424 protein-coding genes, 2 pseudogenes, 1 riboswitch and 2 other annotated features (1 of these 429 only partly in view) are annotated in these 461,373 nt (G+C 36.3%); of the genes and pseudogenes, 330 read left to right on the forward strand and 96 right to left on the reverse strand.

Annotation, left to right across the window (positions count from 1 at the left end; translation table 11 throughout):
- The 7 genes from MHB55_RS04615 to MHB55_RS04645 all read left to right on the forward strand — a co-directional run.
- Positions 1-80: the 3' portion of a GDSL-type esterase/lipase family protein gene (locus MHB55_RS04615; RefSeq protein ID WP_340862703.1), read on the forward strand. The gene continues 964 nt to the left of window position 1, outside the view; the window shows 80 of its 1,044 coding nt (coding positions 965-1,044); its start codon lies off the left edge, out of view; the stop codon is at positions 78-80.
- A 200-nt stretch (positions 81-280) separates the two neighbouring features.
- Positions 281-1,831, forward strand: coding sequence for a PucR family transcriptional regulator (locus MHB55_RS04620; protein ID WP_340862704.1), 1,551 nt, complete (start codon positions 281-283; stop codon positions 1,829-1,831).
- A 52-nt stretch (positions 1,832-1,883) separates the two neighbouring features.
- On the forward strand, positions 1,884-3,116 hold the full coding sequence (locus MHB55_RS04625; RefSeq protein ID WP_340862705.1) for a metal-dependent hydrolase family protein: 1,233 nt from the start codon (positions 1,884-1,886) through the stop codon (positions 3,114-3,116).
- A gap of 21 nt (positions 3,117-3,137) precedes the next feature.
- Positions 3,138-4,277 carry a M24 family metallopeptidase gene (locus tag MHB55_RS04630; protein WP_340862706.1) on the forward strand — a complete coding sequence of 380 codons (1,140 nt, stop codon included), beginning with the start codon at positions 3,138-3,140 and terminating at the stop codon, positions 4,275-4,277.
- A gap of 22 nt (positions 4,278-4,299) precedes the next feature.
- The gene (locus MHB55_RS04635; protein ID WP_340862707.1) at positions 4,300-5,166 is read left to right on the forward strand and encodes a sodium:solute symporter family protein; all 867 of its coding nucleotides are present in this window, start codon (positions 4,300-4,302) and stop codon (positions 5,164-5,166) included.
- Positions 5,163-5,684, forward strand: a complete 522-nt coding sequence (locus MHB55_RS04640; RefSeq protein WP_340862708.1) for a sodium:solute symporter family transporter — start codon at positions 5,163-5,165, stop codon at positions 5,682-5,684. Before MHB55_RS04635 ends, MHB55_RS04640 begins: the two co-directional genes overlap by 4 nt.
- A 383-nt stretch (positions 5,685-6,067) precedes the next feature.
- Positions 6,068-8,659, forward strand: coding sequence for a bifunctional 2',3'-cyclic-nucleotide 2'-phosphodiesterase/3'-nucleotidase (locus MHB55_RS04645; RefSeq protein WP_340862709.1), 2,592 nt, complete (start codon positions 6,068-6,070; stop codon positions 8,657-8,659).
- Positions 8,660-8,719: 60 nt separating this feature from the next.
- On the opposite strand, the gene MHB55_RS04650 is transcribed toward MHB55_RS04645, so the two are convergent.
- Together MHB55_RS04650 and MHB55_RS04655 are read right to left on the reverse strand one after the other, a co-directional pair.
- On the reverse strand, positions 8,720-8,908 hold the full coding sequence (locus MHB55_RS04650; RefSeq protein WP_144537333.1) for an acyltransferase: 189 nt from the start codon (positions 8,906-8,908) through the stop codon (positions 8,720-8,722).
- A gap of 98 nt (positions 8,909-9,006) precedes the next feature.
- Positions 9,007-9,831 carry a DUF2599 domain-containing protein gene (locus MHB55_RS04655; RefSeq protein WP_144537335.1) on the reverse strand — a complete coding sequence of 275 codons (825 nt, stop codon included), beginning with the start codon at positions 9,829-9,831 and terminating at the stop codon, positions 9,007-9,009.
- Positions 9,832-10,147: 316 nt separating this feature from the next.
- On the opposite strand from MHB55_RS04655, the gene MHB55_RS04660 reads away from it, so the two are divergent.
- The 4 genes from MHB55_RS04660 (at position 10,148) to MHB55_RS04675 (ending at position 14,502) form a co-directional block, all read left to right on the forward strand.
- A complete protein-coding gene (locus MHB55_RS04660; RefSeq protein ID WP_144537337.1) occupies positions 10,148-10,606 on the forward strand; it encodes a hypothetical protein in 459 nt (152 codons plus the stop codon).
- A gap of 427 nt (positions 10,607-11,033) precedes the next feature.
- The gene (locus MHB55_RS04665) at positions 11,034-13,244 is read left to right on the forward strand and encodes a hypothetical protein (protein WP_340862710.1); all 2,211 of its coding nucleotides are present in this window, start codon (positions 11,034-11,036) and stop codon (positions 13,242-13,244) included.
- A gap of 172 nt (positions 13,245-13,416) precedes the next feature.
- Positions 13,417-13,659, forward strand: a complete 243-nt coding sequence (locus tag MHB55_RS04670; RefSeq protein WP_144537341.1) for a hypothetical protein — start codon at positions 13,417-13,419, stop codon at positions 13,657-13,659.
- Positions 13,660-13,845: 186 nt separating this feature from the next.
- Positions 13,846-14,502, forward strand: coding sequence for a ribonuclease H family protein (locus tag MHB55_RS04675; protein ID WP_340862711.1), 657 nt, complete (start codon positions 13,846-13,848; stop codon positions 14,500-14,502).
- 88 nt (positions 14,503-14,590) lie between these two features.
- Here the strand turns inward: MHB55_RS04675 and MHB55_RS04680 are convergent, their stop codons facing one another.
- The 3 genes from MHB55_RS04680 to MHB55_RS04690 form a co-directional block, all read right to left on the reverse strand.
- Complete coding sequence (locus MHB55_RS04680; RefSeq protein WP_340862712.1) at positions 14,591-15,415, reverse strand: aldo/keto reductase; 825 nt, start codon at positions 15,413-15,415, stop codon at positions 14,591-14,593.
- Positions 15,416-15,559: 144 nt separating this feature from the next.
- A complete protein-coding gene (locus tag MHB55_RS04685; RefSeq protein ID WP_340862713.1) occupies positions 15,560-15,961 on the reverse strand; it encodes a hypothetical protein in 402 nt (133 codons plus the stop codon).
- 201 nt (positions 15,962-16,162) lie between these two features.
- Positions 16,163-16,645 (reverse strand): sigma-70 family RNA polymerase sigma factor, encoded by a 483-nt coding sequence (locus MHB55_RS04690; protein WP_340862714.1) that lies wholly within the window; start codon positions 16,643-16,645, stop codon positions 16,163-16,165.
- 294 nt (positions 16,646-16,939) lie between these two features.
- Here MHB55_RS04690 and MHB55_RS04695 point away from each other — a divergent pair, with 294 nt between their 5' ends.
- Both MHB55_RS04695 and MHB55_RS04700 read left to right on the forward strand, forming a co-directional pair.
- A complete protein-coding gene (locus tag MHB55_RS04695) occupies positions 16,940-17,383 on the forward strand; it encodes a competence protein ComK (protein ID WP_144537351.1) in 444 nt (147 codons plus the stop codon).
- Between the two features lie 210 nt (positions 17,384-17,593).
- A complete protein-coding gene (locus MHB55_RS04700; RefSeq protein ID WP_340862715.1) occupies positions 17,594-18,118 on the forward strand; it encodes a hypothetical protein in 525 nt (174 codons plus the stop codon).
- 263 nt (positions 18,119-18,381) lie between these two features.
- Here MHB55_RS04700 and MHB55_RS04705 read toward each other — a convergent pair whose 3' ends face one another.
- Positions 18,382-19,695 carry a hypothetical protein gene (locus MHB55_RS04705; RefSeq protein ID WP_340862716.1) on the reverse strand — a complete coding sequence of 438 codons (1,314 nt, stop codon included), beginning with the start codon at positions 19,693-19,695 and terminating at the stop codon, positions 18,382-18,384.
- Between the two features lie 107 nt (positions 19,696-19,802).
- Here MHB55_RS04705 and MHB55_RS04710 point away from each other — a divergent pair, with 107 nt between their 5' ends.
- Genes MHB55_RS04710 through MHB55_RS04720 form a run of 3 tightly spaced genes read left to right on the forward strand, consistent with a single transcriptional unit; the run spans position 19,803 to position 24,108 of the window.
- Complete coding sequence (locus tag MHB55_RS04710) at positions 19,803-21,338, forward strand: AbgT family transporter (RefSeq protein ID WP_225321714.1); 1,536 nt, start codon at positions 19,803-19,805, stop codon at positions 21,336-21,338.
- Positions 21,339-21,362: 24 nt separating this feature from the next.
- Positions 21,363-22,679 (forward strand): amidohydrolase, encoded by a 1,317-nt coding sequence (locus MHB55_RS04715; RefSeq protein ID WP_340862717.1) that lies wholly within the window; start codon positions 21,363-21,365, stop codon positions 22,677-22,679.
- Entirely contained in the window at positions 22,672-24,108 is a 1,437-nt protein-coding gene (locus MHB55_RS04720; RefSeq protein ID WP_340862718.1) for a M20 family metallopeptidase, read from the forward strand. The genes MHB55_RS04715 and MHB55_RS04720 overlap by 8 nt, the downstream gene beginning before the upstream one ends.
- A 360-nt stretch (positions 24,109-24,468) precedes the next feature.
- On the opposite strand, the gene MHB55_RS04725 is transcribed toward MHB55_RS04720, so the two are convergent.
- On the reverse strand, positions 24,469-25,440 hold the full coding sequence (locus MHB55_RS04725; RefSeq protein WP_151111077.1) for a bile acid:sodium symporter family protein: 972 nt from the start codon (positions 25,438-25,440) through the stop codon (positions 24,469-24,471).
- A gap of 211 nt (positions 25,441-25,651) precedes the next feature.
- On the opposite strand from MHB55_RS04725, the gene MHB55_RS04730 reads away from it, so the two are divergent.
- The 5 genes from MHB55_RS04730 to MHB55_RS04750 all read left to right on the forward strand — a co-directional run bounded on the left by MHB55_RS04730 (position 25,652) and on the right by MHB55_RS04750 (position 32,279).
- The gene (locus tag MHB55_RS04730; protein ID WP_340862719.1) at positions 25,652-26,722 is read left to right on the forward strand and encodes a tartrate dehydrogenase; all 1,071 of its coding nucleotides are present in this window, start codon (positions 25,652-25,654) and stop codon (positions 26,720-26,722) included.
- A 12-nt stretch (positions 26,723-26,734) separates the two neighbouring features.
- Positions 26,735-27,481, forward strand: a complete 747-nt coding sequence (locus MHB55_RS04735; RefSeq protein WP_340862720.1) for an SDR family NAD(P)-dependent oxidoreductase — start codon at positions 26,735-26,737, stop codon at positions 27,479-27,481.
- Positions 27,482-27,495: 14 nt separating this feature from the next.
- Positions 27,496-28,932: an aldehyde dehydrogenase family protein gene (locus MHB55_RS04740; RefSeq protein ID WP_151111071.1), complete on the forward strand. Its 1,437-nt coding sequence runs from the start codon at positions 27,496-27,498 to the stop codon at positions 28,930-28,932.
- Between the two features lie 191 nt (positions 28,933-29,123).
- Positions 29,124-29,603 carry a metal-dependent hydrolase gene (locus MHB55_RS04745; protein WP_151111069.1) on the forward strand — a complete coding sequence of 160 codons (480 nt, stop codon included), beginning with the start codon at positions 29,124-29,126 and terminating at the stop codon, positions 29,601-29,603.
- Positions 29,604-30,035: 432 nt separating this feature from the next.
- Positions 30,036-32,279, forward strand: a complete 2,244-nt coding sequence (locus MHB55_RS04750) for a hypothetical protein (RefSeq protein WP_340862721.1) — start codon at positions 30,036-30,038, stop codon at positions 32,277-32,279.
- A 70-nt stretch (positions 32,280-32,349) separates the two neighbouring features.
- Here MHB55_RS04750 and MHB55_RS04755 read toward each other — a convergent pair whose 3' ends face one another.
- Positions 32,350-33,648 carry a S8 family serine peptidase gene (locus MHB55_RS04755; protein ID WP_144537365.1) on the reverse strand — a complete coding sequence of 433 codons (1,299 nt, stop codon included), beginning with the start codon at positions 33,646-33,648 and terminating at the stop codon, positions 32,350-32,352.
- A 110-nt stretch (positions 33,649-33,758) separates the two neighbouring features.
- Here MHB55_RS04755 and MHB55_RS04760 point away from each other — a divergent pair, with 110 nt between their 5' ends.
- Positions 33,759-34,979, forward strand: a complete 1,221-nt coding sequence (locus MHB55_RS04760) for a helix-turn-helix domain-containing protein (RefSeq protein WP_144537367.1) — start codon at positions 33,759-33,761, stop codon at positions 34,977-34,979.
- 15 nt (positions 34,980-34,994) lie between these two features.
- Positions 34,995-35,186, forward strand: a complete 192-nt coding sequence (locus tag MHB55_RS04765; RefSeq protein WP_144537369.1) for a hypothetical protein — start codon at positions 34,995-34,997, stop codon at positions 35,184-35,186.
- Positions 35,187-35,316: 130 nt separating this feature from the next.
- Here MHB55_RS04765 and MHB55_RS04770 read toward each other — a convergent pair whose 3' ends face one another.
- Entirely contained in the window at positions 35,317-36,081 is a 765-nt protein-coding gene (locus MHB55_RS04770; protein WP_340862722.1) for a Yip1 family protein, read from the reverse strand.
- A 20-nt stretch (positions 36,082-36,101) separates the two neighbouring features.
- On the reverse strand, positions 36,102-36,911 hold the full coding sequence (locus MHB55_RS04775; protein WP_340862723.1) for an alpha/beta fold hydrolase: 810 nt from the start codon (positions 36,909-36,911) through the stop codon (positions 36,102-36,104).
- Positions 36,912-37,018: 107 nt separating this feature from the next.
- On the opposite strand from MHB55_RS04775, the gene MHB55_RS04780 reads away from it, so the two are divergent.
- The 5 genes from MHB55_RS04780 (at position 37,019) to MHB55_RS04800 (ending at position 42,591) form a co-directional block, all read left to right on the forward strand.
- The gene (locus tag MHB55_RS04780) at positions 37,019-37,975 is read left to right on the forward strand and encodes a bile acid:sodium symporter family protein (protein WP_144538228.1); all 957 of its coding nucleotides are present in this window, start codon (positions 37,019-37,021) and stop codon (positions 37,973-37,975) included.
- Positions 37,976-38,174: 199 nt separating this feature from the next.
- Positions 38,175-39,596: a serine hydrolase domain-containing protein gene (locus MHB55_RS04785; protein ID WP_340862724.1), complete on the forward strand. Its 1,422-nt coding sequence runs from the start codon at positions 38,175-38,177 to the stop codon at positions 39,594-39,596.
- A gap of 120 nt (positions 39,597-39,716) precedes the next feature.
- A complete protein-coding gene (locus MHB55_RS04790; protein ID WP_340862725.1) occupies positions 39,717-40,673 on the forward strand; it encodes a dipeptidase in 957 nt (318 codons plus the stop codon).
- A gap of 70 nt (positions 40,674-40,743) precedes the next feature.
- Positions 40,744-41,445, forward strand: coding sequence for a gamma-glutamyl-gamma-aminobutyrate hydrolase family protein (locus MHB55_RS04795; RefSeq protein WP_340862726.1), 702 nt, complete (start codon positions 40,744-40,746; stop codon positions 41,443-41,445).
- A 138-nt stretch (positions 41,446-41,583) separates the two neighbouring features.
- Entirely contained in the window at positions 41,584-42,591 is a 1,008-nt protein-coding gene (locus MHB55_RS04800) for a M23 family metallopeptidase (RefSeq protein ID WP_340863954.1), read from the forward strand.
- A gap of 32 nt (positions 42,592-42,623) precedes the next feature.
- Here MHB55_RS04800 and MHB55_RS04805 read toward each other — a convergent pair whose 3' ends face one another.
- Positions 42,624-42,962, reverse strand: coding sequence for a DUF5658 family protein (locus MHB55_RS04805; RefSeq protein ID WP_154311353.1), 339 nt, complete (start codon positions 42,960-42,962; stop codon positions 42,624-42,626).
- 357 nt (positions 42,963-43,319) lie between these two features.
- On the opposite strand from MHB55_RS04805, the gene MHB55_RS04810 reads away from it, so the two are divergent.
- Both MHB55_RS04810 and MHB55_RS04815 read left to right on the forward strand, forming a co-directional pair.
- Positions 43,320-45,440 carry a hypothetical protein gene (locus tag MHB55_RS04810; protein WP_340862727.1) on the forward strand — a complete coding sequence of 707 codons (2,121 nt, stop codon included), beginning with the start codon at positions 43,320-43,322 and terminating at the stop codon, positions 45,438-45,440.
- A 285-nt stretch (positions 45,441-45,725) separates the two neighbouring features.
- Positions 45,726-46,193, forward strand: coding sequence for a divergent PAP2 family protein (locus tag MHB55_RS04815; protein WP_151111049.1), 468 nt, complete (start codon positions 45,726-45,728; stop codon positions 46,191-46,193).
- Positions 46,194-46,289: 96 nt separating this feature from the next.
- On the opposite strand, the gene MHB55_RS04820 is transcribed toward MHB55_RS04815, so the two are convergent.
- Both MHB55_RS04820 and MHB55_RS04825 read right to left on the reverse strand, forming a co-directional pair.
- On the reverse strand, positions 46,290-46,769 hold the full coding sequence (locus MHB55_RS04820) for a YusW family protein (protein ID WP_144537386.1): 480 nt from the start codon (positions 46,767-46,769) through the stop codon (positions 46,290-46,292).
- Between the two features lie 245 nt (positions 46,770-47,014).
- Positions 47,015-47,500 (reverse strand): YusW family protein, encoded by a 486-nt coding sequence (locus tag MHB55_RS04825; protein WP_340862728.1) that lies wholly within the window; start codon positions 47,498-47,500, stop codon positions 47,015-47,017.
- A 260-nt stretch (positions 47,501-47,760) separates the two neighbouring features.
- Between MHB55_RS04825 and ytxJ the strand changes: the two genes are divergently transcribed.
- The 20 genes from ytxJ (at position 47,761) to MHB55_RS04925 (ending at position 71,225) form a co-directional block, all read left to right on the forward strand.
- On the forward strand, positions 47,761-48,093 hold the full coding sequence (gene ytxJ, locus MHB55_RS04830; RefSeq protein ID WP_144537390.1) for a bacillithiol system redox-active protein YtxJ: 333 nt from the start codon (positions 47,761-47,763) through the stop codon (positions 48,091-48,093).
- Positions 48,094-48,108: 15 nt separating this feature from the next.
- Positions 48,109-48,936 (forward strand): STAS domain-containing protein, encoded by an 828-nt coding sequence (locus MHB55_RS04835; RefSeq protein ID WP_144537392.1) that lies wholly within the window; start codon positions 48,109-48,111, stop codon positions 48,934-48,936.
- A gap of 329 nt (positions 48,937-49,265) precedes the next feature.
- The gene (locus MHB55_RS04840; protein ID WP_340862729.1) at positions 49,266-51,047 is read left to right on the forward strand and encodes a mechanosensitive ion channel; all 1,782 of its coding nucleotides are present in this window, start codon (positions 49,266-49,268) and stop codon (positions 51,045-51,047) included.
- A gap of 237 nt (positions 51,048-51,284) precedes the next feature.
- The gene (locus MHB55_RS04845) at positions 51,285-52,433 is read left to right on the forward strand and encodes an acyl-CoA dehydrogenase family protein (protein WP_340862730.1); all 1,149 of its coding nucleotides are present in this window, start codon (positions 51,285-51,287) and stop codon (positions 52,431-52,433) included.
- Positions 52,434-52,454: 21 nt separating this feature from the next.
- Entirely contained in the window at positions 52,455-53,039 is a 585-nt protein-coding gene (locus MHB55_RS04850) for a TetR/AcrR family transcriptional regulator (RefSeq protein WP_229653932.1), read from the forward strand.
- A 31-nt stretch (positions 53,040-53,070) separates the two neighbouring features.
- Positions 53,071-54,567, forward strand: a complete 1,497-nt coding sequence (locus MHB55_RS04855; RefSeq protein ID WP_340862731.1) for a class I adenylate-forming enzyme family protein — start codon at positions 53,071-53,073, stop codon at positions 54,565-54,567.
- Positions 54,568-54,576: 9 nt separating this feature from the next.
- Positions 54,577-55,761: an acetyl-CoA C-acetyltransferase gene (locus MHB55_RS04860; RefSeq protein ID WP_340862732.1), complete on the forward strand. Its 1,185-nt coding sequence runs from the start codon at positions 54,577-54,579 to the stop codon at positions 55,759-55,761.
- Positions 55,762-55,966: 205 nt separating this feature from the next.
- Positions 55,967-56,806: a 3-hydroxybutyryl-CoA dehydrogenase gene (locus MHB55_RS04865; protein WP_186318104.1), complete on the forward strand. Its 840-nt coding sequence runs from the start codon at positions 55,967-55,969 to the stop codon at positions 56,804-56,806.
- A gap of 721 nt (positions 56,807-57,527) precedes the next feature.
- Positions 57,528-57,821, forward strand: coding sequence for a WXG100 family type VII secretion target (locus tag MHB55_RS04870; protein ID WP_144537407.1), 294 nt, complete (start codon positions 57,528-57,530; stop codon positions 57,819-57,821).
- Between the two features lie 114 nt (positions 57,822-57,935).
- Positions 57,936-58,175 (forward strand): EsaB/YukD family protein, encoded by a 240-nt coding sequence (locus MHB55_RS04875; protein WP_151111032.1) that lies wholly within the window; start codon positions 57,936-57,938, stop codon positions 58,173-58,175.
- Between the two features lie 12 nt (positions 58,176-58,187).
- Positions 58,188-59,426 (forward strand): type VII secretion protein EssB, encoded by a 1,239-nt coding sequence (essB, locus tag MHB55_RS04880; protein WP_195761942.1) that lies wholly within the window; start codon positions 58,188-58,190, stop codon positions 59,424-59,426.
- A 95-nt stretch (positions 59,427-59,521) separates the two neighbouring features.
- Positions 59,522-64,000: a type VII secretion protein EssC gene (essC, locus tag MHB55_RS04885; RefSeq protein WP_340862733.1), complete on the forward strand. Its 4,479-nt coding sequence runs from the start codon at positions 59,522-59,524 to the stop codon at positions 63,998-64,000.
- Positions 63,997-66,846 (forward strand): type VII secretion protein EsaA, encoded by a 2,850-nt coding sequence (esaA, locus tag MHB55_RS04890; RefSeq protein WP_340862734.1) that lies wholly within the window; start codon positions 63,997-63,999, stop codon positions 66,844-66,846. Before essC ends, esaA begins: the two co-directional genes overlap by 4 nt.
- The gene (gene essA / locus MHB55_RS04895; RefSeq protein ID WP_191963887.1) at positions 66,836-67,372 is read left to right on the forward strand and encodes a type VII secretion protein EssA; all 537 of its coding nucleotides are present in this window, start codon (positions 66,836-66,838) and stop codon (positions 67,370-67,372) included. Before esaA ends, essA begins: the two co-directional genes overlap by 11 nt.
- A 5-nt stretch (positions 67,373-67,377) precedes the next feature.
- Positions 67,378-67,740 carry a YwqH-like family protein gene (locus MHB55_RS04900; RefSeq protein WP_225215872.1) on the forward strand — a complete coding sequence of 121 codons (363 nt, stop codon included), beginning with the start codon at positions 67,378-67,380 and terminating at the stop codon, positions 67,738-67,740.
- Positions 67,741-67,756: 16 nt separating this feature from the next.
- Positions 67,757-68,053, forward strand: coding sequence for a YwqI/YxiC family protein (locus MHB55_RS04905; RefSeq protein ID WP_144537419.1), 297 nt, complete (start codon positions 67,757-67,759; stop codon positions 68,051-68,053).
- Positions 68,050-69,534 carry a T7SS effector LXG polymorphic toxin gene (locus MHB55_RS04910; RefSeq protein WP_144537421.1) on the forward strand — a complete coding sequence of 495 codons (1,485 nt, stop codon included), beginning with the start codon at positions 68,050-68,052 and terminating at the stop codon, positions 69,532-69,534. The genes MHB55_RS04905 and MHB55_RS04910 overlap by 4 nt, the downstream gene beginning before the upstream one ends.
- 16 nt (positions 69,535-69,550) lie before the next feature.
- Positions 69,551-70,330 carry a hypothetical protein gene (locus tag MHB55_RS04915; RefSeq protein WP_144537423.1) on the forward strand — a complete coding sequence of 260 codons (780 nt, stop codon included), beginning with the start codon at positions 69,551-69,553 and terminating at the stop codon, positions 70,328-70,330.
- A 5-nt stretch (positions 70,331-70,335) separates the two neighbouring features.
- A complete protein-coding gene (locus MHB55_RS04920; protein WP_144537425.1) occupies positions 70,336-70,791 on the forward strand; it encodes a DUF5085 family protein in 456 nt (151 codons plus the stop codon).
- Positions 70,791-71,225: a DUF5085 family protein gene (locus MHB55_RS04925; protein WP_340862735.1), complete on the forward strand. Its 435-nt coding sequence runs from the start codon at positions 70,791-70,793 to the stop codon at positions 71,223-71,225. Before MHB55_RS04920 ends, MHB55_RS04925 begins: the two co-directional genes overlap by 1 nt.
- A 243-nt stretch (positions 71,226-71,468) precedes the next feature.
- Here the strand turns inward: MHB55_RS04925 and MHB55_RS04930 are convergent, their stop codons facing one another.
- Positions 71,469-71,669 carry a hypothetical protein gene (locus tag MHB55_RS04930; protein ID WP_144537429.1) on the reverse strand — a complete coding sequence of 67 codons (201 nt, stop codon included), beginning with the start codon at positions 71,667-71,669 and terminating at the stop codon, positions 71,469-71,471.
- 187 nt (positions 71,670-71,856) lie between these two features.
- Here MHB55_RS04930 and MHB55_RS04935 point away from each other — a divergent pair, with 187 nt between their 5' ends.
- Both MHB55_RS04935 and MHB55_RS04940 read left to right on the forward strand, forming a co-directional pair.
- Positions 71,857-72,285, forward strand: coding sequence for a HEAT repeat domain-containing protein (locus MHB55_RS04935; protein WP_144537431.1), 429 nt, complete (start codon positions 71,857-71,859; stop codon positions 72,283-72,285).
- A 284-nt stretch (positions 72,286-72,569) separates the two neighbouring features.
- Complete coding sequence (locus MHB55_RS04940; RefSeq protein ID WP_340862736.1) at positions 72,570-74,168, forward strand: M20/M25/M40 family metallo-hydrolase; 1,599 nt, start codon at positions 72,570-72,572, stop codon at positions 74,166-74,168.
- 162 nt (positions 74,169-74,330) lie between these two features.
- On the opposite strand, the gene MHB55_RS04945 is transcribed toward MHB55_RS04940, so the two are convergent.
- Positions 74,331-75,509, reverse strand: a complete 1,179-nt coding sequence (locus MHB55_RS04945) for a M20 metallopeptidase family protein (protein ID WP_340862737.1) — start codon at positions 75,507-75,509, stop codon at positions 74,331-74,333.
- A gap of 172 nt (positions 75,510-75,681) precedes the next feature.
- Entirely contained in the window at positions 75,682-77,394 is a 1,713-nt protein-coding gene (locus MHB55_RS04950) for a methyl-accepting chemotaxis protein (protein ID WP_229653931.1), read from the reverse strand.
- A 323-nt stretch (positions 77,395-77,717) separates the two neighbouring features.
- On the opposite strand from MHB55_RS04950, the gene MHB55_RS04955 reads away from it, so the two are divergent.
- Complete coding sequence (locus tag MHB55_RS04955; protein ID WP_144538232.1) at positions 77,718-78,194, forward strand: C40 family peptidase; 477 nt, start codon at positions 77,718-77,720, stop codon at positions 78,192-78,194.
- A gap of 63 nt (positions 78,195-78,257) precedes the next feature.
- Here the strand turns inward: MHB55_RS04955 and MHB55_RS04960 are convergent, their stop codons facing one another.
- Entirely contained in the window at positions 78,258-79,334 is a 1,077-nt protein-coding gene (locus MHB55_RS04960; RefSeq protein WP_340862738.1) for a CdaR family transcriptional regulator, read from the reverse strand.
- 128 nt (positions 79,335-79,462) lie between these two features.
- On the opposite strand from MHB55_RS04960, the gene MHB55_RS04965 reads away from it, so the two are divergent.
- Positions 79,463-80,599: a glycerate kinase gene (locus MHB55_RS04965; protein WP_427658915.1), complete on the forward strand. Its 1,137-nt coding sequence runs from the start codon at positions 79,463-79,465 to the stop codon at positions 80,597-80,599.
- Positions 80,600-80,603: 4 nt separating this feature from the next.
- Positions 80,604-81,947, forward strand: coding sequence for a GntP family permease (locus tag MHB55_RS04970; protein ID WP_144537441.1), 1,344 nt, complete (start codon positions 80,604-80,606; stop codon positions 81,945-81,947).
- Positions 81,948-82,082: 135 nt separating this feature from the next.
- Here the strand turns inward: MHB55_RS04970 and MHB55_RS04975 are convergent, their stop codons facing one another.
- On the reverse strand, positions 82,083-83,537 hold the full coding sequence (locus tag MHB55_RS04975) for an S-layer homology domain-containing protein (RefSeq protein WP_186318106.1): 1,455 nt from the start codon (positions 83,535-83,537) through the stop codon (positions 82,083-82,085).
- Positions 83,538-83,601: 64 nt separating this feature from the next.
- A complete protein-coding gene (locus tag MHB55_RS04980; RefSeq protein WP_340862739.1) occupies positions 83,602-85,248 on the reverse strand; it encodes a hypothetical protein in 1,647 nt (548 codons plus the stop codon).
- Positions 85,249-85,505: 257 nt separating this feature from the next.
- Here MHB55_RS04980 and MHB55_RS04985 point away from each other — a divergent pair, with 257 nt between their 5' ends.
- Positions 85,506-86,582, forward strand: coding sequence for a branched-chain amino acid aminotransferase (locus MHB55_RS04985; RefSeq protein ID WP_340862740.1), 1,077 nt, complete (start codon positions 85,506-85,508; stop codon positions 86,580-86,582).
- A gap of 60 nt (positions 86,583-86,642) precedes the next feature.
- Here MHB55_RS04985 and MHB55_RS04990 read toward each other — a convergent pair whose 3' ends face one another.
- The gene (locus MHB55_RS04990; protein WP_186318107.1) at positions 86,643-87,242 is read right to left on the reverse strand and encodes a transposase; all 600 of its coding nucleotides are present in this window, start codon (positions 87,240-87,242) and stop codon (positions 86,643-86,645) included.
- 284 nt (positions 87,243-87,526) lie between these two features.
- Here MHB55_RS04990 and MHB55_RS04995 point away from each other — a divergent pair, with 284 nt between their 5' ends.
- The 4 genes from MHB55_RS04995 to MHB55_RS05010 all read left to right on the forward strand — a co-directional run bounded on the left by MHB55_RS04995 (position 87,527) and on the right by MHB55_RS05010 (position 92,270).
- Positions 87,527-88,234: a response regulator transcription factor gene (locus MHB55_RS04995; protein WP_151111000.1), complete on the forward strand. Its 708-nt coding sequence runs from the start codon at positions 87,527-87,529 to the stop codon at positions 88,232-88,234.
- Positions 88,224-89,585, forward strand: coding sequence for a sensor histidine kinase (locus tag MHB55_RS05000; protein ID WP_151110998.1), 1,362 nt, complete (start codon positions 88,224-88,226; stop codon positions 89,583-89,585). Before MHB55_RS04995 ends, MHB55_RS05000 begins: the two co-directional genes overlap by 11 nt.
- 42 nt (positions 89,586-89,627) lie before the next feature.
- Entirely contained in the window at positions 89,628-90,842 is a 1,215-nt protein-coding gene (locus tag MHB55_RS05005) for a PepSY domain-containing protein (protein WP_340862741.1), read from the forward strand.
- Between the two features lie 462 nt (positions 90,843-91,304).
- Positions 91,305-92,270 (forward strand): carbohydrate kinase family protein, encoded by a 966-nt coding sequence (locus tag MHB55_RS05010; RefSeq protein ID WP_154311330.1) that lies wholly within the window; start codon positions 91,305-91,307, stop codon positions 92,268-92,270.
- 86 nt (positions 92,271-92,356) lie between these two features.
- Here MHB55_RS05010 and MHB55_RS05015 read toward each other — a convergent pair whose 3' ends face one another.
- Positions 92,357-93,325 (reverse strand): proline dehydrogenase family protein, encoded by a 969-nt coding sequence (locus MHB55_RS05015; protein WP_151110992.1) that lies wholly within the window; start codon positions 93,323-93,325, stop codon positions 92,357-92,359.
- A gap of 222 nt (positions 93,326-93,547) precedes the next feature.
- On the opposite strand from MHB55_RS05015, the gene MHB55_RS05020 reads away from it, so the two are divergent.
- On the forward strand, positions 93,548-95,863 hold the full coding sequence (locus tag MHB55_RS05020) for a 5'-nucleotidase C-terminal domain-containing protein (RefSeq protein WP_186318108.1): 2,316 nt from the start codon (positions 93,548-93,550) through the stop codon (positions 95,861-95,863).
- 346 nt (positions 95,864-96,209) lie between these two features.
- On the forward strand, positions 96,210-97,022 hold the full coding sequence (locus MHB55_RS05025) for a hypothetical protein (RefSeq protein ID WP_144537460.1): 813 nt from the start codon (positions 96,210-96,212) through the stop codon (positions 97,020-97,022).
- A gap of 199 nt (positions 97,023-97,221) precedes the next feature.
- Here MHB55_RS05025 and menC read toward each other — a convergent pair whose 3' ends face one another.
- From menC to MHB55_RS05045, 4 genes are all read right to left on the reverse strand, one after another.
- Positions 97,222-98,337, reverse strand: a complete 1,116-nt coding sequence (gene menC / locus MHB55_RS05030) for an o-succinylbenzoate synthase (protein WP_144537462.1) — start codon at positions 98,335-98,337, stop codon at positions 97,222-97,224.
- Between the two features lie 30 nt (positions 98,338-98,367).
- Positions 98,368-98,655 carry a hypothetical protein gene (locus MHB55_RS05035; RefSeq protein ID WP_144537464.1) on the reverse strand — a complete coding sequence of 96 codons (288 nt, stop codon included), beginning with the start codon at positions 98,653-98,655 and terminating at the stop codon, positions 98,368-98,370.
- A gap of 73 nt (positions 98,656-98,728) precedes the next feature.
- Positions 98,729-99,589 (reverse strand): MurR/RpiR family transcriptional regulator, encoded by an 861-nt coding sequence (locus tag MHB55_RS05040; RefSeq protein WP_340862742.1) that lies wholly within the window; start codon positions 99,587-99,589, stop codon positions 98,729-98,731.
- Positions 99,590-99,782: 193 nt separating this feature from the next.
- Positions 99,783-99,929, reverse strand: a complete 147-nt coding sequence (locus tag MHB55_RS05045) for a hypothetical protein (RefSeq protein ID WP_154311328.1) — start codon at positions 99,927-99,929, stop codon at positions 99,783-99,785.
- A gap of 211 nt (positions 99,930-100,140) precedes the next feature.
- On the opposite strand from MHB55_RS05045, the gene MHB55_RS05050 reads away from it, so the two are divergent.
- Entirely contained in the window at positions 100,141-100,338 is a 198-nt protein-coding gene (locus MHB55_RS05050) for a hypothetical protein (RefSeq protein WP_144537468.1), read from the forward strand.
- 37 nt (positions 100,339-100,375) lie between these two features.
- On the opposite strand, the gene MHB55_RS05055 is transcribed toward MHB55_RS05050, so the two are convergent.
- Positions 100,376-102,382 carry a DUF255 domain-containing protein gene (locus MHB55_RS05055; RefSeq protein ID WP_144537470.1) on the reverse strand — a complete coding sequence of 669 codons (2,007 nt, stop codon included), beginning with the start codon at positions 102,380-102,382 and terminating at the stop codon, positions 100,376-100,378.
- Positions 102,383-102,649: 267 nt separating this feature from the next.
- On the opposite strand from MHB55_RS05055, the gene MHB55_RS05060 reads away from it, so the two are divergent.
- Positions 102,650-103,849: a PDDEXK-like family protein gene (locus MHB55_RS05060; protein ID WP_340862743.1), complete on the forward strand. Its 1,200-nt coding sequence runs from the start codon at positions 102,650-102,652 to the stop codon at positions 103,847-103,849.
- A 138-nt stretch (positions 103,850-103,987) separates the two neighbouring features.
- On the opposite strand, the gene MHB55_RS05065 is transcribed toward MHB55_RS05060, so the two are convergent.
- Entirely contained in the window at positions 103,988-104,164 is a 177-nt protein-coding gene (locus tag MHB55_RS05065) for a hypothetical protein (protein ID WP_154311326.1), read from the reverse strand.
- 435 nt (positions 104,165-104,599) lie between these two features.
- Between MHB55_RS05065 and guaC the strand changes: the two genes are divergently transcribed.
- Both guaC and MHB55_RS05075 read left to right on the forward strand, forming a co-directional pair.
- Positions 104,600-105,583 carry a GMP reductase gene (gene guaC / locus MHB55_RS05070; protein ID WP_144537474.1) on the forward strand — a complete coding sequence of 328 codons (984 nt, stop codon included), beginning with the start codon at positions 104,600-104,602 and terminating at the stop codon, positions 105,581-105,583.
- Positions 105,584-105,691: 108 nt separating this feature from the next.
- On the forward strand, positions 105,692-106,114 hold the full coding sequence (locus MHB55_RS05075; protein WP_340862744.1) for a VOC family protein: 423 nt from the start codon (positions 105,692-105,694) through the stop codon (positions 106,112-106,114).
- A 170-nt stretch (positions 106,115-106,284) separates the two neighbouring features.
- Here MHB55_RS05075 and MHB55_RS05080 read toward each other — a convergent pair whose 3' ends face one another.
- Positions 106,285-107,649, reverse strand: coding sequence for an FAD-binding oxidoreductase (locus MHB55_RS05080; RefSeq protein ID WP_340862745.1), 1,365 nt, complete (start codon positions 107,647-107,649; stop codon positions 106,285-106,287).
- Positions 107,650-107,752: 103 nt separating this feature from the next.
- Here MHB55_RS05080 and MHB55_RS05085 point away from each other — a divergent pair, with 103 nt between their 5' ends.
- The 10 genes from MHB55_RS05085 to MHB55_RS05130 all read left to right on the forward strand — a co-directional run bounded on the left by MHB55_RS05085 (position 107,753) and on the right by MHB55_RS05130 (position 116,639).
- Positions 107,753-108,421: a GntR family transcriptional regulator gene (locus MHB55_RS05085; RefSeq protein ID WP_151110978.1), complete on the forward strand. Its 669-nt coding sequence runs from the start codon at positions 107,753-107,755 to the stop codon at positions 108,419-108,421.
- Positions 108,418-109,443: a DctP family TRAP transporter solute-binding subunit gene (locus tag MHB55_RS05090; RefSeq protein WP_144537482.1), complete on the forward strand. Its 1,026-nt coding sequence runs from the start codon at positions 108,418-108,420 to the stop codon at positions 109,441-109,443. Before MHB55_RS05085 ends, MHB55_RS05090 begins: the two co-directional genes overlap by 4 nt.
- Positions 109,444-109,464: 21 nt before the next feature.
- Entirely contained in the window at positions 109,465-109,959 is a 495-nt protein-coding gene (locus tag MHB55_RS05095) for a TRAP transporter small permease (RefSeq protein WP_340862746.1), read from the forward strand.
- Positions 109,956-111,245 carry a TRAP transporter large permease gene (locus MHB55_RS05100; RefSeq protein WP_151110972.1) on the forward strand — a complete coding sequence of 430 codons (1,290 nt, stop codon included), beginning with the start codon at positions 109,956-109,958 and terminating at the stop codon, positions 111,243-111,245. Before MHB55_RS05095 ends, MHB55_RS05100 begins: the two co-directional genes overlap by 4 nt.
- A 23-nt stretch (positions 111,246-111,268) precedes the next feature.
- Positions 111,269-112,423 (forward strand): aminotransferase class I/II-fold pyridoxal phosphate-dependent enzyme, encoded by a 1,155-nt coding sequence (locus MHB55_RS05105; protein ID WP_144537488.1) that lies wholly within the window; start codon positions 111,269-111,271, stop codon positions 112,421-112,423.
- A gap of 46 nt (positions 112,424-112,469) precedes the next feature.
- Positions 112,470-113,546, forward strand: a complete 1,077-nt coding sequence (locus MHB55_RS05110; RefSeq protein WP_154311323.1) for a hypothetical protein — start codon at positions 112,470-112,472, stop codon at positions 113,544-113,546.
- 127 nt (positions 113,547-113,673) lie between these two features.
- On the forward strand, positions 113,674-114,285 hold the full coding sequence (locus MHB55_RS05115; RefSeq protein ID WP_144537492.1) for a pyroglutamyl-peptidase I: 612 nt from the start codon (positions 113,674-113,676) through the stop codon (positions 114,283-114,285).
- Positions 114,278-115,015, forward strand: coding sequence for a 5-oxoprolinase subunit PxpB (pxpB, locus tag MHB55_RS05120; protein ID WP_340862747.1), 738 nt, complete (start codon positions 114,278-114,280; stop codon positions 115,013-115,015). The genes MHB55_RS05115 and pxpB overlap by 8 nt, the downstream gene beginning before the upstream one ends.
- A gap of 2 nt (positions 115,016-115,017) precedes the next feature.
- Positions 115,018-115,782 carry a LamB/YcsF family protein gene (locus MHB55_RS05125; RefSeq protein ID WP_144537496.1) on the forward strand — a complete coding sequence of 255 codons (765 nt, stop codon included), beginning with the start codon at positions 115,018-115,020 and terminating at the stop codon, positions 115,780-115,782.
- Positions 115,779-116,639, forward strand: a complete 861-nt coding sequence (locus MHB55_RS05130) for a 5-oxoprolinase subunit C family protein (RefSeq protein WP_340862748.1) — start codon at positions 115,779-115,781, stop codon at positions 116,637-116,639. Before MHB55_RS05125 ends, MHB55_RS05130 begins: the two co-directional genes overlap by 4 nt.
- Positions 116,640-116,752: 113 nt before the next feature.
- On the opposite strand, the gene MHB55_RS05135 is transcribed toward MHB55_RS05130, so the two are convergent.
- A complete protein-coding gene (locus MHB55_RS05135; protein WP_154311320.1) occupies positions 116,753-117,664 on the reverse strand; it encodes an LCP family glycopolymer transferase in 912 nt (303 codons plus the stop codon).
- Positions 117,665-117,957: 293 nt separating this feature from the next.
- Between MHB55_RS05135 and MHB55_RS05140 the strand changes: the two genes are divergently transcribed.
- Entirely contained in the window at positions 117,958-119,691 is a 1,734-nt protein-coding gene (locus MHB55_RS05140) for a methyl-accepting chemotaxis protein (protein WP_340862749.1), read from the forward strand.
- 132 nt (positions 119,692-119,823) lie between these two features.
- A complete protein-coding gene (locus MHB55_RS05145) occupies positions 119,824-120,645 on the forward strand; it encodes an SLAP domain-containing protein (protein ID WP_186318110.1) in 822 nt (273 codons plus the stop codon).
- Positions 120,646-120,680: 35 nt separating this feature from the next.
- Here MHB55_RS05145 and secA (MHB55_RS05150) read toward each other — a convergent pair whose 3' ends face one another.
- Positions 120,681-123,047, reverse strand: coding sequence for a preprotein translocase subunit SecA (gene secA / locus MHB55_RS05150; RefSeq protein WP_154311317.1), 2,367 nt, complete (start codon positions 123,045-123,047; stop codon positions 120,681-120,683).
- Between the two features lie 166 nt (positions 123,048-123,213).
- Here secA (MHB55_RS05150) and MHB55_RS05155 point away from each other — a divergent pair, with 166 nt between their 5' ends.
- The 20 genes from MHB55_RS05155 (at position 123,214) to MHB55_RS05250 (ending at position 150,281) form a co-directional block, all read left to right on the forward strand.
- Positions 123,214-125,538: a hypothetical protein gene (locus MHB55_RS05155; protein ID WP_340862750.1), complete on the forward strand. Its 2,325-nt coding sequence runs from the start codon at positions 123,214-123,216 to the stop codon at positions 125,536-125,538.
- Positions 125,539-125,555: 17 nt separating this feature from the next.
- Positions 125,556-128,057: a phosphodiester glycosidase family protein gene (locus MHB55_RS05160; RefSeq protein WP_340862751.1), complete on the forward strand. Its 2,502-nt coding sequence runs from the start codon at positions 125,556-125,558 to the stop codon at positions 128,055-128,057.
- Positions 128,058-128,145: 88 nt separating this feature from the next.
- Positions 128,146-128,541 carry a hypothetical protein gene (locus tag MHB55_RS05165; protein WP_340862752.1) on the forward strand — a complete coding sequence of 132 codons (396 nt, stop codon included), beginning with the start codon at positions 128,146-128,148 and terminating at the stop codon, positions 128,539-128,541.
- Between the two features lie 220 nt (positions 128,542-128,761).
- Positions 128,762-129,826, forward strand: coding sequence for a glycosyltransferase family 4 protein (locus MHB55_RS05170; protein WP_144537513.1), 1,065 nt, complete (start codon positions 128,762-128,764; stop codon positions 129,824-129,826).
- A 95-nt stretch (positions 129,827-129,921) separates the two neighbouring features.
- On the forward strand, positions 129,922-131,037 hold the full coding sequence (locus tag MHB55_RS05175; RefSeq protein ID WP_144537515.1) for a DegT/DnrJ/EryC1/StrS family aminotransferase: 1,116 nt from the start codon (positions 129,922-129,924) through the stop codon (positions 131,035-131,037).
- 77 nt (positions 131,038-131,114) lie between these two features.
- Positions 131,115-131,855, forward strand: coding sequence for a hypothetical protein (locus MHB55_RS05180; protein ID WP_340862753.1), 741 nt, complete (start codon positions 131,115-131,117; stop codon positions 131,853-131,855).
- 217 nt (positions 131,856-132,072) lie between these two features.
- A complete protein-coding gene (locus MHB55_RS05185; RefSeq protein ID WP_144537519.1) occupies positions 132,073-133,389 on the forward strand; it encodes a nucleotide sugar dehydrogenase in 1,317 nt (438 codons plus the stop codon).
- 14 nt (positions 133,390-133,403) lie between these two features.
- Positions 133,404-134,135 carry an acyltransferase gene (locus tag MHB55_RS05190; protein ID WP_144537521.1) on the forward strand — a complete coding sequence of 244 codons (732 nt, stop codon included), beginning with the start codon at positions 133,404-133,406 and terminating at the stop codon, positions 134,133-134,135.
- A complete protein-coding gene (locus MHB55_RS05195; protein WP_144537523.1) occupies positions 134,136-135,551 on the forward strand; it encodes an oligosaccharide flippase family protein in 1,416 nt (471 codons plus the stop codon). It begins immediately after the preceding gene.
- A gap of 13 nt (positions 135,552-135,564) precedes the next feature.
- A complete protein-coding gene (locus tag MHB55_RS05200; protein WP_144537525.1) occupies positions 135,565-137,163 on the forward strand; it encodes an asparagine synthase C-terminal domain-containing protein in 1,599 nt (532 codons plus the stop codon).
- Positions 137,160-138,227: a non-hydrolyzing UDP-N-acetylglucosamine 2-epimerase gene (gene wecB / locus MHB55_RS05205; RefSeq protein ID WP_340862755.1), complete on the forward strand. Its 1,068-nt coding sequence runs from the start codon at positions 137,160-137,162 to the stop codon at positions 138,225-138,227. Before MHB55_RS05200 ends, wecB begins: the two co-directional genes overlap by 4 nt.
- Before the next feature lie 14 nt (positions 138,228-138,241).
- Positions 138,242-139,633: an oligosaccharide repeat unit polymerase gene (locus MHB55_RS05210; protein WP_340862756.1), complete on the forward strand. Its 1,392-nt coding sequence runs from the start codon at positions 138,242-138,244 to the stop codon at positions 139,631-139,633.
- Positions 139,630-140,745, forward strand: coding sequence for a glycosyltransferase (locus tag MHB55_RS05215; protein ID WP_340862757.1), 1,116 nt, complete (start codon positions 139,630-139,632; stop codon positions 140,743-140,745). The genes MHB55_RS05210 and MHB55_RS05215 overlap by 4 nt, the downstream gene beginning before the upstream one ends.
- Positions 140,742-141,818, forward strand: coding sequence for a glycosyltransferase (locus tag MHB55_RS05220; RefSeq protein WP_144537533.1), 1,077 nt, complete (start codon positions 140,742-140,744; stop codon positions 141,816-141,818). Before MHB55_RS05215 ends, MHB55_RS05220 begins: the two co-directional genes overlap by 4 nt.
- A gap of 39 nt (positions 141,819-141,857) precedes the next feature.
- Positions 141,858-142,721, forward strand: a complete 864-nt coding sequence (gene galU, locus MHB55_RS05225; protein WP_144537535.1) for a UTP--glucose-1-phosphate uridylyltransferase GalU — start codon at positions 141,858-141,860, stop codon at positions 142,719-142,721.
- Between the two features lie 11 nt (positions 142,722-142,732).
- Positions 142,733-143,953: a glycosyltransferase family 4 protein gene (locus MHB55_RS05230; RefSeq protein WP_144538234.1), complete on the forward strand. Its 1,221-nt coding sequence runs from the start codon at positions 142,733-142,735 to the stop codon at positions 143,951-143,953.
- 79 nt (positions 143,954-144,032) lie between these two features.
- Entirely contained in the window at positions 144,033-145,076 is a 1,044-nt protein-coding gene (locus MHB55_RS05235) for an LCP family glycopolymer transferase (RefSeq protein ID WP_144537537.1), read from the forward strand.
- Between the two features lie 142 nt (positions 145,077-145,218).
- The gene (locus MHB55_RS05240; RefSeq protein WP_340862758.1) at positions 145,219-147,735 is read left to right on the forward strand and encodes an SH3 domain-containing protein; all 2,517 of its coding nucleotides are present in this window, start codon (positions 145,219-145,221) and stop codon (positions 147,733-147,735) included.
- A 299-nt stretch (positions 147,736-148,034) separates the two neighbouring features.
- The gene (locus tag MHB55_RS05245; RefSeq protein WP_144537541.1) at positions 148,035-148,745 is read left to right on the forward strand and encodes an SH3 domain-containing protein; all 711 of its coding nucleotides are present in this window, start codon (positions 148,035-148,037) and stop codon (positions 148,743-148,745) included.
- Entirely contained in the window at positions 148,746-150,281 is a 1,536-nt protein-coding gene (locus MHB55_RS05250; protein ID WP_144537543.1) for a SpoIID/LytB domain-containing protein, read from the forward strand.
- 66 nt (positions 150,282-150,347) lie between these two features.
- Here the strand turns inward: MHB55_RS05250 and MHB55_RS05255 are convergent, their stop codons facing one another.
- The 3 genes from MHB55_RS05255 to MHB55_RS05265 all read right to left on the reverse strand — a co-directional run bounded on the left by MHB55_RS05255 (position 150,348) and on the right by MHB55_RS05265 (position 152,689).
- On the reverse strand, positions 150,348-150,752 hold the full coding sequence (locus MHB55_RS05255) for a histidine kinase (protein WP_144537545.1): 405 nt from the start codon (positions 150,750-150,752) through the stop codon (positions 150,348-150,350).
- 91 nt (positions 150,753-150,843) lie between these two features.
- Positions 150,844-152,019, reverse strand: a complete 1,176-nt coding sequence (locus MHB55_RS05260; protein WP_144537547.1) for a CAP domain-containing protein — start codon at positions 152,017-152,019, stop codon at positions 150,844-150,846.
- Between the two features lie 34 nt (positions 152,020-152,053).
- Positions 152,054-152,689 (reverse strand): YigZ family protein, encoded by a 636-nt coding sequence (locus MHB55_RS05265; RefSeq protein ID WP_144537549.1) that lies wholly within the window; start codon positions 152,687-152,689, stop codon positions 152,054-152,056.
- Positions 152,690-152,828: 139 nt separating this feature from the next.
- Here MHB55_RS05265 and MHB55_RS05270 point away from each other — a divergent pair, with 139 nt between their 5' ends.
- Both MHB55_RS05270 and MHB55_RS05275 read left to right on the forward strand, forming a co-directional pair.
- Complete coding sequence (locus MHB55_RS05270) at positions 152,829-153,974, forward strand: sensor histidine kinase (RefSeq protein WP_144537551.1); 1,146 nt, start codon at positions 152,829-152,831, stop codon at positions 153,972-153,974.
- Between the two features lie 35 nt (positions 153,975-154,009).
- The gene (locus MHB55_RS05275) at positions 154,010-154,684 is read left to right on the forward strand and encodes a response regulator (RefSeq protein ID WP_144537553.1); all 675 of its coding nucleotides are present in this window, start codon (positions 154,010-154,012) and stop codon (positions 154,682-154,684) included.
- A 602-nt stretch (positions 154,685-155,286) separates the two neighbouring features.
- Here the strand turns inward: MHB55_RS05275 and MHB55_RS05280 are convergent.
- Positions 155,287-156,207: a nuclease-related domain-containing protein gene (locus tag MHB55_RS05280; protein WP_340862759.1), complete on the reverse strand. Its 921-nt coding sequence runs from the start codon at positions 156,205-156,207 to the stop codon at positions 155,287-155,289.
- Positions 156,208-156,343: 136 nt separating this feature from the next.
- Between MHB55_RS05280 and MHB55_RS05285 the strand changes: the two genes are divergently transcribed.
- The 22 genes from MHB55_RS05285 (at position 156,344) to MHB55_RS05390 (ending at position 174,971) form a co-directional block, all read left to right on the forward strand.
- Positions 156,344-156,925, forward strand: a complete 582-nt coding sequence (locus MHB55_RS05285; RefSeq protein ID WP_340862760.1) for a nuclear transport factor 2 family protein — start codon at positions 156,344-156,346, stop codon at positions 156,923-156,925.
- A gap of 107 nt (positions 156,926-157,032) precedes the next feature.
- On the forward strand, positions 157,033-157,884 hold the full coding sequence (locus tag MHB55_RS05290) for a DegV family protein (RefSeq protein WP_144537559.1): 852 nt from the start codon (positions 157,033-157,035) through the stop codon (positions 157,882-157,884).
- Entirely contained in the window at positions 157,884-159,218 is a 1,335-nt protein-coding gene (locus tag MHB55_RS05295; RefSeq protein WP_340862761.1) for a DEAD/DEAH box helicase, read from the forward strand. The genes MHB55_RS05290 and MHB55_RS05295 overlap by 1 nt, the downstream gene beginning before the upstream one ends.
- A gap of 5 nt (positions 159,219-159,223) precedes the next feature.
- Positions 159,224-159,838, forward strand: coding sequence for a ComF family protein (locus MHB55_RS05300; protein ID WP_340862762.1), 615 nt, complete (start codon positions 159,224-159,226; stop codon positions 159,836-159,838).
- A gap of 46 nt (positions 159,839-159,884) precedes the next feature.
- On the forward strand, positions 159,885-160,292 hold the full coding sequence (locus MHB55_RS05305) for a TIGR03826 family flagellar region protein (RefSeq protein WP_144537565.1): 408 nt from the start codon (positions 159,885-159,887) through the stop codon (positions 160,290-160,292).
- A 238-nt stretch (positions 160,293-160,530) separates the two neighbouring features.
- Positions 160,531-160,794 carry a flagellar biosynthesis anti-sigma factor FlgM gene (flgM, locus tag MHB55_RS05310; RefSeq protein WP_144537567.1) on the forward strand — a complete coding sequence of 88 codons (264 nt, stop codon included), beginning with the start codon at positions 160,531-160,533 and terminating at the stop codon, positions 160,792-160,794.
- Positions 160,795-160,807: 13 nt separating this feature from the next.
- Complete coding sequence (locus tag MHB55_RS05315) at positions 160,808-161,302, forward strand: flagellar protein FlgN (RefSeq protein WP_191696510.1); 495 nt, start codon at positions 160,808-160,810, stop codon at positions 161,300-161,302.
- Positions 161,303-161,314: 12 nt separating this feature from the next.
- On the forward strand, positions 161,315-162,841 hold the full coding sequence (gene flgK, locus MHB55_RS05320) for a flagellar hook-associated protein FlgK (RefSeq protein WP_340862763.1): 1,527 nt from the start codon (positions 161,315-161,317) through the stop codon (positions 162,839-162,841).
- Between the two features lie 15 nt (positions 162,842-162,856).
- Complete coding sequence (flgL, locus tag MHB55_RS05325) at positions 162,857-163,786, forward strand: flagellar hook-associated protein FlgL (RefSeq protein WP_340862764.1); 930 nt, start codon at positions 162,857-162,859, stop codon at positions 163,784-163,786.
- A 51-nt stretch (positions 163,787-163,837) separates the two neighbouring features.
- Positions 163,838-164,392 carry a DUF6470 family protein gene (locus tag MHB55_RS05330; RefSeq protein WP_340862765.1) on the forward strand — a complete coding sequence of 185 codons (555 nt, stop codon included), beginning with the start codon at positions 163,838-163,840 and terminating at the stop codon, positions 164,390-164,392.
- A 13-nt stretch (positions 164,393-164,405) separates the two neighbouring features.
- The gene (gene fliW, locus MHB55_RS05335; RefSeq protein ID WP_154311302.1) at positions 164,406-164,840 is read left to right on the forward strand and encodes a flagellar assembly protein FliW; all 435 of its coding nucleotides are present in this window, start codon (positions 164,406-164,408) and stop codon (positions 164,838-164,840) included.
- Positions 164,840-165,064, forward strand: a complete 225-nt coding sequence (csrA, locus tag MHB55_RS05340; protein WP_151110906.1) for a carbon storage regulator CsrA — start codon at positions 164,840-164,842, stop codon at positions 165,062-165,064. The genes fliW and csrA overlap by 1 nt, the downstream gene beginning before the upstream one ends.
- Positions 165,065-165,200: 136 nt before the next feature.
- Entirely contained in the window at positions 165,201-166,013 is an 813-nt protein-coding gene (locus tag MHB55_RS05345) for a flagellin N-terminal helical domain-containing protein (protein WP_340862766.1), read from the forward strand.
- A gap of 91 nt (positions 166,014-166,104) precedes the next feature.
- Complete coding sequence (locus MHB55_RS05350; RefSeq protein ID WP_340862767.1) at positions 166,105-167,790, forward strand: motility associated factor glycosyltransferase family protein; 1,686 nt, start codon at positions 166,105-166,107, stop codon at positions 167,788-167,790.
- Positions 167,791-167,804: 14 nt separating this feature from the next.
- On the forward strand, positions 167,805-168,149 hold the full coding sequence (locus MHB55_RS05355) for a hypothetical protein (RefSeq protein ID WP_340862768.1): 345 nt from the start codon (positions 167,805-167,807) through the stop codon (positions 168,147-168,149).
- 2 nt (positions 168,150-168,151) lie between these two features.
- Positions 168,152-169,408, forward strand: a complete 1,257-nt coding sequence (locus MHB55_RS05360; RefSeq protein WP_340862769.1) for a motility associated factor glycosyltransferase family protein — start codon at positions 168,152-168,154, stop codon at positions 169,406-169,408.
- Between the two features lie 14 nt (positions 169,409-169,422).
- The gene (pseB, locus tag MHB55_RS05365) at positions 169,423-170,400 is read left to right on the forward strand and encodes a UDP-N-acetylglucosamine 4,6-dehydratase (inverting) (RefSeq protein ID WP_340862770.1); all 978 of its coding nucleotides are present in this window, start codon (positions 169,423-169,425) and stop codon (positions 170,398-170,400) included.
- Positions 170,401-170,462: 62 nt separating this feature from the next.
- The gene (locus MHB55_RS05370) at positions 170,463-171,194 is read left to right on the forward strand and encodes a glycosyltransferase family protein (RefSeq protein WP_340862771.1); all 732 of its coding nucleotides are present in this window, start codon (positions 170,463-170,465) and stop codon (positions 171,192-171,194) included.
- A 5-nt stretch (positions 171,195-171,199) separates the two neighbouring features.
- Entirely contained in the window at positions 171,200-172,087 is an 888-nt protein-coding gene (locus MHB55_RS05375; protein WP_340862772.1) for an SDR family oxidoreductase, read from the forward strand.
- Positions 172,074-173,150: an N-acetylneuraminate synthase family protein gene (locus MHB55_RS05380; protein WP_340862773.1), complete on the forward strand. Its 1,077-nt coding sequence runs from the start codon at positions 172,074-172,076 to the stop codon at positions 173,148-173,150. The genes MHB55_RS05375 and MHB55_RS05380 overlap by 14 nt, the downstream gene beginning before the upstream one ends.
- Positions 173,147-173,671 carry a GNAT family N-acetyltransferase gene (locus tag MHB55_RS05385; RefSeq protein WP_340862774.1) on the forward strand — a complete coding sequence of 175 codons (525 nt, stop codon included), beginning with the start codon at positions 173,147-173,149 and terminating at the stop codon, positions 173,669-173,671. Before MHB55_RS05380 ends, MHB55_RS05385 begins: the two co-directional genes overlap by 4 nt.
- Positions 173,672-173,882: 211 nt before the next feature.
- Entirely contained in the window at positions 173,883-174,971 is a 1,089-nt protein-coding gene (locus MHB55_RS05390) for a DUF2920 family protein (RefSeq protein ID WP_340862775.1), read from the forward strand.
- A 50-nt stretch (positions 174,972-175,021) separates the two neighbouring features.
- On the opposite strand, the gene MHB55_RS05395 is transcribed toward MHB55_RS05390, so the two are convergent.
- Positions 175,022-175,840 (reverse strand): flagellin N-terminal helical domain-containing protein, encoded by an 819-nt coding sequence (locus MHB55_RS05395; protein ID WP_340863956.1) that lies wholly within the window; start codon positions 175,838-175,840, stop codon positions 175,022-175,024.
- A gap of 132 nt (positions 175,841-175,972) precedes the next feature.
- Here MHB55_RS05395 and MHB55_RS05400 point away from each other — a divergent pair, with 132 nt between their 5' ends.
- Genes MHB55_RS05400 through MHB55_RS05415 form a run of 4 tightly spaced genes read left to right on the forward strand, consistent with a single transcriptional unit; the run spans position 175,973 to position 179,214 of the window.
- On the forward strand, positions 175,973-176,353 hold the full coding sequence (locus MHB55_RS05400; protein ID WP_340862776.1) for a flagellar protein FlaG: 381 nt from the start codon (positions 175,973-175,975) through the stop codon (positions 176,351-176,353).
- 11 nt (positions 176,354-176,364) lie between these two features.
- Positions 176,365-178,425, forward strand: coding sequence for a flagellar filament capping protein FliD (fliD, locus tag MHB55_RS05405; protein WP_340862777.1), 2,061 nt, complete (start codon positions 176,365-176,367; stop codon positions 178,423-178,425).
- Between the two features lie 37 nt (positions 178,426-178,462).
- Complete coding sequence (gene fliS / locus MHB55_RS05410; RefSeq protein ID WP_151110877.1) at positions 178,463-178,864, forward strand: flagellar export chaperone FliS; 402 nt, start codon at positions 178,463-178,465, stop codon at positions 178,862-178,864.
- Positions 178,864-179,214: a flagellar protein FliT gene (locus MHB55_RS05415; protein WP_151110875.1), complete on the forward strand. Its 351-nt coding sequence runs from the start codon at positions 178,864-178,866 to the stop codon at positions 179,212-179,214. Before fliS ends, MHB55_RS05415 begins: the two co-directional genes overlap by 1 nt.
- 44 nt (positions 179,215-179,258) lie before the next feature.
- Here MHB55_RS05415 and MHB55_RS05420 read toward each other — a convergent pair whose 3' ends face one another.
- Positions 179,259-179,585: an SCP2 sterol-binding domain-containing protein gene (locus tag MHB55_RS05420; protein ID WP_144537613.1), complete on the reverse strand. Its 327-nt coding sequence runs from the start codon at positions 179,583-179,585 to the stop codon at positions 179,259-179,261.
- A gap of 158 nt (positions 179,586-179,743) precedes the next feature.
- Between MHB55_RS05420 and MHB55_RS05425 the strand changes: the two genes are divergently transcribed.
- The 13 genes from MHB55_RS05425 to MHB55_RS05485 all read left to right on the forward strand — a co-directional run bounded on the left by MHB55_RS05425 (position 179,744) and on the right by MHB55_RS05485 (position 197,446).
- Entirely contained in the window at positions 179,744-180,454 is a 711-nt protein-coding gene (locus MHB55_RS05425; RefSeq protein ID WP_154311288.1) for a C40 family peptidase, read from the forward strand.
- Positions 180,455-180,476: 22 nt separating this feature from the next.
- Entirely contained in the window at positions 180,477-182,165 is a 1,689-nt protein-coding gene (locus tag MHB55_RS05430; protein WP_340862778.1) for a methyl-accepting chemotaxis protein, read from the forward strand.
- 159 nt (positions 182,166-182,324) lie between these two features.
- Positions 182,325-184,007: a methyl-accepting chemotaxis protein gene (locus MHB55_RS05435; protein WP_340862779.1), complete on the forward strand. Its 1,683-nt coding sequence runs from the start codon at positions 182,325-182,327 to the stop codon at positions 184,005-184,007.
- A 259-nt stretch (positions 184,008-184,266) separates the two neighbouring features.
- Positions 184,267-184,698, forward strand: coding sequence for a hypothetical protein (locus MHB55_RS05440; RefSeq protein WP_340862780.1), 432 nt, complete (start codon positions 184,267-184,269; stop codon positions 184,696-184,698).
- Positions 184,699-185,635: 937 nt separating this feature from the next.
- Complete coding sequence (gene ilvD / locus MHB55_RS05445) at positions 185,636-187,303, forward strand: dihydroxy-acid dehydratase (protein WP_154311284.1); 1,668 nt, start codon at positions 185,636-185,638, stop codon at positions 187,301-187,303.
- 411 nt (positions 187,304-187,714) lie between these two features.
- The gene (ilvB, locus tag MHB55_RS05450; RefSeq protein WP_445678227.1) at positions 187,715-189,469 is read left to right on the forward strand and encodes an acetolactate synthase large subunit; all 1,755 of its coding nucleotides are present in this window, start codon (positions 187,715-187,717) and stop codon (positions 189,467-189,469) included.
- Positions 189,466-189,984 (forward strand): acetolactate synthase small subunit, encoded by a 519-nt coding sequence (gene ilvN / locus MHB55_RS05455; RefSeq protein ID WP_340862782.1) that lies wholly within the window; start codon positions 189,466-189,468, stop codon positions 189,982-189,984. The genes ilvB and ilvN overlap by 4 nt, the downstream gene beginning before the upstream one ends.
- Before the next feature lie 30 nt (positions 189,985-190,014).
- Positions 190,015-191,046, forward strand: coding sequence for a ketol-acid reductoisomerase (gene ilvC / locus MHB55_RS05460; protein ID WP_340862783.1), 1,032 nt, complete (start codon positions 190,015-190,017; stop codon positions 191,044-191,046).
- On the forward strand, positions 191,033-192,574 hold the full coding sequence (locus tag MHB55_RS05465) for a 2-isopropylmalate synthase (RefSeq protein ID WP_154311281.1): 1,542 nt from the start codon (positions 191,033-191,035) through the stop codon (positions 192,572-192,574). Before ilvC ends, MHB55_RS05465 begins: the two co-directional genes overlap by 14 nt.
- Positions 192,575-192,597: 23 nt before the next feature.
- Positions 192,598-193,698 carry a 3-isopropylmalate dehydrogenase gene (gene leuB / locus MHB55_RS05470; protein WP_340862784.1) on the forward strand — a complete coding sequence of 367 codons (1,101 nt, stop codon included), beginning with the start codon at positions 192,598-192,600 and terminating at the stop codon, positions 193,696-193,698.
- Positions 193,699-193,714: 16 nt separating this feature from the next.
- The gene (gene leuC, locus MHB55_RS05475; protein WP_154311279.1) at positions 193,715-195,124 is read left to right on the forward strand and encodes a 3-isopropylmalate dehydratase large subunit; all 1,410 of its coding nucleotides are present in this window, start codon (positions 193,715-193,717) and stop codon (positions 195,122-195,124) included.
- A gap of 11 nt (positions 195,125-195,135) precedes the next feature.
- Positions 195,136-195,726, forward strand: a complete 591-nt coding sequence (gene leuD, locus MHB55_RS05480; protein ID WP_154311278.1) for a 3-isopropylmalate dehydratase small subunit — start codon at positions 195,136-195,138, stop codon at positions 195,724-195,726.
- Between the two features lie 874 nt (positions 195,727-196,600).
- Complete coding sequence (locus tag MHB55_RS05485; RefSeq protein WP_144537639.1) at positions 196,601-197,446, forward strand: VOC family protein; 846 nt, start codon at positions 196,601-196,603, stop codon at positions 197,444-197,446.
- Positions 197,447-197,620: 174 nt separating this feature from the next.
- Here the strand turns inward: MHB55_RS05485 and MHB55_RS05490 are convergent, their stop codons facing one another.
- Positions 197,621-198,412: an SDR family oxidoreductase gene (locus tag MHB55_RS05490; protein ID WP_340862785.1), complete on the reverse strand. Its 792-nt coding sequence runs from the start codon at positions 198,410-198,412 to the stop codon at positions 197,621-197,623.
- Positions 198,413-198,565: 153 nt separating this feature from the next.
- Between MHB55_RS05490 and MHB55_RS05495 the strand changes: the two genes are divergently transcribed.
- The 9 genes from MHB55_RS05495 to cccB all read left to right on the forward strand — a co-directional run bounded on the left by MHB55_RS05495 (position 198,566) and on the right by cccB (position 209,288).
- A complete protein-coding gene (locus tag MHB55_RS05495) occupies positions 198,566-200,251 on the forward strand; it encodes a methyl-accepting chemotaxis protein (RefSeq protein WP_340862786.1) in 1,686 nt (561 codons plus the stop codon).
- Between the two features lie 378 nt (positions 200,252-200,629).
- A complete protein-coding gene (locus tag MHB55_RS05500; protein ID WP_144537645.1) occupies positions 200,630-201,124 on the forward strand; it encodes a C40 family peptidase in 495 nt (164 codons plus the stop codon).
- A gap of 294 nt (positions 201,125-201,418) precedes the next feature.
- A complete protein-coding gene (locus tag MHB55_RS05505) occupies positions 201,419-201,826 on the forward strand; it encodes a PilZ domain-containing protein (RefSeq protein ID WP_151110846.1) in 408 nt (135 codons plus the stop codon).
- Between the two features lie 81 nt (positions 201,827-201,907).
- Entirely contained in the window at positions 201,908-202,465 is a 558-nt protein-coding gene (gene hpf, locus MHB55_RS05510; RefSeq protein WP_144537649.1) for a ribosome hibernation-promoting factor, HPF/YfiA family, read from the forward strand.
- 165 nt (positions 202,466-202,630) lie between these two features.
- Positions 202,631-205,141 (forward strand): preprotein translocase subunit SecA, encoded by a 2,511-nt coding sequence (secA, locus tag MHB55_RS05515; RefSeq protein ID WP_340862787.1) that lies wholly within the window; start codon positions 202,631-202,633, stop codon positions 205,139-205,141.
- A gap of 28 nt (positions 205,142-205,169) precedes the next feature.
- Positions 205,170-206,271 (forward strand): peptide chain release factor 2 gene (gene prfB, locus MHB55_RS05520; protein WP_144538236.1). Its coding sequence is split into 2 segments (ribosomal slippage): positions 205,170-205,241 and positions 205,243-206,271, totalling 1,101 coding nucleotides; the frame shifts between segments, so codons are not numbered across the junction.
- 83 nt (positions 206,272-206,354) lie between these two features.
- On the forward strand, positions 206,355-207,818 hold the full coding sequence (locus tag MHB55_RS05525; protein WP_340862788.1) for a methyl-accepting chemotaxis protein: 1,464 nt from the start codon (positions 206,355-206,357) through the stop codon (positions 207,816-207,818).
- Positions 207,819-208,059: 241 nt separating this feature from the next.
- Entirely contained in the window at positions 208,060-208,887 is an 828-nt protein-coding gene (locus MHB55_RS05530) for a YitT family protein (protein ID WP_144538237.1), read from the forward strand.
- A gap of 50 nt (positions 208,888-208,937) precedes the next feature.
- Complete coding sequence (gene cccB, locus MHB55_RS05535) at positions 208,938-209,288, forward strand: cytochrome c551 (protein WP_144537655.1); 351 nt, start codon at positions 208,938-208,940, stop codon at positions 209,286-209,288.
- A 111-nt stretch (positions 209,289-209,399) separates the two neighbouring features.
- Here the strand turns inward: cccB and MHB55_RS05540 are convergent, their stop codons facing one another.
- The gene (locus MHB55_RS05540; RefSeq protein WP_340862789.1) at positions 209,400-209,951 is read right to left on the reverse strand and encodes a 2'-5' RNA ligase family protein; all 552 of its coding nucleotides are present in this window, start codon (positions 209,949-209,951) and stop codon (positions 209,400-209,402) included.
- A gap of 740 nt (positions 209,952-210,691) precedes the next feature.
- On the opposite strand from MHB55_RS05540, the gene ftsE reads away from it, so the two are divergent.
- The 7 genes from ftsE (at position 210,692) to MHB55_RS05575 (ending at position 217,318) form a co-directional block, all read left to right on the forward strand.
- A complete protein-coding gene (ftsE, locus tag MHB55_RS05545; protein ID WP_144537659.1) occupies positions 210,692-211,378 on the forward strand; it encodes a cell division ATP-binding protein FtsE in 687 nt (228 codons plus the stop codon).
- Positions 211,368-212,255 carry a permease-like cell division protein FtsX gene (gene ftsX / locus MHB55_RS05550; RefSeq protein WP_340862790.1) on the forward strand — a complete coding sequence of 296 codons (888 nt, stop codon included), beginning with the start codon at positions 211,368-211,370 and terminating at the stop codon, positions 212,253-212,255. The genes ftsE and ftsX overlap by 11 nt, the downstream gene beginning before the upstream one ends.
- Positions 212,256-212,283: 28 nt before the next feature.
- On the forward strand, positions 212,284-213,591 hold the full coding sequence (locus tag MHB55_RS05555) for a murein hydrolase activator EnvC family protein (protein WP_340862791.1): 1,308 nt from the start codon (positions 212,284-212,286) through the stop codon (positions 213,589-213,591).
- A gap of 142 nt (positions 213,592-213,733) precedes the next feature.
- Positions 213,734-214,312, forward strand: a complete 579-nt coding sequence (locus MHB55_RS05560) for a redoxin domain-containing protein (RefSeq protein WP_144537665.1) — start codon at positions 213,734-213,736, stop codon at positions 214,310-214,312.
- A 72-nt stretch (positions 214,313-214,384) separates the two neighbouring features.
- Complete coding sequence (locus tag MHB55_RS05565) at positions 214,385-215,806, forward strand: S41 family peptidase (protein WP_340862792.1); 1,422 nt, start codon at positions 214,385-214,387, stop codon at positions 215,804-215,806.
- Positions 215,807-215,888: 82 nt separating this feature from the next.
- Complete coding sequence (locus MHB55_RS05570) at positions 215,889-217,058, forward strand: PDZ domain-containing protein (protein WP_340862793.1); 1,170 nt, start codon at positions 215,889-215,891, stop codon at positions 217,056-217,058.
- An 8-nt stretch (positions 217,059-217,066) separates the two neighbouring features.
- Positions 217,067-217,318 carry a CsbA family protein gene (locus MHB55_RS05575; RefSeq protein ID WP_144537668.1) on the forward strand — a complete coding sequence of 84 codons (252 nt, stop codon included), beginning with the start codon at positions 217,067-217,069 and terminating at the stop codon, positions 217,316-217,318.
- A gap of 518 nt (positions 217,319-217,836) precedes the next feature.
- Here MHB55_RS05575 and MHB55_RS05580 read toward each other — a convergent pair.
- From MHB55_RS05580 to MHB55_RS05610, 7 genes are all read right to left on the reverse strand, one after another.
- On the reverse strand, positions 217,837-219,045 hold the full coding sequence (locus MHB55_RS05580; protein ID WP_154311269.1) for a M20 family metallopeptidase: 1,209 nt from the start codon (positions 219,043-219,045) through the stop codon (positions 217,837-217,839).
- A gap of 28 nt (positions 219,046-219,073) precedes the next feature.
- On the reverse strand, positions 219,074-219,937 hold the full coding sequence (locus MHB55_RS05585; RefSeq protein WP_340862794.1) for a MetQ/NlpA family ABC transporter substrate-binding protein: 864 nt from the start codon (positions 219,935-219,937) through the stop codon (positions 219,074-219,076).
- Positions 219,938-219,949: 12 nt separating this feature from the next.
- Entirely contained in the window at positions 219,950-220,612 is a 663-nt protein-coding gene (locus tag MHB55_RS05590) for a methionine ABC transporter permease (protein WP_144537671.1), read from the reverse strand.
- Positions 220,602-221,627 carry a methionine ABC transporter ATP-binding protein gene (locus MHB55_RS05595; protein ID WP_340862795.1) on the reverse strand — a complete coding sequence of 342 codons (1,026 nt, stop codon included), beginning with the start codon at positions 221,625-221,627 and terminating at the stop codon, positions 220,602-220,604. Before MHB55_RS05595 ends, MHB55_RS05590 begins: the two co-directional genes overlap by 11 nt.
- Before the next feature lie 14 nt (positions 221,628-221,641).
- A complete protein-coding gene (locus MHB55_RS05600) occupies positions 221,642-221,788 on the reverse strand; it encodes a hypothetical protein (protein WP_154311266.1) in 147 nt (48 codons plus the stop codon).
- Positions 221,775-221,879: riboswitch (SAM riboswitch) on the reverse strand. It overlaps the preceding gene by 14 nt.
- A gap of 98 nt (positions 221,880-221,977) precedes the next feature.
- The gene (locus MHB55_RS05605; RefSeq protein ID WP_340862796.1) at positions 221,978-222,286 is read right to left on the reverse strand and encodes an AzlD domain-containing protein; all 309 of its coding nucleotides are present in this window, start codon (positions 222,284-222,286) and stop codon (positions 221,978-221,980) included.
- 3 nt (positions 222,287-222,289) lie between these two features.
- Positions 222,290-222,994, reverse strand: coding sequence for an AzlC family ABC transporter permease (locus MHB55_RS05610; RefSeq protein WP_144537677.1), 705 nt, complete (start codon positions 222,992-222,994; stop codon positions 222,290-222,292).
- A 110-nt stretch (positions 222,995-223,104) separates the two neighbouring features.
- On the opposite strand from MHB55_RS05610, the gene MHB55_RS05615 reads away from it, so the two are divergent.
- The 8 genes from MHB55_RS05615 (at position 223,105) to MHB55_RS05650 (ending at position 236,026) form a co-directional block, all read left to right on the forward strand.
- Positions 223,105-223,746, forward strand: coding sequence for a TVP38/TMEM64 family protein (locus MHB55_RS05615; protein ID WP_144537679.1), 642 nt, complete (start codon positions 223,105-223,107; stop codon positions 223,744-223,746).
- Entirely contained in the window at positions 223,739-224,287 is a 549-nt protein-coding gene (gene lepB, locus MHB55_RS05620; RefSeq protein WP_225215866.1) for a signal peptidase I, read from the forward strand. The genes MHB55_RS05615 and lepB overlap by 8 nt, the downstream gene beginning before the upstream one ends.
- 77 nt (positions 224,288-224,364) lie before the next feature.
- Positions 224,365-227,859: a helicase-exonuclease AddAB subunit AddB gene (addB, locus tag MHB55_RS05625; protein WP_340862797.1), complete on the forward strand. Its 3,495-nt coding sequence runs from the start codon at positions 224,365-224,367 to the stop codon at positions 227,857-227,859.
- The gene (addA, locus tag MHB55_RS05630) at positions 227,846-231,559 is read left to right on the forward strand and encodes a helicase-exonuclease AddAB subunit AddA (protein ID WP_340862798.1); all 3,714 of its coding nucleotides are present in this window, start codon (positions 227,846-227,848) and stop codon (positions 231,557-231,559) included. The genes addB and addA overlap by 14 nt, the downstream gene beginning before the upstream one ends.
- Positions 231,560-231,570: 11 nt before the next feature.
- Entirely contained in the window at positions 231,571-232,731 is a 1,161-nt protein-coding gene (locus tag MHB55_RS05635; RefSeq protein ID WP_340862799.1) for a DUF418 domain-containing protein, read from the forward strand.
- A 79-nt stretch (positions 232,732-232,810) separates the two neighbouring features.
- Entirely contained in the window at positions 232,811-233,707 is an 897-nt protein-coding gene (locus tag MHB55_RS05640; protein WP_340862800.1) for a fumarylacetoacetate hydrolase family protein, read from the forward strand.
- A gap of 57 nt (positions 233,708-233,764) precedes the next feature.
- Positions 233,765-234,127, forward strand: a complete 363-nt coding sequence (locus tag MHB55_RS05645; RefSeq protein WP_144537687.1) for a DUF1516 family protein — start codon at positions 233,765-233,767, stop codon at positions 234,125-234,127.
- A gap of 447 nt (positions 234,128-234,574) precedes the next feature.
- The gene (locus MHB55_RS05650; RefSeq protein ID WP_144537689.1) at positions 234,575-236,026 is read left to right on the forward strand and encodes an alpha-amylase family glycosyl hydrolase; all 1,452 of its coding nucleotides are present in this window, start codon (positions 234,575-234,577) and stop codon (positions 236,024-236,026) included.
- 212 nt (positions 236,027-236,238) lie between these two features.
- Here MHB55_RS05650 and MHB55_RS05655 read toward each other — a convergent pair whose 3' ends face one another.
- The 3 genes from MHB55_RS05655 to MHB55_RS05665 form a co-directional block, all read right to left on the reverse strand.
- The gene (locus MHB55_RS05655) at positions 236,239-236,742 is read right to left on the reverse strand and encodes a DUF3231 family protein (RefSeq protein ID WP_340862801.1); all 504 of its coding nucleotides are present in this window, start codon (positions 236,740-236,742) and stop codon (positions 236,239-236,241) included.
- Positions 236,743-236,860: 118 nt separating this feature from the next.
- The gene (locus MHB55_RS05660) at positions 236,861-237,712 is read right to left on the reverse strand and encodes a DegV family protein (protein ID WP_144537692.1); all 852 of its coding nucleotides are present in this window, start codon (positions 237,710-237,712) and stop codon (positions 236,861-236,863) included.
- 28 nt (positions 237,713-237,740) lie between these two features.
- On the reverse strand, positions 237,741-238,550 hold the full coding sequence (locus MHB55_RS05665) for a Cof-type HAD-IIB family hydrolase (RefSeq protein WP_144537694.1): 810 nt from the start codon (positions 238,548-238,550) through the stop codon (positions 237,741-237,743).
- Positions 238,551-238,684: 134 nt separating this feature from the next.
- Between MHB55_RS05665 and MHB55_RS05670 the strand changes: the two genes are divergently transcribed.
- Positions 238,685-239,443 carry a prolyl oligopeptidase family serine peptidase gene (locus tag MHB55_RS05670; RefSeq protein ID WP_144537695.1) on the forward strand — a complete coding sequence of 253 codons (759 nt, stop codon included), beginning with the start codon at positions 238,685-238,687 and terminating at the stop codon, positions 239,441-239,443.
- Between the two features lie 49 nt (positions 239,444-239,492).
- Positions 239,493-239,801, forward strand: a complete 309-nt coding sequence (locus tag MHB55_RS05675) for a metal-sulfur cluster assembly factor (RefSeq protein WP_144537696.1) — start codon at positions 239,493-239,495, stop codon at positions 239,799-239,801.
- A gap of 203 nt (positions 239,802-240,004) precedes the next feature.
- On the opposite strand, the gene MHB55_RS05680 is transcribed toward MHB55_RS05675, so the two are convergent.
- The gene (locus MHB55_RS05680) at positions 240,005-240,697 is read right to left on the reverse strand and encodes a Crp/Fnr family transcriptional regulator (protein WP_340862802.1); all 693 of its coding nucleotides are present in this window, start codon (positions 240,695-240,697) and stop codon (positions 240,005-240,007) included.
- Positions 240,698-240,839: 142 nt separating this feature from the next.
- Here MHB55_RS05680 and MHB55_RS05685 point away from each other — a divergent pair, with 142 nt between their 5' ends.
- Positions 240,840-242,966 carry an ATP-dependent Clp protease ATP-binding subunit gene (locus tag MHB55_RS05685; RefSeq protein WP_340862803.1) on the forward strand — a complete coding sequence of 709 codons (2,127 nt, stop codon included), beginning with the start codon at positions 240,840-240,842 and terminating at the stop codon, positions 242,964-242,966.
- 54 nt (positions 242,967-243,020) lie between these two features.
- Here MHB55_RS05685 and MHB55_RS05690 read toward each other — a convergent pair whose 3' ends face one another.
- Complete coding sequence (locus tag MHB55_RS05690) at positions 243,021-243,209, reverse strand: DUF2929 family protein (RefSeq protein ID WP_144537701.1); 189 nt, start codon at positions 243,207-243,209, stop codon at positions 243,021-243,023.
- Positions 243,210-243,375: 166 nt separating this feature from the next.
- Between MHB55_RS05690 and MHB55_RS05695 the strand changes: the two genes are divergently transcribed.
- The 7 genes from MHB55_RS05695 (at position 243,376) to MHB55_RS05725 (ending at position 251,978) form a co-directional block, all read left to right on the forward strand.
- Positions 243,376-244,311, forward strand: a complete 936-nt coding sequence (locus MHB55_RS05695) for a beta-ketoacyl-ACP synthase III (RefSeq protein ID WP_154311259.1) — start codon at positions 243,376-243,378, stop codon at positions 244,309-244,311.
- A 26-nt stretch (positions 244,312-244,337) separates the two neighbouring features.
- Positions 244,338-245,576: a beta-ketoacyl-ACP synthase II gene (gene fabF / locus MHB55_RS05700; protein ID WP_144537704.1), complete on the forward strand. Its 1,239-nt coding sequence runs from the start codon at positions 244,338-244,340 to the stop codon at positions 245,574-245,576.
- A 608-nt stretch (positions 245,577-246,184) separates the two neighbouring features.
- On the forward strand, positions 246,185-247,198 hold the full coding sequence (locus MHB55_RS05705) for an ABC transporter ATP-binding protein (RefSeq protein WP_340862804.1): 1,014 nt from the start codon (positions 246,185-246,187) through the stop codon (positions 247,196-247,198).
- Complete coding sequence (locus MHB55_RS05710) at positions 247,195-248,142, forward strand: ATP-binding cassette domain-containing protein (protein ID WP_144537707.1); 948 nt, start codon at positions 247,195-247,197, stop codon at positions 248,140-248,142. The genes MHB55_RS05705 and MHB55_RS05710 overlap by 4 nt, the downstream gene beginning before the upstream one ends.
- A gap of 1 nt (position 248,143) precedes the next feature.
- On the forward strand, positions 248,144-249,106 hold the full coding sequence (gene opp4B, locus MHB55_RS05715; protein ID WP_144537709.1) for an oligopeptide ABC transporter permease: 963 nt from the start codon (positions 248,144-248,146) through the stop codon (positions 249,104-249,106).
- Between the two features lie 30 nt (positions 249,107-249,136).
- Positions 249,137-250,039, forward strand: a complete 903-nt coding sequence (locus tag MHB55_RS05720; protein WP_144537710.1) for an ABC transporter permease — start codon at positions 249,137-249,139, stop codon at positions 250,037-250,039.
- A gap of 79 nt (positions 250,040-250,118) precedes the next feature.
- Positions 250,119-251,978 carry an oligopeptide ABC transporter substrate-binding protein gene (locus MHB55_RS05725; RefSeq protein ID WP_340862805.1) on the forward strand — a complete coding sequence of 620 codons (1,860 nt, stop codon included), beginning with the start codon at positions 250,119-250,121 and terminating at the stop codon, positions 251,976-251,978.
- A gap of 247 nt (positions 251,979-252,225) precedes the next feature.
- Here the strand turns inward: MHB55_RS05725 and trpS are convergent, their stop codons facing one another.
- Positions 252,226-253,212, reverse strand: a complete 987-nt coding sequence (gene trpS, locus MHB55_RS05730; RefSeq protein ID WP_144537714.1) for a tryptophan--tRNA ligase — start codon at positions 253,210-253,212, stop codon at positions 252,226-252,228.
- A 44-nt stretch (positions 253,213-253,256) separates the two neighbouring features.
- Positions 253,257-253,469: a binding site (T-box leader), on the reverse strand.
- Between the two features lie 52 nt (positions 253,470-253,521).
- A complete protein-coding gene (locus MHB55_RS05735; RefSeq protein ID WP_144537716.1) occupies positions 253,522-253,866 on the reverse strand; it encodes a DUF3899 domain-containing protein in 345 nt (114 codons plus the stop codon).
- A gap of 233 nt (positions 253,867-254,099) precedes the next feature.
- Between MHB55_RS05735 and MHB55_RS05740 the strand changes: the two genes are divergently transcribed.
- From MHB55_RS05740 to pepF, 10 genes are all read left to right on the forward strand, one after another.
- Positions 254,100-255,812 (forward strand): peptide ABC transporter substrate-binding protein, encoded by a 1,713-nt coding sequence (locus MHB55_RS05740; protein ID WP_151110793.1) that lies wholly within the window; start codon positions 254,100-254,102, stop codon positions 255,810-255,812.
- Between the two features lie 190 nt (positions 255,813-256,002).
- Complete coding sequence (gene opp3b, locus MHB55_RS05745) at positions 256,003-256,935, forward strand: oligopeptide ABC transporter permease (protein ID WP_144537720.1); 933 nt, start codon at positions 256,003-256,005, stop codon at positions 256,933-256,935.
- Complete coding sequence (opp3C, locus tag MHB55_RS05750) at positions 256,935-257,954, forward strand: oligopeptide ABC transporter permease (protein WP_151110791.1); 1,020 nt, start codon at positions 256,935-256,937, stop codon at positions 257,952-257,954. Before opp3b ends, opp3C begins: the two co-directional genes overlap by 1 nt.
- A gap of 15 nt (positions 257,955-257,969) precedes the next feature.
- Positions 257,970-259,025 (forward strand): ABC transporter ATP-binding protein, encoded by a 1,056-nt coding sequence (locus MHB55_RS05755; protein WP_144537724.1) that lies wholly within the window; start codon positions 257,970-257,972, stop codon positions 259,023-259,025.
- The gene (locus MHB55_RS05760) at positions 259,025-259,966 is read left to right on the forward strand and encodes an ABC transporter ATP-binding protein (RefSeq protein ID WP_144537726.1); all 942 of its coding nucleotides are present in this window, start codon (positions 259,025-259,027) and stop codon (positions 259,964-259,966) included. Before MHB55_RS05755 ends, MHB55_RS05760 begins: the two co-directional genes overlap by 1 nt.
- A 363-nt stretch (positions 259,967-260,329) precedes the next feature.
- Complete coding sequence (locus MHB55_RS05765; protein ID WP_144537727.1) at positions 260,330-261,544, forward strand: putative glycoside hydrolase; 1,215 nt, start codon at positions 260,330-260,332, stop codon at positions 261,542-261,544.
- 573 nt (positions 261,545-262,117) lie between these two features.
- The gene (gene spxA / locus MHB55_RS05770) at positions 262,118-262,513 is read left to right on the forward strand and encodes a transcriptional regulator SpxA (RefSeq protein WP_186318146.1); all 396 of its coding nucleotides are present in this window, start codon (positions 262,118-262,120) and stop codon (positions 262,511-262,513) included.
- A 222-nt stretch (positions 262,514-262,735) separates the two neighbouring features.
- Positions 262,736-263,398 carry an adaptor protein MecA gene (mecA, locus tag MHB55_RS05775; protein WP_144537730.1) on the forward strand — a complete coding sequence of 221 codons (663 nt, stop codon included), beginning with the start codon at positions 262,736-262,738 and terminating at the stop codon, positions 263,396-263,398.
- A 168-nt stretch (positions 263,399-263,566) separates the two neighbouring features.
- Positions 263,567-264,733: a competence protein CoiA gene (locus tag MHB55_RS05780; RefSeq protein ID WP_340862806.1), complete on the forward strand. Its 1,167-nt coding sequence runs from the start codon at positions 263,567-263,569 to the stop codon at positions 264,731-264,733.
- Between the two features lie 48 nt (positions 264,734-264,781).
- Positions 264,782-266,596, forward strand: coding sequence for an oligoendopeptidase F (gene pepF, locus MHB55_RS05785; protein WP_340862807.1), 1,815 nt, complete (start codon positions 264,782-264,784; stop codon positions 266,594-266,596).
- 635 nt (positions 266,597-267,231) lie between these two features.
- On the opposite strand, the gene MHB55_RS05790 is transcribed toward pepF, so the two are convergent.
- The 4 genes from MHB55_RS05790 to MHB55_RS05805 form a co-directional block, all read right to left on the reverse strand.
- Positions 267,232-268,053 (reverse strand): ClpXP adapter SpxH family protein, encoded by an 822-nt coding sequence (locus MHB55_RS05790; RefSeq protein ID WP_186318115.1) that lies wholly within the window; start codon positions 268,051-268,053, stop codon positions 267,232-267,234.
- Positions 268,050-268,448 carry a globin domain-containing protein gene (locus tag MHB55_RS05795; RefSeq protein WP_151110781.1) on the reverse strand — a complete coding sequence of 133 codons (399 nt, stop codon included), beginning with the start codon at positions 268,446-268,448 and terminating at the stop codon, positions 268,050-268,052. The genes MHB55_RS05790 and MHB55_RS05795 overlap by 4 nt, the downstream gene beginning before the upstream one ends.
- Before the next feature lie 125 nt (positions 268,449-268,573).
- Positions 268,574-269,164 carry a lytic transglycosylase domain-containing protein gene (locus tag MHB55_RS05800; protein ID WP_225215864.1) on the reverse strand — a complete coding sequence of 197 codons (591 nt, stop codon included), beginning with the start codon at positions 269,162-269,164 and terminating at the stop codon, positions 268,574-268,576.
- Between the two features lie 48 nt (positions 269,165-269,212).
- A complete protein-coding gene (locus MHB55_RS05805) occupies positions 269,213-269,788 on the reverse strand; it encodes a CYTH domain-containing protein (protein WP_154311250.1) in 576 nt (191 codons plus the stop codon).
- Positions 269,789-269,885: 97 nt separating this feature from the next.
- Here MHB55_RS05805 and MHB55_RS05810 point away from each other — a divergent pair, with 97 nt between their 5' ends.
- The 6 genes from MHB55_RS05810 (at position 269,886) to MHB55_RS05835 (ending at position 274,717) form a co-directional block, all read left to right on the forward strand.
- Positions 269,886-270,272, forward strand: coding sequence for a UPF0738 family protein (locus tag MHB55_RS05810; RefSeq protein ID WP_144537740.1), 387 nt, complete (start codon positions 269,886-269,888; stop codon positions 270,270-270,272).
- A gap of 24 nt (positions 270,273-270,296) precedes the next feature.
- On the forward strand, positions 270,297-270,956 hold the full coding sequence (locus MHB55_RS05815) for a GTP pyrophosphokinase (protein ID WP_144537742.1): 660 nt from the start codon (positions 270,297-270,299) through the stop codon (positions 270,954-270,956).
- An 18-nt stretch (positions 270,957-270,974) separates the two neighbouring features.
- Positions 270,975-271,778 carry an NAD kinase gene (locus MHB55_RS05820; protein WP_144537744.1) on the forward strand — a complete coding sequence of 268 codons (804 nt, stop codon included), beginning with the start codon at positions 270,975-270,977 and terminating at the stop codon, positions 271,776-271,778.
- Positions 271,778-272,680, forward strand: coding sequence for an RluA family pseudouridine synthase (locus MHB55_RS05825; RefSeq protein WP_154311248.1), 903 nt, complete (start codon positions 271,778-271,780; stop codon positions 272,678-272,680). The genes MHB55_RS05820 and MHB55_RS05825 overlap by 1 nt, the downstream gene beginning before the upstream one ends.
- A 237-nt stretch (positions 272,681-272,917) precedes the next feature.
- A complete protein-coding gene (gene mgtE, locus MHB55_RS05830; protein WP_144537748.1) occupies positions 272,918-274,285 on the forward strand; it encodes a magnesium transporter in 1,368 nt (455 codons plus the stop codon).
- A 51-nt stretch (positions 274,286-274,336) separates the two neighbouring features.
- Entirely contained in the window at positions 274,337-274,717 is a 381-nt protein-coding gene (locus tag MHB55_RS05835; protein ID WP_144537749.1) for a hypothetical protein, read from the forward strand.
- A 251-nt stretch (positions 274,718-274,968) separates the two neighbouring features.
- Here the strand turns inward: MHB55_RS05835 and MHB55_RS05840 are convergent, their stop codons facing one another.
- Positions 274,969-275,490, reverse strand: a complete 522-nt coding sequence (locus tag MHB55_RS05840) for a CotY/CotZ family spore coat protein (RefSeq protein WP_144537751.1) — start codon at positions 275,488-275,490, stop codon at positions 274,969-274,971.
- A 135-nt stretch (positions 275,491-275,625) separates the two neighbouring features.
- On the opposite strand from MHB55_RS05840, the gene MHB55_RS05845 reads away from it, so the two are divergent.
- From MHB55_RS05845 to MHB55_RS05875, 7 genes are all read left to right on the forward strand, one after another.
- Complete coding sequence (locus tag MHB55_RS05845) at positions 275,626-276,015, forward strand: YhcN/YlaJ family sporulation lipoprotein (RefSeq protein ID WP_144537753.1); 390 nt, start codon at positions 275,626-275,628, stop codon at positions 276,013-276,015.
- Complete coding sequence (gene spoVAC, locus MHB55_RS05850; protein ID WP_144537755.1) at positions 276,015-276,470, forward strand: stage V sporulation protein AC; 456 nt, start codon at positions 276,015-276,017, stop codon at positions 276,468-276,470. The genes MHB55_RS05845 and spoVAC overlap by 1 nt, the downstream gene beginning before the upstream one ends.
- A complete protein-coding gene (locus tag MHB55_RS05855; RefSeq protein ID WP_154311246.1) occupies positions 276,464-277,471 on the forward strand; it encodes a stage V sporulation protein AD in 1,008 nt (335 codons plus the stop codon). The genes spoVAC and MHB55_RS05855 overlap by 7 nt, the downstream gene beginning before the upstream one ends.
- 1 nt (position 277,472) lies before the next feature.
- A complete protein-coding gene (gene spoVAE / locus MHB55_RS05860; RefSeq protein ID WP_144537758.1) occupies positions 277,473-277,838 on the forward strand; it encodes a stage V sporulation protein AE in 366 nt (121 codons plus the stop codon).
- 65 nt (positions 277,839-277,903) lie between these two features.
- Positions 277,904-278,059, forward strand: coding sequence for a YjcZ family sporulation protein (locus tag MHB55_RS05865; RefSeq protein WP_144537761.1), 156 nt, complete (start codon positions 277,904-277,906; stop codon positions 278,057-278,059).
- 33 nt (positions 278,060-278,092) lie between these two features.
- Complete coding sequence (locus MHB55_RS05870) at positions 278,093-278,338, forward strand: stage VI sporulation protein F (protein ID WP_144537763.1); 246 nt, start codon at positions 278,093-278,095, stop codon at positions 278,336-278,338.
- A gap of 74 nt (positions 278,339-278,412) precedes the next feature.
- On the forward strand, positions 278,413-278,724 hold the full coding sequence (locus MHB55_RS05875) for a hypothetical protein (RefSeq protein ID WP_144537764.1): 312 nt from the start codon (positions 278,413-278,415) through the stop codon (positions 278,722-278,724).
- 45 nt (positions 278,725-278,769) lie between these two features.
- Here MHB55_RS05875 and MHB55_RS05880 read toward each other — a convergent pair whose 3' ends face one another.
- The 3 genes from MHB55_RS05880 to MHB55_RS05890 are packed head-to-tail and all read right to left on the reverse strand — an operon-like array spanning position 278,770 to position 280,496.
- On the reverse strand, positions 278,770-279,198 hold the full coding sequence (locus MHB55_RS05880) for a GNAT family N-acetyltransferase (protein WP_144537766.1): 429 nt from the start codon (positions 279,196-279,198) through the stop codon (positions 278,770-278,772).
- 3 nt (positions 279,199-279,201) lie between these two features.
- Positions 279,202-279,717, reverse strand: coding sequence for a YjcG family protein (locus tag MHB55_RS05885; protein WP_144537768.1), 516 nt, complete (start codon positions 279,715-279,717; stop codon positions 279,202-279,204).
- Positions 279,718-279,773: 56 nt separating this feature from the next.
- Positions 279,774-280,496, reverse strand: a complete 723-nt coding sequence (locus tag MHB55_RS05890) for an alpha/beta hydrolase (protein WP_340862808.1) — start codon at positions 280,494-280,496, stop codon at positions 279,774-279,776.
- A gap of 119 nt (positions 280,497-280,615) precedes the next feature.
- On the opposite strand from MHB55_RS05890, the gene MHB55_RS05895 reads away from it, so the two are divergent.
- Positions 280,616-281,200 (forward strand): phosphatidylglycerophosphatase A family protein, encoded by a 585-nt coding sequence (locus MHB55_RS05895; protein ID WP_340862809.1) that lies wholly within the window; start codon positions 280,616-280,618, stop codon positions 281,198-281,200.
- Positions 281,201-281,435: 235 nt separating this feature from the next.
- Positions 281,436-282,770: a serine hydrolase domain-containing protein gene (locus MHB55_RS05900; RefSeq protein WP_340862810.1), complete on the forward strand. Its 1,335-nt coding sequence runs from the start codon at positions 281,436-281,438 to the stop codon at positions 282,768-282,770.
- Between the two features lie 162 nt (positions 282,771-282,932).
- Here the strand turns inward: MHB55_RS05900 and MHB55_RS05905 are convergent, their stop codons facing one another.
- On the reverse strand, positions 282,933-283,088 hold the full coding sequence (locus tag MHB55_RS05905; protein ID WP_186318116.1) for a hypothetical protein: 156 nt from the start codon (positions 283,086-283,088) through the stop codon (positions 282,933-282,935).
- Positions 283,089-283,430: 342 nt separating this feature from the next.
- On the opposite strand from MHB55_RS05905, the gene MHB55_RS05910 reads away from it, so the two are divergent.
- Positions 283,431-284,819, forward strand: coding sequence for an aldehyde dehydrogenase (locus MHB55_RS05910; RefSeq protein WP_154311242.1), 1,389 nt, complete (start codon positions 283,431-283,433; stop codon positions 284,817-284,819).
- A 185-nt stretch (positions 284,820-285,004) separates the two neighbouring features.
- Positions 285,005-287,188: a sensor domain-containing protein gene (locus MHB55_RS05915; RefSeq protein ID WP_340862811.1), complete on the forward strand. Its 2,184-nt coding sequence runs from the start codon at positions 285,005-285,007 to the stop codon at positions 287,186-287,188.
- Positions 287,189-287,447: 259 nt separating this feature from the next.
- On the opposite strand, the gene MHB55_RS05920 is transcribed toward MHB55_RS05915, so the two are convergent.
- Positions 287,448-289,025 carry an ATP-binding protein gene (locus MHB55_RS05920; protein ID WP_144537780.1) on the reverse strand — a complete coding sequence of 526 codons (1,578 nt, stop codon included), beginning with the start codon at positions 289,023-289,025 and terminating at the stop codon, positions 287,448-287,450.
- 101 nt (positions 289,026-289,126) lie between these two features.
- On the opposite strand from MHB55_RS05920, the gene MHB55_RS05925 reads away from it, so the two are divergent.
- The 6 genes from MHB55_RS05925 to MHB55_RS05950 all read left to right on the forward strand — a co-directional run bounded on the left by MHB55_RS05925 (position 289,127) and on the right by MHB55_RS05950 (position 299,544).
- On the forward strand, positions 289,127-290,176 hold the full coding sequence (locus MHB55_RS05925; RefSeq protein WP_154311240.1) for a M42 family metallopeptidase: 1,050 nt from the start codon (positions 289,127-289,129) through the stop codon (positions 290,174-290,176).
- 121 nt (positions 290,177-290,297) lie between these two features.
- Entirely contained in the window at positions 290,298-291,872 is a 1,575-nt protein-coding gene (locus tag MHB55_RS05930) for a peptide chain release factor 3 (protein ID WP_154311239.1), read from the forward strand.
- 946 nt (positions 291,873-292,818) lie between these two features.
- Positions 292,819-295,875 (forward strand): efflux RND transporter permease subunit, encoded by a 3,057-nt coding sequence (locus MHB55_RS05935; protein WP_340862812.1) that lies wholly within the window; start codon positions 292,819-292,821, stop codon positions 295,873-295,875.
- 80 nt (positions 295,876-295,955) lie between these two features.
- Entirely contained in the window at positions 295,956-297,044 is a 1,089-nt protein-coding gene (locus tag MHB55_RS05940; protein WP_154311237.1) for an SDR family oxidoreductase, read from the forward strand.
- 222 nt (positions 297,045-297,266) lie between these two features.
- On the forward strand, positions 297,267-298,037 hold the full coding sequence (locus MHB55_RS05945; protein WP_144537790.1) for a TerC family protein: 771 nt from the start codon (positions 297,267-297,269) through the stop codon (positions 298,035-298,037).
- Positions 298,038-298,191: 154 nt separating this feature from the next.
- Positions 298,192-299,544, forward strand: coding sequence for a TrkH family potassium uptake protein (locus tag MHB55_RS05950; RefSeq protein WP_151110747.1), 1,353 nt, complete (start codon positions 298,192-298,194; stop codon positions 299,542-299,544).
- 197 nt (positions 299,545-299,741) lie between these two features.
- Here the strand turns inward: MHB55_RS05950 and MHB55_RS05955 are convergent, their stop codons facing one another.
- Positions 299,742-301,505, reverse strand: coding sequence for a B12-binding domain-containing radical SAM protein (locus MHB55_RS05955; RefSeq protein WP_340862813.1), 1,764 nt, complete (start codon positions 301,503-301,505; stop codon positions 299,742-299,744).
- Between the two features lie 176 nt (positions 301,506-301,681).
- Here MHB55_RS05955 and MHB55_RS05960 point away from each other — a divergent pair, with 176 nt between their 5' ends.
- Both MHB55_RS05960 and MHB55_RS05965 read left to right on the forward strand, forming a co-directional pair.
- Complete coding sequence (locus tag MHB55_RS05960; RefSeq protein WP_340862814.1) at positions 301,682-302,737, forward strand: ATP-binding protein; 1,056 nt, start codon at positions 301,682-301,684, stop codon at positions 302,735-302,737.
- Positions 302,738-302,814: 77 nt separating this feature from the next.
- Positions 302,815-303,258 (forward strand): MarR family winged helix-turn-helix transcriptional regulator, encoded by a 444-nt coding sequence (locus tag MHB55_RS05965; protein WP_144537796.1) that lies wholly within the window; start codon positions 302,815-302,817, stop codon positions 303,256-303,258.
- Between the two features lie 39 nt (positions 303,259-303,297).
- Here the strand turns inward: MHB55_RS05965 and MHB55_RS05970 are convergent, their stop codons facing one another.
- The 3 genes from MHB55_RS05970 to MHB55_RS05980 form a co-directional block, all read right to left on the reverse strand.
- Positions 303,298-303,894, reverse strand: a complete 597-nt coding sequence (locus MHB55_RS05970) for an LptM family lipoprotein (RefSeq protein WP_340862815.1) — start codon at positions 303,892-303,894, stop codon at positions 303,298-303,300.
- A gap of 42 nt (positions 303,895-303,936) precedes the next feature.
- The gene (locus MHB55_RS05975; protein ID WP_340862816.1) at positions 303,937-304,548 is read right to left on the reverse strand and encodes a CPBP family intramembrane glutamic endopeptidase; all 612 of its coding nucleotides are present in this window, start codon (positions 304,546-304,548) and stop codon (positions 303,937-303,939) included.
- A gap of 124 nt (positions 304,549-304,672) precedes the next feature.
- A complete protein-coding gene (locus MHB55_RS05980; protein ID WP_144537802.1) occupies positions 304,673-304,861 on the reverse strand; it encodes a YkvS family protein in 189 nt (62 codons plus the stop codon).
- 122 nt (positions 304,862-304,983) lie between these two features.
- On the opposite strand from MHB55_RS05980, the gene MHB55_RS05985 reads away from it, so the two are divergent.
- The 7 genes from MHB55_RS05985 to MHB55_RS06015 all read left to right on the forward strand — a co-directional run bounded on the left by MHB55_RS05985 (position 304,984) and on the right by MHB55_RS06015 (position 310,847).
- Positions 304,984-305,172 carry a hypothetical protein gene (locus MHB55_RS05985; RefSeq protein ID WP_144537804.1) on the forward strand — a complete coding sequence of 63 codons (189 nt, stop codon included), beginning with the start codon at positions 304,984-304,986 and terminating at the stop codon, positions 305,170-305,172.
- Positions 305,173-305,282: 110 nt separating this feature from the next.
- Complete coding sequence (locus tag MHB55_RS05990) at positions 305,283-305,459, forward strand: aspartyl-phosphate phosphatase Spo0E family protein (protein WP_144537806.1); 177 nt, start codon at positions 305,283-305,285, stop codon at positions 305,457-305,459.
- Between the two features lie 20 nt (positions 305,460-305,479).
- Positions 305,480-306,421, forward strand: a complete 942-nt coding sequence (locus MHB55_RS05995) for an AAA family ATPase (RefSeq protein ID WP_144537808.1) — start codon at positions 305,480-305,482, stop codon at positions 306,419-306,421.
- Positions 306,418-307,572 carry a DUF58 domain-containing protein gene (locus MHB55_RS06000; protein WP_340862817.1) on the forward strand — a complete coding sequence of 385 codons (1,155 nt, stop codon included), beginning with the start codon at positions 306,418-306,420 and terminating at the stop codon, positions 307,570-307,572. The genes MHB55_RS05995 and MHB55_RS06000 overlap by 4 nt, the downstream gene beginning before the upstream one ends.
- Positions 307,565-308,818 carry a hypothetical protein gene (locus MHB55_RS06005; RefSeq protein ID WP_340862818.1) on the forward strand — a complete coding sequence of 418 codons (1,254 nt, stop codon included), beginning with the start codon at positions 307,565-307,567 and terminating at the stop codon, positions 308,816-308,818. Before MHB55_RS06000 ends, MHB55_RS06005 begins: the two co-directional genes overlap by 8 nt.
- A 186-nt stretch (positions 308,819-309,004) precedes the next feature.
- Entirely contained in the window at positions 309,005-309,874 is an 870-nt protein-coding gene (locus MHB55_RS06010) for an NAD(P)-dependent oxidoreductase (RefSeq protein WP_340862819.1), read from the forward strand.
- 67 nt (positions 309,875-309,941) lie between these two features.
- Positions 309,942-310,847 (forward strand): chemotaxis protein, encoded by a 906-nt coding sequence (locus MHB55_RS06015; protein WP_340862820.1) that lies wholly within the window; start codon positions 309,942-309,944, stop codon positions 310,845-310,847.
- A gap of 178 nt (positions 310,848-311,025) precedes the next feature.
- Here MHB55_RS06015 and MHB55_RS06020 read toward each other — a convergent pair whose 3' ends face one another.
- Positions 311,026-311,493, reverse strand: a complete 468-nt coding sequence (locus MHB55_RS06020; RefSeq protein ID WP_144537818.1) for a YkyB family protein — start codon at positions 311,491-311,493, stop codon at positions 311,026-311,028.
- Between the two features lie 210 nt (positions 311,494-311,703).
- Between MHB55_RS06020 and MHB55_RS06025 the strand changes: the two genes are divergently transcribed.
- The 3 genes from MHB55_RS06025 to MHB55_RS06035 all read left to right on the forward strand — a co-directional run bounded on the left by MHB55_RS06025 (position 311,704) and on the right by MHB55_RS06035 (position 315,842).
- Positions 311,704-313,740 (forward strand): EAL domain-containing protein, encoded by a 2,037-nt coding sequence (locus tag MHB55_RS06025; RefSeq protein ID WP_340862821.1) that lies wholly within the window; start codon positions 311,704-311,706, stop codon positions 313,738-313,740.
- 348 nt (positions 313,741-314,088) lie between these two features.
- Complete coding sequence (locus MHB55_RS06030; protein ID WP_340862822.1) at positions 314,089-315,105, forward strand: aminoglycoside phosphotransferase family protein; 1,017 nt, start codon at positions 314,089-314,091, stop codon at positions 315,103-315,105.
- Between the two features lie 281 nt (positions 315,106-315,386).
- Positions 315,387-315,842 carry a hypothetical protein gene (locus MHB55_RS06035; RefSeq protein ID WP_151110723.1) on the forward strand — a complete coding sequence of 152 codons (456 nt, stop codon included), beginning with the start codon at positions 315,387-315,389 and terminating at the stop codon, positions 315,840-315,842.
- A gap of 764 nt (positions 315,843-316,606) precedes the next feature.
- On the opposite strand, the gene MHB55_RS06040 is transcribed toward MHB55_RS06035, so the two are convergent.
- Complete coding sequence (locus MHB55_RS06040) at positions 316,607-317,461, reverse strand: AraC family transcriptional regulator (protein WP_340862823.1); 855 nt, start codon at positions 317,459-317,461, stop codon at positions 316,607-316,609.
- A gap of 591 nt (positions 317,462-318,052) precedes the next feature.
- Here MHB55_RS06040 and MHB55_RS06045 point away from each other — a divergent pair.
- From MHB55_RS06045 to MHB55_RS06065, 5 genes are all read left to right on the forward strand, one after another.
- Entirely contained in the window at positions 318,053-318,208 is a 156-nt protein-coding gene (locus MHB55_RS06045; RefSeq protein ID WP_340862824.1) for a hypothetical protein, read from the forward strand.
- A 523-nt stretch (positions 318,209-318,731) separates the two neighbouring features.
- On the forward strand, positions 318,732-320,207 hold the full coding sequence (locus tag MHB55_RS06050; RefSeq protein ID WP_340862825.1) for a spore germination protein: 1,476 nt from the start codon (positions 318,732-318,734) through the stop codon (positions 320,205-320,207).
- 4 nt (positions 320,208-320,211) lie between these two features.
- On the forward strand, positions 320,212-321,351 hold the full coding sequence (locus tag MHB55_RS06055) for a GerAB/ArcD/ProY family transporter (RefSeq protein ID WP_144537830.1): 1,140 nt from the start codon (positions 320,212-320,214) through the stop codon (positions 321,349-321,351).
- Positions 321,326-322,417, forward strand: coding sequence for a Ger(x)C family spore germination protein (locus MHB55_RS06060; protein WP_340862826.1), 1,092 nt, complete (start codon positions 321,326-321,328; stop codon positions 322,415-322,417). The genes MHB55_RS06055 and MHB55_RS06060 overlap by 26 nt, the downstream gene beginning before the upstream one ends.
- 858 nt (positions 322,418-323,275) lie before the next feature.
- A complete protein-coding gene (locus MHB55_RS06065) occupies positions 323,276-323,419 on the forward strand; it encodes a hypothetical protein (protein ID WP_191696442.1) in 144 nt (47 codons plus the stop codon).
- A gap of 52 nt (positions 323,420-323,471) precedes the next feature.
- Here MHB55_RS06065 and MHB55_RS06070 read toward each other — a convergent pair whose 3' ends face one another.
- Both MHB55_RS06070 and MHB55_RS22255 read right to left on the reverse strand, forming a co-directional pair.
- Complete coding sequence (locus tag MHB55_RS06070; protein WP_340862827.1) at positions 323,472-325,154, reverse strand: sensor domain-containing protein; 1,683 nt, start codon at positions 325,152-325,154, stop codon at positions 323,472-323,474.
- Between the two features lie 131 nt (positions 325,155-325,285).
- A complete protein-coding gene (locus MHB55_RS22255; RefSeq protein ID WP_445678228.1) occupies positions 325,286-325,477 on the reverse strand; it encodes a spore germination protein in 192 nt (63 codons plus the stop codon).
- Between the two features lie 535 nt (positions 325,478-326,012).
- Between MHB55_RS22255 and MHB55_RS06075 the strand changes: the two genes are divergently transcribed.
- The 6 genes and pseudogenes from MHB55_RS06075 to MHB55_RS06100 all read left to right on the forward strand — a co-directional run bounded on the left by MHB55_RS06075 (position 326,013) and on the right by MHB55_RS06100 (position 330,534).
- Complete coding sequence (locus MHB55_RS06075) at positions 326,013-326,219, forward strand: spore coat protein (protein ID WP_144538241.1); 207 nt, start codon at positions 326,013-326,015, stop codon at positions 326,217-326,219.
- 16 nt (positions 326,220-326,235) lie between these two features.
- On the forward strand, positions 326,236-326,598 hold the full coding sequence (locus tag MHB55_RS06080; protein ID WP_340862828.1) for a spore coat protein: 363 nt from the start codon (positions 326,236-326,238) through the stop codon (positions 326,596-326,598).
- Between the two features lie 24 nt (positions 326,599-326,622).
- Positions 326,623-327,759 (forward strand): zinc-dependent alcohol dehydrogenase, encoded by a 1,137-nt coding sequence (locus MHB55_RS06085; RefSeq protein WP_151110717.1) that lies wholly within the window; start codon positions 326,623-326,625, stop codon positions 327,757-327,759.
- Positions 327,760-328,008: 249 nt separating this feature from the next.
- A complete protein-coding gene (locus tag MHB55_RS06090; RefSeq protein ID WP_340862829.1) occupies positions 328,009-329,106 on the forward strand; it encodes an L-dopachrome tautomerase-related protein in 1,098 nt (365 codons plus the stop codon).
- A 624-nt stretch (positions 329,107-329,730) separates the two neighbouring features.
- Positions 329,731-329,914: pseudogene (locus MHB55_RS06095) on the forward strand (DUF1569 domain-containing protein); the annotation flags it as partial.
- Between the two features lie 83 nt (positions 329,915-329,997).
- A complete protein-coding gene (locus MHB55_RS06100) occupies positions 329,998-330,534 on the forward strand; it encodes a GrpB family protein (protein WP_151110713.1) in 537 nt (178 codons plus the stop codon).
- A 210-nt stretch (positions 330,535-330,744) separates the two neighbouring features.
- On the opposite strand, the gene MHB55_RS06105 is transcribed toward MHB55_RS06100, so the two are convergent.
- Entirely contained in the window at positions 330,745-331,659 is a 915-nt protein-coding gene (locus MHB55_RS06105; RefSeq protein WP_340844304.1) for a LysR family transcriptional regulator, read from the reverse strand.
- Between the two features lie 116 nt (positions 331,660-331,775).
- Here MHB55_RS06105 and MHB55_RS06110 point away from each other — a divergent pair, with 116 nt between their 5' ends.
- The 15 genes from MHB55_RS06110 to MHB55_RS06180 all read left to right on the forward strand — a co-directional run bounded on the left by MHB55_RS06110 (position 331,776) and on the right by MHB55_RS06180 (position 349,741).
- On the forward strand, positions 331,776-332,339 hold the full coding sequence (locus tag MHB55_RS06110) for a flavodoxin family protein (RefSeq protein WP_340862830.1): 564 nt from the start codon (positions 331,776-331,778) through the stop codon (positions 332,337-332,339).
- Between the two features lie 315 nt (positions 332,340-332,654).
- Positions 332,655-333,437: a transporter substrate-binding domain-containing protein gene (locus MHB55_RS06115; RefSeq protein ID WP_144538243.1), complete on the forward strand. Its 783-nt coding sequence runs from the start codon at positions 332,655-332,657 to the stop codon at positions 333,435-333,437.
- Positions 333,438-333,470: 33 nt separating this feature from the next.
- Positions 333,471-334,136, forward strand: coding sequence for an amino acid ABC transporter permease (locus tag MHB55_RS06120; protein ID WP_144537847.1), 666 nt, complete (start codon positions 333,471-333,473; stop codon positions 334,134-334,136).
- 12 nt (positions 334,137-334,148) lie between these two features.
- The gene (locus tag MHB55_RS06125; protein ID WP_340862831.1) at positions 334,149-334,892 is read left to right on the forward strand and encodes an amino acid ABC transporter ATP-binding protein; all 744 of its coding nucleotides are present in this window, start codon (positions 334,149-334,151) and stop codon (positions 334,890-334,892) included.
- 461 nt (positions 334,893-335,353) lie between these two features.
- Positions 335,354-336,124: a 2,4-dienoyl-CoA reductase gene (gene fadH, locus MHB55_RS06130; protein ID WP_154311220.1), complete on the forward strand. Its 771-nt coding sequence runs from the start codon at positions 335,354-335,356 to the stop codon at positions 336,122-336,124.
- Between the two features lie 217 nt (positions 336,125-336,341).
- Positions 336,342-336,794: a cyclic-di-AMP-binding protein CbpB gene (gene cbpB / locus MHB55_RS06135; protein WP_144537856.1), complete on the forward strand. Its 453-nt coding sequence runs from the start codon at positions 336,342-336,344 to the stop codon at positions 336,792-336,794.
- 117 nt (positions 336,795-336,911) lie between these two features.
- Positions 336,912-337,787: a LysR family transcriptional regulator gene (locus MHB55_RS06140; RefSeq protein WP_340862832.1), complete on the forward strand. Its 876-nt coding sequence runs from the start codon at positions 336,912-336,914 to the stop codon at positions 337,785-337,787.
- Between the two features lie 58 nt (positions 337,788-337,845).
- A complete protein-coding gene (locus MHB55_RS06145; RefSeq protein WP_340862833.1) occupies positions 337,846-340,242 on the forward strand; it encodes a hypothetical protein in 2,397 nt (798 codons plus the stop codon).
- Complete coding sequence (locus MHB55_RS06150) at positions 340,242-341,171, forward strand: ABC transporter ATP-binding protein (protein ID WP_340862834.1); 930 nt, start codon at positions 340,242-340,244, stop codon at positions 341,169-341,171. The genes MHB55_RS06145 and MHB55_RS06150 overlap by 1 nt, the downstream gene beginning before the upstream one ends.
- A gap of 1 nt (position 341,172) precedes the next feature.
- Entirely contained in the window at positions 341,173-342,021 is an 849-nt protein-coding gene (locus MHB55_RS06155) for an ABC transporter permease (RefSeq protein ID WP_144537863.1), read from the forward strand.
- A 12-nt stretch (positions 342,022-342,033) separates the two neighbouring features.
- Positions 342,034-343,512, forward strand: coding sequence for a hypothetical protein (locus MHB55_RS06160; RefSeq protein ID WP_340862835.1), 1,479 nt, complete (start codon positions 342,034-342,036; stop codon positions 343,510-343,512).
- Positions 343,513-343,523: 11 nt separating this feature from the next.
- Entirely contained in the window at positions 343,524-344,516 is a 993-nt protein-coding gene (locus MHB55_RS06165; RefSeq protein WP_154311215.1) for an AAA family ATPase, read from the forward strand.
- On the forward strand, positions 344,513-345,388 hold the full coding sequence (locus tag MHB55_RS06170) for a DUF58 domain-containing protein (protein ID WP_340862836.1): 876 nt from the start codon (positions 344,513-344,515) through the stop codon (positions 345,386-345,388). The genes MHB55_RS06165 and MHB55_RS06170 overlap by 4 nt, the downstream gene beginning before the upstream one ends.
- 11 nt (positions 345,389-345,399) lie before the next feature.
- A complete protein-coding gene (locus MHB55_RS06175) occupies positions 345,400-347,160 on the forward strand; it encodes a vWA domain-containing protein (protein ID WP_340862837.1) in 1,761 nt (586 codons plus the stop codon).
- Positions 347,144-349,741, forward strand: coding sequence for a VWA domain-containing protein (locus tag MHB55_RS06180; protein WP_340862838.1), 2,598 nt, complete (start codon positions 347,144-347,146; stop codon positions 349,739-349,741). The genes MHB55_RS06175 and MHB55_RS06180 overlap by 17 nt, the downstream gene beginning before the upstream one ends.
- Before the next feature lie 66 nt (positions 349,742-349,807).
- On the opposite strand, the gene MHB55_RS06185 is transcribed toward MHB55_RS06180, so the two are convergent.
- The 6 genes from MHB55_RS06185 to MHB55_RS06210 all read right to left on the reverse strand — a co-directional run bounded on the left by MHB55_RS06185 (position 349,808) and on the right by MHB55_RS06210 (position 355,931).
- Positions 349,808-350,995, reverse strand: coding sequence for an MFS transporter (locus MHB55_RS06185; protein ID WP_144537874.1), 1,188 nt, complete (start codon positions 350,993-350,995; stop codon positions 349,808-349,810).
- A gap of 597 nt (positions 350,996-351,592) precedes the next feature.
- Positions 351,593-352,666 (reverse strand): ABC transporter substrate-binding protein, encoded by a 1,074-nt coding sequence (locus MHB55_RS06190; RefSeq protein WP_144537876.1) that lies wholly within the window; start codon positions 352,664-352,666, stop codon positions 351,593-351,595.
- The gene (locus MHB55_RS06195; RefSeq protein ID WP_144537878.1) at positions 352,663-353,469 is read right to left on the reverse strand and encodes an ABC transporter permease; all 807 of its coding nucleotides are present in this window, start codon (positions 353,467-353,469) and stop codon (positions 352,663-352,665) included. Before MHB55_RS06195 ends, MHB55_RS06190 begins: the two co-directional genes overlap by 4 nt.
- Complete coding sequence (locus MHB55_RS06200; RefSeq protein WP_151110685.1) at positions 353,453-354,277, reverse strand: ABC transporter permease; 825 nt, start codon at positions 354,275-354,277, stop codon at positions 353,453-353,455. Before MHB55_RS06200 ends, MHB55_RS06195 begins: the two co-directional genes overlap by 17 nt.
- A complete protein-coding gene (locus tag MHB55_RS06205; RefSeq protein WP_144537882.1) occupies positions 354,267-355,373 on the reverse strand; it encodes an ABC transporter ATP-binding protein in 1,107 nt (368 codons plus the stop codon). The genes MHB55_RS06200 and MHB55_RS06205 overlap by 11 nt, the downstream gene beginning before the upstream one ends.
- A gap of 15 nt (positions 355,374-355,388) precedes the next feature.
- Positions 355,389-355,931, reverse strand: a complete 543-nt coding sequence (locus MHB55_RS06210; RefSeq protein ID WP_144537884.1) for a helix-turn-helix domain-containing protein — start codon at positions 355,929-355,931, stop codon at positions 355,389-355,391.
- Between the two features lie 199 nt (positions 355,932-356,130).
- Here MHB55_RS06210 and MHB55_RS06215 point away from each other — a divergent pair, with 199 nt between their 5' ends.
- Both MHB55_RS06215 and MHB55_RS06220 read left to right on the forward strand, forming a co-directional pair.
- Complete coding sequence (locus MHB55_RS06215) at positions 356,131-356,574, forward strand: TlpA disulfide reductase family protein (protein ID WP_340862839.1); 444 nt, start codon at positions 356,131-356,133, stop codon at positions 356,572-356,574.
- An 86-nt stretch (positions 356,575-356,660) separates the two neighbouring features.
- The gene (locus MHB55_RS06220) at positions 356,661-357,320 is read left to right on the forward strand and encodes a potassium channel family protein (protein WP_144537888.1); all 660 of its coding nucleotides are present in this window, start codon (positions 356,661-356,663) and stop codon (positions 357,318-357,320) included.
- 507 nt (positions 357,321-357,827) lie between these two features.
- On the opposite strand, the gene rnjA is transcribed toward MHB55_RS06220, so the two are convergent.
- Positions 357,828-359,495, reverse strand: coding sequence for a ribonuclease J1 (gene rnjA / locus MHB55_RS06225; protein WP_151110679.1), 1,668 nt, complete (start codon positions 359,493-359,495; stop codon positions 357,828-357,830).
- Between the two features lie 3 nt (positions 359,496-359,498).
- Positions 359,499-359,708, reverse strand: a complete 210-nt coding sequence (locus MHB55_RS06230; RefSeq protein ID WP_144537894.1) for a DNA-dependent RNA polymerase subunit epsilon — start codon at positions 359,706-359,708, stop codon at positions 359,499-359,501.
- A gap of 287 nt (positions 359,709-359,995) precedes the next feature.
- Here MHB55_RS06230 and MHB55_RS06235 point away from each other — a divergent pair, with 287 nt between their 5' ends.
- The gene (locus tag MHB55_RS06235; protein WP_144537896.1) at positions 359,996-360,769 is read left to right on the forward strand and encodes a Cof-type HAD-IIB family hydrolase; all 774 of its coding nucleotides are present in this window, start codon (positions 359,996-359,998) and stop codon (positions 360,767-360,769) included.
- An 11-nt stretch (positions 360,770-360,780) separates the two neighbouring features.
- Positions 360,781-361,716 carry a carbohydrate kinase family protein gene (locus MHB55_RS06240; protein ID WP_340862840.1) on the forward strand — a complete coding sequence of 312 codons (936 nt, stop codon included), beginning with the start codon at positions 360,781-360,783 and terminating at the stop codon, positions 361,714-361,716.
- A 142-nt stretch (positions 361,717-361,858) separates the two neighbouring features.
- Here MHB55_RS06240 and def read toward each other — a convergent pair whose 3' ends face one another.
- A complete protein-coding gene (def, locus tag MHB55_RS06245; protein ID WP_151110673.1) occupies positions 361,859-362,416 on the reverse strand; it encodes a peptide deformylase in 558 nt (185 codons plus the stop codon).
- Between the two features lie 132 nt (positions 362,417-362,548).
- On the opposite strand from def, the gene MHB55_RS06250 reads away from it, so the two are divergent.
- The 8 genes from MHB55_RS06250 to MHB55_RS06285 all read left to right on the forward strand — a co-directional run bounded on the left by MHB55_RS06250 (position 362,549) and on the right by MHB55_RS06285 (position 370,891).
- Positions 362,549-363,193 (forward strand): YkyA family protein, encoded by a 645-nt coding sequence (locus tag MHB55_RS06250; protein ID WP_154311210.1) that lies wholly within the window; start codon positions 362,549-362,551, stop codon positions 363,191-363,193.
- Positions 363,194-363,899: 706 nt separating this feature from the next.
- Entirely contained in the window at positions 363,900-365,012 is a 1,113-nt protein-coding gene (pdhA, locus tag MHB55_RS06255; RefSeq protein WP_144537901.1) for a pyruvate dehydrogenase (acetyl-transferring) E1 component subunit alpha, read from the forward strand.
- 3 nt (positions 365,013-365,015) lie between these two features.
- Positions 365,016-365,993, forward strand: a complete 978-nt coding sequence (locus MHB55_RS06260) for an alpha-ketoacid dehydrogenase subunit beta (protein WP_144537902.1) — start codon at positions 365,016-365,018, stop codon at positions 365,991-365,993.
- Positions 365,994-366,023: 30 nt separating this feature from the next.
- Positions 366,024-367,376 (forward strand): dihydrolipoamide acetyltransferase family protein, encoded by a 1,353-nt coding sequence (locus tag MHB55_RS06265; protein WP_144537903.1) that lies wholly within the window; start codon positions 366,024-366,026, stop codon positions 367,374-367,376.
- 3 nt (positions 367,377-367,379) lie between these two features.
- Complete coding sequence (lpdA, locus tag MHB55_RS06270) at positions 367,380-368,792, forward strand: dihydrolipoyl dehydrogenase (RefSeq protein WP_144537904.1); 1,413 nt, start codon at positions 367,380-367,382, stop codon at positions 368,790-368,792.
- Positions 368,793-368,870: 78 nt separating this feature from the next.
- On the forward strand, positions 368,871-369,701 hold the full coding sequence (locus MHB55_RS06275) for a polysaccharide deacetylase family protein (RefSeq protein ID WP_154311209.1): 831 nt from the start codon (positions 368,871-368,873) through the stop codon (positions 369,699-369,701).
- Positions 369,702-369,833: 132 nt separating this feature from the next.
- The gene (locus tag MHB55_RS06280; protein WP_154311208.1) at positions 369,834-370,217 is read left to right on the forward strand and encodes a CidA/LrgA family protein; all 384 of its coding nucleotides are present in this window, start codon (positions 369,834-369,836) and stop codon (positions 370,215-370,217) included.
- Complete coding sequence (locus MHB55_RS06285) at positions 370,214-370,891, forward strand: LrgB family protein (RefSeq protein WP_154311207.1); 678 nt, start codon at positions 370,214-370,216, stop codon at positions 370,889-370,891. The genes MHB55_RS06280 and MHB55_RS06285 overlap by 4 nt, the downstream gene beginning before the upstream one ends.
- Positions 370,892-370,966: 75 nt before the next feature.
- Here MHB55_RS06285 and MHB55_RS06290 read toward each other — a convergent pair whose 3' ends face one another.
- Positions 370,967-372,436 (reverse strand): aminotransferase class I/II-fold pyridoxal phosphate-dependent enzyme, encoded by a 1,470-nt coding sequence (locus tag MHB55_RS06290; protein WP_144537908.1) that lies wholly within the window; start codon positions 372,434-372,436, stop codon positions 370,967-370,969.
- Positions 372,437-372,916: 480 nt separating this feature from the next.
- On the opposite strand from MHB55_RS06290, the gene MHB55_RS06295 reads away from it, so the two are divergent.
- Complete coding sequence (locus tag MHB55_RS06295; protein WP_340862841.1) at positions 372,917-373,876, forward strand: NAD(P)H-dependent flavin oxidoreductase; 960 nt, start codon at positions 372,917-372,919, stop codon at positions 373,874-373,876.
- 11 nt (positions 373,877-373,887) lie between these two features.
- Complete coding sequence (locus MHB55_RS06300; RefSeq protein ID WP_144537910.1) at positions 373,888-374,157, forward strand: UPF0223 family protein; 270 nt, start codon at positions 373,888-373,890, stop codon at positions 374,155-374,157.
- A gap of 33 nt (positions 374,158-374,190) precedes the next feature.
- Here MHB55_RS06300 and MHB55_RS06305 read toward each other — a convergent pair whose 3' ends face one another.
- Positions 374,191-374,820, reverse strand: a complete 630-nt coding sequence (locus tag MHB55_RS06305) for a YktB family protein (RefSeq protein WP_340862842.1) — start codon at positions 374,818-374,820, stop codon at positions 374,191-374,193.
- 149 nt (positions 374,821-374,969) lie between these two features.
- Between MHB55_RS06305 and MHB55_RS06310 the strand changes: the two genes are divergently transcribed.
- A complete protein-coding gene (locus MHB55_RS06310) occupies positions 374,970-375,167 on the forward strand; it encodes a hypothetical protein (protein WP_144537912.1) in 198 nt (65 codons plus the stop codon).
- A gap of 156 nt (positions 375,168-375,323) precedes the next feature.
- Positions 375,324-376,115: an inositol monophosphatase family protein gene (locus MHB55_RS06315; protein ID WP_144537913.1), complete on the forward strand. Its 792-nt coding sequence runs from the start codon at positions 375,324-375,326 to the stop codon at positions 376,113-376,115.
- A 319-nt stretch (positions 376,116-376,434) separates the two neighbouring features.
- Here MHB55_RS06315 and MHB55_RS06320 read toward each other — a convergent pair whose 3' ends face one another.
- A complete protein-coding gene (locus MHB55_RS06320; RefSeq protein WP_144537914.1) occupies positions 376,435-376,623 on the reverse strand; it encodes a YlaF family protein in 189 nt (62 codons plus the stop codon).
- Positions 376,624-376,726: 103 nt separating this feature from the next.
- Here MHB55_RS06320 and typA point away from each other — a divergent pair, with 103 nt between their 5' ends.
- Positions 376,727-378,574, forward strand: a complete 1,848-nt coding sequence (typA, locus tag MHB55_RS06325) for a translational GTPase TypA (protein WP_144537915.1) — start codon at positions 376,727-376,729, stop codon at positions 378,572-378,574.
- 21 nt (positions 378,575-378,595) lie between these two features.
- Positions 378,596-378,919: a YlaH-like family protein gene (locus tag MHB55_RS06330; protein WP_229653921.1), complete on the forward strand. Its 324-nt coding sequence runs from the start codon at positions 378,596-378,598 to the stop codon at positions 378,917-378,919.
- A gap of 107 nt (positions 378,920-379,026) precedes the next feature.
- Here MHB55_RS06330 and MHB55_RS06335 read toward each other — a convergent pair whose 3' ends face one another.
- On the reverse strand, positions 379,027-379,230 hold the full coding sequence (locus MHB55_RS06335) for a YlaI family protein (protein WP_144537916.1): 204 nt from the start codon (positions 379,228-379,230) through the stop codon (positions 379,027-379,029).
- Positions 379,231-379,242: 12 nt separating this feature from the next.
- The gene (locus MHB55_RS06340; RefSeq protein WP_144537917.1) at positions 379,243-379,740 is read right to left on the reverse strand and encodes a peptidyl-prolyl cis-trans isomerase; all 498 of its coding nucleotides are present in this window, start codon (positions 379,738-379,740) and stop codon (positions 379,243-379,245) included.
- Between the two features lie 177 nt (positions 379,741-379,917).
- Here MHB55_RS06340 and MHB55_RS06345 point away from each other — a divergent pair, with 177 nt between their 5' ends.
- The 3 genes from MHB55_RS06345 to pyc all read left to right on the forward strand — a co-directional run bounded on the left by MHB55_RS06345 (position 379,918) and on the right by pyc (position 384,885).
- Positions 379,918-380,199 carry a YlaN family protein gene (locus MHB55_RS06345; protein WP_144537918.1) on the forward strand — a complete coding sequence of 94 codons (282 nt, stop codon included), beginning with the start codon at positions 379,918-379,920 and terminating at the stop codon, positions 380,197-380,199.
- A 63-nt stretch (positions 380,200-380,262) separates the two neighbouring features.
- Positions 380,263-381,429 carry an FtsW/RodA/SpoVE family cell cycle protein gene (locus tag MHB55_RS06350; protein ID WP_340862843.1) on the forward strand — a complete coding sequence of 389 codons (1,167 nt, stop codon included), beginning with the start codon at positions 380,263-380,265 and terminating at the stop codon, positions 381,427-381,429.
- Between the two features lie 15 nt (positions 381,430-381,444).
- Positions 381,445-384,885: a pyruvate carboxylase gene (gene pyc / locus MHB55_RS06355; RefSeq protein WP_340862844.1), complete on the forward strand. Its 3,441-nt coding sequence runs from the start codon at positions 381,445-381,447 to the stop codon at positions 384,883-384,885.
- A 292-nt stretch (positions 384,886-385,177) separates the two neighbouring features.
- Here pyc and MHB55_RS06360 read toward each other — a convergent pair whose 3' ends face one another.
- Complete coding sequence (locus MHB55_RS06360; RefSeq protein ID WP_144537921.1) at positions 385,178-386,095, reverse strand: COX15/CtaA family protein; 918 nt, start codon at positions 386,093-386,095, stop codon at positions 385,178-385,180.
- A gap of 323 nt (positions 386,096-386,418) precedes the next feature.
- On the opposite strand from MHB55_RS06360, the gene cyoE reads away from it, so the two are divergent.
- From cyoE to MHB55_RS06395, 7 genes are all read left to right on the forward strand, one after another.
- On the forward strand, positions 386,419-387,342 hold the full coding sequence (cyoE, locus tag MHB55_RS06365; RefSeq protein WP_144537922.1) for a heme o synthase: 924 nt from the start codon (positions 386,419-386,421) through the stop codon (positions 387,340-387,342).
- Positions 387,343-387,439: 97 nt separating this feature from the next.
- On the forward strand, positions 387,440-388,525 hold the full coding sequence (gene coxB, locus MHB55_RS06370) for a cytochrome c oxidase subunit II (RefSeq protein ID WP_144538246.1): 1,086 nt from the start codon (positions 387,440-387,442) through the stop codon (positions 388,523-388,525).
- A 32-nt stretch (positions 388,526-388,557) separates the two neighbouring features.
- Positions 388,558-390,420 (forward strand): cytochrome c oxidase subunit I, encoded by a 1,863-nt coding sequence (locus tag MHB55_RS06375; protein ID WP_191696423.1) that lies wholly within the window; start codon positions 388,558-388,560, stop codon positions 390,418-390,420.
- Positions 390,421-390,422: 2 nt separating this feature from the next.
- Positions 390,423-391,049, forward strand: a complete 627-nt coding sequence (locus tag MHB55_RS06380; protein ID WP_144537924.1) for a cytochrome (ubi)quinol oxidase subunit III — start codon at positions 390,423-390,425, stop codon at positions 391,047-391,049.
- A gap of 1 nt (position 391,050) precedes the next feature.
- The gene (gene ctaF, locus MHB55_RS06385; protein ID WP_144537925.1) at positions 391,051-391,386 is read left to right on the forward strand and encodes a cytochrome c oxidase subunit IVB; all 336 of its coding nucleotides are present in this window, start codon (positions 391,051-391,053) and stop codon (positions 391,384-391,386) included.
- 297 nt (positions 391,387-391,683) lie between these two features.
- Positions 391,684-392,595 carry a cytochrome c oxidase assembly factor CtaG gene (gene ctaG, locus MHB55_RS06390; protein WP_191696422.1) on the forward strand — a complete coding sequence of 304 codons (912 nt, stop codon included), beginning with the start codon at positions 391,684-391,686 and terminating at the stop codon, positions 392,593-392,595.
- Positions 392,596-392,620: 25 nt separating this feature from the next.
- Entirely contained in the window at positions 392,621-393,082 is a 462-nt protein-coding gene (locus tag MHB55_RS06395) for a DUF420 domain-containing protein (RefSeq protein ID WP_144537927.1), read from the forward strand.
- Between the two features lie 218 nt (positions 393,083-393,300).
- On the opposite strand, the gene ytvI is transcribed toward MHB55_RS06395, so the two are convergent.
- Together ytvI and MHB55_RS06405 are read right to left on the reverse strand one after the other, a co-directional pair.
- On the reverse strand, positions 393,301-394,365 hold the full coding sequence (gene ytvI, locus MHB55_RS06400) for a sporulation integral membrane protein YtvI (protein ID WP_191696421.1): 1,065 nt from the start codon (positions 394,363-394,365) through the stop codon (positions 393,301-393,303).
- Positions 394,366-394,467: 102 nt separating this feature from the next.
- A complete protein-coding gene (locus MHB55_RS06405; protein ID WP_144537929.1) occupies positions 394,468-394,836 on the reverse strand; it encodes a YugN family protein in 369 nt (122 codons plus the stop codon).
- Between the two features lie 153 nt (positions 394,837-394,989).
- On the opposite strand from MHB55_RS06405, the gene MHB55_RS06410 reads away from it, so the two are divergent.
- Positions 394,990-396,057: a CAP domain-containing protein gene (locus tag MHB55_RS06410; RefSeq protein WP_144537930.1), complete on the forward strand. Its 1,068-nt coding sequence runs from the start codon at positions 394,990-394,992 to the stop codon at positions 396,055-396,057.
- Positions 396,058-396,061: 4 nt separating this feature from the next.
- Here MHB55_RS06410 and MHB55_RS06415 read toward each other — a convergent pair whose 3' ends face one another.
- The gene (locus tag MHB55_RS06415) at positions 396,062-396,793 is read right to left on the reverse strand and encodes an amino acid kinase family protein (RefSeq protein ID WP_144537931.1); all 732 of its coding nucleotides are present in this window, start codon (positions 396,791-396,793) and stop codon (positions 396,062-396,064) included.
- A 139-nt stretch (positions 396,794-396,932) separates the two neighbouring features.
- Here MHB55_RS06415 and MHB55_RS06420 point away from each other — a divergent pair, with 139 nt between their 5' ends.
- The gene (locus tag MHB55_RS06420; protein WP_340862845.1) at positions 396,933-398,366 is read left to right on the forward strand and encodes a UDP-N-acetylmuramoyl-L-alanyl-D-glutamate--2,6-diaminopimelate ligase; all 1,434 of its coding nucleotides are present in this window, start codon (positions 396,933-396,935) and stop codon (positions 398,364-398,366) included.
- On the opposite strand, the gene MHB55_RS06425 is transcribed toward MHB55_RS06420, so the two are convergent.
- On the reverse strand, positions 398,312-398,812 hold the full coding sequence (locus MHB55_RS06425) for a PaaI family thioesterase (protein WP_340862846.1): 501 nt from the start codon (positions 398,810-398,812) through the stop codon (positions 398,312-398,314). The two genes, MHB55_RS06420 and MHB55_RS06425, sit on opposite strands and share 55 nt — an antisense overlap.
- 85 nt (positions 398,813-398,897) lie before the next feature.
- On the opposite strand from MHB55_RS06425, the gene MHB55_RS06430 reads away from it, so the two are divergent.
- Positions 398,898-399,347, forward strand: coding sequence for a YlbF family regulator (locus MHB55_RS06430; RefSeq protein ID WP_154311194.1), 450 nt, complete (start codon positions 398,898-398,900; stop codon positions 399,345-399,347).
- A gap of 246 nt (positions 399,348-399,593) precedes the next feature.
- On the opposite strand, the gene MHB55_RS06435 is transcribed toward MHB55_RS06430, so the two are convergent.
- Positions 399,594-400,496, reverse strand: a complete 903-nt coding sequence (locus tag MHB55_RS06435) for a glycerophosphodiester phosphodiesterase (RefSeq protein ID WP_154311193.1) — start codon at positions 400,494-400,496, stop codon at positions 399,594-399,596.
- A gap of 179 nt (positions 400,497-400,675) precedes the next feature.
- On the opposite strand from MHB55_RS06435, the gene MHB55_RS06440 reads away from it, so the two are divergent.
- Positions 400,676-400,948, forward strand: a complete 273-nt coding sequence (locus MHB55_RS06440; RefSeq protein WP_144537936.1) for a YlbG family protein — start codon at positions 400,676-400,678, stop codon at positions 400,946-400,948.
- An 8-nt stretch (positions 400,949-400,956) separates the two neighbouring features.
- Here the strand turns inward: MHB55_RS06440 and MHB55_RS06445 are convergent, their stop codons facing one another.
- Positions 400,957-401,343, reverse strand: coding sequence for a DUF7147 family protein (locus MHB55_RS06445; protein ID WP_144537937.1), 387 nt, complete (start codon positions 401,341-401,343; stop codon positions 400,957-400,959).
- Positions 401,344-401,395: 52 nt separating this feature from the next.
- Here MHB55_RS06445 and MHB55_RS06450 point away from each other — a divergent pair, with 52 nt between their 5' ends.
- The 3 genes from MHB55_RS06450 to coaD are packed head-to-tail and all read left to right on the forward strand — an operon-like array spanning position 401,396 to position 403,878.
- Positions 401,396-402,811 (forward strand): hypothetical protein, encoded by a 1,416-nt coding sequence (locus MHB55_RS06450; protein ID WP_340862847.1) that lies wholly within the window; start codon positions 401,396-401,398, stop codon positions 402,809-402,811.
- A gap of 16 nt (positions 402,812-402,827) precedes the next feature.
- Positions 402,828-403,403: a 16S rRNA (guanine(966)-N(2))-methyltransferase RsmD gene (gene rsmD, locus MHB55_RS06455; RefSeq protein WP_144537939.1), complete on the forward strand. Its 576-nt coding sequence runs from the start codon at positions 402,828-402,830 to the stop codon at positions 403,401-403,403.
- Positions 403,396-403,878: a pantetheine-phosphate adenylyltransferase gene (gene coaD, locus MHB55_RS06460; protein ID WP_144537940.1), complete on the forward strand. Its 483-nt coding sequence runs from the start codon at positions 403,396-403,398 to the stop codon at positions 403,876-403,878. Before rsmD ends, coaD begins: the two co-directional genes overlap by 8 nt.
- A 116-nt stretch (positions 403,879-403,994) precedes the next feature.
- On the opposite strand, the gene MHB55_RS06465 is transcribed toward coaD, so the two are convergent.
- Positions 403,995-404,873 carry a hypothetical protein gene (locus MHB55_RS06465; RefSeq protein WP_144537941.1) on the reverse strand — a complete coding sequence of 293 codons (879 nt, stop codon included), beginning with the start codon at positions 404,871-404,873 and terminating at the stop codon, positions 403,995-403,997.
- Positions 404,874-405,073: 200 nt separating this feature from the next.
- Here MHB55_RS06465 and MHB55_RS06470 point away from each other — a divergent pair, with 200 nt between their 5' ends.
- A complete protein-coding gene (locus tag MHB55_RS06470; protein WP_154311189.1) occupies positions 405,074-406,120 on the forward strand; it encodes a SepM family pheromone-processing serine protease in 1,047 nt (348 codons plus the stop codon).
- On the opposite strand, the gene MHB55_RS06475 is transcribed toward MHB55_RS06470, so the two are convergent.
- Positions 406,121-407,335 carry a nucleotidyltransferase gene (locus tag MHB55_RS06475; protein WP_340863957.1) on the reverse strand — a complete coding sequence of 405 codons (1,215 nt, stop codon included), beginning with the start codon at positions 407,333-407,335 and terminating at the stop codon, positions 406,121-406,123. It lies immediately after the preceding gene.
- Positions 407,336-407,723: 388 nt separating this feature from the next.
- Here MHB55_RS06475 and MHB55_RS06480 point away from each other — a divergent pair, with 388 nt between their 5' ends.
- The 48 genes and pseudogenes from MHB55_RS06480 (at position 407,724) to MHB55_RS06715 (ending at position 456,229) form a co-directional block, all read left to right on the forward strand.
- Positions 407,724-408,263 carry a YceD family protein gene (locus MHB55_RS06480; RefSeq protein WP_144537944.1) on the forward strand — a complete coding sequence of 180 codons (540 nt, stop codon included), beginning with the start codon at positions 407,724-407,726 and terminating at the stop codon, positions 408,261-408,263.
- A gap of 24 nt (positions 408,264-408,287) precedes the next feature.
- On the forward strand, positions 408,288-408,461 hold the full coding sequence (rpmF, locus tag MHB55_RS06485; RefSeq protein WP_144537945.1) for a 50S ribosomal protein L32: 174 nt from the start codon (positions 408,288-408,290) through the stop codon (positions 408,459-408,461).
- Positions 408,462-408,549: 88 nt separating this feature from the next.
- Positions 408,550-409,311, forward strand: coding sequence for an enoyl-CoA hydratase/isomerase family protein (locus MHB55_RS06490; protein ID WP_229653920.1), 762 nt, complete (start codon positions 408,550-408,552; stop codon positions 409,309-409,311).
- A 60-nt stretch (positions 409,312-409,371) separates the two neighbouring features.
- The gene (locus MHB55_RS06495) at positions 409,372-409,773 is read left to right on the forward strand and encodes a hypothetical protein (RefSeq protein ID WP_186318124.1); all 402 of its coding nucleotides are present in this window, start codon (positions 409,372-409,374) and stop codon (positions 409,771-409,773) included.
- A gap of 222 nt (positions 409,774-409,995) precedes the next feature.
- Positions 409,996-411,357, forward strand: a complete 1,362-nt coding sequence (locus MHB55_RS06500) for an acetyl-CoA carboxylase biotin carboxylase subunit (RefSeq protein ID WP_340862848.1) — start codon at positions 409,996-409,998, stop codon at positions 411,355-411,357.
- Positions 411,354-411,566, forward strand: coding sequence for an acetyl-CoA carboxylase biotin carboxyl carrier protein subunit (locus tag MHB55_RS06505; RefSeq protein WP_144537948.1), 213 nt, complete (start codon positions 411,354-411,356; stop codon positions 411,564-411,566). The genes MHB55_RS06500 and MHB55_RS06505 overlap by 4 nt, the downstream gene beginning before the upstream one ends.
- A 188-nt stretch (positions 411,567-411,754) precedes the next feature.
- On the forward strand, positions 411,755-413,296 hold the full coding sequence (locus MHB55_RS06510; protein ID WP_340862849.1) for an acyl-CoA carboxylase subunit beta: 1,542 nt from the start codon (positions 411,755-411,757) through the stop codon (positions 413,294-413,296).
- 154 nt (positions 413,297-413,450) lie between these two features.
- Complete coding sequence (locus MHB55_RS06515; RefSeq protein ID WP_186318125.1) at positions 413,451-414,332, forward strand: 2-dehydropantoate 2-reductase; 882 nt, start codon at positions 413,451-413,453, stop codon at positions 414,330-414,332.
- The gene (locus MHB55_RS06520; protein WP_186318126.1) at positions 414,325-414,711 is read left to right on the forward strand and encodes a DUF3397 family protein; all 387 of its coding nucleotides are present in this window, start codon (positions 414,325-414,327) and stop codon (positions 414,709-414,711) included. The genes MHB55_RS06515 and MHB55_RS06520 overlap by 8 nt, the downstream gene beginning before the upstream one ends.
- 66 nt (positions 414,712-414,777) lie before the next feature.
- The gene (gene bshC / locus MHB55_RS06525; protein ID WP_340862850.1) at positions 414,778-416,394 is read left to right on the forward strand and encodes a bacillithiol biosynthesis cysteine-adding enzyme BshC; all 1,617 of its coding nucleotides are present in this window, start codon (positions 414,778-414,780) and stop codon (positions 416,392-416,394) included.
- Positions 416,395-416,930: 536 nt separating this feature from the next.
- Positions 416,931-417,362 (forward strand): division/cell wall cluster transcriptional repressor MraZ, encoded by a 432-nt coding sequence (gene mraZ, locus MHB55_RS06530; protein ID WP_151110644.1) that lies wholly within the window; start codon positions 416,931-416,933, stop codon positions 417,360-417,362.
- 17 nt (positions 417,363-417,379) lie between these two features.
- On the forward strand, positions 417,380-418,330 hold the full coding sequence (rsmH, locus tag MHB55_RS06535; protein WP_144537954.1) for a 16S rRNA (cytosine(1402)-N(4))-methyltransferase RsmH: 951 nt from the start codon (positions 417,380-417,382) through the stop codon (positions 418,328-418,330).
- Entirely contained in the window at positions 418,331-418,702 is a 372-nt protein-coding gene (ftsL, locus tag MHB55_RS06540) for a cell division protein FtsL (RefSeq protein ID WP_154311185.1), read from the forward strand. It begins immediately after the preceding gene.
- Positions 418,699-420,921: a penicillin-binding protein gene (locus tag MHB55_RS06545; RefSeq protein WP_340862851.1), complete on the forward strand. Its 2,223-nt coding sequence runs from the start codon at positions 418,699-418,701 to the stop codon at positions 420,919-420,921. The genes ftsL and MHB55_RS06545 overlap by 4 nt, the downstream gene beginning before the upstream one ends.
- Positions 420,922-421,022: 101 nt before the next feature.
- Positions 421,023-422,888: a penicillin-binding transpeptidase domain-containing protein gene (locus MHB55_RS06550; RefSeq protein ID WP_144537956.1), complete on the forward strand. Its 1,866-nt coding sequence runs from the start codon at positions 421,023-421,025 to the stop codon at positions 422,886-422,888.
- A gap of 53 nt (positions 422,889-422,941) precedes the next feature.
- Entirely contained in the window at positions 422,942-423,913 is a 972-nt protein-coding gene (mraY, locus tag MHB55_RS06555; RefSeq protein ID WP_144537957.1) for a phospho-N-acetylmuramoyl-pentapeptide-transferase, read from the forward strand.
- A gap of 1 nt (position 423,914) precedes the next feature.
- Positions 423,915-425,273 (forward strand): UDP-N-acetylmuramoyl-L-alanine--D-glutamate ligase, encoded by a 1,359-nt coding sequence (murD, locus tag MHB55_RS06560; RefSeq protein ID WP_340862852.1) that lies wholly within the window; start codon positions 423,915-423,917, stop codon positions 425,271-425,273.
- 49 nt (positions 425,274-425,322) lie between these two features.
- A pseudogene (locus tag MHB55_RS06565) lies at positions 425,323-426,381 on the forward strand (FtsW/RodA/SpoVE family cell cycle protein); the annotation flags it as partial.
- A gap of 1 nt (position 426,382) precedes the next feature.
- Positions 426,383-427,180, forward strand: coding sequence for a cell division protein FtsQ/DivIB (locus MHB55_RS06570; protein ID WP_340862853.1), 798 nt, complete (start codon positions 426,383-426,385; stop codon positions 427,178-427,180).
- A complete protein-coding gene (locus MHB55_RS06575; RefSeq protein WP_144537961.1) occupies positions 427,158-427,877 on the forward strand; it encodes a DUF881 domain-containing protein in 720 nt (239 codons plus the stop codon). The genes MHB55_RS06570 and MHB55_RS06575 overlap by 23 nt, the downstream gene beginning before the upstream one ends.
- 23 nt (positions 427,878-427,900) lie before the next feature.
- Positions 427,901-428,620 (forward strand): DUF881 domain-containing protein, encoded by a 720-nt coding sequence (locus MHB55_RS06580; RefSeq protein ID WP_340862854.1) that lies wholly within the window; start codon positions 427,901-427,903, stop codon positions 428,618-428,620.
- A gap of 4 nt (positions 428,621-428,624) precedes the next feature.
- Complete coding sequence (locus MHB55_RS06585; RefSeq protein WP_144537963.1) at positions 428,625-428,975, forward strand: small basic family protein; 351 nt, start codon at positions 428,625-428,627, stop codon at positions 428,973-428,975.
- A 99-nt stretch (positions 428,976-429,074) separates the two neighbouring features.
- Complete coding sequence (gene ftsA / locus MHB55_RS06590) at positions 429,075-430,367, forward strand: cell division protein FtsA (protein ID WP_144537964.1); 1,293 nt, start codon at positions 429,075-429,077, stop codon at positions 430,365-430,367.
- Positions 430,368-430,407: 40 nt separating this feature from the next.
- Positions 430,408-431,571, forward strand: coding sequence for a cell division protein FtsZ (gene ftsZ / locus MHB55_RS06595; RefSeq protein WP_144537965.1), 1,164 nt, complete (start codon positions 430,408-430,410; stop codon positions 431,569-431,571).
- Positions 431,572-432,011: 440 nt separating this feature from the next.
- Positions 432,012-432,854, forward strand: a complete 843-nt coding sequence (locus MHB55_RS06600; RefSeq protein ID WP_151110633.1) for a sigma-E processing peptidase SpoIIGA — start codon at positions 432,012-432,014, stop codon at positions 432,852-432,854.
- Positions 432,854-433,561, forward strand: a complete 708-nt coding sequence (sigE, locus tag MHB55_RS06605) for an RNA polymerase sporulation sigma factor SigE (protein ID WP_144537967.1) — start codon at positions 432,854-432,856, stop codon at positions 433,559-433,561. The genes MHB55_RS06600 and sigE overlap by 1 nt, the downstream gene beginning before the upstream one ends.
- Before the next feature lie 89 nt (positions 433,562-433,650).
- Positions 433,651-434,433, forward strand: a complete 783-nt coding sequence (gene sigG / locus MHB55_RS06610; protein ID WP_144537968.1) for an RNA polymerase sporulation sigma factor SigG — start codon at positions 433,651-433,653, stop codon at positions 434,431-434,433.
- Positions 434,434-434,521: 88 nt separating this feature from the next.
- Positions 434,522-434,761 carry a YlmC/YmxH family sporulation protein gene (locus MHB55_RS06615; RefSeq protein ID WP_144537969.1) on the forward strand — a complete coding sequence of 80 codons (240 nt, stop codon included), beginning with the start codon at positions 434,522-434,524 and terminating at the stop codon, positions 434,759-434,761.
- A 74-nt stretch (positions 434,762-434,835) separates the two neighbouring features.
- On the forward strand, positions 434,836-435,525 hold the full coding sequence (locus MHB55_RS06620) for a YggS family pyridoxal phosphate-dependent enzyme (RefSeq protein WP_340862855.1): 690 nt from the start codon (positions 434,836-434,838) through the stop codon (positions 435,523-435,525).
- A complete protein-coding gene (locus MHB55_RS06625) occupies positions 435,522-436,004 on the forward strand; it encodes a cell division protein SepF (RefSeq protein ID WP_144537971.1) in 483 nt (160 codons plus the stop codon). Before MHB55_RS06620 ends, MHB55_RS06625 begins: the two co-directional genes overlap by 4 nt.
- A gap of 17 nt (positions 436,005-436,021) precedes the next feature.
- Positions 436,022-436,282, forward strand: a complete 261-nt coding sequence (locus tag MHB55_RS06630; RefSeq protein WP_144537972.1) for a YggT family protein — start codon at positions 436,022-436,024, stop codon at positions 436,280-436,282.
- Positions 436,283-436,454: 172 nt separating this feature from the next.
- Positions 436,455-437,243: a YlmH family RNA-binding protein gene (locus MHB55_RS06635; RefSeq protein WP_340862856.1), complete on the forward strand. Its 789-nt coding sequence runs from the start codon at positions 436,455-436,457 to the stop codon at positions 437,241-437,243.
- Positions 437,244-437,337: 94 nt separating this feature from the next.
- Positions 437,338-437,847, forward strand: a complete 510-nt coding sequence (locus tag MHB55_RS06640; protein ID WP_144537974.1) for a DivIVA domain-containing protein — start codon at positions 437,338-437,340, stop codon at positions 437,845-437,847.
- A gap of 52 nt (positions 437,848-437,899) precedes the next feature.
- Positions 437,900-438,118, forward strand: a binding site (T-box leader).
- Positions 438,119-438,186: 68 nt separating this feature from the next.
- Entirely contained in the window at positions 438,187-440,949 is a 2,763-nt protein-coding gene (ileS, locus tag MHB55_RS06645) for an isoleucine--tRNA ligase (RefSeq protein WP_340862857.1), read from the forward strand.
- 313 nt (positions 440,950-441,262) lie between these two features.
- On the forward strand, positions 441,263-441,739 hold the full coding sequence (lspA, locus tag MHB55_RS06650; RefSeq protein WP_144537976.1) for a signal peptidase II: 477 nt from the start codon (positions 441,263-441,265) through the stop codon (positions 441,737-441,739).
- Positions 441,739-442,665: an RluA family pseudouridine synthase gene (locus MHB55_RS06655; protein WP_144537977.1), complete on the forward strand. Its 927-nt coding sequence runs from the start codon at positions 441,739-441,741 to the stop codon at positions 442,663-442,665. The genes lspA and MHB55_RS06655 overlap by 1 nt, the downstream gene beginning before the upstream one ends.
- A 199-nt stretch (positions 442,666-442,864) precedes the next feature.
- On the forward strand, positions 442,865-443,404 hold the full coding sequence (gene pyrR / locus MHB55_RS06660) for a bifunctional pyr operon transcriptional regulator/uracil phosphoribosyltransferase PyrR (RefSeq protein ID WP_144537978.1): 540 nt from the start codon (positions 442,865-442,867) through the stop codon (positions 443,402-443,404).
- A gap of 23 nt (positions 443,405-443,427) precedes the next feature.
- Positions 443,428-444,747, forward strand: coding sequence for a uracil-xanthine permease family protein (locus MHB55_RS06665; RefSeq protein WP_154311177.1), 1,320 nt, complete (start codon positions 443,428-443,430; stop codon positions 444,745-444,747).
- A gap of 149 nt (positions 444,748-444,896) precedes the next feature.
- Positions 444,897-445,775: an aspartate carbamoyltransferase catalytic subunit gene (locus MHB55_RS06670; protein ID WP_340862858.1), complete on the forward strand. Its 879-nt coding sequence runs from the start codon at positions 444,897-444,899 to the stop codon at positions 445,773-445,775.
- A gap of 1 nt (position 445,776) precedes the next feature.
- Entirely contained in the window at positions 445,777-447,057 is a 1,281-nt protein-coding gene (locus MHB55_RS06675; protein ID WP_340862859.1) for a dihydroorotase, read from the forward strand.
- Positions 447,054-448,154 (forward strand): carbamoyl phosphate synthase small subunit, encoded by a 1,101-nt coding sequence (locus MHB55_RS06680; protein WP_340862860.1) that lies wholly within the window; start codon positions 447,054-447,056, stop codon positions 448,152-448,154. Before MHB55_RS06675 ends, MHB55_RS06680 begins: the two co-directional genes overlap by 4 nt.
- Positions 448,147-451,344 (forward strand): carbamoyl-phosphate synthase large subunit, encoded by a 3,198-nt coding sequence (gene carB, locus MHB55_RS06685; RefSeq protein ID WP_340862861.1) that lies wholly within the window; start codon positions 448,147-448,149, stop codon positions 451,342-451,344. The genes MHB55_RS06680 and carB overlap by 8 nt, the downstream gene beginning before the upstream one ends.
- Complete coding sequence (locus MHB55_RS06690) at positions 451,341-452,117, forward strand: dihydroorotate dehydrogenase electron transfer subunit (RefSeq protein ID WP_340862862.1); 777 nt, start codon at positions 451,341-451,343, stop codon at positions 452,115-452,117. Before carB ends, MHB55_RS06690 begins: the two co-directional genes overlap by 4 nt.
- The gene (locus MHB55_RS06695) at positions 452,114-453,028 is read left to right on the forward strand and encodes a dihydroorotate dehydrogenase (protein ID WP_154311171.1); all 915 of its coding nucleotides are present in this window, start codon (positions 452,114-452,116) and stop codon (positions 453,026-453,028) included. Before MHB55_RS06690 ends, MHB55_RS06695 begins: the two co-directional genes overlap by 4 nt.
- A complete protein-coding gene (pyrF, locus tag MHB55_RS06700) occupies positions 453,025-453,735 on the forward strand; it encodes an orotidine-5'-phosphate decarboxylase (protein WP_154311170.1) in 711 nt (236 codons plus the stop codon). The genes MHB55_RS06695 and pyrF overlap by 4 nt, the downstream gene beginning before the upstream one ends.
- The gene (gene pyrE / locus MHB55_RS06705) at positions 453,732-454,364 is read left to right on the forward strand and encodes an orotate phosphoribosyltransferase (RefSeq protein WP_154311169.1); all 633 of its coding nucleotides are present in this window, start codon (positions 453,732-453,734) and stop codon (positions 454,362-454,364) included. Before pyrF ends, pyrE begins: the two co-directional genes overlap by 4 nt.
- 442 nt (positions 454,365-454,806) lie before the next feature.
- Positions 454,807-455,130 (forward strand): hypothetical protein, encoded by a 324-nt coding sequence (locus MHB55_RS06710; RefSeq protein ID WP_154311168.1) that lies wholly within the window; start codon positions 454,807-454,809, stop codon positions 455,128-455,130.
- A 349-nt stretch (positions 455,131-455,479) separates the two neighbouring features.
- Positions 455,480-456,229, forward strand: coding sequence for a hypothetical protein (locus MHB55_RS06715; protein WP_154311167.1), 750 nt, complete (start codon positions 455,480-455,482; stop codon positions 456,227-456,229).
- A 192-nt stretch (positions 456,230-456,421) separates the two neighbouring features.
- Here MHB55_RS06715 and MHB55_RS06720 read toward each other — a convergent pair whose 3' ends face one another.
- A complete protein-coding gene (locus tag MHB55_RS06720) occupies positions 456,422-457,612 on the reverse strand; it encodes a coenzyme F420-0:L-glutamate ligase (RefSeq protein WP_340862863.1) in 1,191 nt (396 codons plus the stop codon).
- 114 nt (positions 457,613-457,726) lie between these two features.
- Here MHB55_RS06720 and MHB55_RS06725 point away from each other — a divergent pair, with 114 nt between their 5' ends.
- Entirely contained in the window at positions 457,727-458,605 is an 879-nt protein-coding gene (locus MHB55_RS06725; RefSeq protein ID WP_154311165.1) for a LysR family transcriptional regulator, read from the forward strand.
- Between the two features lie 293 nt (positions 458,606-458,898).
- Positions 458,899-459,378 carry a phosphate-starvation-inducible protein PsiE gene (psiE, locus tag MHB55_RS06730; RefSeq protein WP_340862864.1) on the forward strand — a complete coding sequence of 160 codons (480 nt, stop codon included), beginning with the start codon at positions 458,899-458,901 and terminating at the stop codon, positions 459,376-459,378.
- Between the two features lie 133 nt (positions 459,379-459,511).
- On the opposite strand, the gene MHB55_RS06735 is transcribed toward psiE, so the two are convergent.
- Complete coding sequence (locus tag MHB55_RS06735) at positions 459,512-461,218, reverse strand: transglutaminase domain-containing protein (RefSeq protein WP_340862865.1); 1,707 nt, start codon at positions 461,216-461,218, stop codon at positions 459,512-459,514.
- Positions 461,219-461,373: the final 155 nt, after the last annotated feature.

Genomic DNA, 461,373 nt, shown 5'->3' on the forward strand with positions numbered 1-461,373 from the left:
TAATGATCACCAATGACCTGAAGGGAAAAAGCGGCACTGCGTTAACTGAAAGTGTTTTAGTCAAGTTTGTAGTGAAATAAGCATATATATCAAAAAGCGTTTCCATCCTTATTAATAGGTGGGAAACGCTTTTTCATTGCCCATTTGTGCAATTTTTTATGTGACAAGTGGATTATAGGTGCCAGGCACCCGTAATCTATCTGTAATTATATTTTCTTAACTTTCTGCTAATATAGTATTTAAGTATATTAATAGTTGTGTGAATGGGGTGAGTGATTTGATGTCTATTGAGCGATTGGCTCCGAGGTTAGAAAAGTATGGCATTCGTTTAGTTAGTGGTTGGCAGGGGAAACAGAGAGAAATAGATTATATAAATATACAGGAGCTGCCGCTTAGAAGTGAGCGGGTTCATCCAGGTGGGTTCATTTTGACGACGTTTGCTGCTTTTAAAGATGAGTATGAAATTTTATCTCATGTAGAATGGTTAATCACTCGAAAGATTTCCGCACTAGGGATCCATGAAGCTGGCTGGGCGGTTATTCCCGATAGCTTGTTGCAGCTTTCTAATACGAACAGTCTACCTATATTCACAATCCCAGTGGACTTATCCTATAAAGAGGTTTTTAAGGAGTTTAATGAATTGCTGTTAGGTGAAAATGATGCTCTTCGTGTTCGGATTGAGGATATGAACCTTCAATTACTAGAAGCGGTTGCCAGGGATAAGGGAGTCAGTTATATTGTTGCTACATTAGGTAAGTATCTTTCCTGTCCCATTGTATTTCTAGATCAAAGCTTAAGCATTGTTTCCATTTGGACTAACAATAATTTTAATCGTCAGGAATTTAGCCTACTAGTAAAATCTGTTTTAGAGAAAGAAAGAGACTCTCTATACAGAGAAAAATACTTGGAGGTCGGGAGCGCCTTGACAGAGTCCTTTTCTTTGCAGCATGATTTAGTGTTTTTCGTCCTTCCTATTATGGAAAAAATCGAAAAGCATGGATATTTGATCATAGGTAATAACGGGGTAGAAGAGTTAATGATCAATTCAGCTATTCAATATGGAAAGACGGCCTTGTTGCTTGATGCGGTAAAGAAAAAGTCTTTAGAGCGTTTTTTAAAGAATCAAGAGATACAGTTGTTAGAAGCGGTTTTTGAGAACAGGAACAGTTTACCTAATCGTACCTCCAATCTATCCTCTTCTCTAAAAAAAATGTCCCAGATTTATGTGTTTCATTTTGAAAATGAAGACCTAATCAATTATGGATTTACTGTGATTTACGATAAATTGGATGGAAGAAATTCAGACAAGATTATTTGGATTTATCAACAAGAGGTAATTTGTATTGCCTCCACCCCTATAGAAATACATAACCTACAGGAAATATTGTCTTCTCTACAAGGCACCTATTGTGGTGTCAGTGAGTATATGACTAGTAAAGTAGAAAAAGATCTCCTTCTAAAATATAAGCAAGCGAAGCATTGTATAAAGCTAAGTGAACAAATGAACGTAAAGCTTATACTCTTTCAGGATATAGGAGTAGACAGGTTTTTGTTTATGATAAAAGAAGAAGATTCTATGCAGGAGGCAGCGAAAGAGTTGCTCCAGCCCTTGTTAGATTTTGATAAACGTAACCAGGCAGACTTAACCAAAACTTTGGAGGTTTATTTGAAGCATTTCTTTAGCCTTAAAAAAAGCGCAGAGGAATTATTTATTCATCGTAATACCGTAAGCTATCGAATGGAAAAAATCCAAGAGCTTTATCCGGGAATTATTTTTGAAAATCAAAATGAATATTTGCTTTTTTCTATTGCATTGCGCTTAATCAAATAGCTTATTGTCCAGAGACTATAAAACAGTCTCTTTTTTTTGTGCTCTAGATACAATGAAAAAGATTTTAGAAAAATCTAAAATTTCTATTAACAAACAGAAAGAAGGGATGAAGATGCAGACCATCTTATATAACTGTTCATTAATTAATGGACTGGATGAAGAAATTATAGAAAATGCTTATTTAATTATAGAAGATAAGAAAATTAAAGAAATTGGGACTGGAGAGATAGAAAAAGTCGAGTCAGCAAATTTAGTGGATATAAAAGGTCAATATGTTATGCCAGGACTAATTGATTGTCATGTACATCTAGTATGGGATGGAAGTGAGGACCCTCAAAAGAACATACAGCATTTAGATGAGTCCACTATTGCATTGGAGGCTTACTCCCATGCACTCCTAACTTTAAAGGAGGGTATTACTACCGTTCGCGATGTTGCTTCTCCAAAGAAAAGTGTATTAAATCTTCGAGATGTTATTAATAGTGGGGATTTGATTGGACCAACCATTATTGCTTCAGGACCAGCTATTTGTATGACTGGGGGGCATGTTCATTATTTAGGAAAAGAAGCAGATGGACCAGACGATGTTCGGAGGGCAACTCGTCAGGTGATGAAGGAAGGAGCAAATCTTATCAAGCTGATGGCGACGGGTGGAATTTACACGTTTGGTGAAGAGCCAGGATCTCCACAGCTAAATGTGGACGAGCTGAAAGCAGCTGTTGAGGAAGCACATAAGAAAAATAAGAAAGTGGCTGCCCATGCAGAGGGGCTAGAAGGTATCCATAACTGTATTGAAGCAGGCGTAGATACAATAGAGCATGCTATTTATGCAGATGAAAGTGCACTTCAGAAAATGAAGGAAAATGGAACCTATTTAGTACCTACGATGATAGTGATGAAAAGATTGGCAACAGATGAAAACATACCAGAATGGGCTCTAGAAAAGGCAAGACATGTAGTTCAGCCTCATGAGGAAATGCTCGAAAAAGCAGTAAAGCTTGGTGTGAAAATTGCTACGGGAACTGATTGTGGTTCACCGGTAACTCCGCCTAATTATTATTTTGATGAATTACAGATTATGGAGGATGCAGGTATGAGTCGGATGGAGGTTATACATGCATCTACTCAAACAGCTGCTGAGTGCTTAGGGTTGGAGGACAGGGGAGTCTTAAAAGAGGGTATGTTTGCAGATTTATTAATTGTAGAGAGTAATCCATTAGATAGTTTATTAGCTTTAAAAGATTCTAAAAGAGTTATGAAAAACGGTCTTTTTATTAATAACTAGGTAGAAAAAAGAAAGGGGTTTATGAATGTGAATTTAGAAAAGAGGATATATCAATTGCGAGAGGTGATGGCTAAGAAAGAGGTAACTCTTTCGGTCATTATGAATTTTGAAAATCAATATTATTTTAGTGGGTTTAAAGCCATTACTTATTCTCGACCAATTGTTTTATTTGTAGGTGAACAGAACACAAAGCTAGTCGTGCCATCATTGGAAGAAAATCACGCAAAAGATAAATCAATAGCGGATCAACTACTAGTCTATTATGAAACGCCTTTACATCAAACTCAGGCAAATTCTTATGTAGAGCTTTTTGAAGAAGTAATATCAACTTATCCTGAAAGTTCTAGAGTGGGGGTAGAGTTTAGTGCCTTGCCTTTTGAATTAGCAAGAAGATTACGTGATAAGGGATATGAGTTAGTTAGCTTAGATGAAGAAATAGTACAGATGCGAGCTATAAAAGAGGAGGAAGAAATAGAACAAATTATCGAATCCGGTAAATTGGTAAGCCTTTCGTTGACGGCATCTCTAGCTCATGCAGCTCCAAATATAACGGAAATGGAGTTAGATCAATTTGGAAATACAGCACTATTTTTAGAGGTCGCTAAGAATCATCCGAACTCTACATTAGATTATTTTGTTATGTCTCCATCCGGTATAGAGAGAACTAATATGCCACATGTGTTTTCTAATACTAGAGCTCTAGATACTAACGATATTATCATTCACAGTCGACAGGTTGGAATCAATGGCTACAGAGCCGAATGTGAACGTACTTTTTTTGTTGGGAAACCAACAATTGAGCAGGAGGAAGCGTTCAAGCTGTCACAAGAGGCGCAGCAGGCTGCGCTGGATTTTATACGAGTAGGGGTGACTGCAGCGGAGGTAAATGAAGTTGCATTGAATGTATTTAAAGATGCGAATGTGGAGCAGTATGTCAGACATCGCACAGGACATGGAATCGGGATAGGACTTCATGAAGAGCCATCGTTAAAATATTCAAATGATCTTGTCCTACAAGAGAACATGGTATTTTGCGTAGAGCCGGGGCTTTATATTCCAGGAATTGGAGGTTTCCGCCACTCCGATACTGTCATTTTGACCAAGCAGGGAACTCAGTTAGTCACTCATTATCCAAGTAAGCTGGAAGATTTAATTCTTTAACTAATTTAGGGGAGGGAATAAAATGAGTATTTATTTAATCGCAGTTGTAATTTATTTAGCTGTAATGGCCTTGATGGGGGTATATTTTAGTAGAAATTCGATTGATACAAGTCAGGACTTTATGGCAGCTGGACGATCACTCCCCTTATGGGTTATGACTGGAACTCTGCTAGCTACCTTTGTTGGCTCTGGGACAGTGGTCGGTGGGGCAAGCTTCATATATCAGTACGGTCCATGGGCCGCAATTTTCAATTTATCAGGTGGGATATTCGGCATTATTGTTCTTTATTTTATCGCAGGAAGGGTTCGCAAAGGGGAAGCATATACGGTTCCAGAAATTATTGAGAAACGGTTTGGAAGTCAAGCCCGTCTTGTTGCGAGTATATTAATACTTCTTGCATATGTGGGAATTACCGCTTATCAGTTCACTGGTGGTGCGTATGTACTGCAAATTACGACTGGGTTACCGATTGAGACTGGTGCGATTATTATCGCGGTGCTTGTTATTTTCTTGACGGTGAGCGGTGGGTTATTCTCTGTTGCCTATACAGATGCTTTAAGTGCTCTATTAATAGTTTTTGGATTTTTAATAGGTTTACCTTTCGTGTTGAACGGAGTAGGGGGACTGGAGGGATTATCTTTAAATCTTCCGGAACAGGCCAAGCAATGGAATGGAGGGCTTAGTCCACTACAATTGTTAGGGTATTTCCTGCCCCTGTTCCTGCTTATTTTAGGGGATCAAAATATGTATCAGCGTTTTGCTGCGGCAAAGGACGAGAAAACGGCGAAAAATTCAACAATTGGTTTTTTCTTAGGTAGTGTACTTGTCATCGGGTTAACTATTACATTTGCCACTGCGGCTATTGTGATGTTTCCGAATATCACATGAATATGGCTATTAATGGATTACCTTTAGCAATAGGATTAGTTGTGCTCTGTGCGTGCGTTGCCTTTATCATAACCACAGGAACATCTTACCTACTCTCTGCTTCAGGGAATATTGTGTATGACTTGTATAAGCGCTATAGCAAAAAAGAGATTTCCGATAAAAAACTATTAAAAATGAATCGTTATGTAGTTGTAGCATTAGGGGTTGTTGCATATGTGCTTGCTATGTACTTCCCCTCTGTGTTAGCTATTCAAATGTACTCTTATACAATGTACGGCGCATCCGTTACACCTGCACTGCTTGCCACCATCCTATGGAAGCGAGCAACAACAACTGGAGTGTTAAGCTCGATGGTGGTTGGTGGTGTAAGTACAATCGTCTGGGAGGTTGTCTTAAACAAACCATTTGAGCTAAACAGCGTCTTATTTGCCTTACCAATGGCTGTAATCACATTAGTAGTCGTGAGTCTATTAACTCAACCAAAAGAAAACATGTCAGGAATCTTAGTTAAAAACTAACCTATATTGTTTCAAAAGTATTACGGGTGCCTGGCACCTGAAATATATTAGAATACTAATATATTTGGAAATTCTGTCCCAGTTTGGAGGGATGGAGGTTTTATCGAACAATATCAACTTTTAATATTATAGAAAAATTATTACAGGTACCAGGCACCTGTAATAATTTATACATACTTTGGAAATAGATAGGTTTTTATGTATTTTTACCCATAATATAAATCTTTTGAGTGTAAATAGTTTGATTTTACGATATTTTTACATTTATTGCATTGTTTTGATTAGAGTATTTGATTATCTTTAGATAGTAGCCCAATTGTTCGTTATTTATGAATAGAATGATAGGCTGGGGGATTTTAAAAATCAGAAATAGGGGTGGAAATGTGAATAGGAAATCTTTAAAAAAATCGGTAGTCTCGGTTGTGCTTGCAACGTCTTTATTTGCTTCTGCAAATGTAACTTTTGCTAGCAGTTCGACTCAACAGATCGTCGATCAAGCTCGTATGGACATGAAAAATGCAGCGTATGCTTATGTGGTGCCTGCCCAAAAGGGGAAAATTGTTACTAGTAAAGAATTATACCCTGCTTTAAACAAGGCGAAGGCAAGTTATGCAAAAGCGAAGGCTGCAATTTCAAAATCCAATGCTAAAAACAAAGCTACTATGTTAAAAGATTTGGATGCTTTGTATTATGAAAAAGTAACAAAAGGAATTGTTCCTTATATTGATGCTTACAACTATGCGGACAAGTACTTAAATCCAATTATGAAAGACATTGAAAAGGCTGAAGCAGCTCGTGATTGGTCAAAGGCAGAGAAATCTTATCATCAATTATCTGCTCAACTGAAATCACGTACAGCTATTCTTTACCGTTTTACTGGTAAGTCAGCTCGTGATCTTTTGTTAGAACAATATAAAGATCCGGCAAATGCTAAGCGTGATGAGTTAAAAATACCTGTCACTATATATATGAAGGTTCTAGAAGCTGAGAAAGCTTTAGCAGCTGGTAAAACAGAAGAAGCTAAAAAAGCTATACTTTCTATTTATCCTTTAATTGATATGCTGCCTCAATCTAACTCTTTACCAATGATTAAAGATTTGATTGACCGAGCTTATGACAATAAATTTGGTGTTGATAAAGAAGCTGCGACAGGGACATTTTCCCTACGTATCCTAGGTACTTCTGATATTCATACAAATATTGTAAATTACGACTACTATAAAGACACAGCTTCAAATAGCTTAGGTCTTGCTAAAACTGCGACATTAATAAAAAAAGCACGCACTGAAAATAGTAATACATTATTATTCGACAATGGTGATTCTATTCAAGGAACTCCGCTAGGATCTTATAAATCTTCAGTGGACAAGCTAGAGGATGGGGAAGAGCATCCATCTATTACAGCTATGGAGCTTTTAGACTATGATGGAGCTACTTTCGGTAACCATGAATTTAACTACGGCCTTGATTTCTTAGATGAAGTTTTAGATGATGCAGACTTCCCTTATGTAAATGCGAATGTTCGTGACGCAGCTACGGGTAAATTAGCATACACTCCTTACGTATTAATCGATAAAGAAGTGGTTGATGCGAAGGGGAATAAAGCAACAGTAAAGGTCGGGGTAACTGGTATTGTACCTCCACAAATCCTGAAATGGGATAAATCACATTTAACAGGAAAAGTAACAGTAGATGATTCTGTGCAAGCTGTGGAAAAAGTTGTTCCAGATATGAAAAAAGCTGGAGCAGATGTAGTAGTAGTTCTTTCTCACTCAGGTATGGGAGATGCTACTCATGAGGTTGGTGAGGAAGATGTAACCTACTTATTGACTAAAGTAAATGGCGTTGATGCGATTATCACTGGTCACGCTCATCAAGTATTCCCTGGAAAAGTAGATGCTTCTTTAACTAATGTGGATATTGCAAAAGGAACTATGAACGGTGTTCCAGTAGTAATGCCAGGTAAATTCGGAAGCCATTTAGGTGTAATTGATTTGACATTGGAAAAAGACGGACAAGGCTGGAAGGTTGCTTCATCTAAAGCTGAGGTTCGTACGATTGCAAAGGATGCATCTGATGTAGACCAAACAATCGTGAATGCAGTGAAGGAGGCTCATGAAGGGACTATTTCTTATGTGCGCCAAGCTGTTGGAACAACAACGGCAGATATTCATAGCTACTTCTCACAGGTGCAAGATGACCCATCCATACAAATCGTAACCAATGCACAAACGGAATATGTAAAAGCAAAGCTTAAAGGTACGGCAAATGAAAAACTTCCGGTTCTTTCTGCTGGAGCTCCTTTTAAAGCTGGAACAAGAAGCGACCCAGAATATTACACTTATGTACCTACAGGTGAGTTAGCAATTAAAAACGTTGCAGACCTATACTTGTATGACAATACAATCTCTACTGTAAAGGTTACAGGAGCTGATGTGAAAGAATGGTTAGAAATGTCTGCAGGACAATTCAATCAAATCAACGCAACTAAAAAAGATGAGCAGCAGCTTATTAATACAGATTTCCGCTCATATAATTATGACGTGATTGATGGAGTAACATATGAAATTGATGTAACACAACCAGCTAAATATGATCCAGACGGTAACTTGGTGAATAAGGATGCTTCGCGTATCGTTAACCTTCAATTCGACGGCAAGCCTATTGACTTGAAGCAGCAATTTATCGTAGCAACAAATAACTACCGTGCGAACGGAACATTCCCGGGTGTGCGTAATGCGACAGAAACAGAAGTATACCCAGATGAAAACCGTCAAGCAATTATAGACTTCATCCTAGAGAAGAAAACAATTGACCCTTCTGCAGACGGAAACTGGAAATTTGCAACACTTCCATCAACTGCAAAAATCATATTCGAATCTTCTAAAAACGCAGCGAAGGTACTTCCTGCTGACGGAAGCATTCAATATATTGGTGAAGGTACTGACGGATTTGGTAAGTACTCTATCAAATAAATAAAAACATAAAAGATCCTTTCTAGCGCTCTGGCTAGGAAGGATCTTTTATACTTTGAGCTATTCTACTTTAAATTCAAACTTCTTTACATAGTTACATTGTTCACATGCCATCCCATTTTGTTTGCTAGTATCGGGATCTTGATAGTAGATTAAATCAAATCCGCAAACATCGCATTCCATTTGATGAAAAATAATACGTGGACCTATAACTGAGTCAAGTAAATTAGTAAATTCTATATGTTGCATTCTCCATGCTCCTTATTGTTGGTATGTATAAATATAGCAAAAACGTTTTTCAAAATTCGTCGAAATTTGGAGGAAACTAAATTATTTCCGTAGACAATTTATTTTGTACTTGGATTACATGAAGCCATAATAGTTGAAAAATAGCCGACATTTTTTCTAGCAGGCTCTAAATTCCACTCGCCCTTAGTTTTTGCAAAATCGAAATGACAATCAAATTGATTTTGTAATCCACTTATATTGCTCCATTTTTCATCATACTTATGAAGATCGACAAGTTTGTTCCACGCATCCAATCTCTTTAATGTCGAAATTTCATAGTTAGCAGAAGTTAATAGATAAGGACTAGGTATCATGCTGACAGAATCTAGTTTGCCTCTTGTAATCCACTGATTTTTAGAAAAGTAGGTAGTAATATCTGGACTGGAAATTTCTATATCAATAGTTACTGGGTCTAAAAGTTTATTTGTTTCAATTTTTAATTCGAGTATGTTTTTATTTTTTACATTTGTAGTCACTTTTAATTTGTTTTGAGCTTTTTCTGTTGAAATGAAAAATAAACCGATAGATTCATTTTTCTTATTGAATATATGTCCTGCATTGTATTGCTTCCCTGAATCCTCTTTGTAGAGAACTAGATATTCATCATTATAGAAACTAAAAGGAATTTCTACTACGGTAGATGATGTTGAAGGAAGTACTGTAATAGATTGTTTTATACGAGCATCTTTTTTTTCTTTTATAGTTTCTTTAGGCAAAATTATAAAAGGAGAAACCTTTTGAGTAGTCGGTGACCCAACGCCTATTTTGTTTCCTGAAGATGTAGTTATAAAGGCATTGTTGTTTGATGGATGTGCAGAAGCAGTACTACCAAATAACGTTAGTGAAGCGAAAAATACGATGAATATGTACCTATTAAATTTCATGATATAAATTACCCTTCTATGTTTTATAAATTACATTATAGCAGGACTTATTTCATAAAAAAAGACATTTTTAATTAAAAAAAGGAAAAAAATTTATTTAGATTTATTAAATAGTATTAATGGCTTATTCTTTGTGACTAAAAAAAGTCTAAACAAATAGTTCTAGTTTTTTAGGCCTATTATTTCAAATGTATTACAGGTGCCAGGCACCTGTAATACATTTGAAATAAGTTGGAGGGTATTTTGTTATTTTTTTCTTAAATATATGTTATTCTAGTAAGTAGAATTAATATTCTGATATTAAGGTGGAGGGCTTATGACAATGGAAATTAAAAGGTATCTCTCTTTGTTTGTAATTACAGTTTCTTTTATTCTTCTTACTAGTGTGTATGCTGAAGCCGCGGTAAAAGTCATGTGGGGAAAAACAGAATTAAAAGTAGGGCAAATTGGAAAAGTAACTGTACAATCTAATACAACTCTTTGGAAAATAGGTCCGGATCAGTCATTGATAAAGGTGAGAGATTTGAAGAAGGGAGAGGAGTATCGAGTGTATCGTTATACAAATGATCACAATGGTCTTTATGGGGTAGGCGGAGGGAACTTTGTGAAAAAGGATATTTCTATTAAATATGAAACACCTAGCAAAGCTAAATTAAAGCAGTTAAACGGTGACAAGCCGGATGTAGTAGAAACTCCTGCTAACCCAAAACCTGGCGATACTCTCCCAGTTGAGCCACCTATAACCGATAAGGTGGAGGTTATTTCTGTGGATTAATGAAGTGACTGTCTTATTATAAGGGGCAGTTTTTATAAAAATTTTATACTTCTAGAAAATATACCGTGAACTTAATGTTCGCGGTATTTTTATTATTTAGAGCGAAACCACTCTAGTATATATCCGGATTATTAGTTATAACAAGGCAAGTAATTATTCAATAATCTTAAAGTCCAATTAATTGTACATTTAAGCAGGAGGATAAATATACTTTTATCGTTCGTACTCAATGTAAAAAAGGTCTTAATCGGAACGCTTGATAAAGTCAGGTTCCGTTTTTTTTGTAGGCACACGTTTTCGGAAATTTAAGGATAATAAAGGAAATTAAATAAAATTAATTGGTAAAAAATTCTTCCTTAATTTAGTAAAAATTTTACCTGAATTTACATGTTATGATTAAACAAAAAGAAGGAGCATAATACTATCTATGATTAAAGCTACTAAAATTGCAGTTATTGCCACGGTCTTTATTGCTACGGCCCCCGTCCCTTCAGTTAATGCTGCTGGGAATGTAAATCAGTTAGTCACCAATGCGATAAACGCAGGCACTATATTAAAATGGGCAATATCTGTTGAAGGCTTTGCGAACTTTAAAACAAGGCCGTATGCGGAATATAATACAACGAAAAATTACATAGAAGCTGCCGAAAAAGCTTCGTCACAACTTTCCCAATCGGAAAAGTTAAATGTGCAAGCTAGATTGGTCGATGCTAAAATACAAGTAAAACGAGCACAGGCATACATAGACGCAATCACCTCCAGTGAAAAAATTAAAGAACTCACCAACAATATGAATTCATCTATAGCATCGGGGGAACTTGATAGGATTGAGGCAACGTACCATTTGGCAACTGCCGAATATCGAAAACAAACTAAGCTGCTAGATCGAGTCTATGGGCAGTCCACACGTGATGGAATTCGGAACTCAGTGAAGCCTACTTTTGAAGCACTAATGAATTCTGTTCAATATGATGTAACTATACATATGCATTTAGAAAAGGCGAAGAAATTACTAAAGGAAGAAAAATACATAGAAACCGATCTTGAATTAATGAAGGCTTATGAATACTTAAATGGCTATAAGGATAGCTTAAGTTTTTACTCAAAGTTACAAAATAACTATGAATCCACACTAAATTCAGTTCCGTTGCTTCCACTTTTTGCAACTACAGATGGAAAAAATACTGTGACTGTGAAACTATCTAAAGCTCTGTTAACCAACTCTTCTAATTTAGAGGCTGGCCAGTTTAAAATTTCCGGGGAAATTGTTCAGCATGCCAGATTATCGGAGGATAAGAAGTCCATTACATTAACAACCACCGATTTAAACGGAGACACTGATTATTTACTTACCTGGAAAGGAAGTGAAATAATCTTTACTACACCAGAGGTTCCGGATAATTCTGGTATATTGTTAAATGATTTAGAGGAGCGATATCTCGAAACTACAGATACGCATGTATACATCGCTAAACTTACGAACAGTGATAATTCTCCTTATAATGGCCGGGTAAGAATAAGTCTAGCAAATAATAATGGAGAACCAACGACTGGAGTAATAACTTCAGTAAATGGCCACGTAGAAGAAGCGAGTCAGGAGTGGAGATCCTATGCGGATCAGAATGGACATGTTGTTTTCACTGTTACGGCAGGTGCTGGTACATATACTAATGTGCAGCCAACCATTCAAAAGCTAGATGGCAATGAAACGAGTAAACAAGCAGCGGTCACTCATTTTTATCAGCTGCAAACTAACTCAGGTGTATATGATTTTCAGATAGAAAATGAAACCATACATAAGGAAGCTGGTTATATAGTAGTTAATGGGATGAAATATAAATGGGATGCGAATGATTTATTCTTTATTCATGGTCAGCTTATCTCTAAGGAAGAATTTGAAAGAGCTTTGACTAAGGGAGATATGCTAACCTTGGGCTATGATGTGAGATTAGAGAATGCATCCACTTGGAATATAGTATCTGATATCACTCAACACGCAGCTGTAAAAATTACAAACCCGGCTCAAAGCCCACTTACCTTTGATGGTTCTTTCTATGAAATAAGTGGCACAGCACACCCAGGTAACAAGGTGAAGGTTTATCGGAACAGTGTTTATGTAGGAATGGTAACAGTAGATGAAGATGGATATTGGAGCCTAGGAACAGTAAGCCTTCTTCAAAATATGGAAAATACATTTGTTGCCTATCAGTATACACCTGGACAGGACGGAATTGATGGTGAAGGGGCAATCAATACTGCAACTAATACTATTTTGGAAGGAGCTTTTGCCTCTACAGCAATTACTTACCATGATGAAGGATCTAATGGTATCTCTATAACAGACACGTTTGATTTTTCCTTTTTGAATCCTTCCTACGGTCATTCTTTTAAACGGTCATTATCTGGAACGTTAACTATTAATGACGGGTTAGGGAAATCTGTTGTGGTTAAAGTAGATTACATAGACGGGAACACATTAAAGGTAATCGACTTTATCTCCAGAGAAGAAGGCTTTAACTTTAAATCCTCTTTGTTTGTTATTACGTCCACTACAGGAATAATTAATCAAGACCAGTTAAAGTATAGTGTGGAGGCTTCAAAATTAGAGGGAACACTTCTAAAAAAGACATCCTATTAAGCTATTCCTCGACATATTTCCCGGGGAATTTTATTAAAGCAGAGGATAGTTTTGTCTAGGAAAAATTATTAAAAAATATTTATTGGGTTTCTGACCGGTTTCGACATTTTTTTTAGTATCCTTTCTATAGAATATAAAGTAGCAATATCTAATATTGAAAAAGGGTGATAAAGTGCTAAAGGTAAATGTTATTCTAGGTAAAACATCCTTTACGGAGTACATGATTAAAAAATTACAGGAGGACTACGAGAATATCCTAATTGTCATGGACTATAATCATTTGGATGAAACGGAGCCCATTATTGAAAACGGAGCTCTCTATTGTTCGCCGAATCAAGCAAAAACTTACATAGAAATTGCAGGAGAAGTTTCATTTCATCGATATGGTTACGTTAAACCACGGCTTAATAACTAAGAACAAGCAAATAGTCGTTCATGGACAAACCATGAACGACTATTTTAGCGAAGGACAGCCTCATCTTAATTGGATTTTATTGCTTTTTCCGGAAGTCTATAGATTAGTAACATAAAGTGTTGGAAAAAGGGTAAACTATTAGAAAATATTCCGTAAGTAGCAACAAAATGTGAGGAGGAGCTAGAGATGAAAATTCGTATAGAATGGACCTATACTACGCCTAGAGGAGCAGAAACATTTTTTCGCTCAGATGAAATGCCTGTTGCTCAGGCGCTTCTCATGGCGGAGGATATACAGAAAACTGGCAGGGTAAAACATCTAGATTTCATCGATCAGTATGATAGTTCATGGATGATGAAGGAGTTAAAAAGCTATCTTAAAAGTATCGAAACCGAGCCACACAATGTACGTGTATTTTTTGATGGGGGTTTTGACATACAAACAAAGATATCAGGCATGGGATGTGTTATCTATTATGAACAAAACGGAAAATTCTATAGACTTCGAAGCAATGCGCCATCCGAGCATTTAATATCAAATAATGAAGCAGAGTATGCAGCACTCAATATGTGCTTACAAGAGCTAGATATACTAGGTGTTAACCATATACCTGTGACATTTATTGGGGATTCCCAAGTGGTCATTAACCAATTGAGTGGAGAGTGGTCAGTGATTGAGCCAAGTCTTTCAGGATGGGCAGATCGTATAGAAGCGAAAATGAAGAAACTAGGAATTGATCCCACATACGAGCTAATTCCCCGTAAAGAAAATAGCGAGGCAGATCGATTAGCAACCCAGGCGTTAAACGGGATAGAAATCCTGGCAAACAGCGAATTATTATAAAGCTACTTAGAGCAAATTCAAGGCTTAAATTACAGTAGAAAAACCCACATCCAATAAGTCAAGGATGTGGGATTTTTTATGGCATGTATTAACGAAGATTCATCTCGTTTGGATGAGAGCCTTTTCGTCGGTCCTTATTTAAGTTGTTAATAAGTTCTATATCATTATTGGTCAGCTCAAAATCAAAAACCTGGAAATTCTCTTCTATTCTAGAAGGAGTCACCGATTTAGGAATAACGATTGTATTGTTTTGTAAATGCCAACGCAGCACAATTTGTGCAGGTGATTTGCCATGTGATTTTGCAATTTGTTGAATAGTCTCATCCTGCAAAACTTCTCCACCTTGGTCAAGTGGGCTCCAAGCTTCCACAAAAATATCATGTTGGGCGCAGAAATTCTTAATTTCATTTTGCGCTAAGTATGGATGGCATTCAATTTGGTTCAATACAGGCTTAATTTCACACTCTTTTAATAGACGCTCTAAATGTTCGACTTCAAAATTACATACACCAATTGCTTTTACGCGCCCTTCTTTATAAAGCTTTTCCATAGCTTTATAAGTCTCAACATATTCATCAAACTGGGGAGTCGGCCAGTGAATTAAATACAAGTCCACATAGTCAAGCCCTAAACGTTCAAGACTCTCATCAAATGCACGTAATGTATTATCATAGCCTTGGTCGCTGTTCCAGACCTTTGTAGTGATAAATAACTTCTCGCGAGGAACATCTGAATCCTTTAAAGCTTTTCCTACACCATGTTCATTTTTGTATATCATTGCAGTATCAATTGAACGATAGCCCACTTCAAGGGCTGTGGAGACAGCAGCAGTTGCTTCATCATTAGGTACTTGCCAAACTCCGAACCCTAGCTGAGGCATTGTTAATCCATTGTTCAAAGTAATAAAGTTCATTCTACATTTCTCCCATCCTGCTTAGATTAGTTTACTTTTGTTATTACCCTTTAAGTTTAATAGATAATCTTACAAGACGCATCTATTTGGTATTAAGATGAAAAGCCTGTACTTTGCAAATAACAAAGTACAGGCTTTTCATCATTATTTAGGTGGCATTCTTTTAGTGTTTTCTTGTTTAGCGGGGGAATCATTGTTATCTTCCTGCAGAGATTCCTCCGTAATTGGTGCTTGTTTCTTTTTTTGTGATTTAGGGAAATCTTTTTTGCCATTCCCGTCTTGTACTTTTTCATTGTAATATTGCACGCTTGTCATTACACCTTCTTCAATCATACGGTTATCATCTGGATCTCCAGGATCCGAGAAACCTGCTTTTGTCATTTGAGTAGGTGCGTGTCTTCGTGAGTCTCTATAAGATTCCACTTTAGCTTTAGTGTTTTTCATTGCAACCTTTGCTTTTTCACGATTTTCTAATTTATATAAATACATAATGGCGAAGGCAGCGATGCCTCCAATGAGTACTGCTTGCTTGTCGATTTTTGACATTCCTATCACTCCCTCTTGGTCTTGTTCTAATAATACCCATTTAAAAAGTTAACCAAACACAGAAAAATTTAAATGTGCTGGAGCTATTTACTAATGTAACGTTCTTAAAGCAGTAAATTCTTAGGTATTCTAAACTTATAAAAATAAAAACAAACGGTGGCACAAACGCTAAGAGGATTTCATTTACCAGTAATGATGCAGTTAATTACTCATCTCCTTCCTCAATTTTTTTAGCAACCGTTCTTTGCGTTTTTTTATACCGGAAAGAGATATTCCGGCTTTTATTGCAGCTTGCTGTAGGGAAACTTCTTCAACATATATCCATAGTAATAATTCTATTTCATGGGAAGGAAGTCTTTTTAACACGGTTGGCAATTGCTCATTTTCTATATGCAAAAGCTGGTCATGATCTATCAGATTGCTCAACCGGTCATGTTCTAGTAATTGAAATCGTTCTTCTATGAGGTTTTCTTTTTTTAATTCATCTAGCATTGCTCCATAAATGGTTCTATAAGCAAATGGAGTAAAATCTCCTTTCGAAGAGTCATATTTTATCCAAGCCCTCCATAGAGCGATAAATCCTGCTTGTTTGAATGCATCATGATTTTTATAAATGTTTAATCTTCTTAAGCAGGCAGAAATCATTGGTTTATATTTCTCTAGAACCTGTTCAAAATTATTCACTATATATCCCTGTTCCATCATGCATGATTGTTTTTTCCTAGGTAGCAACAATATAACCTGTCAAAATAAAAGGAGCGAATAACCGAATTTAAAGTATGCCTGGGGAAACGTGAAGAACATACTAAGAAATCTTAATATAAGATAATAAAATATATAAAATTACATAATATATTAATAATTACAATTATTCAGTATAATTTAACTATACAAGAGATAAATGTTTTAGTATTATTTAACTAAGGAGAAACTTGGGGAGGGAGTTAGCTGATTTATTGTGATTCTTTGTTCATAACGATGAATACTCTTATGCTTGAGTCAGGTTTTACTAATGGATATAATTCCAGAATAACTACTAAGCATGGGATCCTTCAATCCAATTTATCAGTGGTTCAATTGCTAGAAAATGCTTGTCTTCGTCATGCTTCTACACTAGAAGGTCGAATACAGGCGACTAAAAGGTTAATGAGTTATTTTCAAAAACCTCCAATTATAATAGAACCAGGGAAGATTGCTGCTTTTCCAACGATGTCCTATAATAATTTGGAGTGTATATGGATATTTAATCACTTGTTTCATATAGAGGAGCTAGGACAAGGGGAATGTCTTCTTACGTTTTATAACAGAATGACTGTTAAGGTTGCCGCTTCCAAATACGTCCTTATTAAACAACAGGAAAGAATGCACGCGATGATTAATACTTTTGGCTTGTTAGGCAGATACTCCGACATACAAGGATGACTTATTGCTGACTGCTTGACGAAAAAATATATAGGGTTTCTCCTTGAGGAAACGACTGTTGGCTCCATACGCAGTCGCTTTTTTTATGAAACAATAAAATTTGAAGTTCATATTATTGTCAAAAATAACTATACTTTTAAGTCTAAATATCTATTATGATAAATGAAGATAGAAAATAAGAACTATTCACAATACTAAGGGGAGAAAATGATGGATACAGCTAATGTGTACATAGATTATCAGCTTAATATGGAGGAAGGTACTTCTCTCATTAATGTTCTTGCGCAGGGAATTGTATATGAGGATGGAACAGAAGAACCAATTCAAATCGGTGAAGCTTGCTTACATTTATTCAATACGCAAAAGAGTTCTTATATAGAAGTTTGTGGTGAAGCAGATTGTTTATCTAAAAGTTTATCCTATTCTCTCCGAAACTTAGACAGGTTATGCGATATTAATAAACTCTCTGGACTTATTGCGATTTTTCATTCTTTAAAAATTGATGCTAGCTGGAGTGGCAAGGGGGTTGGTCAAGTTTTTTATAAGAAGATTGAGGAGCAGCTTGCTTTATTAAATGTTGAAATGATCTTACTTACCACCTGTGAAGATGAAATAAGTAAGGATAATACTAGCGAACTACCTGTTTATTTTAAACATCTTGGCTTTTACCCATTTCAACAAAGCGGAGAACCTATTATGTACAAAAAGCTTTTAAATCCATATATTAAAATATAGAAAACAGCTGAGTTTTTCAGCTGTTTTTCTTAAGAATAGAGGATAGTTTTAAATTCTTGCTGCGATGCCTTGTCCCTTTAGGTCAAATAGGAAAGTTGTATTATGTTGAAGCATTCTCAGCTAATATTAATAACTTATTTTCTTTATTAAGCGATCAAATAAGCACTTAGAAAGCTGTATGAGCTTCAAATTAAAAAGCAGAAATAATTAATCAGGCTTTAAAAATTGCATAGATGGAACACGAATCTTAAATCAAACAATCTTTAAATATCTTCCAACTGGATCTGATAAACTTTTTTAGGTCTCCCTCTCAGCTTCTTTTGCTGTTGAGTAGTAACAATTGCAGCACCACTCTCCTCTAATTTTTTTAAAACTCGGTTGGCAGCTCTTTCGGTAATACCTAAATGAATGCTTAAATCCTCTGCCGCAAGGATGTTAGTTTGCAATTTGTCCATCACGGCTATTATTTTTTTTATTTGTAGCGACGAGGTGTGTAATTTTGCGCTTAATAGTTCTATTTTGGAATCGTATTTTGTGTCTACAAGAATCTGCTCCTCGTTACCTAAAGGTCCTATCAAATGAGCTTCCTTTGTTAATATGTAAGATTGTGTTTCGGTTGCTGTACAAAGATGAGATGCCTTTTCTGCGTTTAACTGAGCAACCTGTATGGAATGACCAATTCCCCAACCAATTTTAACTGCAAAGGGTAGTTCGGTTGTTAGAAAAGTAACTAGCTGACATTGTTTCATTTCCCCGGTAATAATTTTGAAATCGCTAAAGTTTGTAATAATTTCATAATACAGAGCGCTTTGATGAATGATAAACTTCATATTATTCTTTCTGCTGAAATCTAATATCGCCTTATAAAGTGACATTTGGCGGTATTCTAAATCTCGGATATTATCGCGGCTGATGGTAAACTCCAAATGGGCAATGACTACTTGATTTTCGATTAGTTGTAGAAGTTGAATTTCTTTTAGTAATGCCTCAATCTGGATAATCATACTTCTTTCTGATGGAACAACTAGTATAAGGTTAACTCCGTAAGGCTTTAACATGTCAGGTAGTCGGCTTAGTCTAGTCATACATACATCTACTTTATTTTCCTGCCATAGCTTTATGTGATATTCTGACATTTTTTCGTACACTTGCTGATCAGCATAAGATTGCATAGTAGCTCCAAAGATATATGGAAAGTCCTCCTCGGTTGTCCATTCCTTTACCCCTAAATAATCGTTCTCATCATATAAAAAATCAATCAAACATCTTTTCATTTGAAAGTCTTTGTTAGTATACATATACTCCGTCAATGTGCGATAGAAATCATTTGGAGTGACATCAAAATGCAACATAGGGATGTCAACTTGAGGGAAGTGCTCTTTCACAAAAAAATGTGGGATTTGACCACTAAATAAAATACCGTCGACTAAGGTAATTTGCTTTAAAAATATCTCTTTTAAATGTTCAAGAGATTCATATATCCTAAAAATATATTCACAAGGATCAGTCGGAAGAAATTCTACCTTCTTGACCCATCCCAGTGAGTTTTCAGTCGTAAAAATTAATATACGAGCCATTGTTTTAATGTTCTCCTTTTTCTAAAAATTTGTTGAATTTTGTTTTATTATAGTTTACCCTATTGTTTAAAGACAGGTGCAAAAAGTGTCTTTTAATAACAGAAGGGGTGATTATTATTACAACTAACAGTGTAGAGGTGAATGAGAACGGCAAGTTTTCCAAGTTTCTATCTTTGATTGAAAGGATAGGTAACAAGTTACCAGACCCATTTATTCTTTTTTTCTATCTAACTCTTGCATTAACGATAGTTTCTTGGATTTTAAATTTCTTCCAAGCAGAGGTCATCCATCCGAATACTCAGGAAACGGTTGTAGTTAAGAGTATTTTGTCAGGGGAAGGTCTGCAGTTTATTCTAGCTAATACTCTTACAAATTTTACTAGTTTTGCTCCACTTGGTCTAGTACTGACGATCATGTTGGGAATTGGATTAGCTGAAAAAGTAGGCTTGTTAGAAATGCTTATGAAGCGTGCAATTGTTAACACACCTAAAAAAATTATTACCTTTGCTGTATTCTTCATTGGTATTTTAGGAAATATTGCTTCAGATGCTGCTTTCGTAGTAATTCCGCCATTGGCTGCCTTAGTTTTCTTATCGGTCGGAAGACATCCTCTTGCTGGTTTAGCTGTAGGGGTAGCGAGTACCGGCATTGGTTTTACAGCAAATGTACTTATTGCTGGTACGGATGCATTACTTTCCGGCATTTCCACAGAAATTGCTAAGGGAATAAATCCCGACGTAATAGTAACACCTTTAGATAATTGGTTTTTTATGAGTGCCTCTACGTTTTTACTCGCAGCTGTAGGTACGATTATTACTGAAAAATATGTTGAACCGCGCCTTGGTACTTATACAGGGGAGCAACAAGCGTTTACAAAAGAAATTAGTCCTCTGGAAAAGAAGGGCTTACGTAATACGCTAATTGCTGCCATTATTTTTATTGCCATTGTAGTTATTGGTATGCTAATTCCTAATTCACCACTTTTAAATGAGGATGGCACTCTTTTACGCTCTCCATTTTTGTCAGGAATTGTTCCAATATTATTCTTGTTCTTTGTAACTGTTGGTATTGTATATGGCGTTTCTATTAAAAAAATACAATCCACAGCTGATGTACCTAAAATTATGACAGAGGCTATTGGTAGTTTGTCTGGTTACATAGTGTTAATCTTTATGATTGCTCAATTTGTTGCCTATTTTAACTGGTCTAATATAGCCATTTGGTTAGCCGTCAATTGTGCGGATATTTTGAGTGCACTCAATATGACGAATATTTTTGTCATTGTATTATTTGTTATTTTGGTTGCATTTCTAAGTTTATTTATCATCAGTGGTTCGGCATTATGGGCACTAGTTGGTCCAGTGTTTATCCCAATCTTTATGCTATTAGGGTATCATCCAGCGTTTATCCAGCTTGCTTACCGTATCGGGGAATCCTCGACGAACATGGTGACTCCCTTAAATCCTTATTTTGCGATTATCTTATCGTTTATGCATATTTATGATAAGAAAGCAGGTATTGGTACGCTTATGTCGTTAATGATTCCATATACGATCATCTTCTTAATCGTATGGATAGCTCTAATGTTAGTTTTTGCATTTTTCGGAATTCCGATTGGACCAGGAGTGTCTTTATATTTATAAATAAATGAATGAGGAGTGAACGTATTGAATTTATTTACAATCCCTTCTAATTCATTGAGGCAAATGATTGCATGGAGAAGAGATTTTCATAAGTATCCGGAGGTAGGCTGGACGGAGTTTCGTACAGCCTCAATTATCGCCTATGAACTGCAGAGTTTAGGCTTTCAAGTGCAGGTTGGAAAAGAAGTGGTTTTGGAGGAACGCATGGGTGTCCCTTCAGAGGAAATTTTGACGAAGGTTTATGAAAGTGCTAGAACGAATGGCGGAAATATTGGATTTATAGACAAAATGGTCGGTGGCTATACTGGAGTAGTAGGTACGATAGAAGGAACTAAAACAGGACCAACGATTGCCTTCCGTTTTGATATGGATGCTTTAGACATTTTGGAATCAAAAGAAGCAGGTCATGCTCCTGAGTTAAACGGGTTTAGCTCTACTCATGCTGGAAGGATGCATGCTTGTGGTCATGATGCCCACAGCTCGCTAGGCTTAGGACTAGCAACCGTACTATCGCAAAATAAAGAAAAGATAGAAGGTACCATTAAAATTATATTCCAGCCAGCAGAAGAAGGGGTTCGTGGAGCAAAATCGATGGTAGATGCAGGTGTTGTGGATGATGTCGATTATTTCCTAAGTATGCATGTTGGCACCGGTGCCCCTTTAGGTACAGTTATTGGGGGATCAAATGGGTTTTTAGCTACTTCCAAAATAGATGCAAAATTTACTGGGAAGGCTGCACACGCTGGAGCAGAACCTGAAAAGGGAACAAATGCATTATTGGCAGCAGCGTCTGCAATTCTTGGTCTCCATTCTATTTCACGACATAGCGGAGGAGCCTCGCGGATTAATGTAGGAACTTGTGTGGCAGGGGATGGCCGAAATATTATTCCCTCTCATGCCACATTGAAGCTAGAAACTCGTGGTGAGAATAGCGAGGTGCATACATATGTTCATGACCAGGCTATTTCTGTATTAGAAGGAGCAGCCCTAATGCACGGTGCAAACCTTTCCTATGAAATTGTTGGAGCCGCAAGAACCTGTTCGTCTTCAAGAGAATTGGCAGAACTTGTGATAAAGGCAGCCAAAGATGTGTCAGATGTAAATCAAACAATTCCAATTGCTGATTTTGCAGCTGGCTCTGAGGATGCGACATTCATGATGGAGCGTGTCCAACAAAATGGCGGTCTGTCCACTTATTCCATTTTTGGTACTACACTAGCAGCTGGCCATCATCATGAAAAATTTGATATCGACGAAGCGGTGCTACCCATTGCATTGCATACTTGGTTAGCTACAATCGAACAAATTTATCAACATGAAAGAAGGGGCGCTAATGATTAACATAGAAGATCAAATTGCTAGTTTAATAGAGTCATATCAAGAAGAAGTTATTCAATTGAGTGATCGCATTTGGGATATTCCTGAAACACGCTTTCAAGAATATAAATCGTTTAAGATATTGAGTAATTTTCTAGAGAGAAAGGGCTTTAAGGTAGAGCGTGGAATAGGTGACATTGAGACAGCATTTACTGCTACCTATGGTGACGGTGGACCGGTCATCGGCGTATTAGGTGAATTTGATGCGTTGTCTGGTCTTAGCCAAAGAGCAGGTTCGCCAGTAAGAGAGCCACTCATTGAAAACGGCAATGGCCATGGCTGTGGGCATAATTTATTGGGAACTGCAGGCATTGCCGCAGCCCTTGCTTTAAAGGATTTAATAAAAGAAGGCAGAGTGAAGGGAACGATTAAATACTTTGGATGCCCTGGAGAAGAAGGCGGGTCAGGTAAGACATATATGGTTCGTGATGGAGTGTTTGAAGGAATTGATGCCGCTCTTACATGGCATCCAAATTCATATTCAGGAATATTTTCTTTTTCATCTCTTGCAAACTATCAGGTATATTTCTCGTTTGAAGGGAAGGCAGCCCACGCAGCAAACTCACCTCACCTTGGCAGAAGTGCTTTAGATGCGGTGGAGCTTATGAATGTCGGGGTTAACTATTTAAGAGAGCATATTATCTCAGAGGCAAAGGTTCATTATGCGATAACCAATTCAGGGGGAGCATCACCAAATGTTGTGCAATCAGATGCGGAGGTATTGTATTTAATCCGTGCCCCTCATTTAAAAGATGTGGAATCCATCTACCAGCGTGTTGTTAAAATTGCCGAGGGAGCTGCATTAATGACAGGCACCAAGATGACCGTGAAATTTGATAAAGCTTGCTCTAACTATATCCCTAACCATGCGTTGAATGTTGTAGTAAATGAAAAGCTACAGTACTTTGGCTTGCCTACTTATAATGAAGAAGAGATGGCATATGCTAAGGCGATGGCTGCAACGATTACTGCCGAGGAAGTGGAGGCTGCAGTGATTGATGCAGAAAAGCTTTCGGCATACACAGTATCGGAAGGATTTTATTCTGAGGAATCACCATTTTTCACTGAAATCATTCCTTATGTGAAAAATCGTGAGGTTATGCAAGGTTCTACGGATGTTGGCGATGTCAGTTGGATCGTTCCAACCGCTCAATTTTTCACGACTTGTTTTGTAGCAGGAACACCGTTGCATACATGGCAGCTTGTTTCACAAGGGAAAACCACTTTGGCACATAAAGGTCTCCTCAATGCAGGTAAAGTAATAGCAGCAAGTGCAGTGGAACTATTTGATAATCCACAGCTCATTGATGAAGCGAAGAAAGAATTGTTGAAGCAGGTAGGAGATGGGTACAAAAATCCTTTACCGGCAGATTTACGCCCAAGCGTCATATAAAATAGAAAAGCCCTATGACAATTAAGTTTGTCATAGGGCTTTACATGTGATGATTTGGTGTTCGTTTTTATTTTATTCAAAAGTTCTGGGCTGCTTTACGACAATGCCTTCCAATTGGGACAACTCCTGGCTGGCTGCTTTACTACAATCCGAGCCTAGTTTACGACAATCAGTAGCTGATTTACTACAATCAGTAGCCGGATTACTACAATCCCACGGTACTTTACGACAATGCCTTCTTGTTGGGACAACTCCTGGCTGCTTTACTACAATCCGAGCCTAGTTTACGACAATAGGTGGCTGATTTACGACAATCCCTTAATCGTTAAGTTAATTAATAGCTAGCGGCGAGCCTTCTTTTTATATATGTTTTACTTTTGCAGATGTAGCAGTGTTTTCATCTTCTTTGATATTATGCTTAGCCCAATAGGATGCTAGGAAGGTGCCAGTAATAACTTGCCAGGCTGAGGCAAAAGCGCTTGGTAAAGCCGCTAAAGGCGAGAAGTAACTATTAGCCAATGATACTCCAAGGCCTGAGTTTTGCATTCCAACTTCTATAGCAATAGCACGTTGGTCCTGCTTGGATAATTTAAATAATTTTGCAGCAATGTATCCTAGGAGTAAACCAAAGGCATTATGCATTAAAACAGCAACGAAGACTAATAATCCAGCTGTTGCGATATTTTCTTTGTTTCCTGCGACAATTGCTGAAATGATAATTGTAATAGCAACAATCGATACTAGAGGTAGTATTGGGATACTTTTTTCAGTTACGGAAGGCAAAAATTTACTAATAATCAATCCTAAAATAATTGGGACAATTATGACCTGTACAATGGACATAAACATAGACATCGGATCGACTGGAAGCCATTGACCTGCAAAAATCAGTAAAAGTAAAGGGGTCATAACAGGTGCCAGTATGGTAGAGACGCTTGTCATTGTTATAGATAATGGCACATTTCCCTTTGCTAAGAAAACCATGACATTAGAGGATGTACCTCCAGGGACACTACCGAGTAATACTAACCCTGCTGCCAAATCGGGAGAAAGCTGTAAAAGGTAAGCAATAACAAAAGCAATTGTAGGCATGATGGAAAATTGAGCAACCACTCCAATGAGGACTGGAATAGGATTAGTAAACACTAGTTTAAAATCTGAAGCTTTTAAGGTAAGTCCCATTCCAAACATAACTATTCCAAGTAAAATCGTTATGTAAGAAGAAAACATGGTAAAGGCACTTGGTATTATAAAAGCTAATATCGAAAACAGGATAACGATGAATGCAAAATACTTTCCCGCAACGTCGCTAATGGATTTAAGTGTTTTCATTACTTTCCTCCTAATTTATATGCTTGTGTCATATCATAAAACTGATTATATATTAATTTATTATATACACAACTATTTTTAACTGTTTTAATTTATGGCAAATTAAATTATTTGATAATTTAAAAGAGTTTGTCAAATAACTTTACCATATTAATCTATGAATGTTAATATGATAATAATTTATTAGAAAATAAGAGGAAGGAGTGAATATATGATACATAAAATTGCTTGTATTCCTGGGGATGGTATCGGTCCAGAGGTTATTGTCGAAGCGCAAAAAGTTCTTAAGCTTGCTAGTGATTTGCATGGTGGTATCACATTTGATATTACCCCATATAAATGGAATTGTGATTATTATTTAAAACACGGTAGAATGATGCCAGAAAATGGTCTTTCTATTCTAGAAGACTATGAGGCTATTTTATTTGGAGCGGTTGGAGATCCTAAAGTACCGGATCACATATCAGTATGGGAGTTAATCTTACCAATTAGGAGGAAGTTTCAACAGTATATTAATTTGCGCCCAATAAAGCTATTAAAAGGAATTCAGAGTCCTTTGGCAGGTAAAGGTGTTGATGATATAGACTTTGTGGTTGTTCGAGAAAACACTGAAGGAGAGTATTCAAATAGTGGTGGTCGTCTTCACACTGGAACACCTCATGAAGTAGTTGTTCAAAATAGCGTATTTACCCGCATGGGTAGCGAGCGAGTGATTAAATACGCATATGATCTTGCGCAGAAAAAAGGCTCCAAGCATTTATCCGTAGCTACGAAATCAAATGCAATCAATTACTCCATGCCGTTTTGGGATGAAGTCGCAAAAGAGATAGGAGAAGGGTACCCAGAGATTGAACCAAAATTTTATCATATAGATGCACTTGTAGCATTCTTCGTTACTAAGCCTGAAATCTTTGAGGTTGTTGTTGGCAGCAATTTATTTGGGGATATTTTAACGGATTTAGGTGCTGCTATTTCAGGCGGACTAGGTATCACACCGTCAGGGAACATCAATCCAGAGAAGAAGTATCCATCGATGTTTGAGGCAATTCATGGCTCTGCTCCAGATATTGCTGGGAAGGGCATTGCCAATCCGATTGCTCAGATTTGGAGTACTTCATTGATGTTAGAGCATTTAGGATATCCTGATTTGGCAAAAGTAATCGTGGATGGAATAGAAGACACGTTAGTCGAGGGTAAGGTCCGAACCCCCGACTTAGGAGGTAGTGCCAACACGACTGAATTTGCAGAGGAAATTATGAAACATATTATAAATTATGCATAGGAGGGATAGAGCATGGGCGTAGTAGAACATAAAATAATCGTAGTTACAGGTGCAGGCGGTGGAATGGGGAATGCAGTAGTGCGAGATTTGCTTGAAGAAGGAGCAATCGTAGTAGCACTAGATATTAATCTGGACCCCCTTAGTGATGTGACACATGCAAACTTACGAGTAATGAAAATTGATTTGTTAAATGAAGATAGTATCCAAAACGTCTTTAAAGAGATATATGAGGAGTTTAATAAAATTGATGGCTTGGTCAACATAGCTGGTATTGCACAAGCAGCAAAATCAATAGTAGATGTAGAACTATCTGAATGGCATAAGCTAATAAATATAAATGCTACGGCAATCTTTTTAACTTGTAAGGAAGCAGTTCGCTATATGAAGGCTGCTAAAAACGGGTCCATTATAAATGTAGGGTCAGTTTCTGTAACCAGACCGCGTCCAGGTCTTCAAAGCTATGTCGCTTCTAAGGGGGCAGTTGAGGCATTCTCTAAAGCACTTGCTTTAGAAACGGCGCCTTATAATGTACGAGTAAATGTATTACATCCAGGACCATCTGATACAAATATGCTTGGACAATTTTCATCACAAGAAGGGGAAGTAGTGTTAAATAAAAATATTTTTGCAGAGAGTGTTCCTCTAGGTAGATTGATTAAACCATCTGATATTTCCGCGACGGTTATTCATTTATTATCCGATGGAGCTCAAATCATAACAGGCTCCGTCATTCATGTAGACGGTGGAAGAAATATTTAAGGGAGGTAATTATCATGGATAACATCAAAATGCTAATTGGTGGAGAATGGATTGGCGGTGATGAATGGATTGAGGTTCGGAATCCTGCTTCAAATGATGTAATTGCTCAAATCGTCCGAGGTAATGCAGCCCATGCAGATCAGGCAGTCAATGCAGCAAGCAAAGCATTGAAAAGTAAAGAATGGAAAGCTATAAAGCCCTATGAAAGAGGACAGTTGTTAGTTGAATTGGCAAACTATGTTCGAGAGAATGCAGAGGAGCTAGCAGTGCTCGAATCTAATGATGTAGGGAAGCCACTGCCTCAAGCTAGAGGGGATGTAGAAGCAGCCGCCCGATATTTCGAGTTTTATGGAGGAATTGCCGATAAAGTATTTGGGGATAGCATTCCTATTGAAGAAAATTTGTTAAATGTCACAGTGGTGGAGCCAATAGGTGTAACCGTACATATTATCCCTTGGAATTATCCTATCCAAATTACAGCTCGAAGCGTGGGTGCGGCACTTGCGACAGGAAATGTAGTAATTGTAAAAAGCTCGGAGGATACGCCACTGTCTACAAATTTCTTAGCTAAATGGTTTCATGACAAGCTTCCAAAGGGTGTTTTCCAGCATCTGACTGGCTATGGTGCAGAAATTGGAGTAGCGTTAAGCTCCCATAAGAAAATAAACCAGATTACCTTTACTGGTTCTGTTTCCACTGGAATTTCAGTGATGCAGGCTGCCGCAGAAAATGTTGTTCCTGTCACACTAGAGTTAGGTGGAAAGTCACCTAATATTGTGTTTCAGGATGCTGATTTAGAACGTGCATTGCCTGCAATTGTTAATTCCATTACTCAGAATGCTGGACAAACTTGTTCAGCTGGGTCACGCTTATTAGTACAGGATACAATAGCAGATGAGCTGTTAGAGCAGCTTGTTATAAGGTTTGGAGAACTCACGGTAGGACCAGCCTCAAGCAATGCAGACGTGGGTCCAATCATTAACCAGAAACAATATACTCGAATTTTGGAGATATTGGATGTAGCGACCAAGCGTGGAAGGGTGTTAGTTGGTGGAAAAGCGATACAAGTAAGTGCCTTTGAAAATGGCTTTTATATTAGCCCCACAATCATTGAGGCGTCTAGTCATGATGATAATTATGTACAGGAAGAAATTTTCGGTCCTGTTTTAAGTGTTGTCCGCTTTCATTCAATAGAAGAAGCGATTGGGCTTGCCAATGATACGGAATATGGTCTCGTTGCGGGCGTATGGTCAAAGGATATTGACGTTGCTCATTATGTGGCTGCCCGTGTGGAGGCAGGTCAGGTGTTTGTAAATACATATGGAGCAGCTGGTGGTGTGCAGATGCCTTTTGGTGGCTATAAAAAGAGTGGGATTGGAAGAGAAAAAAGTCATTTAGCCGTTCAAAACTATGTGCAAATTAAAAATCTAGCAATTCATATAAAATTATAAAATGAAATAACCAATCTTCTGAGCAGAGATTGGTAGTTTTTTATAGGGGAGAAAGATTATTTTTAAAAAATCGGAACGATATGCCTAAACAGATTGCTAGGATGCGAGATTTCACCTATTTAGAAATAAAAACAAATAGTGTAGAATGATTCATGCTTTGTCATACATAAGAAAAAGGAGAATAATTTAGCATGACAGGAAACACTCACATCATTGGCGGTCTTGCAGCAAGTCTTGCTATTTCACAGGTAACAGATTATGACCCAGTGCTTTTAGTAGTAGGGGGTGTAATAGGAGCTATTTTACCGGACATTTGTCACGGTGGAAGTAAGATAGGAAGAACTTTCCCTTTCTTGTCCAAAATTATTAACAAGATTTTCGGACACCGCTCCTTCACACACAGTCTGTTATTTATATTACTATTAGCTGCTATGATGAATTATTTTAGTTGGAATAAGGCAATTATGATGGGGATATCCGTTGGAGTAGCTAGCCATCTTATATTGGACATGGCGACAAAGAACGGAGTAAAACTATTTTTTCCATTAAAGGTAACAGTACGATTACCAATTACGACTAGAACAGGTAGTATAGTTGAAAGTATTGTATTTGCCGTATTATCGTTATTGACAGTTTACTTTGGATATGGAGCTTTTACTAATTACTTTTAATGGATTGTTATCTTTTAATAAACGAGTAAAAATCTAATAGTAATTAAGCTTAATATACTGGAAAAAAGATAGGCAACAAAAGTTAATAATATATCTTTCTCGTGAAGCCTAACAAATTTCTTTAAATATCTTACACAGGTTTGATTAAGTCAGAAACTATTACCTAAAAAAGCAGAAGAATTATATTTACCTAAAACTCAATGTAAAAGACTCCACTTATAGCTTATGAGCTTTGGTGGAGTTTTTTGATAGTGAAAAATAATTCTTTTATTTTAAATCTATTTGTCTAGGTGACTTCCTTTCATAGTAAGGCTTTATCGTTCGGTTAACTTTATGGGCTAATAGTATGGAATATCTATTATTTTCATAAGTTTATTTGGGAGTAACATATATTAACTTAAGCGACAAACGAAAGGAAGGGAGAAATATTCAATGAGGGAAAAAATGAAAAGGATGACCGCTTCAGCAATGGTTGCTGCTTCTGCCATTGTTGTTGTGTCACCCACTTTGCAAGTGGAGGCTGCTATTAATATAAAACAGCTAGTGGTTGATGCCCAAAACGCAGGAAATGTGTTGAAATGGGCTATTTCTGTCGCAGGCTCTGCAGATGGAATAACTCAGCCATGGGAACAATTTAATAATGTTAAGCAAGCAATAGGAAATGCGGAGGCAGCAATTGCAAAGGAAAGCTTTTCAGAGAGATTGAAGTATGAATCTATGTTAATAGAGCCAAAAATTCAACTTCAGCGAGCTCAAGGTTATTTGGATGCTATTACGGCAAGCACTAAAATTCATGCCAAAACAAATGCACTTTCCTTAGCTGTACAGGCAAATAATTTAGAACAGGTGGAAAAAGCCTATCATGAAATGACTGCAGAATTCCGAAAGCAGACGATACTGTTAGATCGGGTTTATGGTCAGTCGACTCGTGATCGTATAAGAGGTGCAGTTAAAGGACCGGCTGAAAAGCTAATTGCAGAGTTAAAAAATGATGTGACGGTTCATATGCTAGCTAAGGGTGCAGAAGAGGATATGAGGAAGAACAGACATACAGAGGCCGCGAAAAAAATAAATGAGGCACAGGCCATTTTAAATGCTGAAACATTAAGATGGGAAAACAGCCTCCAAGCTAGAATAAATAATATCCAAACTATTTTACCGATTCAAGTTGTTTCTGTCTCTAGAGTGGATAACACAACTGTTCTTATTAAATTGAACCGGTCTATATCTTCGGTAAAGGCAGCTGAATTTACAGCTAATAATGGTATGACCGTTAGCAGTGCTACGTTAAGTGGCGATGGTTTTAGCGTTACATTAAAAACTTCCGTTCAACTTCCAGGCACGGCTTACACGATTAAATACAAAACTAGTTCAGTCAGTTTTACTGTTCCTGGTAATATTTCACCGATTTTTATTGGAGACCAAACTGTCCAACACAAAGAGACAACTGATGTTTTAGCGCTTACTGCTGCTTTTAATAACGCAAGTAACCAATCTATTCGGATTGATGTGCCAGCTGGTCTCAAATTGATTTCTGTTAATGGAGTGGCAAATAACACCGCAGGATCTAAGTCAGTAAATGCAACTACTGATAATAATGGGGTAGTCAGCATTGTATTCACCGCTAAGGATACTAGCACTCCAGCTTTGGATAAGACAGTTTCCTTTCATAAAATCAGTAAAAATAAAGTAGTAGAATCTCAAACTTCAGGAGTATTTAATCTTTATTCTCCTGCAAAGGAAGCTGCAATTACCAAGAAAAAAATAAGGTATATTGACATTAAAAATAATTATTTTGTGTCTACGGAAGGGGTCAAATATAGCTGGAAGCTTTATAATGATATATTCCAAAATGAAGGAGTGAATATTTCCTTAGATTCATTTAAAGCAGAGCTTGATATTGGTGATGTGATTAACGGGACCTATCATTTGACATCCAGTTCATTATTTAATATTTCCGCTAATGTCTCTGTAGCCCCAGTCAAGCTGGATACTAAGTTTAACGTTAAAGCAGGAACATCTGGTTATCGTGTTAACGCCAGCAAAATAGAGTTAAAAGGCACAGCACAGCCAAACTACGAATTATTCTTTTTCCAAAATAATGGGCTTTCTATTGGGAAAGTAAAGGCTGATAGTAAGGGGAATTGGACATTTACTGCAAATGTAGAAACAAATTCGATAACTGATTTCTCCATTCTTCAGCAACCAGCCGGAAAAGCAATTCCAGCATTTGTTGGATGGGGGGAAGTAGCTTTAAGAGTGATAGAAGGACCATTCTCAATTGGAGAAGTAAGTGAAGGGAAAACTAAGGATAACGACCTGGATAACGAAAAGATTACGTTTACGTTAGCACCAATAAAGTATTTAAATGGGGCAGTTCTAGCCCAAGATCAAGCTACTATTTCCAAACAGGCATCCATAATAGTGGTTGATGCAGATGGTACAAAGGTGAAATATACAAACAGCCAAAACAAAACTGTCTTTGCCACAGAAAAAAATGCTTTCTCTATTGACTTTGGTCCGATCAATCCAAAAAGAAACGGAGAGCAACTAATAGACAAAGGCAAGGATGGCAAACTATCTGGTCCATTATCTATTGTATCAATTGAAGGTGTTACAAACGAATACGGTCTAATGCTCAAAACCAAAAACGGAGACCAAATCATCAACTACTAAACAACAATATTACAGGCTTGTATCAGGTGCCTGGCACCTGATACAAGCCTGTAATAATTCTATTTAGTTATTATTGTACGCGAGCAAAACCAAAGCCAGAAGCGTAGTCGTCTCCAGTTGCTGCTCCGTATCCGCCTTTAATGTCTACTGCTTTTGCTCTATTTTGTAAGTTTGAGCGTAGTTGAGTATGAGACCATGAAGGATTTTGTGCCCAAATTTTTGCAGCTAATCCTGCGACATGTGGTGTTGCCATTGAGGTTCCGCTAATTGTGTTGTACCCACCGTTATACCAAGTAGAGTATACAGCTGAGCCTGGAGCTGAGATTTCGATGTCACCTTGTTGGATGACATAGTCACCGTCTGTGGAAGTATATCCGCGAGAAGAATAGTTAGCTACGCGATAAGTTCCATTTTCTTGTGTATTTTCAAGAGCTGCTACCGCTACTGCATTGACTAAAGCACCTGGGTAACCGATTGTTCCTTGTGCGTACCCAGAGTTACCAGCTGCAGCGATGATTAAAACACCTTTACCATAAGCGTAGTTAACGGCATTTGATATTAAACTATTATTTCCAGAAGATCCTAAAGACATATTAATAACTGTTTTTGTTCCTGTAGAAGAAGCTTGATCTGCAGCGTGTCTGATTGCTGCTGCAATATCGTCCGAATAACCAGAACCGCTATCGCTTAGTACTTTGTATGCCCATAGGTCAGCAGCAGGTGCTACCCCATATACTCCACCTTTGTCACTTCCTCCATCTGCGAGAGCTGTTCCCGCAACGTGGGTACCATGACCATTCCCATCCGCACAGCTATTATTGATGACTGTAGTTGCTCCAGTAAAGTTTTTACATTGTTCTACTCTATTAGCTAAATCTGGATGGGCTACATTTGCTCCAGTGTCCAGTACGGCAATATTGATACCACTTCCTCCAGAAGTAGTAGTTAAACTACTATCATTATAAATAGCTTTAATGCCCCAAGGAACTTGCTGGGATGCTCTAGCAGAAATCTCGTTATCTGCTATTTCATTAATAGATGATTTTTCTGCTGGTAAATCTAGCGTTACAACAGGTACCTTTGTAACGGTAATATTTTTATTGTTTTGTAAAGCCTGGAACTGCTTTTCGTTCATATCGGTAGAAAATCCATTATCCGAAAGCTCCCACCTCACTTCATATTGGCTTGCTAGAGATGCTTTGGATGACTTGTTGTTCGTTTCTACATAAACTCTAAACTTTTCTTGGACGATTCCAGAATTTCTGTCCTCGCTAGAAGATGGTGTTTCTGCCACAGAGCTAGCTTGTACTGGTGCTGCTAGTGACCCTGCGATTAAGAGACTTGCGATTGCCATTTTTACTTTGCTCATCTGTGAAAACTCCTTTTCGTCTTAGTTTTGTAGTACAATAATAAAACTACCATATTTTGAATATTTTGTTTATTGGGAAATAATATTTTGCAATAATCAGGAGGGATACCATGAGGATTGGCTCTTTGATCAAATTTTATCGTACAAAAAGAGGGTTAACACAAAATAGTCTTGCCATGGGAATATGTTCCGTGCCTCATCTCAGTAAAATAGAAAACAATAGCAAGGAAGCAAATGTAGAGACAATCCGCTTGTTGCTTGAACGGTTAAGCATCGACTTACAGGACGTTCAAGCTAACGAATGGAATATTCTAGAATTATTAAAAGAGTTTTTAAGTCATATCCACTATTTAGAAGAGGAAAAGGCAAAGAATGCTTATAAGCAACTAGAAGGTTATAGAGAAATAATCGTTTTTACGGACTTTATCTATTTATATGAGCTTTATAAATTACGCTATTATTTATTAATAAATAACAGAGAAGCAGCAGATTATCAGTTAAAATGGCTCCATGCACAAAGGCAAAATTTTTCCCAATATGAGAAGTATTTACTTTTATACTTTGGTGCTTTAATTTTAATGTTAAGGGGGAGATATGAAGAGGCAGACAGGCAGCTAACGCGAATCATTCAAGATAAAGCAGAAATGGGAACATTTGAAGGCGAGATTTATTACCATCTTGCAGTAGTGAAGGGGCATGTGGATGAAGCTAGCCTAGCCATTATTTATGGCAAAAAAGCATTGCAATTTTATAGCAATCAATACAATTTTAAGAGAATCCTTCATACACTAATGTCACTGGCTATAAACTATTCACGTGCCAAAATTTTTAATGAGGCTTTGGAAACATATAATCATTTATTAAGAAGCATAGAGATGCTAAATCAGAAGCACTTGCTTCCAAAAATTTATCATAATATAGGTGATCTCCATCAACGTATGGGAGATTACAAGCAAGCTGTGGAATACTTTCAGAAAAGCGCCGCGATTATCCCCAAAGATACGGAAAATTATCTCCTCTGTTTATATAATTTGGCACAAACCCAGTTTCGTTTGGAACAATGGGATGAGTGCCGGGAGAGTTTTACATTATTGAAAATGGAGACGAAAAAACAGAAAGTCATACATTATCGTTTGTTCACAAACTTTTACTTGTTATTGTTAGATGATGAAAAGGAAAAGGCTATGCTTTTTTTAGAGGAAAAATTAGTACCTTATACAGCAAGGGTAGAGGATTTTAAAGAGGCCCACCATCAATTTTTAGTTATTTTGACAGATTACTATAGACAAGAAGGGAAGTTTGAAAAGGTAGTTCAGCTTACTAATCAATAGAGGAGAGTGTAAACCATGAAAAAATCAGTAAAGGCTTTGTTTTTGGCTACACTAACAGGTGTAGTGATTACACTGATACCGATTCATCCACCAATTGGATCTAGCGCAGCAAGTGATGTAGCATCCATTCCAATTCATCCGCCAATTGGTCACAGTTTTAGTCCAGATGATTCTAATTCCATTCCAATTCATCCACCTATTGGGTGAATTAAAAAAAGAGAAATCCTTTTGGGTTTCTCTTTTTTATATTAGTCTAGCTCCAGTTACGCAAAACCTTTCGCTAGTTTGATATTGCTTACTTAAAATTAACAACCGTGTAAAAGGATAGACAATGCAGCTACTTCAACAAATAAGTTAAATTTTGTACATAGCTATTAATGGTCAGATTGCCAATCATCATAGTAATCATTAGCATAAGCATAAAGAAAAGAACAATATATAAAAGGAATCCATACAATGGTTCAAAGCTTTCTTGTTTGCTCGTCAATATAGCGCTAATGATATAAAGGGGTATAAATAATATAGCCAAAATTAAACAAATAGTAAGAATCCCATTTCCAAAGGAAAATGATTTTAAAAACATAAGGATAAGGGATAGCGTTGCACCTATTAATAAAATTGGTAACTGCCCACCATAAAAGCTGATAATACTCTTAAAAGAATGCTGCGGTCCAAAAATAGTATTAATAAAAAATATCGAAAGTACCGCTATCACTACTAAAATAATGGTGACAAAATACATTTCTGTAAATGAAGATAGGAAGCTCGGTGGATTACTCCAATGTTGATTGAGTGTAAATAAATAAATAGATATACAAAAAAGAGCTACAAATAATAGAATACTGACAACTGCATTTGAATAGTCACCTTCCCCTTTGCTGAATGCATGCGAAGGGCTTTTTAACTGGCGAATAAAGTAGCTACTATATTGCCTTGCATAATTCTTTAAAGTGGCTAAGTGATCTTTTGCTGCAACGGAGGGAATGCTTGTAGCGATTACCGATTCCTTGACAGCCTCTCTTTGATGTCTTAACAAATAATTACCACAACCTGAGCAATAATTCCCTACCACTTGATCATGACTACAATTTGGACATATCATCTTTTTCCTCCTATTTGATTTTAGTCTATAAACTTTGCAATTTCTTCGTTAAATTTCTCTTTTTCCTCGTAAAACAATCCATGACCGCTATATTCAAATGACACTAATGTAGAGTCTTTAATATAGACATGCATGAGTTCACCTAGCACATAGGGACAAATTTTATCCCATTTACCATGAAGGATGAGTGTTGGTACTTGAATGCCAGGGAGATCTCTCCTTAAGTCTTCGTCTCGTAACGTTTCAAGACACTTTGCTGTTGCGTGTCCGGAAGCGGTTAGGCATAGACTTTGAAACCAATGTTGGAAACTTTCGCTTAAGTAACTTTTAAAGAAGATGTCACTAAAATCCTGTACCATCCTAGGTCTATCACTATTAGTCTTGTTTAATAATTCATTTACTACTTCTACTGAGGTGCCATAAGGGAAGTCGGGCTGCATTGTGAAAACCGGGGCTGCTGCACCAGCAAGAGTAAGTTTATTTACTTGGTGTCCTTTATAACGGGACATATAACGGATAGCTACCGCTCCCCCCATCGAATGACCGATTAGAGTAATACTTTCTAGCTGAAGGGTGTCTATAATAACTCGAATGTCGTCTGCCATCCGATCGTACGAGTAGCTACTCCATGGATTGGAGGATTTTCCAAAGCCGCGCAAGTCAACGCCGATGCAACGATATCCTAGTACAGGGAGTTGGTTGAATTGATATTCAAACATTTGATGATTAGCTGGCCATCCATGAATGAATAAGATGGTTTTATTAGCGGAAGGATTGACATCCTCTATGTAAATATTCACACCTTTTTCAACCTTTACATAATATCCCATATAAGCCTCCCTTTTTAACCGATATATAAATATATGAAAGAATAGATATGGTTATTCTTTTGTGTGAGGTTCATGAAATACATAAAAGATAGATGGGGAGGGCTGCAATCATGTTCCACATAAATAAATTTCTTGAGAAGACGATGGCGTATTTTATTCCAATAAGTGTTGTTATCGGCGTACTGATCTCTGACTATATTGTAGATTTTGCTTGGTTAATACCTTGGATTTTCGCGTTCATGACCTTTGCCGGAAGTTTAAATTCAAACTTTGCTTCGTTTAAAGATGCTGTTTTACACCCGTTACCAATATTTGTTACATTAACTATTTTGCATATTATCATGCCACTAGTCTCACTTGGAATCGGTCATCTTATGTTCCCGGGAGAAACCCTAACTATTACAGGGATGGTCTTAGCCATGGCGATTCCTACTGGAATTACGAGCTTTGTATGGGTTGCAATTTCAAAGGGAAACAATGTGCTAGCACTGACTATAATTTTAATAGGTGCACTTCTTTCTCCAGTTATTGTTCCTCTAACGCTAGACCTCCTTGTAGGAGGAACTGTGGAAATTAATGCAGTGGGTATGATGCTTGGTTTACTTTGGACTATAGTTATCCCATCTATTGCAGGGATGATTTTAAACCAGGTGACCAAGGGGAAGGTAGTAGACATTTTAAGTGCCAGGCTATCACCATTTTCGAAATTAGGGATGAGTATTGTAGTCATGCTAAATGGTGCAGTTGTTGCTCCGTATTTATTGGAGGAGAACTATAGGTTAATAGGACTTGGAATAGTAGTAATTATTATTTCCATATTAGGCTATGTCTTTTCCTTTCTAGCTGGAAAGCTATTAAAACAAGAAAAAGTTACCGTTATCGCGATGACCTTTACGGGAGGAATGCGCAATATTAGTGCCGGTGTAGTGCTAGCAACTACGTATTTCCAACCAGCCGTAGCCATACCAGTAGTTCTTGGGATGTTGTTTCAACAAGTGCTGGCTTCTATTTTTAAAGGGTTTCTACAACGGTATTACGATAAGCTAGATCAACAAGAGGATTGAGTTCTAGCTTATCCTTGTACTTCATATATATTTTTGGACGATTGCCTTATTTGAGATGAAGAGTCCTATGTTTTCAAACGGATATAGCAAAATATTATTTTTATTTTCTAAAAATTTAGTCTTTTGAAGATAGTATTATGCTAAAATATTTCCAAGAGAATGGACAAGCTTAAATGTGCTAATAAAGGGGGACTTCATAATGGTAAACAAAATTGAGAAGATGGATCTTTTCGAGCAATATGCGAATGATTTAATAGATGAGCATTTGATCCCTGGAGTGGGAATTGCTTTTAACCAAAACAACAAACGAATATATGAAAAAGCATTTGGATACAGAAATGTCGAGAATCTTCTCCCAATCAATGCTGATACTGTATTTGGGATAGCCTCTATGACAAAATCCTTTACCTGTGTTGCGATTATGCAGCTTCAGGAGGCTGGAAAACTATCTGTTCATGATGAAATTGTAAAGTATCTCCCTGAATTTAAGACCAAGGATGAAAAGAAAACAAAGAAAATCACGATTCACCATCTAATGACCCATACCTCAGGGCTACCCCCTATTGCAACTCATGTTTATGCTAGGAAGCGAAGCATTGACCAAGATCCGTCGGCCAAGGATTATGGGCTGGATTTAGTAAATAATCCGGAGGCGGCTATTGATACGTACGAAGAGCTAATCTCTTACATCTCTAATCAAGATTTTCAATTGCTTGGAGAACCAGGAATGGAGTTTAGCTACTCTAATGATTGCTATGGGTTGCTTGGGATTATCATTAATCGTGTCAGTGGACAAACCTATGAGGACTATATTATAGAACATATTTTACAGCCGATTCAAATGGATAATAGCTTTTTTGACCTATCAAAAATAGAAGAAAAAGATAATGTAACGAGCTTATATATGTCTAGGCATACCTCTAAGGGACTAGAAGTTTATGAGGCTCCCCTATGGTGGGATGCGCCTTCTATGAGAGCAGCAGGTTATTTGAAATCCACTCAAAATGACATACTTAAGTATTTGAATATTTTTCTAAACAAAGGCATGGCTGGGGATAAGAGAATCCTTCAAGAGCAAAGTGTAGAGCAGATGATTTACCCTCATGTGGAGTTTGAAAAAGGACGCTTTTATGGTTATGGACTACGTGTGGTTCCTGACTATTTTGGAACAGCCTTTATTAATCATGGTGGTGGATTGAAGGGAGTATCTTCTTTTATGGGTATCTTACCCGACAAAGGAATTTCTGGTGTGCTATTAAGTAGTTTAGCGGATGTCCCATCTGACAAGCTTTTCCTAGGAGCATTAAATGTGCTGGAGAGTAGGGAGCCAACTGCAAAGCATATTCAGTTTACAACCAAAGATTTGCCTTTAGAAAAGCTTCAAAAATACAGAGGAAAGTTCGTATCTGGTGAAGGTATGAAGGTTAATGTAGACATTGTGGATGGCAGTTTGGCTATTATATCTAATGCAGGCAATAATCCTCTCCGATTTATAGAGGGTACTTTGTTTATCGGTACGTTGGAGGACCAAGAAAATCTAATCGAGTTTTTAAAAGACGATAACGGGGAAATAAATCGTATTTTTTATAGCTCTCGTCAAATATTTAAAAGTTACGCTTAAAATTTGTCCTATTAAGAATGTAGTGTCTGCTTATGATAGCGAGCGGTCCGATTATAGAGGCAACTCTCTCCATTATGAGAATAAATAAGAAGCAACTCGCTCGGGAAAGGAAATGAAAAAATGAAAATAATTGATACGCATTGTGATGCACTGTTAAAACTACAGCTAGCCAAACGTGGAAGAGTTTATCAAGTAAATCCCCTTTCCTTTACGGATGCTCCTGAAATAGAAACAAATGTTGAGCGATTGTCAGAGGGAAATGTCCTTGCGCAATTTTTTGCCGTTTTTATTTACCCGAATATACCAGATGATCAGAAATGGGCATATGCTTTAGAGCAAATCGATTTGTTCTATACGGAAGTGTTGGGAAAAAATCCAAGGATGAAGCATATAAAAAAGTGGGAGGACTTAGGAAAGTTAAAGGATGGAGAGATTGGTGCCATTTTAGCATTAGAGGGAGCAGATGCGTTTGGGAACGATCTGATGAAGCTGCGTCATTTATATAGGCTCGGTGTGCTTTCCATTGGACTAACGTGGAATAATGCCAATTTATGCGCAGATGGAGCAGGAGAGCCAAGAGGAGGAGGACTAACGCTACTTGGTAAGGAGGTTGTGCTCTTAAACAATGAGCATAAAGTTTTAACAGATGTGTCGCATCTAAGTGAAAACGGATTTTGGGATGTGATGAATCTAGCGAATTATCCATTTGCTTCTCACTCGAATACAAGTAATCTATGTGAACATCCAAGAAATTTAAATGATGAACAAATAAAATCAATGTTTGATAAGGGTGGGCATATCCATGTCGTTTTTTATCCTCCTTTTATTAATGGTAAGGACACAGCCGAAATATCTGATCTCATCAAGCATATTGATCATCTATGTTCGTTGGGAGGAGTTAAGCGAATTGGATTAGGCTCTGATTTTGATGGCATGGATTTCTATACAAATGGTCTTCACAAATCCTCTGATTTCCCAGTATTGATAAATGAGTTATTGAAATGCTATTCAGAAGAAGAGGTACAGGGATTTGCTTACAAAAACTTTATGAATTTACCTGTTTTACAGAAGAATTAATAGTCATTTTACATTATTCACTATATTTATATTTATTGTATAATTATAGGAAAAGTTTAAGGAGGTTTCTATGAAACCAGTCATTGGTGTTTCCTCGAATTTAACGAATCTTGTACTTTCTGTACCGACCGACAATATTCATGCGATTGCAAGATTCGGTGGCGTCCCTATTGTGTTACCAAATATGGAGATCGATGTCATTGAGTCTATTTCAAATTTAATAGATGGACTACTATTAACAGGTGGCGGAGATATTGACCCAACTCTTTTTGGCGAAGAGCCCCATAGAGGTCTCGGAAATATCGTACCAGAACGGGATGAATTTGAAATAGCTCTGATTAAAAAGATGCTTGAGCAAAATAAACCAATCTTAGGAATTTGTAGAGGGGCTCAAATCCTAAGCATAGCTGCTGGCGGTGATATGTATCAGGATATATACGATCAGGTGAAAGTAGATCTCCTGCAGCACGATCAAAAAGCAACAAGAACTCACGCCTCACACTATGTTCAGGTCAATGAAGGAACAGTTCTGAAGCAAATAATTGGAGAAAATCGCATAAAAGTAAACAGCTTTCACCATCAGGCTGTACGAGAAGTTCCTAAGGGATACAAAATTTCGGGTTTAGCTAGTGATGGAATTATAGAAGCATTTGAAAGTGAAAATCATCCTTTTGTATTAGGTTTACAGTGGCATCCAGAATGCTTGGTAAATAAAGAAGATGCCCCATCTATTGCCATTTTCAAAAAATTTATTGAAGCGTGTAAAAATTGACTTTAACGACTGTCTTACATTGGACAGTCGTTTTTATTTTGTTCAAAAGACCATTAAATATGTTTCCTTTTTTGATTCATGAAATTAGTTTGTTTGGGGAAACTACTGAAAGAATAAAAAAGGAGGTATTTTGATTTGATGCGCTTACTTGTAAAATCTTTATCCATCGGCTTCCTATTTCTGTTCTTTACCTCCGAGGTTTCGGCAGCCGAGGAACTCACGCGCGAGCAAATTTTAGACAAGCGGATGGATTATTATATAAGGTATTCTACAGATACGTTACCTTGGTATTACTTGGCGGCAGTGGACCAATACGAAAGAAATATTCAAGAGGTTAGAAAAGATTTACCAGAGCGCGATGGAGTTGTAGCTATTCAGTTTACAGATGACTTTTGGGTGGGACCACTGAATCCGCTAGGGGATGATACTAATTTAACCACTATTTCATTTTTTGATGGACAAGGCCGAGATGGTAATAATGACGGATTTGCTGATCGTCAAAATGATGAGGACGTCATGTTTACGCTTGTCCAGTATTTAAGTCCAAGAGTGCATTCTGAAAAGGATTTCCAAAGGGCTTTAAGGGAATATTACGACAAAGAAATAACAGTAAAACAAATCCTGACGAATGCTAAAATTTATAAGACATATGAAGTGTTAAATTTAGATAAAAGAGCCTTTGTATTATCTATTCGACATGACTACAGCTACCGCAGTACGTGGGGAGACAGACGGGGATGGGGCGGTAGACGTATGCATGAGGGTACAGACCTTTTTGCCTATAGCGGAGTTCCAGTAAAATCAGCCACGTACGGGATAGTGGAAACTAAAGGGTGGAATGACTATGGCGGCTGGCGAGTAGGGATTAGAGATGTTAATAATACGTATCATTATTATGCCCATCTTTCAGGCTACGCTAAAGGAATAGAGGAAGGAAGCATTGTAGAGCCAGGCACAGTTGTCGGCTATGTCGGAAGTTCTGGCTACGGCAAGAAAGGTACTTCTGGTAAGTTTGCACCACATTTACATTATGGAATGTACAAATACAATGGACGTACAGAATGGGCCTACGATCCGTTTCCTTTACTGCAAAAATGGGAACGTGAAGAAAAAATCCGATATAAGCTAAATCCAGCGGCTCAATAGTTGCTGGATTTTTTTCGCCATGCAAATTTTACTTATGCAATAAACAACATATATAACCAAAATATATGTTTGAACAGTACAAATGCATAAAGGAATAGGGCACCCGCTATAAGGAGCTGCAAATAAGCTTTAGGCTTTAATTTTGTCATAATATACATAAACAGAAGCGGCAAAACGATTTTAATCGAGAAGAATATAAATACACTGTTTTCATATACATAGCGCATAAGTGGATTGGATTCTTCTATATAACTGTTACTTAAACCGAAATGGGTGATTAAGCTATCGCAAATAGCTAATACTAAAAGAAGAAACGTTGTAAAAAGCCACCTATTATGTTCGATAGGTTCGTTTTTAATTTTTATTTCCATATGAGAAGAACTCCCTAACATTGTTTTATATTTTGAAAAAATAGTCTTAGTAGTATGATATTTAAAAAAACTTTTTAACCCTTTTTATGGAATAAAATTAAAATAATATAACCTGAAATATTTAATTATTTTAAAATTTTTGTATTATTTTAATATTTTAAGTAATATTTTTACATTTATATTTTTTTACTTTGAAAAGAGAAATGCCTTTGGAATCATAGGTCATTTATTAATAAACTAAATTTTCTTGAAATTAAAAGTAGAGATAGATAGAATTGAGAATAATATGTATATCTTTGGAAAATATTCAAGTTTGATAATATTTAAAGAAGATTCATACAAAATAGGGGGAATTCGATGATTGGGAAGCATATGAAAAAAATAGTAGTTGCGTTTGTCTTAGTAATATCTCTTCTTTCTAATTCTTTTGTGGGTGCAGCTTATGCATCTCCAATTGATACTGTAGAAAAGGCTCAAATCCAAATAGAAAATACGATGAAGACTTCTTCTAAGTCTCCTTTTTTGAGTTCAATAATTGATCAAACTGTAGCAAAGCTATTTATGGCAATGCTCTATGTAGTACCACCAGCTTCAAAGGTGAAGGAAAGCGATGAAAAAGTTATTAAAGTAGTCCGTGCTACATATGAGAAGTTGACCAAAAACCAGAAAAAGCTAGTAGACATAACTAGATTAGTGGACGCAGAAAATGCATTAATAGCGTTAAAAGCGGCTAAGGAAGATAAGTTAATTGCTGCAAAGGTAGTAGCATTAATTGATCAAATTAAAAAAGATTCAAGTGCTTCAGAATATAAAAATGCGATTTCAGTAGCGCAAGCTGAGTATAGTAAACTAACTAATAATCAAAAAGCTTTAGTTACAAACTCGGACAAGCTAATTAAGGAAGTAGCTGATTTGAAAGCTGCTGAAGCAGAGGCGGCTAAAATTACTCCAAGCACAATTGGAGAATTGGTAGAAGGAGATATTTTGCTCGATAAAATATCAGCTTTAATTGGTGAAGATTATTCAGTGGCATTAACATCTACACCTGAGGGTATGGTTGTAGACGGTCGAATTGTACAGCCGGAAATTGGTGAAGAAGCGAAGTCAGGCACAGTTGTAATGTTGTTGACTAGAGCTGATGGCACAAAGGTTGAGCATTCCGTAGAGCTTACAGTAAAGGCTAAAGTAAAGGTTGAGAAAGGTCTTGTTCACATAAGTTTATACAAGGATAGTACCTCTTCTATGAATAAAATTGACTTTGCAACTGTTTCTAATTTTGCATTGAAGAATAAAAAAACAAACAAAGTTTATAATGTAGGGACTTCTCCAAGCAATCAGAAGCATGTATTTCAAATGAAGGACCTCCCAGCGGGCTCTTATACGATCGAGGTAAATACTCCAGACGTATTCCTTGTAGAGCGCATTGACCTTGGAGATACTTATAAAGAAACAGTCTACCACCCAGATACTAATCCTGTAGTAATTGCGAAGGATAAAACGACTTATGTAAAACTTGTATTAAAATCAGAGATTACATTACAGGATATTAAACCATTAGAGAACATAACTGTTCCTTATGATATTACCTTCGAGGAGTTCCAAGGAGCCTTACCAAAACAAGGTAAAATTGTCGATTCAACAGGCGAGGAACATGCTGTTGCATTGAAATGGGACATACGACCTTTTCAATTTGAAAATTATAAAAAGCCGGGGACTATGACCCTTTCCAGTGAATTCTTCAGTTTACCTATAGAGGTATCTAATAGTACGCCAGCACAACGTCTAGATATGACAATTCAAGTGACTTTTGCAGAACCGGAAAAGGGGAATACACAAGTCAGTTTATTCAGAGATAGCACTTCCTCTATGAATAAGATAGATTTCACCAATATTAGCAACTTTAGCTTAAAGAACAAAAAAACAAATAAAGTTTATCAAGTAGGCACCACGCCAAGTAATCAGAAGCATGTGTATCAAATGAAGGACATTCCAGAAGGTGCTTACACGATTCATTTCGATACGTTAGATACGATGAGTGTAGACAAAATTGAATTAGGAGAAGCGTATAAAGAAACAACTTATCATGCAGACTCCAACCCACTGGTAATTACGAAGAATAAAACGGCTTATGTAAAGATTGTTTTAAAGTCAGAGGTTACTTTACAATCTATTAATCCATTAGAGCCTTTAACAGTTCCTTCTGACATTACTTACGATGAGTTCCTTGCACAACTGCCGAAGCAAACGACTATTGTTGATTCGGATGGTGATGAGCATACAGTGGCAATTTCTTGGGATGTTCGACCATTTCAGTTCACTAACTATAAAAAACCTGGTACAACTTCTTTAACTAGTCAGTTCTTCCAGCTGCCAGTGGAGGTGTCTAACAGCACTCCTACACAGCGATTAGAGGTAGGCTTACAAGTAATATTCGAAGCACCAGAGACATCTAATATAGTACAAGACGAGGAACAATAATATAAGGAAATCTCTTTAGAGCCGAGTGCTTTAAAGAGATTTTTTAATTTATAAGAAAGCAGAAATTGTATATCTTTTCACTCGAAGATAAATAGGAAGAAGCTAGTGATTGGAGAAATAATATTCGAGGTGAGCCTATTTAAATGTATAAGAGTTATATATATTTACGTGTTTCTTATAGCTGGAAAGATTATTTTTCTGTATATAGGGTACTTTAATAAGGCTATAATTATAATTAATTATTCTTAAAACAATAAAATACATAGTTCAATGGAGGTTGCATAGATGACAAAAATGAATCGAGGCATTATTACTGCTTTATCGGCAATAGGGTTGGCTCAAGGTTTAAAGGTGCTCACGCATAAAAAACTAACAGGGGAATGGGACATCAAGCAGGCATTTACAACAGGAGGAATGCCAAGCTCTCACTCAGCAGGTGTTGCAGCCCTTGCATCATATGTAGCAGCTAACAAAGGAACACGACACACAGAAACAGCATTAGCCGTTGTTTTTGGTGCAATCGTCATGTACGACGCACAAGGTATTCGTCGTCACACTGGGGAAATTGCACAACTAGTTAACGACCTAGAGGACAATGTCGTGGCGCTTTCTGGAAATTTTCCAAGCTTCGAATTAGTTCAAAGAGAGGAAGAACTAAAAGAGCTACTGGGTCACCAACCAATCGAAGTGTTGGCGGGAGCAGCCCTAGGCACAGTATTTGGCATTGCATGCGCCCGTTTCGAAGACCGATAACCATGCCAAGTATATTACAGGTGCCTGGCACCTGTAATATACTTGAAATATAAAAAAGCGCCAAGGGGAAAAAATGTCCCCTTGGCACTTTGTATTTTAGTTAACTGTATAATTCATGGTTTCACCGTCATCGTATTGTACATCTAAGTTAAAGGCTGTATATTCATCTACTTCGAATGCTGCTGTAACCTGTTGCACAACTTCTTCGGTGTTCATGTCTTTTTTCAGGTTTAATTCCTTAAAGACTGGGTCTAGCGTTTCTGCAGCTCCATCTCCTTCTGTATTTACAGCAGTATGCATATTTTTATACACTGCTGAAGAAGAATCTACTTTATATTCGACTATTACAGATTTCTGGTTATCAGGTGTATCAATGGTTAATGTAAATTCTTGAAATCCATAATCCGTTTCAGGTTCAGAAATTGCTTCTCCTGACTTTTCTTCTGGATTAGGTTCAACAACGTCCGATTTTAAGACATTTTCATCTTTGTCATCGTTATTATCACCACAAGCTCCTAACAACAAGGCAGTGGAAAATATAGATGCCATTATTAACGTTCGTTTTTTATATATCATTTAAATATTCCCTCCTAGACGTTATAGTGCCTATTCTTTTAATATCCAAATATAATATAGGTTAAACAATTATTTACCATTTATTAATGAAGCTATTTTTAAAAACTATGGTCATAATCTATTGAAGCGGTAAAATACTATCAGTGAATGGAGTTCTAGTTAGCTAATGCGGATAATTTTAACATGGTCACTAAAGTAAAAAACCTAGCATGGGAGATTCAAGATTTCTCCAAGCTAGGCTTGTTTTATTTTGTTCGATTATATTTAATTTCTTTTCCCCCCACATAGTCAATCTCCAATTCGAAGCTAGAATAATCTTCCGCTCCAAAAGTATTCATCACATGCTGAATAACTTCCTCTTCGCTCATCTCTTGATTTAACTGAAGCTCGATGAGAATGGGCTGTAAAAGAGCAAATGCAGGGTCTCCCTTAAGATCGGTAGAAGCATAATCATTACTATATATAGCCTCGGTTTCACCGTCTTTTTTATCAAACTCTGCTAGCACAGTTGCATCCTTATTTTCTTTTGTATAGATAGCTAGCTTAAATTTATTATATGGAAGATCTTTAATTTGCTCTTCCACATTAGCTGGCTGTTCAACAGTTGCATCTTGTTTTGGATCTGAAGCCATGCCTTCCGGAATTGCTTGAGTATCCTCTTTACTATCCCCACAACCTGAGAGCAACAAAGTAGAGATCAAAAATAATGAAGAAACTAAGCTATTTTTCATTGGTAAACCTCATTTCTAAAGTATTTAATATATATTTAATATTCTCTTCTTGATAGAGCCCTAAACAATAATTAATCAGGATTGATGATTTGTACAAATACTGTACCTTTTTAACAGCAAAGAGCGTAAGAATGAGTTTTGTTTGATAGGATATTTTTATTACAAAAGTGTTACTGGTGCCTGGCACCAGTAACACTTTTGTAATAATTGTTTAAAGTGGCTTATGGAGGGTAAGAGTAAGGAATAAGGAAGGTGATTTAGTGTCCAATTTTAAGGAAATTACAAATATTGAAGAGTGGAAAGATGTGTTGGAACAGTCAAAAAGCCATAAGTTATTACTTTTAAAACATAGCACTACTTGTCCGGTTAGCGCTCATGCATATGCGGAGTTTACTTCTTTTGAATCGCCAGTGGAAAAATATTTAGTGAAGGTAATTGAAAGCAGGGCTGTGTCTAATGAGATAGAACATGATCTTGGAGTTAAACATGAGTCTCCACAGTCCTTTTTGATTGTAGATGGGAAGGCCTCCTGGGGGGCATCACATTGGAAGATTACAAAAAAGGAACTAGCTAACGCCACGGAATCTTTCTAGAGGGTGTGTACTTAAATGAACGAGATTTTAACAGTAAGCGAGTATTTAGTAAAAAATGCAGAATCCATTGGTGATGAGCTTACAGAACGAATATTAGCAGAATTAAATAGTATAGAAAAAAATATTAAGCTTGAACCCTATTTGATCAATAAAAATAAAAATCAACAGCTCATTGCCATTCTTGGTGATGCTTTAACTAAACCAAGAGCGCTTGCAGAGGAACAATTAGTTAGTTGGATTAAGGAAGTTAAAGAAGAAGGGATAGCAGATTTTTATAGCTTTTCTGCTTATATTAAGCCGAACGTGAAAAGTAAGTCTATCTTTTTGGAATATATCAATGAAGTGTGTTTAAAGCTAAAAATTTCAGCTGAAAACATAGTGAATATTAACAACCAAGTTAGCCATCTAATTGATGTGTGGCTCGTAGATAAGATGTATGCCTACGAGGGATTTAAAGACCAAATGATGAGAGAACATCAAAAAGCAATCAATGAATTAAGTGCTCCAATCGTTCCAATTCAAAGTGGAGTAGCAGTTCTTCCGCTTGTTGGAGCAATCGATTATATTCGTGTTCAGCATTTGTTATCTTATGTCCTTCCTACTATTCCCAACATGAATATTGATGTATTAATCATTGATTTTTCAGGTATTTTAACCATTGACGAAGAAATTGCCCAACATATCTTTGCTATTCACAATGTGCTTCAGCTACTTGGTATCCAAGTGCTGTTTACAGGAATCCGTCCTAACTTATCGATGGTAATTGTTAAAGCAGGTATAGATTTTTCTTCTTTTCAAACCTTTGGAAGTGTCAAACAAGCGATAGAAAGTGTAAAACTCTAATTCACCGTTCTACTGGAACGGTTTTTTTTGTTAGTGTTTTTAATTGCAGGATGGAGATCAGTCTAAACTATTTTAAAAGTGTTTAATCGGTCTTAAGAAACTTTCTCTGTCCAAAGGACATACAACTTCAAATAAGTTGGAATAAGGAAGGAAGAGGATTTGTTTTTGTACATAAAGCACTAAGAAAAGGGGGGAAATAGGTTTTCATTTTTGAATATAAAGTGGGGTATTTTTACTTTTAATAAATTATTGAGAATTTATAGTTTGAAGTATAAAGCTAAGGGTAATTGGTTATTGTGAACATTTAACAAACAAAAGGAGGACACAGAATGTTTGATGAATTCTATTGGAGGGACACTCTTCATTTCTTACCAGAGTTTTTATTAGCATTATTAGTCTTGTTAATAGGATTTTTTGTAGCCAAGCTACTAGAAAATGCTACGTTTAAGCTTTTAAGAAAATATCGAGTAAATGAACGTCTTGGAAATGTTAAAGGGGAGTGGTCAGTAGAGAAAATACTTAGCAAGGTAGTATTCTTTATTGTTCTAATCTTTGCATTTATTCTATTCTTCTCTATTCTAAACATGGGTACCTTAGTATCTCCATTTGTATCTATGTATTCAGGGATTACAGAAGCTATATTAAATATTTTAAAAGCAGGTCTCATCTTACTGTTTGCATGGGTTCTAGCTACGTTAGTTAAAAAAGTGATTAAAATGGTTGGTAATAAGTTTAGCCTAAATAAATACATTATGAAAACTGGAGGAGATCCTTCAAAGGTAGACCAAGTAAAATGGACAGATACTGCAGCGAATGTTGCGTATTATTTAATTTTCCTTTTATTCATTCCAGCAGTATTAAGTGCACTTGGAATTGATGGATTGAGTGGACCTTTTGAAGGTATGCTTGCTAGCTTCTTTAATTTCATTCCTAAATTAGTGTCGGCAGCAATCGTGTTTGCTATTGGATGGTTTGTGGCTAAGCTTGTTCGCACTTTAGTAGAAAAATTTCTACAGGCTGCTGGAGCAGATAAACTAGCAGACAAATTAAGGCTTTCTAGTTTCATAGAAGGTACAAGTATTTCTAAGATTGCAGGAATTATTGTATTCGTACTGATTATAATTCCAGTTTCAATTACAGCACTCGATATTTTAGATTTACAAGGAATATCACAACCAGCGATTGGAATGTTAAATAATATCTTAGCAATGCTACCTAAGATTTTCGTAGCAATTGTGCTTGTTCTTGTTGGTATTGTAGTTGCTAAGTGGATTAAAGATGTAGTTGTTACTTTACTGCAAAACCTAGGAATCAATTCTATCTTTGGCAAAATGGGCTTTTCTTCTACTGGAGGTTCAGCACCTTCGTTTGCGGGTATAATTGGTACTATCGTACAGGTTGTCATTATTTTATTGTTTGTTGTTGAAGCATTACAAGTGTTAGACCTAGAATTCATGGTAACCCTTGCTACGGCAATATTTGCTTATTTACCACATGTCATTGCAGCGGTAGTTATATTGGCGGTAGGCTTCTGGCTAGCTAATCTAGCAGAGAAATTAGTAGGAAGCGTGATGAAGCATTCTTCAGGAACTCCACATTTCTTACGCTACGTTGCTAAATATGCTATTCTAGCATTTGCGTTTTTCATGGCATTGAGTCAGCTAGGGATCGCAGCAGCAATCATTAACTCTGCTTTTATATTAATTCTTGGAGGAGTTGCACTAGCATTTGGCCTAGCGTTTGGTCTAGGTGGACGCGAGCACGCATCTCGTTACTTGAGTAAAATGGAAAAAAGCATAGAGGAAGCTGATGTTTCAAAGGAAAGATACGAAACAGAAAAAGAAGGCATAAAAGAATCATTTAAAGAGAATTTTCGTGATCCTTCAGAAGCGGAAAAGAGTTTAAAAAGAGGAAAAGGACCTCACATTGACGAGGTCAAACCAGTAGGTGATTTTGATCAACAAACTGGCGAAGACTACCCAACTGGAAATCCTATGAAGCAAGCTCATGAAGAGGATTCTCCAAGCACAGGCTATAATATCCCATCAACGGATGACTTACATCCATATGAGGACTTGCCTCCAAATGATAATAATAAACCGAATAAATAAGCATTTTAGGAACACTCTAGCATTAATTGCTAGAGTGTTTTCTTGTGCAACAGATGATGCGATATTTTAATTGATTGATAGTGGGAGCTAGATTACAGATATATTACAGGTGCCTGGCACCTGCAATATATCTGTAATTTGAACGGCGTTCAATTTTTAGTTTTATTTTGTTTCTCTAATCTATATAATAAATAATAATGACAATTTTCTGAATAATATACGGAAGGGTGTGATTAAATGAAGGGTACGTTTTTAACAGAGGAGCATGAGCTGTTTCGAAAGTCTTTAAGGAAGATGTTAGATAAGGAGGCTTATCCTTTTTATGAGAAATGGGAGGCTGAGCGAGAGATACCTCGTTCCTTTTGGACTAAGATGGGGGAGAATGGTTTCTTGTGTCCTTGGGTCGATGAGACATATGGCGGATTAGGCTTGGATTTCTCTTATTCTATGGTGTTAATAGAAGAGTTGGAACGTGTTGGACAGGGTTTAGCTAGTGGTATGTGCCTCCATTCTGATATTGTAAGCCCTTACATCGCGGAGCTTGGAACAGAAGAGCAAAAGCAAAGATGGCTACCCGGTTGTGTTAGTGGGGAGCTAATAAATGCGATTGGTATGACTGAACCGGGTGCTGGCTCTGATTTGGCAGGTATCAAAACATATGCACGTCGAAATGGTGACCATTATATCTTAAACGGAGAAAAGACCTTTATCACAAATGGTACGATAGCTGATTTTGCTATCGTGGTTTGTAAGACAGATCCAACAGCTCAGCCTGCCCACAGAGGTATTAGCTTACTTGTTGTGGAAAAGGGGATGGAGGGCTTCAAGCATGGGAAGAAGTTAGATAAAATTGGGATTCATAGTGGAGACACTGGTGAATTAATATTTGAGGACGTCAAAGTTCCCGTAGAAAATTTACTTGGGGAAGAGGGCAAAGGCTTTTATTATTTAATGCAAAACCTTCAACAAGAACGACTGATTGTGGCTATTCAATGTCAGGTGGAAGCAGAGGAAATGCTTCGAATCACGATAGATTATGTAAAAAGTAGAAAAGCCTTTGGACAGTCTATTAGTAAATTTCAAAACACCCAATTTAAAATTGCTGAAATGGCAACGGAAATTGATATCGGAAGAACCTATATAAACCAATTGACAGCGCGTCATATTGATGGCGAAGATTTAGTCAAGGAAGTTTCTATGGCTAAATGGTGGATTAGTGAAATGGCAAAACGTGTTGCAGCAGAGTGCTTACATCTACACGGTGGCTACGGGTATATGGAAGAGTATGAGATTGCTAGAAGATATCGAGATATTCCAGTAGCTAGTATTTACGCCGGTACGACGGAGATCATGAAAACAATTATAGCTAAAAAGCTAGATCTATAAGGCATGCAAGGAGGTTCTATTTTGACGCTCTCTGAGAATAAAATCAGGAAGAAGAAAGAGGAAATTATCTTATCAGCGGTCAAAATTATGAATGAAAAGGGATATCAGCGAGCCACGATGGAAGAAATAGCAGCTGAGCTACAAATGACGAAGGGATCACTCTATTATTATTTTAAAAATAAGGAAGATCTTATTTTCCAATGTCATGAGCTAGTACTGGAACAAGCCATCGGAGAGCTTCGAGAGGTTTTTCATAATGGTATTTCAAATGAAGAAATACTTCGCCAAATGATTGCTGTTCATATTAAATATGCGGTGCTAGAGAAGGAATCCTTTAATATGATTATCAAGCCAGATGAAACATTTTCTACAGATCAGCTTCATCCGATTTTGAAGAAAAGAAATGAATACGCTAGTTGGTTCGATCGCGTTATTATAGCAGGAATTGACTGTGGAGAGTTTAGCATTAAAGAATCTAAGATGGCAAGAATGCTTTTATTGGGATCCTTAAACTGGATTCAGCAATGGTACAAGAAAGATGGGGAGAATTCTCTTTTAGAATTGCAAAATATTTATAGTGATTATCTATTGAAAGTAATGAAGTAAGTCTAATCAATTAAAAAGGGGATTGGTTAATATGTTTATTACTGAAAAATTGGCATGGCATGTAAAGGAGCAACCTAATCACATTATCACGCAATTCAATGGAAAAGAGACAACCTATAGGGAGTTTTATGAGCAAGCAAAACGTCTAGCTGGTTACTTTCAAGAAAAAGGCTATAAACAAGAGGATATTATCGCCCTATACCTACAAAACTCCGATTATTTTTTAGTTTGTTATTACGCATGTCAGCTAGGTGGTTTTACGGTGATGCCAGTCAACACCAAGTTAGCTGCTCCTGAGATAGAGTATATATTCAAGCATTCGGAGGCAAAGGCCCTTATATATGACGTTCGATTAGAATCTGTGCTAAATGAAATTACGGAGACATTTGAAAGTTTTCATGATGTACTTGAGGTTGGTGAAGATAACACGCTAGAAGCCATCCTTGGAGACTCGAGTATACAGATGAATGAAATACCACCAATGGAAGAGAAAACAAGTGTGATTTTTTATACTTCAGGAACTACTGGCAAGCCTAAAGGAGTAATGCTATCTGCTAAGAATGTATATTCGACGGCACAAATATGGGGAGAGGCAATGGAGCTGAATGGCAGGGATAGAATGCAAATAGTAGCTCCGCTGTTTCATTGTGCAGCAAGTCATGTATTTAGCATTCCAGTTATTTATGCGGGAGGAACTATTGTCATAGAAGAGGCTTTTTCTCCAGAGCAAGCGTTAAATACGATGGAGAAAGAGAAAATTACCATTTTCTTTGGCGTTCCAGCAATGTATAGCATTCTATTAAACACACCAAAAATTCAGCAGATGAAGCTTCCTCACTTAAGGTTATTGACTTATGGAGCTGCTCCTATGCCCTATGAACTTGTTCGAAAGGTGAAGGCTTTATTTCCAACGGTAAATGTACAAAATCTGTATGGTCAAACGGAAAACTCTCCAGCTGCAACTACGTTGAAGGACTATTATGCTTTGGAAAAAGTGGGTTCAGTTGGAGAACCTCTACCGCTGACCGAAGTTCAAGTTGTCGATGAGTTTGGTGAGTCTTTGCCGACTGGGCAGGTTGGAGAAATAGTTATAAAAGGTCCTCAGGTCATGAAGGGCTATTTAAAAAATGAGGAAGAGACAAACAGAGCTATCCAAAATGGCTGGCTATATAGCGGGGACCTTGGGAAGTTTGACGAAGAGGGTCTGCTTTATATTGTAGATCGTAAAAAGGATATGATCATTCGCGGTGGTGAAAACGTGTATCCAGTCGAGGTAGAAGAGGTATTGTATCAAATCCCTAAACTGCTAGAGGCTGCTGTAATAGGGGTCCCTCACCCGGTTTACGGAGAGGTTCCGAAGGCGTTTGCAGTGATTAAAGACGGTCAGCAAACTACGGAAGAAGAGGTTTTAGCTTTTTGTTCCAAACACTTAGCGAAATTTAAGATGCCAGCAGAGGTAGATTTCATTGATGGCTTACCTAGAAATGCAAGCGGAAAGGTTTTGAAGAATTCTCTTCGAAACGGTTAGGAGGAAAATATGAAAACAGTATTTTTAATTGATGGTGCAAGGACGGCTTTTACGAGTTTTGGTGGGTCCCTAGCAAGTGTAAAAGCGGATGATTTAGGAGCAGTAACTGCAAAAGAGGCGATGGAGCGGTCACAAGTTAAACCGGACCAAATAGATCATGTTATTTACGGAAATGTCATACATTCCAGCACCAACGCCGCTTTTCTTTCTCGACATATCGGTTTAAAAGCAGGAATACCAATTGAGGTTCCAGCCATGAATGTCAATCGCCTATGTGGCTCCGGTTGTCAATCTATTGTTTCTGCGGCTCAAATGATTTTGCTGGGAGAAGCTAATATAGTTCTTGCTGGTGGTGCAGAAAATATGTCGATGTCACCTTATGCAAACTTTACTGCTAGATTTGGTGGTAGCAAAATGGGAACAATGAAGTACGAAGATATGGTACTGAGCACGTTAACGGATGAGTACATCGGAAGTGGTATGGGGTTGACTGCGGAGAAATTAGCAGAACAATACAGAACATCACGAGAAGAACAGGATGAGTTTGCTCTACTTAGTCAAAAACGTGCAACCTATGCACAAGAGTCTGGTAGATTTGCAGAGGAAATCGTAGGCGTTGAAGTATCGAGTAGAAAGGGCACAACTTTAGTCGATCAGGATGAGCATATTAAAGGTCAGGTAACTGCAGAAAAGCTCGCTTCATTAAAGCCTTCATTTCAGAAGGACGGTACAGTTACTGCTGGTAATGCAAGCGGCATTAATGATGGTGCTGCCTCAGTAGTGATTGCAAGCGGAGAAGCTGTAGATGAGCATGGTCTAAAGCCAATTGCAAAAATTGTGTCTTGGGGCATAGCTGGCGTAGATCCTTCCATAATGGGAATTGGTCCCGTTCCAGCAATTAAACAAGCACTTTCTCGAGCAGATTTAACTTTAGAGGATATGGATCTAGTAGAAATAAATGAAGCATTTGCCTCTCAATATTTAGCTGTGGAAAAAGAATTAGGTCTTAACAGAGAAAAGACTAACGTCAATGGGGGAGCAATTGCTTTGGGACATCCTGTTGGAGCGAGCGGAACACGTATCTTTATTTCTTTGGCATATGAGCTAAAAAGACGAGGGTTAAAGTATGGGATAGCCAGCCTTTGCATCGGTGGCGGTCAAGGTATTGCTATTATTATTGAAAATGTGAGCTAAGGAAGAAATTTATGCAAGGATTCTATAAGCTGTCCCTAGGGCTAATAATAATTTACCAATATTTATCATGTTTCGCTAGATAAGTATTTCTATTGGAAGTATAATAATATTATCGGGCAATTTTCTGATAATTGAAGTGGCTTTAAATAGTTATATCAAAAGAGAAGTTAGAAAGAACATCTTAGAGTTTTAGGAGGTAACCATGATGAAGATTGGTGTATTAGGAGCAGGAACCATGGGGAACGGAATCGCACAAGTGATGGCTTCAGCAGGGCATGAAGTGACGCTATGCGATATTGACAACGAAACACTGAGAACAGCAGCTTCCACGATTGATGCTAATTTATGGAGACTCTATAAAAAAGAGAACAAAGAGTTTAGTGAAATTGGACAGGTGCTAGGTAGAATCACATTTACAGCTGATAAAACAAAGCTAGTAGGGTTAGACATCGTAATAGAAGCTATATTAGAAAACAGCGAAATAAAGAAAAGAGTGTTTGCTGAATTAGATGTTATTTGTGATTCAAAGACAATTCTAGCTTCTAACACTTCAGGCCTTAGCATAACAGAAATAGGAGCAGCAACTGAGCGTCCGGACCGAGTGATCGGAATGCATTTCTTCAACCCAGTGCCTGTGATGAAGCTAGTAGAGATTATAAAAGGCTCTGATACAAGTGATGAGACGTATGAAATGGTGAAAGGGTTAGTCCAGCACATCGGGAAAGAAAGTATCACGATACAAGATGCTCCGTTATTTGTTGTTAACCGTATTCTAGTTCCTATGATCAATGAAGCAATTTTTGTCTTAGGCGAGGGAATCGCAACCGCTGAGGATATAGACAAAGGTATGATGCTTGGAACAAACCAACCAATCGGTCCACTAGCATTAGCTGATTTGATTGGTTTAGATACACTTTTATCAGTAGCAGAAACATTGTTTGAAGAAACTGGAGACAGCAAATACAGAGTCCCACCTCTACTTAGAAAAAATGTAAGGGCGGGTAAACTTGGTCGAAAAACTGGCAAAGGGTTCTATACTTACTAAATTAAAAACCATCATCTATTAAAAAATAGATGATGGTTTTTTCAGTTCTATATATTAAATAGATAATCGTGTCAGGAGTGTTACAGGTGCCTGGCACCTGTAACACTTTTGTAATATAAGGGTGTTTAGTGATGGAGTTTGAGTTGGGATTTGTCATAGGTTCAAGTATCTTTGAACTAAGATATTTGGGCGATGCTATATTACAGAAAATGAGGCAAATTACTTGGTTTATGTTAAGGATAATAAAATGTTGATATTTAGAAAAAGTTTTTATGGAGATAATAGCTAGAAATTTGTTATAAATTTTAATTATTAAAAAAACGTGACGAAAGTCTGTGAGTTATTAGTGCTAGAAATTAAAAATAGCAATTTTGGAATTCTTTGACTCCTTAAAAAGAGAATGTTATTTATTATATTAGGCAATGGAAATAATGTGTTTTATACCCCTTAAAAAATATTTTTATTAATAGGTTTATAGATTGCCAAACAGGGGGATAAGACTATAAGAATTGGATTTATTTAGTATAATTCATGGTAAAAAGTATCAAAAAGTAAAATATATCCATTTACAAATATTTTATGTAAAATATTTGTAATCTAATTGGATAAAGGAGTAAAAAGAGGAAGTACCTGTGGAGGAACATAAAGAACTTCTTTACGTTAGCTATCACAGTTATTTTATAAATTGCTAAAAAACTTAAACACAAGGGAGATGTAATGAATGTCAGGAATTATTCGCGTAACACCAGCAGAATTGGATGCTATGTCATCACGTTACAGTCATGAGTCAAGTGAGGTTGCTTCTCAAATCGGCCGTTTGGACGGAATGATTGGCGAATTGCAATCCATGTGGGAGGGTGCTTCTAGTGCAGCCTTTGCAGAACAATATGAAAGACTTAAACCGCATTTCAACGATATGCGTGAGCTTTTAAGTGAGGTTAGTGTGCAATTAAGTCGTACTGGTCAAGCTCTTCAAGATGCTGACCAACAAATTGCTAGCCAAATCAGAGGGTAAGAGTTGCAATGTGAAGGATGAAAACATAGAGCGTCATTCCACTGCGGAAGGCGCTTTTCCTTCTTTTTCTTCTATTTTGGTTAGCTTTAATACTCTTTTCGAGAGGTGAGATATGTGTATATAGAGATTACAGTAGACCTTTCTAAGTATAACGGGAAAATTATTGACCTCCGGCTATCCGATTATTACACGATGAAAAAAATGATTGATATTGCCTGGCAGGCTGCTTCCATCTCAGAACCAAAGCGAGAAGGGCATTGGATACGCGTGGTAAACAAAGATAAGTTGTTTCCAGGGCATTTAACTATGTCTGACTGTGGAATTACGACCGGCGATCGAATTGAAATCATTTAAGGAGAAATGGATATGGCCTCTAAAAAGAAAGAAAAGATTAAACAAAGAGCTAAAACAATTAAAACTTATACATATTTAAAAAACAGAACCGGTGCGGAAATAAATGAAGAATCAAATAAAACCACATTTGTATTCCAGAAGGAACGAGTTGCTTTTAAACGTACAGAGGAAATTATCTTCTTAAAAGAAGTAAATCCTAAAATATCTAAAGATATAGTTATCACAGATGACGAGCTAATTCTTCAGGCAATGATTCCAAAGGATTATATGCGTTTTAAAGACATTCAGAGGGAAGAGGAAAAATCCAGATGGATGCTTGGTTATCAGCTAGTAGAAAAAGTATACTCACATCCATATCCTCGATTAAATCTGATTGTATGTCCTGAAAATATTGTATATAGCAAGGCTGTTGAGCCGATGTTTCTCTACTACGGTGTTCTAGGGAGTCTTCCGCCATATGAAACGGATGAAGAGAGGCTTTGGCTAGAGACAAAAGCAGTAGTAGCAGCTGCAATTGATGGTTCATTTACCTTTGAAGAGTATTTAAAGTACTCCGAAATATTAGAGCTAAAAGAAATTGGAGCTACCATAATGGGGATGAAGAATAGTCAATCCCTTTTAGACTACATTGCAGAACAAATGGAACAACTAGAAATAAAAGAAAGGAGCAATGTAAAACTACCAAGAAAGAAATGGAATTGGACAAAATATTTAGCTATAGGTCTAGGCATTTTAATTCTTCCTGCAATCATATTTACTATTATTTATTTCGTACATGAAAAGCCTAAACATGAGGCATATACATTGAGTCACGAATACTTTCTTGGCCAGAATTATAGTCAGGTAGTGACATTATTAAGTCCATATAGCGTAAAAGGGATGCCTTATGTTGTTCTTTATGAGCTAGCTTACGCCTCTGTAACAAATGAAAGACTTGATGAGGAACAGAAGAAAAACGTACTATCCAATATCACGTTACAGACCGATTCCTCCTATTTAAAATATTGGATACATTTAGGGCGTGGGGAGGCAGAAGAGGCCGTTGACCTAGCGCGAGGAATGGAAGACGGTGAGTTAATTACATTTGGTTTATTAAAAAGACGTGAAGAAGTTAAGGCAGATAAGGATCTGAGTGGGGAAGAAATGCAAATACAGCTTAATGAAATAGATCAAGAGGTAGAAGAATACGAAAAATTAATGTTAGAAGCAGAAGAGGCTGAAAAAGAAGCGGAAGAAAATTCTAAGAACTAACATTGTAAATACGACATATAGCGTTCTATTCGTTTTATTATGTATTCAGTATTTGCTCGCACAAAATTATGAGTGATTGAAAGAAGGTGTTCAGATTGTTACAGCTATGGGTGTTTTATGGAGAAGATTATCAACGAATAGAACTAAAAGAAAAAGACTTCACAGCGCTTACCATTGGCCCAGCTATTGAGCACGATGTGACCGTACAAAACTTTCCGTTTCTTTTTGGAGAAATTAAGATAGAAAAAAAGGAAAATCGTTTAGTAGTTAACGATGGGTCCCAGGAGGTTGGTGAGTTAACAGATGAAAACAGTTTAACGATCGAGCAAAGAGAAAGATTTCTAAAGCTCTATATAACATCAGCTGCGCTCCAAGCAAAGACATACTATACCGACTATGAAAATGAGGTATCTTTTGACAGTAAAGGGGATAATGCAACGTTTTATCGTCATAATTTACAGTTTCCTGAGATAGAGCTTGGACATTTCTCTGTAAATAAAATTAATGATGGTTGGATAATAAAGAAGGATTTTCTTTGTCCCTTATATTTGAACGGAAAAAGATGTCAAGCAAATCAAATTATCCAATTAGGGGATGTCCTTCAATGGGCTTTCATGGAGATAAAGCTCGTTAAAAGGGATTTAATCGAGGTAGTTACTAGCTCAAACTATACAAGTTTACTACCTGAAATAGAGCTTCCCAAATCCGAAAGATATAGTATGTATCCTGAATATAGACGAACTCCTCGGATGATATATGACCTCCCGGAGGATAAAGTATCCATATCCTTTCCAGCTCAGGAAAGTGATTCAACAGGAAGAAGTTTGTTATTAACGATTGCCCTACCACTTGTAATGCTTATTGCGATAGGTACAATCACGATCTTTGTACCACGAGGACTATTTGTCATTATCTCCATTACGATGTTCATGGCGGTTCTTGTAACCTCGACGATTAACTATTTTAAGGAACGAAAAAAGCGAAAAGAAAACGAAGAGAAGCGAAGAAGAGTATATGCAGCGTATATGGCTAATTTGCGTGAAGAGTTGTATGAGCTCTCCGAAAAACAAAAATTTGTTTTAGAATATCATTTTCCTTCATTCGACGAAATGAAACAAATGACTGAGGAGTTATCCGGTCGTATTTGGGAAAAAAGCTTAGAGAGTCATGACTTCCTACAGTTTAGATTGGGTAAGGGGGAAATTCCTTCTAGCTACGAGATAAAGCTTACATCAGGAGACCTGGCAAACAGAGAAGTCGATGATTTGTTAGAAGAGGCTCAAAGAATGGAAAAAGTATATCAAACGATTCCATCTGCGCCAGTCACAACTGACCTCCATAAAGGTATTTTAGGTTTGATAGGTAAGGAAAGTGTTATTAAACGCGAGCTTCAACAGATTATTGGACAATTGGCATTTGCTCATAGCTATCATGATATTCGTTTTATTAATATTTTTAAACATGAAGAATATGAGGATTATGAATGGATGAAGTGGCTTCCCCATTCCACCCTTCCAAATATGCACGCGAAAGGCTTGATCCATAACGAGGAAACTCGCGATCAACTTCTTTCTTCTCTATATGAAATAATTCGAGAACGCGACGTCGATGAGATGAAAGGGAAAGTGAGATTTGCTCCCCATCTTGTTTTTATCATCTCGGATACCTCCTTAATAGCGGAGCATGTCATTATGGAATATTTAGAGAAAAAAGACACGAGAGAATTAGGCTTCTCTGTTATTTTTGCGGAATCTGCTGAGGAACGAATGACTGAGAATGTTCATACACTTGTCCGATATGTAAATGAACAAGAAGGAGATATTTTAATAGAAGAAGGGAAGGCAGTTAACAAGCCATTTCATCTGGATGAGTACGATTCAGCTACGAATGAACGATTTTCTCGTATGCTAAGAACTTTAAATCATCAAATTGGGATGAAAAATTCTATTCCTAATTCTGTAAGTTTCTTAGAAATGTTCGACGTCAAAGATGTGGATGATATTCCGATTAGCCAATACTGGAAAATGAATGAATCAGCTAAATCATTAGCCGTTCCCATTGGATTAAAGGGTAAGAAAGAGCTTGTTCATTTAAATTTGCATGAAAAAGCTCATGGTCCCCATGGATTGTTGGCAGGGACGACAGGTTCTGGTAAAAGTGAATTCCTTCAAACATATATTTTATCGCTAGCAGTTCATTTCCACCCACATGAGGTTGCGTTTCTATTAATCGACTATAAAGGAGGAGGTATGGCTCAGCCATTTAAGAATATTCCTCACTTATTAGGAACAATCACAAATATTGAAGGTAGTAAGAACTTTAGTATGCGTGCCCTTGCTTCGATTAATAGCGAACTAAAGCGGAGACAGAGGCTCTTTGATCGCTATGAGGTTTCTCATATTGATGACTATACAACGCTTTATAAAAATGGTGTGGCATTAGAGCCTCTCCCGCACTTATTTCTTATTTCTGATGAGTTTGCGGAGCTAAAGAGTGAGGAGCCAGAATTTATTCGAGAGCTAGTAAGTACTGCTCGGATTGGGCGTAGCTTAGGAGTTCATCTAATACTGGCAACTCAAAAGCCTGGCGGGATTATTGATGAGCAAATTTGGAGTAACGCTCGTTTTCGTGTTGCTCTGAAGGTACAAGATGCAAATGATAGTAAAGAAATCCTAAAAAATAGTGATGCTGCTTCTATTACAGTCACAGGTAGAGGTTATTTGCAGGTAGGGAACAACGAGGTTTATGAGCTATTCCAATCGGCTTGGAGCGGGGCACCTTATATGGAGGAAACACTTGAAGGAGAAGAAGACATTGCTGTTGTAACTGATTTAGGACTCATTCCGCTTACCGGAATCGAAACGAAGGTAAGTAAGAAAAAAAGCAATATGACCGAAATCGAAGCAATGGCAGCTAAAATTGCACAAACGCAAGATGATATGTCAATTCAAAAGCTACAAAGTCCGTGGCTGCCTCCTTTAGCATTAAGAATCACCCCGTTCGAGTATGCAGAACCACAAAAGGATTCATTTTTGTTAGGTATGATTGATGAACCAGAAAAACAGGCACAAAATCCAATCTATTACGAGTGGAAGAAGGATGGGAATGTAGGTATTTTTGGTTCCTCTGGATATGGAAAATCGTATACCCTATTAAGAATCCTACTAGGCATAGCGCAGAATCTTAAACCTACAGAGGCTCATCTATATATTTTAGATTACGGAAATGGTTCCCTTCTTCCTTTAAAACGACTTCCGCATACGGCGGATTACTTTACCATGGATGAGGAATTAAAGCGTGACAAGCTAGTTAAGCTATTAAAAGATGAAATTTCCAATAGAAAGGTAGCCTTCCAAAATGCCGAGGTAAGCAATATCCATATGTACAATAAATTATCGGATACTCCTTTACCATTAATTTATGTTGCCGTGGATAATTACGATATTGTGCGTGAAGAAATGGAAGAGCTAGAAGCACAGCTGATACAGTTTGGTCGAGACGGTCAATCTTTAGGTATTCATCTTCTTATTTCCGCAACTAGAGTGCAATCGATCAGACAGTCTCTCATGAACAATTTAAAAACGAAAATAGTTCATTATCTAATGGATAACACGGAGTCTTACGGTGTAATCGGTAGAGTCCCATTTGACTTAGAGCCTTTCCCAGGGAGAGCCATTATTAAGAAGGAAGACGCTAAATTTGCACAGCTTTTCCTACCAGTGCAAGGGAAAGATGATTTTGAGGTACTTGAATCTTTAAAATCAGAAGTACAAACATTAAGAGCTGCTTATGCAAGTCAGCAAGGTCCTAAGCCTATACCAATGTTGCCGCTTGAGCTAAGCAGCAACAACTTCCAAAATTATCTAGAAGAAAAGCCTGCCCAAGGTATGGTTCCACTGGGCTTAGACGAAGAGACGGTTCGACCAATCATGATTAACTTCAAAAAGAATCGTCATCTAATGTTAATCGGACCTGTTCAACGAGGCAAAACGAACACAATCAAGTGGTTAATACACCAATTAATGGACCAAGAGAATGGTTTTGTTGCTATCTTTGATTCATTCGATCGGGGACTTGCAACTTTCTCAGACGATCCACAGGTGGAATATTTGGAAACGAAGGATCGATTGATCGAATGGATTGCACGCGTAGAGCAACATTACACAGAGGTAGAAAACAGTTATCTAGAGAGCTTACAAAATGGTCAATCACCAAAGATTATACCTGCTCACTTTATCATTGATGGCTATACAAGATTTTTACAGGTGGCAGATGTGGGCATCCAAGATCGCCTATCTAAGCTTATGAAGAAATATACACATCTAGGCTTTAATGTGATTGTATCTGCTAACAATTCAGAAATAACTAAGGGATTCGATGCGTTCACTAATGAATTGAAGCTAGTTCGACAAGGATTAGTCTTTATGAAAAAATCGGAGCAAACGCTATATACAGTTCCTTATGAAAGAAAAGAGGCTGAGCTGCCACTAGGCTATGCTCATTACGTATTCAATGGAAATGCTACAAAGGTTTTAATTCCGTTATGTAAGATGGAGAGGAAGATCACGCAATGAAAAACTTAAAAAGCTCGGGGTTGTGGAAAATAGTTGCTGGGATTGTTTTAATATTAGCTCTCCCTATTTTGTTCTTCCAACTGATGGGGGTCAGTATATTGGATTTGGATAACCCAAATAAACGGGTTATCGCAATTGTAAATGAGGACCAAGGTATTACAAAGGGGCAGGAGAATATTGACATGGGGGTAGAGGTAGTTACAATTCTAGCTACCGACTCACCATATGAATGGAAGGTAGTTGGTCGAGGGGCTGCTGAGAATGGGCTAAAATCCAATCAATATGAGGCAATCGTGTATATTCCTTCTAACTTTTCATCCAATATTATGTCCTATGATCAGCAAAACCCTGCCAAGGCAGAGTTTTCGTATAAAGTGCACTCTCAAAAGGCTGGTCTTCGTAAAGAGCGTGTACTACATGAAATAGAGTCAGCTAGCAATCGAGTGAATGAAAAAGTATCAACTCTATATTGGACGTATGTGGCTCAAGAGATGGATCACATCAAAAAGGAATTCGCCAACATTTTAGGTAAAGAGACTGAGTTTTTAACGACAATGTCTGATTACTATAAACCTGAATCTGAAACGCTTGCTGAGGAAATGAAACGACAAAAAGAGCAAATGGCCGGATTGCTTTCCACGATCAGCTCCGCAAATAATTCCCATGCATCTAGAATTCAAAACGCAGAGACCTTTGGTAACCAAATGGATGGATTTATAAGCTATGTTCAGCAATATAAAGTCTTCCAAGATAGCCAAAAAGAAATTTTGAAGCAGGTTCAGGATGATAGCTTGGCCAAGATAAAAGTAGCGGCATTTTCGCAGGCGGAGAAATTTAACAAAACAGTACAACAGCTTGAAGAAAGCAATGAAAAGTTAAACGATGAAATATATAAGGTCAATGAAATCATAGATGTCAATCAAGAAAAATTTAATGCTTTGTCTGAGCTAAGAAAAGGTGAGGTAGACAGACAATTGAATGATCTGCTTGCCGTCCAAAAAACTGCAATTGATCGTTACAATTTCTCTGTTCTTAATAGTTTAGAAAAAGGAATTGAGGCTAGAAAGAATGGTACAGCTGTTTTAGGTCTAATGGATATTGGGACAGATCCACAGCAGCTAAATACAATTCGCGAAGAAATGGAGCGCAAGGCTGCAGCTAAGTCGGAAACTCTTCTTCCAGGCTTAGAGGAAGAGCGTACAAAGGTCAATGAAATTCTGACCGCGCTACAATCTTTAAAAACAAAAGTAGCAGAAACAGACCCTACTTCTACTTTAGTAACTGATTTAGAGCAGCTGCAAGGAGAGCTGACGAATGTTACTGCTCTTATTTCTCAAAAGGAAGGTATTTGGAATAACTCAAAGCAAGAAGGAACAAATGATTATGCTGCAGCAACTGAGGAATATAAAAATCTTTTAACTAACTATAATACGGTATATGGAGAATACAAATCCGTTCAACAAATCATCGACACCTATCCGGCTGATACAGTGAGATTGGGATTAGAGATTAGCCAAAAAGAAGAAGCTCTATTGAATCACGCTCAACTAACAGCAGAACAGAAAACTAGATTACAAGAATTATTTAGTAAAAGAGTTACCAATACGGAGCTAAGCTCTTTATTGTCCTATTACGCAACACTAGAGCAGTTCGAATTCACATTAAATGAAGGTGGAGATAGCGTCAATAAGGATGCACTGCTTGAGGATGAAATTTTAACTGCTTTACTAAAAAATGTCGTAGACGTAAAAGATTTGGAATTAGAAAGCTGGACTGCGGTTGAAGAAAGTATTCCGCAAACGCAATTAGGTATGACAGACCTTAGCACAACGTTTGCGGCTATTATGTCAGGTCAAAGAGAAACGGTAGAAGAACAGCATTTATCACTACTCAATGATTTAGACACTATTGATAAGCAGGCAAATCTTTTGCTACAACAGATTCAAAACCCAGCTACTATGTTAGGCACTGGTGAGCCTCAACAAACGGTAGGTGAAGGAGAGGTTGTTTCTAGTCAACAAAATGTAAGTAATCAGCTTCTTTCACTTAGCGAAATGATGAACACCTTATCAGAGCGCCAGAATAACCTAGTGAATTATGCGAATGATTTACATGCTAAAGCAGATGATATTAAGTCAACTTCTAACGAGTTTAGTAGCAAATGGGAAACTAACGTGGATGCAATGACCGACTTTGATGGAGACATACAAAGTTTCCTAGCTAACACATATGTGGATGGACAGGAGAATGGATATGCATTTAACCATTTTGTTAATCCATTAGGAGTAAAAGGAGCAACTGCCGTATCAGAAGATGGACAAAAAGTTCCGCCAGTTATTTTATTTATCATATTACTCATTAGCAGTTTATTAATAGGGTATTTTACTTATCAATTAAAGGATGGGGCAATTGGGCTTCGCGTAGCGATGACGATAATTTTATCCGTTCTAGTAGGAATAATTATCAGCTTATACAGTGTCAATATGTATATTCTTAATGATGAACGTGCCATTCAGTGGACGATTTTTACAGTGCTATTGCTATTGGCAAGTGCTTCTATAGTTCGAGCGGCATTAGAATTTGGTCAGGCAGCAGGCTGGCTGGCTAGTATAGCACTTATGTGTGTGTATATCGTTCCTTTACTAATACTTGCAGTTCCAGATGTAAGTGTTCCAGATATTTTATCGAATGTATATTTATCTATTAAATATGAGGCAGACACAAACTTTTTGGTGGGAGTAATTATTACAGGCGCTATTGCTATAGTGATGCTAGTAATTTCGTATTTTGTGAGCAAGAATAATGGCCAAAATGCTACAACTGTAGATGAAGCCTATGAAAGCTAACAAAATTATTTTGATTATCTTCTGTGCAGCACTACTCTGTTTTTTTAAAAGTGGAGAAGTGCTAGCAGATGAAAATAAAACAATTGATGAATTAGAACCTTTGCTATATGAAAAATTAGAATTCAAGAAGAATACCGATTATCTACACGATGTAAAGAAGACCGAAATGAAAAATACTATTCCTGTTAAGCAATTTAATATCTATTTTGATGGTAGAAATAAGTTACCTGATCGAAACGACTCCTCGTTCTTATTTCAACATGCTGAAAGAGGAGAGAATAGTACGGTAGCAGCAAGATCGGTAGAATTAAAGCTATTTACTTCAGGCGACAAAGAGACAAAAGTACAAACGAACACCTCTTTTCAAGAGGAAGAAAGCTCAAGCAACAATCTTCTTATCTTCATTTTTCTTTCCATTATAGTCATTGGGATTATCATTCTTTTCACTGTATTTTTACCGAAGCTTGCTCAACCAGCAAATGGTGTTTCTAGAAGAAAAGATCAAAAACCTTTAGGAGAGGGGTAATAGAATTGATCGCACATTATTATGCCATGATAGCAAAAAAAGAAGAGGAAATAAGAAGATTGAACGAGTGTCAATCCTCTTTAACTGGAAAACAATCTGAGTTTACATCGAATGAACCGAAATGTATGGAACCGGAGTTAACTACTACAACCTGGTACGGGACGTTAGCCACTGCTTTTGATGAAATACGTGAGTCAGGAATAAAGGCTCCTTACCAAGAAATTATTGGGACGCAATTTAGCGCGGTGTTTAGCGCAATTTCAGCTAAAATAGCAGAAATTCAAGCAGAAATTGCCGCTCTAAGGGCAACAATCGCAAGAATAGCGGCGGAGGAAGCTGCTAATCCGGGAAGATATACAGGAGTATAACAAAGGAGGTCTTTTTATGACTGAGGTAAAAATTGTCTACGCTGATGTAGAAAATCAATTAAAGGAAATGACGGCTGCAAATGAGGGACTAAATCCTACAAAAGAGTCGCCCATTGAAGGAAATGTATTAGATGTCGTTGATAAACTAAATGAACTTTCTACAAATCTAGAAACCTTATTGACTAAATACCAGAATTTATTGAATGAAAATATCCTTACTACTACTAGTTCTGTTGAATTTATGAAGGAAACGGATGAAACATTATCCACGGGTATCAAAGGCTCTGGAGGATATAGGATGTTGGCGCAATGAAGGTACTAGATGTAGATTTACTTCAAACTGGTATAAAGAGCAATTTGGATATGTTGACTCGTTTGGAAGAAGAAATAAAAGAAATAGAGAAGACTATAACAGGCTTAGTGGGAATGGATAGTAGTCTAAAAGGGCAGGGTGGAGAAGCTATTCGCTCCTATTACAATGATTGCCATCTTCCTTTTCTGAAATTCTTTTTACAATTTAAACAAAATTTTAAAACAAAGCTTGACCAGCTAAAATCTGCTTTAGATTCATTGGAGCCAGACACAGAGGGGTATATTCAGGAAAGTTTCCTTTTAAATGAGGTAGAAGAAGGATTAGCTGAAATATCTAGAATTACTGGTAATTTAACAGATGAGTCCAATGCCATAATGGACCAGGTGTCCGATATTGTGGCACTTCCTCATTTAGATGATAGTGACGTTCAGCAAGGGGTCATCGATTCTAGAAAAAAGAAAGATGACACAATAACTGACTTGAATGAGTTTGACTCAACTCAAGTATCCTCTATGCTATCAGTCGAATCGAATATAAAAACAATGGATACATGGTTACAGGAAATGGAAGGAATGATGAGCTCAGGGCTCTCCGACATTCATTTTCCTGCGGAAGCTTGGGCTCAATATACGGCTTATACCCCAATTTTGAGTAATCTATCGAGCAGTGTAAACGATCCAGGTTCTGTAGCGGAAAAAGATGCTTCTGAAAGTACTGGGGATGTTTCAAAAGATGGTAATTTTAGTGAGTATGTAGGTCATTATGGTAATGCTAGCACTATCATAACTGACACTAAATCGGGTATTCACATGTATAATGCTACTAAAAACGGGCAACTATCTACTTCTAGGCATTTTGTTCCTGAATATGGTAAAACTTCCTACCGAATTAATGCTAGTGCTACAGCTATGGGGAAATTAGGTTTTCCTAATGAATCTGGAGGAATGCTTAAATATGCTGGAAAGAAACCTGGACAGTCAGGCTGGTCAGCAAAAGGAGAAATGGTTTTAGAAAAACATCCCCATCTTCGGTATTGGGGAGATAGTGCCACTTTTGGTGAGAAGGTAAAGACCGTTGGTTCTGCAACGTTTAAAGGAGCTGGAACTGGTTTTACTGATTTAGTAGACTTTAAAGGAGTTACACAAAATGGTGTGGCAAAAGGATTACTAAAAGGAGCTACTAAAGGAGTTGCCCCTCTTACTGCTGCGTTGAGTTTTAATGATAATTATAATACCGCTAAGGATGATGGATTGAGTGGAGGAGAAGCCGTAGCAAGAGCTACAGCAGATACCGCTGCTGATGTCGCGATTGGGAGTGCCATTCAAGTAGGCCTGACTGCAGCTGGTACTGCATTTATACCAATACCAGGATTAGGAACATTTGTTGGAGCAATAGCAGGAGTTGGGGTCAATATGTTACTAAACGCTAAAGGGAAAGATGGTAAATCCGCTTTGGATACACTGAAGGGGTGGTTCCATTAAGAAAGAGGAGAGAAATTTGGCAAGTAGGTTAAAGGAAGAGGATTTTGAGGTATTAAGGATTCCTTTAGAGTCCGGGAGACAAGGGCCAGCTCAATTGGCAGTAGCATTAATTTTAGGGGCAATTTTTATGCCACTGATATATGCTTTAGAATACTATGTGGCATCATACGATAGTATTTTTCCTTATAAACAGGAAATTCTGAATGTGCACTTTTGGTTTACAATTATTTTAGCCGCTTTGTCAATTGTTTATGCTATTCCATTCATTTATCGTAGAAGCCAAAAATTCCAATATTTATTAAGCATACTAGTTTCTCAAAATCTTTTTACATTTCCCTTATTTATTTGTGCTTTATTTTTCATCGGGAGAGACGGAGAAGGGATGAAGGCTACGCCTGAATCTCTTCTAAACTTTACATATGTTTTATTATTTATTGGTTTACTGGTTTTTGTTGTAACATTTATAAGATTTTATATTTTATTAAGAAAAGGGCAGTATAGAAAGGGTTCTCGTAAAGAGCAACTTCGAACAAAATTTGAGAAGAAGTCCTTGTTATCTACTGCTATATTTGTGGGAATTGGTTTAGTATTGGTTCTCCAATTTATCATTAGGAAATCTGCTATCAATGATTTCAATATGTACGGTGTAGTCCTAATTGGTATAACTCTTTTTTATGTTATGCTTTTTATTCTTCCGGAGCAGCTTATTATTCTATATTGTAAAATGCGTTTTAAAAGCTTTAATTATAATGAACGTGGTTATTTAAATGGTTTGGAAACTGATCTGAGAGGGTGAACTTGATGGGGATTGAATTATGTGCACTAATGTTTGAAAATTTGCTAGTCTTTAATGCCGAGGGGAATAAGGAAGATTGGCAGGAAGGTATTTATCATTTAGAGGATATTGCATTAACCAAGGATGTATATAGAAATGGACCTTTGTTTTTCTCGTTTAAAAGTGTGAAAGATAACGAGTCTTTTGGAAAATTTACTTATTATCTTCCGATAAATAGTCAAGTGGAAGTTGCAGAAGATGCGAACTTTTCTTTTCAAAAACACTTTAAAGTGGATAGAGCATTATTATTACGCCAGGCGGATGAAAAACTTAATATAAACACTGCGTTCGATGAAATAAAATCCTATTCCAATTTAAATAATATAGAAATTGAGGATTATTATTATTGTATCCTTCTAAATGTTTATGGGGAATACATAGTAGATTTATATGTACCATTAAAAAGCCAGGGTGATGAATAATGATAGTAGAGGACCATCAAATTGCTTATCGTAACGTAGTATCAAAAAAATATAATTTTGTTCCAGAAGAGATTGAATTAGCCTTTCAAGACTTCGTACAGCTATTATCGAAGCATAATTATTCACCAGCAGGTGTAGTATTTTATACTATTCTTAGTGAACCAACCGCAGAGATATTTTTGACAATAAATGAAGATAGCTTAGTTATTCCTAGTGAGGAAGCTGTTAAATTTACTAGCTATTTTTGCGTAGACAATTTACTGATGACTAGAGTAAAAGATGATTTCGTTTTAAAATCTCAAGAAAAATACTGGGAGTTATTTAGCTATATGGAGCAAAAAAAATATGTTCAGAAGACCCCACTTTTCATTCAAATGAAAAAAATGCATACAACTAATTCTACATACGTGGAAATGAGCTTAGGCGTATTTTAAGGTTAATAAGTGCCCGGTTTGTAGCATTTTGAAGATGAAAATTCAAGAGCCCTTATTAAAGCCTGTACCCGTGATGGTATGGGCTTGCTTATTATTTATTACAGGTGCCAGGCACTTGTAATATATTGGTCATAATTCATAAGAGTATAGACATTTTGAAAACGCATCCTTTTAAGAAGGATGCGTTTCGTTTTATTTGGTATAAGAATAACTCTTTAATGTTAACTTCTAGCTCCAACGTGGTTATCGCTGTTTCTTAACTTGAATTCGTGCAACTTGGTTTAGATTAATGGTGTATTGGTTATCTGTCACCACGAACATTCCACCATTTATGTATTCGCGCTCTGCTGTTCTAATATCCGTGTTTGTTTCAAATAATAGTTGATGGCCATCGTGAAAAGATAATAAAAATTTATATTTTTTTATTTCATCGACGTTCTCCAATTTTTCACCCCCTTTTAATCGATAGTATCATTTGAATAAATTAATTTCAATATAATTGGTAATAAAGTGTGAAAATTTACTCATTGTATTTGCTAAGTAAATATAAATAGGTATAAGCCCTTTCTTGGTATATAATAAGTGGACAAACATAATTGTTTTAATAGAAGCTAAAAGGAGTTTGAATTGATTGAGTAAAAAGTCTATAAAAAATGAGTTGCCTGAAAACTATGAAGAGCTAAAGAAAGCAGCCAATCGTACTGGAAGCTGGAGAACTCGTCTTAGTGCCGTTGAAGAATTAGGAAATTATAATACAAGCCAAGTAATAGATATCTTAAAAGTTAGATTAACCCATGATCCTGTATTCCAAATTCAAGAAGAGGCTTTCCGCGCATTGCTAGAATTAGGAGAAAATGTAGAATTACCTAAGCGTAAAAAGTTTGAACTAGTTAAAGGAGCGAACAAGGTGTTCGTTCGAGTGAAAAAAAGCTTACCAAAAGATCATACTTTTGATGAGTATTTAACTAAGCTAAAAAGAATGAGAATCGATGTTTATGATGCATATGAGGGTGAAAAGGGCTTAGACTGGTTAGAAGAAGAGTGGAAAAATTTAAAGTAACCTTTTAGAACAAGGTCAATCGAGCTAGATGATTGGCCTTTTTTTATTATAAAATACATGATTTCTGGCTTTATATAAATAGCTTGAGAGATTTTATTTGTACAAAAACTTGATTAACTTTATAGTTCTTTGAATTTTTTAAATATTTATATAAAATTAACTTTAAAGATAGAGTATAATATTATTTTAGGAAAAGTTTTAATTTTTATTCTAGCCCAGCTCCTATCCTTTGAGGTAAATGGGTGCTTGGATTTAATTATATTTATTGAAATGGAGGGAATACAGTGACACAACTATTATGGAATACTCCCCAAAAGCTTCGCGAATTATTATGCGAGCTAGTGAGCTGGAATAGTATCACCTTAACTGACGGAGAAAGAGAATTTGCACCAAAATTATTAGAAAAAATTAGAGAAATAGAATATTTTAAAAATCATCCAAGTCAACTGCAAATGCATGATGCTGGTTTGGGGAGACAAGCGGTTACAGCTTTATATAAGCATCCAGAAGCGACTGAGACAGTAGTGCTTATCAGTCATTTTGATACAGTTCAAACGGAAGAGTATGGAACATTGGAGCCACTGGCATATTTCCCAGAGGAACTGACGAAAGTGCTAATGGAGAATCCAAGTGAACTGCCTGAGGGAGCACGCGCTGATTTAGAAACAGGTAAATATTTATTTGGCCGTGGGACTATGGATATGAAGATGGGTTTAGCCTTACATCTGCAATTAATAGAAAAAGCAACTTTTGAAGAGTGGCCAATTAATTTAATTCTTACAAGTGTCCCAGACGAAGAGGTAAACTCTGCAGGGATGCGAGCCGCAGTAACTCAGCTAGTAAGGCTGCGAGAAGAATTTGGACTTAACTATAAACTGTTTTTAAACAGTGAGCCTTCCTTTTCTCAAAATCCTACTGACATAGACGAATATATATATTCAGGAACTATCGGTAAAATAATGCCTGCCGCATTGTTCTATGGTAAAGAAACACATGTAGGAGAGCCAATGAAGGGGATGACGGCAAACTATATTGCTTCTTTCTTAACGCAACGTATGGAATTTAACCCTTTGTTTACAGAAAAGGATCTTGGTGAAAGTACGCCTCTACCTGTATCTTTGCAGCAAAAGGACTTGAAAATGTCTTATTCTACACAGACTCCTTACCGAGCAGTTGCTCTATATAATGTATTTTTATTTAAAAGAACAGCTAAAGAAATTATGGATTTGTTTGAACAGGTAGCTAATGAGGCAATGACGGAGTTGAATCAAACTTATAAAAACATTTGCGAGCGTGAACATGTAAAAGGGGTAGGACAGGTCAAAGTCTTAAAATATGAAGAACTGCTTGCTTATGCAAATAAAAAGCTTGGAGAAGAAGAAGTACTTAGGTTAAAGCAAGAGGCTTTGCTAGATGAGGAATGGGATGACAGAGAAAAATCTCTTCGTATAGTCGATAGTTTGATGATTCAATGTCAGGAGCTGGCGCCAGCGACGGTTCTACTATTTGCACCACCTTATTATCCTGCAGTGAATACTTCTCATGATTCAATCATCAAAAATGCGGTTGAGCTAATGAAGAAATCGGCCAAATCCTTTGATAATACAGTAAAGCAAGTTCACTATTTTAATGGAATATGTGATTTAAGCTATGTAAATTATGAGGACGAAGGAAATGGCTGGACCTCATTTGAAAGTAACACGCCAGTATGGGGTGATACGTATAGCATTCCATTTGGAGATATGGCAGAACTAAAAGGACCGGTATTAAACGTTGGTCCATTTGGGAAAGATGCTCATCAAAAAACAGAGAGATTACATATAGATAGTGCTTTTGTTGAAATGCCTGTAATGTTGGAAACACTCATCAAAAGTTTATACTGATATATACAGAATATTGCTTGGTTCTTAAAAGTGTAGGGAAAGTCATTTTGACTTTTTCTACACCTTTTTTATTGGTTCATGATTAGAATTTGCCATTCTGAAAATTTATTGACCGGGAAATAAATGAATTGTTACAGGTGCCAGGCACCTGTAACAATTTAATCACGAAAGGGCTTCTTCTGTTTTCTCTATGTGGTTTTTTAGATAATGAAGAACGCCGGTTGTAAATAATTCTACACCTACGGAAAGCATATTTTCGTCAATATCGAATTTTGGATGGTGATGACCGAAAGAGTTTTCTTTTCCGATGCCGATAAATGTAAATGATGCAGGGATTTCATGTGAATAATAAGCAAAGTCTTCTCCTCCGAGAATTGGATCTATATCGATTACTCTCTCTGCTCCAAATAAACGAGTTGATGTTTGTTTTATAGAAAGAGTAAGGTCTTTGTCATTCATTAACGGTGGATCACCATGAAGGTATTCTAACTCATATTTAGCTCCAAATGACTTACAAACGCCGTCTACAATTTCTTCGACTCGCTTATGGATTAATAGGGAGATGTCTTTGTTAAAGTAGCGAACAGTTCCAGATGCAAAAGCAGTGTCAGGAATAACATTGTAATTACTGCCAGCGCTTAATTCTCCAATACTGATAACGGCATGGTCTATTGCCTTAATACTGCGACTAACAATAGTATGAAGCTGAGTAATGATATGTGAAATGACAAGTGTCGGATCAATAGTAGTTTCTGGCATAGAGCCATGACCTCCACGTCCAAGGATTTTAATAGAGAAGCGATCAACTCCTGCCATTGTTGCTCCTTCTCTTACACCAATTATTCCTGTTGGAATTGGCTCCCACAAATGATAACCAAATATAGCATCTATACCTTGAAGTCCATTTGCTTCAACTATTTCTACCGCACCGCCAGGAACTTCTTCCTCAGCATGCTGAAATAAAAGATGAATTTTTCCATATATTTTATCTTTGTTCTCTACTAAAACTTTGGCGATTCCAAGTAAAATGGCCATATGCCCATCATGGCCACAAGCGTGCATTACTCCACTATTGTCTGATGAAAATGATAGGCCGGTTTCCTCTAATATTGGTAGGGCATCCATGTCTGAACGGATAGCGACAGTTTCCCCAGGATGAGCTCCCTCTATAACTCCAACTATATCCTTACCGGTAATAGAATAGGTGTAAATATTAAGTTCATTGAGTCTCTCTTCAATATAAATTTTCGTTTTTGTCTCGAAATGAGATAATTCAGGGTTTTTATGTAAATGTCTTCTTTGCTCAACAATCCATGAATTTAAAGAGGTACTAATCTTCATAAAAATTAACTTCCTTCCTTCAAATCTTTTTTAGTAAGTATACATTTTTCCTTTAAAAGTGGGAATAGGAATTACAGAATTATTGCAGGTGCTAGGCACCTGCAATAATTCTGTAATATAATTTATCGATTAATACAAAAAGCTGCTCAGGTTTAATGAGCAGCTTTGTTGTTTATAGTTTGAATTTGTTAATGAGGTTTTGGAGTTCCTGTGCAACCTCATGGGTTTCTGCTGAACGATTGGATATCTCATCGATAGAAGCGGTTGTTTCTTCTGTCACTGCTGAGATGCTAGTAGTAACCTCTTCTATTTCACGCATAGATTCAGTCAGACTTTCAATAAGTGCCACTACTTGTTTAGAATTGTTGGCTTCTTTGGTTGTCATTTTGGATATAAGAGAAATTTCTTCAACTGTTTTAGAAACTGCTGTAGAGATGTCACGTAACGATTGAGAGGTTTGCTGAACTGTAGCATTTCCATTTTCGATTAGCTTTGTGCTTTCATTAGTGGAATTAACTACATGGCCAATGCTCTCAGTGATTTCACTTACAATTTTTTCAACCTGACTGACTTCTAGATTAGATTGTTCTGCAAGCTTACGAACTTCCTCTGCTACTACTGCAAAGCCTTTTCCGTGCTCTCCAGCACGAGCGGCTTCTATTGATGCATTTAGAGCTAATAGATTTGTTTGAGCTGCAATTCCTGCAATGGATCCGGTAATTTGCTGAATTTTATTAGTTGCTTCATTCAATTTTACAATTGTTGCACCAGTTTCAATGGAGGAGCTGTGTATTTTCTCCATATCCCTGCTTGTTTCTGCAGCACGTTTAAGCCCTTCTTGAGCAGTTTGCATTGTGGACATGGAGTGTGTCGCACATTGGTCTGCAGTTCCTTTAGAATGTTGTAACCCTTCTGCTAGATTGTTTAAAATAGCGGAGGAACTTTCTGCGGAAGCTGTTCCAGTAGAAATAGATGCAACGTTTTCACTCATATTATTGGCGATTTGGTGAATGGCTTCCTTCATTTCATTTAAAGAGAAGGAAGTCTCCTCGGAATTTCTCGTAAGTTGGGAGGAGGTATTTTGGACAGTGCCAATGATAGTGCGTAAATTTTCAGCTACTGTATTAAGCGTTATACTTAAATCGCCAATCTCATCCTTGCTAGTAAAATTCGTATCCTTAACGGACAGATTTCCTTTTGCAATCTCTCCAGCGTGAGCAATCAAAACCGATAAAGGTTTCGTCTTTCTTCTTATTAAAAATAAAGTCGCAAGAGAAGCTAAGATTAAAGGAATTATACTTACTAATAATCCCTTGCTTACTACGTCCCAAGTACGCTCCGATACGATGTCTGCATTGAAATCTATTACACTAATTGCAATTATTTCTTTCGTAGGATCGTGATCCTCAAAAATAGGTGCATATCCTGATAAGCGATTCATCCCAGCATATTCGTAGCTTTCTGAATAAGTAGAGTGACCCATCGAGACAAGCATATTTATAGCTTCTTCGTCTATGTAAAATTGATCTCCTGCTTTAAAGCCGGTTTCTTTTAAATTATCGTCTAGAGCTAATATCTTTCCATCTAAATCTAGTATATATTGCGTTTCAAATATATCTTTGTGTGCAGTTGTCCAATTTAGCTTTTCACCTATGCTGTTAACTGCAGCAGAGTCTCCGGATAGAATTTTTTGGACATCCTCTGGCGTCAGTAGGCCAGTAGTTATATTAGCGCACCCATATGCTTCAATACCAGCTGCTTTATATAGTTCCCCATAGGCAGTTTTATAGGTAGCGATAGAAGTGATAGTTAGCATGACAATCATTACGCCCACAATAATAGCCCCAAGATGGGTTGTAAGAGTATTCTTCCATTTCCATTTCACAATAGATATCTCCTATTCTATTTTTTAATTGATGAAAACTTATTAACCTTCTATTTATAACACGTTTTTACTAATAAAAGATAGAGGAAATGTACATATTACTTATAATACTTACATAATAATTAGGCATATTTACTTAAAAATACATATTTTTAATTAGGGAGAGAGTATTAGCATAATTTTTGCTTGTAATCTTTTTGTTACACAAATGTAAAAGCGCTAGTGTTTATTCCATGTTAGGATGGGTATAGATAAAATTTCAACGAGAAAGTAATAGAGAAATTTTTCAATACTTCTTTGGGGGAACATCAACTTTGAAATCTATGTTAAAAAAAATCATCACTATCTTTACTCTGACTCTAGTTTTAGCCATGGGAACATTTGCAGGAAATACAGAAGCTGCTAGCACTGTAGCGTCCAACAAAATAGTATCAAGTGCGAATAATTTAATAGGAATAAAATATCGATATGGTGGTACAACTAAAGCAGGATTTGATTGCTCAGGATTTATTGGATATGTATACAAAAGCAACGGAATCTCTCTTCCTAGAACAGCTGCTGGAATGTATAGTAAAGGAACATCAGTAAAAAAAGCTAACTTAGCTGTTGGTGATCTAGTTTTCTTTAATACATCAGGTAAAGGTGTTTCACATGTTGGAATGTTCATCGGCAACGGAAAATTCATTCATGCTTCTACTTCAAAAGGAGTAAGAGTTGATAAAATAAACGATCCATATTATTGGGGCAAGAAATACGTAGGCGCTAAAAAAGTAGCGAACGTACAAGTAGCGAAAAAATAATGAGATAAATAAAACCGTTTCGGCTAAAGCTGAAACGGTTTTTTGTGTGCATAAACTCTAAGGTTAGTCTTTTAATAATAGGGCTAGTTGGAGTGCTAATGCATCCTGAAAGTTATTAGGATTATAGCCTGTCAAATGGGCTATTTTGTTTAATCGATAGGTAAGCGTATGGCGATGAATTCCTAGTTCTTCCGCGCAAATACCTAGTTGCAGATTGCTTTCAAAATATTTTTGTAAAGTTAGCTGTAACTTCGAGTCAAGGTGTTGAAGTAATCTTTCTGTATACGTTTGAATTTCAAAGGCTTCTTTACTTTTGAAAAGTGAATATATTTCTACTTCCTCAAAGGAAACGATTGGTTTATTAGGATTACCATACTGATGGGCAAGCTTAGCAGTTTGGTATGCATAATGAACCTGTTCTAGGTTGGCAACTTCTCTTCCCAATCCTAAAGAAATAGAATAATATTTTGTCAATTTATCAGCGAGTAAAGAAACCTTACGGGAAAACGTTTCTTGATCTAACCCAGATATTAAAATAAAATGCTCACTCGCCTGATAATGTCCTACTAAAATGGAGTCAGTTTCTAAATAAAACTCTATCTCCTCTATAATATTTTGATAGGAGGGAGACTCAGGATCAACCTCAAGCATCATAGCATAAAATGGAGCTTTATTTTGAAAGCCAATTTTATTTAGTCGTTCCTGTAAATACTTCTGGATAGGCTGTCCACTCATTAATTCTTCAAATACCAACTCTTGAATTTTTCGTTTCCACTCTCTTTCTGAAACGATTAAGGCTTGATGAACCATCATTTCTGTTGTGAGTTGAACGAGTTTTGAGATTTCTTCAATCTCTTGTGGCTCTCCGGTGACTCCCATGACTCCAACTAAATCCTCCTGAAAAAATATAGGCAAATTAATGCCTGGTTTTGTTCTAGGAAAAAGGTGATTATTATCTTTTGTAATCCATAGAGGAGACTTAGTTCGGGCTACTTCAATTGCTCCTTCATGAATTCGGTTAACTCTCATCTTGTCTCCCGAGGCAAGAATGACTCCATTAGTTTGCATAATATTAATGTTTCGGTGAAGACGAAGCATAGTCTGTTGGACAATTTGCTCGGCTAATTGTTTGGTTATCAAAGTATTCACCTCAATGTATAAAAAATCTTCTGTTATAATACAGATAATTTATACTTTAAGTATAATGCAATGACTTTTCCTTTGCACTATAATTTTTGTAAGCGCTTCACTTAAAAGGAGGAGATCTTATTAAAATTGTTGTTAGCCCTGATTCCTACAAGGGTTCATTGTCTGCAACTGAAGTTGCAAGAGCCATTGTAGAAACTATTAATCAAATTAACCCAACTATTGAAACTGTATTACTTCCTGTAGCAGATGGTGGAGAGGGGACATTAGAGCCTCTTATTTTTGCAACTAAGGGACGTTTTGTGAATGCTACTGTAAGTGACCCGTTAGGAAGACCTATACAGGCATTGTATGGCGTTTTAGGAGATGGAGAAACCTGTGTCATAGAAATGGCAAGGGCTTCAGGTCTTACTCTTTTAACTGAACAGGAAAAAAATCCGCTAGAGACATCTACCTATGGAACTGGAGAGCTTATTCGACATGCTCTCGATCAGGGATTTAGAAAATTCATCATTGGGATAGGTGGAAGTGCAACCAATGATGGCGGGGTAGGAATGCTTCGTGCATTAGGTATGAAATTTAAGAATAAAGTAAAAGAGATAATCCCTAATGGAGGGGGCTATCTTGGGGACATAGAAGAAATTGATATTAGTGGATTGGACGAAAGATTGCAAGGTTCCCAGTTTAAATTGGCTTGTGATGTAGACAATCCTTTGATAGGTGCTAATGGAGCAACTGCTGTCTTTGGTCCTCAAAAAGGCGTGACCCCTGATATGATCAGTCATTTGGATGCGAATTTACATGTTCTAGCAGACAAAATTGCTGAAGTAACAGGTATTCATGTGCATCATACACCTGGTGCCGGTGCAGCTGGAGGACTTGGAGGTGCATTTCTTGCATTTTTTCCTGTCCATTTGAAGCCTGGTATTGAGGTGGTTATGGAAGCCATTCATTTTGAAAATCAAATAGAGGGTGCTGATTTTATTATTACAGGTGAAGGAAAAACAGATCAACAAACTCTATCTGGAAAAGCACCAATGGGTATTGCTAAAGCTGCAAATAAAAGAGGTATTCCGGTTATATTAGTCTCAGGATTCATAGAGGCTGAAGATAAAGGTGAATTGTCATCCTACTTTTATAAGCTTGTGAGTATAGTAGACGATTCCGTAAGTGTAGATGAATCTATGGAAAATCCGATTCATCATTTGAAGGCAAAAACAAAGGAAATAATGCAAGCTATCCTAAAGAAAGAGGTGTAGGAAGATGTTGTTTTTAGTTATATTGTTAGGGGTAATTTTTGTTGTTGTTGCTACAGCCATTTTTAAGCTCCACCCTTTTTTAGCTTTATTAATTAGTGCTTTCTTTGTAGGAATTGCCTCTGGTATGCCATTGCTAACAGTGGTAGAGAACGTAAACAGTGGTTTTGGTGGGTTGATGACAAGTATTGGTATTGTAATTGTTGCGGGAACAATTATTGGAGTTATCCTAGAAAAGTCTGGTGCAGCATATCGGATGGCAGAGGTTGTCCTTCGTATTTTAGGTGAAAAACGACCACAGCTCGCTATGTCAATCATAGGCTTTATTGTTTCAATTCCTGTATTTTGTGATTCTGGTTTTATTATTCTATCAAGCTTAAAAAAATCATTAGCAAAACGTGCGAAGGTCAAGGTAGCTTCAATGGCAGTCGCTTTATCTACAGGTCTTTATGCGACTCATACATTAGTTCCTCCTACACCCGGTCCTATCGCAGCGGCAGGTAACATTGGGGCAACAGATTATTTAGGTACAATTATTTTAGTTGGTTTATTTGTTGCAATTCCAGCTACTATTGTTGGGTACTTATGGGCTGTTAAGGTAGGTACAAAAATTGATGTACCTGCTGACCATGAAGAGGCGCTAGATTATGAAGAGGTTATCAAGTCTTTTGGGAAAATGCCTTCTACATTTAAATCTTTCTTGCCAATCGTCTTGCCTATATTATTAATAGGAATCGGGTCAGTAGCTGCATTAGTTGGGGATGAGTCAGGATGGACGAATTTCCTTAGATTCCTAGGTTCACCTACAGTAGCACTGTTGTTTGGTGTGTTTGCATCTTTCCTATTGTTACCTGAAATTAGTGAAAAAACGTTGTCAGGCTGGATCGGTGAAAGTTTAAAAGAGGCAGCACCGATTCTATTAATCACAGGAGCTGGTGGTGCGTTTGGTACTGTTATTAAAAACTCGGGAGTAGCAGAATTACTGCAAGAAATGGATTTAGGAGTTCTGGCAAATGGAGCATTATTCCTGTTAGTACCATTCCTAATTGCGGCAGCTTTGAAAACTGCTCAAGGCTCCTCTACAGCGGCGCTTGTTATTACATCATCTTTAGTAGCCCCAATGCTTCCAACTTTAGGAATAGAGGGAGCATTACCGCTTGCATTAGTCGTAATGGCGGTAGGAGCAGGTGCAATGACAGTCAGCCATGTCAATGATAGCTATTTCTGGGTAGTGACACAATTTAGCGGTATGAAAGTTACAGATGCTTACAAGGCGCAAACAATGGCAACACTACTGCAAGGTATTACCACTATCATCGTCACAGCAATTCTTTGGTTCATATTTGTGTAAGTCGTTTAAGAGGTTGACTAGTATGTTACAGGTGCCTGGCACCTGTAACATAATACACCCTGTAAAATAAAAAATTGCAAAGTAAAAAACCCCATTTAGACACTGCTTGCCAGTGCTTAGACGGGGTTTTAGAATTTACTTGAAGTTCATCATGTCGTCGCGATAGTTTTGTTTTAAGTCAGATTCAAGGAAATTCATGTAACGAACGAGCAATTGTGAAGCTTTTCCTCGAGTAAGAACTTCGTTAGGGTTAATACGATTCTTTTTGTCAGGATCGATTAATCCTAATTCACTTGCTACATAGATACTATCTTTTGCAGCTTTCGGTATTTTGTTATCATCGATAAATTTCGTTGTATAGCCAGGAGTTGGAGCACGTCCTTCCAAACCAAGCGAGCGTACAATAATAGTTACTGCTTCTGCTCTAGTGATGGATTTATTTGCACCAAAAATGTCAGCGTTCACCGGATTCACAATTTCTTTATTTAAAGCACTTTCGATATAGACATAGTTGGGATCTTTAACATCTAAATCTGTAAATATAGCTTTTTTTACATTTTTATTATTCTTTGGTTTTTCTTCTAAGACACGTAAATCTACTGCCTTTGCTACCGCCACAGTAAAGAGATCCTTTTTCATTGCTGCGTCTGGAGAGAAGAAGTTACTTGATTCATCGAAAATACCTAAAGAATAAAGTTTCTCTATATTTGGTTTTGACCAATGTTTTTCGATGTCTCGGAATTTAGGGACGATCAATCTTTCCACGGTAGGTGTTTTATCTTTGTATAAGTACTCAGTTCCCGTGGGGTTATACAGATTAAAAGGTATTTGATAATCATACTGGGCAACCATGTTAGACTTGCTTATAACAGAGTGTCCTCCAACAAAGCTAGAAAGAGAGGGAATATGTTTTTCATATTCTAACACTCTAGATTTACTGTCAGAAACCTTGCTAGTCACAAATGATGTCCCTTCTGGAGAATCTATTTCATAATCAATCAATTGGGTGTCTGTAGAGCCCCAGAAATTTTTGTAACCAACATTATTTCCTTCCATATAGACAGTTATTAAATCATTCGTTGTTGTTTTTCCATTTTTTTGAGTGCGTTTGTAAATTTTACGTGCGATTATATTCCCAGAATAATAATCAGTTGCTGGACGATTATCAATAACCGAACCTTGAGAAAACTGATAATCATCTAATGTAAATGTAGTTTTATTAGCCAATGTCACTTTTTCGGAATAACTCTTAATAGTAGTGTTAGCAGTCGTTTGATTCTTCTTTGTATGAATTGTTAAATCAGAAACATAGACAACGCTTCTCGTTAATTTATCTCCATACTGATTACTTAAATTGAATTTGTAGGTAGAGGTTAATTGATTTTTATTTTCTTTTTCAGTTACAGTTGCTTTTCCTGTGAATGTAATCGGAGAACCATCTAGAAAGAAAACCTCTTCATAGGAATATTCATCTAAAATGCCACCATTAAAATCTGGAACCTTGGCGCTAGCCTCATTTATACCTAGATTTAGTACAAGGAATATAGCCATCAAGGAAACAATTGTCTTGTTCATTAATTTGTTTTTCATTTTAATTTCATTTACCTCTTTCTGTATGTAATTGAGGGTATGAAACTTCATACCCTCCAAGTTGTTAGTCTACTAAAATAATTTTTGCCTGGTAATAGCTGCTGTGGATCATATAAAGTCGATCATTTCTTTTAATATCCTCTGCTTTTATCACTTTTCCTTCTTTTATGAACATAGCGTTAGTGAAATCTATATAGTTCCGCTGAGAGGCAGCAAGCCAATCGCCGTATAGCCATTCACTTACATCTTTTAAACTAAGCCGGTGGTCCCAATTATTAAAGTTGTATAAATTATTTAATCTACCAATGGAAACGGATGTTTCCGGTGTAGTATAACCAACTATTTTAGCCGCAACAATATGGTTATCCTTCACGTAGAAGTAAGCGTTTTTCCCCGTACTATAAGTAAAATCTTTTGTAGAGGTATTAGAATCCTCCGTTACTACTGTATCATTGCTGAAGCTGAAGTTAGCGTTCCCTGTTGAGTACCAATAATTATTAGAAAGCATTTGAGTATTAGTTAATGAAAGATGATATTGATTCGTATAACTAATTTGTCCAAAATACAATTGATGATCAGCTAAGTTAGCGCTTTGGAAACCGTCGTTTGTTATATGGATGACATTAGCATATTGATTAGAAGAAGCTCCATTGGAAATGACAAAAGCTTTTCCACTAGGCTGAAGAGCAATAGGATCCACTAACCGGCCATTTCTAATAATAATTGTTCCACTATGATATGGAATGTTTCCAGAAGCGGATAATTTAATTGTCTTGTTTTTCGTATCTACTGCATTCAAATTCTCGTGAAGTGTTCGCTCATTTGTCTTTTTAATAATCATTTTTTGGATTACTTCTTTTCCGGATTGCTTCACTGTCACATAGTAAATCTCGTTGTTTCGATAATTACGAAGTTGGCTTTTATCAATTTTTTTAGTACCGAGAAAGATTGGTGTCTTATCTGTAAAACTCTTTGAATTTATAGTATTGCCGTTAGTGTTGCTCCAAGTCCAATTAATAAATGCTTTCTCTTCTTTAATGACTAGCTTATTTTGTTTGGAGTCAATTTGTTGAATGACACCTTTATATATATTTTCTACCTTGACACCATCTTTAGTAATTTCAATGGAGGATAAAATAGAATTGTCATATTCGGATGTTTGGAGTTTCACTCGATCTCCGACATATAAAACACTTAAATCTACTATTTTATTGTCTTTATATAATTCTGTTTCAGAATCTAAATAGAACCTGGTTGATTTTTTGTCTTTTAAATTTATTGAGATAAATTTTCCGCTTTTGTCTATTTCGTTTATAGTACCTGTAAGGATTTGACCAATGGCTTCAAGGTCACTCTTGTCAGGTGAATCTTGCTCAATTTGAACCAGACCGTTCAGTTCTATTATTTTGTTTCCCTGAAGCTCTGCTTCGACCCATACACCTTCCTTAAAGGCTCCAATAGAGGTAGGGGTTGAGTCCATGTATAGAGGGGTATATTTGTCTATACTTAACGTTATTTCTTTCCCGTTTTGATTCATCAAAATTATGTGAGTCAATTTTTTCTCTGTTGTTTTGTCAGCTAGTATGACCTCTTCATAAATTGTTTTGACGAACACGCCGCTTACCATCGAAGATGCTTTAGCAGGAGTGGACGAAAAAATGGTGCTTATTAAAAGTAATAAGCTTAATATGTATAAAGTATTTCTAAACACATATTTACCTCCTATCTTTTGGTATTTTCATATACTTTATCTATCGGATTAAAGAAGGGGATATTTAGACAGCAAAGCTTCAATTTAATTAATCATAGGAGGAAAATAAAAATTTCTAAAAAATCCACAAAATGTTTTGAAAATTTTATAAAAAGGTATTTTCAAATTTAATAAAAGGAGTATAATTGCATATAATATATTGCACATCTATAAAAGTCGCAATTTACAAAATATTTAATTGATTGGGGAAATACGTCATGAATAGTGTAAAAATTAGAATCACTGAAAATGAAATGAAGAACGAAAAAACGCCAGCTAGTCAACTTGCCTTTGGTACGAAATTTACAGATCATATGTTTATTGCGGACTATACTGCAAGAATTGGGTGGCATGATCACCGTATTGTCCCTTATCAACCGCTTACGTTAGATCCTTCAGCTACGATATTACATTATGGGCAAACTGTATTTGAAGGAATGAAGGCATATTTATCGGAGGATGGAGTAGTCAGACTGTTTCGTCCCGAACAAAATATGAAACGAATGAATAGTTCATGTGACAGATTGAGCATGCCTCAAATAGATGAAGATTTTGCTTTGGAAGCATTAAAAGAATTGCTAGAGATTGATAAGGAGTGGATTCCAACTGAGCCAGGAACCTCTCTATATATTCGACCATTCATGATTGCAACGGAGGCTCATTTGGGTGTTTCCGCTTCTAAAACGTACAGCTTTATGATCATTATGTCGCCAGTTGGTTCTTATTATAAAGAAGGTATTCATCCTGTTAAGATATTAGTAGAAAGTGAATATGTTCGTGCTGTTGCAGGTGGAACAGGAATGGCTAAAACAGCTGGAAACTATGCATCAAGCTTAAAGGCGCAGGAAGTGGCTGACAGAGAAGGCTATTCACAAGTTCTATGGTTAGACGGAATTGAACGTAAATATATTGAAGAAGTAGGAAGCATGAATGTGTTCTTTAAAATAGACGGAGAGGTTGTTACTCCATCATTGAATGGTTCTATTTTAGATGGTATTACTAGAAAATCCATTATTGAATTATTAAAATATTGGGGAGTGCCAGTAACAGAACGTAAGGTGTCTATGGAGGAAATACGCGAAGCTTATTTAGACGGTAAGCTAGATGAGGCATTTGGTACCGGGACTGCTGCAGTTATTTCTCCTATTGGTGAGTTACGTTGGAAAGGCGAATTATTCTATGTGAATAATGGAGAAACTGGCGAGATATCTAAGAAACTATATGATACTTTGACAGGTATACAACATGGCACTATTGAAGATCCATTTGGATGGGTCGTTGAACTAAAGCAGTAATAAGTATCGCTCCTAAAATTAGGAGCGATTTTTTTATGGCTCTCTTAAGTTTGAATTATATCAATTAAAATTCATCTCGTAACTAAAGTGCAAGTCCTGTCTAGTACGAAAGTTTTCACAATAAGCTACATAGTTTTCTTCTTTGATTTCTGGATATTTTGCTATCAAAGAGGGGAGTAGTTCGGTGTTTACAAAAGGATAGTCACTTTTTTTATCGTAAAAGTAAAAGGCAAAGGAGCTATAAGGATAATATTCCATTCTACTAGCCATAGCTTTAGAAGTTGTAAGTGGATTTTGGTGAATATAACTACTAACATTTAATAATCCAATGGGATCAGAAACCATACTGGAAAAAAATCTTGTTTCGTAAAGTTGTCCAAAATAATTATATTTTCGTTTGAAGTATTCAGAGTAGGTCTTGTTAATGGATAACATAACATCCGAAAGTGGTGTTTCAGGGGAGCGTATTAAAAGGTGATAATGATTATTCATAATGCAATAAGCAACAATAGTAAATTTTGATTTTTTATATGTACGTTGTAAAGCTCTAAAAAAGAGAGATACATCGCCCTCATTTAAGAATATATTCTGTCGATTATTCCCTCTCATTGTTACGTGATAATAAAGCTCCGGCTGCCAAATCCTCCTCATTCTGCCCATTCCAGTTACCTCCATCTGTCCTTTTAAACTAACATACTATAAAGCTCGCAGTTCTTCAATGACTTAAATTATGTAATATTCACAATGATTTGATTTTCGATGTAAAAAGTCGTTTGAATTCCTATTTTGTCGCTAAATTATAGCCTAAAATATTATAAAGCAGCTTTATTACGAGAGTATTACTGGTGCCTGGCACCAGTAATACTCTCGTAATGTTTGGTTTAGGTTGCTTAAATAGGTTGTAGTAGATTGTGTTAAAATAGGTATAAAGAGGAGGGGTGCGTATGAAAGAGAATGTATTAATTATAGAAGATGAGGAAAATATTGCGCGTGTTCTTCAGTTGGAGCTGGAATTCGAGGGTTATTCTGTAGAGATTGCTTATACAGGTACAGATGGCCTTATAAAATATAGAGAGCAAGCATGGGATCTTGTGTTGCTAGATTTGATGTTACCTGGCTTAAATGGGCTGGATGTTTTAAGACGCATAAGAGCGACTGAGGCTAATACTCCAGTTATTTTGTTGACAGCAAAGAGCGGCCTAGAAGACAAAGTAAAGGGTTTGGATTTAGGAGCGAATGATTATGTGACGAAACCTTTTGAAATTGAAGAATTACTTGCGCGAGTGCGCTCTGCCATTCGCTTCAACAAGTCCTCTCTCCCTATACCGGTTAAGCAGGAGAATGTTCATGTCTTTCATTCTATCGTTTTAAACGAGCAAACTAGAGAGATTACTAATGAAGGGGATCAGGTAAATCTGACTCCGCGCGAATATGATTTGTTGCTGTATCTAATGAAGCATCCTAACCAAGTGTTAACAAGGGAACAACTGTTGGATGCGGTATGGGGATTTGATTATTATGGTGATACGAATATAGTGGATGTTTACATAAGATATGTGAGAAAAAAATTAGAGGAAAACGATCGCCTCTCTTACATTCATACGGTAAGAGGCGTTGGATATGTTTTAAAGGAGCTGAGAAATGAAGCTTAAAGTTAAGATTCATTTATTCTCAACTTTTTTGACGTTAATTATTTTAGGCTTAATGAATGTAGGAATCTATTTTATATATGAACAAATGGCATTCGACACTGAATACAATCAATTGAATAGTGACGTGGACGAGCTAGTCTCTGCTCTCAGTAAGATGGGAGTAGATGATGACCCGGCTACAATTCTGAGAGCTTTTATTCCACCAAATGGGGGTATTAGAGTTTTCAATAGTGAAAAAACACCCATTGTATTTGTAGAATCTATCGAAGAGATGAATGAATATTTTCCAGAATTACAAGAGGGAGAACGATATACCTCAGGTTATTTTCATGGTGTACCGGTTCTTACGATTATAAAGCCGGTAATTTGGGCGAATGGTGAAGTAGTCGAAGTACAAACTATGAAACAGCTTATTGAAGTGGATAAAAACTTGGACTTTCTACGATGGACTTTAATCAGTGTGACATTAATAGGGATGCTGCTTATGACTATTTCAAGTGTCGCTTTGGGAAACATCATTACGAAGCCTATTAACAAATTGATCAATACGATGTCTCAAAGTAGACTATCTGGAAAATATCAAAAAATAGAGTTAAGTAAAAACCGTAAAGATGAAATGACACAGATGGGCATTGCCTTTAATGAAATGATGGAGCAGTTAGAGGAAAACTACAACAAGCAGGAGCAATTTGTGTCTGATGCCTCTCATGAATTAAAAACGCCTCTAACTGTCATAGAGAGTTATGCGAAGCTATTGTCTCGACATGGCTTTAAGAATAAAGCGATAGCTGAGGAATCAGTGAATGCGATTATTAATGAAACGGCCAGAATGAAAGAGATGATTACTCAAATGCTTGTATTAGCTAAAGGGAATGGTCAGCAAACACAAAAAACAGAAACAATTGATTTATACGAACTTGTTGAAAGCACTCTACAATCTATGCGTACAGCTTATAATCGAAACTTTATCCTAAAAGGTGAGGGACCAATTTATGTAAACACAGATATGGAGCAGCTAACGCAACTTCTTTTTATTATTCTGGATAACGCTAGAAAATATAGTGAAAAGGAAATAAAAACAACAATATCAGAGGATGAGGAAAATACAGTGGTTGCGATTCTGGACTACGGTAATGGAATTCCTAAAAAAGATATTAATTATATTTTTGATCGTTTTTACCGAGTGGATGAGGCTAGAAATAGGAAAACTGGGGGAACGGGTCTGGGACTATCTATTGCTAAAGAGATAGCAAATCGACTATCTATAAAATTGGAAATAGATAGCACAGTTGGATTTGGTACTACAATTTATATTTTTATTCCAAAATCTCCAATTCTCATCAATTTTTAATGTTTGTCTTTTAAAATAGAATTGGGGGGAGGGAAAGCATGAATGAAATTTACTAAAATCAAAAAGTACTCATTGATTTTTGTATCAGTGACAGTTATTTTGGGCACTGGGTTCTTGTTGAATGTCACCCAATCGAACAGAAATTCTATATCAGAAAGTGAAGTTCGTTCCCAGCTAGAGCAATTATATGGTGCAGAGGTAACAGATATAACATTAAAAGAAAATGTGTATAAAGCACTTATTATGAAAAGCGGGACAGTTTATTTAGTTGAGATTAACCCTGAAAACGGTGACGTGTATTCATTGGAGCAAACTACTGAATATATGATTGAGGATTCAGCTTATTATGCAGGTAAAACACAAAGTGCTACATTTGACGATACTTTTGAAGTAATGGAATACCCATTGACTAGCAATATTCGACAAATAGAAAGTAATAATAATATTGTGGTAGAAATGAGTCCAATCACGCAAATTGAAATAAAAGAAAACAATAAAAACTCTATAAATAAAGTAGAAACTGCCCAAGCAACTGAGATTAAGTTAATCAAGTCTAGTATTTCTGCAACTTCTAAGATTGAGGAAAAGACTAACGATACTAAAGTTGATAAGCCGATAACAGAAGTGATTAAAAATGCAATAAAGGATGCCTTGAAAACTGAAAATACTAAAGTAGAGGAAGTTAAAAAAGACACCGTCAAAGAAAACGTTGCAAAAGCGGATGACACAAAAACTGAAGTAAAAACAGACTCTATTAAAATCGAGGGTATCAAAACCGATTCATCAAAATCAGAACCTTTAAAAAATGAAGTATCTAAGACTGAAACTTCTAAGACAGAGAGTAATAAAACGGAGTCTGGTAAAGTGGAATCCGTTAAAACTGAAACTAGTAAAACAGAAACACCCAAAGCAGAAGAAACAAAAAAAGAGGAAGCAAAAAAAGAAGAGGATGACTCTAAATCTTCCACTACTAGCACTACTCAAAGTGAGTCTAAAAAGCCTGAAGAACTAAAACCAGAGAAGCCAGCTACTGTTTTGATCACAGCTGAGCAAGCAACAAAAATAGCACAGCAACAACATAAGGGTACAGTTGAAAGTAATTCCTTTATAAAAACAAACGAAGGCGGTTACTATTTAATAGTAATGCAAACAGCGTCTACAGATGGTGAGTCAAAGGATAGTAAGGATAAGAAAACGAAAGCAACGATTCAGGTGCATGCGATTTCTGGAAAAATTCTTTCTGTGACATGGGAGTAATTAATTCTCATCAATTTCTAATAAAACTCTCTGTGTATTCTCATTTAGTTCCTATATGATGAACTTATAGCAAAATTAATATAAGTTGTTGAACAAGTTTTGAAGGAGCTTTTTCACCAACTAAGCATAATAGGGGATACTTTTTACACACGAGCGATAAAACGATGTGGAAGTAACGAAGGTAAAAAATTACGGCGATTTAAATATACCCTTGAGCGATAACAAGGAAAAACATCTCATTCTACCATCCCCGTAGAATGAGATGTTTTTATTATGTCTAAAGATAATTGCCTAGAGAGTATACAATTTGTATGATCGGACCTCTATTTGATTTCGCTTTTATTCCTAGTTTAAAATAAATGGACAATATAGGAGCAATATGGAAAAATTGTTTTGAATAAATAATCTAAATAAAAGTACTGAATAATTTTAGCTTACAATATTAATAGAGGTGAAAGACAAATGTATGACGTAGTAGCATTAGGTGAAATATTAATCGACTTCACTCCTTATGGTAAATCCGAAAATGGGAATATTTTATTTGAAAGAAATCCGGGCGGAGCACCAGCAAATGTACTAGTTATGCTGAGTAAGCTTGGATTAAAAACGTCCTTCATCAGTAAAGTAGGTGCAGACGAATTCGGAAAATTTCTAAAGGAAACTTTAGATTCCTATAAAGTAGATACAACTGGACTAGCTATAACTGACGAAGTGAACACCACTTTGGCTTTTGTTCATCTGCAGCCTAATGGAGATCGCTCTTTCAGTTTTTATCGAAAACCAGGTGCAGATATTACTTTGGAGGAAAAAGAAGTGAACTACAAATTAATAGACAGAGCCAAATTATTTCATTTTGGTTCTGTTTCAATGACTAATGAACCTGCAAGGCAAGCCACTCTTAGTGCAATTCAATATGCTAAAGATAAAGGATTACTTATTTCTTATGACCCCAATTTACGTGAAAACCTGTGGGAGGATTTGAAAGAAGCGAAGAAAATAATCTCCGATAGCTTATACTTTGCGGATATATTAAAAGTATCTGAAGAAGAGCTTCTTTTTTTAACCGATTCATCTGACTATAAAGAGGGAACAGAAACATTATATAGAAACTACGGAATCTCATTAATTTTTGTAACTCTTGGAGAAAATGGATGCTTTTTTAGATATAAGGATAAAACTGAAATTATTCCACCTTATGTAGTGAGAGCTATTGATACAACCGGATCCGGTGATGCATTCTTCGGAGCATTGTTGTACAAAATTTTAGAGAAATCTCCTATTGAAGAAATGAATATAGAAGGTCTAAAATCTAGTGTGCTCTTTGCAAATGCTGCAGGAGCATTAGCTGCTACTAAGAGAGGTGGCATACCTGCTCTTCCAGATTTAAAGGATATTACTCAGTTCCAAGAGGCAAACCATAAAATATAATTAAGAAATAAAATATTTTTGAATTATCTTCATGCTATTAACGAAAAAAACTGCACTACCTGTTGGTAGTGCAGTTTTTTTGTTTACTATTTTCTTTTTGTTAGTCTTCCGATGGCAAATGCACCAGCTGCAATACCAAGGATTGTATTTGTTTTTTTGTTGAAAACTTGTTTTACGACAAGGTTCATGTTCGCTGGTCGTTCTGCAAGGCGACGCATGAAGTATCCATACCAGTCTTTACCGAAAGGAACGTATGTGCAGAAGTTATAACCTTCTTTAGCAAGCTCTAGTTGCATATCCGTGCGGAAACCATATAGCATTTGGAATTCAAATTTGTCATATGAAATATTGTTGTCTTTGATAAATTGTTTAATATGGTTAATCACATTATGATCATGTGTTGCGATTGAAGTGAATTTACCATTCAATAAATGCCATTCAATTAATTCAATGTAATTTTTATCGATTTCTTCTTTTGTTTGGTAGGCTACATCTGCTGGTTCTTTATAAGCACCTTTTACGATTCGAAGTCGGAAGTTTTTATACTTTTGAATATCTTCAGCAGCTCGGAAGAAGTATGCTTGAATTACTGTACCTACGTTATCAAATTCCTTAGACAATTCGTCTAGGATATCAAAGGAAGGTTGTAAATGTTTGTTAGATTCCATATCGATATTAATAAATGTATCGTATTTTTTTGCTACTGCTGCGATATCTTTTAAGTTTTGTAATGCAAAATCATAATCTATATCTAGCCCTAATTGAGAGGGTTTTAATGAAATATGAGCATCAACCTGATGTTCTTCAATTGCTTCAATAACAGCGATAATTTGAGCTTTTGCTTCTAAAGCTTCTTCTTTTTCAAAAACAAACTCACCTAAATTATCTACCGTACAAGAGATACCTTGAGCATTAAGTTTTTTAATACTTTGCATTGTTTCTTCGATATTCGTTCCTGCTACAACATGTTGAGCACCCATTTTTAAACCATATTTTTTAGCTGCTCCGTTTAATGCTTTGTTTTCTGATAATGTCATAAAAATATCTTTTAACATGATAATACTCCTATCTCTATTGGGATAACTAATTATAACATAAATCACTTTCATTCGTAAAAATTAGCGTGAGTCGACAGGGAATTAACAAGAAAAATGATGAATTATTAAGATATTATAAATATTTGAAAACATCTTGCTAAATCTATTGAATTACGATAACTTTTAGTAGTATATGAATATTTTGACAGATCATATATTAGATAAACTAGGAGGTAAGACATGAAGAACAAGACGATCAAAAAAACGGCGGTAGCTGCAATTGTGGCGACATCATTATTTTCTGCATCTAGTATTTCCTTCGCAAGTACATCTATCCAACAGGTGATTGACAACGCAAGAAAAGATATCAAACAAGCTTCTTATTCTTATTCGACACCTGCTCAAGCAGGCAAATTGGCAACGAGCAAAGAATTATACCCTATATTAAATAAAGCAAAAGCAAATTATCAAAAAGCTAAAAACGAAATTAACAAATCTAATGTAAAGAATAAAGCAGCACTTCTAAAAAGCTTAGACGATTTATATTATGAACGTGTAACAAAAGGACTTATTCCGTATATCGATGCGTATAACTATGCTGACAAATATTTAACACCGATTATGAATGAAATTGAAGCAGCAGAAGCTAACAAAGACTGGGCTAAGATCGAAAAAGGTTACCATAAGCTATCTGCTCAATTAAAAACTAGAACTGCTATCTTATACCGCTTTACAGGAAGAGACGCTCGTCATCTATTACTAACTCAATATAAAGATCCAGCTAACGAAGTAAGAAATGAATTGATGGTTCCTGTAACTGTATTTATGAAAGTTAACCAAGCTGAAGCCCTACTTTCTGCAGGAAAACAGGATGAAGCAAACAAAGTGATTGCAACAATCCAGCCACTTCTAGAGAAACTCCCGAATGAAAAGGATCTACCAGCGGTTAACCAGCTTTTGGAGATGGTACACAGCTTAAATTCTCAAGTTGACGCAGATTTTTCTCTATCTCTAATGCATGTAAATGATACTCATGGTCATGTGGAGAAAGCACCAAAGCGAGTCACTGCAGTAAAGGAGTATAGAGCTTCTCACAAAGACGCTCTACTTATAGATGCAGGGGATGTATTCTCTGGAACGCTTTACTTCAATGAATTTAAAGGCCAAGCAGATTTAGAATTTATGAATCTAATGAAATATGATGTGATGACATTTGGTAATCATGAATTTGATTTAGGAACTTCTACAGAAGGACATAAAGCATTAAAAGAGTTTATCGAAAAATCTAATTTTCCGTTTGTTAGTTCAAACGTGGACTTCTCACAAGATGATTTGTTCAAAGGGTTATTTAATGTAAAAGTATCAGATGATCCTAAAAATGGACAAATCTACAGCGGTATTGTAAAAGAAATAAACGGTCAAAAAGTTGGTATCTTCGGTTTAACTACTGCTGAAACAGAAGGTATCTCAAGTCCAGAAAAAGTAAAATTCACTGACTACATTAAAGCAGCTCAAACTATGGTTGATGAGTTCGAAAAGCAAGGAATTAATAAGGTTATGGCTGTCACTCATATTGGTTATGATGACAACCCGGCAGTAGATAATGACTTAATGCTAGCAGCTGCAGTTACTGGAATTGATGTAATAGTTGGTGGACATAGCCATACAGAGCTGAAAAAGCCTGTAGTTGTAAGTAAAGATAGTAAAGGTGCTGAAAAGGATCCTACTGTTATTGTGCAAGCTTATCAATATAGTGATTTCCTAGGAACTTTAGAGGTAGACTTTGATAAAGAAGGTAAAGTAATTGCTCATGAAGGTGAGTTAATTCCAATTAAAGATCAAAAAGATGATGAGGAAGCCCTAAAGCTTTTTGAAAAGTACTCAACTAAAGTAAAAGAAATTGAATCAAAAGAAATTGGTGTATCTACGGAGAAGGATTTAGAAAATCCTCGAGTAAGCGAAGATGATTCACAGCCAAGCGTACGTAAAAACGAAACAATTTTAGGTAATATCATTACAGATGGTATGCTAGCTAAAGCTAAAAAGTATGATAATAAAGTAATTATGGCGCTTCAAAATGGCGGAGGTATACGCTCAGAAATCAAAGCGGGACCAATCACAGTTGGTGATGTAATTACTGTTCTTCCTTTCGGTAATACACTAGCTACAATGGAAATCAGTGGTGCTGACTTAAAAGCAGCATTTGAGATTAGCTTCAAAACCTATCCAAAGGAAAATGGCGGATTCTTACATGTGGCAGGTGGTAAGGTAACATTTGATTCTTCTAAACCTGCTGGAGAGAGAGTCGTTTCCATTCAATACTATGGAGCAGATGGTAAATTAGTAGATATTAAGGATAATGAGACATATGTAGTTGCCACAAATGCGTTCACCGCTAAAGGTGGAGATAGCTATGATGTGTTTAAGAAAATCTACGAAGCTGGTAAAGTAACTGATTTAGGTCTTTCGGATTGGGAAAACCTACGTGAACAATTAGAGTCTCTTGTTAAAATACCTACAGAAATTGAAGGTAGAATTGTTGATGTAAAAAAATAAAATAAATCCTTTAAACCCCTTATCTTTTTAAAATAGATAGGGGGTTTTTATATGCACACTTATTTCCAACATAACGTAAAAAATAAACAAATATATTGTATGTGTGGTCGGAAATGGATTTCTATTACTCTAAAATTCACTTCTTTTTTATTTGTTCGTAATATTATGTCAGAACCTTCTCTTTCATAACAGTTGATTAACAATGATTTTACAACCGTTTAGTAAGAATTATGCGGGGTATTTTAAAGATTAGGCACCTGATATTTACACTTAGGTGTATATCTAACTTCCAGCTTCAAGTCGAAGCGAGTGCTTACTTTCCAAAAGAAAGAGGAGGCGTTTTCTTATGAAGAAAACAGGTATAAAAGCAACAGCTGCAACAGCCCTTCTATCAGCTACAATTTTAGGAGGACCTTTAGTTGGCAGTGCACATGGAGGACCAGGAGATCACGGTGGCCCTAGTAAAGATAAGGGACATTCAAAAAACGGATATAAATCTCATCAAATGATGGAGAAAAGGGAACAGCAGAAAGATGAGCGTAGAGACGGATTAGAGCAGAAACGTGGCCAGTGGAACAATAATGTTGATAACGTCAGTAATGTACAGGATAAAAAAATTGATAGAAGTAAAGGAAATGCGGGAGTGGCCCATCAGGATAGGGAACATGTGAAACCAAATATGCCAGAAGTTTCAGGAGTTACTTTTGCAGTAGCAGACGCTTATGGTAAAAATACTATTTTGCCACTGTTAGCAAACATTAATACAGCAGAGGCAAACTTAGATTGGCCAGTCCTTGCAGAAAATTATCATCTGCTATCTAAGGAATTAAAATATGGCACGGCTATTTTTTATAAAACGACCGGTGAAGAAAATAGAAGTACCCTGATCGTTAACTATAAAGCACCTGCAGAAGAAGCAAGGGGAAAGCTAGCTTTACCATTGTCCATTTATACAGGACTAGTCCAAGCTGAAAAAGAGCTGGATGAAGGTAATGTAGCGAAGGCATGGAAAAAAATTGAGAAACTTAAAGTACTAGCGAGCAAATTAGACAATGTGGAAAACAATGCTTTACAAAAGGACATAGTGAATAAAGTAAATGCTTTAGAGGAAAATGTAAAAAATGATCTCCCAGATCAAACTTTCTCTAAGCAACTATAGGCTTTAATAAAGTGATCTCCCTTACTTGCTAAGTTGTAATTTGATAGCTTAAACAGAATAAAATTAATAAAAGGGTTGTAAGTGTAGCTTGGCACTTACAACCCTTTTAGTAAAGTATATGCTTTCTTTTTATCTACAGCGAGCCTCTATAGAAAAAGCTATAGTAGATGGTCGTTTAATTGTTTACTAACTTGATTTCTTAATATGCTGATTTAAATATCCAACGGTCTATTGTGAATTTTTTTATAGTCTCCATATTCGGTTCATAGCCTATTCCGTATCCAGTCGGGGCAGTAATGTATCCATCTTTAGCAATAACCTCTGGACTAATAATATCCTCATCCCAATAACGGGAAGAACTAGATGTATCTCCTGGAAGAGTAAAGTTTGGTAAGGTTGTAAGCGCAATGTTGTGTGCCCTACCGATACCGGCTTCTAGCATACCTCCACACCAAACAGGTATATTTTTTTCCATGCAATAGTCATGTATTTTTTTCGCTTCTGTAAGTCCGCCAACACGACCTATTTTAATATTAATAACTTTAGCGCTGCCTAATTCTACTGCTTTTTTAACATCCTCTAGTGAGAGAATACTTTCATCCAAGCAGATGGGAGTTTGTATTTCATTCTGTAGCTTAGCGTGGTCTACAATATCATCGTAATCTAGTGGTTGCTCTATCATTAATAGATTATATTGGTCGAGCTCTTTTAATAATGAGATGTCTTTAAGTGTATAAGCTGAATTAGCATCGGCCATTAAAGGTATATTTGGGAAAGCTTCTCTTAGAGCTGCTATTAAATTGACATCTTGTCCAGGTTTTATTTTGACTTTAATACGTTTATAACCTTCATGTATGTAACGACGGACTACGTTTAATAGCTGCTCTGTGCTCTTTTGTAAACCAATACTTACTCCTACTTCAATTTTTTTAACTGAACCACCGAGTGCCTCGGAAAGTGTTAAGTGATTTCTTTTTGCGTAAAGGTCCCAAATGGCTCCCTCTATACCGGCCTTTGCCATATTGTTTTTTCTTATAGGAGAGAATATGGCAGATACTTCGTCAGGGTGGTTTATTTGTTTATTTAACACTAAAGGGATTAAAAAATCTTTTATGATATGTAAATTGGTTTGAAAGGTTTCCTCGTTATACCAAGGCGCTTGGAAGGCAGTAGTCTCACCCCAGCCGATATTTCCCTCTTTATCCATGACTTCAACGAGTAGGAAAGGCTTCTCTTGAACACTACCAAAGCTAGTGACAAAAGGGGTTTTCATATTCATATTCAGATGATGTAACGTTATTTGTTGAATGATCAATTTTATATGGCTCCTTTGTTTGGAGGTACTTCAGGATTTTTTAATAAACTGATAATAATTCACCGGCTCATTGGTTTTTCGAACTGCAATAATAGAGTAATCCTCTATAAATAAAGTTTGAATAATTTTTCTAATTTGCAGATTCCACTTTAATGCTAAATCAGGCTCGGTAACCCGCATTTCCTGTATCAGTTGAGGAATTGGCACCTCATATGCGTCCTCTGTCGGAATAAATAAACAAGGTTCAATTAATACTGGATAATTATGTTCTGTAATGGCAATTTGAAATGGTTGTTTAAAAGTTTTATTTTCCGACATCCAATTATCCTCCACTTTCTCACTCTTAATCTACCACTTTTTCATAACTGTTTCATTGATATTCCATGTAATTTTATGAATCCTCGTCAGTACTTTCAAAAAGAAAATGACTCGGAATACTTTGATACATAATCTGCCTATTTTTGAAGGCATCCTTTTGCTCCACAATTAACCCAGAAACGATAGCATTCATAAATGAAAATAAGGGGGCTACTGCATCAAAGGTCGATTTATTTTGAGAAAACACAGGAAATAATACGTCGCTAAATTCATGAATAGGAGCGAGCATAGAATCACTGATACCAATAACATAAGCCTTTTGTTTTTTGACAAGCTCAGCAATTTGAAGTGTTTCCTTCAAATAACGATGAAACGATATAATGATGACAACTGAATTCGAGTTCATCTGGGAGACAGTTCTAATCACATCTTCAGTATCTGGTCTTATAAAGTGAACATTTTCTTTTACTAGCCCTAAAGAAAAGGAAAGCCAATTCGCTGCTGGATATGAAGTACGTAGGCCCAAAACGTATATTGCTTTAGCCTTTGACAGGCGCTGAACAGCTGCATAATAAGAAGCAGCATCTATTTGATCCATAGTTGTGAGGATGGATTGGCGATCTTTCTCCATAACCTGTTTATGAAAACTATCTTCTTGAGACAGCTCAATTTCTGTGTGCTGATAGGGGCTAGTCGTGGGTTCATTTATAAAAAAATGTTCTCGCATTCGTTTTTGAAGCTCCACATAGCCTGAAAAGCCAAGAGAATATGAAAATCGTATAACAGTTGATTCACTTATCCCTATTCTTCCACCTAATTCGGCGGCGGAACAAAGCGCAATATCCCTAGGATGATCTAGTACATAAGTAGCCATCTTTTTTTGACTTTTAGACAACCTAACGAAGTTATCTCGAATCAGATTATGTAATATCACATTGTTCTCCTTTTGAAGTTAAGGCATTATTTGAGATCCTTTTTGAAGTAGAAGCTTCATTTTCTATTATTGCTTAATTTATCATAATATTCCATTGATTACAATTACTTTTTGGTAAATGGTAATTATTACGTAAATTGTTTATAATAGCTTAATCATAAAACGAAAAAACCCACTTATTAGTGGGTTGAAATTATTTTGTATTTTCTTTTTTCTCGTTTTTTTTATCCTCTTCGGCGTCAAAATCAGGACAACCTTCTCCAACCATGTTAAGAGAGGCGATCTCATCTAAATCTCGCCTTCTTTTCATTTCATTCGGATCAACAGGATTTGAATGCAATTATTATCCCCTCTCAACTTTTACTTCAATATATTCTTTCAAAAAAGAAAAAAGTCCAAAAAAATATTTTGTCCATAAAAAATTGCTTAAATTTGTATTATGTGCAGGAATTAAATCACAAAATGTAATAATCACGTCAAAAAAATGATTCTGATAATTGTAAAAATAAAATGAAATAGTAAAATAAAATTAATAGAGGGGAGCGTTAATCGTGCCAGTTAAACATTTTGTCCATGGAATGAATAAAAGTATTAGTCATGTCGAAAAATCTGTAGAACAAATGGTATTTCAAACGAGTATGACTAAGGCGGAACAACAACAAATTATGCAAGCTTTACTAGAACTAAGTGAAAAAGTAAAACTGATTGAAACATATATTAATATGGAAAAAAGAAAAGACATCTCTTAATGTCATTTCTTTTAACAAATATTTAAGCAGGCCCAGGTTATAAAGACTCGTAAGAAAGTGCCTCAGCAATTTTTGTGATCTCTGTCAAAGGTGGATGACAAATATTGTTTTGACATATTTGCACAGATAAAGCCTGTGGCGATTCGTTCATTGACCACACATCAAATGGTCTGTATGTTGTCTGCAGGAGAGTGGTAATATCTCCAAATGGATGACCGCTTAATTTTATTTGTCTACCATTACTATTTTGTGACATAAAGCCAATTAGTAAAGAAAGATGAGAGGTAGGGTACAGTGTGATTTCCTCAGCAAAAGTTGTGACTGTTCTTTCAGCCTCTTTCAGTAGAGCCATGTCATCTGTAATTTTTGCTAGTTTCCATAACTGCCAGGCAATGGTTCCGTTTCCGGAAGGAATAACCTGATCCATCACGATTTTTTCTCGAACCAATAGTTTTTCGGCATTATTGCTTGTAAAATAAAATCCTCCGTTTACTTCATCCTTAAATTGCTGTGTAATTATTATTGCTGTTTTTTTAGCTTTTTCTATATATTTTTCTTTTCCTGTAGCCTCATATAGTTCGATAAATGCCCATAATAAATTAGCATAGTCACCCAAATATGCGATATGCTTTGTCTCGCCTTCTCGATATGTTGCATATAGTGTGCCTTCCCTTATAAGATGGGATTCTATAAATTGAAGTGCATCTTTTGCTAATTCGATAAAGGGAGAGTTAGTAAATACGGCTCCTGCCTTTGCAAGTGCAGCGATCATCAACGCATTCCAAGAAGTAATCACTTTGTCATCCAAATGAGGGGAGACACGTGATTGACGCTGCATTAATAGCAAGGTCCTTGAATTCTCTATACGTTCCTCCCATTCATCCTCTGATATATTAAACTCTTCTAGAATAGAAGCTGGATCGATATAAATCAGGTTCGGTATGTTTTCGCCCTCGAAATTTCCTTCTTCCGTAATATCATAGGTCTTAGCAAAAAGTAAGCCTTCCACGTCTCCTAAGACCTCCATTATTTCATGATAAGACCAAGTATAATACGTACCTTCTTTACCTTCACTGTCTGCATCAAAAGCAGAATAAAATGCACCATTTGGATGTAACATTTCTCTTTTAAGAAATTTAACCGTATTATAAACAATTTCTTCATATTGCGGGATTCTGGTGATTTGGTACGCCTCTGTATAAACCATTAGAAGTAAGGCTTGATCATATAACATTTTTTCAAAGTGAGGTACAAGCCAAACCTCATCTGTAGAGTATCTAGCAAATCCATAGCCAAGATGATCATAAATTCCACCACGAGCAATCCCATCTAAAGTAGTTTCTACTATGTTTAGAGCGTCTGCATCCTTTGTTGTATCATAGTATCTCATCAAAAAGAGCAGGTTAAGAGGAGAGGGAAACTTTGGCTCTTTTCCGAATCCGCCATATTGGGAATCAAACATACTCGATAAATGTTTGAACGCAGTTTCAAATATAGAAGGTGGTAGAGTTTTGTCTTGACCCATTTCCTTTTCGGTAGCTTGAAGTGCCGCAGTGAGCTTTTCACTAATCTCTTCTATATGTTCAAATTCGTTTTGAAATACATTATGTAATCGTGGCAGCAATTCAAGCAAGCCGGGTTTTCCGTACTTTTGTTCCTTTGGAAAGTAAGTTCCTGCATAAAAGGGCTTTTGCTCAGGTGTTAAAAAGACATGGAGTGGCCATCCTCCTTCTCCAGTTAGCATCTGGCAAACGGTCATATAAATAGAATCAATATCCGGGCGTTCCTCTCGATCAACCTTTATGGATATAAAATACTTATTTAAAATGTCGGCGATTTCTTGATCCACAAAAGATTCTTGTTCCATCACGTGACACCAATGACAACTACTATATCCAATACTAACAAAGACCGGCTTGTTCTCTAGTTGTGCTTTTTCAAATGCCTCCTTGCTCCATGTAAACCATTCGACTGGATTATAAGCATGTTGCAGTAAATAAGGAGATTTTTCAGTGATTAGTCTATTAGGTTTATTATTAGGCATTAAATCAACTTCCTTCTGTAAGAATGATTTATTTGTACTTTACCCAATAATTGATCTTTTAATAGTTATCAATGGCTTTAGTATTATATTTTCTTATATATAAAGCAGAGTTAACATCTAGTTTGTATAGAAAAATATATAAATATAATTATATTATATTTGTCTTTTTAAATGGTACAATGTGGAATGTATATAGTGTAAAGGGATTTATATACATAAGATTTTAGTAACTAATAGGTAATAAATACAAAAGGATTGTGTATGTAAATGAAATTAGAATTGCTTTTAAATGAAGTAAAGAATATTAAGGGAAATCATGAACTTATTCAACGGAAAACTGGAGGCTACTATAATATTTTTGAGATTACCAATATTGCTCATGATGAGGTACGGATATGCCGTTTCCTCTATGATTTATTAAATCCGAAGGGTAGTCATTATCAAGGAAATATTTATTTACAACTTTTTATCGAACATGTCCTTCAATTAGAAATACCTTTAACGGAAATAGAACACGTTAATGTATATCGTGAATTCTTAATTGAAAATAATCGGAGAATTGATTTAGTCATTCAGACGCCTAATTATTTTATTCCAATTGAAGTTAAAATTTTTGCAACAGATCAAGAAAATCAGTGCGCAGACTATTTAAAAGTAGCCCAAAATGCCAACGTTTTTTATTTAACTCGTTTTGGTGAAATGCCTTCTGATAATAGCATTACAGAGAAGAAACACATTACTCCAATCTCTTTTTCTCTAGATATTATCAAATGGTTAGATAAATGTCTTGAGCACCGTGATATTATCAAGGTTGCATCCATACGAGAGGTACTTTTTCAGTTTCAATCAGCTATTAGGAATTTTACAAACCAATTGGAGGATGAGCAAGAGATGGAAATAAAAGAGCTGCTAAAAACCTCGTCTGCATCAATGAAAAGTGCTGTTGCAATTGAGAAGAGTTTAAAAGGGGTAAAAACTGATTTATTGCTTCGTATATTTAAAGGATTAGAAGAACGCATAGGGTTGGGAAAATTACATAATACATATGATTATGAATTTAATAACATGAAAAAAATAGAAACCTTTTATGATGTAAAGGGCAGTACTTGTCCAGGGATTAGTTATTTATATAAAGAAAATGTGAAGCCAGGAGTGGATATTTGGTTTCGACTTGAAATAGAAGATTATTTAGATGCTGGATTTGTCGTGGCTAAAAATTCAGAGCTTACTCAACAGGTTTTAACTGAAGAAGAAATTAAACTTCATATTCCTCATTTAAATCCCGAGCTCTTAAACTGGTGGGCGTATTGGGAACACTTACCTGTAGATGATGCAAATCAAGTTCCTAATTTTAAATATTTAGATGATGAAAATTTATATTTTAAGCTTTTTGATGAATGGTATTTTAAAGAATTTATAAACGAGTCAATGAAACGAATTGAATTAATTTTTCCATATAGAAAGTAAAGTAATTTTCGAGGTAGGATTTTTTTGCTCTATCATTATACAGTTGCTAGTAGAACGCGAACGTAGCTAATACCCCTCAAAAAGCCCAAAAAATGAATCATGTTTACATAAAAGTAAACATGATTCAAAACAAATCGGCTACAAGCTAATACCGGTAGAAAGTAGTAAAAAGTTTAGTGAAACAACTGCTACTGAGATGTGCATTAAAACTGTTAACCAGTTTTTGCTCGAGCTTTGGAAATCCTGTACAGTCATAGCTACTGACCATATGAAAATAAACAAATATGCTAATTGTAAAAATATTGCTGGCAACATCATAACACCTCCTCTTTTCTATCATATTGCGACGAGAGGAAAAGAACTCCACTAATGTCTATCTTTTATTTATTAGACTTTTATTGAATGTAAAAATGTTAACAATGGCATGCTAAAGCTATGAATTTAGTATCTCTCTTACAACTGTTAATTTCACATAAAGATGAGATAACAAATGCAGAAGTTAAGTTGCATAAAGTATGGTGATTTCTACTAACTATGAACGCATTAGCTTTGGAAAGCGACAAGTTCTCCATGAAGCCTATGGATCTTTTTGATGCTGTAACTGTCTCAGTCGTCCTAATGGTTTTCGCGACCTCCTGGAAATAAAGTTATAAAACCTTTGACAAGCTATAATAAATCGTGTAAATTATCCAATGGACGAACAATTTATCTTTTATACAATAAAAATATTCGTGTTTGGAGTGTTGTAACGTGGAAAACGTATTTGATTATGAGGATATTCAATTAATTCCTGCGAAGTGTGTGGTTAACAGTCGTTCTGAATGTGATACTACAGTTTCTTTAGGTGGACATAAATTTAAATTACCGGTTGTGCCTGCAAACATGCAAACAATCATTGATGAAAAAATTGCATTGTATTTAGCGGAAAATGGATATTTTTATATTATGCATCGTTTTCAGCCAGAGGAACGTGTAGATTTTATTAAGAATATGCAATCCAAAGGTTTAATCGCATCTATTAGTGTAGGTGTAAAAAAAGAAGAATATGATTTTGTTGAACAATTGGCTAATGAAGCATTAGTTCCTGAATTTATTACAATAGATATTGCTCATGGTCATTCTAACGCAGTAATCGATATGATAAAGCATATTAAAAAACATATACCGAAAAGCTTTGTCATTGCTGGTAACGTGGGAACGCCTGAAGCTGTGCGTGAGTTAGAAAACGCTGGTGCAGACGCTACGAAGGTAGGAATTGGACCAGGCAAGGTGTGCATTACAAAAATCAAAACTGGCTTTGGAACTGGCGGTTGGCAATTAGCTGCATTACGCTGGTGCGCAAAAGCTGCTAGTAAACCAATTATAGCGGACGGTGGAATTCGTACCCATGGTGACATAGCTAAGTCTGTAAGATTTGGAGCATCCATGGTAATGATCGGTTCGCTATTTGCAGGACATGAGGAATCTCCTGGAGTAACAATTGAAAAAGATGGTAAACGTTTTAAAGAGTATTTTGGATCAGCTTCTGAGTTTCAAAAAGGTGAAAAGAAAAATGTAGAAGGCAAAAAAATGTTCGTTGAGCATAAAGGGAATCTTGAGGATACCTTAAGAGAGATGGAGCAGGATTTACAATCTTCTATTTCTTATGCAGGTGGAAACAAACTTGACGCTATACGTAATGTAGACTATGTAGTCGTTAAAAACTCCATCTTTAATGGAGATAAAGTATATTAAAAAGTATCTTTTTTGGAAATAATTTCTATTAATTAACAAGGTGATATGGTACAATTTCTCTGAGATTATTATTATTATTTCAATAACAAAAAATAGGGAGTGTTTCATATGGCTGTTAATGTATATATAAACTTTAATGGGAATTGTCGAGAAGCAGTAGAATATTATAGCCAAGTTTTTAAAACAGAAGAGCCACAAATAATGACTTTTGGTGAAGCACCAAAAGATCCAAACTTTAGTCTTCCAGATGAGGTCAAAGATTTAGTTATGCATACTCGTCTTAATATTGGTGGTAGTAATGTGATGTTTTCAGATACTTTCCCTGATTATCCTTTTGTTGTTGGAAATAATATTAGTTTAGCTTATATGAGCGAAGACGAGGCAGAAATTAAAGCCGCTTTTGAAACTCTTAAAGAGGGTGGAAAAGTTGGTATGGATATACAAGAAACCTTTTGGAGTAAGTGCTACGGAATTGTAACAGATAGATTCGGGATTGAGTGGCAATTGAGCCTTGAAATGAATAACCATTAGTACATTTTAAAGAGGCTGGGACAAAACCCACCTTAGAAAATTACGAGTCCCGAAAATTTACCGATTAGTAAATTTTCGGGACTCTTTTCTATTACTTAGTGGTGTTCTCCGCTACAGTGGACGCTTTCCTAGGGCACGGATCGAGCCCATAGTATCTCCCACACGCTATCTTAAATAAATATCTTGCCTGGATTTAAAATACCATTCGGATCAAAAAGTAATTTAATAGACTTCATCAATTCTACCGCTTCGCCATGCTCTTTTAGTTGATACTTCATCTTCCCGACACCTACACCATGCTCACCTGTACAGCTCCCACCTAATTCTATTGCTTTCATGGCAATTTGGTCGTCTGTATATTTGGCTTTAGCTTTTTCTACAGGATCGTTAGGATCATACATGACCATCGTATGGAAATTACCGTCACCTACGTGTCCAAACACACCACCGATAAGACCGCTTTCCTCTAATAGTGTACGACCGAATACTACCATCTCGGCTAGCTTAGAGATAGGTACGCATGCATCGGCACCAGTAGAAGCTTTTCCTTTAATATGCTTGTAAGAATAGGCTAGCTCATGACGAGCCTTCCACAAATCGGCACGATCTTTTGGGGTATTGGCGCGTTCCCAATTGCTACAACCGAAATCCTTCATTAATTCTTCTACAACCGAAGCTTCCTCTTCAACAATGTTAGGTGTTCCAGCAAATTCAAAGAATAGTGAATGCTCTTCTGGGAACGCATAGCCCCCATAACTATTCACTTGTTTAATACTCTCAGCATCTACTAGCTCCATTCTAAGTACTTGTATCCCACAGGACAAGACTGCCTGAGCAGCTTCTGCACATTCTCCAGGTGTATTAAATGTACAACGTGCAGCTAAAACCTTTTCAGGTATGCCATGTAGCTTGAGTGTAGCCTTTGTAATAACTCCTAACGTCCCTTCGGAGCCAGCCATTATTCCATTCAAGTTGTAGCCAGAAGAGGACTTCTTCGCCTTTGAACCAGTATGTATGACAGTGCCATTTGCTAGAACAACCTCTAAATCTAATATTTGGTCTCTCATAGACCCATATCGTACGGCCGTTGTGCCGCTTGCATTATTTGCGATCATTCCACCAATCGATGCATCCGCACCGGGATCAATTGGAAAGTAAAGTCCATGCTTATTTATAAATTCGTTTAGCTGAAGTCGGGTGATGCCTGGCTCTACTGTTATCATCAAATCCTCAGGATAGAATTCTATAATTTTTTTCATATTATCGAAGTTCATAGAAATTCCTTTGTGAATCGGAATAGCTTGACCTTCTAGTCCGGATCCTGCTCCATAGGGGGTAACAGGAATTTTATGCTCATTTGCTATTTTCAATACTTTCACAATATCTTCTACGCCTTCTGGAAAGTACACAAAATCTGGCTCCACGTAGGGATGGGAGGATTCATCTCGACTATGTCTATATAATTCTGATTCGCTTTTACTTATTTTTTCTTTTCCAAGTACCTCTACAAATTGCTCATATAAATAGGTTTCCATGACAATCCTCCTGTAAATCTAAAAATTCAAAATATTTATTTACAATAATATTAACATAATATATTATTCATGTATACAGTATACAGAAAGGAGAATGCTCTTTGTGAAAAAGCTATTTCCAAAAGAATCTCTTGCTGATCAAGCTTTTAAGGCTTTAAAGGATGCAATTATTACGGGCAAACTTCCCCAGCAGGAAGAATTACCAGAAGAAAAGTTAGCGGTAGATTTAGGGATTAGCAGAACTCCAATACGTGAAGCTATAAAAAGGCTAGCAGTCGAGGGTCTTGTACAGTTAAATAAGTCTAAACCAGCAACTGTAGCAACTTTTAAGAAAGAGGACGGACTTCATTATATGGAGATACGAAGGCTTTTAGAAATCTACAACATCGACAAACATGCCCATCAAATCTCTGAGGAGATACTGTGCGCCTTACAGGATAACCTAGTGGAGCAATTAGCATCGATTAAAAACGAAAGCTACAATACATTTATTGACTTAGACCAACAATTTCATTTGCTAATCGGAAGTATAGGAGCCAATCGCAAATTGAGTGAGCTGATAAATGAAGCCAATGCTGGAAGTAATCGTGCTTTTTTAATACTCTCCAACACGTTAGAGGTCAGTGCAGAGGAAGCCTATTATGAGCATGAAGAAATTTTAAAAGCGCTTCGAATACATCATAACGATTTAGCCAAACAACTTATGACTCGTCATCTAGATAATGTAGAAAGAAGATTTTTATCATATTTTAATGAGGAGGATAAGAAATGAAGAAATTATTCACATTACTAATTATTACATTAATTACGTTAAGTGCATGTGGAAGACCATCCACCAATACATCAACATCTAGCTCGGGGGAAGAACAAGATCAATATACTATTAATCTTGCATATTTGGTGTCCGAAGAGCAGTCCACACATTTAGCAGCCAAAACATTTAAGGAAAAGCTAGAAGAAGAATCTGATGGACGTTTAAAAGTAGAGTTATTTCCAAATGGACAGCTATACCCTTCAGACAGAGAGGCTATTGAAGCTGTTCAGTTAGGTAACATCGAAATGACTATTCCAGCAGTAGCACCATTGGCATCTTTCAATAAAAAGTTCATGGTTTTTGATTTGCCATTTTTGTTTAATGATCATGAGGCAGCATATAGAGCGCTTGATGGAGATTTAGGGGATAAGTTGCTTGCGGAATTAGAGAGTAATGATATGAAGGGATTGGTTTTCGCTGAGAACGGCTTCCGTCATATGTCTAATAACAAAGGTCCAATTGAAGGTATAGCAAATCTGAAGGGGTTGAAATATCGAACGCTTGAAAACCCCGTACATACGGATACCTTTAAGGCCTTTGGGGCAAATGCCTCTCCATTTGCTTTTGGCGAATTATACACAGCACTTCAACAAAATACATACGAAGCAATGGAGTCTCCAATTTCTTTGTATTATACTAACAAATTTTATGAGGTTCAGGATTATCTAACTCTTACTAGTCATGTTTACGCTGCAACTATTTTGTTGATGAACAATGATTTCTATAATAGCTTACCTGATGACTTGCAGGAGCTAGTACAAACTGCTTCTGAGGAATACAGAACAGAACAACGAGAAATTGCACAAAAACAAGATGTAGAATTCCTAAAAAAATTACAAGAAGAAGGAATGAAAGTCAATGAACTGACTGAAGAGCAACGCAAAGAATTCAAAGATGCAACTCAATCCGTTTATGACAAATACGTAACTGAAATAGGAGAGGATCTTGTCCATATGGCAGAGGAAGCAAACAAACAATAATGGAGCAGGGGTGAAATGTATATGCTAAAGAAATTTGCCAAGTTCGAAGAGATATTGCTAGTCTTCTCCCTAGTTTTAATGGTTGCACTAATTTTTGGTCAAGTAATAGGCAGATATGTCTTCTCCTCAGCACCAAGCTGGACAGAGGAAATGGCAAGATATATTCATATTTTCCAAGTTTGGATTGGCGCAAGCTATGCGGTCAAATTAAGACAGCACATTAGAGTGGAAGCGTTTATTACTCGCTTCCACGGGGTGTTTCGCCAAGTACTAGAAATATTATCTATCCTGATTTGGTTTGCAATGGCACTATTTTTGGCGGTATTTGGTACAGAACTTGTTCTGAGTAGCATTAATCATGGTCAACTGGCACCCGCTATGCAAATTCCTATTTGGATTCCTTATTTGGCTATACCACTTGGTGGAATTGGAATGGCAATCCGATTAGTGATTCAAATAAAAGAAGTCATACGCGGCAATTATGAAAAACCTGTAGAAGAGGAGATCATACTATGACGGTAGCTCTTTTGTTTGGTACTTTGTTTATTTGCCTATTGATTGGCGTTCCTATTGCAATTTCGTTAGGGGTTTCTGCTTTAGTCGCTATTTATTTTGGTTCGAACCTTCCACTCGGCATTATAGCTCAAAAAGCATTTACATCTTTGGATTCTTTCCCACTATTGGCAATCCCTTTTTTCATGTTAGCAGGGGTTCTGATGAGTAAAGGAGGAGTCTCTAAAAGGTTATTGGATATGGCTGCAGCCTTAGTAGGTTGGATTGTTGGAGGGTTATCTTTAGTAACTATAGTGGCATCTATGTTTTTTGCAGCTATATCAGGATCAGGACCTGCAACGGTAGCAGCAATTGGTGGTTTTATGATTCCTGAAATGAAAAAAAAGAAATATGATGGTGGATTTGCGGCTGCTGTTTCCGCTTCTGCAGGATCCATAGGTGTGATTATTCCACCAAGTATTCCTTTTGTTCTTTATGGAGTAATTGGGAGTGTGTCCGTAGGAAGTATGTTCCTTGCAGGAATATTACCTGGTATTATTATCGGTATTGGTCTTATGATCACTGCTTATTTTATTGCTAAAAAACGTGGCTATAAGTCAGAGGACAACGCAAGCTTTTCATTTAAGGATGTATTAAAAGCTACATACGATGCAAAATGGGCATTGCTAATACCTATAATTATTTTGGGTGGGATTTACGGGGGCTTTTTCTCTCCTACAGAAGCTGCAGTAGTAGCAGTCGTCTATGCATTAATAATTGGATTGTTCGTGTACAAGGAGCTTACTTGGAAATCCGTTTTTGAATGCTTTCGTGAAGCGGTCGTCATTAATGCTACTACGATGATTATTATTGGACTTTCAGTATCTTTTGCGTATTTTATGACTTTAGAACAGGTACCCAATGATATTTCTTCTTTCTTGACTGAATTATCTACCAATCCAATTGTCATTTTAATAGCTATTAACATCATACTATTAATAGTAGGAATGTTTATCGATACAATATCTGCATTAGTCATCCTAACACCGATCCTTTTGCCAATTGTTATTGCCGTTGGTGTCGACCCTATTCATTTTGGGGTAATATTAGTTACCAACTTAGCGATTGGTTTTATCACACCACCACTTGGTGTAAACTTGTTTGTAGCTTCTAGTGTAGGTAATGTAAAGTTTGAAAAAATAGTAATGGCTGTCATTCCGTTTTTATTCAGCATGATCGTTTGCTTAATCCTAATTACTTTCTTACCGAGTCTATCTTTATGGCTTCCAAGCATTCTAGGCAATAAATAATTGTGAAAGAAGGATAAATAGATATGTCTTTAAACATTAATCCACGTGCAAGAGCACTTGAACAACCTGGCATTCGTCAGTTTTCTAATCAGCTCGTTAACTTCCCAAATGCTATTAATCTTACAATAGGACAACCAGATTTTCCAACTCCACAGGCAGTAAAGGATGCTGGAATAAATGCTATTCAAAATAATTTAACTGGATATTCTCATAATGCTGGATTAATAGAATTACGAGAAGCAGTTAATAATTTTTTTACAGACAAATATGGTTTCTCCTACAATCCTGCTAAGGAAATTGTCATTACGAACGGGGCCAGTGAAGCCATCGACACAGTATTTCGAACAATTTTGGAAGAGGGCGATGAAGTTATATTGCCAGCTCCTATCTATTCCGGCTATGAACCTGTCATTAAATTTTGTGGAGCTAAGATTATTTATCTAGATACGACAAACACTGGTCTTCAACCATCAGCCGATGCACTGGAAAAACTTATAACCGATAAAACAAAAGCTATTTTGTTTAATAATCCATCAAATCCTACGGGCATGGTCATTGAAAAGAACGTAATGGATGACCTAGTTGAAATGCTGAAGGATAAGGAAGTTTATATTGTCTCTGATGAGATTTATAGTGAAAATACCTTTTTAGGAGAGCATGTTTCCTTTGCTTCATATCCGGTGCTAAGAGAGAAATTATTTTATATCCACGGTGTTTCAAAATCCCATTCAATGACAGGCTGGAGAATTGGATTTATATTAGGGCCTGAAAAAATTATGGAGCATGTGCTTAAAGTACATTTATACAATTCAATTTGCGCTTCCTTGCCATCACAGTATGGTGCGTTAGAGGCATTAACGAATTCGAAAGATATCCCAAGTGCGATGAATGTAGAGTATGTAACAAGACGTGATTATGTATATAATCGTTTGTTAGAAATGGGCCTACCTGTCATTAAGCCTAACGGAGCATTTTATATATTCCCTTCTATAGAAGCATTTGGAATAAAGTCATTTGATTTTGCTACTAAGTTGCTACATGAAGGCGGTGTTGCTGTTGTTCCGGGTAGTACATTTACTCCATATGGAGAAGGATATATTAGAATTTCCTACGCTTATTCCATGGCAGTTTTAGAAGAGGGTTTAAATCGTTTAGAACGTTTTATAGAAAAACTATAATTAATAGTCCCAAAGATTTCTATTACATGACGAAATGGAGAATACAATGAAAAAAATTATTTCGTATTCACTTGCAATTGGTATTTTTAGTAGTGCTCTTTTTACTCCAGTGGCTAATGTACATGCGGCTTCTCTAACAAAAGCGGAAACACTTGTTCAGAGAGCGCAGAAAGAAGCGACGGCTCTAAAATGGCAAATTTCCTACGAGCATACTAAGTCTATTAAAACTCCAGATATGAGGGTTTTTAATTCGACTAAATCAGCTTACCTAGCGGCACAAAAAGAAATTGCATCGATCAATGACTCTGCAAAAAGAGCTGAACTAGAAAAAAGGTTAGAGGAAACGGTAGGGAGCCATTATAAGCGTTCCATGGGATACGTGGATGCAATCACGTCTGGAAATAAAATTCAGAAACTATCAGATACCCTGGAACTAGAGTACAGGAAGGACCCAAGCTCTAAACTTACGGAAACAGCTTATCGTGCCTTGTCTGAGGAGATTAAAAAACAAGGAAAGCTTCTCTATAAAGTATACGGCAAGTCTACGCGTGAAGCTTTTATTACTAAATATAAGTCGCCTGCCGAACAGATGCTACTTAATGTAAAATCTGCGAAAACAGCTACAGGCTTAATCAATGACCTGGATCAGGCGATTCAAAAGAAAGCAAAACAACAGGAAAAGGATTCTATTTTAAATCAGTTGTTTTTAAGTTTAGAAGCGCTAAAAGATGATTCTATGTATTATCAATTATTTGATGAATACAGCAAGATAATTCGAAAAGACTCTAATTTTCTTTCTCAAGAAAAAGAATTAACAGCTTATTTTGAACATATGAATCTGCTAATAAATAAAAAGGATATAGCTGGAGTTTTTGCATTGTATAGTGAGGAATTTCCGGACTATCAATATTTGAAAGAAGATATTCAAGGCTCTTTCAATGAAAATGATACAAAATTCGAATTGTTAAATGCATATGTCTATACAATCATTAGTGATTATGCCTATGTTGAAGTGGAGGACTTGGCGACAACTGGGAATCAGAAGGAATCTATTCTAAATGTATACTTACTGAAAAAAGAAAGTAAGGAATGGAGAATTGTGGATATTTTTACTCCTTACTAATATATGAATTTCTAACAACCAATGGGTTATAAACTTGTTGGTTGTTATTTTTTGTTTGAAAGAATGTTAGAATTACTAATATAGAAAATTCTAATAACTTTATAATTGCTTTCGAGGAGGAAAATAAATGAAGAAACTTCTTTTAACAGGATTTGAACCGTTTTTAAATTATACAGTGAATCCAACTATGAAAATTGTAGATGAATTGGATGGTTTAGAAATCAATGGTTATAAAGTGGTTAGTAGAATCCTAACGGTAGACTTTCTTTTGTCTGGGCAACAATTACTTCAATTATTGGAGGATGAAAAGCCAAATGTCCACATTTCATTGGGCTTAGCAGCTGGCAGATATAAAGTCACACCGGAGAGAATTGCTATTAATGTTAAAGATGGAGATGCAGACAATGTAGGAAATAGACCAATTGATGAACCTATTCAACCAGAGGGAGAGCCAGGTTACTATTCCACGCTACCAATTCGCAAAATGGTTGATAAGCTAATAGAAAATGGTTTTCCTTCAGAAATTTCTAATACCGCTGGCACTTATCTTTGTAATAATGTGATGTATGAAGCATTACATTACGTGAATACGACTAATAGTTCTATAATATCAGGGTTTATTCATATCCCAGCCTCTCATGAACTGGCTATTGAGCATGGTAAAGTTCCAAGCTGGTCTCATGAAGATTTAAAAAATAGTGTTATCACTTGTATAAGTGTTTTAGATTCTAATGAATAGTGATAAGCCTAAGTTCTTTAGAACAGGTGAGAGAACCCTGCGTTTTAGTTTCCAGGAGGCTATTAGTCACGAAATACTAAGTAACGTACATTCCTTTGCTGAAATGATTTCTTTGGAATGGAGTCATTATATAGAAGAAATCGTACCAAGCTACCATACGGTTACTGTTTTTTTCTACACTTCGTCTACTTTAGAGAAGGCAAATATAGAGGAATTACTAATAAAATGGCAACAACAAAAGCAAATGGATAAAAACAAATCGACTATATTAGTACATATTCCGGTTTGTTATGAAGAGTCATTTTCAATTGATATAGATAGAGTAACTTCTATTAATAAATTATCTAAAGAAGAGATTATTAAACTTCATACGCAAACTTTATACACCGTTTATATGGTTGGATTCTTGCCTGGTTTTCCTTATTTGGGTGATTTAAATAAAGATATTTGCGTATCACGTTTAGATAAACCCAGAGCTTTTGTACCAAAAGGATCTGTTGGAATTGGTGGAAGTCAAACAGGTATATATCCAATCGACTCCCCAGGAGGGTGGAATATAATTGGTAGGACCCCTTTGGAAATATATTCGGTTAATCGAAAATCACCATTTTTATTGAAAGCAAGAGACCTTCTTCAATTTTATCCTATTTCTTTGAATGACTACAAAGAGTTAGAAATCGAATTGGAAAAGGATCCAGAGGCAATTTATCGTTTTGTAGAGGAGCTGTGACCATGAGGATTGACATAAATGCTGATGTTGGAGAAAGCTTTGGTAGCTTTAAGGTAGGAGAGGATGAAGAATTATTTAAAGTCATTACATCTGCAAATATTGCTTGCGGATTTCATGCTGGAGATTTCACGGTAATGAACAGTACAGTTCAAGGGGCAAAGAAAAATAATTTATCTATTGGTGCTCATCCTGGTTTTCCTGATAAACAAGGATTTGGACGTAGAAATATGAATATGTCTCCAAATGAAATTTATGAAATGATCATTTATCAAATAGGGGCGTTAAAGGCTTTTTGTCAGATTCATAATGTACAGCTTGCTCATATAAAACCTCATGGAGCACTATATAATATGGCAGCTATAAATAGTTCTATTGCTAGAGCGGTAGCTCGAGCAGTCTATGATATAGAACCGAATGCGATTCTATTTGGCTTAAGTAACAGTGAAATAATAGTCGCTGGGAAAGATCTTGGACTTCAAACTGCCCAAGAGGCTTTTGCTGATCGACTTTATGATGAAGAAGGTTATCTCGTTAGTCGAACTGAACCAAATGCTGTGTTAGCTACTGTGGAGGATGTTGTCAATCAAGCATTACGAATTGTAAAAGGAAATGAAGTAAGGACCAAGACAGGTAATATAATAAGTATTCATGCCGATACTTTGTGCTTTCATGGTGATGGAAAAAATGTCTCGTCTATAGTTAAGAAAGTGAGAATGGTGCTAGAGGAAAATAACGTAAAGGTTGCACCTGTGGAGTTGAGTAAGTGAAAGCACTATTTAAAGTAATAAAAGAGGGGGTATACGCCTCCTATCAAGATTTAGGAAGAACAGGGTATCGAAAATTTGGTATGCCAGTGGCGGGGGCGATGGACAAGTTTGCTTTTCAAATAGGTAATAAAATAATGAATAATTCTCCAAATTCCCTTACTTTAGAAATATTTTTAGGAGGAATTTCTCTAGAAGTATTAGATACTCATAAAATAGTCATCTGTGGAGCAGACCTCGAAGCTGCTTTAGATGGAAAGCCCATAACTTTATGGAAGTCTTTTAGTGTCTTTAAGGGACAAGTCTTAACTTTTAAAGGACCAAGGGGTGGAAGTATTGCATATATAATACCAGTAGGAGGGTTTTGTGCTGACACAGTCATGAACAGTAAATCTGCATATCCACGAGCTGACATAGGGGGTTTGTTGAAGCCAGGAATGATCTTGTTTGTCCCAGATATCCCTTATAGTAAAGTGCAAACTGGTTTAATACCATCTTTTATTCCTAATTATGAAAAAGAAGTTACTGTAAATGTATGGAAAAGCCCCCATTTGTCTTTGTTTAAACCAAAAAGTATCGAGACTTTTTTGGACTCGGCATACATTTATAAAGCTGGTGATCGAATGGGGTACTACATAGAGGGCCCAGAGCTGGAATTTGTTTCAAATGGAGACATCTTATCCGAGGCTACACAGTTTGGTACTATCCAAGTCTCTAATAATGGTCAGCCTGTTATTTTAATGGCAGATGCACAGACAGTTGGCGGATACGCAACAATAGGAAAGATAGCTGAGGAGGATTTGTGGAAGGTTTCTCAGTTGAAAATTGGTGGTATAATACATTTTCAATGGATTATTTAACTAAACTGTCATAATTTACGAGTATAGAGTTACCGTATTTTATGACAGTTCTAAAAAATGATATTTATAGCTGGTTTGTAAAAGATAATATTTGCGCTTCTACAGAGCTTTCACTACATTTTTAAATGCTCGTTCATTTCCCTGGAAATATCATTTAATTCATCCTCGTTCATCATATAATACCAAATACCATTCTTTAACTCTCCGACACCGTCCTCAAAGGATAAAGATTCAATCGTATTTATGCTTTTTTTATATTCCTTTTGTATATTTAGCATCTGCTCGAAGGTCATATTGGTTTGTATATTTTCTTCGATAATATGGAGGAGCTCATTATGCTTTAAGAGTATGTTAAAGTTGGCTCCCTTTTTTAGTAGGGATTGAATTACTTGTTTTTGACGTAATTGCCTTCCAAAATCTCCCCGTGGATCATCCTTACGCATTTGTACATAATCTAAAGCCTGATCTCCGTGTAAGCTAATTTCTCCTTCTTTGAAGATAGTATCATTCACCTGGAAGCTCCTGTCATTGTTAACTGTCACGCCACCTATAAAATCCACAATGTCCTTAAATCCTTCCATATCTATTTGAATCACATAGTCAATTGGAACATTTAGTAGATTTTCAACTGTATTTACAGACATTTCTATGCCCCCGAATGCATAGGCATGATTGATTTTGTCTTGAATTTCTTTTCCGATGATCTCTGTATAAGTATCGCGAGGAATGCTAACCATTTTAATGGATTCGCTAGTAGGGTTCACTGTTAGGAAGAGAATTGTATCAGAACGTCCTTTATCTCCTTCTCTTTTATCCACGCCTAAGATTAATAAGGAAAAAGGGATTTTCTTCTGTAACACAATCTCATCTTTTCTTAATACAGAAACTTTTCTTAGCTCTGGCTCATGTATTTCTTGAAGAGTGGTCGTAACGTCACTATATACATTTTGGGCATAAAAAAATAAACCTATAAAAATACAAAAGAAAAATAATAGAACTAACAGGATGATATTCTTTTTAGACATAAAAAGTCTCCTTAAATAACATATTCTTATGTATTTGTATGAATTTATTGAAGTAAGTAGTAGTAATATATGTCCTGTTAGAAAAGTATTTTTTATGCTTGAGCTAGTAAATTGAATATTTCAATATATAGATAGATTTTTATTGAATATTTGATTTAGATTCTTCTGCATTCTCCATCAGCACCGATTCATAAAATGATTAAAAAATAGTTGTTTAATGTAATTTTGTGATAATTATCACAGGGTGTTCGATTGAATATAGGTATAATTATTCGTGAAAGGGGTGTAATTATATGAAGGGGTCTGTGAGAAGTAAACTTTTAGTCCTAGCTTCAATCGTGATATCAATACCTTTACTAATGGTAGGTCTAAACAATTATTTATTGGCAAAAAACGAATTAGATGAATTAGGCAAATTAGGAATTCAAAATGGTACCTACGCAATTTTGGATTTAATTGATGAGTTAAGCAAAGAGGTAGAAAAAGGTAATTTAACTTTAGAAGAGGCACAGGGCCGAGCGGCCGATAAAATCATAGGCCCTTTAAATGAAGACGACAAACGATCGATCACTAATCCGGCAACCTTTGGGGACAACTTCTATTATTATGTAATGGACGAGAAAGGTACATTATTGGTGCACCCTAGCATGGAAGGAGAAAATTTATATAATAATCAATCCGAAGATGGTAAGTATTTTATAAGAGATGTAATAGAAAAAGCAAAAAATGGTGGGGGGTTCGTTTCTTATAAATGGCCACTCCCTAGTGACCAAGAGCAAGTGGAGCCTAAAATTACATACAGCATATTAGAACCTAACTGGGGTTGGGTGGTTGTTGCTGGCACGTATGAAATGGAATTTAATAAAGGTGCAAACACCATTTTACTTACTACCATTGTCACTATTATTATATCTCTTTTATTGGGAATTGGGCTCTTCTGGTTCTTTGCGGGAAAAATGACCTCTTATATAAAGAAGATTATGGTTACAACCTCGGATATAGCGGGCGGAAAGCTTAGCGGAAACGTTATTCCTATAGAAACAAAGGACGAGCTAGGTCAGCTAGCTATAAATGTAAATAACATGAAAAAGAGTCTAGAGGAAATGGTAAGTCAAACAAAAATATCATTAGAGCATATGAGAGATTCCTCTGAAGCACTTAGTGCGGTGACGGAAGAAACAACTGCAGCAACTAGTGAAATTTCTCATGTCATCACAGAAATCTCTAAGGGGGCAGTTATACAAGCGGAAGATGCGGAAGTTGCTTCTGGCAAAGTAAATGACCTTTCTGCTGTGATAGAAAAAACGCTTGAGCAATATAAAGAGATTATAGATGGTGTTAGCCAAATGACGAACGTGCAAGAGAATGCCGTATCTAACATAAATATTTTGACTAACAATACCGATAGATTTCAAATCGTTATGGATGTGCTTCAGTCGAACTTTACTCAGCTTACTAGTCGGATGGGAGAAATAGGGCAAATTGTTCAAACGATAAATGATATTTCTGCTCAAACTAATCTACTTGCTTTAAATGCTAGTATAGAGGCTGCTAGGGCAGGAGAGCATGGCAAGGGTTTCGCGGTGGTGGCAGAGGAAGTTAGAAAGCTTTCAGAAGGTACCCAAGTTGCTACGAACAGTGTAGGCAGTCTCTTAAAACAAATTGAACAGGATACACATTCGGCAGAAGAAAAAATGAGAGAAACCCAATTTATCTCAAATGAACAAATTATTTCAGTAGGATATACAAAACAGGCCTACCTCGAACTATCTAATTCAATCCAACGAATAAAGGAAGGGCTTATTTATTTAAACGATTTAATGAATAAAATGTACTCTAATAGAGAAGTAGTTGTCGGAGCAATTTCTAATATTGCTGCAGTTGCAGAGGAATCTGCAGCTGCCACTGAGCAGATGAATGCTTCTATAGAAGAACAAAGTAATGCAATTGCTTCTATTATGAATTCAGCTCTTCAACTTCAAGATGAGGCAGAAAACATGCATGACTTGGTATCGAGATTTGAATGAAATATTTGATAGTTATAACTTCATAACTAATGGAACATTCGAACTCCTATAATAGAATATGCAAAATATGGTTTATCTTCTTTCTATGTTATAATAGATACATATTTTTATTAAATAGAGGAGTTTTAAATGATGTCAAATTCACCCCAAAAATATAAAACAGAAATTAATTTCTCAAATGACTGGGACATTTCAACACAGGATAAGTATATTTTCCAATTTTTTCATCAACAATTAGAGGATTTAGAAGCTAACCAATTACATGTACATGGAGTAAAGCTATATAAAGTAGAATCAAGTATAGTCGTTACAGCAATTTTAAGACACTCCCTTCCTAAAAAGTTATTGTTAGAACAAGTCGTCCTACTAGTAAAAAATAAGGATGGTAAAGAGCTTGCTAAAAAGCAATTTGATATGGCTTTATTCGGAGAATTAGAACCATGTACTGCGAGACCATGGAAGTTCTTATTTGAAGAGGCTGATCTATTAGTGCCGCTTGATGAAATTGAAAACGAGATGGACTTTGAAATGGCATTTGAATATTATGAAAAAGTTATAAGTGACTTTGAATTATATTTAGATGAAAACTGGTCTAACGGCCTTACAGTAGATCAACAAGGATATGTTAAAAATTTAGTATCAAGTCTAGAGCCTATTAAAGTAAATGAGATTTCTATAGTAGGGTTCCATTTCGAAGAATCTGAACAAGCTGTTAATATATTTATCATTATACGAAATGCTTTTTCTCAATCATTAACTATAGAAAATCTGCCTATACAATTGTTTGATGCTACAGGAGCTATAGTTTGTAAGCTTGGTTTCCCAATTGGGGAATTTCAAATCGCATCTAAACAGGCAAGACCAATTAGCCTTTCCTTTTCAAAAGAAGTTTTCCAAAAAGAGAATCCTGATTTTAGTTCATGGAAAATTGAAATGGTTCCACAAACACTATAAAAAAACAGTCTAGAGGAAATCCTCTAGACTGTTTTTTATTCCATATCCTTTGTTACTTGTACTTGTAGGTAATAACGAATGACATCACGGAAGAAGGAGTTAATCATTTTATTGAAAAGATCCAAAGCATCAAATGAATATAATCGATAAGGATCTTCTTGCGCATATCCTCTGATGGAAATTCCTTCTCTTAAATGATGTAAGTTATCTAAATGGGTAATCCAGTAACGATCCAAGGTTTCAATATAAATGGCTTGAATATCATTCCAACTTTCGTCTTTTGAATCTATACTTTCGAGTGTTTCAAAAGATTGATTGTATACTGACTCCAATGCTTTTGTTAGTTGTTCTTTGTTTTCAGGGTCTAACACTGTAAATTTACTATCATCTTTTGTAGTCAGCATTGTCATTATTCTTACTTCATCCATAATTTCATTAAGGATTGACGAAGTGGACTCTTCTGAGTTTAATTCAGGAATCTCTTGTACAAAGCCAAAGTAACGTTCTTGAAGTGCTTTTTCAATTAAATGCTTCATGTTCTCAACATGAAGTGCTCTTTCCCGATAGCTATAAATAACTTTTTGCTGGTCATTATTTATTTCATCTAGTTTTAAAAGGTGGGAGCGGCTTGAAAAATGAATGCCTTCAATAACCTTTTGAACATTATAAACAAATTTTGTTGGATTTGGTGAAACAATAAGGCCCGTTTCGTCTGTTTTTACTTTGTTTTTATACCTAGCAAACTCTTCTTCGTCATAATAATAAAATAGCTCATCCTCTAAAGATACAATAAATTGCGTACTACCAGGATCTCCTTGGCGACCACTACGCCCCCTCAGTTGCATATCTATACGAGCACTGCTGTGTAGCTCGGTTCCGATAATGTGTAAGCCCCCAAGTTCTGCAACTCCATCACCAAGTAGAATATCAGTTCCTCGACCAGCCATGTTTGTAGCGAGCATGATTTTATGCATCTGACCAGCATTTGAAATGATAGCGGCTTCATCTTCTTCAGTTTTAGCATTTAAAATGTTGTGTTCAAGACCAGCTTCTTTCAGACGTAAAGAGAGCAATTCTGATTGTTCGATTGAAGTTGTACCAATCAAAACTGGTCTACCAGTCTCGTGAAGTTTTTTTGTTTCTTCCACAATTCTCTTGGTTTTATCTTCATGCGTTAAATACACTAGAGTATCCATGTCAATTCTTTTGTTAGGCTTATTTGTAGGAATTTCCGTTACTCTTAAGCTATAAGTTTCCCAAAACTCCTCTTTCGAAGGAACAGCACTACCTGTCATTCCAGAAACATGTTGATATAGTCTAAAATAATGTTGAATAGTAATAGATGCTTGGGTGTTGTTTTCTTCTTTAATGGAAACCTTCTCTTTAGCTTCTATAGCTTGATGTAAACCATCACTATAAGTTCTGCCCTCCATTATGCGACCTGTGTACGGATCAACAATCTGAATTTTGTCATCCTTTACAATATAATCTACGTCTTTGCGCATTATCACTTTTGCTCGAAGTGATTGCATAGCGATGTGCATGAACTCACGATGTTCACTATCATAGACATTTTTTATTCCAAATGCTGCTTCTAGTTTATCTGCCCCTTTATCTAATAGGACAATTTGTTTTGTTTCTGGATAATAATCATATTCCTTTTTATCCTCGAAAGTGTCGATCACCATATGCATTATTGGAAAAAGGTTTAAACTTGCATTTGATTTGCCGGCAATAATCAACGGAGTTCTTGCCTCATCGATTAAGATGCTATCTACCTCATCTATTAATGCATAGAAAAGTGGTCGTTGAACTAGCTGGTCTTTACTTTGAATCATATGATCTCTTAAATAATCAAAACCAAATTCTGTTCCTGTTCCGTAAGTGATATCGCTATTATAAGCAGCTTGTTTTTCATCACTTTCTAAGCCTGCTACATTTAACCCTACTGTAAGACCTAGAAATTCAAAGAGTGGTTTCATTTGCTCATAGTCCCGTGTAGCCAAATATTCGTTGGCAGTAATAATATGAGTACCTTTACCATAAGCAGCCATTACATAAGCAGGTAGAGTGGCTACTAAAGTCTTACCTTCACCTGTTTGCATTTGTGCAATTTGCGACTGAGTTAAGACAGCGCCTCCCATTAACTGAGACTCATAGTGTCTCATTCCTAATACTCTCTTAGAAGCTTCACGCACTACAGCAAAGGCTTCAATAATTAGTTCCTCAGGAGATATTCCATTATTTAATTGCTCTCGGAATTTATCAGTATATGCTTTAAGTTCTGTATCACTTTTTTGAGCAAAAGTTTCCTCTAAGGAATTTATTTTATTTACAATCTTATTCAGCTGTTTTAACTCTATAATTTCTCCTGAAATCATTTTCTTAATAGATTCTAGCATATATGTCTAATCTCCTATCTTTTATTTCCAGTATTATTATATCATGAAACATTAGTGGTAGCATTTGCTATATATATTGCTAACATTACATTTTAGTTACATGATTATATTTTAAAAGTTACCAAATCATGTTAAAGTTAGAATAGTTATGAAAGGGGTTAGAATGTTGAAAAAAATTAGTTTGACGATGATTGCTGTTATGTTAGCTTCGCCAATGAGTAATGTCTATGCTGAAAATATTGTAAAAGAGACAAGTGCTGAACAAGTTAAAGAGATAGAAAGTTTAGTAAGAGAAGAGCCAATAGAGGAAACTGTTGAGGTAGATAACTCAGAAGAATGGTTGGACGATATCATTGAAGAAAAACCTGTGGAAGAAGTTATTGAAGAAGGCTATGAAAATTTAGGGCCTATGATTTTTAAATCTTCTGCTGTATCTGCCAAAATCGCACCAAATAGTGAGGGCGACTATTTTATTTATTACATCATGCATGGCTCTCCAGCGGCTCTAGTTGTTGTTGACTATAAGTCAAAGGAAATCTTACATACGTTTACGTTAGAAGATTCAAAAAGTGCATGGGGATTAGATGTGGATGAAAACGGTAAGCTTTGGATTGGTGGATCTGTTTCTAGTGTGCTTTATAGCTATGATCCTAATGAGGAAGTATTTGAAAAACATGGAGCTATTTTTTCAAACAAAAGCGACACTTCTATTCAGGATTTAATTGTATCTGGTAAAAAAGTATATGCAGGCTCTGCATACGGAGGATCATTGGTAGCTTTCGATACGGAAACAAAAGAGATTGAAGAGTTCGGACAAATTCGTAAACGCAAAGAATTTGTAAAAGCTATTGTAGCAGATGAAGAAAATGATGAAGTGTATGTTTCTATTGGCTCTCCTATGGACTTACTTATTAAAAAGCCAAATACAAAAAATTTTACAAGCTTTCTTCCTGTTAAATACATGTCAGAGAAGTATGCTCAAGATTTAGTTCTAACAGAGGATTATGTTATAGCAAGATTGCATCCATCCAATATGGCAGTAATTTTTGATAGAAAAACACTTAAGATAGTTGATGAATTTGAATTGAATTCAAAGACTGTCTCTACAATATCTCCTAACGGAGAAGGTATGTATTATACAAAAGGTCAACAGTTGGTAAAGTATGATTTTGATACTAAAGAGCATACAGAACTTGGCCTGTTTTTACCTAAGGGAACTGAAGCGATTAATTTAGATTTCATTATAACAAGCCCAAAACCTGCAAAAGATGAAAATGTTGAAGCCAAGGAAAATAGCTTACCTGAAAATCCAAAGGTAACAGACCCATCAATTAAAAACAATTCAGGTAAAATTACCGTGGATTCTAATATCCCTACTACATTACCTCCGGTTATTGGGAATCCGACTGAAGAAGATAACATTGAAGCACCTATTGAAGAGGAAACGAAAGAATGGATTTTATCAGGGATGGTCGATAACTTAGGTCAAATCTTTGAATATAATCCGCAAACAGGTGAAATTAAACATCAATCTTTTGATTTGCCAGAGCAACCAGTGGAATTATATACATTAGCATCCAGTTCCGATGGGAAAAAGATTTTTGCAAATGGATATATGTCCGGAGGTCTAGGGGTTTATGATGTTCAAACTGGAAATAAAGAACTTTACCGAAATGTGAGTCAAATTGAATCCATGTATGACATTAACAACAAGCTCTATATTGGTGCGTATCCACTTGCTAGACTGCTAGTATACGATCGCTCTAATCCATGGGGAAATGGGAATCCAACAGAAGTCATTAGAATGAGTGAATATGGACAAGAACGTTCAACAGCTGTTACACCATACAACGGTGGTAAAGAAATAATATTAGGCACGCTTCCTGATACAAGCGTCGGTGGTGGGGCATTAGTGTTCTATGATACCGCTACGAATAAAACGGAGATATTTGAAAACTACATTTATAACCAAAGCATCGTTTCATTGGTAAGCCGGGGTACACAAGTATTTGGAGGAACTTCTATTCATGCGAACCAACAAATAAATCCTCGTGGAGCAAGACTATTCTACTTTAATAGATACAACCCTGAAGATAAAAAATACATTCATCTTCCATTTAGTGCAAGTATGATTACAAGTTTAATAGTAGATAAAGAGAATAAAATTTGGGGTATGGCAGATGGAAAGCTATTTAATTATACAGATGAATGGACAGATGTAAAAACAGTTGAATTATTACCTCTTATATCCGGTCGTTTCCGTAATGCACAAATCTTAGAAGGTGTCGATGGCTACATTTACGGAAGTGTGGAAGGTAAGCTATTCCGCGTTACTAAAGATACTTTACAGGTTGAATGGTTGAAGGATAAAGGAGTTTATGGGCTTGAACAGGACTTAAACGGTAACCTTTATTACTACGATGGAAGCAACCTTTGGAGATATACGATTGAGAAGAATAGAGGAAAACAAGCTGAAAAAGCTGAGAATTAAAGGAGAATTAAATTAAAATGAAACGAAAATTGCTATACCTTTTTGTCGTTTTTGCAGTTGTCACGAGTTCACTATTCCAACCAAGTCAAGTAGAAGCGCAAGCAACGAAAGTATATTGGGACGGTATTTTAATGGTTCCAGGTCAAGTGGGAAAAATTAAAGTAGTAAAACCGATCAACCTATGGAAACGTACTTCAAATGGTCTAGTGTTTGAGAAAATTCTAAAGCCAGGGGAACAATATCGTGTTTACCGATATGATAATTTATACGGTGGCCAGTACGGTCTAGGTGGAGGAATGTATATAACAAAAATGGCGGGATATGTGGAGTACAAAACACCGTCTAAAGCAAAGCTAAAAGAATTGGAAAACGCTCAGGGAGGAACTCCTTCAGTAGGAAATCCTTCATCAAATCTGTTTCCCAAGGAAGCTATTCCTAACCTATCTATTGGAAAGGTAGCAGCTCAGGCAATTACGCAAATAGCTCCTGGAGTAAGGAAGAAGCTTATAGATATTGAGGGGGCTGTAGGTCCTCAAAAGTTATTTGTCATTGATTATGATGGTAAAACATCCAATATCCAAATGAAGACAGAGCTTGCTAAAGATCAAATAATCGGGTTTGAGACTACTTCTTCTCAAGCAAATAGTGTTCCTCAAAATGATTCTTATCACGTAGTAGCAGGTGTCAATGGAGATTATTTTGATAAGCAAGGCCAGCCTGTTGATTTAATGATGATTGATGGAACAATTGTATCGACACCACAAACAGCATTAAGTGATCTAGCAGTACTAGGTATTACATCGAACGGAAAGGCAATTATTGGTGCTCCTCAAGTAGCGATGAACCTTTCTGTAAACGGAAAATCTTATCCAATTAACTCTGTTAATAGAAAAAGGTTAGCCAACCATTTAGTAGTATATACAAGAGATTTTGCTCCAACTACTAATACGAATGAGTTAGGTACTGAAGTTCGTGTCAAAATTGACTCAGGGAAGCTCAATGGCGGAGAGACGCTAGTAGGTACAGTTACAGAGATAATAAGCGGCGCTGGAAATGCTGCTTTAAATCCAAATGAGATTATTTTGTCTGGACATCATTTTGCAGGTGATTTCTTACAAGGTATAACTGTTGGTGACCAAATTCAAATTGCTACTAAGTTTACTCCAGCTGAATGGAATGATGTTAGAGAATCAGTAAGTGGAAGATATCACTTAGTTAAAAATGGGGCACTTCAAACTATTAAAGTTGCGGGAGTTGCACCTAGAACAGCGGTCGGAGTCAGAAAAGACGGAAGTCTATTTACAGCTGTAGTAGACGGGCGTACAACTGGAAGTAAAGGACTTACATTACAAAATACTGCAAAGCTAATGAAAGATCTGGGAGCTAACTACGCGATGACTTTTGACGGCGGGGGCTCTTCCACAATAGTAGTAAGAGAGCTTGGAAACAATAAAGTAACTGTTGCCAACAAACCCTCGGATGGCTACGAACGTTCTGTAGCTAATTCTCTTCTATTTGTTAGCACATATAAAACGGGTCCAGTCGCAACAATTGCTCCTGCATCTGATGTGGTAGAAGTGTTCCAAGGTGCTTCTTATACTAATTTATCAGTACCTGTTAAAGGGATAGACCAATTTATGAATCCCGTAGCAATTTCTGGATCAGGAAAAGTAACATCCTCTATTTTAACTAACTCAAATGGGAAGCAGGTCGTAAATGCAAAACCTGGTACCTATGCAGGGATAGTCAATTATGAAGGAAAAACTACTAATATACAATTAAGAGTAACAAACACGCTTGATAGTATAAAAGCTTCAGAAAGCTCTCTGCAAGTAGCTAAAGGACAAACTGTACAGCTGTCAGTAAGCGGTATGAAAAATGGACAAGCGGTATTAACAGATGCAAGCGCGTTTACTTGGACTAGTTCGGTAGGTAAAGTCCAAGCAAACGGTAAATATACTGCACCAAATAAAGATGGTATTGGTACTATAACTGTTAAATATGGTTCTAAATCGTTAAGTATTCCTATTATAATAGGTGACGTTCCACCAACTATTCTAGAATCATTTAACAAAGGGATATTTAACTATGAAGCTACTAACGACCGAGCTAATAATGTTACTATCTCATCTGTAACCAATGATCGTGATGGCTCGAAAGCTATAAAACTAACTTATGATTTTAATAATACTACGGGAACTTCCGGTGCATATATTAATGCTAAAACTAATTTAACAATTAGTACTCCTTTAAAGAAAGTTGGTATGTGGGTTAAAGGAGATGGTAAAGGGAACTGGTTAAGGTCCCAAGTAATAGATGCTACAGGTAAAACGGTACAATTGGACTTTGATAAAAACGTAACTTGGACTGATTGGAGATTTGTTACTGCTGAGGTACCCGCTGGACTTTCTTATCCGTTAAAAATGGACCTTCCTGTTCGTTATATGCAAACAGAAAATGCTAAGAAAGCAAATGGTGAGATTATCATTGATGACATTCAAGCTATTTACAAGGATTAAAATGAGTAAATAGTAGTAGTTGTTGCGTAGCAATTTAAGGTATGATAATTTAATAAGTATCGATTTTTGCTAACTTGGAGGGAAGTACATGACTTCGGAAGAAAAAAGTAATGAAAACAAAACTGAAGAAAGTGCCCAGAAAGTAATAGGTTTCTATAAGAGACAGGCTTGGGCGGCTAAGGTTTTTGAAAAAATAGAACAAGAAAATATTGTAGAAGATGGAAATGGAATAGTACTTGTTTCTTCTATTATTCAATCAAGCAACAACTTATACTTTCCTGCCTTTATGAGAATAAACCTGAAAGAAAATGGGAAAGTAGCTGGGGCTTATATGATTATGGAAGAAGATGATAGCTTTAAACTATTGCCATTAGAGATATTGCTAGAAGAACCTGAAATGGAAGGACTGCTTCCACTTAAGTATCGAACGATTGAAAAGATAGAAGGCGACACTTATCAGGTTAATTGGCCAGAATTCTCGTAATAAAGTACTAGAGAACAAGTAAAACTTTTTACTGGAATAGAAAGGACTGATTTTTGCTCATACTAAAGCGAAAAGTCAGTCTTTTCTTTCTTTATATTAAATTTGGTTACAAAGCTATTTTTATAGTATAATCATTTATTGAAGAAACTTTCATGTCGTTAGTTCGTCTATTTTGTAGAACCTAGCGATAAATGAAAATAAAAAAACAAGGATGATATTTTTGGATATAAAATTACTTCTTGCTTTTATCATATCTATGGCCACGGCAATCGCAGTTACCCCGTTAGTAATCAAGCTTGCTCATAAAATAGGGGCTGTGGATAAACCTTCTGAAAGAAAAGTACATCAAAAAGTGATGCCTCGTTTAGGCGGACTTGCGATTTTTATAGCAGTAACAGTTGGTTATTTCGTTGCGGGATTGTATGAAGCAAAGATTACTGGAATTATGGTTGGGGCTATAATTATTATTGTCTTAGGTATTATCGATGATAGACATGAAATCTCCGCCAAAGTAAAATTATTAGGTCAAATTTTAGCAGCTTGTGCAGTAATGGGTAGTGGACTAACTATTGAGGTTTTAAATATCCCTTTCTTAGGAGTATTTGATCTTGGTATCTTCTCATATGTAGTAACTCTTTTTTGGATTTTAGCAATTACTAATGCTATAAATTTAATCGATGGATTAGATGGACTATCAGCTGGAATCTCATCCATTGTATTTGCAAGTATCGCATTTTTAGCATTTTCTGCAGATAAAATGTTAATCCTTACACTTTCTTTAATATTACTTGGAAGTACATTAGGGTTTCTATTTCATAATTTCCACCCTGCGAAAATTTTCATGGGGGATACGGGTTCAATGTTTTTAGGGTACGCTATTGCTATTTTGTCTCTTTTAGGACTATACAAAAGTGTTACACTCTTTAGTTTTGTAGTTCCAATTATGATTTTAGGAGTACCAATTTTTGATACTTCGTTCGCGATAATACGGCGATTGGTTAACAGGAAGCCTATTTCAATGGCAGATAAATCACATTTACACCATAGATTATTAGCTCTTGGACTTTCGCACAGAGATACCGTGTTGGTAATATATGGTTTTGGTTTGATATTTAGTATATCAGCCATTACTTTTGAAACACTAACGTTACGCTGGGCGATTTTCATTATTTTATTTATCTTAATTGCATTTGAAATAATTGCAGAGAAAATTGGACTTGTGAATGAGGAATATCGACCAATTATTTCTGTTTTTCAAAAAGTTGTTGGGTATAAGCGTAATTAACCACTAGAAAACTCTTTAGAAGTTCATTTGGCCACTTATGAGTGGTTTACGCTTTTCACATATTAAATAATTCATACAGGGTTGGTGTAAACAAAATGAAAGTACCAATGTTAGATTTATCGGAGCAATATGCATCGCTGAAAACAGAAGTTTTAGAAGCATTAGATGGAGTTATGAGTAATTCGGTCTTTATTCTAGGAAGCAATGTAAAAAAACTAGAAGCAGATATTGCTGAGTATAGCCATGTGGCGCATGGTATTGGTTGCGGTAATGGTAGTGATGCAATCCACATTGCACTACAAGCAGCAGGAGTAGGACCTGGAGATGAAGTAATTACAACTCCATTTACTTTTTTTGCTACTGGTGGAGCAATCGTTAGAGCTGGTGCAACACCTGTTTATGCAGATATTGACCCTGTTTCTTTCAATATAGATCCAGCTGAAATAGAAAAGCATATCACAGATAAAACAAAGGCGATTATACCGGTCCATTTATACGGCCAAATGGCTGATATGGTAAGTATTCGTAAAATAGCGGACAAGCATAATTTAATTGTTATTGAGGATGCCGCACAAGCAATAGGAGCTCGACAAGGAGATTTTACTGTTGGAGAGTTAGGGGATGCTGCAACTTACAGTTTCTTCCCAACGAAAAACCTTGGGGCATATGGTGACGGTGGTATGATCGTTACTAATAATGAAGATATCGCTGAAAAGTGCCGTGTAATCCGTGTACACGGTAGTAAGCCAAAATACTATCATAGTGTATTAGGTTACAACAGCCGACTTGATGAACTTCAAGCTGCTGTATTGAACGTTAAGTTCCCTCATTTAGAAGATTGGAGTAAACTACGCAGAACTCATGCGGATTTTTATACTCAGCTATTGAATGAAAAAGTTGGAAACTATGTTAAAACTCCTGTTAAGGTAGAAGGTTTCCATCATGTATTCCATCAGTACACAATTCTAACTGAGCGTCGAGATGAGCTTCAAGCTTACTTAAAAGAAAATGGTGTGGAAACTATGATTTACTATCCACTTCCACTACATATACAACCGGTATTTGAAAGCTTAGGGTATAAAAATGGGGATTATCCTAAAGCTGAAAAAGCAGCCAATGAGGCTCTTTCTTTACCAATGTTCCCTGAGCTAAAAGAAGAACAGCAAAAATATGTAGTAGAAAAAATTGCTGAATTCTTTTCTGGAAAATAATGATTGAACAAGTAAAGGGAGACGTTTTTGCGTTTCCCTTTAACTACCTATATGAATGTATTTAAAGGAGAAGAGATATGTCAGAAAATAAATCGTATCGTCTATATGACTCTCTAGAGTTTTTCTGGAGGAAAAAGATTTGGTTCATTATTATACCGATCATTGCAGCTTTAATAGGTTACGGAGCATCATTCCTAGTGCCATCAGACGGAAAGTATGTTGGTAAAAGCACAATCTTTACCGGCTCGGTAAAGCTAGAGGCCTTAACTAATCCAGACCATATTATGACAAAATATGGAGAACATTTTACTGGTGAGACAGAAGTTTTTGTTCCTACAAGAAGTTACATAAAAACAGAGACTTTTGGAGATAATGAAGAACAAGTATCAAAAGAATTAACGCAATTTAATGATCAATTACTCGCAGGTTTAATGGAGCAACATGATAAAGTCATTGGTGGAACAGAAAAATATGCATCTATACAAACAGAACGTATTGAATCTCTAAAAACTGCTATAGAGGATTACAGAAAAGTATTAAACGAATCAGATAATCTAACAGTAATTAATAATTTCACAACATTGTTATCCACAGCAGAGATGGATTTAACTAATGCACTAGCAACAGAGCAAAGAGTTAGAAATGACATCATTGCTTATGAAAAGCCAAGCCTTGCTGCTGAAACTTATGTTGTAAAAACAAAGACATATGGATTAGAAGGTGCAATAGCAGGATTCATATTAGGGATTTTATTAGCAATTCTTACTTTATCTATGTGGAAGTATATTATAGATGCTAGAAAGAGCAAAAGAGCTTAAATAAAGAACCCAGTCTTATAAGACGTGACAATAGCATCAATTATTAAATAGTGGGTTGATATATGAATCCTAGAGATGCTATTGTACGTTATTAAAGTGAAGAATATTAAATGATAAATTGCTTAGGATATGATGGTGTGATAATTTACTATTGATATTTTGAGTTATCTTAGATTAGTGAATAATTGAGCAACACCTATAAAAGGAGAGAAAAATAATGTCTACATATTATGAAGAATTATTGGCAAAAATTGAAAATCATACCGCTGTTATTGGGGTTGTAGGTTTAGGTTATGTTGGCTTACCGCTAGCAGTAGAAAAAGCTAAAGCTGGTTATCACGTTATTGGCTTTGATGTACAGGAATCTAAAGTACAACAAGTAAATGAAGGTATTAACTACATTGGTGACGTAGTAGATGTTGATTTGAAGCAAATGGTAGAGTCTGGTCATTTAAAAGCTTCTTCTGATTACGGTTCAATTAGTTCCGTTGATGCTGTAGCTATTTGCGTACCAACACCTTTAGATATTTATCAACAGCCTGATACTTCTTATGTAGAAAGCTCAGTACATGAAATTGCTAAATACGCTAAAAAGGGAACATTAGTTGTACTTGAATCTACTACATACCCTGGTACAACAGAGGAAATTATTAAAACAGCGCTTGAAGAGAAAGGGTTTGTAGTTGGAGAAGACATCTTTATTGCTTATTCGCCTGAACGTATCGATCCAGGTAATAAAAGCTTTAATACTAAAAACACTCCAAAAGTAGTTGGTGGTATAACTGATAACTGTACAACAGTTGCAGCGGCTCTATACAGCAATGTTTTAGACGGAGACGTACATAAAGTTTCTAGTCCAGCTATTGCTGAAATGGAGAAAATTTTTGAAAATACATTCCGTCATATCAATATTGCACTTGCTAATGAAATGGCAATTCTTTGCGAAAAAATGGGTATCGATGTATGGGAAGTAATTGATGCAGCTAAAACAAAACCATACGGCTTCATGGCATTTTACCCAGGGCCAGGGCTAGGCGGTCACTGTATTCCAATCGATCCATTCTACTTAACTTGGAAAGCAAGAGAATATAACTATCACACAAGACTAATCGAGCTTGCTGGTGAAATTAACAACTCAATGCCGGAATATGTAATTACTCGTGCAATGCAAATTTTAAATGATGATGGTAAAGCGTTACGTAATGCTAAGGTTCTTTTATTGGGCGTAGCTTATAAAAAAGATATCGATGATATGCGTGAATCTCCATCCCTAAAATTAGTTGAGTTATTAATGCAACAAGGTGCAGAATTTAAAACGGTCGATCCGCATGTAACTTCATACAGAGTAGCAGGACAAGTAATTGAAACAGTTGAGTTAACTGACGAATTATTGGAGTCAGCAGATATCGTTGTGTTAGCTACGGATCATACTGGTTTTGACTATGCGAACATTGCTCAAAAATCTAAAGTTATTTTTGACACTCGTAACGCGTTTAAAGGAATCGAAACACCAAATCGTTACATTAAACTTTAAGGGCGGGATTATAAATGAATTTTATACATGAAACTGCCGAAATAGGCGAAAATACGACAGTTGGACATTTTTCTGTAATAGAAGAAGGAGCAAAAATTGGCGATAATGTTCGCGTAGGCAATCGTGTTACAATTCACGCTGGTACCATCATTGGAGATGGTACCACCATCGATGATGGTGCAGTAGTTGGTAAACAGCCAAAGCCTGCTAAAACAAGCACAATGCAAATTACTAAAGAGATACCGCCGCTTGAGCTAGGTAAGGAATGTACAATTGGTGCAAATACAATTGTCTATAGAGGGGCTAAAGTTGGAGAAAGTACATTAATCGCTGATTTAGCAACTGTACGTGAAGATGTGGAAATTGGTTCTTATGTAATCATTGGTCGCAATGTAACAGTTGAAAATTTTGTTACTATCGGAGATCGTACAAAAATTCAATCTAACTCATACATTACTGCACATTCTACTTTAGAGGATCATGTATTCATTGCGCCTTGTGTAACTACTACTAATGATAACTTCATGGGTAGAACAGAGGCACGATTTGACAAGATTAAAGGTGCAATTGTTAAGCGTGGTGCTCGTGTGGGCGGAGCATCTATTATTCTACCTGGTATAACAATAGCTGAAGAAACATTCGTAGCGGCTGGAGCAATTGTGACAAAGGATACGGAAGAAAAAACTGTAATTAAGGGATTCCCAGCAAAATTCTTGAAAAATGTACCTGAGGAGGAGCTTCTCTAAGTGTTCTCTCAGTTAAAACGTTTAGGAGCGGATTCGCTCCTTTATGCATTTATGAACGTAGGAACTAAACTAATCGCTTTTATATTGTTTCCTTTGTATGCACATTATCTTGAAAAAGAATCCCTAATTGGTGTGCTTCAAATGGTAGATACTACCGTATCTATGCTTACCTTCCTAGTGATATTTGGAACCGATTCTGCTCTTGCCTATTATTATTTTGAATATAAAGACAAAGAAACCCGGGAGAAGTACGTTCGCTCAGTTATGACTTTCCGTTTATCTATGGTTATCTTACTTTTTGCCATATTTTTAATCGGTGGAGATTGGCTGGCTGCTATAATATTAGAATCGGCAGGCTACTCACAGCTATTCTATATTGCTTTAGGTACGTTGTGTTTAGATACAATCATTACACTTGTTTTAACCATTCTAAGATACGAGTTTCATACTAAAAGAGTGGTATTTACAACTATAGGTAAAATGTTATTAATCGCAGTTGTTTCGATACTTTTCTTAATGTTTGTATGGACTTCTCTAGAAGGAATACTTGTAGCACGTTTAATCAGTGTCGCAATTATTGTAGTAGTCTTAATAAAGCCTACTAGAGTATATTTAAAACCACTGTTCGATAAAGTAATTTTAAAGAAAATCTTAGTTTACGCAGCTCCTTTAGTGCCAGCGTCTTTAGCATTTTGGATAATTGCCAATGCCAATAATTTCTTTATACGCGCATATGGTACGTTAGATGATGTTGGTATATATGGGACAGCTATTAAGTTTGCAACATTTATCACATTATTGACTAGTGGGATCCAGCTAGCCTGGAGACCATTCTCTATGTCTTTAAAGGATAAAAAAGATAGCCCTCAATTATTTGCAACATTATATGCGGCATTTTTAATAATTGGCAGCTTTGGAGTTTTAGCTTTAGCGACCTTCATGCCACTGATTATTTTGGTTATGCCGGAGAATTTTAGAATTGCATTTCAATATGTGGCACCAATATCGATTGCAACATTTTTAAGTTTTTACTATATGATTGTTTCTACAGGGATATTTTACTCTAAACAGACAAAACATATTTCTATAGCATTTGGTATTGCAGCAGTTGTTTCGGTTGTATTGAACTTTATATTCGTGCCGTACCTTACTATTTGGGGAACTGTTATTTCATATGTAGCAGCATATTGTTTAGCCTTGTTTATGGTATTTCGTAAAAGTCAGAAACTATATTATGTACCTTTTTCGGGATTTAAAATGGCTTGGACAATATTATGGCTAATAGCTGCAACACTTGGAATTGTATATATTCAATTAAATGATTTAAATAGCTGGTTAATCCTAGGAGTATGGATAGCATTTATCATCCTGGTTTTACTAGTTCGCATGGATAAATATTTTGTAAAAAGAAAGTAATGGGGGATAAGGCATGTCGAAAAAATGTATAACTAACCTTAGGCATAAAGATTTTTATCCTATAAAAGGCGCTGGGTATGAAGGTTTTTTGAGAGGATACTTCTACTATGAAAATCAATATGTCACCCATGAAAACTTCGCTAGCATTATTGATGAAGAAATATTAGCTTCCAAGGACTTTGCTAAGTGGAATGGAGAATATGCACTTGTCTTTACTACTGATGGGTGCACAACTCTTGTTACGGATATGAAACGTTCTATTCCGCTGTTCTATTCAATGGATGACTCAGGAAACTGGCTAGTACAAGACTTCATACAGCCTCATGAAGGAATGAAGATGAATTCGGAGGCAGAGGAAGAATTCCTCATTACGGGCTTTGTTTTTAGAGACAAGACCTTATTTGAGGAATGGAAGCAAGTTCCTGCAGTGTCTTATCTTATTTTAAAAGAAGAAGCATTCCAACACTATTATTATTCATATGTATTACCAAAAGAGACAGAGCCAATTGATGTATTCGCAAAAGAGCTTAAGCAAGTTTTCAATGACTTGTTTGATGATTTAGCAGATAGATTAAAGGATCGTCAAATTGTCATTCCGCTAAGTGGTGGGTATGACTCACGGTTAATAGCATTAAACTTAGTGGAACGTGGTTTAAAGGATAATATTACTGCCTTTACATACGGTAGGCCAGGAAATGGAGAATCCACTGTAAGTAAGCAGATTGCCGACAAACTTGGTTTAAAGTGGAAGTATTTTGCCTACGACAAAAAGATGTGGGAAGATATGTACAAGTCTGAGGAATGGAAGGACTATGTAGTGTATTCTAGCAATGGTGTTTCAGTAGCACACTTGCAAGACTTTCCAAGTACCAAGTTACTTGTTGAGCAAGAAGGCTTACAGGATGCTGTATTTTTACCAGGTCATTCATTAGATTATCTAGCTGGCGGTCATTTGCCCTATGAATCCATTGTAGATAAGCAATTTGAAAAGAGTGAAATTCAAACCTTTATCATGAACAAACATTTCCGTTTGTGGGAGCTTTCTGGGAAAGATAGTTACGCAGAAACGGCTATTGGAAAAGGGTTGTATCAAGATATTGAAGCACATTCGAATTATACCAATGAACGAGTTACTTCATTAATAGACGAATGGAACTGGCGTGAAAGACAAGCAAAATTTATCATTAATTCTGTTCGGGTATATGAGTATTTTGGACAAGGATGGTCCATTCCATTATGGGATGACCGTTTGATTCACTTCTTTAGTAAAATACCAGCGAATTTAAAGTATAAAAAGTATTTATATGATTATACATTGCATCAAATGTATCCAGAATATTATCCATTGCCACAAAAACCCGGACCTGAAAATTCTCTTAAAAATAAATATGGAATTCTCTACCCTATGTTGCGCAAAATATATAGAAAGAAAAATCTATATCGCAAATATTTTGATGAGCCGATGGAATGGTATGGGATCTATCCAACCTACAAGCAATATGTTCAATCTCTGACATTTAAACGAAATGGGCAGAAGTATGAGCATCCGTATAATATAAATTCGTTTATCGTAAAAGATATGATTCAAATGATGAAGGAGATTACAAAATGAAAGTTCTAACGATATTAGGAGCAAGACCTCAGTTTATTAAAGCCGCCGCTATTTCACGCGTTATTCGTGAAGAGGTAACGGAGCTTATTGTACATACTGGACAACATTATGATGCCAATATGTCTGATATTTTCTTCGAGGAGTTAAATATTCCAAAGCCAGATTATCACTTAGGAATTGGTTCTGGGAATCACGGCAAACAAACCGGTGAAATGTTAGCAAAAATTGAGGAAATTATTTTAAAGGAAAATCCAGATTTCTTGCTAGTATATGGCGACACTAATTCAACTTTAGCTGGGGCGCTTGCCGCTGCTAAATTGCATATTCCAATTGTGCATATCGAAGCAGGTTTACGCAGCTTTAACATGAGAATGCCAGAAGAGGTTAACCGTATTTTAACGGATCATGTATCGACTTTGTTACTATGTCCAACAGACACTGCTATCCAAAATTTAACTAACGAAAATATTACTGCTGGTGTTTATAATATTGGTGACGTTATGTATGATGCAGTGCTGTACAATAAAACATTGGCACAGTCTTCTTCTACTATTTTAAAAAATGAAGAGCTTACTCCGAAAGACTATTTATTAATAACGATACATCGTGCTGAAAATACGGATGATGTAGAGCGTATGAAAGCCATTTTAGATGCGTTTACTCAAATACCTGAGAAAAAGGTTTGGCCAATACATCCACGCACTAAGAAAAAGTTAGAGGATTATGGATTCCAATTAAACGAAATTCCTAATTTAAAAGTAATTGACCCAGTTGGATACCTAGATATGCTTTCTTTAGAAACAAATGCAAAGAAAATCGTAACTGACTCCGGTGGCGTTCAGAAGGAAGCCTATTTTGCAGAGGTCCCTTGTGTGACAGTTCGTGATCAAACAGAGTGGGTAGAGACATTAATTGAGGATGCCAACATTTTAACTGGAACTGATACAAACAAAATCGTTGAAGCGGTTAAAAAAGAAGTAACTCCTTCTTATACTCCTGTTTTTGGTGATGGAAAAACATCGGAAAAAGTGTTAGCTTTACTAAAGGAATATTCAAGTAAATAAAGTAGGTGTGAGCATTGTTAATATTTAGCATATGGCTCTTTACTGTGGTGGCTTCCACATACCTTTTCAAAAAGGTTTCTGGAAGCCTTTCTCTTGTAAAGCCAAACATGATTTCTATCGTTTATTATTATTCTTTCCTTATCTCCAGTTATATTGGCGGATTATTAATAGCTTTAGGAATAGATGATTACTATATGATCAAAAGAATGGACCATGAGGAATATCGAATCATAGGTTTTATTTTATTGACCCTATTAATGATTTTATTCCCACTAACTCAGTTAGTTGTAGGTAGAATTTTAGGCTTTAATGCGGAACTAGAATTCAACAAGTATCTACAAGAACCCGTTCGTACAAGTGTAGATAAAAATAAGCGTATTTTTAGATTGGCATTTGGGGCTTTATCCGCTATTTCTGTTTTAGCAGTCGCTTATACCTTATTGAAGACGGCGAACGTTCCGTTGTTAGAACTATTAAAGGGGAACACATCAGAGCTTGCAAAGCTTCGGATTGATGCTAGCAGAGGCTTTAGTGGAATTGATGTATATATCCGAAACATCTTTGGAATTGCATTAACACCAGTGCTCTCAATTGTTGCATTTGTATATATGACTAAGTCGAGAGCTCTATACTGGAAAGTAGTTTTTTTCACATTGTTTATATCTAGTATATTGATTTCTACTTATGATTTAGCGAAATCTCCAATATTCTTCTATCTAATCATGTTATTGTTGGCGGGTGTATATACTCAAAAGCTCAAGCTAAATTGGAAGAGAATAAGCGGTTATATTATAGCAGGTAGCGCATTATTGATTGTTATGTATGTAGCTATACAAGGGGTAACTGAGCTAGAAAGCTTTTTGGCTTATAATTCCGGACCAATTGGACGAATATTGTTAGCACAAATTTCTCCTTTCTTTTTACATCTGGATACTTTCTCTCATTCCTTGAGCCCATTAGAGGCGAAGGGATTACCATCTTTTATCGCTGGTATTTTTGATATTGAGCAAGTGCGCTCGGCACGAATGGTAATGGAAAATGTGTTTCCGGAAAATATAGATAAAGGTACGGGTGGAGTACTTAACACTATTTTCCTTGGTGAAGCCTTTGCATCATATGGATATCTTGGAGTTATTGTAGCTATCATTTATATCGCTACTGTCATTCAGGTGTTATATATTATCTTTTTACGTTTACCGAAAACACCAGTTGTCATTGCATTATTTGTTTACTTTACGATTAATATTCCTAGAACGCTTGTAGGGGGAGTTGCAGACTTTTTCTTTAATCCTATTTGGATTATTATGACCGTTGTATTAGGAGGTTTGTTTATTCTGGAGCAGTATTTCCATGTTATTTGGAAATTCCTATTAAGCAAAGTACGAAAAAAAGGAGTAACACAATGAAGAATATTTTAATTTACTATCCTTTTACTCTTGCTACTAATCCTAAAAGTGGTTCTGCAATTCGTCCCATTGAAATGATTAAAGCATTTGAAAATTATGCTCAGAAAAATAACGTAGAAGTAATTGTCATCTCCGGCACAAGTACCGAAAGAAGACAGCTTTGGAACAAGATGATAGCCGAGAAAAAGCAAGAGCAAACATTGTTTTGCTACTCTGAAAATCAGACGATTCCCTTATGGCTTACAGATCCTGGACATATTCCGAAGGATTGGATTATCGATCATGATGTGTTTAAGACATTGAAGAGACTTCATGTACCTATTGGTGTTTTTTATAGAGATGTATATTGGAAGTTTGACGAGCTTTATAAGTTAAAGGGTATTAAAAAGACTGTTATGAAGACCATTTATAAGATGGAAGAAAAGTTTTATAAAAAGTATGTGCACACTTTATTTTTGCCTAGTGACGCTATGGGTAAATTTGTTAATATTGATACAGCTAAAATGGCACTTCCCCCGGGAGGACGCTTCACTGATATAACTACTAATGATCAAAATATTCAATCACCATTTAAGGGTATCTATGTGGGTGGTATAAACAGTGAGGATTATGGTTTGCCAACTTTAGTAGAAGCGTATGCAATATTAAATGAAACGCAGACTAATGGTGAATTGGTAATTGTCTGTCGAGAAGAAGAATACACGCAGCTAAGCAAAGAGGAAAAAGAAAAGCTAAACAAAGCATATATTGAGTTAAAGCATGTGAGTGGAACAGAGCTTCAAGCATTGTATGAGCAGGTTGATTTTGCTTTTATCCCACGTAAAAGATCTACATATAATGATTTTGCTGTCCCAATCAAATTAGTAGAGTATTTAACTGCAGGCTTGCCAATTGTAGCTACAAATTGCTCCGCTCAGGAGGATTTTATCCAATCGGGTCCCTACGGTGTTATCACAGAGGACAGCGCAGAGGGATTAGTAGAAGGTATGCAGGCTATACAACCAGACTATTTGCAGTTTAAGAAAAATATTCAACAAAGCTTTTTACAGCAGCATGCATGGAATACACGTGCTGAACAAGCTGCACAAGCACTTCTAGGAGGTAAAAAATGAAAATAGCAGTATTAGCTCCAAGTAAGTCAATTCATACTCATAAGTGGGCTTTATTTTATCAGTCTAAAGGTATTGATGTGAAAGTTTATACATTTAAGGATCACTATTCAGAGAACAATGCAAAACAGGTGCCAACAGAAATATTGCCAAAGGTTTTACCAGGTAAGGCTTCTTATATTGCCGCAGCACCTGCTTTAAAGAAGCTTCTTAAGGAATGGAATCCAGATATTCTGCACTCTCATTTCATCTCAAGTTATGGTTTATTAGGAGCAATAGTCGATTATAAAGTACATTTTGTTTCTGTATGGGGTAAAGATATATTTGATTTTCCTAAGAAAAATAAGTTAAATGAAAAGCTAGTAAGATTTACTTTAAGTAAGGCAACTGCCATATGTTCTACAAGCCATATTATGGCAAAAGAAACTAATCTTTATACAGATCGTCCGGTTTATGTTACACCGTTTGGAGTTGATTTAGGGATATTCCACCCTGCTCAAGAGGATACTGAGTTTACAGATAAAATTATTGTTGGAACGGTGAAAGCATTAGAGGACAAGTATGGGATTGCAGACTTAGTAAAGGGCTTTGCCTTATTTAATAAAGAATATCCTAACTCAGAATTGCTTATCACTGGTGATGGTCCTCAAAGAAAAGAATATGAACAACTCGCAACTGATTTAGGAATTTCTGATGTGACGACTTTCACGGGGAAGGTTCCTAACACAGAAGTTCCGAATATAATTCGCAAGATGTCCATCTTTGCTGTACCTTCTACAGAAGACAGTGAAAGCTTTGGAGTTGCAGCAGTTGAAGCAATGGCATGTGGCGTTCCCGTCGTCGTTTCAAATGTTGGTGGGTTACCCGAGGTTGTAGTTAAGGATGTTACTGGCATTGTCACAGACAAGGAAAGTCCAGACCAACTCGCAGCTGCTTTTAAAAAGCTAGCTAGAAATAATGAGATGAGAATGAAAATGGGTGAAGCTGGTGTCGCTCATGTTAAGAATCATTACAGCTGGATAGATAACGCAAATTATATGCTGACATTGTATGAAAAATATAATTTAGAGCGATAAAGGTTACTTCTTACGCTCTCAAGAAGAAAAGGTGATTATATGATTAAGAAAGCAGTTATCCCTGCAGCAGGCTTTGGAACAAGATTTCTTCCTGCAACAAAAGCATTGCCTAAGGAAATGCTTCCAATAGTTGATAAGCCCAACCTTCAATATATCATCGAGGAAGCAATTGCTTCAGGAATTGAAGATATTATCATCGTCACTGGACGAAACAAAAAATCAATGGAAGATCATTTTGACAAATCCATTGAATTAGAGCTTTTACTAAAAAATACAGGAAAACTAGAGCTGTTAGAGCAGGTAGAAAATATCTCTAATCTAGTTGATATCCATTATATGAGACAGAAAGAACCTCTTGGACTTGGGCATGCTATATTATGTACGAAAAAATTCATCGGTAACGAGCCATTTGCAGTGTTACTTCCGGATGACATTATCGATGCTGAGGTTCCAGCATTGCAGCAAATGATTTCAAAATATGAGGAAGTACATAGCAGTATCTTAGGAGTAAATGAAGTACCTACAGAAGATGTACATAAATATGGAATCGTGGATTACAGTGCTGCTGAAAATGGTTTGTTTTCGGTAAAGCGATTAGTGGAAAAGCCGTCTGCTCAAGAGGCACCATCAAACCAAGCTATTGTTGGGCGATATATTTTAACCCCAGGAATTTTTGAGGAATTAGAAAAAGTAGCACCGGACGCTAAGGGAGAAATCCAGTTAACGGATGCTATTGATTCTTTGGTTAAGAAAGAATCAATTTACTCCTATATGTTTGAAGGAAAACGCTATGACGTTGGGGACAAGTTTGGATTTTTACAAGCAACATTTGACTTTGCATTAAAGCGTGACGATTTAAGAGAACCGTTACTTGCTTATTTGAAGAATAAATTGAAAGATTAACGGTGATAGCTATGCGTATTGTATATTTATGTCAACATTTCCCACCTGAAACTGGTGCACCCCAAATCCGTGTTTATGAGGTAAGTAAAGAATTACTTGCTCAAGGACATGATATTCAAGTCGTGACTGCATTCCCACATCATCCTCATGGGATTATACCGGATGAGTACAAGGGGAAAAAATATGAATTTGAAATGTGGGATGACATTCCCGTTCATCGCACATGGATTTATCCTTCTAAAAAGGGTACCTTTTGGAAGCGTTTAGTCTCCTATTTCTCATTCACCTTTAGCTCCTTCTATGGATTGATGAAAACAGGGAAGGTAGATGTGATTATCGTCAATTCTCCCCCGATCTTTTTAGGGTTAACAGGTCTAATTGGCGCTAAACTTAAAGGAGCAAAATTTGTTTTTAATGTAGCTGATGTATGGCCTGAATCTGCAGTAAAGCTAGGACTTGTGAAAAACAAAATGTTCATCAAGCTAGCTGAGATATTAGAGTCGTTTCTATATAAGCATTCATGGAAAATTGCAACTGCCACAGATGGCATTAAATCATATATTATTAACCATTCCCAGCCGGAGGAAAAAGTATTTGTATTACCGAATGGTGTAAATACAAATTTCTTTTATCCACAGGAAAAAAATGTAGAATTCTTAGAAAAATACAATCTCCATGAAAAATTTGTTTTTTCATATGGAGGGAATCTAGGTTATGCGCAAGGCTTAGAGTACATTCTATACGCTGCTAAACAGATGCAAGAAACAGTTCCTCATGCACATTTCTTAATTGCAGGAGCGGGTCCTGAAGAAGAAAAGCTACATAAGCTCAAAGAAGAGCTTGGCTTGCAAAATACAACATTTTTAGGGCATCTACCTTTAAAAGAAATGCCTAAACTATTTTCAGTGAGTGATGTAAGTATTGTTCCACTTCGTGATATACAATTATTTGAGGGAGCTCGACCTTCTAAAATTTTTCCGGCTGCTTCATCAGCAGTTCCTGTGCTTTACTGTGGAAAAGGAGAAAGTGCGAATATCATTACTCAAAATAACATAGGTTTAGTAGCACAACCAGAAAATGTTGACTCAATTTCTGAAAAAATGTTTGAATTTGTGGAAATGCAGGTAAATGATAGAAATGCCATGAAAGAAAATGGAAGACAGCTAGCAATGGGAGAATTTAGTTGGACTACCATCGTAAAAGAATTACTACAAAATATTACACAAAAGTAATTTTCTTTGCAATATACACCATCCATTAAATTATGTATAATAAATTAGATAAAATTTAAAAGTAAAGTAGGGAACTAATATGACTACTTCACGTCAAAAGAACAGGAAAACGAAGACGAGAAGAAAAATTTTATATACAATACTTATCGTTGCGATGGTGTTATTGTCTGGAGTTATCGTCTTTGCAACTAATTTGTCGTTTCAAACCAAAAATGCTGTAAATAAAATTTATGAGCCACTAGAGCGTGAGGAAAAAACAGAGAACGAGGCAATAGACAAATATGACAAAGCTAAGGCGGAGGATTCTGCTTTTACCATTTTGTTAGCCGGTATTGAAAATCAAGAAAAAGCAAAATATGGTCGTTCCGATGTTCTTATTGTCGCAACAGTAAATCCAAAGACAAATAAAGTATCTATGGTTAGCATCCCACGTGATACTAGAGTTTATATTCCTGATTTAGGATATAACGATAAGATTAATCACTCGTATGCAAACGGTGGTATAAATTATACTATTAATACGATAGAAGAATTATTAGATATCCCAATAGATTACTATGTTTCAACAGACTTTCAAGGCTTCGAGGACATCGTAGATACTGTTGGTGGAATTGAAGTAGATGTGCCATTTACGTTTAAAGCACAGCTAACAGGCAGTTTAAAATGGAAGACGTATACACAAGGTACAATGGATCTTAACGGTAACGAAGCTCTTGCTTATGTTCGTATGAGAAAGAGTGATCCAGAGGGCGATTTAGGACGCAATAAACGACAAAAGCAAATTATTCAAGAAATAATTGATAAAGGCACGAGCTTATCAAACATAACTAAGATAGATAACATGATCGAGGATATTGGTAACAATGTCAAAACGAACATACCATCATCTGAATATTTTGGATTGATCAAAACATATCAAAAGTTAAAATCTACTCCATTTGAACAACTCCAATTAAAGGGTTACGATGACACACGTAATGGAGTTTACTATTTCATTCCTGAGGAAGAAGCTTTAGATGAGATCAGTGAGCAATTGAAACTTAACTTAGATGACTTTGGACAAAATGCTAAAACAGAATTGAATCAATCAACTAAAATTACAGATTTAACAATAGGAGAGTAAAAGGAACAGTCATTTGGACTGTTCCTTTTACTCTTTTTGCTATTTTAACCGATAATTAAACACCTATTAATCCATTTGTTGGATTGTTTTATGGTAAAATGTGCATTAAAATGTAGAAAACACACGTTTCAAGGAGGAACAAATGAAAAAAGTAATCGCATCATCTGTTTTAGCAACTTCTGTCCTTTTGCCCATTAATCTTCTAACGAGTGATACACTTCACACAAGTGCTGCTACTAATTCAGCGATCACTTCTGCTCAGTTATCAGGTAAGGCAATGATAACATCTAACAATGTCAATATTAGAAAAGGAGCTACAACTAGCTATAGCAGTGTTGGAAAGGTCCAAAATGGACAGCTAGTTACTATAATTGACCGCTTTACAAACGCTAGCGGTGAATTATGGTATAAAGTGAACTTTGATTCAACGACTGGCTGGGTGATTAGTAATTATGTAAAAGAGGTTTCCAATGCTGTTGGTGGAAATTCGACTATAAATGGCAACTCTTATGTCGGTTCGACACAGAAAATAGGAAAGTCTGCAACAAATTTGAGAAGTGGCGCAACTACTTCATATAAGTTAATAGAGACAATTCCTGCTGGAACTTCACTAAAAATATTAAGCAGCTTTACTAATGCTCAAAATGAAGTTTGGTTTAATGTTGAGTATAAAGGCAAAAAAGGGTGGGTACTTTCGGAGCTATTTCTTTTAAATGCTACGAATGGAGATACTGCGACTTCTATGAAGGTAGTTAAACAATCTACTGTACATAAAGGAGCAACCACAAGTTATGCAGCAGTAGCTACAGTGAAGGCAGGAACAACTTTGACTGTTCACCAAGAGTTTACGAATGCTGCTAAAGAAAAATGGATGCAGGTAACCTATGCAACAGGTAAAAAAGGCTGGATTCAAGCTACAGCTTTTGAACAAGCTACAGTTGATTCGAAGACAGTTGTAAAAGCATCTACAGTACATTCAGGAGCTACAAAAAGCTATAAGGTCGTAGCTACGATTAAAGTAGGAACGAAATTAACTATCCATCAGGAATTTACAAATGCCGCAAAAGAAAAGTGGTATCAAGTGACCTATGCTACAGGCAAGAAAGGATGGATATCTGGAGAAGCATTTGATAGTGTATCTACTTCACCAGAAACACCACCAACTGAAACACCTGATATTGGACAAGCTATTGAACAGAATACAAATCTAGTAGTCTCCGTTTCTGTCGCTAATATGCGTTCAGGCCCTGGTACTTCCTACGATGTTGTAACTCAATCTCGATTAAACGATTCATTTATCTCTACCCATTATGCATTAGATGCAAACAATGAAAAATGGTATAAAGTAGGTACAACAAGCGGAGAAGCATGGCTACATCAATCAGTAGTAACCGTTGGTGGCGATGTGAATCCAGGCAATGGGGAAACTGGCACTATTCAACGATATAATGCTTTAATTTATGCAGATAGTAAGTTTAACTCAGCAGTATTACAGGGGTTACCGAGAAATACAACATTCACTGTGTTAAATAAAGTAACTGGTACGGACGGGACGAAGTGGTTAAACATTAAAGCAGGCTCTGTTGTAGGTTGGGTTCCAGATTTTGAGGTAAGTGAAAGTATACCGACTAAGTATGCTACAAAGGCGTCCACTGTTTACAGCAGTGCAAGTGCTACCTCTAAAAAGATAGAATCTATTTCTGCTAGCTCGCCACTAAGAATTTTACGTTCATTAAACAGCTGGTTAAACGTTGAAACACAAAGTGGAAAACGCGGATGGATTCAAGCTTCTCTAGTAGGCGATGCGTCTCCAATCTCACTTATCAATGGAAGAGCAGAAGTACGCAATGGGCAAAATTATTTAGTTTGGACGAAGCCTTCAAAGTTTAATATTACTTACACAATGCCTTCAGCAAATGTATTAAAAGTTAATGGTAATCTATCGAATATTAGCGAGATTGCCTCAGGCTTAACGGGAGTAAAAAGCATGAAGGTTGAAAAAGTATCCGGTGGAACATCAGTATTGACTGTGACATTTGATCCAAATTATACGTACACAATAAGAGATTACGATAAAGAGTTAACGATTAAAGTCGTGCCTAAAGGATTGGCAGGTAAGAAAATAATTATTGATGCTGGGCATGGTGCGAAGGATCCTGGCGCAGTAGGATCTAAAGGTACAAAGGAGAAGGATGTAAACCTTGGAACAGCTAAGTTTCTAAAGGCTGAGCTTGAAGCAGCAGGTGCTATTGTAACCTTAACGCGAAGCACAGATGTATTTTTAGAGCTAAAGGACAGAACAGATATTTCTAATGCTTCTGATTATGATGCATTTATCAGTATCCATGCAGATTCATTCTCTTCTACATCTAAAGGGACTACTACTTACTACAATTCGTCTGTAAGCTTTAATGGTCCTAAGAGCTTTACCCTTGCAAAGAGTGTCCAAGCGAACCTTGTCAAAGCGGTTGGAACATACAATCGTGGCGTGAAACAGCAAACATTCTATGTAAACCGTATGAATGAAATTCCATCAGTATTAGTAGAGTTGGCATTCATTTCAAATCCTTCTGAAGAGGCATTATTAGCTTCAGATGCATTCCGTAAAAAAGCAGCAGTTGGAATTCGTAAAGGAATGGAAGAGTTCTTTAAACAGTAAAAATTTAAGATTAGGAAAAAGTAACCGATAAATCTCCTAGGAATAACTCCTAGGAGGGCATATCGGGAGTTTTTTTGACAGATTTTTTTCAAATAGTTAGTTTAGCTCCAGCGCCTTGTCTCTCGAGGAAAATGGGAAAATACTGTGGTGGCTTGTTAGCTGCCTCTTTGCTTATTCTCCATTTGCTTTTCGGGGCACATAGGCGCTGCCGCTTTTTTATAACAAAAATATTTGTCGATATGTCCAAATGTTGTGTTATTTCTAGCGATAAAATAATAAGAGCGAGGAAGGTAAACAAAATGAAAAAGAAAATTCTAGCAACGGTTGGTATCGTATTAGGTTTAAGCTTTCTAATTGCAATTAATACACCAGCGACTACAAAAGCAAATTCTAATCTACTATTAGCTTCCGTTGACTGGGTACAATCACAATTGAACCCTTTAACTACAAGAGTATCTACTCTAGAAAAACAAATAAAAGAACAGGATGCTTTGATTAAGCAGCTACAAAAAGCAGTTGCAGAGGGTGGAACAGTTATAACTCCTCCTACTACAACACCTACTCCACCTGATAACTCTACGGATTTACCATCAGTTGTGTATACAAATGCTAATAATGTGAAGGTACATAGTGGAGCAACTCGTAATTACAAGGTGCTTGCAACATTTACAGCAAACAAATCATTAAACGTAATTGACAAGCATGGTTCAGGCACTAATTTATGGTACCGTGTAGAAATATCTTCAACTGTAAAAGGTTGGGTTCATTCAGAGGATGTTACAACAACAAAACCTAGCACTGCAACACCAAGTTCCGTTGTAGCAAAAGAAGCACTTAATATACGCAAAGGTGCTACAACTAGCTATGCTTCAATCGAGCTAGTAGCTAAAGGAACTTCTTTAAAATACATAAGCTCCTTTAAAAATGCAAAAGGTGAAACATGGTATAATGTTCAATCCCCAAAAGGAAACAAAGGTTGGGTGCTAAGTACGCTAACTGAGGTGAGATAATTGAATAAAAAATTTATAGCAGTATTAGCGGCAATTTCTTTAAGCTGTGCTTGTGCTAATACAGCATTTGCATATAATCAAGAGACTTATTCGAAGCAAATACAAGTTGAGGTACACAACACCTTTACATCCTCCTTGAACCTAAATGGTATATATAAATTAGAAAATCTTACAACAAAAGAAATGTTTTTTGCTTTACCTAATACACCTATAACATTTTCACAGGTAAATGGTGAGGTTTCCATTTATCAAAAGGGAGCAGCAATGTATTCTTCCCAAGGATATGCGTTACATGCTCTTACAGGAAATGAAAAAATAGTTGTTTTTAATGCTCCGGTAGATGGAAGAAAGGGTGCAACCGCAGATTATGCAGTTGTTAAGTCCTATAAGCCATTCCAAGGTGCAAAATATGTAGCTGAGTTCACGAATGTAAAGGGAGAGCTTTGGTATTCTATAACCGATGAACAAGGTGCCTCCTCTTGGGTTCCAGCAACAAATGCAACCGTAGAATCTGTTGTATCTCAACCACTTGGTAAAACACCAACTGGAACACAGTATCGAGGTAGCTTCAATGTAGTAAAATCAGCAACTAACGTACAAATTGTTAACAGACTAGACTTAGAAAATTATTTAAAAGGCGTTATTCCTAATGAGTCGCCTGCTTCTTGGCATATTGAAGCGTTAAAAGCTCAAACAGTAGCAGCACGCAGTTACACTTTGAGCAAAGCGGGAATCTTAAGTAGTACTACTAAGGACCAGATGTACAAAGGCTATACATCTGAGCACAAAAACTCAAATGCAGCTGTAGATGCTACGAAGGATTTAGTAGTTAAATATAATGGTAAGCTTGTACAGGCATACTATTATTCCACTAGTGGAGGTAGAACGGCAAATATTAGTGATGTTTGGAATTCAACACAGGTGCCACAATTTGTTTCAGTAGATGATTCAATTGAGCAATCCCCTTACAAAAACTGGTCTGTTCAAATTTCAGCAACTAATATTTTGAAGAAGTTTGGTTTTAGCACATCTGATCAGTTGCTAGATGTTAAGCTAACAAAGGGCGGAGCAAATGGAGAGGTAACAGCAGTAACAGCTGTCACAAACTCTGGAGAGAAAACTATCACAGGTAACGAAACAGTAATGAGAAACGTTTTCTTAGATGCAGGCAACAAATCTTTAAAATCGAACTGGTTTGATATTTCATTCACCAAGCCAACAGGCGGTGTAAATGACATTACAGTGCAGCAGGTAAATGGAACAACTCCGATAGATTCGTTAAATGGTGTTTCTGTTCAAACTGCTAACGGTGTCGTATCTATACCGGATGGCTCAGTAAGCATTCAAACAAGTAGTGGCGTCGTAAACACAGATACTGTTCAAACAGGCATTCAGTCAGTTACAGTGAACGGTAAAGGCTACGGACACCGAATCGGTATGAGTCAGTATGGAGCGAAGTCACGTGCAGAAGCTGGTTGGACATACGATCGGATATTGAAGCATTACTATCAAGGCGTTACAATTGAAAAATATTAACCTACCAAAAGAAAAGGCAAGAATGTTGTTAAATCAACATTCTTGCCTTTATATATTTAATGAGTTCTAGTCTTCATGTATTTCTTTTTTATCCCCAAAACTAAACAGTAAATACATTGTAGCCGTAGCAATAGCAAAAATGACTGCCCCCGTAATTGGTAAGTAAATCGTCTCTATGAAAAGTGAAATTGCCATAATGAGCGTAAATGATACGATCATATGCCCAAAATATTTATGGAATTTTTGATGACTATTTGCCTTTAGTTCTATGAAAGCATCTAGCGCCATTATGATGATAAATTCAACGACTCCATAAACAACAATAAACCAAATTAAACTTGACCAACGTTCAAAATCAATTCCTACAAGCAATAGGATTCCAATCTCAGCTGCAATGGAGATAGCAAGTGTCCCGATGACGATAAGGATAACTATAAGAATACCAAGTGCTTTTCCAAAATTTTTTTTCATACAGTTCCCTCATTATTCTTGATGTTATTATTCATTAAAAAGAGCGTAGACAAAGTAAAGAATAACTTTGTCTACACTCTGAAAGCTATTATTATGGTTTGATAAAGTTTTGAGTGTAATAAGGAATGGAGCCATGTGTCCATTTGGCAAAGTAGACGCCAACTCCTACATGAGTGTATGCAGTGTTTATAACGTTTTTACGATGTCCTAATGAATTCATCAATGCTTCATGGGCAAAATATGGATCTGTGTAGCCCATTGCGATATTTTCCCCGGCATTTCTAAATTTTACCCCGCCATTTGCTAAGCGGTCAAAAGGAGATTCACCTTTTAAGTTATTATGATTGAAGTAATCATTGACACCCATGTCTACACTATGCTTTCTTGCCACATCTGCTACCTTTGGAGCGGACTGTAGCACAGGAACCCCATGAGCTTTTCTTTCTGCATTAATCAAATGAAATAATAGATTCTCGTAGCCTGTTTCTAGAGTAGTAGATTTTTTAGGATATAGATTTGGATTTTTATTGATCAATTGGTAGTCTACTAAGTAGATTGCCGAGATTTTATTGTCATTATGCACGTCTATAAAGAAATTCGCTTCATACTTTGGTAAGGAGTATGTAATGATTTCCACAGGATATGTGTTTCCAGTAGTTTCATAGCTTTTACCAAACTCATTTTCTAGCTGACTTATAGTATTTGATACGGAAATTCCGTTTACTTGAAAGGCTTTGTCCTTAGTATATAAGGAAGATATTTTATTACTTAATGTACTGATTGCATAAAATTTATCGTAATTATTATGGTAAATTCCAGTAATAGCTCCAAACTCATTTACTACTGATTTCTTGGCTGCTCCCAATTGAGCGTTCACAGTTGAAATATTGTTACCAATTGTAAAGTTTGTAGTTGCAGCCTTTGTCGGCTTGCAATTTAATTGATTGAGCTTAGTTTTAGACGGCGTTTGATATAAAATTGTTGAATCGTCCTTAATTACTAATCCGCCACCAAGATGGTAGTATGTAGATTTATTTGCATAAACTCGAAAATTTTCACCTGGCTTTACTGTTCGAGAGGATTCAAAGCTTCCATTCACATTTTTGTATATGGTTGTAGGCTTTTGGATGAGCACCCTACCAATTTGTCCTTTTTTTAACTCTACTCCGTCCCAGACGACCTTTTCTGGACAATCAGCTGCAAAAGTTATTGCCGGAGCAATACTTAATCCGAATAATAAAAGAAATAAAATTGAGAATTTTTTCATGTTTTTCCATCACTCCTCATTACTTTATTATAAATCAAACGACGTCAAACTCCAAAAATACTTTCTCTACGGTGTCGATTATTGCTTGTCCGTTTGTTATTTCTGTTACCCACTCTAAAAATTTTACCTCATCCTCCGCTTTTGTGTATACATAAATTTCCACTAAATCTGCATAGGCAATTTCTTTTAATTGGAAAATAGAGTTTCTTATTTCATTCTCCACTTTACCTAGCCATGTATAATCTATGGAGACTTTCATTAAGTGATGAAGCTGGCATTCTACTTCCCCAGTAGCATCTATCCCTTCTGTAGTAGCTTTGCCATAAGCCCTTATAAGGCCTCCGCCTCCCAGTTTAATACCACCAAAGTAACGCGTCACTACTACTACTGTATCCTTTAGTGCTCTTTTTTTAAGGACTTCAAGCATAGGAACTCCGGCTGTACCGCTTGGTTCACCATCATCGTTTGCTTTTTGAATATGATCATGCTCTCCAATAATGTAGGCAGAGCAGTTATGAGTAGCATCTTTATGCTTTTGTTTAATTTTATTAATAAAATCTTGCGCTTCCTCCTCAGACTCAGCTCGTTCAATATAAGTAATAAATCGGGACTTTTGAATAATAATTTCACTTTCTCCGTGACCCTTAACTGTTTTATAATTGTTTCTCATAATAAATTTCCCTCCTAAAGGCTTTGAAACATACTTGTAAAGTAAATTTAATTTATTTTTAGTCAATTAGTGCTATAATAGAGTTTGTCAGTAAAAATGAATGAAGACTCATGTTGAATGTCTAAAGGAGAAAAAACAGATGACGAACAAGAATCTCGAATTGCAATCGTTAGATGTTATTTTCGATAGAATGGTCGAAGTAATGGACCATTCGAAAAAGGATATATTCATTATAAGCGAACAAAGTCGTCAAAGCTTCGAAGAAATGAAAGTTGAGTTGGAAATAATTCGCGGAAGCATTGAGGCTGTCATACTGGAAGGCGACTCGCTTGAGGCAAAATCGAGACTTGCTCGTAACAGATTAGCAGAGGTTTCGAAGAATTTTAACTCATATGATGAACCACAAGTCCGAAGCGCTTACGAAAATGCAAATGAGCTTCAAATTAATCTTTTAATCAAACGCAATGAAGAAAAACAACTAAGACAGCGTAGAGATGAACTAGAACGAAGATTGCAAGGACTATTAGAAATGATAGAACGTGCAGATCAGCTTGTCAATCAAGTCAATATTGTCATCAATTATCTTACTTCTGATTTAAAGGAAGTTGGAGAAGCGCTTGAAAACGCAAAAATTAAACAAGATTTTACATTGAAAATTATTGAAGCCCAAGAAGAAGAAAGAAAACGTCTCTCACGAGAAATTCATGATGGCCCAGCTCAAATGCTAGCTAATGTGTTGCTCAGAACAGATTTGATCAACCTTACGTATCAGCAACGAGGTGGGGATGAGGCGATGAAAGAAATTATCGAATTGAAGAGCACCGTTCGAGATGCCCTTTCTGAAGTTCGCCGAATCATCTATGATCTCCGTCCGATGGCTTTGGACGACCTAGGTTTAATCCCAACGCTTAGAAAATATATTACAACTACTGGGGAATACAACCCTGCAAAAAAAATACATTTTCAAACGTTTGGAGAAGAACTTCGCTTACAGCCAAATTTTGAAGTAGCTATTTTCCGTCTAATCCAAGAATGCCTGACAAATGGACTGAAGCATGGTCAATTTACAGAAGCTTGGGTGAAGATTGAATGGGTGAAACACAAAATAAACATTATCGTCAAAGACAATGGGGTCGGTTTTGATCCAAAGGTAGTAAAAGAAAAATCATTTGGCTTAATCGGTATGCAAGAGAGAGTCGATTTATTAGACGGTACGATGAAAATTATATCGTCACCAGGAAATGGAACAACAATTTTGTTTAGTATTCCGCTAAATGAGGAATAGTAACTACAGCCGTTTTTAATAGGAGGAAATGACCAATGACAAAAATTATCATTATAGATGATCACCAACTTTTCCGCGAGGGAGTAAAGAGAATACTAGACTTCGAAGATACGTTTGAAGTGGTGGCAGAAGGAAGCGACGGTAGCGATGTACTACGCTTATATGAACAATACTTACCAGATGTTGTACTAATGGACATCAACATGCCTACAAAAAATGGCGTAGACGCTACAGAAGAACTAATGGAAAAATTTCCAGATGCAAAAGTTATCATGCTTTCTATCCACGACGATGAATCATACGTATCGCACGCGTTGAAAACTGGTGCATTAGGCTATATGTTAAAAGAGATGGATGCTGTGGCAATCGTATCAGCGATTAAAGTAGTAGCTAAAGGCGGCTCTTATTTACATCCAAAAGTAACACGTAATCTAGTGGCAGAATTCCGTCGTTTAAGCGAGCGCGAAAACAAAGGAAACTTCCACCAAACAGAAATCCGTCGTCCATTCCATTTATTAACGAAACGCGAATGTGAAGTTTTACAATTATTAACAGACGGACAAAGCAACCGCACAATCGGAGAAACACTTTTCATCTCCGAAAAAACAGTAAAAAACCATGTATCTAGCATTCTACAAAAAATGAACGTAAACGACCGTACCCAAGCCGTAGTAACCGGCATCAAAAACGGTTGGGTTGAAGTTCGATAATACTTCATATGACATTTACACCCCCTCTAATCTTTTGATTGGAGGGGGTTTTGTTTTTTTGGTAATACCGGGGAGAAGAGAAGCTAAACTATTGGGAGAAGTAACGAACCAACAGTAAACATAAAAATGTTGCAGAGAAGCGACAGAACCTTGCGGAAATGGAATAGAACCTTGCAGAGACCGAGCTAAACCTTGCGGAAACGAGCACGAACGTTGCACAAACGAAAAAACATTGCGTAGACGAGACAGAACCTTGCGGAAATGGAATAGAACATTGCAGAGAAAGAGCTAAATCTTGCGGAAACGAACACGAACCTTGCACAAACGAAAAAACGTTGCAGAGATGAGACAGAACCTTGCGGAAACGGCACGAAACCTTGCAGAGACCGAGCTAAACCTTGCGGAAACGAACACGAACCTTGCACAAAAGAAAAACGTTGCAGAGAAGGGACAGAACCTTGCAAAAACGGCATGAAACCTTGCAGAGAAAGAGCTAAATCTTGCAGAAACGAGCACGAAAGTTGCACAAAAGAACAATGTTGCAAAGAAGGGACAGAACCTTGCGGAAATAGCACGAAACCTTGCATAAAGATTACCTTTAATTATTGCTTCCAAACAAAATATCTCTTTCTACCATTTCCATGACCTTCTAAACTCTCAAAATTGTTTAATAAACGGGATGCTGTGTAAGGAGATTCCACAAGACAAAAGTGACGAAAATCCTTAACGGTCATTTGAGAGCTAATTAGCAAATAGAATTCTCTAATAGCTACCTTATGTGCATTCCGATCATTCTTCCCACAGCTCGGACATTTCCAAGTGGAGTAGTGTCTAAGCATTCCGAACGTACCACACTTTGGACATTCCACTCCTGGCACTAAATCTCTAGGTGAAATACGATAATATTCACATAACGGAGGCATAATGTACGGTGATAGATTTTTCTCGATGTGCGACGTAATTTCTTCAAACTTGACCAAAGAAACTGGCTCACTCAAGCCGTTGCTATGCATTTGATAAATTTTTTCCATCATGCTTTCTAGCTTAAATATAGGATAGTGGGAAGGTTTTTCGCGAATGCGACTGGATTTAGCGGTTATAATGACTGCACCAGTAACTTTCATGGTAGGGCACACGTTTCGGAGAAATTCTTTCATGAAGCGAATGTTGCGTGTGAGTTGAAAGTAGGGATTAGGGAAGGGAGTTTCTGTTCCATCAACTTCTTTATAAAATTCTTCCTCTTTAAAATACAAGTTACCACTCATATTTTTGGATTCGATAACCATACAGCAGCGATCGCTAACTATTAAACAATCAATTTGTACTTTCCAATCTTCTAACACCAATCCCACATCAGAAAACACTTGTAAATTTCCAGAAAGCCTTAATTCATCTAGCTTAGCTACCAACCGATCTTCTCCTCGGTCACCAGCTTCACTACGACGAATATCATCTGCCACCAGCATAGATTTCTCATGCTCACCTAACAATCTTTTTAATAAAATCTTCTGTACAGGATACAATACTAATATTCACCTCCATTCTAATTATATATGTTACTTCAAAAGTCAGAAAATTTCATTATTTTATAAATTGAAACTTATTCATTGAGTTTTCGTCATAACTATGACAAAATAACCAACAGCAGGAGGGAAACAGATGAGACTAATAATCCAAGTACTTACTCTCGCAGCAATTACACTAGGACTTGCTGCTTGTAATGATAAAGAAGAGGTAAATCCAAGTTCGGGATCAGTGAACGATTCAACTCCATCACAAACGGAGTCAGCAATCGATCATGGAGCAGAGGATAAATCAGACGTAGGCTTCCAAATGTCTTCTGGTGGAGACATTGAAGAGGCAGCTAATGTACCCGAGGAAGAAAAAACAACAGTATTAAATGCATTTAACGAATACATTGAAGCATTTAACGAAGAAGATATAGACCGCTATTTGAGTGTAATCTCCAAAAAACCAGAGGGCTTCAACTATGAATCCGAAAAAGAACTAGTATTGGAGACCTTCGAAAACTACGATACTGTACGTACAGCTGAGGACGTTACTATTATTGAATATAATGACAAAGAAGCTCAAGTATATTCAAATATCCATATTGCACTTCACGAGCCAGGGTCTGGAGCAAAACTCGATCGTAATGGTCGTCAGGTGACGGTTTTTGTGAAGGAAGAAGGCAAATGGGTGGTAACAAGTGTCTATTTTATAGGCGAAACAACTGAATAAATCACCATATCCCCAGCATATATGACAAATATCATGTTTGGGGTCTTTTTATGCTTTCCTTTCCTATCCATATTCAGTAAACTAGAGTTAGGAGAGTGATTTCTTACATGACAAAAACGGTAATAGTGACTGATAGTACAGCTTATATTCCAGAAGATAAACGAGCAAGTTTAAACATTAAAATGGTTCCTCTTAGTGTCGTAATTGGTAACGACACATATAGAGAAGAAATAGATATTAACGCTTATGAATTTTACGATAAAATCCGAAATGAAAAAGCACTTCCAAAAACCTCACAGCCTTCTCTAGGAAACTTCGTTAACACCTTCGAAGAGTTAGAGAAAGATTATGACACCATCATTTCTATCCATCTTTCTAGCGGAATTAGTGGAACATTGGCAGGAGCAGAGCAAGCAGGAGGTATGGTCGAAGGTATTGATGTGTATACATTCGATACAGAGATTTCTTGTATGGTTCAAGGCTTCTATGTAATCCGTGCTGCAGAAATGGCGCAGGCCGGTGAAACTCCAGAAGTAATTTTACAAGAATTAAACAAGATGAAACAATCGATGCGTGCATACTTCATGGTGGACAACCTAGATCATCTTCACCGTGGCGGCCGTCTAAACGGCTTCGAGCGTGTCATTGGATCTGTGCTTCAAGTGAAACCAATCCTTCATTTTGAAAATAAAGTCATCGTTCCATTTGAAAAAGTTCGCACTCGCAAGAAGGCAATGAAACGAATTGCAGATATGCTAGAGGAAGATGCAAGCAAATACGATAAAATCAAGGCTACTATTATTCATGCCAACAACGAGCAAGAGGCTATAGAATGGAAAATTCTTTTAGAAGCAATTATGCCAAACGTTGAATTTACAATCAGCTACTTTGGTCCGGTTATCGGTACGCACCTTGGAGAAGGCTCCATGGGACTAGGCTGGTACCACGTAGAATCATAATGAAACAAGTAAACGAGCAATTACAGCAATTTCTCACTGGACGCATATGGCTTCGCGCACACACGCCTTTTCCGCGCGAGGTCATAGACGACCATATCCTCAGCGGCCACATTCATCTAAAACCAGGAATCAAAACGATTAAACCTCAAACAATATTTCAATCAACGAAACACATCTGCAATCGATGTCACAACACAAATCCATCATTATTTTACTCTTTCCAATGCGCCCATTGTAATGAAACCTGTACCTACTGTCGTCATTGCATCCGTATGGGACGAGTTAGTAGTTGCTCTGAACTGATAACTTGGGTCAAGGAGCCAGCTATCGGAACAACCGAGGACATTTTTGATTGGTCCGGTCAGTTAACTGCACTTCAACAAAGGGCAAGTGAAGAGCTTTTAAACAGTGTCCAAAATAATCAGTCTCACCTTTTACATGCAGTCTGTGGAGCAGGCAAAACAGAGCTACTTTTCCCATCTATCTTTGCCTCTTTGCTAGCAGGCAAAAGAGTATGCGTCGCTGCACCAAGAACTGATGTCATTTTAGAGCTGTTCCCTCGTTTTCAAAAGGTGTTCCCAAAAACTATCATCCATGCACTTTACGGAGGAGCCCCAGACCAGGAAGGCTTTGCCACATTAATCCTGGCCACTACCCATCAGCTATACCGATTCGAAGATGCTTTTGATGTCGTATTTGTCGATGAAGCAGATGCCTTCCCTTATTATGCAGATGAGACTCTTAGACAAGCGGTTGTAAATGCTGCAAAACCAAATGCCGCTATTCACTATGTAACAGCCACGCCCACCGATTCCCTTCAAACAGTCAACCAATCCATTCTCTCCAAGCGATATCATGGTTATCCATTGCCTGTGCCTAAATTCGATAGCCTTTGGGGATACGCTAGACAATTAAAAAAAGGTAAAGTCCCGCGCAAACTACAGCAATGGGTAGATGAAAAAATTCAAAAAAATATCCCATTTCTCGTATTCCTCCCAACTATTGAAATGCTAGAGCAATTCCCTGGTGACTTACCTCGGGTCTATGCTGAGCATCCAGATAGAAAGGAAAGAGTCATGCAGCTTCGCGAAAAGAAAGTGCCTGGTTTATTAACAACTACAATTTTAGAAAGAGGAATCACTATAGAAAATGTTCACGTTGCAGTAGTAGGAGCAGAGCAGGATATTTTTACTGCTAGCGCTCTCATACAAATTAGCGGGAGAGTAGGACGATCCATCAAGCACCCAGATGGTGATATTGTTTTCTTTCATCATGGAATAAGCCATGCGATGGATGAGGCAAAGGAGGAAATTGAAAGGTGGAATGAGCTATAAACTGTTTGATTTGTGGGAGTATATTTTCACGCCCTGCGACATGGAGGCGATTATTTCTCTATGAAATCAAGAATGCTAGCTGTGATCGATGCTACCAAAAATTTGAGAGAGCGGAAGCCTCATTTGATTTCTCTGACTTTATTGGGACCCCCTATGAAGGAGCAGTCTATGAAGTTACATCACTTTATACTTACAATGAAGCGATGAAAAACTATCTCCATCAATATAAGTTTCTACAGGATGTTGCACTTGCTGGCGTATTTGCTCATGAAATAAATGAATTTCTTCGCCTTAAGCAAGGAACAGTTGTCCCAATACCTATGCACCCGGAAAAATTAAAGGAAAGAACCTTCTCCCAAGTGGAGGAACTTCTAAATAAAGCCGAGATTCCATTCCAAAACCTTCTTGTGAAAACTACTAGTAGTGTGCAGGGAAAAAAGTCAAAGAAGGAACGTCTGGAAGCCGGCATTTTATTTGAATCTATAAAAGATGTCCAGCCAGTACACTATATTTTATTTGATGATATTTACACAACAGGTGCTACCATTCATCATGCTGCAAAAGTGCTGAAGGATGCTGGTGCTAAGAGTGTAGAGGCATTTACTTTAATAAAAGGGTAATCTGCCGATATAAAAGACAACTAGCAGAAATAGTGGAGGTATGGTCATGGGAGAACTAAAGAATTGTCCATCATGTGGCGAGTTTTTTAACTATACTGGGTTAAGAGAAGTGTGTAATCCTTGTGCGATGAATGAGGAAAAGCTATACGAAATCGTCTATCGATTTTTAAGAAAACGAGAAAACCGCGCAGCTACTGTTGATAGAATCGTAGAGGTGACAGGAGTGGATGAGGATCTCTTACATAAATGGGTTCGCAAGGGAAGATTACAGCCAGCTCTATTTCCAAACTTAGGCTATCCATGTGACAGCTGTGGCAAATTGACACAGGTAGGAAAGCTTTGTGCGAAATGCTCCGATGAATTGAAATCTGGGCTACGCCAGTTTGAGGCCGCAAAAGAATTTCGTGATAAGGTAAATAATCAAGAGGCAGTCTATTATAAGGATCAAAAGTAACTCTCACCTTGTGTGAGAGTTTTTTGTCTGAATCAGCACGTGTTGCCCTTTAAGGTCAACTGGAATAAGCTTCGGTCGATAGTTCTACCTACTTGCTTCAGTCATAGAATTCTAGTCAAATGGTAATGCCCTAAGGCTCATTTCCTATACCAATCTTTTCCTACAAAAGAACTCTAAACACTTTTTAAAACTTACCGAAATATAGAATAGATACTAAGAGAACGAAAGGGGTATGTATATGAAAATCACAAATCTAGGTGTCAATCAGATCAATCCATACAAACGCAATCAAATGCAAACAGAAAAAACACAAAATGCTTTGAAGGCAACTGCAGACCAGTTGGAAATTTCATCAGCAGCAAAAAGTATGCAGACGAAATCTCCGATAGAGGTAGAGCAGGCAGAGCGCGTTGCTGCTATTAAAGCAGACATCGAAGCAGGCACTTACAAAGTGGATGCAAAGCAGCTAGCTACAAACATTTTGAAATACTACCAAATTTAAAGGAGACCCGAGCATGTCCATCGATAAGATTCTGCACTCTCTAACGAACCTAAATATGCTTCACAAAAGTTTGTTAGAAATTGCGTACAAAAAAACAGAGGCCATCAAAACTGGGGACATGGACAGTCTTAACCAACTGCTCAAGGATGAGCAGGCGCACGTAGCCGGTATTTCTCAGCTAGAGCAACAGCGTCAATTAGAGGTAACGGATTACCTTAGAGCAAAAGGAATTGCTCCGATCGACAACCCAACTGTTGCACATGTCTTAGAAAACACCAACACTGAGGAAGAAAAGGAGCAGCTAAGTACTGCACGTAAACAGCTTCTTCTCACATTGGAAACATTGAAAAACCAAAATGACTTAAATCAAAAGCTAACATTCCAATCATTACAATTCGTCAATATGACGTTAGATATGCTACGACCAAAGCCAGACCAAATAAACTACTCAAAGAACGAAGTAAAGCGTCCTTCAAAGGATAAATCCTACTTCGATTCTCAAGCTTAAGGAGGCCAACCCATGCGCTCCACATTTATGGGATTAGAAGCAAGTAAAAGAGGATTATTCACACAGCAGTCAGCACTATATACAACAGGACATAATATTTCAAATGCCAACACTCTTGGGTACTCTCGTCAAAGAGTAAACATGGAAGCTACTTTAGGTTATCCAGGGACAGGTTTAAATGCACCAAAGACTGCCGGTCATATAGGTACGGGTGTACAGGCACAGTCAGTACAAAGAATAAGAGATAATTTTATTGATAGACAATATCGTCAAGAAACCACAAAACTAGGTTATTGGGAATCACGTTCTAATGCAATTAGCCAAATTGAGGATATTGTAACAGAACCTTCAGATTATGGTTTAAACGCGGCCCTTGATCAATTTTGGAACTCTTTACAGGACTTAAGTGGTAGTCCTGAAAACGCAGCGACTCGTAAAGTTGTCGTACAACGTGCGCTACATGTAGCAGATTCATTTAACTATACACACAAGCAACTGTCTGATATTCAAGCAAATCTAGGAAATGAAATAAAAGTATCTACTGACGATATTAATTCTATATTAAAACAAATAGCTTCTATTAATGAACAAATTCAAGCAATTGAGCCAAATGGCTATATGCCCAATGACTTGTATGATGCTAGAGACTCTCTAATCGATGAGTTATCCCAGTACATGCCAATTGAAACTGAACGTGTACCATCAGGTGGTAACGCTTTAGCGATTGCAGAGGGAAGCTTGACTGTTACTATGAAGTTAAAAGACGGTACTAAAGTAGAACTAGTAAACGGGAAAAACTTTGCACAACTTGAAACTTTAGATACTTCTAATAACAAGTTGGATGGTACAGACCTCACAGCAGGATTTAAGGAAATTAAAATTACAGGTTTAGGTGGCGAAACAATTACCTATGATCAATTAGATCCTTCAAAAGGAAAGTTAGTTTCACTAATTGACTCATTTGGTCACGGAGATCCTGCCACCGGTTATTTCACAGAAACATTAGCGAAATTAGATGATATGGCCAATGCATTTATGAAAGAGTTTAATGATATTCATAAACAAGGATTCACTCTTGCAGAAGGTGCGACTGCTAGTACTAATAATCAGGAGTTCTTTACTGGAGTAGGAGCTTCAGGTATTGAAGTACTAGAGGATATTGTAAAGAATCCAAATTTAATTGCTGTTTCTGACGCTGCTGGGGAAGTAGGAAATGGAAAAAATGCAATTAAATTAGCGAACATGAAATTTAATAAGTTAACTGATTTGGATGGCGCAACGGTACAATCTTTTTATCAAGGAGTTATTGGTAAACTAGGAGTAGATGGTGAGCAAGCGAATCGATTAACAAAGAATGCTGGAACAATACTTCTAACAGTTGCAAATAATCGTGCTTCAGTAAGCTCCGTATCTCTTGATGAGGAAATGACTAATATGATTACATTCCAACAAGCGTACAATGCGAATGCCCGTATGATTACGGTAATTGATGAGACTCTAGACAAAATAATAAACGGCATGGGTCGAGTAGGCTTGTAGAAAGGGGATATTTAAATGCGTGTAACACAATCGATGCTTTCTAGTAATATGCTTCGTAATCTCTCAAACAGCTATTCCAAAATGGGGAAGCTACAGGATCAAATTAATACGGGTTCAAAAATTAGCCGTCCTTCAGATGATCCAGTAATAGCTGTAAAAGGAATAGGTTATCGAACAAATCTAAACAAAGTAGAACAATATAAGCGCAATATGGGGGAAGTAGAAAATTGGTTAGATACTTCTGATGATACCCTTGATCATGTTGGAATTGCTCTTCGTCGTGTTCAGGAGCTCGTAACCAATGCAGCAAGTGACACGAATACAGATGAAGACCGAGAAAAAATGAAAAAAGAAATAGATCAAATTAAACTTCAAATCCGTGATTTAGCAAACACCAAAGTTGGGGAAAAATATTTGTTTAGTGGAACAAATACCCTGAGTCCTGTTTTTGAAAATGGGAAATTTGCTGGTCAAACTTTTACAGAAGGTGATAGCTTAACTAATTTAGTTAATACCGCTAACCCTGGATTTTCAAACTCTGTAGAAATTGAAGTGTATGATGGAGTTAATTTAGATGTGAATACAAAAGCAGTTGATATGTTTGCTCAAATTGACGACATGCTAACAAGTATTCAAAAAGATTTAGCTGATCCTGCTGGAACAATAGGAAGTAAAATTGGTGAGCATTTAAGTACAATAAGTACTGTGCAAAATAAAGTGCTTGAAAACCGTGCAGATATTGGTGCTCGACAAAATCGAGTAGATATGATGATTAATCGTCTTGCAACACAAGAAGTAGTTGTAACAAAGCAGCTTTCTGATAACGAAGACATTGATTATGAACGTGTTATTACAGATATGATTACCCAAGAATCTATTCACCAAGCAGCACTTTCAGTAGGTGCCAAAATCATTCAATCCACATTAGTAGATTTTATTAGATAATTCAAGGCGTTTGGACAACCTGTTCAAACGCTTTCTTTCGAGGTGAGACAAATGAATTTTCCAAAGCTTCAAATACGGACCACAGATGCAAAGCTAGGACTTAATATCGTTAATGCTAAGCAAACAATTAAACAACCGAAGGCAACTCAACATATTGAACAACCTGCTGCTATTGTAGATATAGAAACAACTCGTGGTATTATGAAGATTGATTCTTCTCAAGCAAGAAGAGATATAGGATTAATAGGACCCCTCGAATCTGCTTCTAACTTTGCGGCAGAGGGTCGGAAAAAAGCCATGCAAGGGATAGCCAGGCGTGTTAGGGAAGGAAACCAAATGATGGATATCGCACATAACCAAAATGCAGTACCATCTATTGCGAAGCAAAACACATTTCCTCATAAAAAGGCTTTAGGTATAGATTTTATTCCATCGGTAGGTTCTGTAAAATTAGATTATGAGCCAGCTAAGCTGGATATAAATGTTCAAACGCAAAAGCCTATAATAAATGCTCAAATTAACAAACCGGTTTACGGCTATACACCAGGTAAAGTATCAGGGGTTATGATGCAAAATCCAACGATTGAAATCGACTTCATAGTCTAAAGGAGTAAAAAACATGAACATTGAAACAAAATTTTTAGGATCAATGGCAATAGATGAAAAAGATATTATTCAATTTCCAGATGGAATACCAGGATTTGAAGAAATAAAGGAATTTGTAATTTTACCCTTAGAAAAAGATTCACCTTTCGCAGTACTTCAATCAATTAAAGAACAAGAAATTGGGTTTGTTATTGCTTTCCCTTTTGCATTTAAAAATGATTATACATTTGATGTTTCAGAGGACGATAAAGAGGACTTGCAAATAGAAAAAAGTGAAGATTTAATCACCTACTCCATTGTTACATTAAGAGATCCATTCCATAGTTCCACTTTAAATTTACAAGCACCCTTGTTGATTAATTACAAAAAGCGACTTGCAAAACAATTAGTATTACAAGATGCAACCACTTATCCGATTAGGTTTCCTATTGAAGGGAGTGCTATTTAATGCTTGTTCTTTCAAGAAAGAAAGATGAATCTATAATGATTGGTGATAAGATAGAATTAAAAATATTGAGCGTAGACGGAGATCAGGTGAAGCTAGGAATTGTAGCTCCCCAAAATGTAAAAGTATACCGTTCTGAAGTGTATGAAAGCATTCAACAGCAAAACAAAGAGGCATTAAATATCTCTAAATCATTAATTGAACAAATTTCAAAAAAAAATATTTAATAAACTATTAAACTATCTTTAACTTGTACGATAATACTAGTGTAAGGCAGAAATGGGGCGGCCGACCTTATACTGCCAAACAAATTCCACAAGGACGTGGAACTAATTAAACCAAAATTCAAGGAGGAATCTCACAATGAGAATTCAACACAACATTTCAGCTTTAAACACACACAGAAACTTAACAGCTAACCAAGGTTCATCTGCTAAAAACTTAGAAAAACTTTCTTCAGGTTTCAAAATCAACCGCGCTGGAGACGACGCTGCTGGTCTTGCAATCTCTGAAAAAATGCGTGGACAAATCCGCGGTTTAGATATGGCTACTAAAAACTCTCAAGATTCAATCTCTCTAATCCAAACTGCTGAGGGTGCTCTTAACGAAACGCATTCAATTCTACAACGTATGCGTGAATTAGCAGTTCAATCTTCAAATGATACTAATACAACTTCTGACCGTGGAGAATTACAAAAAGAAGTTAAAGAATTAATCACTGAAATTGGACGTATTGCTAGCGATACAGAATTCAATACAAAGAAATTATTAAATGGTTCTGCTTCTGCACTTAACTTCCATATTGGAGCTAACGAAGGACAAAGTATTACATTAGCTATTTCTGATATGAGAGCAACTGCTTTAGGTGTAGATGCTATTACTATCTCTTCACAAGCAACTGCGGATGCTGCTATCACTACTATTCAAAAAGCTATTGATGATGTTTCTGCTGAGCGTGCAAAACTTGGTGCTAACCAAAACCGTCTAGAACACACAATCAACAACCTTGGAACTTCATCAGAGAACTTAACTGCAGCTGAATCTCGTATCCGTGACGTAGATATGGCTAAAGAAATGATGAACTTCACTAAAAATAATATCTTGACTCAAGCAGCTCAATCTATGCTTGCTCAAGCTAACCAACAACCACAAGGTGTACTTCAATTATTACAATAATCGTAAATGAAAAACCGAATTCCTTTTGGAATTCGGTTTTTTTTATTGATATTTATTTATTCTCGCCGATATAGAACAAGAGGTGGAATTTGTGAATCTTGAAATAGAAAATATTAAAACTAAAACAAATGGATTTACTTTGAGAATAAACGGATATTTTTTGCATAGTAAATATAATCCAGTTAAAGAAGCCGAACAATTAGCCATTAATCATTTTAAAAAAAATCATATCCATATACTGTTTGGTAATGGTTTGGGGTATATAACAGAAGCTTTACTTTCGAAAATGGACGCTAAAAGTACATTATTGGTAGTGGATCCGTTAGTAGATGAATTATATAAATATAGTAAAAATACAAATAAAGCAACTATTATAAAGCAACTTACAAACGAAAACTTTGGAACTTATTTGGGAGCAAGCCTTGATAATTATAATAGAAATGTCACTATTTTTTCTTCACCAAATTACGATAAGTTATTCCCAAAAGAGTACAAAGAACTATTAAAATTAGTCAAAAATAAATTAAATTTAAATATCATAAATGAAAATACAGTTCGTTTTTTTGCTGACACTTGGCAGAAAAATTATATTAATAATCTCTTCTTGGCTCAGAAGGATTACTCAGTGAAAATATTAAATAAAAAATTTAACTGTCCCGTTATCATAGCATCAGGTGGACCATCATTAACAAAACAAATTCCTATGTTAAAAGAAAAATTGGAAAATGTCTTGTTAATTGCAGCGGGTTCAACTGTAAATACTCTGCTTTCACATGGAATTGAACCTGATTTTGTAATTTCAGTTGATGGTGGAATAGAGAATTACAATCATTTTCAAGAATTAAAGTTAAAAAAGCCACACCTTATATATAGTATGACAAATCATTATAAAATTAGAGACTCATTTCATTCTAAGTGTTTCTTTTTCGTTTCAAATGAATTTGTGAACTCAAAGGATAATATTGAGTATACTTTAAATAGGGAAGTTCCAATCATATTTGGTGGAGGCTCTGTAGCAAACTATGCATTTTCCATAGCAAGTTACATCTCAAATGGACCTATAGCATTGATAGGTCAAGACCTAGCATATACTTCCAATAAAACACATGCAGAGCATAATAAACACTATAAGATAATTGATGATCAATATAGAGAAGAAAGAGGGATGTTTTACGTTAAGGGTTATAATAACGAAGATGTCCTTACTGATTATGCATTTTTGTCAATGAAAGACACTTTTGAAAGACTTGTGAGTATAGTAAAACATGAAAATTCTATCTATAATTGTACAGAAGGTGGTGTGTTTATAGAAGGATTTAAACATGATACCTTTAATAATTTCTGCAGAAAATACGTAGGGAACAAAATTCAAAAGGATATTTTATTTCCTAATGAAATTAATGATTATAATGGATTTACAGAAAAAATTAAAGAGGAAATGACAAATTATAATAAAATTATTAGTTATTTAAATATAGGTTTACGGGAATTGAATAATAATAAAAACAATGTAGCTTTTTCAAATAATAGTTTAAGGAAATTGAAAAATGTGGATGAGGAAATAGGAAGGTTGTTCTCTAAAGTGTCTATGAGCACAATAATAAATCCTATTACAATAGATATTTTAAAAAAATTTCAAGAAAAAGAAGGTGAAACAACAATTGAAACCTTCAATCGAATTTATAACCAAAATAAAGAACTTTATTCTAGATTACTAGAAGCTGCAATAATATCAAAAAAATATACAGAGAACTTAGTAAAAAAAATAGAGAGTTGAAGAGGATGAAATTAATGAGCGATTTATTAAAAGATACAGTAGAGAGTTACAATAATTATTTAGTAAGATTGCCTATAGGTTGCCAAGAAATTTCGGACTTACTTAGAAAAGATCATATTATGGATGCCATGAATTTAATTACTAATTTTAGTGAAGGAGTTATATGGTTAACAACTGCTAACGACTTTTTTTTAAAGAGTAACTTACAAAGTGAATTAAATGCTAAAAAAATTCATGAGTTTTTATACGAAGTAAATAGTGGATTAGAAATTCAAGATTATATTCTTATTGCTGATATGTTTGAATACGAAATAAAACCTTTTTTTGACGAATGTCCAGCAATAGAATTTACAAACTGATTATGGAATTTAAGGTTGAGGTTGCCAAAAATGGGGAAAACACCTTACTCTTTAATGGAAAATATATTTATAGCAAATATAATCCTTCCAAAGATGCCGAAAAGTTTATTGAGAATGAAGTAGACTTTGACGCAAAAGGGTATTTATTGGTTGGTTTAGGATTAGGTTATCATTTAGAAAGTTTATTAAATCTAGCTCCCAATAAAAATATATTGTTATTATTGTTAGACATAGAAGAAATGAATATTTTTAAAAAACATTCCAGAGACAAGCAAATAATCTGTCAGAAAAATGTTAATCTTATTAAAGCAGGAGATAAAATTCAAGACTATTTAGACTATCAAGTGATTTTACCGAATGTCTGGTTAAAAGCAATTTCTGAAAACCATCCATATTTTACAATTTTAGAGGATATTAAAATTAGACAAATGAGTTATAACTCTACAGCGCAACTTTTAAAAAGTAACTTTTTAAGTAATATTCAAAATAGAAACTTGTATGTTAATGGATTAAAAAATACTTTTGAAAATAAAAGTGCCTGTCTGGTATCAGGTGGCCCATCTTTAAATGAGACTGTGAAATGGCTTCAAAAAGCAAAAAACAAAACTTTCATTTTAAGTGTAGGTTCTTCATTGAAAACATTATTAATGCATGATGTTGTTCCTGATGCAATTATCATCACGGATCCGTCAATAAATGTTGTAAAACAAATAGAAGATAGTCGATATAAAGGCCTTTTGTTTTATTTATCAACAGCTAATAATGAAATGTCAAAGAAACATGATGGTCCTAAAATATTGTTATTTCAGCAGGGATATTTTCTGGCAGAGCAATATGTATTAAAAAACGAAAGTCCACTAATGGAGACGGGTGGGTCTGTTGCAACCACTGCAATTTCGCTTATTGAATATTTAGGCTTTAAAAAACTTTTTTTATTTGGTCAAGATTTGGGGTTTAAAGGTAAGAGAACACATTCTAATACATCCACTTCTGGGATTGAAATAGCTGAAAGTTTTAACTTTAGAAAAATACTTTCTAACAACGGGGAAATGATTAATACAACTCCTAATTTAAGTACCTATCATCGTTGGATAGAAAGAAAGGCAAGAAAGTCAAAAATGAAAATTTTTAACACGGCAAAAGATGGAGCTAAAATTGAGAATGTTCCAATGATAAAACAAGATATTTTTGTAGAATATCTCCAATCTCTTTCAGATTGTCAGTTTAAACAAGTATTAGAAAATAAGTTGAAAAACTAAAAAAGGTGAAATCAATGCAAAATAAGACATTATCTAAAAAAACAATATTAGTAACGGGTGGAACTGGATCATTCGGGAAAAAAATTATACGTAAATTACTAGAATTTGATATAAAAAAGGTTATTGTTTTCAGTAGAGATGAGTTAAAACAATATGAGATGGCACAGGAATTTCATGATAATAGAATTAGGTTCTTTATAGGTGATGTTAGAGATAAAGATAGACTTTATCGTGCATTTGATGGAGTAGATATTGTCATTCATGCAGCAGCAATGAAGCATGTTGAAGCATGTGAATACAATCCCTTTGAAGCTGTAAAGACAAATATTCATGGTGCGCAAAATATTATAGAAGCTGCTATAGACCGTGGTGTAGAGAAAGTCATAGCTCTTAGTACAGATAAAGCATGTAGCCCAGTGAATCTTTACGGAGCAACTAAACTAGCATCGGACAAATTATTTGTTGCGGGAAATTCTTACGTTGGTGAAAAGAAAACTCGTTTTTCTGTTGTTAGATACGGAAATGTCGTTGGTAGTCGAGGAAGTGTAGTACCATTCTTCAAAAAGTTAAAGGAGACAGGTACCTTGCCTATTACTGATGAGCGTATGACACGATTTTGGATTACTCTTGATCAAGGAGTTCAGTTTGTTTTAGATAATTTAGAGCGAATGCATGGTGGAGAGATTTTTATTCCTAAAATTCCAAGTATGAAAGTTACAGATTTAGCAATTGCAATAGCGCCTGAATGTGAAACTAAAATTGTAGGGATTCGTGCAGGGGAAAAATTACATGAAGCTATGATTACCGAAGATGACGCTCGTCATACAGTTGAGTTTGATGATTATTTTATCATACAACCTGAATTTTCTTGGTGGTCCAAAGAATTTGCTACGGGAGGAAAGCTTCTTCCAGAAGGGTTTAAATATGCAAGCGATATTAATAATGAATGGTTATCTGTTGAACAATTAAAAGAATTGGTGGAAGAGATTTAGGCACCGTTTTAAGCATTTACATATCAGATAATTTTTTGAAAGAAAGCGAAGAGTGACGTTTTATGAAAATAGTAGCGATAATTCAAGCTAGAATGACTTCCACACGTTTACCAGGAAAAGTTTTAATGCAAGTAATGAATAAGCCGTTACTAGCATATCAGTTAGAACGTGTGAAGTTATCAAAACTTATTGATGAGATTGTTGTAGCAACAACATTAAATGATACCGATATACCCATCGTCGAATTATGTGAGCAGTTAAGCATATCATGTTATCGCGGTTCCGAATTGGATGTTCTCTCAAGATACTACGAAGCAGCAATAGAACATAAAGCGGACATAGTAGTAAGACTTACATCAGATTGTCCACTTATAGATCCTGAAATAATAGATCAAGTAATTAATTATTATCTTAATCATAATTATGATTATGTTTCAAATACACAAGTGAGAAGTTTCCCTAGAGGAATGGATACAGAAGTATTTTCTCTTGAAGATTTAGAATTAGCTTTTAATAATGGTAGCAAAGACTATGAAAGAGAACATGTTACCCCTTATTTTTATTTGAATAAGGAGCTTTTTTCAATTGGGCAAGTGATATATGAAGATGATAAAAGCAATTTTCGCCTTACAGTAGATACAAAAGAAGATTTAGAGTTGATAACGATCTTATTGGAAAAATTGTATCTTAAAAATGGAGATTTTGGTTTAAATAATATTATTGAAGAGTTAGAAAAAGATACAAGTCTTGCTAAAATTAATGCTCATATCGAGCAAAAAAAATTGGGTGAGTAATTATAATGAAAATTATATTAATCGGTTCAACAGGAATGCTTGGGCAAGAGTTGTACAAAAAGTTCTCGCAAAAGGATTTTGAGATCTTGACCATATCAAGATCAAACAGTACAAATAATGTTGATTTATTAATAGATTCTAAAAAGGTAACAGATTTAATCACCCAAGAAAAACCAAATATCGTAGTGAATTGTGCAGCAATGATAAATTTAAAAGAATGTGAAAAAAACGTTAATAATGCATATATGTTAAATGCTAGGTTACCATCCATTATTGCAAGAGCTTGTAGTGAAATTAACTGTTATTTTATTCAAATTTCTACTGATCATTACTATGAAAATGATAAGAATCTACAACACTCTGAAAATGATACTGTTGTTTTATTGAATGAGTATGCTCGAACAAAGTATGCAGGCGAAGTCTTTGCATTAACAAATAACAATTCTCTTGTCGTAAGAACAAACATAGTAGGATTTAGAAATAAAAAGGATGAACCAACTTTTATTGAATGGGTTATTAAGTCATTAGTACAAGAACAAACTATTGTAGGTTTTGAAGATTTTTACACATCAAGTATTGATATTTATAGTTTTTCAAATATTTTAATAGAACTAATTGAGCAAAAATATAAAGGTATCATTAATATAGGTGCTAAAGATGTATATAGTAAGTATGATTTTATTTATGAGCTTGCAAAAAAATTTGGAAAAGAAGGAAATGTAGTTAGAGGGAAATTAAACGATTTTCAAGAAATTAAAAGAGCAAATTCATTAGGTTTAGACATTTCTAAATTACAAAAAGTTCTTCATAAACAACAGGTTCCTTCAAGTAAAGAGGTTATCAACCGATTATACGAAAAATTTAAAGAAGGTGAATTTCATGAATTATCATAGTGAGATTAATATAGGTAGTCAAAAAATCTCTATAAATGATCCAACTTATTTTATTGCAGATGTTGCTTCGAATCATGATGGAGATTTAGCTCGTGCTAAAGAATTGATTTGGTTGTCGAAGGAAGCTGGGGCAGATGCAGTAAAATTTCAGCATTTTCATGCTGACAAAATAGTAAGTGATCAAGGATTTAAGAGTCTTGGAAGACAAAGTAGTCATCAATCGAAATGGGATAAAAGTGTATACGATGTTTTTAAAAAATATGAGCTAAACAGAGATTGGAATCTAGAATTAGTTAAAGAAGCCCAAAAAGCAAAAATTGAATTTCTTACAACACCATATGATATTGATGCTGTTGATGAAATAAATAATCATTTGTCTGCATTCAAAATTGGTTCTGGTGATATTTCATGGATTGAATTTATTAAATATATAGCACAAAAAGGTAAGCCGACTTTATTAGCAACTGGGGCATCAGATTTTTCTGATGTAAAGCGTGCGGTCAATGCAATAACGAATATTAATCCTAAGATTGTACTAATGCAGTGCAATACAAATTATACGGGAAGTTTAGAAAATTTTAAATATATTAATCTAAATGTATTAAAAACTTATTCTTTAATGTATCCAAATATGATTTTGGGTTTGTCTGATCATACACCAGGCCACTCTACTGTTTTAGGAGCCATAGCACTGGGGGCAAGAGTAATAGAGAAGCATTTCACAGATGATAATAACCGTATTGGACCAGATCATCCATTTTCTATGAACCCATCTAGTTGGTGTGAAATGGTGAATAGGACAAGAGAATTAGAAAATGCCCTTGGTGACGGGGTTAAAGTAATAGAAGAAAACGAAAAGGAAACAGTTATTGTTCAACAAAGAGGAATCTATTTAAAAGAGAATGTAACTAAAGGACATTTTCTTACTATAAAAGATTTTGAGTTTTTAAGGCCAGCACTTAAGAGTGGATATTTTCCTTATGAAGCAGAAGAACTTGTTGGAATGGAAATGAAATATGAAAAGAAGGTAGGAGAGCCTTTAATTAAAGGAGATTTACAATGATAAAGGGTAAGTTTACTGGACTTAGAGCAATTGAAAGAACAGATTTGCCCATTCTCTTAGAATGGAGGAATAAACCTGAATTTCGTATGTTTTTTAGAGAACATAAAGAACTAAATATGGAAAATCAACAATCTTGGTTTGATAATTATGTAATACTTGATTCTAATACTAGAATGTTTGCAATTATCGAACTAAGCACACAAGAGTTGATTGGCGCTTGTGGTCTTTGCTATATTGATTGGGTGAACAGAAGCGCAGATTTCTCAATATATATAGGAAAAAATGATTTATATATTGATGATATATTATCAATAGATGCTGCTCTTTCAATGGAAAAGTATGCATTTGAAGAATTAAATCTTCATAGACTCTGGGCTGAAATCTACTCAATTGATGAAAAGAAAATAAAGTTTTTTAATAAATTGCAATTTGAACAGGAAGGTCACTTAAAAGAGACTCATTGGACAACAGGACGTTGGGTAGATTCATTATATTTTGGGAAAATAAATAAAAATAATTGAGTTAAAATCTATACTCATTTTTAATCGTTTGAAAATAGATTTGTAAATTTAATGGAAGTTGTTAATGTTTTATTATTGTTTTTTTGAATTGATTTTGTTAAAAGATAATATAGATAATTAGTGTTTAAAGGTAGAAAATAAATGAAAAAAAGAAGTACTTATTATCTCCTTAGAATATTATAATTCAGTTAAAGTTAGGTGTTGAGAGTAATTGCCTGAAAATCAAAGCATCAAAATCCCAGCACATCATAACATATATACTGGGTACTCAAATAGAGAGTTGAGAATTGACTTTTCGCTTCCTGAAAAAGGAACAAATGAGAATACTGGCATTGTAATACTAGCTCCAGGCTATGGGGGAAATATTGATTCAAGTGTGTATAAGAAGATGAGAGAAACATTTGCAGAAAAACATAATTTAGTTACAGTACAATGTGAGTATTTTGGCAGTGACTTTATGCAAAGTGCTTCATCCTTTAATTTAAAAAGTGATTTGGAACAGGTAATGATTTCCCTAACTCCTGAGGAAAGAGATTCTATAAAGAATAATACATCTAAACTATTAGATATATTATCAAATAAAACAATAAATCTCTCTGTAAAAGCAGATATAAAAGAAACAAATGATTACTTTAATGATATGGGCTATATGCAAGCAATTGATATTATTACGTCAATTGAAGCGATACGAATTATATTAAAAGACAATAATTTTATATTTAACGAAAAAAAAATAATAGGATATGGTCATTCTCATGGTGCTTATCTAATTCATTTAAGTAACCGTTTAGCACCTCATCTTTTTTCTCATATTATAGATAACTCTGCATGGATTGAACCAGTTTATTTAACTGCTAATCGCTATTTATTTCAGAAGTATGGGGAAATGATATTACAAATTGAATTTGATTACTTTGCAAAAGAAATTATAGAAGATAAACAATCACTTAATTTATTCACTGTGTATAATGACTTTAATAACGTGGCAAAAATTATTTCATTTCAAGGAAATAATGATAATTTAATTAACCATTTGGAAAAAGAAAAACTGATCAAAAGTATACCTGGGACAAAGTTTATTTTAGTTGATGAAAAAAGAGTAGATGGGCAAATATTTAAATCTAATAAACATGGATTAGATGCTGATTTTTTGACAATGTTTGACTGTGGAGTTAAAGAATTAGGAGTACATCTTAATGGTATAGACCTATCAACTAAATATGAAATTACATTATCAAATACAATGATTCAAGTTGACTACTCTCGGGGACTTCCGATTTTTAATAGAAGGTTATTGTAGGTATACATAAAAAAAGACTAGAAACCTTAAAATGGTTTCCTAGTCTTTTTTTAACTAAATAATCTCAGTACATCATTAACATTCTGATTCGTATGCTTAATTAGCATTTCATCGCCCTTTTGGCGTATTCCTTGTTTAACAAATTCCATCATTTCATAAGCCAAATCTGGATCTCGAATAAGAGATTCTGACTTTTGAAGACTTGCCTCGGTATTCGACACGTTATCCTTATGGTGAGTTAGTGCTTCGTAGTCTGCTCCAGTATTTGCAAGGTGACTAGAAATAATACCTTGGGCTTTATCCACGTTTGTTATTAAATCCTCTGCTTTTTCGCGTGTAGAAATCTCAGCGATTGCTATACCTAAAGAAGCCGTACTCACATTTACTGTATCAATACGAAGTGCCTGTCCAGAGTTAGCACCCACGTGTATGTACAATGGTCGGACGTCACCGAGAATAGTTTGAGTGTTAAACTCCATTTTGTCGGCAGTATCATCAATTGATTGGAGAAGCTGGTCTAATTCCTTTTGGGCTGCTCCTCTGTCTTGATCTGAAACAGTATCAGTAGATGTTTGTACTGCTAATTCCCTTATCCGCTGTAATACACCGCTAACATGTTGAAGACCTGCATCCGTTGTCTCAAGTACTGAAAGCCCATCCTGCATATTAAGCTGAGCCCTTGCAAGTCCACGAATTTGCCCACGCATTGTTTCCGAGATGGACAAACCTGAAGCATTATCTGCAGCACGAGTCAATTTGTCGCCACCTGAAAGTTTTTCTAGTGTTCTAGTTATTGCATTGTCATTTTTCTGATAACGATTGATAGAGAAGGCTATCCCTGCCTGGTTTTGTATTTTCAATTCATTCACCTCCATGTGAATTATTTTACTACTCTATTATTATCGTCAGTTTAAATGGAAATTTTGCTAACAACTGAAAATTAATATTAAATTGCCGATAATGAATATAAGAACATTGTTAGCATAGGGGGAGAGCCTAGTATGCGTCTATCAGCACAGGCACAGTCAAAAGATGTTGCAATTACATCTCAGCTAAAAAAAGAAGTAGTGGGAGATATAACAAAATCAAATGTAACAGAAAATTCTCTAAGACAAATTATGCAAGCTGAGCAAAAAGCAAATGAAAAGGAATTAATTCCAAAAGAAAAAGTACAAAAGGCAATAGATGCATTAAATGAGTTTATGACTATCCAAAACAGAAACTCAAAATTTGTTATGCATGATGGTTTAGATCGCTACTATGTAGAAGTTATAGACGCAGAGACGGAAGAGGTAATAAGAGAAGTTCCACCTCGAAAGCTATTGGATGCATTTTACACGATGCAAAAATTTTTAGGCATGATAATTGACGAAAAAATTTAGGGGGTTATAAAATGGCAGGTTTAAGAGTTGGTGGATTAGCATCGGGAATGGATATTGATCAAATTGTTGGAGATTTGATGAAGGCAGAGAGAATACCATTAGATAAATTATTTCAAAAGAAAACTACAACGGAATGGCAAAGAGATTCTTATCGTTCTATAAATACAAAATTAAAAACCTTTAGTGATTACTTACTTGATAATTTCACATTGTCCAGAAACTTTAACAAAAAAACTGTACAGAGCTCTAATTCAAGTCTAGTAACTGCAACTGCAAATTCCTCTGCTTCAAGTGCTTTATCTCTTGAAGGGGTATCCCAATTGGCTACTGCAGCGAGACAGATTGGAAATACTATCTCTACTACAAGCGGGGGAACAGTATCTGGTACTACTCAAATGAGCGAACTTGGTGTTGGGGACACGACAATTTCTTTGAAGGCTATCCAAGCAGATGGCAATCTTGCAGCAAAAGCAACAGAGATAGAAATAAGTTCTACGGATACTATTGCTCAAGTAGTATCTAAAATAAACAATAGTAATGCGGGAGTATCAGCATTATTTGAGAATGGTAAGCTATCTATTACTGCAAAAAATACAGGTGATGTAAAGGGCGGAGCTGAAGTCCAAGTAGTTGCAGGGAATGATGTATTTTCAAAATTAGGCATGGCAGATTCAACTAATTTAGCATCTGGAGGAACTAATGCTGTTTTCCAAGTGAACGGTATTACAACGGAAAGATCTTCTAACACTTTCAATATCTCAGGATATACAGTGACATTAAATTCTACGTTTAATGTTAAAAATACTTTGCAAGAACAAGTGGCACGATTAGAAATAGCAAAAAATCAAGCCGCTCAAGATGTGGTGAATGCAGAAAACTCCAAAACAGCTGCGTTGGAGGCTCAACGTGTCGCCAATGCAAACTATACATCTACTTATGAGAATTTATCTTCTAGTTTGCAAACAACCTATACAGATTTTGTTAGTGGAAATTCTAATGTTAAAAATACTTTAGCAAATTTAAGTGAAGAAAATTTCGAAAAATATAAAGCACTTGCTTCTACTTCAGATGAAGATATAGATGGTTCTGATCTAACTGCTGAGCAAAAAAAAATGCTGAAAAATTTATCAGCTGATGAGAGAAAAAATTTACAGGAAATGAGTACAGGAGATTTTACTGCTTTAAAAAATGTAGCTGAAAAGGATATTCAAGCGGAAATAGCAACTTTGACCGCAACGAATGCAACAAATGATCTAGCAGCAAAAGAACTGAAAAGTACTCAGTTGAATGATGATTATAATGATGCTGTTGCTATAAATAATGCTACATCACCTGATACAACTGTAGCTCCTGTTCAACTTACAGCTAGTGCTGATATAGACTCCATGGTAGATAAAGTAAAAGAGTTTGTTGCAAAGTATAACGAATTAATTACTGGAATGAATGATTCTTTAAAAGAAAAAAAATATCGTGATTATCCTCCATTAACAGATGAACAGCGCAAAGATATGTCTGATAAAGAGCAAGAATTATGGGATGAAAAAGCTAAAAGTGGACTTCTTCGCAGTGATTCCATAGTTAGCAGCGGTTTATCTAGTATGCGTAATGCAATTTATGGTAGAGTAGATGGTATAGGTGACGATTTAATTGATACTCTTGCTGAAATGGGGATTACTACTTCTAGTGTTTACTCAGATGGTGGTAAACTAGTAATTAGTGAGGATAAACTACGAAAAGCAATAACAGACAATCCTGATAAAGTGGTACAAACTTTAACTCAATCAGGAGAAAAAACTGCAACAGGAGACACTCGTGGTATTGTCAATAGACTTCGTGATTCTATGAAGGAATTAACTGCCAAAATTGAATCTAAGGCAGGGAAGGCTAGCGCCACTGATCAACAATATACTCTTGGTAAAAGCTTAATTGACATGAATACTCGTATTTCTAACTTCCAACGCAGATTAGAAGATATAGAAACTCGTTACTGGAAACAGTTCACTGCAATGGAGCAGGCAATTAGCAAAGCCAATTCACAATCAGGTTATCTATCACAATTCGGCCAAAGCTAAATATAATTATGTTTTTCAACAAAAGGAGTTGTAAGATTTGTCAGCACAATCGGTTCACCAAGCTTATAAAAATAATAGTGTGAGTACTGCATCGCCAGGTGAGTTGACTTTGATGTTATACAATGGTTGTTTAAAATTTTTAGGTAAAGCAAAAATTGCGGTAGCAGAAAAGAATATTCAAGAAAAAAATACAAACTTGCAGAAGGCACAGAAAATTATTCAAGAGCTTATGATGACCTTAAATATGGATATTGAAGTTTCTAAGTCAATGATGCAAATGTATGAATATATGAACCATCGCTTAATTGAAGCAAATATGAAGAATGACACTGCTATTATTGAGGAAGTGGAAGCATATGTCCTTGATTTCCGCGACACATGGAAGCAAGTCATTCAATTGAATCGTCAAAAGCAATTTACTACTGGCGGACAAGCGTGATGGCTAGTGTCGACCAATTTTTAGCGGTCTCTGAAGAGCTATACAGCCATCTTTTAAAAACACCATCTGATGATGAGCGTACAGAATTTATTGAAAAAATTAATGAGTTATTGGATGCTCGTGAAATGGCATTACAATCCTTAGATCTTGAACAAATATCCAAGCTATCAGTTTATGGCAAATTAATAGAGTTAGATCATGGGATCAATAAACAGCTAACTACTGTGATGGCTCTTGTTAAGAAAGATATTAAGGAGCTTCAGCAAAAGAAACGCCATGAAGGTTCTTACACTAACCCTTATGCGGCTACTCAAATGATTGATGGTATGTATTTTGATAATAAAAAATAATACAAAAAACGACTTTCGCTATGAAAGTCGTTTTTCTTTTTCTCTTAAAAACTATACTCCTTCAACAATCCCTCCAGCTTCAATGCCAATCCAATACTCCCGTCAACCTTCAGCTTCCCAAACATAAATGCAGAAGTGCTATTTAAATCCCCGTTAATGAGCTTTACAAAATCCTTTGAGCTTAATGTAAGGGTGCAATCAGCTTTTGAGCTAGTATCATCGGTTACAAATGCTCGACCGTCAGCTAGGACTAGCTGTTTGACGGATGGTTCGTCGCCGGTTAGGTGGAATTCGTAACGGACGTTTTGGTTTTGGATTGGAGTTGGGTGGTTATTCATTGTGTTTTCGATTTGGTTCCAGGTTTCGTTCATGTATCATGTCCCCTTTGTATTTACTGAATGGTTATTCATTAATTATCATGCCATATTTTCTGATAATTTACGAGCATTTATTTCCCAGGTAATATTTTGTTGAAAGTTGTGGATGTTACCAAAGTTTTACCGATATAAAAAGAAAGGGGGTTTAAAGTATGAGAAAGAAAGTGCTGATTATAGCATTTATACTGTTTTTTATTACAGAAACTGCAAGTGCTAGTACGCTTTATGAAGTGAAAAAAGGCGATTCGCTTACTAAAATTGCTAAATTACATAATGTAACAGTCGCTGATTTACGTACTTGGAACAAGCTGACAAAGGATAATATTTTTATTAAGCAAAAGCTTGTCGTTCAAAAGCCGGCAACTGTTAAGGGGACAACGAATACAACGCCAGTTAAAACAGCTCCTGTAGTAACAGCACCTGTAAAAAATGAGTTGGTTGTCTCACCGGCTCCTGTTATTACAGTACCTAGCAATGTATCTGGAGAAGGTTATGCTTATTACCCATTGATCATTGATTTTGCTAAACGCCTGGAGGGCATTCCTTATTTGTATGCAGGTAATACGATGGCTGGATTTGATTGTAGTGGGTTTATTTATTTCCTACATACGCAAGCTGGTATGAAAATCGAACGTAAGAGTAGCGAGTCCTACTATTTAGAAAGTATTGTGGTGACTAACCCGATTCCTGGAGATTTAGTGTTCTTCCAAAACACGTATAAAGAAGGAATTTCTCATATGGGTATCTATCTTGGAGACAATCAATTTGTCCATGCAGGATCTAAGGGAGTAGAGATCACAAAGCTAGATAATGTGTATTGGAAAGAGCATTTTGTATCCTTTAACCGTTTTGTTCAAAAGTAAATAATCAGACAGGAGATATATTATGAAGTGGACAATTACAAAGAAAATGTGGTTGGGCTTCTCCGCAATTATCCTATTGATGATTGTTGTTTCTTTTTTCAGTAGCTTAGCAGGCAAGGAAACAAATAAACAGTATAGAGAGATTCTTGAGGTGGATAGCGTAAATGTGAGGCTTATCCAGGAAATCAAAATGTCTCAAAATGAAACTACAGAAAATCTTTATGATTTTTTATTAACGAAAATGGATGCTTCTCGAAAGGGAGTCAGCTCGCATCTGGAGACCACTGGGACGCTGATGGAAGAGCTCAAACAGGGGATAAATTCAAAGGAGTCTCTTCCTTTCATCGAGGACTATGAAAGAAAGTACGTAATGTTTGTAGAGGCTAATGAAAAGCTCATCTCTAACCAAATTCTTGTTGACCCGACTCAAATAAATACGTTAACGAAAGATGTAAAAACTATTAATGACAATATGGTATCTATATTAAACAAGATAGAGGAACAACTTCAAAATGATATGGCTGTAACAGTGAATGAGCTGCAGGACTACGAGCGTGGTGCGAACATTTTCATCATGGCTATTACGATTGTAGGGGCTATCCTTGGGGCAATTATTGCATTTTACATAGGCAGAAGTATTGCACGTCCAATTAAGCGTGTTACCTTAGGTCTTACAGAAATTGCAGGAGGCAACTTGCATGTAGAGCCAATTCATATTAAGAACAAGGATGAAGCAGGCGAAATGGCAGCAGCATTTAACATAATGTCAGAGGATCTTCGTACAATTGTTTCCAACGTCCAAGACACCTCTATGCAACTAGCAGCAAATGCGGAGGAACTATCAGCCATTGCAGAAGAAAGTCTTGCTAGCTCTCAATTAGTAGCAAGCTCGGCACATGAGCAAATGACTAGCAGTGAGCAACAAGTAGAACATATGACCACTTCGATGGCAGGCATGTCTGAGCTATCTCAAGGCGTTAGTGACATTGCAGCAAGTAATGGGGAAATGTTGAACTCCGCAGAAAATGTAGGACACCTAGTGAAGCAGGGTTCTGATGTAATAGCGGCTGTGGCCACTCAGATGAATATGATTCATAATACGTTCAATGAAACGGCAAATAATATGAGAGATATGGAGAAGCACTCACATGATATCCAGGGAATCACTTCTCTCATTACAGAAATTTCAGAGCAAACCAATTTACTAGCATTGAATGCGGCTATTGAGGCTGCCCGTGCTGGAGAGTATGGCAAAGGCTTTGCGGTCGTTGCAGACGAGGTAAGAAAGCTAGCGGAGCAGTCGAAAGATGCAGCATCTGAAATTGCTAAAATGATTGAATTGATTCAGGGAGCATCTGGTACTGCGGTAGAGGCTATTACAACTGGGGAGAACAAGATCAAAGAGGGCATGAACAAAACAAACGAGTCTTTAGAGGTCTTCCAGCTTATTGAATCAGCGGTAGTGGAGGTAGGAGAGAAAGTAGAATCTGTTTCTACAGCAATTGAGCAAATTCAGGCAATTGCTCAATCGGTGTCAGAGGGCTCCTTGGAGGTTCAAAGACTTGCTGAAATCGTTGCCCAAGGAGCAAATGACACAAGCTCCGCAACAGAGCAGCAGCTTGCTTCTAACGAAGAAATTACCTCTAATGCCCAGTCTCTAGCAAACCTTGCTGAAACATTACAAAATAATGTAAGTCATTTTAAGATATAGGTAAAAGGGATCTATATTATGTTTCGTAGTATAGATCTTTTTTATTTTATTATGAATAAATATGTACATTTATCTATGTCTAAATACCTTAAAAAGAGTATAATTATAGAGGTGCATTTTTACTAGCGCTAAATATTTTAAAGGAAAAGGAGTTCCAAAATGAAATTGTCAATTTCAAAGAAAATGTGGTTCGGTTTTTCATTTGTTTTACTTTTATTAATTTTTATAAGTGTTATATCTATCTTTACTTCTTATGATGTTGCAGACAAATATAAATCTATTATTGATAAGGACATTGAAAAAATTAATCTAGTATCAGAAATTGAAGTAATTCAAAAAGATATGGCGACTGCTGTACTAGAATTCGTCATGTTCGGCTCGGAGGATGCTACCGATAAATTTGATGAGGAAATAGAAAAGGGTTCTATAGCAGCTCGTAAATTAATAGAGTCTGTTAAGGATGAAGAATCTTTAAAATTAATGAAAGACCTACAAACGGAGACAGTTCAACTGTTTGAATCAAATGATAAGATTATCTCATTGAAAAAAAGCAACCAGCCCTTTGATCAATATGCAGCTCAATCATCGGAATTAAATGAGAAGACATTAATGATTTTAGGTGAATTAAAGCAAATTCAACAAGAAAATATGCAAAAAACTAGAGAAGACTTAGATACATATCAAACTAACGTTAATATAACTATTATTATTTTAGCCATTGCAAGTATTATTATTGGGGTTTTAGTATCACATTTCATTAGCAAAGGTATATCTAGCCCAATCCGCAAGGTTACAGAAGGCTTAGGAGAAATAGCGGATGGTAATCTGAATGTAGAGCCAATCGTTATAAAAAATAGAGACGAAGTTGGAGCAATGGCTTTAACATTCAACAAAATGACGAGCGATTTACAGCGTATCGTTTCCAATGTACGTGATTCTTCCATGCAGCTTGCTGCAAATGCGGAAGAACTTTCAGCAAGCTCAGAAGAAAGTTTAGCTTCCTCTCAAATGGTTGCAAAATCTGCAGAAGAACAAATGGCAGCGAGCGAGGAGCAAGTGAAGCATTTAGAAAGCTCTGTTAGATCTATGTCAGAAATGCAACAAGGTGTGGAAGATATTTCGCAAAACAATAACGAGATGCTTCAAGCAACTGATGGCGTGAAAAAATTAGTAACAAAAGGCTCTACAGTAGTATCTGGTGTAGCAAGTCAAATGAATACTATCCATGAAACATTCAAAGAAACAACAGAGATTATGAATAATATGGCTAAGCATTCCCATGAAATTCAATCGATTACTGCATTGATCACGGATATTTCAGAACAAACGAATTTACTAGCATTGAACGCTGCAATCGAGGCAGCTCGCGCTGGGGAATATGGTAAAGGCTTTGCGGTTGTAGCAGAAGAAGTTCGTAAGCTTGCAGAGCAATCAAAAAACTCTGCTTCCGAAATTGAATCTATGGTTAAATTGATTCAGTCTGCTTCAACAGAAGCTGTAAAGGCGATTACAACCGGTGGTGACAAAGTAGAGGACGGTCTGTCTAAAACTACTGAATCATTAGATGTTTTCAATGAAATTGAATCTAGTGTAGAAGCCGTAGCTGAAAAGGTTGAATCAGTTACTACTGCAATCGAGCAAATTAAAGAAATGGCTAGCTCAGTAACGCATAATGCTCAACAGGTCCAAGGCTTGGCAAGTCATGCTGCAGATGGAGCAAGCGATACGAGTGCAGCAACTGAGCAACAATTAGCTGCAAACGAGGAAATTTCTACAAACGCTCAAACTTTAGCTACTCTTGCAGAAAAATTACAAAGTGAAGTAAGTCATTTTAAAATTTAATAAATAAAGTATTGGGTAGAGTCCACTTGTCTTAACTAAAAGACAGAAAAGCTTTAATCTCATGAGCACTAAGGCATTGTCACATACTGTGGCAATGCCTTCTTTAATGATAGAGGAAGAGATTTATAAGTTTTCTTCAACCGAACAATTAGTGTAGTCTAGCAGGCTCAAATTTTAAATTCTATTTATCATGATAATTCCTCACCTAGTCACAATTAAAAGGAAAACTTTTTAGTATAATAAGGATAGGTGATCAACTATGTATTCATTCATTATGTATATGCACGTGATTAGCGCTATTCTTTCCGTAGGTCCATTCTTTGTATTGTTTCCATTACTGAATCGTATGAAAGGCAAAGCAGGAATAGAGTTAGATACACAGATAGAGGTATTTCAGGCAGCTATTCGAATTGTAAAGCATGCGGGACATGTCTTGGTTTTCTCTGGTATCCTGCTTATGTGGCAAGGGAATTGGCAATGGACGACTTCATGGGTAATAATGACAATTATTGTCATGGTAAGCTCTATCATCTTTTTAGCTAGAGCCTTTAAACCGAAAATTCGGCAGTTTTATGCTGGTGAGATGAATGTAGAGACACTTATTTCAAAGCTACGCTCCTCCGTATGGAAGTATATTTTCATGCTAATGATTATGCTTTGGTTCATGGTTGCAAAACCAATCCTATGGTAAAAATTGTTTCTAAAGGATCTTGTTTAAGAATGCGTATCTTTTTCTAAAGAATTTCATCATGATTTAATATTTATGCCGTGAACCTTGTGTTCATGGTATTTTTTAGGCAAAAAAGTATTTAATTTCTTTAATGGGTAGGATAGTAGTTTCTCATTCTACAAGTCATCCATTATTTGTTGATTGAAGCGATATGCGGCGACTCCAGTGGGATGAGTGAGATAGATAAGACATCACAACCGACGCGTAAGCGACGGTGATGGCTTATCACTCACCCCGCGGAAAGCGTCCGCATAGAGCGAAAATCAAGATTTACATATATGTTTTTCATGTGAATTGCATCTATATGAGTATTCATATAACAGGCTAATTTATAAATTGATTTAATTTACACTATATTACTTCTTTACATATCTGATTGAAGCGATATGCGGCGACTCCAGTGGGATGAGTGAGATAGATAAGACATCACAACCGACGCGTAAGCGACGGTGATGGCTTATCACTCACCCCGCGGAAAGCGTCCGCATAGAGCGAAAATCAGGGTTATTTTGTCATATCACTGCAAAATCAATCTAGTGATTCTCCTATAATATCTCTCGTCTAATTCTTGAAAATTATCCTTCCACCTTCCTTTTGTTCGCTTCAAAGACCAACATGCATATGCCTCCCACAATCATGTTATGTATAAATAAAATTAAAAATAATTTTTCTTTATTTAAAATGCGATATATCGCTATTGTAAGCGATTACAACATTTACGAATATTCAAAACTAACAGAAAATTTACTAAAATACTGTTGACGCAAGGATTTAAAGGCGTTATGATAGCTTCAATATATTAAATATTGCAAGAAAATTCACATAGTATTTAAAAATGAATTTCACGAATTTTGCACAGGTAAACGCGTTGAAGCGGTAAAGTATAGGGGCGATTTAAATGAGAAGTGACATGATAAAAAAAGGCGTAGATCGAGCTCCTCATCGTAGCTTACTTTATGCTACGGGAGTAAAAACAAGAGATTTAGATAAACCATTTATTGGTGTATGTAACTCCTATATCGATATTATTCCTGGCCATATGCATTTAAATAAATTTGCAGAGGTTGTAAAGGAGGCGATTCGTGAGGCAGGTGGAATTCCATTCGAATTCAACACAATCGGTGTAGACGATGGAATTGCAATGGGACATATCGGAATGCGATATTCACTTCCGAGTCGTGAGTTGATAGCAGACTCAGCGGAAACCGTTATTAATGCTCACTGGTTTGACGGTGTCTTCTACATTCCAAACTGTGACAAGATTACTCCAGGAATGCTAATGGCAGCAGTCAGAACGAACGTCCCATCCGTATTTGTGTCAGGCGGTCCTATGGAGGCAGGTGTATCTGCTGATGGAAAGCAGCTTTCCTTAACCTCCGTATTTGAAGGTGTGGGATCTTATAAATCTGGTTCAATGACTGCAGAGCAGCTCTTAGATATCGAACAAAATGCATGTCCAACATGCGGCTCCTGCTCAGGGATGTTCACAGCAAACTCGATGAACTCTCTAATGGAAATGCTAGGAGTAACTTTACCAGGTAACGGAACGATTGTTGCTACATCAGACGAGAGACACCAGCTCATTCGAGAAGCTGCAAAGCATCTTGTAAGAATGGTTAAAGAAGATGTAAAGCCTAGAGACTTAATCACGAAAGAAACAATTGATGATGCTTTTGCGCTAGATATGGCAATGGGTGGATCAACTAACACTGTATTACATACATTAGCTATCGCTCACGAGGCAGAAATTGAATATAACGTAAATGAAATTAATGAAGTAGCTAAAAGAATTCCATATTTATCAAAAATCATGCCAGCATCTGATTACTCCATGCATGATGTTCACTTAGCAGGAGGAGTCAGTGCCATTATAAAGGAACTTTGTGAAATACCTGGAGCGGTTCACCCAGATCGTTTGACGATTACCGGTAAGTCACTCTATGAAAACGTAAAAGATTGTGAGATTAAGAACGAGCAAGTAATTAGAAGAAAAGAAAATCCTTATAGTCCTGTAGGTGGATTATCTGTACTGTTTGGAAACATTGCTCCTGAGGGTGGTGTGATAAAGGTTGGCGCTGTGGACCCTTCTATTAAGGAGTTTACGGGCGAGGCAATTGTCTTTGATTCACAGGAGGCTTCACAGGAAGCAATTGACAATGGAACTGTTAAGGCAGGTCATGTAGTAGTAATTCGCTACGAGGGACCAAGAGGTGGTCCTGGTATGCCAGAAATGCTTGCTCCGACATCAGCGATACAAGGTCGAGGATTAGGAACAAAGGTAGCACTCATCACAGATGGAAGATTTTCAGGTGCTTCTAGAGGAATTTCCATCGGACATATCTCACCAGAGGCGGCTGATGGAGGGCCGATTGCTTTAGTAGAGAATGGCGATATTATCGCTATTGATCTTATAAATAGAACGATAGAGCTGCAGGTTAGTGAAGAAGAACTCGCTAGCAGAAGAGCAGAGCTTCCACCGTTCGAACCAAAGATTAAAAAAGGATATTTAGCAAGGTATTCAAAACTCGTTACATCTGCAAGCACAGGTGGAGTCATGAAAATATAAATATTGCTGTAAATCATTGATGAGGTAAAAGTTAAAGGAATTTTGTATTCACAGAGAGCTGGTATAGCTGGGAGCCGGCAATACAACCTTTAACGACATCCCCTCGGAGTGAGGTGTTGAACGGGATTTCCCCCTTTAGATACTTCCGGGTGTAGTAAAAAGCTACTCTCGTTAAAAATGGACATTCGATGCTTAGTCGTATGTCTGCGAGGTAGCGGTTGCGCTGCGAACTAGGGTGGTACCATGAAAAGAATTTCATCCCTATACAAAAGAACTATGGTTTCTTTGTGTGGGAGGAAATTCTTTTCTTTTTATTTAGATGAGCTAGATGATTCATATCTAGCTTCTGGCCCCTGCCTTACGAGGGTGTCCTAGGTTTAAGAGTAACTGGACGATTGAGGAATAGGAGGAATGATGATGAAGTTTACTGTAGAAGCGGAACGTTTAAAAGAAGAACCTGCAACCAGTGTAGCTCTCAAGGAAATGAATGGTGCAGAAGTATTTATTGAGACACTGAAAAAGCATCAGGTGGAAGTAGTATTTGGTTATCCAGGTGGTGCGGTTTTACCGATTTATGATGCGCTTTATAAAAATCCGATTAAGCATATTCTGGCCCGGCATGAACAGGGTGCTATCCATGCGGCAGAAGGATATGCAAGGGTCTCCGGTAAAGTTGGAGTCGTGATTGCAACATCTGGCCCAGGTGCAACTAATGTAGTGACAGGAATTGCAGATGCAATGATGGACTCTATTCCTTTAGTTGTGTTTACTGGTCAGGTTGCTACAACAGTCATCGGAACAGATGCCTTTCAGGAGGCAGACATCATTGGTATTACTCAGCCAATTACGAAGCATAACTATCAAGTAAAAGATGTAGCAGATTTCCCAAGAATTATAAACGAAGCTTTTCACATTGCTTCCACAGGTCGTCCAGGACCAGTCGTTGTAGATATACCTAAAAATATGGCAACAGGTATTTTTGTCCCGAAGGAAGGGGTAACCGAAACTGTAAACTTACCAGGCTATCAACCGACAACTACGCCGAACTTCCTGCAAATTCAAAAGGCGTCACAGGCGATTACAAACGCCAAACAGCCATTAATTCTAGCAGGCGCAGGAGTACTTTTTGCGAAAGCCAACGAGCAATTGAAAGAACTAGCGGAAAAATATCAAATACCGATTACAAATACACTTCTAGGACTAGGAAGTATAGAAGGTACACACCCATTATTTTTAGGGATGGCTGGTATGCATGGTACATACACAGCAAACATGGCCATTCAAACATGCGACCTACTCATTAATGTGGGGGCAAGATTTGATGATCGCTTGACAGGAAACTTAAATTACTTTGCTCCTAATGCAAAAGTAATTCACATTGATATAGATCCCGCAGAAATCGGAAAAAACGTTCCAACAGAGATTCCAATTGTCGGTGATGCGAAAGAGGCTTTAGAGGCTTTATTGAACCAAAATGTACCTAATGGAAATACAGCAGCTTGGCTTGAGAGCTTGAATGTCAACCAAGTGCAATATCCATTACATTACGATGCAAGTGGAGATCGAGGACTTCTTCCACAGCAAGTATTGGAATTAGTACATGAGTACACGAATGGTGATGCCGTTGTAACAACAGACGTTGGGCAGCACCAAATGTGGACTGCACAATACTACAAATTCAGCCAGCCACATAATTGGGTAACGTCAGGTGGCCTAGGGACGATGGGCTTTGGATTCCCAGCGGCAATTGGGGCTCAAATTGCTAAGCCGGATGCAAAGGTTGTTTCCATTGTTGGAGATGCTGGCTTTCAGATGACGCTTCAGGAGCTGTCACTGCTACAAGAAATGCGTATACCAGTGAAGGTCATTATTTTAAACAATCAGGCACTCGGAATGGTTCGTCAGTGGCAGGAGACGTTCCACGGAGAAAGGTATTCTCAGTCATTAATCTCAGTTCAACCCGATTTCGTCAAGCTGGCTGCTGCCTATGATATTAAGGGATACAAGATTGAGACATACGAAGATGCAAAGGTTCAATTAAAAGAAGCATTAGCTTCGGATGAGCCAGTGCTCATCGATTGCCGAGTAGTACAAAAGGAAAGCGTTCTGCCAATGGTTGCCCCTGGCAGAGGATTACATGAAATGATTGGAGTGAAGCCAGAATGAAACGCATTATTACCGTAACGGTTATCAACCAAAGCGGTGTACTCAATCGGGTTACCGGTCTACTCATGAAGCGCCAATTCAATATTGAAAGTATTACGGTAGGACATACAGAACAGCCTCAAATATCTAAAATGACCTTCGTCGTAAATGTGGAGGATGAACAGAAGCTGGAGCAGCTGTTAAAGCAGCTACAAAAGCAGGTAGATGTTTTAAAAGTAAATGATATTACGGAAAAATCGATAGTAGTTAGGGAGCTCGCCTTAGTAAAGGTAGTATCTCCTCCGTCTGCAATTGCAGAGATTAAAAGCTTAGTAGAGCCTTTCAGAGCATCTACCATTGACACAGGAAAAAATGTTGTCACATTCCAGGTCACTGGAAACCCAGAGAAAATAGACGCTTTTATCGAGCTCGTCAAGCCTTATGGCATTAAAGAACTAACAAGAACAGGTGTGACAGCCTTTGTAAGAGAAACACAAAAGGTTACAAATGCACCTTATCTTTCTATATTGCAATAACAAAACAAACATTCTGAGGAGGAAAAGAAAATGGCGAAAATGTATTATAACGGGGATATCAATGAAGGAAATTTAAAGGAAAAAACAATTGCAATCATCGGTTACGGATCACAGGGTCATGCACATGCACAAAATTTAAAGGATTCAGGATTTAACGTTATCGTAGGAATTCGTGCTGGAAAATCATTTGACCAGGCGGCAGAAGATGGGCAGGAGGTTTACTCCGTTCAAGAGGCGGCAGAAAAAGCAGATGTGATTATGATTTTATTGCCAGATGAAAGACAAAAGGCAGTGTATGAGGCAGAAATAGAAGCAGCTTTAACAGCAGGTAAAGCTTTAGTATTCGCGCATGGTTTTAACATTCACTTCGACCAAATCGTTCCTCCGGCAGATGTGGATGTATTCTTAGTAGCACCGAAAGGACCAGGACATCTAGTTCGCCGTACATTTGAATCTGGAGCAGGAGTACCTGGCTTGTTTGCGGTATATCAAGATGCGACCGGGCAAGCAAAAGACTTAGCTTTAGCTTATGCAAAAGGCATCGGGGCTGCACGTGCAGGAGTATTAGAAACAACGTTCAAGGAAGAAACTGAAACGGATTTATTCGGAGAACAAGCAGTTTTATGTGGTAGTACAACAGCAATCGTAAAAGCAGGCTTTGAAACGCTAGTGGAAGCTGGCTATCAGCCCGAGCTAGCTTACTTTGAAACATTACATGAATTAAAACTGATTGTAGACCTTATGTATGAAGGTGGAATGGCAACAATGCGCTCTTCTATTTCCGACACAGCGGAGTGGGGAGATTTCGTGTCAGGCCCACGCATCATTGATTCATCTGTTAAGGATCGTATGAAGGATGTATTAACAGATATTCAAAATGGTAAGTTTGCGAAGGAATGGATTCAAGAAAATGAAACAGGGCGTCCAAAATATAATGCAATCAAACAAGCCGAATCAGAGCATCAAATTGAAACGGTAGGTGCACAGCTAAGAGAAATGATGCCTTTCATCAATGAAGGGAAAAAAGCGAAGAAAGAAGTGGTGACGAGTGGGCAAAATTGATATTTTTGACACAACCTTAAGAGACGGAGAACAATCGGCAGGGATTAACCTAAACTCCCAAGAGAAGTTAGAGATTGCTCGTCAGCTAGAGAAATTTGGAGTGTCTATTATCGAGGCAGGTTTTCCTGCTTCGTCACCAGGAGATTTTAACGCAGTCCAACAAATTGCGAATACTGTAAGAAATTCGGTCGTCACAGGTCTCGCTCGTTCTATAAAAAGCGACATTGAAACGTCATGGGAGGCATTAAGAGGAGGGGTCCAGCCTCATCTCCATACATTTATCGCTACGTCTCCAATCCATATGCAATACAAACTCAATAAAACACCAGAGCAGGTGATTGAAATTGCAGTTGAATCAGTTAAACTGGCGCGTAAGTATTTTCCTTTAGTGCAATGGTCAGCCGAGGATGCAACGCGTTCGGATAAGAATTTTTTAGTTCGCATTATCAATGAAGTTATTAAAGCAGGAGCTACTACTATCAATATCCCAGATACAGTAGGCTATGCAACACCAATTGAATACGGTGCGCTATTTAGATACTTGTCTGAAAATGTGACAGGAATTGAGAGAGTGAAGCTTTCCGCTCACTGTCATGATGATTTAGGTCTTGCAGTGTCCAACACACTGGCAGCAATTGAAAATGGTGCAACACAAGTAGAGGGAACCATTAACGGAATTGGTGAACGAGCAGGTAATGCTGCACTAGAAGAGGTCGCAGTCGCTTTACATATTCGTAGCGATTACTACCAAGCGGAATCAGGAATTATCCTAAAGGAAACAAAGCGCACGAGCCAGTTAGTAAGTAAGCTTACCGGAGTAGTGATCCAGCCGAACAAAGCAGTTGTAGGGAAAAATGCCTTTGCTCATGAATCAGGCATTCATCAAGACGGTATGCTGAAAAATCCAGAAACATATGAAATTATTACTCCAGAGTTAATCGGAGATGTCGCAACAGAGCTAGTACTAGGAAAGCATTCTGGTCGTCACGCATTCTTTAGCCGTGCAGTGCAAATGGGATTCCAGCTTAGCGAGGAAAAACTAAATGCAGCATTTGCAGCGTTTAAAAAGCTTGCAGATCGCAAAAAGGAAATATCCGATGAGGACTTATTTGTTTTATTGACGGATCAGCAAGTCGACAATGGAGAAGTTGAGGTTTATGAATTAGAGGAATTAATCATTAATTATGAAAACAACATACCGACATCAACTATTACAGTGAAGGTTCCAACAGGAGAGCAAATAAAAGAAAAATGTAGCGGTTCAGGGGCAGTGGAGGCAATTTTCAATACATTAGAAAAACTAGTAAATGGAGATGTTCGAATTTTAGATTATCGGGTGTCATCTGTTTCGAAAGGTCGAGATGCTTTAGGCGAGGCAGTTATTAATCTAACCTATAATGGCGTAACTTCCTCTGGAAGAAATGCTTCGCAAGACGTTTTAAAAGCATCTGCAAGAGCTTATATCAATGCAGTCAATCGACAATTAATGAATGCACATTATCAAGAGCGTGTGGCAGTCAATCAATAAATAAATCTATGGGAGTGAATGGGATGGAAAAAACGATAACGGTATTACCTGGTGATGGAATCGGTCCTGAAGTAACGGAAGCGGCGGTAAAGGTGCTTGAAACAATTGCAAAGCGATATAATCATACATTCAAGCTGCAATTTGCGTTAATAGGAGGAGCAGCGATTGATGCTTGTGAAAATCCACTACCAGAAGAAACAATCAGCTTATGTAGTGATAGTGGTGCCATCCTCTTAGGTGCTGTAGGTGGGCCTAAATGGGATCAAAACCCATCTCATTTACGCCCCGAAAAAGGATTGCTAGCAATTCGCAAGCACTTTGGTCTTTATGCAAACATTCGTCCAGTGAAGGCAATTCCTGCTTTACTAGAATCTTCTCCACTCAAAAAAGAAATAGCGGAGAATGTTGACATGGTTATTGTTCGTGAGCTAACAGGTGGATTGTATTTTGCAGAGCCTCGTAAGAAAACAGAGGATTACGCGTTGGATACGCTTGTTTATACTCGACCAGAAATTGAACGAATTGTTGACACAGCGTTCCAACTTGCAAGAAGTAGACGAGGAAAGCTGGCCTCTGTAGACAAAGCGAACGTACTTGACTCCAGTAAGCTATGGAGAGAAATAGTGGAAGAGAAAAAGCAAGGATATCCGGACGTTGAGGTAGAGCATATGCTAGTCGATTCAACAGCGATGAAGCTGATTACAAAACCAGGTGCATTTGATGTAATCGTTACAGAGAATATGTTTGGCGATATTTTAAGTGATGAGGCATCTGTAATCACAGGATCTCTAGGAATGTTGCCATCCGCAAGTACACGAGGTGATGGTTTTGGACTTTATGAACCGGTTCACGGGTCTGCACCAGATATCGCTGGTCAAAATAAGGCAAATCCAGCTGCCTGCATTTTATCAGCGGCAATGATGCTACGAGAGGCGTTCCAAATGGAAACAGAAGCTGCGGCAATTGAAGAGGCTGTGTTTAGTGTATTAAATGATGGATATTTTACAGGAGACTTGCAGACTAAAGGAAGACGCGTTCTTTCAACAAGTGATTGGACCGACAAAGTGTTGGATGAATTGGATTCAGAGTTTGTTTCAGAAAGCATTATGTATTCATACGTTTAAAAGGGAGAGGGACTAAATGGCAAAAACGATTATTGAGAAAATTTGGGATGAACATATTGTGTATGAGGAAGAAGGGAAACCAGACCTTCTCTATATCGATCTTCATTTGCTTCATGAGGTGACTTCTCCACAGGCGTTTGAGGGCTTACGTTTAAATAATCGTAAAGTTCGCCGACCAGACCTGTGCTACGCGACAATGGACCATAATGTGCCGACTAGAAACCGGGAAGAAATAAAAGATGTAATTGCACGTAAACAGATTAATACATTACAGCAAAACTGTGATGAATTTGGAGTTCCTTTAGCTAATATCGGTCATCCTGACCAAGGGATCGTTCATATAATTGGCCCGGAGCTAGGGCTAACACAGCCTGGAAAGACAATTGTTTGTGGTGATAGCCATACTTCGACACACGGTGCCTTTGGTGCAATCGCTTTTGGTATCGGAACAAGTGAAGTAGAGCATGTCCTGTCTACACAAACTCTTTGGCAGGCTAAACCAAAGACAATGGAGATAAAGGTAACTGGTGAGCTAGGGATAGGAGTAACAGCTAAAGATATTATTCTGGCTATTATCGCTAAATTCGGAATCGATATGGGAACGGGTTATATCGTGGAATATACTGGTGAAGCTATTCGCAAGCTAACTATGGAGGAGCGCATGACAATCTGCAATATGTCTATTGAAGCAGGAGCAAGAGCAGGATTGATTAGTCCCGACGAGACTACTGTAGAATTTTTAAGAGGTCGAGAATACGTACCAGAAGGTGAAGCATTCGACCGAGAAGCGTCACGATGGCTACAGTTGGCATCGGATAATGGAGCTATTTACGATAAAACCTTAGAAATCAATGCCAATGAAATTGAACCATTTGTTACTTGGGGAACGAATCCATCTATGGGATCTGGAGTCTCCCAAAGCATTCCTTATATAAAAGATTTTCATGAGTCATCCGATCAGCAGGCTCATGAAAAAGCACTTACTTATATGGGCCTGCAGGAAGGTATGGCTTTAACTGATATTCATATTAGTAACGTCTTCATCGGCTCATGCACTAATGCTCGTCTAAGTGATCTACGCGATGCTGCTAACATAGTGGAAGGACGTACGGTGCATCCGAATGTCAAAGCAATTGTTGTACCAGGTTCTCAAACTGTAAAAAAACAAGCAGAAGACGAAGGAATAGACCGAATTTTCAAGGCAGCGGGCTTTGAATGGCGCGAATCTGGCTGTAGCATGTGTCTAGCAATGAATGATGACATAGTACCTTCAGGTGAGCATTGTGCCTCAACTTCAAATCGCAACTTTGAAGGCCGCCAAGGAGCAGGAGCGAAAACTCATTTAATGAGTCCAGCAATGGCAGCTGCAGCTGCAATAGAGGGGCATATTGTAGATGTACGCAAATTTCAGCTAACGCATGCATAAGGAGGAGAACCATGGAGCCAATCAATGAAATTAAAAGTGTCATAACACCTTTAAATAGAAAAAACGTCGATACAGACCAAATCATCTCTAAAGAATTTCTCAAAAGAATCGAGCGCACTGGCTTCGGTAAATACCTGTTCTACCATTGGCGCTTCGACGAGGAAGGAAAAGAACGAACAGATTTTGTATTAAACGATGAACGCTATAAAGATTCAACTATTTTAGTAGCACATGATAACTTTGGCTGTGGCTCCTCAAGAGAGCATGCGCCATGGGCGATTTTGGACTATGGCTTCCGAGTAGTTATCGCGCCAAGCTTTGCAGATATCTTCTATAACAACTGCATGAAAAATGGCATTCTTCCTATTAAACTATCAGTTGAAGAAGTAGAAGCAATCCTCAGCAAGGAAAACTACTCTGTGGAAGTAAACTTAGAGTCACAAACAATAATCGGAGAAGATGAAGTAACATACTCATTCCCAATCGACCCCTACCAAAAGAAAATGCTCCTAAATGGCTGGGATGAAATCTCCTTAACCTTCCAATACGAAGACCACATTAAAGACTACGAAGAAAAGAAACTTGCAGGAGCACAATTATAAAGATTTAGCCACTAATCTAAAGAAGATTAGTGGCTTTTTATTGATAAAACATAGTTTTTGCAGCTGAACTAGGATTTAGCATAGACATTCTAAGCATAAAATAGCTTTATGACCGGATAGAGCACATTTATGACCGGATAAAAATATTTATGACCGTTCAAGAGAGATTTATGACCGGATAGATTTTTTTATGACCGCATAGAAAAATTTATAACCGTTCGCAACAAAAATAGACTTTGGAGCAGATTTATTCTGCAATAACGGCAATTCCCAATGCAATTAATGGCTATTTATTAGAAAAGAGAATTTAGCATAGACATTTTAAGCAGAAAAATAGCTTTATGACCGGATAGAGCACATTTATGACCGTTCAAGAGAGATTTATGACAGGATAGAATTTTTTATGACCGCATAGAAAAATTTATAACCGTTCGCAGCAAAAATAGACTTTGGAGCAGATTATTTTGTAATAACGGCAATTCTATATGCATTTAGTGGTTATTTAATTAGAAAATAGGATTTAGTATCGACATTTTAACTAGAAAAATAGCTTATGACCGCATAGAAAAATTTATAACCGTTCGCATCAAAAATGGACTTTGGAGCAGATTTATTTTGCAATAACGGCAATTCCCAATGCAATTAATGGCTATTTAATCTAGAAAAGAGGATTTAGTATAGACATCCGATCGCATCAAATGCAGTTTTTGGTCTAGGTTCATCTTGTAACAAAAGTTATCCCCATTGCGCCAATAGTTCTAAAAACAGGTAATATAATTCCCGTGTTTGTCTACAATGAAAGAGAGTTGACTTTCTTAGGTAATTAAAATATAATTACTTACGAAAAGTAAGTTAATTAGAGGAGCCAATAACTATGAAATTTCATCAAAAACCATGGACTTACGTAGAGCTAGTAGAGTTAAAGGTATCAGACTTAGAGCAATCACTTAAATTTTATGAAGAAGTAATCGGGTTTAGAGTATTAGATAAACAAGCAAACAAGATATGGCTAACGGCTGATGGACAAACGGCGTTGTTATCAATTGAACAGCCTGACAATGTAGAGCCAAAGCTACCTAAAACGACAGGTCTTTATCATTTTGCATTACTATTACCTAGTCGTGAAGATTTGGGGGCTGTTTTAAGATTCTTTGCAGAAAACGGAATTCGCATTGGTGCAGGAGACCACTTAGTGAGTGAGGCACTCTATTTAAATGACCCAGATGGTAACGGGATAGAGATTTATAGCGATCGTCCTGATTCTGGATGGAAATGGGATAATGAGTTTGTTGCAATGGATACATTGGCAATTAATGCTCAAGATATTTTAGCAGCTGGAGCAGGAACAGAGTGGAAAGGATTGCCTAGTGGAACAGTAATGGGACATATTCACTTGCAGGTGGTTGATATCGAGGAAGCCAAAGAGTTCTATGAGCTATTGGGCTTTGAAGTTGTTACACCTTATCCAGGTGCACTATTTATGTCCACTGGAAAATACCATCACCATATTGGATTGAACACTTGGGCTGGTGCAGGGGCCAAACCCGCTACAGAAGAAATGACCGGATTAGAAGCATTCAATATTATCTATCCTTCTATACAAGAAAGAGACTCTGCGATTACTAATTTAAGAAAAAAAAATATTTCTGTTCTTGAAGAAAACGATATTTTTTATACAAAGGACCCTTCTGAAAATAAAATAAAAATGATTGTTAAATAAATAAAAATGCCTCCTAAATTCTAGGGGGCATTTTGCGTATTATTTCATTTCCTTCTATATAAGACAGCTTCACTAATTTAATGTTTATCGATAAAACGCTCCAACCTCTTTAAGTAAGTAGAGGTTATCTCAACATATAAAATTTTTCAAAGCAATGCACGTCTTCTCCCTCATTTATAGAGCCTTTAACATTCCGCCATCGATAACTAAACTTTGACCAGTCATATAAGTATTTGCTTCGGAGCATAAAAACGTAATCACTTTGGCAAATTCTGCTGGCTCCCCATATCTGCCCATCGGAATCACTTGTTTGAATCCATCACGAACTTCTTCTATTGAGATATCTCGCTTTTTAGCAGCAATTTCATCTAGCTCTGTTACGCGATCTGTTTGAATCCGACCAGGCCCCGCTGTATTAATCAGAATATTATCATTCCCATATTCTCTCGCTATGCTTTTCGACAAACCAACCATACCTAAACGGAAAGTGTTCGACAAAATTAAACCATCTAAGACCTCTTTTGTAGAAGATGACGAAATGTTAACTATTCTGCCGAATTTTTGCGCTTGCATGTATGGAAGGGCTTGTCGAATAGTGCGTATATAGCTAAGCAAATTTTTTTCAAAAGCATTTGCCCAGTCCTGATCGGTTACTTGGCCAAATCCTCCGGGTGTCGGGCCTCCTGCATTATTGACAAGAATATCTACGCCACCAAGCTTTGTCTTTGCTTCTTTGAACAATTGAACAATATCATCTTCCTTCGTAACGTCACAGACGGTATAAAAAATTTCAGCATTACCGCTATTTTGTTTGATTTCCTCTAATGTTGTTTTTAATTCTTCTTCATTTCTACTAGAGATAAGCACCCTAGCTCCTTCTTTAGCAAACTGTAAAGCTGTTGCCTTTCCTAAACCTTTACTTGATGCAGTCACAATCACGCGTTTATTTTGAAGTCCTAAATCCATTATTGATCACTGCCTTTCCGTAAATATATGTTAATAATAATTTTACATTTAATATTCTGTTTTGTCAGTGTAAAGGTAATATTAAGAATACGTAAATCAAAACTGTTTTAGAAAATTATATGCTATATTTTCATTTAGGGGGGCTGAATACCTATGTTGAAGTGGTCTAAAATGCCAATTAGAATGAAGTATAACGTTGCTTTTTTTAGTTCTTTTCTCTTGTTTGGAGTCATGACAATATTGGTAATATACCAAGTGACAAAAAACTACAATCTTACAAATGAGCTAGAATTATCTTCTAAGAATGTGGAATATGTAGACAGGATGATGAATGAAAATGCAGGAATGTATATTGCCATTACTCACTTTACAGGAGATCCAATTGAACAGTATGAAACTGATTATCAAACATATAAAAAGAACCTGGAGTTACTTTTAAATGAAAAAAACAGATTTACTCAAGCAGAGAAGGAAAAGGTGTTAAGTACGATCCAAGGTATCCAAACTATCTATGAAACCAATCTTAGAACATCTGTACTAAATAAAGAAAATGTTGCCAAACGAAGGCAACTGAATGCTATACATACTCAATACAATGAACTTACATCTCTCCTAAATGATCAAAGAGAGAAAGAGTCGAATAATAGAGAAACAATTATAGAAGAAATGAATGAAAGCCAATTACAAACAATCCAATGGATGATTGGTTCGTTTCTTATATCAGGAGTCTGTTCAATTGGCTTGCTACTTTTGACTAACAAGCAAATTAAAGAGCAATTATCAATAGTTGCCTATTCTGCTAAAGAAATTTCTAAAGGAAAACTAAAAATAGCTCCAATTCCTATACTAAGTCAGGATGAATTAGGAGAGGTTTCGAGTGCTATGAACGATATGAAGGATAACCTCAAGGAGATGGTTACTATTATAAAAGCTACATCTAACAAGCTAAGTGAAGATAGCGTTTTATTAAAAGAGAATTCTTACCAATCCGTTGCTGGAGTTAACAGCGTACAAGAGGCAATCGAAGAGGCAAGCGTTAATATGAACGAGCAAAGAAATATGTCATCAGATATAAAATCTTTCCTAGAAAGATTCTCAGAGACCTTAACAATGGTAGCGGATCATGCCAATGAAGTAAAATTACAAGCTAAAAGTGCTGTAAGTATTGCAGATGCAAGTGCAATCACTTTAAATAATGCAATTTCGGAGGTTGGGATTCTTAGATCTTTATTTAAGTCCGCTGACCAAGAAAGAAAATTACTACAGAAGAAAACAGAAGAAATAGTAAAATTAACCTCAAAGGTACAATCTATTTCTAAGCAAACAAATTTATTAGCATTAAATGCTGGGATTGAAGCTGCGAGAGCTGGGGAACATGGCAAGGGGTTCAGCGTGGTAGCAGAGGAGGTAAAGAAACTAGCAGATGATGTCTCGGAAACCGCAGCAATTATTCGCGAAACTTCCATCTATATAACCGAGCAAGGAAATGACCTGAAAAAAGTATTTGCCGAAGGTCTTACGACAGCAAATTCCAGTGAGTTAGTGTTTCATTTATTAAAGGAAAAATTAGAGGTCATCATTAATTATATCCATCAATCAAACGAACAAAATAATCAAATGGCTTTATCTATGCAGACTATAGAGAATGACAAAAACGAAACAGAAAATAGAATAATAGAACTCGCAAAGTCAATCGATATAAATTCAGGCTATATGGATGAAACCGTTCAATTGCTTTTCCTTAATGTCAAAAATATTAAATCCTTATCGAAGCTAATTGGTGATTTAAGCGATCAAGCAGAAATTTTAGAACAATCTACAACTCGCTTCGAACTTTAAAAAAAATTATGTATATGAGATTAAAATATGACTTAAAAGTATATAGGTAAATAGTTTGTTAAATGTTTTAAAATTGCACCTTCTAGCGATAAAAATTTTTCATATGCTCTTTGAACTTAATTTATGATAATTGTCCCAATATCTATTTTAAAAAGATTTCACAATATTTATAATGAAAAACATCGACTTTTGTCGATGTTTTTTTATATAAATCCATATATATCAAGGGTTGTCCATAATTCCAATGAAAAATGCTCTGTTACATTAGACGTCCTTTGTAATGAAATTGTTACATAACTGTAAAATAAAAAAGGTTTAAAAAGTGATAAGATGAATTCAGTTAAGTTTTCAGAAAATTTATGACGTCGGAGGAACTACATGAACTTGAAGTCTATATCGCAAAAAGTCATTGGTATAATAATTTTATCCATGCTTTTAGTCACACTTCCATTTGCAGCAAGCACCGAAGCTTCTAGCTCAATAGATTCATCTGAATTAGTAGCAACCGCTAAAAACTTAATAGGTATTAAATATCGCGGAGGCGGAACTACAACTGCTGGATTCGATTGTTCAGGCTTTGTAGGCTACGTATTTGATGATTTAGGCATTAATCTTCCAAGATCATCCGCAGGTATGTATGCAACTGGTTCTAAAGTTGAAAAAGATAACCTGGCTTCAGGAGATCTTGTTTTCTTTAATACATCTGGTAAAGGCATTTCACATGTTGGAATATACATTGGGGATGGAAAATTTATTCATTCATCGACTTCTAAAGGCGTGAAGGTAGATAAGTTAAGTGATCCTTATTATTGGGGCAAACGCTTTGTTGGAGCAAAAAGAGTCGCAGATGTAACAATGACAGCAAATAAATAAAAACATATACCCGGATACCTTATCGTATAGTGCGATAAGGTATTTTTTTATTACTAAATAAATTAATACGGGCGAATGACCATCAGCATAAGCGCTTTTGGACCTTTTGTAATTTGAATAATTATGCGGTGGTTTTAAGATAACTAAAGAGAGGTATATAGGCTAATAATAACTTCCACTCTATAACCACAATATGGAGTTTGCACACCATTAATTTCTTGATAATTATTCTTCCGTTAGTCATAATGGAGGGATATAAATAGGTTAATATTGGTGTGTGTGGGAGGAATTACAATGCAGTATAAGAGAAATGAATATTTTCGATACACTTTCGGTGAACCTTGTGAGGCAACATTTCGTTTAATAAAGGACACGGGAGGTGACCGCCCTACAGAATTCTCGAATAAAGGGAAGTGTCAAATCATAGATATAAGTCCCAATGGCTTAAGGATAATTACAGAGCTTTCTATTGTAATTGAGCTATTAAAAGTGATAGAAGTGAATTTTATCATTGATGAGACACCACTTAGCATGATTGGGGAGCTCGTGTGGTCTAAGAAAAATGTCAATGGCTTCGAATACGGAGTGCGATTGAGTGGAGATCAAAATAACGAGCAAAAAATCGTAAATGACCTTAAAGTACGAAGTCGAAAAGAAATGGAATTAAAAACCAAAAATGTGTCAAGATTCGACAAAAAATAATTATTTTATTTTACGAAAAGAAGGATATTTAAAAGGAAATGTTGAAATATTATATAGAGTTAAATTAAAGGAGGAGTTTACATGCTAAACTTTAACATTCGTGGAGAAAACATTGAGGTGACTCCTGCAATTCGTGAGTACGTTGAAGGTAAGGTCGAAAAAGTCGGTCGTTACTTTAACGAAGAAATTCAAGCGACTGCAAACGTCAACTTAAAAGTGTACAATGACAAACAAACTAAGGTCGAAGTAACAATCCCGATGAAGAATTTAACTTTAAGAGCGGAAGAACGTCATACTGATATGTATGCCGCTATTGATCTTATAGTAGATAAATTAGAGCGTCAAATTCGAAAATATAAAACTAAAGTAAATCGTAAAAGCCGTGAGCGTGAGGGAGTAGGAGCATATTTTGCTGCTATCGATCCACCGGATGCTCCAGTTTCTCTTTCAGAGGAAGACGAGTACAATATCGTCCGTACAAAACAGTTTGATTTAAAACCGATGGATCAGGAAGAAGCAGTATTACAGATGAATATGCTTGGTCACAGCTTCTTTATCTTTACTGATGCCGATTCAAATGGTACGCATATCGTCTATAAACGTAAGGATGGAAAATACGGTTTAATCGAAACAAATTAATTAAACCAATAAAAATTATACCTAAAGTAAGCATATCGACATAAAGTGACAAAAACTCTTCTCTTTTCATAGAGAAGAGTTTTTGTATTTATGGCTCACCTCATTTGCGTGAGTATGTAACGAATGGTAAAATGGAGAGTAAGACTAAATGGGAAGTGAATATAAATGCTTAATGTTCTTAATAAAGTGTTCGATTTAAATAAACGTGATTTAAAACGATTAGAAAAAATCGCTGATAAAGTAGAAGCATTGGCTAGTGAAATGGAAGCTCTTACTGATGATGCACTAAGCGCAAAAACGGAGGAATTCCGTGAAAGGTTCTCTAAGGGTGAGACTTTAGATCAGCTTTTACCAGAGGCATTTGCCGTTGCGCGTGAGGGAGCTAAACGAGTACTAGGTTTGTATCCATTCCGAGTGCAAATCATGGGTGCAGCAGCACTGCATGAGGGTAATATTGCAGAGATGAAAACTGGGGAAGGTAAAACCCTAACGTCTACTATGTCTGTTTATTTAAATGCCCTAACAGGACAAGGAGTCCACGTAGTAACAGTAAACGAATACCTGTCTAGCCGTGATGCTGCGGAAATGGGTAAACTATATAATTTCTTAGGTCTATCTGTTGGACTAAATTTAAATTCTCTTTCTAAAGATGAAAAGCGTGAAGCATATGCTGCTGATGTTACGTATTCCACAAACAATGAGCTAGGATTTGATTATCTTAGAGATAATATGGTGTTGTACAAGGAAGAAAAAGTACAACGTCCGCTTCACTATGCCGTAATAGATGAGGTTGACTCCATCTTAATCGATGAAGCGAGAACGCCTTTAATCATTTCCGGACAAGCAAACAAGGCTGCTGCACTTTACAAGCAAGCAAACGCATTTGTTCGCACTTTGAATAAAGAAGATGATTATACGTATGAAGAGTCAACTAAAGGTGTAACTTTGACTGATACAGGAGTTGAAAAAGTAGAAAAAGCTTTCCATATCGAGAACTTATTCGACTTAACTCATGTTCGATTGAATCATGCGATCAACCAATCTCTAAAAGCACATGTTTCCATGCATTTAGATGTTGATTATGTTGTGCAAGAAGGTGACGTAGTCATCGTTGACTCCTTCACCGGACGACTGATGAAGGGCCGTCGTTATAGTGACGGATTGCATCAAGCGATTGAGGCTAAGGAAGGCTTAGAAGTACAAAATGAATCGATGACAATGGCTACGATTACCTTCCAAAACTTTTTCCGTATGTATGACAAGCTGTCAGGGATGACAGGTACTGCTAAAACAGAGGAAGAGGAATTCCGTAATATTTATAATATGAATGTTATTGCTATTCCAACGAATAAACCGATTGCTAGAGATGATCGTCCAGATTTAATCTATGCATCCATGAATGGAAAGTTCGAAGCGGTTGCAGCTGATATAGCAGAACGTCATAAAAATGGACAACCAGTTTTAATAGGTACTGTTGCGATCGAGACTTCTGAAATTATTTCAAAGCTGTTAACAAAGCATGGCATCAAGCATAATGTATTAAATGCAAAAAACCATGAGCATGAAGCAGAAATTATCGCAACTGCAGGACATCTTGGTTCTGTAACAATTGCCACTAACATGGCTGGGCGTGGTACAGATATCAAGCTTGGAGACGGGGTTTTAGATGCTGGTGGGTTAGCAGTAATTGGTACTGAGCGTCATGAGTCGCGTCGTATTGATAATCAGCTACGAGGACGTTCTGGTCGTCAAGGGGATCCTGGTGTAACTCAATTCTATCTTTCTATGGAAGATGAATTGATGCGTCGATTTGGTTCAGACAATATGCGCACTATGATGTCTAAGCTTGGAATGGACGATTCACAGCCTATCCAATCTAAAATGGTATCCCGTGCAGTGGAATCTGCTCAAAAACGTGTAGAGGGTAACAACTTCGATTCTCGTAAGCGTCTATTACAATATGATGATGTTTTGCGTCAGCAACGTGAAATTATATACAAAGAACGTAACGAAGTATTGGAAACAGAAAATATGCGTGCTTTAGTTGAGACAATGATCTTTGCTGCTATTGAGCGTTTAGTTACTGCTCATACCAATGCAGAAAATAAAGCAGAGTGGAACTATAAGGCAATAGAGGATTATGTTCAAGCTAATCTGCTTCCAGAAGGTGTCATCACTCAAGCAATGTTAGAAAATATTTCTCAAGATGAAGTTATTGAGAAGATTAAAGATGAAGTAATTAGCTTTTATGATGCAAAAGAAGCGGAAATGACTGCTGAGCGCATGCGCGAATTCGAAAAAGTTGTTTTACTTCGTTCAATTGACTCTAAATGGATTGATCATATCGATGCGATGGATCAGCTTCGTCAAGGTATTCACTTACGTGCATATGGACAAAATGATCCACTTCGTGAATACCAAAGTGAAGGGTTCGCCATGTTCGAATCCATGGTAGAGGCTATCCAAGAGGATGTAGCGAAGTATGCTATGAAAGCAGAAATCCGCAACAACCTGGAGCGTGAAGAGGTAGCTAAAGGGCAAGCTGTGAATCCAAAAGAAGAAGGCGGTCCTGTTAAGAAAAAACCAGTTCGCAAGCAGGCCAATGTAGGTCGCAATGAGCCATGTCCATGTGGTAGCGGAGAAAAGTTTAAAAACTGTCATGGTGCAGTTAGATAATAGAGATATTCGGAGGAACAAAAAAATGATAGAAATTTCAGTTGTAAGAAATGAATTAGACCGTACAGCCGGTAAGTTAAAAGACTTTAGGGGGTCTCTTTGACTTAGAAAACAAAGAGGTTCGTATTCAGGAATTAGAGGAGTTAATGACTTTCCCAGATTTTTGGGATGATTCTCAAGGAGCTCAAAAGGTTATTAATGAGTTAAATGGTTTAAAAGGAATTGTTGAACAATATTATAATCTTGTATCTACACAAGAAAATCTGGAAATGACTCTTGAATTATTGAAAGAAGAGCCAGATGAAGAATTACAAGAAGAGCTTGGAAAAGAGTTAAAAGAATTCACTACTGCTCTAGAAGAATTTGAACTTCAATTATTACTAAGTGAAGAATATGATAAGCACAATGCTATTTTAGAATTGCATCCTGGTGCGGGTGGAACAGAATCACAGGACTGGGGTTCCATCCTTCTACGTATGTATCAGCGTTGGGCAGATAAACGCGGCTTTAAGGTTGAGACAATTGATTACTTACCTGGTGATGAAGCTGGTATTAAATCCGTTACCTTACTGATAAAGGGTCATAATGCTTACGGTTACTTAAAAGCAGAAAAAGGCGTTCATCGTCTTGTCCGTATATCTCCTTTCGATTCATCTGGTCGCCGTCATACATCGTTTGTTTCGTGTGAGGTTATGCCAGAGTTTAATGATGAAATAGAAATTGAAATCCGCACAGAAGATTTAAAAATAGATACGTACCGTGCAACAGGTGCCGGTGGTCAGCATATCAATACAACTGACTCAGCAGTTCGAATTACTCACTTGCCGACCAACACAGTAGTAACTTGTCAAACGGAGCGTTCACAGATTAAAAACCGTGAACACGCAATGAAGCTTTTAAAATCTAAGCTATACCAATTAAAAATTGAAGAACAGGAAGCACAGCTTGCTGAGATTCGTGGAGAGCAAAAAGAAATCGGATGGGGTAGTCAAATTCGATCTTATGTATTTCATCCATACTCAATGGTTAAAGACCACCGTACGAATGAGGAAAGTGGAAACGTCCATGCGGTTGTAGATGGTGAAATAGACCCATTCATTCATGCATACCTACGCTCCAAAATAAATTAATAGACGGTAAAAACTCCCATGTTATAATAAAATTACATGGGAGTTTTTATGTGTTATTTTATATTGGGAATGGAGAAAAGGAAATGAACATTAATGAGTTGAAGCAGAAAGATCTATTAAGAAAAAATACCATACTTTATATTGCTTATGCATTAGCAGCTGGATTAGGGCTATTAGTGCAAGTTATGATGCAAGCGAAAACTGCAATTATTATTTCAATAGGTATACCCTTTGTTGCTTCTTTTATTTTTTACTATTTTGCTAGAAAATCGATGAATATTGCCAAAATGTTTCCTTATATTATTATATTGGCTACCGCAATTACTGCAGGTAGTACAGCTTATTTCAATGTAATCAGTATAGCGACAATTATTTTAGCATTCTTCGTACTTATATTAAGTAGTATTCATAATGATCGTTTCGTTTTTATATATGGTTTTGTTTTATCAATTATTGCCATGTCTATAAATGTTGTAAGGGATGAGCCAAACTTATTTGAGGGGCAAACAGTAAATGTGTTCTTTATACATTTTATAATGGCATTGGGCATCTATTTACAGGTTACTCAAAGTAAATCTTTGTTCTCAAATGTAGAAAGATTAATGGGTGAAGCCGCTCTTAAAGCTAAAGAAGACAGCCTTCTTAACGATAAATTGGAAAATGCAGTACATATCATTACTTCAAATTTAGAACAAATTCGTCAAAGTACACAATCTGCTAATATAGCTCAACAGGAAATGCTTATTGCAGTAGGGGAAGTCAGTAGCGGGGCTCAACGTCAAGCTGACAATGTAGCTGATATTGTCCATAATACAGAAGCTACATCTAGCTCAGTGAAAGAAATGGCTATTAACTTAGAGTCGATAGTTCAGAAGGCAGAAGTAGCAGGAAAAAACGCTTCAGATGGGTCACTGGTCATGGAGGAAATGACGAAAGACATTAATCAATTTACAATCTTTTTCGAGGAATTAAACCAAACGTTTCAAAATCTTTTTGAAAAAATTACTGAAACAAATCAGTTTGCCAGTGACATTCGTCAAATTACAGAGCAAACAAATCTTTTAGCATTAAATGCATCTATTGAAGCTGCACGCGCTGGAGAACACGGTAAGGGATTTGCAGTAGTAGCTGAAGAAATACGAAAACTAGCTGGTGTAACCAATCAAACGGTAGAGAAAATAGATGATAATCTAAACAATGTCAACAAGTTTAATGAGGCAGCTCTGCAAAAGCTTGAAATAGGTTTAGCACAAATTCACAATCAGTCAGAAACAGCTGAACAATCTAACAAATCGTTCAAAAATCTATTTGAAACGATGAGCTCACTTCAACAGTCGTTGGCAATCTATTTAAAAGAGATTGATACGATTGCAAAAAACAGTGAAGAAATTAACATAAGCACTACTGAGTTTGCTGCAATTATCGAGGAAAGTACGGCAACTGTGGAGGAACTAAATGCGACACTAGTAAATATTACAGAGGATCAGCTAGCCATTGCCGATTATATTGAGGAAACCTATAAGGAAGCACAGTCCATTAATAACTAATCTATTATGTTTAAACTGCGTATCTAATTAATTTTAGAAACGCAGTTTTTATGTATGATTTTATTTAACTATATAGTACATACTAATCAAATCAATCTATTAATACGTCATCTTGCTGAAGTTCACAAAAATGTCTTCTGTTGTTATACTATTTCAGGTTGAATAAAAGTATTTACATGAAAGAGGAATTACGATGACTACAACGACAAATAATAGAGTTCATAAAGAAATGGCTCCATGGATGGTACAAGCGAGAGATTATTTTTACGTCATAATAGGAGCAGCAATAATAGCTCTTGGCTTTAACGTATTTTTATTGCCGAACCAAGTAGCCTCCGGGGGAGTTAGTGGAATAAGTACGATATTAACAGGAGTATTTGGCTGGGAGCCAGGACTTGTTCAATATGCTTTCAATATTCCATTATTTATAGCAGGTTTAATATTTCTTGGAGCAAGGTTTGGTATCAAATCATTAGTAGGAACCTTAGTGCTACCAGCTGTTGTCTTATTAACAGCAAGCTGGGAACCATGGACATATAATCCATTGTTAGGCGCTTTGTTCGGTGGAATCACAGTAGGGCTTGGATTAGGAATTGTCTTCAGAGGTGGTGCTTCCACAGGTGGAACGGATCTAGCTGCTCAAATTATCACAAAGTACACAGGTTTTTCATTAGGAAGAAGTGTTTTACTTATCGATGGCTTAATTGTACTGAGTGCAGCAGTAGTATTTGATATAGAAAAGGCTTTATACGCGTTGATTGGGTTATTTGTTACAACAAAAACGATAGATATCGTGCAGCTAGGATTTAGCCAATCTAAAATGATTTATATAATTACGAATAAACAGGATGAAATAAGGGAAGCTATATATAAGGAGATTGATCGAGGTGTGACGAAGCTTCCTGCCTATGGCGGATATACCAATGAAGAGAAATCCATCCTTATGGTGGTGGCCTATCAAACAGAGTTCACAAAGCTGAAACAAGTAGTCCAAATCATTGACCCCACTGCGTTTGTCATAGTTTCTGATGCCTATGAGGTATTAGGAGAAGGTTTTAAAAGGTACTAAATTTGGTATAATAAGATTGCAATTCCATAATGTTGAGGGAGGTTAAATTAATGAACAAAAAATTACTAGCTGTCATCTTTGGAGCAGGTCTAATGCTTGCTGCTTGTGGTGGTGGAGACGATGAAGCAAAAGACACTTCAACAACTGATGATGGATCGACTGGTTCTTCTGAAACTGCTTCTGTAGATGCAGAGAAGATTGTCAATTCTAAATGTATTACTTGTCATGGTGGAAACTTAGAAGGACAAGGTAGCTTCCCAGCAATTGCTGATGTAGGCTCTCGCTTATCTGAAGATGAAATCTTAAATGTTATTTTAAATGGACAAGGCGCAATGCCACCAAAAATCATTCAAGGTGAAGAAGCAGAAGCAGTTGCTGCATGGTTAGCTGAGAAAAAATAATCGATTGAACGAAAGCAGCTACTTGTAAAAGTAGCTGCTTTTTTGAATGATAAGAAAAGAATGTAGAAAAAAATATTGAGTAGTACATATGTAAAACTAATTTTTGAGAGGTCAATTGCTTAAAGAAATATCTAAATATTTTTCATATCTTTGCTTTTCATTGTTTAATTCATAAACTCTAATAAAATTAACTTCGAATTGAGGGTATGGTGTCAATTCTATATCTGCTAATCTTTCCATTTCTTTTAGTTCTTTTTTTGAGAGCCCAGTAGAAACGTTTCCACCATACTGTGCTTTCCCAAGAGTTAAGTGAGGTACAAAGTCATCGAGTTCAAAATACTGTTTTATTGAGACTTCTGACGGTGAAACCTCCTTTACTATTTTTTGATGCAATTCGTGTAAACTATTTGAGCGAACACTCAAATATAAAATGTTATCTCCAAAATACTTTGGCTTATCAAATGACACTTGAAAAGACTTAAAATCCTTACACGTCTTTTGTACTTTGTCTATCCACTTTTTATCTGCGGTTAATCCCCCTTGTGCTTTCAAAGTAATATGTGGCTCAACACCTAATTGCTTAATCCATTTACGTTGAAAATGCTCAATTCGTTCTAAATATTCTTCTGGTGGGACAATTCCTATAAAATACTCTACTTTCATTCTAATCCACTCCTATTTTTCTCCGTTTAAATAATTTTAGCAGAAATAAAACAGCCTTCTTAAAAGATAAGAAATAAATGAAGTAAGTACTACATGAATTCAAAGTATATATTTAAAATCGATCAATGACACACAACTTAAGAATGAGAGCATTTTCAGGAACTAAGATTTTGAGTTTGCAATTATTCAAAAGCATTCATTATTGATTGATTGATTGATTGAGACGACAGGCGGCGACTCCAGTGGGAGGAGGGAGAAATAGAAGCAATCACATCTGACGCGGAAGCGACGGTGATGGCATATCGCTCACTCATCGGAAAGCGGAAATCCAGTCTACTATTTAAAATATAACGGATACCTGCCCCTGTATGATGCTAAATACTCTCTTTTAAATGCTAGTAAATGACATATATTGAAGGAAATTAATGAAAAATAGTTTAAATAATCAGAGCAATATCACGAAATGTTCAATTTATTGGTGGAAAATAGACTTTACTGTAAAAATTTTCTCTTAATCGATTTTATAGCAGGAGATTTGAATGAATGTGTAGAAATAAGGGGTATAGTCCTTTTGTAAGGGGGCATAAAATACCAAAAAAACTGAAAAATCGATAATTATTTAGTTTTTTTGACTATATTTACCTACAAATTGAAATCTAATTGTAACATTAACAAAGGTCTCAAGTGTTATAATAGGCATTGTTGTATTTAATCAAAGAAAGTAATTAGGTGGTATACAAATGATAGAAATGACTAACGTCTATAAAAAATATCCTAATGGTATTGTTGCTGCTAATGGGATTGACGTAGCAATTAAACAGGGTGAATTCGTATACGTAGTTGGCCCAAGTGGAGCAGGTAAATCGACATTTATCAAAATGATGTATCGAGAAGAACGCTCAACGTCAGGTACGATTGTAGTCAATGGTATGAACTTAGCTACATTAAAAAACAAAAATGTTCCTTACTTGAGAAGACAAATTGGAGTTGTCTTTCAAGACTTTAAATTACTCCCACGTTTGAATGTATATGAAAACGTTGCTTTTGCATTAGAAGTAATCGAGGAATCCCCTAAGATTATTCGTAAAAAAGTAATGGATGTGTTGGAGTTAGTTGGATTAAAAAATAAGGCAAGAATGTTCCCAACTGAATTATCAGGTGGAGAACAACAACGTGTTTCGATTGCGCGTTCCATTGTAAATACTCCTAAACTAGTAATTGCAGATGAGCCAACAGGAAACTTAGACCCCGAAACATCATGGGAAATTATGAATATTTTCGAAGAGATTAATTCCCGTGGAACTACAATTGTTATGGCAACTCACAATAGAGAAATTGTAAACACAATTCGACACCGTGTTATTGTAGTTGAGGGTGGATTAATCACTCGAGACGAGTACGGAGGAGATTACGGATATGAAGGCTAGAACAGCAGGACGACACTTCCGAGATAGTTTGAAAAGTATTAGCCGAAATGGTTGGATGACCTTTGCATCCGTTAGTGCTGTAACCGTTACATTATTACTTGTAGGCGTGTTCGTCATGATTATGATGAATTTAAATAAAGTAGCCGATGATTTAGAACGAGACGTAGAGATAAAAGTTTACGTGGAATTGACTGCAGACGAAGCATCTGTCACTACGTTACAAGAAAATATAAAAAGCATTCCCGGAGTTTCTGAGTTAACTTACGCTACTAAGGGAGAAGAATTAAAGAAGCTTGTTATGGATTTTGGGGAAGACCTTGAATTATTCGAGCAAGAAAACCCTTTACATAATGTTTTTTACGTAAAAGCAAAAAACCCTCAAGAAACTGAGAAGGTTGCGAAGGAGATCGATCAGTTAGATAACACTTTTGAGGTTAGTTATGGAGAAGGAAAAATAGAAAGACTATTTTCTGCCTTAAATATGGGTAGAAACGTAGGTATTGTACTTATTTTAGCGCTATTGTTCACAGCGATGTTTTTAATATCGAATACTATTCGTATTACGATAGTTGCTAGAAGAAGAGACATAGAGATTATGAAGCTAGTTGGAGCTACAAACTGGTTTATCCGAATTCCTTTCATATTGGAGGGTATGTGGCTTGGTATATTAGGAGCGATACTACCAATCACACTAGTTACGGTGCTTTACTACAATCTTTATAATGCATTGCAGCCTAAATTAGAATCAGGAAATTTATTTAATTTACTAGAGTTTTCCCCATTTATCTATCAGTTAAACGGCTTGATCTTGTTAATGGGAGTTTTAATCGGTGTATGGGGCAGTTTCATGTCTGTACGAAAATTTTTACGAGTATAAGTAGGTAGCTTGAAGGGAGCAGGGAGATTTGAGAAAACAGTCGAAATGGGTGCTGCGCATATTTGCAGTGGCAGCATCTGGAGCGCTTTTATTTAACACGCCAAGTGCTCTTGCCAATTCATTGAATGACCTTAAAAAAGAACAGCAAAACATTCAAGAAAAGAAAAGTTCTATTCAATCAAATATTAAAGAAACTGAAACGAAGATTGATACAAATGAGTCCAAAATTGACCAAATTATGGCTCAAATCCAAGCGTTGGATAATGAAATTATGGCAACCGAGAAAAGTATTTCAGCAGTTTTAAGTGAGATTGAAAAAACCACGACTGAAATAGAAGCTCTTAAGGCTTCTATTGCTGAGCTAGAACAGAAAATTGCAGACCGTGATAAACTTTTGAAAGAAAGAATTCGCGCAGTTCAAGTTAGTGGTGGATCTGTAAATTATTTAGATGTTTTACTTGGAGCTAATAGCTTCGTAGATTTTATCGACCGTTTTTCAGCAGTTAATACATTGATGGAAGCCGATCGAAAAATTTTAAAAGAGCAAGCGGAAGATAAAGCAAAACTAGAAGAGCAAACAGCAAGCTTAGAGAAAAAACTTCAAGAGCAAGAAGATAGCAAAGCACAACTTCTTTCATTAAAAGCTAATTTAGATAGCCAAAAATCTTCTAAGGGTACTTTGGTTGACCAGCTAGAGGCAGAACAAGCAAAACTTTTAGAAGATAAAGAGCAAATGGAAACTGAATATGAAGAAGTTTTAAACTTAGATAAAGCAATTCAAGATAAAATCGTCGCAGAACAAAAACGACAAGCAGAAATAGCTAGAAAAGCAGCAGAAGAGAAAAAGAAAAGAGAGGCTGCAGAACGTGAGCGTCAGCAAGCCGCTAGCGGATCTACAACATCTATCCCAGAAGTTTCTTCTGGTAACTGGACTAAACCTGCATCCGGTCGATTTACTTCTGGATATGGATATAGAATGCATCCGATATATGGGAAAGGCAAAATGCATTACGGAATCGATATTGCAAACAGCACAGGTACACCAGTATTATCGGCAGCTGATGGCGTAGTTTCATATGCATCACCTTTAAGCACATACGGTAATGTTATTATGGTTACACATTCTATTGATGGCCAGACTATTACTTCCTTATATGCTCATTTAAGCAGCATTAAAGTAAGCGTTGGACAAGTTGTTTCAAAAGGCCAGCATATTGGCGCGATTGGAACTACTGGTAACTCAACTGGACCACATCTTCACTTCGAAACTCATCTAGGATATTGGGAAGGCATGGCAAGTAACTCAGTTAACCCATTAAGATATATTTCTTTATAAAATGAAAAGACACTTCTATTACTTAGGAGTGTCTTTTTTTGTACACATTTATAACAAAACAAAAGGAATAGAATAGTATTCTAATTCTACTTATGCATATAATTAGAGTAATGATATTTAATAGGTAATATGGAGGTACAAAGTGAAGAAAATCATTGGGTTACTAATTGTTGGTTGTTTAGTAGCTATTGCTACTATATCCTTTGTCAAAGAGAATATCGATGAAAAAGCAGATCCGTTTGAAGGGGAGCAGATGGGCACAGATCTTGCTGAAAACCCTGCAAACAAAGGGACTGGTAAAGGAGATATTGCTCCTGAATTTACTCTGACCACTCTGGCTGGTGAAGAAGTATCGCTTTCAGATTATAAGGGAAAAAAAGTTGTTTTAAACTTTTGGGCAACGTGGTGCCCACCTTGTAAGGCCGAAATGCCTCATATGCAAAACTATTATGAGGATATGGCAGAAGAAGCTAACGTAGAGATACTTGCGGTCAACCTTACGAAAGGTGATTATGGTATTGATAAGGTTAGTTCATTCGTGGATGATTATGGTTTAACTTTTCCTATCCCACTGGATGAAGAAGGGGAGATAGGAGATGTATATCAAGCCATTACTATCCCAACTACTTACATGATCGATACGACTGGAACGATACAAAATAAAATAGTTGGACCGATGGATGAACAAATGATTATAGATTATGTCAATAAATTAAATTAAGAATCTGATTTTTGGGCAAGTATTAAACTTCGTTTTTCTCACATATATTAGTGGAAAAGTAGGAGGTTGAATTTGCGCAAAAATCGGATTTTTTTATACGGCTTTATATTAGTTGTCGCATTAGTTTTAGGGTATTTATGGTTGTCAGGAAAATCACCTAAGGGTGAGGAGAGTGAGGTTAGTAGTAGCAAGGTCATTGATGAAGCTTATGACTTAATAAAGAAAGAAGCTGTTTTTTCTAAGAACGAGAAACTATTAGTGGAAGGTGCTATAAGAGGTATGGCTGATGCACTGGAGGATCCACATTCTTCTTATTTAACAAAAGAGGAAGCGGAGGCTCAGGAATCTTCTCTTGCAGAAGAGCGAGTAGGAATCGGTGTGGAAATTATGCAGTCTGGTGGTAAGTTTATCGTTGTTGCACCAATCAAAGATTCCCCAGCGTTTAAAGCGGGTTTAAAACCTCAGGATGAAATTGTTCGAGTAAACGGAGAAAGATTAACTGCTAAATCAATGGCGGAGTTAGTCCAACTGTTAAGCGGCGAAAAAGGAAGTAGTCTTAAATTGACGGTATATCGTCCAAGCGAGAATCGTCATGTGGAGTTACATATGAAACGAGACACAATCGCGTTGCATACTGTTTCTAGTGAGGTTTTAGAGGTCGATGGTAAGTCTATTGGAATCGTAACGATTTCTATTTTTGGAGAGAAAACAGCTGAAGAGTGGGAGAAGCAAACAAAAGCTCTAGTAGAACGTGGCATACACGGACTAGTTGTGGATGTCCGAGGTAATCCAGGTGGTTATTTATTTAGTGTTTCTTCTATTATAGGTACACTTTTACAAAACGGTAGCACATTTGCATATATGCAGGATTCCAATGGAGTTTTAGAAATGTTGAATACAGTAAATAAGGACACACCTTATCTTAACAAGGTACCAGTTGTTTTATTGCAAAATGGTGGAAGTGCTTCAGCCAGTGAGGTTTTAGCAGGTGCATTGAAGGATAATAACCGCGCCATGATCGTTGGTGAAACAAGCTTTGGTAAAGGAACTGTTCAAGAAACTCACCCATTATCCAACGGTGGCAAATTAAAAATATCTACACATAAATGGTTAACTCCCAAACAACAATGGATTCATCACAAAGGGATTGAGGCAGATCTGAAGGTGGAGCAAGACGAATTATTCGATATCGATATGAAATACTATCACGGTGAGTTCCAGCTTGGAGATTATGGTGAGGAAGTGAAGTACGTACAGCAAGTACTTGGGGGGCTTGGCTATAATGTAGCTCGCAAGGATGGCTATTTTGATGAAAATACTCTAGAAGCAGTAGACAAATATCGTGAGACGAATAAATTGGAAGTAAATTCAAAGCTTGATGAGTTATTCTTTCAGAATATGACTAACACAATTAACAATTATAAGTCTAGAAAAGAGAACGATCAACAGTTACAAATGGGAGTAAGTTATATAATTCATAAGTTAAATAAATAACTTGATACAATAAACCTATACGGAAGTTCTCCTCGTTTGATACAATAATAGTTACACTATGTTACGAGCGAGGAGGATGCGTATGGTACAAGAAATATTAATAGAATTGGTAAAAGGAATAGGACGATTCTTCCTTCATCCAGCCGTATATATTACGCTTCTTTTTTCTGTGTTAATCGGATATTTTCGAGTAAAAAGAGAGAGAAAACAGTTCCGAGCTAGAATTCTTTGGGGCTGGACAGAGGCCAAGCATTTCTTGTTAGACGGTTATGTATGGGCAATTATTATATCTGTTATAAGTGTAGCAGCGGGTTTAGTTGTACCTTCTTCATGGTTGATGGTCTATAGTGTATGGATGATTATTTTTGTGATACTCTTTATGTATCAGGCTGGTTCTGCGATATATGCAATCGCATTAGGAGCAGTTACTTTATATATCATGTACTTGTATGAGTGGTCCTTCGAATTATTGACATGGGATTTTATTGGACAAGATATATTTAGTGAAATGATCGTACCGATTGCTATTTTAGCAGGATTGCTATTAGTGGCTGAGGGATTCATCATTCAAAAGCATGGAGCAACTAATGCGTCACCTAAATTGGTAAAAACGGCAAGAGGCAGCGAGGCAATGGAATATGTAACCAAACGACTTTGGTTGTTACCGATTCTATTAGTCATACCGGGAGATGTTATACATACATATCTACCCTACTGGCCGCAGTTTACTTTAGGAGAATCAACGTTTTCTTTAATATTGTTCCCATTTGTGATAGGTTTCCAACAAAAAAGCAGGCATTCGTTGGCAGAGAAATTTTTCCCTCACTATGGAAAAAGAGTTTGGCAGTTAGGAATAGTAGTGACGGTCATCGCTGCTTTTGGCTATCTAGAACCACTTATAGCTATAATTGCGGTGGGATTAGGAGTTATAGCGAGACTATTAATATCTTATATTGAATATACAAAAGAGCGTAATGGTTCGTATGCCGTTTCACCTCAATCTAATGGAGTGATGATTGCAGGTGTGCTATCGGACTCTCCAGCAGAAAAAATGGGCTTAAAAATTGGAGAATGCATCGTTAAAGTAAATGGACAAAAAGTAACAGATGAGCAAGAGCTATACGAAGCCGTCCAAATCAATGCAGCTCATTGCAGATTAGAAGTATTAGATCACAATGGAGAGCTACGATTGAGACAGCATGTTTTGTTTAGACACGATCATTACAGACTAGGATTAATCTTAGTAAGGTAGGAGAAATAATGGAAACTTTATCTATACCAACACAAGTGATACTGGCTATCGTGACACCTGCTTTATTAGTTGTGCTATTTACTCGCATAACCTTCAACCGCTATGTTGCCCTATTACTAACTGTCGCGCTATTTGCAGCATCGGTCTATGCAGGATACACCCATCGTTGGTGGATATACATTTTAGATGCAGCATCCCTGACAGTTGGATTCTGGTATGCAAGCCATATGAAAGCACGCGACAAAAAATCCGCCTCATGAAGGCGGATTTTTTATTTTGCTTTTGGTGAAAGGAATTGGGAAAGGGAAAGACCCACATCATAGTGCAAGGAACTTTGGTAAGTGCAAGGTTGTGAGTCATCACTGCAAGGTTTGAAGCGAATACCGCAATGTTTATAGTGATCTGTGCAAGGTTATTAGTGATTACTGCAATGTTTACTCTCATCTGTGCAACGTTAAAGTAATATTGCAAAGCTATTAATTATCTTCTGGGTTGGGGGGAACCATTTGTAGATACTTGTTTATCTGCAACACTACTCATCAAACGCGCAACAGTTTCCTCCGTTTGCGCAACACTTTGGGAGAAACACGCAACAGTTATCGCAATCTCTGCAACAGTTTGGCAGAATGCGCAACACTTTGGGAGAAACACGCAACAGTTATCACAATCTCTGCAACACTTTGGCAGAATGCGCAACACTTCTCATAAACCAGCAACACTCCTACCATACATCCCTACACACTCAACTTTACCTACCTATTATCGAGCCGGCTATTCCTCAATTTCCACCGGTTTTCTTAGCTAGCGCTACTTCGTGGTCCTTGCGGATGTTGTGTAGCAATTCTGCATCTGTGAGGATGCGGTAGCCAGTGGAGGCTAGAGCTTTGGCGCCTTTGATGAGTGCCTCGTTACCTAGCTGGGATTTAGCTGCTTCCCGAAACTCGATTGTGTGACCAACTAAATCATCAGGGCCAATCTTGATATGCGGGTGGGCAGTAGGGACTGCGTAGCTAATATTTCCAGCATCTGTGGAGCCTTTTCCTTTTCGTTTTTCCGTATGCACGAATTCTCCCACTGCTTCTAGTTCGGAATGTAGGATTTCGTCCAATTTTGAATTTAATACAAAGTCCTGAACCTCGTTTTGGAATCGCTCAATTCTTACCGAGGCACCGGTTGCTAACGCTGCGCCGTTAGCGATAGCATGAACCTTTTGTGCTACTTCCTCTGTATGTTTCCAGCTTTCAGCGCGGATATAAAAGCGGGCTGAGGCATAATCGGGTATGATATTCGGTGCATCACCTCCGTGAGTGATAATGCCATGAATACGTACATTGCTTGGCAACTGTTGACGAAGGGCATTAATACCATTGAATAGCAGAATGACTGCATCTAGAGCGTTTATTCCTTGCTCTGGAGACCCAGATGCATGTGCAGCTTTACCGTAAAAATGAAAGTCTAGTGGATCTACAGCCAATGTCTCACTAGTTAAAGATGTTTTCCCGGAAGGGTGAATCATTAATGCGACATCTACATCCTTTAAGAAGCCATGCTTTACGAAGCTTCCTTTTGCACTTCCATTGGGGCCACCTTCCTCGGCAGGGGTTCCTAGTATGACCACGTTGCCACCTGTAAGGGGAAGTGCCTCTGCTAGAGCAATACCAGCTGCTACGCTAGTAGTGCCGATAATATTATGACCACAGGCATGACCGATGCCTGGAAGAGCATCATACTCGGCTAGATAAGCTACAGTAGGACCTTCTTTTACTCCTTTTTTTATAGCATAGAAGGAGGTTTCATGACCTGCAACGGCAGTAGTTACCTCAAAGCCAGCGTCACGTAGCAACTTAATATGCTTGGCACTAGCAAAGAATTCCTGATTACCAATCTCCGGGTTAGCATGAATCTCCTGGCTGACTTGAATATACAGTTCTTTATTTTCCTCAATTGACTTAATCAGAAGTTCTTTCGGTTCTTTTACAATACTCATCTTTTTTCCTCCTTATATTTTCATTTATTTATTTCAATAGATTTTCAAATGTCTCATCTAGTTGTTCCTGAGTTAAAATTACTAGAGATGAGCCACCCTTCGTGTCCTCAGTGATTGCTTTTTGAATGTCTTCCTCTTGATAAAGTTCGACGATGCGAAGATAGGCTTCGTTGTCTTTGTCTTCTCCGCGAGCTGCTATTAAGTTAACGTAAGGATAGATAGATTCATCTTCTCCAGCCTCTCTATAAATAGGATCTTCTCCAGGGGAAAACCCAGCCTGGCCGGCAACGCCATTATTGATAATGGAGGCAGCAACGTCCGGTAATACTCGTGGAGTTTGTTGAGCAACCATTGGAATGATATCTAAATTTAATGGGTTTTCTACAATACCAGTGGGATCTCCGAATAGGCCAAAATCATCTGATAATGTGATGAGCTTTGCAGACTCTAAAAGACGAAGAGCACGCGCTTGGTTAGCTGGGTCATCTGGGATAGCAATTTTATCTCCTTTTTTTATTTCATTTATGTCTTTAATTTTTTCCGAATAAACTCCTAAAGGTGCAAACATTGTAGAGCCGATTGGAACAATATCATTGCCACTTTCCTTCACGTATTGGGATAGGAAGGATAAGTGTTGGAAAGCATTTAAATCGATATCTCCTTGAGCCAATGCATTATTCGGTAATGTATAATCTGCAAATTCTACTAGTTCAATTTCAATACCTTCCTTAGCAGCTTTCTTCTGTAAAATTGGCCATTGAATGCCATCTGAACCATTTACACCAATTTTCACTTTAACTGTATCTTTATCTGTAGCAGCAGATGAGTCACCACAAGCCGTCAGTATTAAAGCAGTTATTAGAGCGAAAAATAATAAACTAAATTTTTTCATCGAAATCTCTCCTTATCTTCTCATGAATTTTTTTGACAAAGCATTTCCTAACCATTGCGCAAGCTGAACAAGAATAATAAGAATAATGACTGTTACGAGCATTACGCTTCCGTCAAAACGCTGATAGCCGTATGTCATAGCAATATGACCGAGACCACCGCCACCAACAGTTCCTGCCACTGCTGAAAAGTCTATTAAGCTAACAGTTATAAATGTTAATCCTAGGATAAGAGGCCCTAAAGCTTCAGGGATTAATACCGTAAATATAATGCGTAAGGGACTTGCTCCCATTGCTTGCGCTGCTTCAATAACACCCGGATCTATACTAACTAAGTTATTTTCAACTACTCTAGCAATCGAAAAACTCGCAACAATTGTCATGGGGAAAATTGCAGCTGCTGTACCTATTGTTGTTCCCATTACTAATCTTGTAAGCTGTGAAATAGCTACTAAAAAAATAATGAAAGGTATCGGACGTATGATATTGATCAAGATATTTAAAACTTGAAAAACTAATTTATTTTCTAATATGTTCCTTTCACGTGTGACAAACAACAGTAATCCAATCGTTATTCCTAAAATAGAGCCGAATATAAGGGTGGCGATTACCATTATGATTGTTTCGCCTGTCGACTCCACAATTCTTGGCCAAAAAGTACTCCAATCAACCTTCATGCTTTGCCACCTCCTTTATATCCACAATAGTTTCTAACTCTGCAATCGCATGTTGAATAGCTACTGGATCACCTTCGAACGAGATAACTAAGTCTCCAAACAGTCTTTCCTGCAATTCGCGTATAGAGCCGTATACAATATTAAAATGAACCTTGTGCTTCTGAGTTATATGCGATAAAACCGCTTCGTTAGTGATCTCTCCTTTAAAAATCACTCGGTAGAAGCCATTGCCACCTCGAGCACGCCATTCCTCTAATATCCTTGGGGAGGGAAGGTCCTGCTGTACTGATTGGATAAAACGCTGTGAGGTAAGGTGCTGTGGTTCGGTAAAGACATCGAACACATCTCCCGATTCAATAACCACACCGTCCTCCATCACTGCTACTCTTTGGCAAATGGACTGGATAACGTGCATTTCATGAGTAATCAATAAAATGGTTATACCAAATTCTTTATTGACCTTTTTTAGAAGTCTAAGTATTTCACCAGTAGTTTCTGGATCTAAAGCTGATGTCGCTTCATCACAAATTAAAATATCTGGGGAAGTTGCTAGTGCACGAGCTATTCCTACTCTTTGCTTTTGTCCCCCAGATAGCTGACTTGGATAATCCTTTGCCTTGTCAGAGAGGCCTACAAAACTTAATAGCTCATTAACACGTGTATTAATTTCACTTTTACTAAGACCAGCAAGCTTTAATGGGTAAGCGATATTACCAGCAACTGAACGAGAATGGAATAGGTTAAAGTTTTGAAAAATCATGCCGATATTTCTTCTTCTAGTTCGTAGTTCTTTTGAAGACAAAGAATTTACATCAATGTCCTGAATAAATACGGAGCCCTTAGATGGGCGTTCTAACATATTCACTAATCTAAGGAGTGTACTTTTCCCAGCTCCACTAAACCCAATGATGCCAAATATTTCTCCTGCATTAACTTTTAGAGAGACATTTTTAACGGCATGCACCTCCCGTTTGCCAAGACGAAAAGTCTTGGAAACATTTTTAAACTCAATCATTTATAACAACCTCCTTAGGCATCATCATTCGTTACAGACAAATGATAGTCATCTACCTTTCTATCACGAGAAAAAAGAGCTTCCATTTTCTTATCTAATAAACGATAAGAAAAAGAAAGCTCTTCAAAATATACGAAAAACCAACTTTTCTCATCTTTCAAGCATTACGCTTGCAGGAGTTGGCACAGTATTCAAATGAACCTGTTGCCGAAACGTCATGGGGCCTGATCCCTCGGTTTCTCTAGATAAGAAAGTGATGTGCTATTTAATTGTTGTAAGAATTGTTTTCAACTTTAAACAATCAAAACCTAGTAGTCAAGTATATTTAAAAAGTAAAATAATTCAGACTATTAAAATAATAAACTATAAATGGCTAAAAATCCTATAGTACCTAAGACGACAATCATTACGTTTTGAAACAAAAAAGCAAGCGCAAAGGCAACAATAGAACCAAAGACACCAAATAATATATTGCCTTCTTGTATGTATATAACAGCAGGAAATATCAATGCCCCTAAAACAGCATAGGGGATATTACGTAAAACACCAGAGATAACAGGAGGAAGCTCCTTACCTTCCAAGAAGGTTAAAGGGAACGCCCGAGGGATATAAGTCACAATTGCCATACCAAGAAGCATCCACCAATACCAACCACTCATTCATTAAACTCCTTTCGGCAAACTTTTTTGTTTTCTTGCATAAACGATTTCAACTATGATAGAAGAAGCAAGAGTCGCAACCAAAATGGACCATCCAGTCGATAGCAAGCTAGTCCAATAAAAAAAAGCATTAATTAGCGCGGCTATTAGGGCTAACATAACAACTTTTCGGTTACCCTTCATAGATGGGACCAATAGACCGATGAACATTGCATATAAAGCGATGGCCATAGCCGCTTGAAGGAAAGCAGGAAGATTTGCCCCGATAACATGACCTATCGCAGTGAAAACAACCCAACTAGTATAAGCAATAACGACAACACCAAATGCGAAGGGGGTTGGAATCTTGTCTTCTTTCTTAGTAGCAAGAACAGAGAAGGCTTCATCTGTAATTCCAAAAGCATAAATTCCTTTGATCCATCTTTTTTCACTTTGCATCTTTTCATTCAATGATGCCGTCATAAGGAAGTGACGAATGTTTACAACAAAAGTATTTAACACAATTAAAATCGGATCTACCGATTTTGTGATAAGAGTCAAAGACATGTATTGAGCAGCTCCCGCATATACAAAGAGGCTCATGGCAGTTGCCTCTAACAGAGATAATCCAGACGTTTTTGCCAAAAGCCCGAAGGTTAGTGCAACAGGAAAATATCCGATAGCGATGCTTGATCCATCTCGGAGTCCATTTACAAAATGCTTATTCACAAAATATTCACATCCTTTTTACATAATGAAAAAATTATACTATAAGAAAATAGTTTTATGTATAAAATAAAAGGGAAAAGTACAAATATACATAGGCGGAGGAGAGAAATATGCCAGATTGGTTTTCTTTAGACACACTCACTAATTTAACGCATGACTATCGGGCGCTCGGACCGATATTTGGTATCCTACTGCCCTTTCTAGAAGCTTTTTTACCATTTTTACCTCTAGTGGTGTTTATTGTGGCAAACGTAGCAGCCTATGGGTTGTTATTTGGTTTTTTAATATCGTGGGTTGGTTCCTTCGTTGGAGCTTATACAGTATTCTTAGTCATTAGAAAATATGGACGAGCACGCGTATTAGGTTTTATAACTAGGCATGAAAGAATACAAAAATTAATATTATGGGTAGAGAGAAATGGTTTTGGTCCACTATTCTTATTGATATGTTTTCCTTTCACTCCTTCTGCCTTGGTAAATATAGTAGCTGGGTTGTCAAATATTAAAAAGCATACATATTTATGGACGGTAGCATCCGGTAAACTGATCATGATTTTTGTTGTGAGCTTTATCGGGTCTGACCTTAAAGCACTTGTGACCCAACCAATTCGAACAGCAATAGTTGTTATTGTCATTGCAATATTATGGTTCATTGGAAAGCGAGTGGAAAAAAGAATTGAAAAGAAAGTAGAAGATGATTTTAGAGGCATCAAGGCCAAAAGAAAGAGAAAAAGAGGAGAGACATTTGAGTAAATTAAAGCAGGAGACAATTGAATGGGTAATTGCCATAACAATTGCTGTAGCTATAGTACTCGTAGTTCGACTGTTTATTGTAACTAATTATGAAGTTAGTGGTAAGTCAATGATGCCCACGCTTTCAGATCAAGACAGGGTCCTAATTAGTAAGATTTCACCGATTAACCGCATGGACATAATTATTTTTAACAATGGAGAAGAAGATTTCGTCAAACGTGTCATTGGTGTACCTGGAGATACGATTAAATATGAAAATGATGAACTATTCGTAAACGGAAAAAAGGTAGATGAGCCTTTTTTAAAGGGTAACATCGCATATAATAATCCAGACGAGCATTTTACAGAAGACTTTGAATTATATGATTTAACGGGTTATAAAACTGTACCCAAAGGTAAACTATTTGTACTTGGGGACAATAGAATGGCCAGTCTCGATAGCCGCTATTTTCATTTTATAGATAAAGATGAAGTTATTGGTGAAGTAAAGATGAAGTATCTTCCAATAGCTGATGCCACGTTTAATTTTTCATCCGAATAATTTCCCTCACTCGATTATGTTTTGTACAATGAGAGTAGGGAATTATTCGGTTTTTTTATGAAAGGAGCTAGTTTAGCTTGTCATTACGAATTATTAGTGGTCGATCGGGCTCTGGTAAAACAAAATTTATGCAGGAAGAAATCGTCCAAACAGTAAAAGCGGCTCCGATTGGAGACCCTATTTTTTATATAGTTCCTGACCAAATGTCTTTTTCCAGTGAATATGACTTGGCTGCAGACTCAGGGTTAAGCGGAATCATCCGTGCTCAAGTGACCACCTTTAAACGTCTTGCCTGGCGTGTCCTTCAGGAAACAGGGGGAATCGCAAAAGAAGAGATTAGCGGTTTCGGTTATCGAATGCTCATCCGTAGCTTGCTAGAGGAAAATAAAGAGGAATTCACTTTATTTAAGCGTGCCTCTACTAAACGGGGATTCACAGATCAAATAGAGGTTTTACTAAAGGAGTTTAGTCGGTATTGCTTAGATTATTCTTCGATGAGCAATGCAGTTAGTGACTTAAGGGCTGTAGATGCGCCTCAAACATTGTTAGACAAATCATCTGACATCATGATGATGTTAGATTTAATAGAACAGAAGCTAGGAACGAGTTATGTAGATGGAGAGGGATATTTAACTCTGCTTGCCAATAAGATAGAAGACTCGTATTTACTAGAAACTGCTGAAATTTATATTGATGGTTTTACCTCTTTTACAACAAGAGAGCTTGAAATCATTCAAGCGTTGATGAAGAAAGCAAGAAGAATTTCTATCGCTTTTCCACTAGGGAGCCTGTCTGATGCTTATGATGAGCAATCCTTGTTCTTTCAGCCTGCCAATACAGCAGTTAGATTAATAGAGATGGCTCAGTCAGTGGGTGTAGAAGTTGAGAACACAGTTCATTTTAGCGAGCAAAGAAGGTTTGTTGCTGCGGAGCTAGCTCATATCGAAGCAAACTTTGATCAATTGCCACCAACAGAAATTGTCTCTAAAGGAGCTTTAAGGCTTACAGAGGCGATGAATAAACGTGCAGAAATTCATGCGGTAGCTAGACATATCAGAGACTTAGCTCAGTTTAAAAGCGTTAGATATAACGAGATTGCTATATTGCATCGTGATGCAGAAAACTATGAAGGACTAATTGAGACAACTTTTCCGCAATATGAAATTCCATTTTTCATAAGTAAAAAGAAATCCATGCTACATCATCCTCTCATCGAGCTTAGTAGAACAGTTTTAGAGATTATTCGAACGGATTGGAAATATGAACCCATGTTCCGGGCGATTAAGACTGATCTCTTTTTTCCGCTAGATGCGCCTAAAACGATGTGGAGGGAACGTGCGGATCGCTTAGAAAATTTTGTTTTGTCTTTTGGTATATACGGCGATCGTTGGTTTGATGAACGAAGATGGACTTATAAAAAGTATCGTGGATTGGAGTTTTATTCGAAAGTCCAGACTGATGAAGAACTAAGTATACAAGCGGAGATCCATGCAGTAAGAGATGTTCTCATTCAACCTATTAAGAAGCTGGCCGATTCCTTAGGCGAATGCAGTACAGGAAAAGAAATAGCCACCGCACTCTATACCTTTATGGAATCCTTGCAGGTTTATGAAAAATTGCAAAGTCTCAAAAAAGCGGAGGAGGAGAGCGGACAGCTATTGTTGGCTACAGAGCATGACCAGGCATGGAACGATTGGGTCGATGTGCTTGACCAGTTTGTTTTAATGTTTGGGGAGAAAGAAATGTCACTAGAGGAAACGATGAAAATCCTCGATGAAGGCTATGACCAGCTGACCTTTTCTCGAATTCCTCCTACAATAGATCAGGTAATCGTAGGAAACGTAGATACCGCGCGTCTGACAAATATAAAAGCTGTATTTGTAGTAGGTGTAAACGATGGCGTGTTCCCAAAAAGAATAGATCATGAGGGGTTGCTATCCGATACTGAGCGGGAATGGTTTACTAAAGTAGGCTTTGAGCTAGCGCCAACCTCTCGGATGAGATTGCTCGATGAAAATTATTTGACGTATAAAGCTTTTGCAACTCCTTCTCATTATTTGTATGTATCTTATGCTATTGCGGATAGTGAAGGGAAGGCTCAGCTGCCTTCTATGTATATTAGCAAGCTTCAACAGTTAGTAGATGGTGTTCCATTGGAATTAGCTGTAATCGATCCTTCTGATATTAAAGATCAGAGCTTTGATATCACATTAATTAGTCATCCTAGAACAACTCTGGCATATTTGTCGATGCAGCTCCGTCAGGCTTTACAAACCGGTGAATTGGCGGATGCATGGCAGGCAGTGTATCACTATTATATGGAGGACCCATACTGGTCCACGCTCTTAAAGCGGATTATTAGACCGATGCTTCGTGGAAACAAAACCGAGCTGTTGTCTCAGGATATAACCGCTGCGTTATACGGTGAAACTATCAATTCAAGCGTTTCGCGTGTTGAAAAGTATTATAGCTGTCCTTTCGCTCATTTCGCAGGCTACGGACTAAAGTTGGAGGAGCGAGCAGAGTATCGCTTGGAGGCACCAGCTATGGGGGACTTATTCCATGCTGCTATGAAGTGGATATCTGACGAGACATCACGCTTAAATTTAACGTGGGGCCAGCTAACTAAAGCAGAGTGCACGCAGCTTGCAAAGAAGGCTGTAGACCATATAGTTCCGGTCTTTGTACATCAGCTCTTGTTAAGTACAAATAGATATCGTTACATTCAACGAAAATTAGAGCAGATAGTAGGCAATACCTTAGTGGCATTAAGCAGACATTCACAAGTATCTAGCTTCGTGCCCATTGCCATTGAAGCTGGATTTGGTCCAGGTGAGATATTACCACCTATGGAAATTCCATTAAAAAATAGCCGTAGAATGCAGTTACGAGGAAGAATTGACAGGGTCGACGCTGCAAACGTGAATGGTAATATGTTCATGCGAATTATAGATTACAAGTCATCTAAGAAAGGCATTGATTTGAATGAAGTATATCATGGTATATCACTTCAGCTTTTAACCTATTTAGATGTAGCAGTAGAAAATGCAAAAATTTGGTTGCAAGAGGAAGCTGAACCAGCAGGTGTGTTATACGTGCATATGCATAATCCATTTATTCAAAGCCAGAAGGAACTTGAAGACACAGAGCTACAGGACGCTATTTATAAGTCATATAAGATGAATGGCTTGCTTTTGGATGATCCGGAGGTAGTTATGGAAATGGACGAGCAAATAGATGGATTTTCAAAAGTGATACCGGTTCGCATGAACAAGGATGGGAATCTATCTAAATCCTCCTCCAAAGTAGTAGAACCAGAACAAATGAAACTTTTACAATCCTTTGTCCGTAAAAAACATGAACAAGCCGGTAACGGTATGAATGCGGGAGACACTCGAGTTTATCCGTATGTCATGAAGGACAAGATGCCATGCCAATACTGCTCATACAAAAGTGTATGTCAATTTGACCCTCAGGACCCGGAGCAAAAGGTTCGAGTGATTAAAGTAGAAAAACCAGACGTTATAACGGAAAAGATTCAAAAGGAGATGAGTACAAATGAAGATTCCTAACATGCCGGCCGATTTAACATGGACCCCGGCACAGTGGAAGGCAATCTGGGCTACTGGTTCAGATGTATTAGTAGCAGCTGCCGCAGGTTCTGGTAAAACAGCTGTACTCATCGATCGACTTATCCAGAAAGTAATTGCAAAAGAAAATCCGATTAATGTGGATGAGTTACTAGTAGTAACATTCACAAATGCTTCCGCAGCAGAAATGCGTCATCGAATGAGAGAGGCACTAGAAAAGGCAATCGTCCTAGATCCAGATTCTACTCATTTGAGAAAGCAGCTGACTTTGTTAAACAAGGCGCAAATTTCCACCTTGCATTCGTTTTGCTTAAATATCGTAAGGCAATATTCATATATGCTCACGATTGATCCTGGCTTTCGAATAGCGGACGATACAGAGGCTGCACTAATGAGAGATGATGTATTGGCAGAAATTCTAGAAGAAGCATATCAAACAGACAATCCAGAAGCCATGTATTTGTTGTCCGATAGCTTTACTTCAGACCGTGATGATCAATCGATTGAGGTTATGATAGACAAACTATACAGCTATGCTCGTGTTCATCCGGAGCCAAGTAAATGGCTATTAGCAATTCCAAAGGAATACGAATTAGATGAGCAGATGACTATTGATGAGCTTCCGTTTATTGAACCATTGAAGCTTGCTTTGACTTATCAGTTGGAGGAAGCAATTGCCGTATCAGATGAAATTAAAAGACTTGCTAATCTTCCGAACGGACCAGCCCCACTTGCCGATACTGCTATTAACGATCAAACCCTAATACAGGAAGCAGTCCGCTTGTTAAAAATGGGTACTTGGCAAGAAGTGTATTACTATTTTCAAGGGTTAAAATGGGGAAAAGCAGCATCTATTCGAAAAGATTCCTGCGATGAGGTGCTCAAAAAGCAGGCAGCGAATAAACGAAATAAAGTGAAAAAGATCGTAAATGATCTTAAGGATAAATATTTTACCCGTACACCTGAACGCTTATTAGAAGAAATGCGTCTAATGGCACCTCATTTAAAAACCTTAGTAGATTTGGCAATCTCTTATGGGGAAAGATATACTGCTGCAAAAAATGAAAAAGGTTTAGTGGATTTTTCTGACTTGGAGCATTATGCTCTGGAAATATTAACGGAGCGCGATGAGGAAGGTAATTTAATGCCTTCTGCTATAGCGGAGGATTACCAAGCTCGCTTTAAGGAAGTACTGGTCGATGAATATCAGGATACAAACAGACTCCAAGAGACAATTCTACAGCTAGTTAAGAGTGGAGAAGAACTCACGGGAAACATGTTTATGGTAGGAGATGTAAAGCAGTCCATCTATCGATTTAGACTTGCCGAGCCGATGCTTTTCTTAGGGAAATATCGAAAATTTAAAGAAGAGCCCTATGACTCAGGAGTTAAGATAGATTTAAATGCCAACTTCCGTAGCCGTCAAGAGGTATTGCACGGAACAAACTATATTTTTCAGCAAGTAATGGGAGAAAGTGTTGGAGAAATTGACTACGACGATGCTGCTTCCTTGAAGCCACAAGCTCCTTATGATGATAGAGATGCGGCCATTGAACTCGCCTTGCTATATGAGGTAGAAGATGGCAACGCAGAATCAGAGGAAGATGAGGATGATTTTAAAACAGTTGACGCTGAGGAGGAGTTAAAAAAATCTCAGGCAGAGGCTCGTTATATTATTTCTAAGATAAAAGAAATGATTGGCAGCGGTCATACTGTCTATGATCCGTGGAAGAAAAAAGAACGGCCGTTACAGTATAGCGACATCGTTATTTTAATGCGCTCCATGACTTGGTCTCAAGAAGTCAACGAGCAATTTAAGGAAGCAGGTATTCCATTGTACGCGGAGCTTTCTAAGGGTTACTTTGAGGCAGTAGAAGTACTAATCATGCTACATACGCTGCGAACAATTGACAATCCATATCAGGATATCTCACTAGCTTCTGTTTTGCGTGCTCCATTCGTAGGCTTAACAGAATCTGAATTAGCTTTAATTAGACTAGCAGCGCCTAAGGAGCCTTTCTATGAGGCATTAAAAGTATTTGTCTCAAGTGGGGGTGCAGGACTGACAGTAGAAACTGCAGAGAAGTTGCAAAGATTTCTTCTGCAATTTGAGGATTGGCGGAATCTAAGTAGAAGAGGATCTCTAGCAGATTTAATCTGGCAAATATATTTAGATACACATTATTACGAAATTGTAGGATCTATGCCAAACGGTAAGCAACGACAGGCAAATTTGCGTGTTTTGCATGACAGAGCAGTAACTTATGAAAAGACCTCGTTCCGTGGTCTCTTCCGTTTCCTTCGCTTTATTGATCGTATGAGAAAACGTGGGGATGACCTGGGAGCTGCTCGTGCTATCAGTGAGAAAGAAAATGTTGTTCGATTAATGACAATTCATTCCTCTAAGGGTCTCGAGTTTCCTGTAGTCTTTTTAGCAGGCATGGGCAGACCGTTTAACCAAATGGATTTCAATGAGTCGTATTTATTTGATCAAAACTTTGGGTTAGCAGTAAAGGCGATTGACCCTATAAAGCGTATTTCTTTTACCTCGTTACCATTTCTTGCGATTAAGGAAAAAAAACAGATGGAGCTAAAGGCAGAGGAAATGCGAGTTCTATATGTGGCGATGACCCGTGCCAAGGAACATTTATATTTAGTTGCTACGATCAAGGACCTGACAAAAACATTGGAAAAATGGGAGGATTCTCAAACACTGCTGAGCGATGAAATGATCCCTGACTATGTACGAGCTAAAGCAAAAGGTTATTTAGACTGGATTGGTCCAGCCCTTGCTCGTCATCCAGACTATAAACAACTATCTGAAGTAAACGAGGCCAATTTATTGGAGGGTCCATCTAAATGGAACATTATCGCTAAGCATATAGAAGAGTTTAAAGTCCAACATGTAGAGGAAGAAAAGGAGCAAGTAACGCTTTCCGAACTCATTAAAACGGAAGAGCCAGCGATGTTAGAGGATATCAAAAATATATTTGACACAATTTATCCATTTGAGGTTTCTACCCACAAGCGTTCAAAGCAATCAGTAAGTGACATGAAAAAACTTCAACTTTTGTTAGAGCGTGAAGATGAAGAGTTTTTTGGTCCAACTACAAACACTTTAAGTGACAAGACAGCAAAACGACCATTCTTTTTGCAACAGGAAGAGAAGCTGACTGGTGCCGAGGCTGGTACCGCTGTCCATGCATTCATGCAAAACGTAGATTTAGAGGAAAAGAAAACGTCGGAGCAAGTTTTAGCTTTTGCTGAGCGTTTAAAAGAGAGAGAGATATTAACTGCTGCGGAGCAAGCGGCAATAGACCCAAACAAGATGGTTCCATTCTTCCATTCAGAAATAGCGGATCGATTGAGAGCAGCTACACAAGTAATGAGAGAATTTCCTTTCACATATGCTTTAGTTGATCCAGATGGTGACAAGCAAATTATTCAAGGGGTTGTAGATTGCTTGTTTCAAGAAGAAGATGGTCAATGGGTGCTGCTAGATTATAAGACAGATAGAGTAAAACATCTGCAAAATAATGAAGATCATTTAGTTCAGGAATTGAAAAATAGATACGAGCTACAGCTTTCCTTGTATGCAAGGGCTATTCAAGACATCATGCAAGTAGGGATAAAAGAAAGAGTTCTATATCTATTTGACATAAATAAAACTGTAACACTTTAGGGGGAAATTTGGTGATTATACCAACGCAAGAGAAAGAAAGAATCATATCCATTGATGTAATGAGAGGATTTGCTTTATTAGGTATTTTTGTCGTCAATATGTTGTTTTTTCATGGTCCTTATATTTATGTGAATCCATATGACTGGTATCAGACCCCAGGCGACCAAGAAAGCTATAAGTGGATTGATATTTTTGTACAGGGCAGTGTTTATCCTTTGTTTTCAATGCTATTTGGATATGGATTAGCGATGCAGTTTATGAAATCGGAGGAAAAGGGAACATCCTTTAACCGACTAGCAGTTAGAAGGCTGTTAATATTGCTAGGAATCGGATGTATTCATGCTTTTCTTATTTGGTCTGGTGATATATTAATAACTTATGCCCTAGCAGGATTGTTGTTAATTGTACTGATGAAATTGAAGCCGATTTGGTTGTTTTTAATCAGCGCATTATTATTTTTAATACCAAATGGCTTGTTGAGTGGGCTTTTATACTTTTTAGTAAAAGCGGCTCCAGAGGAAGCTACTCTTTATACAGGAATTCAAGAAGTAGAGAATTCCATCGTCGCATTTTCCCAAGGCTCTTGGTTTGATGTATCTAGCCAAAGAATTACTGACTGGCTTTATATGCAAGGGTACGGATTAAATATAGTGCTAATTATATGTACAATTCTTCCACTTTTGATGGTGGGAGCGGCTGCAGCAAAGCTGAAGTTAATAGAACGAGCAAGAGAGCTAAAGCTTTTCTGGATTATCACCATATTGATAACAATGGCATCAGGTACAGCTATTAAGTGGCTTCCGTTTAGTAAAGGCGATGACTTGTTTACAATGACAGTACAGGATACGTTTGGCGGACCACTTCAGGCAATTGCATACGGAGGGATTATTGCTTTAATCTGTGCAATACCTATTATTGGGAAAATACTTTCGCCGTTCGGAAAAGCAGGAAGAATGTCGATGACGATTTATCTAATGCAATCTATTATTGCAACGACTATTTTCTATAGCTATGGCTTCGGATTATATGGTCAAGTAGATGTGGCAACAGGTACATGGATGGCAGTAGGTATTTATGTAATTCAAGTTATATTTGCAGAAATTTGGTTCCTTAAATTTAAACAAGGGCCTGTGGAAGCATTGTGGAGAAAACTGACTTATTCAAAAATTTAATTCGAAAAAGATGAAAATAAAGGTTATTTGTAATAGACTATACTAATAGATTCAAATTTCTTTAGAGGAGTGTTTATGGATGAAGCTATTGTCATACCGAGTAAACGATAAAATTTATTTTGGACCAAAAGTGAAAAAGGAAGAGGCAGTATGGGATGTTCTTTCTATTCAAGAAGAACTACAAGTGTTACCGAACTTTCCAGCTACTATTGTCCAAGGTGTCAGTTTCGGGATGGATTTTATTGAACAGATTCGAGTTTTAGTCGAGACAGCTTTAAAAGAAGAGGATCCTAATCGTTTTAAACGCTCATTTACGGAAATTGAATGGTTATCACCTATTCCTCGTACTCCTAAAAATGTGATGGCTATTGGTAAAAACTATGCCGACCATGCAAAGGAAATGGGTGGAGTAGCAGAGGATTTCGTAGTATTCACTAAGGCTCCAACTTCCATTGCTGCTGACGAACAAACATTACCAGTTCATGCGGAGCTAACTTCCTCATTAGATTATGAAGGAGAGCTAGCAATCATTATTGGTAAGGAAGGGAAGAACATTCCTACTAAATTAGCTTACGATTATGTATTTGGATATACTATTGCAAATGATATTACAGCTCGTGACCTACAAAAGAAACATCAGCAATTTTTCCTTGGAAAAAGCTTAGATTGTTCATGTCCAATGGGTCCTTACGTGGTTACAAAGGATGAAATTCCAAATCCACAGGACTTAACAATTGTGACTAAAGTGAATGATGAAATCCGTCAAAACGGCGTAACATCAGACATGATATATTCTGTAGAGAATATTATCTGTGAAATTTCTAAAGTAGTGACACTTGAGCCAGGGGATGTCATTCTAACAGGAACGCCTGCAGGGGTTGGAAAAGGATTTAACCCTCCAAAATTTTTGAAATCTGGCGATATTGTGAAAGTTTCCATTGAAGGAATCGGAACGCTTGTAAACAAATTTGAGTAATGGTAGTTTAGAAGTGGTATATTAGAGATATATTAAAATTAACGTTGAGGTGAAACAATGGATTTCTTAGCAAGCACGCACTTACACATAACAACTTGGGTAGTAGCCCTAATCCTATTTTTGGTTGCTTTAGCAATGGCTAACCCGAAAGTAGTTCACATGATTTTGCGTTTAGACTATTTACTAATCATCATTACCGGAGTTGCTCTATTCATGAAAGGAATGGACTTTGGTGAAGGTATGCTTTATGGCTTGAAGTTTATAGCAGGCCTTCTAGTAATCGGAATGATGGAAATGACATTAGTTAAAAAGACAAAAGGAAAACCTTATACAACCTTCCTTGTGCTAGTGTTTGTATTTTTCCTTATCACGTTATTCCTAGGATTTAAGCTACCAATGGGTATCAATTTCTTAGCGTAACAAACAAAAGGCTCTCATCTTGAGAGCCTTTTTTATTTGTAAAAATTGAGCTTGAAAATTAATAATATAGGTTGTTTTTAAAAAAGTATCTTGTTCTACAGAATATAGTATAGTTGATTTCTGCTTTAGAAGGACGCTTTCTGCGGGGGAGAACGATAAGCCGGTCGAGTGTAATGTCTTATCTTGCTCACTCAACCCACCAAATATTTTATAATGAACCTTCAGAGTTAATACATTGTGCTTAGTGTTAAATTTACAATCACTAAATGGGAGTTCTTTTTAAGACACAGTTTGGACGAATACTTTTATATTTTTTTAGCTATTTCAGTATAAAACATAGCGATTAAAACGTAGCTTTGTTAAAATTAACGGTGATAAGTCTTGTTTTTTTGGGTATAAATAGACAAGATGATTTTATATGTTAACCCGATGTAGAGGAGGATTACCTTGAAACTTAAAAAATGGCTTGTTTCTATATTACTTATTAGTAGTCTATGGATAACGACAGCATATAGCGCTCAAGCGGAAACAGGTTCATCTATACATAATGAAAGTATTTATGACTTATATGTTGACCGATACTTTAACAGTACCGTAGCTAACGACTACAATGTAGATATTAAAGACCACCTTGCTTTTGCGGGGGGAGATTTTATAGGAATAATAGATAAGATGGATCATATAAGAGACATGGGATTTACTATTATCTCGATTGGTCCGGTTTTTTCCACTGAATCCTATGATGGAAAGGCAGTTTTAAATTTTAATGAAGTAGAAAAGCAATTTGGGACTTCTGAAGAGTTTGAAAAGCTTATTAAGACTACGCACGATAAAGAAATGAAATTAATGATTGAATTCCCATTGAATAATTACAGTGCTAACCATGCTTGGGCTTCAGAAGCAGATAAACAAGACTGGATAACTTCGACTGACAATGGAAAACTGACTTTAGACTTGAAAAATGAAGAAGTACAAGCAGCCTTAAAGGAAAGTATTGTTGAGTTTGCTACAAAATATAAATTTGATGGTGTTAAGCTATCAGAACTTGAAGGGGCTCCTACTGATTTTTTAAATGAATTAATAGAAGCATTAAAAGAAGTGCGTGACCCAATGTACATTATTGCATTAGAAGAGAGTGAGGCAGACTTTGATGTCAATTATTCAGAACAGCGAATGATTGATTTTAGGGATGCTTTTAAAAATACAGATTATCCTTCTGAGGTAATTGGCGCTACAGATTTCAATGATTTATTGATGATTGATAGTTTAACGTCTGAAAGATTTACTTATCATAGTGCATTGGAAAACATGTTTCCACCAACTCGTATTCGTACAGCAATTGGGACAATGCTGACTTTACCGGGAGTGCCTTATATGACGTATGGTACAGAGATTGCGATGAATGGACAAATTCCAGAAGAAAGTCATCAAATCATGAACTTTCGAGTAGATGAGGAACTCATTGAATATATTAAAGATATTAACTCTATTCGAGCAAAATCAGATACCATACGCTCAGGAGATACAGAACTATTAAAAAATGAAAACGGTTATGTTGTTTATAAACGTTCTTCAAATGATGAAACCTTTATTATTGTAATCAATAATACAAGCGCCACACAGCGAATTGATCTTTCTAGCGATATTGTTGGAGAAGATAAAGAGCTTAAGGGGCTTTTTGAATCAGATATCGTTAGGCCTTCAGATAATGGATCTTACCGTTTAGTTATTGACCGTGAAATAGTAGAAGTCTTCCAAGTAACAGAACGAAAAGGTCTAAACACAGCCTATATTGTTGCTATGGGAATCTCATACCTATTATTCATTGTTTTCCTAGTAGTAGTTTGGAAAAAAGGAAAACAAAGAAGAAGAGATGACGATCGTAAAAAAGCGAAATGAAAATAATGACTATCTCTTGGCTTATAGCTAAGAGATAGTTTTTTTATTAAGGATTTAATTAATTTGAAGGACTTCGAATTTTTTGTTTCAAGTATGAGCTGAGAATTCGAATAAGAGAATTTGTCATCATCTATAGAACTTATTCCTACAACTCAACATTTGATATTCTGATGAAAAGATTAAAGGGACGTGATAGTCACGTCCCTTTAAAATCATTTAGGCTCTGGATGAAGAGGAGGGAGGATTAACCAGCCCTTTTCCTTGCTCAATCTCAATAATTTAGCACCTAATTGCGCCTTTTTCATATGAAATTGACCATACATCATGCCGATGTCTTCTCTTGTGGAAATACCCATTGCTTTACTGCATGCTACCAAACCAGCAGCGCCATCAATAGCTAAAGCGGCAGCAATTTCAGGATCATTGAATCTAGCACCTGTAGGGATGTCCTCTAAATTTGCTACTGGTCGTTCAGGTGGAGCAGGAGGTAGTCCAATCCCATTTTCTTTCAAAATCTTTTCTAATTGTTTATTTTCTTCTTTCATGTCTTCAACAGAGTCTTCAATGATTTTCTTTAATTCGGTATCTCCAGTGTGGTTATAAAAAGTTTGGTGAGCTGCGATTAAACCTTGGTTTGTTGTTAGATTGGTCCAAATAGCAAACACTTCACCACAATGTAAAGGCTGTTCTTTTTGATTTCCAGATAAAATACCCATTATTTCACTCCATTTCAGCAAATGTCGACATAAGTCCAACTTATTATGTGCTAAGAGGTGTAAAATATCCTTACAAATAAAAAAGACAAATCTATTAATAGAAATGTCTTTTAAACTTTTAAGCTTCTTTATTTAAAAAGAACACAGAGATTGCTCCAGGTCCAGTATGTGCTCCGATAGTTGACCCTATCAGATGAATCTCTACATCTTCTGGTTGAAAGCGTTCTTGTATCATTTGTTTGAGCTCATTAGCTCTTTCTTCTACTTCGGCATGGCTAATGGCAACTACTTGACCTGCAAGATTTCCGCCACGTTCCTCGATTAATTCAATAATACGTTTCATCACTTTTTTTGTACCGCGTATTTTCTCGATTGGTACAAGTTTGCCATCTTCTACATGAAGAATTGGTTTAATATTTAAAAGTCCACCAATAAAAGCACTTGCTTTCGATACTCGACCACCACGTGCCAAATAATCTAAGTCATCTACCGTAAACAAATGCTCCATATTCTTAGCATTTCTTCTAATTTTATCTTCTATAGATGCTAAATCAAGACCTTCTTCTTTTAATTTAACTGCTTCCTTCACAAGAAGACCATATCCAAGTGAAGCACATTTGGAGTCGATTATCGTTAGTTTTAAATCGGGATAGGTTTCTAATAGTTGTTCCTTCATCATGACAGCCGTAGAGTATGTGCCAGATAGTTCAGAAGAGAAAGCTATGTATAGTCCCTCATCGCCTGATTTAGCTAACTCCTCAAAAATTCGAAGGAAGTGCTCTGGAGAAGCCTGAGAGGTTTTAGGCTGTTCACCTCTACGAATAGCCGCATACACCTCTGTAGATTCTATATCATTAATATCTTCATATTCTTTATTACCAACATGAACACGAAGAGGTGCTAGTTCAACTTGGCTTAACTCAAAAAATGACTTAGGCAAATCACAAGCACTGTCAGCAAATAATTTCATTTTAACCCTCCTAAAAATTGTGAATTTGTTAATTCAATTTTAATCTTTCTTTTAAGAACTCTGCAATACCATCTTCATTATTTGTGGAAGTAATTTCATTGGCTATGTTTTGAAGCGGTGAAATCGCATTTCCCATAGCTACTCCAACTCCAGCATATTCAATCATTTCAAGATCGTTGTCTTCATCTCCGAATGCAATAATTCTATCCTTAGGGATATTCAAATATTTAGAAACATGGTCTAAGCCTACAGCTTTATTTAAGCCATGCCTAACAATTTCAATAACATCCCATGGCGCACCCCATCTTCGATGGTCAATAACCTCTGCATGTACATCCCGTAAATGCTTCCTTACCAGGTCTACAGAATTTTCGTCAGCATGTATGAGAAGACTAGTAGGATCAGCTTTAAGAAAGGTACGTAAATCTCCAGTTGTTATTTGTGGATTTCCCAGTGCAAAGGCAGATAACATTTGTTCATCATGATAATGTAAGTATACGTCATCTAGAACTTCAGCGAGCATATTTTTTATAGAATAGCTCTGAACAGCTTCTACAACTTCTTTTACTACGTTTAGGCTTATCGGTTTGTGTATCATATCCCATGAACGATTATTTGGGTGATGAACAAAGGCACCGTTAAAATTAACTATTGGTGTAGTCAAGCCAAGCTCTCTATAGTACATTTCACTAGATCGAAAAGGTCTGCCTGTTGCAATCATAACTTCATGACCTTCACTCTTAGCTTTTAATAATGTAGTTTTAGTGTTTTCCGATATTACTTTTTCGTCTGTTAACAAAGTACCATCTAAATCTAATACAATTAAGTGACGTTCCATGAGAAAATTCCCCCTCTATTCTATATAAAGTTTATCTTGTTCCAAAGACAACGTCAAAATGTAGAATGTTGCGATTTTGTAAAAAAAGATTTGCTTTGTTAAAATAGTAATAATACAAATGAGGGGTGACTTAAATGATTACTAATTTAGAAAATTGGGGAGAAATTCCTGTCTTACATATATTTAATGATAACTTTGATAAAAATGCACCAGTAGTTTTTTTCCTACATGGATTTGAAAGTGGAAAAGAACATAATCTTCATTATGCGTACCAGTTAGTTAGTAAAGGCTGTAGAGTGATTATGCCCGACGCTCATTTACATGGAGATCGCGATATGAAGTTAGACCAAGTAGAAATAAGCCTTAGATTTTGGGAAATAGTTTTAACTTCCATAGAAGAGCTTGGTAAACTAAAGCAGGAACTAAGTACTCGTGGTTATGATAATGGACAAAAAATTGGGGTTGCTGGAACCTCTATGGGGGGCATAACTACTCTTGGGTGTTTAACTGCGTATCCTTGGATAGATACAGCAGCAATTATGATGGGTACTCCAGGATATGTAGAGTTAGCAAAAGCTCAAATTGAATTAATAGAAAAAAGAGGCTTTAAAGTTCCATTGAATGAAGAAGAAAAAAGAAAAATGTTTGAAACGCTGTCTGTATTTGATGCATCTAACCAAATAGAAAAGTTAGCAAACAAGCCGCTATTTTTCTGGCACGGTTCGAAGGACGAAGTAGTACCTTTTGCACCAACCTCGAAATTTGTTGATGATTTGATTGTAAAATACGGTGAGTCTCAGATTGAATTTATGAAGGAAAAAAATTCTGGCCATGCTGTTTCCAGAAAAGGTATGCTACGAGCTACAGAATGGCTAGCAAACTGTTTGGCATAAAAGCTACTTCTTTGTTATGATGAATGAAAGAAGTAAGGAGGTTATCAGTATGGATCAAGATATGAAAGATAGTATGATGTCTGCACTTGAGAATGTTATTGACCCAGAGCTGGGCGTTGATATTGTCAATTTAGGCTTAGTATATGATGTAGATTTAACAGATGAAGGACAGGCTACAGTTACGATGACGCTAACTTCTATTGGTTGCCCAATGGGACCGATGATTGTCGATCAAGTAAAAACTGCGCTTGGAGAATTACCAGAAGTAAAAGAAACCGAGGTTAACATTGTTTGGAATCCGCCATGGTCAAAAGACAATATGTCTCGTTACGCTAAAATTGCATTAGGTATTAGATAAAAAACATTCCGTCCATATGTGGGCGGAATGTTTTTTATTTGCTTGGATATTAAATTTTAGTTGCGGGATTAATACACAAACTGTTATTGAAGCATTAGGTGGCGAATTAGCGGGAGAGGGAGACACATAAAACATCACAAACGGAGCATAGTATCGCTTCCTCCGCGAAAATCATCCACCTAGAGTCAAATCAAAAAATAAAACTAATCTATTCTACAAACACATAGAGGACAGCTCTCGCATTGGTTTTCTCTTTTTAATAATTCTATATCGTGAATGGTAATAACTCCTTTTTGAAAAGAAACAATACCTTCATTCTTCAAATCATTTAGCATACGATTGACTACTTCTCTACTCATAGCACATAGATTAGCTATTTCCTGATTAGTTAGCTGAAAATTTATTTTAATACTATCATCAGGGAGTTTTTCCCCATAAGTATTAGCCAGACGTATTAAAGTTGAAAATAGTGCTCCTTTTTTTCCATGAAGCATTAAATCTCGAAATCTTGTCTGATTTTTTAAGTATACGAGTTGTATATATTTTGTCCATTCTACCATTAGCTCTGTAGAACTCACGAGAAAACTTTCAAATTTATTCTTAGGAAGCATCAATAGCTGAGTGGTCTCTAATGTATGGGCAGAAAAACTATGATGCGCATTATCTGCAAAAACACCAGATTCTCCTATACAGTTGTCTGGACCTACAATTCTCAGAGTCAGTAGTTTGCCGCCTTCTGTATCTTTATTTATAGCAATAGATCCGCTAATCACAAGATAAATCTCTTCTGCTAGCTCACCTTCAACATAAACGGAGCGATCTTTTTCCAATTTTATAATAGAGCCATATTGTTTAAATAATAAGCCTATATTCGGGGATACTAAACTATTATCCACCCCATCACCGCCTTTACTAATACCTTTAAATAATAGCATAATTTCATAAAAATTAAGCTAATTTCTTTACAAAATATGCTAATAAGCTATATAGTTATATTAGTCAATAAAGGTCAAACTTTTGTGAAACGGAGCTGTTAATATGCAAATGAACCAACAAGATCAAAAAAGTCCTTTAGAAACGTACGGTCGTAATTTAGTAAACGCTGTAAAGGACGGAAAGATGGATCCAGTGATCGGTAGAGATCAGGAAATAAGAAATGTAATACGAATTTTATCAAGAAAAACAAAAAATAATCCTGTTCTCATCGGCGAGCCAGGAGTGGGGAAAACAGCTATAGTCGAAGGACTTGCCCAACGTATTGTAAAAAAAGACGTTCCTGAAGGATTAAAGGATAAAGAGATTTTTGAATTGGATATGAGCTCATTAATTGCAGGTGCAAAATATCGTGGTGAATTTGAGGAACGCCTTCAAGCGGTTTTAAAACAGATTAAAGAAAGTGAAGGTAAAATTATTTTATTTATTGATGAAATTCACACTATTGTTGGAGCGGGCAAAACGGATGGAGCAATGGACGCCGGGAATATGCTGAAGCCAATGCTTGCTCGAGGGGAGCTTCATTGTATTGGAGCTACTACTTTAGATGAATATCGTATGTATATTGAAAAAGATCCAGCATTAGAGCGTCGTTTTCAGCAAGTATTGGTGAGAGAACCTTCTGTGGAGGATACTGTTTCCATTCTGCGTGGATTAAAGGAAAGATTTGAATTGCATCATGGTGTTCGCATTCATGACCGGGCAATCGTGGCGGCTTCACAGCTTTCAAACCGCTATATTACAGAACGCTTTCTACCAGACAAAGCGATTGACTTAATAGATGAAGCTTGTGCAATGATTCGAACAGAAATAGATTCTATGCCTCAGGAGCTGGACGAAGTAACGAGAAGAATGATGCAACTCCAAATTGAAGAACAAGCTTTGATGAAGGAAAAGGATGCAGCAAGCAAAAAAAGATTAGAACAACTCCGTAATGAATTAGAAGAGTTAGAGAAATCTTCAGCTGATATGCGTCAAAAATGGGAAACAGAAAAGGAATCAATTCAAGTAGTCCAACAAAAAAGAGAAAAGCTAGACCGTTATCGCCGAGAACTTGAGGAAGCTGAAAATAATTACGACTTAAATAAAGCTGCGGAGCTACGTCATGGAAAAATACCACCTTTAGAAAAAGAGTTGCAAGTTTATGAGGATGAAATAAATAGCGATTATGATTCACGCTTACTACGTGAAGAGGTGACCGCCGATGAAATAGCACATATTATTTCTAGGTGGACCGGGATACCTGTTACTAAGCTTGTAGAAGGAGAAAGAGAAAAACTACTTCGATTAAAAGAGACTTTAGGAGAACGTGTAGTTGGCCAGGAGCAAGCAGTTCAATTAGTGACAGAGGCTGTTTGGCGAGCACGAGCAGGCATAAAAGATCCTAACAAACCTATAGGCTCATTTCTATTTTTAGGACCGACAGGAGTAGGTAAAACAGAGCTAGCTAAATCTTTGGCAGCTAACCTGTTTGACTCTGAAGAGCATTTCATCCGAATAGACATGTCTGAATACATGGAAAAGCATAGCGTTTCCCGATTGGTTGGGGCACCTCCAGGATATATCGGATATGAGGAGGGCGGTCAGCTAACAGAGGCTGTTCGAAGAAACCCATACTCTGTAGTATTATTGGACGAAATCGAGAAGGCTCATCCGGACGTAGCGAATATTTTATTGCAGTTAATGGATGACGGTCGAATTACGGATAGCCAAGGTCGCATTGTCAACTTTACAAACACTGTAGTGATTCTGACATCTAATATAGGCTCGCAATACTTATCTAACACAACTGGAGAAGTGTCTGAAACAGACGAGGAACTTGTCATGTCAGCACTTCGTGCACACTTCAAGCCCGAACTGTTAAATCGGATGGACGATATTATTATGTTCCATTCATTAACGACTCATCATTTTGAAATGATTGCAAAAAAGTATGTAAAACAATTGCAGGATCGTTTATTAGAACAGGAAGTTACTTTGAAAGTCGAGGAAAATGTCTATGCATGGATAGTTGAGGAAGGAACGGATGCAGCTTATGGTGCAAGACCATTAAGAAGATTTATACAACGACATCTTGAAACTGCTGTAGCGAAAATGCTAATTGGAGGAAATGTGGTTCCTGGTAGTAACATTGTGGCAGTAGTGGAAGATGGTCAGCTAGTAGTTAAATAAACAGTCACTATACTATATCCAATAAAAAAACTCCCTATCAAAAGGGAGTTTTTTTTAATGGTGTTCAGCAGCTACAGGCTCGTCCGGAATAACTTTAGTAATTAGGATAATTATGATGGCTGCTGGAATAGTCATATATAAACCATGATAAAAGTTAAAATCAACGCCATTAACAGAGCTTACTACATAATTTAACATGGTAACCAAGATAAATGACCAGATAACTGTCATAATATAATGCATAAAATTTTCACCTCAAAAATGAATTTATCTATAAGTATCATAACACATGGCGGTTCTATACAAAAGAATTATTCTTACAATCGAACAACTATGTTGAAAAATGTTCATATATTCGTTATTATTAATACCAGGTACTAATAATAGATTATAAGAAAAGAGGAATTCCATGAATGCAGGAATTATAGGGTTAGGAACTTATGCACCTGAGAAAGTCTTAACGAATCAAGATCTTGAAAAAAGAATGGATACTTCAGATGAATGGATCAAAACAATGACTGGTATAGAGGAGCGAAGAATAGCTGCTCCAGAAGAAGAAAGTTCACATATGGCTGTAAAGGCTGCTCAAGAAGCAATAGAGGATGCAGGGATTTCTCCAGAACAAATAGGGCTTATTTTGGTAGCGACAGTTACTCCAGATCGTCCTTTTCCTAGTGTAGCTACAATGATTCAGGAGCAATTAGGAGCAACGAATGCTGCTGCAATGGATATATCTGCAGCATGTGCAGGATTTATGTATGGGATAGTTACAGCCAAGCAATTTATAGAGTCCAAAACTTATTCTCATATTTTAGTAGTGGGAGTAGAGAAACTTTCTAAAATTACAAACTGGGAAGACCGCAACACTGCAGTACTTTTTGGAGACGGAGCTGGTGCTGTAGTAATTGGAGAAGTATCTGAAGGCAGAGGTATTTTATCATTTGAGCTTGGAGCGAATGGTAGTGGAGGTAAATATTTATTGCAGGATGGACCTTACATTACAATGAATGGTAGAGAGGTATTTAAATTCGCAGTACGACAAATGGGTGAGTCTGCACTTAATGTTATAGAGAAGGCTGGCCTTCAAAAGGGAGACATAGATTTGTTAATCCCACATCAAGCGAATATTCGTATTATGGAAGCATCGAGAGAAAGACTAGAATTACCAAAAGAGAAAATGGCTAAAACTATTCATAAATATGGTAATACTTCATCGTCCTCTATACCATTGGCTTTAAAAGAAGAAGTAAAAAGTGGAAAAGTAAAAGATGATGATGTTATCGTGATGGTAGGTTTTGGTGGCGGTTTAACTTGGGGAGCAATAGCTCTAAAATGGGGAAAATAAACTAAAATTCGAGGGGACGAAAATATATGAAAAAACGCAGGGTTGTAGTAACAGGACTTGGAGCTGTTACACCGCTAGGTAATGATGTGGAAACTACTTGGGCTGGCATTAAAGCAGGTAAATCAGGGGTTGGAATGCTGACAAGACTTGACGCATCATTGTTTCCAGCAAAGGTTGCTGCAGAAGTAAAAGACTTTGATATAGAAAAGTACATTGAAAAGAAAGATGCACGTAAAATGGATCGCTTTACTCATTACGCTTTAGCTGCTTCGATTATGGCAGTGGAGGATGCGAATTTGACTATTACCGAGGAGCTCGGTCTACGAACAGGAGTATGGATTGGTTCAGGTATCGGTGGAATGGAGACATACGAAAATCAGTTCCGAGTATTTTTAGAAAAAGGAACTAGACGAGTTAGCCCGTTCTTTGTACCAATGATGATTCCAGATATGGCTGCTGGTCAGGTATCTATTCACTTTGGAGCGAAGGCTATTAACTCATGTACAGTAACAGCCTGTGCATCAGGTACTAACTCTATCGGTGATGCTTTTAAAGTAATCGAGCGAGGCGACGCGGATGTCATGATTACTGGGGGAGCAGAGTCCCCTATTACTCATATGTCGGTAGCTGGCTTCTGTTCTAATACTGCACTTTCTTTAAATACAGACCCTCAAACTGCATCTAAACCATTTGATGCTAATAGAGATGGATTTGTCATTGGCGAAGGTGCAGGAATAATAATACTCGAGGAGTATGAACATGCAGTAGCTCGTGGAGCAAAAATATATGCAGAAATTATTGGTTATGGATCTACTGGAGATGCGCATCATATAACTGCTCCAGCCCCAGAAGGAGAAGGAGCAGCTAGAGCAATGAAGCAAGCTTTAGATGACGCGGGAGTTTCTCCTGAACAAATTAATTATATTAATGCACATGGAACAAGCACACCTTACAATGATCAGTTTGAAACAATGGCAGTAAAAACAGTTTTTGGTGAACATGCATATAACTTGGCAATGAGTTCAACAAAGTCCATGACAGGTCACTTGTTAGGAGCTGCAGGAGGAGTAGAAGCTATTTTCAGCGTACTGGCTCTTCACGAAGGCATCTTGCCACCTACAACTAATCTAGAAACACCAGATCCTTTGTGTGATTTGGATTATGTACCAAACGTTGCAAGAAAAGAAGATATTGACTACGCATTGAGCAATTCCTTAGGGTTTGGCGGTCATAATGCTAGTATATTATTTAAAAAAATGAAATAAGTAAAGAAATGCATGTTACCTAATCAAGGGTTTCATAGTATAGATAAAAGGATTGGAAATCAATTGGATTTCCAATCCTTTTATTTTGGTTCGTTTTAATCTCTTGGATGGTCCACGCATTAAACGTATGCCGAAGACAAATTGAAAAAATGTTATCGTAATTCCTACAGTACCTTCCATTAAACAACATTATTCGATTGGATTGGAATTCTTGATAATTCCTGCAGAAATATGTCGAAGACAATTTCCAATTTCTTCAGATGGTTTAATGTCTGAATCCTTGTTTATAAACAAGGATTTTTTTTAGTTTAATGGAATAAATAGTAATAAAATGATAATAATGATTTAAAAATGATATTAATTTAAAAAATAAAAATACATATTTTCCAAAAATTATATATATTAAATCCTTATTACTTCTTAATTTTTAATAAAATCTATTTGTTTTTAATATACTAGATTAAATAATTATATAAAAAATATTATTGCACTCGTAATCATACTGTAATAGACTTTACAAATAAAGAATCGAATAAACAGAAAAGTTCAAAAAGTCAAATAAATGAAATGAGAAATAAAATAGTATTGATTGTGAAAGGAGAATTACTTTGAACAATTCAAAACAGCTATTAACCATTAACGATTTACATACAGGATTTAGAATCAAAGATACATATTATGATGCCGTTGATGGAGTTTCAATTTCTTTAAAGAAAAATGAAATCCTTGCGATAGTGGGGGAATCAGGTTGTGGTAAATCTACTTTAGCTACATCCATTGTTGGGCTACATGATCACAACAAAACTAGAGTAGAAGGAGAAATTATATATAACGGTGTCAACTTAGCCAAACTGAATGATGAAAAGTTTAATGCTGTACGAGGGGAAGAAATAGGGATGATCTTTCAAGATCCTTTATCAGCACTCAATCCTTTAATGAGGGTTGGCGAACAAATTGAAGAGAGTCTAGTCTACCACACGAAGCTAAGTAAAGCGCAAAGAAGTGCAAGAGTAATAGAATTACTAAATCAGGTGGGAATAACTAATCCTCAAAGAACAGTAAAACAATTTCCACACCAGCTTTCTGGAGGGATGAGACAAAGGGTAATTATAGCAATAGCAATTGCATGTAAACCTAAGGTAATCATAGCCGATGAGCCAACAACCGCTTTAGATGTAACAATTCAAGCGCAAATTCTCGATTTACTTATGGATCTTCAAAGGGAGACAGGGGCAGGAATAATTCTTATTACTCATGACTTAGGAGTTGTTGCAGAAGTTGCTGATAGAGTGGCCGTTATGTATGCGGGGCAAATAATCGAGGAAGCACCAGTAACGGAACTATTTTCAAATCCCTTACATCCTTATACTCGTTCATTATTTAATTCAATTCCACAAATAAATAGTGAGACTGAAAAACTGGAAGTGATTAAAGGCATGGTACCTACTCTCATGAACCTTCCTAGAGAAGGATGTAGATTTTCAGGACGCATACCTTGGATCTCAGAAAATGCTCATGAAAAGCAACCAGCCCTTCATGAGGTTTCCCCAGGACACTTGGTAAGATGTACTTGTTGGCAACACTTCCATTTTGAAGGTGAAGAGGGAGGCTATGCTCAATGAGCTTTATGCAAATTAATGACCTTCATGTACATTATCCAATACGAGGAGGATTTTTCAACACAATTATAGATCGAGTACATGCTGTCGATGGGATAAATATGGAGATTGAAAAAGGAAAAACATATGGCCTTGTAGGAGAATCAGGGTGTGGAAAATCCACTACTGGTAAGTCGATAATAGGTCTTGAGAAAATAACTTCAGGAAGTATTATTTATGAGGGAAAAGATGTAACAAATAAACAACGAAATAAATCTTCTTCTTACAACCGTGATATTCAAATGATATTTCAAGATGTTCACTCTAGTTTGAATCCTCGAAAAAGAGTAAGGGATATTATTGCGGAACCAATTCGTAATTTCTTAAATCTAACTCCAGAAGAAGAGAATAGAAGGATCAATGAATTGCTGGCAATTGTAGGAATGAGTGAAGATGCAAAGCTTAAATATCCTCATGAATTCTCAGGAGGACAAAAGCAAAGAATAGGGATTGCTCGAGCAATCGCATGTGATCCAAAGCTAATTATTTGTGATGAGCCTGTTTCAGCTCTTGACCTATCCGTGCAGGCCCAAGTCTTAAATTTTTTAAAGGAAATTCAGCAAGAATATGGCTTAAGTTACCTTTTTATATCGCATGACCTTGGGGTTGTTAAACATATGTGTGACCATATTTCCATCATGTATAAAGGAAGATTTGTTGAATCAGGTACACGAAATGATATTTATACTAATCCACAGCATATATATACTAAACGCTTGTTGTCATCAATTCCTGATATCAATCCTATAGGAAGAGAAGATCGAAAAGTGCAAAGGATGCAGGTGGAATCTGATTATATGACCAATCATAAAATCTATTATGACGAAACTGGAAAAGTGTTTGATTTGATGAAGCTGTCTGATTCCCATTATGTAGCAATGAATGCTAATACGAAGGGAGGCAGTTAATATGTGGAAAACGATTGTTCGCCGAGTATTGATAATGATTCCACAACTAATTGCTTTAAGTTTATTGATTTTCATTATGGCGAAATTTATGCCAGGGGATCCTTTCACTGGAATGATTAGTCCTGAAACTGACCCTAACAGATTAGACGAGTTGAGAGAACTAGCAGGTTTAAATGACCCCTGGTATGAGCAATATGCCCGATGGATGGTTAATGCAGTCCAAGGAGATTTTGGCAAAAGTTATACTTACAAGGTTCAAGTTTCAGCTCTAATAGGTGAGAGAGCAATGAATACCTTTTGGTTATCTTTATTGAGCGTAGTGCTACTTTACCTTTTGGCAATACCGCTAGGAGTTTTAGCAGGACGTTTTCAAGACACTTTCTTAGATAAAACGATTGTCTTATATAGTTTTATTACTTATGCAATTCCTACATTTGTATTGTCTCTATTATTTTTGTTCTTTTTTGGTTATAAATTACATTGGTTTCCAACAATAGGAAGCGTGGATATTAAATATGATGCTGGAACATTTGGGTATCTATGGAGCAAAATCTATCATATGATGCTCCCTGCTCTCACTTATGCCATATTGGCAACTACTACTGTTATTCAGTTTTTACGTTCGGAAATTATTGATTCTAAATCGATGGATTATGTTAGAACCGCAAGAAGTAAAGGAATACCAATAAGAAAAGTGTACTCTAGGCATATTTTTAGAAACTCTTTATTACCAATTGCTGCATTTTTAGGATTCACGATTACGGGACTACTAGGAGGCTCTATCTTTATAGAGACTATTTTTGGATATCCAGGAATGGGACAGTTGTTTATTTCATCTATACTATCTCGTGATTATAGTGTAATTACTGCACTTGTTATGTTATATGGCTTCTTAACATTATTAGGTAGTCTACTGTCCGATATTATCATGAGTATTGTTGACCCAAGAATTAGGATAGAGTAGGAGATTACATGTTAAGGAGAGGTGAATAATATGGGAAAACAATTGAACGTAAAAAAAGAGGCTACCTTGAATGCTCCACCTACCGGATTTCAAGTTATATTGAGGGAATTTAAAAAAGATAAACTTGCAATGTTTTCTCTTATATCATTAGTCATCATTATAGTTGGTGTATTCATATGGGCATATACGATTGATAAGGAAGCTATTATGAGAGTAAGTTTAAGAGATAAATATGCACCACCAGGTGATAAGTTCTTTTTAGGGGCAGATCAAGGTGGGAAAGATATTTTGGGACAACTGATCATAGGAGCAAAAAACTCCATAGGAATTGCAATAGCTATTACATTGATAACGGGATTTGTTGGGATAGTAGTCGGCTTGGTTTGTGGATACTTTGGAGGATGGATAGATAATATCTTTATGAGAATTATAGATTTCTTTATCACTATCCCTTCTTTAATGTTAATAATTGTGTTTGTAACAATTGTACCAAAATATACAATGACAACGTTTGTAATAATAATGAGTATTTTCATGTGGACCTCTACAGCAAGACTCGTGAGGAGCAAGGCACTAACAGAAAGTCGAAGGGATTATGTAAATGCTTCGAAGACAATGGGTACGCCCGGAATTATCATAATATTCAAAGAAATTATGCCTAATATCAGTTCTATATTAATAGTTGAGTTAACTCTTAACTTTGCAGGTAACGTAGGAATCGAGACTGGGCTGAGTTATCTTGGGTTTGGTTTACCGCCAGCAACTCCTAGTTTGGGTACACTGGTTGCTTACGCAAATAACCCACTCGTTTTACAGGAGAAATGGTGGGTATGGCTTCCAGCATCACTTTTCATCTTATTAATGATGTTAGGAATAAACTACGTTGGGCAAGCATTACGGCGTTCGGCAGATGCAAGACAACGTCTTGGATAACACCATCAGATAACTAATAATTGGTATTAGACGTAACATGTTTAATATAGAAAAAAGAGACTAAAAAGGAGGAATATGAATGACTAAGAAGCTTTGGACATTATTAGTAGTATTGATAGCTTTTATGTTGGTCCTTGGAGCGTGTAATAATAAGGAAGAAACAACTCCAGCTCCAGCTGAAACTTCCGATTCTGGGAAAAAAGATGATGGAGAGAAGGAAGAGAAAGAGGAAGCGGAGAAAGAGACTGCAACTGAAGAAAATGATTCTCCATTCCCAATCTCTATGGAAACAGAAGGAAACGCAATTTCTGGAGGTACCTTAAAAGTTGCGTTAGTTAAGGATAGCCCATTCCAAGGGGTATTCGCTTATTCGCTTTATGAAGATGCCTATGATGCAGAAATTTTACAATATGCATCTAATTCTATCTTTGAAATAGATGGAGACTTCTTGATTAGTGATAAAGGAATTGCAAGCCTAGAAGTAGATCAAGAAAACAAAAAAGCAACTATTAAAATCCGTGAGGGGATAAAATGGTCTGACGGAGAACCTCTTAAAGTGGAAGATTTAATTCAACCATATTTAATTATTGGTCATCCAGATTATACTGGTGTACGTTATGATGCAGATTTTCAAAATATAGTTGGCGCAATTGAGTATCATGATGGTAAAGCAGATACTATTTCCGGGTTAAAGAAAATTGATGAAACAACTTTAGAAATTTCACTAATTCAAGTCTCACCGGCAATATTTAGTGGAGGAGATGGACTGTGGACTTATGCAGAGCCAAGCCATATTGTTAAAGATTTACCAGTGGCTACTCTAATTGAATCTGATCCAGTTCGAAAAAATCCAGTCACACTTGGTGCGTTCGTGATAGAAAAAATTGTCCCTGGTGAATCAGTACAATTAGTAGCAAATGAAAATCACTGGAGAGGTAAACCAAAATTAGATGGCGTATTAGTAAAAGTAGTACCACCAACTTCTATTTCAGTTGCTATGCAATCTGGAGAGTATGATATCGCTTCAAATTTCAGTGCAGCAAAAATTGAAGAAATTAAAAACTTTGATAATCTTGAAATTTTAGGACGACAAGAATTGTATTACCAATACCTAGCGTTTAAAGTAGGTAAATGGGATTCTACAAAAGGGGAAGTAGTAACAGACATCGAAAACGCTAAAATGGGAGATCAAAAATTACGTCAAGCAATGGGATATGCTTTAGATGTAGAACAAGTTGCTGAAGTATATTATAATAACCTCCGTGAACGTGCGAACTCTATGTTACCACCAGTATTTAAATCATTCTATGATAAATCTTTACAAGGTTACACTTATGATCCAGATAAAGCGAATGCATTATTAGATGAAGCTGGTTATAAAGATGTTAATAATGATGGTCTTCGCGAAGATCCAGAAGGTAAACCATTTGAAATTAAGTATGCTACAGCTGCTGGTGATGATATAGCGGAAGATATCACTCAATTCTTCTTGCAAAATTGGAAAGATGTTGGCTTAAATGTTAAGTTAACTACTGGACGCACAATTGAATTTAATGCATTCTATGACATGGTAGAAGCAGATGATCCTGAAATTGACATGTATACGGCAGCATTTGGAACAGGATCTGACCCATCACCATCGGGCTTATATTCAAAGAAAGCAAAGTTTAACTATAGTCGTTACACATCTGACTTCTTAGAGGATACATTAGCTAACATAAACTCACCAAAAGCTTTTGACTCAGCATATCGCGCTGAGCAATTTAGAGCATTCCAAGAGCATATGGAAGAAATGGCAGTTGTAATTCCACTAACTTACAGATTTGAGATCATTCCAGTTAACAAAAGACTTAAAAACTATAATATTGATTACTCAGAAGGCACTTACTTACATGAACTTGAGCTAACTGCTGAAGAGCCAATTAAATCTGCTAAATAATATTGATAAAAAAACCGCTCCTAGACGAAAGTTTAGGAGCGGTTTTTCATATGTTTTAAGAAGGATGTGATACTAATGAGACTACTAATATTCTTAATAAGCTATGGAATAGCAATTATCAGCTGCTCCCACCTAGTGTTATATTTAAACTTTCTATCTTTAGGCTATTCTTGGAGTTCTGTTTTACTATATATGCTTAACTCTAAGGACTTTATAATCTTTTGTATATCAATATTGGGATTAACGATTAGCGTCTTCTACCGAGACCCATTGCGGCTTCCATCTTAGCAAGTGTATCATTTGCCAATTGGTTAGCCTTTTCTGCTCCGCGATCTAGAATGGAATCTAATTCTGATGAATTTAGTAATTCCTCATATCTTTGTTGAATAGGAGCAAAATGATTAATAATTGCTTCAGCAACAGATGCTTTAAAATCTCCGTAGCCTTTTCCTTCGTAGTTTGCAACGAGCGTAGGAATCGGTGTACCTGTTAAAGCTGATTCTATTGTTAATAAATTTGAAACTCCTGGTTTGTTTTCAGGGTCAAAGGCTACGATACCTTCTGAATCGGTGACAGAGCTTTTAATTTTCTTTTCTATTTGCTTTGGTGTATCTAAAATACGAATGGTTGCTTTTTGGTTGGGATCCGACTTGCTCATTTTCTTCATTGGATCTTGAAGTGATTTAATACGAGCGCCGTATTTAGGTAGCTGAATTTCGGGTATAGTTAAAACATTCCCATATCTTTTATTAAATCGTTCAGCCAAATCCCGAGTTAGTTCAATATGCTGCTTCTGGTCATCCCCAACAGGCACAATATTTGTTTGGTAAAGAAGAATGTCAGCCGCCATTAGCGGTGGGTAAGTTAATAGCCCAGCAGTAACTCCGTCTTTGCCATCCGATTTATCTTTAAATTGAGTCATTCTTTCTAATTCCCCAATATGAGAAATACATTGCATCATCCATCCTGCTTTTGCGTGAGCGGGAACTTCTGATTGTACAAACAGAATAGATTTTTCTGGATCAATTCCTACAGCTAGATATAAGGCTGCTAGGGAACGAATATGTTTTTGTAGCTCCTGTGGATCCTGTGCAACTGTAATCGCATGCTGGTCCACGATACAAAAAATACATTCATTCTCATTTTGTAAATCTATAAACTGTCTAAATGCACCAATATAATTCCCTAATGTAATTGTACCAGTTGGTTGTACGCCTGAAAAAAGTGTTTTCATTCAATTTTCCTCCTTAGAATATAAAAAAACATCATGCATCCCTAAAAAGGGACGAATGATGTAATATCCGTGGTACCACCCAGCTTGCTATAAAAATAGCCACTCTTCTTCATAACGTGAAGGAAACGGTATAAGCTACTTAAGATTCACTCATACTGCTCAGAAGCCCATTCCATTTAAGGTATGATCTGCTCACAGCACCCGCAGACTCTCTAAACATACGATATAAATGTACTTTTCTTCCTCAAAGCTCTTTTATATAGTTTTGATTATTATATATAGAAGAAACTCAAAAATCAAGGGATAAAATTATCCATAATAGAAAAATAATGCAATACAAGTACAAGCTAAAATAGATAACCCTAACGCGAGAATTGGCTTAGGGGAGAAGGAGAAAACTTCGGAAGGAAGTCGCATATTTTCTATTTCATCTCTTAAGTGCTTTCGCGTAAAAAATTTTCTGGAGCTAGATACATATAAATCAAAAAATCCGCCTGAAACAACATATGTTACTAATCCTAAAAATGTTATACCTCCTCCTATATAGAAGGAAATATTAGCGTATGTTTCCAAATCGATATGTTTATATATTAAAAGTATTAGCAAAAAGATTATAATCTGTGCACTTAAAAAATATATTATCTTCTTTTTCATATTTCACCTCTATCAAAAATATTATAGAAGATTTGTTTAAAATAATCAAAACTAATAAAAAACAAAGAAAATAATTAACAAAATAGTTACTAAATTTTCACAATCGTTAGGACAATGTAATGATTTTGTTACAAGACTGTAAAAATATTTATAAAAAGCTATGTACAACTCTCTTATAAAATGTATAATAATAAATGTAATGAATTTTTCTGAATATTAGGGAGGTTATTTTTTTGAAGAATAGCAAATTAGTATGGCTATTAAGCCTACTGTTAGTTGTAGGGCTATTCCTAGCTGCATGTGGCGGCGAAAAGGAAGCAGAACCAGCTGACAAACCAGACTCAACAGACACACCAGAAACAGAAGCTCCAGAAGAAGCAAAAATTGATGAAGAGCAAGTACTAAACTTAATCGCGGGTGCTGAAATTCCAACTCTTGACTCTGCTTTAGTAACTGACTCAGTAGGTTTCGATCTACTAGGCAACATAAATGAAGGTCTTTATCGTTTGAACCAAGAAAACGTAGCTATACCTGCTATTGCTGAAGGTGAGCCAACTATTTCTGAAGATGGATTAGTTTATACGTTCAAATTACGTGATGCTAATTGGTCTGATGGTTCTCCAGTAACTGCAAATGACTTTGAATTTGCTTGGAAACGCGCTATGAACCCAGATACTGCATCTGAATACGGTCCATACATGATGGAAGGCGTTATCAAAAATGCAACTCAAATTGTTGCAGGTGAAGTTGAGTATACTGAATTAGGTGTTAAAGCTCTTGATGAGAAAACATTAGAAGTTACTCTTGAAAAACCAGTTCCTTACTTCTTGTCATTAATGTCATTTGGAACATTCTTACCACAAAAAGAAGAATTCGTTACAACTCAAGGTGCAAATTACTCTAAAAACTCTGAAGCACTTTTATACAACGGTCCATTCGCATTACAAGATTGGGATGGAACAGGGTTAAACTGGAAACTAGTTAAAAATGAACAATATTGGGATAAAGACACTGTTAAACTTACTGAAATTAACTACGATGTAGTAAAAGAGACAGCTACTGCTGTTAACCTTTACAGTAATGGTGAAAAAGACCGTGCTGGTCTATCTGGTGAATACGCAATGCAATATGCTAATGATCCAGAACTAGTAACTGAAATGGATGCATCTGTATTCTACTTCAAGTACAATCAACAACGTAATGGAGAGCCAACTCCACTTGCTAATGTAAATATTCGTGAAGCAGTTTCAAAAGCAATCAATAAGCAAGATTTAGTTGATGTAGTTTTAGCTAATGGTTCTGTTCCAGCTCACTACTTAGTACCAAAAGGATTTACTTTTGATGCTGATGCTAATGACTTCCGCGATGTAAATGGAGATATGTCTGTTTTTAACGTAGAAGAAGCGAAAGCAGCTTGGGATAAAGGATTAAAAGAATTAGGCGTTACTGAGCTTACTCTAGAAATTCTTGGTGGAGACACTGATATTTCTAAAAAAATGGATGAGTATTTCAAAAACCAATTAGAAACAAACCTACCAGGTTTAACTGTTACTCTTAAAGAAGTACCATTTGCTGTGCGCTTAGATCTTGACACAAATCAAGACTATGACATTCAAGTTGCAGGTTGGGGACCAGATTACCAAGATCCTTACACTTTCATGAATTTATGGTTAACTGACGGTGGTAACAACCAAATGTCTTATTCAAACCCTAAATATGATGAGCTAGTAAATTCTGCTAACACTGAATTAGCACTAGACGCAGAAGCTCGTTGGCAAGCACTTGCTGATGCTGAAAAACTTCTAATTGATGAAGATTTCGGTATTGGACCGATTTACCAACGTGGTACTATGCAACTTCTAAAACCATATGTTAAAGGTGTTGTATCTCACCAAATTGGTGGAGACTATAGCTACAAATGGGCATATATCGAAGGTAAGAACTAATTAGTATAAAGCTGTAAAAATCTCATAAAATGAGAGTATATGTATTCCTTTAGGAACATATACTCTCTTTTTAAATGAGTCGAAATATACGAAATATTTTTACTATAAAATATAATTTTGACAAATTACTATTTTTTTTGTTTAATATATAGATTAGTAAAATTATTTATAAAATTTAGGAGGTGCAAAGATGGCAAAATATATTCTGCGTCGTGTTTTTTATATGTTTATCACGCTTTTCCTGATTGCTACAGCTACATTTTTCTTGATGAAGACGCTACCAGGATCCCCTATAAGCTCTGCTTCAAAACTATCCCCAGCTCAACTTGAAATAGTGGAAGCGAAATATGGATTGAATGATCCCATTCCCGTCCAGTATGCAAATTACATGCTTAACTTAGTTCAAGGTGATTTAGGTAACTCGTTTCAGTTTAAAAATGCTGAAGTTACTGATTTAATTCTTAGCCGAATCGGACCGTCTTTCCAAATTGGTGCTCAAGGTCTGATTGCAGGTGTTTTAGTAGGAATTATTCTTGGAATGATTGCTGCTTTAAAACAAAATACAATTTGGGATTATAGCAGTACAATCGTTGCTATTATCGGTATTTCTATACCATCTTTTGTATTTGCAACATTATTACAATATTGGTTAGGTGTGAAATGGCAAATACTTCCTGTGGCTTTATGGAAAGATGGATGGGCTTCAAGTATTATGCCGTCGATTGCATTAGCTATGGGACCGTTAGCTACCGCTGCACGTTTTATTCGAACAGAGATGGTCGAAGTATTGAGCTCTGATTATATTACACTAGCAAAATCTAAAGGAGCAAATGGTACTGAAATTGCATTTAAACATGCTTTGCGTAATGCTTTAATACCATTAGTAACAGTACTTGGTCCAATGGCGGCTGGATTGCTAACTGGGTCATTAGTAATTGAACAAATATTTGCAATCCCAGGAATCGGTGAACAATTCGTTAAATCTATTAATACAAATGATTATTCTATTATTATGGGTACTACTATTTTCTTCTCTGTATTCTTAATTGTTGTAATATTCATTATAGATTTGCTTTATGGAATTATTGATCCGCGTATTCGTTTGTCAGGAGGTAAGAACTAATGAGTCAAGACTTAAAAAAGTTACCTGCTGAATCATTTAACAGAGTTCAAGTAGATAGTAGCCAAGCAGAAAAAATTTCTAAGCCAAGTGTTAGCTTTTGGAAAGATGCCTGGTACCGTATAAGAAAGAATAAAGCTGCTATCGTTAGTGTTTTTATACTATTGATTATTCTTGTTATGTCACTTATTGGTCCACATATTGGCCCGCATGATGCAGAGACACAAACAATTACCCATGCTAACTTACCACCAAAAGTTCCTGGAATTGAAAAACTGGGTATTATGGATGGGTACGGCAACTTGGCAGGTAAAGAAGTAGATTTATATGAATTAAAGAAAGTAGACACATATTATTGGTTCGGAACTGACGGTTTGGGCCGTGACATGTTTGCGCGAGTATGGGAAGGAACCCAGGTATCTCTTTTCATTGCCTTTATGGCTGCGTTAATTGACATGGTAATTGGAGTAGCCTATGGAGGAATTTCTGGTTACTACGGTGGTCGTGTAGACGACGTCATGCAGCGTATAGTAGAAATTCTTATCGGTATTCCAAATTTAGTAATCGTTATTCTCATGATTATGTTTATGGATCCTGGTATCACAGCGATTATTATTGCCATTACGATAACCGGATGGATTGGTATGTCTCGTGTAGTTCGAGCACAGGTTTTGAAATATAAGAACCAAGAGTTCGTTTTGGCTGCCCGTACGCTAGGTGCTTCAAATAATAGAATCATAACAAAACATATTCTTCCGAATGTTTTGAGTATTGTTGTTATAAATACGATGTTTACAATACCTAGTGCAATTTTCTTCGAAGCTTTCTTAAGCTTTATCGGGTTGGGATTACAGCCACCTGCTGCATCTTTAGGTACGTTGATTAATGATGGTGTTAAATTACTTAAATTCCAACCACATATTTTAGTATACCCAGCTGTAATCATAAGCTTACTAATGCTGTCCTTTAACTTGCTAGGTGATGGTTTAAGGGATGCACTAGATCCGAAGATGAAAGACTAAAGGAGGAAAGCAAGGATGGAAAAAATATTAGAAGTTAAAGATCTAGAGCTTTCCTTCCATACTTTTGCAGGAGAGGTTAAAGCCATTCGTGGTGTTAATTTCGATCTTTTAAAAGGTGAAACACTTGCAATTGTAGGGGAGTCTGGTTCTGGTAAGTCAGTTACAACTAAGGCGATTATGCGTTTACTACCTGAGTCTAGCTCAGAATTTAAAAATGGACAAATTCTTTTCAATGGAAAAGATTTAACAAAGCTTACTGATAAAGAAATGCAAAAGATTCGTGGGAAAGACATCTCCATGATTTTTCAGGATCCTATGACATCCTTGAATCCAACGATGACAATAGGTAAGCAAATTATGGAGCCAATTTTAAAGCATCGTAAAGTAAGTAAGGCAGAGGCGAGAAAAATAGCAGTAGATTTATTGCGACTAGTTGGTATGCCAAAACCTGAGGCACGTATTAAACAATACCCTCACCAATTTTCTGGCGGACAGCGCCAACGTATTGTTATAGCTATTGCTCTTGCTTGTAATCCACAAATATTAATTGCAGATGAACCAACAACAGCATTAGATGTAACTATTCAAGCGCAAATATTAGAGTTAATGAAAGATTTACAGAAGAAGATTGATACATCAATCATCTTTATTACACATGATTTAGGTGTAGTAGCTAATGTTGCAGATCGAGTAGCGGTAATGTATGGTGGGAAAATTGTAGAAACAGGAACTGTAGATGAGATTTTCTATAATCCTCAGCATCCATATACATGGGGCTTGTTGAGTTCAATGCCTTCTTTAGACACTGCAGAAGAAAAATTATATGCAATTCCAGGAACACCTCCTGATTTGTTAAATCCGCCTAAAGGGGATGCTTTTGCCCTTCGTAGTGACTATGCACTGAAAATAGATTTAGAGGAATCTCCTCCATTCTTTAAAGTTAGTGATACACATTATGCTGCTACTTGGTTATTGCATCCAGATGCACCAAAAGTAGAGCCACCTGCATCAATAGTTGAACGTATGAAAAAGTTCCCTGGAAGTCGTTACTACGAAGGGAGTGTAAACTAATGGCTGAAAAATTACTTGAAATAAAAAATTTAAAACAATATTTTAATGAAGGTAAAGAAAATGAAGTTCGTGCCGTAGATGACATTAGCTTTGACATCTATAAAGGTGAAACGTTAGGTTTAGTAGGAGAATCAGGCTGTGGTAAATCCACAACTGGACGAACTATTATTCGACTATATGACGCCACTGAAGGAAAAGTAATTTATGATGGTGTTAATGTACATGACAAAAAATCTAAAAAAGATTTGAAAATCTTTAATCGTAAAATGCAAATGATTTTCCAAGATCCTTACGCATCATTAAATCCACGTATGAAAGTGTTGGATATAATTGCGGAAGGTTTAGATATTCATGGACTAGTTAAAAATCAAACAGAACGCAAGGCACGGGTTATTCAGTTATTGGAAACAGTTGGACTTAATAAAGAACATGCTGAACGTTATCCACATGAATTCTCTGGAGGTCAACGTCAACGTCTTGGTATTGCAAGAGCTTTAGCAGTTGAACCTGAGTTTATTATAGCGGATGAACCAATCTCAGCTCTAGATGTATCAATCCAAGCACAAGTAGTTAACTTATTGAAGGAACTGCAAGAAGAAAAAGGATTAACTTACCTTTTCATTGCGCATGACCTTTCAATGGTTAAATATATTTCGGATCGAATTGGAGTTATGTATTTCGGTAAGCTAGTGGAGCTTGCTCCTGCTGAAGAATTGTACTTAAACCCATTACATCCTTATACGCAATCTCTATTGTCTGCTATACCTCTTCCGGATCCTAATTACGAGCGTACACGTGTGCGTAAATCTTATGATCCGTCAGTTCATAATTATGCAGATGGAGAAGAAATTGCAATGCGAGAAGTTACTCCAGGTCACTTTGTATTTTGTTCAGAGAAAGAATTCCAAGAACTAAAAGCTATTTCTCAATCACGTGCTTAATAAAACTTTTAATAATAGTAGGCTGAATCGAAGAAATTCGAATTAGCCTACTTTTTTTATTGGTTGGTTTATCTTTACAAAGTTAAAACCTTGTCAATAAACCATAGTAACCTATATCTATGGAAGAATTTAAAAATTATAAAGTTCTAAACTTCGCAAAAAAAGTTTAGTTAAATGCTATTATGGATAAATAAATATATACCCTAAAAATGTCTAATTAAACTTTAATACGAAGAGAGACAAATAATAAAGTTAAATTTTTGATTAATTAGGAATTTTATATCCATATTAGACTTATTGACTCTTTTCATCGAAGGATATAGTTGTTAGAATGTTAGACGTAAAGAAAGGAAGACGGTTATCATGCACAGAATAATAAAAGGAATTTTTGCAACGATGTTAGGTGTGTTTATCGTAGCACCTGTAGTAACTGCAGCAGAGACAAAATCTTTCTCAAATGAATTTACTGCAAAAGAATATGGCTACAAAACAATCGAGGAATCATTAGTAACCTCGTCCAAACTATTTGTCTACGATTCAGGTCTGACTTTTAACTACCCAGATGCAGTAAGAGGTGTTTATGTGACAGGTCACTCTGCAGGCGGGGAAAAATTCAATCAATTAGTCGAGTTAATGGATGCAACAGAGTTAAATGCCATGGTAATTGACATTAAAGATGATTTTGGAAATCTTACTTATAAACCTAAAGAGGATTCTCCTTTGGTTAAATATGAAATAGGTAAACCATACATAAAGGATCTTAGAGGAGTACTTGAAACGATGGAGGAAAAAGAAATCTATCCAATTGCCCGAGTCGTAGTATTTAAAGATACTGAACTAGCTGAAAGAAAACCGGAATTATCGTTTGTAGAGAACGGTTCCGTTTGGAAGAATGGAAGAGGTGAAGCATTTGTCAATCCCTTTATGCAAGAAGTATGGGATTATAATGTAGAAATTGCTATCGAAGCTGCAAAAATGGGCTTTAAAGAAATACAGTTTGACTATGTTCGTTTTCCAGAGGGCTTTGAAAAAAGGGATACAACACTTAAATATGGCATAGGTAAATATGGCGAATCGGATTTGGATTCTACGCAAAAAAGAGTATCAGCGGTAACTGACTTTGTTGCTTATGCAAGAGAAAAACTTAAGCCTTATGGAGTCCAAGTATCTGTGGATATATTTGGGTATTCAGCAACACTTCCTGAAGCACCAGGTATTGGGCAAAATTTTTCTAAAATCTCCGAAAACGTAGATGTGATTTCATCTATGATTTATCCAAGTCACTGGACATCCTATTTCGGCATTGCTAAGCCGGATTTAGAGCCTTACCGTCTTGTTCAAGAGTATGCAAAGGTGGAGAATGCTAAACTAGCAGAATTAGAAAGCCCTCCGGTATCAAGACCATGGCTTCAAGACTTTACAGCTTCATACTTAGGTAAAGGCAATTACCTTGTATACGGAAAAGAAGAGGTTGAAGCACAAATTAAGGCGTTAAATGAAGCAGGGATAAATGAATTCTTATTATGGAATGCAGGCAATAAATATTCTTCTGGTGTAGATTACACTCCGATAAATTAATCCATTAAAAAGTAGGCGATTGCCTACTTTTTTTGATTTAGAAAGTAAGAAGAATCATTTTACTCGGAGTTATCTGTGCTCCTCAAGCAATTTTTTTATTCGAAAGGAGGCAACAGAGAGGTTTTACAAATTGTATCTTTGGGAATAACTAATTATATAATAGAAGTGCAATGATTAGATCAATTCATTTTAAGAATTTTGCCATCAGAGAAATGTAGTTTTTTTGTCATAATGAAACTTTTCTTCATGGAAAACGTACTATATAGTGTAACAGCAATTTTCATTAGTAGCTGACTAAATGAGAATGATATTTTTTATAAAATTATGTTTAGGATCTTATGAAAATGGGTATTAATGTATTAAAAGGCACATTATTATTTTAGAAATATATTAAAATGTACACTTTATGAACGTTCTTTCAAATACTAATGCTTTCAGAAAATATTTCAAATAAATGTATTTTAAATACCTATATATTAGTGTATACTAATAAAAGTATTCAACTTAATTAAATTAATTATAATCTACTTTATATAACACAAGTAACAATCGAGAGGAAGTGTTTTTTGAATGATGGTTACATTATTTACTTCACCAAGCTGTACTTCATGTAGAAAAGCAAAAGCATGGTTAGAAGAGCATGAAATTCCTTACACGGAACGTAATATTTTCTCAGAACCTTTGAGTATTAGTGAAATTAAAGAAATACTTCGCATGACAGAAGACGGTACAGATGAAATTATTTCAACCCGATCTAAAATTTTTCAAAAGTTAAATGTAGATGTGGAGAGCTTGCCACTTCAAAGATTGTACGAGTTAATACAAGAATATCCTGGTTTACTACGTAGACCAATTATATTAGATGAAAAACGTTTACAAGTCGGATATAATGAAGACGAAATTCGTAGATTTTTACCTAGAAAGGTCCGTGCTTATCAGTTATTGGAAGCACAACGACTTGTTAATTAGTGCATAATAAAGCTGGTGGTTTTTCAAAGAAAATTTGAAAAACCACCAGCTTTTCTTTATCAGTTTTACTCGCCGCGTGTTATAATTTTTACATACTGTAAAATGTTGTATCAATTTTTTTAAAAGTGAAGCTGGAATCCTTTTCTTTTTTTCTTAAACAACATACAATAGTATTAGACACTACAGTAATGAGGCGGTAAGAAGCGAAAGGAGATGTGTTAAATGGATATCGAGCGCATCAATGACAACACTTTCAAAGTATACATTTCATACATCGACATTGAAGAAAGAGGCTTCAGCCGAGATGAAATTTGGTTTAATAAAGATAAGAGCGAGCAGCTTTTTTGGGAAATGATGGATGAAGTTCATGATGATGATCATTTTGAAGAGTTAGATGGTCCTTTGTGGATACAAGTTCATGCGATGGAAAAAGGTTTAGAAGTGATTGTCACTCGAACAGAAATGGCAAAAGATGAACAATCAGACGATAGCTTAAGATCAGAAGATTTATCAAATAAGATTTTTAAGAATGCTGTCTCCAATATGGGGCCACATGAGTTTGATGATTTTTCGAACTATATGGATGACCTAGATGAAATACCTTCCGAATATACATTTGTATTTGAAAATTTTGAAGATGTAATTGGCTTGTCTAAAAAACTTGAGGATTTAGATTTTGATACTTCCTTATATCATTATAACGAAAAATATTACTTACATGTAGCGTTTGATATGGATTTGGTTGAGTTAGAAGCTATATTAAATACATTAAGTGTTATTTCAGAATTTGGACAAAGCACTAAAACAACCATTCACATAATTCAAGAATACGGCAAAGAAATAATTGCTAATAATGTAATGGAAGAACTTAATAGACATTTTTAATGCCTTCTTTAAAGAAGGTTTCAGATTGTAGGTGAAGTTATTTTTTAACTTTTTCTACAATCTTTTTTTTATGAATGATTCAAAAACAAAATATATGAAAAAGTAGTTAACATATAAAAATTACATTATTGTGATTTTTTTGAATCATCTGTATAGTAGGGGTTGGAGGTGATTTTCATATTAACAGCTTTAACTACGGAAGGTAAGGTTTTTATCCCTTCTCACTATTCGTATGACATTTTAAAGTATAGTAAGCGCTCCGTTCATTTTCAATGTGCTGAATGTCATGAAAAGGTAATATTAAGAATAGGGAATATAAAAGTGCCCCATTTTGCACATTACCGCAACTCGTCGTGTGCCCATTCTTTTTCAGAAGGAGAAAGCCAAGATCATTTGAATGGAAAAATCCAGCTTTATGATTTTCTAGAACGCTTAAAAATTCCTTGTGAACTGGAGCCCTATCTCCAAGATATTAAACAAAGGCCAGATATTTTAGTCCAAGCCCAGGAAAAAGTAGCATTAGAATATCAGTGCAGTAAAATAACTCCCGAGGTTATTCGAAAACGTAATTTGGGATATCAAAACTCAAATATCCAACCCCTTTGGATCTTAAAAACCCCCGACTTAGCCGATTTTTCTTCGAAATCGATAGGTTCGATGAAAATAGCTCCTTTTCAACTTGAATTTATCCTGTCTACCAAAGCGTATGGTAGAATTCTTATCACCTTTTGTCCTCAAACAAAAAACTTTTGCTACTTATCTAATTTTCTCCATGCTTATTCCAATTATTTTGTCGTTAAAGTAAATAAATTACCCATTAGTCTACAAACATGGCCATTAGCAATGGTAAAAAAAATAACAGAGGAAGAATTCCAGGAATATCTCATTATTTACAATAAAAAACGTCTAAATCGGTTAAACAATTTATATCTTTATAATAGAAAGGGGATTCAATCCGAATTTTTGAAGGTTTGCTATAGATGGAGAATTCATCCTCAGCAGATACCTATGTTCATAGGCATACCATCACTTGAAGCAGAAGCCTTTCTTGAACATAGCTGTGAATGGCAGCTACAATTAATCGACTTCTTACAAGTAAATAAGATTGCTTTAAATTCAGTTTCTGTTCATCATTATAGTTCATTCCTAGCAACTAGCCGTTGGAGAAAGTCAGAACAAATAGAAAAACGAATGAAGGCTATACAAGCATATATAGATGTAATTCAGGAATGCTTAGAACAGACGGATAAAAATATCTCAGATAGTACATTTAATTACCCAAAAATGTATAAGATACTTTATCAGCATTTCCTTGCAAAGGGAGCAGAAAATTGAGAAAATAGAACTGATTCGTTGCACGAAACAATGGAAGGAGAGGTAAAAATGTCAGCAGACGTTAAGAATAAAATATTAACAAGAAATGAAGTTGAAGAAAATCTTACTTGGAGATTAGAGGATATTTTTCCTACAGAGGATGAATGGGAAAAAGATTTTAGCGAGGTAGCAGAATTAGCTAAAAAGGCATCTTCTTATCAAGGGACGGTAGAAAATGGACCGGAAGCATTATTAAATGTATTAACATATCGTGATGAGTTAACTATGAGATTGCGTAAGCTCTACACTTATGCCCATATGCGCAGTGACCAAGATACTGCAAATAGCAAATATCAAGCGATGGATAGTCGGATAAAATCTTTATTTGTAAAGGTTTCTACAGAGCTTTCATTTTTGGTGCCTGAAATATTATCTTTAGATGAAACGACTCTAAAAAATTATTTACAAGAAAATAAAGGCTTACAAGTTTATCGCCAAATGCTTGAAGAAATAAACAAGGAACGTCCGCATGTACTTCCAAAAGAACAGGAGGCTTTACTCGCGCAGTTTGCTGAAATTGCTGGAGCCTCGGCAGATACCTTTGGAAAATTAAATAATGCTGATTTAGAATTTCCGTTTATAAAGGATGAAGAGGGTAATGAAGTACAAATAACACATGGTCGTTACTCACGCTTTTTAGAAAGTGAAGATAGAAGAGTACGGGAAGATGCATTTAAAGCTATGTATGAAACTTATGGTAAGTTTCGCAATACTTTTGCATCCACTTTAAGTGGAAATATTAAAGGCGATAATGTTAATGCTCAAATTAGAAATTATGCATCTGCAAGAGAAGCTGCACTATCGACAAATCACATTCCTGAATCTGTATATGATAATTTAGTTGGAACAATAAATAAAAATGTTCATTTACTTCATAGGTATGTTAGTCTACGTAAAAAAGTTTTAGGCCTAGAGGAGTTACATATGTGGGATTTATATACGCCACTTGTTAAAGAGCTTAAAATGGAGTATACGTATGAAGAGGCCTGTAAGACGATGCTAGAGAGCTTTGAACCATTAGGTGAAGAATACGTATCAATAGTAAAAAACGGCCTTGAGAATCGCTGGGTGGACGTTGTAGAAACGAAAGGTAAGCGGTCAGGAGCATATTCATCGGGTACCTATGGAACAAATCCATATATTCTAATGAACTGGCAAGATAATGTGAATAACTTATTTACACTTGCTCATGAGTTTGGACATAGTATTCATAGCTATCATACAAGAGAAAATCAACCATATGTATATGGAGATTATTCTATTTTTGTTGCAGAGGTTGCCTCTACTTGTAACGAGGCATTGCTGAATGATCACTTACTCAAAACAATAGAAGATCCTAAAAAGCGCATTTACTTGTTAAATCATTGGCTAGAAGGATTTAGAGGGACAGTATTCAGACAAACAATGTTTGCAGAGTTTGAGCATATTATTCATCAATTAGACCAAGACGGAGAAGCTTTAACAGCAGATAAGTTAACAGAGGTCTACTATGAATTGAATAAAAAGTATTTTGGTGATGATATAGTAATTGATGAGCAAATTGGATTAGAATGGGCGAGAATTCCACACTTCTATTACAACTATTATGTATATCAATATGCTACTGGTCTAAGTGCTGCAACCGCTCTGAGCAATCAGATTTTATCTGAGGGCAAACCAGCAGTTGAACGCTATATCAATGAATTCTTAAAGGCCGGATGCTCGGATTATCCAATTGAAGTATTGAAAAAAGCAGGAGTAGATATGAATACAGCTGCTCCAATAGAAGAGGCTTGCCGTGTATTTGAAGAGAAGTTAAATGAGTTAGAGAAACTATTATCGTAATTGTTTATGACGTCCAATCCATTAAAGGATTGGACGTTTTTTAATTCATACAAACTTAAGGAAACTTAGATGTATTCTTTAATATTGACGAATTTGTGAAAGTGGAGCTTAATCGGTTGTTTTTATCACTGGAGCATGCTAAAGTAAGAGTGTGAAATAAATCACAAGATAACATACACCCCTTTGTTTGAACGTGAACATTTCTCCCATCCCCTTTGTAAAAAGCCCTTTCCTAACTGAGGAAAGGGCTTTTTCTTTTTTTTGATAAATAAGAAAAAAAGTTCTTTTAAGCAGCTTCAATAAGTAGTTTGTAAATCATACTCGTACATTTATATGTTTTGATAAAAGAAACAAGCCGCGACTCCAGTGGGTTGACTAAGGCAAACAAACGTGAATGCGGCATGCGGCTATGATGGCTTAACAATCACCTCAGGGCTTCAAATTAGCATCTAATTTAACTATGCTTACTCCAACCTAGTTATTTGTAGCAACAGATGGCTACTCCTCAGCAGAAAGCGTCCGTAAAACGGAAATGTCCCTCTATTTTTCAATGATTCTTATATAAAATCCAATGTAATAAAAAGAACTGTAAACAATTCATAATAGAATTGTTTACAGTTAGCTTCAGTATATATTTATCTATTTTTTAAACGCCATAATACTAGATTTGGGAGCAAAACTCTTTCGACTTCTTGTCGTAAGAGAAGCTTTTTGAGCTCAAATTCAGCTTGTTGCTCTGTTAAACCATAATAATCGGCGATTTCCTTAGTGGTTAATGAATGAAAACGATTAAATAATTTATCTAGTCCGGGTGGATCTTGTCTTCTTGGAAGATCATCTAACATTTCTTGTAAAATTTGTACGTATATATCATAAGAATAAGTGCCGGATATTTTAATGCCTTCATCTTCAATATGTTCATTGAAAAAGACAATCGTAGGAAATGTGTCTACTTCCATTTCACATGTGATGGATAAATCACTTTGGAAGGAACGTAGGCATTCTTTCGACTGAAAGTCACGTGAAAATTCCTCTACATCAATTTTGGCTTCACTAGCTAGCTCCTGTAATACAGAAAAGGAAGTAACATTCTTTGTTTGAAGAAATAAATATTCCTGTATTTTGTTGAAAAAACGAAGTGCTGCTTTTCTACCTTGAAATTCTGCCGCTTTTACTGCAATTGAAGGTAAGACAGAATGCTGGCTATATGGATAGTTTATATTATCGTCTACTGATGTTTCACTTGTGGCGTTGCAAACAGTATTCAAGTTGTTAAGTCGAGTGCTAAGGACTGTACGAATTGTAAAGTACTGACCGTACTCTACTTGCAATTTCCGAATAATCGGTTGCAAATCCCAACAAGCAGAACAAAGTGGATCTAAAAACATATACATTTCAAGTGGCTTGTTTGTAATAGGAGTTGCGATCGGCTCAACCGGAATTTGTATTCTTGTCACATCTTTTCCTCCTCATGACTCATTTGATTGACCATGTGGTTGGCAGTAAGCACAAGTCTTCTATATAAATCATGTCGCACCTTTCCTTCCAGTCCGACTTCGTCCATGGCTTCTGACATGCAGCTTAGCCATGCTTCTGCACGTTCAGGTGTAATCGAGAAAGGGTTATGACGCATCTTTAACATTGGATGGCCATGTTCTTCTGTATATAAGTTAGGTCCCCCAAGATATTGGGTTAAAAATTGTTTTTGTTTACGCGCGGTTTCCGTTAAATCATCTGGAAAAATTGGCTTTAGCTTTGGATGTTTTGCTACTTTGCTATAAAACGTATCAACAAGGAGTGATAATTTTTCTGCACCTATCTCGTCGTATGGTAAAATCGGGCTCTGTGTCATAGTTGTTTACTCCTTTGCTTTAGCGCTAAATACATTTTAGCAATCTAATACGAATATCTCAAACAATTAGACTGTGATAAAAATAAATATAGAAAAAACGACCATTTTTAAAGGTCGTTTATACGTTATGCCAAGAAGTTGTTTAGAACTTTTTTCACATAATTCTCTGTTTCTTTATAAGGAGGAATACCATTATACTTTTTTACTGAACCGGGTCCTGCGTTATAGGCAGCCAAAGCATTTTCTATATTACCATCAAATTGTTCAAGCATTTGCTTCAAATACTTTGTCCCACCCATAATATTTTGTTCCGGGTCAAGAATGTTCTGTACTCCTAAATACTTAGCTGTTCCTGGCATTAGCTGCATCAATCCGGAAGCTCCCGCAGAGCTAACTGCATTTGGATTATAATTGGACTCTTGTTTAATGACAGAAGAAATAAGCTTTGCTGGCACATTATATGCTTCTGAAGCTCTATTTATAAGTTCATCTATTGATGAGGAACCTATAGAAGTAGAGGCTTGTCTTATATTTAAGGAATTATTTATACCATTTTCGGGTATATAAACTGGTAAGTCGCCACTATAAAATAGTGAATCTATATTATCAGATGAACTGCTATTAGTATTACCTTGCAGAACCTGGCCAAGCATTTCTGAAAACAGGGCGGATGTGCTATTGTTTTGGGTGCTTTGGACACTTCCCAGTATTTGCATTGCATTTATATCCATCAATGTTTTTAAAGACTTAATATCTATAAGTCATCAACCTTTCAAAGAATTCATAGCCTTTACAAGGCGTGCAATCTTTTTATCGGTCGAACGAAGGGGAATTTGATGCCTATCCAGTAATTTAAAAAAGAATTTTTGCCCTTCTTCGACATCTTTACATTCAAATTCTATCTCATAATCTTCTACGTTACTATATAAGGAGTGATCCAAGAAAAGTGTTCCTTCTTCTAACTTCAATTGGGCGCGATTAGTTTGTATGCTACCAAAGCAAGTAAGAGGTTTAGTAGAAATAATCTCCTCTATAAACGGAATGGAAGGAAAAATAGCTTTCTGTATAATTATATCTCTTTCATCATCAGTAACCAAAACTGTTTGCTCATTCATAATATGCTCTTCAATTGGAGTCTTCAGTGTAAGCTCATTGCGATCATCAAGAACTCTTAAACGAAACCCCATGCGATTATTTTTAAAGAATTGGTCTGCTGTATCGTAATAATAATTAACCTGAGTTTTAAATTCATTTGGTTTAATGTTAAAGAAATCACTTATTCTCGTGAATTCTTCTTTAGTTAATAAGTTTTTAAATTCAATCTCTTGCTCCGATTGCATAGTCTCACACCTTTCTTATTATTTCATTATAGACGGTTTGCAAGGAGTTTCAATATGTTAAAATAGTTACAGAATAGACAGAAGGGAACGATGTGTTTTGCCTATTACATTTCAAGTACAAAGCGGAGTACAACTGGAAAATGATATTCGCTTTACTTTAGAAGATGTACCTCAAGGATTGACTATAAAAGCAGGTGGTCAGATGATTACAGATTCTGATTCATTAGCCTTCGTATATTTATTGGAGGGAGAGACTGAATATCACTATCTGAAATTCGGTCAGGATGTTTGGCCATTGCTTGTCAGCACACTTAAGGCGGTGCAAGATCCCGTATTACAAATTGGGGATAAAAGAATCGTCTTAGAAAAATTTAAAGAAGAATTAGAAATGCTTATATTTAATATTGAAGGAAATGATAACTATGGAGCAGATTTTGCTCAGTCAGTTGAGAATGCTTTTAATGAAATTTTAAAAGCGGAATAAGTGTTCAAGTGGAGGTTTATTAGTATGGGCCAATGGGAACGTTTTTTAGAACCATATAAACAGGCAGTTGCAGAGTTAAAAGTTAAATTAAAAGGAATGCGTACTCAATTTGATATTGAGAATACAAATTCCCCGATTGAATTTGTAACTGGTAGAGTGAAACCACTCGCAAGTATATACGATAAGTCATTAGAAAAGGGAATTGTGTTTGAACCTTCTGTAACGCTTGCAAAAGAAATACCGGATATTGCGGGACTGCGAATGATGTGTCAATTTGTCGATGATATAGAAACGGTGGTTCAGTTACTTCGAAGTAGAAAAGACATCACTATTGTTGAAGAGAGAGATTATATAAGTCATAAAAAACAAAGTGGTTATCGATCCTTTCATGTGATTATTGAATACCCTGTTCAAACCATTCATGGAGAGGTAAATATATTAGCGGAAATTCAAATCCGCACTTTAGCAATGAATTTTTGGGCCTCCATTGAGCATTCGTTAAATTATAAATATAAAGGCGTATTTCCAGAAGAGATAAAAAATCGTTTGCAATATGCAGCTGAGGCTGCTTTTCGTTTAGATGAAGAGATGTCTCTTATCAGAGGGGAAATACAGGAAGCCCAAAAGTATTTTAGTGAAAACAAGGAGCTATCCACTCCTCGCATCAAAGAAGAAAAAATATAAAGAGAGGCCGTGGTAATAATGAAGTTTTTTATACAGTCTCGAAATGATGAACTCTCCAATCAATTAATGGAAACTGCCAAAATGTATCTTACTGACTTTGGGCTTGTATTAGATGAAGAGACCCCGGATATTGTCCTATCAATAGGTGGAGATGGAACTTTGTTGCATGCCTTTCATAAATACAAACATATGACAGATTCTGTTGCGTTTGTTGGTATCCACACCGGACATCTTGGTTTTTATGCAGATTGGAAGCCATCAGAAATAGAAAAGCTAGTGATTAGTATTGCGAAAAAAGAATTTAAAGTAATAGAGTATCCTTTATTGGAGGTTACTATTAACTATAAGCACGAAGAGGATAACTCCGTTTATCTGGCGTTAAACGAATCTACCGTTAAATCCCCAGATGTAACGCTAGTAATGGATGTTGAGTTAAATGGAAGTTTGTTTGAAAGATTTAGAGGAGACGGCTTGTGTATGTCTACTCCATCGGGTAGTACAGCCTATAATAAAGCACTTGGTGGAGCGATAGTACATCCATCCCTAGAGGCGATGCAGTTAGCTGAAATTGCTTCAATTAACAATCGAGTATTTAGGACAGTTGGCTCTTCTTTAGTTTTACCAAAACACCATACGTGCCTATTGAGACCTGTTAATGGTCCAGATTTTATGGTAACTGTGGATCATCTTCACTTGTTGCACAAAGATGTTGCTTCAATCGAATATAGAGTAGCAGAGGAAAGAGTTCGTTTTGCTAGATTCCGTTCCTTCCCATTTTGGACAAGGGTACATGACAGCTTCATAGATAGTGATTTAAAATAATGACAGAAAATCAGATAAAGCTTTCTTTTTCTATTAACGAATCTGTTCTACTAAGAGATGCTATCAGTCAGTATGGAATATCCAAAAAAGCTCTTACAAGTATTAAATATGATGGCGGTCAAATTTTAGTTAACGGGGAAGAAAAGACAGTAAGACATACTCTTGCTAAGGGTGATATAGTCACTATCGTGTTTCCACGAGAGAAAAAAAGCGAAGGATTAATCGCGGAGGAAATGTTCTTTCCTATATTATTTGAAGATGAGCATTTACTTGTTATATCTAAAAAAGCTGGAATAAGTACAATTCCTTCCCGGGAACATCCTATGGGAACATTAGCGAATGGGATTTGTGGATATTTAGAAAAGAATTCTTCTGCTTCAACTGTACATATTGTTACTAGGCTAGACAAAGATACGTCAGGAATAGTGTGTATTGCAAAGCATCGTCATGCTCATCACTTACTGAGTGAAATGCAAAAGGCAGGTGCAATTTCAAGAACTTATGAAGCGATTGTACATGGTTATGTAGGACAAGATTCCTTCCTCATTGATGCACCCATTGGACGAAAAGACAATAGTATAATCGAGCGAATGATAGACCCAGAAGGAAAACAGGCTAAAACATCGGTAGAAGTGTTGAGTCGATTTACTGTTAAAGGTGAAAAGTTGAGTCATGTCAGATTAAAGCTCTTTACTGGTAGAACCCATCAGATTAGGGTACATATGATGTCTGTTGGACACCCACTATTAGGAGATGATCTATATGGTGGAAGACTTAATTTAATATGCCGTCAGGCTTTGCACGCCAAACAATTAGAATTGGTTCATCCTTTTACTAAACAACCATTATATATAGAAGATAAATATCCTATGGACTTGCAAGCTATTTTTGATATCATTTAAAAGGAAAAGTGAATGAAATATTAAAACAAGGGGAGTGACAATGATCACTACCCTTGATTATTTTTGAATAATTTTCCTAAACATTTTTGAGGTTCATTATTTCCATATAGTTTCAAAAAAATTTCCCAGGGAATAATATATTGATGTAACTTTTGTTGCCATTTTAAGAAAGCTATTGCTTATTAAAAACAGTGGTCATACAATAGTAAAGGTTATATGCCGGAAGGAGGGAAAGATATGAAAGAGGAAAAAGTGGATCTATTGGAACTTGAGGAATCAAATTTAATTCATTTTTTGCTTACAGATTCTATGGATGATTTTAGAGAGATTTTTATGGAACTTCATCCTTACGATCAGTCAATATTTTTTGAGAAGGTAGAGCCAGAATTACGACAGAAAATCTTTCATTATCTTTCTCCGAAAGAGATGGCAGAGCTTTTTGAGGCAACTAAGTTTGATGAAGAACTGTATGAATTTTACTTAAAAGAAATGGACACAACGTATGCAGCCGATATGCTTTCGTTCATGTATGCTGATAATGCAGTAGACGTACTAAACGAACTAGAGGATGCACAAGTAGCAAGTTATTTAAATATTATGGACAAAGAATCTGCACAGGAAATCAAGGACCTGTTAGATTATGAAGAATATACAGCTGGATCTATAATGACAACTGAATATGTCGCTATTCCAGAAAACTCCACTTGTCGTTCTGCCATGACAATATTAAGAAATGCAGCCCCTGATGCCGAAACGATTTATTATTTATTCGTTGTAGATGAATCACATAGGCTTGCAGGGGTCATATCATTGAGAGACCTTATCGTAGCAGATGAAGATACTTTGATAAAAGATATTATGAATGAGCGTGTTGTAAGTGTTCTAGTAAACGAAGATCAAGAAGAAGTCGCTAAAATGATTAAGGATTATGACTTTTTAGCTGTCCCTGTTCTAGACTTTGAGAACCATTTACTTGGAATTGTAACAGTAGATGATATTATCGACGTATTAGATGAAGAAGCGTCAGATGATTATTCCAAACTTGCCGCAGTATCTGATATGGATACATTTGATAAGGGTCCATTTTCGGCTGCAAGAAAGAGACTACCATGGCTAATCATTCTTCTATTCTTGGGGATGATGACGGCAAATCTGATGAGTATTTTTGAGCAAACATTAGACAAGGTTGCACTTCTTGCGGTGTTTATCCCTCTAATTGCGGGTATGGCCGGTAATAGTGGGACACAGGCGCTAGCCGTTGCTGTACGCGGGATCGCAACAGGCGATATCGAGGAGCAAAGTAAAACTAAACTATTATTTCGTGAAGCTGGTACAGGCTTAATAACAGGATTAATCTGCGGGCTACTTGTGATAGGAGTTATTTACTTTTGGAAACATGATCTTTTAATCGGGATGCTCGTTGGAGCTGCAATATTTGGATCGATATTTTTTGCTACACTTGGAGGATCATTTATTCCTTTACTCATCCATCGCATGAAAATCGATCCAGCTGTAGCATCTGGACCATTCATAACGACCATCAATGATTTAATTAGTATTTTAATCTATCTGGGCTTAGCGACATTGTTCATCTCTTCTTTATAAATTAACCAATTCAATGTTTTTTGCATAAGGTAAAGGAAAAAGGATGTGTCAATGAGCTCATTAAATGATCCTTTACTTTTTATACAAGGGCCACCGGTTTTTCATCTTCCTCCCGAATTTAAAGAAGTTATAGAATTCGAAAAGCTAGTAGAAGATGGAGAGGAAGAAAGTACTTCGATTTATGAAAAAAACAGAGAAATGTCCGGCACAACTTCAGCTATTTTAGATAAATTATATTTTTTAGCAAAGCCATTTCAACGCCAAGTATACCGCCCATTAAACTTTCATTTAAAAGGTGGGGGAATACTGCAGGGAGAAGTTGAGGAAGTGAACGGAAAAAGCGTTACAATTAAATTGAACTCAGGAGAAAATGCTGTCTATCCAATTGAGCAAGTTATAAAAATTACTTGGCGAGGAAGTATAATGAAATAAATAATGGTTAATATATGATTAGCTTTTTTACGAGAAAAGCAGTAGATAAAAGACACGTCCCTAAGGGTACGTGTCTTTTATCTATTCAATAATTGCTTCGGTTAATTTCAAACAAAGCTATTCATTTACAAAAAAATCCAAATAAGATCAAAAGAAGGTAGTACAAGTACAGCTAATGCTTTAAAAAAACAATGATTAAAAACCGTTCGGTGGTTAGCCCGAACGGAATAGACACTACATTATTGAAACGATTAGTCACATACATCTAAAAATACATCCGCTACGCATTCAATACCACAGAAACAGTTTAAATCTACGGTTACACAGCTACCAGTTAAATCGAAATTACGTACCTTACAAATTTGTTTGAAATCAATTTTAGTACCATCACCGTTTAATAAATTTACTCCGTGTCGTTGAGCGTCAAGTGGTTCTAAAACTCTTAATGTAGCACAACAGTTATCAAAGATATCTTCTACACGGAAAAATACTGATACGCAATCATTATCATGTGGTCTAGGTGTTAAATCACGGAAAAAAGCTTTGAAGGGATCTCCATCTTTTGTCAATAACATGAAAACACGTGTATCTGCATTATTTCTTGATGGACTTACAAGTCCTCCAAGTGGCTCTAAAAAGCAACTAGTTGGACACGGACCGCAATTATTTTCTGCTTGATCTTGTATATCTTTAATAGCTCGAACTACGTCACATACGCAACGTTGATTTTTATCATGGTGACCAGAAACGTGTTCATTATTTCCACAACCCATAAATATTCACCTCCTTTGTCTCTTCTTAAGTAATTTATGTAGGGGTACAGTTTTGGATAGGGGCAAATAGCTCAGATAGAATTGCATAATTCAATTTTGCGCGTACATACTAACTAAAAAAGGAGCAAAGAACCTATGAAAAAAATAGTGTGTGTTCTCCTGTTATTATTCTTAATGGCTGCTTGTTCAGGCCCAGAATATAAGGTGTATTCTGATGGAGATACTTCCAAACTTGAAGAGCTCCTTAAAGAGCAGGATAAAATTGTTGGATATAAAAGTGTAATGGATAACAATGATGTTCTGGTAGCGATTGATATAGCAAGATTAAAACGATTTCAAAAAGTGAAAATCGAAGATGAAGTAAAAAAGGAAATTGAAAAAGAGTTCCCGGATAAAGAGGTTATAGTGACAGGGGATATCAAAATCAAATGGGAAATTGAAAAAATCATGAATAAAGAAAAGAAAAATGAAAAATTGAAAAAAGCTATCGAAGAAATTAAAACCCTATCGAAGGAAGAGACCTAATGGATCAAAAACAATTTCAAAAAGTTGTTGATAAGCAGACTCCCAAAGCCCCGGTGTTTATGAATTGTTTAAAAGCTTTTATAGTAGGTGGAATATTTTGTACAGTAGGTCAATTAATAACATTCTTCTATATGCGCTTTTTTCCTTTTACTGAAAAAACAGCAGGGAATCCTACTGTTGCAACGATGATATTCATAGCTATGATTTTAACAGGGACAGGCTTATATAAAAAAATTTCCCAGTTTGGAGGAGCGGGATCTGCGGTGCCCGTTACCGGATTTGGTAATGCAGTTATCTCCGCTTCCATAGAACATAAAACAGAGGGTTATGTATTAGGGGTCGGTGGTAACATGTTTAAGCTTGCAGGATCAGTTATCGTATTTGGCGTGCTTTCTGCATTTTTTGTGGCTCTAGTTAAAACAATTCTCGTCAAATTGGGAGTGGTCTCATGGTAAATACCGGTGGAACTATTTCATTTACACAAAGGCCGAGCATCGCAAGTGCAGGCGTTGTTGTTGGACCTGTGGAAAAAGTGAGCCCATTTGCGGAGTCTTTTGATGAAATATTAACGACAGAAAAGGAAAAAAACGAAACTTATGAACAGGCCGCTAGTCGATTTATAGAAAAGGCTTGCTCAATTGCTGTTAGTAAGGTTCATGAAAAGATGGATAATATTGATTTGTTTATTGGAGGAGACCTAGTCAATCAAATGTCGCCTTCCAGCTTTGCAGCAAGAAAGCTTGCAATTCCTTACTTTGGCGTATTTTCTGCTTGTGCAAGTTCTATGGAAGCAACTATCATTGGCTGCCTCCTGTTAGAAACGGGAAATTCGAAAAGTATCCTTGCTGGTGCTTCAAGTCATCATCCCACTGTGGAAAGACAGTTCAGATATCCTTTGGAGTATGGGGCGCAAAAGCCTAAAACTGCACAATGGACAGTAACGGCTGCTGCTTTTGCTCTTTTACAGAGCAATGCTAAAAATGCACCCTATATTTCTCATGCGACGATGGGAAGAGTAGTGGATGGAAAGCAATCGAATCCTCTCCATATGGGAGCTGCTATGGCCCCAGCTGCTAGAGATACAATCGAACGTCACTTAAAAAACACAAACAGTAAAATGTCAGATTATGATTTGATAATGACAGGTGACTTAGGAAAGATAGGACTTTCTATATTAAAAGAGATGTTTCAGGATGAAAATAGCGGAGTAATTTTGCAGGATGCTGGAGCTCAATATTATGGAGATGACCAATTCTTTAATGCCGGTGCGAGTGGTCCTGGCTGTTCTGCTTCAGTATTTTTTAGTCATATATACAGTCAACTCAAAAAAGGTACATTTAAACGGGTTTTACTAATAGCTACAGGTGCATTGCTTTCTCCATTAACTTATCAACAGGGAGAAACCATCCCATGCATAGCACATGCTATTGAATGTCGAATGGAGAAGAAGGGATAATATGATTTCATCATTAATTACAGCTTTTATCGTCGGAGGTTTAATTTGTGTAATTGGACAAATTCTAATGGATGTTTGTAAACTAACACCAGCTCATACATTAAGCGGTATGGTGGTAGCAGGGGCAATTTTAGATGGTTTTGGTTTATATGAGCCCCTTATTGATTTTGCAGGAGCGGGGGCAACAATTCCGATCACTTCCTTTGGAAACTCATTAACCCATGGTGCACTCGCAGAAGCTGAAAAACATGGCTTAGTTGGAGTAATAACTGGAATGTTTGAGGTAACGAGTTCCGGTATCAGTGCAGCTATATTATTCGGAATAATTGGTGCTTTTATATTCCAAAAACGAAAAACAACCTATTAAGCAAAATGCCCTATTTCTTGCGCCCCCCTTGCATACTATAAGTTGAAAGGAAGGGGGGAAAGGATATGTACGGTTATTGTGATGGAGGATGTTACGGTTACGGCGGAGGCTACGGATATGAGGGTGGCTACGGTGGAAATAAAGGTGCAGGCTCAACATTTGTATTAATCGTTGTTTTATTCATTTTATTGATCATTGTCGGAGCTAGCTTTCTCCCTTAAACCTGATTATAAATAATGCGAGGGGGAAATTACATGCAAAATTCTTTTTTCAGAGCGATTGAGAATAAAACCGGTGTATCAATGGATGAGCTTTTCACACTAGCTAACGCCATTTCAAATGCTGATTTTACCAATGAACATCAAGTTCGTAAAATCGTAAGAAAAGTAGGCAGGCTTGCCAACAAACCTGTTTCTAAAGAATTAGAAGATCAACTGACGAACTCAATCCTCCAAAAAGGAAGTTCAATCAGTTTAACCGATATTGAAAAAATGCTGTAATATTTAAAAAATAGGTTTAAGGTAAATTAAACAAGGGTAAAGAGCATATAGTTTCATAATGGAGGTGGATAAGAATGGGGTATATTATTCCAGTTCAACCTTTGCAGTCGCAAATTTATGCGAATCGTATGCAAATGGAAGAATATAATTTTGCTCAAATCAATAATGTTCAAAATGTTAAAATGAAATCGATTTTCGATGATCACTTAGCTGACCTTCAACAAAAAGAAGGAATAGAACAACAAGAAGAAAAGCAGTTATCGGGTAATAAAGAACTTTCTAGCTTGCCATTATCTAAAGGCTTTATCCAACCAAATCCCGTTAATTTATCACCTATCATTGCAGAAATATCAGGTAAAGGTAACTATGTGAATACCTATATTTAAGCAAAGAGTAAAACCCGCTAACCTATAGTTAGCGGGTTTTACTCTTTATAATTCTTTTTCCATCGCTCTATGAGGGATACCAGCTTCCAAAAATTCAGGAGACGTGATGACATAATCTCTTTTTTCATAAAAGGGTATTGCGTGACTCTGAGCGTTTAACTTTAGTTTTTTAAATTGATGATCCTTTGCGTAATCTTCCATACATTCCATCATCAAATTACCTAGTTTTTTCCCTCTATATTCAGGTAAGATACATACGCGTTCTACTTTACCAATAGTGGGCTCAGCAATGCGAATCCGACCAGCTCCAAAAGGAGTATCTCCGTCATAAGCAACAAAATGTGTTGCTTTCATGTCGTATTCGTCTAACTCTAAATGCAGAGGAACGTCTTGTTCCTCTACAAATACTTTTCTTCTTATATATATTGCATCATCGTACTCTTTCTCAGTTTCAACAATCTTTGCAAATACCAATGGTTACTCAGCTCCAGACAATCTAAATGTTTCATATACGGTCCAGGAACCGTCTTCTAGCTGATACAACAGATGAATTCGATCTATCTCTTCCTCGAATTCTGCTCCAATCATTTTTAATTGTGGCAATATATCGTCATGCTCACTTGCACTAAGTTTTTGTGCAATAGTAATATGAGGTACAAATGAATAGGTTTCATCATCATGATACTCAATTGAATTCAGATCCTCATGTAATTTTTCAAGCTCTTGTGTAGATTGAATATTGAAGTAGATAGCATTTGTTACAGGAGCAAAAGAACTTACTTTTGTTGTTTTCATTATAAAGGGCTTATGGGTCTTAGCTATTTCATTAATTTGGTTAGCTATTGTTTTAATTTGGGCTTCATCTGCTTCAAAAACTCCCTTTAAAGTCATATGAGGAGTAATAAGAGCATAATGGGGATCATAACGCTTTCTATAAGAGTTCGCAAAATCTTGCACCTTTTTTGATGGAAAAGCAACAATACCGTATTTCATAATCATGACCTCCTTAAAATTATCTTACAATATATTTCTATTATACCAAAAACATCTTAAAGACTGAAATTGTTTTGCAGTGATCTTTTAATGTCTGGTTGCCATAGCTTCCAAGTATGGTCTCCTTCTAATTCGTCATAAAAAGTAGAAAACCCTTTATTTAGGAGTAAATTATGCAATTTTCTGTTTGGTGTAAGGAAATCAGTTTCTAAACCATCTCCCGTTTTAACAGCAGTCTCTTGGTTACCAACCACCTGGTATAGAGAAAATGCATGTACTTCTTTATGATTTTCAACCATTTCTAATATGTCCTCATTGATGAGAGGGGAATGCATTATAACTTTCCCAAAAGTATTTGGATACCTAAGGGCTGTAAGTAAGGAAATTGTGCCAGCTAAGGAATCCCCTATCAAAGCTCTTCCCATTCCAATTTGATAAGTCGGATAATTTTCATCTATATAAGGAACTAGCTCTTGTGCTATAAAACGTGAATACGCTAGCTGTTTTTCTCCATCTGGGTGATACATGCTTCTACGTTCTTTGACACTTTTATAAGGAACACCGACAATTATTAGATTTTCTATTTCTTGATTATCATACAATTCATCTGCTACACGAGAAATTCTTCCTAATTGAAAATAATCTTTACCGTCAGATGCTATAAGGACTGAATATTTATATAATGGAGAGTAATTTGGCGGCAAATAAATTAATAACTGTATTTCTTCATCCAAAGCTTTGCTGTATATAGTTGTATCTTGTAAAGTCTCTTTGTTCATTCTTACACCTCGTTGTCATGTTATATAGAAATTGTAACATATACTGGGAAAGAGGTATAATGAGAGCAGCTTATAGGTATTCTTTTTACAGACTCAAAATAGAAAAAGGAGGTTATTTTTTGGATAAACAAACATCTAGAGTGCATTCCCGCACAGTAGAGCAAGCAACGGTGGATGCGTTAAAGCGTAGAGGAGTTACAATCGAAGAGATTGCTAAAATAGTGTATGAAATGCAATTTCCATATAACAAAGGACTAACTATTGAACACTGTATTGAGTCGATCAAGAGTGTCATGAAAAAAAGAGAAATGCAACATGCAATTCTTGTAGGAATTGAATTAGACGAACTTGCAGAGAAAAAAATGTTATCAGCTCCACTACAACAGATTGTAGAAGCAGATGAAGGATTATTTGGCGTAGATGAAACAATTGCGTTAGGCGCTGTATTTACATACGGAAGTATAGCCGTCACCACGTTTGGACATCTAGACAAAAATAAGATTGGTATAATATCTAAGCTTGATACAAAGGCAGGAGGTAGCATTCATACCTTTCTAGATGACTTGGTTGCAAGTATAGCGGCAAGTGCTGCATCTAGACTTGCTCATCGAACAAGAGACTTGCAAGAGGCTGACGAAACCTTCGAGGATATAGCTCCAGAAGAAACAGCACCGGAAACTAATATCAAGGGAGCAACTACTTAAAAAGAGAGCAGCCACTCGTGGCTGTTTTTTTTTAGACTAGAAAGTATTAAAAATAAGTTACTAACCATACTCATCTAGCTAATCGTACATATATACACGCGTGATTTGCTTTGAGTAATGCTTACACTATCGCATACTTCATGCCAAAGTCTAAGCCGAATATTGAAATCAGCATGTTCATTCTATGCTACAGTAATAAAAACAGAATAAAATGAATTTTTGAGGTGGAAGAAGTATGGGGATTGATGAGAAAGTAAAACGGCTTTTAGACGCTTACGATAAAAATGGGTATATAAATGGAACAATTCTTGTAGCGTCAAGTGATCGAATTATAGTGAATAAAGGATATGGATTTGCGAACTGGGAACATAAAATTCCTAATTTTTCTCATACTAAATTTCGTATAGGATCCCTGTCCAAAGCTTTCACTTCTTTTGCAATTTATCAGTTACATAAAAATGGTAACTTAAATATAAATGAAGCTATAGGAAAATATTTAGTGAATTATCCTAATGGAGGGGAAATCACCATTTATCACTGTTTAACAAATACCTCGGGGATTCCCAATTTTACAGCAGACTCAGATTTTTGGTCTAGGAATATGAGATTGCCTCTAACTCTAGCCCAACTAATTGACGCCTTTAAAGATAAGCCACTACATTTTAAACCAGGTAGCGAATTTGAATACTCTAATTCAGGCTACTCTATCTTAACGGCAATAATTGAGCAGGTCTCAAATATGCCTTATGCAAAATATTTGAGCGATTATATTTTTAATCCGTTAGGGATGGTTAATACTGGCTGTGATGATGGCAGGAAAGTAATAGCTGATATGGCGACAGGGTATTCGGTTTGGGAGAAAGTTATCCGAGCAGAATATTCGGATATGTCTTTTCCTCTTGGTGCTTATGGTCTCTATTCAACAGTCGAAGACCTTTTCATTTGGGACAAGGCGTTAAGCTCCTTTACTATATTAGACGAAGTGTTAACGAAAAAAATGTTTGAAGTAAATAGAAGTAATTATGCTTCTGGTTGGGTAATTTCAAATAAATTTAACAAAAAATGTTCGCATCATTATGGAGATATTAGTGGTTTCTGTAGTAATTTTCTTCGATTTTCTGAGGAGAATATAACGGTAATCTATTTAAGTAATTTGAGTATAACACCCGTAATTAAACTAACTGAAGAGATATCTGAAGTAATGTTTGGTGGAAGTGTGTCTCTGCCAGCATCTATAGATGCAATTGGAGTGGACGATTCACATAAAAAACTTTGTATAATCGGGAAATATCAAGTTATAGATCGACCCACTCAATCCATATCAATATCTCAAGAAAATAACAGTATTTTCTTAACTGTTTCAAAAATGTATAATGCGCTATACAAATATAAACTAATACCCGTGAAGCAGGATTTGTTGAGTATTACTTTTAAGACTGAATTTGTGGATGAAGAGCTTACTATTCACTACAGTCCTTCAAATATAGTTGAGTGTGTTCAATACATAGATTGTTATGGAGAAAAGCACACGGCTCACAATATGAAGACATATGAAAAGAGGAGAATCTAAACAGAATCTCCTCTTCGATAAAATATTGATAATGATTTATTTAATTAGAAAAGCGCAATTGCTTAAGTCAAATCCAACAAGCTAATGTAGATTACTCAAGCTAAGTATTCCATAATAGTCAGCCATCCTAGTAAGAGGAAAGATGAATTTATGGATTATAATCTATTCCATTGTAGCAGTTTCCATTAAAGCTGAGTCATCTTGCTGGAAATATAAGAAAGTCTCCTCTTCTAATTCATTTAGTAAACGTTCCTTATTTAATCCGATAGACTTCGGACCTTGAAAAATAGGCTCCCACCAAGTTTGAGTTTCAGTCATTATATTTCCTCTCCTTTTCCAAAAAACTTATTAATTTTATCATTTGACTTTTATATACCCCAATATGATTCATAACCAAACAATTATTTCAAAAACATGACTTTTTTCATAAGGGATGGAGTACATAGAGGGACTTATTGAATGGTTTCAAATCTCCCTTATGAAAGTAGTATGCCATTTTAAAGTTATTTAATGTACAAGGATAAAAATACAAATTCTTTCGTCAACTGAAAAATAATAGTATGCTTTAGAGAGTAGACTATATATGATAACAAAAAGTAGTCAAAGGTTTATTTGTTCACCAAACATAGTGCATTTAAAAGTTGATGAGGAGATGATAATGTGAATTTTACATCACAGCAGCTAGATCAGATGTTAGAGGAACACCAAACGTATTTTTACTCAGGCATAACTAAATCTGCAAAGTTTCGAATCGACCAATTAGACATTTTGAAAAAAACGATTAAAAAATATGAAAATGAAGTAGTTAAAGCACTTTATAAAGATTTAAGGAAGAGTGAGTTTGAAGCGTATACAACTGAAATAGGGTTGATATATGAAAGTATTACTCATATGAAGAAAAATTTGGATAAATGGATGGAGCCAAAACAGGTGAAAACACCATTGGCGCTCATGCCATCAAAAAGCCAAATTATTAGCGAGCCTTATGGAACAGTTTTAATTATTGCTCCATTTAACTATCCATTTCAGTTAATAATGGAGCCTTTACTTGGAGCTATAGCAGGCGGAAATTGTGTAGTTATCAAACCTTCTGAAACAACTCCTTTTACTACCAATATAGTAAAAAAGATTATAGCTGAAGCCTTTCATCCTCATTATATTAGAGTCGTTGAGGGAGAAAAAGAAGAAACCTCTTTATTGATACATGCTCCTTTCGATTTTATCTTCTTCACTGGTAGTGTAAACGTTGGGAAGGTAGTGATGGAGGCTGCCTCTAAAAGGTTGACTCCAATTGCATTAGAGTTAGGTGGAAAAAGCCCAGCTATCGTTGATCATACGGCTAATTTAGACCAGGCTGCAAAGCGAATCATTTGGGGCAAATTAGTTAACTCTGGACAAACCTGTATTGCTCCAGATTATTTACTCGTAGAAGAAACTGTCAAAGAAAAGCTTCTTGAAAAATTGCGGGAAGCTATTCAACATTTCTACGGTGAAAACGTTCAAAAAAGCCCTGATTATGGGCGAATAGTAAATACCAATCATTTTAGAAGATTACAAAAAATGGTTTTACAAGAGAAAGACCATATTGTTTTTGGAGGTAAAATGGACAAGGAAGATTTATATATAGAACCTACCATTTTAGATGGAGTACATTTCTCTAGTCCTTCTATGCAGGAAGAGATTTTTGGGCCAATCTTGCCAGTGATTAGTTACAAAGATTTACCTACTATTATTCGCCAAATTAGAAAATTTCCAAAGCCCCTAGCAGCCTATATGTTCAGTGAGCATGAAGGAGCACAAAATTATTTTCTAGAAGAGCTTTCCTTTGGTGGAGGATGTATCAATGATACAATTATGCATGCTGGTAGTGCCCACTTACCTTTTGGTGGGGTTGGAAACTCCGGAATGGGAGCTTATCACGGCGCATCAAGCTTTGAAATGTTCACCCATCAAAAATCTATTGTGAAAAAAAGTACAGCTATCCCATTAAACGTAGCGTTCCCTCCGTATAAAAATAAAATTAAGTTAGTAAGAGGCTTATTAAAATAATGATACATCCGAGAGTTGTGGTATTAATTTACCACAACTCTTAGTTCATTAGATTTAATATTAGACCATTAAATTACTTGTTATAATTCTATTCTATCAATAAATTATTGACATGAAATGACTTATTTACTAATATGTAGACAAAGGTTTGTATTTTATTGATTAAATAAAATGGAGGACAAGAAATGGAGTCCATATTTGGCACAGAGTCTGAAGATTTATTGCTAACAGTAAAAAATGCATTGCGTAAAGAATCTATTAAAGAACATGATAAACTTGAAATAATGCTTGAGGATGCTTTTTTTAAGATGAAGCTCATGAGCTATGCAGTAAATGAAACGATGATTCTAGCCCTTACAAACAGAGCTGGACAAATAATATATGTGAATGACAGATTCGTTGAAATTTCTGGTTATTCACCTGAAGAGCTTATAGGTAAAACTCACCGTGTCATCAAATCCTCTCATCATTCCACTCAATTTTTTAAGGAAATGTGGGATACGATTTTACAGGGTCAAACCTGGGAAGGCGAAATATGCAACAAACGTAAAACTGGTGAGTTATATTGGGTTAAAACATATATTCTTCCAATTGGCGAAGAATACAAGGATACTTATTTTTTAAGTATTCGTACGGACATAACAGCTGAAAAAGAAAAGGAACAAAGACTGCAGGCAAGTTTACTAAATTCCTTTGAGACCGTGGTAAGCCACGTAAATAATCTGATTTTTAGAGTAGATAAAGATTATAATAATGAGTATTACTTTTCCTTATTAACTGGTAAAATTGCTACGGAATATTTTAAGGAAAGAGGAATACAGGCAATCCATCCCTCTAGTGAAATGTTTGGAGAACAACCATTTCAAAGCTTAAAGTTAGCAATGAGTTATTTCCCTAAGGAAGTATCCGATAAATTAAATGAAAATATTACAAAGGTTTTCTTAGGAGAAGAAGTTGCCTACAAGGAATGGTTTGGTTCTAAATGTATTCATATTACTATTTCTCCTATTGAGCAAAATGGGAAAGTAACTGGTGCGATTGGTATTGGAAATGATATAACCGAGCTTGAGAACACTCGAACAACTCTATCCGAACTTGCATACAAAGATCACCTGACCAATACATATAACACGGCGGCTTTAAATAGAGATATACAGCTAAAAATATTACTAAAGGAGCCCTTTAGTTTTCTATATATAGACTTAGATCGTTTCAAAAATATTAACGATTCACTAGGCCATGTCACTGGGGATATTTTATTGCAAAAGGTTTCCAGAAGAATGAAATCCTTCTATAAAGAAGGAGCACAAATCTATCGTATGGGTGGAGATGAATTTGTAATCCTTTTGGATGATCAAGAATTCCCTTGTAAAAATTACTTACATAATGCTCAGCAACTGATAAAAGAAATTGAAAAGCCTTTTTATATAGATGAAATGGAATTGTACATTTCGTGTTCAATAGGGCTATCCTGCTTTCCTCTTCATGGCTCTGAATATGCTACTTTACACAGGGCAGCTGACTTAGCATTGAATGTGTCTAAAGAGCAGGGAAGAGGAACTGCAGTATTATATGAAAAAAATTTAGAAGAAGGTTATATTAATAAGGTTCGTTTAGAGAGTGATATCCGTTTTGGATTAGAGAACAATGAATTCTTCCTAGTCTACCAACCTAAAGTAAATTTAGTTACTAATGAAGTTCATGGTTATGAAGCTCTTATCCGATGGAATAGAAAGGGTAAAAATATCATTACTCCAAATGATTACATCCCGTTTGCTGAAGAGACTGGGTTAATCATCCCTTTAGGTAGGTACGTTCTCTATGAGGCATGTAGACAAGCTGCTGAATGGCTACATAAAGGCATAGCTTTTGATACAGTGTCTGTGAATATAAGTCCTGCCGAATTAGAGCAAAACGATTTTGTAAACAATGTTAAAGATATTCTCTTGAAAACGGGACTGCCACCTCAATATTTAGAGCTAGAAATAACGGAAAATGTTTTAATGAAAAATTTAAATAAGCTATTGAGCATTCTAACAGAATTAAAAAACTACGGAATTCGCATAGCAATGGATGACTTTGGGGCAGGTTTTTCTAACTTTCGCTATTTAAGTGAACTCCCTATTCATACATTAAAAATAGACAGTATGTTTATGAACCGTATATTTGAAAGGCGAAATGAAGTGATTGTCTCCTCTATCATTCGAATAGGGCTTAGCCTTGGACTAGAGGTAGTAGCTGAAGGTGTAGAGACAGAGGAAGTTATTCAGTTTTTAAAACGACATAAATGTAAGATTGTTCAAGGTTTTTATTACTCAAAGCCTTTAAATGCCAGAGATGTACCCGACTTCAATCTAATGGTCAAATAAGATATGGTAAGATTTAATAAGAAAGTACAGAGATTATGGTTATCCTCTTCTTCAAATAGATGAAGAATAAATAATTAGGCGGGCTCTCGGGAGGGGCGATAAGACATCAATGCGACGTTTGTGATGTCTTATCTGTCTCCTTCATACCGCTATAGTGACCGCCTTATTAAGTATTCAATTACTACAAGGAAATATTTTGTCTAAAATGATGGTTAATAATCTTTGTTTAAATATCACTGTTATACAACGGCTACTCTAGTCAGGAATTATTACTATAAGGTAATTGGATAGTCACAGTTGTTCCGTGATTTTTATCGCTTTCAATCAAAATATTTCCACCGTGTTCAGATATAATCTTTTCAGAAATCATCATTCCAAGCCCTGTTCCATTAACTTTAGTTGAAAAAAACGGATCAAATACCTTTCCAGCAGTATGCGTGTCCATTCCAACTCCATTGTCTCTTATTTTAATTATTACAATTTCTGATGGTTCAATGGAGCAGCTAATATGAATTTCTCCGTTGTCAGTAATTGCCTCAATTGCGTTTTTAACAAGGTTGATGAGTACTTGTTTCATCTGACCTTCTTCTCCATAGAGAATGATAGGTCCTTCTAATAGCTCAGTTGTAAGAAGGATACCATTTAAGTTAATCTCCGGCTGAAACAAAACGAGAATATCATCTAAAGATTTCTTAAGGTCATACTTTTTAGGTAATTTCGCATGAGGCTTTGCTAAAACAAGAAATTCACTAATTATATAATTTATTCTTTCAATCTCATTTTCAATTACTTTTGTGTAGCGATAATAAGGTTGGGATGGATCACCGTTCATAATTTGCATAAACCCAGAAATTACGGTAATTGGATTCCTAATTTCATGAGCTACTCCAGCAGCCATTTCTCCAGCAATTTTCAACTTTTCTGATTGTAATAATAAGGTTTCTGTCTCTTTTTTAAAGCTGACATCTCTACTAATGATAGAGAGAGCAATAAGCTTCTTGTTGTAATCATATATAGGAGAAAAAGTGATTTGAGCATCAAAATAAGTACCATCTTTTTTTCGATCTGTTGTTTCAAGAAAGTGATAGCTAGCACCGTTTAATACTTCTTGTCTTCTAGCCTCGTCTAGTTGATACTGGGGAGAAATAATGGTTACGCTTTGTCCAATAACCTCTTCTCTTTTCCACCCATATAATTCTTCAAAGGCAGGATTTACTTCAATTATTTTATTATTTTTATCGAAAACAGTTATACTATCCTTGGCATTATCGAAAAAGAGCTGTAAGTAACTTTCACGTGAATATCGTTCCTGCCTCATTGAAGAATTTAACTCAGTTATTTTGTTCCAATATTTTCTATCAAAGTATGTATTTAATATAGAAGTAAAGATAAGCATCATGAGGAGCAGTATAAATGCGATAAGGTCACCTAGAGTAAATATGTATGTATAGGTTGAATACTTGAAGTATATTAGCCCGAAAATTTCTGCTAATGTGAGAAAGAACAAGAATATCCTTGGTCCAATAGAATAATAGAGAACCGCTATGTAAATGGGATAAATAAAAAAAGCAATCATTACTACGTTTTCACTGTAAATATTGACGACTAAAAGATACAAGTTTAAGGATATGAACATAACATACTGAATGATTTCATTTTCGGAGTTCCCACAATACAACAGAGCTAATATTAATAAATAAATAATTGAAACGACAAGATAAGTTAAGATGTCCTTGTTTTGTAAAAGGGCTGCAAAGAAAATATGGCATATTGTAAAAACAGAAAAAATAATGAGAAATAGCTTATTTTTGTCTTTTGTAGTATTAAAAAATTCCATTTTTTCCACCTCCTTCAGTTACTTCTTATATTAGCGTATTTATAGGTATCTGAAAATACAAGATTTTGATAAAATTAAGTAAGATTAAAGGAGGAATAACGATGTCATTTACATTTCAACAGCAAGAGACAGTTTCTTTATTAAAGCAATTAGTAGAAATTCCAAGTCCCTCTGGTTACACAAAAGAAATCATGGATTTTATGGAGCAATTTTTAAAGGAAATTAATGTTGACTATAAACGTACAAACAAGGGTGCATTAATCGCCACAATCAAAGGAGATAATGACACAAAACATCGTTTATTGACGGCTCACACAGATACTTTAGGAGCAATGGTTAAGGAAGTTAAGTCTTCTGGACGATTGAAGCTTTCTATGGTGGGTGGCTTTAACTGGAACGCAGTAGAAGGTGAGTATTGTACTATTCACACAGCAGAAGGTAAAAAAATACGAGGAACCATTCTTATGCACCAAACAACGGTCCATGTATACAAAAACGCAACTGCATTAGCTAGAGATGAGCAAAATATCGAGGTAAGAATAGATGAAAAAGTTACAAATGCAGACGAAACAAGAAAGCTAGGAATAGAAGTAGGGGATTTTGTATCATTCGATCCTAGATTTGAGCAAACGGACACTGGCTTTATCAAGTCTCGTCATTTAGACGACAAAGCAAGTACAGCCCTTTTACTTCAATTAATGAAAGCTATTAAGGAAAACAGTTGGACTCTTCCTTATACTACCCACTTTTATATTTCTAATAATGAAGAAATTGGTTTTGGGGGAAATTCTAGTATTCCAGAACAGACAGTAGAATACATTGCTGTAGATATGGGAGCTATTGGTGACGGACAGGCTTCTGATGAGTATACAGTCTCAATTTGTGCGAAGGATTCTTCTGGTCCATACCATTATGAATTAACGCGAAATCTTGTAGAGCTAGCTAAAAAAGAGGGAATCGATTACAAATTAGACATCTATCCATATTACGGCTCGGATGCTTCAGCAGCGATAAGAGCTGGTTTTGATGTCAAACATGCACTGTTCGGTCCAGGGATTGAAGCATCCCATGCTTATGAGCGAACTCATGTAGATTCATTAGAAAATACCGCTAAACTTCTATATTCTTATATTAATTCTGAAATATTGTAATGGATACTAGTAGACATTTTTACGAGAAATTTGTAAAATTGTTTGCTAGTTCTTTTTTTACTTGTATTTTTGGCGTTAAATCCATATGATAAAAAAGTGAATAAGAAGGAGATATACAAATATGGACAATAAATTACAAGAAGAAATATTAAAAAGAAGAACTTTTGCAATCATTTCCCACCCCGATGCTGGTAAAACAACTATAACGGAGAAGCTGCTATATTTTGGAGGAGCAATTCGTGATGCAGGTACAGTAAAAGGGAAGAAAACAGGGAAATTTGCAACATCAGACTGGATGGAAATTGAAAAACAACGTGGGATTTCTGTAACATCATCTGTTATGCAATTTGACTTTAATGATTGTCGTATAAATATACTAGATACACCAGGACATCAGGATTTCAGTGAAGACACGTATCGCACGTTAATGGCCGTGGACAGTGCAGTAATGATTGTGGATGCTGCCAAAGGGATAGAGGCGCAAACTTTAAAACTATTTAAGGTTTGTCGTATGCGCGGTATTCCTATCTTCACATTTATAAACAAGCTTGATCGCCAAGGGAAAGAACCTTTAGAATTGATGGAAGAGCTAGAAGAGGTACTTGGAATTCAATCTTATGCAATGAATTGGCCTATTGGTATGGGTAAAGAGTTCTTAGGTATATACGACCGCTTTAATCGTCGTATTGAACAATTCCGCACCGATGAAGCTGAAAGATTCCTTCCGCTAGACGAAGAGGGAGAACTTGCAGTAGAGCATTCTATGAAAGAAACATCGTATTATACTCAAGCTATCGAAGATATTATGCTGTTAAATGAGGCTGGAAATGATTTTGATAAGGATAAAGTACTTTCTGGAGATTTAACACCTGTATTTTTTGGTAGTGCATTAACAAATTTTGGTGTGCAAACCTTCTTAGAAACTTATCTTCAGTTTGCCCCAACTCCGCAACCTCGAATGACAGATGTGGAAGAGGAAGTAAATCCTCTTAACGAAGATTTCTCTGGTTTTATATTCAAAATTCAAGCGAATATGAATCCTGCTCACCGGGATAGAATTGCTTTCGTCCGTATCGTTTCCGGAAAATTCGAACGTGGTATGACCGTTACTTTAGCTCGTACTGGTAAAACATTTAAAGTAACTCAATCCACTCAATTTTTAGCGGATGACCGCGAAACTGTTGAAACAGCAGTAGCGGGCGATATTATCGGTCTTTATGATGTAGGAAATTATCAAATTGGAGATACGGTAGTTGGAGGGAAGAAGGCATTCAATTATGAAAAGCTTCCTCAATTCACTCCTGAAATGTTCGTTAAGGTTACTGCAAAAAACGTACTGAAGTCTAAGCATTTCCATAAAGGGATCTTACAGCTTGTACAAGAAGGAGCTATTCAGTACTACAAAACACTTCATACTGAAGAAGTAATTCTTGGAGCGGTTGGACAGTTGCAATTTGAGGTATTCGAGCATCGTATGAAGAACGAGTATAATGTGGATGTACGCATGGAACCAATTGGCTCGAAGGTAGCTCGATGGATTGAAAATGAGGAAGAAGTAAAAGAATCCATGACAGGTCCAAGAAGTATGCTTGTGAAAGATCGCTATGATCATTACGTGTTCCTGTTTGAAAATGAGTTTGCGACTCGTTGGTTCCAGGACAAATATGAGCATATCAAATTGTATAACTTACTATAATAAAATTCCTATATATGCGAGGAAGTGAATGACAAATCGTTCACTTTCTCGCTTTTTTAGAGTTGAAGGTTATAAATTATATGAATCTATTCTTTAAAAGTATGGAAGTTTGATTGGGAGATGGCTGATTTCCGCTTTCGGCGGTCGCTTTCCGTGGGGTGAGCGATAAGCTCTTACCGTCGCTGACGCGCCGTTTTGTAAGGTCTTATCTGACTCCCTCATCCCACTGGAGTCGCCGCCTGTCGCTCCAATCGCAAATTGGGTTTGGAACGAGTATATAAAATAGATGGTTATTATTTCAATCTATCCTTCAAGCATGAATAAAGTTCTAATTAGAGAAGCTGATTTCCGCTTTCGGCGGTCGCTTTCCGTGGGGTGAGCGATAAGCCCTTACCGTCGCTGACGCGCCGTTTGTAAGGTCTTATCTGACTCCCTCATTCCACCGGAGTCGCCGCCTGTCGCTCCAATTATAAGTTAAGAAAAATGGGAGAGTTGAATGTGTTTCAACTAACACAATATCTAAATACTTATTACTTAAATATAGCTTAGAGAAGCTGATTTCCGCTTTCGGCGGTCGCTTTCCGTGGGTTGAGAGATAAGCCCTTACCGTCGCTGACGCGCCGTTTGTAAGGTCTTATCTGTCTCACTCATCCCACCGGAGTCGCCGTATGTCGCTCCAATTATAAGTTAAGAAAAATGGGAGAGTTGTGTGTGTTTCAACTAACTCAACATCAAGTCATATTACTTAAATATAAAATAGATATGGCTGAATATTTCGCTCTGATCGATAAGCCATTATCTCCGTCGTTTAGGCGTCGTTTGTGATTCTTATCTATAAAATACAAAAAAAGTAAGTTAATTAATGCGATAGATAATAATAAAATTTGAACTCTTGCTTTCTAGAGCATATGATAGAAATAGCTAAAAAGAAGGTGGTCCCCTATATATGAAAATAAGTGATTTCTCCATAAAAAGACCCGTATTTACTACTGTTATTATGTTTTTAGTAATTATTTTAGGCGGGGTATCGTTTTTCAAAATACCAATCACATTAATCCCCGAGCTTAACCCTCCTATAGCTGTTGTTGTAACAAATTACCCTGGTGCAAGTCCTGTGGAAGTGGATGAAAAAATAACGAAACCATTGGAAACTTCCCTAAGTACGCTTCAAGGAATTAAGTCCATTTACAGTACCTCCCAAGAGGGGGCCAATTTCATCTTATTAGAATTTGACTGGTCTATGGATATGGACGATGTTCAACTAGATATCATGCAGCGTATTGATATGGTGCCGGTACCCAATGGAGCAGAGAAGCCTAGATTTTTAAAATTTGATCCTGCTCAATTTCCAGTTATTCAGCTATCTCTTAGAGCAACGGGAGAACAAGATATTCGATTAATAGCGGAAGAGCTAGAAAAAGAATTAGTTGGCACGGAAGGGGTAGCAAGTGTAAATATTTCTGGAACTTTAGTGGAAGAGGTTCAAATACTATTAAACCAAGAGAACCTCCAAAGCAAAGGTCTTACACAGAGTGATATTGTGCAGCTTATTCAGGCGAATAATATCTCTTTACCTGGAAACCCCGTAGAGACAGAAGAAAATATGTCGCTGACAACTCGCATCATCAGCACTCTCACATCTGTGGAGGATATTCAAAACCTGGTTGTTACGGTAAATCCGTTAGATGGATCCAAGGTGACGATTGCAGATGTAGCAACCGTTCAGTTAGCGGAGCAGGAAACTAATACCGAAACAAGAGCAAACGAAAATCCTGCTGTACTTTTATCAGTGCTCCAAGAGTCTAGTGCCAATACTGCGAAGGTTTCAACAGCTTTTCAAGAAGCATTGGACAAGCAATTAGAAAAAGATGAGTACAAGGGTGTAACCGCAGATATTCTCTTTGACCAAGGAGATTACGTCAAAATTGCTATAAACAATATTGGTTCCACTTTAATAACTGGCGGATTACTGGCAATGCTAGTGTTATTTGTATTCCTTAGAGGAGTTAGAAGTCCTATTATTATTGGGGTAGCTATTCCCTATTCGGTCATTGTGACATTTGTATTAATGTATTTTGCCGGCTTCTCCTTGAACATTATGACGCTTGGTGCACTGGCATTAGGAATAGGGATGCTAGTAGATAATTCGATTGTAGTTATTGAAAATATAGAAAGACATTTGGGATTAGGAAAGGATCCAAAGGCTGCCGCAATTACTGGAACAAAAGAGGTGCTTGGAGCTATTACCGCTTCGACTCTAACAACGGTAGCTGTTTTCTTGCCAGTCATTTTTCTCTCTGGTCTTATAGGACAAATTTTCACAGAATTTGCTTTAACTATATCCTTTAGTTTGTTTGCTTCCCTTGTGGTTGCAATAACCGTTATTCCTATGATGGCAAGCAGAATGCTTAAGAAGCCAAAAGGTAACATTGAGGCGAGAAGAAGAAGGTCAAAGGCATACAATAATTTAGATAAGTCTATCAAATGGTCATTGCAACATCGGGCAATTGTTCTCTCCCTTACAGTAGTATTGCTAGTTCTTTCTGTACTAGGGGTATTCCGAGTTGGAACAGAATTTTTACCTCCTACAGATGAAGGGTTTGTTTCTATCTCAGTAAAGCTTGAAAATGGCTCATCATTTACTGCGACAGACGAAATAGTAAATAAAATTGAAGATATACTAAAAGAGCAGGAAGAAGTAGATGTGTATGTAAGCTTTGTTGGCGGTAGTCAAGAAGGTATGTCGAGAGGAACATCTCGATCTAATATGGCTGAGATATCCGTGAAGCTTAAGCCATTGAGTGAAAGAGATCAATCCACTTTTGAATTTGTAGATCAAGTACAGCCTACAATCGTAAAAGCTGTTAATGGAAAAGCAGATATTAATTTTAACGTCCAAACTGCTTCGGGCTCTTCGCCAAATGTTGTTTCCTTTAATGTATCTTCCTCCGATAAACAGGAGCTTTATCAGGCAGTGGAGGAACTCCAAAGTGACCTAGAGAAATTAGAAGGAGTTACAAAAGTTAATAATGATTTAATTTCTACTGTAGAAGAAGTACAAATGACGGTTAAACGTGACGCAGCTAACGAATTAGGCTTAGCTCCAGCTCAAATTGCTCAGATGGTTAATAATGTGACAAGAGGAGTTTTAGCTTCCCAGATTATTTCAGAAGAAGATGAAGTATATGGAGTGTATGTAAAGTATAATGAGTCAGATCGGGAGAGTATTGAAAAGCTTAAAAAGTTAAAATTACGTACTCCAGCTGGTCAATTTGTAAATTTAGAAGAAGTGGCCAATATAGAAGTGTCAGAAGGTCCAGTGGCGATTCGTAGTTTAAACCAAGCAAATGCTGTGGCATTTTCTATAAAATATGAGTCAGAAAACACACTAGGAGATATGTCCGATCAAATTGACCAAGTAATTGAAAATCAAAATTTTGGAGATAAAATAAATGTCAAATTCGGTGGGGACCGCGAGCTATTAGATAACGCGAAAAGTGATATGATTTTGGCGGTATTATTAGCAGTTGTTCTTGTTTACATTGTAATGGCAGCTCAATTTGAATCCTTTAAATATCCTTTGGTTATTATGTTTACAGTTCCTTTAAGTCTTATCGGAATCGCTATTGCATTATTTTTTACTAGTACACCAATTAGCATTTCAGCAGTTATCGGGATCCTTATACTAGTCGGAATTGTAGTAAATAACGGTATAGTCCTTGTGGATTATATTAACCAACGTAAAGCAGAGGGCTATTCTTCTTATGAGGCAATCACGACCTCTGTTAAAGATAGAGTACGTCCAATATTGATGACTGCTTTAACTACCATTTTGGGATTAATTCCTTTAGCGCTTGGGATTGGTGAAGGGACGGAGATTAATCAGCCTATGGCTTTAACTGTAATTGGGGGATTAATCAGTTCTACCTTCTTAACCTTGTATGTAGTACCAGTAATTTATAGTTTATTTGATAAAGAAACAAGAAAAATAAAATCATCATAACATTCAGAAAAATATAAGGAAGGGTCTTCTGTTGAAGACCCTTTTTCAGTATAATTTTATAAAAGGGGCTGATTACTAGTATGAAAAATGCACTAATGACCGGATTTCCAGGATTTTTATCTAAAAATATCATAATAGAATTAAGGCAACAAAAGGCTTATACAACTATTTATGTGCTAGTTCTACCATCTCAACTAAAAAAAGCAGAGGAAGTAATAGCAGAAATATACGCGGATGGTTTGGACGATCAACGAATTGTGGTTATTGAAGGAGATATTACACTACCTAATGCAGGGTTAGATGGGCATATATTAGAAGAATTAAAGCATAAAATCGATTATGTTTGGCATTTAGCTGCTATTTATGATTTAGCTGTTCCTAAAGATATCGCATGGAAAGTTAATGTTCAAGGGACGAAGCTGTTTAATGAATTGGTCCTTCAGTTACCAAAATTAAAAAGGTATATGTATTTTAGTACTGCATACGTGGCTGGAAGAAGAGAAGGCAAGCTATTAGAGACAGAGCTCGTTAAGCCTAATGATTTTAAAAACCATTACGAGGAAACAAAATACGAGGCAGAAGTATTAGTTGATAAACTAAAAAAACAAATTCCACTTACTATTATTAGACCGGGAATAGTGAGAGGCCATTCTAAAACAGGAGAAACGATTAAATTTGATGGACCTTATTTCTTTATCAACATGATTAATAAGCTAAAAGGTCTTCCATTTTTACCTTATATGGGAAAATCATCATCTTTTATTAATGTAGTTCCATCAGATTACATAACAAAAGCGTCCATATATAGTTGCTTTGATAAAGAAGCAGAAGGATTGACTATACATTTAACAGACCCTAAACCTTACCCGGTGGAAGAGGTATATAGAGCTTTTGTAAAAGAACTTACTGGAAAATATCCAAAGGGGAGATTACCACTAGGACTAGCAAAGGTATCAGTGTCTATTTTACCAATAAGAAAATTTCTTCAAGTAGAAAAAGAAACATTAGACTATCTTACATGGAATTCTTCTTTTGATACAACAAATGCTGAAAAAGTTTTATCAAAGGGTAATATTACTTGTCCAGATTTTATTGAATCGGTTCCCGCTATGATTTGTTTTTATAATAAACATAAAGATGATTCAAATTATCATATCCATATTAAGTAATTTTTCTTTACTAATTTGGAAAATGTGTTATTATAGTTTATATAACTAAATAGACTTTTGACATTTGTCAAAGGGGAGTAGCTATAGGGAAACCTATTTCATAGTCGTCATTACATGGCTTAGCCATCGGTTATGATAGCAATTATTTAAAATTTGCTTAGCAAGACCTTTGCCTTTTTAGGCAGGGGTCTTTTTATTTGCAAAAAAAAAGGAGGATATTTAATGGATTACGGAATTTTATTGGAGTACGGGTGGGTTTTACTAGTTCTAGTAGGACTAGAGGGACTACTAGCAGCTGACAATGCAGTAGTTATGGCGGTAATGGTTAAGCATTTACCGAAAGCTCAACAAAAAAAGGCATTGTTTTATGGTTTGCTAGGAGCGTTCGTATTTAGATTTCTCGCTTTATTTATGATCACTTTCTTGGTTAATATTTGGCAGGTACAGGCAATAGGTGCTGCTTATCTATTGTTCATATCTATTAAACATATTTACGATCAACGGAAAAATCCAGGACCGCATATTGAAACGGACAATCTTGAAGAAGGCGCAAAAGGTTCAGGTTTCTGGATGACTGTATTAAAAGTAGAGCTTGCGGATATCGCTTTTGCTATTGACTCAATGCTTGCTGCTGTGGCTATTGCAGTAACCTTACCATATTGGGGAGAATTTGAGATTGGTGGCATCAATGGAGGACAATTTGCAGTTATGTTCATTGGTGGTATCATTGGATTAATTATTATGCGTTTTGCTGCTCATAAATTTGTTCAATTACTCGAAAAATATCCAACACTCGAAACTGCAGCATTTTTAATTGTAGGTTGGGTAGGGGTTAAATTGACCGTACTGACATTGTCTCATCCTAATGTAGGAATTCTAGATGAGCATTTTCCACATTCAACTGGCTGGAAATTGACATTCTGGGTAGTATTACTGGTAATTGCAATAGGTGGTTATTTACTAGGTGTAGCTAAAAATAAAAAGACAGCTTAATATATAATAAAAAGTAGTGTAAGTATATTGTATTGAAGCACTTGGATGTTTAAGAAGTTAAAAGCATAAAAAGATAGTTTAGTTAAAGCTATCTTTTTATGCTTTTTTTTTTTACAATGATGAAATAGGCTTCTTGTTGAAAGGAACATCTAAGATGATAAATAATACTTTTAAAGCAAGGTTCAAAATGACACCAGCCCAGATTATTGTGTCGTATTATTTTATAGCAATTGCAGTTTCGGTTATATTACTCTGCCTACCCGGAGTACATAGACCCGGAGTACATGTAGATTTTATTGATAGCTTGTTTACAGCAGTTAGCGCAGTTAGTGTTACTGGATTGACAACTATAAATGTTGCAGATACATACACACCTTTTGGTTATATTATGCTTATTTTGATTCTCCAGCTCGGGGGAATAGGAATTATGTCATTAGGGACTTTTATTTGGCTTCTAGCTGGAAGAAGAATCGGATTAAGAGAAAGACAATTAATCATGGTTGATCATAATCAATCTAAAATGTCAGGCGCTGTTTTACTGATAAAGGAGATTGTCAAAATTCTTTTGGTAATTCAGTTAGTTGGCTCCATATTATTAACCATTTACTTTACACAATACTACGATACATTTAAAGTTGCCCTAATGCATGGGGTGTTTACTTCTGTTTCAGCTACTACTAATGCCGGATTTGATATAACAGGTGAATCCTTAGTACGTTACCATCATGATTATTTTGTACAAATTATTACAAGTTTGATGATTATATTTGGAGCAATTGGATTTCCTGTTCTTATAGAGGTCAAGGAATTTTTGTCTAATAAAAATAAAAATTTTCGTTTTTCTTTATTTACAAAGCTGACTACACTAACTTACGGAGCATTATTAGTATTAGGTACGATAATGATATTCTTACTAGAAATGTTTAACACATTCAAAGATATGCCTTGGCATGAAAAATTCTTTACTGCCTTATTTCATTCCGTTTCTACTCGTTCTGCAGGCCTCACAACAGTTGATGTGACTTTATTTAATGAAGGCACCAATTTACTAATGAGTGCACTAATGTTTATCGGGGCTTCACCTAGTTCTGTTGGTGGGGGTATTCGCACTACTACATTTGCAATAGCTATTTTGTTTTTGATTAATTTTTCTAGAGGCAGAGAGAACATTCAAATATTTAATAGGGAAATTCATCTGTTGGATGTTTTCAGGGCATTTGCGGTAATTGTATTAGCATTCCTTATGGTATTTGCAGCTACTATTGTTTTGTCAATTTCGGAACCAGATGTACCGGTAACTTCACTTCTATTTGAGATAACCTCAGCCTTCGGGACATGTGGTATGTCGCTAGGTGTTACTGAGGAGCTTTCTTCTTTTGGTAAAGTAGTTATTATGATCCTCATGTTCATCGGAAGAGTTGGCTTGATATCCTTCCTGTTTACATTAGGAGGAAAAAGAAAAATTACAAAATATCACTTTCCAAAAGAAAGAGTTATTATCGGGTAACTTTATTCAATTTGTTTCACTGGCTCTAGAGTTTATGTATAACCGGAAAATTAAAATGAGGTTGGTTATGACATTAGTCATAACCAACCTCATTTTTTATATCATAGCTTTTATCTACTCGGTTGCCCATTATAAACTGAAAGTACAGCATTTAAACGTGATACCATTCTATCCATTAAACCGCTTGAGAGAATAACTTATAGAATAAAATCTGCTAAGTTGTTGTTCTTTTGAATATAAGAAAAATGCGGTGTATTGCCTTTATGGAAAGTTGTTAGAAGGAAACCTTGCTCTTCTTTTATGACTCCTTGTTTAAACAAATTCATGTCTATAGAAATAGGTGTAATAAATGTTTGTTTGTAAATCTCTCTTTCGGTCAAATCCATCTGCGCAAATTCTTTTCCCGCTATAGACGGACTCTCTAGAAGGAGCTTGTAGATAGCAGACTGTTCTTCCTTACTCATATCGTTTTCCCACCAAGGCTTGCGAGGCTGAAATTTTTGTTTGGATAAATAATCAAGCTTCATGACACTTTTAACAGTATTTAAGGGAATCCCCTCTAGATTTCCTAAGAAATCAAATAGACGTGTATAAAGATCCTCTAATTGATGACCGATTCTAGACCAATTTTTGTCTTCCCAAAAAGTCCCGAATTGTTGGAAAAAGTCGAAAGGTGTTTCAAATATATGATTGAAAAGAAATTCTAATGTCTGATCCATTCTATGTGCATTCCAATATTTTTCTAATACGTCTTCTACTTGCTTAATGCGTAATATGTCGTTGAAGCTTAAGACATTATTCGAAAAGATTTCATAAGGAGCTTGGTCAACATATACGTACCCATATTTCTCTGCTTCAACTCGTAAGCCAGTACCTCTAAGGAGCTTTAAAAATCCAAGTTGCAGTTCTTCAGGTCGCATTTCAAATACTTCGTTAAACGTCCTTCTAAAGGATGTATAATCTTCCTCTGGCAGGCCTGCGATTAAATCTAGATGCTGATCAATTTTACCGCCACTCTTCACCATTGTGACAGTTCGTTTAAGTTTCTCAAAATTTTGTCTACGTTTTACTAACTCATTTGTTAAATCATTCGTAGATTGGACTCCTATTTCAAAGCGGAAAAGTCCGGCAGGTGCGTTATCATTTAAAAATTGAATTACCTCAGGTCTCATAATATCTGCTGTTATTTCAAATTGAAAAACTACTCCTGGCAAATGTTCGTCTATTAAAAACTGGAACATTTCCATTGCATAGCTTCTGCTAATATTAAATGTACGGTCTACAAACTTAATCGTCTTTGCTCCGTTTTGCATTAGATAGCGTATATCTTCTTTTACCTTTTCGCGATTAAAGTATCTAACTCCAACTTCAATAGAAGAAAGACAAAACTGACATGAAAAAGGGCACCCTCTACTAGTCTCAATGTAGACAATTCGCTTGGATAGATATGCTAAATCCTCTTCAAAACGGTAAGGCGAGGGAGACTCTCGTAAATCTAATTTTGGTGGTAGCGGATTTAGAATAAATTTGTCGTTTTGGACATATGCTAGTCCAGGTACATCTTTTACATCTTTTTTATCGGAAAGAAAGTCCAGCGTCTCCTTGAAGGCTTGCTCTCCTTCACCAACAACAATGTAATCAATTTCTTTCACTTGTCTAAGCCATACATTCGTATCGTATGAGACTTCAGGGCCACCTAGGATAATCGTTATGGATGGATCAACTGTTTTCAGCATTTTTATCACTTTTATAGTCTCTTCAATATTCCAAATATAGCAGCTAAAGCCTACAATGCTCGGTTTTTTCTGGTACAAATCAGCTACTATATTAAAAGTAGGATCTTTAATAGTATATTCGACAATAAGGGGGGAATATTCAGGCTCAGCGTAAGCTTTAAGACAGCGTAAGGCTAAATTAGTATGAATGAACTTTGCGTTCAATGTAGTTAATATTATATTCATTTTTTCTTAACTCCTTTAGGTTTGCTTAACTATTGTAACAGTGAATATTCGTGTCGACAATATAGTCAAATATAACCATTTCCAGATTAGAATTAATGTGAAATAATCAGAATTAATTAATAATTTAAAAATTTGAAATGGTTTTCTCAGATTCTTATGAGAGGCAGGGTGAGGTAATGTTAGCAGAATACGAATACAAGCAAAGATTTGAACAGGTTTTTCAACTCTTTTCGAGTGGATTAATATTTATAAGTGAAGAAGGTAAAATTATAGATGCTAATCCTTATATAGAAAAAGTGTTGGGGCTGGACCGCACCGAATTATTGAAGATGAGTTCCAAAGCTCTTTTGAATATGCTATCTCTTAAAGGAGAGATAAAGAAAACTTTTCTACAAGATTTATCGACTAATGGACAAGCAGAATTCTTTTGTGAGCTTCAAACGTATATGGGTGACTACAAGTATCTACATTCTATTGTATCCAAACAAAGTGATTCCAATATCTTTCTTATGGAAATACATGATGAATCTGAAAAAATGTTTATGAAGAAAAGGCTCGATCATAACGAATCGCTAAGTACTCTCGGACAACTTGCTGCTAGTATAGCCCACGAGATACGAAATCCCATGACTTCCTTAAAGGGGTTCACCCAATTACTACTCAAAACAGCTACGGATGACGGTAAGAGATATTTAGATGTCATCGATCACGAGATTAACAGAATGGAAGATATATTAACCGAATTCTTGCAAGTATCCAAGCCGTGCAACAATGAATACACATACTTTGAAGTAGATCAACTTATAACAGAAGTAGCTGGCTTCATGTCCCCTCAATCTCTTATGAAAGCAATTGAGATTAATATAATTAATGAAATTTGTCCCAATAATAAGGTTTTTGGGAATAGAAACTTATTAAAACAAGTTTTTATAAATGCGATTAAAAATGCTATTGAATCTATGGAAAAAAGTGGTAATATAGAGATTAGAATATCATTATATTCTAATTGTACAATTAGCGTTAAAGTTGTGGATCAGGGTAGTGGGATAGAAAAACAGGATATAGAAAACATTTTCAATCCTTTTTTTACTACTAAATCTGCAGGAACAGGACTTGGGCTTTCCCATTCCTATGAAGTTATTGAAGCTCATGGAGGGAAAATAGAAGTAGAGAGCAATGTAGGAATAGGTACAACCTTTAATTTTCTGCTTCCATTGCACGGAACCTGCTGAGCTATTTTGACAATCTATTAGTCTGCCCTATATAATAATTGGTAATGTAATTTTTAATATAGGTGAGGATGACGACAATGACAAATGATTCAGCGAGTAGTGCTTTAAAATTATTTATAGTACTTTCCCGAGCACATAAAGTAATACATGAATGTACCAATCATTTTTTTCAAGAGAATGGACTAAATCCAACTGAATTTGCAGTTTTAGAGCTTTTGTTTCATAAAGGAAAACAACCTTTACAACAGATAGGCAATAAAATTTTGCTTGCTAGTGGTTCCATTACTTATGTGGTGGATAAACTGGAGGGAAGAGGCTTCATCAAGAGAGTGTCGAGTGATACGGATCGACGAGTTACCTATGCGGAAATAACAGAAGCAGGAACAGAGTTTATGAACGAACTTTTCCCCCGACATGAGCAACAGCTTATTCAATTAATGAATGCCTTGTCAGAAGAGGAAAAATTAGAGGCTATTGAGCTGCTAAAAAAATTAGGTTTATCGATTAAAAATTTATCCTAAAAAAAACTTCGAGCCTTTGCACGGCCCGAAGTTTTTATTTTAATCGATTTTAATTGTTTCTGCCATTTTAACAAAATCCTCTAAAGCTGGAGATTCGTTCGTATCAAAGATCGTCAATCTCACGCCTAAGCCGTCTTGTAAAAATGTGTAGCCATATACTTTGTTCTCAGTGCCTTCTGCTTCATAAGCTCTGACATCTTCTAGAAGTTTTCCTGAAGGAATAAGGTTAGCATCTGTTATCTCATCTACCTTGCCTTCAGAAGTGGAAGCTTTTAAAATTTCTACTAAATTATTTGTTATATCAGACATATTGACTTCAGAAGCATTATAGACTTCGATTCGCATAGATTGAACATCATTTTCTTTGTTGAATAACAAGTCCTTATTAGGTTCTTCGGCTGTTAGTTCGTAGCCATCTAATATTGTAATAGAGTAGTCTTGGTTTTCACTTTTTACAGTATTTCCTGAAACTTCGGTAGAATCTTTCTCTTGCTCGTTTTCAGTAGCCCCATTGCTAGTAGTATCTTCGGACGGGCTATTGTTATCGTTAGACGTTGCTTCTTCATCTGACGTGCCACAAGCAGCAATTAGAAATGTTAATAACAAAATAGATAAAATAGAGAAAATTTTCTTCATATGAACAGCTCCCTTTTAAGTAACGGTATTAATTGCAACGTTTCATATTATTGGTAGCACCAGGAATAAAAGTAATAGTAACACAATATGAGCTACGATATTAAGTGGCATACTTTTTTTCTTTTCATAGAGTAGGCCAAAAATTACTCCCATTATAATAGCGGCGAGTACACCAATGTAAAAGCCACTTGCAATAAAGACTGCTCCGTACAAGATGGAGCTTATAATTATAGCGTTAGTAGGGGAAAGCCAATTTTTAAGGGCTACTTGGATAAAACCTCTCCAGAATAGTTCTTCACCGGGAATAATGATGAAGAATAATAAAATGTAATGCCACAAAGCAGTAGGTGCAAAGGTTCCTAAAAAGTTAGAAACTTCTTTGGTAGTTTTAGATGGTAGAAAATCTAATAGCTGATAACCTAAAACAAATAATAAATAAGTTGCTACACCATATACTATACCCCAAAATAAGTAACTAAACGTTCTCAGTTGATCTTCTATTTTTGAAAAATAGAAAGCACCAGCTGTTAAAAATAGAGTTGTAAAAGAATAAAAGTACCAAAATACTTTTTCATTTGAAAAAGTTAGCCAGCAAAAAACAAAAGCCAGCAATAAGGATATTATTAATCCTAAAAAGAGTTTGCGGTTATTCATAAAAGCACATCCTTACCATAGTCACAACAATGAAATTTATTGATAATCATGACAGTATAGTAAAAAGAATTGCTTGCTACTTAGAAAAAAACCGTTCTTCTTACGAAGAGGAACGGCATGACGTTTAATCTTCATTACTATATAATATTTTATAACGCTTATGATTGATTACCGTTTTTTCTTCTAGTTCAAGCTCGTTGAAGTTCTCCATATAAGTTAGATCAACTATTACAGAGTTTTCATTTACTTTTTCTACTATACCTTGAAGACCATCTTTAAACTCAATAATGTTGCCGACTTCAGCGATTTTCATAGATTGTCCCATCCCCTTTAAGAACATAATATAATACAGTTTGCCTTAAAAAAAGAGGTACGTAAAGTATTTTTATCAAAAGTTTTGAAACTATACATTTCTTAGACAAAAGGAGAAACATTATGCATCCGATAGATGAACAACTTGATATGTTAAAACGAGGAGAAATAGAAAGCATTCAAGTATCCAAAGAAGATTTTTTAAATTTTAGGGAAGTACTTGTTAGAAGAGAGGATTTTAAACACTTTAGTGGCAACGCTATGCAAGGTGGGAATATAATATATACTTATCTTAATAATCCTAGAAGTTAATGTGTTCGTGCATTAACCTACCTAAAATAGTCGGTATATTCTGATTTCTAAAGGTTTAACTGTAAGTAAAATGAGGAAAATATACATTTTGCAAAAAGGGGAGTTCTCTCATGATGGAATCTATTTTAAATAGGCTAGAGACTACAAGAGAAAAGATGATTCAATCTGCTATAGAAAATGGTGTAACTAATAGAGAAACTATTCGCCTAAGTGAAGAACTTGATCATTTACTGAATGAATTTCATTCTCAAGTAAAGCAGCATAGTACTTCTGAACAGCTTGAATAGTATTTGGGGAGAGATTAGAAATGGACGCAGCTTTAATCAAACTAAAAAAAGAGTTGAATAGTTCAATCATTGGTAGAGAAAGAGAACTTGATTTTATGTTAATAGGGTTATTAGTTCAAGGTCACGTATTGTTGGAAAGTGTTCCGGGTTCTGGTAAAACAATGATGGCCAAGTCATTTGCCGAAGCTATTCAAGGGGTGTTTAAAAGAATACAATTTACACCAGATGTACTTCCCACAGATGTAACAGGGATCAGTTATTTTCACCCGAAGCAACAAGAATTCGTATTACGGGTGGGGCCAGTGATGAGCAATATTTTACTTGCAGATGAGATCAATCGTGCGACTCCCAGAACTCAATCTAGCCTCTTAGAGGCTATGGAAGAAAAGCAAGTCTCAATTGATGGAGAAACTATTAAGCTACCATATCCTTTTATGGTTTTAGCAACACAAAATCCAATAGAGTCTCAACAAGGAACTTTTCCGTTACCAGCTGCTCAGTTAGATCGTTTTCTTTTTAAGCTTAACATTGGTTATCCAACTATGAAGGAAGAAAATGATATTCTTAAACAATTTGGTAAAACACCTGGAGAAGTGAAAACAAAACAAGTTGTAACTTTGCAACAAATAGAAGAATGGTCAAAGCAAGTAAATAATATTAAAGTGCATGATGATATATATACTTATATTGTGCAAATAGTCCAAAGTTCAAGGAAACACCCATACATAGAACTGGGATTAAGTAGTCGAGCTTCTTTGGCAATGCTACAGGCTGCTAAAGCGTACGCCTTTTTAAATGGTAGAGATTATGTTATTCCTGATGATATTAAGAACATCATAGATCCAGTTTGTCTTCATCGATTAAGGCTTTCTTCACAAGGTATGCTCATTCATGATTTACAAGAAATTATGAGTGAATTGATTAGAGAAATAGAAGTGCCTGTTGAGGCGAAAATTCAATGATTTGGAAACGGCAAGATTTAAGTTTTAAATATACAAAAAAATATGTAGAGATATTATTAATATGTGCTGTAGCATGTTTCTTCTTTAAACAAACATTACTCCTTGTTATTATTTCGTTTCCGTTATTTCTTGTACTTTTCCAGTTGTATTATTTTCGGAAGGTTGGAAATGGACTAGTGTTTGTAAATGACAAAAAAAGGATTCGTTTAATGAAAGGGACTACTGCTTATTTGGAATTGTCTTTTCAGAACAATGGTTTACCAATTTGGAACGGTGCCATCGTATTAACATTTCAGGATTGTATTGCTCCATTCGATGCAGATTATAACTCTGCCTCAGGTTTTTATGAAGTAAATGTTCCTTTTTCAATTGGATACAAAAAATCAGTCACAGTTCAAATTCCTGTAGTAGGTATACGAAGAGGACTTTCTAGGATAAAAGGAATTGAAGTTAATATTCCGCATCCATTGACTGAAGGGTCAATTATTTTGAATTATGAACCATACATATTAATGGATGCAATTGTATATCCAGCTATTTATACAATAAAAGAAGAATTTTATCCTTCACGTTTAAAGTCAGGGGAGTTGGAGTTAAATTCTTCTTTGTTTATTGATCCCTACTTTCCTGTTGGAACGAGAGATTACGAGCCAGGAGATCAATTTAATCATATTCATTGGAAAGCAAGTGCTAAAACCCAGCAACTTCAAACAAAAGTATTTACCAAAGTTGCTAATGTGTCTGTATTGTTTTTGGTGAATCTTGCAGATGGGTATAGAATGGTCCATGATTTTGAAAAAAAGATAGAGTGGCTTGCTTCTCATATAGAGGCTTGCTACAAAGCAAATGTCCCATTTGCTTTTGGTATCAATATTCGATCATCTGGAAAGAGGCCGTTTATTTATATTCCAATAGGTTCAGGAGATACACACAGAGTACAAGCGTTAGAGTGGCTTTCCATTTTATCAACTAGTAATATCACTGTTCCTTTTGAAAATATAATTAGATATATAGAAGCCCATGAGGAGTTACCGATGTCTGCATATATCCTGTCCCAACAGATGGAGAAGTATCAACCAATTTTAAGGACTTGGGAACAAAAAACGAGTGTTAACTATCTTTTGGAATACGAGGGAGAAAATTATGATTAATAATTCAAACCCTACGCATAAAATTCAAATAGTGTCATTTGAAAAATACCTTCAGGATATGTGGATTTTCGCAATTATATTTGTCATATTATTAAACGAGGCAATTGTTAGCACGCCTCTTTTATGGATTATTCTACAGTTCATAACGGTGTTTGTTGCCAATTACATTTTTTCTAAATCTGGGCCAAATATTTTAGTAGCAATAGGTCTGCCGCCTGTTTTATTAACTGTGTTATTATTGTTCGGTATTCCAATATGGTTATATGTTATAAGTGTATTAATAAGTGCTTGGAGCTTACATGCTAGATATAATTTGATACAATCTGACCCAAATAGTGATTCACCATATTCATTAGTATTTTTTGCAACATTTCTCTCGGTTCATTTCTTATGTTATCTATTAGCTATTGAAGATTATAAACTCCCTTTGTATAGTGTATTTATAGGTGGAGTCATATTTTTTGCAGGGGCTCGATTATTTAATGTACGGAGAACATCCCATAAACAAAAAAATGAATCATTTTTAAAGGTCTCACTTTTTTATATGATAGGAATAATAGGTATATTTCTCTTAACTCTGTTTACGTATTTTCTCACCCCTCCAATACGGACACTATTTAACTGGGTTTTCCAAGGAATATTGGCTGTAGTAATGATTCCTTTAATGCCTCTTCTAAATGTTTTAGAGAAGTTTTTAAGTGGAATAACAAAAAAGCCAACGGAGGAAGAGCAGAAGGACGTTGGAGCAAATGGAGCCATGATGGAAGATCTTCTACCAAATACACAGGAAGCCTCCTCTTATACATTCAATTTTGAATGGATTGTTTTGGGAGTGATAGGGTTAGCTATTTTTGGTGTTATTGCTTATTTGATTAGTAAAAAAATAGAGCAGTCAAAAGAAAAGGCAAGTAATGATATTATATATAAAAATGAGGAGTTAGTTGTCCCGCTTCAAGAAGAATCATCTTCTGAAAATACTTTATATAGAGTAGAGTCTTCTATTTTGAGAGAATTATATTTGAGTTTTGAAAAAGAGGCTAATTCTTTTGGCTTTGAGAGAGAGAAGAGTGAAACCGTGAGGGAATGGTTTCAAAGAATGCAATGGCTTGCAAAAGATGAGTTCTTTTTTATATACGAAGAAGTAAGATATGGTGGCGGTGGCCATACCGTCAAAAAAGATAAGGCAGAATTATTTGTGCAAGAAATAGAAAAAATAAAAAAACTTTTTTTACACAAAGAGGTTTAAATTATTGTGAATGGGGCATATTAATAAAGAACACAGCAACATTCTCATTTCCCCCTTTTTAAGGGCCATCTATAGGATGGCCCTCTTTTTTTATATTTTTTCGAAAAATAAACATTCTAATGAAATATACAGAACTATTTTTTTTGATACACTATATTTAATACATAGTTAATGGAGGAATGTGAAATGTCTGAACGATTGAATATCGGATTTATTGGTACTGGTGTGATGGGGAAAAGTATAGGAAAGCATTTGTTGAAAGCAGGACATAATGTGATTGTTTATACACGTACAAAAGAAAAAGCAGACGAACTGATTTCTTTAGGGGCAACTTGGGCTTCGAAACCAAGTGAAGTTGCTAGATATACACAGTATTTGTTTACAATGGTTGGCTATCCCCATGATGTAGAAGAAGTATATTTTGGAGATGATGGAGTTTTTTCTATTGAAAATCAAGGTTTAACGGTTGTTGATCTTACAACCTCTACCCCTACGTTAGCAAAGAAGATTTATGACAAAGCGAAGGAACTTGAAATGAACTCCATAGATGCGCCAGTATCGGGAGGCGATATAGGGGCTCAGTTAGGTAAGCTTTCCATCATGTGTGGGGGAGAAAAGCAAATCTTGGATTCTATATTGCCAGTGTTAGAGCTTTTTGGAGAGACTATACTGTATCAAGGAACAGCAGGTGCAGGTCAACATACTAAAATGTGCAACCAAATAACTATTGCTTCTAATATGATTGGTGTTTGTGAAGCTCTTGCATATGGTAAGAAAGCTGGTTTAGACTTAGAACAAGTACTACGTTCTATTACTACCGGTGCTGCAGGATCATGGTCTTTGAGTAATTTGGCTCCTCGAATAATCGGTGGCGATTTGAATCCTGGTTTTTATATTAAACACTTTATTAAAGATATGAAGATAGCTTTAGAAGAATCGGAAAGAATGAATTTAACATTGCCAGGTCTGGAGCTGGCTAAGTCGATGTATGAGGAACTTTTAGCAGAGGGTTATGAAAATAAAGGTACTCAAGCACTAATAAAGTTCTATGAATAATATAGTAATATTTTACCTTTGTATGATACAATCGAATTAATCGAAGGACATAGAAAGGAAGAGTTTTGTGAACGACCACAAAGGAATATTACTAGAGAGCGGTACAAACGAGTTAGAAATTGTTGAATTTCAAGTTGGTTCAAATAGATTTGGTATTAATGTTATAAAAGTAAAGGAAATTATTCAGCCTATACCAGTAACCTTTATCCCACATGCACATCCTCATGTGGAAGGAATCATTCAATTACGTGGAGAGGTATTACCAGTTATCCAGGTGGGGAAAGTCTTAGGTCTTCCTATAGTATCCAATACCGAGCAAGAAAAATATGTGGTGGCCGAGTTCAATAAACAAAAAGTAGTGTTTCATGTTGATAATGTTACACAGATTCATCGTATCTCATGGAACCAGATCGAAAAACCATCTGACCTTTATCAGGGAGGAACATCTCATGTTATCGGAGTCATCAAAAGAGAAGAAGAGATGCTCTTATTGCTGGACTTTGAAAGAATTATCATGGACATCAATCCCGAATCAGGTATAAGTGTGGATTCCGTGAAAAAAATGGGTAAACGGGAGCGCTCCAACAAAAAAATTGTAATTGCTGAAGATTCCCCTCTATTAAGAAAATTACTTCATGACACCCTTAATGAGGCGGGTTATGTTAATTTAGAATTCTTCGAGAATGGAAAGGATGCACTAAACTATCTTGAGAGTTTAGAAAAAATATCTCCTGATGTCTCAGAGCATGTCCAAATGATAGTCACTGATATTGAAATGCCGCAAATGGACGGTCATGCATTAACAAAGATGATTAAAGGAAATAATAATTTATCAAAGCTTCCTGTCGTTATTTTTTCTAGTTTGATCACCGACGACTTGCGTCACAAAGGAGATCAAGTTGGAGCAGAAGATCAAGTAAGTAAGCCAGAAATAACAGAACTTGTTCTCAAAATTGATCAATATATTTTATGAGTAATATTTCTAAAAAAAAGGCTATCAATTCGTAATGAATTGGTAGCCTTTCTTAATTTCTTTTAGTACGTTAAGTAACCTACTGTAATTTCATAACAGTATTTTAGTTATGAGATTACATAAGCGTTCTTTAATAGATGCTAGCCCTGAAAAGGCCTGTCCTCTTGACAAAAACAATTCATCTATCTAAATAAGATTTCATCGAGCTTGGACGCTTGTTGGATACACGCGTAAACTTAGCGGTGCAAGATGTAGAGTGATTAGTGGACTTTCTTGTAGTAGCTTGGGGAGGCCCTATATAATCGGTTAATAGTTGTTTTGCCGTTTTTAAATTCATTTTCCTGATAGGGTTTCTATAAGTATCATCTAAGTGACCAAGATGCTGTAAAGTTTTGAAATCTTCTTTTACCGGTAGAATATGGAAGTAATAATCTGCGCACTGTACTAAAACGGAGGATTGCTGTTGGCTATTTTTAGGGTTTCTAACAAAATGGAGTCCAATTTTACTTGCTCTTTTTTCTTTAATCATTTTTTTGATAGCTAGCCTTTTCAGTTCATAAAGTGGTTTATTGTCTAAAGCGGTTTTTGCATGCCTATTAACCGTATATATAGCAGTAGCCAATTGCTTGTCTGATTCAGAAATCATAAATAGTTCACTCCTTTCTTTTTATCTTTCTCTTTCTCTCTTATATACTATCATACCAACTTATACAAAAATTGTGTACACTAATCAAAAAATACTATATGAAAATATTTTGTAACCGCTACGTTAAGAGATGTAATTATCTGACGATATAATATAGTATAATGTGTGGATTTAGTGATATGTCTTAGTATGAGGCAACTGGAGGATTACATGAACAATAACGAACAGCTTAAGAAGAATAATTACTTAGTAGATATGATTCATGAACAGCAAAACCTACTAACCTGCCTATTTAAAAAAAACAAAAACAGTACCTATACGATTATTTATACAAATAAAGCGGCAACCAATTTTTGGGGAGAGGCACATATAAAAAACAACACTTTTAGTGAGGAATTATTGTCTCAACTGTTACCACTATTTACAAGTATTAAAAATGAACAACAAAATGTTAATAGCAATTATGAATTGTTGTTAAATGATAAACGATACACTTTTGATATCTCTATAATAGCTATTGAAGAGAAAGATATATATGGAATGATGATGTACGATAAAACAAATCAACTTCCTATAAATGATTCCTCAGAGATTACAGATAAATACATTTCTCTTATTGAGAATAATATAGATACAGTTCTTATTATTGACCAAGTGGGTATTATTCAATACGCCAATAAAATTATTTTAAAGGTTTTCGGCTACGAAGAGAAAACTCTTTTGCATCAGCCGATTGAGCAATATATCAGTGAGGAATCTCTAAGAAACTTTCAGCTTATTATTAAACAGACAATGAGTGGTTATTCTACAGAAATGCAAAATTGCTTAATTCAGCATGAAAAAGGACATTTCATCTCCACTTATTTAAAAGCAATACCAATCATTAGTGGTGGTACGGTTAAAGGTTTACATTTAGTGCTTCGTAATACAATTAGTGATTCCGAGGAACAAGACCAATTATTTTATCTTGTATACCATGATCACTTAACTGGTTTATGGAATAGACGTGCATTGAAGGAGCACCTAAGTGAAAATATCAAGCAAGCTTCTAAAACAAATAGTGAAATCTCTATTATTCGAATAGATCTGGATCGGTTTAAATTGATTAATGAATCTTTGGGATACACTTCTGGAGATGAGCTTTTAAAAAAAATTGCTGACCGGTTAAGCCTTTATATTGATAAATCGAGTAACCTTTATAGACAAAGCGGAGATGAGTTTGTCTTTTTGTTAAAAGATAAAACGAAGGATGAAACTAGCCAGTTTGCAGAAAGCATATTAACAGAGCTTGCCAAGCCTATTTATCTAGATCATCAAGAATACTTCGGTACAGCTTCTATTGGAATTTCAATGTTCCCGTATGATGGACAGAAACAAGATGAACTTTTATTAAAGGCAGATCAAGCTTTATATGTAGCTAAAGATAGAGGAAGAGCCCATTATCGATATTTTCAGGAGCAAATGAATCTATCTTTTCCAAACGAGGCCTTGATGGAGTCGCATTTAAGAAGAGCAATTGAAAAGGAAGAGCTATCTATTCATTATCAGCCGCAAGTTAATCTATTAACTGGGGAGATTAATTCATTCGAGGCTTTGTTACGCTGGAACAATAGAAAATTTGGATATGTATCGCCTATGCACTTCATACCAATAGCTGAAAAGTCAGGAATCATTTTCAAATTGGGAGATTGGGTATTGGAAGAGGTTTGTAGCCAATTAAAGCTTTGGCAAGATAAGGGCTACCGAATGGTTAGAATCGCTATGAATATTTCTCCACAGCAATTTAAGCAAGATAACTTTGCCTCAAAAATTAGAGAAAAGATAAATAAGTATAATTTATTGCCTTCATCGTTAGAAGTTGAAATTACAGAAAGTGCGATGACTGATCTACAGGATACCTTCACTATTCTTAAGGAATTAAAGGACATAGGGGTGGTAATTTCAATTGATGATTTTGGGACGGGTTACTCTTCTCTTAGCTATTTAAGAAAATATCCAATTGACATTATTAAAATTGACCAGTCATTTATAAAGGATATGGAAACAGATGAAAAGAGTGCTGCAATCGCAACTACAATTATTCGTCTCGCTCATAGCCTTGGTATGGAAGTAATAGCTGAAGGAGTAGAAAAGGATACTCAAGTGGAAATACTAAAAGCAGCCAACTGTCAAAAGGCCCAAGGTTTCTTTTTCAGTCGTCCAGTTCCGATAGAGGACATAAACAAGTCATATATGAATTATTATTAAATTTGAAGGTCACATTTGGAGACGTCTTTTTCTAAATGTGGCTTTTTTTATCCTTGAATGTAAATAGTTTAGCTTCTTGGGCTAAGATTTTGAACCGGAAGATACTTGCATACAACAATTCAATAGCCTGACTCCAACAGCGACGGTGCACTACAGACTATCGCGCTCAATACGAGTAGCACTAACGATATTTAAAAGAAGAAGAAATAGCACCTTCTCCAAATATTAATACAGGATCCATTAAATTAAAATCATTACTCCTAATTGAACGAACGCAGCAATTTAATTGAACAAGTAAAACAGCCTAATTCTATAGTTAAAAGAAGTAACTCTAAGGGGAAATAAAAATTGTACCAATTATTAAAAAAAGCACTTGAACCTTACTCATTAGGAAACGAATCATTATTCATTGAAAAAGAGTTACACAAAGGAAGTTGGAATAGTGACCTCCATTACAAAATAATTGCTGATGGAAAATCTTTTTCAGCAAGATTCATTAGTAATAATCGTTCCCCAAACAATGCATTTGGTGAAATCTCAAATAATGCTTTAATTGAACAAACAAGCTTTTGTCGATTCCTTGTAAATAATCAAATTCCGTTTATGCAGTTACTACCCGCTTTAGAAGATATACCTTTTACTACTATTGAATGGGAAAATGGAATTTATCGTTTTATACTTTTTGAATGGATTGAAGGCCAACATTTAACTCATTGTGATGAGTACATTGCAGAGGAATTTGGTAAAATGGCAAGAAAAATTCACGATATTTCCAGTTTATATAAAAGTAAAAGTTCTGTTTTCCCGAAGAAATCTCAACTTGTTGGTTATTCCCAATTTGTTGATAATCTTCGAAATAAATTAAAATCAACTTACATTTCATTAAACAATTTAAAAATGTTCGATGAATATCTTGAAACAACCGAATATCATATAGAAAATGCAAGAACGAAGCATTATGACTTTATAATACAATCAGATTTAAATCCACTTAATATTATCTGGGATAAAAGTAAAAAAATAAAAGGAATTGTTGACTTTGAGTCTATAGGCTACAGCGATAGGATTGAGGGGTTAGCTTGGCTAATCAAATGGTATTCCCGAACAAATGGAATAGCTTCAACTGAGATGTCTCCAATTGTTGCAAATGCCTTTATAAATGGTTACAAAATAAATGATTTTCTTTGTAAAAATGATATTGGCCGTCTATCTTCACTAATATGGTTATCTGGCTGCATAAATTGGAACTTCGTAAGAAATACAACTAAAATCTTAGAAACTAATAATGAAGAAATATTAAGAGAACACATTGAGGCTTATAAACAGCGTGGCGAAAAATTGTTGAAATTGATTCCCAAAAATTAGGGTTATTGTTCAACTAACGGTGTGCTTTATAGGAACAGGGCTATCAGTAAACGGCCATTAATGTTATTCAACTAAAGGTGCAGGTTGTTTAATCAGGACTTGCAAATTTGGAAAAAATTATGAAAGATCATTTTCATAAACATATATAATGCCAATTTTGAGGATTCTTATTAAACTAACGAATGCTTTAGTTAAAAATGTGTGTTGCTTAGGCAATTCTTTTTTCTTATTGAATTATCATTAGTGGTTAGTTACAAAACGGCATGTGAGGTAGGAATAGTATGCAATATAATTTAGCTTTCAATATACCAACCTACACGGATGATGAATCAACTTTTCCAAAGCCATTAAACGGAAATTACGATTATTGGACAGTATTATTCGAACACTTTTTAACATGTTCAAATACAATTGAAATTCATTGTTGGAACGAAGAGATTGAAACTATTTCAGAGATTAAATCTCTCTGTAAAAATGAACAAGAGATCGTTAAGGGAGAAAATCTCACTATATTTAGGTGTCAAAAACAGGCTCCCCTTTCAGATTATTTATTGAATAACTATTTAAATAAAATAGGAGAGTTCAAGTGGTTCACTGTTAATTTAGACAAGGATATGGTGTCTGCGTTTCATTCGGGGCACTGGGGGACGGAATTCTTTGTACCTAATGCATTAAAAAGTGATGTTGCATTAATCAAAAGTTTAATTCCCGATGAAACAAGTTTTCATCAAAGTTAACAATTCTTTATTCAACTTACGAGGTGCTTTACTTCAAGAAGGAGTAAAGCCTCTCCATTATCTGTCCTCCAATTTACTTTAGGTATTAATCCTAGCTTCAATACTTCTTATTAAACTAACCTTCCCCTTTAGTTCAATAAGAAAGGCGTAATAATACAAGCAGTAATGGAGTCTTTATGGACCTCCATTCTACATGCACGATCAATGATTACTTCCATTGTAATCATCCTTTCTACGGCAAATAGTATTGAAGGCTGGTGCAATAACCAGAGTAGGATTAATCTCCCATGAGTGCTTCCCGTAAGGGAGCGACAGTCTGTGATGCACCGTGGTCGTTGTAGTCAGACTAACGGATGGGCTCTATGGCACCATAGTTGATCGACCTTCCTTTCCCAGCCGTAGTATCCTATACCCGTTCTACAAATATTTTCATCCTCTGTGGTGTAGCGCTGATTTTGCGCTACATGGATGGCTAACAGGTGCTTCGTTAAATATTCGCTTACCGAAATAATCAATCTTTGTTCAAAATAGGGGCTATAATTTACTATTAGAATCAACATTTGTAGCTGTGTTTTAATCAATCTTTATTCAAAAACCAGCAGATACACCGTGCTTATATAAATATTAGTTTACTCAAAGATAAAGCCTCCTTGCATGGTTTGGTCTCTGATAACACTCCGTTAAGTCTCGGAAAGGATATCTAGCCTCCATTCAAAAATCCCACTAGTCGTTTTGGCGTCGACTAATGGGACATCTATTTCAAATTATTTTAATGGAACCCAAATTTCTGAATAGCAATCTGGACTGAATGGATCATCTTCTGTATACATTTCGAACTCTGGAGTACCTGCATGTTGATATCCGTTAGCAGGGAACCATTCAGAAAAAATTTGTTTCCAAACTATTGTCATTGCATCAGGCATTGGACCATGTACTTCAAAAACACCCCATTTAGAAGCTGGAAGTTCGATTACTTCAAATCCTTCTTTAATGTCACCTGCATATTCTGTAGCAACCCAATAGTCAATTTTCTCATTAGGTTTTGCTACACAAATACCAAGAACTCCTTTAATTTGTCCATTATTAATTTGTGCTAGCTTGTTAGTAGTGCCATCACCATTTAATTCATCCCACATTTTAGGAATTCCGATTAAATTGCCCTCATTCTCAAGTAAAAATTCTTTCTTTACACCTATTGCTTGGAAGCCTTCACGTTCTACGATTTGATATTTCATTGGTTCTGCCCCTTTCAATCTCACCTCTATTACGAGGCGGCTATATGATTTGATCTTGCCAATATTTTTCCTAGCGTCACTTGGTGAAACCTCATGCTGACGCCTAAAGGCTTTTGAAAAAGCCTCGGGAGAATCATAGCCGTACTTAAATGCAAGGTCGATAACCTTACAGTCTGTTCTTTTTAACTCATCTGCCGCCAAAGTCAATCTTCTCCGCCGAATATATTCACCTACTGAGATCTCTGTTAATAATCCAAATGTTCGTTGAAAATTGAATGCAGAAGAGTTTACTTCATTTGCAATGTCCTCTATCGAAATTTCTTCTAATAAATTTTCTTCGATATAGTTAATTGCTTTTTGTAACGATTCTAACCAAGCTGACATGCTATTTCCTCCTTAATTAAATAGTAAAATTATTTCACATTAAATACCTGTCTTTAAATGCTCTGTTCTGTCAGGATTCATTTCTATAAATAATTTTATCTTTTAATTCACCAAAATAAAGGGGTATCCTAAAAGTTACATTGAAATAAAATTCTTAAGTAATGTGTAATAAGAATCTACTAGCTTTTCACTGGGGGGTGCAATGTTTGCTGTTTCGTTAGGAACCTCACAGGAACAGCAAAAAAGTAGCGTTTGAAATCCTTCGTTCATGCGGTGCGAGAATTCGATGGGATGTTTAAAATAATGAGTGGAATAGAATAAGAATTGGTAAAAATAAAAGACTTAAAATAGAGACGTATTAAAAGAACCCTACTTCCTGAGTTCTTCATTTTAAATACCTAAAAGATTGTGAAAAGATGTACTTAAAGTAACGGGTGCTTAGCAAAATATGGTCATCTTTTAGATGGTCTATTTTTATGTCAAAACATTAAGTTGATCCTAGATATGCAACTAAAGGGGCAGATTACTTTTTAAAAAATACTGTTATCTGAAATTTATATTCACATTAACTTTTGTTTAAGGATGGTTAAAATGATACTTTTATTTAAATCACTTGGATTTGGGGTTCTATTTGGATTAGTTATGTTACTTGCAAATCACGATAAGCCAAGTAAACTTTTGATTTTCCTTAAATACTTTTTAATAGGTACAGGCGGATATTTTTTATATGAATGGATTATGGGGTGAATTCCCTCTTTTTCTTTTACCAAAAGAAAGTTTGTGAAATATTGTACTTAAACTAAACCAGCTAATAGAGTGTCAAGAAAAATTGATCATTAGGGAAACGATAAAGATTCCTCAAGTTAGGGTAACAAAGACTAAGATTTATCAAAGATTAGATATTCAAGCAAGATTTGAGAAAAAAATTGATAAATTTCCTCAATGCAAGGGACTCCTTCAAGTTATTAGGAGACAGTCTGAGAAAGAAAAAAAGCTGGATAAAAATATGCGTAATGACAATAGAGGAATGGAATGCAAAATATGAGGTGAAATTTAAAGAGAAAACAGGAATGACACTAATATAGTGAGCAAATTTAAATTTTGTCCTTCCATTTATTTTATGGATCGCCGTTGATTTCTTGAGTGGTTAAAGATGTGCCTCTGCATCTTATAAATTTAGTTTCGTATATTTTAAACTTAAAAAGCTAACAATGGGATTAATATGGAATTTTACCGTTCTTCCAAAAACATATAGAGGTGAGGGATGTACATGTTTTGGAAAAAACAATCAAATGAAAATAAGCCTGTTTCTCAATCAAACGCAGAATCAGAATTATCAATAGAAGCTCTAAAAAAAGCCCTGGTTCAAATGGATGATGCGGAATTTTTGGAAATCAACATTTCTGAAAATCAAAATGTTAATCTTATCTACGTAAGAACCCTGATTGACCAAGAAAGATTAAATGAAAGCATTGTAAAACCTTTATCAAACTTTTCCAAACAATCCATTCAGGAATACAATGTTCACTCAAAAATAAACTCCATTTCCACGTTTAAAGAGGCAAAAAAGCAACTGTTTAAAGGATCAGTCTTGTTATTTGACAATTCGTCAAACCTTTGGTTCGCTATCCCTTTAAAAAATCCACTTGGACGTGCAATTGAACCATCTGATACTGAAACCATCCTTTTAGGAGCAAAAGACAGCTTCAGTGAACAGCTAGAACAAAATATTACGCTCATTCGTAGACGTCTTCCAACACATGATCTGAAAACAGAGAAGTTCACCGTTGGTTCTTTAAGTGAGACAAATGTGGTCTTATTGTACATAGAAGGGCTGACCAATCCAGAATTTGTTTCAATCGCCAAAAAGAAGATTTCGGAAATTAGTTATGATCTCTTCTTTGATTCTTCTCAAGTAGCGGCATTCATTGAGGAACATCAAGACAGTATTTTCCCTCAGTTTCAGCAAACTGACCGACCTGATGTTGTTGCTTATTCACTGGGATTAGGAAAAATTACGATTCTGGTAGATAATACACCTTTTGCTCTCGTTGCTCCAATTACTATTTTTCATTTGTTCCAATCACCAGAGGATTATATTAATCGATGGGTAGTTGCCAGTTTTTTACGCATAATCCGATATGTAAGTTTTATTCTGTCTATCACATTAATCCCATTCTACGTGGCATTAACAACTCATCACTATCAAATGATTCCTTTACAAACACTTTTCGTCTTGGTAGAGTCAAGGAGCAAGCTTCCTTTCGCTCCTTTTTGGGAAGCATTTATCATGTTGATTTTTATTGAAATTATAAAAGAAGCAAGCTTAAGGATGCCAACAAAGACTGGTCAAACACTTGGGGTTATTGGGGGCATAGTAATTGGTCAAGCAGCAGTTGAGGCTGGTTTGGCAAGTAAGGTGTTGATTGTCATGGTAGGTATTTCAACTATCGGATCCTTTCTTGTTCCTAATTACCTTGTGACAAAGGCGAATTCATTGATTCAATTCATTCTTCTTATTTTTTCTTCGTTTCTTGGGATAGTAGGGATTGTTCTGGCAATGATTATTGTTTTAGCCCACCTTAATGGTTTGTCTTCACTCAAGCAGCCATATTTATCTCCTGTTGCTCCTTTCTACGGGAAAGATTGGCTTGACTTATTCATTCGAGGGCCTTTAGTCAAAATGAAGAAGCGTCCAGAACATCTTAAACCGCTGAAAATGAAGAGATATCAAACTAGGAGATGAACTGATGGAAGCCCTTCAATTATTTAATAAGAATGAAACCTACAATGGGTTCTATATCATGTTGATGGTAAATCGCCTCCAAATGCTTTACTTTTTTTTGATTATGCCAAGGTTTTTAATCCATTCATATATGATTTGGGTGATTATAGTGGTCGGCATATTGTCTCAACTAAACATTCTTCTTTTATCCAAATGGTTTTTAACCCGATTTTCTAGTGCCGGTTACAACGGATTTGTCCAATTATTCGGAAAAAAACTTGTTCGTCTCCTCTCATTCTTCGGTTTGTTCTTTATCCTGCTTAAACTTTTCGTGATTATGTTAGGATTCACGGAAATGGTACAAATATTTATGTTTCCAGCTACAGATTCAAATTGGCTTATCTTTTTTATTCTGTTGTCTTGTTTGTATGTAGCATGGAAGGGCATTGAAAAAACTATCCGTTTTGTCGTAATTTCATTTTTGTGCACATTTTGGATGTTCTTTTTCTTTGCTTTTTTCTTCTTTCCTCCAATAGCTCAACTCAGTGATTTGTATCCAATTATTCCAATGGAATTAAGTGGGGATTCCTGGAAAGGAATATTATTGATTTTGTCTTCATTTTCCGGGCCTGAATTTCTGGTATTTTTGGGATCATGGTTTAAAACAAATAATAAGACATTTCGTTATTTGTCATATGGGAATGCTCTAACCGTTATAGAGTATGTATCCTTATATATGGCTTCCTTATTCTATTTCGGTTCCAATTATTTAAGCAAAAGTCCATTTCCAATTGTCACTATGGCCCGTTATTTTCAAAATCCAGTAATTGAACGCATTGATATGGTCATGCTTTCTTTGGAATTATTTAACATCGTCTTTGCGAGCTCAATTTTTCTTCTGTTGTTTTATGGAGCATCTAAAATAGCTAATGGAAAAGTGGATAAACCACCCAGTCGAGTAGGCTTTTTATTCAGTGTATTCATTATTTTAATTGGAATGATTCTTGTGAATGAATGGATTTGGAAGTCAGATGAAAAGCAGGTTATTTTACTTAATCTTCAAATTTTAGCAGGGAGCTTAAGTTATTTAGTGGTTCCAATTATTATCGTAGCGATGAAGATAAAGGGGGTTAATAAACATGAGACTACGAAAGAAAATGGCTAAAAAATTTTCAATTATATTTTTTGCATTATGGTTAACTGGATGTGCTCCTTTTACTGAAAATAACATTATTGAAGAGCTTGCTCCAGTCACATTTTTATCACTTAGTAAAGGGGATGAAGGGAAAATAAAAATCAGTACGATATTGCCCCCTCTAAGCAAAGAAAAAAAGAGTGTAATGACGCAAGAAGTAAGCTTAATAAAGGAGGGATTAATGGATTTTAATTTTAACTTCTACCAGGAAATGAAATCCGGGCAAATGCGAATGCTGATAATTAATGAAGACCTCGGAAAAGAGGGGATTATGTCCGTTATTAATGTGTTATTGAATGATCCGGATATTTCTTTGAGAATCTATTTAGTTATCGTAAAAGGAAATTTTGAAGAATACTTGGAAAATCAATTAGACCAACAAGAAAATCTTGATTACTCTTTTTACCGAATGCTGAAGCACTATGAGGAAAAAAATCAGGGAGAATTAAGTGTCATTAATCTACATGAATTTAAAAATTTGTTATATACTCCTTATTCAGCTCCTTTCTTACCTGTATTCAAAATAGAAAATGACGCTATCATCTATGAAGGTACAGCCCTGTTTCAAAATGATAAACTAGCTGAAATAATAACAACTTTTGATGATCGTATCTTCCAGCTGTTAAACAATGATCACTACTTAGCGGTTTTACCGATCCCAGAAATAGAAGTTGTTCTAGGTCATGTTAGGTCTAAAACGAAAGTGGATATCAATAAAAGCTTGTCTAAAATGACCTATACAGTTAATGTAGATTCAAGAATTGAAGAATACCGGGGAGAAAAGCAATTATTTGACCCAAAGGATTTAGAAGATTTGAAAAAAGATATTCAATCCAATCTTGAAAGACAAACACAAGAACTATTAAAAAAGATGCAAGAATTGAATGTGGATCCACTACAGCTAGGCATTCATACATTAAAACCATTCTCAAAACCAATGGATGAAAAAAAATGGATTAAACTTTTCGAGAAGATGGAAATTAAGATTGATTATCAATTTAATATTCAGCCTTTGACGGATTCAAACGGACACTAAAAAACATTCCAATCAAAATGAATTGCGGTAATATACCAAGAGTTAATTCAACTTTTCCTTGTTTGTTTTTTTACAATATTGATGCTATCTTGAACCCATCTAATCGGTTAATTTTGTACTCAGCATCAGATGCCATACCTAATAATAGCTTTTCTATATGACTTTCAACTAGGTTCATATCTTAAGGACAAACGAGATTCTTCCAAAATTGAGGATTGTTTTCAAAATCCTTTTTTTGTATGCCTATGTATTTTGGCAACTTCATTTGAGTCGAAATTGGTGCTGCGCATATTTGCAGTGGAAGTATCTAGAGCGCTTTTATTTAACACACCAAGTGCTCTATTCATTGAATGACCTTAAAAAGAACAGCAAAACATTCAAGTAAAGAAATGTTCTATTCAAACAAATATTAAAGAAACTGAAACGAAGATTGATACAAATGAGTCCAAAATTGACCAAATTATGGCTCAAATCCAAGCGTTGGATAATGAAATTATGGCAACCGAGAAAAGTATTTTAGCAAGTATGGATGATGAGGCTGGAACATTTGAACCTTATTTTTAAATATGTTGATAATCAAAAGAAAATACCTAAATCCACGTTGGATCATTGGGACCTTGATATAAATACAAGAACATATTCAAATTGCCATTTAACGAAATGTAGATATCGAAGTCAAGACAGGAAAAAAATGAAAGTTCATTTTTCTAAGAGGAAGAATAACCTGGATTGATCTAAAAAGAACAATTTGAAACTAAATCGCATTTAATACATTTGGATGAATGTGGATGTTTTTGTATGAAAATAGAGTCGAGTTGTTAAACATGAGATAATAAACAAAAAGAAGAAGTAAAACGATTGATAGAGGCCATGATAAAGAAAATGCCTCGAGAAAAAGCAATGGATAAATTAAGCCAACTACTACATATATCAAATGAAAACTTTGATGAGCTGACAGAATATTGTTGTATGTCAGATGAAATAGAAACCACCAACCGTTAATTTGGTAGGTGGCTGTTTTTAGATATTTTTTTGTTGGCCATAAAAGTTTTTCTTATTGGACTAAAGGAATTAGGTAGGTTTCTTCAATTTCATCCGCAGTTAAAGGTGGGTTGAACAGATACCCTTGGCCACTGGGACATCCAAACTTCCTAAGGAGATTTACATGCTTGTCTGTTTCAATTCCTTCAGCAACTACATTTAGGTTTAAATTTATTCCTATATCAATTATTGATTTAACAAGAGCCAAGTCCTTGGAATCGTGCATTCCGCCACGAATAAAAGACTGATCAATCTTCAACGTATCTACGGGTAGTTTCGTTAATAGACTTAGAGAAGAGTAACCCGTCCCAAAGTCGTCTATCGAAATGCCAATACCCATTTTTTTAAATTGTGAAAGGATAGGAAGTACTATTTCAAAATCTTCAAAAACGCTTTCTGTCACTTCAACCTCAAAATATTTAGGTTCCACATTTGTGGACATCATGCACATTTCTATATACTCAGTTAATTTGGTATAGCGAAACTGATGAGGAGAAACGTTCACTGACACTTTAACAAGAGAATATCCTTTTGCCTCCCATCTAGAGATCTGATTTAAAGCCTCTTTGATAACCCATTTCCCGATTTCATCTATTAAGCCTGTTTCTTCAGCAATTGGAATAAAATCCATAGGAGGTACATTACCAAGCACGGGGTTTCTCCAACGAATTAGCGCTTCCAGTCCATTGAGTTCTAAAGTGGCCAAATCTATCTTAGGCTGATAATGAAGAAGAAACTCATTATTTTCAATTGCTTTCCGCAGTTCTGTTTCAACTGTAATTTTTTGGTCTTGCTTTTCCTTTAGGCGTTTATTAAAGATCTTGAAATTATTTTTGCCAGCTTGTTTTGCAGAGTACATAGCCATGTCCGCAAGATTTACCAGTTCAGTTAAGTCGGTACTATCAGAAGGAAAGTAGCTTACGCCTATGCTAGTAGTAACATATATTTCATTTCCTTCAATGAAATAAGGAACCTTGATTTGTTCAATAATCTGTTCAGCAATCATAAGAGAAACATCTTGGCTTTTATTGGTGATTAATACGATAAATTCATCACCGCTTAAATGGAACACAGAGATGGATTCATTTTGGATTGATTTTAATGTTTCAGCTATTCCTTCTAGCAACGCATCACCCACTCTATGTCCAAACTTATCATTTATCAGCTTCAACCTGTCGATGTCCATAAATAGAACTGAAACTGTATTGGAATGCTTTATGTCGGCAAGTTTTCTTTCAAGACTTCTTCTGTTAGGAAGATTGGTTAATTCATTATGATTTGCTAGGAAATCGATATGTTGTTCCTTGATTTTAATGTCGGTTAAATCCCTTACAACGCAAACAATTTTGTTTGTTTCTTCGACTTTGGAAAGCGTAAGCTCTTGCGGAAATTTCGTTCCGTCTACTCTGGTTCCAACTGTTTCGCCTCTCCAAAGCCCTCTTTCATTTAAGATGGGAATAACAGAAGAATTTAAAATTCCTTGCAATGCTTCTTCATCGTAGCAAATATGCCAGGTGTTATTCAACAGATGTTCTTTAGTAAATCCATACATGGTGGCATGAGCTTCATTTGCAAATACAAATTTACCATCTTCATCTGTAATGCCAATTCCATCTATTGAAGAATCCAAACCATATGAGTATTCAATCAAAGTCAACTCTGTCTGGCTTAATCCTTTTATATTTCGCTCTTTCATTGTAACCCCCTAATGACCCAACATAATTTACTTCTTAATCTTATTTTTTATCGGTAAAGAGAAGAGAATATGAAGGTAAAATCAGATTCACAACACTTGCAAGGGACTTCTTTAGAAACGAATTTGAATGATCAAACATCTGTAGTAGATTGCTGAACAGACCGTCTCTGTCCACCTTGTGTGCTCGCACAAACCCCTTTGCTTATTCCGTCGATGAGCGTAATAGTTTCACCCGCCATTAATGCGGTTAGTAGTTTTTTCCAGTCGCTAACTACTTTAATTTCGCCTACAGCAATTACATCTTCGGTGAGAACTTCTAACACGTCTTATGGTATGAGTTTTTCACTTAAATTTTGGTTATTCATAATTGATTCGATTATAAAATCCTTAACCGATTGATTGTCAACCATTCCTTTTATATATAATGGCTATTTTTATTTGAGAATTATGACCAATTTTTAAAGGGCGGATTACGATATCTGAACTGTTTCCTGTTTTTTGTTTAATGCCTTCAAGATTCTTGGACAAAGAGCTTTCAATGAGGTTTGGTGATCTATTGTTGGATTGATTTTGATTGTTTATCCTTTGGATCTTTCTATCATTTTTTGGATTCTTTCGTTTTAAAAATGAAAACATAGCTCAAATACCTTTCTATTTCATCCCATCTTTTTCATGAAAGAACCTTTTTAAACACATTGGAAAAAGATTAGTCACGAATAAAAGTCAAATGGAAGATTTCTCTTGAAGATTATAAATCTATTTTAATCATACACACCGTTTAAGGATCTTAATTTTTCTGAATATAAATCTCATTTTTAGGGCAATCTTCAATGGATGATAAAATTCGGAGGTGGAGGAATGTTTGAAAAAAAATTAGCACTTCATGAAACTTTGGAATTTCATGAAGTAATTAACTTTAAGACAGTATGTTTACTCAAATCTAAAATGATGCAAGGTATCGTTTTTGACCAAGATCTAAAAGCACTACTGGAGAAGGACGTAAAACAATCTATACCTGCTTTAACTGCAATGATTAAATTATATTCAAATTCTGAATTAAAATAATCGGAGGTCAGATCGTATGAATGACTATTTAGACCCTATAAATTCTGTTGGCATGCCGGAACTTACTGATTCAGGGATAGCCCTTGAATTTTTGTTATCAACAAAAACTGGGATTAGAAACCTTTCAATTGCATTGACAGAAACGGCAACATCTACAATTAGAAAGTTATTACAGGAGCAACTTGATGTAACCATTGCCTTATATTCCGAAATTGTAGATCTCATGATAAAAAAACAATGGTTAAACCCATATGATTTGGAACTTCAAAAACTTTTGGATATTAAATCCGCTCAAAATGCAGTAGATATAGCTAATTTAAATCTCTTTCCGGGGGTTACAAATCGGAAAGGAATGTTTCCAAGCCCACCGAAGAAATAATGAATAAAGAAGGAGATTTCAATAATGAAAGCTGTTACTTTTCAAGGTGTTAAAAATGTTCAGGTAAAAAACGTGAAAGACCCAAGCATCCAAAAAACGGATGATATTATAGTTAAACTTACTACTACTGCCATTTGCGGATCAGACTTACACTTAATTCATGGGATGATACCGAACCTAGGAGAGGATTATGTTATTGGACATGAACCTATGGGAATTGTAGAAGAAGTCGGTAAGGATGTAACGAAAGTTAAAAAAGGGGATCGTGTTATAATCCCATTTAATATAGCATGTGGTCAGTGTTGGTACTGTAATAATGAATTAGAAAGTCAATGCGACAATGCGAATGAAAATGGAGAAATGGGCGCATATTTTGGTTACTCAGATACGACGGGTGGGTTCCCAGGTGGTCAAGCGGAATTTATGCGAGTTCCATATGCTAATTTTACACCTTTTAAGATTCCAGAAAACAGTGAAGTAGCGGATGAAAGTTTAGTGTTACTTGCAGATGCTGCATCAACAGCATTTTGGAGTGTAGACAATGCGGGAGTGAAAGCAGGGGATACGGTCGTAATTTTAGGATGCGGCCCAGTTGGTCTGTTAGCACAAAAATTCGCGTGGCTAAAAGGTGCTAAAAGAGTTATTGCAGTTGATTACGTTGGTTATCGTTTAAAACATGCAAAACGTACGAATAACGTAGAAATAGTTAACTTTGAAGATCATGAAAATTGTGGTGAATATTTAAAGGAAATAACAAAGGGTGGAGCAGATGTAGTCATTGACTGCGTAGGAATGAGTGGAAAAATGACTCCACTGGAATTTCTTGCATCTGGTCTAAAATTACAAGGAGGAGCCATGGGAGCTCTAGTAATTGCAAGTCAAGCTGTTCGCAAAGGTGGAACAATTCAAATTACAGGAGTTTATGGGGCACGTTATAATGCATTCCCATTGGGTGACATCTTTCAACGAAATGTGAATATTAGGACTGGCCAAGCTCCAGTTATTCACTACATGCCGCATATATATAATTTAATTGCAGAAGGTAAGGTTGATCCAAGTGATATTGTCACTCATGTACTTCCTTTAGATCAAGCTAAGCATGGTTATGAAATATTTGACACCAAAATGGAAGACTGTATAAAAGTTGTACTAAAACCGTAAATATACCGGGTTAGTTTTCGAGCATCTCTTATGAGATGCTTTTTTAGATTTTGGAAAGACTAATAATTTTATTCCTTTATAGAAAAATGCTCGTGATGAAATATTATTTAATCAGAATTTGTTAATTTGTTGTATAAACATGGATTGTCCCCATCCAATCACGATAGAAATAATTATCAATTACTAGGCATTAAAAGAAAACTTCAGCATATATAGGTATATTCGTTCAAATTTGATGAGGAGGATAACATGCAACCTATTTTACCTATGGAAAAATATTTTGGGCAGTTTGAACTGGTGCATGCTTTTTATGGGGCTATGCCTACAGGTGTCAGCGTTTCCGAAACTGGTCGTATTTTTGTTTGCTTTCCGAAATGGGGAGACAACGTTCAATTTACTGTGGCGGAAATTGTTGAGGGTGAATTGCAGCCTTATCCCAGTTTAGAAGCTAATTTGGTTAATACTAGAAATATTACGATGTCTTTCGTCAGTGTCCAAAGTATTGTTGCTGATGGAAGAGGAACACTTTGGGTATTAGACACAGGGGCACCAAATTTTTCTGAACCTATTCAAGGGGGAGCAAAATTAATTGCTGTTGATTTAAGCACGAATACAATAAGGAGAGTATATACCTTTACAGAAGATGTTGTCTTGCTAACAACTTATTTGAATGATATCCGTTTGGATTTTCGGGTTGGAAGAGCAGGCTATGCATATATAACAGATTCTTCTTCCAGAGGGCCAGGGGGCATTATTGTCGTAGATTTAGAAAGTGGGAACGCGTTTAGACGGTTAAATGGGGCAATATCAACTTCACCTGATCCCTATTTTTTACCGAAAGTAGAAGGTGAAATTTTGATGAATCGAAACCCGGACGGCTCGACTTTCCCATTTAAATTGGCTTCCGATAGTTTAGCAATTTCTTCTGATGGAAAGGTTTTATTTTATGCTCCGCTAACCAGCCGACAGCTGTTCTCAATCTCAACAGAAGCCCTAAGAGACAGTAGGATACAGGACATTAATTTATCCCAATATGTGCAGTATTGGGGGGAAAAAGGCGCGTCTGATGGAATGATCACCGGCGCAAAAGGAACCATTTATACGGGAGACTACGAAAACAACAGTATCCGGAAGATATTGCCGAATGGCGTAATGGAAACCATCGCACATGACCCGAGAATTTTATGGCCGGATACTTTTTCGATTGGCCCCGATCAATACTTATATGTCATAGTGAATCAATTACATCGGCAGGCGAGATTTCATTATGGAAGAGACTTGCGGGAAAAACCATACAGTTTATTTCGTATGAGAATTGATGAATTCCCTGCTCCTACCTTTTCATAATAATCTTAAACGAAGGTAGCTATCCCTCATGGGGGAGCTGCCTTTTTTGTCAGTAAATAAGAAACAGGCATCTGTGCAAGAAACGATTCGGATTATAAACTACAATAAAAGATCTACCTTATTCTAAAAACGAACCCTCAGATGAAAAAGAAGCAAATGGTGAAGTGGGTACGATTATAATCAACTGCTGAATTAAGTTTTAGTGATGGAAATCTGATGTGTTTGAATATTTTAAACGTATTTATTCATTCTTTTATAAAATGTTAGTAAATAAAGGAGCCGCTGTTTTTCCAGCTATTTCTTAGAATTTGTAATCAAGGAGTTAGAGTGTTTTATGGGGAAGAAGATATATCCAAATTAATAATTAAGAAGACCCCTGTCTAATAGTTAGAAAAAGTGAGATTGGACATTAATAAGTCTATTATTTCCGGTAGATTATTAGTATAGACTCCACTAATCATTCTCATTCTCTGTGGTTAAGCACTGATTTTGCGCTTCATGGATGGCTAACGGGTGCTTTACTTCAAGATGGGGTAATGGTATTTTCTTGTTGAAATAAATGGGCATTTAGTTCAGTAATCAATTAGCGATATGTGGTAACAAATATGCAAAGGGGTTACAAAAATGAAGGATATTTTTAATCAATCGGACTCAGAGGAAATTTTAACGAATAGACAATTTAAGCCGAAATTCAAAACCACAATGGGGTAAAATGGATGTTGCCAAAATGCTGGCACATTGTTCATCCTTCCAAGACATTGCAATGGGAAATACTTTTCCTCCGAGAGGCTGGTTAGGAATATTAATAAGAAGGAACTGAATACTGTTTTATAGAAGTTACAATTATAAGGGGGAGAAAAATAATGATTAAATTAGTTTTAATGAATTCGGATGAGTAATCTGTCTGGTATTGTAATAGTTACATACAACGAGAAATGGGAAAAATCATTCATATTATTAGAAGGTTTCCTTAAAAAAACTTTAGGTGATTTAATAATATGCGTGGAACACGTTGGAAGCACATCAGTTAAAGGGCTGAGTGCCAAACCAATTCTAGATATAGATGTAGTAATAGAAGATTATTGTGTTTTCCCTGCTGTTATAGAAGGTCTTAAAAAGATAGGTTACTATCATCAAGAAAATTGGAGTTTTGAGGGTAGAGAAGCCTTTGGAAGAAAGGATCCATTAGTTCCGTGGGATGAAAAAAATACAAATTGGATTGAACACCATTTATATGTGTGCAATAAAGATAGTAAAGAACTAGCCAGACATTTAGCATTTAGAAATTATCTTCGTAACAATACAGAGGCAGTTGCTGAGTATGAACAGTTAAAGAAATATTTGGCAAAGAATGCGATAGACAGAGCAACTTACACTGAGGGTAAAACTAAATTTGTTAGTGAGATATTAGAGAGAGTTATGAAATAATGTATTTAGTGTGCCTATAATAATTAATATTTTTTAGTATCTTGTTCAACTAATGGGTGCTTCACTCCAAGAAGGAGTAAAGCTTTTTTTCTATTGAACTTATGCAGCAGTTTAGTTTAATTTAATAAGAGTTTTAAAGGGGGGGAGAACTTGAATAAAAAAAAATTGATGTACAGTATCTTTACTTACAAGAAACCTGAAGGCAGTATTTCAGGTTTCTTTCATTTTACATTGAATGTTCTTGTAATGCCCGCGAACGATTTGAATAAAATCCTCTAAATAAGAGGGGATATGCTTGTCTTTATGCCAAGCTATCTCTGTATAAATTTGATTCAATGCTAAAGAAATAGGTAATTGTAGTAACGAACCACTGTTAAGTTCCTTTTCCACAACCATTCTGGGTAAAAGTGCAATGCCCAATCCGGCAATCGCACATTGTTTAATAGCTTCAATACTGACAAATTCTATCACGTTGTCAGGGTATATTCCTTCTAGTTGGAACTTACTTTCAAATTGTGTTCTATAAGAACAGCCTTTCTCGGTTAATAAAATCGTTTCTTTTGCTACTTCCTCTAAAGTCAGTTTTTCTTTTTTATGCAAATGATGTGTAGGGGGTGCGACTAGCATTATATTTTCTTCTAGCAAAGTTTCAGTATGGATGGTTGACACAATCTTTCGTGTATCGGTGATGAATGCCAAGTCTAGAGTATCAGTTTGTAATAAGTTCTTTGCAATTTCGTTCGTATGGACAGGTTTAAATATTAGTTTGACTTGAGGATGCAACTGTATAAATTCCTGTAGTATAACCGGTAATCTGTATGTACATTGACTTTCTTGTGCACCAATTGTCAAGATTGGTTTAAGTTCATTTTCACCTGTTACTGCATCGCGCATTTCTTTATCGAGTTTGATCATCTTTTCGGCAAAATGTTTTAATTGCATACCAGCCTCTGTAAGGAAAATCCGTTTCCCTAATCGTTCAAATAGAGGTGTTCCTAGCTCTTCCTCTATTGATTTGATTTGTGCTGTAATACTTGACTGTGCATAATCCAACATTTTAGCTGTTTGAGTAAAATTTAAAGTCTTTGCAGCAGTTAAGAATGTATATAAATGCTTTGTTTCCAATGCTTCCACCTCTATATCGAAATATCCGATTGATTTAATCATTATATTCAGCTTTATTGATTCTTGAGGCAATTATATACTTTTTACACAGCGATGCATAGGAAGGAGTACGGAATATGAAGATTACAATACTTGTTGGTAGTTCGAGAAAAGGTGGAAATAGCGAACTCTTGGCGGATTTTGTAGTACAAGATATTGAACATGAAAAAGTGTATATAAAAGACTTATACATTCGACCGATTGAGGATTTACGTCATACAAGAAATGGCTTTCAGGCAGTTAATGATGATTATGATAGATTGGTTGAAGCAATAATGAAAAGCGACGTGTTAATCTTTGCAACACCGATTTACTGGTATAGTATGTCAAGTTTAATGAAGAATATGATAGACCGATTTAGTCAAGCAATTCGAGATGAAAGATATCCAAATTTGAGAGAGCATTTAAAAACAATACGAGCAATCGTTGTAGTTGTTGGTGGCGATGACCCAAGGATAAAGGGGCTGCCTCTTATTCAGCAGTTTCAATATACATTTGACTTTTTAAATATGCCTTTTTCATCTTATATTATTGGAGAAGCTAATCAACCGGAGGAAATACTTAAAGACAGTCGCGCTTTATTGCAAGCTGCTTGGTTAAATGAAAAACTCAAATCAGAACTATACGCTGAGGAAGAATAGATGGTTATGAAAGCAACTACAGGTAGAGAATCGGAGCTCCTTAGAGAAAATATCATAAGTAAATGAGGTATAATTAGATCATTTCTAGCCGTAGCAGTAAAAAGGCAGTAGGTACCCATCTACGAGACTAGCCCTTTCATAAATGAAACGTGTAAGGTATGTGATATACAAAGAGTGTCAGTCACCATTAAAGGTGCCTGACACTCTTTTGTTTATGCGGGGAGTAAATGGGGTAATTAACATTCATTAGTTAGCTACTCAGTTAGCTAAGGGTATTGTAGAAATAAAAAAGAGTGAAAGGGATTGATAGTTAGCATGTGGTTGAACAAAAAGTTAATATTGGTTTTCAGTTTGATCGTGATTTGCTTTTTATCTGCTTGTGCCGAGAAGGATAAGCTTGCCGACGGATCTGAACTTATACATAAAGATCAATTTGTTTTTGCTGCTTCTGGTGAGTTTAAACCATTTAGTTATATGAATGATGATCTCACCATGTCAGGCTTTGATATTGAGGTTGGCGAAGCCATCGCTAAGGAAATGGGTCTTAAGCCGGTTCAAAAGCGAATTAAATTCAAAGGGATTGTAGAAGGGGTAAAAACAGGCCGTGCGGATGCAGCTGTTGCTAGCCACACGATTAATTCGCAGCGGAGCGAACATGTTTCCTTCACTACGCCTTACTATTATTCTGGACCGCAAATTTTCACCAGACCGGACAGTCAAATTAAGACTGTCGACGATTTAGCGGGAAAAGAAGTTGCTGTAGCAAAAGGTTCGACTTATGCCGATACAGCCTCTAAGTATACAGACAAAATAAAAACATATGACAGTGATATTACAGCTTTACAAGCATTAAGCAGCGGACGTCATGATGCGGTAATCACAGATTTTGTTACTGGGAAAAATGCTGCAAAGGGAGGATTTAAGATTAAAGAGCAGCAGTTAATTGATCGTAGTGAACAAGCGATTGTGCTGCCCCAGGATAATCCAAAACTATTGAAGCGAGTAAACGAAGCGCTGGAGAAACTCCGGGAAAATGGGACCCTAACTCGAATTAGCATCAAATATTTTGGTGAGGATATTACCATTAAACCGGAATAAATCAATACCAGGGAAAGAAAGGAAGAAGATACATTGCCAAGTTTTTCACATTTTTTTCACACACTTATAGAAACAAAAGATGTATTCATACAAGCCATGATTTTAACATTAGAGCTGACTGCTGTTTCTATCTTATTCGGAATAATTATTGGTCTTTTCTTTGCCTTATTAAAAATCTCTAAAATAAAAATATTAGAATTCATTTCAGATGCATATGTCTATTTGGTCCGCGGAACACCGCTAATTGTTCAAATATTTATCCTCTACTTCGGAATAAGCGAGATTTTCCTCCTTCCTGATTTCTGGGCTGCTTCATTTGCCCTCGCGTTACATAATGGAGCTTATATTTCCGAAATCCTTCGAGGAGCGATTCAGGCAATCGATAAAGGACAGATGGAGGCAGGACGCTCTTTGGGGATGACAAAAGTACTGACATTACGGAGGGTTATTCTTCCGCAGGCATTCCGCCGAGCGCTGCCGCCTTTAGGCAACCAATTTATCATCGGGTTAAAAGATTCTTCGTTAGCCGCATTTATCTCCATGAATGAACTGTTCAATGTGGCGACAACACTAGGATCCAATAATTTTGACGAAATGACCTATTTACTCATTGTAGCAGTCTACTATTTATTGCTAGTGGCGCTGTTGACATTCGTAGTGAACCGATTTGAACTGAAATTAGCAGTAAGTGACAGATAGGAGACGAGGACATTGGACACAAAGGAAATGATTAAAATTAATCAATTGAATAAATCATATGGAGACTTACATGTATTAAAAAATATCGATATGACAGTTTACGAGGGCGATGTCGTTTGTTTAATAGGAGCGAGTGGCTCGGGTAAAAGTACTCTTCTTCGCTGTTTGAACTTTTTAGAAAGGAAGGATAACGGCAATATTATAATTAAAGGAAATGAAGTCGACCCAGGCACCGATAACCACAATAAAATTAGGGAAAAGGTAGGAATGGTATTTCAGCATTTTAACTTGTTCCCACACAAAACTGTTTTGGAAAATATTATCGAAGCACCTATTATGGTAAAAGGAGTTGACAAAGAGGAGGCTATCTCGAAAGCAAAACAATTACTGAATAAAGTAGGCTTGGAGGATAAGTTAGATGTCTATCCCAGTAAACTATCAGGCGGGCAAAAGCAACGGGTGGCGATTGCTAGAGCACTTGCGATGGAACCAGAAATTATGCTTTTTGATGAGCCAACATCGGCACTCGATCCCGAGCTTGTGGGAGAAGTTTTAACAACCATGAAAAAATTGGCTGAAGAAGGAATGACGATGGTTGTTGTTACCCATGAAATGGAATTTGCTAGAGAAGTAGCGGATTGGATTGTGTATATGCACGATGGAAAAATTGTCGAGCGTGGCAACCCTGAGCAATTTTTCAGCCATCCAAAGGAAGAGCGAACTCAGGAGTTTTTAAAGACGACATTTCTGAAATAAAATATGAAATTTTGTTTATATATCTAGGCATGACCGCGTATTTTAATTGTACTTGGACTTTTAAAACTATTGAATTTTGAGCTACCAACTATAATGTCATTGGACAATTTGTCCATTTACAACTTAGTTAGTAACCGTAGTTGTAAAGTTATGCATTAATATTCACATTTTAGTTCGATTATAAATTAAAATCACCTCTCTGATTTTCTGAGAGGTGATTTTTTTAATGGATATTAATCTTTAATATTGTAAAGGCTTTGTTTAGTGTTTCTAGATAAAGGGGGAAGTATTTTGAGATGCTTGTTATTTTTTATTGCCTTATAGGAAAATCATTAAGAATAGAAGAGGAAATCTAACCGCTCTTACACTTAATCAATGTAATAAAAGAGAGAGTGCTTTTACATACTGGTTATGCTAAAATATTGAGTGAATGTTCATTCAATTTATAAAGGGGTGTTTATATGTTGTTGAAAGGGAAAACGATTATTGTTACTGGTGGATCTAACGGTATGGGTAAATACATGGCAATGAGTTTCGTTGCTGAGGGAGCGAACGTAGTTATTACGGGTCGGGACAAGGAAAGGCTTGAAAATGCAAAGCTAGAAATAGCGCAGCATGGGGACCATATTGAAGTTTTTCAAATGGATGTAAGAGATCCCGATCATGTTGCTGCAATGGTAGAATTTACTGACAAGACATTTGGCAGTATAGATGGATTAGTTAACAATGCTGCTGGTAACTTTATTGTAGAGACAGCCAAGCTTTCTCCAAATGGCTGGAAGGCAGTGATTGATATTGTACTTAATGGTACTTTTTATTGTTCTAGTGCTGTAGGCAACTATTGGATCAATAAAGGAACGAAGGGCTCCATTATAAATATGTTAGCCACATATGCATGGGGAGCAGGAGCCGGTGTGGCCCACTCTGCAGCAGCAAAAGCAGGTGTTATGTCTTTAACTAGAACTCTTGCAGTTGAATGGGGCAGTAAATACGGCATACGAGTAAATGGAATCGCTCCAGGTCCTATCGAGCGAACTGGGGGAGCAGGAAAGCTGTGGGAATCAGAAGAAGCAGCGAAAAGAACAATTCAAGCAGTGCCTTTAAAACGTTTAGGTAAGCCTGAGGAAATAGGAGATCTGGCAACATTTATTATGTCCGATAAAGCATCCTATATGAATGGAGAAATAGTAACACTTGATGGTGGACAATGGTTAAATCAATTCCCATTTTAACTAATCATTTGTTTTAGATATAAGTTAGATAAAAATATAAGTGGGATATGCTGAGAGAGCATTAGTGGAGTACCTTGGTGTTAAATTGACCAACTAAGTCTAAAAAAATATAAATAAATTGTAAGCGATTTCATAGTTTTTTATTCCTTTCATATGCTATCATAGTTTTATAGGTTGTGTTTTCAATTAATGAAAACAGACAAAGGAGTAGGATTCAATGATATTTGTAAGTAGTAAGGATTTTTTACAAATTCCTATTAAGGATTTCATTATTTCAGCCGAGAAGGTTGCTCATGTGCAATTAGGCAACAATGCAGAACATGCACTTTTGGTATTAACGAAAACTGGATATTCATCCATTCCTGTGCTTGACGTTAAATATCGCCTTCAAGGATTGATTAGCACTCAACAGATTACAGATGAAATACTTGGTTTAGAGCATATTGAATATGAGCGTTTGCCAGATCTAAAAGTTGATCAAATTATGAAAAAAGACATTGCCTCTATTCATATTGAAGAAAAATTCCAAAAAGGTTTAGATCTGTTAGTTAATAATCCATATGTATGTGTCGTGGATGATGAAGGAACATTTATGGGAATTTTAACTAGAAGAGTTATTCTAAAGCAAATGAAGAAGTATTTATACCAATCCCAGGAATCTCAAGTATAATTATATATAGACAGAAAAAAAAAGGCCTTTTACAGAGGGCCTTTTTTTTATAGTAAATCCACCTAATAGTTAACTCCTGTTATTAAAAGAATACATTCTAAAGAAAGAGGCTAAAAAATGAATTCGGACTATCTTATTATCAAAACACTAGCGGAAGAACAAAATATGCGTAAAGCTGCAGAGAGACTATTCCTTTCTCAGCCAGCGTTATCTCTTCGCCTACAAACAATTGAGAAGGAATGGCAGACAAAATTGTTTTTACGTTCGCAAAAAGGTCTCACTGCTACTCCAGAAGGAGAGCTAGTAATTGAGTTTGCCAATAATATGCTACAGCAAAGAGAAGAAGTATTCGAAGCTATTCAATCATTGAGCTCTAAGGTTCATGGAACATTAAAAATTGCTTGTGCCTCTATTGTAGGTCAAAACTGGCTACCCAAAGTGCTAAAGGACTTTGTACAAACTTATCCGGAGGCTAAAATTTCCTTGTTAACCGGCTGGAGCTCCGAAATTGTAAAGGCAATATATGACGGGGAAGCTCAAATAGGAATTGTGCGTGGGCAAACAGATTGGAAAGGGAACAAAATGCACTTATTTAGAGACACGCTATACTTGGTTGACAAAGACATGACAGCTATTGACGATGTTTTGACTACAGAAAAGCCATTAATCCAATTTAAGAGTGACTCGAACTATTACCAAGAAATTCAGCAATGGTGGCAAAAGCACTTTTCTGTAAATCCTAAGCGTCAGATTATTGTCGACCAAATAGAAACATGTAAACAAATGGCGCTAAATGGGATTGGCTATGCTATTTTACCTTCAATTACGCTGACAGGCCATGAAAATGTGAATAAGATACCTTTAACGAATAACGAAAAAGAGTTTGAACTCACTCGAGATACATGGTTAATAGGTTACGACGCCTCTTTTGACCTTCCACAAGTTGACGCTTTTGTAAAAATTGTTAATGAACATGCGAAGAAATTCCAATAAAGGAACTTTCTTTGAGGAAAAACGTACTAAAATATATACATAATAGGAGGGAAAAAATATGCAGATACGCAAGTTTGCTTTGGTCATCGTTGCACTTTTTATCATTTTTAGTATATATCCATCAGATGCCTCAGCAGCTCCAAGCTTACAGGTCAAGATAAATCTTGGTTTTGACGGAAAGGCAAAGTATGGGGAAGGACTTCCTATAACCATTACTGTGGAAAATTCAGGTGATGCCTTTTCGGGGGATATCGTTCTTGATATGTTTGAATCTTATAATTTAGGTAATGGGCAAGCTATACCATTTGAAATAGGGGCTGGAGAAACAAAAACGCTCCAAATAGCTTCTTCTGGTTTAAGCGATGATTACTTATACTCAGGCTCCAATATTCAACTTGTTCATTTTTACGAAGGTGGCTGGGAAAAAGGAAAGTCAATTGATTATAAAGGATCTAAAAATCTTAAAGCTAACATGATGGATCCTTCTTCTGTATTTTACATGACACTGTCTAACAGTGCCGACCGTTTAACTGTTTTAAATCAGTTAAAGCAATCGAATGCTCAAGTAATTCATTTAGGTCAACTAAATAACTTTATTTTTCCATCAGAGGGTGTAGCCTGGCAAATGGCGGATTATATAGTTATTGATGAATTTGTCCTTGCGGATCTTTCAGAAGTTCAGCAGAATGCGCTTATTGATTATGTGAGTTCTGGGGGATATATCCTTGTCGGAGCTTCTGAAAATACATCGGCCGAGCTTGGATTACTATCTCAACATCTTCCATTAAATTTGCAAGGAGTTACAAAAAATCTTTCACCTGAAAAAATTAGTACTATAACTGGTGGTAAATTACTATCACAAGATCTTACTCTACACGATGCAACATTAACAGATGGAGGGCAGCCCTTAATCAACTTAGATGGGACATTGATAGCTGCTAAAAAATCACTAGGTAGTGGAGCCATTATTCAAACAACCTTTTCCTTAGGTGATTCACCTCTTGCAAAAGATGACGTTTATAAAGAGCTAATAAAAGCAGTGTTGCAGCCTGTAAATACGCAGGCAACTAATTATATGTATGGAAACAATCTTAAGGATCAGCTAGTCTATGAAATTGGAGAGACAAATTCATTGTTTGCTTCTTTTAAAGTTTCGACGCCTCTGATGATTGGTATTGTAATCATTTATATGCTTCTAGTCGGTCCGCTTCTTTACTTTATCTTGAAACGAAAGGATAAAAGAGAATATGCTTGGGGGATTATCCCATTGATCGCTATTTTAACTTCGGCTGGGATATTTGGCTATGGTGCAAAGGATCGCATCGCTCGACCTCAAGTGCAACAATCCTCTTTCTTATATGTTAATGAAGATGGTAGTTTAAATGGCTATTATGCCGAATCGATTTTAAGCAATAAGGGTGGAGAATTCTCTTTTACTTCACCAAATTCAACTTCTATGGTAGCACAACGAAATTTTAATTCCTTTACAGGGAATACTACTAATATACATGAAAATGTTATTCTAGAAAAAAGTTCCAACAGTTCAGATCTTACATTCAGGGATTTAGGGTATTGGTCCGTATCTTCTTTTTATGGAGAAACCTATATTCCAAATGCAGGGCAACTAGCTTCTGATCTTAAAGTGGAGGCCAGTAAAATAACCGGTACTTTAACTAATAATTTCCCATTTTCTCTTAAAGAAGTTTCGATTTGGTCCGGTTCAAAACTAATTGTGCTAGGAGACCTAAAACCTGGAGAACAAATGCAGGTCGACAAAGACTTAGGATCCGTAATGTTAAGCCCAACTTCTAATCCTTTTATTAATACTAGTGGTAATTGGGGACAAAATACAATGAACCAAGAAGATTTAATAACTCAACGTAAACAATCCTTATACTCTACAAGCAAATTAATTGAACAAACTGGTGGTAAGCCAGCGATTACTGCATTAGTAGAGGAGAATATTGTTCCAATTGAACTAAAAGGTAAAAAAGTAGAAATGTCTTCTCTAAACTTGCTAATTCAACCTTTTGAGGCAGAGACAATTTTATCAGGCGAGTTTACACTACCTGCAACTAGCTTTATGGTAAATGTTGAAACAAATTCTTTTGGAAAGTATATGGAACCAGTAGAGAATAGTAATTTTGAGTGGTATTTAGACGACGGTGAGTATATTACGTCATGGAAACTACCTCAGAATCTTCCTGTAGAAGGTGTAAATTACACACAATTACAAATAGCTAATACAGATCGAAACTCCCATACTATCGAGTTATTAAACAATAAAACAGAACTATATGAGCCTATTGAAGAAAGTAGATTTACAATAAAAGAAAATATATTAGATTATATCAATCAGGATGGAGAAATTATTTATAAATTAATTAAGGATTCCAATAATGGGGATCCATATACACGACTTCCAGAGGTACGTATTAAAGGGGAGGTTAAGTAATGATAGAGATTAAAGGACTAACTAAAAAGTATGGCTCGTTCTATGCTTTAAATGATTTAAATTTAACTTTACAAGAGGGAACTGTTTTTGGATTTGTTGGAGCAAATGGAGCTGGTAAATCTACCACCTTCTCCATATTAGCAACACTACTTCAGCCAACCTCTGGTGATGCGCTGGTGAATGGTAAAAGTGTTAAAACAGAGCCACATGAGGTTCGAAAACAGATTGGATATATGCCAGACTTTTTTGGTGTATACGACCAACTAAAGGCAAATGAGTATTTGGACTTCTATGGAGCTTCTTATGGCATACCGGAAGCAGAGAGAGCGGTTCTAATTCCTCAATTATTAGAGCTAGTCAACCTAACACATAAAAGATACGAATATGTAGATCTTCTTTCTAGAGGTATGAAACAACGCTTATGCTTAGCAAGAGCATTGATACATGATCCAAAGGTTTTGATTTTAGATGAGCCAGCCTCTGGTCTAGATCCGAGAGCTAGAATCGAAATGAGAGACATATTAAGACAGTTAAAGGATATGGGGAAAACAATCTTAATCTCCTCTCATATATTGCCAGAGCTTGCAGAAATGTGTGACGAGATTGGAGTCATTGACGGAGGCCGATTGATTGCCCATGGTTCGGTGTCAGAAATTCAAGCACAGCTTGCTGGCGAAAGGCATATAACCGTCAAAGTGAAAGGTTTGCTTGAAAATGCTACAGCCTTCTTTGAAGAGGATCCTTTTGCCTCTAAAGTAGAGACTGACCCGGTTAAAAATATAATTACCTTTAACTATAGAGGTACAGAGGAAGATCAAATTAGTCTGCTTAAAAAGGCAGTGGAACAGGAAATAAAGGTTATATCATTTGCAGAAACAGAGACAGATTTAGAGGATGTCTTTATGGAAATTACAAAGGGGGCGAAATAAGATGAAGCAAGCATTAAGTAATCCAGTGCTTATTAAAGAGATAAAATTACGTTTTCGCTCTCTAAAAAGTTTCACAGGAATCCTATTTTATCTTATTGCTATGTCTATTTTTGTGTTTGGTTTTATCCTGTTAACGACCTCTTTTACGGGCACAGGTTATTTTAGACCCGAGGAAAGCTTTTTCATGTTTGTAATGCTTACTTATATCCAGCTCGGTTTGATACTTTTTATCACTCCGGGTCTCACGGCGGGTGCTATCAGTTCGGAGCGAGAGAAACAAACATTGAACATATTATTAACAACATCGCAAACTTCTTTTCAAATTATTATGGGTAAATTGTCATCATCGATTGCATTCTTGCTATTACTGTTAGTAGCGGGCTTACCAGTGTATAGCTTTGTTTTTCTATTCGGTGGAGTTTCACCAGGGCAGCTCGGACTAATATTTTTGTTTTTCTTTTTAACTATGTTGGCGGTTGGTGGAATAGGAATTATGTATTCTACAATTATTCGAAAAACGATTGTGTCGATGATTGCAACATATGGTACGATGATTTTTCTAGCTGGGGTGACAGGTTTCATTTATCTCGTTCTTACAGGAATGAATAGCTTGGCAACTGGGGCATTGGCCACGACTCCTCAACCCATTGCCCATTTTTTTGCAACGATTAACCCGGTTATACTAATGATCAATTTAACAATGTCTAGTTCAACAGACTTTATAGGCCAAACTACAAATATAGATTTTCCAATTTGGGCTGGATATGCAATTTTTTATGTTTTGCTAACGGTTTTAACAATCTTTATAGCAGTAAAGAAACTGCGGGTTAATATGAAGAAATATAAGTAAGGAGGAAAATAAATGGAGAACAGAAACAGATTATTGCTATGGATTAAAAGAGCAAAACGCAGCCTTACAACAGAGCATTATTTTAAAATGTTACAAGGAGCTTTGTTTTACGCCTTTCTTTCTGTTGCTGTAATTCTACTAGTATCTCGCTTATTTGTTTTTCCCTATTACACAATATATGCCTGGTCTTTAGCGGGTATTGTATTTTTTCTTCTTTTAGGAAGAGCTTTTTGGAAGAGACCTACGAAAGAAACAGCATTGTATAAATTGGATTCTTTTTTTTCTGATAATGTCCTTTTAACTGCCGAATCATTTTTAAATAATAATTCTCCACTTGCTCAAGGAGTTTTGCAAAAAGCAGCAAAGAATGGCCAGGAAGCTTTGGATAAATTTAAAAAAAGAGAAAAGCATTATTTTCAGGCTAGGTGGTCCATAGGCTTTTTAATCTCCCTTGCAGTGGTGTTTTTATTAGCATCATTTCCTGCTACCACGCAGTTAGAGGCAAAGGACATTGAACAAGAAAAGCAAGTGATCAATGACATTAAGAAGGAAGTAGAAAAATTAGAGAAAAAAGAATTAGCTAAGTCAGTAAAAAAAGACTTAGAGGAATTAAAAGAGAAACTGAAAAATACTGAATTGGCCGAAGAAGCACTTAGAGAATTAATAAAAAAACAGAAGGAACTTGCATTAAAGGAACAAAAATTAGAGGAAAAGAAAGAATTAGCGAACAATGAAGGTAAAGAAAGTTCAGCTTTGTCAGAGAAAGAGCAGAAAGAACTTGCTTCCTTGGAAACAGCGAATAGCGCATTATCTCGAAGTTCTGCCACTGCGCAGTCTACTCTTAGCAAAATGGGTAAAAAGCTTCCGTTTTCATCAAATAATGTAGCACAAGGTAATCAGAATTCTAATAATAACAGTCCTAATACTAGTTCTAATAATCAACAAGGGCAACAAGGTCAACAAGGTCAGAATCAACAAGGTCAACAAGGTCAGAATCAGCAAGGTCAACAAGGCCAACAAGGTCAGAATCAGCAAGGTCAAGGCCAGGGTCAAGGTCAAGGTCAAGGCCAGGGTCAAGGTCAAGGTCAAGGCCAGGGTCAAGGTCAAGGTCAAGGCCAGGGTCAGGGTCAAGGTCAAGGTCAAGGTCAAGGTCAAGGTCAGGGTCAAGGCCAGGGTCAGGGTCAGGGCCAAGGTCAAGGCCAAGGTACGGGGGCTGGTAAAGGTTCTGGAGGAAGAGATCTGTTATCGATTCCATCAAGAATTGGGGGCACTGGAGAAACTACTATAGATGGTGGAAATCTTGGTGAAGGAAATTTCTCTAGCGAAGAACCAGCGGAGGCGCCAACTACTAGAGGCACAGCCAAACCTTATGAAGAAGTTATTAATGAATATTCAGATTCCTATTTGAAAAGCTCAGAACGAATGCAACTACCTTCTGATTTACAGCGGATTGTTCAGGATTACTTCTCGTCCGTAGAAAATAATAACTAATGGAGGAAACTATGGAGTTAACAACTGAAGACTATATGAATATGAGTAAAAGATTAGAGGAAGTGCGCCAAGAGATTGGTCAATTTATAGTTGGCCAAAAAGAGGCAGTAGAGTTTTCAATTTATTGTGTTTTAGCAGATGGTCATGCTCTTTTAGAGGGATTGCCTGGACTAGGTAAAACTATGCTCATTCGTACCATTTCTGAAGTGCTTGACCTTTCTTTCTCACGTATTCAATTTACGCCAGATCTAATGCCATCTGATATTACAGGTACGAGCATGATTGAACGATTAGAGAATGGAAAACAGCAATTTAATTTTCAAAAGGGGCCAATATTTAGTCAGATGGTGTTAGCTGATGAAATTAACCGAGCTACTCCTAAGACTCAAAGTGCTCTCTTAGAAGCAATGGGAGAGAAAACAGTAACTGTGCTTGGAGAAACTAAGCAGATGGATAGACCATTTTTTGTGTTAGCTACTCAGAATCCAATAGAAATGGAAGGGACTTATCCCTTACCAGAAGCACAAATGGACAGATTTTTATGTAAAATAATTGTTTCTTACCCAACTAAGGAAGAGTTAATGGAAATTTCTAAGCGAACTACTGGAAGCCAAATTATTGAGTTGAGTAAAATAATGAATGCACAAGATATTGTGACAGCACAGCAAATGGTGAAGGAAGTATTGATAGCTGATGATATGTTGGAGTACGCGGTAGATATTATCGCTGCCACTCACCCAGAATCTTCTGTAGTTTCAGAGGTACAGCAATATGTTCAATATGGAAGTGGACCTCGTGGTTTACAGAGCCTTATAAAATTGGCGAAAGCACGTGCCCTAGTAGCAGGGCGCTATCATGTTTCTATAGCAGATATTAAAACAGTGGTAAAACCAGTTTTAAGGCATCGTTTGCTGCTTAATTATGAGGGAGAAGCGGAAGGTAAAAGCGCGGATGACTTAATAGAAATTATTCTACAAACAGTTAAGCAAGGACAAAATGTATGAGTAAAGAATATTTAATCCCAAAGGATTGGAGCGGAAAGCTAAGTCGCTTGTCTTTAGCAACCAAGTCTAAACTACGCGGGCAACATAAAGGGTCTCATCGCTCGCAAAGATTTGGTGCTTCTCTAGATTTCTCTGATTTCCGAGAATATACACCAGGAGATGACGTTCGCCAAATCGATTGGAATGTTTATGCTCGGACAGATAAATACTTTATTAAGCGTTTTTTAGATGAGCAGGAAATGAGAGTACATATTTTATTAGACTCATCTAAGTCGATGGGTGATCCTCTAAAGTGGAATTTTGCAAGACAGTTAGCAGCTTCTTTAGGAATTCTTGTACTCCAAAGAGATGACAGATTATCATTTGCTGCCGTTACTAATGATAAAAATTTACCTTTTAGAAGAAAAGGAGCAACCTACCGGAAAGCATTTACCCAAGTAATAACTGATTTAGAAGAGCCTACCATGGCAGACTCCTTTGCAAAAAACGCCGTCTCATTTCTACCTAAAGACAGTACGGTATTATTCCTTATTACAGATTGCCTAGAAGACTTGGAAACATTAAAATCTCTTATACAAAAGCTACCTCGTTTTGCTGGAGATATACGAATTTTACAAGTTGTCACAAATGAGGAACTTGTTCCGTCTTATTCTGGAGATATTCAACTAGAGGATGTAGAAACTTCTCAGCGATTAAATATTTCTATGTCATCTAGAGTAATAGAGACATACGAACAAGAACATCAGTTACATCAGCGTGGTTTAGAGAATATTTGTAGTAAATTCGGAGTGAGACTTCTACAGGTAAATGCAGATGAAGGTATCTCTCATGTAATATTTCATCAATTACTACGAGCAAATTGGGTGCAATGAGGTGAGTATATATGGGTTTTAGTCAATTACCATATTTATGGACAGTAATATTTCCGATTGCCGTTCTATTATATTACTTTTTTCGAAAGAAATATAAAAAGCAATCTGTCTCCTCAACTCTTTTTTGGGATGAAGTGATGAAAGAGACAAAGGCCTCTCCTTATTTACAGCATCTTCAACGTAATGCGTTATTTTATTTGCAAATGTTAGCAATGATTTTGCTCGTAATTGCACTTATTCAACCTTTTTTGAAAAAAGAAGCACTTGCTGGTGAGCAAATTGTCTTTATTGTGGATACTTCTGCCACGATGGAGGTTAACGTGGATGACGCTATCTTATTTAACAAACATAAGCAGGAAATGCTCGATCTGGTTGAACAGTTATCTGGAAAGCCATTGACACTTATTACTACGGGAAATGAACCTGTCGCAGCTTTAAGGCAGGAAACGAATATCAATGAAATTAAAAGAGTAATAAATAAGTTAGAAGTGACTTATGAGGATGAGAATCTTTCAAAAACTTTGGATTTTGCTCAATCCTTTTTTCAAAATAAAGCTACTTCGGTATATGTGTTTACAGATCAGATAGATCGTCAGACCTTGCCGTTACAATATGAAAATGTAAGCTGGAATGTAATCGGTCAAACTAAGGAAGTATCCAACATATCTATCAAACGCCTTGGGGCAACCAAGATGAAAAATGGAACTTCAGCCTTGATCCAATTAGCTAGTCAAAATAGAGAAGAGCAAACAGTGTCCTTAACCTTGTCAAATGGAGAAGGTGAATTGGTTAAAGAATCCATTAGATTGCCTGCGGGTGAAACAGTCACCCTTTCCTTTGATGAGTTACAGGAGGCAATTTTTCTGAAGGCAACTATAGATGTGGAAGACGATTATCTCATGGATAACGAGATGACCGTGTTCTTGCAGGATCAACTCTCTAAGATTTTCATAGATAGCTCTCTTCACACTTTGGTACGCACTGCCTTTCAATCACTTGGTGTTGACATGAGTAGTATACCAGCTGAACAGGTAAGCCTAGTGAAGGAGGAGGGAATTCTAGTTACTAATCAATTTAGCTTAGTAGATCAATTAGAAAGACCTGCCTTATTTATCGGAAGGAATGATGAAAATCCTGTAGAGGTTAATGGAACTGTTCAAACGGATGATCACCCTTTGTTTTCCTTTGCTGACCTTTCGGATATCTATGTAAGTAGCGTATATCCGGGTGTGGAGGGCTATAAAACGATAGCAACAGTTGCTGAGCAGCCCTTTATACAGATCTCTCCAAGGGGAGATATTATTGTACTTTCCGATATACAAATGACAGATTGGCCGTTAAGTCCTTCTTTCCCATTGTTTATGTGGAGTGTGAAAGAGCAGCTATCTAATAGTAATACTTATTTAGGATCTTTCACTCCGAATGAGAGAAAACCACAATCCTTAGGTAGCGCTACTAATGAGTGGGAAATTTATACGCTAGACGATTCTTATGAATATTCTATTGAGAATGGAGGAGCATTTGTTGCTCCTAGAAAACCAGGTTTATATGTTATACGTTCTGGTGAGAAAGAAAAATATTTTTCAGTAGCAATATCTCAAAAAGAAAAAGAAATTATAAAAGGTTCCTCATATTCTATTGGAGGACTGGGAGTAGAACAGCAGGATGAGAACTATGAAAAGTATTCCATTGTTCCATTTTTAATTGTTTTATTATTATTGTTGTTTGTTATCGAGTGGGAGGTGCAAAGACGCCGTGGATTTACGAGTTGATCAACCACTACTTTTACTATTATTAGTACCTATTCTCATTTATTTTGTTTGGACATGGAAAAAGGACAAAAATATATTGAGGAAAGAGGGAAGGACTGTCTTCTTTATACGAGTGCTTGCTATATTTTGCTTAGTGCTGGGTCTTACAAATCCTTATTTATTGCTGCCCATTAAAGAGGAACAGATTGTTTTTCTGATTGACCGTTCCGCTTCAGTACAAGGAACTGATCAGCAGGTAAGTGAATGGATTGAAGCAAGCTTAGATTCTCGAAAAGATAGACATTTAGTAGGCGTATATACATTTGCAGAGGATTTTCAAACGGAGATACCCCTGACTGATGAGGAAATAAAACTTCCTGTTTTTAGTCCTATGAAATCACCAGGTAACACCGATATCGCTAGAGCGTTACAGTTATCAACCGGAATAATAGAACCAAACAAAGCAACAAGAATTGTTCTATTTACAGACGGAATTGAGACTAGCGGAACTATAGCAGACGAGCTTATGAAAATAGCTGGCAGTAATGTAACCGTAGATGTAGTACAGCTTGAGAGAGTATCATCGGAGGACGTTGCTGTTACATCCTTTGAAACACCTCCTGTAGCCTTCGAAGGAGAGCAACAGCAGCTTAATGTAGAACTCCAAGCGACTAAGGCTACAAATGGCGAATTATTACTTTATCAAAATGATCAACTACTAAGTAGAGAGCAAGTCGCCTTGGAGCAAGGATCTAATAGTTATACTTTCCGCAACACCTCCAAGGGTGAGGGTCTGTTAAAATATGAAGTACAGGTAATTGTTCAGGGGGATGCCTTGATTGAAAATAATAAGCTTACGAGTGTAACTAATGTAGAGAGTTCTCCAAGGCTACTGGTTGTTACAAATGAGGATACTTCTACTAATATTCCTTTAGTTATTGACAAAGAAGCCATTACAACAGATGTTATCACCGCAAACTCTCTTCCATATGATTTATCTAATTATCTTGCGTATGATGCAATTATTTTTGACAACGTGCCAGGACACATAGTTGGCGAGCAAAAAATGAATGTGATTGAGCAGGCAGTTAAAAATTTTGGTACCGGCTTTATGATGGTGGGTGGGCAGAATAGCTTTGGATTAGGTGGTTATTTTAAAACTCCAATCGAAAAGTTATTACCTGTTGAGATGGAAGTTAAAGGGAAGCAACAATTACCTTCATTAGGGCTTATTATTGTAATGGATAGATCAGGAAGCATGTCTGGTTCGAAAATGGAATATGCGAAAGAGGCAGCTGCTCGTTCAGTAGAAATGCTTAGAGATGATGATCATTTAGGCTTCATAGCGTTCGATGATCGTCCATGGCAAATTATTGAGACAGAGCCTCTTAAAGATAGAGAAGCAGCTGTTGAAAAAATCTTGTCTGTAGGTGCTGGTGGAGGAACTGAGATATATACAAGTCTTGCCCTAGCATATGAGCAGTTACAGCCATTAAAACTACAACGAAAACATATTATTTTACTGACAGATGGTCAATCTAGTTCCTCTAATGACTATCAAACTTTAATCGAAGAGGGAAAAGAGAATAATATTACTGTTTCAACAGTAGCCGTTGGACAGGATGCAGACCGTGCTTTGCTAGAAAGCCTTGCAGAAATGGGAGGCGGAACTTTTTATGAAGTACAGGATGAATCTACAATTCCTGCCATTATGTCTACTGAAACAGCTATCATCTCTAGAACCTATATAGAGGATAACCCATTTTATCCTACCATTTATGGAGACCCTGCATGGTCTAGTCTGTTCGTTGATGGTGTTCCACAGATGAATGCATATATAGCAACTACTGCCAAGCAAACTGCAAGTGTAATAGCTCAGAGCGAGAAGGAAGACCCAGTTTTGGCTGAATGGATGTATGGCTTAGGAAGAACTCTTGCCTTCACTTCTGATTCTACGGGTGCTTGGAGCGGAGATTTTGCACGTTGGAATAATTGGGGTGATTTTTGGAACACAGCTATTTCTAGAATGCTTCCATCTTATAGTGAAGTACCTTTTACCATTCAAAAATCTACCGATGGAAGTTATACGGTGACAGATCCTTCGGGAAGCTCATCCTTTATCGAGGTGGCAGCAGTTAATGAAAAAGGGGAAGAGTTAGCTGTAACCTCCGAACCATTGGCACCTGGAAAATCCAGAGTTACGGTTGAGAGCGAGCCGGGACTAGTATTTTTCCGAGTTTCTAATGAGAAGGATGCTATCTATCAAGCAGGGATATCCATTCCCTACAGTGAAGAATATAAGGTTCAACAGCCAAATGTACAAAACCTTCAGTTAATCACTAGTAGAACTGATGGAGAACTTTTAAGTGAACCAGCAGAGGTATTTCGAGATATCGGTATGACTAGCTCGGAAAAGCAACCTATAAGACAGTTTTTAATCTTGGCGGCAATCATCCTATTGTTTATAGACATAACAATTAGGAGATTTGGATTTAAACAGCTTATAGCACCTTTTAGAAAAAATAAAAAAGAAGCAACTTCTCCCGCTACAAAAACGACCAGTAATATGGAAAAGCTTGTGAGAGAAAAGAAAAAAAGATAGATAAAAGCGCAATGGAAGAGATGTACCTCCATTGCGCTTTTATTGTGAGCTTTAAAATAACTTATGTTATAAAATGACTGGATTTTTCTTTTTAACCCAGACAAGAGTGATAACCCAAGTACAGATTAAGATTACTGCACCGACTACAAATGGTATGTTGATATTCACATCAAATAAAATACCTGCTAGAGCCGGACCAATCATATTACCTAAACTCATATACGCATTGTTCATACCAGCAGCAAACCCTTGTTCATTGCCAGCAAGTTTAGAGACAATTGTATTTACAGCTGGACGAATCAATGTTGTAGCAATTGAGAAGGCAGTTGCTAAAAATAAAATAAGCCAGAAAGAGTCTACTAAAAAGAAAAGTACTAATGATACAGCCGCAACCACTAAGTTAACAAGAATAACATTTAATTCGCCAAAGCGTTTAAAGAGTCGGTCTATCACAACAGTTTGGATAACTACCCCTACAAATCCACCCACAGTTAAAATAGCAGCGATTCGTTGAGGACTATAATCATATTTGTGATCTACATACAATGAAAAGGTTGATTGGAAGTTAGCAATTCCAAATGAGAAAACAAAAATGATAAATAACATCATAAAGTAAGGCGTGTATATAGAGCTTTTCATCTGTGAAAGGATATTTTCACGTTTTTTAATAGTAGGTGTTAGTTCACTAATTACATTTTTAATGTCAGGCAAGATAACTAAGGAGACTATTGCGGAAAGAAAAGATACAACTGCAGCCATGTAAAATGGAAAGGATAAACTTACACCTGCTAAAAACCCTCCGATAGCCGGCCCTATCATAAAGCCTAATGACATGGAAGCCCCAATGTAGCCCATGCCTTTTCCACGATCTTCAAGGCTTGTTAAGTCAGCGACAAATGCCATAGTAGCTGGTACTAAAAATGCTCCGCCAACTCCCCCCATAAACCTTGCAATATAGAGCATCCATTCGTCTGTGGCTAAACCAAACCATAATTGTGATAAGGAGAAGACGATCAAACCAATAATGATTAATTTTTTTCTTCCGTATTTATCGGATAGTTCACCAGCTAATGGTGAAAATATAAATTGTCCTAAAGCATAGGAAGCAATGATAAATCCTAATGCTTGCCCAGCGACGCCAAAAGTCTCCAAATATGAAGGCATTACTGGGATAACAATTCCTATCCCTGACATTACGATAAACATATTGAACATTAGTATATATAATGCAAATTTATTTCTTTTTTCTGTCATAATGGTTCCTGCTTTCTTTCATACTATTATCATCTATCGATAATATCATATTTTCTCTATAATACATACCTTCGTGTCCCGAAAAAATTTCACTTGCGACCTTCTTGAAAAACTTGATAATACATGGCTAATTTTCACTTTAGGCGAACGCTTTCCGCGGGGGGAGCAATAAGCCATCCCCGTCGCTTGTGCGTCGGTTGTGATGTCTTATCTGTCTCCCTAATCCCGCAGGAGTCGTCGCCTGTCGCTACAATCATATATAGTAATGATAAAGTAGTACGGAGAAACTACCTCAAGAACATATTGTATGGTTATATGATCAATCCTATTAATAAAATTACAGTAAAATTTTGGATAATAGATGACTGATTTTCAGGCGAACGCTTTTCGCGGGGGGAGCGATAAGTCATCACCGCCAGCTTGCAGTTATAATCATATATGGTGTACTAATTATGGTGTAGTTTAAGCTAAAAAAAATTTTGCTGGTTTCATTGGAAAGGCAAAAGGAGGATGGCCGTGACGTGAGTCGCGACCATCCTCTCTATAATTTTTTAATAATATTTAAGTTAATTAAAGGGTAAATGTTAATTTGCTAATTTACTTTGAACCCATTTTAAATTTCAAGAACAACTCGTTATAAACACCTAACATTTCAAGTCCTAGGTTATTGTATACTTCTAAATTGTCTCGAGCTTCTTCGGAAGGATAGAAGCGTTCGTCTGTTATGACTTCTTCGTCCATTAGCTCCATTGCTGCAGTATTAGGTGTAGAGTACCCTACATAATCTGCATTTTGTGCAGCGACCTCTGGATCTAACATGAAGTTGATAAATGCATGAGCACCTTCGATGTTTGCCGAGGTTTTAGGGATTACCATGTTGTCAAACCATAGATTAGAACCTTCTTCAGGAACAGAGTAATCTAGTTCTTCATTTTCCCACATCATATCAGCAGCTTGTCCCGACCAAGTAAGCGCAACGGCTGCTTCCTCGTTTACCATAAGCTGTGTTACTTCATCACCAATAATAGCCTTTACATTAGGCGATAGCTTTTGAAGTTTCTCTAAAGCCTCTTGAAGCTCAGTTTCATCAGTTGAGTTTAAGGAATGGCCAAGGCTATTTAACCCCATTCCGATTACCTCACGCGCTCCATCTACTAAAAGGACCTTGCCTTGTAGTGAAGAATCCCACAAATCATCCCAACTTTCAAATGACTGGCCATCTAAAAGGGAAGGATTATAAACGATTCCTACTGTTCCCCAAAAGTAGGGAACTGAAAATTCATTTTTAGGATCGAAGGATAAATCTAAAAAGTAAGGATCTATATTTGCCATGTTTGGGATTTTCGATTGATCAATTGGAAGAAGTAAGTCATTTTCCTTCATTTTTTCGATAGCATACTCAGAAGGTACAGCTATGTCATAGGAAGTTCCACCTTGTTCAATTTTCGTCATCATCGCTTCATTAGAATCGAACGTTTCATAGACAACACGATAACCAGACTCTTCTTCGAATTGATCGATTAACTCAGGATCTATATATTCACCCCAGTTGTAAATAGTAACTGTATCACTACCAGCATTGCCGGAGCTTTTCCCTAAGTAGTCATTCGCTATAAACAATCCTATACAAACAATAATAATTGCTACTGACGCTTTCACAATATCTTTCATTTTCTTACCCCCATTCCTGTAGGGTTTTTCCCGCCACGTTGGCTAATAAAGTAATAGCCCACTACTAACAATAAAGTGACGATGAAAATAATTCCTGATAGTGCATTAATCGTTAGAGTGATTCCGGCACGAGCCATAGAATAAATCTCCACTGATAATGTACTAAAACCATTCCCAGTGACAAAGAAAGTCACTGCAAAGTCATCTAATGAGTAAGTCAATGCTAGGAAGAATCCTGCAAAGATTCCCGGTTTGATGAAAGGGATAATAACTCTTCTTAAGATGTCTCTTCTAGTAGCGCCTAGATCGGCTGCTGCATCTATTAACGAGCTGTTCATTTCTTGAAGTTTTGGCAATACCATTAAGACTACGATTGGAATACTAAAAGCAATATGAGAAATTAATACTGAGGCAAAGCCTAACTTAACCCCAACCATAGTAAATAGGATCAAGAAGGAAGCACCAATAACAACGTCTGGGCTAACAATCAATACGTTATTCAATGATAATATTGAGTTCCTTAAGGATTTGTTTCTAATATAAACTATACCTAAGGAGCCAAGAACACCTATTACGGTCGAAATTAAAGCAGATAGTAACGCCACAATAACAGTGTTGATAAGAATCATAATTAGACGAGTGTCAGAAAACACTGCTGCATAGTGCTCCCAAGTAAAGGACTCAAAGTCATTCATCGTACCACCGCTATTAAATGAATAGAATATCAAATAAAAAATAGGTACATAAAGAATAACGAAGATCAGGGCTAAAAATATTTTTGCCGACTTACTTGTTTTTTCCATTAGAAGTGGCCCCCTTTTCTCTTTGTCCGGTAATGATCATGACAATTACCATAAAGATAATTAAAAACACGGCGATGGTTGAACCCATTCCCCAGTTTTGTGTTACAAGGAACTGTTGTTCAATAGCAGTACCTAGTGTAATTACTTTGTTCCCTGCAATTAATCGAGTAATCATAAATAATGAAAGGGAGGGGATGAATACAGCTTGAATCCCGGCCTTTACACCATTAATAGTTAAAGGAAAGATGACCTTAGAAAAAGTTGTCCAGCTTGAAGCCCCTAAGTCTCTACTTGCATCTATCAGAGATGGATTTAACTTATCGAGCGAGTTAAAGATAGGGAGAATCATAAATGGTATGAAAATGTACACCGATACAAAAATAAAACTAAAATCAGTAAATAGTATTTGCTGTTCACCTATCCCAAAAACATTTAAAAATGCATTGATTGGACCATATAAACCAAAGATCCCGATAAACGCATATGTTTTTAATAGAAGGTTAATCCATGATGGAATAATGATTAAAAGTAACCATAATTGTTTGTGCTTTGTTTTAGTCAAAAGATAAGCTGTTGGATACGCAATGAGCAAAGAAAATAAGGTAATTAAAAATGCGTACCAAAAAGAGCTAAGTGTTAACTTTAAATATACAGAAGTAAAAAAGTTCTTATAGTTATCTAATGTAAAGCTTCCGCTTAAGTCGAAGAAGGAATAATAAGCGATTAATGCTATTGGAGCTATGACAAAGAATAGTATCCAAGCATAGTAGGGTATCAGATAAAGCGTTTTAGCTTTTTTAGTTTCCATAAGCGTCTTCCCCATAAGACTCAAGTCGTTTGTCAAATTCTTCTTCTGTTTCATTTAGACGCATAACATGAATAGACTCCGGATCGAAATCTAATCCAATCATTTCACCTACAGCTGCTTTTTTAGTTGAATGAACTAACCACTCATTTCCTTCTTCATCGTAAGTGGATAGCTCATAGTGAACGCCTCTAAATAGTTGGGTATCTACTTTCACTTTCATCTTCCCATTATCTACTCCAGTAATTTCTAAATCCTCTGGGCGAATAACGATATCAACCTTCTCATTTGGATTTAACCCTTGGTCCACACATTCAAATTCCTTACCACCAATATGCACACGGAAATCTGCGACCATTGTTCCTTCTACAATATTAGATTCACCGATAAAGTCCGCAACAAAGCGATTGATAGGTTCATCATAAATATCCATAGGAGTTCCACTTTGTTCAATATTTCCGGCATTCAATACAAATATTTCATCGGACATAGCAAGTGCTTCTTCTTGGTCATGCGTAACAAAGATAAAAGTTTTTCCGAGACGTTGCTGTAACTCACGAAGCTCGTACTGCATTTCTGAACGTAGCTTTAGGTCAAGCGCTGAAAGTGGCTCGTCTAGTAATATAATTTCAGGGTCATTGACTATTGCACGGGCGATAGCAACACGTTGTCTTTGTCCCCCAGACATTTCTGCTATTTCTCTATACTCATAACCGCTTAAATTAACAAATCTCAATGCTTCTAATACTTTGTCTTCTATATCTTTTTTTGCTAATTTTTTTATGCGTAGACCAAATGCTACGTTTTCAAAAACATTTAAGTGAGGAAACAAAGCGTAGTCCTGAAATACGGTATTAACTTGGCGTTCGTTGGCTGGTACATTGTTGATTAGTTTTCCATTAAAATAAATGCTCCCACTTGAAGGCTGCATAAATCCTGCGATTAAGCGGAGAATAGTTGTTTTCCCACAACCTGATGGTCCTAATAACGTATAAAATTTTCCGCGTTCTAATTCAAAATTAATGTTACTAAGTACGGTAGTGTCCTCATCATAAAATTTAGTGACGTTTTCAAAGCGAATAATAGGTGTCTCTGACATAATAACCCTCCATTTTCATAAGTAAGAATTGGTGACGACATAAATAACCTTCGCGATATCATCCGATGCATTTTGTAAAAGATGGTGATCAGATGCTTCAAAATAGAGGGATTCTCCTATTGATGCGAAGTAGTGCTGCTTGCCTAATGTTAACTGGACGCGACCGTGTAAAACATATATGAATGTTTGAGATAGGGACGGTTCGAACTCTTTAAATTGCCCGCCTTTATCAAGAATAATAAGTACTGGCTCCATATCATTTTCATTGGATTCTGAGATAAGCCAGTGCAGTGTATACTTTTTTTCTTCATCTACATTAACGGTTTGTTCTTCTTTTTCAAAAACAACCTTTGTTCTACTGTGTTCATCATCAAAGAAATCCTTAGGCTTACAACCTAAAACATTTAAGATGGAAAAAAGAGTTTCAATAGAAGGAGAATTGAGGTCACGTTCAAGCTGAGAAATAAATCCCTTACTTAAATCTGTCCTTTCTCCAAGCTCCTCTTGGGTAAGTCCTTTTTTCAACCGTAATTGCTTAATTTTTTTACCTATTTGCATGTAATTACGCTCCTTCTCTTATTTGAAATAAAGAGCTTTTCCATAAAACAAAGTTTATTTTAACATAACTTTAAGTTTACTTTAACAACTTTTTAATGATTTTACAAAAAAAATTATTCCATTTTTTATTGAATGAAATAATCGATAGTTTTTGTACTGCATACTATAACAATGGATGACAGAAAAAGGAGAGAATTTAATGCGTTTAAGAGAGGAGTTACCGGAGTTTCCGAATTCGGCAATATGGTTAAACGGAGCATGGTCAAAGGAACAACTAATGGGAGAAAAGCCTGTTCTTGTCTATTTTTGGTCTGTTAGCTGTCAAGCCTGCAAAAGGGCTCCATCAGTGATTAACTTATGGAAAAGCAAATACGGAGATCGTTTTAATGTAATCGCTGTTCATATGCCAAGATTCCAAGAGGATGCTAATACAAATATTGTTCAATCTACAGCTGCTGCTATCGGTATAAATCATTCGATATTCTTAGATCATGATTTAACCATTTCTAAAAAATTTCAAAATCAAATGGTTCCTAACTTTTACTTGTTTGATAAAAAGGGACAGCTAAGACATAGGCAAACGGGGGAGTACGGTTGGCATATGCTAGAAAAGCGACTTGTGTTGTTGATAAATGAACGTTAGTTATGAAAATGGCTATAGTGAAATCTCATAGCCGAGGAACAGCTGATGTGTTAAACTAATGGCAATTAGTTCTAGGAGGCGCAGTTATGCATAAGGAATTTGTTGTTATTGGTTTGGGTCGTTTCGGAGGAAGTATCGTAAAAGAGTTAATGGAGCAAGGCGCGGATGTAATGGCAATCGATAAAATTCAAGAACGAGTAGATGAGTTCGCTACAATAGCAACTCATGCGGTGATTGCAGATACAACAGACGAGGCAGTTTTAAAATCCCTTGGAATAAGAAATTTTGAACACGTGATTGTTGCAATAGGGGATGACATTCAATCAAGTATTTTGACTACACTTATGCTAAAAGAAATAGGTGTGAAAAAAATTACTGTGAAGGCTCAAAATGATTATCATGAAAAAGTGTTACGAAAAATAGGTGCAGATCAAGTAGTTCATCCAGAACGAGACATGGGGATACGAATTGCCAATAACATCATATCTAATAATGTATTAGATTATTTGGAGCTATCCGATGAGCATTCGATTATGGAAATCAAAGTAAACGAGAAAATTGCCGGATTCTCAATTATAGATTTGGATATCCGTGCGAGATATGGCATTAACATCGTTGCGGTTAAACGAGGAAAGGATATCATTGTCTCACCTCAAGCCCACGATAAAATGCAACTTAATGATGTACTTATTATAATTGGTGCAGATGTTGATATTAATCGTTTTGAAAAGAAAGTCTTATCTTAACTAAGCCAAGGGACTAATCCCTTGGCTTTTATATTTATTAAAATAAATAAATTTTAGATTATAAAACATTCGTTCAATATGAAATAAACAAACAAAGTATAGATGAGTCCTTAAAATGTTAAGAGCGTTCCAATTGGAGCGCTCTTTTATTTTTATATATTTTTCTAAAAGATAGACACATTAAGCATAAGAATGGAGGGATTAGGATGAAGGATAAAAGGAATGTTCTTACTATTATGTCTGTTATTTTATCAACAGGTATACTATTCGGATGCAACGATACCGATGAAAATGAGCCGGACCCAAGTGAAGAGCCTTCTGAGCAGCAAAAGATGAGAATCAATAATTGCTCGTTTATAAGTCTTTTGGAAAGCGTGGCTTATGAATATCTGAATCGACGATTTCTTACTATATATTGTAAAAAAAAGACTGTAGACAATTTCAAATTTCTTTGAATTTGCCTACAGTCCGAAGCACCAAATAAAATATTGGATGCTTTTATATAATTTATACTTCCATAATGATTGGTAAAATCATTGGGCGACGTTTTGTTTTTTCATATAAATAAGGGCTTAACACATCAGTAATTTCATTTTTTAGCTCAGACCATTCAATAGACTTGTCCTGTATAGTGTATCTTAAATGCTTGTTTAACATTTGCTGAGCTTCATTGATCATCGTGCCTGATTCTCTCATGTAAACGAATCCTCTAGAAATAATATCTGGACCTGACACAATTTTCTTTCTTTCCATATCAGCACTAACAACTACAATTACTAGGCCTTCTTCTGAAAGAATACGGCGATCTCTTAGCACAATATTCCCAATGTCTCCAATACCGCTACCATCAATATATACATCACCAGAAGGGATACGTCCTGCCACGTGAGCTTCAGTTGAGCTCAAAGCAAGAACGTCGCCATTTTCCATAATAAATGTATTTTCAATTGGTACATCACAATCTGCAGCAAGCTCGGTATGAAGTTTTAACATACGGAACTCCCCATGAATAGGCATAAAAAATTTAGGCTTCATCAAACGCAGCATAAGCTTTTGTTCTTCTTGAGAACCATGCCCAGATGTATGGACGTTATTTAAGGAACCATGAATTACTTCTGCGCCAGCACGGAACAATAGGTTAATCGTTCTGTTTACGCTTGCTCTATTACCTGGAATAGGTGAAGAAGAAAATACAACGGTATCTCCAGGCTGAATTTGAATTTGTCGGTGAGTACCGTTAGCAATTCTAGATAGGGCAGCCATTGGTTCACCTTGGCTACCGGTACATAGTATTAATACTTCGTTTGCCGGTAGTCTATTTAAAGCACTTGTATCTATAAACATTTCCTTAGGGGCTGTAATATATCCCAGCTCTCTCCCGATGGTAATGTTATTATCCATACTTCTTCCAAAAACAGCAATTTTACGATTATGATGCACTGCGGCATCGATAACCTGTTGAAGTCTATGGATGTTAGAAGCGAAGGTTGCAAAAATAATACGGCCATTCACTTTACGGAAAATGGAATCCATACTTTCTCCAACTTTACGTTCGGACATTGTGAAATTAGGAACCTCTGCATTAGTACTATCAGAAAGTAGACAAAGAACACCATCGCGTCCGATTTCAGCCATTTTAGTCAAATTGGCTGGTTCGCCAACAGGTGTAAAATCAAACTTGAAATCTCCTGTATGCACAATATTACCAGGAGGGGTTTTCACCACAATCCCGAAAGCATCAGGTATACTATGCGTAGTCCTAAAAAAGCTAACTGCGGTTTTTCTAAATTTAATTATATCGTCTTCTTCAATCACATTCATCTTTGTTTGACGAAGTAAACCATGCTCTTCTAATTTATTGCGAAGTAATCCTAGTGCTAGTTTGCTCCCGTATACTGGAACATTAAGTTGCTTTAGTAAGTAAGGGATTCCACCGATATGGTCTTCGTGACCATGCGTAATGAATAATCCTTTAATCTTGTCTACATTTTTAACTAAATAAGTGTAGTCCGGAATAACATAATCAATCCCAAGAAGGTCATCCTCAGGGAATTTAATACCAGCATCAATCAGAATGATTTCATCTTGAAACTGAACTCCATACGTATTTTTGCCGATTTCACCTAGTCCGCCGAGGGCGAAAACAGCAGTTTGATCATTTTTTACAAATTTCATAAATTATAACTCTTCTACTTTGAAATTTGGGCTTGCTTGTTCGTATTCCAAGTGGTTTCCTTCAAGCAGCTGGATAAGCTCAATATTATACTTGCGGTCCTTTAGAAGGGAGCGAACTTCGCGTTCGGATTCACCCTCAACATATAAGCTCTTTGTGTTTTCGCGAACTGGTACTTCTAGTGCATTTTCTTGATAATAAACTTTATAAATCATTTTTATACTCTCCTTTTTCACGTTCATAATAAATCAATTCTCTTTATATTATCACGCCACTTCTTTAAAATAAAGAAAAGCCCTCCAAATTTTGAAGGGCAAGACATTTGACTTAAGCAATAGTTTTATTTCTGAGCATTCCGCCGAGTCGTCTCAACAATTTCCTTTTCAGGCGTTTCAACATGGCAATCCACTCCTTAAGACGTATTATATACGAAAAAATTAAATTTGTAAAGGTTTTTAACAGAAAAGTCAAATAATTCGAATCGGAAAAGAGGAAAATTTTGATGGTACAAAAAGTATTGATTTTTGACATTGATGGCACTATTTTAGATATGGAGAAAAATATACCTACAGGTGTAGAAGAAGCATTTAAACAAGCAAGAGCAAATGGACATATCACTGTGATTGCTACTGGAAGAGCTCCATTTCTTGCCAAAGCAATCGTAGACCAGTTACAAATAGATTCCTATATTAGCTACAATGGTCAAATTGTCCAATTTGAAGGTAAGACTATACATAAAGGAATTATTGATAAGGACGAACTAAAAAAGCTTTCTGAATTTGCTGCTTTGAAAGATCAGCCTTTAGTATACATGGACATCAATGAAATGGTTTCCAATGTTCCAGATCATCAAGATGTAATTGAAAGTATTTCAACATTAAAAGTTGGCTTTCCTCGGAAAGCAGAAGATTTCTATTTGAACAATGATATTCATCAATCTCTTGTCTTTTGCAATGAAGAAATCCAAAAGGAATATGAAGAGGCATTTCCCAACTTGTCGTTTGTACGGTGGCACAGAGTTTCATGTGATGTGCTTCCAAAAGGGATGTCTAAAGCAATAGGGATAGAAATTCTTTTAGATTATTTAGGTAAAGACAGAAAAGATGCAATTGCTTTTGGTGATGGTTTAAATGATGTAGAAATGTTGAAATTTGTAGGTACAGGAGTCGCAATGGGTAATGCAGTGGAAGAACTTAAGAAACACGCTACAATAGTGACAGATCATGTTGCTGAAAATGGGTTAGTAAATGCAATGAAGAAATTAGAGTTAATTTAAAGGAGTTACATATGAACGAGCAAAAAAACAAAAATGTATTAATTTATGGAGATGCCTTCGTTGATTATATTGCAGAGGATCAGACAAATAGAAAATTCACAAAATTTTTAGGTGGGGCTACAGTAAATGTTGCTGCAGGTATTGGTAGACTAGGGGCTTCCTCATCTTTTATTACGATAATTGGAGAGGATGAAACCTCGAAGTTTGTCAGAAGAGAATTGGAGGCAGAAGGAGTAAATCTTTCGTATGCCCAAGTGAATTCAGAGAAATGTGTAAGTGGTGTCTATGTTCATTTGACTGAAAATAATGATCGGCATTTTCACACGTACGTTGATGATACTCCTGATTTGCAAGTAGATTTCTCCCTGATTAACGAAAAAGCTTTTGAACAAGCGGCAGTATTCCATTTTTGCTCTGGGACGTTATTTCATCCAACAGCACGTAAAACTACACGGAACATTGTTAATAAAATAAAAAAATCTAGTGCTCTTTTATCTTGTGACGCAAACATACGACCTTTGCGCTGGGAAACAGAACAGAATTGTAGAGAAACGATTTGCTCTTTTCTTCATGATATAGATATTTTTAAATTGACGGAAGAAGAGCTATTCTTTTTGACAGAAACTAGTTCCCGATTGGAAGGACTTAATAAGCTAGCTCCTTACAATATTCCAATTGTTCTTGTAACAGTTGGTTCAGAGGGAACGTACGCACTTATTAACGGAGAATTGGTTCATATCCCTGTTGAAAAAGTAGTGGCTATAGATACAACTGGGGCTGGCGATGCCTTTATGGCTGGAATTTTATCGAAAATCCAAGCAGAGGGTAAGCCAGAAGCAAAAGAAGAATGGATCGAGTATATCGCTTTTGGAAATAAACTTGGTTCTATTTGTGCAACTAAGTTTGGTGCACTATCTGCGATGCCAAGACTATCTGATTTAAAATAATTTGCAGTAAGACTATAGACGTACAGCATCCATCTGGTGGTGTTTATCTATAGTCTTTTTCTAACCTTGTTATTTTTTCCAATACTAAAAAGGTTCGCCTTTTTAAAGGCAAACCTTTCTTCGGTATAACAATAATAAGATACTATTTACGTTCATATGGGAATGCGTCAGGAATTTCCTCATATGGATTTTGTGGATTGATATGGTCATAAAACATAATTCCATTTAAATGATCTAATTCATGTTGAAATGCGATAGCTGCTAAGCCTTTTAAACGTTTTTTGAAGGGAGTACCGTCTGGATGAAAACCTGTAGCGGTAATACGTGCATATCGTGGAACATAACCTTCAATAACTTCGTCCACTGAGAGACATCCTTCTCCAGCCGCTATGTACGTTTTCTCTACAGAATGGCTAATAATTTTAGGGTTAACTGCCACAAAGCTGACTTCATTTTCATCTTCGTCGGTTAAATGTAAGGCGAACATCCTTTTAGATACGTTTACTTGCGGAGCAGCAATTCCAATCCCCGGTCGAAGGTTGTATTTCTTCACCATTTCATCATCTTGACTATTTATAACATATTGCAATAAGTCATGAGCAAGTGTTTGTTCCTCTTCTGAAAGTGGAAATGTTAACTCATCTGTTTTCTTACGTAGAGTAGGATGGCCATCTCTAATTATATCTTGCATTAAAATCATCATAATCGTCCTTTCAAATTTCATATTCCTATTATATCGAATTATGTCGTTTTACTAAACAAAAAGGTATATCGTCAGTTGAATTTAATAACTAGAACAATTATAGTTGAAAATGGTATAGGAGGTTGCTGTATGAAAATAATTAAATTCATAATTCCTTTAAGTATGCTTCTACTCCTTACGGCTTGTTCTTTTGGAGAGAGCACGGAGGAAAAACTGTCCAATGTATTAACCGAAATCTATGAAACTGAGAAAGGGTACAGAGAAGTGCAACCCTTATTAGCGGAAACTGAGTTAAAAGAACTAACCAATTTTCAAAGTATGATGGAGTTAACTCAAGACCAACAGGATGAGCTGAGTGCTCAAGTAGAGGCAACTGCTACTCTTTTAGAGGAACGTTTAGCATTGGTGAAAAAAGAAAAAGAATCGATTGCTAAGGCAAATGAAAAACTTGTAGATTTAGAAGCAGTCATCTCTGATGCAAAAGAGGAATCTGACAAGGAAAGTATACGTTTAGTGGAAGAGGCCTTAAAGAATCGCTACGCTGCCCATGATAAGTTGGTTGAACAATACAATTCTCTTGCTAGTTTGCAAGAATCGCTTTATAACATGCTGGTTGATGAGGAAGCTAATGTTACTTCGATTCAGGAGAAGGTTGCAGAGGTCAATAAGCAAAATGAAGTGGTACAACAATCTGTCAAGGAATTTAATGATTTAACTACGCATTTAAACGAAGTGAAGGATCAAGCCTTTTCAACACTTCAAAATCAAGAATAATTTCTACTAATGCAGCCCTATTAAAGGGCTGCTTTTTTTGTAAAAAAATAATATAAATTTAGCGCCATGAAACAGATGTTCATGGTATTTTTATTATTTCGAAGCTATTGCAAAGTGTTACACATCTAACGACTATTTATAGTATGAAGGATTAAGAATACCTTACAGCGATTATTGTTGGAAAAATCACACGACAAGTGATGAAGCACTTGAGATTTCTTTTGATTAGAATGCATAAAGAAGATAGGAAGTGTAAAAAATAACAGAGGTGGTATGTATATTGAAGAGGTTGTTAAACCATATGCTTATGTTGTTTCAGTTATAAGTAAGATTTAAAATATTTTAATTTCATACAAGGTGTTTAGAGGATGTTCTTTACTATATTAAGTGAATTTCATCGATAAAATTACTCAAAAAGAAGCGTGAACTGTAATGATTGACTAAAAGATCGACCAGCAAAAAGATCCCCCTTGTATATTATTACTATTAATAAAATAAATTTTAAGCATAATACTTCAAACTGATATAGTACAGACATAATTAATTAGTAGTACAGAAAAGAATGTTTATAATATTCTAATATAAAATTAGTAGAATTCTAGATGATTGACCGACCATTTATTCTTGAGTATACTTAAATGGAATTGAGCTTGTACCAATCAAGAAGTAAATAAATTTTAATACAGAGGAAAAGGAGAGGTGCTTTATGGCTTCAAACAAGGAAAAACAGTTTGACCCAATGAAAACGCTTCATGAGATCGAAGAAAAATTTGAAATGTTCCAGATATTGAACGAAGAAGGGGAAATTGTTAACGAACAAGCGAACCCTAATTTATCTGATGAAGATTTAGTAGAACTAATGAGTCGCATGGTTTATACAAGAATTCTGGATCAACGTTCTATTTCCTTAAATCGTCAAGGACGTCTTGGCTTCTACGCGCCTACAGCAGGGCAAGAGGCTTCACAGCTTGCATCTCATTTTGCTTGTGAAAAAGAAGACTTCATCTTACCTGGCTATCGTGATGTTCCACAAATAGTATGGCATGGTTTACCTTTATGGCAAGCGTTCCTATTTTCACGTGGTCATTTTATGGGTAACCAAATTCCAGAAGGTGTAAACGTGTTCCCACCACAAATTATTATTGGTGCACAATTTATTCAAGCAGCTGGAGTAGCTTTAGGAATGCAAAAACGCGGTAAAAAATCTATTGCTATTACATATACAGGAGATGGTGGTTCTTCACAAGGTGACTTCTACGAAGGTATTAACTTCGCAGGTGCTTTCCGTGTGCCAGCTGTGTTTATCGTCCAAAACAACCAATACGCTATTTCAACTCCTCGTGAGCTACAAACAGCAGCAAAAACAATTGCACAAAAAGGTATTGCAGCGGGATTACCAAGTATTGTTGTAGATGGAATGGATCCGCTTGCTGTATACGTGGCTACAAAGGATGCAAGAGACCGTGCTGTTAAAGGAGAAGGGCCAAGCCTAATTGAGACAGTTTGTTACCGTTATGGTCCGCATACAATGGCTGGAGATGACCCAACACGTTACCGTACTTCTGAAACAGATTCAGAGTGGGAAAAGAAAGATCCTCTAGTACGTTTCCGCAAATATTTAGAAGGTAAAGGTATTTGGAGTGAAGAAAAGGAAGCAGAAGTAATTGAGAGAGCGAAAGAAGAAATTAAAGACGCTATCAAAAAAGCAGATGCTGCTCCAAAACAAAAAGTGACAGATTTGATTAATATTATGTATGAAGAAAATCCATATAACTTAGATGAGCAATTAGCTTACTATACAGAGAAGGAGTCGAAGTAACCGATGGCACAAATGACGATGATTCAAGCAATTACGGATGCTCTCCGTAATGAGCTTAAAAATGATGAAAATGTGTTAGTCTTCGGTGAAGACGTTGGTAATAACGGCGGTGTATTCCGTGCAACTGAAGGTCTACAAAAAGAGTTTGGGGAAGATCGAGTATTTGATACACCCCTTGCAGAATCAGGTATTGGCGGGTTGGCAGTGGGTCTTTCTCTACAAGGATTCCGTCCAGTTCCAGAGATTCAATTCTTTGGTTTCGTATACGAGGTAATGGATTCTATCAGTGGGCAATTAGCTCGTATGCGTTTCCGTACAGGTGGAGCATTTAATGCGCCTGTTACAATTCGTTCTCCGTTTGGTGGAGGCGTTCATACACCTGAGATGCATGCAGATAGCTTGGAGCTTCTAATGACTTCTACTCCAGGAGTAAAAGTAGTTATTCCATCTACACCGTACGATGCAAAAGGTTTATTGATATCTGCCATTCGTGATAATGACCCTGTAATCTTCTTAGAACATATGAAATTATATCGTTCTTTCCGTGGTGAGGTGCCAGAGGAAGAATATACAATTCCACTTGGAAAAGCAGATGTAAAGCGTGAGGGCACTGACTTAACAATTATTGCTTACGGGGCAATGGTGCAGGAGAGCTTAAAAGCTGCTGAGGAACTAGAAAAAGAAGGTCATTCCGTTGAAGTAGTTGATCTTCGCACTGTGCAACCATTAGATATTGAAACAATTATTGCTTCTGTTGAAAAAACGAATCGTGCTATCGTTGTACAAGAAGCTCAAAAACAAGCAGGTATAGCAGCAAATGTAGTAGCAGAAATTACTGAAAGAGCTATATTAAGCTTAGAGGCTCCTGTATTACGTGTAGCTGCACCAGATACTGTATTCCCATTCTCTCAAGCAGAAACAGTTTGGCTGCCAAACTCAAAGGATATAGTAGAAACAGCGAAGAAAGTATTAAACTTCTAATAAAAACAAACAATAGAAAGGGTGAGCACTTTGGCATTTGAATTCCGCCTACCGGATATTGGAGAAGGTATACATGAAGGAGAAATCGTTAAATGGTTTGTTAAAGCCGGTGACGAAATAGACGAAGATGATATTCTTTGTGAGGTACAAAATGATAAAGCTGTAGTTGAAATTCCTTCGCCTGTTAAAGGAAAAGTAACAGAGGTATTGGTTAGTGAAGGAACTGTTGCGGTAGTTGGTGACGTACTTGTCAAATTAGACGCACCTGGCTATGAGGATCTTCAATTCAAGGGAGATCACGGCGAAGAAAAAACAGAGGCGCAAGTTCAATCTACTCTAGAGAACGGCCAGGAGGTTGAAAAAGAACCAGTTAATGCTTCTAAAAATCAGCAACCAGCTACAAAAACGGAAGTGAAAGAAACTTCTCAAGAAGCGAAGCCTGAGCCAAAAGGTGATACTCGTGTAATTGCAATGCCTTCAGTTCGTAAATTTGCTCGTGAAAACGAGGTAAATATTGCAGACGTTAATGGCACAGGAAAAAATGGTCGTATATTAAAAGAAGACATCGAAGCATTCTTATCTGGAGACCAAAAAGTAGAAGATACATCTACTTCTGTAGCTGAAGAAAAAGAAAAAGTACAAGAAACGAAAGCTTCTGCTCCAGTTAATTTAGAAGGAGAGTTCCCTGAAACTCGCGAAAAGCTATCTCCAATGCGAAAAGCTATAGCGAAAGCAATGGTCAATTCTAAGCATACTGCTCCACATGTTACGCTAATGGATGAAGTTGACGTGACTGAGCTAGTTGCACATCGCAAGAAGTTTAAAGAAATTGCTGCAGAAAAAAATATCAAATTAACGTATTTACCTTATGTGGTTAAAGCACTTGTAAGTACGTTACGTGAATTCCCTGCATTGAACACTTCTTATGATGACGAGTCAAATGAAGTAATTCAAAAGCATTACTACAATATAGGAATCGCAGCAGATACGGACAAAGGTTTATTAGTTCCTGTTATTAAAAATGCAGATCGTAAGTCTGTATTTGCAATTTCGGATGAAATTAACTCTTTAGCAACAAAAGCTCGTGATGGTAAGTTATCTCCAGCTGAAATGAAGGGCGCTTCATGTTCGATTTCAAACATTGGCTCTGCTGGAGGGCAATGGTTTACACCTGTTATCAACCATCCAGAAGTAGCAATTCTCGGAATTGGTCGAATTTCAGAAAAACCTGTAATAAAAAATAGTGAAATTGTAGCTGCTCCTGTGTTAGCATTATCATTGAGCTTTGATCATCGCATGATCGATGGTGCGACTGCCCAACATGCGTTGAACCATATAAAACGTTTATTAAGCAGTCCAGAATTATTATTAATGGAGGCGTAAAAAATGGTAGTAGGAGATTTCCCGATTGAAACAGACACTTTAGTAATAGGTTCAGGCCCTGGAGGTTATGTAGCTGCAATTCGTGCTGCACAAACTGGTCAAAAGGTATTAGTTGTAGAAAAAGAACATATCGGTGGAGTTTGCTTAAACGTTGGATGTATTCCTTCTAAAGCACTTATTTCAGTTGGTCACCGTTTCGAACAAGCTAAACATTCAGATGATATGGGTATTACAGCGAGTGATGTTAAAATAGACTTTTCAAAAGCACAAGCTTTCAAAGAAAGCGTTGTAAAAAAATTAACAAGTGGTGTTTCAGGTCTGTTAAAAGGAAATAACATTGAAGTGGTTTCTGGTGAAGCATACTTCGTAGATGCAAATACAGTTCGTGTAATGGATGAAAAATCTGCACAAACTTATACTTTTAAGCATGCGATTATCGCAACTGGATCTAGACCAGTTGAAATACCTACATTTAAATATACAAAACGCGTTATAAATTCGACTGGCGCTTTAAATCTTCAAGAAGTACCTGAAAAACTAGTAGTGATCGGTGGAGGTTATATTGGAACTGAGTTAGGCTCTGCTTATGCTAACCTTGGTTCTCAAGTAACAATTATCGAAGGCGGAGACGATATCTTAGCTGGATTTGAAAAACAAATGACTACAATTGTTAAAAAAGGCTTGAAGAAAAAAGGTGTGGACATTGTAGTAAAAGCTTCTGCAAAAGGTGTCGAAGAATCAGATACTGGTGTAGTAGTAAGCTATGAGGTTGGTGGCGAAGAGAAAAAAGTTGAGGCTGACTATGTATTAGTAACTGTTGGTCGTCGTCCGAATACTGATGAAATTGGTTTAGAAGAACTTGGTATTAAATTCGCAGAACGCGGATTAATCGAAGTAGATAAGCAATGTCGCACAAGCATTAGCAATATCTTTGCTATTGGTGATGTTGTAGCTGGTCCTCAGCTTGCTCACAAAGCTTCTTACGAAGGTAAAGTAGCAGCTGAAGCAATTGCTGGTCAATCATCTGTAGTTGATTATCTTGCAATTCCAGCTGTATGTTTCACTGATCCAGAACTTGCTACTGTTGGTTTATCTGAAGCTCAAGCGAAAGAACAAGGGTTTGATGTAGCAGCTGGTAAGTTCCCATTCGGAGCTAACGGTCGTGCACTTGCACTTAACGCTACAGAAGGCTTTGTAAAACTAGTCTCTCGTAAAGAGGACGGATTATTGCTTGGAGCACAAATCGTTGGTCAGGGAGCTTCTGACATGATTGCTGAACTAGGCTTAGCAATTGAAGCTGGAATGACTGTAGAGGATATTGCAATGACTATTCATGCACATCCAACACTTGGAGAAATTGCAATGGAAGCTGCTGAAGTAGTAATGGGCCACCCTATTCATATTCTTTCTAAATAATCATGTAGGACCAAAAAACCGTGTAGAATTACTCTACACGGTTTTCCTTATGCCTGTTAGAATGGAAATAGAAGGGATATGGTGATTAAATTGAAACTTACAACTTGGTTATTACCCGCAGCAATATTACTATTACTCTCCGGATGCTCTGAAGAGGAGACAGAAGTTGAAAAAGAAGTTGGCGACACAATAGAAGTTACTCAACAACCAGAATTAGAAGAGGAAACGGAAGAAGTTGAATCAGCAGAAGAAGTAGTAGAAGAACCTGTTACTGAAATACAATATGAAATTAATGAAGCCAATTGGACAATAAAACCAATTGGAGATGCAAATCCTAAGGCGGTCCTTTTAACTATTGATGATGCACCTGATAAATATGCTTTAGAAATGGCGAAGGTGTTAAAAGAGCTTGACGCTCCTGCAATCTTTTTTGTGAATGGTCATTTCATAGATTCAGAGGAGGAAAAAGCTAACTTAAAGGAAATCTTTGATTTAGGATTTGAGATAGGAAACCATACACAAACTCATGCAAACCTTAAAAATAGTTCAGAAGAACAACAGCAAGAGGAAATATTAAACGTAAATGAGACTGTAGAATCAGTGATTGGAGAGAAACCTAAATTCTTCCGAGCGCCTTTTGGAGTCAATACTGATTTTAGTAAATCTCTAGTAGAACAAGAAAATATGGTCTTGATGAATTGGACATACGGTTACGATTGGGAAAAGCAATATATGGAGGCTACTAGTTTAGCAGATATAATGGTTAATACAGAGTACTTAGTTGATGGTGCAAATTTATTAATGCATGACCGTGAATGGACTTTAGCAGCTTTACCTCAAATTGTAGATGGATTACGTGCAAAAGGGTACGAGTTGATTGATCCACATGCCATTAAAGTAAAAGAATAATTTCTTTCACCTCTGTTTGTTTAACAGAGGTGATTTTCTTTACATAGACATACTAAAAGAGAAGGCGTAAAATAATTTCTATTATCGTTTAGTGGAGGTGAAACTTTAAAAGATATAACTTTTAAAGTGTATATGGAAAAAATCACAAAATTAATTCAAATAATCTTTCAAGTTATTATTCTATATTTGTTTTTTCTACTTGGATCTTTTACTGTGGGATTGCTACCATTTTCGTTCCCAGGTAGTATTGCTGGATTGTTGATACTACTTGCATGTCTCCTACTAAAAATAGTTCCAGTTAATCTTATAAAAGATGGAGCAGGGTTTTTACTTGCCTTTCTTGCGTTGTTATTTGTTCCTGCAACAGTTGGAATTATGGATTATCCTCAATTATTTTCAGTCACAGGAGTATTGATTGTTCTTGCACTAATCATCAGTACCATGGTCACTATTGTATTGACAGGTAAAATATGTCAATACATTGAAGGCAAAATGATAAAGGAGGATGTTAAATGATTGCTATAGGAATGATTATAGCGACAATTCTCATTTTTATCGGAATGACCTTTGTCTATAGAAAATTTACGTATCCTTTGTTGTTACCAATATTAACTACTACTATTGTTTTGGTAGTTATCTTAAGTTTATCTGGAGTTACATATGATACATATATGTCGGGAGCTAAGTGGATTGATGGTATGCTAGGCCCTGCAGTAGTTGGGATGGCCTATCCTTTATATACACAACGAGAAAAAATCATAAAAAACAAAGTTCCAATTATATTAGGCGTTACAGTAGCAATGCTTTCAGGACTTATTAGTATTGCTATCTTATCTAAACTGATGTCCTTCGAGGATTTTCTTCAAAGATCCTTATTACCAAAGTCCATTACGTCTCCGATTGCTATGCCAATTAGTGAATCAATTGGAGGAATCCCTGCTTTGACAGCAGTTTTTGTCATTTTAGCTGGTTTAATAGGAGCATTAACAGGCTCTTTGCTATTTAAATTATGTAGGATAGATACCGCAATTGGTAGAGGAATCTCTGTAGGAAGTGCATCCCATGGAATAGGCTTATCTAAGCTGGCAGAATACGGGGAAGAAACGATGACTATGGGATCGGTAGCGATGACTCTTAGCGCTATATTAGGAGCCTTTATATGTCCGATATTTGCGCTTATAATTTTTTAATGAGAGTAAAATTATTTTGTATTAAATAAAACAGTCATTTGACAGTAGTCAAATGACTGTTTTAGATTAGTGTGTTCAAATAATTGCTTGATGCTCTTTAATCACATGAATCATTTCTAAAGTGTCGTCCTCTGGACCTTGAACTGGTAATCCAGCCTTTAAATTCATTTGAATATAGTCAATGTTCCCAGGTGTGATTATTTCCCCGGGAATAAAAATTGGAATCCCAGGAGGGTAAACCATTACGAATTCTGCAGAGATCCTACCACTTGCCTCTAATAATGGGATAGATTCAGTTTCTGCGTAGAAAGCATCACGAGGAGACATTGCTAGACCAGGAATATCAGGCAGGGTTACAGATGACTCTACAATGGTTGCTTCAGATTCATGGGCAACCACCATACGCGATAAAGCATTAACAAGCATATCTGTTTCTTTTTTCGTATCCCCAAGAGTAATGAGGCATAGAATATTATATAAATCTGAGAGTTCTACTTCGATATTTGCTTTTTCGCGGAGCCAAATTTCTGCTTCAAATCCTGTGATTCCTAAATTTTTAACGCTTATAAGAAGCTTAGTTGGATCAATATCATAAGTAGCTGAGCTTTGTAATATTTCTCTGCCAACGCAATGAATATGCTCAATTTCATTTATTCGTCTACGAGTTTCCTCGGCAATTGTTATTGCTTCACCTATTAAATCCTCACCATGTATAGCTAATTGTCTTCTAGCCGTATCCAATGATGCTAAAAGAGGATAGGATGTAGAAGTTGTTGTAAGCATGGAAAGAATGGATTGCACCCTTTTAGCTGATACTAAGCCTTCTCTTACATTAAGGACCGAGCTTTGTGTCATAGATCCGCCTAGTTTGTGTACAGACGTAGCAGCCATATCCGCACCTGCAGCCATAGCTGAAATTGGAAGGTCGTCATGGAAGTGGATATGAACTCCGTGAGCTTCATCAACTACTACAGGAATACCTTTTTCATGGGATATATCTACGATTCTCTTTAAATCAGCAGCTAGTCCAAAATAGGTAGGATTAATTACAAGTAAACCTTTTGCATCCGGATGCGCTTCTATCGCTTTTTCTACGGATTCAACAGATATGCCATGGGAAACACCAAGCTCTTTATCTACCTCAGGGTGTATAAATACGGGTATAGCACCGGCAAATACGATGGCAGACATAATGGATTTATGAACATTTCGTGGAACGAGAATCTTATCACCAGGTCCACAAATAGTAAGTATCATAGTCATAATAGCTCCGCTCGTTCCTTGAACGGAGAAAAAAGTTTCATCTGCCCCAAATGCCTCTGCGGCTAAATGTTGAGCTTTTTTTATAGCTCCCTTAGGCGAATGTAAATCATCTAATGGGGCAATGTTTATCAAATCGATTGAAAGTACATTATCTCCAACAAACTCTCGAAATGCAGGGTCCATTCCTTTCCCTTTTTTATGACCAGGAATATGGAATTGAATTGGATGACGATTTCGATGCTTTAATAGCGCATCGAAGATAGGAGTTTCTAATTGTGACAACGTTCATACCACCTCTAATTTAAAATTTTGCGCATGTAAACGATCCTAGTAGTTATAGAGACGTAGATGCTATTTTAAAACAAATGAATTATAGCATTTAAGGAAATTTATTACTATAAAAAACATCAAAATTTAGTTAATGATTCAATTTCATAATTAAATTGAATTGTAAAAAACATGGGCAATAGGAGAAAATTAATAATATATGAATAAAAAATAGCTGATTTGCGCTTTCTGCGGTCACTTTCCGAGGGTGTGAGAGATTACTCATCCCACAGGTGTCAAAAAAGTGTTGGTTTTTAATATGTAAATGAATTAATTAATAACTGAGGCGAAAATTAAATAAATACATTAATACTTTTAAATTAAATCGGAATATCCACCTAAAACAAATATTGGAGATACCCTACTTTAGGATATAGATCAATTGAATCCTTTTTAAAATATCTTTACACTAGTATAAAAGGGGAGGGCTAAGTAATGTCATTTCAAACAAGAGTCACAGATCTATTGGGAATTGAGTATCCAATCGTGCAGGGTGGACTAGCATATCTTGCATACTCAGAGCTTTGTGTGGCAGTATCGGAAGCAGGGGGATTAGGTCAGATAACAGCTATGAGTCTCTCAACGCCGGATGAGCTTCGCCAAGAGATTAATAAAGTGAGAGAGCAAACAGAAAAACCTTTTGGAGTAAATTTTGCTATTGGTCAAACAGGCAGACCCTATGAGCATATGCTTCAAATAGCTATTGATGAAAAGGTGCCAGTAATTTCCATGACTGGAGGCAACCCGGCACCTATTTTAGAAAAATTGGCAAAGACAGATATTAAGAAGTTGGTGCTGGTTGCTTCCAAGCGGCAAGCTCAAAAAGCTGAACAACTAGGAGCAGATGCAGTAATGGTTGTAGGTCAAGAAGGAGGAGGGCATCTAGGGAGAGATGACGTCGGCACGATGGTTCTTATCCCGCAAGTAGTGGATGCCGTGAATATCCCTGTAATTGCTTCTGGTGGTATCGGAGATGGTAGAGGGTGGATGGCTGCTCATGCTCTTGGCGCAGAAGGAATAGAGATGGGTACTCGTTTTATCGCAACGAGAGAATGCGTCCATGCATCAGAAGCTTATAAAAATGCCATATTAACTAAAGAAGAAACTGACACAGTTGTTATTAAAAAAGAGTTGGGATCACCAGCACGAGCCATTCGAAACGAGTGGACAGAAACCATTCTTTCTATGGAAAAGGAAAATCCATCATATGAGCATTTGAAGCAACATATTAGTGGAGAAGCGAACAAACAATTTATTTATAAGGGATTAGAGGACCAGGGTTTTGCATGGGCAGGCCAGGTCATAGGTATGATTCATGACATCCCAACTACTAAAGAGTTAATCGATCGAATGGTAGTTGAGGCAATGGACATTAGAAAAAAATGGGAATTATAGGAGAGTTGAAAATGGAATACACATACCCTTTTTCGTTAGATTGGTCTACAGAAGAAATTGTAGATGTAGTACAGTTTTTTGAAGCAATTGAAAACGCATATGAGAAAGGAATTAAGCGAGAAGATCTTATGAAAAAATATCGTCGCTTTAAAGAAATAGTTCCTTCCATAGCCGAAGAAAAAACTTATTTTCGTGAATTTGAAAAAGAAAGTGGCTATGCAAGCTTTCCAATAATAAAAAAAATGAAAGAACAAGGAAGCGAATCAATTATTAAAGGATAAATTAAATCCCTCCAGAGTGGAGGGATAGCTTTCTTATTTTAAATTAATCATGGTTTTGTAAATGGGAAGAAGTTGTTCAAATGTATTTTCTACTAACTGGAATAACTCTTCCTCTGTTAATTTAACCGCTTGTTCTTTAGGAATGTGACGGCCAACCAAAAATTCACCCTTCTTAACGTCTCTAAGGCGCGTTAGAAGTTCTTCAAAATCCTTTGGAGTAATATCCTTTATAGAAGTAGCCTCAGGCTTCATATGGTCCCCTGAAACGATAAAATCATTTGGCAGTTTTTTTAATAGACTCTTTTTTTGAAGGAGTCGCTCAGCAATTGCAACTTTATCGGGAGCTTCGTAAATAACTGCAACTATAATAAATAAATGCGTACCCCATAATCCAATTTGGAAGTGTGGCAGCGCCTTATATCCTCTTTTATAAGGAGCAAATGCAACCCAGCTATCCTTTGGAGGGTTAACAGATCGTCGAGCATGCTTAGCTACATGACTATAATATTCATCTCCTAATACTCCTGAAAAATAAAGGCTATATTGTTTCCCTAATTCTTCAAATTTAGGTCGAACATTCTCTATAAGCGCAGTCATTCTATTTTCTAATCCTTCGATTTGAAACACTTCAAAATCTGTATCTTGCCAGAAAGTTTTACTCATATATTAACTCCTTTCAATTTCTATGTTTATTTTAGCGGATTTTTGGGTAAAAATCTTGTAAGTAGTTTTTATTAACACAATTCAATTTATAGCATAATGTAAGATAAAAGTTCCGAATATTACGATAAAATAATGGAGAGGTGTTAACTATGAAACAGGTTGTGCATATTATTCGTAAATATGATATGGAAAAGGAAAAAATTCAAACGCTAAAATTAGAGTTGGATTACCAATTAGCCACTTTATATGATGCAATGCAAGATGGAAATGAAGAAGAGATTAAAGATGCGAAGATGCAATTGTCAGAGCTTCACAAGTCACTGGATGAATTAAATGCGTTTACGTGAATTGAATTCTCCAATAGTGCCATGAAAAAACACCAGCTAATTAAAAAGACAGCCGGTGTTTTTTTCTTTATACTTATACTTAGACTGCTCATTTTGAAGAAATGATAAAACAGATGAACTAGTTATAACTAGGGAAATATTAAAAGGGGTGCTTTTATGAACATACATATGCTAGACAAATATGCAAAATCATTGATTAAACAAGCGGCTATTCAAATAAGAAGTTCATTTTCTGAAGAACTTATCATCGAATCTAAATCAGAAGCGAATGATTTGGTTACTAATATAGACAAAGAAACGGAAAAATTTTTTATTCGACATATAAAAAGTGATTTTCCAGACCATCGTATATTTGGGGAGGAAGGCTTTGGTGACAAGATAGATAATTTGGACGGCTATGTTTGGATGCTAGATCCTATAGATGGGACTACAAACTTTATACACTTCAAGAAAAACTTTGCCATATCCTTAGGTATCTACAAGGATGGTGAAGGAATACTCGGCTACATTTACAATGTAATGGATGATGATTTAATAAGTGCAGCTCAAGGACAGGGTGCTTATTTGAACGATGTGAGAATCCCTATGCTTGAAAAAGCTAGTGTAGAGAAATCCATAATTGGAGTTAACGCAAGCTGGGTTATTCCCAACAAATTTGTCCAACATGATCAAATGATAGAACTAATGCAAACAGCTAGAGGTACTAGATCATTTGGGTCGGCAGCCATTGAGATTGCGTATGTTGCCACTGGAAGACTAGACGCCTATATGTCCATGAGACTCTCACCTTGGGACATAGCTGGTGGTATGGTAGTAGCAAAAGAAGTAGGAGCTATTGTCACTACCTTATCTAACGAACCTATAAATCTGTTAAAACAAAATTCATTTATAGTTTCTAAACCTAATCTTCATGAACAACTGTTATCAAAATATATTATTTTAAAGTAAAATGGAAAACAGGCTTATTGCGGTTTTGAGAATTTAGAACTAAGCATGAACAAACAACAGTTGCTTTCCAATCTAGATGGAAGTGTTTCGCATGATAAACCGAAAAGCTATCACTAAAGCAATATAGACCTTATTAACTAAATTATCTTTAAGCTGGTTCTCCGAGCTGTAGGTGGAAGAGCAAAATTTATACTAAAAAGAGGCTATTCATGACTTAAGCCATGAACAGCCTCTCAAAGGTTCTGCGATGATAATATAGATTAAGTGCAAGTCTACCTGAAATGAGGAGATATGGCACTAAAAGTTGTTAATGCTTTAGTTATTCTAATAATCCTTGTTCACGCATTTTCTTTTTCGTTTTAAAGCCAAATCCCATGACAACAAATAACAATACTAAAAACAGTAAAGCCAACGGAATATTACGTAATGCAATTGCAATTCCTATTAAACCCATAGACAACATTGCGCCTAAAGAAAACAATACAAAAACCCATTTTATGTTACCCAAAACAATTACCCCCAAGAAAATAATGAAAAATAATATAACTTTAGTTCCACTTGTGTTATAATAGCACAGTTATGGACATGAAAAAAGAATATGGAGTGGAAATATGACAAAATTACGTCAAGATTTAAGAAACATAGCTATTATAGCACACGTTGACCACGGAAAAACGACATTAGTCGATCAATTATTAAAACAATCTGGAACGTTCCGTTCAAATGAACACGTTGACGAAAGAGCAATGGATTCAAACGACATCGAACGCGAGCGTGGGATTACTATATTAGCAAAAAACACAGCTGTAAATTATCATGACACACGCATTAACATTTTGGACACACCTGGACATGCCGATTTTGGTGGTGAAGTAGAGCGTATCTTAAAAATGGTAGATGGTGTTTTACTAGTAGTAGATGCATATGAAGGTTGTATGCCTCAAACACGTTTTGTATTGAAGAAAGCATTAGAACAAAAATTAACACCTATCGTTGTAGTTAACAAAGTTGATAAAGATTCTGCTCGTCCACTAGAAGTAGTAGATGAAGTTTTAGAACTTTTCATCGAGTTAGGTGCAGATGACGATCAATTAGACTTCCCAGTAGTTTATGCTTCTGGTGTGAACGGAACTGCTTCTTTAGACGCAGACCCTGCAAATCAAGAAGAAGATATGAAGTGTCTATTTGAAAAAATTATCGAATCTATTCCAGCGCCAGTTGACAATTCAGACGAACCTTTACAGTTCCAAGTTGCATTACTGGACTATAATGATTATGTAGGACGTATCGGTATTGGCCGTGTGTTCCGCGGAACAATTGAAGTTGGTCAACAAGTTTCATTGATGAAATTAGATGGCAAAGTTAAAAACTACCGAGTTACAAAATTATTTGGTTTCTTCGGTTTGAAACGTGAAGAAATTCAAACAGCAAAAGCTGGTGATTTAATCGCAGTATCAGGTATGGAAGAGATTAACGTAGGGGAAACAGTTTGTCCTACTGATCATCCTGACGCATTAACACCATTACGTATCGATGAACCAACTTTACAAATGACTTTCTTAACAAACAATTCTCCGTTTGCTGGTCGTGAAGGTAAATGGGTTACATCACGTAAAATTGAAGAACGTCTTCGTTCACAGCTTCAAACAGATGTATCTCTACGAGTAGAAGATACAGATTCACCAGATGCTTGGGTTGTTTCAGGCCGTGGAGAACTACATTTATCTATCTTAATAGAAAATATGCGTCGTGAAGGCTATGAGATTCAAGTTTCTAAACCAGAAGTTATCATTCGTGAAATTGATGGTAGAAAATGCGAACCAGTTGAGCGTGTACAAATTGATGTACCAGAAGATAGCGTAGGTTCTATTATTGAGTCCATGGGAACACGTAAAGGTGAAATGGTAGATATGATTAACAGTGGGAACGGACAAGTTCGTTTGATCTTCATGGTTCCTGCACGTGGATTAATCGGGTATTCAACTGAATTCATGTCATTAACTAAAGGATTCGGAATCATAAACCATACATTTGATAGCTACCAACCAGTAGTTGCAGGTCGTGTTGGTGGGCGTCACCAAGGTGTGCTTGTTTCTATGGAAACAGGAAAAGCAACAACATATGGTATGATGCAAATTGAAGACCGTGGTACACTATTCGTAGAACCAGGTACTGAAATTTATGAAGGTATGATCGTTGGTGAAAATACTCGTGATGCTGATATCACTGTAAATATCACTAAAATGAAACAAAAAACAAATATCCGTTCAGCAAATAAAGACCAAACTAATGTTATTAAGCGCCCACGTATTTTAACTCTAGAAGAAGCTTTAGAATTCCTAGGCGATGATGAGTATCTAGAAGTAACACCAGAGTCAATTCGCTTACGTAAAAAAATTCTTGAGAAGAGCGAACGTGAACGTGTAACTAAGAAAAAGAAAAGTGCAGATCAGGAATAGTAACTGAAAGGGTGACAAGCCTTGGAGGAACAAGATCTAGTCTTTGGTAGAATGTCTTCTATAGCTAGGTTTATATATGAAACAATGCCATCCTTTACTGTGGCAGGCTATATTTTATTTATCGTTATATTTTTATTGTCAGTGCTAGTGTATAAGCTTGGGTTTGCAAAGAAACTGAAGTTAAAGCAAAATGTTGTTATTTACATTTTCTTATTATTGGGTTGTTTAATGTTGACTTTCTTGGCATTTTTCCTCCCAGTAGTAGAAGCATTGTTAGTTGCTGCGTTGATTTTAATTATATACAAAATACGATTAAAGCTAGAAAAAAGAGGCTCGACTACTTAATTAGTCGAGCTTTTTTTTATGTTTAAATATAAAGAAGGAATCTTTTGTGGCATTTAATATTTTGACGACAAAAAACACTAGAGGCACATTGTGTCTCTAGTGTTTTTTTAAAACTCATTTTCAATTAATCGAGAGCTTTTGTAAAAGATAAACTTACCAGTAGCAAGCCTTTCTTTTGTTTTAACTTCAATGCGGTCGTGGCATTCATCGCACATATACGTATGAATCGGTCGATTTCTTAGTTTTTTTGCTAATGGTAAATCGGTAGAAATTTCATCGATTCGGTCACAAATAACACATTGTACCTTCATAGTCCTTCACTCCTACTCTAATCGAAATGCAGTTACGTTTCTGATTGGGTCGTTTAAGTTAGAGCCATCTTTTTTAATAATGTGGACAGGACCATCTTCTCGCAATGGTTTTCCTTTATGACTAAATTTAACTAGAATATTGTCTACTTCCTCTAATGAAATGGTATGATTACCTTCATTTGTTTCGATGACTAAATTCTTAGCCTCATTTAATGGCTCGGCGTTAAGGATAAATTGTTTAAGCTCTATGCCGTAAGTGTTTGAAAGCATCTTGGTTTTCTCATATTTTTTTTCAGATTTTAAGGTAGGTGGATTTGTTGAACCTTCAATTATTTCTCGAGACCAATGAGCAGATGTTACCTTTGTATATTCTTCATCGGCATCTTTGTATTCATACTTGCCCTCAAAAAACTCATCTAGATCGATTCGGCGATCATCAAAAATCCACACAGTGGGATCAAGCGTTATATTAAATTTAACTGCTCCTGTAATAGGTATAATAAATTCCATGGAAATTGCCTCCTCTATACTGTCTAATCTATATTAGTATACAGATAAAAGTTAAAGTTAAAAAGAATAATTCCTTATATATGTAATCTATATAAGAGAACACTTGCAATTTTGCTTATCAAAAGATACACTTTAGGGAGGTGAAGAATTAGAAATAATAATAATGGGGGCGTCCTCATGGATACTAATATACAACTTTCCTATCAAGATAAGGCGTTAGAGCTTTTAAAAAAAGATGCAGAAAAAATCGCCCAATTGATAAAAGTGCAAATGGATAACTTAACAATGCCTCAATGCCCTCTTTATGAAGAGGTTTTAGACACGCAAATGTTTGGATTATCTCGCGAAATAGATTTTGCGGTGAAACTTGGACTTCTAGAGAAGAGTGAAGGTAAAGAAATTATAGCTTCTCTTGAAAAAGAATTGTCCAATTTACACGATATCCATACAGAAAAATAAAGTTGAAACTCAAACAATCAGACTGTTTGAGTTTTTTTCTATAAAGAAATTGAGGTACCTATTATGAATATTTATTTTAAACGTTTTTTTAAAAATTTTGATTACCCTTTGTTTTTCGTTTATATTGCCCTATGTTTGTTTGGGCTTGTCATGATCTATAGTGCCAGCATGGTTTGGGCTGTTGAAAGGTACGGCTGGGAGCCGGATCATTTCTTTAACAAGCAAAAAATAAATTTGGCATTGTCCATTCCTGTATTCTTTGTGGCTGCTTTGTTTCCATACAAACATTATAAAAGTAGATTTATGATGCAGTTAATGCTTGGAGTAATGTTTATCCTCCTTATTCTCGTACACATCATTGGTGTTGGGGGAGAGAGTGGCTCTCAAAGCTGGCTTAACCTTGGTTTTGGTAATATACAGCCTTCAGAGATTGCTAAAATAGTAATAGTATTATATTTTGCAGGAATATTTACAAAAAAATATCAAAATGGAACTTTAGACAAATTGAATGAATCAGTTGGTCCTCCATTAATCGTTTTATTCTTTGTCTTCCTTCTGATCATGCTTGAAACGGATGTTGGTAATACATTGATTATAAGCTTTGTAGCTATTTCAGTTATTGCAGCAAGTGGCATAAAGTTTAAGTCATTTTCTAAAATTATTGGTTTAATAGGAATTTTGTTAACTGTGGCATTAGTGTTTCTCTATTTTTTAAAAGATTCTCTTCTTACAGATCGGAGAAGAGGCAGACTAGAAGCCTTTTTTAACCCTTTTGATTATGAGCAGGGCTTCGGTTACCAAATAGTAAACGGCTATATAGCTATCGGGTCCGGAGGTTTGAGTGGTTTAGGATTAGGGAATTCTAATCAAAAATATGGATATTTACCAGAGCCACATACAGATTTTATAATGGCTATAATAGCAGAGGAATTAGGTTTGATAGGTGTCCTCATTGTGTTATGTGGATTGTTCTTTCTGGTATTTAAGGCAATTATGATAAGTATTAAAACTAGAGATCCTCAAGCAAGAATGATAGCTGCTGGGATAGCAAGTATCATCGGTTTTCAAACATTTGTAAATTTGGGTGGAATGCTTGGCATTATCCCACTTACAGGAGTCCCTCTCCCATTCATTAGCTACGGGGGTACTTCAATCATCATTTTATCGGCAGCAATTGGGATACTGATGAATGTATCAATGTTTGTTAAACTAGAAAAGACTAAAACATAGGGAGTTGGCAATGAGATGAATAATATTAAGAAAATAGTAGTAGCAAATAGAGGCGAGATTGCTATTCGTATTTTTCGGGCTTGTACAGAGTTAAATTTGCGTACCGTGGCTATTTATTCAAAAGAAGATAGCGGTGCCTTTCACCGTTTTAAGTCGGATGAGTCCTATTTAGTAGGAAAAGGTAAAAAGCCAATTGATGCTTATCTAGACATTGAAGATATTATTCGCATTGCCAAAGAAAGTAAAGCTGATGCTATACATCCTGGATATGGTTTCCTATCGGAGAATGTAGAGTTCGCCAAAAGATGTGAAGAAGAAGGAATTATATTTATCGGTCCAACCTCTAAGCATTTAGATATGTTTGGAGATAAGGTGAAGGCCCGTGAGCAAGCTGTTAAAGCTGGCATTCCTGTTATACCAGGTAGTGACGGACCATTAGATAGCTTGGAAGACATTCGTGCTTTCGGCAATGAACATGGTTATCCATTAATGATCAAAGCTTCCCTAGGGGGGGGTGGACGGGGAATGCGGGTTGTCCAAACAGAGAGCGAATTGGAGAGTGCTTACGATAGAGCCAAATCTGAAGCTAAGGCAGCTTTTGGATCTGACGAGGTTTACGTAGAAAAGTGTATATTCAAACCTAAGCATATTGAAGTACAAATATTAGGAGATAAAGAAGGAAACCTCATTCACCTTTATGAGCGTGATTGTTCTATTCAACGTAGACATCAAAAAGTCGTAGAGATTGCTCCTTCAAATTCATTAAGCACTGAATTGAGAGATGAAATTTGTGATGCAGCAGTTAAATTAATGAAAAATGTCAGTTATATAAATGCGGGAACTGTCGAGTTTTTAGTAACCGATGATGAGTTTTACTTTATCGAAGTAAACCCCCGAATCCAGGTGGAGCATACTATTACGGAAATGATTACAGGAATAGATATTGTCCATGCTCAAATCAAAATTGCGGATGGTATATCATTAAAGGATACGAATATGGGCATACCGGATCAGAAGAATATTCCGCTTTTCGGATTTGCGATACAATCTCGTGTGACTACTGAGGATCCGTTGAATAATTTCATGCCTGATACTGGTAAACTGGCTGTTTATCGATCAGGCGGTGGATTTGGTGTTCGCCTAGACGCAGGGAATGGGTTCCAAGGAGCTATTATTTCTCCTTACTATGATTCTTTACTTGTAAAGGTATCTACATGGGGAATGTCCTTTAAGGAAGCTGCTGCTAAGATGGATAGAAATTTGCAAGAGTTTAGGATTCGTGGTATTAAAACGAATATTCCATTCTTGGAGAACGTTGTAAAGCATCCTTCTTTTCTTTCTGGCCAATTTAATACAAGTTTCATTGATACAACTCCTGAATTGTTCCTTTTCCCTAAGAGAAAAGACAGAGGTACAAAATTATTAAATTATATTGGTAATGTGACGATAAATGGATTCCCAGGCATAGAAAAGAAAATCAAGCCCGAATTTGGGCAAGTAAGAAAACCCAATTTTGATTTATCAGCTCCTCTTCAGCCAGGTACAAAGGATATATTAGAGCAAAAGGGTGTTGAAGGACTACTTCAATGGGTGAAAGAGCAAAAGGATGTATTATTAACAGATACAACCTTCAGGGACGCACATCAATCCTTACTTGCTACTCGGGTGCGTTCGTATGATATGTTCAACATTGCAAAAGAGTCTGCTCACGGTATGCCTAATCTTTTCTCATATGAAATGTGGGGAGGAGCAACCTTTGACGTTGCCTATCGTTTCTTGAAGGAAAACCCTTGGGACCGTTTGATTAAAATGAGAGAAATGATTCCTAACACGTTATTCCAGATGCTCTTCCGTGGAGCAAATGCAGTAGGCTATAAAAATTATCCGGACAATGTGATTCGAGAATTTATAGCGAAATCTGCTGAAGCAGGCATAGATGTATTCCGAATTTTTGATAGTCTTAACTGGATAAAGGGAATGGAAGTAGCTATTGATGCAACAAGACAATCCGGCAAAATTGCTGAAGCTGCTATTTGTTACACAGGGGACATTTTAGATGATTCCAGAGATAAATATACAGTTCAGTACTACAAAGATATGGCGAAGGAGTTAGAGGCATTAGGGGCACATATTTTAGCGATTAAGGATATGGCAGGTTTGTTGAAGCCAGAAGCAGCTTATCGTTTAGTTTCCGAATTAAAAGAAACAGTAGATATTCCAATTCACTTACATACCCACGATACTAGTGGAAATGGGATTTACACTTACGCAAAAGCAATAGATGCAGGAGTAGATATCGTAGATACGGCTTTAAGTACAATGGCAGGCTTAACATCTCAGCCGAGTGCTAGCAGTTTGAGTTATGCGATGCAAGGTTCTAAACGTGGAGTTATTGGTGATGTAGAAGCATTTGAAAAAATTTCTTGTTACTGGGAAGACGTGCGCAAATATTATCAGGACTTTGAAAGTGGAATGATGAGCCCTCATTCTGAAATATATGTACACGAGATGCCGGGAGGACAGTACAGTAACCTCCAGCAACAGGCGAAGGCAGTTGGACTAGGTGAGCGTTGGGAAGAAGTAAAAGAAATGTATTCCCGTGTAAATCTTATGTTTGGAGATGTAGTTAAGGTTACTCCATCCTCTAAAATTGTCGGTGATATGGCCCTATTTATGGTACAAAACAATTTAGATGAGCTGTCTGTTGTGACAAGAGGGAAAAAGATTGACTTCCCTGATTCCGTTATCGAATTTTTCGAAGGGTATATAGGGCAACCATATGGCGGATTCCCAGAGGAGCTTCAAAAAGTCGTTTTAAAGGACCGTAAGCCTATTACAGTAAGACCTGGAGAACTATTAGAACCAGTAGACTTCCAAGCTGTTAAGGAGCTATTATTTAACAAATTAGAGCGTCCTGTAACTAGTCAAGAAATATTAGCCTATACATTATATCCTAAAGTGTTTGATGAGTATTGTGCAACTGAAAAAAACTTCGGTGATGTTTCTGTTCTAGACACCCCTACTTTCTTGTATGGTATGAGATTAGGTGAGGAAATCGAGGTTGAAATAGAGGTTGGTAAAACATTAATCATCAAATTAGTTTCAATCAGTAAGTCTGACACGGAAGGAAATCGTATTATCTATTTCGAGCTTAATGGTCAACCACGTGAAATTAAGATACAGGATATGAACAAAGAGGTAAGTCATCTTTCTAAGCTTAAGGCCGATGTGTCAGATGAAAGTCATATTGGTGCTACAATGCCAGGGACTGTGCTGAAGATGGTAGTTGCAACTGGCGAGAATGTGAAACGAGGTCAGCATCTGATTATTACAGAAGCGATGAAGATGGAAACTACCGTCCAGGCCCCGTTCGACGGAGTGATAAAAACTATTCATGTAAGCGCTGGAGAAGCAATATCAACAGGGGATTTATTAATTGAAATGGATAAAGCGTAAAGTTTAAAAATCTGGAGCAAAGCTTCTAATAATAGATACTAGAATACAAAAAACGTAAGCAAGCTAGAGAATCTAGTATGCTTACGTTTTTAGTTTTTATTAAACTAAATTGCCTTGAACTATTTGCTTAGTCACTTTGAACCTATTAGATAATTTAAAAATAAAGCTATACTCCGCAGTATTACAAGATAAATTCTATCTAAAGGGCTAAACAAAGGGTTGAAAAGGCGTATTTGATGCTTTTATTTCTATAATTACTTAAAATAGAAGTAGAGGAATGAAATTTTGTTTTCTATTTTTGGTTGTTTAACTTGCTTCTGGATAAAAGTAATATCAAATAGCATAACAAACCAAATAAAAGAGAAATGAATAAGGAATGTAATAATGCAATATAAAGATTTAGACTTGAAAGCACTACAATCATACCTGTAATTACTTGGCAAGTAACAAGGGTTAAGGAGATAATCCAACTCCAATATATTGCTCGTTGGCTTTTATAGTACTTGATCACGTGAATAGCTATGATTAAAATCCAAATGAATATAAGGCCAGCAGCAGCTCTATGTCCCATTTGAACCCATTCGTACATATTGGTTGGCAGAGCAAATTCCTTGTTGTTACAAAGCGGCCAGTCTTTACAGATTAAACTAGACTCTGTATGGCGTACTAAAGCTCCAGTATAAATAACAATATAAGAATATAAAGTTACACCAATAGTATGAAACCTTAATGTTTTACCGATTCTAATTTTGTCAGTATCAAATTTCCTATCTACCTCAAATATTAAAAGCGTTAAAAGTAAAACAGCTGCAAATGAAATAAGTGATATACCAAAGTGTAATGCTAGGATAAAATCTCCTTGGCCCCATTTAACTTGAGCGGCACCAATTAAAGCTTGTAATACTAGAAAAAAGAAGGCCATAAATGATAAGAACTTTGTTTCTCGGACATGTCCCAATGCACGCCATGACCATATAGATAATGCTACGATTAATATTCCAACTGCCCCTGTAACTAGGCGATGTGAAAATTCAATTAAGACTTCAGCTGTGATAACGTCGGGTATAAGCTGTCCATTACATCCAGGCCAATGTCTACCACACCCCATGCCACTGTCTGTTTTTGTAACAAGTGCGCCACCTAAAAGTATAAGAAGCATACCTATTGAAGAAGCTACAGCCAGCCATTTTAAATACTTGTTTATTTGCAATACCTCACCTACTCTATGTATATATGCTCGCTTTCAAAAAGCGGTGTCTGCTACTAGATAATATCGAAACCTGAGCAAAAAAACAATGTAAAACAACCGAACACTTAAATATGACAAATTCCATTCACAAATTGTTCATAAAATCGTTGATTAAGATTCACACATAAGGGGGGGAAATGATTTACTATTGATATGTTCAGTAAAGAAACACTTAACAGTAGGACTATTATGCGAAAATTTCTTTGAGTGTAGAAATATGTTAGAGTTTTCGCTATAGTATAAGGTAGCGGAGTATGCTTACAACTTAGAAAGGAGGGTGCAGCATGTCAAATAGTCATTCTATAACCGCTAATACCGAAACGGAGAGCCAGCCTGTGGCTTCATCTTTTATGAAAGACTTTCTTTCATTGATAAAAATTGGAATCGTGAATTCTAATTTAGTTACAACTTTCACAGGTTTATGGCTAGCTTTCCAGTTTACTAATACAAATTTTCTTCATGAACTAGATTTATTGTTCTTTACGCTTTTTGGATCGGCTTTAATAATTGCAGGTTCTGCTGCGATGAACAATTTCATTGATCGTGATATTGACCCCGTTATGAAGAGTAAAAAAGGCAGACCAACTGTCACTGGAAGATTTAGTCCCTCAGCCGTGCTGATGACTTCTTTCACGTTTCTAATTGTAGGCGAGATTTTCTTATTTATGGCATCTACCTCTGCTGGGATTTGGGGATTAGCTGGTATAATCAGTTATGTCGTTCTTTACTCTATGTGGTCTAAAAGAAAGCATGTTAGTAACACAATTGTCGGTAGTATTTCTGGTGCAATCCCACCGTTAATCGGTTGGGCTGCTGTAGAGCCAGGACTAAGTTTGGGTGCATTAGGCTTGTTCTTAATAATGTTTGCTTGGCAACCACCTCATTTCTATGCTCTTGCTATGAAACGTACGGAAGAGTACAGAGCAGCTAATATTCCAATGTTACCTGTTGTAAAAGGATTCAAGCGTACAAAGGTTTCTATGCTTCTTTGGGTGATTTTATTATTCCCACTTCCATTGTTTTTAATGGAGCTAGGTACTGCTTTTGTCGTATTGGCTACAGCATTAAATGTTGGATGGCTAGTATTAGCTATTAAAGGATTTAAAGTAGAAGACGATATTAAATGGGCGACAAAAATGTTCGTTTATTCATTGAACTATATGACTATTCTATTTGTATCAATGATTATCTTCTCAATGTTTGTTTAATTTTTGGGATTCTTTCTTAGTCAACAAGAATTCATATAAAAGAACCACAGTCCAAATGTACTTGAACACAATAATGAAAGAGGGGTTTGATTTAGCTATGATGAAAGGGCTTAAAAAATGGCGACTTTTTTCACTGTTAGCAGCTCTTACGATTTTTCTGTCGGGTTGTGGCGAAGAATACTTATCAACGCTAGCACCTGCGGGACAAGTCGGGAGAGATCAATTCAATCTATTACTACTTGCATCTGCTATTATGGCATTAGTTATTATAGTGGTAGTAATAATCTATGTAATTGCTCTAACAAGATATAGTCGCAAAAAAGTTGGAGAAAATGTGATTCCTAAACAAGTTGAAGGAAGCCATACGCTTGAGATAATTTGGACAGTTATTCCAATTTTACTTTTAGTTATTCTTGCAATTCCAACTGTATATTACACTTACAAGCACGCAGATGTTGCTGCAATGGATCAAGTGGATGAAGAAGGAAACAAAACACATCTTACAGTAAACGTAACTGCAAAGTTATACTGGTGGGAATTTGAGTACCCAGAGCTTGGTATTGTTACAGCACAAGAATTAGTAGTACCTACAGATGAGCAGGTGTTCTTCAATTTGAAGGCTGCTGATGTAAAACACTCATTCTGGATTCCATCAATTGGTGGTAAATTAGATACTAACGTTGAAAATGTAAACAAATTCTACCTTGTATTCGATAAAGAATCAGCGGGCTTAGAAGACGGAGTGTTCTACGGTAAGTGTGCCGAGCTATGTGGACCTTCACATGCTTTAATGGACTTTAAAGTAAAATCGATGAACCGTGATGATTTTAACGAGTGGGCTGAAGCAATGAAAACCACTGTACATACTGCAGAAGGGGATCTTGCAAAACAAGGGGAAGAACTTTTCCAAACAGCTTCTTGTATCGGATGTCATGCTACAGGTGGCGAGGGTATGGCTCCACAGACAGGACCAAGTTTAGCTACTTTTGGAGATCGTAATCGTGTAGCCGGCTTCATGGATCATACGAAAGAAAATGTAAAAGCTTGGATCAGTGATCCTCAAAAGTACAAACCAGGTAACGTAATGCCTGATGATACAGAATTAAATGGCGGTAAAGAATTTACAGACGAGCAGTTAGATGCTCTTGCAGAATACTTAATGGGACTATCTATTGAAAAATAATTCCATAGATAAAAATGAGGGAGGTAAAAGTTGTGAGTTCTATAGCTAAGAAAAAGGGCTTTGGCGCAACTTTATGGGACTATTTAACAACAGTAGACCATAAAAAGATTGCTGTCCTGTACCTCGCTGCCGGTGGTTTATTTTTCGTAATCGGTGGTATAGAGGCAATGCTAATTCGTATCCAATTAGCTAAACCGGATAACGACTTTGTTAGTGCAGGTCTTTTCAATGAAATTATAACAATGCATGGTACGACAATGATTTTCCTTGCGGCCATGCCGATATTATTTGGTTATATGAATGCCGTTGTACCACTTCAAATTGGTGCACGTGACGTAGCATTCCCATTCTTAAATGCACTTGGTTTTTGGTTATTCTTATTTGGTGGTATCTTCTTAAACCTTTCTTGGTTTATGGGAGGAGCTCCTGATGCTGGATGGACTTCATATGCATCTCTATCTTTAGCATCCCCTGGTCATGGTATTGACTTCTATGCACTCGGACTTCAAATATCCGGTGCAGGTACGTATATTGCCGGGATTAACTTCCTTGTAACGATTATTAATATGCGTGCACCTGGTATGACGTATATGCGTATGCCATTGTTCACTTGGACTACATTCGTGGCAAGTGCATTGATCTTATTTGCATTCCCACCACTTACAATCGGTCTTTTCTTCCTAATCATTGACCGTATGTTTGGAGGACAATTCTTCAATCATGAAATGGGAGGAAATACAATTATCTGGGAGCATTTATTCTGGATCTTTGGACACCCTGAAGTATACATTCTGATTTTACCTGCTTTCGGTATTTTCTCAGAAATCTTCTCGTTATTTGCTCGCAAACGTTTATTTGGATATTCATCCATGGTATTTGCGACCGTATTAATCGGTTTCTTAGGATTCATGGTTTGGGCCCATCACATGTTTACAGTTGGTTTAGGACCAACAGCTAACGCAATTTTCGCTGTTGCGACAATGGCTATTGCTGTTCCAACTGGTATGAAAATATTCAACTGGCTGCTTACAATTTGGGGAGGAAGTATTAAAGTTACGGTTCCAATGCTTTACGCATTAGGATTTATCCCTTCATTCGTAGCAGGTGGGGTAACTGGTGTCATGCAAGCTGCGGCTCCACTTGACTACCAATTACATGATTCATACTTTATCGTTGCCCATTTCCACTATGTAATCGTTGGTGGGGTAGTACTTGCTATCTTAGCGGCATTACATTTATATTGGCCTTTAATGTTCAACCAAATGTTAAGTGAGAAATTAGGTAAATGGACTTTCTGGTTCTTCTTTATCGGTTTCCATATGACATTCTTTATTCAACATTTCTTAGGTTTAATGGGTATGCCACGTCGTGTATTCACATTCGGAGCAGATCAAGGTTGGGATTTATTCAACGCAATCAGTTCTGGTGGTGCAGTATTCATGGCAATCGGGGTAATAATCCTTGTAATTAATATTATTATGACTGTAGCTAAAAACGAAAAAGTTGGAAATGACCCTTGGGAAGATGGACGTACATTGGAGTGGGCTATTCCACAACCAATTCCATTCTACAACTTTAAACAAACTCCACTTGTTCGTGGATTAGATACTTTCTGGATTGAAAAACAAGAAGGAAACAAAGTAGGTATGACATATGCAGAGCCAATCTCTGATATCCATATGCCAAACAACTCTTTCATTCCTTTCGTAATGACATTAGGTTTATTTATCGCAGCATTCGGTGCACTTTACAACGGAGAAAAAGATTGGGCTGTTCCAGTATTAGTACTTGGTTTAGCAATCACAGTTGCATCTATGGCTGTTCGTTCACTGAAAGACGACCATGGATATCATATCCATAAAGAAGATTTAATGAATGACGAAGGGGGTAAATAAGAATGGACTTGAATAAAAAGTACTCCCCACAAACTTGGCCAGATCATCCGGAACAAGCAACAATGGAAGGTAAGAATAAATTCTTAGGCTTCTGGTTGTTCCTAGCTGGAGAAACTGTACTGTTTTCTAGTTTATTTGCTACTTATTTAGCTCTTAAAAACAAAGGACCAGAAGGTATGGAATTCTCCACTCAAACATTGTTTGAATTACCTCTAGTTTTTGTTATGACCATGATCCTGTTAACATCTTCGTTAACAAGTGTATATGCAATGTACCATTTGAAAAATCATAATTTCCGTGGTACGCAAACATGGATGGCTATTACAGTACTATTAGGTTTTACTTTCTTAGGCCTAGAAATTTATGAGTTTAATCACTATGTACATTTAGGATTCCATTATGGACAAAGTGCTTTCTCAACTGCGTTCTTTACTTTAGTTGGTACTCACGGTCTTCACGTAGTAATTGGTTTAGGCTGGATTACTCTATTACTTTTACGTAATGCTAAACGTGGTTTCAGCTTATATAACGCACCAAAATACTATACTGCTTCACTATACTGGCACTTTATTGACGTTGTGTGGGTATTCATCTTTACAGTAGTATACTTGATGGGAGTTGTTGGTTAATATGTCATCACACGACAATCATGTTTACGTAAGATCTCAAACTGAATTTGAGTACTTGAAGCGAAAAAGAAAAGAGAGTATGCGTACGCAAGTAACTACATTCTCTATTATGATTTTCTTGACATTAATCTCTTTCACAGCAGTGGTTGCAGGTTTCTCAAAATACTACATCATCCCGATTATTTTATTGTTAGCTGCAGTACAAGTAGTTTTACAACTTTACTACTTCATGCATATGAGTGAAAAAAATCATAACATTCCAGCATACTTTATTTACTTTGCGGCAATGGTTGGATTTACTTTCCTACTAACTTTTATAACAATTGTTTGGTGGTAATTACAAAAAGAGAGCTAAGATTTTCTTAGCTCTCTTTTGTTTGTTTTAAACAAAAGACTTTTCTAGAATTATGTTAAGATTGATTGAGTACAAAGCTCGAAAGAATGAGGGAGTCTCCTTAGCGTCCATTAATTTTGTTGGGAATAGTTGTACCCATTAATGAGGGCCTATATTGGATATTAATTTGAAACATTCAACTCATAAGTATATAGTAATAATTGTCATAGTTCGTTCATTTGATGTTACTTGTACTGCCCTATATAATAAAGGTAGCAACTTAAAAAGGAGCGTAATAGAATGTCAATTAGCATATTCGGCTTCCAGGCTTTATGGAGTCCTATTTTATTAGGACTTTTAGTTTGTATAGCTATTCTATATTTTTTGATCACCGTCAAATGGAGAAATGATTTTAAAGTTTCTGAGCCATTAAAAAGAAAAGAAGCGGTATTTTTTGTATCTGGTTTATTGCTTTTATATATTGTAAAAGGTTCTCCGTTAGATTTAATGGCACATATTATGTTTACCTTCCATATGGTGCAAATGGCACTATTGTTATTATTAGTTCCGCCACTACTTATGAAAGGGATTCCATGGTGGGTGTGGAAGGTAGTTATTGAGCTGCCGGTTTTAAGAAAAGTGATTCCTTTCTTGACTAAACCACTATTTTCTTTAGTATTGTTTACCATGACATTCTCGCTCTATCATATTCCATTAGTCTTTGACGCGATTAAGATGAATGAGGTACTCCATGGAACATATACATTATTGTTATTCTTTGCAGCTGTATTTATGTGGTGGTCTATTGTTGACGTAATTGAATCAGAGAAAAAACTACATGGTTTAAAGAAAATTGGTTTTATTGTTGCTAGTGCTATATTAATCACTCCAGCCTGTGCTCTAATCATTTTCTCTAATAGCCCAATGTATGATACTTATACAGATTCAGATGTTTGGCTAAAAAATATGGAACTTTGTGTTCCTTCTGACACTTTAGCTGGTCTAAGTCTATCTGGCCCAGAGTTATTTTCTAACTTGGATCCTCTTGAGGATCAGCAACTAGGTGGAATTGTGATGAAGATTATTCAAGAGCTTATATATGCTGCCTTCTTATTCTCCATATTCTTTGCATGGTATAAAAATGAGCAGGATAATGCAGATGAAATAACTCAAAAAGCATTAGACGACTTAAAGGTACAAGCTAAACTATAATTTTTTATATTAGAGGAGAATGAAGATGAGTGTTCCAGTATTACCTACAATAAGCACGTTTTTTATTGTCTTAAGTGCTGTACTTGTTGCAATTGGTTGGATTTTAGTGAAGCAAAGGAAAATTGAGGCACATAAAAAGACGATGTTTGCTGCAGCAATATCAGCATTAACATTTTTTATCATTTATGTTTCTCGTACATTGTTTATAGGGAATACTGCGTTTGGTGGACCAGACGATATAAAAATTTACTATACGGTTTTCCTAGTTTTTCATATTATCTTAGCTACAACAGGAGCAGTATTTGGGCTAGTTACAATTTATCTAGGCTACAAAAATAATATAAAGAAACACCGTAAACTTGGACCAATTACTAGTGTCATATGGTTCTTTGTTGCAATAACAGGAGTAGCGGTTTATGCGTTACTTTACGTAATTTATGAGGGCGGCGAAACGACTTCCGTTTTTAAAGCAATCCTAGGTGGATAATTAACAACTAAAATACACAAAGGCAATCAAGATTATTAATTCTTGATTGCCTTTGTTTTTGTACTATTATAATCGTATGTAATAGGTGAAACAAATACAAGCGGTCTATTTTCGTAAGCTATTAAACCGATAGCAGGCAAAAAAATAAGGCATTCTGTTAAGAAGAACAGTAAGGCCTTAAATTGCTATTTCGTTAATAATAATGACTTTGTAAATATTCATATTTTAAAGTTTAAGCGGATCATACCTGCTTCTCTTGCTGTAATAAACAATATGACTACTAGTGGTCCGATTAAAAATCCGAGGAAGCCAAACAACTTGGCACCGATGAACATGGCAATAAGGATAGCAAGGGGGGAAATACCCATTTGAGTACCCATTAGTTTAGGTTCCACAGCTCTTCTAATGATTAGTAAAATAAGAGCTAAAACGGTCAATTTCGTGGCAAATACAGTGTCACCAACTAGAAACAAGTAACCTGCCCAAGGAGCGAGTATAGCAATAGAACCAAGAATTGGTATTACATCTATAATCCAAATAACTATGGACATAATAACAGCCACCTTAGGGCTTACTATAAATAACAGCCCTATTAAAGAAGCACCTAATATGATAAAGCTAGCTAATATTTGAGCTTTCATAAAGCCGATTACAACCTTTTTTATGCTCGAAGACATGACACGTACCTTTTCGGCCGTTCCTTCAGAGAGGAAATAAAAGAATTTTGCTCTTATATTTTCTAAGTCCAACATAAACAAAAAAAGGGCAATTATAAACACAATAAAATTAACAAGAAAGTTAGGAATATTTGTTAGCAATGCAGAGATGTTAGAGTAGCTAAGAAGATCAAGGAGGGCATCTCTCATGCTGGTTAATGCAGAGTCAAACTTGTCTTGTATAGATTCTACTACTTCGAGAGGTAAGCCCTCGGTATATTTAAAAATATTATTTTGGACATTGATCCACACACCAGTCAAGCTATTTAGATGAAATGGAATCACTTTGGAAGTATATAAGAGTTGGCTTATCAGCTTCGTTACAGTGAAGTATAAGAGAGCTGAAATAATAGTCATGAAAAAAATAAAATTAGTAATAACTGCAGGTTTTCTCTTCCATTTAAATATCTTTTCAGTAAATTTTACAATTGGTTCAATAATTATAGCGGTTAGTAATGCCAAAATAATTGGAACCGATACAGGAAGGATGAAAATAGAAATTAACAGGAAAAAAAGAAAGAGGATTATATATTTAATATGCTCTTTTTTTAAAGCTTTAAAAGCCATTCCATTTTGCTCCTTTGTAGGTCGTTCTTTTAAGTATAGACAAGAAATACCAGTTTTAACAGCTAAAAAAACGTTAGAGAAATTATCTCTAACGTCTAGAAATTATTTTGATTGAATAGCAAACTCAGTTAGTTCAGCACTCAAAGCTTTTAACGTTTGATCACAAGATTTAACTAAGTGGTTTGGAAATACTTCATTTTCTCCGTACTCTACACCATGCGGATAATAGTGTTTTCCTAAAACCGGTTTTAAAAGAGTAATGTTAGCTTCATGAGCGCCTACATCGCCTTCTTTTGTAAAGCCGAAAATTCGAAGATAAAATGTACCCTCTTTTATTTCAAATTTCTTATCATAAGTCACACGCTCATAATCCCATTGCCCTGCACGAATTAAGCCATGTTTTTTCATAACATCGTCTAATACGTTAAGATCTAAGACTTTGTTTTCTATACCTGTATTTTCAAAATACATCGAATTGTCCTCCTTCACATTGAAGTTATCCTAAGAATCTGTTCTTATTAATATTAATTCAAATTCAAAAATGTTGCAATGACAACATTGTGTATTTGTATATATCCTTGATATACTAGGAATACGAAGTAACTTCGAAGGAGCCAAGATAAAATGAAAACTCTCTTTCATATTTTAGTTGGCATTGCTATTTTGCTATTAATATTTATATATTTTGATACACCAATCCAAGAAAATGATCTAATAACAGGTTCAAATAACTCAGGACAACTAATTCCTGTGGAAAAAGAGGAAATAGTAGAAGCGGTCAATATATTCACTAGACCAAAAGAAGGTATTTCTTCGCTGATCGGTAAAGCAGCTGAAGAAGTGACAGCACTTTATGGTACTCCGACTAGAATCGATCCCTCAACGTTTGGATATGATTGGTGGGTATATAATGACTCGTTCTCTACTTATAAGCTAATAGGAGTAGAAGATAATATAGTTACACAAGCGTATGCTCTAGGAAGAAATGTGGATGCATCCCCATACAAAATTGGTCAATCACTTGAGGATATATATCGATTTACACTTGTTCAATCTGAAATAACTATGACCATTGGTGAAAATACTTATATTTTTTCTTTAAATGAAGAGGACATTAACACAAGGCTGTTAGTCCAGTTCGATGATTTATATGCAATACTCTATATCGATCAACTTGATCAGCAGCTGGAAGCGGTGAGATTTAGTGATTCCAAAACTCTATTGATGCATAAACCCTATGATATTTTATATAGTGGGGACGTTATAGAATCCAAAACACCATCTTCTGTTCTCCAAGCAGCAGCTGACAGAGCAACTGCTAAACAAGTTGTAGAAATAACCAATGTCTTAAGACTTCGCCATGGTCTACGGGTGTTAGAGTCTGATGTAGGATTACAAAATATATCCTACGAGCACAGTGCTGAAATGGCGAAGAATAATATTGTAACTAACGAAAAATTTGAAATACCGAAGTTTAAAGATAAGCTTAAAGAAGCCTCATTAGACTTCTCCAGAGCAGGGGGTAATACTGCAGCGTTTTATTTTGATGCAGGTGAAGCTGTGAATGGATGGTTGAATTCAAAAGAGCATCGAGAAACTTTGCTAGGAAGATCTTATACTCATACAGGAGTTGGAGTATACAGTAATTACTACACGCAAAACTTTATTGAGAAAAAGGATAATCTTGAATGATTATTTATTGATATACAAACGTACCATTCGTTTCTTCATACAAAGAACGAATATGAAGGGGAACGCTATGAAGGGCAGCGAATTTTGCTGCTCTTTTTTGTATGACTTCAACTGGTTCATTTATTTTAAGCTGGAGCTCTTCATAGGTCATATAAGATATTAATTCAACTTGTTTATTTGTAGATGGATCTGATGTCATGACTCCTGGAACATTTTTATAAAATTCTACGACATCTGCCTTTAAATAATGTCCATATACAACAGCTGTTAAATCACTTCCTCCTCTACCTAACGTTGTAAAGTTGTTTGAATATTTGGAGACGCCTTGAAATCCAGGAACAACTACACAATGATAGGTTTCAAAGGCTTTATTAATCTCAGATATATCAACGTATTCAATATTTGCATTACCATATGACTCGTTTGTAATAATTCCAGCATTTTTGCCATATAAAATAGTTGAGTGAAGCCCCTCATTTTTTAGTTCGGCTACTAATACAGAGGCAGATATGAGCTCTCCGCAAGCAGAAAGTAAATCTGTTTCAATGCTATGTGGTGTATTTGGAATAAGATCTAGTAAAGTATCTGTAGCGTAATGTTGACCTCTTCTTCCCATGGCAGATACAACAACCAACACTTTCTTATGGGTAGTGACTGCTTTTTGGATTCTTTCGATGACTAGACGTCTATTCGAAGAATCCTGCATCGCAATACCACCATATTTTTGCACAATCATATTTTCAACCACTCTTCTCGTGACATTTCAAACACTCCGTTCATACGATACAAGGAATTCATTTTACTGTATGCGATGTAACTAGAATGGTGTAGGGAGTTGAGTTACTATTTATTCATTAAAAGAGCTATTAGACGGGTTGGAGTATAAAATTTTTGGTGATTTAAGCGGTTTGACTATTGATCGTTTTATTGATCATTCCAAGCAAATTCAAATAGGGGATGTATTTGTTTCAGAATCGAACAATCGAGCGTATATAGAAGAGGCAATTCAAAATGGGGCAAAAATAGTTATTACAAAATATTATGTATCAGATTGTAGTATTCCCCAAATTGTCCTTCCTTCGGATATGTGCCTTTTGCAAGACAAAATTGCATACTTAACGCACAAAATGTATGGTCAAAAAATAAAAACAGTAGGAATTACTGGAACTAACGGAAAAACAACTGTTGCATCCTTTACTGGGCAACTGTTAATGCAACAAAACAAATCTGTATGTGTTGTTGGTACATTAGGTGTATTCGTAAATGGAAATAAATTAGAGAAACAGTTTAGAAGTAATACAACGCTCCCTTTTTACGATTTTATCCAAGTTGTGAGGTACTGTTATGAACATGATGTTGAATATATAGTTTTAGAGGCCTCATCTCAAGGATTATTGGACAATCGGTTAGGCAGTTACCCAATGGACATAGCAGTATTTTTAAATATAGGTAAGGATCATTTAGAGTTCCACGGGGGCATGGTACCATATAAGAAATCTAAAGAACTGCTAATTCCATTAGCTAAACAATTGGTTATTAATAATAATGACGAATGGTGTCGCTCAGTTGCTCAAAAGTCATATATCCCTACTATCCGATTTGGAGACCGAGAAGAAAATGATGTCTTTTTCAAGAGAGAGAAGCATTTAGATGAAAATGTTAAATATGAGTATGATGTGAACGGCAGAAAAACAGAAGTTACTATGAGAAACAGTGGTTATCACAATGGTATGAATTTAGCAGCAGCAATTGGAGTTATGCTAGGATTAGGTATTTCCTGTGAATCCATTAAACCTGTAAGCCTCCCAGCTGGAAGATTACAGAGAGTGGAAAACAAAATGGGTATTGAGGTGCTAATAGACTATGCTCATACCCCCGACGCATTAGAAGCCTGCTTAAGCTCTATTCATAGTTATGCGAAGCACAATATTTACGTAGTATTCGGTTGTGGCGGTAATCGAGATAAGCAAAAGAGAAAATCAATGGGAGAAGTTGCGTCAAAGTATGCTACTAAGGCAATTGTTACTTCTGATAACCCACGTAATGAGAAACCAGAAGCAATTATTGCAGATATTGTTCAAGGCATGGTGCCAAGCAAAGTGATTGTGGAGATTAACCGTAGAAAAGCTATTGAATTGGCACTTGCCACCGCAAAAGTGGGAGACGTCGTTCTTGTAGCTGGGAAGGGACACGAAAAAGAACAAATTATCAAAGATGTTGTTTTACCTTTTTCCGATGTGGAAGTTGTCCATTCCTATTTTAAAGAAATGGATGTCGGTGTTATAACAAAAAATGATCCGGTTGCATAAGCAATTTTTTTTCCATCTGGCTGGGTTACCGTACATTCCATAACTAACGTTTGTCGTCCTTTATGTAAGTATGTAGAAGTAGCAATCAGTTGTTTTTCAGATGATGCTTTTATGTAGTGGATTGTCATATTTGTTGTAACTGCACCTTTACCTTCTGCATGGAGATCTTTGTTGACTAAGAATCCCATTGCATTGTCTACTAGCGTTGCAATAACTCCTCCGTGTGGCATATCAAAGCTATTATAGATTAAAGGAGTAACTGGAAGAGTCACGATACAATGGTTATCTTCGTAGCGAGTATCCATCTGAAATGTTGCATTTAAATAAGTAGGAGCAGTGCCTTGTCGTTTATGCTGTAGACCTAGAAGGAAGTCAGTCAGTAACCCTTTTTCTGTATCGGAAGCTTCCTTGGTAACTTGTTCAAAGAGCGTTTGTAATTCATTCATAATATATTCTCCTGACATTTAAGATATTAGTTTAGCAATTGTCTCCATTTTTCTGTTATGATAGACAGGATTGGAGGTTTTATTTATGATTATGACCGATGAATGGGTCGATATTATGGACCACTCAGATTTACTATGTACTATGGTTTTATCCTCTGAACAATTTTACCATTACTTAGATGCACATCGTGCTGTATATACAAAACCTGAACTCGTTCGGGAGATCAACTACTTCACCAGACTGAAGGACCAATATGAAGAGGTTCAGCGCTTTGGAAAATACCATCCAGATTATTCAAGAGTAATGAAGGATATTCGTGTAACTAAACGTAACCTTGATATGGTAGACGAAGTAGCTGCTTTAAGAGTAGCAGAAAACGAATTACAAGACCTTCTAGATGAAGTAAGCTTGATTGTAGGTAAATCTGTATCAGAAGGTGTCAAAGTCCCTGTAAGCAACCCATTTTTCGCTTCTAGTAGCTCAAGCTGTGGAAGCGGATGTGGATCTGGTGGTTCGTGTTCTTGTTCTGCATAAATTAGGAAGGATGTGTGCATTTATTTGCACACATCCTTTTTAATGACAAGAAAGCATATGCTTTTTCATTTCGTGTATAAACTAAAGCAAGCTCCCTTTATTTCAAACAGGAAAAGGGGTGAATTATTTTTTAAAAATTGAAGTTAATTACATACATGCTATCTATTTTTTATTTATTGGTGTAACAGACGGTGACTACCTCGGAAAGCGTCGGCCTAAAGTGGAAAGCAAGCTATTTTTTATATCTTAGTCTAACTTTAGTGCGTCAATAGCTAAATCAGGTCTGTCTGTAATAATTCCCTTAGCTCCATTTTGGATGAGCTTTTTCATCACCACAGGATCGTTGATAGACCAATAGTGTACAGGAATATTTAAAGTTGATAAAAATTTTATAAATCCTGGGCTATCTAAAGATACCATTCTAGCTTTTAATGGTAGCTGAAAGACGTCTGATCTAGGGTGATATAAATGTCTAAACTGACTTGTATAAGCGGTATATGCTTTTTTAACCTCTTTTTCCCCGGCTCCTAGGGCAACAGTGTTTTGTGCATAAAGATTGAAACGATCAATTTGCTCATCAAAGAAGCTAGTTACTACCACTCGATCGAAAGCTTGTTTTTCTTCTATCAATCTCCATAGCTTAGAGGGCATTAGACTACCTTCATAGGTTTCAGGGTTGTCCTTAATATCCATGTTAATAAGCATTTGGGGATAGGCATCAAGCAATTCACCTAAAGTCAATACTTGTTCTCCCGTTCCTCTAAATGAATAAGCATCACTTAAATCTTTGAAATAATAACCCAGGTCAGCAGCCTTAAGTTCTGATAATGTGTAATCGGAGACTTTGCCTGTGAAATCTGTTACTCTTTCTAGTGTTTCATCATGGAAAACGATAATTTCTTCATCTTTTGTTAATCTCAAATCAATCTCGAAGCCATGAACTCCTAATTTTGCAGCGTTTTCGAAGGCAGCCATCGAACCTTCAGGTGCCAGGGCAGCTCCTCCACGGTGTGCAAGAATAATGGGATGATCATACTTTAGTGCTTCTTTTGAAGGACGGCCAGTTGGCTTTGACAAAGCTTTTGTACTTGCCCATGCGGCACCAGCGGCAGCTGCAATGGCGATAGCTACATTAGATTTTTTCCCCATTCTTATCCCCCTTTTTATAAACTAACTAAAATTATAGCAAGATAATATGCTCTCATCTATCTAATTTTAAATGTCTTTTTTCTTTTATTATAGCTAATGTATATTTAACTGTCAGCTAGTTGTTGTTGCTATCAAAATCCTCCATATGTTATTCTTGAAGGAAGAAATGAGGGAAACGTATGACAGAACGACAAGGACTAATTGTCTATGTGCATCATTTAAAACAGGCAAAATCTTTAAGAAAATACGGTCATGTACATTATATTTCTAAAAAGATGAAATATGTAGTTTTGTATTGCGACCAAGACCAAATAGAAGTAGCTAAACAAAAAATGAATAAACTTCCTTTTGTAAAAGAAATTTTAGAATCGTATCGACCATTTTTAAAAACTGAGTTTGAAAATAGTAAACCAGATAAAGCGAAAGAGTACGATTATAAAATTGGGTTATAAAATACCCATTAATGGAATGGTGGTATATAATGGTTTAATCTTAATATGCCAATAATATACTGATAAAATAAATCATTGTCTGCAAAAGTAGACGAATGCTTGATAGAAATCCGAATAGGTTCCACATGTAACTCTTTTAATGTTTCTGTAAATGTACTTAGTCTTTTGGATTCAGGCTGTGTTTGGGGAATCCCTTCACGGCAAATATAAATTGGGAAAAAATTAGTATCATTCACGGGTTTTAGAGCAATTGCTATTGATATAACTTCCTTCCCGTTTTTCGGGGATGTGAAGATAAATGCTCTGTATATACGATCTTTGTTTACTCGTGCGAGTTCACAAAGCTCAAATGAATCTCCGTAACCTTCGCCAAGCTCTATAAAACGTTGGATCAATGAAAACACTTCCTTTCCAATCCATCTTACCACTTTGTTGGAGGACAATTCCATGAAAATTATTGTTGGCTTTTTATCCATGTTTTTAGTTGTTACAAACTGTGTTTTATTATTATTTCAGTATGAGGTTTACTCTTCTAATATAGATGAAGAGGGACAAGCCTTTTTATATGAACAAGAAATTGATATTCAGTTATTAAAGGATAGCGTTCAAGTGAATCAGCACTTTTTCGATCTTCCTTCAGAAAAGCTTTCTATCGCTTGGCCACTATCCAGCGAAAACAGAAGCTGTATTAGCAACAACATAGACAGCTGCGATAGATTAACTGAAGATTTAGCTAGCTTTCAAGAGGGAGAATCTTCTAGTCAAAGTATTTCTTACACTATACCTTTAAAAAAAGGCTTACAGGAAGGAATTATTCTTTCAGATTTTCTAAGTAAGATTGAAAATGGCGGTGTTTCCTATTCTACCCTACATATTACTGATTCTTTAAAAAGGGGAGGAGTTTGGGTAAGTGGTTTGCCCAATGTTGGTAATTCATCGTTAGACTTAATTGACTATTCTCTGTTTTTTGGTGAAGGCCCAGTACAGGATTTATATTGGCAACAAGAGGTTCTACCTATACAATACGAAAATCAGAACTTTACCATTTACTCCAAGGATCCAATCACAACCGGGCTTAAAGAACTATTGGATGAATTGCACTTACCTAATGCTAGTCATTCCTCGGTTTTATTTACACCAAACAAGAATGATGTGAATCCAAGCAGTATTTTATTTGTCCAAACAGATGATTTACCATCTATACAGAGGGAGCTAATTGTTAAAAATGTTCAAATGGGTTATAAGCTTCCTGCCGATAATCTTCTACTTGCAGAAGTGGTAAGCAGCTTTATAATGGAATCCCCTGTTGGAACCGAAAAATCAATTTGGATGTATGAGACACTTATTAATTATCTTACAAGTAGCCAGGCTCTAGAATGGAAGACTAAGTTAGAGGGGCAGAAACAGCTAAGTGCAGAGAAATTAGATAATCTTTTATCATCCATCATTGATTCAAAGACCTCGTTCTTTCATTTAAATGAACAGACTACAGAGAAATTTCCATTGCTGTTTGAGGATTTTCGAGAAGTGTATGTGAATAATAGCCTGCAAAAAGATATACATGTGTTGCTAAAGGATGGAAAGGTTCTATATGCTGCGGAGCCATTGTTAGATGTTCTTGGCTATACTTATGATGACACAGATAAAGGATTATATGTTCAGAATGCAACTAGAGCTTTTAGATTTCCGATTCAAGAGCCATTTTATGTTTATAATCAGAAGAGATATGATGCTATGTCAGAGCCATTTGAAAAAATTGGTTCAAAATTCTATATAGAAGAGACGTGGATGATTCGTTTGTTTTTATTGAACACTGATAAAAATGAAGAACGGATAAACTTGCAGGAAGCTACGTCTAACTAATGCTAGGAGAAATTGTATGAGAGTTATTTCAGGTAGTAGAAGAGGGCTTCCTTTAAAGGCGGTTCCAGGTACTAACACTAGACCAACTACTGATAAAGTAAAGGAATCAATATTTAATATGATCGGTCCATATTTTGACGGTGGGACTGCAGTAGATTTGTTTGCTGGTAGTGGAGGTCTTGGCATTGAATCGTTAAGTAGAGGAATCGATATATGTATTTTTATCGAAAAAGATCAAAAGGCTGTTCAAACCATCAATGAAAATTTGAAAAAATGTCGGTTAGAGGATGCAAGTGAGATTTATAAAATTGATGCTTCTCGTGCTGTAAAGGCTTTTGAAAAAAGATCATTAAAACTCGAATTGTTATTCGTTGATCCACCTTACAGTAAGACCCCTTTTTACAACTTAGTTGGAGAGATAGTCGAGAAGGGTCTTATGTCTGATACAGGTATTATCGTATGTGAGCATGAGAAAATGGTCGATTTGCCAGATTCCTATGGTAACTTTGAGCTTTCACGTAGAGAGAATTATGGAGGAACGGTTATTTCAATTTACCGCCATCAAGTAGAAGAGGAGAATTTAGATGAGTAAAATTGCAGTCGTTCCAGGAAGTTTTGATCCCATTACTTACGGACATCTTGATATCATTACTCGAGGTGCTTCTATTTTCTCAGAGGTCTATGTGGTTGTCTTGAATAATTCCTCTAAAAACCCTCTGTTTTCAGTAGAAGAGCGAGTAAAGCTTATTCAAGAAGTAACAGCTCATTTGCCAAACGTGAGAGTGGAAACCTTCTCTGGTCTACTAATGGACTATGCACAAGAAGTAGGGGCAAGTGCTATCATTAGGGGGCTAAGAGCAGTGTCGGACTTTGAATACGAAATGCAGATCACCTCTATGAACCGAGTTTTAAATGATGAAATCGAGACTTTTTTTATCATGACCAAAAATCAATATTCCTTTTTAAGCTCTAGTATAGTAAAAGAAGTTGCCAAGTACGGTGGTAATATAGGAGAACTTGTTCCTTCCCAAGTGGAACAAGCCCTAAAGGAAAAATATAAACATTAAAAACCTTACCTATTGGTGAGGTTTTTTTTACGAAAAGAAAATATCTATTTTTTAGATAGATATTAGAGGTTTGTTGCAAAAGTGTAACAGGTGCCTGGCACCTGTAACACTTTTGTTTATATTATTACAAAGATTAGTGGAATGATTAACATATGGAGAATTCGGAATAGGATATACTTTCGAATAGATATCCCTGCTTTTTGGGCAAGTACAATAATTTGCATATGAATACTTAAGCCACTAAATGCAATGATAAGAGCAACAACAAAGGGCAAAGAAGTAGATCCAGAAAGTATATCTCCCGCAAGGCTTATTCCTCCAGTCATTTCAAAAAATGATGATACAAACACTAGAGCGAAGGAGGAAATAGAAGGAATGATCTCTTTTAAGGATTCAAAAACGATATAGCTGACAGTTGTAAAAAATATAACGGTCGTCCCAATAAGCAATAGTATTTGAGAGGTTTCTCTAATACTTTCTTGGAATGGAGACCCACTTATTACTTTTTCATGGTTATTCATTTGAATAGGCTTTGAAAAAATAATGAATACTAGGAGGAACAAAATATTTACTACATGAATGATGATTAACAATTTAAGTCCTGCTATCTCGGCGTTAAATATTTCAATTCCTACAAATCCAATAACAAACATGGGACTCGGTGCATGACAGATAGCCAACAGCCAGCTCGCATTTCTTGCATTTAATGTGCCTATTTCTTTTAAAGAAGAGATAATAGCTGCTCCGCTAGGAAAGCCTCCTAGAGCAGTCAGGAGGTAAATATTAAAATAAAGTTTAAATTTGTTCTCAGTCTTTAAAAATCCTTGTTGGGAGCGAATGAACATCTGAGTAATAACTAAATAAGGCAATAAATAGGGCATGAGAGCAGTAGTAAAGATGCGCATACCCTCTAAGGCACCCTTATGTGAAACCCCTGGCTGCAAGAATAGGAGAATAATTAGTGCCCAACTGCCAATCGTAACAATAATATGCATTCTAATTCATTCCTTGTCTTCTAAAGAGAAAAATGCCTTTTCTCTCAAGCTTAGTTTTATAGTTGCTCAGTTTTTATGAGCTGTGTGTTCATTTTTACTCCCATCATTAGTAAAATTTTCTTGATATGTTTTGTCAGTCAAAAATGTAAGTGATAAACTTATACTTACATTTAATTATTTATGAAAGAGAGGGATAACTTATGAAGAAGATTAAACCAATCATCCTTCTTTTTGTTGTTGTAATCATTTTAGTGCTGGGCTTCTATCCAATGGAATCCTATATTTCTAGACCAGGTGGAGCTTATGAGCTTACGCCATTCGTTGAGGTCGATGGCGGAGATAAAGATGATGAAGGAACTTTTAGTCTTTTGACAATTGCCTTGTCCAAGGCGACACCACTGACGTATGCCTATGCCAAAGTAATGGATAGTCAAAAAATTTATAAAGCCAATCAAATTCGTCAAGAAGATGAGGATGAAGAGGAGTATAATGTCCGTCAATTAAAGCTTATGTCTGATTCTCAATTTAATGCTATTTCGGTAGCCTTCGATCGGGCTAAAAAACCTTTTACGGTTATTAACCATGGCATTTTTATTTTTAATGTTATAGATGGCGGTGGAGCAGACAATATCCTTAAAGCCGGGGATAAAATATTAGAAATGGATGAATTAACTGATTTGACAGGTGAGATCATCGCTGACTATCTGGCAAGTAAAAAAGAGGGCGATAAAATTCGTTTGAAGGTCGAAAGAGATGGAGATGAGCTGACAAAGGAGGTAACCCTTAAGGCGGTGCCAGGAGTGCTTGAAAAGGCAGGAATCGGTATTTCCTATACGGAAAATAAGGTAGTGGAAACTACCCCTGTAGTTGAGATTCATTCTGAAGATATTGGTGGACCATCTGCAGGTCTAATGTTTACTCTTGAAATTCTAAATCAGTTGCTACCAGAAGACATTACAAAAGGCTACAATATTGCTGGAACTGGTGAAATGTTACCAGACGGTACAGTTGGAAGAATTGGTGGAATTGATTTAAAGGTGATTGCGGCAGACAAAAAGGGAGCAGAAATAATGTTTGCTCCTGATGATGAGATTGCAGAGGAAATTCTTGCTAAAAATCCTGATCTAATTTCTAATTATGAAGAGGCTGTGAAATCTGCAGAAAAAATAGGCACAAAGATGAAAATTGTGCCTGTGAAAACTATTGATGACGCACTAGCTTATTTAGATAAGCTGGAGCCCAAATGATTATTGACGGAAAGGAATTTGACGAAAATCGCTTCCAACCATAGATGCTCCATAATTTGTTTGAAGACCCAAATAATAAAGATTTGCAGCTTTAATATCAAGTTGGAGTAGTATATTTTCCTTGCTTGCAGCCACTCTACTAACTAGAGGGAGCTGCAAGTCTTTTTTTATGGATTGCAGATAGGCTTGACCACTACTACTCATCGCTAGTGGACGAATATATGTCGGATACTCTATCGCTCTTAACTGCTCCCAAGTAAAATCAGTATAGATATGTGTCAGCATTCTTTGAATCCTTGTCCATGTGAAGCGTTTTGACTTAATTTGCTCCATGAAAGGCTGGAAGTGTTCATTCTTGACACCGGCATTCCAAATTGCATTTTCTATCCCTTCTGTAACCTCAGCATATTTAGCTATGCTTTTTTTGTTCTGACGCAAAATAATTAACCTTAATAACGGATAAAAGCGTTCCCAGCTACCGAAGCTTTCTGCATGCTCTAACCAATGCTCCAGACCAGCAATACTTGTTGATGGTAAAAAAGAATGAACCTTGGATAGCTCTTTCTCTTCAAAAAGCACCTTTCGAATTCCAGTTGCACTTGCAATGGATTCTGTTTCCTTCGCATCATCGTGGTAATTGGCAACTATTCTTTGTATAGTCGCAGGCTGAATTGGTGAATTTAATTGACGCGCTGCTTCAAGGTAGTGAAAGCCTAAAATGTTATTTGGCTTAGAGAGATCTACAAGTGGTTCTTCAGAATACCGTGAAATACTTTTGTATGCCTCGTTTAAAGCCTTTGGATAACTAATCCCTTGCTTCACAAATTGAGAAATAGCCTCGTTATACTCTATTTTTTTGGAAGAAAGCAAATTATACGTATGTTCAAAGGATGCTATGGATCCCTCCTCGCTTCCAAAACAAAAAGTATCACATTTTAGAGCGTCTAATAGGAAAATAGCTCCCTTAGCAAAATCACTTGCTTGAGCAGTGGCAAATGCATACGGTAGCTCAACAATTAAATCTACTCCAGCGTCTAAAGCCATTTTAGCTCTAGTCCATTTGTCCACAAGGGCAGGTTCTCCTCGTTGGAGGAAATTGCCCGACATGACAGCAATTGTTATGTCGCTAGATGTCTGAATTTGAGATTGCTTTAAATGATGTAAATGACCATTATGAAATGGGTTATATTCAACGACAATTCCTGTAGCCTTCATGATTTCCATTCCCTTCTTTTTTAAAGGTAAAAATATTTAATTTCTTGTTATCTAGTTTCTTTACTTTGCCCATCGAGTTCAAATGGGTAAAAAGCTGCGCAAGCAAATCTAAAATAAGTGCGTTTACTGTTGCTGAGAAAATGCCTACTCACAATTTCTCCTCTACTTGTTGGGGGTATAGAAAGGCGCTGGCGTATTTAGTGTTTCTAGCCAGATTTTCATTGGTGGAGCCATCTGAATCTTTAATTCGTCTGTTAAAAATATATGGAATGCATTTACTTTCCTTACTGAAAGTATAATGTTAAAATAAAGTAGTGACAAGAAATTATCTTGACATCTAAAACCAGTCATTATATAATCAACTTTGTTGTCTTGAGGTGATAATCGTATGAAATGGGCAATTCATCAGCTATCCAAATATCGTGAGAACGGTCTAGAATTAGATGAATTCGTGGAACTCGAAAATGTGAAGAAACGAAATCAGGACGTTCGAAAGATTTCACCCGTTCATGTAAAAGGGCACTGCACATTTGGTGCAGCGCAAATGACTTGTCATTTTCAGCTTTCAGGAACTCTAACATTACCATGTGCACGCACTTGGGAAGATGTAGAATATCCATTTGAGATTCAATCTGATGAAGTATTCAGTTGGTCTGATAGTGCACTCGCTTCTGCAAGAGCGTATGATAATTTTCATGTTGTAGAAGGGGATGTCATTAATGTCGACCCTGTTCTAGAAGAACTAGTTCTTTTAGAAATACCATTGCAAGTGTATAAAGAAGGTGCAGACCAATTTAAACACGAGGGTGGTACAGGCTGGAGCTACACAACAGATGAAGATCTGAATGATTTGCAAGAAGATGAACAACCAAAATTGGATCCAAGACTTGCTGAATTAGCTAAGTATTTTGATCAAACAGACGAATAATAGATCTGTAAGGAGGTGCCACCAATGGCAGTACCAGCTAGAAGAACTTCTAAAACTGTAAAAAGAAAACGTCGTACACATTTTAAATTATCCGTACCTGGTATGGTTGCTTGTTCAAATTGTGGTGAAATGAAATTGGCTCACCGAGTTTGTAAATCATGCGGTCAATACAAAGGGAAAGAAGTAGTGAGCAAATAATACAGTATTTGTTCCTTAAAAGGCTACCAAAGAGACCATGGCTCTTCGGTAGCCTTTTTCTCTATATTCATTTTAGGAGGTACGTTTTGTGGCTTATACAATGATAGAAAAAGAAGGCATCCTATTTTTTGAAATTAATCGACCAAATATACATAACGCTATCAACTTAGAAGTAATAGAAGGATTTAGACAGCTTGTTAATAATGTTAGAACAAACAAAACTTCTAAGCTGGTCGTTATTACAGGTGTAGGTGAAAAATCATTTTGCTCAGGCGGAGACTTGTCCGTTTTTCATAAGCTAAAAACTGCTGAGGAATCTTATAGTATGTTAAGTACTGTCGCTGAGGTGCTTTATGATGTGGCTACGCTAGAGGTTCCGACAGTTGCCTTAATCAATGGAACAGCAGTTGGCGGAGGCTGCGAGATAGCTACATTATGTGACTATAGACTTGTTAAAAAAGAAGCGAAATGTGGTTTTATTCAAGGAAAATTAGCGATTACCACTGGATGGGGTGGTGGAACATACCTTTTTGAAAAAGGAATGCGCTATGACAAAGCTTTAAAAATGCTAACTGAAGCAACTCCATATGATTCAAATGAGCTTCTATCAATCGGTTGGGCTACTGATCTCTTTGAGGGGGATAAATTAGATGCACTCAATGAATTTATCGCAAAAATGATTGTTCCTCATTCAACAGTTTTGAAGGCATACAAAAAACAACTCATAAGAAAATGGGAGCAATCTCAATTATTCGAGAGAATAATGGAGGAAGTAAAAGAATGTTCAATTCTTTGGGAGGCAGATGTGCACCATGAGGCAGTAAATTCTTTTTTAACAAAAAAGAAGTAAAATAAGAGTCTATTTATACCCACTTTGCATATATTAATAAAAAAGCAAAGGGTGATTAATGTGAATGTTAAATTGAGAAAAGATAGCTGGACCCTCGAAGAAGACAATCTACTAAAAGAAATAGTATTAAAAAAGATTGAACAAGGCCACACCCAAATCTCCGGATTCCAGGAAGCAAGTGTTTTGTTAGGACGTTCTAAACAGGCTTGTGCATTTAGATGGAACAAAAATCTTCGCCCACAACTTTTCCCAAAAGAAGATTCCCCGAAGGAAGAAAGCTACAAGGAAACAGTAACTGATCCCTCTTCCCTTCAAAACCATTTGCAGCTTGCAATGCAAAGCTATGACCAGATGAAAAATTCCTATGATGAAATATCTACTGCGTATAATTTACTGAAAAGAGATTACGAGGTATTAGTGAACTGGGCCAAACAAGGTGTTCAACATATAGACAGAAATTAGCCAAGAAGTCTCTAAATTATAGAGACTTTTTATTATGGCTACGACCATGTTAGCTTTTGAGGAGAGATGACAACTTTGTTACAGGTGCCTGGCACCTGTAACAAAGTTGTCATCTAGTAAACAGGAGGAATTTACCCATTTTTAGGATGAAAGTTGAATTCGCTTTCATTTATCGTATAGACTAATAGGGGGGAGAAATTTTTTGACAAAGGGGAGATACATATGAAAAAGCTATTAATAGCAAATAGGGGAGAAATTGCAAGACGTATTATTAAAACATGCAAACGGTTGAATATTGAGACAGTCGCTATTTATTCGGAGGCGGATGAACAGTTGCCTTATGTAAAAGAGGCTGATTATTCTTTTCATATCGGACCAAGCCAGGTACAGCAATCGTATTTAAAAGCAGACGAAATCATTGAACTGGCAAAGAGAGAAGGCGTTGACGCTATTCACCCAGGCTATGGTTTTCTATCAGAAAATGCAGAGTTTGCTAGAAAAGCGGAGGCTGCTGGGATTAAATTCATTGGACCTAAGCCCGAAACAATTGAAAAAATGGGTGATAAGATTGAGTCACGTATAACAATGATTAAAGCAAATGTTCCAGTAGTTCCGGGTACGGAAGAAGGGCTTAACTCTTTAGAGGCTGCACTAGAGGCAGCTAATCAAATTGGCTACCCCATTATGCTGAAGGCAAGTGCAGGTGGCGGTGGAATTGGAATGATTAAATGTGATGATGAGGCGACTCTTAGCAAGCATTTTGATTCCATTAAAACAAGAGCAAAATCCTATTTTGGAAGCGATATAGTATTTTTAGAAAAATTTATAGAGGCTTCAAGGCACATTGAAGTACAAATCTTCGGGGATACAAAAGGAAATATTGTTCATTTGTTCGAGCGTAATTGCTCTGTACAAAGAAGAAATCAAAAAGTATTGGAGGAATCTCCATCTCCTAACTTTCCTGAGGAAGCTCGTTTAAAACTATATGAAGCAGCAGTAAACGCAGCTAAAGCGGTCGATTATGTAAATGCTGGTACTGTTGAATTTATCGTAGATCAAGAGCATCAATTTTATTTTCTAGAAATGAACACGCGCTTACAAGTGGAGCATCCTGTCACAGAAGCAGTAACGGGCTTTGACTTGGTAGAATGGCAGCTAAAGGTTGCTGAGGGAGAGGAGTTGCCTGTTAAGGAACAGCAAAATATTACTTCCAATGGGCACGCGTTTGAATTTAGAATCTATGCTGAAGATCCAAAAACATTTTTCCCTTCTCCGGGAACTATCTCAACTCTTTCATGGGGAGACCTGACTGAGGTGCGAGTAGATGCTGGGTATGAGGAAGGTGATAAAGTAACGCCTTTCTATGATCCGATGATCTCAAAAGTCATTATCCATGCAGATAACAGAAAATTAGCAATTGAGAAAGCACAAAAATTGTTTTCTTCTGCTAAAATAGAAGGAGTAAAAACTAATATTCCACTGTTTAATCAGTTTTTACATGATAGTAACTTTACAAGTGGAATATATTCAACGTCCGTTTTAGGGGAATGGATGGCCAAACAAAGGGAGGAAATTTCAAAATGAAGAATTTAGAATCAACGATGGCAGGGACAGTATTTACAGTAAATGTAGCAGTTGGTGAAGAAGTAGAGGCAGGACAAGTAGTAATGGTTCTTGAATCGATGAAAATGGAAATACCAGTAGAAGCAGACACTTCTGGGAAAGTTTCAGAAATCAAAGCACAAGTTGGAGACTTCGTTAACGAAGGTGACGTATTAGTAACCTTTGAATAAGTTTTTAGTTTGTAATTATTCAAGATAATTAAAACAGAGGATACCATTTACATTGGTGGTGCTCTATTGAATATTATTGGAATTGACGCAACTATGTATAAAATCATTGTTTAGTAGTTTATTCTATCAAGTTTGTATCAGTCGGTGGAATGGCCGGCTGAAACTACTTGAATTGGGGGTTTTGCAAAGTGGGAGAAACAAAAGGGTATAACGACAAATTAGAAGAAAAGCTATCGTCCATATATGCAGGGGGACATTCTAAATATCATGAAAAAATGAAGGAACAGGGCAAGCTATTCGTTCGTGACCGTCTTAAGCTATTATTTGATAATGGAGAATACGTTGAGGATGGTCGCTTTGCAAACGTGGAGGCTAGTGACCTACCAGCGGATGGCGTAGTTACTGCTACTGGTAAAGTGAATGGGCAAACTGTTTGCGTAATGGCAAACGACTCAACAGTAAAAGCGGGGTCATGGGGCTTTAGAACAGTTGAGAAAATAATTCGTATACAAGAAATTGCTGAAAAAAATAGAGTACCTTTGTTATATTTAGTTGATTCTGCTGGTGCTCGTATTACAGACCAGTTGGCTATGTTCCCTAATCGCAGGGGGGCGGGAAGAATCTTCCATAATCAAGTAAGACTTTCTGGGTTTATCCCTCAAATCTGCTTGTTGTTTGGACCTTCTGCTGCTGGAGGAGCATATATTCCAGCATTTTGTGATATTGTATTCATGGTAGAAGGCAATGCCTCTATGTATTTAGGTTCTCCACGTATGGCTGAAAAAGTTATTGGGGAAAAGGTTACATTAGAAGAAATGGGCGGTGCAAGAATGCACTGCACAGTAAGTGGAGTTGGCGATGTCCTTGTATCAACAGAAGAAGAAGCAATTGAAGAGGCGAAAAAGTACTTAAGCTATTTCCCCGCTAACTACACAGAAAAGCCTAAAAAAATAGAACCTAAGGACATTAAAGTTGGCAGAACGCTTGAAGCAATTATTCCAGAAAATCAAAATGCTCCTTTTGATATGTACGAGGCAATTGATGCTCTAATAGATGAGGGTTCGTTCTTTGATGTTAAAAAACTTTTTGCTCCAGAGTTAATTACTGGATTCGCTCGAATTGAAGGACAAGCTGTTGGCATTATAGCTAACCAACCTAAAGCAAAAGGCGGAGTACTATTTGTTGATTCGGCAGACAAGGCAGCTAAATTTATTTCGCTTTGTGACGCTTTCTCTATCCCTTTATTGTTCTTAGCAGATGTGCCAGGATTTATGATTGGAACCAAAGTGGAACGAGCAGGAATTATCCGTCACGGAGCAAAGCTAATTGCAGCCATGAGCTCAGCAACAGTACCTAAAATTTCGGTAATTGTACGTAAAGCATATGGGGCTGGATTATATGCTATGGCAGGCCCTGCATTTGAGCCTGATGTGTGTATTGCTCTTCCAACAGCTCAAATTGCTGTTATGGGACCTGAGGCTGCTGTAAATGCGGTCTATTCAAACAAGATTGAAGCAATTGAGGATCCAAAAGAGAAACTGAAGTTTGTTCAGGAAAAGCATGCAGAATATAAGGAAGAAATTGATATTTATAAACTTGCTTCCGAAATGATTATTGATGAGATTGTTAAGCCAAGTGATCTACGCAATGAATTGGCTGACCGTTTAAGATATTATGAAAATAAAGAAATAACAATTGCACCTCGAAAACATCCAGTACTTCCTGTATAATCTTTTTTAACTAAGGTCTACCCTAGAGGTAGGCCTTTTTCAAAGGATATATATTTTTTTCAAGGTTTATATTTGTCGTTTAACATAGGACTTGTACTTTGCTTAAAGAGTTTCTTAAACAAAATGTAATAAATAATATAGGGAGGAAATGAATTTGCGCATTGGAATTGTAGGGGCGGGAGCAATAGGTATGTTATTTGGTGGCTATTTATCAAAGCATGGACATGACATAACCTTTTTAGTAAGAAATAAAAACATAGAACAACTATACATACAGCAAGAAAATTTGTCTGAGCCAGAGCCGATTAAATGTCAAATAGTCTCTTCAATAGCAACTATGAATCAAATGGAGTTAATTATAGTGGCAGTGAAATACCACCATCTCTCTTCCTTAAAAAAAGATTTAGATTCCTTACCAAGAGAAATTCCTCTAATGTTTATACAAAATGGTTTACTCCATATACAATTTATAGATACTTTAAAACAATCAAACATTATACTTGGGTCTGTGCTTCATGGAGCGACCAAAAGTAACCCTGCTACAGTCCAACATTTAGGAGTCGGTGTGACATCAATAGGGATATATAAAGGGAAATGGACATCTCTAGAGCAATTCCTACATAGTAATATAGAAAATTTCCCTATTCAATATTCTCAAAATATATACCAAATCCTGTTTAAAAAAGCATTGCTTAATAGTTTAATAAATCCACTGACGACAATTGCTCATGTACAAAACGGAGAGCTTATTAAAAATGAATCGTATAAAGAGATATTACGAAGTATTTATGAAGAAATTTTAGAGGCATTCGTTGAGTGCAAGGAACTTTTATCGTGGGAGGAAGTAGTGTCACTCTGCCAAAATACAGAAAAAAACTACTCATCTATGTTAAAGGATTATCAAAGTGGTCGTATCATGGAAGTGGAGACCATAGTGGGAGCGATTTTAAGAGAAGCTGAAAATAGAAATAAAGCCTTACCAATCTTAAATACTTTTTATTTATTGTTAAAAGAAATGAATAAAGCAGGTGAATGACATTATTAATCTAATTTCTGCATTTATTTTAATTCCAGCCATTTTATTTATATTTACTTTCGCAGTTGCTAAGTATGCTCTAAAGAAACGAAAAAAGTCTATTGGAATTGCGGCAGACATTACTACTTTTCTATTATTTTTCTCTGTATCCATCGTTTTCAATATTGTTTTTGATAAGGAGATAGGCTTTTTAATCATAATTATTGCCATCCTGATAGCCACGCTACTTACTATTTTGGAATGGCGTAGCAAAAAAGAAATAGAGGTCCAATCATTACTCCGTAAAATATGGAGGCTATTTTTTATTTTGCTTTGCGTAACTTATGCACTTTTATGGTTAATCGGAGTAATCCGATATGTTTTAAAGTATATAAGCTAATAATTTTTATCTCTTTATCATGAAATGATATACTCTAAAAGGATTATATTAAAGAGGTGGAAAATCGTGCGATTAGAGCAATACACACAACCATTTGTTTCCTCATTCTATCAAACATATTTAGAGGATACTGAAAGCCTATCTTCATTCTTTCACTATAACTGGAACCAAGAGGCTTTAAACAAAAGAATTCAGGAAACTGATTTTACTAATCATAAAAGAACCGAACTGGTAGAAGTAATTACTAGCTATATGAACATGTTTGGAATTTCAGAAAAAAGTAAAAAGCATTTAGAGGAATTGAAAAATAATGGTGTGGTTGTAATTGGCGGACAGCAGGCAGGTTTACTGACAGGCCCTATGTATTCCATCCATAAAGCAATTTCTGTAATTGCTCTTGCAAAGCAACAAAGAGAAATACAAGGAGTACCAGTAATTCCTGTATTTTGGATTGCGGGCGAAGATCATGATATCGATGAAATTAATCATATTTACATAGAGAAAAGTAGAATGCTTCATAAGCTCGTCTTCCCTGAAAAATCAAAGTTAAAGAAAATAGCCTCTGAAACAACATATACGAAAGAAATGATGATTGTATATTTAGAGGAAATTTTCAAAAGCTTACCTGAAACAGCATACACAAAAGATCTATATAATAAATTCGTTATTCTTATAGATGAACATTCAACCTATACATCTTTCTTTACGGCAGTAATGAATGAATTGTTTTATGAAGAAGGATTGCTGATGATTGATGCTGCGTATAAGCCACTTCGTGAATTAGAATCAGCTTTTTTTCTAGAAATGATTAACCGCTCGGCTGAATTAGGATCATTAGTTTTTCATCAAGAGCAAAAGCTTGAACGATTAGACTACGGAACACCAATTCAAGCGAAAGAAACTGCAGCAAACCTGTTTTATGTAGAGGACGGCGAACGATTCCTTCTAGAGAGAGAAAACAATCTTTTTATACATGAAGCAAAAGGTATTGCCTTTACAAAAGAGGAACTTCTCCTTATCGCTCAAAATACCCCTGAAAAGCTTAGCAACAACGTAGTTACTCGTCCAATTATGCAGGAAATGGTTTTTCCTGTTTTAAGCTTCATCGGCGGTCCTGGCGAAATTGCGTATTGGGCAACCTTAAAGCCGGCATTTGAATTATTCGATATGAAAATGCCAGTTATAACACCAAGACTTAGCGTAACACTTGTTACACCTAAGGTTCAGACGATTCTTAAGAAACTTGAATTTTCAGTTCCAGATGTATGGAGTGGAGTAGTGGGACAATCTAAGGTACAGTTTATCGAACAAAATAGAAATGAAGATATTCCAAAATACATCCAGTCTATTAAGGATGAGCTGTCCAATAAGTATGAAAAACTTGAGGAACTACTACTAGAAAACGATCTTAAGTTAACACCTTTAGTAGAAAAAAACTTGAATTTTCATTTCAAACAGCTTACCTTTATCGACCATGCTGTGGAAGATACACTTTTATCTAAATTAGATTCGTCTATTTATCGTTACGACCAATTAATGATGGAGTTAATGCCTAACGATGGTTTACAGGAAAGAGTTTACTGTCCTGTTCAAGTGTTAAATGAAATGGGTCCAACTCTCATCCAGGAATTGTTGCAAATTCCATACAAATTCAATGGTAAGCATCAAGTAGTTTTTCTATAAGGTTTATCAATTCCCCACCTTAACTGGTGGGGGATTTTTTCGTTTTTGTAGCTTTGAGCGTTTACTTTGATATGTACGGTGTTATTTTGGTGAATGGATAGATTTCTCGTCGCCCTCAACTATAGGATTATCTATTATTCTATTATTTTCGCTAATTACAAAAATAGTAAGAATGATAATTTGGTATTTTTTTAGGATTAGAAAAATTGCTTATTTCTCGGTGGTAATTATACATTCAGCATAACTCAGTGTCATTAAGAAACTTATAAAGACGAGAAGAATGAATATCTTTTTTTGATTTGAAAATTATATTTCAGTTTTCATTTAAATTTATTCTAAATTTAATATAAAACAGGTTTATATTTTCTGAATACGGGTATGCTTTTTATCTTATAAAACCCTGTCGTATTCGCTCTAAACTTGTTTCAACAAGTACTTATTACGCATTTTGAAAAATTGTATGCTTATTTAAGAAAAAAATGTGGAGGAAAGTGGAGGGATGTGGTATGTTATTGACATAAAGTGGGGTGAGTAGCATGTTCATGGGCGAATACCAGCATAACGTCGATCCCAAAGGGAGAATAATCATACCTTCTAAATTTAGAGAGCATTTAGAGGAATGTTTTGTTTTAACCCGTGGTCTTGATAATTGCTTATTTGGTTATCCTATGAATGAATGGCGAAAGCTCGAAGAAAAGTTAAAAGAACTACCCGTTACTAAAAAAGATGCACGGGCATTTACTCGTTTTTTCTTTTCTGGTGCCACTGAGGTAGAAATTGATAAGCAAGGCCGCATTAATATACCGAATAATCTTCGGTCTTATGCAAAGATGGACAAGGAGTGTATTATCCTTGGTGTTTCTAATCGTTTAGAGATATGGGCTAAGGAAGCATGGGAAACATACTTTGAAGACTCTGAGGATTCATTTAACGATATTGCAGAAAATATGATCGGCTTTGATATATAAGAAATGGAGGGAAGAGCTTGTTTCATCATACAACAGTATTACTCCACGAGACGGTAGATGGACTAGCTATTCGTCCCGATGGAATCTATGTAGACTGCACGCTAGGCGGAGCAGGTCACAGTGAGTATTTAGTAAAACAGCTTAATGAAAAAGGTAGATTAATCTGTTTCGACCAAGATACCGTAGCAATAGAAAATGCAAAGATTAAGTTAGCGCCATACCTAGAGCAAGTAACGTTTGTTCATGCGAACTTTCGATACTTAAAAGAATCATTATATGATTTAGGAATAGAAAAGGTCGATGGGATTTTATACGACTTAGGAGTTTCTTCTCCTCAGCTAGATACCCCTGAACGAGGCTTTAGCTATAACTACGATGCCCCTCTTGATATGAGAATGGACCAAACAAGCGAACTAACAGCCTATCATGTGATCAATGAATGGCCCTATGAAAAATTAGTTAAAATCTTTTTCCGTTATGGAGAAGAAAAGTTTTCTAAGCAAATTGCTAGGAAAATTGAACAGGCAAGAGAAGTATCACCTGTCGAAACTACCTTCCAGCTAGTAGAGTTGATCAAAGCAGGAATACCAGCTGCAGCTAGGAGAACAGGTGGGCATCCTGCAAAACGAATTTTTCAAGCAGTTAGAATTGCGGTTAACGATGAGCTTGGAGCAGCGGAGGAATCTCTGGAGGACGCAATACAGCTTATTAAAGTAGGTGGAAGAATAAGTGTGATTACCTTCCATTCCTTAGAGGACAGACTTACTAAGACTATTTTTAAAGAAGCTTCATCTTTACCAAACTTACCGCCAAACTTGCCGGTCATACCTGCAGGAATGGAGCCAATGTTAAAGCTAGTTACTAAAAAGCCTATTTTGCCGTCTGAGGCTGAGCTAGAAGTTAATAATCGTTCAAGATCTGCTAAGCTACGAATTGTGGAAAAACTAATCGAAAAGGGAAGTGTTTAAATGGCTTTACGTAATTACCAATCCGAACCATACATAGCTAGGCCTTCTTTTCCGGAGCAACCACCACAACCAAAGAAGCCAGCAATACAGAAAAGTAAAATATTTTCAAAAGGTGAAAAAGTTTTGTTTTTAGGTTTATTAAGCATTGTTACTATTCTGTCTTTAATGATTGTCCAAACTCAATCAACTGTAAGAGCAACTACAAAGGATATATCCTTACTAGAACAACAAATAGATACTACTTCAAAAGAAAATACAGACTTGTCCATACAAGTGCGTGAATTATCTACCTATGATCGAATTTGGAAAAAGGCGGAGGAACTCGGCTTGAAACTAAATGAGCAAAATGTAAAGGTAGTACCAGGACAATGAATAAGAAATTTCGTTTTCAATGGGGAGCCTTTCTAATGTTTTTACTTTATGGAGGGCTCTTTTTTGTATTACTTAGCCGCTTCGTATTTATTCAAGTGACAGGAACAGCAGAAGGACAGTCTTTGGCAACTAAGGCAGAATCTAAATATAATAGAGTTCAAGAAATTCCAGCGAGCAGAGGAGAAATTCTAGATCGCAATGGGGAAGTCATCGCTGAAGATACACTTAGTTATAAAATGATTGCAGTTACTAGGGAAGATGTATCTAACAACAGTTCTATTCCTCGTCATGTAGTAGATCCAGGGGATACAGCAAACATACTTGCTGAATATATAGACCTCCCACAGGAAGAAATACTAGAAATATTGAACAATGGAATAGAAAAGGACAAGTATCAGGTAGAGTTTGGGAAAGCTGGACGGGATTTAAGTCACCAAAAAATGTTAGAGATTAAGAGTTTAGAATTACCTGGAATTATGTTTATCCAGGATTTAAAAAGATTATATCCTAACGGCACTTTTGCTTCTCATTTAATCGGATTTGCTTTAAAGGAAGAAACAGAGGATGGCAAATCTAAAGCGGTTGGTAAAATGGGACTAGAATATATTTACGACAAAGCACTAACTGGGACACCAGGAAAAGTGGAATATCAAAGCGACACAAAAGGGTTTTTACTTCCTAAGGCAGACAAAATGGTCACAGATGCACAAGACGGCTATAACATTCATTTAACACTAGATAAAACGATAGAAAACTTTCTAGAAGATGCTATGAATAAAGCAGAAGAAAAGTATAAGCCAGAAAAAATGACAGCAATCGTTGCAAATGCTAAAACTGGAGAGATTTTAGCGATGTCTCAAAGGCCAACATTTGAACCTAATACACGCGAAGGATTATCAACTAACTGGTTAAATGAAGCAATAGAGCAAACAATAGAACCAGGTTCCACGATGAAGATTTTTACACTTGCCTCTGCAATAGAGGAGGGTGTCTGGAATCCAAATGAAAAATTTAAATCGGGTACTTATAAAGTGTTTGACCGTACAATTAGAGACCATAACAATGGGTTAGGTTGGGGACAAATTTCATATTTAGAGGGTTTCCAAAGGTCTTCTAACGTTTCTATGGCTTTTTTACTAAATAAGATTGGCGATGAAACCTTTATAGAGTATATTCGTCGTTTTGGTTTTGGGCAGCCCACGGGTATAGACCTTCCAAATGAAGCAGCTGGAATTGTAAATGATAAATATCCTATCAATAGAGTTACCACTACCTATGGGCAGGGAGTAACTGTAACGCCAATTCAAATGGTTCAAGCTATGACAGCTATTGCAAATGAAGGTACTATGATGCAACCATTTGTTATTGATAAAATTGTAAATCCCAATACAGGCGAAATTATCGAAGACAATGAACCAGTTGAAAAGAAATCTCCAATTTCAGCTAGTACTGCAAATCAGGTGAAGGACATTTTAGAAAGTACAGTTACTTCGGATCATGGAACTGCCCAACGATTCAAGCTAGAAGGATATACTTCTGCAGGTAAAACTGGTACAGCTCAAATTCCAAAAGGTGATGGTTCCTATTTATGGGGGAGACAATTATTCCTATACTCATTCTTAGGTATGGCGCCGGTAGAGGACCCACAGTTAATAGTTTATGTAGCAGTTCATAAACCTAAGATTAAAGATACGGAAGTAGGTTCTCAGCCAGTAGCAGAGATATTTAATTCCGTTACAGAAAGTAGCTTAAAGTATTTAAACATAGAACCTGAAAATCTTGAATTGTCTAAGCCTATTACAATGCCAGATTTAGTTGGAAAAAATTTGGTTGATATCCAAATGGATTTAGAAGCACAAGGCTTGAAAACTGTTATAATTGGTCAGGCGGATAAGGTTGTTGAACAATATCCTAAGGCGGGTACTTCAGTTATTTCTAAAGGAACGGTCTTTGTTAAAGGTAGTGGGGAAATACAGCTTCCTAACTTTAATGGTTGGTCTAAAAGAAATCTAATGATTTATAAGTCACTTTCTGGACTACCTATTGAAATAATTGGTGATGGTTATGTTTCTAAGCAAAGTTTAACAGCAGGATCAATTGTTACAAGCGAGACACCGATAGTTGTTCAACTATCTACTCCTCAGGAAGTAGCTGATCCAGTCGTAGAAAAAGAAGAAACAGAAGAAGTCGAAGAAACAGAGCAACTACCACAAGACTAGAAGAGTGATAGAATAGTTACTGACGTTTTTTCATAAGCTATCTAAAACGGGCTAAAGGAGAAAACTTTATATCTAAACTTAAGCAAGTTATTCGATTACGGATGATATGGATTATCACGCTTCTGTTGTTTATAGCGGTAGCAGGAAAGCTTATTCAGCTTCAGTTTGTCCAATTTGAGGAACTAACTACTAAAGCGAAGGAAAGTTGGGACAGAGAATTACCCTATGCTTCCGAGAGGGGTAATATACTCGATAGAAATGGTGAGGTAATTGTTGGGAATAGGCTATCACCAACTCTATTTTATATGCCATCTCAAAACAAAGAGCCTGACAAGGTTGCAGAAGAGATAGCTCCACTATTAGAGGTAGAAGAGCAAAAATTATACGACCAAATTAACAAAAGAGCATATCTTGTTAAAATAGCTCCTGATGGAAAAAATATTACCTCTGATTTGGCTATGCAAATTCAAGATAAAAATATTAAAGGATTGTATGCTGGGATTGACTATGTAAGAGATTACCCGCATGGCAGAATGTTGTCCAGATTACTTGGTTTTACTGGATATGATGCACAGGGACTTGCTGGGATTGAATATCAATACGATTCCGTACTGAAGGGGAAAGAATCAGCCATTCGTATGTTTACGGATGCAAAGGGGATTCCACTTCCCCATGTAGATGACGGCTGGAAAAATGGACAAAATGGCAACCATGTTCAGCTGACTATTGATATGAAGATACAGACTGTTGTAGAAAGAGAACTGTCTCAAGCTATGGACAAATATGAAGCTACTCAAGGTATTGCTATAGTAATGAATCCAAACAACGGGGAAATTCTTGCGCTTGCTTCCGCACCGAACTTTGATCCGTCCTCCTATCAAGAAGTCGATTCTACTGTTTATAATCGTAACTTACCAGTTTGGATGACTTTTGAGCCAGGATCTACATTTAAAATTATTACATTGAGCGCAGCCTTAGAAGAAAATGTGGTGGATTTAGACAATGATCATTTCCATGATGCAGGTTATACGATAGTAGAGGGTGCGAGATTGCGATGCTGGAAGCGTCAAGGACATGGCAGTCAGACATTTTTGGAGGTTGTTGAAAATTCCTGCAACCCAGGCTTCATAGAATTAGGCAGAAGAGTTGGACCTGATAAGCTTTCAGAGTACATTAAAAAATTTGGTTTTGGTCAATCCACTGGTTCTGGAATGGCTGGAGAATCCTCGGGTATTCTATTTAGCAAGGATGCATACGGACCTGTCGAACATGCTACGACTTCTTTTGGTCAAGGTATCTCTGTAACACCAATCCAACAAGTACAGGCAGTGGCAGCTGCTATTAATGGCGGTTATCTATATAAGCCATATATCGTAAAAAATATATTGGATGGAGAAACAAAAGAAGTTTTATCGAAAGCTGAACCGGAGATGAAAACTCAAGTAATTTCGGAGGCTACATCTCAAAAGGTTCGTGAGGCTCTTGAACATGTTGTGGCCCATGGATCTGGAAGAAATGCTTATCGAGACCAATTGCGTATCGGTGGAAAAACTGGGACTGCACAAAAGGTTCAAAACGGTCGATACATGGAAGGGGAATATATTGTTTCTTTCATTGGTTTCGCGCCAGCTGATAACCCAGAGCTTATTGTATACGTGGCGATTGATAATCCTAAACATAGCACACAGTTCGGAGGAGTTATAGCAGCGCCAATTGTTGGTCAAATAATTGAAGATTCACTTGAAGTTACTGGCAGTGGTACTCAGCTAGAAAAAGATTACAGATGGGGTGACGTCCAAACTGTTAGAGTTCCTGACTTAGTAGGTACCAAAAGAAAAGAAATTACATCTTATATGTATCCATTTAAAATTGTTTGGCACGGGGATGGGGATGAAATTTTAACCCAATTACCTAAAGAAAACAGTCTTATTCCGTTAGATGGGACGATACATGTTTACACAAAATAAAAATAACTATAGTACATTCGTAAATAGTTGTGCGTATTTAAGGAGATTTTTTTATGACATTGTCTACAACGATTATTACACTTATTGTTAGCTTTCTAGTATCTGTTTTACTTGCCCCGATTATTATTCCTTATCTAAGAAAAATGAAATTTGGGCAGAGTATTAGAGAAGAGGGCCCAGAGTCTCATCAGAAAAAAGCTGGTACACCTACAATGGGAGGATTAATATTTTTAATCTCCATTATTGTGACAACGCTTGCCATTTCCTTTATTTTTGACAAAATTACTACTCAATCCATTGTATTACTATTAATATTAGTTGGATTTGGATTAATAGGTTTCTTGGATGACTTTATAAAAGTAGTTTTAAAACGAAATTTAGGTTTGACTTCATGGCAAAAGCTAATCGGTCAAATCATTGTAGCGATTATCGGCTACTTCTTATTAAAATTAGGACCATTTGATACATCCTTGTCTATACCGTGGACAGATATTAGATTCTCATTAGGTCAATTTTATGTGGCTTTTTTAGTCTTCTGGCTAGTTGGTTTCTCCAACGCAGTAAATCTATCGGATGGACTAGATGGCTTAGTATCTGGTACAGCATCAGTGTCATTCGCTACTTTCGGTGTACTTGCATTAATCTACGAACAAACAGACATAGCAATTTTCACATTTAGTGTAGCAGGTGCTTTGCTAGGCTTCCTGTTGTTCAATAAAAACCCAGCAAAGGTATTTATGGGTGATACTGGTTCTCTTGCTTTAGGTGGAGCATTAGCAATGGTATCTATTCTTGTAAAACAAGAAATTCTTTTACTTATAGTGGGGATTATATTTGTAATAGAAACTTTATCGGTTATTTTACAAGTTATCAGCTTTAAAACAACTGGAAAGCGAATATTTAAGATGAGTCCTATTCATCATCACTTTGAATTGTCTGGCTGGAGTGAGCGTAAAGTTGTAACGACCTTTTGGGCAATTAACTTTATTTCGGCAATGATTGTAGTAATCATGGAGGTAATGTAAATTGAATCAGCTACCATTTGTGTATCATAAAAAAATTCTCGTGCTAGGCTTAGCCAAAAGCGGAACAGCTGCTGCGGAAATCCTACATGACTTAGGAGCATTTGTAACGGTCAATGACTCCAAGCCTTTTGAACAAAATGAAAACGCTCAATATCTCCTATCTAAAGGCTTGACTGTAATTTGTGGGAGCCATCCAGAGGACTTATTGGACGAAGGGTTTAGCTTGATAGTAAAAAATCCAGGAATTCCTTATACAAATTCTGTGGTTGCAGAAGCTATTAAAAGAAATATTCCTGTCTGGACAGAGGTAGAGCTTGCTTATCGTATTAGTGAAGCTCCAATAATAGGTATCACAGGATCGAATGGTAAAACTACTACTACAACACTTATTTATGAAATGCTTGCACACGCTCATAAACAGCCATTAATCGCTGGTAATATTGGTACGGTTGCCTCTGGGGTAGCTAAAACGGCGACTAAGGAAAATAACATTGTAATGGAATTATCTTCCTTCCAATTAATGGGAACTGAACTATTGAAACCTAAAATAGCTGTGCTAATGAATTTATATGAGGCGCATTTAGACTATCATAAAACCTATAAGGAATACACCGATGCTAAATTCAATATTACTAAGAAACAAGATGATTCCGATTGGTTTGTTTATAATGGTGAACAAAAAATTGTTAAAGATTATGCAGAAAAAAGCTTAGCACAAAAGGTTCCTTTTTACGTGAGTAAAAAAACAACCGAAGGAATAAGTGCAGACGATCAGTATATATACTGGAATGGGGTGGAGCTTTTCGAACGCTCTATCATTGCTCTTCGCGGAAAGCATAATTTAGAAAATGTGTTAGCTGCAACTGCAACCGCTATATTGTTAGATTGCTCTTTAGAAAGCATCAAGGCAGTATTGCAATCCTTCCAAGGTGTCAAACATCGTACACAATTTGTTTTAGAATCTAATGGACGTAAATATTACAATGATTCTAAGGCAACAAATACGCTGGCTACTAAAAGTGCTTTAGCAGGCTTTACAGAGCCAGTAGTATGGATTGCTGGTGGGGTAGATAGAGGGCATTCCTTTGATGAACTTATTCCTTATCTTCCAAATGTCCGTGCTTTAGTACACTTTGGTGAAACTAGTGAAAGGCTCCAAAAGTTTGGTGAGGAGAACAACATTCCTTTTGTCAAAAAAGTGTCTAATTTGAAGGACGCTACAAGCTTAGCTGTAGAAGTCTCCCAAAAAGGTGATGTTGTTCTACTTTCGCCAGCTTGTGCAAGCTGGGATCAATATGAAAGCTTTGAACTGCGAGGAGATGAATTCATCGAAATCGTAAAGGCGTTATCGACAAGTTGAAAGGATGAAATAATCGAAAGATAAAAGAAAGTTATTATTCTTATCGTCTGTATTATTTTTATCTATTATCGGTATTTTGTTTGTACACTCTGCTGGCTCTTATTGGAGCGAGGTACATTATCAAGGACAAACACCGTTTGCTTTAAAACAAGGAATGTACCTAATAGTGGGAGTAGCCGGAGCATTTTTTATTCAAAATAAATCATTTTTGCGGCTTACCACATTTTGGCACGTTTTATATATCATATCGGTGGTATTGCTTATAGGGGTACTGATCCCAGGTATCGGTGTTGTACGGAATGGATCGCAAAGTTGGATATCACTTGGTTTCACAAATTTTCAGCCTGCGGAATTATCCAAAATTGCAGTGTTAGGAGTTTTAGCGCTAGCTTTAGCAAAAGAGCCTAAAAACAAAGGCAAACTATATATGAGAAGTGCTTTGTTGCTTTTGCTTCCAATTGGGCTTATTATGGTTCAGCCTGACTTTGGTTCAGCATTTGTATTAGTAGTAGCAGTCTTCATGCTTCTATTCGTTGCAGGACTTCCTTTAAAATTTTTCTTTGCTATTGGTTTGTCAGGTGTAATCGGTTTAGCTGCCCTAATTATTTCTGCCCCGTATAGGCTAGTTCGTATCCAAGCCTTTTTAGACCCTTGGAAAGACCCTCTTGGTTCTGGGTTTCAAGCTATTCAATCCTTATTAGCGATTGGTCCAGCAGGTTTGTTTGGTTTTGGATATGGTAACAGCCGCCAGAAATTCTTATACTTACCAGAGCCACAAAATGATTTCATTTTCTCTATCTTGTTAGAGGAAACAGGGTTTATAGGTGGGTTGATTGTTATTATGGCCTTTGTTGTCTTTTTCACAACCAGCTATACAATGGCGGCGCGAGCAAAGACACGAGAGGCTCAATTAGTGATAGTCGCATTAACATCCTTGCTTGTAGTACAGACATTTTTAAATATGGGTGTTGTGACAGGCTTACTTCCGGTAACAGGGGTAACGTTACCTTTCATCAGTTACGGAGGGTCATCCTTAGTCATGACTTGGGGAATTATTGGAATTATTTTGAATTTGGCAAACACATCTGGTACAGAAGGGAGGCGGTAGAATGGAAAAAATCATCGATATTGAAGATCGTATACCCACTTTAAAAGAAAAAAGAAGACGTAGAACAAATAAAAAATTTTCCATTCTACTTTTTCTCTTTATCTTTACACTGCTCGTTGTTTTGTACTTCCAATCATCCTATAGTCAAATACAACAAATAGATTTGGAAGGATCTAATCTTTTCTCTAAAGAAGAATATATTAAACAGACAGGTTTGACGATTGGGGACTCTATGTGGAGCTTCAAGGAAAAAGATATAGAAGAAGCTTTAGAGAAAAGTGATTGGGTTGAAAATGTACAAGTTAAAAGGAAATGGCTTTCCAGCATACATATCCAGGTAGAAGAATATAAACAGGTTGGATATGTGGAAAGCGAGAATACTCTTCAAATAGTATTGGAGAATGGCAAAACGATAGCTCCAGAAGGACATATTGTTCCAATGGAGGGACCTATTATCACAGGATTCGAAAACGAAAAGATTCGATTACGTCTAATAAAAGAACTTAAAAAAATGAAAAATGAAGTATTATTGACGATTTCTCAAATAAGTTATGTACCGAAAGAGAATGACAAATATTCCATTCAGGTATACATGAATGACGGGAATGAAGTACAAGCCTTGATTCCATCTTTTTCGGAAAAAATGAATTACTACCCTTCGATAGTTTCGCAACTAAATCCAGATCAAAAGGGCGTAATCGATATGGAGGTAGGTTCATTTTTTGAACCTTATGTAGAGGTTTTTAACGAGACAACTGATGAGGAGGCGATTGAAGATGAAGAAGAGGAGACTCCTTAATGTCCCTTTTCGAGGACGAATTCTGATTTCGCTGGTTAGTTTAGTTTTAGGTTTCATTCTAGCTTATTCCTACAGTTTGGCTTCTGCTGATAAAGAAACGGGCGGAAATAGCGATTATTCACTTGAGCTTGAAAAGTATAGGGAAAAGCTGATTGATCAGAAAGAAATGAACAAGGAATTAACAGAAGAAATAAATACAAAACAGCAAGAGATTAGAGAATATGAAAAATCGTTTGTGGAAAGTGAAGAAAGTGTTGAGGAGTTAGTAAAGGAGGCAGAGATGCTTCGTTTGTTAATGGGGGATATGCAGTCGCAAGGAAAAGGATTATCCATTTCGTTGCAGGATGGTGAATATAATCCCTCACAGGAAAATCCAAATGATTATATTGTTCATGAAAGTCACATATTCAAAGTGATAAATGAGTTAAAAATATCCGGCGCCGAGGCCATTTCTATTAATGGACAAAGGCTCCATGCACAATCGTACATAAGCTGTACTGGTCCTGTAATTACCGTGGATGGTAGAGCATTTCCTGCTCCTTTTGTTATAGAGGTAGTTGGAGATCCAAAGGTTTTACTAGCCTCTGTAAATTTAGGTGGTGGTGTTGTCGATCAATTAACAAGTGACAATATTGTAGTTACAGTAGAAGAAAAAAGTAAAATAGTCATGCCTGCTTTGCGAGGTGACCAAAATTAACAAAGGTGAAGGAGGCCGAATACATGAAAAAAACCGTCTATATTCGGTTTACTATAATTTTGTTAATCGTTGGTTTTATGATAGCAGTTCAATATAATACAGTAAAAGACCCAGAAACCCGTGATACACGAGATGTATGGGAAATACGACAAGAGCTAGCCACGGAAACACAGTTACATTCAGAACTGTTGTCAGAGGTTCGCGTTTTAGAGGAAACAGTAGGTAAGTATGAAAATATGGTCAATGCTAGTCCTGAAGTAGCTCTAAATGAAACAATTAAACAGTTAAAGCAAGAAATTGGTTTAGATGCGTTTAAAGGGCCAGGGCTGTCCATTACAATTGAGCCTTCTATAGAGAGTATGATTGTAGGAGAACAAATAGAAGAGATTTCTCCAGATTTGTTAATAAGACTCATAAACGAAATTAATCGTTTTAAAGCAGAAGCAGTAGAGGTGGATGGAAAACGGATTATTTATTCCACAGCTATTCGTGATGTAAATGGCAGGACTACTGTGAATAACCTGGCTATCAAAAAGGCCCCCTTCACCATTAAAATTGGGACGCTATCATTTGAGGATGCGAAAAAAATGTATAACCAGTTAGAAGCATCCCCTATCGGCGATGATTTCTATATAGATAATTTGAGACTGACAATAGGTCAACCTGAAAATATCATTACAATACCAGCGTTTGACCAGTCTGTAAATATGCAATTTTTACAAGAAGTTCCAGGGGGAGAGTAGTATTATGTGGTTGCCGTTTTTAGGTTTATTACTTGGGATTTCACTTGGTTTAATGACTGATATTCAAATTCCAGAAATATATGAGAGCTATCTATCCATTGCTGTTTTAGCAGCACTAGATACTTTGTTTGGTGGAATACGAGCACAATTACAGCATGTTTACGATGACAAAGTATTTGTTTCAGGTTTCTTCTTTAATATTGCATTAGCAGCTGCACTTGCGTTTCTGGGAGTTCATTTAGGAGTAGATTTATATTTAGCGGCAATCTTTGCTTTTGGAGTTCGACTGTTTCAAAATATTGCTGTAATTCGTCGAATTTTATTAACTAAATGGGCAGAAAGAACAAAAAGATAATGATTTAAGTGTCAATTTACTATTTGTTTAGAAAATTTTAGACTTTATATGTTTTTTACAATAGAATAATAAATAAAGAGTTATTAGGAGGTGCCACGGGTGAATCAATCAGAATTGTACGTATCATTGGATATTGGATCGTCTTCCATTAAAGTATTAATAGGCGAAATGAGTGATGACTCGCTGCATGTAATAGGAGTAGGAAATGTTAAATCGAACGGTATACGAAAAGGCACCATTGTTGATATAGATGCAACTGTTCAATCCATTAAAAAGGCCGTTGGTGAGGCTGAGAGAATGATAGGGATGTCCATTCAAGAAATTGTGCTAGGTATACCCGCTAATTTAGCAAATATACAAAATGTCAAAGGTGTAGTAGCTGTCAATCGTGAGGACAGAGAAATAACAGATGCTGATTTAGATCGTGTATTAGAATCTGCACAGGTAATGTCTATCCCACCAGAAAGAGAACTTATTAACATAGCTCCAAAACAATTTATCGTGGATCACTTAGAAGAGATTAAAGACCCTCGAGGCATGATTGGTACTCGTCTTGAATTGGACGGTATAATGATGACTACATCAAAAACAATTTTACATAACGTTCTACGATGTGTGGAAAGAGCTGGTCTTCAAATTAGAGAGATTTACTTACAACCTTTGGCAGCAGGACATTTTGCATTAACAGAAGATGAAAAGAATCACGGAACCGCTTATATTGACATAGGTGGAGGTTCTACAACCATTGCTATTTTCAGAGAAGGGCATTTAGTTAATACTTCTGTTATACCTGTAGGTGGTGACCATATTACTAAAGATTTATCGATTGTGTTGAAAACACCAACTGAACAAGCGGAAATGATAAAATTAAGATATGGACATGCCTTTTACGATGATGCTTCAGATGATGAGTTGTTTGAAGTACCAGTTATTGGAGCAGACATGAAAGAACAATATTCCCAACGTTATATTGCCGAAATTATCGGTGTGCGCTTAGAGGAATTGTTCGAGTTAATCTTAGAAGAATTCTACCGCATGGGCTTGCAAGATCTACCGGGTGGAGTAGTAATTACCGGCGGTGTAGCTAAGCTTGAAGGTATTGGTCAATTAGCGAGACATATATTACAATCACGTGTCCGCCTATATACACCAGATTATATCGGCGTTAGGGAACCACAATATACAACAGCTGTTGGCCTTATAAGATATGCCTATAAAGAAGATCTTTTCTATGGTAAAATTGGCAATAGCCATGCATTATCTCAAACGGCACACAATGAAGTAGTAGCAAGTACTAAAAAACAAAAACAACCACAAAAAAATGCAAACAATGAGAACAAAGAGAGTGCAATGAGTAAAGCGAAGAAACTGTTTGACAAGTTCTTTGAATGAAAAAACTTTATCATAGTTGAAAGATATAGGAGGCAATAGCATGTTAGAATTTGAAACAAATGAAGATCAATTAGCAATTATTAAAGTTATTGGAGTAGGTGGCGGCGGTAACAACGCAGTAAATCGAATGATTGAACATGGAGTTCAAGGTGTAGACTTTATTGCGGTTAATACAGATGCTCAAGCTCTTAACATGTCAAAAGCCGAAGTAAAGCTACAAATCGGAGGCAAGCTGACTCGTGGGCTTGGTGCAGGAGCTAACCCAGAAGTAGGAAAAAAAGCAGCAGAAGAAAGCAAAGAGTTAATCGAAGAAGCGCTTAGAGGAGCAGACATGGTTTTCGTTACTGCTGGTATGGGTGGAGGAACCGGTACTGGAGCTGCACCTGTAATCGCTCAAATCGCTCGTGATTTAGGGGCTTTGACTGTCGGAGTAGTTACACGTCCATTTACATTTGAAGGCCGTAAACGCTCTACACAGGCTGTAGGCGGGATTGGTATGATGAAGGAAGCTGTCGATACGTTAATCGTTATTCCTAATGACCGTCTATTAGAAATCGTAGACAAAAATACTCCGATGCTTGAAGCATTTAGAGAAGCTGATAACGTTCTTCGTCAAGGGGTTCAAGGTATCTCTGACTTAATCGCTGTTCCTGGTCTTATAAACCTCGACTTTGCTGACGTTAAAACTATTATGTCCAATAAAGGAGCAGCACTTATGGGTATAGGTATCTCTGCTGGAGAGAATCGTGCTGCAGAGGCTGCTAAAAAAGCAATCTCAAGCCCATTACTTGAAACTTCTATTGACGGAGCTACAGGTGTTTTAATGAATATTACAGGTGGATCTAACCTTTCTCTATTTGAGGTACAAGAAGCTGCGGACATTGTAGCATCTGCGTCTGATGAGGAAGTTAACATGATTTTCGGTTCTGTAATCAATGATAATCTGAAGGATGAAATCGTAGTAACAGTTATTGCAACAGGTTTTAACGAAGAAGTGATTACACAAAAACAACCAAGAGGGACAGGCTTTGGAGCTGCACGTGCACAACAGGCAGCTACAACTCCACACCGTGAAACTAGAAAAGAAGAACCACAGCCACAACAGCCTTCTTTTCAACAAGAACGTCCAAATCCAACTCATCATCAACAAGACGATGCGTTAGATATTCCAACATTCTTGCGTAATCGTAATCGTAGAAGCTAATCTAAACGTTTCTAGATAAAAAGCAATCACCATTAATGGTGGTTGCTTTTTTGTGTTTAATAAAGAATATTAAATGGCCAAAAAAATATAGAAAGATGCATTCTTTAATCATTACTATCTTTTAGGAAGATATTATTGAAGAAAATAATATCAGAATCAGCAAGTATACGTCCTTGGGCCGACATTTATGACCGGATAGAAAATTTTATGACCATTCAAGAGATATTTAAAGTCGAATAACAATTAAATAACCTTTCACTTATTTTTTGCATATTTAGTCTTCTTTCTCTTCTTAAAAGTCTCTTATTTATTAGCTACAATCGTTACTTATTTAATATTTACTTATGGGATTTTGTCGTTTAAAAAATTTACTTTTGGACGTTCCTTTGACAAATTTCTTATAAATTGGGTGTTAAGCTTTTATCAAAAGGAGGAGAGCTATGTACGCAGAAGTTATGATTGCAACAAACACATTTTTCAACTATACCGTTTTAGCGTTTGCAAACAGAATTGGCTGGATTGAAAACCAAAAAAGATACCTGCTTCTGTCGGCCTTTGTTGCGGGAGTGATAACAGTTGTTTTTTCAAATCATTTCAGTACGCTATTTTTAACTTTCTTTCTCATGATAGGAATAGCATTCTGGAAAAAAAGGACACAAATCGTCAAGGCTATTACATTAACTTTACTCGCAAGTATTTTTGCAGGTGGATTACTTACAGCCATTGCCCCTATGTACAGTAACGCTAGCAATTCATTCATGATTCTTAACTATGCAGTTATTGCTACAGGTGGTCTATACCTTCTTACTAAACATGTATTGCACCTTCATATCTCACAAACGGAAAGAGAACTTATTTATCCTTCAAGCATCAGGCTATTCGATCAAACTAAAGAACTCATATTATTTATCGATTCGGGAAACGTATGCACGGAGCCTCTTTCTAATGATCCAGTACATTTTATAGCCGCAGAAGCTCTCAAACCAATCCTTCCAGATATTCTTTATGAAGTGATTAATAGCTGGGATAGTACGCATTACAAAGGTTTGGATATGCTTCCAAAAGAATATGCCAGCAAAGTACGTTTAATACCGATTGCTACAGTGCAGAAAGAGAAGTCGTGGGTTATAGGTATTAAATATGAAGAATGGATTGTTAACGATCAACCATTACCAAAAGGTTATATTGTTTTAACTAGAGGCAAGGACAAATTTCCTCATGAAGCAGATGGGATATTGCATAGTTCCACTTACTATCATCTTAAAAAAAGGAGTGTTAAATAATGATATTAAATTTGCTACGTCGATTTTACTTTTGGATTCTCTCGTTTAAAAGAAAGGGAGTCCATTATATTGGTGGAAGTGAGTCGCTGCCAAAACCATTGACGAGAGATGAGGAACGTGAAATGTTGTTAGCCTTTATGGATGGAGATGAGCATGCTAGAGACGTATTAATCGAAAGAAATTTACGATTAGTTGTATATATTGCAAGAAGGTTTGATCAAACAAACACTAACATAGAAGATTTGATAAGCATTGGTTCAATTGGTCTTATAAAAGCAGTTGAAACATTTAATTTAGATAAAGGAATTAAACTGGCTACCTATGCTTCTAGATGTATAGAAAACGAAATTCTCATGCATTTAAGAAAAACAAATCGTATGAAATCAGAGGTTTCCTTTGATGAACCATTGAATTCTGATTCGGATGGAAATGAATTATTACTATCTGATATTTTAGGTACAAGCGAGGATTTAATCATCGAGGATGTAGAAAAAAAATTAGAGAGACAGCATGTTTTTGAAGCAATTAACTTATTGGGAAATCGAGAGAAATATATTATGCAATGCAGATTCGGACTCAATGGACAAGAGGAAATGACACAAAAAGAGGTTGCGGATCATCTCGGAATTTCACAGTCATATATATCACGTTTAGAGAAAAAAATCATATTAGATTTAAAAGAAGTGTTGAACGAGCCAATCGCCTAATGGGTGAAATTGGATAGCCGAGCTCGGAATAATCTTTTAACCTCAGGACAAACTGACTAAGAACTATTAAAAAGTCCGGAGGAAGAACTATGACGAGAACAAAAGTAGAATTATGCGGCATTGACACATCAAAGCTTCCTTTACTATCCCATGAAGAAATGAAAGCATTATTTATACGTTTACAGGGTGGAGAAGAATCAGTTAAAGATGAATTAGTTATGGGTAATTTAAGACTAGTTTTAAGTCTAGTTCAACGATTCGCATATAGAGGAGAACAGGCGGACGATTTGTTTCAAGTCGGCTGTATAGGATTAATTAAGTCCATTGAAAATTTTGATTTAAAACATAATGTTCGGTTTTCTACGTATGCGGTGCCTATGATTATAGGGGAGATAAAAAGGCATCTACGTGACCATCATTCTGTACGTGTTTCTCGTTCTTTAAGAGATATCGCTTACAAGGCGATGAAAGCGAAAGAACAATATATTAACGAACATCTGGAAGAACCGACATTAGAAGATTTATCAAAAATATTAGAAATTCCTGTTGAAGATATATTACTTTCTTTAGACGCTATTCAAGACCCTGTTTCCCTACAAGAACCTATTTTTAGTGATGGGGGAGATGCTATCTATATGATGGACCAATTATGTGATAATGATGTATCGGAAGATCAGTGGGTAACATATTTCACCGTAAAGGAAAGCTTTCAGAATTTAGATTCTAGACAGCGAAAAATTCTAACGAAGAGAATTTATTTTGGTGCTACCCAAACAGAAATAGCTACAGACTTGGGATTATCCCAGGCTCAAATATCACGTTTAGAAAAAAGTGCGTTATCTACTATTCAAAGCCAGTTAAATCCAAAGTAACTTAAAAAACAAATTGACGCTTTTTCTTCATTCGAAAAAGCGTTTTTTTCTATTTTCATGAATATACTAAGAAAAAGGGAGGGAACTGATGAAATTTTCAGATGCACAGCAAAAAGAAGTCATCGAGGCAAACTCCGGCCAATTGCTAGGGTTTATAGTAGACGCTGAAATAGACAAAGAAACAGGTTTTATAACTTCTTTTATAGTGGAAACTAATGGGGCATACCCCACATTTTTTAATAAAAAAAGAGAAACTAAAAAAATTGACATACAAAATATAGCGATAATTGGAAAAGATGTAATAATCGTTTCAAAAAACCGAGAATAGGTACTGTTCTTTATTGATAAAACGCCATTTCATTGATACAATGAACAAAACAAAAGATGAAGAGTTGGTTTTATATGTCAAATGTTAAAAGTAATTTAATCAGTATCCAAAAGAATATAGAAAAATCTTGCGTACGAGCTAATCGAAATATAAAGGATGTAACTCTGATCGCAGTTACAAAAGAAGTTTCTGTAAAGCGGACAGAGGAAGTTATACAAAATGAAATTTTACATCTTGGTGAGAATCGACCAGAAGGATTAATGAAAAAAATTGAAGCTATTTCAGCTGATGTTAAATGGCACTACATAGGCTCTTTACAAACTAGAAAAGTAAAATCGGTTATTAATGAGATAGATTACTTGCACTCTTTAGACCGGAAAAGCTTAGCTGACGAAATTGAAAAAAGAGCAAGCACAGTGAAAGATTGCTTTGTTCAGGTAAATGTTTCGAAGGAAGAGTCTAAGCATGGCCTTTCTTTAGAAGAAGCCGAGTTATTTATTGATGAACTTAAAGACTATTCTCGAATACGTGTTGTTGGTCTTATGACAATGGCACCTAATACGGATGATGATTCGCTTATAAGACAGGTTTTCAGTGATTTAAAAAAGCTACAAACGAGAATAGCTGCAAAACAACAGCCTCATGCTCCTTGTACAGAATTATCTATGGGTATGTCTGGAGATTATGAAATTGCTATTGAAGAAGGAGCAACATTTGTAAGAATAGGAACTGCATTAGTCGGTAAAGACAAGGAGGATGAATGAGTATGAAAAATTGGGTAAAAAACTTTTTCTATTTAGAAGAGGATGAAGATACATCTGTTCCACAACAACAGCAAAGACCACAGCAGCAGCCTGTAGAACCTCAACAAATAAAACAACAGCCTGTTAAGTCTTACGCTAAGGAACGAAAATTCAATACTGCTCCTAAGGAAACTGCTGCAACCAATCTTGTAAGTATACAAAATATGCAAAAATCCTCTAAGGTAATCTTAATCGAGCCAAGAGTATATGCGGAGGCGCAAGATATTTCTGAGCATTTAAAGAATAAAAAAGCCGTTATAGTTAATTTGCAACGAATCGATAAGGAACAAGGAATCCGAATAATCGACTTTCTAAGTGGAACAGTATATGCTTTAGGTGGAGACATTCAACGAATTGGAACAGATATTTTCCTATGTGCTCCTGATTCCGTAGAAGTTGCAGGTTCGATTTCAGATTATTACTATAACGATCTAGATTAATAGAGGAGTTACTTACAATGGATTTAATATTAGTTTTGTTAGCTCAATTAGTACAAATATACTCATTTGCATTGATTATTTATATCTTTATGTCGTGGGTACCCAATGTGCGTGAATCTGCAATAGGGCAGTTTTTAGGGAAAATATGTGAGCCCTATTTAGAGCCATTTCGCAAAATCATTCCACCAATCGGTATGATTGATATTTCTCCGATTGTAGCTATTTTTGTTTTAAATATAGCTATGAGAGGAATTTTATCTTTAGGTCAATTCATTTAACCTCACATTAGTGAGGTTTTTTTGTAGGAGCAAGTGGCTCTTATCGATAAAACCAATGCCAAGCGCGCTTAAAGGGTAAACAAAGACTTTGATCCATGTCTTATTGGAAAAGTATCCCTGCAAGGATGCTAGCGTGTTTTCTTACTATAAATTTCAGCGAGGTCTCAGCAGTATGGAACATCTATTACAGCATTTTAGAAAAGAAGAGCAACCATTTATTGAACAAACCACTAATATGATGCGCGAAGTTGAAGATCGTTATGCTCCAAGGCTAACTGATTTTCTAGATCCTAGGCAGCAGTTTATTTTAAATTCTGTGCGCGGACAATATGATTCTATTGAGTCAAGTGCAGCAGGAGCATTAGAAGATGCTGAAAGAAGAAGAGTACTTCTATATCCGTCATATTTTGAACCAACAGAAGAAGATTATAATATGACTGTAGTTGAAGTAAAATATCCTCAAAAGTTTGTTACCTTAAAGCATAAAGACGTGCTTGGCTCGATGATGTCCCTAGGAATTGACCGGAGTAAATTTGGAGACATTCGAGTGGAGGAAGGCTCGATTCAATTTGTTGTTGCTACAGAGGTTTTAGATTATGTGAGGGCGAATTTTGTTGGGATTGGAAAAGTGAAGGTTCATATCGAAGTAGTAGATGACTCTTCCAATTATTTCAGACAACACGAGGAATGGGTATCAGAAAATCACACGGTGAGTTCTTTAAGGCTAGATACTGTTATTTCATCTATTTTCAATATATCTAGACAAAAATCTGCTTCTCTTATTCAAAGTGGTAAAGTAAAGGTCAATTGGACTGAAAAAGACCAACCGTCTATGGAATTACAAGAGCTAGATATGATTTCTATTCGTGGATTTGGTCGCATAAAATTATTGATGATAGAGGGAAGAACCAAAAAAGACAAAATAAGACTTCAAATTGGTAGAATAGAGCCAAAAAAATAATTTTCTTAAATTTAATTTGAAATTTAGATGTATTCAACCAGTCTGAAATGTATAATAGAGGGAAGAACATTAGTATGTAAAGGAGATGGATAGGATGCCACTAACACCACTTGATATACATAACAAGGAGTTCAGTAAGGGATTTAGAGGTTACAATGAAGATGAAGTAAATGAATTTCTTGATCAGATTATGAAGGACTTAGAAATACTTATCAAAGAAAAAAAAGAGTTAGAGCTCAAATTAAAGTCCTCCAGTGAAAAGGTTGGTCATTTCACGTCTATAGAAGAAACCTTACATAAGTCTATTGTAGTTGCGCAAGAGGCTGCTGAGGAAGTTAGACGCAACTCACAAAAAGAAGCAAAGCTCATAGTAAAAGAAGCAGAGAAAAATGCAGATCGTATTGTCAACGAAGCTCTTTCTAAAGCTCGAAAAATAGCCTTAGAAATTGAAGAGTTGAAGAAACAGTCTAAAGTTTTCCGAAATCGATTTAAAATGCTTGTAGAGGCACAACTAGATCTTATTAATACTGATGACTGGAATCATTTGATGGAGTATGATGTAGATACAACAGCTGTAGATCGTATTTCTGCTACAGAGGAATAAGAGATTTCTTGACTGATGGTCGTACATTTCCTATAATAATTTCATATCATATATATATGCATTGAAAAAGACGTCTAAAAATGATTTCTGTAAAGCGACTTGAGGATGGTGTGAGCTCAAGCAATGAAACGTTTTAGTGGATCACTTTGGAGCAAGGATACTGAATTTTTAAGTGTCTTCGGATTATGTCCCGTTACGACATACTAAGCGGCGGTTACTTTTAGTGATCGCAAGTAGGGTGGTACCGCGAGCATAACTTCTCGTCCCTTTTGGGATGAGGGGTTTTTTTATTTTCCATGAATTATACCAGCACCTGCGAAAAACAAAGGAGGAAGAAAAATGGAGTACAAAGACACACTATTAATGCCAAAAACAGATTTTCCTATGCGTGGAAATCTACCAGTGAAAGAGTTAGATATCCAAGCAAAATGGGAAGAACAGGATATTTATAAAAAAGTTTTAGAAAGAACGGAAGGGCGTCCATTCTTTGTTCTACATGATGGCCCACCGTATGCGAATGGTGATATTCATATTGGGCATGCTTTAAACAAAGTTCTTAAAGACATGATTGTTCGTCACAAATCGATGACAGGCTTCCATGCTCCTTATGTTCCAGGTTGGGATACACATGGACTACCAATTGAACAAGCTCTAACTAACAAAGGTGTTAAACGTAAGGAATTATCACTGGCTGAATTTAGAAAGCTATGTGAGGATTATGCATACCAACAAATTGACAACCAACGATCACAGTTTAAACGTTTAGGCGTTCGTGGAGATTGGGATAATCCTTATGTAACATTAAAGCCTGAATTCGAATCGCGACAAATTGAAGTATTTGGTGCTATGGCTAAGAAAGGTTACATCTACAAAGGATTGAAGCCTGTTTATTGGTCACCTTCAAGTGAATCTGCCCTTGCAGAAGCTGAGATTGAATACCAAGACAAAAAATCTCCTTCTATTTATGTTAGCTTTGCTGTAACAGATGGCAAGGGTGTTTTAGAAGAAGGGACAAAGTTCATTATTTGGACTACTACTCCTTGGACCATTCCTGCAAACTTGGCAATTTCATTACATCCACGAGTAGAATACGCAGTAGTACTAACAAAAGGGAACAAATATGTAATTGCAAAAGACTTAGCAGAATCTGTAGCAGCTGAGCTAGGATGGGAAGAATACTCTATTGAACGAACAATTCTTGGTCAAGAATTGGATCGTCTAGTTGCTAAGCACCCATTATATGACCGTGACTCTTTAATAATCCTTGGAGAGCATGTTACAACTGAATCAGGTACTGGCTGTGTTCATACAGCACCTGGCCACGGGGAAGACGACTTCTACGTAGGAAAAGCTTACGGTCTAGATGTGCTTTGTCCTGTTGACGAGCGTGGGGTACTGACAGCTGAGGCACCAGGCTTCGAAGGGCTATTCTATGATACAGCAAACAAAGCAATTACTGAGGCATTAGAGAAAGTAGGAGCATTAGAGAAGCTTACATTCTTTACTCACTCATATCCACATGACTGGCGTACGAAAAAACCTGTTATCTATCGTGCAACTCCTCAATGGTTTGCATCAATTGAGGCTTTCAGAGATGAATTATTGCAGTCTATCCTCAATACTAAATTTACACCAGCATGGGGAGAAACTCGTCTGTATAATATGATTCGTGATCGTGGAGATTGGTGTATCTCTCGTCAGCGTGTATGGGGTGTGCCAATTCCAGTATTTTATGCAGAGGACGGCGAACCAATTTTAACAGAAGAGACTATCTCTCATGTATCAAATCTATTCCGTGAGTATGGTTCAAATATTTGGTTTGAAAGAGAAGCAAAAGAGTTACTTCCTGAAGGGTTCACACATCCACATAGTCCAAATGGAATTTTCACAAAAGAAACAGATATTATGGACGTTTGGTTTGACTCTGGTTCTTCCTACCATGGTGTCTTAGAGGAACGTGATGATTTAGTATTCCCAGCAGATTTATATCTAGAAGGATCTGACCAATATCGCGGATGGTTTAACTCTTCTCTAATTACGAGTACTGCAATGTATGGTCATGCTCCATACAAAGGGTTATTAAGCCACGGCTTCATTTTAGACGGTAATGGTCGAAAAATGAGTAAATCATTAGGGAATGTTGTAGTCCCTGCTAAAGTAATGAATCAATTAGGTGCTGATATTCTACGTTTATGGGTTGCATCTGTAGATTATACAGCGGATGTTCGTGTATCTGATGCAATCATTAAACAAGTTACAGAAGTCTATCGTAAAATCCGTAATACGCTTCGTTTCTTACACGGGAATATTAGCGACTTTAATCCAACAAGTGATCGTGTGGCATTTGAGAACTTACGTGAAGTAGACCAATATATGTATATGAAATTACAAGAGGTTATCAAAACGGTAAGAGCTGCTTATGACCGTTATGATTTTGCTACAGTTTATCACACTGTTAATAACTTTGTTTCTGGTGAATTGAGCTCATTCTATCTTGATATCGCTAAAGACGTTGTTTATATTTACGGAACAGATGACAAAGATCGTCGTGCAATGCAAACTGTGATGTATGATACACTTCTTGCTTTATTAAAATTATTGACACCAATACTTCCACATACAGCAGATGAGCTTTGGGCTTATTTGGAGTTTGAGAAGGAAGAAAGTGTTCAATTAACAGATATGCCAGAAGCTCTTGACTATCCTGCATTTGAAGCACTTGCTCCAAAATGGGAAAAAATCATGGGATTACGTGATGATGTATTAAAAGCATTAGAGGAAGCTCGTAATGCGAAAACAATTGGTAAATCATTAGAAGCAAAAGTAACGTTGTATGTTAGTGATGAATATAAAGCGTTGTTCGACACAGACGCAATTGATTTCGCGCAACTGTTTATCGTATCTAAGTTTGTTTTAGGTGGTTCTCAATCTGAAGCACCAGCAAACAGTTTAGTGCTTGAAAATTCATCCGTTGTAGTTGAAAAAGCAGACGGAGAAAAATGTGAGCGTTGCTGGACTATTGCTGAAACAGTAGGAGAAAGTGAAGCTCACCCGACACTTTGCTCTCGCTGTGCAGAAGTAGTAGAAAAACATTACGTATAATATATACAAAGTGGCCCTATGCTAAATAGGGCCACTTTTTTAAAAAAATTAAGACAGAGCATTTGATTAGAAAGATAGATCACATGAATATGAATTACACTAAAAGTTTGAATAATAGATAAAAGAATTAATTTTTTCTTTTGTAAATCATAGATGCTCTTTTACGTAGGATAGGTTTCTATGGTAAACTATTGTAGATTGTTTAATATTATTCAGCAAAAATCTTTTTAAATAATTAGTGGGTGGATATAATATTCACTGCAACAAACGTAGAGAGGTCTTTAAGGCTTATTTGATTATCGGGGGAATTAATGTGTGGAAATTTTATGGACTAGCAGCATTTGTCATTGCATTAGATCAATGGACAAAATGGCTTGTTGTTAAAAATATGACGCTTGGTGAACAAATTATGATTTGGGACCCATACTTTGCACTGCTTTCACATCGTAATCGTGGTGCTGCATGGGGTATGCTACAAGGACAAATAGGTTTTTTTGCAGTTATCACTGTAGTTGTGATTGTTGCGATTATTTATTACTTTCATAAGGAAGCAAAAGGGAAACCTCTTTTTCAAGTAGGATTAATGCTTTTATTAGGAGGAGCAATTGGAAACTTTATAGATCGACTTTGGAAAGGTGAAGTAGTCGATTTTGTAGATGTACTCATTCCGGTTGTTAACTATGATTTTCCGATTTTTAATATTGCAGATGCTGCCCTAACATTAGGAGTTGTGGTTGTAATTATTTTTATACTACGAGAAGAACGAGCTGAAAAGAAAAAGGTGAAATAATGGAAGAATTAACGTTTATTATTGAAAAGGACCAGGAAAAAGAGAGAATTGATAAAGCAATTGCCTCTTTTGAAACAGATTGGTCTCGTACACAAATTCAAAATTTTATAAAAGATGGTAGTGTTTTAGTCAACAATGAGCCTGCAAAAACAAGCTACAAGGTAAAAGAGGGCGATGTAATTGTAGTAACTCCACCAGAAGCGGTTGAGCTAGATATAGTTGCAGAAAACTTGAATCTTGAAATCGTTTATGAAGACGAGGATGTAGTGGTAGTGTACAAGCCACGAGGTATGGTTGTTCATCCTGCTCCTGGTCATCTAAGTGGTACGCTCGTTAATGGTCTAATGCATCAAATTAAGGACCTTTCAGGTATCAATGGAGTTTTGCGCCCAGGAATTGTCCATCGTATTGATAAAGATACAACTGGCCTTCTAATGGTTGCTAAAAACGATGTTGCCCATGTTTCGTTAGTTGATCAGCTAGTAAAGAAAACAGTTACTCGTAAATACACTGCACTTGTTCATGGACATATCGCGCATGATAAAGGAACAATTGATGCGCCGATTGCTCGTGATAAAAAAGAGCGTCAAAACATGGCGGTTGTGGATAACGGTAAGCATGCTGTAACACATTTCCGTGTTTTAGAACGTTTTAACAAATTCACTTTAGTGGAATGTCAGTTGGAAACTGGAAGAACGCATCAAATTCGTGTTCATATGAAGTATATCGGTTATCCATTAGCAGGAGATCCTAAATATGGACCGAAGAAGACTATAGATTTTAATGGTCAAGTTCTACATGCAGGAGTTCTCGGTTTCATACAGCCAAGAACAGGGGAGTATTTAGAATTTTCTTATCCTCTACCAGAGGACTTTACAGATTTGTTGCAAGACTTGCGAAAACAATCATTGCCAAAAGAAGAATAGTCCGTTATACTAATTACAATAAATTGAATAGCTTCACCTTTAATAACAGTCCAGAGAGGCTGAGAAGGTACATGTGAAAGTGACTCACTATTATTCTGCGGATTAATAGGTTCACTATATTTTATCGCGCACATACAACCTCTTGGGCTTCTCTAGCTTAAGAGGTTTTTTTATATTATGGATAGGAGGATGTAATCGTATGGAAGAAAAGGCAAGCATATTGGATGAGCAAGCTATCAACAGGGCACTCACTAGAATTGCCCATGAAATTATTGAACGTAACAAAGGAATTGAAGAGTGTATATTAGTAGGGATAAAAACTAGAGGTACATTTTTAGCGCAAAGACTTGCAGAAAGAATCGTAAAAATTGAAGGTAAACCAATCAAAACGGGTGAGTTAGATATTACATTGTATAGAGATGATTTATCTTTAAAAAATGCTTCTAACGAGCCACTCGTACAACAAGTTGATATTACACATGATGTTACAAACAAAAAGGTTATTTTAGTAGACGATGTTCTGTTTACTGGGAGAACGGTTCGAGCAGCGATGGACGCAGTAATGGATTTAGGAAGGCCATCCCAAATACAACTTGCCGTGTTGATAGATAGAGGTCACAGAGAGCTACCAATCCGAGCAGATTATGTAGGTAAAAACATTCCTACCTCTAGTAGTGAAAAAATAGTGGTTAAAGTTACAGAGACGGACGAAGTAGATGCTGTAACAATATTTGAATAATCCTAGAAAGGTGGGGACCTTAAATGTCGAAAGCGATATTAGATGTAAATGACAAGCCTACAAGCGGACAACTGATTACTCTAAGTTTTCAGCATATGTTTGCGATGTTTGGCTCAACAATATTAGTACCACAGCTTGTAGGGTTAAGTCCCGCAATCGCGTTACTGACTAGTGGTATAGCAACAATCATTTTCTTAATGATAACCCGATTTCAAGTGCCGGCTTATCTAGGTTCCTCATTTGCTTTCATAGCACCAATTTTATTGGCAGTAAATGGACTTGGCGAATCGGGTAAAGCTATTGATCCAGGTAATGCAATGATTGGAGCAGTATTTGTAGGTTTAGTATATGGTATTGTGTCACTGATCATTTGGAAAAGTGGATACAAGTGGATTATGAAGCTATTGCCACCAATCGTTGTTGGTCCGGTAATTATGGTTATTGGTCTGGGATTAGCAGGAGTTGCTGTGGACATGGCGATGAATATCACAAATGTAGAGACAGGTTTAAAAGAGTATAGTTTCTTACATTTTTCTGCTGCACTTGTAACATTGTTTACAGCAATCATTTGTACTATCTTCTTTAAAAACATTATTAGTACCATGCCAATTTTGATTGGCTTAGTAGTTGGATATCTCTATTCTATACTAATTGGAATTGTAGATTTTACTCCTGTTAAAGAGGCAAGCTTCCTAGCGTTACCCGATTTCTTAGTACCAGGAGTTCATTATGATTTTGAAGTTACTTCTAAAATCTTGCTCATTATGGTTCCTATAGTCATTGTTACTATCTCTGAACATATTGGGCATCAATTAGTATTAGGGAAGGTTGTAAATCGAGACTATATTAAAGAGCCTGGTTTACATCGCTCACTTCTTGGAGATGGGTTAGGAACATTTGTAAGTGCTCTAATCGGCGGTCCACCAAAGACTACTTATGGCGAAAATATTGGTGTGTTAGCCATTACACGAGTTTATAGTGTGTACGTAATAATGGGAGCAGCAGTTGTTGCAATCTTGCTATCCTTCTTTGGTAAAGGAATGGCGCTTATCACAACAATACCTACCGCAGTTCTCGGAGGGGTATCTATCCTGCTGTTTGGGATTATTGCCTCTAGTGGGTTGCGCATGCTAGTAGAAGCAAATATTGATTTTGGAAACAGTCGCAACCTAGTTATTGCATCTGTTATCTTAGTAATCGGTATTGGTGGAGCTAAATTTATCGTAACGGAAGCATTAAGTATAGAAGGAATGGCACTAGCTGCCATCGTTGGAGTAGTTTTAAACTGGATTCTTCCGGGAAGAAAAGAAGCTGAATCATCTGGAAATGACACAATAGAATAATGACCTTTTAATAAGTTGAACAGAGAGTCAGCGAAGGGTTCGGACCAAAAAAGAGATTTTTACTTATAGAATCTCTACTTTGGTTATGCTTAACGGACCTTCTCGAATTTTTCGAGGAGGTTTTTTTTATAAAAGAAAGGCGGATATTCATGAAAAATTTAGTATCAATGAAAGATTTGTCAGTTGAACAAATACTAGCTATTTTAAAACAAGCACAAGCGTTTCGTGAAGGCGCCGTCTCAACTTTAAAAAACAAATATACAATGGCTAACTTATTCTTCGAACCGAGTACAAGAACGAAAATGAGCTTTGAAATGGCTGAAAGAAAGCTACAGCTGGAGGTGTTACCTTTTGATGCGGATTTTTCTAGTACATTAAAGGGTGAGACACTATATGACACAGTAAAAGTACTAGAATCTATAGGCTTGGATGCATTAGTTATAAGACATGAACAAAATAACTATTTCAATGAACTGGTAGGGAAATTGAGACCTGCAATCATCAATGGAGGGGACGGAACTGGAAACCATCCCACTCAAAGCCTTTTAGATATCTTTACTATTTGGCAAGAATTTGGGGGAATGAAGGATAAAATAGTCACAATAGTAGGGGACATAGCGCATAGTAGAGTGGCAAGATCGAATGCAGATGCTTTAACTAGGCTAGGAGCTAAAATTCATTTTGTGTGTCCACGTGAATGGCAAGCAGAATTTGAATCTACTAATAATTTTGATGATGTAATTGAAGTAAGTGATGTTTTAATGATGCTACGAGTGCAACATGAAAGGCACGATGGTTCGATATCATTTTCAAAGGAAGAATACCATCAATCCTATGGTCTGACTTTGGAGCGAGAAAGCAGGATGAAAGAAGGATCAATTATTATGCACCCTGCTCCGTTTAATCGTGATGTGGAAATTGCAAACGAATTAGTAGAATGTGAGCGTTCTAGGATTTTTAAGCAAATGGAAAATGGTGTTTATATCCGAATGGCTGTTATTGAGATGATCTTGAAAGGGAGAGAATAACATGACAAAAATAATTCAAAACGTTCAACTAGTAAACCAATCAGGTGAATTAGAAACTACTTCTGTTGTAGTTAAAGAAGGGAAAATAGCAGAAATCCACCCTACTCCAACTTTAGCAGAGGCACAAGAAATCGATGGTAAAGGAATGTTACTTTCAGCAGGTTTTATTGACGTACATGTGCATCTACGTGAGCCAGGTGGTGAACAAAAAGAAACGATTGAAACTGGTACAAAAGCTGCTGCAAAGGGTGGGTATACAACTATCTGTGCAATGCCTAATACTCGTCCAGTCCCAGATACAGCTGAAAACTTCTCACATGTACTAAACCTAGTAGAAAAAAATGCACTTATAAGAGTGCTTCCATATGCTTCAATTACAATACGCCAAGCTGGTAAAGTACGTACAGATATTGCTTCACTTAAAGAGCTTGGGGCATTTGCTTTAACCGATGACGGCGTGGGAGTACAGACGGCCGGGACTATGCTAGAAGCAATGCAAGAAGCAGCAAAGTACCATATTCCTGTAGTAGCGCACTGTGAGGATAATTCACTTTTATATGGTGGAGTAATGCATAAAGGGAAACGAAATGAAGAGCTTGGATTAAAAGGAATCCACTCTGTTTCAGAATCAGTACATATTGCGAGAGATATATTACTAGCTGAAGCTGCAGGTGCACATTATCACGTATGCCATGTTAGCACTAAGGAATCTGTTCGAGTGATACGAGACGCAAAGAAGGCAGGCATCCATGTAACGGCAGAAGTAAGTCCTCACCATTTAATACTTTGTGAGGAAGATATTCCATCCAATGATGCAACTTGGAAGATGAATCCCCCCTTAAGAGGAAGGGACGATATGATGGCATTGCGTGAGGGACTATTAGATGGAACATTAGATTTTATTGCGACAGATCATGCACCTCACACAGAGGAGGAAAAAGCACTAGGATTTGAAAAGGCTCCATTTGGAATCGTTGGATTAGAAACGGCATTTCCATTGTTATATACACATTTTGTGAAAACTGGAGAATGGACGTTAAAGCAACTTTTAGATTTCTTAACGATCAAACCGGCGAACGTGTTTGGCTTTGAATTCGGTAAGTTAGATATTGGAGCTCCAGCAGATTTAGTATTGATAGATTTAAATAAAGAACAAAAAATAGAAAAAGAAGCATTCTTATCTAAAGGGAAGAATACACCATTTGATGGCTGGGTTTGTGCAGGTTGGCCACAAGTTACTATCTTTAACGGTGAAATCGTATGGCAGGAGGAACAAGCATGAAAACTAGATATTTAATATTAGAGGACGGTACGGTATTTAAGGGGAATGCTTTTGGAAGTGAAAAAGGAACTATTGGTGAGGTTATTTTCACTACAGCAATGACAGGCTATCAGGAATCTATTTCGGACCCATCCAATTGTAGTCAAATTCTGACTTTCACGTATCCAATGGTTGGTAACTACGGTATAAATCCAGACGATTTTGAAGCTATTGAAATAGGCTTGTCAGGAATCGTTGTTCGTGAATTAGCGGAGCATCCATCTAACTTTCGCAACCAAAGTACATTAGATGAATTTTTAACATTAAAAAATGTACCAGGAATTGAAGGAATAGATACGCGTAAGCTAACACGCATTATTCGAAAGCATGGTTCACTAAAGGGTAAGCTGACAAACGCTGGAGAAGAAGTAAATGTGGAAGAAATTGTAGCTATACTAAAAGCTATTGAAATACCTAAAAACGTAGTCGAGCAGTCATCTATTACTAGGCCGTATCCAAGTCCTGGACGTGGAAAACGAGTAGTATTAGTAGATTTTGGCATGAAGCATGGTATTTTAAGAGAGCTAAACAAGCGTGACTGTGACGTGATTGTAGTACCTTTCAACACATCAGCAAAAGAAATTCTAGCAATGCGTCCCGATGGGGTCATGTTATCTAACGGACCTGGGGACCCAACAGATATACCAGAAGCAATTGAGATGGTAAAGGACTTAATCGGTAACGTCCCGATCTTTGGAGTTTGTCTTGGTCATCAGTTAATTTCTTTAGCAAGTGGTGCCACTTCATTTAAATTAAAATTTGGTCATCGAGGTGGGAATCATCCAGTAAAAGACTTAATTACTGGAAGAACTGAGCTAACTTCTCAAAACCATGGCTATGCGATTGATGCAGATTCTATATCCAATACTGAGCTTGAAATTACTCATGTAGCTTTAAATGATGGAACAGTTGAAGGTGTCAGACATAAAACATATCCTGTCTTCTGTGTACAGTTCCATCCGGAAGGTTCATGTGGACCAGAGGATTCCACACACTTATTTGATCAATTTATAGAGTTAATGAATAAAGAAAGCAAAAAGGAGACTTCACATGCCTAAACGTAAAGATATAAAAACTATTTTAGTAATCGGATCTGGTCCAATTGTAATCGGTCAAGCTGCAGAGTTTGACTATGCGGGGACACAAGCATGTATTTCCCTAAAAGAAGAAGGCTATAAAGTAATACTAGTTAACTCCAATCCCGCAACTATTATGACAGATACGGAAATTGCGGACAAAGTATATATTGAGCCAATAACTCTTCCATTCGTAAGTAAGATTATCCGTAAAGAGCGCCCAGATGCAATACTTCCGACTTTAGGCGGTCAAACTGGCTTAAACATGGCTATTCAGCTAGATGAATCTGGCATATTGGACGAGTTAGGGATAGAAATTCTTGGTACGAAGCTAGAAGCAATTCACAAAGCAGAGGACCGGGATTTGTTCAGAACATTAATGAATGAACTGAACGAGCCAGTACCTGAAAGTGACATTATCCACAATCTTGAGGAAGCAAAAACCTTTGTGGAGCGTATTGGATACCCAGTAATCGTAAGACCAGCATTCACATTAGGTGGAACTGGAGGGGGTATTTGCCATAATGATGCAGACCTAGTCGAAATCGTTACAAGTGGTTTAAAGTATAGTCCCGTGACTCAATGTCTATTGGAGAAATCCATTGCTGGCTATAAAGAAATAGAATATGAGGTAATGAGAGATTCTTCTGACAATGCAATCGTCGTATGTAATATGGAAAACGTAGACCCAGTAGGGATTCATACTGGAGATTCAATTGTAGTGGCTCCGACACAAACATTATCTGATCGTGAAAACCAAATGCTTCGAAATGTATCCTTAAAGATTATTCGTGCTTTGAAAATAGAAGGTGGATGTAACGTACAACTTGCTTTAGATCCACATAGCTTCAATTACTATATTATTGAGGTTAACCCACGTGTAAGCCGTTCATCTGCGCTTGCTTCAAAGGCGACAGGTTATCCAATTGCAAAGCTCGCAGCAAAAATAGCGGTAGGACTTACATTAGATGAAATGATGAATCCTGTCACTGGAAAAACATATGCTTGCTTCGAGCCAGCTTTAGATTATATTGTAGCGAAAATACCTAGATGGCCATTTGACAAATTTGAATCAGCTAAACGTAATCTTGGAACCCAAATGAAGGCAACAGGAGAAGTAATGTCCCTTGGTCGTACTTTTGAAGAAGCAATTCTAAAATCAGTTCGCTCTTTGGAAACAGGTCACTTTCATCTTGAAATGAAAAATAGTGATTCTATTACAGATGAATGGATTGCTAAGAGAATTCGCCGCGCAGGAGATGAGCGCTTATTCTTTATCGGTGAAGCTTTACGCCGTGGAGTGACAATCGAGCAAATTCATGCGTGGAGTCAAATTGATTTATTTTTCTTAAATAAATTACAAAATATCGTTAAATATGAAAAGGTAATTCAAGATAATCCTTTCAATAAGGAAATTTTATATAAATCAAAGAGAATGGGTTTTGCAGACAAAACAATCGCAAAATATTGGAATGTGAAAGAGATAGAAGTATATAACTTTAAAAAGGAAAGCGGTATTGTCCCAGTTTATAAAATGGTAGATACATGTGCAGGAGAGTTTGAATCAGAAACGCCTTATTTCTATGGAACGTATGAAGAGGAAAATGAATCTATTCGTACGGATAAAGAAAGCGTGATTGTGCTTGGTTCTGGTCCAATTAGAATCGGGCAAGGTGTAGAATTCGACTATGCAACTGTTCACTCTGTATGGGCGATAAAAGAAGCCGGTTATGAAGCAATTATTATCAATAACAATCCAGAGACAGTTTCGACTGATTTCTCTATTTCAGATAAATTATACTTTGAACCGTTAACTGTGGAAGACGTTATGCATATCGTGGATCTTGAGCAGCCAAAAGGTGTAGTTGTACAGTTTGGTGGTCAAACAGCGATAAACCTAGCAGAAGCATTAGAAGAAAGAGGAGTAAAAATATTAGGTACTACTTTAGAGGATATCGATCGAGCAGAAAACCGTAATAAATTTGAATCTGCTCTTCACGAAATTGGAATACCTCAACCACTAGGTAAAACTGCAGTATCTGTAGAAGAAGCAATTGAAATTGCTAATGAAATTGGTTACCCGGTATTAGTGAGACCTTCTTACGTACTTGGTGGACGCGCAATGCAAATCGTTTATAACGAAGATGAGATAAAGCACTATATGGAAAATGCTGTAGAAGCGAGCCCTGAAAAGCCGGTTCTAATCGACCGTTATTTAACTGGAACAGAGGTTGAAGTAGATGCAATCTGTGATGGAGAGAATGTCTTAATACCCGGTATTATGGAGCATATTGAGCGAGCAGGAGTCCATTCAGGCGATTCTATTGCCGTATATCCACCACAAAAGTTATCTCAAAAGCATATAGACACCCTGGTTGACTACACAACAATGCTTGCTAGAGGCTTAAAAATCGTAGGTCTGATGAATATTCAATATGTAATTTCTAAAGATGAGGTTTATGTGATTGAGGTAAACCCACGCTCAAGCCGTACTGTACCATTTTTAAGTAAAATAACCTCTATACCAATGGCAAACATTGCAACAAAAGCGATCCTAGGACACTCTATTGTTGAACAGGGATACAAAACAGGACTGGCACCAAATAGTCCAGGAGTATTCGTAAAAGTACCAGTTTTCAGTTTTGCTAAGCTTCGTAGAGTTGATATTACACTAGGACCTGAGATGAAATCAACAGGAGAGGTAATGGGGAAAGATATAACACTAGAAAAAGCACTTTATAAAGGCTTAGTGGCAGCAGGTATGGAAATTAAAGATCATGGATCTGTACTAATGACTATTTCTGACAAAGATAAAGAGGAAGCAACAGATATTGCTAAGCGTTTTCACGCAATTGGATTCCGTATCATTGCGACAGAAGGGACGGCAAAAGCGATTCTATCCGCAGGTATTCCAGTAGATATCGTAGACAAAATTGGCTCGAAGGGAACTACTTTATTAGATGTGATACAAAAAGGGGAAGCTCAATTTGTTATTAACACTTTGACGAAAGGAATGCAGCCAGAGCGTGATGGCTTCCGTATTCGAAGAGAGTCAGTCGAAAATGGAATACCTTGCTTAACTTCATTAGATACTGCAGAAGCTATGGTTCGAGTAATTGAGTCGATGAGTTTTTCTACAGATACGATGAAATTACAGGAGGTTCGCGCATGATTAGACAAGAGCAAATGTACGTTGTACATCAGCAAAAGATAGCAACGAACATTTTTGAGCTTACATTAAAAGGTCAGCTCGTGCAGGATATGAAACAGCCAGGCCAATTCGTTCATATACGAGTGTCTGATCAAATAGAACCTTTATTGCGTAGACCAATTAGTATTTGTTCTATAAACAACGAAGCTTTAGAGTTTACAGTGATTTATCGTGCAGAGGGAAGTGGAACAGTTCTACTTTCGAAGAAAAAACCAGGGGATATTGTAGATGTGCTTGGTCCCTTAGGTCAAGGTTTTCCTTTAGATAAAATTACAGCTGGAGAGAAAGCTCTGCTAGTAGGTGGGGGTATTGGTGTTCCACCTCTTTATGAACTGTCCAAAAGACTGGTGGAAAGAGGTGTGCAACCCATCCACGTATTGGGCTTTCAATCACTAGATGTTGTTTTTTATGAGGAGCTGTTTAAACAACTAGGTGAAACTTATATAGTAACAGTAGACGGAAGCTATGGACATAAAGGATTTGTCACAAACGTTTTAGACAAAATTGCTGACGACTTTGTCATATATTATAGCTGCGGTCCAACTCCTATGCTTGCAGCACTTGAAAAAATGTATCCACATAAAGAAGGCTATCTTTCTTTTGAGCAACGTATGGGCTGCGGTATCGGAGCATGCTTTGCTTGTGTATGCGAAACAACGGAAAAAACGGATGTTGACTATTTGAAGGTTTGTTCTGATGGTCCAGTCTTCCAGTCAGGAGTGATTCGAGTATGAACAGATTAGCGGTAGAGTTACCAGGTCTGTCGTTAAAAAATCCAATAATGCCAGCTTCTGGGTGCTTCGGATTTGGTAAAGAGTATGCACAGCTTTATGATTTGTCTAAATTAGGTGCAGTTATGATAAAAGCTACCACACTAGAAACTAGACTAGGAAATCCCACTCCTCGTGTCGCAGAAACTCCTGCGGGAATGCTTAATGCAATTGGATTACAAAACCCTGGTCTTACAAAGGTAATGGCAAATGAGCTTCCTTGGTTAGAGCAATTTGATGTACCCATTATCGCAAATGTTGCTGGCACCTTAACGGAGGATTACGTTGCAGTTGCGGAAGCTATTTCCAAAGCTCCAAATGTGCATGCACTTGAGTTGAATATATCTTGTCCAAACGTTAAACAAGGTGGAATTACGTTTGGAACAGACCCTCAAATAGCAGAAGAGCTGACAAAAGCAGTTAAAGCAGTATCTTCTGTAGCTGTGTATGTGAAGCTGTCTCCGAATGTCACAAACGTTGTAGAAATTGCCAAAGCTGTGGAAGCCGGTGGTGCAGATGGTATAACAATGATTAATACTTTACTTGGTTTACGGTTGGATACTCGAACGGGCCGTCCTGTTATTGCTAATGTAACAGGCGGTCTCTCTGGCCCTGCTATTAAGCCTGTTGCATTACGCATGGTATATGACGTTGCTAATCAAGTTTCACTACCTATTATCGGAATGGGTGGGGTATCTAACATAGATGATGTTATTGACTTCTTATCTGCAGGGGCAAGCGCAGTCGCTATTGGAACAGCTAACTTTGTTGATCCATTCATTTGTCCGTCGTTAATCGAGCAGTTACCTGATAAGCTTGACGAGCTAGGGTATGAAACAGTAAACGATTTAGTTGGAAGGAGCCATCGATCATGATAAACAATCCGATTATTGCATTAGACTTTGCTTCTGCTGAGGAAGTGTACAGTTTTTTAACCCCCTTTAACGAATCTCTCTTTGTTAAGGTAGGAATGGAACTTTATATGCAGGAAGGCCCAGCTATAGTTTATAAGCTGAAGGAAATGGGGCATGATGTATTTCTCGATTTAAAGCTACATGATATTCCAAACACAGTTGGCCAAGCTATGAAAGGACTAGCTCGTTTAGGAGTCGATCTTATCAATGTTCATGCTGCTGGAGGAGAGGCAATGATGATTAAAGCTCGTGAAGGACTGGAAGCGGGAACCCAAGCTGGAAAAATGAGACCTGCTATTATCGGCGTTACTCAGTTAACCTCTACATCAGAGCAACAAATGCAGGAGGAGCAGCTTATCAATACTTCTTTGGAGGAATCTGTCCTTCATTATGCTAGGCTTTCAAAAAAAGCGGGATTAGATGGAGTGGTATGCTCTGTGCTCGAGGCAAAAAAAATAGTTGAATCTTGTGGGGAAGGCTTTTTACGAGTGACACCAGGTATACGACTTTCTTCTGGAGATGCACACGACCAGGTAAGAGTGGCAACTCCCTCTAATGCTAGAAAGCAAGGCTCATCTCACATTGTAGTTGGACGTGCTATCACAAAGGCGGATAATCCAGTTGAGGCTTACAAAACTATCTTTAATATGTGGGAGGAATACGCATGAAACTTGATCATAAAATTGCAAAGGCACTACTTGAGGTAGGAGCAGTAGAGTTACAGCCAAACAACCTTTTTACTTGGGCTTCAGGCATTAAATCACCAATCTATTGTGATAATCGTATAACTATGTCTTCTCCAGCCATTCGGAAAGAAATTGCAAATGGCCTTGCAGAAGCCATTAACAACAATTTCCCGGGGACAGAAGCAGTAGCGGGAACAGCCACAGCTGGTATTCCTCATGCTGCATGGGTAAGTGATGTGTTAGACCTTCCTATGCTGTACGTACGGTCGAAGGCAAAGGAACATGGTAGGGGAAATCAAATTGAAGGAAAAGTAGTACCCGGTCAAAGGGTAGTAGTCATTGAGGATTTAATATCCACAGGTGGCAGTAGCTTAACAGCTGTAGAAGCGTTAAGAAAATCAGGATTAGAAGTACTTGGAGTTGTAAGTATTTTTACATATGGACTTCCAAAGGCAGAGGATTCGTTTAATGAAGTAGGTATTAACTTTATTAGCTTGACTAATTATGACGCTTTAGTTGATGCAGCATATGAGGTAGGCACAATTACGGAGGCAGATATTCCTATGCTTTCTAAATGGCAAAATGATTTAAAGCACGGCTTGTTGAAATAATTTACTTCCCCGGAGATGTTAGAGGTTTGTAAAACATTCCGGGGTTTTAATGTTAAGTATTATTGTTATATTTATATGGGAAATTAAGTACTAATAAATTTTAACAAAAAAACCTCTGTAATTGACCTTCACAAGAAGCTATATCTTTAAAATTTTCGCTTCCATATGAAGAAATCTTTAGATTAACCGCAACTTCATCGCTATTCTCAGATAATCTTTTTATCCACCTTTTAAATAATTACATTCTTTTACCCAACTTGTTATAAAAACCTTAAGTACTAAAGATGATATGTTCCAAATTATGGATTAAAATTGGTGAACTTAACTTAAGTTTATTATTATTTAATAGGTAAAAAAACATAAGAAAGCCAAGACATACGAGAATGAATATGGTATATTTTTAATAATATTAAAAATAATTCAAACAAAGGATGTCGCAATTATGTCAAACACAAAAATATTAAAATGGGTTACAGGAGGATTGGAGGCACTTTTAGGGATACCAGTTCTAGGTGGAATTATAATCATGAGCTTTCTCTGGATACCTTTGGTAATTATGTTGGCTTTGCATATCGTTACCCTTGTCATAACGAAAAAAGAGGGAGGGGAAACTACGACTGGGAGTATTCTTGGAATAGTAACCTCTTGTATCGGCTTTATACCTATTGTTGGAATGATAATGCATATTATAACAGCCGTCATATTAATGCTTGAAGCGTCTAAGCCAGATGTTCACAAAGAAAGCATGTTCAACGAAGAGTTTTAAAAATATAAATAAAGACATACACTTAGCTTAGAGAAGGTGTATGTCTTTATTTGTTTATCCTAAACCCTAAAAATCAAGTGGAAAGAGGTGATGAATAGAGAATTTCCTTTCCCGTACTCTTATGGGCATATATATAACCCCCTAAAGCTTTTAATTACTTATAAATGTACAAAAATAGGGTTATGTTAGCTGGAGGACTATAAAAAGATGTATGAAAAGTATTCCCCCAAGTTTTGTTTATAGAATTTTTATTGCTTTCTTCTTAAACCAGTAGTATTTATCAAAAAATAATCCTTAATCAATTGGCCAATTTGTTCTTCATTAAGAAGATAACAGAAGGAGTTTTAGTATGATACGTGGCAGGAAGACGAAATGGGCTATTCCAATTTTAGCGATAATCAGTATTGAAATATTTTACATTATTATTCTCATAACCGGTTCATCAATTAGTAACTTCTTTTGGGAAGGTACCTATATGCCAACATTACTTTCCTTCATTCCCCTTGCGCTAGTTCTTACTATTTATTTTTCGTGGATAAAAAAATGGAGCTTTTATGGATTTAATCTCCAACTTAAAAGTGAAAGTCTCGTCTTTTTTTTACCACTTATTTTAGTAATCGTTATATTAAGCAATCAAGATTTTTCTAAAGAATCATTTTTAATGACCACTTTCCTTATTGCTTATGCTATATTAATCAGCTTTGTGTTACTAGGCATATTTATTGGGATAGTGGTTACCACTTTATTACCTTTAGGCAACATAGCTGCCATCTTAGCATCAGGAATATTGTATTCACAAGATGGGTGGTTTCTTCTCCTAACAGGCAACAATCTGACTGAGACGAGTGTTCATATTGTTTTATGCTTTTTGTTAGGCATTGTACTGGCTCAAGTATTTGTAATCACTCGAAATTTATATCCTTTATTTGTATTTCAAAGTTTATTTTCCTTGATTAATACAATGAGTATAGAGTCTTTCAATTTGTGGAGAGAGGGACTGGTTATATCATTCCTAGCTGTAACAGTGATTTTTCTATGTTTTTCTATTAGAAAAGATGAGAGTCTTGTAAGTCGATCATTCAATGAATCAACATTATGATTTGTAATAGGAAAAGAGATGAGAAATCATTTCTTTTCCTTCTCTTATTGGAGGGCAAATTTGTTTTCGATAGCCTTACGATTGTAAGATTAGCGATTTAACATTTAACTATACCTCGCTAATTTGCAATATATTAAGTACAAAAAAAAGAAGGCTCGAGACATTAAGTCCAAGCCCCCATATGTAAGGACGTTATTTAGTGTAATTATCAAAGTAGCCCTGAATATATATCATTGGAGTACCCTTATCTCCACTACCTGAGGTTAAATCAGAAAGCGATCCAATAAGGTCTGTTAATCTTCTAGGAGTAGTGCCTTGCGCCTCCATTGCACCAACGAGATCATCACCTTTGTTGTTAATATGCTCGGTAATTGCTTTTTTCAGTTCTTCGCCTCTCAAATGTGCAAAATTATTATCGGCAAGATATTTTAATTTTACTTCGTTTGGTGTCCCTTCTAATCCAGCAGTAAAGGCAGGTGAAACAACTGGATCAGCAAGCTCCCAAATATGTCCGACCGGATCTTTAAATGCTCCGTCTCCGTATACCATTACTTCCACATGTTTACCTGTTTTTTCTTTAAGCATATCTTGAATATTATCAACAATTGGTTGGCAATTACGCGGGAATAACTTTACACTATCTTCAGTGGATTTGTTGGACCCAAGTAAACCATATTCTTCATTAAAGCCACTTCCATCTACTGAATCAGAGAGTAAGTTATCCAGGCTATAAATTTTTTCTCCGCCATTGGATTTAAGGATTTTTTTCGTTCTAAATCTCGAATGAATATCACAAGTTAGTACGTTCTTAGTATAATCCAAAATAGATTTCGGGTTGTTAGAGAATATTACTTCACATTCAACTCCATATTCTTCTATTAGAGATTTATAGTAAGCAATGTAATCTACTCCAGTAAAAGGATGTAGCTTATAACCAAAGTGGTCACGGAATTGTTTTTCTGTAAGAACATCAGTCCAAGGGTTAACTCCCTTTTCATCTAACTCATCGATATCTACTAGATGATTACCGACTTCATCTGAGGGGTAGCTAAGCATCAAAACAATTTTCTTCGTACCTTTTGCAATACCACGTAGAACGACCGCGAAACGGTTACGACTTAGAATAGGGAAAATAACACCCAGTGTGGTGTCTCCAAATTTTGAATGAACATCTTTTGCAATTTGGTCAATGGTTGCATAATTTCCTTGAGCACGTGCAACGATCGATTCAGTCACTGTCACGATATCTTGATCGTTAATAGAAAAACCTTCCACTTCTGAAGCTTTTAAAACGCTATCTACAACAATCTCTTCAATATTGTCACCTTTATTTATAATAGGGCCACGAAGACCTCTAACAACTGTACCAACTACTCTTTCCAAATTGAACGCTCCTTCAACTGTAATATATATATATTATTTCCACTTGTAATATTACTCAATACAATGATATAAGTAAAATTAATATATATAATAATAGATATAAGAGGTGCTTATATGTCAGAGAAACTGGATTTATATAAAATATTTTGTGTGGTTAGTAAAAGTAGTAGCTTCTCAAAGGCTGCAAAAGATTTGTTTATGACACAACCAGCAATTAGCCAAGCAATTATGCAACTTGAAAGAGAACTAGACACAAGGTTGTTTTATCGAACAACTAAGGGAGTAACTTTGACAACAGAGGGCTCTGTATTGTTTGAATATGCTAGCTCTGCCTTGAAACTAATTGATACAGGGGAGGAAAAAATACTAGAATTTAAAAATCTAACAGCAGGGGAGCTTAAAATTGGGGTAGGAGATACAATTTCACGATTTTTCTTGCTCCCTTACTTAGAAGAATTTCATAATAAATATCCTAGTATTAAATTTACAATTGTGAATGGTACAACAACAGAGCTTTGTGCCATCTTAAAAGCAGGCGAGGTGGATATTGCTTTTTGCAATTTTCCAGTAGAGGACGATAGTCTTGGACAAAGACCTTGCTTAGAGGTGCAGGACATTTTTGTTTATGGGGAAAAGTTTAATAAAGTCTTGTCAAAGCCAATTAGTTTAAATGAGCTAGTAAAATTACCTTTAATATTTCTCGAGTCAAAATCTATTTCTAGACGATATGTAGAAGATTATATGCTCACAAAAGGAGTGAAAATTTCTCCCGAGTTTGAATTGGGTTCTCATGATTTATTATTAGAATTTGCTAAAATAAACCTAGGTATTGCTTGTGTGACTAAACAATTTGCTAAAGAATATTTAAATAAGGGAATATTAAAAGAGGTGCAATTAAAAGAGGACATACCTAAAAGAAATATAGGGGTATGCTTTTTAAAAAGAGTACCCCTATCAACAGCTGCCACAAAATTTGTCGACTTAATCGAATAGGTTAGATAAAAGAGGCTTGGACAAAACTTGTCTTTTAAATTCAAAACCCCCGGAAATTTTATCATTCGTAAAATTTTCGGGGGTTTGTTCTTTTATCCAATTCGTAGCAGTTTTTGCTCTTATCACTAGACATCTGATTCATTAAATAAAATTAAATAAGTTTTATCAACAAATAGACGCCTTTAAAAATAGACTGAATACCTTTTAAAGAAAAAATTTAAAATTTCAGAAAAATATAGACATGTTAGGTTATCTTACATTATAATAATGTATTATTAAAAAGGAGGAATTGAATGGTTAAATTTACAGCTATGTTATCGATCATCCCAAAAGCCTTGCAAGTTTTTTTAAATCTCTGTTTAGTCCTCTTGGCATTTATATTAGCATTTTTGCTAATGAAGGAACTTACAATTTTTATCCAAATGTTAGTCACTGTAGGTACCAGCGACTATAAGATGTTCCTTGCTAACATCCTCATATTCTTTTTATATTTTGAGTTCATCACCATGATTGTGAAGTATTTCAAAGAAGACTACCACTTTCCTCTCAGGTATTTTTTATACGTAGGTATTACCGCTATGATTCGCCTCATTATTGTAGAACATGATCACCCTATTGATACACTTCTTTACTCGCTAGTTATTCTCATTTTAATTGTAGGATATTTTATTATGAATATCACTCCTTTGGAAAGACCGAATAATCCGTGGTTTATAAAAAAAGGAGAAGAAGGGAGAGTTTTTAGGCTAGAGGGTAAAAATGAAGGTACTTGATAGCAGTCACCTTAAATATATTTTTTTCATAAAAAAAGACAAAGGCAGTTGAACAACAGGGCTTCCTTTTGATCAACTAGCTTTGTCTAAATTTGTAAGGTATTAGGTGTTTGAGTTTTTCTTAAGAATAAATTTAGTAGACTATACCATTGCGTGTATGGGTTTTGTTAAAATCTTCATCAGCAGGGTCAAAGTAATCTTCACTAAAGCTTGCTATAAATTTGTTTTCTTTAATATAGCCAGCCCCCCAGGTTGGATCCATAGTTAACCAACTGTCATCCACCCTTGCCTCAACCCAAGCATGCCTATCTGTTGTGTATCCTTCTACAAAGCGAGCCTCAATATGGACTGCTCGTAAAAGGGCAATTGTTAAATAGGCATAGTCCTGACAAACTCCCGTTTTTAACTCCAGCGTTTTTAAAGCGCTATCATCCCAATTAAAATCTTCATTTTGAAATTTAGTAACGTCGTAGGAAATATTGTTTGCAACAAAGTCATAGATGGCTTTTGTTTTATCTCTTTCGGAAACTTTGTCTTTTATGAGATTGTTTGCTAGTTCAATAATTTGAGGTGAATCTGATTCTACTCCTCTAGAAGGAAGGATATCTCGTTTATCTTGTTCTATAGTTGAAAGTACTTCAAATTTTGCTACCTCATAGTATCTAAAAAAGTTATTCTTTGTGCTAGTGATTTCAGGAACGCTAATAGAAATCTCATATTTTCCAGGACCAAACCTCAAGTAAAAAGAATGATCAAATGCATAATTACTAATAGGAATTACTTCTAAGGCTAGGTCTTCTCCTTTTTTAGTTTGTACATAGAGGTGAGTTGTTTCCGCTGATAGTAACGCTTCTGGATCGATAAAACCTTTTATATGAAATTTATGCCCGCTAACGCTACTAGCATAGATGGGCTCTAATAGATTAACTCCTCGTTCGGTATATAGGGAGGAGTAATGAATAGGCTCCATTTCTTCAATAGATGTATTTTCTATGAGTAAATCTGTTGCAGTTTTGTAATAGTTTTCTTTATCTGAATCAGGAATCATTACCTCTAGTGTATGTAATCCTTGACCATATAAAAGGGGAATCTTAGTAGTAAAAGTTCCATTTTTAACAGGAATCACTTTGCTCCATATCTGGCCATCCTTAGTCAACCGAACCATAATATCCTGGTAACCTGCGGCTTTCAGGATTTCCCCGTTCAATGTAAATACACCATCTTCTGCTACTACGTAACTAACCTTAGTATCAAGACCTAGTCCAGCTTCTAAACCAAGTGGTGTATAAGTAACGTCTCTTATCCTTTCTGGGCTGATATTAATAACCTCAAAGTTTGCTGTATCATAATAATAGTTTTCTCGCTCCGTGCTAGGGACTTGAACTTTTATTTTATATTTTCCTTCTCCGTTAAAAAAATGAACTGTTTGATTGAATTCCCCATCATTAATAGGAACGAAATAATTCTGTTCTTTTCCTGCAACTCCTACTTTTTCTGCTTGGATGTTAATCCATATATAGTGTGATTTTAAGTCATCTATTTTATCTATTTTCCCAGCAATGGTGATTTCTCCATTAGCAGAAAATTTCTTGTATTTTGGTTCAGAAAAAGTAATACCAAGCTCGCTTGCATTAGGGGATGTGATATCAAGCGGGAGGAGGTTTATGCTTTTGTTTTTTTCTTCTACTATCGCTTCATAATCATCTTCTTGCATAGCTATAGGCACAATATTGGTCTGCTCTTTTGTTAAGGGTTTTTCAAGAGAGCTGGAATCTTTATTGCAAGCTGTTAGAAAACATAGTAGGAAAAGTAGGGAAATTCGCGCTAACCAAGGCTTCATAGAGTTCCTCCTTTCATTTCTAGAGAACTTCTTCTTATAACCATTCTCTCATAAAAAATGGAAAAAGAGAGAATTATTTTAATCTCATTTATTCAAACACTAATTGAACTTATTTAAAATTATATGCGTTTTAAATGTGCCCGCTTCTTGAGCAG

The sequence above is a fragment of the Psychrobacillus sp. FSL K6-1267 genome, from assembly GCF_038003265.1.
In the GTDB taxonomy this organism is placed as follows: Bacteria; Bacillota; Bacilli; order Bacillales_A; family Planococcaceae; genus Psychrobacillus; species Psychrobacillus faecigallinarum.

Bases quoted from the DNA above. Each gene is read 5' to 3' on its own strand.
- MHB55_RS06295 (WP_340862841.1), top strand. From the start codon at position 372,917: ATGTCATTTCAAACAAGAGTCACAGATCTATTGGGAATTGAGTATCCA.
- ilvC (WP_340862783.1), top strand. From the start codon at position 190,015: ATGGCGAAAATGTATTATAACGGGGATATCAATGAAGGAAATTTAAAG.
- MHB55_RS05890 (WP_340862808.1), bottom strand. From the start codon at position 280,496: ATGAACAAAGAGACTTTACAAGATACAACTATATACAGCAAAGCTTTG.
- MHB55_RS06100 (WP_151110713.1), top strand. From the start codon at position 329,998: ATGAGTAATCTGTCTGGTATTGTAATAGTTACATACAACGAGAAATGG.
- MHB55_RS04725 (WP_151111077.1), bottom strand. From the start codon at position 25,440: ATGAAAACACTTAAATCCATTAGCGACGTTGCGGGAAAGTATTTTGCA.
- ftsL (WP_154311185.1), top strand. From the start codon at position 418,331: ATGGCTTTACGTAATTACCAATCCGAACCATACATAGCTAGGCCTTCT.
- MHB55_RS04625 (WP_340862705.1), top strand. From the start codon at position 1,884: ATGAAAAAGATTTTAGAAAAATCTAAAATTTCTATTAACAAACAGAAA.
- MHB55_RS04970 (WP_144537441.1), top strand. From the start codon at position 80,604: ATGTTGTTTTTAGTTATATTGTTAGGGGTAATTTTTGTTGTTGTTGCT.
- MHB55_RS04835 (WP_144537392.1), top strand. From the start codon at position 48,109: ATGAACGAGATTTTAACAGTAAGCGAGTATTTAGTAAAAAATGCAGAA.
- MHB55_RS06155 (WP_144537863.1), top strand. From the start codon at position 341,173: ATGAAGCAAGCATTAAGTAATCCAGTGCTTATTAAAGAGATAAAATTA.
- MHB55_RS05015 (WP_151110992.1), bottom strand. From the start codon at position 93,325: ATGTTAAAAGATATTTTTATGACATTATCAGAAAACAAAGCATTAAAC.
- MHB55_RS05005 (WP_340862741.1), top strand. From the start codon at position 89,628: ATGAAATTTACTAAAATCAAAAAGTACTCATTGATTTTTGTATCAGTG.
- MHB55_RS06090 (WP_340862829.1), top strand. From the start codon at position 328,009: ATGCAACCTATTTTACCTATGGAAAAATATTTTGGGCAGTTTGAACTG.
- MHB55_RS04675 (WP_340862711.1), top strand. From the start codon at position 13,846: ATGAAAATTCGTATAGAATGGACCTATACTACGCCTAGAGGAGCAGAA.
- MHB55_RS06140 (WP_340862832.1), top strand. From the start codon at position 336,912: ATGAATTCGGACTATCTTATTATCAAAACACTAGCGGAAGAACAAAAT.
- MHB55_RS05075 (WP_340862744.1), top strand. From the start codon at position 105,692: ATGGCTGTTAATGTATATATAAACTTTAATGGGAATTGTCGAGAAGCA.
- MHB55_RS04985 (WP_340862740.1), top strand. From the start codon at position 85,506: ATGAATAGTGTAAAAATTAGAATCACTGAAAATGAAATGAAGAACGAA.
- MHB55_RS04785 (WP_340862724.1), top strand. From the start codon at position 38,175: ATGGTAAACAAAATTGAGAAGATGGATCTTTTCGAGCAATATGCGAAT.
- MHB55_RS05530 (WP_144538237.1), top strand. From the start codon at position 208,060: ATGGTACAAGCGAGAGATTATTTTTACGTCATAATAGGAGCAGCAATA.
- MHB55_RS05800 (WP_225215864.1), bottom strand. From the start codon at position 269,164: ATGCAAATACTGGGAAGTGTCCAAAGCACCCAAAACAATAGCACATCC.
- pyrF (WP_154311170.1), top strand. From the start codon at position 453,025: ATGATAAACAATCCGATTATTGCATTAGACTTTGCTTCTGCTGAGGAA.
- MHB55_RS04805 (WP_154311353.1), bottom strand. From the start codon at position 42,962: ATGGAAATAAAAATTAAAAACGAACCTATCGAACATAATAGGTGGCTT.
- MHB55_RS05275 (WP_144537553.1), top strand. From the start codon at position 154,010: ATGACAAAAATTATCATTATAGATGATCACCAACTTTTCCGCGAGGGA.
- secA (WP_340862787.1), top strand. From the start codon at position 202,631: ATGCTTAATGTTCTTAATAAAGTGTTCGATTTAAATAAACGTGATTTA.
- MHB55_RS05140 (WP_340862749.1), top strand. From the start codon at position 117,958: ATGAAGGGGTCTGTGAGAAGTAAACTTTTAGTCCTAGCTTCAATCGTG.
- MHB55_RS06220 (WP_144537888.1), top strand. From the start codon at position 356,661: ATGCATAAGGAATTTGTTGTTATTGGTTTGGGTCGTTTCGGAGGAAGT.
- MHB55_RS04650 (WP_144537333.1), bottom strand. From the start codon at position 8,908: ATGCAACATATAGAATTTACTAATTTACTTGACTCAGTTATAGGTCCA.
- MHB55_RS06275 (WP_154311209.1), top strand. From the start codon at position 368,871: ATGGTGATTAAATTGAAACTTACAACTTGGTTATTACCCGCAGCAATA.
- MHB55_RS06300 (WP_144537910.1), top strand. From the start codon at position 373,888: ATGGAATACACATACCCTTTTTCGTTAGATTGGTCTACAGAAGAAATT.
- flgK (WP_340862763.1), top strand. From the start codon at position 161,315: ATGCGCTCCACATTTATGGGATTAGAAGCAAGTAAAAGAGGATTATTC.
- MHB55_RS05260 (WP_144537547.1), bottom strand. From the start codon at position 152,019: ATGAAAAAATTCTCAATTTTATTTCTTTTATTATTCGGATTAAGTATT.
- MHB55_RS06615 (WP_144537969.1), top strand. From the start codon at position 434,522: ATGAAATTTTCAGATGCACAGCAAAAAGAAGTCATCGAGGCAAACTCC.
- MHB55_RS05935 (WP_340862812.1), top strand. From the start codon at position 292,819: ATGAAAATAAGTGATTTCTCCATAAAAAGACCCGTATTTACTACTGTT.
- MHB55_RS06335 (WP_144537916.1), bottom strand. From the start codon at position 379,230: ATGAAGGTACAATGTGTTATTTGTGACCGAATCGATGAAATTTCTACC.
- MHB55_RS04655 (WP_144537335.1), bottom strand. From the start codon at position 9,831: ATGAAATTTAATAGGTACATATTCATCGTATTTTTCGCTTCACTAACG.
- esaA (WP_340862734.1), top strand. From the start codon at position 63,997: ATGAAAAACTTAAAAAGCTCGGGGTTGTGGAAAATAGTTGCTGGGATT.
- MHB55_RS06145 (WP_340862833.1), top strand. From the start codon at position 337,846: ATGCAGATACGCAAGTTTGCTTTGGTCATCGTTGCACTTTTTATCATT.
- MHB55_RS04910 (WP_144537421.1), top strand. From the start codon at position 68,050: ATGAAGGTACTAGATGTAGATTTACTTCAAACTGGTATAAAGAGCAAT.
- MHB55_RS06655 (WP_144537977.1), top strand. From the start codon at position 441,739: ATGGAAGAATTAACGTTTATTATTGAAAAGGACCAGGAAAAAGAGAGA.
- MHB55_RS05525 (WP_340862788.1), top strand. From the start codon at position 206,355: ATGAACATTAATGAGTTGAAGCAGAAAGATCTATTAAGAAAAAATACC.
- MHB55_RS05945 (WP_144537790.1), top strand. From the start codon at position 297,267: ATGGATTACGGAATTTTATTGGAGTACGGGTGGGTTTTACTAGTTCTA.
- MHB55_RS06670 (WP_340862858.1), top strand. From the start codon at position 444,897: ATGAAAAATTTAGTATCAATGAAAGATTTGTCAGTTGAACAAATACTA.
- MHB55_RS05240 (WP_340862758.1), top strand. From the start codon at position 145,219: ATGAAAAAAGTAATCGCATCATCTGTTTTAGCAACTTCTGTCCTTTTG.
- MHB55_RS05865 (WP_144537761.1), top strand. From the start codon at position 277,904: ATGTACGGTTATTGTGATGGAGGATGTTACGGTTACGGCGGAGGCTAC.
- MHB55_RS05605 (WP_340862796.1), bottom strand. From the start codon at position 222,286: ATGAGTGGTTGGTATTGGTGGATGCTTCTTGGTATGGCAATTGTGACT.
- ctaG (WP_191696422.1), top strand. From the start codon at position 391,684: ATGTCAATTAGCATATTCGGCTTCCAGGCTTTATGGAGTCCTATTTTA.
- MHB55_RS04795 (WP_340862726.1), top strand. From the start codon at position 40,744: ATGAAACCAGTCATTGGTGTTTCCTCGAATTTAACGAATCTTGTACTT.
- MHB55_RS06085 (WP_151110717.1), top strand. From the start codon at position 326,623: ATGAAAGCTGTTACTTTTCAAGGTGTTAAAAATGTTCAGGTAAAAAAC.
- MHB55_RS06570 (WP_340862853.1), top strand. From the start codon at position 426,383: ATGGAAAAAATCATCGATATTGAAGATCGTATACCCACTTTAAAAGAA.
- MHB55_RS05580 (WP_154311269.1), bottom strand. From the start codon at position 219,045: ATGAGTATTGTAAAAGAACCGAAAGAACTTCTGATTAAGTCAATTGAG.
- pyc (WP_340862844.1), top strand. From the start codon at position 381,445: ATGAATAATATTAAGAAAATAGTAGTAGCAAATAGAGGCGAGATTGCT.
- MHB55_RS06215 (WP_340862839.1), top strand. From the start codon at position 356,131: ATGCGTTTAAGAGAGGAGTTACCGGAGTTTCCGAATTCGGCAATATGG.
- MHB55_RS05200 (WP_144537525.1), top strand. From the start codon at position 135,565: ATGTCGAAAAAATGTATAACTAACCTTAGGCATAAAGATTTTTATCCT.
- ilvN (WP_340862782.1), top strand. From the start codon at position 189,466: ATGAAACGCATTATTACCGTAACGGTTATCAACCAAAGCGGTGTACTC.
- spxA (WP_186318146.1), top strand. From the start codon at position 262,118: ATGGTTACATTATTTACTTCACCAAGCTGTACTTCATGTAGAAAAGCA.
- MHB55_RS04770 (WP_340862722.1), bottom strand. From the start codon at position 36,081: ATGATATGTCCAAATTGTAGTCATGATCAAGTGGTAGGGAATTATTGC.
- MHB55_RS05400 (WP_340862776.1), top strand. From the start codon at position 175,973: ATGCGTCTATCAGCACAGGCACAGTCAAAAGATGTTGCAATTACATCT.
- ftsX (WP_340862790.1), top strand. From the start codon at position 211,368: ATGAAGGCTAGAACAGCAGGACGACACTTCCGAGATAGTTTGAAAAGT.
- MHB55_RS04815 (WP_151111049.1), top strand. From the start codon at position 45,726: ATGACAAAAATGAATCGAGGCATTATTACTGCTTTATCGGCAATAGGG.
- sigG (WP_144537968.1), top strand. From the start codon at position 433,651: ATGACGAGAACAAAAGTAGAATTATGCGGCATTGACACATCAAAGCTT.
- MHB55_RS05360 (WP_340862769.1), top strand. From the start codon at position 168,152: ATGGAATTTAAGGTTGAGGTTGCCAAAAATGGGGAAAACACCTTACTC.
- pseB (WP_340862770.1), top strand. From the start codon at position 169,423: ATGCAAAATAAGACATTATCTAAAAAAACAATATTAGTAACGGGTGGA.
- MHB55_RS06020 (WP_144537818.1), bottom strand. From the start codon at position 311,493: ATGATTTCTGAATCAGACAAGCAATTGGCTACTGCTATATATACGGTT.
- MHB55_RS05105 (WP_144537488.1), top strand. From the start codon at position 111,269: ATGTCTTTAAACATTAATCCACGTGCAAGAGCACTTGAACAACCTGGC.
- MHB55_RS04720 (WP_340862718.1), top strand. From the start codon at position 22,672: ATGATTAACATAGAAGATCAAATTGCTAGTTTAATAGAGTCATATCAA.
- MHB55_RS05640 (WP_340862800.1), top strand. From the start codon at position 232,811: ATGAAGCTATTGTCATACCGAGTAAACGATAAAATTTATTTTGGACCA.
- MHB55_RS05380 (WP_340862773.1), top strand. From the start codon at position 172,074: ATGAATTATCATAGTGAGATTAATATAGGTAGTCAAAAAATCTCTATA.
- carB (WP_340862861.1), top strand. From the start codon at position 448,147: ATGCCTAAACGTAAAGATATAAAAACTATTTTAGTAATCGGATCTGGT.
- MHB55_RS04995 (WP_151111000.1), top strand. From the start codon at position 87,527: ATGAAAGAGAATGTATTAATTATAGAAGATGAGGAAAATATTGCGCGT.
- opp4B (WP_144537709.1), top strand. From the start codon at position 248,144: ATGTGGAAAACGATTGTTCGCCGAGTATTGATAATGATTCCACAACTA.
- MHB55_RS05190 (WP_144537521.1), top strand. From the start codon at position 133,404: ATGAATTTTATACATGAAACTGCCGAAATAGGCGAAAATACGACAGTT.
- MHB55_RS06280 (WP_154311208.1), top strand. From the start codon at position 369,834: ATGGAAAAAATCACAAAATTAATTCAAATAATCTTTCAAGTTATTATT.
- MHB55_RS04705 (WP_340862716.1), bottom strand. From the start codon at position 19,695: ATGGCTCGTATATTAATTTTTACGACTGAAAACTCACTGGGATGGGTC.
- fabF (WP_144537704.1), top strand. From the start codon at position 244,338: ATGAAAAAACGCAGGGTTGTAGTAACAGGACTTGGAGCTGTTACACCG.
- MHB55_RS05285 (WP_340862760.1), top strand. From the start codon at position 156,344: ATGAGACTAATAATCCAAGTACTTACTCTCGCAGCAATTACACTAGGA.
- MHB55_RS04630 (WP_340862706.1), top strand. From the start codon at position 3,138: ATGAATGTGAATTTAGAAAAGAGGATATATCAATTGCGAGAGGTGATG.
- ftsE (WP_144537659.1), top strand. From the start codon at position 210,692: ATGATAGAAATGACTAACGTCTATAAAAAATATCCTAATGGTATTGTT.
- MHB55_RS06250 (WP_154311210.1), top strand. From the start codon at position 362,549: ATGAAAATAATTAAATTCATAATTCCTTTAAGTATGCTTCTACTCCTT.
- MHB55_RS06465 (WP_144537941.1), bottom strand. From the start codon at position 404,873: ATGCATATTATTGTTACGATTGGCAGTTGGGCACTAATTATTCTCCTA.
- MHB55_RS05055 (WP_144537470.1), bottom strand. From the start codon at position 102,382: ATGCCTAATAATAAACCTAATAGACTAATCACTGAAAAATCTCCTTAT.
- MHB55_RS05940 (WP_154311237.1), top strand. From the start codon at position 295,956: ATGAAAAATGCACTAATGACCGGATTTCCAGGATTTTTATCTAAAAAT.
- MHB55_RS06550 (WP_144537956.1), top strand. From the start codon at position 421,023: ATGATATGGATTATCACGCTTCTGTTGTTTATAGCGGTAGCAGGAAAG.
- MHB55_RS05820 (WP_144537744.1), top strand. From the start codon at position 270,975: ATGAAGTTTTTTATACAGTCTCGAAATGATGAACTCTCCAATCAATTA.
- MHB55_RS04810 (WP_340862727.1), top strand. From the start codon at position 43,320: ATGATTGGGAAGCATATGAAAAAAATAGTAGTTGCGTTTGTCTTAGTA.
- MHB55_RS06480 (WP_144537944.1), top strand. From the start codon at position 407,724: ATGAAATGGGCAATTCATCAGCTATCCAAATATCGTGAGAACGGTCTA.
- pyrR (WP_144537978.1), top strand. From the start codon at position 442,865: ATGGAAGAAAAGGCAAGCATATTGGATGAGCAAGCTATCAACAGGGCA.
- MHB55_RS05660 (WP_144537692.1), bottom strand. From the start codon at position 237,712: ATGAAATTATTTGCTGACAGTGCTTGTGATTTGCCTAAGTCATTTTTT.
- leuC (WP_154311279.1), top strand. From the start codon at position 193,715: ATGGCAAAAACGATTATTGAGAAAATTTGGGATGAACATATTGTGTAT.
- MHB55_RS05165 (WP_340862752.1), top strand. From the start codon at position 128,146: ATGACTTCGGAAGAAAAAAGTAATGAAAACAAAACTGAAGAAAGTGCC.
- MHB55_RS06200 (WP_151110685.1), bottom strand. From the start codon at position 354,277: ATGGAAACTAAAAAAGCTAAAACGCTTTATCTGATACCCTACTATGCT.
- MHB55_RS05975 (WP_340862816.1), bottom strand. From the start codon at position 304,548: ATGAATAACCGCAAACTCTTTTTAGGATTAATAATATCCTTATTGCTG.
- rnjA (WP_151110679.1), bottom strand. From the start codon at position 359,495: ATGAAATTTGTAAAAAATGATCAAACTGCTGTTTTCGCCCTCGGCGGA.
- MHB55_RS05805 (WP_154311250.1), bottom strand. From the start codon at position 269,788: ATGCAATCGGAGCAAGAGATTGAATTTAAAAACTTATTAACTAAAGAA.
- MHB55_RS06190 (WP_144537876.1), bottom strand. From the start codon at position 352,666: ATGAAAGATATTGTGAAAGCGTCAGTAGCAATTATTATTGTTTGTATA.
- MHB55_RS04800 (WP_340863954.1), top strand. From the start codon at position 41,584: ATGCGCTTACTTGTAAAATCTTTATCCATCGGCTTCCTATTTCTGTTC.
- MHB55_RS04735 (WP_340862720.1), top strand. From the start codon at position 26,735: ATGGGCGTAGTAGAACATAAAATAATCGTAGTTACAGGTGCAGGCGGT.
- MHB55_RS05885 (WP_144537768.1), bottom strand. From the start codon at position 279,717: ATGAAATACGGTATTGTTGCTTTTCCATCAAAAAAGGTGCAAGATTTT.
- MHB55_RS05950 (WP_151110747.1), top strand. From the start codon at position 298,192: ATGATAAATAATACTTTTAAAGCAAGGTTCAAAATGACACCAGCCCAG.
- MHB55_RS05995 (WP_144537808.1), top strand. From the start codon at position 305,480: ATGGACGCAGCTTTAATCAAACTAAAAAAAGAGTTGAATAGTTCAATC.
- mraY (WP_144537957.1), top strand. From the start codon at position 422,942: ATGACATTGTCTACAACGATTATTACACTTATTGTTAGCTTTCTAGTA.
- MHB55_RS06600 (WP_151110633.1), top strand. From the start codon at position 432,012: ATGTACGCAGAAGTTATGATTGCAACAAACACATTTTTCAACTATACC.
- MHB55_RS05765 (WP_144537727.1), top strand. From the start codon at position 260,330: ATGCACAGAATAATAAAAGGAATTTTTGCAACGATGTTAGGTGTGTTT.
- MHB55_RS05500 (WP_144537645.1), top strand. From the start codon at position 200,630: ATGAACTTGAAGTCTATATCGCAAAAAGTCATTGGTATAATAATTTTA.
- MHB55_RS05540 (WP_340862789.1), bottom strand. From the start codon at position 209,951: ATGAAAGTAGAGTATTTTATAGGAATTGTCCCACCAGAAGAATATTTA.
- MHB55_RS06405 (WP_144537929.1), bottom strand. From the start codon at position 394,836: ATGTATTTTGAAAATACAGGTATAGAAAACAAAGTCTTAGATCTTAAC.
- ytvI (WP_191696421.1), bottom strand. From the start codon at position 394,365: ATGGCTTTTAAAGCTTTAAAAAAAGAGCATATTAAATATATAATCCTC.
- MHB55_RS05905 (WP_186318116.1), bottom strand. From the start codon at position 283,088: ATGACTGAAACTCAAACTTGGTGGGAGCCTATTTTTCAAGGTCCGAAG.
- MHB55_RS04870 (WP_144537407.1), top strand. From the start codon at position 57,528: ATGTCAGGAATTATTCGCGTAACACCAGCAGAATTGGATGCTATGTCA.
- MHB55_RS05920 (WP_144537780.1), bottom strand. From the start codon at position 289,025: ATGGAATTTTTTAATACTACAAAAGACAAAAATAAGCTATTTCTCATT.
- MHB55_RS05220 (WP_144537533.1), top strand. From the start codon at position 140,742: ATGAAAATAGCAGTATTAGCTCCAAGTAAGTCAATTCATACTCATAAG.
- MHB55_RS05925 (WP_154311240.1), top strand. From the start codon at position 289,127: ATGTCATTTACATTTCAACAGCAAGAGACAGTTTCTTTATTAAAGCAA.
- MHB55_RS04685 (WP_340862713.1), bottom strand. From the start codon at position 15,961: ATGTCAAAAATCGACAAGCAAGCAGTACTCATTGGAGGCATCGCTGCC.
- MHB55_RS05185 (WP_144537519.1), top strand. From the start codon at position 132,073: ATGTCTACATATTATGAAGAATTATTGGCAAAAATTGAAAATCATACC.
- MHB55_RS06235 (WP_144537896.1), top strand. From the start codon at position 359,996: ATGGTACAAAAAGTATTGATTTTTGACATTGATGGCACTATTTTAGAT.
- MHB55_RS05430 (WP_340862778.1), top strand. From the start codon at position 180,477: ATGAAGTGGACAATTACAAAGAAAATGTGGTTGGGCTTCTCCGCAATT.
- pxpB (WP_340862747.1), top strand. From the start codon at position 114,278: ATGAATAGTGATAAGCCTAAGTTCTTTAGAACAGGTGAGAGAACCCTG.
- wecB (WP_340862755.1), top strand. From the start codon at position 137,160: ATGAAAGTTCTAACGATATTAGGAGCAAGACCTCAGTTTATTAAAGCC.
- MHB55_RS05795 (WP_151110781.1), bottom strand. From the start codon at position 268,448: ATGACACAGAGCCCGATTTTACCATACGACGAGATAGGTGCAGAAAAA.
- MHB55_RS06055 (WP_144537830.1), top strand. From the start codon at position 320,212: ATGGAAGCCCTTCAATTATTTAATAAGAATGAAACCTACAATGGGTTC.
- MHB55_RS04825 (WP_340862728.1), bottom strand. From the start codon at position 47,500: ATGAAAAATAGCTTAGTTTCTTCATTATTTTTGATCTCTACTTTGTTG.
- MHB55_RS04975 (WP_186318106.1), bottom strand. From the start codon at position 83,537: ATGAAAAACAAATTAATGAACAAGACAATTGTTTCCTTGATGGCTATA.
- MHB55_RS05710 (WP_144537707.1), top strand. From the start codon at position 247,195: ATGAGCTTTATGCAAATTAATGACCTTCATGTACATTATCCAATACGA.
- MHB55_RS06415 (WP_144537931.1), bottom strand. From the start codon at position 396,793: ATGATTGTGCAAAAATATGGTGGTATTGCGATGCAGGATTCTTCGAAT.
- MHB55_RS06410 (WP_144537930.1), top strand. From the start codon at position 394,990: ATGAAAACTCTCTTTCATATTTTAGTTGGCATTGCTATTTTGCTATTA.
- MHB55_RS05595 (WP_340862795.1), bottom strand. From the start codon at position 221,627: ATGATTGAGTTTAAAAATGTTTCCAAGACTTTTCGTCTTGGCAAACGG.
- MHB55_RS06725 (WP_154311165.1), top strand. From the start codon at position 457,727: ATGTCAGAGAAACTGGATTTATATAAAATATTTTGTGTGGTTAGTAAA.
- MHB55_RS06080 (WP_340862828.1), top strand. From the start codon at position 326,236: ATGAATGACTATTTAGACCCTATAAATTCTGTTGGCATGCCGGAACTT.
- cbpB (WP_144537856.1), top strand. From the start codon at position 336,342: ATGATATTTGTAAGTAGTAAGGATTTTTTACAAATTCCTATTAAGGAT.
- MHB55_RS06230 (WP_144537894.1), bottom strand. From the start codon at position 359,708: ATGATTTATAAAGTTTATTATCAAGAAAATGCACTAGAAGTACCAGTT.
- MHB55_RS06630 (WP_144537972.1), top strand. From the start codon at position 436,022: ATGGATTTAATATTAGTTTTGTTAGCTCAATTAGTACAAATATACTCA.
- flgL (WP_340862764.1), top strand. From the start codon at position 162,857: ATGCGTGTAACACAATCGATGCTTTCTAGTAATATGCTTCGTAATCTC.
- MHB55_RS06435 (WP_154311193.1), bottom strand. From the start codon at position 400,496: ATGGGGAAAAAATCTAATGTAGCTATCGCCATTGCAGCTGCCGCTGGT.
- MHB55_RS05490 (WP_340862785.1), bottom strand. From the start codon at position 198,412: ATGGATTTAGGACTTCAAAATAAACGCGTGATTGTGACTGCATCAAGT.
- MHB55_RS05315 (WP_191696510.1), top strand. From the start codon at position 160,808: ATGTCCATCGATAAGATTCTGCACTCTCTAACGAACCTAAATATGCTT.
- MHB55_RS06545 (WP_340862851.1), top strand. From the start codon at position 418,699: ATGAATAAGAAATTTCGTTTTCAATGGGGAGCCTTTCTAATGTTTTTA.
- MHB55_RS06175 (WP_340862837.1), top strand. From the start codon at position 345,400: ATGGGTTTTAGTCAATTACCATATTTATGGACAGTAATATTTCCGATT.
- MHB55_RS05090 (WP_144537482.1), top strand. From the start codon at position 108,418: ATGAAGAAATTATTCACATTACTAATTATTACATTAATTACGTTAAGT.
- MHB55_RS04955 (WP_144538232.1), top strand. From the start codon at position 77,718: ATGTTAAAAAAAATCATCACTATCTTTACTCTGACTCTAGTTTTAGCC.
- MHB55_RS05815 (WP_144537742.1), top strand. From the start codon at position 270,297: ATGGGCCAATGGGAACGTTTTTTAGAACCATATAAACAGGCAGTTGCA.
- secA (WP_154311317.1), bottom strand. From the start codon at position 123,047: ATGCTAGAATCTATTAAGAAAATGATTTCAGGAGAAATTATAGAGTTA.
- MHB55_RS06505 (WP_144537948.1), top strand. From the start codon at position 411,354: ATGAAGAATTTAGAATCAACGATGGCAGGGACAGTATTTACAGTAAAT.
- mecA (WP_144537730.1), top strand. From the start codon at position 262,736: ATGGATATCGAGCGCATCAATGACAACACTTTCAAAGTATACATTTCA.
- MHB55_RS06475 (WP_340863957.1), bottom strand. From the start codon at position 407,335: ATGAAGGCTACAGGAATTGTCGTTGAATATAACCCATTTCATAATGGT.
- MHB55_RS05590 (WP_144537671.1), bottom strand. From the start codon at position 220,612: ATGAAGGTTGATTGGAGTACTTTTTGGCCAAGAATTGTGGAGTCGACA.
- MHB55_RS06350 (WP_340862843.1), top strand. From the start codon at position 380,263: ATGAATATTTATTTTAAACGTTTTTTTAAAAATTTTGATTACCCTTTG.
- MHB55_RS06695 (WP_154311171.1), top strand. From the start codon at position 452,114: ATGAACAGATTAGCGGTAGAGTTACCAGGTCTGTCGTTAAAAAATCCA.
- MHB55_RS05025 (WP_144537460.1), top strand. From the start codon at position 96,210: ATGAAGAAAACAGGTATAAAAGCAACAGCTGCAACAGCCCTTCTATCA.
- MHB55_RS05065 (WP_154311326.1), bottom strand. From the start codon at position 104,164: ATGTTGCCAGCAATATTTTTACAATTAGCATATTTGTTTATTTTCATA.
- MHB55_RS05985 (WP_144537804.1), top strand. From the start codon at position 304,984: ATGCATCCGATAGATGAACAACTTGATATGTTAAAACGAGGAGAAATA.
- MHB55_RS06005 (WP_340862818.1), top strand. From the start codon at position 307,565: ATGATTAATAATTCAAACCCTACGCATAAAATTCAAATAGTGTCATTT.
- MHB55_RS06425 (WP_340862846.1), bottom strand. From the start codon at position 398,812: ATGAATGAATTACAAACGCTCTTTGAACAAGTTACCAAGGAAGCTTCC.
- MHB55_RS05355 (WP_340862768.1), top strand. From the start codon at position 167,805: ATGAGCGATTTATTAAAAGATACAGTAGAGAGTTACAATAATTATTTA.
- MHB55_RS06210 (WP_144537884.1), bottom strand. From the start codon at position 355,931: ATGCAAATAGGTAAAAAAATTAAGCAATTACGGTTGAAAAAAGGACTT.
- MHB55_RS05760 (WP_144537726.1), top strand. From the start codon at position 259,025: ATGGCTGAAAAATTACTTGAAATAAAAAATTTAAAACAATATTTTAAT.
- MHB55_RS04860 (WP_340862732.1), top strand. From the start codon at position 54,577: ATGAAAACAGTATTTTTAATTGATGGTGCAAGGACGGCTTTTACGAGT.
- MHB55_RS06010 (WP_340862819.1), top strand. From the start codon at position 309,005: ATGTCTGAACGATTGAATATCGGATTTATTGGTACTGGTGTGATGGGG.
- MHB55_RS04765 (WP_144537369.1), top strand. From the start codon at position 34,995: ATGAAAAAATCAGTAAAGGCTTTGTTTTTGGCTACACTAACAGGTGTA.
- MHB55_RS06040 (WP_340862823.1), bottom strand. From the start codon at position 317,461: ATGTCAGCTTGGTTAGAATCGTTACAAAAAGCAATTAACTATATCGAA.
- MHB55_RS06045 (WP_340862824.1), top strand. From the start codon at position 318,053: ATGATACTTTTATTTAAATCACTTGGATTTGGGGTTCTATTTGGATTA.
- MHB55_RS05955 (WP_340862813.1), bottom strand. From the start codon at position 301,505: ATGAATATAATATTAACTACATTGAACGCAAAGTTCATTCATACTAAT.
- MHB55_RS06165 (WP_154311215.1), top strand. From the start codon at position 343,524: ATGGAGTTAACAACTGAAGACTATATGAATATGAGTAAAAGATTAGAG.
- MHB55_RS04925 (WP_340862735.1), top strand. From the start codon at position 70,791: ATGATAGTAGAGGACCATCAAATTGCTTATCGTAACGTAGTATCAAAA.
- MHB55_RS05755 (WP_144537724.1), top strand. From the start codon at position 257,970: ATGGAAAAAATATTAGAAGTTAAAGATCTAGAGCTTTCCTTCCATACT.
- MHB55_RS05125 (WP_144537496.1), top strand. From the start codon at position 115,018: ATGAGGATTGACATAAATGCTGATGTTGGAGAAAGCTTTGGTAGCTTT.
- MHB55_RS05080 (WP_340862745.1), bottom strand. From the start codon at position 107,649: ATGGAAACCTATTTATATGAGCAATTTGTAGAGGTACTTGGAAAAGAA.
- MHB55_RS04775 (WP_340862723.1), bottom strand. From the start codon at position 36,911: ATGGGATATTATGTAAAGGTTGAAAAAGGTGTGAATATTTACATAGAG.
- opp3C (WP_151110791.1), top strand. From the start codon at position 256,935: ATGAGTCAAGACTTAAAAAAGTTACCTGCTGAATCATTTAACAGAGTT.
- MHB55_RS05645 (WP_144537687.1), top strand. From the start codon at position 233,765: ATGGATTTCTTAGCAAGCACGCACTTACACATAACAACTTGGGTAGTA.
- MHB55_RS05690 (WP_144537701.1), bottom strand. From the start codon at position 243,209: ATGCATTATATTATGACAGTTATCTGGTCATTTATCTTGGTTACCATG.
- MHB55_RS04750 (WP_340862721.1), top strand. From the start codon at position 30,036: ATGAGGGAAAAAATGAAAAGGATGACCGCTTCAGCAATGGTTGCTGCT.
- ilvB (WP_445678227.1), top strand. From the start codon at position 187,715: ATGATGATGAAGTTTACTGTAGAAGCGGAACGTTTAAAAGAAGAACCT.
- ctaF (WP_144537925.1), top strand. From the start codon at position 391,051: ATGTCATCACACGACAATCATGTTTACGTAAGATCTCAAACTGAATTT.
- MHB55_RS05290 (WP_144537559.1), top strand. From the start codon at position 157,033: ATGACAAAAACGGTAATAGTGACTGATAGTACAGCTTATATTCCAGAA.
- MHB55_RS05385 (WP_340862774.1), top strand. From the start codon at position 173,147: ATGATAAAGGGTAAGTTTACTGGACTTAGAGCAATTGAAAGAACAGAT.
- MHB55_RS06680 (WP_340862860.1), top strand. From the start codon at position 447,054: ATGAAAACTAGATATTTAATATTAGAGGACGGTACGGTATTTAAGGGG.
- coaD (WP_144537940.1), top strand. From the start codon at position 403,396: ATGAGTAAAATTGCAGTCGTTCCAGGAAGTTTTGATCCCATTACTTAC.
- MHB55_RS05345 (WP_340862766.1), top strand. From the start codon at position 165,201: ATGAGAATTCAACACAACATTTCAGCTTTAAACACACACAGAAACTTA.
- MHB55_RS05675 (WP_144537696.1), top strand. From the start codon at position 239,493: ATGGATCAAGATATGAAAGATAGTATGATGTCTGCACTTGAGAATGTT.
- MHB55_RS06640 (WP_144537974.1), top strand. From the start codon at position 437,338: ATGCCACTAACACCACTTGATATACATAACAAGGAGTTCAGTAAGGGA.
- essA (WP_191963887.1), top strand. From the start codon at position 66,836: ATGAAAGCTAACAAAATTATTTTGATTATCTTCTGTGCAGCACTACTC.
- MHB55_RS04790 (WP_340862725.1), top strand. From the start codon at position 39,717: ATGAAAATAATTGATACGCATTGTGATGCACTGTTAAAACTACAGCTA.
- MHB55_RS05575 (WP_144537668.1), top strand. From the start codon at position 217,067: ATGGAAACTTTATCTATACCAACACAAGTGATACTGGCTATCGTGACA.
- MHB55_RS06050 (WP_340862825.1), top strand. From the start codon at position 318,732: ATGTTTTGGAAAAAACAATCAAATGAAAATAAGCCTGTTTCTCAATCA.
- MHB55_RS06035 (WP_151110723.1), top strand. From the start codon at position 315,387: ATGCAATATAATTTAGCTTTCAATATACCAACCTACACGGATGATGAA.
- MHB55_RS06620 (WP_340862855.1), top strand. From the start codon at position 434,836: ATGTCAAATGTTAAAAGTAATTTAATCAGTATCCAAAAGAATATAGAA.
- MHB55_RS04845 (WP_340862730.1), top strand. From the start codon at position 51,285: ATGAAGGGTACGTTTTTAACAGAGGAGCATGAGCTGTTTCGAAAGTCT.
- sigE (WP_144537967.1), top strand. From the start codon at position 432,854: ATGATATTAAATTTGCTACGTCGATTTTACTTTTGGATTCTCTCGTTT.
- MHB55_RS05230 (WP_144538234.1), top strand. From the start codon at position 142,733: ATGCGTATTGTATATTTATGTCAACATTTCCCACCTGAAACTGGTGCA.
- MHB55_RS06440 (WP_144537936.1), top strand. From the start codon at position 400,676: ATGACAGAACGACAAGGACTAATTGTCTATGTGCATCATTTAAAACAG.
- MHB55_RS06735 (WP_340862865.1), bottom strand. From the start codon at position 461,218: ATGAAGCCTTGGTTAGCGCGAATTTCCCTACTTTTCCTACTATGTTTT.
- MHB55_RS05685 (WP_340862803.1), top strand. From the start codon at position 240,840: ATGCAAATGAACCAACAAGATCAAAAAAGTCCTTTAGAAACGTACGGT.
- MHB55_RS05825 (WP_154311248.1), top strand. From the start codon at position 271,778: ATGACAGAAAATCAGATAAAGCTTTCTTTTTCTATTAACGAATCTGTT.
- MHB55_RS05965 (WP_144537796.1), top strand. From the start codon at position 302,815: ATGACAAATGATTCAGCGAGTAGTGCTTTAAAATTATTTATAGTACTT.
- MHB55_RS05270 (WP_144537551.1), top strand. From the start codon at position 152,829: ATGACGAACAAGAATCTCGAATTGCAATCGTTAGATGTTATTTTCGAT.
- MHB55_RS04840 (WP_340862729.1), top strand. From the start codon at position 49,266: ATGTTTGATGAATTCTATTGGAGGGACACTCTTCATTTCTTACCAGAG.
- MHB55_RS05035 (WP_144537464.1), bottom strand. From the start codon at position 98,655: ATGTCGGAAAATAAAACTTTTAAACAACCATTTCAAATTGCCATTACA.
- cccB (WP_144537655.1), top strand. From the start codon at position 208,938: ATGAACAAAAAATTACTAGCTGTCATCTTTGGAGCAGGTCTAATGCTT.
- psiE (WP_340862864.1), top strand. From the start codon at position 458,899: ATGGTTAAATTTACAGCTATGTTATCGATCATCCCAAAAGCCTTGCAA.
- MHB55_RS05370 (WP_340862771.1), top strand. From the start codon at position 170,463: ATGAAAATAGTAGCGATAATTCAAGCTAGAATGACTTCCACACGTTTA.
- MHB55_RS06110 (WP_340862830.1), top strand. From the start codon at position 331,776: ATGAAGATTACAATACTTGTTGGTAGTTCGAGAAAAGGTGGAAATAGC.
- ileS (WP_340862857.1), top strand. From the start codon at position 438,187: ATGGAGTACAAAGACACACTATTAATGCCAAAAACAGATTTTCCTATG.
- MHB55_RS05435 (WP_340862779.1), top strand. From the start codon at position 182,325: ATGAAATTGTCAATTTCAAAGAAAATGTGGTTCGGTTTTTCATTTGTT.
- MHB55_RS05295 (WP_340862761.1), top strand. From the start codon at position 157,884: ATGAAACAAGTAAACGAGCAATTACAGCAATTTCTCACTGGACGCATA.
- MHB55_RS05990 (WP_144537806.1), top strand. From the start codon at position 305,283: ATGATGGAATCTATTTTAAATAGGCTAGAGACTACAAGAGAAAAGATG.
- MHB55_RS06285 (WP_154311207.1), top strand. From the start codon at position 370,214: ATGATTGCTATAGGAATGATTATAGCGACAATTCTCATTTTTATCGGA.
- MHB55_RS06470 (WP_154311189.1), top strand. From the start codon at position 405,074: ATGAAGAAGATTAAACCAATCATCCTTCTTTTTGTTGTTGTAATCATT.
- lpdA (WP_144537904.1), top strand. From the start codon at position 367,380: ATGGTAGTAGGAGATTTCCCGATTGAAACAGACACTTTAGTAATAGGT.
- MHB55_RS06205 (WP_144537882.1), bottom strand. From the start codon at position 355,373: ATGTCAGAGACACCTATTATTCGCTTTGAAAACGTCACTAAATTTTAT.
- fliW (WP_154311302.1), top strand. From the start codon at position 164,406: ATGAACATTGAAACAAAATTTTTAGGATCAATGGCAATAGATGAAAAA.
- MHB55_RS04760 (WP_144537367.1), top strand. From the start codon at position 33,759: ATGAGGATTGGCTCTTTGATCAAATTTTATCGTACAAAAAGAGGGTTA.
- MHB55_RS05855 (WP_154311246.1), top strand. From the start codon at position 276,464: ATGGTAAATACCGGTGGAACTATTTCATTTACACAAAGGCCGAGCATC.
- MHB55_RS05255 (WP_144537545.1), bottom strand. From the start codon at position 150,752: ATGAAAAAAAATTTTGGAAAAGCACTTGGTATTCTTATAGTTATCCTT.
- MHB55_RS06240 (WP_340862840.1), top strand. From the start codon at position 360,781: ATGAACGAGCAAAAAAACAAAAATGTATTAATTTATGGAGATGCCTTC.
- MHB55_RS04865 (WP_186318104.1), top strand. From the start codon at position 55,967: ATGAAGATTGGTGTATTAGGAGCAGGAACCATGGGGAACGGAATCGCA.
- MHB55_RS06635 (WP_340862856.1), top strand. From the start codon at position 436,455: ATGGAACATCTATTACAGCATTTTAGAAAAGAAGAGCAACCATTTATT.
- MHB55_RS05330 (WP_340862765.1), top strand. From the start codon at position 163,838: ATGAATTTTCCAAAGCTTCAAATACGGACCACAGATGCAAAGCTAGGA.
- MHB55_RS05145 (WP_186318110.1), top strand. From the start codon at position 119,824: ATGTCAAATTCACCCCAAAAATATAAAACAGAAATTAATTTCTCAAAT.
- MHB55_RS06675 (WP_340862859.1), top strand. From the start codon at position 445,777: ATGACAAAAATAATTCAAAACGTTCAACTAGTAAACCAATCAGGTGAA.
- mgtE (WP_144537748.1), top strand. From the start codon at position 272,918: ATGAAAGAGGAAAAAGTGGATCTATTGGAACTTGAGGAATCAAATTTA.
- MHB55_RS05665 (WP_144537694.1), bottom strand. From the start codon at position 238,550: ATGGAACGTCACTTAATTGTATTAGATTTAGATGGTACTTTGTTAACA.
- MHB55_RS05495 (WP_340862786.1), top strand. From the start codon at position 198,566: ATGTTGAAGTGGTCTAAAATGCCAATTAGAATGAAGTATAACGTTGCT.
- MHB55_RS05160 (WP_340862751.1), top strand. From the start codon at position 125,556: ATGAAACGAAAATTGCTATACCTTTTTGTCGTTTTTGCAGTTGTCACG.
- opp3b (WP_144537720.1), top strand. From the start codon at position 256,003: ATGGCAAAATATATTCTGCGTCGTGTTTTTTATATGTTTATCACGCTT.
- MHB55_RS04755 (WP_144537365.1), bottom strand. From the start codon at position 33,648: ATGAGCAAAGTAAAAATGGCAATCGCAAGTCTCTTAATCGCAGGGTCA.
- MHB55_RS04820 (WP_144537386.1), bottom strand. From the start codon at position 46,769: ATGATATATAAAAAACGAACGTTAATAATGGCATCTATATTTTCCACT.
- MHB55_RS05870 (WP_144537763.1), top strand. From the start codon at position 278,093: ATGCAAAATTCTTTTTTCAGAGCGATTGAGAATAAAACCGGTGTATCA.
- MHB55_RS06715 (WP_154311167.1), top strand. From the start codon at position 455,480: ATGATACGTGGCAGGAAGACGAAATGGGCTATTCCAATTTTAGCGATA.
- MHB55_RS05415 (WP_151110875.1), top strand. From the start codon at position 178,864: ATGGCTAGTGTCGACCAATTTTTAGCGGTCTCTGAAGAGCTATACAGC.
- typA (WP_144537915.1), top strand. From the start codon at position 376,727: ATGACAAAATTACGTCAAGATTTAAGAAACATAGCTATTATAGCACAC.
- MHB55_RS06585 (WP_144537963.1), top strand. From the start codon at position 428,625: ATGTGGTTGCCGTTTTTAGGTTTATTACTTGGGATTTCACTTGGTTTA.
- MHB55_RS04945 (WP_340862737.1), bottom strand. From the start codon at position 75,509: ATGAAGATTAGTACCTCTTTAAATTCATGGATTGTTGAGCAAAGAAGA.
- MHB55_RS05835 (WP_144537749.1), top strand. From the start codon at position 274,337: ATGAGCTCATTAAATGATCCTTTACTTTTTATACAAGGGCCACCGGTT.
- MHB55_RS04920 (WP_144537425.1), top strand. From the start codon at position 70,336: ATGGGGATTGAATTATGTGCACTAATGTTTGAAAATTTGCTAGTCTTT.
- leuD (WP_154311278.1), top strand. From the start codon at position 195,136: ATGGAGCCAATCAATGAAATTAAAAGTGTCATAACACCTTTAAATAGA.
- MHB55_RS04665 (WP_340862710.1), top strand. From the start codon at position 11,034: ATGATTAAAGCTACTAAAATTGCAGTTATTGCCACGGTCTTTATTGCT.
- MHB55_RS06450 (WP_340862847.1), top strand. From the start codon at position 401,396: ATGAAAATTATTGTTGGCTTTTTATCCATGTTTTTAGTTGTTACAAAC.
- ftsZ (WP_144537965.1), top strand. From the start codon at position 430,408: ATGTTAGAATTTGAAACAAATGAAGATCAATTAGCAATTATTAAAGTT.
- MHB55_RS05915 (WP_340862811.1), top strand. From the start codon at position 285,005: ATGGAGTCCATATTTGGCACAGAGTCTGAAGATTTATTGCTAACAGTA.
- MHB55_RS04660 (WP_144537337.1), top strand. From the start codon at position 10,148: ATGACAATGGAAATTAAAAGGTATCTCTCTTTGTTTGTAATTACAGTT.
- MHB55_RS05505 (WP_151110846.1), top strand. From the start codon at position 201,419: ATGCAGTATAAGAGAAATGAATATTTTCGATACACTTTCGGTGAACCT.
- MHB55_RS04905 (WP_144537419.1), top strand. From the start codon at position 67,757: ATGACTGAGGTAAAAATTGTCTACGCTGATGTAGAAAATCAATTAAAG.
- MHB55_RS05175 (WP_144537515.1), top strand. From the start codon at position 129,922: ATGAAAGTACCAATGTTAGATTTATCGGAGCAATATGCATCGCTGAAA.
- MHB55_RS06170 (WP_340862836.1), top strand. From the start codon at position 344,513: ATGAGTAAAGAATATTTAATCCCAAAGGATTGGAGCGGAAAGCTAAGT.
- MHB55_RS06025 (WP_340862821.1), top strand. From the start codon at position 311,704: ATGAACAATAACGAACAGCTTAAGAAGAATAATTACTTAGTAGATATG.
- MHB55_RS06690 (WP_340862862.1), top strand. From the start codon at position 451,341: ATGATTAGACAAGAGCAAATGTACGTTGTACATCAGCAAAAGATAGCA.
- pyrE (WP_154311169.1), top strand. From the start codon at position 453,732: ATGAAACTTGATCATAAAATTGCAAAGGCACTACTTGAGGTAGGAGCA.
- MHB55_RS05960 (WP_340862814.1), top strand. From the start codon at position 301,682: ATGTTAGCAGAATACGAATACAAGCAAAGATTTGAACAGGTTTTTCAA.
- MHB55_RS06260 (WP_144537902.1), top strand. From the start codon at position 365,016: ATGGCACAAATGACGATGATTCAAGCAATTACGGATGCTCTCCGTAAT.
- MHB55_RS04855 (WP_340862731.1), top strand. From the start codon at position 53,071: ATGTTTATTACTGAAAAATTGGCATGGCATGTAAAGGAGCAACCTAAT.
- MHB55_RS05695 (WP_154311259.1), top strand. From the start codon at position 243,376: ATGAATGCAGGAATTATAGGGTTAGGAACTTATGCACCTGAGAAAGTC.
- MHB55_RS05670 (WP_144537695.1), top strand. From the start codon at position 238,685: ATGATTACTAATTTAGAAAATTGGGGAGAAATTCCTGTCTTACATATA.
- MHB55_RS06185 (WP_144537874.1), bottom strand. From the start codon at position 350,995: ATGACAGAAAAAAGAAATAAATTTGCATTATATATACTAATGTTCAAT.
- MHB55_RS06160 (WP_340862835.1), top strand. From the start codon at position 342,034: ATGGAGAACAGAAACAGATTATTGCTATGGATTAAAAGAGCAAAACGC.
- MHB55_RS05735 (WP_144537716.1), bottom strand. From the start codon at position 253,866: ATGAAAAAGAAGATAATATATTTTTTAAGTGCACAGATTATAATCTTT.
- cyoE (WP_144537922.1), top strand. From the start codon at position 386,419: ATGTCAAATAGTCATTCTATAACCGCTAATACCGAAACGGAGAGCCAG.
- MHB55_RS05615 (WP_144537679.1), top strand. From the start codon at position 223,105: ATGCCAGATTGGTTTTCTTTAGACACACTCACTAATTTAACGCATGAC.
- MHB55_RS05585 (WP_340862794.1), bottom strand. From the start codon at position 219,937: ATGAAAAAATTTAGTTTATTATTTTTCGCTCTAATAACTGCTTTAATA.
- MHB55_RS04740 (WP_151111071.1), top strand. From the start codon at position 27,496: ATGGATAACATCAAAATGCTAATTGGTGGAGAATGGATTGGCGGTGAT.
- MHB55_RS05180 (WP_340862753.1), top strand. From the start codon at position 131,115: ATGTCAGAAAATAAATCGTATCGTCTATATGACTCTCTAGAGTTTTTC.
- MHB55_RS06150 (WP_340862834.1), top strand. From the start codon at position 340,242: ATGATAGAGATTAAAGGACTAACTAAAAAGTATGGCTCGTTCTATGCT.
- spoVAE (WP_144537758.1), top strand. From the start codon at position 277,473: ATGATTTCATCATTAATTACAGCTTTTATCGTCGGAGGTTTAATTTGT.
- MHB55_RS05010 (WP_154311330.1), top strand. From the start codon at position 91,305: ATGTATGACGTAGTAGCATTAGGTGAAATATTAATCGACTTCACTCCT.
- MHB55_RS06395 (WP_144537927.1), top strand. From the start codon at position 392,621: ATGAGTGTTCCAGTATTACCTACAATAAGCACGTTTTTTATTGTCTTA.
- MHB55_RS04640 (WP_340862708.1), top strand. From the start codon at position 5,163: ATGAATATGGCTATTAATGGATTACCTTTAGCAATAGGATTAGTTGTG.
- MHB55_RS05725 (WP_340862805.1), top strand. From the start codon at position 250,119: ATGACTAAGAAGCTTTGGACATTATTAGTAGTATTGATAGCTTTTATG.
- MHB55_RS05425 (WP_154311288.1), top strand. From the start codon at position 179,744: ATGAGAAAGAAAGTGCTGATTATAGCATTTATACTGTTTTTTATTACA.
- MHB55_RS05265 (WP_144537549.1), bottom strand. From the start codon at position 152,689: ATGAGAAACAATTATAAAACAGTTAAGGGTCACGGAGAAAGTGAAATT.
- MHB55_RS05845 (WP_144537753.1), top strand. From the start codon at position 275,626: ATGAAAAAAATAGTGTGTGTTCTCCTGTTATTATTCTTAATGGCTGCT.
- MHB55_RS05375 (WP_340862772.1), top strand. From the start codon at position 171,200: ATGAAAATTATATTAATCGGTTCAACAGGAATGCTTGGGCAAGAGTTG.
- MHB55_RS06345 (WP_144537918.1), top strand. From the start codon at position 379,918: ATGGATACTAATATACAACTTTCCTATCAAGATAAGGCGTTAGAGCTT.
- MHB55_RS05655 (WP_340862801.1), bottom strand. From the start codon at position 236,742: ATGGGTATTTTATCTGGAAATCAAAAAGAACAGCCTTTACATTGTGGT.
- MHB55_RS05110 (WP_154311323.1), top strand. From the start codon at position 112,470: ATGAAAAAAATTATTTCGTATTCACTTGCAATTGGTATTTTTAGTAGT.
- MHB55_RS04730 (WP_340862719.1), top strand. From the start codon at position 25,652: ATGATACATAAAATTGCTTGTATTCCTGGGGATGGTATCGGTCCAGAG.
- MHB55_RS04745 (WP_151111069.1), top strand. From the start codon at position 29,124: ATGACAGGAAACACTCACATCATTGGCGGTCTTGCAGCAAGTCTTGCT.
- MHB55_RS06665 (WP_154311177.1), top strand. From the start codon at position 443,428: ATGTCGAAAGCGATATTAGATGTAAATGACAAGCCTACAAGCGGACAA.
- csrA (WP_151110906.1), top strand. From the start codon at position 164,840: ATGCTTGTTCTTTCAAGAAAGAAAGATGAATCTATAATGATTGGTGAT.
- MHB55_RS04695 (WP_144537351.1), top strand. From the start codon at position 16,940: ATGAATACTCTTATGCTTGAGTCAGGTTTTACTAATGGATATAATTCC.
- MHB55_RS05020 (WP_186318108.1), top strand. From the start codon at position 93,548: ATGAAGAACAAGACGATCAAAAAAACGGCGGTAGCTGCAATTGTGGCG.
- MHB55_RS05900 (WP_340862810.1), top strand. From the start codon at position 281,436: ATGGGGATTGATGAGAAAGTAAAACGGCTTTTAGACGCTTACGATAAA.
- MHB55_RS05235 (WP_144537537.1), top strand. From the start codon at position 144,033: ATGACTACTTCACGTCAAAAGAACAGGAAAACGAAGACGAGAAGAAAA.
- MHB55_RS05485 (WP_144537639.1), top strand. From the start codon at position 196,601: ATGAAATTTCATCAAAAACCATGGACTTACGTAGAGCTAGTAGAGTTA.
- MHB55_RS06315 (WP_144537913.1), top strand. From the start codon at position 375,324: ATGAACATACATATGCTAGACAAATATGCAAAATCATTGATTAAACAA.
- flgM (WP_144537567.1), top strand. From the start codon at position 160,531: ATGAAAATCACAAATCTAGGTGTCAATCAGATCAATCCATACAAACGC.
- MHB55_RS06710 (WP_154311168.1), top strand. From the start codon at position 454,807: ATGTCAAACACAAAAATATTAAAATGGGTTACAGGAGGATTGGAGGCA.
- MHB55_RS05215 (WP_340862757.1), top strand. From the start codon at position 139,630: ATGAAGAATATTTTAATTTACTATCCTTTTACTCTTGCTACTAATCCT.
- MHB55_RS05720 (WP_144537710.1), top strand. From the start codon at position 249,137: ATGGGAAAACAATTGAACGTAAAAAAAGAGGCTACCTTGAATGCTCCA.
- MHB55_RS04990 (WP_186318107.1), bottom strand. From the start codon at position 87,242: ATGGGCAGAATGAGGAGGATTTGGCAGCCGGAGCTTTATTATCACGTA.
- MHB55_RS06580 (WP_340862854.1), top strand. From the start codon at position 427,901: ATGAAAAAAACCGTCTATATTCGGTTTACTATAATTTTGTTAATCGTT.
- MHB55_RS06195 (WP_144537878.1), bottom strand. From the start codon at position 353,469: ATGGAAAAAACAAGTAAGTCGGCAAAAATATTTTTAGCCCTGATCTTC.
- MHB55_RS06500 (WP_340862848.1), top strand. From the start codon at position 409,996: ATGAAAAAGCTATTAATAGCAAATAGGGGAGAAATTGCAAGACGTATT.
- MHB55_RS05305 (WP_144537565.1), top strand. From the start codon at position 159,885: ATGGGAGAACTAAAGAATTGTCCATCATGTGGCGAGTTTTTTAACTAT.
- pepF (WP_340862807.1), top strand. From the start codon at position 264,782: ATGTCAGCAGACGTTAAGAATAAAATATTAACAAGAAATGAAGTTGAA.
- spoVAC (WP_144537755.1), top strand. From the start codon at position 276,015: ATGGATCAAAAACAATTTCAAAAAGTTGTTGATAAGCAGACTCCCAAA.
- MHB55_RS05420 (WP_144537613.1), bottom strand. From the start codon at position 179,585: ATGAACGAAACCTGGAACCAAATCGAAAACACAATGAATAACCACCCA.
- MHB55_RS04680 (WP_340862712.1), bottom strand. From the start codon at position 15,415: ATGAACTTTATTACTTTGAACAATGGATTAACAATGCCTCAGCTAGGG.
- MHB55_RS06305 (WP_340862842.1), bottom strand. From the start codon at position 374,820: ATGAGTAAAACTTTCTGGCAAGATACAGATTTTGAAGTGTTTCAAATC.
- MHB55_RS05840 (WP_144537751.1), bottom strand. From the start codon at position 275,490: ATGGGTTGTGGAAATAATGAACACGTTTCTGGTCACCATGATAAAAAT.
- addA (WP_340862798.1), top strand. From the start codon at position 227,846: ATGAAGATTCCTAACATGCCGGCCGATTTAACATGGACCCCGGCACAG.
- MHB55_RS05440 (WP_340862780.1), top strand. From the start codon at position 184,267: ATGTATTCATTCATTATGTATATGCACGTGATTAGCGCTATTCTTTCC.
- MHB55_RS05980 (WP_144537802.1), bottom strand. From the start codon at position 304,861: ATGAAAATCGCTGAAGTCGGCAACATTATTGAGTTTAAAGATGGTCTT.
- MHB55_RS05970 (WP_340862815.1), bottom strand. From the start codon at position 303,894: ATGAAGAAAATTTTCTCTATTTTATCTATTTTGTTATTAACATTTCTA.
- pdhA (WP_144537901.1), top strand. From the start codon at position 363,900: ATGGCTTCAAACAAGGAAAAACAGTTTGACCCAATGAAAACGCTTCAT.
- MHB55_RS05875 (WP_144537764.1), top strand. From the start codon at position 278,413: ATGGGGTATATTATTCCAGTTCAACCTTTGCAGTCGCAAATTTATGCG.
- trpS (WP_144537714.1), bottom strand. From the start codon at position 253,212: ATGAAAACACTTTTTTCAGGCGTACAACCAACTGGTACAATTACATTA.
- ilvD (WP_154311284.1), top strand. From the start codon at position 185,636: ATGAGAAGTGACATGATAAAAAAAGGCGTAGATCGAGCTCCTCATCGT.
- MHB55_RS06070 (WP_340862827.1), bottom strand. From the start codon at position 325,154: ATGAAAGAGCGAAATATAAAAGGATTAAGCCAGACAGAGTTGACTTTG.
- MHB55_RS05135 (WP_154311320.1), bottom strand. From the start codon at position 117,664: ATGTCTAAAAAGAATATCATCCTGTTAGTTCTATTATTTTTCTTTTGT.
- MHB55_RS06340 (WP_144537917.1), bottom strand. From the start codon at position 379,740: ATGGAATTTATTATACCTATTACAGGAGCAGTTAAATTTAATATAACG.
- fliD (WP_340862777.1), top strand. From the start codon at position 176,365: ATGGCAGGTTTAAGAGTTGGTGGATTAGCATCGGGAATGGATATTGAT.
- def (WP_151110673.1), bottom strand. From the start codon at position 362,416: ATGATTTTAATGCAAGATATAATTAGAGATGGCCATCCTACTCTACGT.
- MHB55_RS05570 (WP_340862793.1), top strand. From the start codon at position 215,889: ATGGTACAAGAAATATTAATAGAATTGGTAAAAGGAATAGGACGATTC.
- rsmD (WP_144537939.1), top strand. From the start codon at position 402,828: ATGAGAGTTATTTCAGGTAGTAGAAGAGGGCTTCCTTTAAAGGCGGTT.
- galU (WP_144537535.1), top strand. From the start codon at position 141,858: ATGATTAAGAAAGCAGTTATCCCTGCAGCAGGCTTTGGAACAAGATTT.
- MHB55_RS05930 (WP_154311239.1), top strand. From the start codon at position 290,298: ATGGACAATAAATTACAAGAAGAAATATTAAAAAGAAGAACTTTTGCA.
- MHB55_RS06625 (WP_144537971.1), top strand. From the start codon at position 435,522: ATGAGTATGAAAAATTGGGTAAAAAACTTTTTCTATTTAGAAGAGGAT.
- MHB55_RS04620 (WP_340862704.1), top strand. From the start codon at position 281: ATGTCTATTGAGCGATTGGCTCCGAGGTTAGAAAAGTATGGCATTCGT.
- coxB (WP_144538246.1), top strand. From the start codon at position 387,440: ATGATGAAAGGGCTTAAAAAATGGCGACTTTTTTCACTGTTAGCAGCT.
- MHB55_RS05100 (WP_151110972.1), top strand. From the start codon at position 109,956: ATGACGGTAGCTCTTTTGTTTGGTACTTTGTTTATTTGCCTATTGATT.
- MHB55_RS06115 (WP_144538243.1), top strand. From the start codon at position 332,655: ATGTGGTTGAACAAAAAGTTAATATTGGTTTTCAGTTTGATCGTGATT.
- MHB55_RS05115 (WP_144537492.1), top strand. From the start codon at position 113,674: ATGAAGAAACTTCTTTTAACAGGATTTGAACCGTTTTTAAATTATACA.
- MHB55_RS05060 (WP_340862743.1), top strand. From the start codon at position 102,650: ATGAAATTAGAATTGCTTTTAAATGAAGTAAAGAATATTAAGGGAAAT.
- mraZ (WP_151110644.1), top strand. From the start codon at position 416,931: ATGTTCATGGGCGAATACCAGCATAACGTCGATCCCAAAGGGAGAATA.
- MHB55_RS06310 (WP_144537912.1), top strand. From the start codon at position 374,970: ATGAAACAGGTTGTGCATATTATTCGTAAATATGATATGGAAAAGGAA.
- hpf (WP_144537649.1), top strand. From the start codon at position 201,908: ATGCTAAACTTTAACATTCGTGGAGAAAACATTGAGGTGACTCCTGCA.
- MHB55_RS05245 (WP_144537541.1), top strand. From the start codon at position 148,035: ATGAAAAAGAAAATTCTAGCAACGGTTGGTATCGTATTAGGTTTAAGC.
- fadH (WP_154311220.1), top strand. From the start codon at position 335,354: ATGTTGTTGAAAGGGAAAACGATTATTGTTACTGGTGGATCTAACGGT.
- MHB55_RS06075 (WP_144538241.1), top strand. From the start codon at position 326,013: ATGTTTGAAAAAAAATTAGCACTTCATGAAACTTTGGAATTTCATGAA.
- MHB55_RS06380 (WP_144537924.1), top strand. From the start codon at position 390,423: ATGGACTTGAATAAAAAGTACTCCCCACAAACTTGGCCAGATCATCCG.
- MHB55_RS06430 (WP_154311194.1), top strand. From the start codon at position 398,898: ATGATTATGACCGATGAATGGGTCGATATTATGGACCACTCAGATTTA.
- MHB55_RS05000 (WP_151110998.1), top strand. From the start codon at position 88,224: ATGAAGCTTAAAGTTAAGATTCATTTATTCTCAACTTTTTTGACGTTA.
- MHB55_RS06575 (WP_144537961.1), top strand. From the start codon at position 427,158: ATGAAGAAGAGGAGACTCCTTAATGTCCCTTTTCGAGGACGAATTCTG.
- rpmF (WP_144537945.1), top strand. From the start codon at position 408,288: ATGGCAGTACCAGCTAGAAGAACTTCTAAAACTGTAAAAAGAAAACGT.
- MHB55_RS05095 (WP_340862746.1), top strand. From the start codon at position 109,465: ATGCTAAAGAAATTTGCCAAGTTCGAAGAGATATTGCTAGTCTTCTCC.
- MHB55_RS06000 (WP_340862817.1), top strand. From the start codon at position 306,418: ATGATTTGGAAACGGCAAGATTTAAGTTTTAAATATACAAAAAAATAT.
- MHB55_RS06060 (WP_340862826.1), top strand. From the start codon at position 321,326: ATGAGACTACGAAAGAAAATGGCTAAAAAATTTTCAATTATATTTTTT.
- essB (WP_195761942.1), top strand. From the start codon at position 58,188: ATGGCCTCTAAAAAGAAAGAAAAGATTAAACAAAGAGCTAAAACAATT.
- MHB55_RS04635 (WP_340862707.1), top strand. From the start codon at position 4,300: ATGAGTATTTATTTAATCGCAGTTGTAATTTATTTAGCTGTAATGGCC.
- leuB (WP_340862784.1), top strand. From the start codon at position 192,598: ATGGAAAAAACGATAACGGTATTACCTGGTGATGGAATCGGTCCTGAA.
- MHB55_RS04700 (WP_340862715.1), top strand. From the start codon at position 17,594: ATGGATACAGCTAATGTGTACATAGATTATCAGCTTAATATGGAGGAA.